The sequence below is a fragment of the Rathayibacter sp. VKM Ac-2879 genome (genome assembly GCF_015351245.1).
Taxonomy (GTDB): domain Bacteria; phylum Actinomycetota; class Actinomycetes; order Actinomycetales; family Microbacteriaceae; genus Rathayibacter.
Genome location: NZ_JADKSO010000002.1, coordinates 392,360 through 853,732, shown reverse-complemented (window position 1 = coordinate 853,732; position 461,373 = coordinate 392,360). Strand labels below are relative to the sequence as shown.

The window sequence follows — 461,373 nt, the reverse complement described above, 5'->3', positions numbered from 1 at the left end:
CTCGACCCGAGCGGCCTCTCGCGGCGAGCTCGCGCGCGCGGGTCCTCTCGAGCGTGCGCGGCCTGCACCGCTTCGCGCTCGAGGAGGGAGCCGTCGCGGAGGACGTCGCCCACGACGTGGTCCCGCCGAAGCTGCCGATGACGTTGCCGAAGGCGATCACCGTCGAGCAGATGGCGTCCCTCCTGGACGCGGCGCGGGGCGAGGAGCTCGCCGAGCTGCGCGACCGCGCGCTGCTCGAGCTGTTGTACGCCACCGGCGCCCGCATCTCGGAGGCGGTGGACCTGAACGTCGACGACGTGTTCGACGCGGAGGTGGTGCGGTTGACCGGCAAGGGGTCGAAGCAGCGCATGGTGCCGCTCGGTCGGTTCGCGCAGGAGGCCGTCTCGGACTACCTGGTGCGTGCGCGGCCGGAGCTGTCGCGGCGAGGGCGGGCGACTCCTGCTCTCTTCCTCGGCGTGCGCGGGAGCAGGCTCTCCCGGCAGAGCGCCTGGCTCGTGATCCGGGCGGTCGCCGAGAAAGCGGGCCTCGATCGGGAGATCTCGCCGCATACCTTCCGGCACTCCTTCGCCACCCACCTGCTCGCGGGCGGCGCGGACGTGCGGGTCGTGCAAGAGCTGCTGGGGCATGCCTCCGTCGCCACCACCCAGATCTACACGCTGGTCACCGCGGACACCCTGCGAGACGTCTACACCACCGCCCACCCGCGCGCACGACGCTGACGGCTCTCGTCCGGCGGGGCGCCACGACGGGGGAGGAGGGCGCCGGTACACTCGGTGCAGGCCGCGCGGGAGCGCACGCCGACAGGGAAGCGAGGGCGACGCAGGTGACACGCACGACGGACGACAAGGCCGAGCTCACCGGTCTCGAAGCCCCGACTCTCGGCCCGACAGGTCGCCCCCTGCGCGACTTCCCCCTCCCCGTCGAGCTCACCGGCCACGGGCCGGCGCGGATCATCTCGCTCTGCAACCAGAAGGGCGGCGTCGGCAAGACGACGACCACCATCAACCTCGGTGCGACGCTCGCCGAGTACGGTCGCCGCGTGCTGGCGATCGACTTCGACCCGCAGGGTGCCCTCTCGGCCGGCCTCGGCGTCGCCACCTACGATGCGGTCACGATCTACGACCTCCTGCTGGGGACCGTCACGGATCCGGCCGAGGCGATCCGCTCGACCAAGGTCCCCGGGCTCGACGTGATCCCGGCGAACATCGACCTGTCGGCGGCGGAGGTGCACCTCGTCAACGAGGTCGCGCGCGAGCAGATCCTCGCCCGCGTGCTGCGCAAGGTGAGCGCCGACTACGACGTGATCCTCATCGACTGCCAGCCGTCGCTCGGCCTGCTCACCGTCAACGCGCTCACCGCGAGCCACGGCGTCCTCATCCCCCTCGAGTGCGAGTTCTTCGCCCTGCGGGGAGTCGCGCTGCTCATCGAGACGATCGACAAGGTGCGCGACCGACTCAATCCCGTGATCGAGCTCGACGGGATCCTGCCGACGATGTACGACTCCCGCACCCTGCACTCGCGTGAGGTGCTCGACCGTGTGGTGGACGCCTTCGGCGACAGCGTGCTCGAGACGGTCATCGGACGCACGGTGAAGTTCCCGGACGCGAGCGTCTCGGGAGTCCCGATCACCCAGTTCGCGCCCGAGCACAACGCCGCGAAGGCGTACCGCAAGCTCGCCAGGGAGCTGATCTCGCGTGGCGCGGTCGCCTGAGGCCGTGCTCACCGCCGAGGCGCCGGCCCCGGGTTTCCGCGTCGCCCTCTCGAACTTCGAGGGCCCTTTCGACCTGCTGCTGAGCCTCATTGCGAAGCAGGAGGTGGACATCACCGAGATCGCGCTGAGCGCCGTGACCGACGAGTTCCTCTCGTACCTGCACGGGATAAACACGGCCGAGGGGCTCGATCGCGCATCGGAGTTCGTGGTCGTCGCGGCGACTCTCCTCGATCTGAAGATCGCGGGGTTGCTGCCCCAGGGTGAGCTCGTGGACGCCGAGGACGCCGCGCTGTTGGAGGCACGCGACCTGCTGTTCGCACGGCTGCTGCAGTACCGCGCGTTCAAGCAGGTGGCGGGCTGGTTCGGCGAGCGGATCGAGACCGAGACGGCGAGGCACGTCCGTCAGGTGCCGCTCGAAGAAGAATTCCGCGCGTCGACGCCGGAGCTGATCTGGACGATCTCGGCCGCCGACTTCGCCGCGCTGGCCACCGTGGCGCTCGCTCCGCGCGAACTGCCGACCGTGGGACTCGATCATCTGCACGCGCCGCTCGTCAGCATCCGCGAGCAGGCCTCTCTCATCGTGAGCATGCTGCGCTCGCGCGAGACGGCCACGTTCCGCGAGCTGATCGCGAATGTCGACGAGAGGGGTGTGATCGTGGCGCGTTTCGTCGCCGTGCTCGAGCTCTACCGTCACGGGGCGCTCTCGTTCGAGCAGCCGGAGCCGCTCGGAGAGCTGACCCTGCGCTGGGTCGCCGAGGGCTGGAGCGACGAGAGCCTCGCCTCCCTGGGAGTCGACTATGACTCCTGACGCCCCCGCTGACGCCCCCGTCGCGATCGAGATCGACCGCGCGATCGAGGCGATCCTCATGGTGGCCGACGAACCGCAATCGCTCGTCTCCCTCGCGACCGCGCTCTCGCAGCCGATCCCCGTGGTGCGCCAGGCGATCGAGCGGCTGGTCGCCGACTTCGACGGAGCCGACGGAGGCGTCCGTCGTGGCTTCGAGCTGCGCGAGGTCGGCGGCGGGTGGCGCGTCTACGTGCGTCACGAGTACGACGCGGTCGTGTCCGACTTCGTCCTCACCCAGAATCCGACGAAGCTCTCGCAGGCGGCGCTCGAGACCCTCGCGGTCATCGCTTACAAGCAGCCCGTCTCGCGCGGCCAGGTCGCGCAGATCCGCGCCGTCAACGTCGACTCCGTCGCGCGCACCCTCCTTGGCCGAGGCCTGATCGCGGAGGTCGGCCACGACCCCGAGACGGGCGCGGTCCTCTATGGCACGACGGAGCAACTGCTCGTGCATCTCGGCCTCACCTCGCTCGATGAGCTGCCGAAGATCTCCCCACTTTTGAGCGACGGACGGGACGGATTCGATGAGCGCGCCTGACAGCGGCCCCGAGGGCGAACGACTACAGAAGGTCCTCGCGGCCGCGGGGGTCGCCTCCCGCCGCGTGGTCGAGGAGATGATCGTCGCGCGGAGGATCCGAGTGAACGGCGAGGTCGCCGACGAGCTCGGGCGCCGTATCGACCCCGCGAAAGACCAGATCGAGGTCGACGGCGTCGCGGTGCAGCTCGACACCTCCCGCCGCTACGTGATGCTGAACAAGCCGGTGGGAGTGGTCAGCTCTCTCGCCGATGAGAACGGTCGCGCCGATCTCAGCACCTACACCCAGAACTTCGAGGAGCGGCTGTTCAACGTCGGCCGCCTCGACGCCGAGACCTCGGGACTCCTCGTGCTCACGAACGACGGTGAGCTCGCGCATGTCCTCGCGCATCCCTCGTTCGGCGTCACGAAGACCTACATCGCGAAGGTCCAGGGGCAGGTGCTCCCGCAGACGATCGCGCAGCTCACGGCGGGCATCGAGCTCGACGACGGGCCCGTCTCGGCCGACAAGGCGAGGCTGCTGGGCCGGCCGGAGGGGCGGGCGAACGCCTCCCTCGTCGAGATCACGCTGCACTCGGGGCGCAATCGCATCGTGCGGCGGATGCTCGCGGCCGTCGGGCACCCCGTGCTCGAGCTCGTGCGACGCCAATTCGGGCCGTTGCACCTGGGCACCCTGCGCGCAGGGGACCTGAGGGATCTCACGCGCGAGGAGCTCGGCGCGCTGCTGACCATCTCGCGACAGGGCGGCGAGGCGGTCGCCGCAGCGCCTCCCCTGCCGAGCAAGAAGGCCAGCGCGGGAGCGCGTCGGCCGAGGCCGAACCCGGGAGGCGGCGCGGGCTCCGCCACGCGAGCAAGCTCCGAGGGCCGCGACCACCGTGATCCCGCCCCCCGGCGATCGGGAGTCGACAAGCGGCGTCGCCCCGATCGCTAGGCTGTCCGGGTGAACGAACTGCTACGCCCTGCTTCGCCCGCGATGCGGACGACCGGCACGGTGCGGGTGGTCGGTTCGGGTCTGCTCGGCGCCTCCATCGGCCTCGGCCTCGCCTCGCGCGGAGTCGACGTCGTGCTCGACGACGCCTCGCCGGCCAGCCTCTCGCTCGCGATCGACTACGGTGCGGGCCGCGCCGCCTCCGCCGACGACCGGCCCGTGCTGATCGTGGTGTGCGTGCCCCCCGACGTCGTGTCGTCGGTGGTGGCGCGGGAGCTCGCCGAGTACCCGGCGGCGGTCGTCACCGATGTCGCGAGTGTCAAAATGCAGCCCCTCCGAGAGCTGCGCGGTCGGAGGATCGACCTCTCGCGCTACGTCGGCTCACACCCGATGGCCGGGCGGGAGCGTGGGGGAGCAGTCGCAGCGCGCGGCGACCTCTTCGTCGGGCGCCCCTGGGTGATCTGCCGCGACGGCGAGACCTCGCCCGAGGTCCTCGCGCGCGTCGAAGCCCTCGCGCTCGACCTCGGCGGAGCGATCGTCGAGATGGACCCCGAGGAGCATGATCTCTCGGTCGGACTCGTCTCGCACGTGCCGCAGGTGATCTCGTCGCTGCTCGGGCAGCGCCTGCTCGACGCGCCGGACGCGGCGTTGCGCCTCGCCGGGCAGGGAGTGCGAGACGTCTCCCGGCTCGCCTCGTCCGACTCCGAACTGTGGCTGCAGATCCTCTCGGCCAACCGCGAACACGTCGTCGCCGTCCTCGACGCCTTCCGCGACGACGTCGCCGCCGTCTCGGACGCGCTGCGGTCGCTCGATGCTCCCGGCTCCCGGCGCCTCCTCGCCGGGCACCTCGCGGCCGGAAACGCGGGAGTCGCGCGCCTGCCCGGCAAGCACGGTCAGGACCAGCGCTTCTCGACCCTGATCGTGCTCGTCGACGACTCCCCGGGCACGCTCGCGCGCCTCCTCGTCGAGATCGGTGAGGCCGGGGTCAACCTCGAGGACGTCCGCCTCGAGCACGCGGAGGGACGCCGTGTCGGCCTCGCCGAGATCTCGGTCGTGCCCGAAGCCGTTGTTCCCCTGACAGAAGAACTGACCGCACGCGGCTGGAGGATCGCCGGATGAGCACCGAGCAGAACAGGCAGGAGGGGGGCCTGAATCGGATGACCCCCGCTCGCCGCGCCCAACAGAGCATCCCCGAGGACGGCGGCACGGCTCCCGAGCGCGCCGCGAAGGTGGACGCCGAGCGAGAGGACTTCGGCGAGGTGCTCGTCGTCGCGATCGACGGCCCCGCCGGCAGCGGCAAGTCGAGCGTCTCGCGTGAGGCGGCCCGCCGACTCGACTTCGAGTTCCTCGACACGGGAGCCGCCTATCGCGCGCTCGCTTGGCACGGGCTCGACCGCGGCCTCGACTTCTCGGACGAGAACGCGATCGTCGACGCCCTCGACGGCTTCGACTACTCGATCGGAACCGACCCCGAGTCGTACTCGGTGTGGGTCGGCCCGACCGAGGTGACCACCGCGATCCGGGAGCCGCGCGTCACCGCCCAGGTGTCCGCGGTGGCGAAGGTGCCCGAGGTGCGACGGAAGGTGACGCTTCTGTTCCGCCGGATCATCGGCGCGACCCGGCGCGAAGGGATCATCGTCGAAGGGCGCGACATCACGACGGTCGTGGCGCCGTCGGCCCCCGTCCGCATCCTCCTCACGGCGAGCGAAGAGGCTAGGATGGCCAGGCGTTCGCGCGAGGTCAGCACGGAATCCGCCGAGGCGACGGGTCAGGCATTGCGGTCGAGGGATCGCGCCGACTCGCAGGTCGTCGACTTCATGAACGCCGCAGACGGAGTCACTCTTCTCGACTCCACTCATCTCGACTTCGAGCAGACCGTCGATGCGGTCGTCGCCGAGGTCCGAACTTCGAGAGCAAGGGCCGATCATGGCACAGGACACGCACGTCGGTGACGACGAGCTGAACTTCCCGGACGACGACCTCGTCGAGCGCCTCGGCGACCTCGACGAGCAGCTCGCCGCCTCCCGCGCCCAGGCGCTGCGCAGCGGGCTCGCCGACTACGAGCTCGATGACGAGGACCTCGGCCTCCTCGAGTTCGAGGGCGAGGACTCGGACGAGGTCCGCTATCTGCCGGCGCTGCCCGTCGTGGCGATCGTCGGCCGCCCTAACGTCGGCAAGTCGGCGCTCGTCAACCGCATCCTCGGCCGCCGTGAGGCCGTCGTCGAGGACACGCCCGGTGTCACGCGCGACCGCGTCTCCTACAAGGCCGAGTGGATCGACCGCCAGTTCACGATCGTCGACACGGGCGGCTGGGAGCCGGATGCCCGCGGGATCGACGCCTCCGTCGCCGCGCAGGCCGAGATCGCGATCGACCTGGCAGACGCCGTGATCTTCGTGGTCGACGCCAACGTCGGCGCGACCGCAACTGACGAGCACGTCGTGAGACTGCTTCGCAAGACCAAGAAGCCCGTGTTCCTCGCGGCCAACAAGGTCGACGACGCGCGGCAGGAGCCGAACGCCGCCTCCCTCTGGTCGCTCGGCCTGGGCGAGCCGCGCCCGGTCTCGGCCGTGCACGGTCGCGGAGTGGCCGACCTGCTCGACGCCGTGCTCGAGAAGCTGCCGCTCGAATCCGCCGTCGCCAAGCGTGAGATCGGCGGCCCGCGTCGCGTCGCGATCCTCGGCCGCCCCAACGTGGGCAAGTCGAGCCTGCTCAACAAGGCCGCGGGGGAGGAGCGGGTCGTCGTCAACGAACTCGCCGGCACCACGCGCGACCCGGTCGACGAGCAGGTCGAGATCGCAGGCAAGGTGTGGCGTTTCGTCGACACGGCCGGTATCCGCCGCCGCGTGCACCTGCAGCAGGGCGCCGACTTCTATGCGTCGCTGCGCACGACGACCGCGCTCGAGAAGGCCGAGGTCGCTGTCGTCGTCCTCGACGTGTCGCAGCCGATCTCGGAGCAGGACGTGCGCATCATCGACCTCGTGTTGGAGTCGGGCCGCGCACTCGTGCTCGCCTTCAACAAGTGGGACCTCCTCGACGACGAGCGCCGCCGCTACCTCGAGCGCGAGATCGAGACCGATCTCGCCCACGTCGCGTGGGCTCCCCGCGTCAACATCTCGGCACGCACCGGCCGCCACCTCGAGAAGCTCGTGCCCGCTCTCGAGCTCGCTCTGGAATCGTGGGACACGCGTATCCCGACCGGCAAGTTCAACGCGTTCCTCGCCGAGCTCACCGCCGCGCACCCGCATCCCCTGCGTGGAGGCAAGCAGCCGCGCGTGCTCTTCGGCACCCAGGCCTCGTCGCGGCCGCCGACCTTCGTGCTCTTCACGACCGGGTTCCTCGACCCGGGCTACCGTCGCTACATCGCGCGGCGTCTCCGCGAGATCTACGGCTTCCAGGGTTCGCCGGTAAACGTGAACATGCGCGTGCGCGAGAAGCGGGCGCGTTAGGAGTGCCCCTCGGGGTCACCTCTCGGTAGGCGCAAGGGTCGATCCGTCGCCGTCGGCCCGTCGCGCTCGGGCCGTTCGTGACGGGTCGATCGTTGCGCGCGTCAGGCGTCGGCCGCGAAGGGCCACCAGGCGGGGAGGAGGCGGCGGTACGCGGCGAGGTAGCTCTCGGGTGTGCGCGGCTCGGGGAGGCGCAGCCATGCCTCCATGAGCCCGGTCGAGCCCGCGGCGAGGAATGACGCCGTACCCGCGGCGAGGAACGACTCGGGGGCGTCGATCGCGGGAAGGTCGAGCGATGCGGTCGCGAGAGTGGCGATCACGGCCGCGCGGAAGTGTCCCGCCAGCATCGCGCGGAGCCCCGAGTCGCCTCCCGGTGCGTCGAAGGCGCGGAGGTAGAGCTCGCGGTGGCCGTCGAGGTGCTCGAGGATGCGGGCGGTGCCTCCGCGGATGGCCTCGGCGGTCTTGGCGTTGTTGCGCAGCACCTCGAGGTAGTCATCGCGGATGACGTCGAGTTCGGTGCGCAGCGCGGCGACCAGCAGCTCGGCGGCCGACGCCGCATGCGCGTAGAAAGTGGACCGATTGACGCCCGCCAGGCTTGTGATCTCGGAGACGGTGAGGGTCGAGACCTCGCGTGTAGTGGCGAGAGCGATGATGGCCCTGTGCAGCGCCTGCTGGGATCTCTTCTGCCGAGCGTCCACTCGTCGGGCCTCCGTTGTCGTGCGTCGCCCCCCGCCGGTCCGCTCGGGCCCGCCGCCTCGGAGATTGTACGGGCGTCGCCTGAGCCTCGTTTTCACTTCCGGACCCCGGATCGGCTAGGGTAGTCGAGTTGCCCGGGCCTCGGCCCGGACTGCCACGGGCTGTGGCGCAGCTTGGTAGCGCACTTGACTGGGGGTCAGGTGAGTTGAAGCGGCAACATGGCTCGAAAACTAAACAACGGGATGTGGCGCAGCTTGGTAGCGCACTTGACTGGGGGTCAAGGGGTCGCAGGTTCAAATCCTGTCATCCCGACAAAAAGCCCTGGTGAGAGGCAACTTTCACCAGGGCTTTGTCGTTTCTGGATGTGGTCACTGGCTGGTCCACTTGCTCGATCTGCTCGAGCCTTCTGCTGACGAAGTGGACCAATCTTTTCGAGCTCGTCGCCCGTGAGGTGCACCAATAGGTGCCCATGAGGTGGACCAGAATCCGGGCAGGCCGATGCTCCGGCCCCTTCTGGAAGGGTCGGAGCGGCTGTTCCGCGGTGGTCATAGGCGGGGTCCGTCGCGGCGGGCTGGGTCCCTTCTGGTGGGTGCTGCGGAGAGGAACTGGTTGGCCTGCCTGGCGGCTTCGGCGAGGTGCCGGTGGTCAGGGTGCAGGTAGCCCTTGGTGGTCTCGATCGACTGGTGCCCGAGGATCTCTTGGAGCACATGGAGGGCGATGCCGGCGTCTGCCATCCAGGTTGCTCCGGTGTGACGGAGCCCGTGACGGGTGAGGTTGTCGAAGCCGAGCTTTGCCACGAGGTCGTCCCAGTGGGTTGCATCGCGGACCGTCGCTGTAGTGAGGACGCCGCCGCGCGGCCCCCGCAGGAGCGGATCGTCAGGCTCATTCTCAGCGGTGAGACGTTCGAGAACGGGTGCGAGCGCGTCGAGCATCGGGACCGGGCGGTCTCGGCGACCCTTGGTCTGTTTGATGACGAGACCGCCTCTTCCGGGGTAGTGCTGGCGTCTGATCCAGACGATGTGGTTGCCCCAGTCCACGTCACCCGCCCGCAGTCCTGCGACTTCGGAGCCGCGGGCTGCCAGTAGGGCGGCCAACATGACGTGATCGGAGTAGGACTGGTGCACTTCCCCACATGCGGCCGCGAGCCTCTGCAACGTCGGGAGGTCAGGGAGCGCGTACTGGCGGAGCGCTCCGGTGGTCTGGGTGACGTGTTTGCCGAGGTTCCGGCGGGCGCGGTGCTTGGCCGGGTTGATCGAGATGATGTCGTCGCGGACGGCTTCGTCCAGGACCCGGACGAGTGGGGCGATGGAGTTCTTGATCGTCGAGGCGGAGTGCTCGGTCTCCCAAGCGTCGATGGTGCGGTCGATCATTCCGGCGGTAATCTTCGCGACCCGGATGTGCCCGAGTGCCGGCAGGACGCGAAGTCGGAGCCCGGTGTCGTACAGCTCGGCGGTTGAGGTGGGGTCGAGGCCGCGCTGCCACCTCTCGCCGATCGAGGCCGCGTAGTCGGCCAGCGTCACGGTGGTGTCGTTGCCGGTTTCGGTTGCCGCCCGCATTTGGTCGAAGAACTCCTCAACCTCCTCCGCAGTTCTTACATGGCTGACACGGCCGACTCGTTTATGAGTTGAGGGGTCGGTCCAGCGCACACGGGCCCGGTATCCGTCGACGCGGCGCTCGACGTCGGTGGTGAGTTTCACTCCAACCGGCGGCATACGGCGGTTGCGTGGATCAGCCATGAGGCTGCTCGTTCGCTTTGACCCATGCGCGCACCGATGACGGGTTGTAGCGGGAGATGCCGCCGATCTGGAGGAACGGTGGCCCAACTTTCTCCCTGCGCCAACGCGAGAGCGTGGCTTGGGAGACATTCAGGAACTCGGCGACGTCCCTGGCGCACCACAGCGTTTCGACGTTGCCGCTGCCGTCGTCAATCCTCGGTTGGATGTTCATCGTCGAGACTCGCGTAGAACTCATCCTCAGCCGCCTGCCGTCTGGCGACGTCGGCGGTCACGAACGCTTCGAAGTCTGCCGAGCGGTCTGTGAGCACGACATCATCGATCGCGGGTCCAGGTTCCTCACCAGGCCAGGTGGTCTGCCGAGTTGGGCGATCACGATCCAGGCGGGTCCCAGAAGCGGCAACCCAGTCGCGAAGCCGTTGCCGCGTGTCAGCAAAGTCGCGATGCCACCCGAGAGGTGCGGAGCCGTTCTGGTCGGGGTCGTAAGCGCAGAGCCAGTGCAGGTGCAGTGCAGATAGTTCCCACAGCAGTTCAGGGTGTCGGTACCAGAACGGTGGGATCACCGACGCTGGAAGGCCGTACGTGCGACGGAGCCAGTGCACCCAATGGTCGAGTTCGATCCATTCGGCGCCGGCTTCGTCGGCGGTGAGCAGGTTCCAGTTCACCGGATGGGGCGGCTCGGCGATCAGGCCGGTGTCTGCCAGCGGGTGCTCGTCGTAGTCGTCCTCATTGAGTTGGCGCGGCTCTGGTTCGTCGAGTTCTGGAGCCTCGTGGATGTCCTCCATGGCTGGGTTCCTCACAGCCCGATCGCGGGCGCGTTGTCCGGGGATGTTCGTCGCGTGTTTGCGTGTTCAGGTGCGGACCGGTCGACGGGCTCTCGGGTAGGAGCGACTTGTTCGACGGTGGTCGGGGCACGTCGTGTGCGGTCGACTTCGTAGGTGGTGCGGGCGAGGTCGTGACCGATCTTCTTGGCGACGAACTCTTCAACGTCGGTGCTCTGCCCGTCGCGCTCGCTCGTGTAGGGGTGGATGTAGCCCTCTGCGACGAAGCTGTCGCCCTTGGCGAATCGTTCATGGGCTCGCTCGGCGGTGGCGCGGAACGCGACGAGGTCGTGGAACGTCGGCTCCAGTCGGGTGAATGTCCCGTCGCCTTCCCGACGGAAGTGTTCCTGCCCGATCCGCGCGTAGAACCTCGCCTCACCTTTGGACGTGTAGTTGAGCTGCGGGTCGGACGCGATGAAACCGGAGATGGACTGCTGAGTGCGGATAGCCATCGGGCTCTCCTCCTGGCGTTCGTGGCGACCACCGGTGCGGGGTCGCTCGTATGAGGCAGGTGCACTGCAACGCCCACGGTCGCTCTCGTCAGGAGCCGGCTGGGCGTCGTAGCCGCGCCTCGATCCCTGCCCGCTCCTCCTTGAGCTGGGTGCTATCAGGGCGCGAGGTCCATGCCCGTAAGTCGGTGATGATTGGTGGTGCGGACCGGAGCAGGGTGACGCCGGTGCCGAACGGCATGGTGCGTATGCGGTCCGGCGGGAGGATCGGCACGCGGCGGATGGAGCGCTGGTTCGAGCGGCTGCCGTGGTCGCCGAGGGTCACGCTGTCGGTGTATTCGTCGCGTTCGCCGATGAGCGTGGAGAGGTCTTGGAGGTCACGGGAGTTGGAGGCGCCGCCAAGGATGATCTTCACGATGGACGCGTCCCAGATCGCACCGGCGGCGTTGTCCGACCACTTGTCCCGAGCCTGGGCCAGTGACTGAAGGACAGGCATAGTGGTGATGCCGGTGCCGCCGCCCTCCGCCATCAGTGTGGGCAGAGACGGTAACGGGGCGAGGTTGCCGATCTCATCGAGTGCGAGCAGCAGGGGCGGGTCGAGGCGCGCGCCGGGTGACCGCGCCGCGATGCGGCGAGCGGTCTCGATGAGGTCTTCAACGAGCGCTGCCACGAGTGCGGCGGATGCGCCGGCTCCGGCGCCGGTGGCGAGGAGGTAGAGGGTGCCGCGCTCTCCGATGAACGTCTCGGGGTCGAAGCCTTCGCCGGGCCCGGGTGAGACGGCGTCGAGGACGCGGGGGTCAGCGAGGGCACCGAGAGCGAGGGCGACGCCCTGCCAGATCGAATCGCGGGTCTTGGGGTCGGAGTCGATCATCGCCCCGAGCGAGTCCGCCCATCCAGTCGCCGCTTGAGCGCTGTTCGTGAGGATCGCGACGGCTTCGGCGGCAGCCGTGGTATCGAGGGTCCACCGAAACAGCTCTGATGGTGGCCGCAGGTCGAGGGCAGCGGCGTGGAGGAGCGCTTGGAGGGCGGTGCGGGTTTTGCCTTCCCAGAATCCGCCAGATTCGACGCCGCCGGACGAGAGTCCAGTGGCGGCGGCGAGGCCGGTGGCGCGGATCATCGCGGTCAGCGGGTCTTCGCAGCCACGGATAGGTGACCAACGCATGCCTGCCGGGATGCCTTCGGCGAGGTGCTGGGGGTCGAACACGGCCACCGGGCGTCCGTCACGTTGCCGCGCGCGGAGAGTGGCGGTGAGGTTGTCTGGGCGGGTACTGGTGGTCACGACAGCGCCGGGCGCATCGAGGATGGCGTTGATGACGATGTGGAGGCCTTTGCCGGAGCGGGGTGGTCCGATGAGCAGGATTGAGTCCTCGACGCTGGCCCAGACATCTCGCCCCTTGGAGCTGCCGATCCGGTAGCCCACATCAGCCGGGGCCGGTCTGTCGAGGGAGGGGCGGAGCGTAGATGCCCGGCGGAGAAGCGCCTTGCCTGAGGCGGTCTGGGTGACGTCGTGGGCGGTGGCGGTGCCGATCAGACGCCCCGGGTCGGCGCCGACCTTTCGGGCGTGCCGTCGAAACCGGACCCACACCCAGGTCCCTGCGGCGGCCAGGCTCGCGAACAGGGCCGCGGTGGTGCCCCAGTACACGATCGGGCTGAGGCCTTGGGCACCCAGCGCAGTGGCAGGGTCACCCGGGGTGGCGAGCACCGCCAATCCGGAGGCTGGCCCCGATGTGGGTTGTGGTGTGCCGGAGAGGAACGCGGCCACGCTTCCGGCGGCACGCAGAATGAGCGCGACGCCGAAGATTCCGACCAGTCCGATGAGTGCGGCGTTGGTCAGCTCGTCGCCGACCGAGCCACCCTGGCGTTGCTGGGGTGGGTTCATGGCAGGCGCCGAACGTGGACGGTGCCGGAGATTCGCCCGAGGAGCACGACCTCGCCGGTCCTGTCTCGTAGCAGGGAGAACAGGTGAGTCTTGTCGAGGAGGGTGCGGGCATGGCCGGCTCCGGTGGCATCGGTGTGGGAAACGATGACGGCGACGGCGATGTCCTCGCCCGGCACGAACCCGTCCGCTGTCACCTCGATCAGTTCGGGCGTTCGCGTCCTCGTGGCGTGCTTGCCTTCCTGTTTCCCCGGCTCGGCTGCTGCTGGGTCGGGCGTGATGCGCCGGCGGGCGCGGATGATGTCGGTGAACACGCTCCCGTCGGTCTCGCGGACTTCGATGCGTACTGCGGTCGCCCGGTCCTCGGTGATGGCATCGAGCAGTGCTCCGAACGCGCTCCGCGTCCACGCCTGCCCGTCGGTCGGTGGCGGGAATGCGGTTCCGTCGACAGCGACGTCTAGTTTGCCGTCGTCAGTGACGGTGACGACCGTGTGCGGAAGCACGACGGGGGTCTGCTCGGGTTCCTGCCAGGTCGAACGGCGGAGGGGCTTGCGGTGCATCACTTCACCCCTTGCATGAGCCTGGAGCTGGTGTCGAACAACTCCAGCTCGGCGGGATGCAGTTGGTGTTGGGTCACGAAGGCCCGGTCCTTGATCCGCCACAGTCCTTGCCCGACACCTAACGAGGGGAGAAGCTTCTGCTCGGTGCCAGTGAGTCCGAGAGCCTGTGCCGTGGGGCCGAGCTGGTCGGATTCCTGCCGGTAGACGATCCTGGTCTCGGCGTTGGCTAGCAGCGAGTTCGCCAAGGACCGCATCGCGGAGCCGGCATCGCCGACGTTGTCGAGGTCGCTCAGCTTGTGGAAGATCAGCATGTTCGCGATTCCGTAGTGCCGAGCCAGCCGCCAGTGCGCGTCCATCCTGCGCAACAGTGCCGGATGGGACATCAGCCGCCACGCCTCGTCGTAGATGACCCAGCGTTGCCCGCCGTTGGGGTCCAGCAAAGCGGATTCCATCCACGCCGAAGAGCACGTCATCAGTACGGAGATCAGGGTGCTGTTCTCGGTGACGCGTGACAGGTCCAGGCTGATCATCGGCAGGGACGGGTCGAACGTCACCGTGGACGGGCCATCGAACAAGCCGGCGAGGTCACCGGCGACCAGGCGGCGGAGGGCATGGCCGACGAGCCGTCCGTCATCCGCCAACCGATCGTCGGCATCGGCAGTAGGGCGGAGGACGCGGTCAACGACCATCGGCAGGATCGGCACGGTGTTCTCCTGCACCGTCTGCGTGAGTGCCAGATCGATCGCGGTGTGCTCCAACGGCGTCAACCCGCGAGCCAGGACCGTCTCAGCCAGTGACCCAATCAGGTCGCGGCGGCGGGACGCAACGGTGATCGCCCACTGCTCATTGGACAGACCGGAGGGGCGGTGGCCCTCGTCGAGCGGGTTCAGGCGGGTGTTGAGTCCGTGGCCCAGGACGATCGCCCGCCCACCGACGGCCTTCGCGACTGCGGTGTGCTCGCCCTTCGGATCGCCCGGAACGTACACGCGGCGGCCGAACGGAATGCTTCGCGTGTAGAGAGACTTCGCGAGGCTGGACTTGCCAGAGCCGACGATTCCCGCGAGCACCACGTTCGGTGCAGTGATGATACCTCGGGCGTAGAGCACCCAAGGGTCGTACACAAAGGACCCTCCCGAGTAGAGGTCTTGACCGACGAACACCCCGTCGGCGCCGAGCCCACCTTCCGCGACGAATGGATACGCCCCCGCCAACGTCGCGGAGGTGTCCTGATGCCGAGGCAGACGGAACCTACCGGGGGAGCGCAGCGCTGCCGGGCCGGGCTCACCCGCCGCAGGCAGGTAGGCGGTGGCTCGTCGTTCGGCGCGTTCGGCCTCCGCTTTCGTCTTCGCTTCGGCCTTCTCGGCGCGGCGCTGTTCAGCCTGGAGGTGGGCGGCGGCCTGCCGGCGCTGCTTACGGAGCCGGCGGCGCTCGGAGGCTGGCGCGACCAGCACGGAGGTGTGCAACTGCTCGCGATCATTCACAGCGACAGCCCCCGCCCCACAGAGGCGGTCCCGCCGGCAGGACCAGCGAACCAGTCCCTATCCGCCGCTGCCGACGTCCGCATCGCCTCGCGACCGGGCGCGGCACCCGATCCAGCCAGAGGCGGATCAAGCGGAACCGGGTGCGCGCGCAGCAGGCCGACGTGCCCCATCGCTCCGTTCGACGTGAGGATGTAGTCGCCATCGGCAACCACACGGTCCAGCGGCCCCGCCGGGGGCTCGTCGTAGACGTACCCGTTCTCCATCGCGGCTGAGGTGGTCTCGTCGCCGTAGTCGAATCTCTTCAAGTGTTCGATCGCCGCGACCGTGCCGTCCCGATCGATCAGGTCGAGCACCTCATCGGCGTCCTCGCCTTGGAGGAACACGACAGAGACCCACCGCCGCGCGGCGGGCTCGCTTAGCGGCGCTTGTCCGAGGGCAGGTTCGGGGCGCCAGGCGATCTTTCCCGAGTGACCGAACGCTACATCGAGCCGATCGTGCACCTGATCCAGCAGAGTGCCCGCCTGGTGCAGCTCATCCGCAGCGGTCAGGGCACTATCCGCTCCGACAGCGTGATTGCCGGAGTCGTCGTGGGCGCGTTCGCGGTGGGTCAGATGAGCGTCCGCGAGCTGATCGAGGACCTGTCGCAGCGACCGCACTCCGGAGATCACATCACCGAAAACGACGTACGTGTCGGCGGGGTTGTCGAAGGTCCGGCTGGCGTGGGCGAGGCCGCGCAGCGCTTCTGATGCATCGGCGGCATCGGCGAGTGGATCGTTGAATGTCGGCATTGCGAGTCTCCTTGGCACGTGGCGTGTCAAGCAGGTGCGCGGTGATGAGCCAAGGGTGTCCGTGGTCGGGCGTAGCGTGGCTACGAGTGGACGCAATGGAGCGAGGGGTAGTCAGATGAGCGCGAGTCAGTACCGGGGCCAGCTTGAACGGAAACGCAAGCAGCGGATCGAGGCTGAGAAGAAGGCCGGTGAGTATCGGACGAAGGAGTCCAAGAAACGTGCCGAGGCTGCCAAGGCCCGACAGGCCGCTTCGAAGACCAAGAGCGAGACGACTGCGAAGAGCAAGCTCCGCGAAGCTGATCGCAAGGACCAGGAAGCCGAGACAGCCGGCAAAGAAGCCAGCCGGTTGCAGTCGAAGGCTGCCGGGTACTCGAAAGAGGAGTCAGCATTGCTGACCAAGCTGACACGAGCCGAGCAGTCTGAGGCAGATGCCGCGGAGCGCAGCCGTAAACGCGAACAGCAGCAGGCGGACCGGCGGACTGCTGCTGATCGGGCATCACTAGAATCACGGATCAGTGGAACCGAATCATCCGTCGACCAGGTTCTCCGCCATCTTCCTACCCCCAAGCCGGAAAGACTTCGGGTCCTGATTCTCGGGGCATCTTCGGAAGGAGACCTCCGAGTGGGAAGGGAACAGAAGCGCATCCGGGCGGCCGTCGAATCCGCTTTGCATCGCGATCAGATCGAACTCGACGTCCGTCCGGCGGCGACCACCCATGACCTCCTCGACGGAATTACCAAGTTCCGCCCCCACGTCGTGCACTTCTCAGGCCATAGCAACGAGGACCTCATCGTGTTCGAGGATGAGCAGGACGCACCGCACACGGGCGTGATCGTCACGGCCCGCGCGTTTGCCAACGCCATCCGCGCCACGGATGATCCGCCGCTACTGGTGCTGTTGAACTCCTGCAAGTCCGCAGCCCAGATCGATGATCTGGTGGACCAGGTCGTGCCGTTCGCGATCGGCATGGCCGACAGCATCGACGATGCCGACGCGATCAACTACGCAGCCCAGTTCTACGCCGCTATTGCCAACGGGCAGTCGGTCAACTCCGCCCACCTGGCCGGACAGGTCCGTCTCGAACTCGACGGACTGGACAGTGCCGATCTGCCCACGCTGGCGTGGGCTCCCGATGTCGACCCGACAACAACCATCCTCGTCAGGCCCACCGACCCCGCCTAAATCTCAGACAGTCCGGCACAGAGGCAACGCGGCGGCCGTGAAGGCGGCCGCCTGCTGACCAACGAGGGGCCTGGTCTCGCAGGAGGCTTGGATCGCTGCCTGTTCAATAGCCGCTACCGCGGCTTCCAGCTCGTCGACGGTGGGGGCGGAGACGCTGATGAGACCGGTGTAGCGCAGTACTCCGTGGCCTGCGGTGAGGTCGGCTTCCTGCTGGAGAACGTCTTGGTATTCGGCAGTGAGGGCGGCGTCCTCGATCTGGCCAATCTTCGCCCTCTGAGCAGCGTCGCTGATGTGCTCGACCTTCTTCTTGCGGATGTCCCGGGCGGCTTGGTCCGAGCGCATCGGAGTGCAAATCAGCGAGAAGCTGCGTTGGATGCCGGTGGACAGCAGTACCGGCGACAGGAATCCGGGATAGACCATCGAGCGGGGCCACTCACTGATCCACAGTGTCGTGTGGTGGGCGGAGTCGGTGCGCAAGCGTGTCCAGGACTCGTTGACTGCGACGGGGCCGGCGGCGGCGAGGTTCTGTCCCAGCTCGCCGTGACGTTCGAGGGTGGCGGCGATCGCCGGGTCGTAGGCGCTGCGGAGGATGACGGCGATTTGTCCGGGGGTGAGCCATCTGGAGGGTGTGAGGTCGGCGGAGCGCAGAGCTGCAACGAGGGTGGACATCTCCTGGCGGAGTACGGCTGCGCCGCCGCGGATGCCGCCGCCGGCGGTCCTGATTTGCCGGGCGGCGGCTTTCATATCCAGCGAGAGAGACAGGGTGGTGGCGTGTCGTTCTCCGGCGGGCCCGGCGCGGTCAATGAGTTCGGCGTAGGTGGTCGCCGCCCAGGAGTCGTCGGAGATCCCGTGGGAGGCCCACCATTCGGCCAGCCCGGTGCCGGAGTCCGGCAGGGTGCGCTCCAACACTTGGAGAGTGGCGATCCGGCCGGATCGGCACACGGTGGCCAGCACGCGGCCCCAGGAGGTGACGCGACGCTCCTGCTCGCCCGGATCGAGGAGCACGAACGCGGGATGGCTGATCTCGCACACAACAGTAAGGGTCTGCTGGTGGGGGTCGTGGATCATCCCAGCGTTCGTGTCGGGGTCGGTGTATTCGCGGAGTCGCGCCGTGTCGCCGGGCAGCGCGAGGGTGCCGACGGGGCGTGGGGTGACGACCCGCCTGCGGTAGAGCAGTTGCCCGCCGGTGGAACGCCAGAGCCACCAGGACGCGATGGGTAGCCATTCGATAGCGGGGCGTCCGGCGATGGGTGTCCAGGTCAGGGCGGCGGCAATGACACAGACGGGCGCGGTGTAGGCGAGCAGGATGCCGCCGCCGGCGTATAGCGCGCCGACGATGCTCAGGATGCCGGTGGCCAAGGTGATGAGCTGGGCCAGAGACAGGCCCAGCAGCACTCCCCGGCGGGTGAGGCGGGAGAACTTCACTGGCACCAGTTCCGAAGACATGGCGCGCTCGTTCTTCGACGTCATGGTTCTCATTCCTTCTCGGTCGACTTCGGAGCCGGAGGTGGGGTCTGTCTCGGTGCGGACGGTGTCTTAGGCGCCGGGGTGGATGGCGGGGGTGTCTGTGACGGTGGGGGTGTGCTGCCGGCCTGGGAGGCCGAGTCAGCGGCGGTCTCGCCGTGCCCGCCGAGCGCGGCGCCGGCTTTGGGCCCAGCGGTAGCAGCATCTTTGGCAACCTTCGCTGCGATTACTGCCGCTGCGGCCGGGCCTGCTGCCGCAGCCCCTGCCCCTGCGGAGCTGCCGCCCGCGGCGGCGGCCTTCCCGCCTCCGGCTCCGGCTACGCCACCAGGGCCCTGGGGTGCCGTGTTCGTCGGCGGCGGCGGGGTCTTCCCGCTCCCACCGCCTCCGGAGTTGTTGCCGCCGTCGAGAACCTTCTTCGGCTCGCCGCCCTGCGGCTTCGATGGTGTGGGGATGGGCCGGTTGAGGGCGTTCTTCGCGTCCTGCTCGGACCCGATCGCGTGGTACATGTCGAAGCCCACAAAGGACAGGAACTTGTACGTCAGGTAGGGAGCGAACGCGGCCATCGCCATCAGCACGATCCCGGCGATCGGATCGGCGACGGAGGACAGATCCCCGTCGATCGGCGCGGAGACTTGGGTGATGGCGACGAGGAACATCACGACCAGGACGAGCTTGGAGACGATCAGGGCGATGACGAACATCGCCCACTTGCTGATCCACCCCTTGGTGGCGTCCCATGACGCACCGGAAAACGCCAGCGGCGCGAGAACGATCGCGACCAGCAGGAGGGCCTTCCGGACCAGCAAGCTCAACCACACGATGGCGGCGGCAGCGATAGCGAGGCCAGCGAGGAAGATCGTGATGATCGCCCCGACCCCGGGGGCGGCGATGTTGATCCCGACTAGTCCAGCAGCCAGCAGCGTGATCTTGTCGCCCATCGACTCGGTGGTCTCGCCGGCAGCTTGGACGATGCCGATGCACAGCTGATCGACGATCTCCAAGAGCAACGCGGTCAGGGTGATGACGACGAACGATCCGAGGACGGATTTTGCTAGGCCCAGAGCCGCCCGAGACAGGGCGGTCGGGTCACGGCGGATGAGGCCGGTGATCAGCTGGAGGCAGAAGAAGATCAGCATCACGAACACGGCGATGCCGAACAAGATGTTGTAGACCGCCACATACTCCGGCCGGGTTACATCGACCAGGGTGGTGGTGTCGAACACGGTCCAGACGGCCTCGAACAGCCAGCCCGCGGCCGCGCCCATCGCGGAGGCGAGCCAGTCGAATGGTGCCGCCACGAGGGACGCGGCGGCTTCGCCGGCTGTGTCGCAGACGGACGAGATGATGGGGACATCGCACACACCCACCGCAATCACTCCTCACACATCGGGGTCGAATTCGGTCGGGTGTGGGTCAGACCTGCTGGCCGACGTTCCAGAAGAAGTTGATCAGCGTCACCGACGCTCCGCAGATCACTGCCGCACCGCAGGAGACGAGGACGCCGACCTTTCCCCGTCCGGCGAGATGCGGGTTGGATGAGTTCGCGCCGAAGCCCCACACGATCGCCGAGATGATCAGCGCCAGGACGGACAGGATCAGTCCGACGGTCATCACGGCGCCGACGATGGTGCGGAGCTGTGCGATACCGGGCAGGCCGTCGCTGTTGGGGTCGATGTTGATGTCCATGGGCATGAGCACGGGCAGGGCCGTGATGAGATCGAACACGGTGGGCCTCCTGACGAACGTTCTCCGCCCGTAGGGCGGAGAACATGGATGGGTTCGTCGGGCAGGTGCGCACCCCCACCCGTGACGCCGCAAACACGACAGGTTCGCGACACGGGCGGCAGGGCGTCGTCAGAGCTGCTGACCGAGGGTGATGAGCCAGTTCATCCACGCGACCCCGCCCCCGGCCAGGACTGTGGTCCCGAGGGCGGTCCACGCGCCTATGCGTGCCTTGGTCGCGGCGGTGTGGTTGCCGTTGGCGGTAGCGATGGCCCAGATGATGGCGGAGACGATCAGCATCAACACGGCGGTGATGAGCACGAACGTCAGGAGCGCGCCGATTACTTCGCGCAGGTCACCGATGCCGCTCAGGCCCTCGAAGTCGGGGAACACGTCCATGGTCGTCAGCTTCCGGCCCGGACGGTGACGTGGAGGTGGTCGATGTGCCGGGTGGTGACATCGGTGCCGTGGGTGTAGTCACGCCATCCTTCGGCGTCTCGGGCCAGGGACCAGATCTTGTCCTGCCAGATCAGGTACTCGACGCCGAGGCTTTCGGCGTGCTCCTCCATCCAGTTGGTGACCTGCCATCCGGCCTCGAGCTGCGGGGGAGTGGGTGGGGTGCCGATGGCGTTTCCGAACGTGAGATCGCACGCCCGCCCCAGAGGGTGTTCGGAAACAGTGCCCGGACGTGGCGAGTAGCAGGACCACGAGGTCTCCGGGAACGCGGCGGTGGCCTGGGTGTGGAGGTTCAGGAGGCGGGCGGTGATTTGCCCGCCGCTGGTGGGGTCGTCGACCATGCGGTCTGGGTCGCCGTCGACCGGGCTCGGGCCGCCGCCGGGCGTTCCGGGGTCGGGGTCGCAGCCGGCGGGTGCGCCGGTGGCGGGCTCGGGCAGGTCGGCGGCGTTGTGGGCGTTGAGCCAGGCGGCCGGGTCGGTGTGCTGGCCGTTGGTGCCGCCGTTGCGGACCTCGAAGTGTAGGTGTGGGCCTGTCGAGTTGCCAGCGGAGCCAACGTCGCCGATGTGCTGTCCGGCGGTCACGGTGTCGCCGGCGGTGACGCGGATGCCGGTCTCCCACATGTGCGCATACGCCGTCGCGACGACTGCTCCGTCGATGTGGTGTTCGATGACGACGAGTCCGCCGTAGCCGCCGGAGAACGCGGCGACGGTCACGGTTCCGTCTGCCGTGGCGAGGATGGGGGTGCCGTCGGGGGCGGCGAAGTCAGCCCCGGTGTGGAACGAGTTCTCCCCGGTGATCGGGTGGACCCTGGGTCCGTAGTCCGAGGAGGGAACCCAGGTGCCCTCCGGCAGCGGGAACACCACCCGCGACGACTCCGCCGCGATCATCTCTATTGGCGTTACTGTGCCGCCAGTGGAAGGGCCCGCAGTGGTCGCGGTGGTGAGGGTGGTCAGGATGGTCTCGGCGACAGGCTCGTAGTTGCGGTACCGATCGGGGTAAGCAGATACCTCGACGGCCTGGGCGGCTTCGCCCTTGTCCATCGACTGCCAGCCGGGGATGTCCAGCAGCCCTCGGGGACTGGGGTAGTTCGGGCCGTCTGGTCCTCCGAAGAACGCCCGCGCCTGGTAGACGGGGTCCATGAGGTCGGCGACCGTGCCCCACCCGGACTGAGGTCGCATCTGAAACAGACCCAGCGAGTCGTGGTCGGAGCCGTTGCCGTCGTTGGGGTAGTTCCCGGACTCGGGGTAGGTGCCCGTGTTGGCGAGCATGCGCAGGGTGGGATTCAGTGAGCGCGGCCATCAGCGCGATCTGCAGCCCGTCGCGGGTAACCCCGTCGATGCGCGCGCCGGTCTCGATGATCGTCGCGGCGTGGGAGAGCTGGCGGTTGTTGAGAGTGAAGGTCTCACCGTTCGCGGTGGTCACGGTCAACGACTCGGGGACCTCGCCGATCGTGACGCCGTTCCCGGCGAGGGTGCAGGCGGCGGTGGAGGCAGGGTTCATCAGCACCCCGACCCCGACCAACGCGAACGACGGGCCGAGCAGAACCAGGGCGAGAGCGGCGATGGCGAGCTTCTTCACGACAGTGGCCTCCTGTTCTTATCGCAGGGGGTTATCGAGCTGGGATAGCCGCAGGAGATGGCAGGTGTCGTAGGTCGGGCCGCAGACGATGAACACCGTGAACGTCACCGGATGTTCGGAGGTGACCGGTTCGTTGTGCCAGAGGCCGGTGCGGTGGCGGGTGCCCTCGATTGTGTAGGCAGTTGTTCCCGCAGCGAGCTGTCCCGGATGTGCCTGTGCGACGGCGGTATCCCAGGCCTTGGGGACGAACTGGGTATCGATGGTGAGGTGCTGGGTCGTGGCGTACTGGCGCAGCTCGACCCATGCCTCCCGGGTGGGCAGGTAGGTGGCGATGTCGGAGGCAAGCCCGGCTTGCTCGGCGCCAGTGGGGTCGCCGACAGCAAGAAGAGCAGAGGTGTAGTCCAGGGGCATGATTCCGGACGCGGTGTCCCAGGCAAACAGAGCGGTCGCAACGATGCGGGCGAAGGTCTCCGGATCATCGGACGCGGCTACGACGGGCAGGCGCGGTGTCGCAGTCGGCGCCGAGACGGTAGGTGTCGTGGCGACTGGCCCAGGACCGGTCGCGCCGCTGTCGGTGCCGGCGGGTGTGGGTGGTCCGGTGATGAGGCCGAGGACGCCGACACCGGCCAGCACGAGAACCGCCGCGACTGCGGCGAGCACGGCGATCCACCGGCGACGGATACGGGGGTCAGTGAGGTCGGGTGTCTTCATGCCCCGTAGGTGCACTACCGGAACCCAGCGGCGCGGAGTAGTCAGAGGGCGCGCAGGTGACCGCGGACGGGCGCGAGGTCGCTGCCGGTCTGTCGGTCGTGGGCGGCACGCAGCTCGTCCGCGAACCGGCCAGTCCCGGCGACTGTGGTCAGGAAGGACTCGATCTGCTCGTCGCTGAGTTCGGCGGCGACTTGAGCGGCGTCGTAGTGAGTCCACCAGTCGACCAGTTCGCCCCAGGTGAGCACGAACGCCCGCACCGGATACTGCACCGGCTCGCCACCTCCATCGGAGGACGGGATCGGGCGGGGCGCGCGCTTCTTCGTCTTGCCGCTCTTGGCCCGGGCGAGCGCGTCGGAGGCGAGCTGGTGCAGGTCAGCCTCCCGCTGCCCTTGAACGGTGGTCGCGGTGGCGCGGACGGATTCGTAAATGGGATGCACCGGTGCGCCGGCATCGATGCGTGCCAACTCAGCGGTGACGTGTGCGCGGAGTTCGGTCGGTTGGGCGGGATCGGCGGCGATGTGCTCCAGGTAGCCGATCTTGTCGAGGGTCTTGTAGGAAGTCCCGCCCGGGATCATCGCCGCGGCCTGCTCGCGGGCTTTGCCGCGAGGTCCGGGTGACGGTGGTGGAAAATTTCCACCACCGTCAGCTCCCGGCTGGTGGTCACTGCTGAACATCGTTGCTGCTTGTCGCCGTTCGGCGTCTTCGGCCATCAGGGTTTTCAGTTCCCGGTAGAGGGCGGCGGCCTCGGTCTGCGTCAGTGGCTTGTGCAGTGCGTTGTCGTCCTGCTCGGCCAGGAGATGTCCGAGGCGGTCGGAGATCCCGGAGCGGACCCACACGTTGACTTTCTTCCACCCGAGACGTGTGATTGCCGCCAGTCGACGTGCACCGCACACCAGCACCCCGTCGGGGGTGATCGTGATGGGTTGCAGGAGCCCGTCGCGGTCAATAGACGCAGCGAGTTCATCGATGTCGCCCAGTTCGGTCCGGTGCCGGCGTCCGACCCGGATCGAGGCGACCGTTCGCTCCAGCTCGATGAATCCCGATGGCGCGCTCACCGCGACCCACCCCCGCCAGGTTCGCGAGGTGCGGCGAGAGAGACGGCGAGGACGAGGTCGTCATCACGCAGCAGCACCGCGATGGGCTCGCCGATCAGCAGCCGTAGCAGCACGCCCCGCCCGGCAGCGGTCGCGGCGTAGGCAGGGTGGGGATTGCCCAGTACCGCTTTCAATAGGGCAGTCCAAGAGGTGCGAGGGATGTCGAGCTGGGCGCGGGCGTGCTTGTCGCGTCGCAGCGCCTCGTAGGTGGCCTGGCGGGTGCCAGCCCTGGTCAGTGCTCCGCAGACGTGTTCGATCCCGGCTCGCGCGGTCGTCGGCGGCCAGTCCAGCAGGGTGAAGAACGCGATGGCATCCTCGACCGCCGCCGACGCCGAGGTGGACGCTCCCGCCGAGGGCTCGTCCTCATCTTGGCTCTTGCCGTCGACGGTTAGCGTTGGATCGGTGACGTGGAACGCGGGGTCGTAGTCGATCAGGGGATTGTCGCGGTCGCTGAACCGTTCCGGGTCATGGAACGCCGACACATGCGGGCGTCGTGCCTGATGCACCGAGCACAGCAAGCCTTGGGCACGTTCCTCGAAGATGCAGGTGATCCGTACCGCATGAGTGACCACCGCCCACGGATCGACCGCGGTCCGGGCGGCCCGGGTGCGCATCACATCGAACGCTGCGGACGCGGCCTCCCACCGGTCCAACCCGTGCTTGCGCGCCAAAGGCGCGTACTTCTCGGCCACGAACACCATCAGCTCCGCTGCCATCGGGTCGCGTTGCCATCGGCCCGGCCCTGAGTCGTGGAGCCGGCGCAGCAGGACCCGTAGGCCTTCGCTGGTTGTGAAGTCCTCGACGCTCTCGGTCGGGCGCTCGGTGGTCGTGTGCGTGTTCTCGGTCATGGTCAGGGCACCTCCTGACACACAGGTGCGCACGCGATCCCCAGCAGACGTCGTTGGCGACGTATCGATGCTGGGGGTACGCATCGTCAGCTCACCTCAGCCCGATCTCCGAGCGCGTCACCCACGACTGTGACCCACCCGAACGCCCGAAGTCCGACACCGGCGGTAAACGCCGTGCCCGCTCGGCCTCGACGGTTTGTGCGTCGCTGATCCGGCGTCTGCCCGCACGGGCGGTCTGAGCCGGGAGGTTGCGGGTGCGGCGGGCCAGCTCGACCTCGAAGTCGATACCCCGACCCGCCAACGCGGCACCGTGACGAGCCATCAAGTCGGTAGGTCGCACCCACTCCACACCCCGCACACGTCGGACGGACGTTCCTGTCGGCGACGTGTCGCTGCCCGGGCGGCTGATTCTTGCGGCCTGCACAGCCTCCGGGGTCTCTGTCCTGTCGGCACGCTCCGATGAGGCGGGGGCCGTATCCGGCTCGGGCGCGTGTTGATCGCGCTCGTGTGGCTGGGCGGAATGGCTGCTCATGAGTTCTCTGCCTCCTCGACGTCAGCATCTTCGGTGTCGTCGGGAAGGTGCGCGCTGGCGAACCACCGGCCCACGGTCGAGGGATGTACCTGGAGCTCGCGGGCAATCTTCTTGTTAGACCACCCCCGGCCATGGAGCTCCCGGGCATGGTCGCGCCGATCCGCGCCCGCAGCAGCAGCCGCGCGGAGCGGTGCTTCCTTGACCGCGGAGGGCCGTTTCAGGAGCGTGCTCCCAATGCGCGGCGGCGGTGCGACAAGGTTTCGTTGCGCGGTCGTGGTGCCTGAGACTTCCGGCGTCTCCTCAACGGGTGACGGCTCCCCAGCGGCGGGGAGGGGGCGGGTGAGGATGACGGTCAGATGGGTGATTGCCAGCAGCACAACCGGCGGGACTGCCGCCACACTCGCGGCCAGCACACCTGGGACATCGGCGTCGGCGGCGACGACGGCGTGGATCGCGTTCGCGGTCACAGACACGGTGGCCCCGCCGACTAGTAGAGCCCATGGGTACCAGGCTGACCGCTGTCCGGCCAGGGCGACGACGGCGACCGTAGCGACAACAATGATCCCGTCCACGATCAGCGGCCAAGCCCAAGCCTGTTCTTCGCCGATTCCGGACCGGGCGGCGAGATCCGCCAACGCCGTGAAGCTGAGCCAGAACGCCCCGGCGGCGATGAACACTGTCCCGGCCACAGCCGTCACTACTACCCAGCGCCGGCCCGCCTGCTTGTCGAGAACGGAGGTGGACATCACAGCCTCCGCATATTCGACGGACCCACAGCAGCAGGATCTCCGGCAAACCAGATGCCTGCCTCTGAAGGTGCCAAGGCTCCCACCGAGGCCGAGGCCGCGTCCCTGTCGGGATGAGCGGCACGGTAGGCAGAACGGATGGTCGCGATGATCTCCCGTTCACCCAAACCCGCATCCGAAGCAGCAGTGCCCAGTGCGTCGAGGGCACCGGAGGTTGGCAGGCCGTTCTCCGCGAGCCGGCACGCGGCCCAGAACAGGCTGCGGTTCCTCTCACCCTCCGCGCGTCCAGCGACCCACGCCGCCAACCGCGACACATCCGCACCTTGCCGTTGAGCTGTATTCATCGGCTCGCGAACTGTGGGACGCGGGTCGAGGAAATCCCGCAACCGATCCGAGTCGAGCACCGAGGACGTTCCTGCCTCGACCCGCCGCACTCGATAACCGACAACGTCTCCGGCGATGGACATCCGTGAGGGCGGGACGACAATGTATCCGCCGTCACCACGGAAGTCGATCCCCGCGCGCGCCGCCTGCCAGGACCGTTGCACCTGACCAGGCGTGGACTGGTAGTAGGCGTGCATTCCACCGGACGGCGTGGATACCAGGAGCTGCCACCCGTCCAGCAAACCCGCTCGATGGGCACGCGAGAAACCACGAAACCCATCGACAGGGCCATGGACATCGACATCCACTACGACCATTCCCGAGGGTGCGCCGGTCGGGACGCCGATGTTCGCCCCAGGAGACCGGCCCCACCATGCGGCGACTCGGTCGGCATCGGTAGTGGCGTCGTGGAAGCCGTGCTCGGTCAGCGGTCGCTTCCCGCCCGATATGCACGGGAACACCGGTACTCCCACGCGGGCCAGCTCTTCGGCGGCAGCAGGCAACGACTGCGCGCCGGATGCTCGCGTCAGCGCGCGGGCGAACACGTCTGGGAAGACCATCACAGGCCTCTCTCTCGCGCCGTTGCGGTCGCTACGGTCGTGACCCGCGCGCCAGCGTCATGTAGCAACGCTGCGCGTTCGGGCGCTGACCGTTCGCTACCGGACTGGGTTCGTTGCGGTGTCTCGCGGTCCAAGCCCGGCGGAGTGCCGTCCCCGATCTGGGTGGTATCGAGCTGGTTGAGGATTCCCATCGCGGTCTTGCGAACCCGCTCACCGGTGGTCTTGACGATCTCGACCGGCTCCTTGCCGTCGACCCTGGCCGCCCAGGTCGACACGTACGGAATCGTGTAACCAGAAGTGTCCATGCCGTGGGCGGCGCCGATCATCAGCGCGACCGACTCTGCCTCGACCTCCCCGATTCCACGATGCTGGCGAGCGTTCTCGGCATCAGGGCCGTGCATGAGCACATGACCGAGTTCGTGAGCGAGAGTCTTCACCTGCGCGGCCGGGTCCATGTCTTCCCGCACCGCCACCGTCTTCGCGGTGTAGTCCGTCAACCCGTTGGCACCGTGGATCATCCCCTCATGCGGGACCCGCAGCACCTCAAACCCGCGCTCCTCTACCAGGGCTGCCAGTCCGCGCCATAGACCGGCAGGTGCCTCGCCTTCCAGCAGGCGTGGTGAGGGCGGTTCCGGGATCGGGTCCCCAGCCGTCTGCGCGACATCCCACACGTAGGCAGGGCGGGCGGCGATCATCTTCGACCGCACGACCTCGCCCGGCCGGGGCTGCTCGCCCTTCCCAAGCCGACGCCATGAATCGGAGGCAGCGGGATTCGAAGAGGCGAAGCGTCCCGTTACCGGGGCGAAGATCATGTACCCCGGCTGGCCCTTCTCCACCTGACGGCCCAACCCCTGCCACTGCCGGTACCCCGCGACAAAGGACGGCATCGGGTCGGGCACGCGACCTGCCTCGTAGGCGGCCTCATGCTGCGCCCAGATTAGCAACGTGTTGGAAAACGATCGCGCCCGGAATCGTGCCGCGAACGCGAGCGCCCGAGCCCAGTCATCACCGGAGACGAGCTGTTCCACAGCGCCGGTCAGGCGCTCATGCAGCTCGTCGAGCTTTGCCTCCCGCGCCTCCTGGGATTGCTCCCGCGTTCTGGCCATGGCCTGGTCTCCTCCCGATACCCTGAGCACCGGGCCGATCGGGCTCGGTGACGATCAGGTACGCCGGGACCACCAGCAATGAGAGACGGACAGCGAAACAAGCGATGTGACCGTCGGGCGCGGCGGTGAACCCAACGAGTCTTATCTGGACTACCAGTCGAGCGGCTACCTCCGGGCGGAGGCGCGGGTGAGATGCGGATACTCGTACCTCACATGCGCAGATGTGTATCGCTGCTCACTCTCTGAATTTGTCCCGACTGAGCTGCCGGTATCGAACCGGTGTTACTCCGACGGCCTCCCGGAAGATTCGGGAGGCATGGCCTCGGCTTAGCCAGCCGACCTGGCGCATCGCGGCTTCGACAGGTACGTCGGTCTCCCGTAGCAGTCGCGCCAGGTTCTCGGCGCGCACTGTCGATAGGTAGGTCATTGGCGTCTTGCCGTAGGCATCCACGAAGACACGTCCGAGTTGCGACGGCGACAAGTGCACGGCAGATGCGAGATCTTGAAGAGTCCACCGCTCGTCGGGCCGGTCGCGAAGCAATTCCAGCGCCTGCCGAGCTTCAGCGCGCAACGGCGCGAACTGACGAAGCGACGGGGGACCGGGCCGGCGGGAGGTCTTCCGCTGGCTGGACGTGCGGCGCACCGAGGTGGATTTCACATACGGAATGGTCACGTCGAGCACCGCGAAAAGCAGGGCTTGCATCCGGAAGAACCGATCCGATGAGGCACCGCCGATGCTGAGCGCCACCAACTCGTCCAACCACGGCATGAGCATCCCTGCGCGGTTCTCGCCAAGGTGCAAAATCTGGGCGGGCTCGGAGTACAGCTCGTCAGTGAAATCCTGCGCGTCGAGCCGGTCCGCAAGCAGCGCGGCGTGTTGCCAGAACACTTGGTCGACGATGTAGTCGCGATCTAGGTACAGGGTGGTGACGGTGATCGACCCCTCAGGGTCGCTTCCGCACAGAGTATTTGCCGCGAGGGCCACGACATCGCCCACCTTGACTGGTTTCTCGCCGAATTCGCTGAACAGAATCGCGGAGCCATCGCGAACAAAGATCAACTTCACGCAGTCGTAGGCGATGGGGGCGATGGGGGCATGGATTGTTCGGCTTCGAGCCACTAACGGCTCGAAGCCGACCTCCCGAGTCGTTTCGTGAGACACCGATCGCTGTTCAGTGAGCGTCCAGGGCGTTCCGTACCTCGCTTTCTCGCATGCGCCCAGCCATCAGCGCGATGAGCGCCAGAACTGGTGGGATGACTCCTGCGATCACGAAGATCGTGGGGATGGGTACGAGGAGCGAAAGGGGACCGGCTATCGCGATCGAGACCGGCATGAACGCGATCGAGACGAAGAAGTCGAGGCTCGCGACCCGGCCGATCATGTCGAGCGGCACGAGTCGCTGAAGTAGCGTCCCCCAGACAACGACCCCGGCTCCCGTCGTTGCGCCGACAATGAACAGCGCTCCGAGCATCAGGATCAGGTTGTTGGCGACGCCGATAACCATGAGAGGAAGCGTGCCTCCGCCCCAGCAGACGATCATGAACGTGAGGTAGCGACGCGGGAGTTTCAGCGACGACACGACGAGCGAGCCGACCGCCCCGCCGATCCCGTATGCAGCGAGAAGGAATCCGAAAGTCGCTTCGGCGTCCTCGAATCGGTCGCGGGTAAGGAAGGGCAGGAGCACCTCGATCGGACCCTGGATGATGAGCGCGAGTGACGAACCGAAAATCAGTGTCCAGAGCAGCCAGCGCGTGCGCGACACGTAACTTACTCCCGCACGGAGGTCTCCCCAGATGCTCGCACGCTCCTCGGGCGATGTGCCGCGAAGTGGTTCGTCGCGGTGGCTGAGGAACAGAGTGATGACGAATGCAACCAAGTACGAGCCCGCGACGATTGCCGCCCCGATGGCCGGGAAGAAAAGACCGACGACGATTCCCCCGAGAGCGGGGCCGAGCCCTTGACCCATCGATGGGCGTAGTGCACCCTCGAGTCCATTCGCAGCAAGGAGTTGTTCTGCCGGAAGTACCTCTGGCAAGTACGCGCTGTACGCCGGGTAGAAAAACGCGCTTCCGGCGCCCATCGCGAACGAGGCGACGCCGACATGCCACAGCTCGATCGTTCCGGTGAGCGCTAGAACCGCCACCACACTCATGACAACGGCGGTGCACCCCTGAACGGTGATGATGATTCGGCGTTTGGAGAATCTATCTGCGACCACGCCGCCGAGAATCGAGAACGCGAACAGGCCGAGACTCATGCCTGTTGCGACCGCGGAGAGCGCAAGAGGACTGTCATCAAGCGCGAGCACTTGAAAGACCATGACGATCGTCCACATACCCGTTCCGAAAACCTCGATGCCCACCGCAGCGAACAGAAGTCGGTAGTCCCGAGTCGCCAGAGGCCGCAAGGCACGCATCCGGTCGAACTTCTTCTCGCTCATACGAGTGCCTCGCGATCGACCGATGCCGTCAGTTGAAGACTCGGCCAATCCTCCACGTCACGGAGAAGCTGCCGATCATGCGTCGAGAGAACAACGGCCGCCTGAGTTGCGCCGAGAGCCTCGGTGAGTTCATCAACGAGCGCAATGGAGAGGTGATTGGTGGGTTCATCCAGCAGCAACACGTGGGGACGTGTCGCGAGCACGAGGGCCAGATCAAGTCGGCGCTGTTGCCCCATCGACAGCTCTCCCACGCGCTTGCCCGCCTCACGCGGACGTAGGAGACCGAGTTGTGAGAGGCCGATGGCTTCCGAGGATTCCATGATGCCTTCGGTGATGAGTTCGCCGACGTGCGTGGCGTATAGCTCACTGACCCTCCGGTCCTCTGGCAGAGCGGTTTCCTGGCGGAGGTAGCCCAGCCGCGTTCCACGAGGACACCGGGCAGTTCCGGTGTCCGGACTCAGATCGCCAGCGGCGATACTGAGCAGCGTCGACTTGCCGACGCCGTTCGGTCCGGTCACCACGAGGCGGCCCCGGTGTGAGAGGGAAAACGAAACCGGCTCGGTCAGCCGCCCTGCGACACTGACGTTGTCAACATCAATGAGGACGGCCCCGGTCCTTGTCGGAAGGTCGGGGAACCGGAAGAGCTGCGGTGGTTCGGGGACTGTGATGGCGTGAGCTTCGAGGACTTCCTGGCGCCGGTGCACGTTCTGCACGAGCCCGCCGGCGCGGGTTGCGCGGCCGTGCTTATTTGTCCCTTTTTCCGGACGCCATCCAGACACGAGCCTGTTCTGTGCTGCGCTAAGGCTCTCCTGCAGGCGGGCATGCTCGGCTTGCTGGCGGTCGTAATCCTGCTCCCACCGGACGCGTTCGGCTTGGCGCCCCTCCCTGTATCCGGAGTAGCCGCTGCCGTAGATGCGCGGGCGATCATCCAGTGTCGGGTCAAGGTCGACAACGGTGTCCGCAACGTCGGACAGCAGGGCTCGATCGTGGCTGACAACGACCACACCGCCGCTGCGACTTCGGAGCTGCGCCGTCAAGAAGTCCAGTCCGCTGCGATCGATATGGTTGGTGGGCTCGTCGAGTAGGAGGAAGTCATGGTCCGCGCCCAAAAGGCAAGCCAAGCGGACCCGATACCTCTGCCCTACAGATAGGTCAGCGAGCAACCTAGTCTTGTCGGTCTCCGCATCGAGCGCTTCGAGCGCTATTTGTACGCGCCGCTCGGCATCCCATGCGTCGAGGGCCTCGGCGAGTTCTAACGAGGCGCCGTACTCCTCTGCGGCTCCATCTATTCCGTTGGCAAGTGCCCGAGCGGCTGCGTCGAATCTTGCCAACGCCGCGAGCGGTTCGGCGATTGAGTCCGCAACCGCCTGGCCAACGGTTCTATCGTCGGCAGCGGCCATCTCCTGTTCGGCGAGACCAAGAGTGCCAATGCGTTGCACAGTTCCGCTATCTGCCGGCAAGGTGCCGGCAAGGACGTGCAGGAGGGTGGACTTTCCGCGCCCGTTCTCTCCCACGATCGCGACTCGGGAGGATGGCGTGACGACGAGGTCGACGCATTTGAGCACAGACATCGTGCCCCTCATTACAGAGACGTCGGAGGCAGTGAGCTGCGCGCGATGGCGCGCCGGATGACGGTTGGTAGGGGTGAGCATTCGAATCCTTCGATACGACGCACCAGAAGCCGAGAGGCAAACGGGTACGCAAATGACGGCGACCCTGGGAAAGGGTCAGAACGAGCGGCCGCCGCGGGCTCGGAGTTACTCAACGAGCGCGGTGGGCCTACCCAGCCGTCACAGGAAGTACAAATGCATGTGTCCAATGTACAGCACAAGGCTGAACTCTCGCCAGGGCCGTTCCGCTGGTCCCGAAGCACCCGCGGTCTCGGGCAGCCGGTCTCGCTGCCCGAAGCGGCTCCGCGCCCAGAGCTGCCACGCCTCTTGCAGGTCGAGGAGCGGCATCTGTGCCGGAGAATGGGTACATGCCTGAATCTTGTGCTTTCTGCGGGTCGGTGGGGCCCCTGACCCGCGAGCACGTTTTCGGTCAGTGGGTGAGCAGGACAGGCTTGGATCTCGCTCCGATGCGTCATCACGCGGGCCCGTTGAATGCTCTGCCGCGCGACATGGGGGAGCAGCCCCCATTCCGGCAGACGGTGAAGAGCTTCTGCGGCTCGTGTAACAACGGGTGGATGAGCAACCTCGAAACGGTCGCGCAGCGAGTGCTGACTCCGTTGATCCTTGACGAGCCCGGAACGATCGCGCCGGAAGACCAAGCGGCGATCGCAACGTGGGTGCAAAAGACCGCGCTGACAGCGATGCTCCTCTCCAGCAAGGAGCAGCGGGAAAGAGGTTACGGTCTCGCCCCATCGGAGTACAGGGCGCTCTACGAGCGCCGCGAGCTGGTGCAACCGCTGGATTTCAGCCAGTTCTGGGTCGGCCGATTCGAGGGCGTCAAGGGATTCTCGGCTGTACGCGTCACGCCGCTGACAGTTCGCATCCCAGGCTTTCCCGAGCCGCCGCTGCCTCAGGGCTACGCGATGACGATCGTCCTTGGAGCGCTCCTCCTGCACGGCGTGCGGTTCACCACTCCAGGTCTTCAGGCGGACTCGAAGACGGAGCTGGGGATGCCATCGTTGTGGCCTTCGGATAGGTCGGTGATGTGGCCGGCGGGGCAGACGTGCACGGAGAAGTCTCTGCTTGCTCTCGCGGATGGGGGGACGTTGCGTGCAACGGGTGGGGAGGTGCGACTGCAACCCTGGTCTCACGCAGCTCACCTGCCGCAGAGCGCCTTCGAGAATGGTGCAGTCAAAGTTCCGGCGCTGTGCCGTAAGCACGACATCTACTACCCCGCGGCGCTTTTGCAAGAAGCGCAGCAGGGGCGGTTCTACGCATTCATGACTTCGTGCGAGTGCAGTGCCTATCTGATCCATACGGATTCTGACCGCATCCGCTTCCGAGCCGCGGGCGAACCGGAAGGCATCGCGGCCATGTACGCGGACATGGTTGGCGACGAGTTCCTCATCGAGGACCAGATCGGGGAGTTCGCCTGCAAGAGACTGCCCGCCTGACGCGACCGGCGGCGCCAAGCGCGGGCAGGTGCACCTGCTGCATGTGACGGTCTCGATGCGAGTGATGTCCGCAGGTGACGGCTACAAGTACCTCCTGCGTACGGTCGCCGCCGCAGACGGCGACAGGTCGTTCTCGACGCCCTTGACTCGCTACTACGCCGAGGCGGGAACCCCTCCAGGCCAATGGCTCGGGTCGGGCGTCGCGTCCCTCGGGAGCGGTCAGCTCGCGGTGGGTGATCGAGTGTCCGAGGCGCAGCTCCAGCTCCTCATGGGGATGGGCCGTGACCCGATCACCGGAGATCCCCTCGGGCTAGCGTTCCCGGCCTACAAATCCACCTCAGAGCGGATCGAGGCGCGGATCGCAGACCTCGCCCCAACGATGTCTCCCGGTGCAATGGGAGACGCGGTCGCGCAAATCCAGGCCGAGGAGACCGAGCGCGGGACGCGACGGGCGGTGGCCGGGTTCGACTTCACCTTCTCGATTCCGGAGTCTGCATCCGCGTTGTGGGCGGTCGCAGATGCAGGGACGCAAGCGTTGATAGGGGAGGCGCACCACACGGCAGTTGCGGAGGTAGTTGCATTCATGGAACGCGAGGTTGCAGCCACTCGCACCGGCGCGACCGCTGGCGACGGGGCCGTTGCGCAGGTCGATGTCACAGGCCTGGTCGCGACGGCCTTCGACCACTTCGACTCCCGTGCCGGTGATCCCCACCTGCACACCCATGTCGTCATCTCCAACAAGGTCCGAACCGCTCTCGACGGGAAATGGCGGAGCCTCGATGGACGGCCGATGCACGCCGCCGTCGTCGCGCTATCCGAATTGCACGAGGCCGTGTTCGCCGACCACATGACCCGCACCTTCGGCGTCGAGTGGGAAGCCCGTGACAGGGGTCGTGACCGCAATCCCGCATGGGCGATCAGCGGCGTGCCGGAAGAGTTGGTGGCCGAGTTCTCGACTCGCGCCCGGCACATCGATACCGAGACCGACCGCCTCATCGCCAACTACGTGAGCAAATACGGCAGGCGGCCAGCCCCGGCGACAACCCTGAAGCTGCGCGCCCAAGCAACCCTCTCCACACGGCCCGACAAGGAGGTCCGATCGCTGGCCGACCTCACTACCGAATGGCGATCGCGCGCCACCGACGTTCTCGGTCAGGACGCCACGACCTGGGCACGCAATGTCACGAACAACAACAGCCCACTCCTGCTGCGCGCCGACGACGTGCCGCTGGAGACCATCGATGAACTCGGCAACGCCGTGGTTGAGATTGTCGGCGAGAAGCGGTCGACCTGGCGGCGATGGAATCTGATGGCTGAGGCGTCGCGGCAGACCATGCATTGGCGCTTCGCGTCCATGCGGGATCGAGAGGCGATCGTCGGGATGATTGCTGACGCTGCCGAACAGGCGTCGCTGCGGCTGACCCCACCGGACCTTGCCACCAGCCCGGCCGCGTTTCGCCGCGTTGATGGAACCAGCGTGTTCCGGCCCAAGCACTCGACCGTGTTCTCTTCCGAGCTGTTGCTGGCCGCCGAAGACCGACTACTCGACCGCTCACGCGCGTTGACGGCACCCACAGTCTCAGTGGGCTCTGTCGAGAAGATCACCTCTCGCCCCGACCCCGAGGATCGGATGCTGAGTGAGGACCAGGCCGACGCGCTCATGAAGATTGCCGTCTCTGGCCGAATGCTCGACGTACTGGTCGGCCCCGCCGGCGCGGGCAAGACGACAGCCATGAACGCCCTGCGCCGCGCGTGGGAAGCCGAACACGGGACAGGGTCCGTGATCGGACTCGCGCCTTCCGCGGTGGCCGCGCAAGTGCTGGCAGACGATCTCGGCATCCAAACCGAGAACACGGCGAAATGGTGGCACAACCACCTCATACACGGAACCTCGTTCGACGCAGGTCAGCTCGTCATCATCGACGAGGCGTCACTGGCCGGCACCCTGTCCTTAGATCGGATCACACACCTGGCTGAACAGGCAGGAGCGAAGGTGTTGCTGGTCGGCGATTTCGCCCAGCTCCAGTCCGTAGACGCAGGGGGCGCGTTCAATCTCCTGGTAGCCGACCGGGACGACGCACCGGAGCTGGTTGACGTCCACCGCTTCACGAGCGCGTGGGAGAAGACAGCATCACTCGCATTACGGCACGGACGCACGGCAGCGATCGGCACCTACCTCGACCACGACCGCATCCGAGGCGGTGAGGCCGATCTGATGACCGATGCCGCCTACTCGGCATGGCGAGCTGACAAAGAGTCAGGACTTGCATCGGTGCTGGTCGCGGAGACCCGCGACCAGGCGACCGCGCTCAATACCCGCGCCCGCGCAGACCTCATTCTCGACGGCACCTTGACGCCAGGCCCAGAAGTCGAACTCGCTGACGGGACGATGGTCGGCGCGGGGGACACGATCATCACCCGCCGTAACGACCGCCGACTCCGCAACGGCAAGGACTGGGTCCGTAACGGCGACGCCTGGGCCATCAAGGACGTCCGCGACGACGGCTCGGTCACCCTCCGCCGGACTGGACGCCGCTTCGGCGGGGCGATCGTGCTCCCGGCTGCCTACGTGGCCGAGCACGTTGACCTCGGCTACGCAGTCACGGCCCATCGCGCACAGGGCATCACCACCGATACCGCGCACGTCCTGGTGGAGCCGACCACGACGAGGGAGAACTTCTACGTCTCGATGACCCGCGGCAAGCGTTCCAACCACGCCTATGTGGTCCTCGACCGAGCCGACGACGACCATGTCGCCCCGCACCCGGGCGACACCCCCGATGCCACAGCACGTTCCGTGCTTTACGGCGTCCTGCAACACGTCGGTGCCGAGCTGTCCGCGAACGAGACCATTACCAACGAACACGAACAATGGGGCTCGGTCGCCCAGCTCGCAGCGGAGTACGAGACCATCGCGGCGGCCGCCCAACGAGACCGCTGGGCCATTCTCATCCGCGACTGTGGTCTCACCAAAGATCAGGCAAGCGCTGCTGTCGACTCCGATGCGTTCGGGGCTCTGACTGCCGAGCTACGCCGGGCCGAGGCAAACCATCACGACCTCGACCGCTTGCTCCCGCGTCTCGTGGCCGCACGGGGCTTCGGTGACGCCGACGACATCGCCTCGGTCCTCCACCACCGGGTGGCGGGGGCAACCGCACGCCCGGCACGCTCCGGCCGCGTGCGCGAGGCGCTACGGCTGATCGCCGGTCTTGTCCCCGCTGCGAGCGGTCCCATGCCCGACGACATGCGCCAAGCACTCGACGAACGACGTGACCAGATCGAACAGCGAGCCGACGCCGTGCTCGACAGCGCCCTCAACAAAGGGGCCACGTGGACGAAAGCTCTCGGCTCACCACCTCGCCCGCAGGCGAAGCGACAGGCCTGGCGCAGACATGCTCGCACCGTGTCCGCCTACCGAGACCGATACGGCATCACCGACGACACTCCTCTCGGACCCACCCCGGTGGCGACCGCGCAAAAGATCGACGCCAGCCGCGCGAAGGCGGCGCTCGACAGGGCGCGTAGCCTCACCACCGACAAGGAAGAGGCACCGGGGCGGCCACTCGGACGAGAGCCGCTGGGGCGTTCGCTATGACCGCCGGCCCTTCCCGGTGCCGCCGTGAAGTCGTATCGTGGATGACGAGGCGGCCTTTTATTGGCGCTGTCGCTCGTCGCGACAGTATGACCTTCCCGGCAACGGGCGGTCCTTTCAGGTTCTTGTCGCCGAACTCTGGAGAGGACTGTCCATGTTCCGACTCATCTGGGCTCTCAGCGTCCGCACCCGGTACTTCCTGCGCCGCTACATGCCCACCAACATCCTGCTCGACGCGATCCGCACCCGGCGCGGCCTGCGATGGGGAGTCCCCGCGATGGTGCTGGCGATCCCGTATCTGTACGCCGCGAGCATCTGCGCACAGCTCGCTGAAGGTGGCGGTCCCGGGTGGCTGCACCTCTTCGTGATGCTGTTCATCTGGAACGCGCTGAAGTTAGCCTTCATCGGGCCCATCAGCCTCGCCCTGCTGATTGGTGTTCGCCTCAAGGAGGACTCACGCTCACATCGTGCCGTGGATGTCGGCGCGGCTCAGTAGCCTCATGACCGCCACCGGTAGGATTGGCGAAGGATGTCAGCACTCAACTGAGGGAGGCGAGAGATGGCGCGCGCCGACCTGCTTCTTGACCTCGTTGAGGCCGAGCGTCACGGGGACCGTGATCGGTTCCGCACCCTCGTAGAAGCGGTGATCGCCGAAGAGCGTGCCAACCAGCACCACCTCGTGGCGGATCGTCTCTCTGAACTGATTACCACGACCGGGCAAGGGCTTGTCCGCGATGATCGCGCCACCGCGATTCGAGACTTGGTTCACGAAGTCGTCCCCAGCCGTCGCCTCGATGACCTTGAACTCGCCCCCGTTCCACGGCGGGTCGTCACAGAACTGATTGAGGAGCAGAAGCGCGCTGAGCTGCTTCGCAGTTACGGGATCGAACCTCGCAACCGGCTCCTACTGTCCGGCCCCCCGGGCAACGGTAAGACCAGTGTCGCTGAGGCGATTGCTTCCGAACTGATGCTCCCCTTCTACGTGATTCGTTACGAAGGCGTCATGTCCAGCTTCCTCGGCGAGACAGCCGCCAGGCTCGACAACGCCTTCGAGTTCGCGCGCACGCGACGATGCGTATTGTTCTTCGACGAACTCGACACCATCGCGAAGGAGCGGTCAGATCAGCACGAGACGGGCGAGATCAAGCGCGTCGTGTCCACCCTGCTGCTCCAGATCGATCGGCTCCCTGCGCACGTACTCTTCGTCGGCGCGACCAACCACAGCGAACTACTCGACCGCGCCGCATGGAGGCGCTTCCAGATTCGGGCCGAACTGGAACCCCCGAGCCGCTCCGAAGCAACGCGGTTCCTCGAACGGCTCGCCGCACGGCTCGGCGGTGACCTCGGCTTCGCTCCACGCACATTGGCAGACAAACTCGCCGGCGCCAGCTACTCCGAACTGGAAGAGTTTGCTCTCGACGTGCGCCGCCGAGCGGTGCTGGAACTGCCGGACAGCAACCTACGGCGGATTGTGCAAGAACGTCTTGAGCACAGGCGCGGTCAGGCCACTGCGTGACCGCGGAGCGCCGACCGCTCCTGGCATTCGGTCCGCCAGTCGTCGCCGAACGGCCCACGCAGACTCCGCGAGACATGCCGCGCCTATCCAAACCCAGTGCGGGCAGGCAAGGAGAGCGGTTAGCGCCTCAATTCGGTGACCTGACCGCAGCGTTCGACGCCGAGCGGGTGCGTCTCTCCGCGGAAACCCCCGACGAAGTCGATCCGGCGCTGGTGGTTGTTTTCGACCTCGCAGGCAGCATCAAGGACTTCCGCAACGCGATCGACCAGATCGACGGCCTTGAGTTCCTGTCGGAGTTGTTGGGGGACCAATCCGATCCAGACGACGACTTCTACATGGCCGAACGGGAAGCTGGGCGCACGGACAAACCCATCGCGCACTCCCTCTACCTCGTGATGTCGAACGCCAAGGCGATCGAAGAACTCTTGAGATTGTTCACCCTGTGGCAAGAGGATCCATCGGCCTCATTCGCGCACGGCCTTGGCAAGTTCAAGTCGGCGTTCCAACAGTTGACCGCGATCCGACGATGGGGCCCAGAGGACCGCATCCGTGAGACAGGGCTACGCGAGCAGTGGCAGGAAACCCTCGACCTCGTCGGACAGTCCGTCAGCACGGTCACGGTCGAAATCGAACTCTGGTACCGACGCGACGCGGTGCAGCGCGTCAGCGCCCAGACTCACGTAGAACAAACCATCGCTGCCAGCGGCGGACGGGTCATCGACCAATCGCAGATCGGCGACATCGGCTATCACGCGGTGCTCGCGGAACTTCCTATCCAACAAGTTCATTCCGTACTCAACAATGGCGCGGCATCCATCCGACTGCTCACAACCGACGAGGTCATGTTCGTCAGCCCGTTTACGCCCATGAGTGTCGCGCCACCTACCCTCGAACCTGTCGCCGAAGTTCGACTCCCATCCGGGGACCGAGTGGATGGGCTGCCGCGCATCGCACTCCTTGACGGGCTTCCGTTTCCGAACCACGACGCCCTCGCAGGCAGGCTAGTGGTCGATGACCCTGACGGCCTTGCTGAGCGCTACCCGCTGTCATCACGCAACCACGGCACTGCGATGGCGTCACTCATCGTGCAAGGCGACCTCTCCATCGGCGGCGAACCTCTGGACCGCCCCTTGTACGTGCGACCCATCATGCGGCCCCACGAGTTTGCCGCAGGGTACGAGCAGATCCTCCCCAACAGACTCCTCACCGACCTCCTACACCAGGCCATCAAGCGCATTGTCGAGGGCGAAGGGGGAAGGGCAGCAGTCGCACCCAGCGTCCGAATCGTCAACCTCTCCATTGGCGCCCAAGCGAGAGCCCTCGTGAGGAGAATGAGCCCCATCGGACGTCTGCTCGACTGGCTCGCCCACTCCTACAACCTGCTTTTCATCGTCAGCGCAGGCAACCACAGCGACCCGATTATCATCCCCGCCGCGACCCTTACAGATTCCAACGCCGCACGATCAGCGGCAACTCGTTCCGTCTACGACGCCGCGCTCCTACGGGGCATCTTGCCCCCGGGCGACGCGCTCAACGCACTCACCATTGGCGCCACTCACGAAGATGGACTCGGAGACATAGACGTGCCCGACACCGTCTGGGACATCACCCACCCGGGTGCGCCCGCTCACTACGGTGCGACAGGTCCAGGTGTCGATCGATCCGTCAAGCCGGACCTCCACCACGCCGGCGGAAGAGCGCTCTACACCCGCCCGATCACGACGCCCGGTGACGAAACAGTCACCATCGAGCCGGCCCCTACAGCGATCGCGGGCCCCGGCCTCCAAGTAGCCGCTCCCGGACGAGCGGGCGCGACCAATAACACCGTGTTTACGGTCGGCACCAGCAACGCCACCGCATTGGTGACGCGCGAGGCGAGTCGCCTGTTCGACATCCTGGAAGCAGGCGCACCCGATGCCCAGGACGCAGCACTACCCGATCCGCAATACCACCCACTGCTCGTACGCGCCCTCCTTGCCCACGCAAGCAACTGGGGCGACTGGGAACCGAGACTCCGCCGCGAACTCGGACTCAGCAATCAGCAGGCCCGCCGGAGCCTGACAGCGCTTCTCGGATATGGGCGGCTCGACGCCAGCCGGCTCGGAACCGCCGCAACAAACAGAGCTGTACTCGTTGGCGGAGGACTGATCGCGCGGAACCAGCGCCACACGTACGACTTGCCACTGCCGCCGTCCCTTCGGGCGCGAGCCGAGTGGCACCGCTTCACGATCACCCTCGCATACATGGTTCCGACCGTGGGTCAGCTCACAAGGTATCGAGGTGCCAAGGTCTACTTCGCGACACCCGATACCAGCCTCGCCGGCGGAGACCGAACGGACGCTGAGCACAACGCGGTTAGGCGGGGGAGCCTTCAGCACGAGATCGTCCAAGGGACTCGAACGATGGTCTTCGGCGACGGCGACGCGTTCCCCATCCACGTCGAATGCATGGACGATGCCCAACGGCTCCGTGCGGGCAAGACCGTCCGCTACGCGCTCGTGGTCTCCGTTGAAACGGCCGAAGAAACGTCCACGACCATCCACGATGAGGTTCGCGCGCAGCTCCGACAGCAGGTTCGCGAGCGTGCCCGCGGGCGTGTGCAAAGTTGACCCGAAAGACGGACCACGATTCCGGCGGCAGGAGTGCAGTGTCAGCGTACGAAGAGTGGTACCAGCGGGTTCTTGCCAGCCACAGCGAATCCGCGGATCTTCGTGTCGCCTCACAGAGAGTGTTGTCCATCGCGGAGGAGATTGACGGCTCACCTCTCGTTGGCGACGAGAAGGCTGCGCTGAGATTCGTTTGCTCGTCACTCGTCATCAATGCGGGGGCAGACCTTGCCGATGTCGCGCTTCTCACCGAAGGCCAAGAGCTCGCGTCACGCGCGTGCAGCGACACTACTCCCGAGCAGCCGCTGCACTTTCAGTGCATGTACAACGTCGCTAACGCAATCGTCACAGCATGTGACCTCGGCTTGCCCACGCAGGCAACTTCCGAAGAACGAGCGAGCGACCTTGCGGAAAGTCGTCGCGCCAACCGAGTAGAGCTTCGCCGTGCGAGGCAAATGTTTCTCACCGTCGGATCTTCGCCGCGCGCAGATCCACACACGCGCTCGGCTGCATACTGCAACCTTGCGAACTGTCTCGACCACTCCGGGCGATGGGCTGAAGCCTACGACTTCTACCTACACGCGCTCGAAGCTGACCCATCGAACGGCAACGCCGCAGGAAACCTTGCCCAGCTCCTCATGAACAGAATCCAATCAGGAGTCGGACAGACCGGTCACATCGCAGCAGTCTTCGATAAGTACGTGAACATGGCCCAGTCCCTGCGCGACGGCACCATCAGCTTCGCCGGCGCGGACACGGCCAACCGATGGGACGGACTCGAGCCCACCGAAAGTCCAGGACACCTATCGCACGGCTTGGAAGGCGTCGAGGACGAGTACCTCAAATGGATCGCTGCGTACAGGCTCGCCCTGTCACCGGCCGTTGAAGGCCTCGGCACCGAAGACCGACACTGGGACAGCGCCTCGATTGAAGTCTTATATGGCGGTTCTCCAGAGGAAATGTCTCCGCCGATTCTCGCCGAGATGAATGTCTTGAAATCTGACTTCCTCGTCTCGCGCCAGTTGGCGTACGAGGGGTACGTACAAGTCGCCGAAGGCCCGGAGCAAAAGGATGACGATTCCGGGTACTACGTCGAGACACTCGACTATTCGCTCTACGGCCTTCAATATTCCAAACTCCTTCTCGCTCAACGATCCGCCCTCGACGTTCTGGATAAAACAGCCGTCGTCGCCAACGAGCACTTCTGTGTGGGAGACGAGGCTCGTCGAGTTTCCTTCCGGAAGTTCTGGGCAAGGAAGGACGGCACTGTGCGGCCCGGGCTCGTGAAGGCCCCGCAACACGCATTGCCCCCATACGCGCTTTCCGAACTTGCTTACGACATGGAAGACGCTGGCATGTATGCCCCCTCGCAGGCTCTTCGCAACGCCGGCACCCATCGAATCGTCCACGCGGCATTCCTGGAGCCGACGGGTGTGACCGTTGACGCCCGCAGCCGGGTTGATCTCTTCGAACTCGTTGACTCAACGATGCTCGCGCTCCAAGTAACTCGGTCCGCTTACCTCTACCTCATCGACCTCGTCGCGAGCTGGAACCACCCCGCCGATCATCCTGGTACGTACATGCCCTTCCCCTCCTTCGAGTACATGCAGTTCCCTGAAGACCCTGAACAAGATCCGCCGGCCGACATGCACGAATCCAGCGAACCAGCTGGAGCACAACCAGGCCCGGACACTGCCAGAGATGCAGGACCGGACTCGTAGGTGTACCCGACTCGACTGGCCAACACGCGGGGCACGCTAGGACAGGTCGCCCACATCGGTGGATAGCTCGGCACGCGGAATCGCTTCCAGCGCCACATTCGGATTACCCCGTGCCCCGGGTCAAGGCCATCCTGGCGCAGGACGATGTGCCTGCCCGAGCGGATGCCGACACGACGGTCGTGCGTCCGTGCCTCGCCGAGGCGACCGGACCGCGGCGCGATATCCCCAGCACTCGTCTATGCGTGCTTCCCCGTGCTGGGCCCGCCCCGTACCGCTGCGGTCGAGTCACGCGCATACGGCGGGGTCAGATCGTATCGGCTCGATGTGCGGAGCATCATGGGAATGTGAGTCCTCGCCACCACCTCGTTCCGCAGTTCTACCTGCGGAACTTCGCCGATAGCAACCAGCAACTGGCACTGGTCGATCGCGACCGACCAGACCGCGTCGTTCGAAGCGCTGTCCGAAAAGCCTGCGCCGAAGTCGGCTTCTACCGGATTGAGACCGAGGTCCTTGCTCGCGACGAAGATCGTGCCGGCCACGACCCAGAGTCGATCGAGCACCACCTGAGCCAGTTCGAACAGGCCGCGGCTCCCGCCGTGTACAAGCTGCTCCGTACAGGCTGGGCCGACTTCACCACGGAGGACTGGTACCACCTGATCAATCACATCGCTCTCCAGACCGTCCGCGGACATCGGTGGCGTGAGGACTTCAACGCGATGGCTACCCACCACATGCGGCTACAACTCGGAGAAACGGTCACCGACGACAGCGTCCGGACCTGGCTTCGCGCGAACGGTCGCCCCGCCTCCGCGGATGACGTGGGCATCGTCAGGGCTGAGATGCTCGGCCCGTCCGGACCCAAGTTGGTGGCACCAGATGCTGTGATGATCCAAGAGGGCATCAAGCTTGCTCTGGGTGAACTCGGAGAACGTCTGGCCCACCAGATGACTTGGTCACTGATCCTGAGCGACTCCGAGCCTGTCCTCACCTCAGACGAGCCAGTGTGCTGGTGGTCACCCGGTGATGCACCAGTTGGTTACGCGACAGCAAGCATCGTGTGGTTTCCTCTCAGCCCGAGAGTGATACTCCAGTTGCGTGACCGCGAGGTCGACCCTGACAAGCTTGGTCTTCCCTCGGTTGCCAGTGCTACTGGCCGCGACGAACTGATCCGCGTGGTGAATCGCCAGATCGCAGGCCAAGCACACCGATGGGTCATCCACCACCCCGACGACCGTCTACATGACGGCCTTCAGATGGCACCGCGCACGGCGTGGCGCGACCAACTCGTCAGCGTCACTGAAGACGGAGGTACAAGTCGTGAGCTTTGGGTCCACCGACGGCTGCCCGCCCAATAGATAAGACCTTCTCTAGGTGGGTCACTGATACGCCGCGATCGCCTCGATCATCTGCTGTCGTGTGCGATCTAGTCGCGCAGGCTCGGTTGGTGCGGCCGAGGAGATCGCACGCCACCGTTCTCTTGGCGCGTGTCGCCCGAGAGCGATGGAGAGGATGCGAGAGAGTGAGTGCGTGTCGGACGGACAGTAGGTGACCTGGTCACCGGTAGGGGGTTTTCACCAGGTGATGTCACCGAATCTCCTCGTGACTCTTTGTCACCACGGCAGAGGTTGGCGCTGCTGGTTCCGCACGGAGCACTGAGGTATGGCTAGGGCGAAGAGCGATTCCACTCGAAGCGGTTCCACTGGGACAGAACGAGTACGTGCGTCACGTGACGGTGACCGATTCCACTACACCTGGGCTGCAGTCCGCCTGCTAAAGCTTCTGAGCCCCGCGACCGATCTCCAGCAGGTATCAATCGAGGGACTCGGCTCCGCTCCTTCGGAAGCCGAGCCAGACGGTGCTGAGGTCATAGACCTTGTTGAGTTCTACGGACCTCCAGACGAAGACTTCACGTCCCTGGAAGTGCGTCAGTTCAAGCACTCGACCCTGCACCCAAACGAGAATGTCACCCTTGGCGAGGTTCGCAAGATCCTCAGCAAGTTTGCTCAGCTCGACGACACATTGCGAATGCAGTACCCGCAGGCCACGATTCGCTTCTCAATAGTCACGAACAAGCCGATTTCCTCTGACGCTGTCAATGCTGTGCGCGACTTGGCTAGTGGTCAGCCGACTGCCGTGGGGTCGTCAGCCGCGAAGCTGACGAATGCAGCGAATCTCAGCGCCGATGATGCGGCGTCTCTATGCTCACGGCTCGACCTCCGAGGCCGTGAGCCCGGGGTTACCGTTCTCCGACGCGGGCTTGACCGAGAAGTCGGCGGACTCACCGCTGACACCGACCTCCGCGTGTCCGCGTCTCTTGTTGACCTTGTCGCCTCAAGAGCGAGCACCGAGTCCAGTGGCCCAATCCGGAAGGCAGATGTTCTCACTGCTTTCGGTTGTCGGGAGGACGAGCTTGCCCCGGCGCCGTGCCAGCTTGAGACTGCACCGTTCTTTGTGCGAGACGCATATGTGGAACTCGCGGATCGGATTCTTGGATCTTCCGGTTCGATAGTCGTAACGGCCGAGGGCGGAGCCGGGAAGAGCACGTTCGCTCGGGCGCTACCGGACCTTTTACGAGGTCGAGCCGACGTCATCATCTACGATTGCTTCGGCAATGGGTCCTACCGCAGACCAGACCGTCCGCGGCATCGTCACCGCGACGGACTAGTTCAGCTTGCTACTGAAATCGCAGGAATAGGGCTTGGTCTCCCGATAGTTCACACCGGCAACCTCGCCCCCGAGGAGTACACCAAGGCTTTCGTTCGTCGCCTCGACGCTGCGAGCGAGATTCTCGTTCAGAGTGGAACTCGCCAGCTAGTGATAGTGGTGGACGCCGCCGATAACGCCGTGATGGCTGCGGAGGACAACGCGGAATCTAGAGCATTCGTGCGGGATGTGCTGAGGCTAGACGACGCTATTCCAACGAACGTTCACATCGTGTTGACTTGTCGACCAGAGCGTGCTCATCTTCTTGAAGCTCCTGCGGGTACGGTGACGTTCGAACTACCGGCCTTCGCACTAGAAGAGACGGCGAAGGTCGTTTCAACTTCACATCCATCGGCGACGACTCTGGACGTTGCAGAGATTCACGATCGAACCGCGGGTAATCCGCGAGTCGTGTCAACGGTGCTCTCTGAAACCAAAACGATTCAAGAGGCTCTCGGTCGACTCGCGGGGTTTACGGACAGCACTTCTCCGCTTGACGCTCTCATGCAAGAGCAAGTTACCAAGGCCTTCAACAACGCTGGTAGGTCGCGATCAGAACTCGAACGTGCTGCCCAGCTCCTCACGTTATTGCGTCCGAGTGTTCCGTTGGGCGTGCTTGCGGAACTTGCTGGTACGCAGGCTGCTAACGTCCGCAGTTTCATATCCGATCTAGGTCGAGGCTTGATCCTGAGCGGGCAAAGCGTCCAGTTTCTCGACGAACCGACGGAAACGTACTTCCGCACCCGGCACCGTGCCACACCTGAGGTCGCGGCCCAAGTCGCGTCTCAGCTGCGCACGCTGAGCGGCTCCTCTGCTTACGCCGCGTCTTCTCTGCCGGAGGTTCTCTGGAGCGCAAATCTCCACGACGAACTGCTCGCCCTCGTTGCCACGGACGATGCCCTGCCCTCAACGAGTGACGTCGAGCGTACCCGGGTCGAGCACTTACGCGTGGAGTTCGGTCTTCGTGCAGCTGTCCAGCTACGACGTCCGGATTCGATTGTGCAGTTGGCCATGCGCGCTGGAGCGGGTCGCGCAGGGAAGGGGCGGCAGTTCACGATCATTAGAGACAACCCTGACCTGGCGGGTTCGCGGATGGACGCCCGGGTGCTTGGTGAGCTGATCGCGTCGCGAGAGCTCCCACAAAGTTGGCCGGGCTCTACGCTCGGTGCCGAGGCGGCGATGCTTGCTCATTCCACCGGAGGTACGAGCACAGCCAGGAGCAGGTCTCGGCAAGCAGCTTCCGCCATCGCTGCCTGGGTACGCTCGCCGAGAGAGCGATACTCGCGCGACGAGAATGTCACCCCAGAACAAGTGGCACACATCGCACTTGCGATCCTTCGAACGGATGGACCTCCTGCGGCTGTCCGATACTTGTCGGGTTGGCGCCCAGCTCGATTTGTCCTCGAATCGAGCGCAGCGCTTACGCGGATGCTCATCTCATGTGCCCCAGAGGACGACGTTTCTGGCCTGATCGTGAGTTCCACCCATCCTGCGTTACTTCTTGGCGTCTTTGGCGAGATGCAGCGCGTTGGAATGACCGTAGATGCCAGTGTCGTTGGCGGCGCGTGGACGGCACTGGAACGATTCCGTGCTCGTCTCACTGCCGAGGAATACGATCACCGGAATGCGGAAGATACCGCGCTCCGGGGCGCTTCATGGCTTTGCGCACTTGCGGTGCGTCACTCGATTGCCGACGCAATAGTAGCCGCAGAACGACTTCGCGAATGCCTGCCGCCATCGCTACCTATTGGACTTGGCGACAGACACGGCTCAGGCCGATCGGGTCTTCTCCTAGCGGTCGCGTTGCGTGCCGAACTAATGGGTGAGGTACTCGATGTCGGGCACTACCGGCCCCTTCAAGTTCCAGCGAAGCGTGGAAAGTACGATCCCGCGAAGTCCAATGACGACGATCTCAATCGCTATCTGCGCCCCGCCATCAGCTGGCTCAGCTCTTGGGCAAAATACGCTCGCGGTGACCTCGATCCGCAAGCCGCGGCAGCAGTGATCGCGAGTTACCCCAAACGCCAGTCACAAGATGACATCTGGTCAATGGCGCTCCGAATCGCCCGGCAGATCTTGCCCTTGCTCGGCTCTTCCTTCGAGGAAAAAGAGGTGACAGTCGCTTGCATTCAAGCGATTCAGACGATCTCTGCCAATGCTCCGATTGCCGGGGCGCTCGACCTGATCTCAGGGCTGCGAGGCGACGCCCGTTTCGCGTCGGCGGTCCTCGAACTCTCCAACGCGGCACGGCATGCCCTGACGAGTGCCGCTGAAACGGCCGACAGCAAGGCCGAAACGCTAGTGCGCGTAGCTCGGGGAATGCACCGCTTTAGTGAGGCCGAAGCTGGAAGCTACTTCGACCACGCTGTGAAAGCTGCTAGCGGAGTGGGTGATGATGCGATTTATCGATGGGATGCAGTAGTTGCCCTCACGCGGGCAGCTGCTGGCATCGATCCCCTCGACGCATTCACCCTCGCTGAGCGCGTCGCTCGCCTCGGCGAGGCCGTGGAACCGATCGTGTATGACGGATTCAACCAACACCAGCTCGTCGCTGCACTCGCGCGGGTCTCGGGCACCAACGTTCTCCGAATTCTCGGGCAGTGGAGGGATCGCCGGTTCGGGGCGCTCGACTGGCAATTCAGGGGACTAGTTGACGGGGATGGTGCCCTGCTTGCGGGACGGCCAGATCTCAGAATAGTTTTGGCGCCCTTCTCGACCAACTTTGACCTGGACGCCGCGCTTCGTGAACTTGACGTATCCGGCTCCCTCAACGCAAAGGCCCTGTCTGCCGCAGATAATCTCGCAAACCGACTTGGACGCTCCCTCGATCCCGAGTTCAGGCAATCCCCACTCCCTGACCCCCTTCGTGCCAAGGACCCTGACGAGTTCAGGAGCACCACCTTGGATCTCACGCCAGACGAACAAACAGAACGATCCGCTCAGATAGACGAATGCAAAGCGCAGATCGCGGCACTTGACCTCACTCGGACAAGCGACGTGAACGCGGCGGTTCGACTTCAGCAAGAGGCTCGTACGTACAGTGACAGTCTCTTCATCGCAGAAACCTTTTCGCGTCCAGAGCTTCAGTGGGGCCCGATCCTGGACGCCGCATTGGATTCTGATGCCCTCAGCGACTACGAGCTAGCCAAGCTCTTGAACGCGGCCCTAGTGCGTCCTCGAACGGCTCAATCGTTCGTCGATTCGCTGAAGAATGCGGTCGGCACCTACGTTGATCGACACGGTGCCCGGTTGCTTCACCACAACTGGATGAGTTTTGACCTGCCTGCGGCGGCCGACCTCTTGGAGGTGCGCACGACCGATCTCCTCCAACGTGCCCTCGACCACCTGAATCTTGAGGAAGCGTTGACCGATGCCGACCATTGCTACATGCTCGCAGCTGGAGCTTCAGCAGTCCTCGACCCTTCCACAGCTGCGCGCGTGCTCGACGAAGCGCTCGCCGCCTTCGAGGAAGAACTCGGAATTAGTCCCAGGACAGCTTCCGGGCAGACGCCAGCAGACCCAATCGATACCGCAATAGCAAACTTCCTCTGGGCTGCACTTGGTGACCCGCGCGCAGCAGTTCGTTGGCAGGCTGCACACGCAGTGCGTACAGCCATCGAACTCGGCGTCAGCGACGTGATCATTGCGCTCGGCTCGGCAGTCACGCGGGGCGATGCAGCTGGGTACGCCGATGAACGATTCCTCTACTACCAGATGAGCGCAGCAGAGTGGTTCCTTGTCGCTGTCGAGCGAGTAGCACGCGACGACCCCTCTGCCGTCGACGCACTCATGTCCACAGTGATCGAACTAAGCGACCGCTATCCGGACCACGCCGCGATTCAACGGCACTGCTCATCAGTTGCGCTACTGACCGCTACATCAATTGGCCATTCTGTTGGGACCGACTGGAAGGCCAAGCTTGCAGAGCCGGTGACTCTCGAAAGCTGGCACCGCCCCACCCAGCCCGGTCCAATGATGAAGGGCGCACCACACGCTGAGCACCGATTCCATTCAGACTTCGACGAGTATGTCCTCGGAAAACTAACGAAGGCACTCGCCATCACACACCAAGAAGTGCTCGATGCGGCTAGCACGCTCATCCTCGACGAATGGGGATGGCGAGGCAAGGGCAAACGTTTAGAGGACCCGAGGCGGACCGCAGGTGTTTACGAGGACGGTGAAACCTACGGATACAAATGGGAGATTCCTAAAGCTGAGGATCTCGACTACTACCTGGAACGCCACGCGGCACTTACCACCGCCGGAAGACTCATGAGGACCGTTGCTCCGTACCGCGACCCCGATGCAGAACAGCCCGACGTCCTAGAATGGCTCGCCGACTTCGACGTCGCACGCCACGACGGGCGATGGATTACAGATCAGCGAAGCTCGATCCCTGGTTCATTGGCTACTGCCGGACCGCGAGGAAGTAGCCGGGTTCACGAATCCGAGTTTCTGACCGCCCTCAAACCTGCTGACGGATGGGTGACAGTCTGGCAATCGGCCACTGCCACTGAGTACGACCGATCCCTGAGCATCGACATCGCATCGGCTCTGGTCACTCCCGACGCCGCGGGCGCGCTTGTACGTGCGCTGCAAACTGCTGACGGTTACTGGAGCTTCCGAATCCCATCAGCTGACCTCGATGACGAAGACTTCCAGTTCTCCTCGCCTCCGTTCCAGCTTCAAGGTTGGGTGTCAACGCCGAATTCTGAAGGCGGCATCGACCGGCTGGACCCCCTCGCCACCGAACTCACGCCCGAGCTCCCACGCCCTTCCGAGGACACTGCGAAAATGCTCAGCATCACCTCCCGAGACGGCGGCCTCCGCTGGCAGAGCGAGGAGGCGGACGTCGTCTTGGCGTCTGAGACCTGGGCAGAGATTAGCGCCGGCCTTGAACCACACGGCCCATCAGGCCACCGGCTGCGGATCACGACCGAAGCGCTCGACCAGTTGCTGGGACGCCTCGATGCCGCGCTCATTGTGGAGGTACGCGTGAGGCGCGAAGATCGTAGCGCTCGCTATGCCGACGTCTCAGACAACGACAATGAAGGAGGTGACGCCGATCATGGCAACGACTTCCGAGTCTTCTCCTACCAGCCAGGAACAGGATGGAACGACTTCAACGGCTGTGTTGGAACTAGGTAGGCTGCTGGCGGCTGAGCTGGAACAGACCGACACTCTCGGACGCTGGATAGTTCACTATCTTGCGGAGCGCCTGACCAGCCTTGAACAGAAGGCTGGACCTGAGAGATCTACCGCCGAGGCTGAGGTTGCCGACCTCATCCTCCGACTCTGGTCGCTTCGCCGTCAGCTTCCCGGCAGTCGGTTACCCTTCGCTGAAGTGGACGAGGTGGAGGCGGCAATCGCGAGGCTGACACCCGGACGAAGACCGTGGGCATATTTCGGCGCATTCGCCGCTGATGCCGAGCCAAGCACAGAGGAGACCGAGACAAGCACCACTCTGAAAGCCGCACTGCTCATCGATCGACTCGCCGGCGATCTCGTCCATGGACTGATTGGCCGGGCGGCCGCACTTGCCGAGGAAGACGGCGCGGCTTGGACGAAGCAAGCGGAGAAGATCGGAGATGGGGCGCTGCGGACACTCCGTCGCATTCGCTTCGCCGACAACGGCAGCGAAGACGATGCCGAGAGTCCGGACTGGAACAGTGAGGTCACGAGGAGAGCAACAGCGCTGTTATCGGTGGTGTCGACCCTGGTCACCGCACTTGAAGCTGAGGGTTCGGAGCTTCCGGGTGAGAGCGGCGGCTGATCTTTCCTGCACCGGTAGTGCCAGCATCTGATGGATGCACACTGGAGGTCCGTTCTCGTCGACGAAGTGGACCAATCAAGTGACCAACAGCCTGCAAACCCTGCAATATGGGACGCGCGGAGCGCATCGCTGAAACAGGAATAGCCAGGTCAAGAAGGCTAAGAACCTGATCCTGGCACCTGGGGGTCAAGGGGTCGCAGGTTCAAATCCTGTCAGCCCGACAGAGAAATCTTGATGAGAAGCTATTTTCATCAGGGTTTTGTTGTTTCTGAGGGTCGATTTTTCTGGTCCCCTTCTGGTCCCCCTAGAACTCCGGACAGCATTGGGCTCTGGAGAACGAAACCCGCCGCGAAGCCCATCCTGTGGATAAGGGGACCAGAACCGCTCCAACCCGGATTGGCCGCACTGGATGTGTCGTCATCGGTGTCGTCAGTTGCGGGAAGGCGGAGTGCTCGGCGACGAAGTTCGCCCGGCCCGGCTATTGGCCGGTGAGGGAGTTGATGAGTAGGTGCGTGTTCGTGTCTCGCACGCCGGGGATGGCTCGGATGCGTTCGAGTGCGGAGTCGAACTCGGCCATGGTTGATGTGCGGAGCTGAACGACGAGGTCCCAACTGCCGAGTGTTGAGTGCAGATGCTCGACTTCGAGGAACCCGCGGATGGCCCGCACGACATCCTGGCCACGCGGGGGATCGCTTCGAACGAGCGTGATCGCGCGGATCACGTCTCTGTCGACCTCGTCGCTCAACCGGATCGTGAAGGCCTCGATCACACCCGACCGGGTGAGCCCGTCGATCCTTGCGGTCGCTGTCGACCGGTTAACCCCGAGCTCTCGGGCGAGGACCGCCACGGGGAGCCGGGACTGCCCCCGCAGGAGAGCGATCAAGCGTCGGTCAAGATCGTCGATCATACAAAGAGCTTAGATGACGGTCACAAATTGCTTGACCGGGCCGCACATTGTGGACACTGCGCCGATTGTGCCACCACATCGCTTGTTTCTAGCGTGGAAGGAACACCACGATCGGTGGTGAACGAACCCGAGGAACGTATGACCATCGCACTCAGCCATTTCGCCGCCCGCGCCGGTGACCACAACGATCGCGCTATGCAGGCCAGTCCGCTTCTCGCATCCGCACTCGCTGCACGTCTCGCCGTGCGGCCCACCGTCATCGGCGAGCCGCAGCCAGCCTCCCCATCGAGCTGGGATCGGGAACTCGCACTCGCGTTGCCTGCGCTCCGTCAAATGGCGGCACGCTACGACCAAGTTATGACCGACAAGCGCGTCCCGGTCACCGCTCTCAGTCGGTGTGCGGTGGCGCTGGCTACCCTGCCGATCGTGGCCAAGCACAGGCCCGATGCCGTCGTGCTCTGGTTCGATGCACACGCCGACCTCAACACACCCGAGAGCTCGTCTACCTGCTACCTCGGAGGGCTGGCGCTGTCCGGGCCGCTCGGGCTCTGGGAATCCGGGCTCGGCGCCGGACTCGCGGAGAGCAATGCGATTTTGGTGCGCCCGAGATATCGACCGGCCGGAGCAAGACCTCATCCACGAGGGTCGTGTCGGGCTCGTGCGTGTCGGGCAGAACATAGCCGATCTGCTCCGTAAAGAAGTCGCGGGCCGGCCCGTGTACGTCCACATCGACTGCGACGTTATCGAACCAGGAACAGTACCCACCGACTACATCGTGCCCGGTGGGATGACGCTCGCCCAGCTGGAAGACTGCGCCCGAGCTCTGACCGGCAGCGAACTCGTGGGCATTGAGGTGGGCGAGCTCGAAACTGCTGACGCAGGCTCACCAGACGCAGGCCACCCCGAACGCCTCATCGTGGATGCGCTCGAACCGCTCCTGCGACGCCTCGCACCCTGACCGCACAGAGACCAACAACCCCCAGCCGCCCACCGAAGTATGTCTCGCGTGTTAGCCGTGCAATCTCGCCGTGCATCGTTCGCGGGGCTTGGGTGGGTCACGGCACTTCAGGCCGATTCATACACCGATCGGATCGTCGAGCTCGGCGCCGTCCCCTCGACCGGAACGGTCGGGGATTCGTTTGATGACGGGATGGCCGAGGCCGTGAACAACCTCTACAAGACCGAGTTGATCTGCCAGCGCGGCCGCTGGCGGACCGTTGAGCAGGTCGAACTCGCGACGCTTGAATGGGTGTGGTGGTGGAACAACGAGCGCCTTCATGGCGATCTTGATATGCGCACCCCCGCCGAGGCCGAGACGGCGTACCACTGAAAGTCAGGCTGATTCAATCAGCGTCGGATACTCATCAAGTGTGATCCACAACCAGCCTCACGGCCCGCTCCTTGGCCCCCTCCGGAACTCTCTTCGACATGATCAACATCTTCCTTCCGAACTCGAAAGAAGACGGCATCAGACCGGAGAGGGTTCAATCTTCCCTTTCGCGCTGTCGAGGCACAGGGGCGGGTCTGTCGGTGACAACTTCGTAGACGAGGTCGGTGGTGATGGAGCCGATGCGAGCGAGGTCGGTGGTGACGCGTTCGAGGTCGGCCATGTCGGTGGCGAGGATCTCGAGGCTGTAGCAGGATTCGCCAGTGATGCGCAGCGCCCGAACGATCTGGGGTTGCCGGTGCAGCACCTCGGCGATCTTGTCGTAGAGGGCGCCGCGGACTTTCATTCGGACGACGGCGTGGAGGGTGTAGCCGAGGGCGGCGGGGAACACGTGGGTGGTGTGGCCGGTGATCACGCCGCGCACTTCGAGGGCGTTCAGACGTGCTCTGGTCGCGGAGGTGCCCAAATGGATGTCTTGTCCGAGTTCGGTGAGCGTCGCGCGCGCGTTCTGTTGCAGCGCCTGCACGAGGCGTTGGTCGAGCTCGTCGAGCGTGACGGGATCTGTTGGATTGGCCATTTATCGATTCTGCCGCAAATTCTGCGGTTGGACTTCTAGATCACCGCGTTTATGTCATTCCGCGTCAACATGTGCGGTACCTATCGTTGAGGGGAGACAGCCGCACCACGAGAGGAACCCCGACAGATGACGACAGCTACACCCTTCTTCTTCGTAGATGTGTTCGCGAGCGAACCGTTGACGGGAAATCCGCTCGCGCTGGTGCCCGATGCCGACGGGCTGTCGGAGGCGACGATGCGGGCGATCGCTCGGGAGTTCAATCAGTCCGAGACTACGTTCCTGGTGCGCCCGACCCTGCCGGGCGCGACGTGGCGGCTGCGGTCTTTCACCCCGATCGGGGTAGAGGTCCTCGGCGCGGGCCACAACGCGATGGGAGCCTGGATCTGGCTAGCCGACACCGGCCGTCTTCCCGCCGGGGAGGAGGAGTTCTCGCAACAGATTGGCGAGGAGGTTCTGCCTGTTCGGGTGAACCGGCTCGTGGGGGCGCGCAGTGTGGTGTCGATGGATCAGTCGGCGCCGGTCTTTGGAATCGGAGTGCGCGATGTGGTCGAACTCGCCGCCGCGCTCGGACTCGAGGGAGCCGACCTCGCTGAGGGTGGGGTTGCGCAGACCGTGTCGACGGGGGTCGGTCATCTGCTTGTGCCGTTGAGAGACCGAGCTGCCGTCGATCGGGCTGTTCCTGACGCGGCGCGGCTGGCCTCGGCGCTTCGGGAGGCGGGTGCGGAGGGCTGCTATGTGTACAGTTTGGACCCGGTTGCTCCGGAGGATGGTTCGGTGGCGTATGCGCGGTTCTTCAATCCCACGGTCGGTATTGCCGAGGACCCTGCAACGGGGACGGCGGCTGGTCCTCTGCTTGCCTCCCTTGTCGTAGCCGGCACGGTGGCGGATGGAGCCTCGGTGGTCGTGGAGCAGGGATTCTCGCTTGGTCGTCCCAGCAGGCTCAGAGTCGACGTGTTCGGTCAGCGGGTTCGGCTCAGCGGGTCCGGGCTCGTCGTCGCCGATGGCACGCTCCACCTGGAGGAGTGAGCATGGGTGAACTGAGTTGGCTTCGCCGCGCGATCGCATTGGCTGCTGAGGCGCGTGGGCAGGGCGACCCGCCATTCGGTTCGCTGCTTCTTGCGGCCGACGGGGTCGTGTTGGCGGAGGAGCGCAACACCACGGTGAGTGATCGTGATGTGACCGCGCATCCCGAGTTGAAGCTCGCCCGGTGGGCTGCTAGGGAACTCACCCCTGAGCGGGCTCGGGCGGCGACGATGTTCACGAGTTGTCAGCCGTGCCCGATGTGTGCGGGCGCGATCGCCCGTTCCGGGCTCGGTCGGGTCGTGTACGCCTTGGCGACCGAACAACTGCAGGAGCTCAAACCGTCGGACTCGATCGCTCCCGACTCCACGTTGATCGACTACGAGGGCCCCTTCCTGCTGGAGGAGGCCCGTCTCCCGGTCGATGGCTACTACAGCTGACGCGGAGCTTCAGTCCGCCGGTGCCCGTGCCGCGCGGCTCTGCACGCGGGTGGTGATCAGGGCGACGCCGAGCATCGCGCCTATCAGCTGTCAGAAGGGTGTCCTTCCGACAGTGGATGTCTATCCGGCGTTGCCGATGAGTGCGACCAGGATTGCGACGCCGAAGGCTCCGCCGAGTTGGTTGACGACGAAGAGGAATGGTGCTTCCCGGGGGGCGCTGGGCAGGATGCGACAGCGCAGATCGTCGAATCCGAAAGCCTGGGGGCGGCGTTCGGCACGACCGTCCCGTCAGGGTTCGGCAACGATTTCGCCGGCGTCATCGTAGAGAAGGACTCGGCAGTCACCCGCTGAAACGTGGGGGATCGGATTTTCGGAGGTGCCCGCGGAGCCGCAGTCGCAACCTCGATCGGCGAGGGGCTTTTTCCTCACGGGATTGGCGCTGATCGCACCGCATCTCCGACGATCGTGGGCGTCGACTGTGTTCCTGCTCGTCGGCGCACTCCATACCGCCGGGATCGTGCTCGTCGCGCTGGTCCCGGGTTCGGAGGCCAACGTCATCAGCGGGCTCGGAATCTGGCACGGTGTCGGCGCCGTCGCCGCGATTGCGTGCGGCAACATCGTGGCCATCGTCTCGGGCCGGGCGATGTCCGTATCTCCGCCTCTGCGCTGGACCGGGGTGATTCTCGGGTGCCTCGGCTTCGTCAGCTCGGCACTCCTCCTCGCGCACGTTCTGCTTCCCGACGGTGTCTGGCAGCGCGGCGCGGTGTACACGTTCGTGGTCTGGCAATTGATCGCCAGCGTGACGGCTGCGGTAGGGCCGGATCAGAAGCACCCCAGCGCGAGCGGCGCGGAACTGCCCGCCGGCCCCCTGAGATAATCGGCTCCTCGCCACCCCCTCGGCGCCACTCGCCGCTCCGGCTGATACGTGAAGGGAACCCGCATGATCGGGACGAGCCTCATCGACACCATCACCACCCCTGACGGGGCATTCATGATCCTGGAGAACGAGGACGGATCGGTCCTCTCCTCCGGGTGGACGGATTCCGTCGAGGCGGTGCTTGCGCGGCTTTCCTCACGGAACCGGCCCACTGCGCTACCTGGGCGATCCCAGAACAGAGACGCGGTCGACGCCTTCTACTCCGGTGACGTTCGAGCAATTGACTCTGTCTCCGTTCGCCAATTCGGAACGCCGCTCCAGACCGTCTCATGGACCGCGCTTCGGCGCATCGCCCCAGGCGCGCCCATCACCTACACGGAACTCGCGGCGCGCTCGGGCAACGCCCGCGCCGTGCGGGCCGCAGCCAGCGCGTGCGCACGAAACGCACCCGCCCTCTTCGTTCCGTGCCACCGCGTCATCACCACGACAGGCGGCCTCGCCGGATTCGCGTGGGGCATTCCCGTGAAACGCGCACTGCTCGCCCGCGAGGCGGCCGCCGTGCCCCACGAATGACGACAACGAGCCCCCCAGCCTGACTCGACAGGTGGGCTCGCACCCGGTGGAGGAGGCCCACACTCGTCCGACTCGCGGACCGACAACTTTCTGGCGCTGGCGCTCGTGAAGGTCCCACCAGGCGCGTGCCGTAATCAACGCTGCAGCCTCGCCAGGCCTTCGCCCGAGGCGCGGATCGAAGGCGTGGAACGACGACCGGCGCATCCCTCGCGGACTGCTGCTTGATATCTGCTTGCTAGCATTGTTTCATGCATGTGCTCGATGATCCGATCCGATCTGCCCTCGCCTCGAGGCATGCATTCATGGCCACGATCAGCGCAACGGCGGCTCGATATCCGACCGATGTCGCGCCGTTCGGAGCTATGCCGATGAACCCACAACCTGAGGATTGGGGCGCTCTCGCACGACTTACTCCCCGTGACGAACCCGTCGCCATGTTCGTGCCCTCCGATTTCGTCATCCCGTCCGGCTGGACGCTCCTCCGAAACATCGCCCTCTCGCAGCTGACCGACGACGAGGTCAACGTTTGTGAAGAACGCGGCACAGATATTGTCGAGCTGAACGCCAACGATGTGGAGGAGATGCTCGAACTCACCGCGCTCACCCAACCCGGACCTTTTTTGCCGCGCACCGTCCTTTTCGGCGGCTACGTCGGGATCCGTCACGGCCGCCAGCTCGTCGCAATGGCGGGGCGACGACTGAGCCTGCCGGGCTGGGTCGAGGTCAGCGCCGTGTGCACCCATCCTGATGCGCGCGCCCGCGGCTACGCGAAACGTCTTCTCCGTGAACTGGTGCGTGACATCCAAGCCGGAGGCGACCGCGCCTTCCTCCACGTGGCGCACGGTAACCCCGCTCAGCGCGTCTATGAAGCACTGGGATTCATGGTGCGCCGCGACGACCTGAAAGTAATCGAGGTGGCTCCCGCGCCGGACGCGCTCCACTGACGTCCCGTCCCCGCAGCGACCAGACGTCAACCGAGCCCTCGGCAGTCCGACACGGTGAGATCCACGAGAGGAAATGGCGTCAGGGCCGAATAATCCCGTCTCTTCACCGGCATATGGCCCGGGGGCGCTGACCGTGCGGTTGTAGACGCTCGCGAGAGTGCCGTCACTCTTCAAGAGTTCAACGGAGGCGGGGTAGCGTCGATCGCGGGCCGCCCGAGGGATGCCGAGCGAACGGCCCACGGATCGGCCGGGTGTTGAATAGCGGGGTGGATCCGACTATCGCGGTGCGACTGTTCGACTCCGACGGTGCTGTCGCGCTGACGGAGTTCCTGCATGGCGCGTATGCCGAACTCGGTGCGATGGGGCTGAACTACACCGCCGTCGACCAGGACGCGGAGACCACCCGGAAAAGGGCTCTCGGCGGCCAGAGCTGGATCGTGGAGCAGAAGGGGCAGAGAGTCGGAGCCCAGACGATCGGCGTCCGCAGACCGTGAGTGTCGAGACGAGATGCCTGCCGGTGCCGGGTGGTCGCGACGTGGACGTCACGGTGCGGATCTCGACCGAACTCGCACCTGCTGCTCCACCGGACTGGCTGCCACTCACCGACGACGACCGGACCCGGCTCACGGCCTTCCGGAACGAGGACGACGCGCGCCGGTTCGTCACCGCGCGCCTCCTCGTCGCCGATCAGATGAGGTCGATCGGTGTGCCGCTGTCCGAGGTGCGCCTCGTCCGCCGCCGTGACACGGCCGGCGAGTGGAAGCCCGTGCTGCGGTCGTCCGGATCGCGGAACCTCCCGTCCGTCTCGCTGTCGCACAGCCGCTCCTGGGTCGTCGCCGCGTTCGCACACGGCGCGCAGGTCGGCATCGATGTCGAAGCGCACGCTGCGTTCGACCCCCTCGACCGAGAGGTCCTCTCTCACGTCTTCACCCCGCGAGAGCTCCTCGGCGTGAGTACCCCGCGCGATGCCGCCGTCCTCTTCACCCGCAAGGAAGCCGTCCTCAAAGCACTCGGGTTCGGTTTCGCCATCGACCCGCTCACGCTGGAACTTGACGGCTGTCGAGTGCATCGCTTCGACTCGCCGGAGGCGCGACCGCTGAGCCTCTCTCCGCTCACCGTTCCCGGGGCCGCATCAGCCGCTCTCGCACTGTGCTGAGCACGCTGCGGGGGTCACCTCGGAACCTGCTGGCTGTCTTCGATCCACCGCGCAACCACAGGCCCGAACACCTCCCAGTTCGCGGCGCGACCGAGCCCCGCGTGGTCGAGATCGACCTGTTCCACTCGCAATGTGCCGGCGATGCGTGCTCGCCAGTCGGCGTCGCGGCGAGCGGCTGTATCGGAGTCGATCCCACGAGTCGCCGCGACCAGCAGCGCATCACCGGGAATCGAGCCCACAGACGGGGGTATCGACAGTCGCAGGTGTCGTTCGAAGGTGGAGGTCAGGCGCGCTCGAGTGGTGTCATCGAGGTCGGCGAGCACGGGGTCGGTCGCGAGAGAGGCCACGAACCCCGCGACCATCGCGTCGAGTGGTGCATCGACCTCGTCACTCGCCCCGTCCGCGTAGCTATCGAGGAGCACCACCGATGCGACGTCTTCTCCGAGCTGGGCAGCAATGGCGTGAGCGAGTTGCCCGCCGAACGACCAGCCGAGCAGGTGGTAGGGACCAGTAGGACGGATCGCTCGGATCCGTTCCACCTGGTCTGACACGAGGGACTCGACCGAATCTCGTTCCGGCCCGCCAGACAGGGCGGGATCCTGGAGCGCGTACACCGCGTAGCCCGGGTCGAGGTGGCGGCAGAGTCCGGCGTACGCCCACCCGAGCCCGCCCGCCGGCTGCAGACAGAACACGGCAGGACCGTCGCCTTCTCGCAGCTCCAGCACGGGAGCGAACATGCCCTCGCTGTGATCGCCAGCCGCCGCACGCGCCAGCCCCGCCACCGTCGGCGCGCCGTACAGGTCGCGAACGCTCAGATCCAGCCCCGATGACGACCGCAGCCGGGAGACGACGCGCACGGCAAGGAGGGAGTGTCCGCCGAGCAGGAAGAAATCCTCGTCGCGTCCGATCTCGCCCACTCCGAGAACGTCCGAGATCGCCTCCGCGATCAAGTACTCCACATCGCCGATCGGCTGCTGCTTCTCCGTCGCCTCGCGCTCGGGCGTGGGGAGCGCGCGCAGGTCGAGCTTGCCGTTCACCGTCAGCGGAAGCTCGTCGACGAGAGTGACGGAACGCGGAACAAGGTAGTCGGGGAGGGTCGAGCGAAGAGCGCCGAGGATCTCCGGCGCCGACACGGAACGGTTCGCCGGCTCCGCCACCACGTAGGCGGCTAGCTCGGTGCCTCGATCTCCGCGGACCGGCACGAGTGCCGATCGCCGTACTCCGTCGAGAGCAGTGATCGCAGAAGCGACTTCGGCAGGCTCCACACGGTGGCCTCGGATCTTGACCTGATCGTCGCCGCGCCCGAGGTAGCTGAGCAGACCATCGGCACCTACCACGACGATGTCGCCGGTACGGTACATCCGGCCGCCCGGTGCCCCGAATGGGTCGGCGATGAAACGCTCCGACGTCGCATCGCTTCGCCCCAAATAGCCTCGCGCGAGACCGACGCCGGAGAGATACAGCTCGCCGGCGACGCCCGCGCGGACTGGCTGCAGACTCCGGTCGAGCACATACGCCGCGGTGCCCGCAATGGGTCGTCCGACCGTCGACGTTGCGCGCTCGGCGACGTCGGCGCCGAGCGCGTTGATCGTGTACTCGGTCGGCCCATACAGGTTGTAGCCGCCGACTCCCGGCGCGTTCCGGAGCGCCGACCACAGGTCGTCGGGCACCGCTTCGCCCCCGAGCGAGACGAAGACCACACCCGTGCCGTCCGCGGTGGGGTCGACGCAGCGTTCTCGCGTGAGCAGCCCCTCCTCCACGAGGACCTGGCCGTAGCTGGGGGTCACGTCGAAGCCGTCGATGCGGTTCTCGTCGTAGTACTCGAGGAGCGCGCGGGGATCCCTTCGCATGTCGTCGTCGATGACATGGACGCTGTGCCCCTCGAGAAGCCACAGCAGCTGCTCCCAGGATGCGTCGAAGGCGAACGAGGTCGTATGCGCGATGGCGAGGCGGCGGCCGCCGGCGGCGGCAACGACGGGCGTGAAGATCTCGGCCCGATGATTGACGAACATGTTCGTCAGCCCGCGATAGGGGACGGCGACCCCCTTCGGCGTGCCGGTGGAACCCGAGGTGAAAATGACGTACGCGAGCGAGTCGAGGTGTCGCGCGGGCTCGACGAGCGGACGATCGACCACCGCGTCCGGGGCCAGGGTCCGGTAGGCCGTCGGGACCGCGCCAGCGAGGGACTGGTCGACGACGACCACGTGTGGCGATGCCTCCGCAAGGATCTCCGCGACCCGGATGCCGGGCACGGTCGGATCGATGGGCACGTAGGCGGCGTGCGCAGCGAACACGGCGAACAGCGCGACGATCATCCGTTCGTCACGCGGCAGATACAGCGCAACCCGTGATTCGGGCCCGATGCCGTCGGCCTGCAGGGCCGCCGCCAGGCTCGTCGAGCGACGCACGAGATCCTCGAAGCTCCAGCGGGTCGGACCCGCGACGACCGCGAGCCCGTGCGGGTCGAGACGAGCGCGCCGAACGAGGAGTTCCCACACGGTCGAGCCGAGCAGGCCCTCGTCCTCGGACAGGATGGCGGCCCCACGCAGGGGGCCGGAAGCGTCCTCGCCTCCCGCGCGGACATCCAGAGTGGCCATCGGGCCGACGTGGTCGGCGATCCTGTCGAGCGCCCGGCGGAACGCGGCGACGATCCGCTCGGCCGTCCGCCGCGCGACGTTTTCGTCAGCCCAGGCCCCCGGCCGGAACATGACGCGGATCTTCGCGCCGGCACGTCCGTCACCCGGGTTGACGACCACCGTCAACGGATAGTGGGTAGCGTCGCGGACGGTCTGCCCGCGCTGGCTCAGCCCACCGTCGCGGCCCAGCCGCTCGCCGGCGGGGGAGACCGGGATGTTCTGGAACACGAACAAGGTGTCGAACAGCTCGCGATGTCCCGACGTGGCGAGGATCTCCGAGAGGGGGACGTAGGGGTGGGCGAGCATGACCCGTCGGAACAGCGTCAGCTCGTCGAGGTGAGTCTGCACGTCCCCGCCCGGCCGGAACCGCACACGAACGGGCACGGTGTTGAAGAGCAGACCCAGGAGATCGTCGATTCCTGGGATCTCCGGCGGCCTGCCGGAGGTGACGGTGCCGAAGACGACATCGTCCGCTCCCGTCTCGTACCGCACAGCGAGCGCCCACGCGAGTTCGTAGACGGCACTCAACGGTGTCCGGGAGGCGACTCCCCGCCGCCTCAGCCGCTCCGTGAGGGCCGGCTCGAGGAGGATGGTGTGGTCGACGGAGCGTCGATCGTCGGGGCTGGTCCCCGTGCGTTCGGGCTCGGCGACGAGGGTCGGCCCCTCGATCCCCTCCAGCGCGCCGCCCCACGATGCACGTGCCGCCGCGAGGTCCTGACCTGCGAGCCACGAGGTGTATGCCGAATAGGGAGGGGCCTCGCTCTCGTCGACCGCTCCCGGGCGCGTGTACTCGTCCAGGATGCCGCGCAGCAGACGCCAGAGGGACCACCCGTCGAGCACCGAGTGCTCGACCGTGAGAACCCAGGTGTGCTGTCCGCCGTCGGAGCCGGTGAGGAGACCGAATCGGAGGAGCGGCCCGTCTCCGTCGAAGCCCCTCTGGCGTTGCTCTGAAATGAACGTCTCGGGATCGTCACCGCGGCGCACCTCCCACTCGATGTTCAGGGAGCGTGGGACGACGAGCACCGTGCGCTCGCCGACTCGACGGAAGTGCCCCGCCACGTGCGGATGGCGTTCGATCATCCGTGCCGCGGCAGCGCGAAGGGCTGCCACGTCGAGGGTTCCGGTCAGTTCCGTGATCGTCTGCGAGATGTACACGTCCGTGTCGCCGGACAGGTCGCGGTGGAACAGCAGTCCTTCTTGCAGCGCGGTCGCCGGGTACACGGCACGCAGCCGGCCGGCCGTCCGCTCGATCCGGCGAATCGCGGCGGCACCGATTCTCGCCGCATCGTCCGTCTGTGCGCGGGCGGGGCGGGTGATCGCGGTGATCGTGCTCGGCGGCCCGTCCGGGATCCGTTGCTGCGCTATCGAGTCGGCGACGGCCTGCGCGTCCGGGAGGCCCGACACGGTGATTTGCCAGCGATCTTCGACGATGCACGCGGTGACGGCGATGTGCCCCGGGCGGTGGGCGACGGGCCGGTCGGACATGTGGATGTCGACGAAGAGGTCCGGTTCGGCCACCTCGTCGAACACCCCGGGGGTATGTGTGCTGAGGGTCCCGGCAAGGAGGTAGTCGCGCGCGGCGAGGGCGTTCGGTTGGACGATCGTTCCGTCGTCGTGAACGAAGACAGGGAAGACGCGACGTCGGTGGCCGACGGCAGAGGCGTGAGCGACCTCGTCCCGGTCGGGCTCGCTGACCATCAGTCGTCTCGGCGCGTCGACGACATCGACCACTGCCGCCACCACCGCGCCGCGAAGCCACGTCACGGACGCAGGCGCCCCGCCCATGTCGGCGGAGGCGGTCGCATCAGACGTCGGGGTGGAGGCGCGGCCCGTCTCGACGAACGCGGTCGTCGTCTCCAGAACGTCGAGCCACGACTCGGCGGAGTCGATGATCTCCAGATCAGCGGCGCGGCGGAGGAGAGCCTCCGTGTAGTCGGCGGCGTCGCTCGTCCCGAGCGGAACGCCTTCGGACAGGGCGGCGAGCAGCGCGGGCCACGACTCGTCGTCGATCACGTCGGAGGCCGCCCTCAGCAGCACGTCTTCGCCCGAGATCGCGGCGATGACGGGCCGTCCTCTCGTGGTGTCCGGCAGCCGCATGCCGTCGGTCACGTCCGCCGCATCGAGGATCTCGCCGAGTTCCAGCGGCACATACCGATCATCGTCCCGGCGGGTACCGACGCTGTCGCTCGAGACGTACAGACTCACCAGCGCGGCGGCGAGGTGATGGCGGGGAAGGCTGACACGTCGAGAGCTGAACTCGTCGCTCCGCGGGGACAGGGCAGGCCGGCCTCCCGACGACCGGGTCAGGGCGAGTTCGTCGACGACGAGGGAGGGGTTTCCGGTCAGGGCCACCAGCGCGAGAACCACCGACTCGAGCAGCCCGGCGGCGGTCTCCGGGTCGAAGATCTCGGTGCGGTACAGCACGTCGAGCACGAGGCCTCGGTCGTCCTCTCCGATGGCGAAGGTGAGGTCGAACTTGGCGGTCGGCTCCGCGTCGTGGCGCAGCTCGGCCGTGACGTCACCGAGGTGGACGCGTCTCGTTCGACGGTCGACGTCGGCGATCATCACCTGGAAGAGCGGGTGCACACCGGGCTGTCGGGGAGGAGCGACCTCCGCGACCAGTTCATCGAACGGCACGGCGCGTCGCTCCCACGCGTCGAGCGCGCACGTCCTGACCCGTGAGATCACGTCGCCCACCGTCAGGGCACCGTTCAGTTCGGTGAAAGCGACGATGGTGTTCAGGAACAGGCCCACTCCCGCCTCCTCGTCACCGCGGAGGTCGGCCGCCATGCCGACCGGGACGCGGTCGCCTGCGCCGTGAGCGCGCAGAGCCAGGGCGACGGCGGCCTGCAGCAGCATGAGACGGGACGCTCCCAGGCGCCCGGACGTTTCTGCCACGGCGCGGGCCGTCCACTCGGGAAGACGCTGTTCTGCCACGGCGGCGTGCGAGCTCGGCGAAGCCTGACGTGGACGGTCCGTGGGGAGCGCCGTGACGGCCGGCAGCTCGGCGAACGCCTCCGCAAGGCGACCGGCCGGCTCGTGCGGCGGGTCGACGTCGCTCGCGGGGCGAGTCCAGGAGGGAGCGTCCCCGACGAGTCGACGCGAGTAGGCGTGCTCGAGGTCGTCGAGGACCGTGTGCACCGATCGTCCGTCGGCCGCGACGTGGTGGATCACGATGACGACGTGGCCGGAGTAGACGGCGGCGGCGGACGGCACGTCCCGCGTGGGATCGGGCGCGACCGGAAGCGTGCCGTCCCAGGCCTGCTCGGAGAGGTCGAGAACCGGCACGTCGGTGGCCTCTCGCACCTGCTCGGTCCAACCCTCGGCCGTCTGGGAAAACGCTGTCCGCAGGCTCACGTGATGCGTGGCGACATCTCGAAAGGCTGCCGTGAACACGTCCACGTCGAGGTGGCCTGCGACCAGCCTCAACACGACGGGCATCGCGTAGGTGTTCGGCGACTCCTCGAACTCGGCGAGGAAAAGCATGCGCTCGCGCGCTCCACGTGCGAGGACGGCGTCTCGATTGGCGCTCATGTCACTCTCCCTTTCTGAGGCGTGCTGCGTCGTGGATGTCCTCGATGAGGCGTTGCAGGCTTCGCTTCTCGTCGGCGAGCAATGCCATCCGATGGACTACGAGCCGCTGCCCGCTCGGTGACGTGTCGATGACGGCGAGTCGACCCGCGGCGACGTCGACGGTGTTCCCCGCAGGAAGCTCCTTCAACTGGAACGCCCGCCAGAGCCGAGCGCGACTGCGGTCGAGACGCACACGTAACTCGGGTCGGGCCGCGGCGACCGTCGAGAGCGCCCGCTGCGCTGACTCGGCGTCGGCGATGGCGAGAGGTGCGGAGACCGTCATCGCATCGATGTCGGTGCCGTCACGCTTGGCGGAGGCGATGGCTGCCGGTACTGGCACGGGCTCGGCGGTGGCGCTGGCGTCTGCTGCGGCAGGCTTCGAGGCGTGTGCTCGGAGCGGTGCGCAGCGAGCCGCCAACGCTTCCACGGTCCGCGCCTCGAAAAGATCGATGACCGAGATCGCGAGCCCCCTCCGGTGGGCCGCGGTGACCACGGCGATGGCCGAGATGCTGTCTCCGCCGAGAGCGAAAAAGTCGACATTCGCGGGAGCGGAGGCGGCACCGAGAGCGTCGGCGAACACCTCGCACAGAGCCGTCTCGGTCGGGCTCTCCGGAGCTCGTCCGCCGACGACCGTCGGACCCTGGTCGAGCATCGGGAGGCTCGCCCGGTCGAGCTTTCCGTGCGGAGTGACCGGCAGAGACGGGACGGCGGTCAGCCGGGCCGGCACGAGAGCCGACGGGACGACTCCGGCCGCGTGACTGCGCACCGCGTCAGACTCGGCCCGGCCCGTGTACACCGCCACCACGGTGCCGTCGACCACGAAGGCTGCGGCCGACTCGACTCCGGGTGCCGAGGTGAGCGCCGACTCGACCTCGCCGAGCTCGATCCGCTGGCCTCCGACCTTGACCTGGTTGTCACGACGTCCGAGGTACTCGATCGTCCCGTCCGGACGTTGTCTCGCGCGATCACCCGTGTCGTACATGCGCGCACCGACGACAAAGGGGTCTGCGACGAACCGCTCTGCCGTCAGCGCCGGGCGGTGAGAGTATCCACGCGCCAGCTGCACGCCGGAGAGATACAGGTCACCGGCCGCTCCGGGCACCACAGGGCGAAGTCGCCGGTTCAGGATCCGGCAGCTCACTCCGGGAAACGGCAGGCCGATGCCGATGGGCGTCGTGTCCGACACGTCGATCGCGGCAGTGACATCGACCGCCGCCTCCGTCGGGCCGTACAGGTTGTCCACGCGAACCTGGGGCAGCACGCGGGAGAACTGCCGCAGATGGTGAGCGGTGAGGGCTTCTCCGCTGCAGACCACCAGGCGCACACTGCGGGCGACCGCACGGGCGACCTCCGGCGCTCCGGACAGATAGTCCAGGAAAGAAGCCAGCACGGACGGTACGAAGTGCACAACCGTGGCTCGTGCGTCCACGATGGCCGCCGCCGTCGCAGATGGATCACGATGCGCATCCGGAGGCGCGATCGCCTGCCGAGCCCCGACGATGGCCGGCAGGAACAGCTCCCAGAGCGAGACGTCGAACGTGAACGGCGTCTTGTAGAGGATCACATCGTCTGCCGTGATCCCGTGTAGGTCGGGTGCTGCCAGAAGACGGTTCACGATGGCGCGATGACTGACGACCACGCCTTTCGGCCGTCCGGTAGAGCCCGAGGTGAACAGCACGTAGGCGGCATCGTCGGGGTGTGGCGACGTCGTTGGCGCAGTCGATGCCCGGGGGGCGTCCTCCAGCACGAGGTCGGCGCCCGAGTCGGTGACGACTGCCCCGCGCCGGGCGGCCGGCCACGCGGGGTCAATGGGCACGTAGGCCGCCCCCGCGAGCACGACCGCATGGACGAGATCGACCTGTCGGGCGCTGCGGGCAGCGCAGACGCCGACGACCGACCCCGGCCCGATTCCCTCGGCCGCCAATGCTCCCGCGATGCGGTGGGCCTCCTCCGAGGCGCCGGAGGCGACGAGATCGGTCAGCGTCCGCGAGTGTCCCGCCTCGATCTCGTCGGGGCCCTCGAGGAGGACGGCGGTAGCGGTGTCGACCTCATCCAGGGCGAGGTCGCTCAGCGTGTCGGGGGAGCACAGTGCTGCACACACGTGCCGGAGGAAACGGTCGGCTTCGTCGGCGTCGATGGCCTCGACCGCGTACTCGAGTTCCACGGTGACGTCGTCGCCGACTTCCGCGACGGTGACCGTCGCGTCGAACTTGGCGGTACCGGTCGTGATCGGGACTCGTGTTCCCACGTGCTCACCCAGCACGAGCCGGTCGAGGCGACGCGACTGGTGGACGACCATGAGGCGCGGGGCAGCGCGGTCGCGCAGCTCCGGCGCGGCCGACACGAGGTCCGCGATGTCCGCGCAGGCGTCGAGGGCCGACACGATCTGTCCACGAAGCTCGGAGTCTCGCCCGACAGCGAACAGCGTCGTCGTGACGTTGCATCCGACGACGCCATCGTCCGGGGTCGTACGCGCTACCGGTGCGGCGATCAGCATCGACGACGGCCCGCCGAGCCTTTCGACGGCGCTCGCCACGGCCCGCAATGCGAGCTCGAAGACGCTGGCGTCGGTGCGTCGATGACGGAGGGCGTCGACCGACGGTCCCGTCAGCGTCCGTGCTCGTGTCCGGCCGGCGCGGCCGAACCCCGCAGGGAGAGAGCGCCAACCGGGTATGTCGGCCGCGTCGGGCAACGGGCCCAGACGCGCCAAGGCGTCGGCCGCGCTCTCCCCGGACGGTGCGTGAAGGACGGCGGCGGTCTCCCCTCTCGGGGCGGCTCCGTCCTGGCGTGCGCGCACCGCTTCGGAGAGGGTGTGCAGCAGGACCGGCTCCGACGCCTCATCGGTCGCGCTGTGGTGTATCGCGAGGAGGAAGAGCCACCCGTCGGGCACTCGGGTCAGAGCGGCCCTGATCGGCGGAGTCGATGCGAGGTCGAAGGGTCGCCTCACGAACTCGTCGGGGTCCGTCGCGAGCTCGAGTCGGGGCGCCGACCGGGGATCGTCTGCCGCGAGGCGTTGCGCAGTCACGGCGCCCCCTTCGGGGAAGAGCAACGTCCGTAGCGCCGGATGCCGACGCGTTGTCGCCGCCAGGGCGGCCTGCAGCACGTCGCGATCAGGCTCGCGCTCGAACAGGAACGCCAGGGGCACGGTGTAGCTCGCCGCCGCGGTGGCAAGCTGTGACGACAGCCACATCCGCCGCTGACCTGGACTCGCCTGCATCGTGGCCGGCCCGTCCGAAGCGACGATCTCGACGGCGCTCGTCGAGTGTTCGGCGCGCGCGACGAACTCGGAGAGCCCCGCGAGCGTCGGATGCTCGAACACGGCGCGCGACGGCACTCTTCGGCCGAGCGCGCGGGACAGCCGGTGGGCCACCCTGACCGCGGCGAGCGAGTCACCGCCCCTGGCGAAGAAGCCGCTGGTCGGCCCGATCTCCGCGATGTCCACTCCCAGAACCTCCGCGAACGCGCCGGCGATCCGCTGCTCGACGGCGCTCAGTTCGTGCGTGCCGGGCGGAGTCCGCTTCGGCTCCGGCAGAGCGGTCCGGTCGACCTTCCCATTCGCCGTCGTCGGCAGTGTCGCGAGCGCCGTGATCCACGTGGGGACCATGTGTCGGGGGAGGTTCTCCGCGGCCTGGCGGAGGGCTGACGCCTCGACCTCCGAGGCGCTGGCTCCCGATGCGGGGACGACGTAGGCGTGGACGCACGCGGCGCGGACGATCGCGACGCACGCGCGCACTCCCGGTGCGGCAGCGATCGTCCGCTCGATCTCTTCGAGCTCGACTCGCATGCCGCCGATCTTGACCTGATGGTCGGCGCGACCCAGGAACTCCAGTTCGTCGCCGTTCCACCGAGCGCGGTCTCCTGTGCGGTAGAGACGTTCGGTGCTCGCCGGATCGTGGCGATCGTGGAAAGGGTTCGCAATGAAACGTGCCGCCGTGAGGGCCGGCGCATTCACGTATCCTCGTCCGAGCAAGTCTCCTGCGGCGTAGAGCTCGCCGCCCATCCCGGCCGGGACCGGCCGAAGGGCGCGGTCAAGCACATACAGCTGGCAGCCCGGGTTGGGGCGCCCGATCGATGTCGTGGAGCGAACTCCGTCTCGTCCGTAGACGATGTGGGAAACGCCGATCGTCGCCTCGGCGGGGCCGTAGCCGTGGTACATCGTCGCGGCCGGCAACTGCAACCGGAACCGATCGAACAGCTCGGGCGTCAGCAGCTCGCCCCCGCACCACACGTGTCGAAGTCCGCCCAACTGCGGTGCGTCGGTCTCGGCGTCCGTGTCGAGAAGGACGTCGAGCATCGACGCCACGAGGTAGGTGAACGTCACACCGTGCTCCGCTATGAGGTGCAGCAGCCGCTCGGGTTCGCGCTCCTCCCCGTCTCGGGCGACGACCACGGTGCCTCCGGCGCAGAGCGGAAGCAGAACCTCGTTGATCGAGATGTCGAACGACAGCGGCGCTTTGAACAGGCTGGCATCGTCGGCGCCGAAGCCGAGAACATCCTCGATCTGCCATCGCATGCGGCTCGCGATGGCGCTGTGACGGATCATCGCGCCCTTCGGAGCGCCGGTGGAACCCGATGTGAAGATCACATAGGCGAGCGACTCTGCGTCACGCGAGACGACGTCCGCGGGCGGATCGACCTCGTCGAGGTTCACGTGGTGGCTCGGCAACCCCGTCGAGCCTCCCGCCCCGGGCCCGACGAGAACCGCACGCGCTCCGGAGTCGGCGAGGACCGTGGAACGTCGCCTCTGCGGCCATGCCGGGTCCAGCGGTACGAAAGCGGCCCCCGCCATCAGAACTCCGAGGAGGGATGCGACCATCTCGGCGCTTCGATGCATGTCCACGGCGATCACGGATTCGGCGACTGCGCCGAACTCGTCACGCAGCCGACGAGCAATATGGGTCGCCGCCCCGAGGAGGTGCCGGTAGTCGACTGCGCGGTCGCCATCGATGACCGCGACCGACGCAGGAGCCTGGTCCGCTCGGGCGAAGACCATGTCCACGACGTCCCTGTCCGAGAGGCAGCGTCCCGTGTCGTTCTGCTCGGTCAGGAGAAGTCTGCGCTCGGCCGGGTGGACCAGGCGATGACCGTCCAGGACGCCCTCCGGCGCGCGCACCGCCGACGAGAGGAACGCCGAGAGAGCGGCCGCGTGCGAGGCGAGCTCGGTCCGGTCTGCCCGGCCCCGCACCACGATGCGCAGGCGGCCGAGACCGACCTCACCCTCGGCCACGAGCTCGAGGTCGGTGGAGGGTCCGACCCAGGCCGACCGGAGGACTCCGTCCGGTCGGTCCGGACCGAGCATCACGTTGATTCCCGGCGCCGTGAGAACCGACTCCCCGAACCTGGCGCGCAACGCGCGGACGGCGGCGTCGGGATCGGCGCTGTGACGGCGGAGGCCTGAACGCAGAGCATCGTCGAACGCGCGGAGATGTGTGTCGACGGTCGTCTCGTGGTCCACCGTGGTGACGAGGGGAAGGACAGCGGACCGCATCGTGATCGCGTGCCGCGGCCCGGCGCCCGCGACAGCGAGGCGTACCGCGTGGGGCCCTGGGCCACGCACGGTCATCGTGTACGCGCTGAGGAGTCCCGCGACGACCCGCCCGACGCTCAGACCGCACCGAGCGGCGAGTGCCGGGAAGGAGGCCACCATGTCGGGGTCGAGGTCGATCGAGACGCTCTCGATCACGCGCGTCGGGCGTTCGGCCAGCCCGTCGTCCACCGTGTCCAGAGCCGAGATCACGGAATCCCACGAGCCCGTGTCGATGCTCGACGGCGGCGCAGAGGGCAAATCGTCCGGGCTCTCCGCCGTGCCGTCGAGATCGGCGAGCACACGGCGCGTCAGCTCGTGAATCGACCGTCCGTCCACCAGCACGTGGTGGTACGCCTGCGCCCAGACGTAGCCGCCCGGTACCAGGAGGATCTCGTGGGAGTGAAGCGGCCCGCCCGTGCCGAGCGCGACACGTTCCCGCACGCGTGCGACTCGCTCGGCAACGGCGAGATCCGGGTCCTGCGCCGCGCGAAGGTCGATCGTCGCGGGTCTCGCGGGCGCCGCGCACGCTGCCCAGCGCGGCGCTTCCTCCTCGAGGAGGATCGTCTCGGACAGTCGCTGGTCCTTACGCAGCACGCGCTCGATGGCGTCGACGAGTCGAGCGAGATCGTGAACGTCGGCGAAGCGCGTGGTCCATCCGAGGTGGAAGTCGGAGGCGTTGTCCGGGTCGATCTCCGAGGCGACCCACACAGCGCGTTGCGCGGGGGTGAGGGTGGTGGCGAGTGGCACGGATCTACTCCTCCATGTCCGGGTGATGCGGACGTCGTCGGTTCGCGAGGGCGGTGGTCACGCGTTCGTCGCGAGCTCACGCTCGCGGGCTCGCAAGCCGGCGGAGATGGACCCGACGATCTCGTCGGCTCTCACCGCGATGTTCGACAGCAGTGACGACGTGAGGCCGTGAGTGTCTTCCGTGCCCCCCTGCAGGTACACGCCTCCGTTGGTCGGGCGCGTGGTGCGGAGCCGATAGTCCCTCGACACCCGGGGGATCCCTGCGAGCGAGCGTGCGGAGTACAGGTCGCCGAGGAGACCTTCGAGCGGCATCGAGGTGAAACCCGTCGCATAGACCACGGCGTCGACCGTGAGGTCCTCGGTCTCGCCGGTCAGGCCGTTCTCGATGAGGACGGACACGCCGTCGGCGGTCTCTTCTGCCGCGCGGATGCTGCTTGCGCCGTGCATGAAGAGACGGCGCGACTCTCCTACTCGCTCGGCGTACTCGATCGCGTAGAGATGCTCGATGAGCGGCAGGTCCACCGCGGAGTAGTTCGTGCCGCGGTGGTAGGACAGCAGGCGTTCCTTCATGTCTGCGCTCCCGCAGTAGTACGCGTCGACCGCCTCGGCGTCGAAGATGCGATTGGCGTACGGGCTGTCGTCTGCGGGGGAGTAGCCGTATTTGCCGAACACCGCGTGAACGTGAGCGTCGGCGTAGCGCTGATGAAGGTGGTGGACGACTTCCGCCGCACTCTGACCCGCCCCCACGACGATGAACGCCTTGTGGGTGGGCTCCGGTAGCTCGGCCAGATTGCGCAGGAGCGAGTGATTGTGGAACTGTCGGGCGCTCGCGCGGACTCCGTGGGGGAGCTTTGCCGAGAGTCCGCCGGCCAGGACGACGTTGCGCGCGCGCAGGCAGCCCGCCTCCGCACCCTCCAGCAGCACCTCGAAGTGATCGGCGTGGTCGACGATCTTCGTCGCGCGGGTGCCGTATCGGACGTCGGCATCGACACGTTCTGCGGCCCACTGCAGGTACTTGTGGAACTCGATCCGCGTCGGGAAGAAAGTCTGATGGTTGATGAAGTGATGGAGGCGCCCGTTGTCCTGCAGGAACTTCAGGAAGCTGTACTCGCTGGCTGCATTGCGCTGAGTCACGAGGTCTTTGAGGAACGAGATCTGCATCGTCGTCCCCGGAAGCAGCATGTCCGGGTGCCAGGCGAACTCCGGCTTCATCTCGACGAACGTCGAGGTGATCGGCGTCTTGCCCGAAACGGAGTTGTGCTCCTCCAGCGCTATCGACAACCCGAGGTTCGACGGACCGAACCCAATGCCGACGATGTCGACGGTCTCGTCCAGCGCCCTGCTCCTCGGGGGCACTCCGGTCGGAATCCGTTCATCAGCCATCTCTCGCTCCTCTTCGTCAGTACTGCGAGACCATCGTAGTCAGGCTACCCTTACTTTGGTTAGGCTTGCTTTACTTAGGATCCCCTGGGTAGGCTGCCGATGCTTGTGGCGGCCCGCCAGCAGGCGGGGCTGTCGATGTCGGAGAGTGGGGCGCGGATGCGTGTGGTGATGTTCGGATACCAGGCGTGGGGCCATCGGACCCTGAGCGCATTGCTGGATTCGGAGCACAGCGTGGCGGGCGTCGTGACCCACCCCGCGAGCGCGCACGCATACGAGAAGATCTGGGCGGATTCCGTCGAGGATCTGGCCCGCGCCAACGACATCCCCGTGCACATCGCGCGCCGTCCTGACGCAGCGCTCGTCGCGCAGCTCTCCGAGTGGGCTCCGGAGATCATCGTCGCCAACAACTGGCGTACCTGGTTGCCGCCAGAGGTGTTCGACCTCCCCCCTCACGGGACGCTCAACGTGCACGACTCGCTACTGCCCGAGTTCGCCGGGTTCTCGCCTGTTCCCTGGGCGCTGATCAGCGGTGCGTCGCAGGTCGGGCTCACCGCGCATCGGATGGACGGCGGGCTCGATACCGGCGATATCGCCGTGCAGCGAGCGGTGCCGATCGGACCGGGTTCGACGGGCACGGGGCTCGTGAACGCGACGATCGACCTCATCCCCGAGGTCGTGCTGGACGCGTTGGCGAGCATCGAGGCCGGCACGGTCGTGTGGCGGCCGCAGGACCTTGCCCGACGAACGTTCTTCCACAAGCGGACGGATGTCGACAGCCTCATCGATTGGTCCTGGCCCGCCGAGGACATCGACCGTCTCGTCCGAGCGATGTCAGACCCTTACCCGAGTGCCCATACCTACTACCGCGGGGTGCGTGTCGAGATCACGGCCGCACATGTTTCTTCGTACCGGTACGGAGGAACGCCGGGTCGCATCTTCATCAAGGAAGACGACGGCATGGCCATCGTGGCGGGAGGCGATGCCTACCGCGGCGGCCGGCGTGCTCTGGTCCTCGACCGGGTCCGCACGCCCGACGGCATCGAACAGCGAGCGGCCGACTACTTCGCGAGCGGTGGCGGATATCTGAGTAGAGAGCCGTGACCCCGTCCGCTGTTCGCTCCGGGAAGGACATCGTCAGGCGCACGATCAGTCGGCACCGGGCCGATGTCGTGCTCGGCACCGTTCTGATCTGTCTGTATCAGCTGGGGGAGACGTCGGTCGCCGTCGTCATCGGTTTCCTCATCGACCGAGGAATCGCTCCGGGTCACGTGTCGGGCATCATCGGCGCGGTCTTATCGCTGGCACTCGTCTTCGTCGTCATCACCGCGTCCTACCAGGCAGGCATGCGGAGGCTCAACAGTGCGCTACAGGATGAGGCCCACCGCCTGCGCATGGAGGTCTCCGAGAAGGCACTGTCGCCGCATGGAATGCGTACCGACCTCTCTCGCGGCGAACTGCTCACCGTGTCCAGCACCGACGCGGAACAGGCGGCATGGTTTCTCGACTTGTTCCCGAGGATGATCGCGGCGGGAGTGGCGATCATCGCCACCGCGACAGCGCTCGTCGTCGTCGACATCACTCTCGGCAGCGTCATCCTCGTGGCGACGCCCTTGTTCTTCGTCCTCGCGCGCCTGGCTGCCCCCCTCATCACCGCCCGCGCAGTGCGGCAGCAGTCACGTCTCGCCCAAGCGACGGCACTTGCCGGCGATCTGATCTCCGGTCTCCGCTCCATCAAAGGCATCGGAGCCGAAACCGCTGCGTTCGGGCGCTATCGTTCCGCCAGTCAGCTGGCGCTCTCGGCGGCCATGTCGACGAACACGTCGATGGCGGTCCAGCGAGGGGTGACCGTGACCATGAGCGGGTTGGCCGCCGCCGCGATCGCCTCGACGGCGGGGTGGTATGCGTTGACGGGCCGCATCACGACCGGCGAGCTCGTCACCGTCGTCGGACTTGCGCAGTTCATCATCGAACCGCTGACCACGCTGTCCGGATTGCCTGCGGCCGCCGCGAAGGCACGCGGGTCGGCGGAACGCGTGGCGGAGGTCCTCACCGCCGTGCCCCTGCTCCCGAGAGGGTCAGCGCCCGTCGAGGGTCGGCCGCGTCTTAGGCTCGGAGCCGTTCACCACGGCTCTCTCGCTGGGCTCGATTTCGAGGCGCGCCCGGCCGAGATCACGGCGGTGTTCGCGCACGACTCCGCCGACGGCGTTGCCTTGGCGGCGATCCTGAGCGGACGCACGGCTCCCGAGGCCTACCACGGGACCGTGGAGATCTGCGGTGTCGCCCCCCACGCGGCGGCCGTCGATGCCTTGCGCCGACACCACGTCGCGGAGCCGCATGACGCGGACCTCTTCAGCGGCAGCATCCGGAGCAACGTCACCGCCGACGCCGAGACCGTCGACGAGGTGCGCTTGAGCGAGGCCCTCCGCGCTTCCGCCGCCGATCAGGTCGTCGTTCTCTTCCCGGCGGGCCTCGACCATCGGCTGACGGACCGTGGGCGCAATCTTTCCGGCGGCCAACGTCAACGCCTGGCGGTCGCCCGAGCCCTGTACTCCGCTGCGCCCGTGCTCGTCTTGCATGAGCCTTCCACGGCCGTCGACTCCGTCACGGAGCAGCGGATCGCCGAGGGCATCCGCGGACTTCGAGCCGTCGATGACGCGGCTCCTCGGGTGACCGTGGTGATCACCGGGTCGCCGGCTCTGCTGGCGATGGCCGATCGAGTCGTCGTTCTCCGGAACGGTCGGGTCGCTGCGGCAGGCAGACACCGGGACCTCCTCGAGAAGGACCCCCAGTACGCCGCGGCGGTGAGGAGATGATCGGCTCCGTGCCCGACGCTCTTCCTGTCGCGAGCCACCACGACTCCCTCCGGTGGCTCGCGACGAGAATCACGAGACATCCCGTTCTGGTGGCGGCGGCGGTCGCCGCGGGATCTCTCGCCGCGGTCGCCGCTGTTCTCCCCGTCTATGCGATGGGGTGGCTCATCGATGCCGCGGTCGACGGGCGACCGGTCTCGAGCGTGGTTCCGCTCGTCGCACTCCTCGCGACCGCGGCCGTGGCCGCCGGATCCCTCACGGGCGTGAGTGCCTCCGTCATCGGCCGGCTCGGCGAGACCATCGTCGCGACGCTGCGCGAAAGTGCCCTGCGTCGCGTGCTCGACCTCCCCTTTCGGATCGTCGAGGACGCAGGCCGAGGCGACGTGCTCTCTCGCATCGGCGACGACATCACCCGGATCACCCGCGCGAGCGGAGAGGTGATCCCCGCCGTGCTGAACGCCAGTCTCTTGATCGGCGTCTCCCTCGTCTCCTTGTTCGGAGTCGACTACCGGTTGGGCCTGGCGGGTCTGCTGACTCTTCCGCTGTACGCGTGGGCCCTGCGGTGGTACCTGCCGCGCAGTGCCCCGTTGTACGCCGAGGAACGCGCCGCCGCTGGCGCGCGCACCGAAGCGCTTGCCTCCAGCCTCTATGGCGTAGAGACCGTGCACGCCTACCAGATGCAGTCGGCGAGGATCGAGGACATTCGCCAGGAATCGGAGCGTGTGAAAGCGCTCTCGATATCCGTGTTCCGGTTGCTGATGCGGTTCGTGGGCCGCGAGAACCTCGCCGAATTCTGCGGAATGGCCGTGCTCTTCGTGATCGGGTTTGCGCTGTACACGAACGATGCCGTGAGCATCGGCGCGGTCACGACGGCGGTCTTGGTGTTCCATCGCCTCTTCACTCCGCTCGGCACTGTTCTCTTCCTGTTCGACGAGCTGCAATCGGCAGGAGCATCGCTGAATAGATTGGTGGGAGTCGTGGGGATGCCGATAGCCGACCGTCCGCCACTCGCGTCGCCCTCTGACGGGAGCGTGACCGTCGACCGCGTGCGGTTCGCCTATCGGCCAGGCGAGGACGTGCTTCACGACGTCTCCTTCACGATTCCGTCGGGGACGAGACTGGCTCTGGTCGGCGCATCCGGTGCGGGGAAGACCACCGCCGCGCTCGTCGCCGCAGGCGCCATCGAACCGGACTCGGGCTGTGTCCGATGGGGCGGCGTCCGGCTCACGGACGTCGGAACCGACGCTCTGCGCTCGAAGATCGCCGTCATCAGCCAGGACGTGCACGTGGTGTCGGGGCCCCTCATCGACGACCTTCGTCTCGCCGACGCCGGCGCTAGCGACGACGCGGTCTGGAGCGCTCTCGCGACAGTCGACGCGGACGAGTGGGTGCGCGCCTTGCCTGCGGGACTGCACACCCGGGTCGGCGGGCACGATCATCGACTGACGACAGTGCAGCACCAGCAGATCGCGCTGGCCCGGCTGGTGCTCATGGACCCCGATGTGGCGATCCTTGACGAGGCGACGGCGGAGGCGGGCAGCTCCGGCGCCGCCGCCCTCGAACGGTCCGCGCTCGCGGCGACCAAGGGCCGGACGACGCTCATCGTCGCGCATCGACTGTCCCAAGCCGCGGCAGCCGACGCCGTTGCGGTCATGGCGTCGGGCCGGATCGTGGAGATCGGCACCCATGAGGAACTGATCGCCTCAGGGGGGATCTATGCACGCCAGTGGAACGCGTGGCGAGGAGGTGGAGGGCCGTCCGATGCCGCACAGGACGTCCCCCCTTGACGTCCGAACGCCACGACCCAGGGTGCTCGCCGAGAAGACCTGCCCTGACCGGCGGACGACCACATCGCCCCATGATCCCGAATTCACGAAACAGAGGTAGCAACGACATGAAGTCCGGAATGAAGACGAGCAAGCATTTTCTCACGGTGCTGTGTCTGGCGACGATTGCACTCGCGCAGACGGCGTGCTCCGCCGAGACCACGCCTGACGCCGCGAGCTCGTCCGCCAGCGGCGCGCCGTTCACCTACACGGATGCCCGCGGTGAGACCGTCGATCTCGACACGACACCGACGAAGATCGTCATGAGCGAACAGGCCGCCGCCGCGCTCATCCCCTACGGGATCCGTCCGGTCGGTGTCTGGGGATCGAGTGCGCCCGAGGCCAGTGGCGTCTTGGCCGGGCTCGATCTCACCGGAATCGAGACGCTCGGGGTCACCTACGGGGACGTCAACGTCGACAAGCTCGTCTCGCTCGAGCCCGAGCTCGTGATCACCGGGTGGTATGCGGGCGACTATCTCGGAGGGCTGGGCGCGACGGACGCGGAAGTGTCGACGCAGATCGCCGCCGTCGCGCCGATGATCACCGTTTCCGCGCAGAAGAGCGCATCGGCCTCGCTCGACGATTGGCGCGCCCTCGCGCAGAAGCTCGGCGCCGATGTCGATTCGGGCAGCATCGCTGACGAGAAGGCCGGCTACGACAAGGCCGTCGCCGCATTCCGGGAGGCGACGTCGAAGCGCCCCGGTGTCACCGCCTACGCCGTCGCGCCATCCACCCTCTTCTACGTGGCGATTCCCGGCGAGTTCGCCGAGCTCCTCGATTACGCCGACTGGGGCCTCGACGTTCGCAAGTCCTCCGTTGCGAAGGACGAGACATCAGGCTCGTTCAGCCCGGTGAGCTGGGAGAACGCCGGCGACTACCAGTCCGATCTGCTGCTCTACGACACTCGTGCATGGACGACGCCTCTGGCCCAGGTCGAGGCGGAGCACCCGACCGTCGGCACCCTGACGGCCGTCGCTGGAGGCCACGTCGCCGACTGGACGACGGACGCCACCTTCAATTACGCGAGCTACACCGGGCAGATCGAGCGCGTCACCGCCGCCCTCGACAAGCTGCCGGCGAACGGATGACGCCCATTCCGTCTCCCGGGCGACGTCGGGAACGGGGAACGCCATGAGCCTGGCCGGTCTGGGCTCGTCGGCGCCCCCTCGGCCAGCTCACGTTCCGGTGGAGCCGCGAAACGCTCAGCGTTTCGCGGCCTCCGCCATCGACGTGCTGCTCCCCGTCGCGCTCGCCGGGATGGTCGTGGTGCTGCTGCTCTCCCTGCCCGACGAGGGCGGGTTCTGGCGAACGGATCGGCTCGCCGTCGGCGCCGTCGGCGTGGTCCTGATCGCCGGGCTGATCCTCCTCAACGCGACGAGGCGGCGGCGCGGACAGAGCCTGGGGATGGCAGCGGCCGGGCTCCTCGAGGCGCCCGGATACGGGGTGCGCTCTGTCGCGGAGCTGCGGCGCGCGAAGGTCGATGTCGGAGCGCTCCTCACCCGTCCCCGCCACCCCTGGCGGACTGTCTCGGTCCTCGTGCTGATCGTCATCGGGCTCGGACTGATCGCGATCGCGGTGGGCGTCAGGAACGTGACGCTGTCGGAGGTGGTGCACGCGCTCGTCTCCCCCTCGCTCGCCACCTATAACGATCTGGTGATCCGGGAGCGCGTCCCTCGCGCTGTGATGGCCGTCATGGCGGGCCTGGCGCTCGGGACCGCGGGGGCGGTCATCCAGGGGCAGACTCGCAATCCGCTTGCCGACCCCGACCTGATGGGCATCACGCGCGGCGCGACGGTGGCGGCGGTCCTCGCGATCTCGCTGGGGCTGACGACACCGGCGGGATACACGGTGTTCGCGCTCGTGGGCGCCCTGCTCGTCACCGCGCTCGTGATCGTCCTGGCCGAGGTCGTCGGGCCGACCCTGATCGGACTGCCGCTGGTGGGGGCCGCGGTGTCGTCGGTGCTGGGCAGCGCCACAGCGATCGTTCTGCTCCTCGACCAGACGGTCCTGCAGTCGTTTCGCGCGTGGATGATCGGTGGGCTGTCGGACAGTCCCCTCGAGGCGAACGTGATCCCGCTCTCGGCCGTCGGGGTGGGGCTCGTCATGGCCGTGCTGGTCGCGCCCGCCCTGAACGCGCTGAGCCTCGGCAACGATGTCGCGACATCGCTGGGCAGTGACGTGCGGCGCGCGCGTGTCGGGGGGCTTCTCGCGGTCGGCATCCTCGTCGGCGGGGCGACGGCGATGTGCGGTCCGATCGCCTTCCTCGGGCTCATCGCGCCGCATACCGCGAGAGTCCTCGTCGGCTCCGACTACCGCGTTCTGCTTCCCGCTTCGGCGCTGATCGGCGCCGCCGCACTCTTGTGTGCCGATGTCGGAGGACGCCTCATCGCCCGCCCCGGTGAGATCCCGGCCGGTGTTGTCTTCCTCGTGATCGGAGCACCGCTGTTCATCGCGTTGGCTCGAGGGAAGTCGGCGAGGGCATGACTCCTGGAATGCTCCTTGTGCGTGCCGGCGGCTTCTCGCTGCGATGGCGGACACGACCGATGGTCGTCTTCGCCGCGCTGGTGGTCCTCGCGGTTGTCCTGTTCGGAGTGTCGATCAGCGTGGGGAGCACGTGGCTGTCTCCGATCAGGGTGGCGGAGGTCCTCGGCGGAGGAGGTGGCCAGGCCGTGCGCTATCAGGTGCTCGCCCTGAGGCTTCCACGCGCCGTCATCGGTGCGGGCGCCGGTGCGGCCCTAGCGATCTCGGGGGCACTGCTGCAGTCGGCCGTCCGTAACCCGCTGGCGAGCCCAGACATCCTCGGCATCACGAGCGGCGCGAGCGCCGGAGCCGCGAGCGTCTACATCCTCGGCTGGCGTGTTTTCGACGCGCCGTTGACGATCTCGTTGCCGCTGGCAGCGGTGCTCGGTGGATCGCTGGCGGCCGCCCTGGTGTTCGCGATCTCGCGCGGCTCCACCGGAGGGATCCGGCTGATTCTCGTCGGCATCGGAGTCAACGCCGCTCTCGTGGGCGTCCTCCAGGGACTCCTTGTTTTCGGCGGGACCTACGACGTCATGCAGGCGCAGGTGTGGCTGACGGGCGATCTGTCGTCTCACACGGACCGTCTTCTCCCGTTGCTCACGGCCCTCGTCCTCACGGCGCTCGCTGCAGCGGCAATGTCTCGTTCGGTGAGGGCCATGCAGCTCGGGGAGGAGGTGGCGCACGGCATCGGCGTTGCTGTCGATCGCACCTTCGTCGCACTGCTCGTCGTCTCGGTCGTCGCAGCATCGGTCGCCGTCAGTGCTGCGGGCCCCCTGGGCTTCGTCGCCCTCGCGTCGCCGCAGGTGGCGCGTCTCCTCACCCGCGAGACCGGCGCGCCTCTCGGCAGCTCGGCGGCGTGCGGCGCGGTTCTGGTGCTGGCTGCCGATCTGGCGGCGCGCACGCTGTTCTCGAGTGCCGTGTCTGTCGGGCTCCTCACCGCGATGGTGGGCGGACCGATGTTGATCGTTCTCATGCTGAGGCGAGTGAGGAGTCAGGTATGAAGGACTCGAAGGCACTGACGGTGGAGGCAGCAGGCCTTCGGGTCGGGTATGCCGGTCGTGAGGTCCTGAACGGGATCGACCTTGCGCTTCGTCCGGCCGCGGTCACGGCGATCGTCGGTCCCAACGGCAGCGGGAAGTCGACTCTGCTACGCACCCTGTCCCGCCTGCTGACCCCGACCGCGGGTGCTGTGAGCCTGGGGGGAAAGTCTCTCTCCGAGATGAGGATGCGCGAGCTGGCAACGAGGGTGTCTTTCCTGCCTCAATCGCCTACTGCGCCGGAGGGGATGACCGTCCGCGAACTCGTCTCTCGCGGTCGGCACCCGCATCAGTCCCTGTTTCGGCAGTGGAGCGCCGACGACGAGAGCACAGTGAACGCCGCTCTAGACCTGACGGGACTCGGCGACCTGGCCGACCGCGACGTCCAGACGCTCTCGGGCGGTCAACGACAGCGGGCGTGGATCGCGCTCAGCCTCGCGCAGGATACCGAGGTCCTGCTCCTGGATGAGCCCACGACCTATCTGGACATCGCTCATTCCGTCGAGGTCCTCGATCTCCTCGATCACCTCTGCGTCGACCTCGGTCGAACCATCGTGATGGTGATCCACGACCTCAACCTTGCCGCCCGCTACGCGGACGAACTCGTCGTCGTCCATGAGGGCACCATCGCGGCGCAAGGCCCGCCGGGCGACGTGATCACTGAACACCTGCTCAGGACTGTCTTCGGGCTGACTGCGCAGGTCATCCCCGATCCCGTCTCCGGATGCCCGCTCATCCTCCCCATCGGCCGGCGTCGGTCTTCGATGCCGGATCCCTCCCCTTTATCTCACCGAGGAGAAACAGATGTCCACTAATCCATTCGATGATGAGACCGGAAAGTTCTTCGTTCTGATGAATGCCGAAGAGCAGTATTCGCTCTGGCCGACTTTTGCGCCTGTCCCGGAGGGGTGGCACGAGGTCTACGGCGGCGAGGACGGCGATGATCGCGCCGCTTGCTTGGCGTTCGTCGAGGAGCACTGGACGGATCTGAGGCCCAAGAGCCTTCGCGAGGCGGCTCGGACGTCGATCAGGCCCTGATGTCGCGGCAGCGGCAGGCGGAACGATGCCGCGGTGCCCCCAAGAGAAGGCGAGGCCGCCCGAGGGGACGTGCTCCCATCCGTCTTCAGATCGGAGCATCGCCCCTCGGGCGGCACCCACCTCGACGGAGGACTACATTCCGTCGCTCAGCATCGCCTGCACGAGCTTGGTGTGGCGTTCGAAGTTGAGCTCGTTGTACTCGTTCGAGTAGTTCAGGCCGTAGGGCCACATGTGACGGCCGCCGCAGTTGATGACGGCGGTGGGGCCGTCCCAGGTGCGCAGCAGCGACAGGGCGGAGTTCCAGCCGTTGTTGGCGCAGTTCTGGTCGAACACGGCGGCCGTGCCGACGCCGACGGTGTGCGACATCTCGTGGAGCGCGACACCCTCCTGCATGAAGCCGCGGTTGGCGCCGAAGCGCATGTAGCCGGAGATCGTCGCGTCGGCGGTCTCCACCCAGGGCGCGTACGACACCGTGAGGTGGCGGTAGATGTTGTTGAGGCGGTTGTACCGGGCGACAGCGCGGTCCATCGCGTCAGTGATGCGCGCGTAGGCGTCCAGCTCGTCGGCCGACGGGTTCGCCGAGCGCTCGAGGGTATAGGTGATCTTCTCGATCGTCGGGTCGGACAAGCGCCAGCGCTGGATCTTCGAGCTGTCGCAGGTGTTCTGCTGCACGAAGCCGCCGTCGACCTGCGCGGAGTCCTTGTTCTCGAGGCAGAGGTTGCTGTAACGGTTGCGGATCTCGCTCTGGCCGCCACCTACATCGGTGATCTGCCACTGCTGGACGTCGCCGCCCCAGCAGGTCCACTGGCGCACCTCCGCGCCGGGGTTCGTCGCGAAGTTGTAGTCGTCGAGGCAGAGATTGCTGAGCGTGTTCTTGATCTCGGCGTAGCCGGTGCCCAGGTCACGGACCGACCAGCGCTGGTTGCTCGCTTCGGTGCAGCTCCACTGCCGCACCTCCGCGCCAGGCTGGGTGTTGAAGCCGTAATCGTCGAGACACATGCTGCTGTGCGCATTACGGATCTCCTGCGCGGTGCCGGTGCCGACCGGCGCTACTGGAGCGGCCTGCGCGGGTGCGCTCAGGCCGAGCACGGTGAAGCCGAGTATGGCCGCCGTCGCGAGGGTGCTGAGCGCCCTCTTCTTCGTTCTGGACATCGTTGTCCGGGACATCAATTCACCTTTCACTGGAAAAGAGGCACGGGGAAGTGCCTGGAAGGGGTAAGCAACGTTGCTTCGAACCGGTTCGATTGAGAGTAGGTCTCGGCGGCCCCATAGGACAAGCGGCAGGTGAAAGATTTAGCAGAAGCCGTCCAGCACTGACCGTGTTCGGGGCTGGCTTCCGGCGCAGACGGATCGCCGTGACGCCGCCGCAAGGCGCGCGAGCTGATCGCTCCAGCATGCTTGCGGTGTCCGCACACGATTTGCTGAGAACATGCCCGCCGCGCGCACGGCTGCTGCTCGCCCAGCATCGAGCCGCCCTGCAGGCGCGCCATAGCGGTCGGCCCTAGCGTCGCTCGACGTGACCGACTCCGCTCCCCTTCCGCGCTGGTGGCGCGAACCCTGGGGGGCGAGGATCGGGCTCGTCGCCATCCTCGTCGCCTTCGCTGTGCTCTCGGGCTGGAATCTCGCGAAGGGCGGCGATCCCGCGTTCTACGCCTCGGCGGCGCGTTCGATGTCCGAATCGTGGCGAGCGCTGGTGTTCGGCGCGTTCGATCCTTCAGCGACTGTGACACTCGACAAGCTGAGCGGGTTCGCGGTGCCCCAGGCGCTCAGCGTGCGCCTGTTCGGAATGTCGACCTCCTCGCTCGCCCTGCCGCAGCTGATCGAGGGAGTGGTCACCGTCGCCGCGTGCTCGGTGCTCGGGCTCCGCTGGGGCGGTCGGGGCGTCGGCCTGCTGGCGGCCGGCGCAGCGGCGAGCACGCCGATCTTCGTGTCGATGTTCGGGCACCCGATGGAGGACGGGCTGCTCACGATGTCCCTCGCCGTGGCGCTCGTGTGGTGGCAGCGGGCGCTCCTGTCCGCACGCTGGTGGCCCCTTCTGCTCGCGGGGCTGTTCATCGGGATCGGCTTCCAGGCGAAGATGATGCAGGCCTGGTTCGTGGTCCCGGCGCTCGTCGTCGGCACGCTCGTCGCGGTCGGGGGGCGGAGGCGCGCGCTGTCGTGGGCAGGCGGGCTCGTCGCGGTGGCGGTGGCGTGTTCGCTAGCGTGGATGGTCGCGATCCAAGCCGTTCCCGCCTCCGTCAGGCCTGCCATCGACGGCTCGACCGATGACAATGTGTTCGCGATGGTGTTCGGCTACAACGGAGCGGATCGCCTGATCGCGGGGGCGATACCGGGATCGGTGGTCGCATCGGTGCACGGAGCCGGGTCAGCGGGACTCTCGCCGGCGAAACTCCTCCTCGCGCAGTATGCGACGCAGGTGGGTTGGCTGTACCCGGCGGCCATCGCAGGGATCGTGCTGGGTGCACGACGGTGGTGGCCCCGTCGGCGATCGGCGGAGGGAAGGGTGTCGTTCGCGATGCTGCTCGCTCTGGTGGTCTGGCTGGGCTGCGCGGCGACGGTGCTCTCGCTGGCGAGCGTGCCGCACACGGCCTATGTGGCGGCGATCGGGGTGCAGCTCGCGCTTCTCGCGGCGTTCGGCTGGGCGGAGGCGGTGCGGCTGCTGGGATCGGCCAGGGTGTGGGCGCGTGCGGTGCTGCCGTTGGTGCTCGTCGTGCAGTCGGCGTGGAGTGCGCGCCTTGCGCAGGTCGGTCTGCTGCCGACAGTGCTGGCGGTACCGTCCGCGGTGCTCGTGGGGGTAGGGGTAGTGGCTTTGGTGGTCGTCGCCGTGCGAGGAAGGGGCGTGCGCGTTCGGGGTGCGGGTGTGGTGGCCGCGGTGGTGCTGCTCGTGGGCCCGGTGGCGTTCAGCGTGCAGGCGCTCGACTCGGCGCGCGACGGTTCGGGAGGCGACGCGCGGGTCGGTGCGTCGCCACTGCCGAGCGACGCGGTCGCATCCGCGACCTTCCCCGTCGGGCCGCCGGACGCGTGGGGTGGGCACGGCTCGTTGACCGCCGTGGAGACGCAGCTCGTCGCGGCGGCACGCGCGGCGGGCGGGGGAGCCGGCGGCGCACCGCTGTTCCTCACCGACTCCTGGGCGATCTCGGCGCCGATCATCTCGGAGACAGGGGCGAACGTGCTCACCGATGGCGGGTTCTCCGGGCAGGTGCAGGTCTTCGGCCGTGCGGAGATCGCCACGATGATCGCGTCGGCGCGGACGCGCCTCCTGGTCGTCGCGAGCACTGCGGGGCCGAACGACCCCGTGCGACGGGCGACCGGGGCGAGCGGCTGCAGGCAGCTGCAGTCGTGGTGGTCGAAGGGAGAGACGGGCGGGGAGGAGCACGACTCCGACGAGCGCGACGCCGCCGAGGCGGCGTTCACCCTGTGGCGCTGCGGTTGAGTGTCAGAGGGCGTGCCGCACCTCGTCGACCCTCCGCCTATCCTGGAGGGCGATGACCAGCTCCCGCGCCGAGGCCGCCTACCTGCGCTCGCTCGGCGCGTTCAGGACCCCGACCCTCGATCTGCTGCACGGGCGCCACGCGCCTTTCGTGGTCGCGACGCTCTCGCTCGTGTTCACGGTCGACCGGCAGACGGTGGCGGTGTCGGATGCGCACGCCGAGGTCGCCGAGATCCTCGAAGAGTTGCGCTCCGCCGGCTATGGCGAGGGAGAGCGGAGCCTGCCGCGCGGCGGCGCCCGCGAGATCTGCCGCTCCTGGGTACGCGTGGGCTGGCTGGTTCCCCAGATCGACGGCGACGCGGAGGTCTACCGACTGAGCGCGCACGCGGTGAGCGCCCTCGAGATCACCGGGCGCACGGGAGGCGGGCGCACGCGGGTGTCCAGCTCGCGGGTGCGCACTCTCCTCGATGCGGTGGGCCGCTTGGCGGCGGACGTCGAGACCGATCCTGCCGCGCGCCTCGCGCGTCTCGTGGAGGAGCGGGACCGGCTCGACGCCGAGATCGCCCGGCTCGGGGAGAGCGGCGAGCCCGAGCCGGTCGACGACGAGCAGCTGCTCGAGGAGGCGGAGAACGTCGTGCACTTGGCGCGTGAGCTGCCCGCCGACTTCGCCCGGGTGGCCGAGTCGATCAAGGCGATGCAGCGCGACGTGGTGGCCGAGCTGCGCCGCGACGTACGACCGACCGGGGAGGTGCTGCGCGAGTACCTCGAGCGGGGTCAGCACGTGATGCAGTCGACCAGCGAGGGACGCGCGTTCGCGGGCGCCCTGCGCCTCCTCGGCGACCCCGAGCGCATCGACACGCTCACCGAGCAGTTGCACGCGGTGCTCGTGCAGCCGTTCTCTCGCCTCATGGACGCGACGCAGCGGGCCGAGCTGAGCGCCATCGGGCGCCGAGTCGAGCTGGGGGTGCAGGAGGTGCTCACCGCCCAGCGGCGCGCCTCCCACGTGATCACCGGGCAGGTGCGCACGCATGACCCCGCCCGCGATCGACAGGTGGACGAGCTGTTGCGCGACGTGATGGCGGGACTGCAGGAGTGGACGGCCGGAGCGGAGGTCGACGCGCCGGTGGAGCCGCTGCGTCACCTCCCCGTCGCGGCGATCGGTGCCTTGCGGCGCACCCTCGGCGACGTCCGCCCGGCCAGCGCACCTGCCGCGCTGAACGTCGCGGACGACGATGCCGAGTTCGTCGACGAGGACAGTCGTGCCTGGGGCGGTCCGCGCTACGCGGAACTCGAGGCCTACGTGGCGGGGCTCGGCGACGAGTTCGACCTGGCGGACGCGTTCAGCGCGGCGCCGGAGGACACGCGGCGGCCGGTCGATCTGCTCGGCCTGCTCGAGATCGCGCACCGGGCCGAGCTCCACGAAGGCGAGGGCTACTCCGTGGTCCGTGCCCACCGACCCGACGGGACGACGCGACGCTTCGCGTTCGCCTCCGTCACCGCCCGATTCGCCGAGGAGGCACACGATGAGTGACGTGCGAGAGGACGAGCCGTTCATCGCCCCGGTGGCGATGGAGGAAGACCCGGACGATCTCTTCCCCGGCGACCGCGGGGTTCTCGACCTCGACGTCCGCCGCGTGCTGGTGCACGTGCTCCAGCGCCGTTTCCTCCTCGCCGAGCGCCATCGCGAGCACTGGGCAGTGCTACTCGACCACCGGCAGCTCATCGAGTCCCGGCTCAACGAGCTGTTCGTGCGCCTGATCGTCGACCACGATCGTGGCGTCGCCTACAAAGAGCAGGTGCGCTCCGACGAGCTCGACATGCCGGTACTGCTGCGCGACCTGCCGTACTCCCGGGCCGAGACGCTCGTGCTCGTCCACCTCCGCGCGGTGCACCAGCGCGAGTCGGCGGCAGGCGAGCCCTCGGCGCGGGTGGACGTCGAAGACGTCGAGCAGACCGTGTTGAGCTACTTCGCGGAGGCGGAGCGCGACACCGCGCGCAGGCAGAGGATGATCCGCAAGGCGCTCGAGCGGCTCGGGCGCGACGGCATCGTCGAGGAGGAGTCGACGGGACGCTACCGGATCAGCCCGCTCGTCGAGATCGTCCTGAGCGCCGAGAAGCTCCGGGAACTCCGTGACTGGCTGCGCTCGGGCGGCGAGGGGGAAGCAGGCGGACGAGAGCTCGCCGCCGAGGCGAGCGACTCTCTCTCCGAAGACCTCGCCGTGGAGGACACCGACCCCGCCGACCCCGACAGCCAGGAGCGCCCATGACGATGCTCGACACTCTCTTCGGGCTCATCCCCGCCGCCTCGCGCGGGCAGCAGTGGCTTGCCGAGGATCTGCAACTGGTCAACTGGGGCGGATACGACGGCGCCCACCGGGTGCGCTTCTCGCCCGGAGCGACGCTGCTCTGCGGAGGCTCGGGCTCGGGGAAGTCCACGCTGATGGACGCATACATCGCGCTGATGATGCCGCACACGACCCCCTTCAACGGCGCGTCGAACGGAGGAGTGACGGGCCGCCCACGGGGGGAGGACCAGCGCAACATCCTCTCGTACGCGCGCGGCAAGCTCGACGAGTCGCGTACGGATGAGGGCACGGCGATCCGGGTGCTGCGCGGCGACGGCACCGACACCTGGACCGCCGTGGCGATGACCTGGGTCGACCACGACGGCTCCCGCTTCTCGGCGGTGCGGGCCTGGTACGTCCCAGCCGGTGCCCGTGTGCTCGACGACACGGTGCGCGTGCGCGCGAGCGTCGAGGGATCGGTCGACCTCGGTGCCCTCGAGGCCGCGGCGGCGCTGCGCTTCTCCGACGCCTCGCTCCGGTCCGCTGGCCTCGATCCGCTGGCGACGGACCGCGAGTTCTCGGCGCGTCTGCACGCGGTGCTCGGCATCGGGGCGGCGGGAGCGGGCGCGAAGGCGATGAGCCTGCTGGCCCGCATCCAGGCAGGCCAGCAGATCACGACGGTCGATGACCTCTACAAGCGCTTGGTGTTGGAGGAGCCAGAGACTCTCGCCACCGCCGACGCCGTCGTCGCCCACTTCGACGAGCTCGAGAGCACCCGCACGCGCATGATGACCGCACGGCAGCAAGTGGCCGCGCTCGAGCCGCTGCGCGATCTGCGGGTGCGGCTGGCCGCCTCCGCCGAGCGCCTGCGGCTGATCGATGCCCTCGGCGACGTCGACGCCCCCTCCTCGCCCGCGGCGATCTGGCGGGCGGAGCAGCGGCTCGGGCTCTTGCGCGACGTGGAGGCGGAGCTGCGCGAGCGCTCGCGGGCGACCGACACGATCCTGCGCGAGCGACGGGCGCTCGCCGAGGCGGCCGAGGCTGAGCGCGACGCTCTGGTGGACGTGCTGCGCCTCTCGGGAGGCGAGCGGCTCGAGACGGCGCAGCGCGAACTCCGCGACGTCGAGCGGAGGCTCGCCACGGTGCGTCAGAACCGCGCCCGACTCGACGAGGACCTGCGTGCGCTCGGCCACGACGAGACCACCCGCACGGGCTTCGAGGCCGTGCTGGCGCGTGCCTCCGACGCCGGGGGAGCGAGCGACGCGAAGCGCGACGCCCGCGCCGCATGGTCGGATGCGGTCGCGGAACGGAAGGCGGCGGAGCACGATCTCGCCGAGCTGGAGGCCGAGTCGCGCCGCGCCTCCACGAGCGGCGGCAGTATCCCGCGTGGGCTGCACGAGGCGCGCGAACGGGCCGCCGAGGCCGCTGGCCTCGCCATCGAGGACGTACCGTTCGTCGGCGAGCTGGTCGACGTGCGCACCGAGTTCGAACCGTGGCGGGAGGCGTTCACCCTCGCCCTCGGCGGTTTCGCGACGACGCTGATGATCGATGTCTCCCATCTCGAACGCTTCCGGGACGCGATCGACGTGGTGCGGCTGCCGACGCGCCTCCGCTACGAGGGTGTGCACACGGGCCTCGAGCCGCGCGCGGGGCTCGACCCGCGCACACTGCCGGGCCGGCTCGACTATCGCGCCACACCCTTCACCGGCTGGCTGCAGGAGCGACTCGTCGACCGTTTCGGCTTCGTCTGCGTCGATCGTCCGGGCGAGCTCGGTCGACACCGCATCGCACTCACCCTCGCCGGGCAGCTCTCGCAGGGGCAGCGCGGCGCCCACGGCGGGCACGGCGCGGCCACCGTCCTGGGCTTCTCGAACGCGCGGAGGCTGCGCGATCTCGGCGAGCAGCTCGAGCGGGCCCGTGGCCGTCGTGAGGCGGCCATGAAGGCGGCGCACGACGCGGAGGCGGCGCTCGACGCGCTCGACGACCACCTCGTGCGACTCGGCCGGATCGTCGAGGTGAGCTGGGAGAGCGTCGACGTCGATGCCGTGCTCGCCGAGCGCGATCGCTGGCTCGCCGTCCAGGCCGAGGTGTCGGCCGCGAATCCCGAGGTCTCTCGTCTGCAGGGGCAGATCGCCGAGCTGCGCCTCCGCGCCGAGCGGTTGCGCGACGAGATCGCACGGACGGGAGTCGACCGAGAGCGAAGCGAGGAGCAGTGGGCAGCGATCGTCGACGACGTCGACGCGAGCCAGGAGACGCTCGACGCCGCAGAGCGGGCCGGACGGGAGCTCGCGGACGACCAGCGCGCCTTCCTCGACGCCCGTTTCGCGCTGACCGACGCCGCCTCCTCGGGGAGCGCCGCGGCTGTGCTCGTGCGCTTCGACGCGGCGCTCGCGACCGGCGCCCAGCGCCTGGCCGAGGAGCGTCGCACGGCCGCGGAGTCGCGCGAGGAGCAGCGCGAGAGCGTCGCCCGGATCATGACCGCGTTCCTCGACCGCTGGCCGAACCCGAATCTCCTGGTCGACCCCGATGCCTCCCTCGATGACTTCGAGCGCCTCCTCGAGGCGCTCGAGACGAGCGGTCTGCACCGGCTCGAGGCGGAGTGGCGCGACAGCCTGCTCACGCTCTCGGGCAACGACCTCACCAATCTGGACTCGACCCTGAGCCGCTCGCTCCGCGAGATCCGAGAGCGCATCGAACCGATCAACGTGATCATGCAGGATCTTCCGTTCTCGGACGACGCGCACCGGCTCCAGATCACGACGCGCGAGAACCAGTCGGAGGTGCGAAGGAGGTTCCGTCGCGAGCTCCGCGAGGTGCGGGCGCAGATCGAGGCGGCGTCGACCGAGGAGGAGCGCGAGCAGGTGTACCGCCGAATGGCGCGCTTGATCGGCCGGATGCGTCGCACGGCTCCCGACTTCGGCGACCTCGTGGATGTGCGCAACCACGTGCGGGTGAGCGCCGAGCGGGTCGACGCGGCCACTCGGCAGCACGTCGCCCTCTACGACCACATCGGCGAGAAGTCCGGCGGTGAGTCGCAGGAGCTGATCGCCTTCATCGTCGGCGCTGCGCTGCGCTACCAGCTCGGCGACGCCGGGGCCGACCGTCCGCGCTACGCCCCGGTCTTCATGGACGAAGCGCTGATCAAGGCCGACGCGCACTTCACCAAGCGCGCGATCGGCGCATGGCGAGGCCTCGGCTTCCAGCTGGTGATCGGCGCTCCGAACGACAAGTACAGCGCGATCGAGCCGCACGTCGAGGTCGAATACGACATCCTTAAAGACACCCGTGGCCGCTCGTGGGCGAGGCTCAAGGTGGGGCTGCCCGAGGAGGCGTGAGGGGCGGGTCGAGAGGCTCGACCCGCCCACCGCTTACTTCGCGATCTTCGCGTGGCTCCTCGAGTAGGCGAAGTAGATCGCGAAGCCGATCGCGAGCCAGACGAGGAAACGCAGCCAGGTCTCGATCGAGAGGTTGAGCATCAGGTAGGTGCAGATCACCGCGGAGAGCAGCGGCAGCCACGGGTTGAGCGGCACCCGGAAGCCACGCTTCAGGTCGGGGCGGGTGCGGCGCAGGACGATGACTCCGACGGAGACGAGCACGAACGCCGAGAGCGTGCCGATGTTCACCATCTCCTCGAGGACGCCGATGGGCGTGAGGCCCGCCAGCAGCGCGACGATGACCGTCACGACGAGGGAGGTGATCCACGGCGTGCGCAGGCGCGGGTGCACGGCGGCGAGACGCTGGGGGAGGAGGCCGTCGCGGGACATCGCGAAGATGATGCGTGTGGCTCCGATGAGCAGCGTCAGCACCACGGTGGTGAGACCGGCCACGGCTCCGGCCGAGATGACCGTCGCCATCCAGGTCTGCCCGTGGTAAGCGAAGGCGTTGGCCAGGGCGGCGGAGGGGTCGAGCTCGCTGTAGGGCACCATGCCGGTCACGACGAGGGCGACCGCGCAGTAGAGGATCGTGCAGATGACGAGCGAGGCGATGATGCCGATCGGCATGTCCCGCTGGGGCCGGCGCGTCTCCTCCGCGGTCGTCGCGACCACGTCGAAGCCGATATAGGCGAAGAAGACCAGCGAGGCGCCGGCGATGATCCCGCCGACTCCGAACGTCGCCGGCTCGATGCCCGACAAGAACTGCAAGAGCGGCTGCGTCAGGCCGGACGTCGACTCGGAGGGCACGGCAGGAGGCACGAACGGCGAGTAGTTGGCGGCGTTCACGAACTGGAGTCCGGCGATGATGACGAACAGGACGATGAACAGCTTGATCGCGACGAGCACGAGGTTGACGCGCAACGACTCCTTGATGCCGAACGTCATCAGGGCGCCGAGGACCAGGACCAGGAGGATCGCGGGCACGTCGACCGCTCCTCCGTACGAGAGCGCGGGAGGCAACACGATGCCAAGCTGCCCGAGGAACGACCCGAGGTAGGCGCTCCAGCCCTGAGCGACGACACTCGCGCCGAGGAAGAGCTCGAGGATGAGGTCCCAGCCGATGATCCAGGCGAAGAGCTCGCCGAGAGAGGCGTAGGAGAAGGTGTACGCCGAGCCCGAGACCGGCACCGTCGAGGCGAACTCGGCGTAGCACATCGCCGCGAGAGCGCAGGCGAAGGCGGCGATGACGAAGCTCAGGACGATCGCAGGACCCGCGATGTCGTGCGCGGCCCGACCGGTGAGGGTGAAGATGCCCGCGCCGATCACGACTCCGACACCGAAGACGGTGAGGTCGAGTGCGGTCAGCGACTTTTTCAGTCGGAACTCTGGGTCGTCGGTGTCGGCGATCGACTGCTCGACGGACTTGGTGCGGAGGATGCTCACGGTCGTTCCCTCTGTGTGCGGTGGCGGCGGCACAGTGCCTCCCCGGGAGGATAGCGGTGCGGCGGACCTGGCCGTGAAATCTGGAGCGGCGGTGGATTTCGCCGCCCGATCGTGTATGTCGCCTCGGAGAACGGGCGCTCGGGGCGCTGCTCGCTGCCGATACCAGCCGCGCGGTCCGTGTCGAAGACCCCTTGATGCAGCGCGTGTGCTTTCTCGAGACGCTCGGAGACGGAGGCTCGGCGCAGAGCTGCACACGTCCGCGGCTGCTCCTCCGAAAGCTTCTCACCAGGCCGGGGACTCGCCGTTCTCTCCACAGATTGACGGGCGAGGTCCCGGCCGGGTCGTCCCGTCGAGGACCGTGGTGGTCATGTCATCTTTCGAGCGAACCTCCTCTGTGCCCTCCGCCTCACCCCGCGAACCCGAGATCGTGCGCGCGAGCGAGCTGCACGACGTGCTCGCGGCCGTCCCTGCCCTCATCGGCTTGCGTCCCGTGGAGTCCCTCGTCGTGCTGCCCCTGCTGGGCTCGCGTGCCGTGGGCGGATTCCGCATCGCCCTGCCATCGCGCATGCGACGCGCCGAGGTCGAGGAGGTCGCTCGTAGGTGCGTTCGGGCGATGGAGAGGATGCCGCAGGCGACGGGCGTGCTTATCGCGGTCTACACCCGCCGCACGTATGCCGAGTGCCGCGGCATCCCGTTCATCGACCTCGGCCGTGCTGTCGTAAGCAGGCTCGAGCGCACGCGGCTCCGAATCGTCGCGGTGGCGTGCGTGGCCGGCGACGGGTGGGGGCGCTACACCGACCGATTCGATGCCCGCACGCCGAGGCCCCTTCTCGAGATCGAGGGCAGCGACGTCGGTCTCTTCGCGAGTGCCTCCGCGCCCGATCCCCTCGATGTGGAGACGCTCTCGGCTCTCCCCGAGGTGACTGCCGCAGACAGGGCCGTCGTCGAGGAGGTCCTCGGCCGCGACGTACCCCTCGTGCTCGACATCGTCGCGCTCGTCGAGAGGTGGCTCGCCACGCCGCCGACGCCGCAGAGGGAGGCGAGGGTGATTCAGATCTTGCAGTCGCCGGCCCTTCGCGATCAGACGACGCTGCAGATCGCGCTCGGAGCCGGCATGGCCGGTGAGGCCGCGGCTCGACGGCGTCAACTCGACGCGATCGGCGTCGTCACCGGCGAAAGCGTGTCGGAGGTGGCCGTGCGTGAGTTCGATGCGGGCGGCTTGAGCGCGCACGACGTGGCTGCCTCGTCGCTCCTCATGGGGAGGGGAACAGCGCCCGATCAGAAGCGCCTCGAGCTCGCTACCGCGGCCCTCGCGAGGCTCGCCGCGCTCGCTCCCGTCGAGAGTCGGGTGCCGGTGCTGACGGTGCTCGCCTGGTGCTGGTGGGCGCGAGGTGTAGCCTCCCTCGCTCACGCGCATCTCGATGAGGCGTTGCGCCTCGACCCCTCATACTCGATGGCGCAGCTCTACTCCTCCCTCTTCGTGGCGATCTCGGTGCCGGAGTGGGTGGTTGCCGGAGCTTCTCGCGCGCTGAGCGAAGCGGCAGCGCGGGTATGACTCGACCAGGCGCGCCGTCCCTCCTCGACGCCGGTGAGCTGTCGGCGGTCGCCGCGCTACTCCTTCGTCCGCCCGCCCCCGAGAGCGGCGGCGTAGGCCCGAACCGATCGTTGATACCGGGGGAGGGTCGGTGCCAGAGCCTCCAGTGCGACTCGAAGGGCCTCGTCCGCTCGCCCCGCGCTCTGCAGGGCGAGCGCGAGAAACACGGCGCGGGCGTCTCCGACGGCAGGGTGGGGCTCGGCCGCTTCCAACACGGCGACGGCCTCGTCGACGCGTCCGAGGTTCCGCAGCGTCGATGCGTACTGGATCGTCAGGCGCGCGCGACGCTCCTCGTCCAGGCCCGCGGCGAGCGCCCGCTCGTACTCGGCCGCGGCCTCCTCCTCGCGGCCCGCGCTGTCGAGGGCGCCGCCGAGCTCGAAAGAGGCCACTCCATCGGAGCCGGGGTACCGGGCGGCCAGCGCTCGCATGCGTTCCACGACGCCGTCAGGGTCGTCGCTCCGGTTGAGCCGGTCGACCGCGTTCTGCCAGGCCGCGCGCGCAGCGATGTCATGGGCGGTCGATCCGGCCGACGCGGACGGGCGGTCATCGGAGGAGGGAATCGAGGCGGTCATGCTCCCGACGCTATCGCGCGCACCGTCCAGCCGCAGGAGTCAGTCGTCCGTCGAGCTCGAGGGGTCCGGCGTGGTGAGAGACTCGCTCGACGGGCCCTCTGCTTCCGCGACTCCCGCGCGACGGCCCGCCTCGATGACGGCGGTGGAGGCGGCAGCACCGGCCGCGAGAGCGAACAGCGCCCACCCCGCTCCCCAGGTCCGCTTGCCCACCAAGGAGTCGAACGAGAGCGTTCCCGGGCCGTCCGCGACGACGGCGGCGGTCGCCGCGACGAGCAGGCCGTTGAACTCCCAGCCGCCGCCTGTGTTCCAGAGACCGTTGCCCCAGTGCACCTTCCGCACGGCGGTGACCATCGTCGCGATGAGGCCCGCCGCCGCGAGAGGCGTCGCTGCACCGAGCACCAGCGCCGCGCCGCCTGCGGTCTCCGTCACCGCAGCCGCGACGGCGTTGCGGCGCGGCGGATGCAGCTGAAGGCTCTTCATCATCTGCTCGGTGCCGTCCAGACCCGGGCCACCGAACGATCCCCGGAGCTTCTGCAGTCCGTGGCCGACGAAAAGCCCGCCGACGGCGAGGCGGAGAAGGAGCGAGCCGATCTTCATGATGACCTCCGGGAGGGTAGGAACGTGAACCGTGCGAGAGTCCCGCGTCGCACCGTGTCCGGTCAAGGGCAAGGAGGGGGTCTTGCGGATCGACCGCACCCCTGCTGGGAGTGTTCAGAGCAGCGTGTAGGCCATCGCGTCCATCATCCGGGTGCCATCGGTGCACACCTGGATCGAGGCAGGTGCGCGGACGGCTCCGTTGTCGGAGTCGAGGACCTCCGCGACCAGGAACGCCGAGGTGCCGACTGCGCAGCCGTAGGCGCCGGGCGAGTGCCAGAGCACCCGGATGTCGGCCTGAGCGCCAGGGACCACGTCGAGCAGGCCGTCCGGATTCGGCCCAGAGGTGCCCGCCACGGCGCTGATCCGGTTTCCGTCGGCGTCGGTGGCGTAGACACCCGGGATTCCTGCGAGAGTGCAGGCCGAGGAACTCGTGTTCGTCAGCACCAGATCGAACGCGCCGTTGCCCGCGCCCGAGGCGTCAGGGTCGGCGCGGTACTCCATCGACAGGTCGGAGCCGTCACAGCGCATCGTCGAGGGCGCGGGATCGGGAATCGGCGCCTCCGTAGCGGTCGGCTCGGGCGTCGCCGTGGGCGTCGGTGTCCGGGACGCGCTGGGCGCCGGCGTGGCGACGGGTGTCTGGGTAGCGGTCGGCGTCGGAAGAGACGTCTGTGACGACGCGACATCTGCGCGCCCCGCGCATCCGCTCACCAGCAGGAGGAGTGTCGCAGCCGCCACGGTCGTCGCGGCGACCCGTCCCGAAAAGCTCATCATGCGCGCAGTCTGCCACCGTTGGGCCTCCCCGTGCTCCGCCGTCAGAGGGAGCGCCCCCGAGAGGGCGCCGCTCGTCGCCGTTCCCCGTCTGCCTCAACACGACGCTCAGCCTCGGCCACCACTGCTCAGTGTCCACGGACGAAGCCGTGCACCAGCAGGGGCAGCCTGCGAGGTCGTCTCCCCAGGAACCACCACCGTGATCCCTGATCACCGTGACAGTCGCCGTTCGCCGCCGTGCACGGAATCGTGCTGCGGAGGTGCCGCGTGGCGGCCGCCGCCCGACGAGGGGCGCCACGGCAGGCGGCCGCTCGATCCGTTAGAGCCGGACGATCATCTTGCCGGTGTTGCCACCGCGCATCATCGAGAGGAAAGCGTCGACCGCGTGGTCGATGCCGTCCACGACCGTCTCGTCGTAGGCGATCGACCCTTCGGCGAACCAGCCGGCCATCAACCGGTTGAACTCGGCCGCGTGGTCCAGGTACCCCGAGAGAGTGAAGCCCTTGAGCGTCAGGCCTCGCGTGATGATGTTCGCCATGTTGTCCGGCCCGGGCACCTTCTCGGTGCTGTTGTAGCCGGCGATCGCACCGCAGAGGGCGGCCCGCCCACCCTCGCGGAAAGCGTCGAGTGCGGCCTCGAGGTGGTCGCCTCCGACGTTGTCGAAGTAGACGTCGATGCCGTCGGGGGCCGCCGTCGCCAGCTGCTCGCGCACGGGCGCGGAGTGGTAGTCGAACGCCGCGTCATACCCGTACTTGTCGGTGAGCAGCGCGACCTTCTCGGCGGAGCCCGCCGAGCCGATGACGCGGTCGGCTCCCAGGAGGCGGGCGATCTGACCCGCCGCCGAGCCCACGGCTCCCGCAGCGCCCGAGACGAAGACGGTGTCGCCCTTCTTCATGTCGGCGATCGCGGTGAGGCCCACGTAGGCGGTGAGGCCCGTCATGCCGAGGATCCCCAGGCGGAGCGAGAGCGGTGCGCCCGGAATCTCGGGGACGACGCGGAACTGGGAGGACTCGGCCTGGGCGATGTCGCGCCAGCCGAGCTGATGCAGCACTGCGCTGCCCACGGGGAACTCGGGGTCCTCCGAGACGGTCACCCGCCCGACGGCGCCTCCGGTCATCGTCTCGCCGAGCGCGAAGGGCGGGGTGTAGCTCTTGACGTCGTTCATGCGGCCGCGCATGTAGGGGTCGACCGAGAGGAACGCGTTCTCAACGCGGATCTCACCCGGGGCCGGAGCGCCGTACTCGACCGCCGCGGTGCGGAAGTCGTCGGCGACGGGCCACCCCACGGGGCGGCGGACGAGCTGGATCTGAGTGCTGGTGACGGAGGTCATGGAGCCTTTCACGAGATAAGAGGGAGGGTTCAGAGCGCGAGGCCGATGGCGAGGGCGATCACCGCGAGGAGACCAGGAGCCATCTGAGTGAGGGCCGCGCGGCGCTTAGTGGGGGCTGAGAGCATGAGGACCAGCGCCGCGGCGACCATCGAGCCCGCGCCCACGAAGACCAGTGCAGCGCCGACGGCGAGCGCGCCGGACGCGAAGGAGACGATTCCGACGATCGTGACGATCGCCAGGAAAAGGTTGTAGAACCCCTGATTGAATGCCATGTCCTTGGTGGCGGCGGCCTCGCCCGCCGTCGTGCCGAAGGTGGTGCGAGCTCGCGGGGTCGTCCAGAGCAGCGACTCCAGAACGAAGATGTAGACGTGCAGCGCAGCGGCCAGCGCCGCGAGCACCAGGGCGAGAACGATCACGAGGGGCCTCCAGTCTCATCGACACCATTGTGTATCGATTGGTCCACTATATACTGGATCGATCGTTCCACAACAGTGGCGACGAGGACGGAGGCGGCATGGGACGCACGCAGGGATTCGACACCGATCACGCGGTGCGCGCGGCACGCAGCGTGTTCTGGGAGCGCGGCTTCGAGGAGGCGTCGCTGCCTGAGCTCGAGTCGGCGACCGGCCTGCGGCGATCAAGCCTGTACCACGCCTTCGGCAGCAAACGCGGACTTTTCGACGCCGCGGTGCAGAGCTATCTCGACGAGGTCGTGCGTCCGCGACTCTCCTCTCTCCTCGCCCCAGGAGGCGTCGACAGCGACGCGCTCGAGGACTACTTCCTCGGTCTCAGGGTCGCTCTCGCCGACGCGCGCACCCTTTCCGCCCGGAGCGGGTGTCTCCTCCTCAACGCCGCCGGCGCCCCGATCGCCCGTGACGACGCGGTGCGCGAGGTGATCGCCGACTACCGGGCGGAGCTTCTCCGCGCGTTGCATGCGGGGGCGGTGGCGCGGTGGCCGGAGGCTCCGCGCTGGGCGGCCGCGCAGGCGGAGGTGCTCGTCTCGCTCCTGGTCGCGGCGCTCGTGCTCGCACGGATCGACCCCGTCTCATCGGTGGCGACGGTCGACGCGGCGCTCGCGATCGTTCGCGCCCCGGCGCCCTGACGACACGCCTCCGCGGCAGGAGCGCCCTGCGCGCCTCCGACGAGAGGATCGAGGGCGCGCGGGTCGCTTTTGCGGTGAGAGTCGCCGCGTCAGTCGGTACCCGCGTCGAAGGCTGCGCCCTCGGAGGCGAGATCCGTCGCGCGGCCGAGCGCGTCTGCCGCTGCCGAGCCGCTGCCCTCGGTGATCGCCTCCGCCTCGCCGATCTGGAGAGTGCCCACGAGTTCGGCGGTGGGGCCCCCGACCAGGCCGGCGGCCGCATACTGCTCGAGCCGCGACCGCGAGTCGGCGATGTCGAGGTTGCGCATGGTGAGCTGCCCGATGCGGTCTTCGGGGCCGAAGGCGGCGTCGCCGACACGCTCCATCGAGAGCTTGTCGGGGTGGTAGCTCAACGCGGGGCCGGCCGTGTCGAGGATCGTGTAGTCGTCGCCACGAAGCAGACGCAGAGTGACCTCGCCGGTGACGGCCGAGCCGACCCAGCGCTGGATCGACTCGCGCAGCATGAGCGACTGGGGATCGAGCCAGCGGCCCTCGTACATCAGTCGGCCTAGGCGGCGGCCCTCGGAGTGGTACTGCGCGACGGTGTCCTCGTTGTGGATCGCGTTGAGCAGGCGCTCGTAGGCGATGTGGAGTAGCGCCATACCGGGCGCCTCGTAGATGCCGCGGCTCTTCGCCTCGATGATGCGATTCTCGATCTGGTCGGACACGCCCAGGCCGTGACGGCCTCCGATGGCGTTGGCCTCGAGCACGAGCGCCACCGCGTCGGAGAACTCGACGCCGTTGAGCGCGACCGGGCGCCCCGCCTCGAAGCGCACCGTGACGACCTCGGAGGCGATCTCGACCTCGTCGCGCCACGACGCGACTCCCATGATCGGCTCGACCAGCTCGAGACCGCTCGAGAGCTCTTCGAGGCGCTTCGCCTCGTGGGTGGCGCCCCAGATGTTGGCGTCGGTGCTGTACGCCTTCTCGGTGGCGTCGCGGTAGGGGAACCCGCGCGCGACGAGCCACTCCGACATCTCGGTGCGGCCGCCGAGCTCGTTGACGAACTGCACGTCGAGCCACGGCTTGTAGATCCGTAGGCGAGGGTTGGCGAGCAGCCCGTAACGGTAGAACCGCTCGATGTCGTTGCCCTTGTAGGTGGAGCCGTCGCCCCAGATGTCGACTCCGTCTTCGCGCATCGCGCGCACGAGCAGCGTGCCGGTCACGGCGCGGCCCAGGGGAGTGGTGTTGAAGTAGGTCTTGCCGCCGGAGCGGATGTGGAAGGCGCCGCACTGCAGGGCGACGAGACCTTCCTCGACGAGCGCGCTCTTCGCATCGACGAGTCGCGAGATCTCGGCGCCGTACTGTGCGGCGCGCGACGGAACGCTCTCGATGTCGGGCTCGTCGTACTGGCCGATGTCGGCCGTGTAGGTGCACGGCACCGCGCCCTTCTCGCGCATCCAGGCGACGGCGACGGATGTGTCGAGTCCTCCCGAGAATGCGATTCCGACACGCTCGCCCACGGGCAGACTACTCAACACTTTCGACATGGCTCCGATTTTAGGAGGCTCGCGGGCGTGCCCAGTGACGCCTCCGGCCTTCGCGGCGCGATCGACCCCCGGTGCGGGCCTGTGGAGGGGGCCCGACGTGCGGTCAGTCGTCCGTTCTCAGACCGACCGCGGGCAGCAGGATCCCGTCGATGAGCGAGATGAGGTAGTCGCGGTCGACCGGCTTGCGCAGCAGCAGCACGCGGTAGGCGACCATCGAGGGCGTCAGGAGGGAGAGCGTCTCGATGTCGACGTCGGCGCGGATCTCGCCGCGGGCGATGGCGCGCCTCAAGAGGATCGCGTTCGCGCGAGCGCGGGGTTCGACGAGCATGCTGCGCACCGCGTCGGCGAGCTCGGGGGCCTGCGAGATCATTGCCACGACTCCCGACATGATCCGCAGTTTGCGTTCGGCGTCCTCGATGGCCGGTGCCTTGATGAGGGAGACCATATCGCCGCGCAGCGTGCCGGTGTCGGGCAGCTCCGCCTCGGTGAGCGCAGTGCCCTTGAGGCAGGCCAGCGCTTCGACGACCAGCTCGGCCTTCGAGTCCCATCGGCGGTAGACCGTGGCCTTGCCTGCCTTGGCCCGCGCAGCGACCATGTCGATGGTCATGCCCTCGTAGCCGGTCTCGGCGAGCACGTCGAGGGCGGCGACGAGGATCTCGCCGTCACGGTTCGGGTCGCGCCGTCTGCCGGGACGCACGGTGTCGCACGCGGCGGCGGTGGAGGGAGTGGGCGGCGTCATCGCTGCGTCTCCTGTCTGTGTGGGGGTCTCTGCCCGGCTCTCGACCTGGCCGCCGGGCGGTCCGGCGTGGCGTTCGTGGTGCGCCTTGTGAACTCCATGCTAATTGAAGAACTCTGCGGTTCCGAAACTGACGAGTCTCGTATATGGTCTCCCGCATGACACAGACTTCCTCGCAGCCGGTGAGCGCCGTCCCCGCCGCTCCGGCTCCCTCGAACCGCCGCTGGTGGACGCTCGTCGCCGTCGGCCTCGCCCAGCTCATGGTCGTGCTCGACTCCACCGTCGTGAACATCGCCCTCCCCGCCGCACAGGCCGACCTCGGCTTCTCCGACGGCGACCGCCAATGGGTGGTCACCGCCTACTCGCTCGCGTTCGGCAGCCTCCTGTTGCTCGGAGGACGCCTCTCGGACCTCATCGGCCGCAAGCGCACCTTCATCATCGGGCTGATCGGCTTCGCTATCGCCTCCGCGCTCGGAGGCGCGGCGCCGAACTTCGACCTCCTCATCGCGGCCCGTGCCCTCCAGGGCGTCTTCGGCGCGCTGCTCGCGCCGACGGCCCTCGCTGTGCTCACCACGACCTTCACCGTCCCGAAGGAGCGCGCCCGCGCGTTCGGCGTCTTCGGTGCGATCGCCGGCGCAGGCGGAGCGGTGGGCCTCCTCCTCGGTGGAGTGCTGACCGAGAGCTTCGACTGGCGCTGGAATCTCTACATCAACGTGATCATCGCCGTCGTCGCGGTGATCGGCGCGATCGTCTTCGTGCCTCCGATCACTCGCTCCGGCCCTCGGCCGAAGCTCGACGTGCCCGGCACGCTGCTGGTCTCGGCCGCTCTCTTCGGGCTCGTGTTCGGCTTCGCCAACGCCGAGGCCGACGGCTGGGATTCGCCCCTGACCTGGGTGCCCCTCGGCGCCGCCGTGATCCTCCTGGTCGGATTCGTGCAGCGCCAGCGCACCACCGAGCACCCCCTCCTTCCCTTGCAGATCGTGCTCGATCGCGATCGCGGCGCCGCCTACCTGTCGGTGCTCATCGCCGGCGCGGGCATGTTCGGGATCTTCCTGTTCGTCACCTACTACCTCCAGATCTCCCTCGGCTACACGCCGATCCGGACGGGCCTATCGTTCCTGCCGATGATCGGAATGCTGGTGCTCGCCGCGCAGCTCGGCACCAATTTCCTCCTCCCACGCTTCGGGCCGAAGATCATGGTGCCGACCGGCATGGCGCTCGGCGTGATCGGCATGCTGTTGCTCACTCGACTCGACCTCAGCAGCGGTTACGCGGCCGACGTGCTTCCCGCGCTGATGGTGATCGGTGCGGCGATGGGCACGATCATGCCGGGATCGATGCAGACGGCGACTCGCGGAGTCGACCCCCGTTTCGCCGGCGTCGCCTCGGCCACGGTCAACACCAGCCAGCAGGTCGGCGGTTCCCTCGGCACGGCCCTGCTCAACACCCTCGCGGCGACGGCGGTCACGGGGTATCTGGCGTCGCACGGGCCGGTGACCGCCGCTGTCGCGGCCGATGCCGCGGTACACAGCTACACGGTGGCCTACACCTGGGGCGCAGCTTTGTTCGCGGTCGGAGGCATCCTGGCAGTGTTCTTGTTCCGTCGCCGTGCGGACGCCGCGGCACTCGCCGTGCCCGCCTCGGCCGAGCCCGTGCTCGCGCACTGACCCCTGCTGGCCTTCCTCCGCACCCTCTGACGCGCCCCGTCCGCCCACGTTGTCGCACTCGCTCTCGAGTGCGACAACGTGGGCATTTTCACGGGCGCCCGCCGCGCGCGGACGCGACCGGTTCAGCCGAGGCGGGAGTGCTCGCCGAGGTGGTGCCAGGTGCGGTTGTGGTACACGAGCGGAGCCGTCGCCTCGGAGTCGTCGGGCACGTGGGCCTCGAGAGCGTGCACGGCGACGATCGTCGACGCACCCGCCTCCATGCGGTTGATCACCGTGCCGCGTATCCATGCCGGCGCTGCGGGGAAGTACGGCTCCCCGGACGGCAGCCGCGACCAGAGCGAGGTGTCGGCGAAGCGGTCGATGCCGCTCGTGGAGCCGAGTCGGGCGAGGTCGAGCTGCTCGGCGCCGAGAAGATGGACGACGAGCGTCTCGGAGGCCTGGATCGCCGGCGAGCTCGACGACGCCGACGACAGTGAGAACACGAACAGCGGAGGCTCGGCGCTCACCGAGAAGACCGACGTCGCCGTCAGCGCCACGGGACCGGTGCCCGGGTCGGCCGTGATGAGCGCGACGCCCGCAGCATGATTGCGGAACGCGAGCTTGAACTCCTCCCCGGACAGACCGGCGAAGGCGTGGTGGGCCGGCTCGGCGTCGGGGCTGGTGGCGAGGTTCTCACGGCTCATCGGAGACTCCTGATCGATCGAGGGTAGGGCGCGGGGGCGTGCCCGCTCGTCGCGCTACAGCACGGCCCTTCCAGACTGACTCACCGCTGGGCGAAGAGGCGCCCCATTGCGGAGTATGACACCGCAGCCTCCACGTGATCACGGCTCGCCCCACGGCGGTCCCGGCCCCCGCTGCGGGATCTGGGGGCACTCCTGCGCGGAGAACGGCGTCCACCACGGGAGTCGCTGCCAGGGCCGGGACGTCCCTGGCAGCCTCCACGGCCTCCACGCAAGCCGTCGCAGGACTCGCCCCCGCGGCGCACACTCGGACGCATGGCCCACCGTCGCCGCGCCTCCGCGGCCCACCCCGAGAGCAAGACGTGCGCGTCGTGCGGTCGCGAGATCCAGTGGCGCGCGAAGTGGGCGCGCGACTGGGACGAGGTCCGCTTCTGCTCCGATGCCTGTCGACGCCGCGGGGACGGCCCCGAGGAGGCTCGCCTCGAGGAGCAGATCCGCTCCCTCCTCCTCGCCCGTGCCGCCTCCTCGACAGCGTGCCCCTCCGAGGTCGCCCGCGCCGTCGGAGGCGACGACTGGCGTTCGCTGATGGAGCCCGTGCGCCGCGCCGCGCGGCGACTCGTCGACCGCGGCGAGATCGACATCGTGCAGGGTGGCCAGGTGGTCGACCCCTCGCGGGCCAAGGGGCCGATCAGGTTGCGCAGGCGCCCAGGTGGCCCCCTGTCGCCCGGCGGGACCGCGGGCTAGCCTCAGCAGATGCCCAGCAGTGACGCCGTCGTCCTCACCGTCCCCGGACCGCACGGCGATCGGGAGGTGCGGTTGTCGAGCCCGGGCCGGGTCCTGTTCCCCGAGCCGGGGATCACGAAGCTCGAGGTGGCCGAGTACCTGATCGCAGTGGCCGAGCCGTTCGTCTCGGCCAACGGCGACCGTCCGGTCTCGCTCCAGCGTTTCTCGTCCGGAATCGACGGCACGCAGTTCTTCTCGAAGAACCCGCCCCAGGGTGCCCCGGAGTACGTGCGCTCCGTTCCCGTGACCTACCCGAGCGGACGCGTGCATCCTCAGCTCGTGATCGACGAGCCCGCGGTCGCCGTCTGGGCTGTGCAGATGAACACCCTCGTGTTCCACCCGTGGGCGTCGCGTGCGGAGGCGCCGGACGTCCCCGACGAGCTCCGCATCGACCTCGACCCGCAGCCCGGGACCGATATCGGCGACGCGGTCCGTGCGGCTCACGAGCTGCGCGCCGTCCTCGGCGAGGCGGGTCTGGAGTCGTTCGTGAAGACGTCCGGCAACCGCGGCCTCCACGTGTTCGCGCCGATCGTGCCCGAGCACGAGTTCCTGGTCGTCCGGCATGCCGTGATCGCCGCGGCGCGCGAGCTGGAGCGGCGGATGCCCGAGCGGGTCACGACGGCGTGGTGGAAGGAGGAGCGCGGCTCCCGCATCTTCGTCGACTTCAACCAGGCGAACCGAGACCGCACGATGGCCGGCGCCTACAGTCCGCGTCCGCTGCCGCACGCTCCGGTGTCGACTCCGCTCGAGTGGGGGGAGCTCGACGGTGTCGATCCGCGCGACTTCACCCTCCGCACGGTGCCTGGGCGCCTCCGCGCGCAGGGAGACCCATGGGCGCGCATGCACGACGCACCGGGCGGGCTGAGCACGCTTCTCGACTGGTGGGAGCGCGACAGCGCCGCGGGTCTCGGCGAGCTGCCTTTCCCTCCCGATTTCCCCAAGATGCCCGGGGAGCCGCCCCGCGTGCAGCCGAGTCGGGCCAAGAAGCCCGCGGCGACACGTGACCCGCTTGCGTAAGCGGGGATTCGTTTTGCGCCACCGCATCAGGGACACTAGGCCCATGGACACCGGGGGAACGGACGATCAAGGGCATGCCCCTCGATGCACACACGCCCGGATCGCTCCCGACCGCCCAGGAGCCCGCTGATGCCGACCGCCTTCGTCACCCCGCCGCCGCGCACCGTGGAAGCCCCGGCCCCCACGATCGGCGAAAGCTGCTCGCTCGATCCCGACGAGCGCGTCCTCCAGCACCCCGGCGTCGCGTCGTTCGTGCCCGAGGCGACGCCTGCCTTCTCGCGCGAGCGCCGTCTCGCCGTCGCTGGGGAGGCTGAGCCGGCCGACCACGACGATGCGCCTCTTGAGCGCGCACCCCGCAACCGCCCGGCCGCCCACCGCGGCGGACAGGAGGCTCTCCCCGCCCTCGCGCCGAGCGAGCGCCCCACTCCCGCCCCAGTCCTCCTCCTTGCGCCCGCCCCGGCCGACGGAGAACGGTTGGGCGCTCCGGTCCCCGTGCCCGCCGCGCGACCCGTCGCCTCCTTCTTCGAGGAGCGCGCGCCCGAGCCTTCGCGCAACCGCCGGCGCACGCTCCTGATCGCGGGCGGCGTCGCTGCCGTCGTCCTGGTCGTCGCGGGCGCCCTCGTCGCGGCACCCCTGCTCTCGGGCTCCGGTTCTGCGCAGCCCGCGGCGCTCGACGGCCCGACCAGCGCCGCGGTCGCCTGGCTCCCGACCGCCGTCTCACCGCTCTCGGTGGTCGCCGCCCCCGACGAGCTCGTCGGAGCATTGACCGAGGCCGGCGTCCCCTCCGCCTCTCTCCTCTCCGAATCCACCCTCGACTCCGCCGCGCCCGACTCCGCCTGGCGCGCCGTCGACTTCGTCCTCTCGACTCCTGCCCTGCGGTCGGGGGCCACGGGCGAGACCGGCACGGCCCTCGCCCATTCCGCGACGGTCGCGAGCTTCGGTTCGGGGGATGCCGCGGTCGAGCTGCGCCGGGTCGTTGACAGAGGCTCGACGGGCGCGGACACCGCCGCTCTCGCCTCGGCGGGCACGGCACTCGCGGCGAATCCCGCGCTCACCACCACGCCTGCGGTGAAGGGCCTCTTGGAGTCGGGGCAGGTCGACGAGCGGATCCTCGCGCTCGTGAACCGCCAGCTCGCGACGACGCCCCTCTCTGTCGCCGACCTGCCGGCGGGCGAGAACGAGGACGCTTCCGTCCCGCGGCACCGACTCCTGCTCTCGGGCTTCGCCGGTGCCGCCCTGCCGGCCAGTGAGACCGAGACCGCCGGAGCGATGAGCTGGCTGAGGGGCCTGACCGGGCTCTCGGCTCCGGTCTCGATCGCCGAGACGCCTGCCGGACTGCTCGTGACCCTCCCGCTCGTCGGCGAGTCGGACTGACGCTCGGCGTGGCGCTTGCGCGTCTCGCCGTGTCGGAGTGATGCGTCGAATGGCATTCGCAGCCGGCTCCGCGTTTCGCGGCGTAGCCTCCCGCGCTATGAGCATGTCCTGGAAGCACTGGGCGCCCGCGCTCGTTGTCCCCGCGGTCGTCGTTGCCGCGGCCGTCGTACTGCCCGTCTCGGCGAATGCCGCAGGCGAACTCCCCGAGAAGTCTGCCTCCGAGCTGCTCGCCTTCGTCGCCCACAACGACGTCACCGCGTTCTCGGGAGAGATCGAGCAGAGCTCCGACCTCGGTCTCCCCGATCTCACGTCGCTCGGGGGCGGCGGAGGCGACTCCGCTTCGCTGACGGGCGCGCTCACCGAGCTTGCGACCGGATCGCACGAGGCACGCGTCTACGTCGACGAGGCGCAGGGGGCACGCCTCCAAGTACTCGACCGGCTCGCCGAGCGCGACATCGTCGCGACCCCCGCGGGCGGGGTATGGATGTACGACTCCTCCGCCAACGCGGCGACGCACGTCCTTCCGCACGAGGGCGCGGACCACGCCTCCTCCGCCGACGCGAGCCAGCTGCCCACTCCGTCGTCGGCTGCCGAGGCGCTGCTCTCCGCCATCGACCCCACCACGACGGTCACGGTCGGCTCCACCGCACGCGTGGCGGGCCGCGACGCCTACGAGCTCGTGCTCACTCCGCGCGATGCGGGCACCCTCGTCGGTTCGGTGAGTGTCGCGGTCGACGGGCAGACCGGCCTTCCGCTCGGAGTCTCCGTGACGGCGCGGGGAGCCACAGCACCCGCCTTCAGCGTCGCGTACTCGAGCATCGACTTCTCGGCTCCCGATGCCTCGCTCTTCGCGTTCACGCCTCCGGCGGGCGCCGACGTCACCGAGCAGGCCGCGCCCGAGCACGACACGAGCGGTGTGCCTGACTCCGCCGCCTCCGACTCCGCCGCGGCGAATCCCGCGACGGCTGGCCCCACCGTCACCGGCACCGGCTGGACGTCCGTGGTCGAGCTGCCCGCCGCCTCGGACGCCCTCGGATCGCTCGACGCGATCACGACGCCGACGAGCGGCGGCCGGGTCCTCTCCTCCGCCCTCGTCACCGTCCTGCTCACCGACGACGGACGTGTGTTCGCCGGTGCCGTCCCCGAGAGCACCCTGCTCGCGGTGGCGAGACAGCGGTGACCTCACCCGCCCTCGCGGTCGAGACCCACGGCCTCACCAAGCGTTTTGGGCGTCAGGAGGCGGTCTCGGGCCTCGACCTCGCCGTCCCGAGCGGTGCAGTGTTCGGCTTCCTCGGCCCCAACGGTTCGGGCAAGACGACGACGATCCGCATGCTCCTGGCGCTCGCGGCGCCCACGGAGGGATCGATCACCGTCCTGGGCTCGGCGATGCCGCGCGCGGCGGCCCAGGTGCTCCCGCGGGTCGGTGCGCTCGTCGAGGGCCCCGGCTTCTACCCGTTTCTCTCCGGGGCCGCCAACCTGCGACGTTTCGACGCAGCCGAGCCGGGCACCTCCTCGCGCACTCGAGATACCCGAGCGAAGGAGGCGCTCGCTCGCGTCGGGCTCTCGGCCGCGGCCCGCAAGAAGGTCGGCTCGTACTCGCTCGGCATGAAGCAAAGACTCGGAATCGCCGTGGCCCTCCTTTCGCCCCGCGACCTGATCGTGCTCGACGAGCCGACGAATGGACTCGACCCGCAAGGGACCCGCGAGGTCCGCGCCCTTGTCCGTGGCCTCAACGAGGACGGCACGACGGTCCTCGTCTCCAGTCATCTCCTCGCCGAGATCGAGCAGCTCTGCACGCACGCCGCGGTGATGCGGACGGGCCGTCTCGTCGCGCAGGGCGGCCTCGACGACCTCCGTGGCAGCGCGGCGTCGGTCGAGTTGCTGACGCCCGATCCGCAGCGCGCCTCGGAGGAGCTCGTCCGCCAGGGCCTCGATCCGCGGACGGAGCCCGCCGCGCATCCGACCGATCCGCCGCGTGTCGTCGCCGCGCTGCCGCCGAGCATCGCGCCGGAGTCGCTCGTCGCCTCCCTCGTCGCCGCCGATGTTCGCGTGCGCGGCTTCGCGGTGCGCCATCCCTCCCTCGAGGAACGCTTCGTCGAACTCACCGGGGAGGGCTTCGATGTCGAAGGCTGAGCCGCTCGCACGTCGCCGCTCCGGATATGGCGCGCTCCTCGTCTCGGAGCTCGCGCTGCTGTTCCGGCGGCGCCGGACAGGGGCGCTCCTGGCGGCTCTCGCAGCGATCCCGATCCTGCTGGCCATCGCGGTGCGCCTCTCGGACAGCAGAGGCGGCCCCTCCTTCGTCGGCGAGATCGCCGGCAACGGGCTCTTCACGGGGTTCGCAGCGATCACCGTCGCCGTGCCGCTCTTCCTCCCGCTCACCGTCGGCGTGGTCGCCGGCGATGCGATCGCGGGGGAGGCATCGCTCGGCACGCTCCGATACCTCTTGGTGACTCCGGTGGGGCGCGTACGACTGCTCGTCGTCAAGTTCGTGGCGGCCGTCGCCTTCTGCCTTGCGGCGGCGATGACCGTGATGGTCGTCGGCATCCTGATCGGGCTGGCGCTGTTCCCCGCGGGGCCGGTGACGCTGCTCTCGGGAAGCACGATCCCGCTCGGCGACGCGATCGGGCGGGCGCTGGTCATCGCCGTGTATGCAGCGCTGTCGCTCGTCGGACTGGCCGCGATCGGGCTGTTCATCTCGACGCTGACCGACGTCCCCGTCGGGGCGATGGCCGCGACCGTCGTGGTCTCGATCGCGTCCCAGATCGTCGGCTCGCTCTCGCAGCTCGACGTGCTCCACCCGTTCCTTTTCAGCGATCGCTGGTTCGACTTCGCAGACCTGCTGCGGGACCCGATCGCGTGGAACTCGCTGGGCGAGAACGCACTCCTGCAACTCGCCTATGTCGCCGTCTTCGGATCCTTCGCGATCGCTCGCTTCACCTCACGCGACATTTTGGCGTAGGGGCGCCGGCCAAGGACGACGCCCCTACTCGACGGACGGCCCGTGTCAGCTCTGCGGAGCGATCTCGAAGCTGACCGACCCCGAGTCGTCGACCTGGGCGTCGAGCACCTTGTCGCCCAACGCGACGGAGGCGGCGATGTCGAGGAACACGCGCGCGCCGTCCTGCTCGACGATGGCATCGGTCGTCTCGGGCGCCGCAGCGACGGCGACGGCGAAGTTGCGGGCGTCGAGATCGGTGCCGCTGATGCGCAGCCCGCCCTCGACAGGGGTCTCGGTCTGTCCGGTGATGGTCTTGACGACGGTGCTGGCCGTGTCGGTGAGGGTGAGCATCGGGTCGTTCCTTCCGTCCGTGGTCGATGAGGTGGCCACGATGCCGAGATCCGTCCCACGACTCAAGGGCCGGGTGCGGACGTGGAGGCGATGCACACCTGGGCGCCCGGCCCCGAGCCCCCTGCCACACTGGCGGGATGCACACCGCCGACTCCTGCCCGTGCGGAAGCCGCCGCCACTACGCCGACTGCTGCCGTCCCGCCCACCTCGGCGAGGAGCCCTCGCCCACCGCGGAGCGTCTGATGCGCAGCCGCTACAGCGCCAACGTGCTCGGGAGCGCCGCCTACCTGCTCGCAAGCTGGCACCCCTCGACCCGGCCTCCTCGCATCGACCTCGATGACGACGTGCGGTGGCGGCGCCTCCAGATCGTCGACACGGCCGCGGGAGGAGAGGGTGACGTCGAGGGGCTCGTCGAGTTCCGCGCGTCGTATCGTTCTGCTGCGGGCGCCGGCCTGGTGCATGAGCGCAGCCGCTTCCTCCGCGAGGGCGGGCGGTGGCTCTACGTCGACGGCGAGATCCTGTCCGGCGGCGACTGAGGCTCCCTCCGCGGCCCTGCGCTCGCCCGTCCTACGCTGGGGGTATGAAGGATTTCCGCCGGGCGGACGACGCCTCCCGCTATGAGCTGCACCTCGACGGATCGCTCGTCGGCGTGCTCGACTACCGCGAGAACGCGGGCAGCGTCTCGCTCGTGCGCTCGTTCACCAGTCCGCCGTTCCGGGGCCGGGGGCTTGCAGGCGAGCTGGTGGCGTGGGCGGTCGACGACATCGAGCGCTCCGGTCGGGGGAGCGTCGTGCCGATGTGCTGGTACGTCGGCCAGTGGTTCGACCAGCATCCCGAGAAGGCGCACCTGCTCGCTCGGGACTGAGCGACTCACATCTCCTGGACCGCGCGGTCCGACTCCTCCACGATCGCCCGCATCGCGGCTTCCGCCGCCGTGCCCTCGCCCGCCGCGATCGCCTCCGCCACCGCTCGATGCAGCTGCACCGCGGCCGAGTCGGCCTCGCGCGGCATCAGAGCGTGTCGAGTGCGGCCGGCGAGCACTTCGGCGACCAGATCGGCGAGCTGGGCGAGCATCCGGTTTCCCGAGGCGGCGAGGAGCTCGCGGTGGAAGGCGGTGTCGGCCGCGAGATACGCGGCCTGGTCGGCGGCGCGGGAGTGCGCGGAGAGCACCTCGATCGCGGCCCTCAGCGCCTCGCGCTGCTCACTGCTCGCGTGCGTCGCGGCGAGCCGGGCCGCGAGGGGCTCGACTCCCAACCGCAGCTCGCTCAGTTGGTGGAGCTGATGCAGTCGGTCCGGTCCGTCGAGGCTCCACGCGACCACGCGCGCGTCGAGAGCGTTCCAGAGCTCGGGAGGCTGCACCCGGGTGCCCGCGCGTCGTCGCGAGGTCACGAGCCCCAGCGTCTCGAGCACGCGCACGGCCTCGCGCAGCACCGAGCGCGAGACTCCGCGGCGTTCTGCCCGCTCGTCGGCGCTGAAGGTGGTGCCCGGTGCCAGCTCGCCGTGAACGATCTGCGTGCCCAACTCGTCGAGCACGCTGTGGTGGAGCGAGGGCGTCGGCGAGGTCATGCGCTCATTATCCCGAGACGAGGCGGGGACTGCGGGGGTCGCGTCCCGCCTCTCCATCGGACATACTCGAAGCGCTCGCAGATTATGTCGGACAATTCGGGCCGTCCGTCGGCCGCCGGAACGATCAAGGAAGCTCATGCCGCCGTCCCTCTTCGCCGCGCTCGTCGCGGCCGACGCCCCCACGCCCCTCGCACCCCAGGGACAGCTCATCACCGCCGCCCTCCTCGGCATCGCCGTGATCGTCGTGCTGATCACGTGGCTCAAGGTGCATCCCTTCGTTGCGCTCCTCCTCGGGGCCCTCATGACCGGGCTCGTCGCCGGAGCCGCGCCGGCCGACGCGGTCAGCAGCTTCGCCTCGGGCTTCGGCAGCACGATGGGCGGGGTCGGCATCCTCATCGGCCTCGGTGCCATGTACGGCACGCTGCTGGCCGACTCGGGAGGGGCGGACCGCATCGTGGACACGCTCGTCGCCCGCTCGAGCACGCGCGCGCTCCCCTGGATGATGGGCGTCGTCGGCGCGCTGATCGGCCTGCCGATGTTCTTCGAAGTCGGTCTCGTCCTGCTGATTCCCGTCGTGATCCTCGTGGCCCGCCGCAGCGGCCTCCCGCTGATGAAGGTCGCCCTCCCCACGCTGGCCGGCCTCTCCGCCATGCACGGGCTCGTCCCACCGCACCCCGGACCACTGGTCGCCATCGACGCGCTCGGCGCCAACCTCGGAGTCACCCTCGCCTTCGGCGTGCTCGTCGCGATCCCGACCGTGGTCGTCGCCGGTCCGCTCTTCGGGCGCCTTGCGGCACGCTGGGTCCCCGTCGACATCCCGCCTCTGTTCGGTGGAGGAGCCGCTGAACCGCGTGAGCACCGGCCCGGCTTCGCGGCGGCCGTGGCGAGCATCCTGCTGCCGGTGGCGCTGATGCTCGGCAAGGCCGTCGCCGATATCGTCGCTCCGGGATCGACGTCCGTGGGCAAGGGCCTCCTCGACTTTCTGGGGACGCCGACGGTCGCTCTGACCGTCGCCCTCCTGGCCGGATTCCTCCTCCTCGGTCGCGGCGGGCGGATGGGCCGCTCCGAACTCCAGGCCTCGCTGTCGAGCTCGCTCCCGCCGATCGCAGGCATCCTCCTGATCGTCGGCGCGGGAGGAGGTTTCAAGCAGGTCCTCGTCGACACGGGGATCGGCCAGGTGGTCGCCCAGCTCGCCGAGGGCAGCGGAGCGTCCGCCCTCCTGCTCGCCTGGCTCGTGGCCGTTGTGATCCGCATCGCGACGGGCTCGGCGACCGTGGCGACGGTCACGGCGGCGGGCATCCTCCAGCCGTTGACCGCGACGATGGACGGGCCGATGGTGGCGCTCATGGTGCTCGCGATCGGCGCAGGGTCGGTGTTCCTCTCGCACGTGAACGACGCCGGATTCTGGCTCGTCAAGGAGTACCTCGGGCTCAGCATCGGGCAGACGCTCACGACCTGGACCGTCATGGAATGCCTGGTCTCGGTGACCGGACTCGCCGGGGTCCTCATCATCTCTGCGTTCGTCGGAGGATTCTGATGCCCGGTACGCCGACCGCTGTCCACGCCGTGGTGGTCATGGGAGTCTCGGGGAGCGGCAAGTCGACCGTCGCCTCGCTGCTCGCCCAGCGCCTGGGGTGGGACTTCCTCGAGGGCGACGAACTGCATCCCGCCGCGAACGTCGACAGGATGCGGGCGGGGGTGCCGCTCACGGATGAGGACCGCGCGCCGTGGCTCGCTGCGATCGCGCGCGCGGTCGACGAGCGGATCGCGTCCGGAGAGCGCGTCGTGGTGACGTGCTCGGCGCTGCGCCGTCGCTACCGCGATGTCCTCCGACGCGACGACCTCGTGTTCGCCCACCTGGCGGGGTCGCGCGAGAAGATCGGCGGCCGCCTCGCCGCGCGCACCGACCACTTCATGCCGACGACCCTGCTTGCCTCGCAGTTCGACGCTCTCGAGCCGCTCGGCGCCGATGAGGCGCACCTGACGGTCGACGTGGGGCGCTCGCCCGAGGAGGAGGCCGCCGAGATCGTGCGCCGTCTCGGACTCGAGCCGGTCGCCCCCTAGCCGAGCAGCTCCTCGATGGGAGTCGCCGAGAGGCCGAACGCCGCCGCGACCGCCTCGTTCACGACGCTGCCGCCGTGAGTGCTGAGCCCTGTCGCGAGGGCGGTGTCGGCAGCGAGCGCGCCCCTCCAGCCGCGGTCCGCGATCGCGGCGGCATAGGGGAGGGTCGCGTTGGTCAGTGCGCGCGTCGAGGTCTCGGGCACTGCGCCGGGCATGTTGGCCACGCAGTAGTAGACGCTGTCGTGCACCGCGAACACCGGGTCGTCATGGGTGGTGGGCCGCGATCCTTCGAAGCAGCCGCCCTGGTCGATCGCGATGTCGACGAGCACCGAGCCGGCCTTCATCGAGGCCACCATCTCGTCGGTGACGAGCTTGGGCGCCTTCGCGCCGGGGATCAACACCGAGCCGATCACGAGATCGGCGTCGGCGAGCTGCGCCGCGATCTCGTAGGCCGACGAGGCCCGGGTCTGGACCGCGCCGGCGAAACGGTTCTCGAGCTCCCGGAGACGGGGGAGGGACAGGTCGACGATCGTCACATCCGCGCCCATCCCGAGAGCATTCGCGGCGGCGTGCTCGCCCGCGACGCCTCCGCCGATCACGAGCACCTTGGCCTTGGGAGTGCCCGGCACCCCGCCGAGCAACGTGCCCCGACCTCCGGTCGCACTCATCAGATGGTAGGAGCCGACCGTGATCGAGAGTCGTCCGGCGACCTCGCTCATCGGCGAGAGCAGGGGCAGCTGGCGGTTGGGCAGCTGCACGGTCTCGTAGGCGATTGCCGTGGTGCCCGCGGCGAGGAGCGCCTCGGTGCAGGGACGCGAGGCGGCGAGGTGGAGGTAGGTGAAGAGGGTCTGCTCGGAGCGCAGGAGCGGATACTCGGCCTCGATGGGCTCCTTGACTTTCAGAACGAGCTCGGCCTCCTCCCAGACCTCCTCCGCGTGGGCCGCGATGCGGGCGCCCGCTGCTTCGAAGTCGTCGTCCGAGAGGCGCGAGCCGATCCCGGCTCCCGACTGCACCAGCACCTCGTGTCCGCGCCGGACGAGCTCGTGCACGCCGGCCGGAGTGGCGGCCACTCGGTTCTCGTTGTTCTTGATCTCGGTGGGGATCCCGACGCGCATGAGGCTCCTTCGCTGCGGCCCGCGGGCGGGCGGTGGGCGCCGATCCTGCGTCGGCCTTGCCTTTATCGTGCAAAGATCATGTTTCACGCGGGTGACATTCCGCAGGATCGCCGGAAAACGGCATCGATTCCGCAGGACTCACGGTGCAGGAGAGGAGCTGTCGCATGAGGCCGAAGGATCTGCATGAGCTCGACGGCCTCGACCCGGTCGACCGCACCCTGGTGCGTCTGCTTCGAGCGGATGCGCGTACTCCCAACAGCCGGCTCGCCGAGCGTGCAGGCATCGCGCCGTCGACGTGCGTCTCGCGCGTGCGCTCCCTCGTCGACAGAGGGATCATCACCGGGTTCACCGTCGAGCTCGATCCGGCGGCGCTCGGTCTTACTCTGCAGGCCCTCATCAGCGTCAACATCCGCGTGGGGCAGCGACAGGCGATCTCGAGGTTCGCGGAGGAAGTCCGCGCGTTGCCCGAGGTCGTGCAGCTGTTCTTCCTCGGCGGATCCGAGGACTTCATCGTGCACGTCGCGGTGCGCGACTCGAACGACGTGCGCGACTTCGTGGTGTCGAATCTCTCCGCGCATCCGGCGGTCGCCTCCACGCGCACGAGCCTCGTCTTCGACCACCACCGCAAGGGTCCGGCGGTTCCCGACTAGCTCGGCGTCGTCGCTCGTCGGCTCAGTGCGCCCCCGGGTTCACATCGCCGCCGCCGCGCTGGGTGAGTCCCGGGATGCGTCGCGCGAGGCCGGGGATCGCCTCCTCGGAGATCGCGATCCGGGTGTCCCGCAGCCGCTGTCGGAGCAGGGCTTCGACGTCCTCCTCGGGTCGCAGCTCCGCGTCTGCGGCGACCTGCAGCAGCACGCCGCGCAGTTTCTCGTCGAGAGCCGCGTCATCGCTGCCGTGTTGGATCGGGTGGTCCTGGAATGCGTCGGTCATGCCTCCATGCTGACAGCACGGGTGCTCGCTCGAGAGTGCTTGCGTCCTGCCGCCGCTCGGGGCAGGGCGGGCCGACGTGTGAGCGGTGCAGGATGGAAGGCATGCCGTTCACTCGCGCCGAGCTCGCGTCGTTCCAGGGCCGTACGGTCGAGGACCTCCTCGGCGAGGAGGTGCGCCTGCTGTTCGTCGGCATCAACCCGGGCCTGTGGACGGCAGCCACCGGCGCCCACTTCGCGCATCCCGGCAACCGCTTCTACCCCGCGCTCGCCGCAGCCGGCATCCTCGAGCGTCCGCTGCGCGTGTCGGAGGGGATGAGCGAGGCCGACCGACGTGCCCTTCTGGACCGTGGGATCGGGATCACGAACCTCGCACAGCGGGCATCGGCCCGTGCAGACGAGCTGACCGCGGAGGAGCTGCGGGCCGGCGCGGAGCGACTCGTTCGCACGGTCGAGCGGGTGCGTCCCGCTGCTGTCGCCCTCGTCGGGATCACCGCGTACCGTGTGGCGTTCGGTCGCCGTCGGGCGACGCAGGGCCGGCAGGAGGAAGACATCGCCGGCGTCCCCCTCTGGGTGCTGCCGAACCCCAGCGGGCTCAATGCGCACGACACGATCGCCTCTCTCGGACGCGCCTACCGCGAACCCGCGATCGCGGCGGGCATCGTCGTGCCCGATCCGCGGAACGAGACCCAGGAATAGCCGACGACCCTCGGAGGTTGCAGAAGTCCATGAGTATGCATGAAATAATGTTCGGGGTCGACACGTTCGGCGACGTCACGGCCGACGCCGACGGGGCACGGCGCTCGCACGCTCAGGTGCTGCGCGACGTGGTCGAGGAAGGGGTCCTCGCGGACGCGGTCGGCATCGACTTCTTCGGCGTCGGCGAGCACCACCGTGCCGACTTCGCGGTCAGCGCGCCGGACGTCGTGCTCGCCGCGATCGCTGCTCGCACCGAGCGCATCCGGCTCGGCTCCGCAGTGACCGTGCTCTCCTCCGACGACCCGGTGCGCGTCTATCAGCGCTTCGCCACCCTCGACGGCATCTCGGGAGGACGCGCGGAAGTCATCCTCGGTCGCGGTTCCTTCACGGAGTCGTTCCCCCTCTTCGGCTACGACCTCTCGCAGTACGAGCTGCTGTTCGAGGAGAAGCTCGACCTCTTCCACGCGCTCGTCCAGGGAGGTCCCGTCACCTGGCAGGGCACCACTCGGCCGGCTCTGAACGAGCAGAGCGTCTACCCGACCATCGAGAACGGCCGCCTCCGCACCTGGATCGGCGTGGGAGGCAGTCCCGAGTCGGTCGTCCGCGCCGCGCGCTACGGCTTCCCGTTGGTCCTCGCGATCATCGGAGGCTCGCCCGCCCGGTTCCGCCCCTACGTCGACCTGTTCGGCCGGGCCCTCGATCAGCTCGAACAGCCCCACCTCCCCGTCGCCGTGCACTCGCCGGGTTTCATCGCCGAGACCGATGAGGAGGCGCGCGAGCTCTACTTCCCCCACCACCGCGCGATGATGGACGTCATCGGCCGCGAGCGCGGCTGGGCGCCCATGACCCGTGAGCATTTCGAGGCGGAGGCAGGCCCCGAGGGCGCGATCCACCTCGGCTCACCGGAGACGGTCGCCCGCAAGATCGCGAGCACCGTCTCCGCGCTCGGTATCGACCGCTTCGATCTCAAGTACAGCGCCGGGACGCTCCCGCACGACGCGATCATGCGCAACATCCAGCTGTACGGGACGCGCGTCATCCCCCGAGTGCGCGAGCTCCTCGCCCGGGGCTGACCCGCTCCCACCGGCCGCCGGGCGCTCTCACCGCGGGCGCTCGGCCCTCGCCGATACAGTGGAGGTCCTGCCTCTCGACGACTCCGGAAGCCCATGCCCGACAGCCACGCCGCCCGCACCCCCTACGAGGTGCTCGGCATCGCCGCCACAGCGTCCGACGAGGACCTGCGCCGTGCCTATCGCCGCCGCCTCCGCGAGACCCATCCCGACACGGGAGGCGACGCCGCCGCGTTCCACGCGGTGCAACTCGCGTGGGAGCGCATCGGCAGTGCCTCTGCCCGCGGTGACTACGACCGGGGTGCGCCGGCGCCGGGAGGCTCCTCGGGAGCTCCGTTCACGGGCTCGCCCCGACCGCACACGACATCGGCGGTGCGTGCCCGCTCATACGGGCATCCGGGAGGCGCGGCGCGCGAGTACTACCTTCGGCTTGTCCGCGAGTGGCTGGGCCGGGGAGTCGAGGTTGCCGATCCTTTCGACCCCGCCCTGGTCCGCTCCGCGCCGCGCGAGATCCGAGCCTGGCTCGCCAAGGCGCAGGCCGAGGAGGCGACGGCGGCGCTCGTCGGCTCGCTCGGCATCGCCTACACGATCTGGAACGACGTCGCCGTCGGCGACGGCGGGCTGAAGATCGACCACCTCGTGTTGGGCCCGGCCGGCCTTCTCGCGCTCACCTCTGCCGACTGGGGCGAGGAGGTCCGATTGCGCAAGGGCGAGCTCGAAGGCCCCGGCCTCGCCGAGGACGACAAGCCGCTGGCCTCGCTCACCCGTGCCGCGCGACGGCTCGGCCGCGAGCTGGGCGTCCGCTTCTCGGCGAGCGTCGTCGTCGTCCCGGACGATGCGCTCGAACGGCCCTTCGAGCAGGTGGAGCGCGGCCGGCATCAGGGCGCGGTCGTCGTGCGCCGCTCCCTCCTGCCACAGCTCCTGCGATCGGGAGCCGATCCTCGCGTCGGGGGCTACGGCGAGTCGTTCGAGGTGCGGACCCGCGTGCAGAACCGCGTCCGCTTCGTGTGAGGCGCGCATTACAGGTAAGCAACGTCCGTGGTACTTTCATGCCATGTCATCAACTACGGCAGATTTCCGAGCGCTCGTGCACTTCGAGACCGAGCTGTGGAACGAGGTCGAACGGCGGTTGCGCGTGGTCGACGGCGCGGTGTCCCTCGGTCGTCAGCGCATCCTCGAGCTGGCTACTGCCGATGGCTCGACGCGGGTACAGGACGTCGCGGACGAGCTGCTCATCACCGTGGGTGCGGCCAGTCGCCTGACCGACCGGCTCGAAGCCGACGGCCTCGTGGTCCGCGCTCCGCATCCGACGGATCGGCGCGGGTCGGCCATCGTGCCCACGGACAGCGGCCGGCAGGCTCTGGCGATCACGACGCCTGCGATCGATGCCGCGCTCGAGGGCATTCTCGGCGCCGACGGTGCCGCGGCCCTCGCCGCCATCGCCGCGCTCCTCCCGAACGCCGCCGCCTCCACGAGGGCGACGCGATGACGGCCACGATGCGCGCCGTCCTGCTCGAAGAGTTCGGCGGCCCAGAGGTCCTCCAGCTCCGCGAGGTCCCGATGCCCGCCGCCACGCCCGGGCAGGTGCTCGTCCGCGTCGAGGCGTTCGGCCTCAACCGCTCCGAGCTGCACTTCCGGCGCGGGGTGGGATCCTTCGGCTCCCTGCCGCGCATCCCGGGAATCGGGGCGACCGGCACCGTGGTCGACGCTCCCGGAGGCGAGTTCGAGTCGGGCCAGCAGGTCGCCGCCCTCATGGGCGGCATGGGCCGCACGATTGACGGCGGCTACGCCGAGTACACCCTCGTCCCCGCAACCAGTGTCATCCCCTTCACCAGCGGCCTCGAGTGGGCGACTCTCGGCGCGATCCCCGAGATGCTCCAGACCGCCCACGGCTCCCTCACGACCGGCATCGACGCCCTGCCGGGCGACACGATCCTCATCCGCGGCGGAACCTCCTCCGTGGGCCTGGCCCTCGCCGTCCTCGCGAAGCAGCGCGGCATGACCGTGTACGCGACCACCCGCTCCGCGGCGAAGACTGCCGCGCTCGAACGAGTCGGAGTGGACCGGGTGTTCCTCGACACCGGTGATATCGCGGACGCGGTGCGCGCCGCGTCGCCGGGCGGCGTCGACGGGGCCGTCGAGCTCGTCGGAACGAACACGCTACGCGACACCCTGCGCGCGACCCGCGTGCACGGCACCGTCTCCTTCACCGGGATGCTGTCGGACATCTGGACCGTCCCCGACTGGTACCCCATGGACTTCATCCCCAACGGCGTCCGCCTCACGGCCTACTCCGGCGACGCGAGCGACCTGCCCGCGCCTGTGCTTCAGGAGTTCATCGACGCGGTGCAGGCAGGCACGGCGACCGTGCCGATGGGCGGCACCTACGCCCTCGAGGACATCGCCGACGCGCACCGCGACATGGAGTCCGGCGCCGTCACTGGGAAGCTCGTCGTCATCACCCGCTGACCCGCACACCTGACCGGCCGCGGAGGCTTCGTCGCGACCTTCCTGGAGCGAACGAGCAGGAGCTTGCCGTTCGTCCCGACGCCGTCGTCGACGAGATGCACGTCGTAGTCGTCCTCGCGCCGCCCCGGTTCGACGAGCGCACCCCTCTGCGGGTGATCGTCGATGACGAGGATCCGCGCCATCAGACCGCGCCGGAGGTGCCGAGCAGCGATCCGATCAGGAACGTCACAGCGAGGGCCAGAGCACCGCCGACGACGATGCGGATCATCGGGCGAAGGACAGGGCTGCCGCCGATGCGAGCGCTGAGAAAGCCGGTCGCGGCAAGGGCGATCAGCACGACGGCGAAGGTCACGGGGACCCTCAGGTCCGCCGGTGGGAGCAGGATCGCCAGCAGGGGGAGCGCGGCCCCGAGGAAGAACGCCAGAGCTGAAGCACCGGCCGCCGTCAGCGGGCTGGCGACCGCTTCCTCGTTCAATCCCAGCTCCGCCTCGAGGTGCGCCGTCAGAGCATCGTTGTCGGTCAGCTCCCGGGCGACCTGCCGCGCCGTCTCCCGGCTCAGACCGCGCGCCTCATACAGTTGGGCGAGCTCCTCGAGTTCACCGGCAGGATCGTCCGCGAGCTCGGCGCGCTCCTTCGCGATCAGCGTTCGCTGGCTGTCGCTCTGGCTGCTTACCGACACGTACTCGCCCAGCGCCATCGAGATCGCTCCCCCTACGAGACCTGCGACACCCGCCGTGAGAATCGGAGCGGTCGCCGTCGTCGCGCCGGCGACGCCCACGACGAGAGCCGCGACCGAGACGATGCCGTCGTTCGCTCCGAGCACGCCCGCCCGCAACCAGTTCAACCGGCCCGAGATCGCGCCGTCGTGCGGCTCCGCTCGTGGGGAAGAAGGCGCAGACGCAGACACGGTTGACATGAGGGCCATGCAAGCACCGCCGTCTGGCGAGCGCTAGGCAGGAGAGGCTGCCCAACCCCGGGCTTCGTCGTGAACACGGCTGATCCTTCGCTGCGAACGCACCTGCCCGCCGCTCGGACGCCGTGAGCTCGGCTGCTCCGGGTGGCTGGGGCGCACCAGCCAGCCGGTCGTCCGCCCTCGCGGGAGCCTTCGCTGAAGGACGCGGCGTCGTTGGCGCTGGCAGAACACGTACTCTCGATCAGTGATCGCTCGTCAGTCTGGCTCTGGTTGTCCTCTCGTCGCCGTGCATGGGTTCGGCGTCGACCACCGCATCATGCTTCCTCTGGAGCAGATGACGGAGCACGCACCGTGGCGGCGCGTGTATCTGGATCTGCCCTGGGCGGAGGGGGTAGCTGGGCGGTCGACTGCGTCGAGCGCCCACGAGGTTGCGGTGGGCGTGCTCGCCGAGATCGACGAGCACCTGGGAGACGAACCCTTCGCGATCATCGGGAGCTCCTTCGGAGGCATGATCGCCCGGTACGTCGCCCACGAGCGCCGGGAACGGGTGCTGGGGCTCGCGACTCTCGCCAGTGTGGTGGAGCCGGTGCACGTGGATCGGGATCTTCCAGCCCGCACAATCGTCTCCAGCGAGGCGGGAGTTCTCGAACGAGCTGGCGACGCCCGAGCAGCGTTCGAGGAGGTCAGCGTCATCCAGGACGCCGCCGCGTTCGCCGCGTTCGAGCGATATGTGCTGCCCGGCATCCGAGGCGCTGACACGACGGTGATGGACCGCATCAGCGCTGACTACGCGCTCCCGGCCTTGCCGGAGCTCGAGCATCCTGAGGCCTTCACCGCACCGACGCTGCACGTGTTCGGACGACAGGACGATGTCGTGGGCTACGAGGACGGTTTGCGTCTTCGCGATCACTACCCGCGCGGGAGTTTTGTCGTGCTCGACGGCGCAGGCCACAACGTCCACCTCGAACAACCCGAGGTCACCGGTGCTGTGATCCGCGACTGGCTGAACCGCATCGGGTCACGGAGCTCTCGGTAGGCCAGCGGCTCAGATCTCCTCATTCCACCGGCCACGCGAGCGGGAGAAAGACGTCGATCGACATCGAGGTCGTGGCCGCGCGGATGTCTAGCCGTGCCTCCGTGCCGGGACAAGGGGCTATCCGCCGCGGGTCGTCGGCGCTCAGCATGAGGGCGTGCCTCCGGGCACGTCACGACGAGTGGAATGAGGACGGACGATGGTGCGATTCGGCTACACCCTGATGACCGAGCAGAGCGGACCCAAGCAGCTGGTGGGCTACGCGGTCGATGCCGAGAGGCTCGGCTTCGAGTTCGCCGTCTCGAGCGACCACTACTCCCCGTGGCTGACCGAGCAGGGGCACGCCTCCTATGCCTGGACCCTTCTGGGTGCCGTGGCACAGGCGACGTCGACCATCGACCTGATGACCTATGTCACCGCACCGACGATCCGCTACCATCCGGCCGTCGTCGCGCAGAAGGCGGCAACCCTCGCGATCCTCTCGGACGACCGCTTCACCCTCGGCCTGGGTTCGGGCGAGAACCTGAACGAGCACGTGGTCGGCGAGGGCTGGCCCTCGGTCGCCGTCCGCCAGGACATGCTCGAGGAGGCGGTGCACCTCATCCGCGAGCTCCACACGGGCGAGCTCGTGACCTGGGAGGGCGACTACTTCCGCGTCGACTCTGCCCGCATCTGGGACCTCCCCGAAAAGCCCGTGCAGATAGGCCTGGCCGTCTCGGGCGACAAGTCGATCCAGCGCTTCGCACCGCTGGGCGATCACCTGATCACCACGGAGCCTGACGCCGAGCTGATCTCGCAGTGGACCGCGGCTCGAGGGATCGACGCCGCCCCGTCCCGTTCGATCGGGCAGATTCCGATCTGCTGGGCGCCCGACAAGGAGCAGGCGGTGACCCTCGCCCACGAGCAGTTCCGCTGGTTCGCGGGAGGATGGTCGGTCAACGCGGATCTGCCGACTCCCGCCGGGTTCGCGGGTGCCAGCCAGTTCGTCCGGCCGGAGGACGTCGCCGAGCAGATCGCCTGCGGTCCCGACCTCGACGACCTCGCGCAGAGCGTCGTCCCCTACATCGAGGCCGGCTTCACCGACATCGCCCTCGTCCAGGTCGGCGACGAGCTCCAGCAGCGCTTCCTCGACGAGGCGGCGGAGGGGCTCCTCGAGCGCCTGCGCGCCCTCGCCCCCTGAGATCGTGATCCGGGAGGCGGTGAGTCAGAATCCGCGGAGGCGTTCGATCTCGCGGCGATCGCGCTTGGTCGGGCGCCCGGCGCCACGGTCGCGGACGATGACGGCGGGAGCCTCCTCGCGCGCGGGAGGCGGAGGGGTACGGTCCTCGACGCATTCGGCGGCGACCGGCGCGCCCACACGCTTCACGACGAGTCCGCGCACGACGAGCTCACGGTCGACGCCGGCGATCCGGGCACGCACCTCGTCGCCGACCCGCACGGTCTGCGCGGCCTTCGCGCGCTCGCCGTTCACCCGGACATGGCCGGCCCGCGCTGCGGCGGTCGCCGCCGACCGTGTCTTGTACACCCGCACGGCCCACAGCCACGCATCCACCCGCACGGAGCCGGTCACCGGAATCTGCATCCGTCCAGTGTACGAAGCGGCCCCGCCGCACCGACCATGCGGTCCGCTCGGACCGCCGACCCGGAGGCTCCCATGAACCGAGACGACGACATCACCGGGGGAGCCGCGCGCGGCGACTCCCTCCGCAACAACGACGACGAGGGGATGGTCGCCTCGAACGACTCCCTCGGCGCCGCAGGCACCCCCGCCGACGTGGGTATGAGCACCGTGAGCGGCGAGGGCACGGGCGTGGCGACGCGCGGCGCTCCTCCGCAGAGCGGGTCACCGTCGGAGCTGCGACCGACGGGCTTCGAGCACGGAGGCGTCGAGTTCGTCCTTCTGCCCTCGGGTCACGAGGAATGGCAGATCGAGCGTCCCGACGGTCGAGTCGTCGGTGTGCTCGCGGTCATCTCGCACGCGGGAGAGGAGTCAGAGGCGGTCTTCGTGTCCCGACGTGTCGGCTCGGAGGAGGCTCTCGCCGAGGGGACCGACTGGCGCGGCATCGTCTCGGCTGTCATCAACGACGAGGCGGCCGATCAGCGCGAGCCGGTGCAGCTGGATCCGACCGTTCAGCACGTGCGGGGCGGCCTGATCTCGCGCGGTCCGGCCGACGTCGACGGCCTCTCTTGAAGGCAGGCCCGCCCCGGACCAGCGCGCCGGGAGCGCCGCGTCGATCCGGGCGGACAGGTGTGGCATCGACGCGGCGGTCGACTCCGTCGACGGCGCGGACCGGTGCGGCGTCGCGTGCGCTCGAGACCAGCCACGCCGGTCGGCCGATCCTCGCCCTCCGCTCCGCGGGCCAGGATCGTCTTCACCATCGCTTCCGGCACGCGCGGATGCCGGGTGACGGCCGTGTCGACCGCCTCCCGCCAGGCAGAGCGGTCGGGCGAGGGCAGGTCTAGGAACCGCGCCGAGCGGTCGACGTGCGCGCGAGCGCCATCGTGAGGAGTGTTCCGAGGAGGGAGCCGAGTCCGTTCGAGCACAGATCGCGGACGTCGGCCACGCGGGTGGGCAGCCAGAGCAGCTGTGCCGTCTCGACTGCGGCCGACACTGCGAGCCCGATCAGCGCCGCCGTCGGCCGGTAGCGTCGGGGAAGTTGTGCCGCGACGAGCGCCCCGAGCGGCACGAACAGCAGCACGTTGGCGGTGAACTCGGCCACCTCGACATCGAACCATCCTGTGAGGGGCGTCGAGCCGAGGAAGGCGATGATGGCGAGGACGACGTCGTTGGGCTGACCGGCGGGGTATGGCGCGGGGAGCAGGGTTATCAGCGCGATCACCGCCAGCCAGGCGAGCGTCGCGAGGGGCAGTGCTCTCGAGCGCATCGTCCGATTCTGCCAGTCGCCCGCACGTCGGGTGCGCCATCGCCCATGTGGGAGGCTGGGGGTATGACCAGTGACAGCGGCGACGGCGCCGCCCTCCCGCGTCATCCCTACGACGCCGCGCTCGGCGATGGGTGGGTCGAGGTCGGTGGCGGCCGCCGGTTCTGGGGGCGTTTCGGTGCTGCCGGGCTGCTGCTGCGCGATCCTTCCGGCCGTGTGCTCCTTCAGCATCGCGTCGGCTGGAGCCACTTCGGCGACACCTGGGGGCTGCCGGGAGGCGCGCGCCATCCGGAGGAATCGGCGTTCGAGGCCGCGCTACGCGAGTCGGCCGAGGAGGCGGGAGTCCCGGCGGTGCTCGTCGTCCCGATCCTCTCGAGCGTCGTCGCGATCGGCCCCTGGAGCTACACCACGGTGCTCGCCCGATCGCGTGAGCACTTCGAGCCTCGCATCGGCGACGCCGAGAGTCGTGAGTTGCGCTGGGTCCGCCCGGAGGCGGTCGCCGAACTGCCCCTGCACCCCGGCTTCGCCGCCGCGTGGCCTGCGCTCCGGCTGGCCGACTCCGCCCTCCCCGTCCTTGTCGTCGACGCGGCGAACGTCGTCGGATCCCGCCCCGACGGCTGGTGGCGCGATCGCGCCGGGGCCGCTGAACGCCTCCTGCGGGCCGTCACTGCGCTCGCCCGGGCCGGTGTTGCAGGCCATGCCCTCGGCATCGACGCCGAGACGGTGTGGCCGAGCATCGTCGTCGTCCTCGAGGGTGCAGCACGGCCCGCGGCGGCCACGGCGGAACCCGACTCGAGGGTGCGGATCGAATCGGCCGAGGGCTCGGGGGACGACGCGATCCTGGCGCTCGTCTCCTCTCTCGACGGGCCGGCGACGGTGGCGACCGCCGACCGCGGGCTGATCGCTCGTGTCGAGGCGCTGGGCGCCTCCGTGCTCGGACCGATGGCGCTGCTGAGCCTGCTCGACGCGGCGGCCGACGGGGAATAGCGCCGATCGTGCAGGGGTTGGACTCGTCATGGCTACGACCACGATGACTCTCGACTCCCACGACCAGACCGTCTCGGACGGCATCGTCCTGATCGACTTCTGGGCCGCCTGGTGCGGCCCATGCCGTCAGTTCGCCCCGGTCTTCGAGGCCTCCAGCGAGAAGAACTCCGACATCACCTTCGCGAAGGTCGACACGGAGGATCAGCAGCAGCTGGCCGCGAGCTACGGCATCTCGTCCATCCCGACCCTCGTCGTCTACCGCGACGGCATCCCGCTGATGGCCCAGCCCGGCGCACTGCCCGCCCCCGCGCTCGACACTCTGATCGAGCAGGTCCGGGGCCTCGACATGGCCGAGGTGCGCCGCCAGTACGAGGAGGCGAAAGCCGCGCAGGAGGCGGATGCGGCTCCGCAGGCCTGATCCGCTCGACCGTGACAGAACCCCCGGCAGCCGCGAGGTCACCGGGGGTTCCGTCGTTCTCGGGCGGGGAGGACTAGCCCGTGTTCTGCAGACCCGCCGCGACACCGTTGACGGCGAGGAGAAGCAGCCGCTGGTTCTGCTCGGTCCCCGAGCCGCCGGGGTCGGTGCGCAGCGCGCGCAGGGCGCGCAACTGCAGCAGCGAGAGCGCGTTGACGTAGGGGGTGCGCAGGCGCACGGCCCGACCGAGCACGCGGTGGCCCGTGAGGAGGCTCTCCTCGCCCGTGATCGAGAGCACCCAGCGCCGCGTCAGCTCCATCTCGTCGAGCACGAGGCCCGCGAGGTCCTCGCGGGAGTCGAGCGCCAGGTACCGGCGGGCGATGCCCTCGTCGGTCTTCGCGAGCGACATCTCGACGTTGTCGATCATCGTCGTGAACAGCGGCCACGAGGCGTAAGCCGACCGCAGCAGCTCCAGGTCGCCGACGGCCTCCAGCGCGGTGCCGAGACCGAACCATCCCGTGAGGTTGACGCGGGCCTGCGTCCACGCGAAGACCCAGGGGATGGCGCGGAGATCCTCCAACGACTCGACCGAGAGGCCGCGCCGGGCCGGGCGCGAGCCGAGTGCGAGAAGACCCACCTCCTCTTGCGGGGTGACGCGGGCGAACCAGGGCGCGAAGCCGTCGGCCTTGACGAGCTCGAAGAAGCGGCGGCGCGACTCGCGGTCCATCGTTGCGGCGACCTCGGCGAACCGCTCGGCGGCTCCCGCGTTGCGCTCGCCGACCGCGGGAGAGGACGCGAGCAGCGTCGCCCCCGCCACTTGCTCGATGTGCCGGGTGGCGATGTCCGGGTTGCCGTAGCGGGCGAAGATGACCTCGCCCTGCTCGGTGAGCTTGAAGCGGCCGTCCACCGATCCCGGCGGCTGGGCGAGGACGGCGCGGTTCGCCGGTCCGCCGCCGCGGCCGAGGGCGCCGCCGCGTCCGTGGAAGAGGGTGAGGATGATGCCTTCCGCCTCCGCCCACGCCGCAATGCGTGCCTGCGCGTCGTAGAGCGCGAGCGTTGCCGAGACGGGTCCGACGTCCTTCGACGAGTCGGAGTAGCCGAGCATCACCTCGAGACGGTTGCCGGTCGCCTCCAGGCGGGCCTGCACCTGGGGGAGGCGGATCATCTCGGCGAGGATGTCGGTCGACGCGTCGAGGTCGGCGAAGGTCTCGAACAGCGGGATCGCATCGATGATCGGCGGCGCACCGTCGGTCGCCGCCTCGGCGAGCTCGAAGACGGTGCGCAGGTCGTCGGCCGACTGGGTGAACGAGACGATGTAGCGTCGCGCGGCGGCTGTGCCGAAGCGTTCCTGCACGGCCGCGATGGTCCGGAACACCGAGAGCACTTCGAGGCTGCGCTCGTCGAGCTCGCCTCCCGCCCTGATCGCCGCGATCGTCTCGCGGTGCACCTTCGAGTGCTGGCGCACCTCGATCTCGGCGAGATGGAAGCCGAAGGTCTCGAGCTGCCACACGAAGTCCTGCAGGTCGCCGTACGCGGCGCGGACGTCACCGGCCGCGACCAGCGACTCCTGGAGCGTGCGCAGCTCGCCCAGCAGCTCGCTCGCGGAGGAGTAGGCCAGGGCACCTCCCGACCGGGTCGCCGCGAGCCGGTCGGCCGCGAACAGGAGCACGCGGCGGTGCGCCTCATTGGGCGAGCGCTCGGCGATCTCGGCGGTCAGCTCGGGTGCGCGTTCGGTGCAGGCGGCCCAGAGCGCCTCGACGGCCGCGGACGGGGGAGTCGTCGCACCGTCGAGCGTCAGAGCGCGTCCGACGCGGCGGGCGACGCGCTCGAGCCCGATGAGCACGTGCTCGGAGGCGATCGCCACCGCCTCCAGCGTGGTCTCGGCGGTGACGAAGGGGTTGCCGTCGCGGTCGCCGCCGATCCAGGTGCCCAGGCGCACGAAGGCGGGGGCTCGTGGCGCCCGCGTGCCGGAGGCGTCGCCGAGGAGCGCGTCGTCGAGCCGGCGGTAGACCCGCGGCAGCACCGAGAACAGCGACTCGTCGAAGACGCTCATCGCGGTGCGCACCTCGTCGAGCGGGGTCGGCTTCGACTCGCGCAGCGGCGCCGTGCGCCACAGGGTGTCGACCTCGGCGAGCAGGCGGCGACGGATCTCGACGAGGACGACTCCTCCCATGCGCGGATCGTCGCGCTGCTCGAGGAGGTCGCTGATGCGTCGGATAGTGGAGGCCACCGCGCGGCGGCGGGCCTCGGTGGGGTGCGCCGTGAGCACGGGACGGAACTCGAGTCGCGAGAGACGCTCGAACGCCTCGTCCTCGCCCAGCTCCTCGGTGAGCCGGCGCATCGACGCGGTGATCGAGTCCTCCGGCGACTGCGCTCCCGCGTCGGCCTCGCGGCGGCGGAGGACACGCACGCGATGGAACTCTTCGGCCACGTTCACGAGGTGGAAGTAGCAGGTGAAGGCCCGTGCCACCTCCTCGGCGCGCTCGAGGGAGAGGGAGGCGACGAACTGCTCCGCCTCGGCCATCTCCTCCGAGCGACCGCTGTCGTAGGCGCTGATCGTCAGCGCGCGGAGGCGCTCGACGTCGTCGTAGAGCGACGGGTCTCCCGACTCGCGCAGCACTTGGCCGAGGAGCTCGCCCAGCAGGTGCACGTCGCCGCGGATGCGGTCATCGAGCACGAGGGCGGTCGTCCCGTCGGCGGAGCCGGTGGAGGCGGTGGTGGAGGCGGGTGCTGCGGTCGCGGCGGACGCGTCGGAGAACGGAGGCACGGGAGAGACCTTAGCGGCGGCGCGTCTCGTGCGGATGACGCGCACGTCACGATCGCGGCCACCGTGACGGGGCGGGTTCCCTCGATCGGGGCAAAGCACCTCGTCTCGAAGGCGGAGCTGGAATGATCGAGGGGTGACTTCGACCCCTCAGCCTCCCGCCCCCGCCGTCCAGTCCGAGCAAGCGGCCCCGCACGTGGTCGTCCTTTTCGGCGCCGTCGGCGACCTGGCCCGTCGCAAGCTCATTCCGGGGATGGCGCATCTCGCTCTTTCCTCGCTCGCTCCCGATCTGCAGATCGTGGGCACCTCGCTCGAGGAGCACGACGACGAGTCGTTCCGTGCCTTCGCCAAGCTCGCCTATGACGAGTTCGGCAGCCGTTCGCTCACGTCCGCGCAGTGGGACGAGTTCGCCTCGAAGCTGCGCTACGTCCCGCAGTCCGCCGGCCCGCGGGCGCTCGCGCGCGCCGTCACAGAGGCGGAGAAGGTGCTCGGACCGGACGTCAGCCGCCTGCACTACCTCAGCGTGCCGCCCAAGGCGGCGCTCTCGGTCGTGCGCATGCTCGCCGAGGCGGGGCTCGTCGAACGGTCGCGCATCATCATGGAGAAGCCCTTCGGCGTCGACCTCGAGAGCGCCGTGGTGCTCAACGCCGAGCTCCACGAGACCTTCAGCGAGGAGCAGATCTTCCGGATCGACCATTTCCTCGGCAAGGAGCCGGCGCAGAACATCCTCGCCTTCCGCTTCGCGAACGGCCTGTTCGAGCCGATCTGGAACCGCAATTTCATCGACCACGTCCAGATCGACATCCCCGAACGTCTCACGCTCGATCGTCGCGCCGAGTTCTACGAGTCGACCGGCGCCTACAAGGACATGGTCGTCACCCACCTCTTCCAGGTGCTCGCCTTCATGGCGATGGAGCCGCCCACGGCGCTCGAGCCGCAGGCCATCAGCGAGGAGAAGAACAAGGTCTTCCGCTCGATGCGTCCGCTCAACCCCGAGAACGTGGTGCGCGGCCAGTACATCGGCTATCGCGAGGAGCCGGGCGTCGCCGCCGACTCCGAGACAGACACCTTCGTCGCCCTCAAGTGCGAGATCGACAACTGGCGCTGGGCGGGAGTGCCGTTCTACCTCCGCACCGGCAAGCGCATGGCGGAGGGGCAGCGCATCATCTCGATCGCGTTCCGCGAGCCTCCGAAGAGCATGTTCCCGCAGGGCTCGGGAGTCGGCGCGCACGGCCCCGACCACCTCACCTTCGACCTTGCCGACGCCTCGAAGGTCTCGCTGTCGTTCTACGGCAAGCGCCCCGGACCGGGCATGCGTCTGGACAAGCTCAGCATGCAGTTCGCGCTGCAAGAGACCGATCGCGCGGGCGACGCCCTCGAGGCGTATGAGCGCCTCATCCTCGACGCCATGCGCGGCGACCACACCCTCTTCACCACGGCCGAGGGCATCGAGCGCCTCTGGGAGGTGTCCGCGCCGCTCCTGCAGGACCCGCCTCCCGTTCGCCTGTACGCGCCGGGCTCGTGGGGTCCCAACGCGATCCACCAGCTGATCGCGCCGCACGCGTGGCGCCTCCCGTTCGAGCGCGTCTGGCGCGACAAGCGCTGAGGCGACGATCGTGGTGCGGAGGCTGCGCGTGAAGCGCACGGGCGAGGACCGGATCTGGACGGTGCCGAACGTCCTGAGCATGGTGCGTCTGGCGCTCGTGCCGATGTTCCTCGTGCTCGTCGTGAGCGGCGAGGATGCCCTGGCACTGCTGACCCTGGTCGCCTCGAGCCTCACCGACTACCTCGACGGCTGGATCGCGCGCCGCTTCGACCAGATGACGCGCCTGGGCCGCCTCCTCGACCCGGCCGCCGATCGCCTGTACATCTTCGCCACGGTCCTCGGGCTCGCCTCCCGCGGTCTCGTCCCCTGGTGGCTGGTGGCCGTGCTGCTCGCGCGCGACCTCCTGCTGATCGTTCTCGCGGTGATCCTGGCCAACCACGGCTACGGCCCGCTTCCCGTCCACCACCTGGGAAAATTCGCGACGTTCTGCCTCTTCTACGCCCTCCCGCTCATCATGCTGGGCCAGGCCTTCCCCGATCTCGCGCCAGGCTCCCTCCCGCTCGCGTGGGCGTTCGCGCTGTGGGGGGCGTTCCTCTACTGGTGGGCGGGGATCGTCTATGCGATCCAAACCCGTCACCTCGTCCTGGGGGTTCGAGGAGGCGAACGGTCGTCCGGAGTGGGTCACGATTCGGATACGCTGGGCCGGTAGGAGGTACGTCTTGGCCGAGCCCGTCAGTGGAGCATCATCCACCCCGCAGAATCCCGTTCCCGCCGAGCCGTCGACGGAGACGACGCTGACGTTCACCGACGACATCGGTGCACAGCTTGCCGCCCTCGACAACCGAGCCTCCCGCGAAGAGGCGGAGGCCGTCGTTGCCCTGCCCTCGGGCTCGGCTCTCCTCGTGGTCCGACGCGGCCCCAATACCGGCGCCCGATTCCTCCTCGACAGCGACTCGACGACGGTGGGCCGCCACCCCGAGGCCGGCATCTTCCTCGACGACGTCACCGTCTCGCGTCGGCACGCCGAGTTCGTGCGTCGCGGGACCTCCTTCGAGGTGCACGACCTCGGCTCCCTCAACGGCACCTACTTCGACGGCGTGCGGATCGAGTCCGCGATCCTCACCGACGGCTCCGAGGTGCAGGTCGGCAAGTTTCGCCTCACCTTCTACGCGTCCCGCGCCGACCTCGTCGCCGCAGGCAACGCGTAGACCGTGGGCCGCTCCGCCGCCCGCGTCCTCCCGACGGGTTCCGCCGCCCTCCTGAGCATCGGCCAAGTGCTCGCGCGGCTGACGAACGAGTTCCCGGACGTCACCCCCTCCAAGCTGCGCTTCCTCGAAGAGCAGGGGCTCGTGTCGCCCGCACGGACCGAGTCGGGTTACCGCAAGTTCTCCGGCTCCGACGTCGAGCGGCTGCGGATGATCCTGGCGCTGCAGCGCGACCACTACCTCCCGCTCAAGGTCATCCGCAGCTACCTCGACGACGTCGACGCGGGTCGCGATCCGGCCCTTCCGGCGGGGGTCGGCGGCCCCTCCGCTTCCCTGCTCGCACCGGCCACGCGTCTCAGTCGTGACGGGCTCGCGAGGGAGGCGGGCGCGAGCCCCGCTCTCGTGCAGGAGGCGATCGCGGCCGGTCTCGTCCGCGGCGGCGAGACGTTCGGCGACGAGGCGGTCACCACGCTCAAGGCGCTCGTCGAGCTGGGTCGCTCGGGCATCGAGCCGAGGCACCTGCGTCCGCTCCGGGTGGCGGTCGAGCGCGAGATGGCGCTCATCGAGAGCGTCGTCGCCTCGAGCGCGCGTCGCGGCGGGGCCTCCGGATCCGCGGGCGCGGCCGAGAACGCGATCGGTCTCGCCGCCCAGCTCGGCACGATCCGCGGGGCGATGGTCCGCAGTGCCTTGACGCGGATCGGGCGCTCGTGAGCCACGGTGCGCGCTGCCTTCATGTCGCCGAGCGAGGCGACCGACGACACGCCGCGACCGAGGGGCGGATGTCGTTTACTCAGCCTGCCGCGGTCGGTACGGTAGGGAACGCGTTCGGAGCATCCGGCGTTCGGATCCGGAAGGCACAGGGATGAGAGAAGTCAGCCGCGACGTCAGCGGCCCGCGCGATCTCCTCCTCTTCACCGACGGCCTTCCCGAGCTCGACGCCGACGCGGGTTATCGTGGTGCCGTAGCCGCCCGCGCGGCGGGGATCACCTACCGTCAACTCGACTACTGGGCCCGCACCGCGCTCGTCGAGCCCACTGTCCGCGGAGCCGCCGGTTCGGGCACGCAGCGCCTGTACGGCTTCCGCGACATCCTGGTCCTCAAGCTCGTGAAGCGCCTCCTCGACACCGGCATCTCCCTCCAGCAGATCCGTACGGCCGTCGACCAGTTGCGCGAGTCAGGAGTCGACGACCTCGCTCAGACCACGCTCATGAGCGACGGTGCAAGCGTCTACCTGTGCACCTCGGACGACGAGGTCATCGATCTGCTGAGCCGCGGCCAGGGTGTGTTCGGCATCGCGGTGGGCAAGGTCCTCCGCGAGGTCGAGTCGAGCCTCGTCGACCTCGACCACCACTCCGTCGACCCGACGGACGAGCTGGCCCAGCGCCGCGCCTCCCGCCGCGTCGGCTGACGCGGGCGCACCGCCCGACGGCATGTGCCGTCGAGCACGCGCAGGGCCGACGCATCCGAGGACGTGCCGGCGCGCGTCGCCTCAGGTGGCTGCGGGGAGCTGCTCGCCGATGCGACCCGTACGGATGACCCGGTCGAGCAGCAGATCGAAGTTGTGCGCCATCTCTTGCGCGCTCTCGCCGGGCCACACATGCACCGGCTTCGCGGCGCCCTGCGCCTGCTGGAGGGAGGTACGCTCGGGCAGCTGCGGGCTGAGCACGAGCGGGCCGAACATGTCGCGCAGCTCCTTGATCCGGAACTGGTGCTCGAGCGACTGGACGCGCGCCCGGTTGACGATGATGCCGAGGGGCTGGAGGCGGGGGCTGAGCCCGCGACGGATCTCCTCGATCGCACGGAGCGCCCGATCGGCGGCGGCCACCGAGAACAGGCCGGGTTCGGTGACGACGGCTACGCGGTCGCTCGCCGCCCACGCCGTGCGGGTCAGGGCGTTCAGGGAGGGTGCGCAGTCGATGAGCACGAGGTCGTAGTCGGCCTCGACGCTCGCGAGCGCTTCCTCGAGCTTCCAGATGTCGCGGATGCTCGGGTGTGGGCCGTCGAAGTTGATCGCTGAGGGGCTCCCGATCAGCACGTCGATCGTGCCGTGGTGCTCTTTCGTCCATCCCGACGGCGCGATCGCGGAGCGCACGATCTTCTCTTTCGGGGAGGTCAGCACATCGGCGATGTTGAGATGCCCGGCGACGTTGATGTCCATGCCGGTCGATACATCGGATTGCGGATCGAGGTCGACGACCAGCGTTCGCAGGCCCTTCGAGAACGCCGCGGATGCAAGGCCGAGGGTCACCGTGGTCTTGCCGACGCCGCCCTTGAGGGAGCTCACGCTGAGTACATGCATGGCTGACTACTTTACGTTCCCCAAGGTGGCAGAACCTAACCGTTCCCTGCGTGCCGGCTCTCGGAGCCATTCCACGCGCCTCTGTTCGCCCCGAGACCTCTACCAGGCGCGGCGGAGGCTGCCCAGGCCACGGCACGCGACAGAGGCCCGCCGATACACTGACGTGAAGCGGAAGGAGGCTCGTTCGCATGGATGAGCGCAACGACGACCACCCCGACACGGGCCCCACGCCCCGGACCGCTCTCGACGCGGCCCGGGACTCCGCGCAGTACGCGCCGCGAGCGAGCGACACGGCACCGACCGTCCTCCCCGACGGCGTTCGCCTCGGTCAGGCCACAGGTCCCGTCCGACGCTCGAGCGCTCCTGCGCCCCTCGAGGACGAGGAGTCTGTCGACGTCGCGCGGCTGGGGCTTCCCGGACCTCGATCGAGCGTCTCCGTCGAGCCGGCGCCGGCCGAGGTTCCGGGCGCTGTCCGTCCCGTCTCCGCGGGCTCAGCGAGCCACGGCGAAGTCTCGGTCCTGCCGGACGACACGGGGGAGCGCCCGCGCGGACGGGGTGCCGCTCCGGTCCCCGAACACGCTGGCGGCGAAGCTCGCAACGGTGTGACGCGCCGAGCCCGCCTCCGGGCGGAGTCGGGCATCACGGACGGCTCGGCTCCCGAGTCGTCCTCGATGCTCACCCCCGACCGGTTGCTTGAGGTGAACCGCAAGACCCGCCCGGCGCCGACGGGCGGATGGAACCGCTTCCTCTACGGCCTCACCTTCCACACGGTCAACCTGGGAGACTCCGCCAAGGTCCGTGCGTGGAAGGAGATGGACGAGCGCATCGGACGGCAGTTCGAGGGCGGCACGCGCTTCGTCCCGGTGATGACGCGCAAGGGGGGCGTCGGCAAGACCACGGTCACGACCCTCCTCGGCATGGCGCTGGCAGACTCGCGGGAGGACCGCATCATCGCCGTCGATGCGAATCCCGACCGCGGCACTCTTGCGGAGCGGGTTCCCAAGCAGACGCGCGCGACGGTGCGAGATGTCGTGAACCGTGCAGCGGGTGTCACAGGCTTCACCGACTTCTCGACCATGGTGTCGCGCGACGACACCCGGCTCGATGTGCTCGCCTCCGACACCGACCCGCAGCTCTCGGAGGCGTTCGACGAGGACGACTACAACGTCGTCGCGGACCTCGTCGAACGCTTCTACTCGATCATGCTCACCGATTGCGGGACGGGCATCGTGCACTCCGTCATGCGAGCGACGCTGCAGCGCGCCGACACCGTCGTGATCGTGTCCGGCGGCAGCGTCGATGAGGCGCGCCTCGCCTCCGAGACCCTCACCTGGCTCGATGCGAACGGTTACGGCTCGCTCGTGCGCAACGCGGTAGTAGCCCTCAACACCGCCACGCAGGGGACGAGCCTGGTGAAGCTCGAGGAGATCGAGTCGCACTTCCGCTCACGGGTGCGCGAGATCGTCCGCATCCCGTACGACCCGGTGCTCGCGGCGGGTTCGGTCGTCACGTGGGAGCAGCTTCGACCCGGCACCAAGGAGGCGGCGAGGAGGCTCGCGGCGCTCGTCGTCGAGGGGATGCCGATCCGGCGTGCCTGACGAGGACGAGAGTCAGCGCGCTCTCGAGTTCGATCTGATCATCCTCGGCGCGGGCTCGGGCAACTCCCTCGTCGGGCCGGAGTTCGATGACGGACGGGTCGCGATCCTCGACGACGGAGAGTGGTTCGGCGGCACGTGCCTCAACGCGGGCTGCATCCCGACGAAGATGTTCGTGCATGTCGCCGACGTCGTGACCGCCGTCGACGACGGAGCGCGGATCGGCGTTCATGCCCGACTCGACAGGCCCGAGTGGGCGGAGGTGCGCGACCGCGTGTTCGGACGCACGGACGCGATCAGTCAGGGCGGCTTCGAGTACCGAGATCAGCGCTCACCCGGCGTGACGGTGCTGCGCGAGAGTTTCGGCTTCGAGTCCCTCGGCGACGGCACCCGGCCGCACGTGCTCGCGAGTGCGAGCGGAACCCGGATCAGCGCCCCCCGGGTCGTGGTCGCCACCGGATCCCGACCTCGACCGCTCCTCGCGGCGTACGATCCCGACCCGCGGATCCACGACTCCTCTTCGGTGATGCGACTCGACGAGCTCCCCGAGCGGATGGTCATCCTCGGCGGCGGTGCGGTCGCGGTCGAGTTCGCGCACGTGTTCTCGGCCTTCGGCGTGGCCGTGACCGTCGCTGTCCGCGGCGACCGTCTCCTCCGAGCGCTCGACGAGGGCATCGCGCGCCGGTTCACCGCTCTCGCGCGTGAGCGCTGGGAGCTGCGCACCGGAGTGTCGGTCGAGAGCATCGACTCGCGCGGCGAAGCGCTCCGGCTCGCCTTCGACGACGGCTCCACTCTCGAGACCGATCTCGTGCTCGTCGCCCTCGGACGACAGGCGAACAGCGACACCATCGCGGCCGCCTCCGTCGGGATCGACCTGCATCCCGACGGGCGTGTCGCCGTCGACTCCGAGCAGCGCGTCCTCTCCGGCGGGCACCCCGTCTCCGGCCTCTTCGCCCTCGGCGATGTGTCCTCCCCGTGGCAGCTCAAGCATGTCGCCAACCACGAGGCGCGCCTGGTCTCGCACAACCTCCGCCACCCAGGCGAGCTCCTCTCGAACACGCTCGGCCCTGTGCCGGGCGCGCTCTTCGCCCACCCGCAGATCGCCCACTTCGGCCTCACCGCAGCGGAGGCGCAGGCGGAGGGCCGGGAGATCGTCACGGTCACGCAGGAGTACGGCTCCACGGCTTTCGGCTGGGCGCTCGAGGACGACTCCGGCGTCTGCATCCTCGTCGTCGGCCTCGACGGAGCCCTCGTGGGCGCCCACATCATGGGTCCGCAAGCCAGTATCCTCATTCAGCCGCTCGTCCAGGCCGCCAGTGCCGGCATCGGCATCCACGGACTCGCCCGCAGCCAGTACTGGCCGCATCCGGCGGCAAGCGAAATCGTCGAGAACGCCCTCCTGAAAGCGGAGGAGGCCCTGAGGGAGCGCACTACATGACCGAACGCCAGATCCGCATCTTCGGGGACCCGGTGCTCACGACGCCATCCGTCTCGATCGGCGTGATCGACGACGCGATCCGTGCTCTCGTCGACGACCTCGTCGACACCGTCCGCCCTCCGGGGCGCGCGGGCGTCGCCGCCCCCCAGATCGGAGTGAATCTCCGGGGTTTCAGTTACAACATCGACGGGGTGGTCGGCTACATCCTCAACCCCGAGATCGTCGAGTTGAGCGGAGAGCCCCAGCCCGTCGACGAGGGCTGCCTGTCGGTCCCGAACCTCTGGTACCCCGCGATCCGCTCGCCCCACGCGACGGTGCGCGGCATCGACCTCGAGGGCAAGGAGCTGATCCTGGAGGGCGATGGTCTGATGGCCCAGGCCCTGCAGCACGAGTGCGACCACCTCGAGGGCCGCCTCTACCTCGACCGCCTGTCGAAAGACGACCGCCGCGCCGCTATGAAGGCCGTGCGCGAGGCGCCCTGGTTCTGAGCCGGTCTCGGAGGCGCTCCTGCCCGGCTCGGGGGAGGGTGGTGGCCAGCTCCGGAGGGGCGTTCAGCGTAGCGAGATGCCTTCGGTGGCGGGCGCGGCGGTGTAGACGGCGTCGATGGTGTCGGCGTAGTCGGCCAGGATCACGGTGCGTTTGATGCTCATCTTGGGCGTCAAGTGTCCGCTCGTCTCCGTGAACTCGGTGGGGAGGATGACGAACTTGCGGATCGACTCCGCTCGGGAGACGCGCTCGTTCGCGACGTCGACGGCGCGCTGGACCTCCGCGAGCACCGCCGGATTGACGGCCGCGTCCTCGAGCGACAGCGACGGGTCTTGGCCGTTGTTTCCCAGCCAGGTCGGCAGCATCTCCGAGTCGAGGGTGATGAGGGCGGCGATGAACGGGCGCTGATCGCCGACGACGACCACCTGTCCGACGAGAGGATTGGCGCGGATCGGATCCTCGAGCGCGGCCGGGGCGACGTTCTTGCCTCCCGCGGTGACGATGATCTCTTTCTTCCGGCCGGTGACGCGGAGGTAGCCCTCGTCGTCGAGCGTGCCGAGATCGCCGGTGCGGAACCACTCCCCGTCGAACGCCTCCGCGGTGGCCTGCTCGTTGTTCCAATATCCGCCGAACACGTCGATCCCACGCACCTGGATCTCGCCGTCCTCCACGATGCGCACGGAGACGCCCGGTAGCGCCGGACCCACTGTGCCGATCTTGAAGCGCTCAGTGCGGTTGACCGTCGCGGGTGCCGTGGTTTCGGTGAGCCCGTAGCCCTCGAGGATCGTGATGCCGAGGCTGTGGAAGAAGTGCCCGAGCCGATTGCCCAGCGGAGCCGATCCCGACACGGCGAAGCGGACGTTGCCTCCCATGGCGGTGCGCAGCTTCGAGTAGACGAGCCGGTCGAAGAGCAGGAACTGCAGCCGGAGCGCGAGCGGTACCGAACCCGCCTCGACGGCGATCGAGTGCGCGACGGCGACATCGGCCGCGCGACGGAAGATCCCTCCGCGGCCGCCGGCCTCGGCCTTTTGCTCGGCGGAGTTGTAGACCTTCTCGAACACACGCGGCACCGCGAGCAGGAAGGTGGGCTTGAACGAGCCGAGCGAGGGCAGCAGTTGCTTCGTATCCGCCTGGTGACCGACCTTCACCCCGCCGTGCACGCAGAGAATCGCGATGAAGCGGGCGAAGACGTGCGCGGTCGTGATGAACAGCAGCGTCGACGCGCCCGGCTGGTGGATGAGGTCCGAGAGCGCGACGGCGGAGTTGCGGCTGAGCTCGACGAAGTTGGAGTGCCTGATGATGCAGCCCTTGGGGCGGCCGGTCGAGCCGGAGGTGTAGATGATCGTCGCGATGTCGGTGCCGGTGGCGAGCGAGCGCCTCCGTTCGATCTCGTCGTCGGTCACGTCGACGCCGCGGGCGGCGAGCTTGTCGAGATCGCCGAGCCCGATCTGCCAGGCGGCGCGGACGTCAGGAAGGTCGGCGCGCACCTCGTCGAAGCGCGCGAAATGCTCCGGGGTCTCGACGATCACGATGTGCGCCCCGGAGTCGGCGAGGTTCCACTGCACCTGAGCGGGGGAGGAGGTCTCGTAGACGGGGACGAGCACGCCGCCGGCGAACCAGACCGCGAAGTCGACGAGGGTCCATTCGTAGCGGGTCGTGCAGATCAGACCGACCTTCTCGCCGGGCTCGAGGCCGGTCGCGACGAGGCCTTTGGCGAGCGCGACGACCTGGTCGAGGAACTCCCGGGCGGTCACATCGCGCCACCCGGCGCCGTCGGGTCGAGCGAACAGGGCCCGGTCCGGGGTCTCGCGCACGCGATCGAGCAAGAGCACCGTGGTGTTGGCCTGCGGATCGGCGGCCACGACCACCGGCGAATCGAACTGTTCCACGGCAACTCCTTCGGCACCTGAATGAACGTCGTCTCCACCCTACTCGCGCGGTGGCGGCCGTCGGCCCTAGTGCTGTGAATCTGCTCAGGAAAGAGGCGCGAGGAGGCATCGCACGCCGGAGCGATGCGCCGCGTCCGAGGGTGGTCCGGGCGTGCGGATCACTACACTCATGGTGGCCGTCGCTCACGGCGGCCCCCAGGCGCGCTCGCGCCGGTGGCGACAGGAAGGCGGGGCGCGTGCACGCGATCGGGATCGACATCGGCGGCACGAAGATCGCCGGCGCGCTGGTCGACGACTTCGGCGCCATCCTGCGCGAAAACCGTCAGCCCACTCCCGCGGGCCAGCCCGAGCTCATCGTCGACGTGGTCGTCGACATGGTCGAGCGCTTGCGCGAGGGCCGTCCGGTCGACGAGATCGGTGCCGTCGGAGTCGCGGCGGCCGGTTTCATCGACGCCTCCCAATCGGTCGTCTACTACGCGCCCAACATCAACTGGCGCAATGAGCCCTTCCGCGAAAAGCTCTCGGCGCGCATCGACCTGCCGATCATCGTCGAGAACGATGCGAACGCCGCGGGGTGGGCCGAGTTCCGATACGGCGCGGGGCGTCTGGTCAGCGACATGGTGATGCTCACGATCGGCACGGGAGTGGGGGGCGCGATCGTGATCAACGATCGCCTCCTGCGCGGCGGCTTCGGCGCTGCGGCCGAGATCGGACACCTGCGCGTCGTCCCCGGCGGATTGCCGTGCGGCTGCGGGGCGCGCGGCTGCATCGAGCAGTACGGCTCGGGGCGTGCCCTGCAGCGCTTCGCGGGCGAGCTCGCCGACGCCGGCGGGATCGGGCAGGGCATCGCCGACGCGCGCTCCCGCAACGGCGGTGAGCTGGACGGCCACGTCCTCTCGGAGCTCATCACCTCGGGCGACCTCGGCGCCCTGGCGGCGCTCCGTCAGCTCGGTCACTGGCTGGGCGAAGCCGCCGCGAGCCTGAGCGCCGTGCTCGACCCTCAGATGTTCGTGATCGGAGGCGGAGTCGCCCAGGCAGGCGACCTCCTCCTCGACCCGATCCGCCAGGCCTACCTCGACAACCTGCCGGCCCGCGGCTACCACCCCGAGCCGGAGTTCCGCATCGCCGAGCTCGTCAACGACGCCGGAGTCGTGGGAGCGGCCGACCTGGCCCGCTTCCACGCCGGGTCCCTCTGAGCCGCGTCACTACCGGCCGCGCCACCACCGATCGCCACGGGAGTCGTTCGATGTTCTACTGGTTTATGAAGCACATCGTCGCGGGACCGCTCCTGAAGACGGTCTTCCGCCCCTGGGTGATCGGGGCCGACCGCGTCCCCGCGAACGGCGGGGTCATCCTCGCGAGCAACCACCTCTCGTTCATCGATTCGGTGATCCTGCCGCTGGTGATCGAGCGCAACATGGTGTTCCTCGCGAAGAGCGACTACTTCACCGGCAAGGGGCTCAAAGGCTGGGCGACCAAGACCTTCTTCACCGCGACGGGCATGCTGCCGATCGATCGCTCGGGCGGGAAAGCCTCGGAGGCATCGCTCAACACGGGTCTTCGCGTCCTGGCCGGCGGCCACGCGCTCGGCATCTACCCGGAGGGCACTCGCAGCCCCGACGGTCGGATGTATCGCGGCCGCACCGGAGTCGCGCGCATGGTCCTCGAAGCCCGTGTTCCCGTGATCCCGGTCGCGATGATCGACACCGCCCGCGTCATGCCCATCGGGAGCCGTGTGCCCCGGCTGGGCCGGATCGGCATCGTCTTCGGCGAGCCGCTCGACTTCAGTCGCTTCGAGGGGATGGAGGGCGACCGCTTCATCCTCCGCTCGATCACCGACGAGATCATGTACGAGCTGCTCGCGCTCAGCGGGCAGGAATACCTCGACGTGTATGCGACGTCGGTCAAAGAGAAGCGCGCGGCGCTGCGCCGCTGAGTCCCGAGTCGCCCGGTCGACACGGGGGCCCGCTCGACGAGACGCTAGGCTCGTGCGCGGTGCCGTCCGTCCGGGCGGCCACCTCTGTGCGCCACCAGCGCCCGTCCGAACCAGGAAGAACCCGTGGTCATCGATCCGAACGAGCCGTACGTCCTCGCCGCCCCCTCCGTGGTCGCCGGCCTGGACTATTGGCGCGAGCTCGAGGTCAAGCAGCAGCCGCAGTGGCCCGATGCCGACGCCGTCGCGGCCGCCTCTGCCGAGGTGGCCGCGCTCCCGCCTCTCGTGTTCGCGGGCGAGGTCGACCAGCTGCGCGAGCGCCTGGGAGCGGCCGCGCGGGGCGAGGCGTTCCTTCTGCAAGGCGGCGATTGCGCCGAGACCTTCGCGGGGGCGACGGCCGATCAGATCCGCAATCGCGTCAAGACCGTGCTGCAGATGGCGGTCGTGCTCACCTACGGCGCGAGCATGCCGGTGATCAAGATGGGCCGCATGGCCGGCCAGTTCGCCAAGCCGCGCTCGAGTGACTTCGAGACGCGCGGCGACGTGACGCTGCCCGCCTACCGCGGCGACATCGTGAACGGCTACGAGTTCACTCCGGAGTCGCGTGCCGCCGACGCGCGTCGCATCGTGCAGGGCTACCACACGGCCGCCTCGACCCTGAACCTCATCCGCGCCTTCACGCAGGGCGGTTTCGCCGATCTGCGCCTCGTGCACTACTGGAACAAGGGCTTCACCGAGAATCCGCAGAATCAGCGGTACGAGCAGCTGGCCCGCGAGATCGATCGCGCGGTCAAGTTCATGATTGCGTGCGGCGCGGATTTCGAGGGCATGCGTCGGACCGAGTTCTACACCGGTCACGAGGGGCTGCTGATGGACTACGAGCGCCCGATGACCCGGATCGACTCGCGAACCGGAACGCCGTACAACACGTCGAGCCACTTCATCTGGATCGGCGAGCGTACGCGAGAGCTCGACGGGGCTCACGTCGACTTCCTGTCGCGCGTGCGGAACCCGATCGGCGTCAAGCTCGGGCCCACCACGACTCCCGAGACGATGCTCGAGCTGATCGACAAGCTCGATCCGGATCGCGAGCCCGGCCGTCTCACGTTCATCACCCGGATGGGGGCCGGCAAGATCCGTGACGCGCTGCCGCCCCTCCTGGAGGCCGTGAAGAACAGCGACGCCCTGCCGCTGTGGGTCACCGACCCGATGCACGGCAACGGGCTCACCACGCCGACCGGCTACAAGACTCGCCGGTTCGACGACGTGGTCGATGAGGTGAAGGGCTTCTTCGATGCGCACCGCGCAGCGGGCACGCACCCGGGCGGTATCCACGTCGAGCTCACCGGCGACGACGTCACCGAGTGCCTGGGAGGCTCGGAGCACATCGACGAGGCGACTCTCGCCACGCGATACGAGTCGGTCTGCGATCCGCGTCTCAACCACATGCAGTCGCTCGAGCTGGCGTTCCTGGTCGCGGAGGAGCTGCGCGGCGGCGCGGTCTGAGTAGGCCGCGACCCGGCGTCAGGTCGTGATCGTGATCGAGAGCTGGATCGTCGTTCCCCGCTGCACGGAGTCGCCCGCCTTGTTCGACTGATTGGTGACCTTGGTGATCGAGTCGGGGGCGGCGTCGATCAGGGGGCCGAGGGTCGTCAGGGAGTAGCTCGACGAGAGCCCGGCATCCTTGAGGGCGGCCTTGGCCTGATCTCGCGTCATGCCGACGACGTTGGGGACCTCGACGGGCTTCGGTCCCTTCGAGACGACGACGGAGATCGTGTCGCCGGTCGTCGCGGGTGCTTCGGGGTTCGCCTGGGTGAGAACGATCCCGGCCGCGACGGTGTCGCTCCAGTCCTCGCCGCTGCGGTCGAGCGCGAGCCCGGCCGCCTTCGCCTTGCTCGTCGCCTCGTCGACCGAGAGCCCCACGACGTTTGGGAGGGAGCCGAGGCTCACGGTGAGCGCGATCGTGCTGGTCTCGGACATCGTTCCGGGCAGGGCCGTGCCATCGGGGAGGGAAGCCGAGATGACGACTCCCGCGTCCACGTCCGAGTCGAAGACCTTGGTGACCTGGCCCACCGCGAATGAGCCGCTCGTGATGGCGTCCTGCGCCTTCTCGAGCGGGAGCCCGGCGAGCGAGGGCACGGGCAGTTGCCGGGGCCCGCTCGACACCGTGAGCGTCACGACGGAGCCCTTCTTCACGCTCTCGTCCGGCCCCGGCTGTGTGCTCATCACCGTTCCGGCGGGCGTCGTGAGGTCGGGGGTCGACTGCGGGTCGACGCCGAAGCCCTGAGCCTCGAGGGAGCTGACCGCGTCGTCTTGAGAGAGTCCTACGACGGAGGGGATCGATCGCATCGCGCCCGGCCCCTCGCCGAACCACCATGCCGCGCCTCCGCCGAGCAGAGCGAGCAGGAGGATCACCACGACGAGGAGGGCCCCGCGACGGCGACGCACACGCCGCTTGGCGGCTAGGCGCGCGACGGCATCGCCGTCCTCCGCCGCCTCGGCGAGGAGGCTCCCGCCCTCGGGAGTCTCGAGCACGCTCGTGTAGCCCGCGGTCGGCTCGTCGAAGATGGCGGTCGCGGGCTCGGAGCCGGGCAGCGGAGCGATGGCCTGCGTGTCACCGCGCCGATCGCCGGGCGTGATGCCCATGAGTCGCTCGGCCTCGAGCAGTTGCGCGAGCATGACGCCGGCATCGCGCGGACGCATGTCCGGGTCGCGCTCCGTCGCCCAGAGCACGAGCTCGTCGAGCGAGGTCGGCACCGAGGGGACGCTCGCGCTCGGGTAGGGCACGGAGTCGTTGGCGTGCTGGTAGGCGATCTGCATCGGCTGCTCGCCGGTGAAGGGCTGCTCCCCGGTGAGCATCTCGTAGATCATGATGCCGATCGCATAGATGTCGCTGCGCGTGTCGGCGGTGCCTCGGGTGACGAGCTCTGGAGAGAGGTAGGCGATCGTGCCGAGCAGCGCCTGACCGGAGGCGGTGTTCGCGGTTGCGGCGCGTGCGAGCCCGAAGTCGCCGATCTTGATCCGCCCGTCGTCGGCGAGGAGGACGTTCTCTGGTTTGAGGTCGCGGTGCAGGATCCCCGCACGATGAGCGGCGGCGAGACCCGAGAGCACCGAGTGCATGATGTCGACGACCTGCTGGGGAGTGAGGCGCCCGCGTTCCTTGAGCAGGTCGCGCAGGGTGATGCCCGGGAGGTACTCCATGACCAGGTAGGCCATCTCGGCGTCTTGGCCCTGGTCGAAGACGCTCACGACGTTGGGGTGGGCGAGGCGGGCGGCCGAGCGCGCCTCCTGGACGAAGCGGTTCTTGAAGGTCGCGTCGTCCGAGAGGTGCCCGTGCATCACCTTCATCGCGACGCGGCGCTCGAGGCGTTGGTCGTGGGCGAGGTAGACGGTGGCCATGCCTCCGCGCGCGATGCGCGAGCGCACCTCGTATCGACCGTCGACGAGACGGCCGAGAAGAGGGTCGAGCTGGCTGGTGGTCACGCGATGAGTCTAGGCAAGACCCTCTGTCGAACCGGTGAGCGACGCCCGGGCAGCGCGCGACCGGCGTGCTTGGTCGCCCCTCCGTACCGTGGCAGTCTTGACGGGTGACCGACTCGTCCGCCTCCCCGTCCTCCTCGACCGCTTCCGAACTCGAATGGCTGACCATCCCCGACCTCGTCGAGCTGACCGGGCTCGGCGTCGGTCGGGTGCGTCGCCTGCTCGAGGAGCACTACCTCGTCGGCACGCGCCGCAATGGCGTGCTGGTCGTGCCGTCGTTCTTCCTCCGCGACGGGGAGCCGATGAGCGAGATCCGCGGCACGGCGATCCTGCTCGCGGACTCCGGGTTCTCGGACGACGAGGCCGTCGACTGGCTCCTCACCGAGGAGCAGAGCCTGGGTACCAGCCCGATCCTGGCACTCCGCGCCGGCCGCAAGGCAGAGGTGCGGAGGGTCGCGCAGGCTCTGGCCTGAGCCCCTCCGGCTCGGCGCGTTCGTCTACGCGGAGCGGACGGTGACGAGCTCGGCGAGCTCGCGGAGCTCGGCGATGCCGTCGGCGCGCAGCGGAGCATCGGGCAGAACGGCGAGAGCTGCGTCGACCTCGCTGACGATCCGTTCCTCGAGACGGTCGAGCGCGCCGCTGCCGACCACGATCTCCTGGGCGCGCGCGATCCCCGCGGCATCGGCGTCGCCACGACCGACGACCGCGTCGAGTTCGGCCCGATCGCTCGCGGAGCAAGCGGCGCGCGCGAGGCCGAGCAGCACCGTGCGCTTGCCCTCGCGGAGGTCGTCGCCGGCGGGCTTTCCAGTGACCGCAGGGTCGCCGAACACGCCGAGGACGTCGTCGCGCAGCTGGAAGGCGACGCCCAGGGGGAGTCCGAAGCGCCGCAGCGCGTCGATCCGGGCGGTATCGCCTCCGCCGAGGGAGCCGCCGATGGCGAGCGGTGCCTCGATGCTGTACTTCGCGCTCTTGTAGACGACCACCCGCTCGGCTCGCTCGAGATGTTCGTGCTCGGGATGCTGCACCCACGCGCTCTCCTCGAGGATGTCGAGGTACTGGCCGAGCGTGACCTCGGTCCGCATGAGGTTGAACTCGGCGCGCGCGCGAGCGGCGGCGGAACGGTCGGTGAGGGTCCACTCGACCTCCGCGAAGATCTCGTCGGACCACACCAGCAGCAGATCGCCGAGGAGGATCGCGGAGGAACGTCCGAACTCGTCGCCCGATCCCACCCAGCCTCCCTCGTCGTGGAGGGAGGCGAAGCGACGGTGCGCGGCAGGGGCGCCGCGGCGAGTCTCTGAGTTGTCGATCACGTCGTCGTGCACGAGGGCTGCGGCGTGGAAGAGCTCGAGGCTCGCCCCGACCCCGGCGACCGGGTCGATCCCGCTCGGATCGGCATCGCTCGGCGTGCTCGCGACCGCGTTCCAGCCCGCCTCGCAGAAGCGCGCGCGGAAGCGCTTGCCCCCGCTGAGAAAGTCCCGCGAAAGGTCGCCGAGGGCGGAGACGTCCTCTCCGAGGGAGCGCAGAATTGGCGTGCGCCCGGCAAGGAAATCATCGATTCGGAGTTGGACGCGATCGACCAGACGAGTGCTGTGGTTCACCCGACCAGCCTATGCACCGGCAGCTTCTAGCGCCTGTGCCGGGCTCGGTCTACACTGAAGCGCCACCCGACCGGTCGCGCCACCAGTGCCGACACTATCGGCGCCGTCCCGGCAGGGGCCGACGTCGCACCCTGAAGGGGTCAAGATGCCGCTTTCGGAACACGAGCAACGGCTCCTCGACGAGATGGAGCGCAACCTCTATCAAAATGACGCGGACTTCGTGGCGGCGGTCGGCAAGGGGCGCGGCGGCACCAACTACCGGGCTCTCGTCCTCGGCATCCTCCTCGCCATCGTCGGCCTCGGGGTCCTCGTCGCGGGAGTCATCGTCCACGTCCCCCTCGTCGGTGTCGGCGGGTTCGCCGTGATGCTCGTGGGTGTCGTCGTGGCGCTGCGTCCCGGCGCGCAGGGAGCGGATGAGCCCCCCACGGCTCCCGGCGTCGCCTCCAAGCCCCGTTCGGCCGGTGCCCGCCAGGGCTCGCGGTTCATGGACCGCTTGAACGACCGGTGGGACAACCGCGGCGACGGCCGCAGCTAGCCTCCCCGCTCCTCACCACACCAGGGTCGATCCTCACGGATCGGCCCTTTTTTTGTGCCCCACGGCTCCCCTCGGCGCACTTTCCCTCCACTTCGCCCCACTGCTCTTCTTCCGTGCAATTCCGGGGATGACCTGGCCCTCTTCGGCGCGCCGCCCCTCGCGCCAGGGTTGTGAGTGGGGGGAAGTGGAGTAGTGTGGAGGACATACCAACCGTGGGCGGAAGAAGTGGGGGCAGTGCGTGTTCCTCGGCACCTATTCCCCCAAGCTCGACGAGAAAGGCCGCGTGATCCTCCCTGCCAAGTTCCGCGACGAGCTCTCCTCCGGCGTCGTCGTCACGCGCGGCCAGGAACGTTGCCTCTATGTGTTCAGCCAGGCCGAGTTCGAGGTGATGCACGAGAAGATCCGTCAGGCGCCGGTGACCAGCAAGCAGGCCCGCGACTTCCTCCGCGTGTTCCTCTCGGGAGCGAGCGCCGAGACTCCGGACAAGCAGAACCGGGTGACCCTTCCGGCGCCGCTACGCGCGTACGCCGGGCTTGACCGCGACCTCACCGTGATCGGGGCGGGCAATCGCGCCGAGATCTGGGCACAGGGCGCCTGGGAGGACTATCTGCAGGAGCAGGAGTCCGTGTTCTCCGACACCCAGGAGGAGGTGATCCCCGGGCTGTTCTAGCTCCTGTCGCGCGACTCCCAGCCACTCGGCGCCCGGACGCACCTTCCCCGGTGTCCGGACGTGAGGTGGATGGGGATCGGACGACAGGAACTCGGACGGCGGGACCGCCATGGCAGAGAACACCCCGAAGGACGGCGCACGGCCCACGGAGGAGCGGCATCTCCCCGTGTTGCTCGAGCGCTGCGTCGAGCTCCTCGCTCCGGCGCTCGAGCGCGAGGGCGCCGTCGTCGTCGACGCGACGCTCGGCATGGGCGGCCACTCGCTCGCATTGCTCGAGCGCTTCCCCGGTCTGCACCTGGTCGGTCTCGACCGCGACCCGGAGGCGCTCCAGCTGGCGGGGGAGCGGCTCGCGGCGCACGCGTCCCGGATCGACCTCGTGCATGCCGTCTACGACGAGCTGCCCGAGGTCCTCGACGAACTCAGCATCGGCCAGATCGACGGCGCGCTCTTCGACCTGGGGGTCTCCTCGCTGCAGCTCGACGAGACGGAGCGCGGCTTCTCCTACTCCAAGGACGCCCCGCTCGACATGCGAATGGACACGACGGCTCCGCTCACGGCGGCGAGCATCCTCGCCGACTACGACGAGGCCTCGCTCCGCCGGATCTTCCACGAGTACGGCGAAGAGCGGCTCGCCGCCCGCTACGCCAAGAAGATCGTCGAGGCGCGACGCGAGGCTCCGCTGGAACGCTCGGGCCGGCTGGTCGAGATCATCCAGGCCGCGACCCCGGTCGCGATCCAACGCAACGGACATCCGGCCAAGCGCGTCTTCCAGGCATTGCGCATCGAGGTCAATCAGGAGCTCTCGGTGCTCGAACGGGCGATCCCTGCGGCCCTCGGCCGCATGGCGGTCGGTGGCCGCATCGTCGTGGAGGCGTATCAGTCGCTCGAAGACCGCATCGTCAAACGCGCGCTCCACGCCGCGTCCTCCTCCACAGCCCCGGCCGGACTCCCGATGGAGCTGCCCGAGCACCGACCCGAGTTCCGGCTCGTGATCCGTGGCGCCGAACTCGCCTCGGACGACGAGAAGGCCAGCAATCCCCGAGCGACCCCCGTGCGTCTGCGCGCGGCCGAGAGGATCAGGAGCACCGCATGAGCGCCACCGCCGTCATCGACCCCGCCGTCATCGACACCGCCCGACGCGCGCGCCCCGAGGAGGCGACTCCGCGGCCGCATATCGCTGCGGTGCCGGCACCGCAGCGCACCTCGCGTCCCCAGCTGGTGCGCGGGATCGTCGCCGTGGCAGGACTGTTCGCGATCATCGTCGTGCAGCTCCTGGTGAGCGTCGGGCTCTCGCAGGGCGCCTACCAGATCTCGGACCTGCAGACCGAGCAGAAGACACTCCTCCGCAGCAACGCCGAGAAGCAAGACGCGGTCGACAGCCTCAGCTCGCCGCACAACCTGGCCACCGCGGCGCAGGGTCTCGGGATGGTGGCGAACACCGCGCCCGTCTACCTCCGTCTCTCCGACGGAGCGGTCCTGGGCGACCCTGGCGCCGCCTCCGGGAGCGAGGTCGCACCGGACGCGTCTACCCCGCTCGTCCCGAACGTGACCGGAGCGGCGGCTGCCGGCGGCTCGCAGGACGCGAGCGCGTCCTCCGCGGGTGACGCGTCCGCCGCCGTACCGTTGCAGGGCGAGCTGCCCGCTCCGATCACCCACTGACCCTCCTGGTCGGGCTCGCCCGACGACCATCCGGACACGACGAACGGCGGCCCGGCCGCCCGGAGCAAGAAGGACACCGCCGCCAGTGAGACAGCACCGCTCGAACAGGCGACGCACCGCCGTCACCTTCGTCATCATCCTCGCCGTCGTCGGTCTCTTCATCGGCAAGCTGGTCGACATCCAGGTCGTCCGGGCGAGCGAGCTGACCGCGGATGCGGCGCTCAACCAGTCGAGCAGCGTCACCACCGACGGTACGCGCGGACAGATCGTCGACCGCGCCGGCACGGTCCTCGCGGACACGACCACGCGCTACACCCTCACCACCTCGCCCAAGAACGTCGCCGAGTTCACCCGCGTACAAGCGGACGGGCAGAAGGTCGTGGTGAGCGTGCAGCAGGCCGCCTCCGAGATCGGCGCGATCACCGGCCAGAGCATCGACCAGATCACCTCAGCGGTCGCCGACGCCGTGGCGAAGGACCCGAAAGCGAACTACCTCGTCCTCGCCCACGGCCTCGACCTCGCCGCCTATCAGAAGCTCGTCGCCCTCGACATCCCGTGGGCGTACTTCGAGACCCAGCAGGGCCGCACCTACCCGAACGGCGCCGTCGCCGGCAACCTGATCGGCTACGTCGGGGCCGACGGCAACGCACAGGAGGGGATGGAGTACGCCGAGAACCGATGCCTCGCAGGAACCAACGGCTCCGAGAGCTACGAGCGGAGCGCCGACTACGTGCGGATCCCCGGGAGCACCGTCACCGAGACCCCCGCGGTCGACGGCGGCACCCTCCACCTGACCATCGACAGCGACCTGCAGTACTACGCCCAGCAGGTTCTCTCGAAGCGCGTGGCCGAGGTCGGCGGCAGCTACGGGATCGTCGTGGTCCAGGAAGTCAAGACCGGCAAGCTGCTCACGGTCGCCGAGACGCCCACCGTCGACCCGAACGACGTCGAGGCGAGCGCCTCCGCCGATCGGAGCTCGCGGGCGTTCCGCGCCCCCTTCGAGCCCGGCTCCACGTTCAAGGCGCTCACCGCCGCGATGCTGATCGACCAGGGCCAGGCCGGACCGACGACCCAAGTGGTCGTGCCCGACACCTTCGACAAGGATGGCGCCTCCTTCGCCGACGACTTCTCGCACACGCCCACGAACTACACCCTCACCGGCATCCTCAAGGACTCGAGCAACGTCGGCATCTCGATGCTCGGCTCGCGCCTGTCTCCCGAGACCCGTTACGACTACCTGCAGAAGTTCGGCATCGGCACGGCGACGACAACAGGCTTCCCCGGCGAAGACGGCGGGCAGCTCGCGAACGACAAAGACTGGGACAGCCAGACCAACTACACGACGATGTTCGGCCAGGGAGTCTCGACCACCGCGATCCAGGTCGCGAGCGCGTACCAGGCCCTCGGCAATGGCGGCCTGAGGCTTCCGGCGCAGCTCATGACCGGCTGCACCATGGCCGACGGCACCGTGGTCGACGTGCCCGACTCGACCGGCACGCAGGTCGTCTCGAGCTCGGCAGCGAAGCAGGTCGTCGACATGCTGCAGACCCACTACAACCAGGGCTGGCTCGCCCCGTACATCCACGTCGACGGGTACAACATCGCCACGAAGACGGGTACGGCGCAGCAGCCGGACGGCAAAGGCGGGTACTCGACGAGCTACACCGTCTCGCTCGCCGGACTCGCTCCGGCGGAGGACCCGCAGTACGTCGTGACGGTCACCATCGCCGATCCGGTTAAGATGAACACGTCCCAGGCGACGGCTCCGGTCTTCCAACAGGTCATGACGCAGGTGCTCAAGTCCAACCGGGTGGAGCCGTCGACGGTGCCTCCGGTGGAGTACCCCACCACGTGGTGACCCACCCCGAGACAGACCTCCGATACGCACCAGCACGAGAGAAAGAGCGGGCTTTGCACGACACTCGCCCGCCGTCCTCCCTTCGTCCCGAACATCCCGTCCCGAGGTCGCTCTCGCAGCTGATCGCCGAGTTCTCGTTCGGGCCTGTCCGCGGCGCTGAGGGCGTCGAAGTGAGCGGGGTCACGCTCGACTCGCACCAGGTCGAGGCGGGCGACCTCTACGTCGGCGTGGCGGGCCGGCGCGCGCACGGGGCGGCCTTCGCCGAGGCGGCGGGCGCCTCCGGAGCGGTCGCCGTGCTCACCGACCCCGCGGGCGCCGGACTCGCCGCAGCGAGTGGCCTGCCGGTGCTGGTGACCCCCGACCCCCGCGCCGCCCTGGGCGACGTGGCAGCGTGGATCCACCGGACTCGCGAGGACGTGCCGACGCTGTTCGGCGTCACTGGCACGAACGGGAAGACGAGTGTCGTCTACATCCTGGACGCCCTCCTCCGTCGTCTCGGCGTGGTCTCCGGGCTCAGCTCGACGGCCGAGCGTCGCATCGGCGACCTCGCCGTGGTCAGCTCGCTCACCACTCCCGAGGCCAGCGAGCTGCACGGTCTGCTGGCCCGCATGCGCGAGTCGGCGGTGCGTGCCGTCTCGATCGAAGTGTCGGCGCAGGCGCTGACGAGGCACCGCGTCGACGGGCTCGTGTTCGACGTCGTGGGGTTCACCAATCTCAGCCACGACCACCTCGACGACTACGCCGACATGGACGAGTACTTCGACGCGAAGGCGGAGCTGTTCGAACCCGAGCGCGCTCGGCGCGGAGTCGTCACCGTGGACAGCGTGTGGGGCCGCCGGCTCGCCGAGCGCAGCCGCCTCCCGATCGCGACGTTGGCGAGCTCGCCCATCGTCGGGGTCGCCCCCGAGACTCCCGCCGACTGGTCGATGACGGTCGTCGAGGCGACCGCCGACAGCACGACCTTCCGCCTCGACGGGCCCGAGAGCCGCTCGATCCATGTCACGGTCTCGCTCATCGGCTGGTATATGGCCGCCAACGCCGCGCTCGCGATCGTCATGCTGGTCGAGTCGGGATACGACCTCGACGCCATCGCGCACGCGCTCGAGGAGAGTCGACTCGACGTCTACATCCCGGGTCGCGCCGAACTCGTCTCGGGGGAGCGGGGGCCTCGCTTCTACGTCGACTACGGCCACACCCCCGACGCGTTCCAGAACGCGCTCGAGGCGCTGCGAGCCCTGACGCCCGGACGCCTCCTCATGGTGTTCGGCGCCGATGGCGACCGCGACCCGACGAAACGCGCCGACATGGGCGCCATAGCGGCCCGCCTCGCCGACGTCGTCGTCGTCACCGACTTTCACCCGCGTTGGGAGAACCCAGCCGGTATCCGTGCCGTCCTCGTCCAGGCCGCCACCGCCGCCGTTCCCGATCGGGAGATCCACGAGGTCCCCGACCCCCGAGCGGCCGTCCGCACCGCCATCGCGCTCGCGCGCGAGGGGGATTCGATCCTCTACGCCGGACCTGGCCACGAGGACTACCAGGAGATCGCAGGAGTGCACATGCCGTATTCGGCCAGAGACGACGTCCGGCAGGCCCTGCGCGAGGCAGGCTGGCTCTAGATGATCGCGCTCACCCTCACCGAGATCGCCGCCGCCGTCTCGGGCCGACTGCACCTCGCCGGATCGTCCGCGAACGCCTCGACGGTCATCGACGGTGTGACCGAGACCGACTCCCGCGAGATCGTGCCAGGAGGCGTCTTCGTCGCGAAGCGTGGCGAGCACACGGACGGCCACCTCTTCGCGCCGGCGGCCATCGAGCGGGGCGCTGCCCTGCTCATCGTCGAGCGGCCTCTCGACCTCGACGTGCCTCAGATCGTCGTCGACGACTCGGTGGAGGCGCTCGGAGCCCTCGCCACCGAGGTCGTCCGCCTCGCCCGCGAGCGCGGCCCGCTGCGCGTCGTCGGGATCACCGGCTCGAACGGCAAGACCACCACCAAGAACCTGCTTCGCACCGTGCTCGAGCGCGTCGGCGAGACCGTCGCCCCGCGCGGCTCCTTCAACAACGAGGTCGGCGCGCCGATCACGATGCTCCAGGTCGGCGAGACCACGCGGTTCCTCGTCGCCGAGATGGGAGCGAGCGCCGTCGGCGAGATCCGGCGCCTCGTGCGGATGGCGAAGCCCGACATCGGCGTCGTCCTTGCCGTCGGCCTCGCGCACGCGGGCGGTTTCGGCGGCATCGAGCGCACTCTCGAGGCGAAGACGGAGATGGTCGCCGACCTCACCGCCGACGACATCGCGATCCTCAACGTCGACGACGGTCGCGTCGCCTCCATGGCCGACAAGACGGCGGCCCGCGTCATCTGGTTCGGACGCGGCGACCGAGCCGACGTCCGCGCCGTCGACATCGACTCCTCCGCCGAGGGTACGCGTTTCGTCATCGAGGTACGGGAGGGAGAGGGCCGCGAGGCCGCTCGCGCGGAGCTCCTGCTTCGGGTGCTCGGCGAGCACCACGTGATGAATGCGCTCGCGGCGACGGCCTCCGCCCTCGCCCTCGGGGTGCGGCTGGACGAGATCATCGCCGCACTCTCGACCGTGACGCTCGCCGAACGCGGGCGCATGGAGGTGCTCGGCGGCCCCGAAGTGTCGGTCATCAACGACGCCTACAACGCGAGCCCGGACTCCACTGCGGCCGCACTCCGCACCCTCGCGCAGATCGCCCGGCCGGGCGGTCGCACGGTCGCCGTCCTCGGCGAGATGAGCGAGCTGGGGGAGTGGGCCGACGAGGAGCACGAGCGCGTGGGCCTGCTCGCGGTGCGGCTGAACATCGGCCAGATCGTCGTTGTCGGAGCGGGCGCACGGCGCATCCACGTCGCCGCCGAGCGCGAGGGGTCGTGGAGCGGCGAGTCCGTCTTCGCGGAGTCGGCGGACGACGCCTACGAGTTCCTCGAGGGCTATGTGCGCCCGGGCGACACGGTGCTCGTCAAGTCGTCGAACGCGGCAGGTCTGCGGTTCCTGGCCGAGCGGCTCGGGGAGCGTCACCGATGAGGGCGCTCCTGTTCGCCGGCGCGTTCTCGGGGGCCTTCACCCTCTTGATGACGCCCCTGTTCATCCGTCTCTTCCACCGCCTGCAGTGGGGCCAGTTCATCCGCGAGGACGGGCCGAAGTCGCACCACGTCAAGCACGGCACGGCGACGATGGGCGGCATCGTCATCATCCTCGGCAGCGTCGTGGGCTACTTCCTCGGGATGCTGTTCGGCAATCGCGCGATCGCGCCCTCGGCCCTGCTGGTGCTGTTCATGATGGTCGGGCTCGGTCTCGTCGGCTTCGTCGATGACTTCCTCAAGACGCGCAATCAGCGCAGCCTCGGGCTCGGCGGCTGGGCGAAGGTGGCCGGCCAGGTCATCGTCGCGGCGGCCTTCGCGGTGATCGCGATCATGGTGCGCGACTCCAACGGCCTCGCGCCCGCCTCGACGTCGATCTCCTTCATCCGCGACCTGCCGTTCGACTTCGCGACACTCGGCTGGATCGGCATCGGCCTCTTCGTGCTCTGGATCTGCATCATCGTCACGAGCACCTCCAACGGCGTCAACGTCGCCGACGGCCTCGATGGCCTCGCCACAGGCTCGTCGATCCTCGCGATCGGCTCCTATGTCATCATCGGTTTCTGGCAGTCGAGCCAGTGGTGCTTCGACCAGCACCTCAATCCCGAGGTCGTCGACAAGTGCTACCAGGTGAGCGATCCGTTCGATCTCGCGATCATCGCGGCCGCGGTCTCGGGCGCCCTGGTCGGATTCCTGTGGTGGAACACCTCGCCGGCGCAGATCTTCATGGGCGACACCGGCTCGCTCGGTCTCGGTGGAGCCCTTGCCGCGCTTGCCATCCTCACCCGCACCGAGCTGCTCGTCATCCTCATCGGCGGCCTGTTCGTGATAGTGACCGGCTCGGTCATCGTGCAGCGGATCTACTTCAAGCTCACGCGTGGCAAGCGCATCTTCCTCATGAGCCCGCTCCACCACCACTTCGAGCTCAAGGGTTGGGCCGAAATCACGGTCGTGGTCCGCTTCTGGATCATCGCCGGCATCTTCGTCGCGGCCGGCGTCGGGCTCTTCTACCTCGAATGGCTCTCCCTGGCATGATCGACCCCGCACCGCACGAGCCCGACGACGCAGCCCGCGACGCCTCCTCCGCTGACGCGGTGGCCGCTCGGCTCGACGGCCTGCGGAGCTGGCACGCCGACTGGCGTGGTCTCCGGGTCGCGGTGCTCGGCCTCGGGGTCACCGGCTTCTCGGTCGCCGACACTCTCACCGAGCTGGGGTCCGAGGTGCTCGTCCTCGCCGATCGCGCGGAGGCGGAGCGCGAGCGACTGCTCGAGGTCATCGGAGCGAGGCTTCATCGGGCGCGGAACCTCGATACGGTGCCGGAGGAGCTGGAGGAGTTCTCTCCCGAGCTGGTGATCGTCTCTCCCGGTTTCCGGCCGAGCCATCCGATCGTGCGGTGGGCCTCGGAGTCGGGCATCGCCCTCTGGGGCGACGTCGAGCTGGCGTGGCGTGTGCGCGACAAGGTCGTGCGCGCCGACGGCACTCCGGCGGACTGGGTGGCGGTGACGGGCACGAACGGCAAGACCACGACCGTGCGGCTCGCTGCGACGATGCTCGTGGCGGGAGGGCTGCGTGCGGCGCCGTGTGGCAACATCGGCGTCCCCGTCCTCGACGCGGTCCGCGATCCGCAGGGCTTCGACGTCCTCGTCGTGGAGCTCTCGAGCTATCAGCTGCACTACCTCGGCCCGATCGAGCCGATCGCGAGCGCGTGTCTCAACATCGCCGACGACCACCTGGACTGGCACGGTTCCTTCGCCGCCTACCGTGCCGCGAAGGCGAAGGTCTACGCGGGGACCCGGGTGGCCTGTGTCTACAACCGGTCCGACGCCGCCACCGAGCAGATGGTGGTCGACGCGGAGGTGGTCGAGGGAGCGAGGGCCATCGGCTTCGGCCTCGGGGTGCCCGGGCCGAGCGACTTCGGCATCGTCGACGGGATTCTCTGCGACCGCGCTTTCCTCGAGGACCGCCGCTCGAGCGCGCTCGAGATCGCCACCGTCGACGAACTCGCCGCACGCCGGCTCGCTGCGCCCCACATCGTGCAGAACGTGCTCGCCGCCGCCGCCCTCTCACGGGCCTGCGGGGTCGAGGTCGGCGCGATCCGTCGGGCGCTGGCCGGCTTCGAGCTCGACGACCACCGCATCCAGGTGGTCGCCGAGCGCTCCGGAGTGACCTGGGTCGACGACTCCAAGGCCACGAACCCGCACGCCGCGGACGCCTCGTTGCGCGCCTACCCCTCGGTCGTCTGGCTCGTGGGAGGGCTGCTGAAGGGAGTCGACGTCGACGCCCTCGTGGCGGGCCATGTCGCCCGCCTGCGGGCCGCCGTGGTCATCGGAGCCGACCGCTCGGCTCTGCTCGAGGCATTCCGACGACACGCGCCCGCGCTCCCCGTGAGCGAGGTGGTCCCGGATGACACTGGATCGGTGATGCAGTCGGCCGTCGAGGCCGCCGCGGTGCTCGCCCGTCCGGGCGACGTCGTCCTGCTCGCACCCGCCGCAGCCTCGATGGACCAGTTCCGCGACTATGCGGATCGGGGCCGTGCTTTCGCGGCCGCCGTGGCGACGTATCTGAGAGGAGGAGCCGATGACAGCTCCGACGACGAGCCGCCTCGGGGGTCGCTCTCGCACTGAGCCGCGCGAGAAGGACAAGGGCGGCGTACGCACCGCGCGGGTCGTGCTCACCCGAGTGTTCGCCTCCGAGTCGCCCAACTTCTATCTGCTGTTCGGCACCACTCTCTTCCTCGTGCTCTTCGGGCTGACGATGGTGCTCTCGTCCTCCTCGGTCACCTCGTACCTCTCGGACGCAGACTCGTTCGGCGGCTTCCTCCGGCAGGGCATCTTCGCCGTGCTCGGCGTCCCGCTGATGCTGATCGTGTCGCGCTTCCCGATCGCCTTCTGGAAGCGCATGGCAGGCCCGCTGCTGATCGCCGGTTGCCTCCTCCAGCTGCTGGTCTTCACCCCACTGGGGACCGAGATCGGCGGTAACCGCAACTGGCTCGATCTCGGCGGTCTCTCGCTGCAGCCGTCCGAGATCCTCAAGCTCGCTCTCGTCCTGTGGCTGGCGGTGACGCTCGAGCGTCGCCTCCGCCGCGTGCAGGATTGGCGCCACGCCCTCCTCCCGGTCGTCCCGGTGGGGGGCATCGCGCTGATCCTGGTGCTCGCCGGAGGCGACCTCGGCACCGTGATGATCATGGCCGGCATCTTCGTCGCCGCTCTCTTCTACGCGAACGTCCGCCTGCGGATCCTGATACCGCTCGTCCTGATCGGTGCCGTGGGCGCGGTGGCCTTCGCGATCACGAGCAGCAACCGGATGACGCGCATCCTCTCGTTCCTGGGCGACTGCTCCGGTACCGAGCAGTACGAGACGTCGTGCTGGCAGCCCCTGCATGGCACCTGGGCCATGGCATCGGGTGGCATCTTCGGAGTGGGCCTCGGCAACTCGAAGGCGAAGTGGTCGTGGCTCCCCGCGGCCGACAACGACTACATCTTCGCGATCATCGGCGAAGAGCTCGGTCTCATCGGCGCCATCCTCGTACTGGCCCTGTTCGTCGTCCTCGCCATTGCGTTCTTCCGCATCATCCATGCCTCTGCCGACTCGTTCGTGCGGATCAGTACGGGCGCGGTCATGGTCTGGTTGATCGGGCAGGCGTTCGTGAACATCGGCGTCGTGCTGGGGGTGCTCCCGGTCTTGGGCGTCCCCTTGCCCCTGATCTCGTCGGGAGGCACAGCTCTGCTCAGCTCGCTCGTCGCGATCGGCGTCGTGCTCTCTTTCGCTCGGACCCAGACGGCGCCGCTGCCCGGCACTCCCGCGGCTCGACGCGCCAGGAAGGCTGCGGCGGAGTGACCCGCTATCTGCTCGCCGGCGGAGGAACCGCCGGTCACGTGAATCCGCTGCTCGCGACGGCCGACGAGCTGCGCGCCCGCCGCCCCGACGACGAGGTGCTCGTGCTGGGCACCGCGGAGGGCCTGGAGGCGCGTCTCGTTCCCTTGCGCGGCTACGAGCTCTCCGTCATTCCGCGACTGCCCTTCCCGCGCAGGCCGAACGCTGCCGCGCTGCGGTTTCCTGCCGCTCTGCGCTCGAGCATCGACGGGATCGTGCGTACTCTGCGCGAGCGGCGGATCGATGCCGTCGTCGGATTCGGCGGCTATGCCGCTGCCCCGGCCTATCTGGCCGCGCGCCGGGTCGGCATCCCCTTCACCGTGCACGAGGCGAACGCCCGGCCCGGGCTCGCGAACCGTCTCGGCGCCCGGGCGACCCCGTTCGTCGGGGTCGCGTTCGAGGGCACTCCGCTCCCGCATGCGCGAGTGGTCGGCATGCCGCTGCGGCGCGAGATCGCGACTCTCGATCGAGCCACGACGCGTGACGAGGCGATGGCCGCCTTCGACCTCGATCCGGCTCGCCCGACGCTCCTCGTCACGGGCGGTTCCCTCGGCGCCCGACGGATCAACGCGACGGTGCACGCCAGCGCCGCGGCACTGGTGGGCACCGGCTTCCAGGTCCTCCACATCACGGGTGACCGGGCCGAGATCTCCGATCCCGGGATCCCGGGCTACCACCTCCTCGCGTACTGCGACCGGATGGACCTCGCCCTCTCGGCCGCCGATCTCGCCGTCTCTCGCGCGGGAGCGGCGACGGTGAGCGAGCTCAGCGCACTCGGCCTCCCCGCCGTCTACGTGCCCTACCCCGTCGGCAACGGCGAGCAGCGCTTCAACGCGCGCGGTGTCGTCGAGGCAGGAGGCGCTGTGCTCGTCGACGACGCGGCCTTCCTCCCCACCTGGGTCGAGAGCGGGCTGCTGCCGCTCCTCGGCGACTCCGCACGACGCGCCGAGATGGGCCGCCGCGCCTCGTCCGTCGGCGTCCGCGACGGCTCTGGTCGCCTCGCCGATCTCGTCGAGGAGAGCCTCGGAACGACACGCTGAACGCGGTCCGCGCGGCTCGGAGTCGGGCTCGGGACCACCGTCTACACTGATCCGGCGCACCGCGCGGCACCTCGCGCGCAGAGCCGAACACCCGAAAGCGAGAGCCCCGTGATCAAGCCAGACCTCGGCATCACCGTCCCCGACGACCTCGGCTCGGTCCACTTCATCGGGATCGGCGGCTCCGGGATGAGCGGCATCGCCCGCCTGTTTCACCACGCCGGACACCGGGTCACGGGCTCGGACGTCCGTGAGTCGCATCCGATCGAGCAGTTGCGCGAGCTCGGCATCCCGGTCGCCATCGGACACGATGCCGCCCATCTCGCCGATGCGGAGGCGGTGGTGGTGACCTCCGCCCTGTGGCCCGACAACCCGGAGTACCTCCTCGCCCAGGAGCGCGGCCTGCCGGTGCTGCACCGGTCTCAGGCGCTCGCGTGGCTCGTGCGCGGCAAGCGGCTCGTCGCCGTCGCGGGGGCGCACGGCAAGACGACCTCCACCGGCATGATCGTCACGGGCCTGCTCGGCGTCGGCGCCGATCCGAGCTTCGTCAATGGCGGAATCATCGAGAGCCTCGGAACCTCCTCGGCAGCGGGGTCGGGCGAGGTGTTCGTCGTCGAGGCGGACGAGTCCGATGGTAGCTTCCTCCTCTACGACACGTCGGTCGCCCTCATCACCAACGTCGACCCCGACCACCTCGACCACTACGGCTCGCTCGAGGCCTTCGAGGAGGCCTTCGTCACTTTCGCGTCGAACGCCCGCGAGCTCGTCGTGATCTCCTCCGACGACCCGGGTGCCCTGAGGGTCGCCGAGCGGGTAACGGGTCCGCGGGTCCTGACCTTCGGGGAGTCCGCGGACGCGGACGTCCGGGTCGTCGATCTTGAGCTCGTCGGGCCGGTCGGCTTCACGGTCGAGTACGAGGGTCGGAGGCACACGGGCCGCCTGCGCATCCCTGGGCGACACAATGCGATCAATGCCGCGGGGGCGTTCGCGGTGCTCGTCGGGCTCGGCGTCGATCCCGCCGCCGCCCTCGAGGCCGTCTCGGCGTTCGGAGGCACGGAGCGTCGCTTCGAGCTGCACGGCTCGGTTCGCGGAGTGAGCGTCTACGACGACTACGCCCACCATCCCACCGAGGTCGCCGCGGCGCTCTCTGCCGCGCGCACCGTCGTGGGCGAGGGCCGGATCATCGCCGTGCACCAGCCTCATCTCTACAGCCGCACCCGACTCTTCGCCCGCGAGTTCGCCGAGGCGCTCGAGCGCTACGCCGACGAGACGGTCGTGCTCGACGTGTACGGCGCTCGAGAAGACCCGGAGCCCGGCGTGACGGGAGCTCTGGTGAGCGAGAAGTTCGCGGACCCCTCGCACGTGACGTTCCTCGCCGACTGGCAGGAGGCGGCACACCGCACCGCGGAGATCGCGCGCGAGGGCGACTTCGTCATCACCCTGGGCTGTGGCGACGTCTACCGCATCATCCCGCAGCTCCTCGAGTCGCTCCGTGCGAGCGAGGTCGCCCCGGTCGGTCGATGACCCGGCTGGCGAGCACCGGGGGACAGGCGTGAAGCGGCCCGAGGTGGTCAAGCCCGCTCCGCGGAGGCGACCGGCGCCTCGCGCGACCCCGGCCGTGGAGGCGGAGGAGGGGATGACCGAACCGCTTGACCTCGATCACGCCGCGCTGTCCGCGAGCGAGCCTCCGTCGGGCGCATCGAGACCGTCTGCCGTCCCTCTCCGCGATCGGATCGAGGAGGCCGTGGCCTCCGTCCGCTTCTCGCTCGGCGAGCAGCGGCACATCGCCCGGGCCGCCCGGGAGCGTCGTCGTTTCGAGCGCGGGGAGGTGCGGCGGTTCACGAAGCGCTCGCGTCGCCGTCGCCTCGTCGCGTTGGCCGTCGCCGGCTCGCTCGTCGGCCTCGCGGTCGTGGTGGCCCTCGCCGCCTTCTCACCGCTGATGGCGGTGCGCACGATCGAGGTCTCGGGGACGGCACGGGTCGACGCCTCCGCCGTCGCCTCTGCCCTCGCCGATCAGGAGGGCGTGCCGCTCACCCTCGTCGACCGGGCGCAGATCGGGCGGGAGCTCGGTGCCTTCCCTCTGATCCAGAGCTACTCGGTGCAGACCCGTCCGCCGGGGACGCTCGTCGTCTCGATCATCGAACGCACGCCGATCGGGGTCGTCCCCGACGGTTCCCGCTTCGATCTGGTCGACGCGGCGGGAGTGGTCATCGAGACGGCAGACACGCCTCCGGCCGGCTATCCCCGCCTGTCGTCACCGAGCGACGGGGCCTCCGGCGTCGGCTTCCGTGCGACGGCGGCCGTGCTGCGCACGTTGCCCGCCGCGCTGCAGGGGCAGGTGACCGCGGCTTCGGCGACGACCGGCGACGACGTGACGTTCACGCTCGCCAACGGCGCGACGGTGGTGTGGGGCGGTGCGGGCGACTCAGCGCTCAAGGCGGTCGTGCTCGAGAAGCTGATGGCCGCGACCGATCCCTCGACGGTCGCCTCGTACGACGTGTCGTCGCCTCAGGCGGCTGTCGTCGCGCGACGAGGATGACCATGGGCGCAGATCCGTCGCGCTCTTCGACGAATGCGGGCGTGTCTGCTGGGAGCACGGCGCCGTACCGCCTACCGTCGGACCGAACCCCAAATGCATACTCAGCATAACTTTAAGCCTCAACTACAGGTTTAAGGTTCAGCCCGGAGGCCGAAGACGTGACTTCAAACCAGAACTACCTCGCCGTGATCAAGGTCGTCGGCATCGGCGGTGGCGGCGTCAACGCCGTCAACCGCATGATCGAGCTCGGCTTGCGCGGCGTCGAATTCATCGCGATCAACACGGACGCCCAGGCGCTCCTGCTCAGCGACGCCGATGTCAAGCTCGACGTCGGACGCGAGCTGACCCGCGGTCTCGGCGCCGGCGCCGACCCCGAGGTCGGCCGTCGCGCCGCCGAGGACCACGCCGAGGAGATCGAAGAGGTCCTCGCGGGGGCCGACATGGTCTTCGTGACCGCGGGCGAGGGCGGCGGCACCGGCACCGGAGGCGCGCCCGTGGTCGCGCGCATCGCCAAGTCGATCGGCGCGCTCACCATCGGCGTCGTGACGAAGCCCTTCGGGTTCGAGGGCCGTCGTCGTCAGACGCAGGCGGAGGCGGGTGTCGCCACTCTGAAGAACGAGGTCGACACGCTCATCGTCGTCCCGAACGACCGTTTGCTCGAGATCAGCGACCGTGGCATCTCGATGCTGGAGGCGTTCGCGACGGCCGACCAGGTCCTCCTCGCAGGCGTGCAGGGCATCACCGACCTCATCACGACCCCCGGCCTGATCAACCTGGACTTCGCCGACGTCAAGTCGGTCATGCAGGGTGCGGGTTCGGCGCTGATGGGCATCGGCTCGTCGCGCGGAGCCGACCGGGCGATCAAGGCGGCCGAGCTCGCGGTCGCGTCGCCACTGCTCGAGGCGAGCATCGACGGAGCCCACGGCGTGCTCCTGTCGATCCAGGGCGGGTCCAACCTCGGCATCTTCGAGATCAACGACGCGGCGCGCCTGGTGCAGGAGGCCGTGCACGCGGAGGCGAACATCATCTTCGGTGCCGTGATCGACGACACGCTCGGCGACGAGGTGAGGGTGACCGTCATCGCCGCCGGCTTCGACGGAGGTGAGCCGGGCGGAACGGCTCCCGCCGCCGTCGCGCAGCCGCGCACGCAGCAGAGCTCGCCCACGGAGGCCGAGTCGACCCCCGTCCCCGCCCCGGCTCCCTCCTCCGGATCGGTCTGGTCGGCCACACCCGTCGCGGCTCCTGCTCCGGTCGCCGACCCCTCGTTCGACGACGACGAGAGCGACCTCGACATCCCCGACTTCCTCAAGTAGTCGTGTCCGACCCCCGGCTGGCCGAGCGCTGGTCGTCGGTCTCCGAACGGGTCGCCGAGGCGGCCCGCTCGGCGGGCCGGGACCCAGCGTCACTGACGACGATCGTGGTGACGAAGTTCCACCCGGTGTCGCTCCTTCGCGAGCTGCTCGAACTGGGCATCGTCGACTTCGGTGAGAACCGGCACCAGGAGGCGCAGGAGAAGTCGGTCGATCTCGCCGGCACCCCCGCCCGCTGGCATTTCATCGGCCAGCTGCAGAGCAAGAAGGCGCGCCACGTGCGACGCTATGCGAGCTCTGTTCACTCCCTCGACCGATCGGCCCTCGTTCCCCTGCTCGACGGCGGTGAGAGCCCGCTCGACGTCTTCCTCCAGGTGAATCTGACCGACGATCCCGAGCGTGGGGGAGCAGCTCCGGCGGATGTCGAGGGGCTGGCCGAGGAGATCGTCGCCGCGCCAGGGCTCGTTCTGAGAGGCGTCATGGCGGTCGCTCCCCTGGGGGAGGATCCGCGTCCGTCGTTCGCGCGTCTCCGCTCGCTCTCGGAGCGTGTCGCCGCGATCGACTCCGCCGCCACGGCCATCTCGGCGGGCATGTCGCACGACTTCGCGGAGGCGATTGCAGAGGGTGCGACACACCTGCGAATCGGGTCGGCAATCACCGGCAATCGCCCCGCCCGCACGTAATCTCGTCGTGACCCACCTGTGGGAGCGACGACAACACGGAGGAAACAGATGGCCAACCCGCTGAAGAAGACGATGGTCTACCTCGGACTCGCCGACGAAGAGGTCGAGTACGAGCGTGCCGAGACCGTCGAGGCCGCTCCGGCCACGCATCGCTCCCCGGTCCAGCCCGTGCCCCCGGCCGAGCCGGCTCAGCAGCCGCGCGCGACCGTCACCCCGCTCCGCAAGTCCACCCCCCAGACCCCGAAGGCGACGGCACCCGCCGAGATGAACGAGATCCTCACCGTCCACCCGAAGCAGTACCGCGACGCTCAGGTCATCGCCGAGAACTTCCGCGACGGCATCCCCGTGATCATCAACCTCTCGCAGATGAGCGACGCCGACGCTCGGCGCCTCATCGACTTCGCGAGCGGTCTGTCGCAGGGGCTCTACGGCCGCATCGAGCGTGTGACGAGCAAGGTGTTCCTCCTCTCGCCGTCGCACATCACGGTGGCCGGCGATTCGGCCTCCGCCGAGAGCGACGCCGACGCGTCGTTCTTCGCGAAGTCCTGATCCCGGGAGCACTGCTCTCGGTGAACTCCGTCGTCTCGCTCCTCGGGAGCGTCCTCTACTTCGTTCTCCTCGTCTACTTCCTCGCGATGTGGGCGCGGTTCGTCCTCGATCTCGTGCGCGTCATCCGTCGCGACTGGCGGCCGCGCGGTGCGGGTCTCGTGGCTGCCGAGACCGTGTACACGGTCACCGATCCGCCGATCTCGTTCTTCCGTCGTGTCATCAAGCCCATCTCGATCGGCCCCATCGCCCTCGATCTGGGCTGGAGTCTCACGATGCTCTGCGTCATCGTCGGGATGTACGTCGCGACGTGGCTTCAGCGCGCCTGAGCCACGTCCCGCATCTCGGGGCCTGTATCGTTGGCGTGTCCCGACGTTCACCACGGTGCCGGCGCTGCGCCGTGCCCCTGAAGTTGCTAGCTTTAGTCGAACGTTCAATAAACGTGTACCTACTTGAAATCGAAGGTGGAAAGCCATGGCGCTCACTCCCGAAGATGTTGTCAACAAGCGGTTCCAGCCGACCAAGTTCCGGGAGGGCTACGACCAGGACGAGGTCGACGACTTCCTCGACGAGGTCGTCGTGGAGCTGCGTCGTCTGAACCAGGAGAACGAGGAGCTGCGCCAGCGCCTCTCCTCCGGTGACGAGCGCGTGCACGACGCCCCGGCGCCGGCAGCCGTCGTCGACGAGGCCCCGGAGCCCGAGCCGACTCCCGAGCCCGAGCCCACCCCGGCTCCCGCGTCGGTCGCCTCGCAGTCGGCCCCCGCCGACGAAGCCGAGAGCTCGAGCGGACTCCTCCAGCTCGCCCGCCGTCTCCACGAGGAGCACGTCCGCGAGGGCGCAGAGAAGCGCGACGCGCTCGTTGCCGAGGGTCGCGCCACCGCCGCCCGCCTCGTCGCCGAGGCCGAGGCCAAGCAGCGCCAGCAGATCGCCAAGCTCGAAGAGGAGCGCGCTGCCGTGGAGCACCGCATCGACGAGCTCCGCACCTTCGAGCGCGAGTACCGCCAGAAGCTCAAGAGCTACATCGAGGGTCAGCTCCGCGACCTCGACACCCAGCCGGTGTCGGCCGAGGCGTCCTCGTTCCCCGGCTTTGGGGCATAGCTCCGCCGCAGCGAACGTCAGGCCGAGGGTGCTGGTCACCCTCGGCCTCGTTGCGCTCGCGGTCTTCGCGATCGATCAGACCGCGAAGTTCCTGGTCTCGACCACGCTGACGATCGGCGAGGACGTCCACGTTCTCGGCGACGTGCTGATCCTCCACTACGTGAAGAACCCCGGCGCGGCGTTCTCCCTCGCGAGCGGATCGACGTGGATCTTCTCGATCATCGCGGCCTGCGTGGTCGTGGCCGTCGTGTGGTTCGCTCGACGCATCCGATCGATGGCGTGGGGTGTCTTCTTCGGCCTCCTGCTCGGGGGGACGCTCGGCAACCTGTTCGACCGTCTGTTCCGCGAACCGTCCTTCGGGCTGGGCCACGTGGTCGACTTCATCTTCACGCCGTGGCTTCTTCCGGCGATCTACAACGTCGCCGACATCTCGATCTGCACGGCCATGGGGCTCTTCGTGATCCTCAGCCTGCGGGGCATCGGCCTCGACGGCTCGCGGGCCGCGCGCGGCTCGAAGGCGGTGGATCCGGAGGGCGGGGACGACTCGGAGCCCCGCGGCATCGATCCGGAGGCGGCGCCCCCCGCGACCGAGCCAGGCGACAGCGGTCGCCGGCTCGGACCCTGATGGTCCAGTCCCGTTCCCTCCCCGTCCCCGACGGTCTCGATGGTCTGCGCGCCGACGCGGCCGTCGCGAAGCTCCTCGGCTTCTCGCGCAGCTTCGCCGCCGAGGTCGCGGAGGCGGGAGGCGTCAGCGCCGACGGCCGTGTCCTCGACAAGAGCGACCGTGTGCACGCCGGCGCCTGGCTGAGCGTCGAGTGGAGCCCTCGGGAGGAGCCGCGGATCGTGCCGATCCTGGTGCCCGAGCTCGGCATCGTGCACGACGACGACGACATCGTGGTGATCGACAAGCCGGTCGGGGTCGCTGCGCATCCCGCCGTGGGGTGGGAGGGGCCGACCGTGCTCGGAGCCCTCGCTGCGGCGGGCTTCACGATCTCCACCTCGGGTGCTGCGGAGCGCGCCGGCATCGTGCACCGCCTCGACGCGGGCACGAGCGGACTGATGGTCGTCGCGAAGTCCGAGCGCGCCTACACACACCTCAAGCGCGCGTTCCACGACCGCACGGTCGAGAAGGTGTACCACGCGGTGGTCCAGGGACATCCCGACCCGCTCGCAGGAACGATCGACGCGCCGCTCGGCCGGCACCCCTCCTCCGACTGGAAGTTCGCGGTGCGTGCCGACGGCAAGCCCTCGGTGACGCACTACGAGACGATCGAAGCGTTCCCGTTCGCCTCCCTCCTCGAGATCCATCTCGAGACCGGGCGCACCCACCAGATCCGCGTCCACATGGCGGCTCAGCGTCATCCCTGCGTCGGCGATGCGATGTACGGGGCCGACCCGACGCTCTCGACGCGCCTCGGCCTGACCCGTCAATGGCTCGACGCCGTGCGCCTCGGGTTCACGCATCCCGGAACAGGGGAGTGGGTGCAGTTCGAGGCGTCGTATCCCGACGATCTGGCGCACGCGCTCGAGGTGCTGCGCGGCGAGTGAACCGGCGGCAGATCCCGCCCACTCGGCCCCGCCCCTCCCCGCGCGGCTAGACTTTCTGCCGCCGAGGTCCCGACCTCTCGAGAGGTCCCCGGCACCCCAGCCCGCAGTCCGCCGGAGGCGCACCCTTGCCGAGTAACGATTCCTTCGTCCACCTGCACGTGCACAGCGAGTACTCGATGCTCGACGGCGCGGCGCGGGTCAAGCCGCTCATCGACGCGGCGGTCGAGGAGGGCATGCCCGCGATCGCGGTGACCGACCACGGCAACGTGTTCGGCGCCTTCGACTTCTGGCGCACGGCGACGGCCGCCGGCATCAAGCCGATCATCGGCACGGAGGCGTACCTCACGCCGGGGACCCACCGTTCGGACAAGACCCGCATCCGCTGGGGTGACGGCGGGGGAGACGATGTGTCGGGCTCGGGCGCCTACACCCACATGACCCTCCTGAGCTCGACGACCACGGGCATGCACAACCTGTTCCGTCTGTCGTCGAAGGCCTCGATCGAGGGCTACTACTTCAAGCCGCGGATGGATCGCGAGATCCTCTCGCAGTACTCCGAGGGCCTCATCGGCACGACCGGCTGTCCGAGCGGAGAGGTGCAGACCCGTCTGCGTCTCGGGCAGTATGCGGAGGCGCGCCAGGCGGCCGCCGACTACCGTGACATCTTCGGCAAGGAGAACTTCTTCGCCGAGATCATGGACCACGGCCTCGACATCGAGCGGCGTGTCATCGGCGACGTGATCCGCCTCGCGAAAGACCTGGGCCTCCCGCTCGTCGCGACGAACGACCTGCACTACACGCACGCGCACGACGCGACCTCGCACGCGGCTTTGCTCTGCGTACAGTCGGGCACCACGCTCGACGACCCCAAGCGTTTCAAGTTCGATGCCGACGAGTTCTACCTCAAGTCGCCGCGCGAGATGCGGCAGGTGTTCCGCGACCACCCGGAGGCGTGCGACAACACGCTCCTCATCGCCGAGCGCTGTGACGTGCAGTTCGATACTTCCGCGAACTACATGCCGCGCTTCCCCGTGCCCGAGGGCGAGACGGAGGACACCTGGTTCACGCGAGAGGTCGAGGCGGGTCTGCGCGAGCGCTACCCCGGAGGCATCGGCCAGGAGGTCCGCGAGCGGGCGGACTACGAGATGGACGTCATCCGCCAGATGGGCTTCTCCGGCTACTTCCTCGTGGTCGCCGACTTCATCAACTGGTCCAAGCGCAACGGGATCCGCGTCGGCCCCGGCCGCGGCTCGGGCGCCGGCTCGATGGCCGCCTACGCGATGCGGATCACCGACCTCGACCCGCTGCACCACGGCCTGATCTTCGAGCGCTTCCTCAACCCCGACCGCGTCTCGATGCCCGACTTCGACGTCGACTTCGACGACCGTCGCCGCGGCGAGGTCATCCGCTACGTGACCGAGAAGTACGGCGACGAGCGCGTCGCACAGATCGTGACCTACGGGACGATCAAGGCGAAGCAGGCGCTCAAGGACGCCTCCCGCGTGCTCGGCTTCCCGTTCGGGATGGGCGAAAAGCTCACGAAGGCGATGCCGCCCGCGATCATGGGCAAGGACATTCCTCTCAGCGGGATCAACGATCCCGAGCACGCCCGCTACAAGGAGGCGGTGGACGTCCGGACCGTCATCGCCGAGGACCCGCAGGCGAAGCTCGTCTTCGACACGGCGCTCGGCCTCGAGAACCTCAAGCGCCAGTGGGGCGTGCACGCTGCCGGCGTCATCATGTCGAGCGATCCGCTGATCGACATCATCCCGATCATGAAGCGGGAGCAGGACGGCCAGATCGTCACGCAGTTCGACTACCCCGCGTGCGAATCGCTCGGCCTGATCAAGATGGACTTCCTGGGGCTGCGCAACCTCACGATCATCGACGATGCGCTCGACAACATCCGGGCGAACAGGCAGCAGGACCTCGTGCTCGAGGACCTCTCTCTCGATGACCAAGGCGCCTATGATCTGCTCGCCCGCGGCGACACGCTCGGCGTGTTCCAGCTCGACGGCGGACCGATGCGCGGGCTCTTGCGCCTGATGAAGCCCGACAACTTCGAGGACATCTCGGCCGTCCTCGCGCTGTACCGACCGGGCCCGATGGGTGCCGACTCCCACACGAACTACGCCCTGCGCAAGAACGGCGTGCAGAAGATCACGCCGATCCATCCTGAGCTCGAAGAGCCGCTCGCCGAGGTCCTCGGCGGCACGTACGGCCTGATCGTGTACCAGGAGCAGGTCATGTCGATCGCGCAGAAGCTCGCGGGCTTCACGCTCGCGCAAGCCGACCTGCTGCGGCGCGCGATGGGCAAGAAGAAGAAGTCCGAGCTCGACAAGCAGTTCGAGGGCTTCTCGGGCGGAATGATCGCCAACGGCTACTCGATGGAGGCGGTCAAGACCCTCTGGGACATCCTCCTGCCCTTCTCGGACTACGCCTTCAACAAGGCGCACTCGGCGGCCTACGGCGTGGTGTCGTACTGGACGGCGTACCTCAAGGCGCACTACCCCGCGGAGTACATGGCCGCGCTGCTTACGAGCGTCGGCGACTCCAAGGACAAGATGGCCGCCTACCTCAACGAGTGCCGTCGGATGGGCATCAAGGTGCTGCCGCCCGACGTCAACGAGTCGATCGGCTTCTTCGCCGCCGTCGGCACCGACATCCGCTTCGGCCTCGGTGCCGTGCGCAACGTCGGGATGAACGTGGTCGACGGCATCCGCGCGGCGCGCGAGGAGAAGGGGCGCTTCGAATCGTTCCACGACTTCCTCCGCAAGGTCCCGCTGCAGGTGGCCAACAAGCGCACCATCGAGTCGCTGATCAAAGCCGGCGCCTTCGACTCCCTCGGATCAACCCGCCGTGCTCTCGTCGAAGTGCACGAGGACGCTGTCGAGGCGGCCGTGGGCGAGAAGCGCAACGAGGCCAACGGCCAGGTCGGCTTCGACTTCGACAGCCTGTGGGACGAGCCGCAAGCGGCGACCCAGGTGCCGGAGAGACCGGAGTGGGCCAAACGCGACAAACTCGCCTTCGAGCGCGACATGCTCGGCCTCTACGTCTCCGATCACCCGCTCGCCGGGCTCGAAACGGAGCTGGCCAAGCACTACAGCACGACGATCGCCGACCTCCTGATCTCCGAGACCGTCGCCGACGGCGAGACCGTCGTCGTCGCCGGACTCGTTACCAGCGTGCAGCACCGCATGGCGAAGACCTCGGGCAACCAGTACGGCATGATCCAGGTCGAGGACTTCGGCGGCGAGATCACCTGCATGTTCATGGGCAAGGCGTACCAGGAGTTCGCCCCCGCCCTCACCAACGACTCCATCGTCGTGGTCCGCGGCCGAGTGAGCATGCGTGATGACGGAATGAACCTGCACGCGTTCAGCCTGTTCGCCCCCGAGCTCAACCAGGACGGCGACTCCGGCCCGCTCACCGTCTCGATGCCGGAATCGCGCGCCACCACCGACACGGTCTCGCAACTGAGCGACGTGCTCATCCGCCACTCCGGGCAGACGGAGGTGCGGCTCAAGCTCATCAAGGGCGAGACGGCGCGCATCTTCGAAGTGCCTTTCGCGGTCCGCATCACCCCCGACCTGTTCGGAGAGCTGAAGAGCCTGCTGGGTCCTCACTGCCTGTACTAGGCTCCGAGCCGGCCTCTGCCGGGGTCGGGGCGGTGAGAGACGCCGGTAGACTGAGAAGGCCATGATCCAGACTCTCGACCTCCGCGGCCGTCGTCCCTCCGCCGTCGAGCTGCTCGCGCTCGTGCCGCGCAATCCCGGCACGTCGGCCGACGTCGGGCCGGTCGTCGCCCGGCTCATCGCCGATGTCAGAGAGCGGGGCGCCGAGGCGCTGCTCGAACAGGCCGAACGCCTCGACGGTGTACGGCCGCCGCACCTCCGCGTTCCCGCCGAGCAGATCGCCCAGGCCGTCGAGCAGCTCGACCCGAGCATCCGCCGGGCGCTCGACGAGGCGATCGGGCGTGTGCGCCGGGCGAGCGCGGCGCAGGTGCCGCCTCCGCAGACCACCCGCCTCGACGACGGGGCCACCGTCACCCAGCGCTGGCAACCCGTCACCCGCGCCGGCCTCTACGTGCCCGGCGGCAAGGCCGTCTACCCCTCGAGCGTGATCATGAACGCCGTGCCCGCGCAGGTCGCGGGAGTCACCTCCATCGCGATCGTCTCGCCGCCGCAGAGGGCGTTCGGCGGCTCCGTGCACCCGACGATCCTCGCCGCGGCGGGCCTGCTCGCCGTCGACGAGGTGTATGCGATCGGAGGCGCTGGCGCCATCGCCGCGCTCGCCTACGGAGTCGACTCGATCGGCCTCGATCCCGTCAGTCTCGTGACCGGACCCGGCAATGTCTGGGTGACCACGGCCAAGAGGCAGGTCCTGGGTCAGGTCGGGATCGACTCCGAGGCGGGCCCGACCGAGATCCTCGTGATCGCCGACGAGTCCGCCGACCCGCGCCTCGTCGCCGCGGACCTCGTGAGCCAGGCCGAGCACGACGAGGCCGCCTCCGCCGTGCTCGTCACCGACAGCGCCGACCTCGCGGCCGCCGTCGGCCGCGAGGTCGACCGGCAGGCCGCCTCCACCCACCACGCCGCGCGCGTGGCCGTCGCGCTCGATGGCCCGCAATCGGCGCTCGTGATCGTCGACGACCTCGAGACCGCGTGCGCGTTCAGCGACGTGTACGGCCCCGAGCACCTCGAGCTGCACACCGTCGATCCGGAGGCGACCGCGGCTCGGATCCACAATGCGGGCGCCATCTTCCTCGGCCCCACCTCGCCGGTGAGCCTCGGCGACTACGTGGCGGGCTCGAACCACGTGCTGCCCACGCTCGGACAGGCCCGGTTCTCCTCCGGCCTCGGCGCGTACACCTTCCTCCGCCCCCAGCAACTGGTCGCGTACGACCGGGCCGCCCTCGAGCGCGTGGCACCGCACATCCGCGCGCTCAGCGACGCCGAGGCGCTGCCCGCTCACGGCGACGCCGTGGACGCCCGCTTCGTCTGACCTCGAGAGGCCCCGATGTTCTGCCCCTTCTGCCGGCACCCCGACTCCCGCGTGATCGACTCGCGCACCAGCGACGACGGTCTCTCGATCCGCCGCCGCAGGCAGTGCCCCTCGTGCGGGCGCCGGTTCTCGACCACGGAGACCGCGAGCCTCGTCGTCATCAAGCGCAGCGGTGTCGTCGAGCCCTTCAGCAGAGAGAAGATCGTCAGCGGCGTGCGCAAGGCTTGCCAGGGCCGACCCGTCACCGACTCCGACCTCGCCGTCCTCGCGCAGCGCGTCGAGGAGAGCATCCGTGCGACGGGAGCCTCGCAGATCGACGCCAACGACATCGGCCTCGCGATCCTCCCGCCCCTGCGGGAGCTCGACGAAGTCGCGTACCTGCGCTTTGCAAGCGTCTACCAGGCGTTCGATTCGCTCGACGACTTCGAATCGGCGATCGCCCTTCTGCGTGCCGAACCGGCAGCCGCGCCGCATGGCGCCGACGAGATCTGAGGCCTGCGTGTACCCACTGCTCTTCCGCACCGTCCTCCGCCGCATCGACCCCGAGCGGGCCCACCACCTGGCCTTCCCGCTCATCCGGGCGTTCGGAGCGGTCGCGCCGTTTGCCCGCCGCATCACCATGCCTCGCGTCGATCTCTCGGTCGAGACGCTCGGCCTGCGCTTCGAGACTCCGTTCGGCGTCGCCGCAGGGTTCGACAAGGACGCGACGGCGGTGCTCGGCCTCGGCGCCCTGGGCTTCGGCCACGTCGAGGTCGGCACCCTGACGGCGCGTCCCCAGCCGGGCAACGAGCGGCCGAGACTGTTCCGTCTGGTTCCCGACCGGGCCGTCATCAACCGCATGGGCTTCAACAATCGCGGCGCCGAAGCGGCGGCCGCTCGCCTCGCCCGGCTCCGAAGCGCCCGCGGACGTCCCGTGATCGGAGTGAACATCGGCAAGAGCCGAGTTGTCGCCGTCGACGATGCGGCGGAGGACTACCTCGTCAGCACTCGCCTGCTTGCGCCGCTCGCCGACTACCTCGTGGTCAACGTGAGCTCGCCCAATACTCCCGGCCTGCGTGGCCTGCAAGAGATCGACCGGCTTGAGCCGCTACTCGTCGCCGTGAAGCAGGCGGCAGAGGCGACTCCGTTGCTCGTGAAGATCGCGCCCGACCTCTCGGACGACGACGTGGGCCGGGTGGCGCAGCTCGCCGTGCGACTCGGGCTCGACGGCATCATCGCCACCAACACGACCCTGTCGCGCGAGGGGCTGCGGACCGAGCGGGCTGTCGTCGAGGCGGCAGGAGCGGGCGGCCTCTCCGGCGCACCCCTTGCCGAGCGTGCGCTCGCGGTCCTGCGCCTCATCCGTGCCGTCGTGCCCGCGGGCTTCTGCGTGATCTCGGTCGGGGGAGTGGACACGGCCCGGGACGTGCAGGAGCGCCTGGATGCCGGGGCCACTCTCGTCCAGGGGTACACGGCCTTCATCTACCGCGGTCCGCTCTGGGCGCGCGCGATCAACCGAGGCCTGCGCGCGAGACGGTAACACGTCTGCCGCCGTCCGAACGGCGACGGTCCGGTCGATCAGGCGGGGAACGCGCCGCGCTTCACCTGCGGCTTCGGGAGGCGCATCACGCGCAGCTGCAGGGCCCGCATCGCCGCGTACCACGGGATGCCCTTCTCGACGTGCTCAGCGCCGAAGCGCTCGGCGAGCTTGCGGCGCATACGGCGGCCGAGCAGGATGCAGTCGATCACGGCGATGAGGAAGAACGCCCACAGGACGATGAGCGTGACGTACTGCAGCTCGGGCTGAGGGAAGAAGCTCAGCAGCAGCACCACGACCATCACCGGGATGAGGAACTCGCCGAGGCTGAAGCGTGCATCGACCCAGTCGCGCACGAACCTGCGCTGAGGGCCCTTGTCGCGCAAGGGCAGGTAGCGCTGATCGCCGGCGGCCAGTCCGATACGGGCCTGCTCGCGCGCCGTGGCCGCCTTCTCCCTCGCATCGCGAGCCGCCTGCTTGCGGTCGCTGACCACGAGGGGGCGCTTGCGGGCCAGCTCCTGCTCGCGCCGGGTCGGCGTCGGACGTCCCTTGCCGGACGCGGCGGGGCCGGCGTCGTCGGGGGTGTCTGTTGCGGTCGGGTGCTTGGCCACGGGGAACGTCCTTGGAATCGGGGGTCTCTTAAGATTACCTCCATGGCTCACGACGCTCCGACTCCGCCGTCCTCCCTCTCCTCCGCCGAGCAGGCCGTCCTCGCCGCGGTCCGCGACGACCTCCCGCGCTCGCTGGCGGAGCTCGGTCGTCTCGTGCGTATCCCGTCGGTCTCGTGGGACGGCTTCGATGCGACGCGCGTCGCCGCCAGCGCGGATGCGATCGCGACGCTCGCTCGCGAGACGGGCGCCTTCGAGGAGGTGTCGATCCTCGCCTCGACGATCGGCGACTCCGATGTCCTCGGTCAGCCGGCAGTGCTCGCGACGCGCGCGGCTCGCAACGGCGCGCCCACGGTCCTTCTCTATGCGCACCACGACGTCCAGCCTCAGGGCGTGGAGTCAGCCTGGGAGACGCCTCCGTTCGAGCCCACCGTGCGCGGAGACCGCCTCTACGGGCGCGGCGCGGCCGACGACAAGGCCGGAGTCGTCTCTCACCTCACGGCCGTCCGCGCGCTACGCGAGGTGGCCGGCGACGAGCACGACCTCGGCCTCGTCCTCTTCATCGAGGGAGAGGAGGAGTTCGGCTCGCGCTCCTTCCCCACCTTCCTCCGCGAGCATCACGACGCTCTGCGGGCTGACGTGATCGTCGTCGCCGACAGCGACAACTGGGACATCGACACCCCCGCCCTCACGGTCGGCCTGCGTGGCAACGTCACCTTCACGCTCACCGTCCGCACGCTCGAGCACGCCTCGCACTCGGGGATGCTCGGCGGTGCGGTGCCCGACGCGATGCTCGCCGCGGTGCGCCTCCTCTCGACTCTCTGGCGGGAGGACGGCTCGGTCGCCGTCGAAGGCCTGACGGAGCACGACGGAGCCGTGCCCGAGACCAGCGAGGAGCAGCTGCGACGAGACTCCGGTCTGCTCGACGGTGTCTCGCCGATCGGCACCGGTCCGATCCTGTCGCGCACCTGGTCGAAGCCGGCCATCACCCTCACGGGTATCGATGCGCCGAGCGTCGTGGACGCCTCGAACACGCTCATCCCGTCGGTGCGAGTGAAGATCAGCGCCCGCATCGCTCCTGGGCAGGAGGCGGGCGTCGCCTTCGAGGCGCTCCAGAGCCACCTGCACCGGTACGCCCCCTTCGGAGCCCACCTCGAGATCACCGACGTCAGCGCCGGCGAGCCGTTCCTCGTGGACGCCTCCGGGTGGGCCGTCGAGCTCGTGAAGGGCGCGATGGCCGACGCGTGGGGCCGCGAGCCGCTCGAGACGAGCGTGGGCGGCAGCATCCCGTTCATCGCCGATCTCGTCCGCGAGTTCCCGTCCGCGCAGATCCTGGTGACGGGAGTCGAGGACCCGGATTCGCGAGCCCACAGTCCGAACGAGTCGCTGCATCTCGGCGTGTTCCGCCGCGCCGCCCAGACCGAGGCCCTGTTCCTCCTCCGCGCGGCCGGGCACCGAGAGTGAGGCGGATCCGGAATACCCCGGCAGCCGCCCCCGTTGCAGCCGTAGAATCTCAGGGCACACCGTCCGATTCCGCCCGTTCCCCCGAGGAGTGACATGTCCGACACGACACTGACCGCCGACCAGACGACTGTGGCGCACGGCGTCTCGATGACTCCGACGGCCGCGGCCAAGGTAAAGAGTCTCCTCGAGCAGGAGGGTCGCGACGACCTGCGCCTGCGCGTCGCCGTCCAGCCCGGCGGCTGCTCGGGACTCATCTACCAGCTCTACTTCGACGAGCGCACTCTCGAGGGAGATGCGGCTGTCGAGTTCGACGGAGTCGGCCTCGTCGTCGACAAGATGAGCGTGCCCTACCTCGACGGCGCGTCCATCGACTTCGAGGACACCATCCAGAAGCAGGGCTTCACCATCGACAACCCCAACGCGGGCGGCAGTTGCGCCTGCGGCGACAGTTTCCACTGATATCGGTTCGGCGCCCGGCGGCGAGGTCTTCTCGTCGCCGCGACACGCCGCTCCACGAGCGTTCTCGACGGCGCCCGACATCCCGCTTCGGCGGGGGTCGGGCGCCGTTCTTCGTCGTGACCACCTCGAGGTCGGGCGGTCACCGGCGGGCGCGGGTGCACGGGGCGCCCGGAGGGGAAGGGTAGGCTAGAGCCGGTCTAATACAGTTTCGTGTGAACTGGTCCCCAGTCTTCCGAAAGGTCACCGGTGCGCTTCAATCGCCGAATCCGCAGATGGGTCGCTGTGCCCGTCGCAGGAGCCCTCGCCCTCGTCCTCGCGGGCTGCACCCAGGAGCAGCTCCAGGGCTGGCTCCCCACCGAGCCGGGGACGACGAACCATGTCGACCGCGTCATCGGACTGTGGGTCACCTCCTGGATCGTCCTGCTCGCGGTGGGCGTCATCACCTGGGGTCTCACGATCTGGGCCGTCGTCGTCTACCGACGTCGCAAGGGTCAGACGGGCCTTCCCGTCCAGCTGCGCTACAACATGCCGATCGAGATCTTCTACACGATCGTCCCGCTGATCCTCGTGATCGGATTCTTCGCCTTCACCGCGCGCGATCAGGCCGCTATCGAGCAGCCCTACGCCAATCCGGACGAGACCATCCAGGTGTACGGCAAGCAGTGGGCGTGGGACTTCAACTACGTCGACGAGAACGTCTACTCGGCCGGCATCCAGGGCCAGTACGAGCAGGGCAAGGACGCCAACGGCGCCCTCGTCGAGTCTCAGGTCCCCACCCTCTACCTGCCGGTCGGCAAGAAGATCACGATCCAGCTCGATTCTCGCGACGTGATCCACTCCTTCTGGGTCATCGACTTCCTTTACAAGAAGGACATGATCCCCGGCAAGACGAACTACATGTACGTCACGCCCCTCAAGGAGGGGACCTACTCCGGCAAGTGCGCCGAGCTCTGCGGCGAGTACCACTCCGCGATGCTCTTCAACGTCAAGGTCGTCTCGCAGTCCGAGTACGACGACTACATCCAGTCCCTGCGCGACGCCGGCCAGACCGGCCAGCTCGGCGCCGAGTTCGACCGCAACCAGAACCTGCCCGGCACCGGCGCGCCGGCCCGCAGCGAGAACCAGGAGTAAGGGAGCATGAGCACCGCTACGGCACCCGCACCGACGCGAGCGTTCGGTGGGACCCCACCGGTCCAGCGCAAGGCGAACGTCCTCGTCCGCTGGATGACGTCGACCGACCACAAGGTCATCGGGTACATGTATCTGATCACCTCGTTCCTCTACTTCTGCATCGCCGGGGTGATGGCCCTCGTCATCCGCGCACAGCTCTTCGAGCCCGGCCTCGCCGTCGTCGAGACTCGCGAGCAGTACAACCAGCTCTTCACGATGCACGGCACGATCATGCTGCTGATGTTCGCGACGCCGCTGTTCGCCGGTTTCGCCAACGTGCTCATGCCGCTGCAGATCGGAGCCCCCGACGTCGCCTTCCCGCGACTGAACGCCTTCGCCTACTGGCTGTACAGCTTCGGCTCGCTCATCGCGGTCGCCGGCTTCGTCACGCCTCAGGGCGCGGCCTCGTTCGGATGGTTCGCCTACGCGCCGCTGTCGAGCACGACGTTCTCGCCGGGCTTGGGAGGCAACCTCTGGGTGTTCGGCCTCGCGCTCTCGGGCTTCGGGACCATCCTCGGCGCGGTGAACTTCATCACGACGATCATCACCATGCGGGCACCGGGCATGACGATGTTCCGTATGCCGATCTTCACGTGGAACATTCTCGTGACGTCGATCCTCGTGCTCCTCGCGTTCCCCGTCCTCGCGGCGGCGATGTTCGCCCTGGGAGCCGACAGAGTGTTCGACGCCCACGTCTACGACGCGGCGAACGGTGGCGTGCTGCTCTGGCAGCACCTGTTCTGGTTCTTCGGGCACCCCGAGGTGTACATCATCGCGCTGCCGTTCTTCGGCATCGTGTCCGAGGTGTTCCCGGTGTTCAGCCGCAAGCCGATCTTCGGCTACAAGACCCTCATCTACGCGACGATCTCGATCGCAGCGCTTTCCGTCACGGTGTGGGCGCACCACATGTACGTCACGGGCTCGGTGCTGCTGCCGTTCTTCTCTCTGATGACGATGCTCATCGCGGTCCCCACCGGTGTGAAGATCTTCAACTGGATCGGAACGATGTGGCGCGGCTCGGTGACGTTCGAGACCCCGATGATCTGGGCGATCGGCTTCCTCATCACCTTCACCTTCGGTGGTCTCACCGGCGTCATCCTTGCGTCCCCGCCGCTCGACTTCCACGTGTCCGACACCTACTTCGTCGTGGCTCACTTCCATTACGTCGTCTTCGGCACCGTCGTCTTCGCGATGTTCTCGGGCTTCTACTTCTGGTGGCCCAAGTGGACCGGCAAGATGCTCAACGAGACCCTCGGAAAGTGGCACTTCTGGCTGCTCTTCATCGGTTTCCACACGACGTTCCTCATCCAGCACTGGCTCGGAGTCGTGGGTATGCCCCGCCGCTACGCGAGCTACCTCCCGGGCGACGGCTTCACCTGGATGAACCAGCTTTCGACGATCGGCGCGATGATCCTCGCGGTCTCGCTCATCCCGTTCTTCCTCAACGTGTACATCACGGCCCGCAAGGCGCCGCGCGTCACGGTGAACGATCCGTGGGGCTTCTCCCGCTCGCTGGAATGGGCGACGTCCTGCCCTCCTCCCCGCCACAACTTCACGTCCATCCCGCGCATCCGTAGCGAGGCTCCGGCCTTCGACCTCAACCACCCCGAGGCCGGCATCCCCGTCGGCATCGGCCCGGCGAAGGATGCTCCGGACGCCCCCACGTACGACAAGTCCGAAGGCACGGTGAAGTAGGGCCATGCGCGCCAACGTCAATCTGTTCTGGCTCCTCGCTGCGTTCTTCCTCGTCGCCGACGGCACCTACGTCGTCTGGTCGCTCATCGACACCGGCCGGGTGGAGTGGGTCGGCGCCGTGGCGATCTTCCTCTCCTCGGTGCTCGGCGCGTTCATCGCGTTCTACGTGGGACGCGTGCACAAGGCGCAGGGCGCTGAGCTCCCCGAGGATCGCCTCGACGCCGATATCGACGACGGAGACCCCGAGCTGGGCTTCTTCAGCCCGTGGAGCTGGTGGCCGCTGATCCTCGGCGGCTCCGCGGCCCTCGCATTCCTGGGCCTCGCGGTCGGCTTCTGGATCACCTACATCGCCGTCGGCATCTTCCTCGTCGCGATCGCCGGCTGGGTGTACGAGTACTATCGCGGGTATTTCGCCCGCTGAGGCGTCGCCTCCGGCTCAGGACCGGGTGTGCGGGGTTCGTTCCCCGCACACCCGGTTCTTCTGCTTTGCCGCCCCGAAGTGAACGGCTTCGTTCGGGCCAGGGGCTCGGCCCGGGACGCGACATCGCCTGCGGTCAGCGAGTCGCGGAGGTGGCGAAAGAACTCGGAGTGGTTCCCATCACCTGCCGGAAGTGTCGGGTGAAGTGTGCCTGATCGTAGAAGCCGGCGGCGATCGCCACGGCTGCCGGTCGGGAGCCGCTCAGCAGGAGCCGTCGTGCGAGGTCGACGCGCCGGCTGGTGAGATAGCGGTGGGGCGGCAGACCGTAGGTCGAGGAGAACGACCGCGAGAGGTGCCCAGGATGTGCCCCGAGGAGCCGCGCCGCCTCGGCGAGCGTGACTCCCCGGACGATTTCGCTCTCGATCAGGTCGCGCAGACGACTCGCGAGGACTGCGCTGCCCGCGGGCGGGGCGGCGGTCTTCGATCCGGCGATGATGCTTTCGGCCAGGGTGAGCAGCGCGGTCTCGGCGGCGAGCTCCTCACCGGCCGTGGCCAGGGCCCGGTGTGCGCGCCGGGTCGCGGTGAGCAGATCGGAGCGGCCTGGCCGGTCGACGAGGGAGCCAGCGAGATCTTCGGGCGCCCACGTCGCGTCGAGGTAGGCGACCCGCTTCTGGAACCCGTCGCTTCCGGGCGCAGCGCGGCCGTCATGGGCGACGCCGGGCGGCAGCAGCGTCGCCGTCGAGGAGTCGGCGATCCGCTCTCTGCCTCCGAGGTCGTAGACGACCGCACCGACGTCGACGAGCATGAGGGCCCAGTCGGCATGCGCGTGAGCCGGGTAGGCATGATCGGTCATCCGGGCGTGGAGGACCTCACGCACCCCCGGTACCGAGGGGTGCCACGCGCGGAGGGAGGTCGCGTCCGTCATGCGAGGAACGTACAAGACATCAGTGTCATCGTCACGCGATCATCAGGTCATGACCGATGAACCCGTCCGATTCCCGACCCGTGTAGCTCTCGTCCTGCGCGACGATCTCGAGCCGTGGCAGGTGGCCAATGTCGCCGCGTTCCTTGCGAGCGGCGTGGCCGCCGACCCCCGCCTTGCCGGCGCCCCGTACGTCGACGCGGACGGTACGGTGTACCGGCCGCTGCTCGGACAGCCCATCATGGTCCTCGAAGGCGACCGAGAGGACTTGCGAGGTGTCCGATCCCGGGCCGTCGCTCGGGAACTCGACATCGCCGTCTTCGATGCGGGGATGTTCGCCACCGGGCACGACGCGGCGAACCGCGAGATTGTGGCGGCAGCGGCGGGTGACGACCTCGACCTCGTCGGCGTGGCCGTTCACGGCGCCAAGAACCAGGTGGACCGGGTCCTCAAAGGGGTGCGCCGTCACCGATGAGACCTGGCTGGCGTTCTTCTGCGCGCCTTTGAGTGCGGGCGGCATCGGCGAGAGTGGCGAGGTGACCGAGGCACGACTCCGGAGGGACGGACACATGCCGAAGGGCCCGGACGACAAGTCGCGTCCGGGCCCTTCGAAGGGAGGAGTCAGTGCTCGCTGTGCGAGCTCTCGAGCTCCTTCTGTGTGACGGGGGTGATGCGGTCCTCGAAGAACCAGCGCGAGAGGCCGGCACGGACGCGCTGCGGGGCGGTGATCCGACCGCGCGAATCCGGGCGGATCATCAGCGGCTCGTACTCGTCCTGGCTGACCAGCTTCCAGCGCTCGTACTCGTCAAGCTGCTGGTGCACCTCGATGAACTCGCCGCCGGGGAGGCGGACGATGCGTCCGGACTCGAAACCGTGAAGGGCGATCTCCCGGTCCTTCTTCTGCAGCGCGAGACAAATGCGCTTGGTGATGAAGTAGGCGATGAACGGACCGACGATGACCACGAACTGCAGGGCGTGGATGACGCCCTCCATCGTGAGGTGGAAGTGGGTCGCGATGATGTCCGACGATGCCGCCGCCCACAGACCCGCGTAGAAGGTGACTCCCGCCGCACCGATGGAGGTCCGGGTTGCCGCGTTCCGCGGGCGGTCGAGCAGGTGGTGCTCCCGCTTGTCGCCCGTGATCCACGCCTCGAGGAACGGGTAGAGGAGGACCACGGCGATGAACAATCCGAGGCCGACGAGCGGGATCAGGATGTTGAAGGACAGAGTCCCGACACCGGGGATGGCCCACTCGAGTCCCGGCGGGATCAGGCGTAGCGCACCATCGGCGAAGCCGATGTACCAGTCGGGCTGCGTACCCGCCGAGACGGGGGAAGGGTCGTACGGGCCGTAGTTCCAGATCGGGTTGATCGTGAAGAGCGAGGCGATGAGGACCACGACGCCGAAGACGATGAAGAAGAATCCGCCGGCCTTGGCCGCGTAGACGGGGAGCACGGGGTAACCGACCACGTTCTGCTCGGTCTTGCCTGCTCCCGGGAACTGTGTGTGCTTGTGCACGACCACGAACACGAGGTGGAGCGCGATGAACGCGAGCACCAGTGCAGGCAGGAGCAGGATGTGCAGGGTGTAGAGGCGTCCGACTATGTCGGTGCCCGGGAACTCTCCGCCGAAGACGAGGAACGAGATCCACGTGCCCACCAGGGGGATGCCCTTGACCATTCCGTCGATGATCCGCAGACCGTTTCCGGAAAGGAGATCGTCGGGGAGGGAGTAGCCCGTGAATCCCTCGGCCATCGCGAGGATGAAGAGCACGAAGCCAATGACCCAGTTGAGCTCGCGCGGCTTGCGGAAGGCTCCGGTGAAGAAGATGCGGAGCATGTGGAGGCCGATGGACGCCACGAACAGCAGGGCCGCCCAGTGGTGGATCTGGCGCATCAGCAGACCGCCGCGGATGTCGAACGAGATGTCGAGCGCGGAGTTCATCGCCGCCGACATCTCGATGCCCTTGAGTGGCAGGTAGTTGCCCTCGTAGTGCGTCTCGACCATCGAGGCCTGGAAGAAGAAGGTCAGGAAGGTGCCCGACAGGAGGATGATGACGAAACTGTAAAGAGCAACCTCGCCGAGCAGGAACGACCAGTGATCGGGGAAGATCTTACGACCGAACTCCTTGACGACCGCCGAGATGCTCGTGCGCTCATCGATGTAGTTCGAAGCCGCCCCGACGAAGCCCTTCTGGATCTTTCCGGTGCCCAGGATGACCCCGTCATCCGATTCAGCGGCGGACGAGGAGGGATGGGAGGGTGTGGTGGTGGACATGTCTCATCGCTCCCAGAAGGACGGCCCGACGGGCTCCGTGAAGTCGCTGCGGGCGACCAGGTAGCCATCGGCGTCGACGGTGATGGGGAGCTGCGGAAGCGGACGCTTCGCCGGGCCGAAGATGACGGCGGCCTCGCGCGTGATGTCGAACTGCGACTGGTGGCACGGGCACAGCAGGTGGTGGGTCTGCTGCTCGTACAGTGCCACGGGGCAGCCGACGTGCGTGCAGATCTTGGAGTAGGCGACGATTCCGTCGTAGTTCCAGGTCTCGCGACCCTCACTGACGATGAGGTCTTCCGGCTTCAGACGCATGAGGAGGACGGCCGCCTTGGCCTTCTCCTCGAGCATGCCCTCCGCCTCGAGCAGTCCCTCCGGGATCACGTGGAAGGCCGACCCGAGAGTGACGTCTGACGCCAGGATCGGCGCGCCGGAGGGGTCGAGCGTGAGCCGGGTGCCCTCCTTCCACAGGGTCGTCTTGAGGAGCGCGACCGGGTTCTCGTCCTGCGGCCCGAGACCGCGGAACAGGATGACCGCGGGGAGCGGGAACACCACGAGGGAGGCGATCAGGCTGTTCCTGACGAGCGAGCGACGGCCGAAGCCGGACTCCTTGTCGGCCTGGTCGAAGATCTCGATCGCACGGGCGCGGGTGGGCTCTGCGCTACGGACGGGGTGGCGGATGTCGATGCCCTCGTGATCAGACATCAGCTGCTTGCCCCAGTGCACCGCCGCGATGCCGAGAGCGAGGAGCGCGAGCGACATGCCGAGTCCGATGAACAGCGTGTTCATGCGAACGGAGGAGATGTCGTCGGTGATGGGGAACGCCATGTAGGCGGCCACGGCGAAGATCGAGCCCGCGAAGGAGAGGTAGAAGAGCGTGTACACCGTGCGCTCGGCACGCTTCTCGACCTTGGGGTCGAGGTCGGTCATCCGGGGGCGGTGCGGCGGGAGGCCCGGGTCTTGGACGCGGTCCCGCGTCACGACCGCGGTGCCGGCCGAAGCCGTCCCGTGCCCGGTGGCCGACGAGGTGGCGAGGTCGCTGCCACCCTCATCGTGCTCTGCCATGGTTCTCCTTTTCACGCCGTGCGGGCGCCGTTCGGTGCCGAAGGGAAGTCGCGCCGATCAGGGCGCTGAGGAAGTCAGTTGGATCGCGCGGTGATCCACACCGTCAGGGCGACGATCGCGCCGAGCCCGAAGATCCAGAGGAAGAGGCCCTCCGCGACCGGTCCGAGAGAACCGAGCGCGAATCCGCCGGGAGACGGGTTGGCATCGATGTACTTGAGGTACGAGATGATGTCGCGCTTGTCCTCAGGGGAGATGTTGAGGTCGTTGAAGACCGGCATGTTCTGCGGTCCGGTGACCATCGCCTCGTAGATGTGCGCGGGGGTGACGCCACCCAGAGGGGGAGCGAACTTGCCCTCGGTGAGCGCGCCGCCGGCGCCTGCGACGTTGTGGCACATCGCGCAGTTGATGCGGAAGAGCTCCGCGCCCTTCGCGGTGTCGCCCTGTCCGTCGAGGACCTGGCCCTCGGGGATCGCCGGGCCGGGGGCCAGAGAGGCGACGTAGGCCGCGAGCGCCGCGATCTGGTCGTCGGTGAACTGGACCGGCTTCTCGAGAGCCTGAGGGCCCTGCATCTGCATCGGCATGCGGCCTGTGCCGACCTGGAAGTCGACGGAGGCCGCTCCGACGCCGACCAGCGACGGCGCGCTGCCGGTGCCGGTGGCCGAGAGCCCGTGGCAGGTGGCGCAGTTCGCCGCGAAGAGCTTGGAGCCCTCCTCGATGGTCTGCTGGCTCGTCGCCGAGGTCTCGGCGGAGGCAGAGGTGGCGACTCCGACGGCCGCGTAGGCGCCGCCGGTGAGGCCCAGGCCGATCGCGATCAGGGCCAGCGTGGCGAGGGGGTGACGACGACCCTTCTTGACACGGCTCTTCGACTTCGGGGAGGCCATCGAGGCAACCTTCCTGCGGGGTTCGGGGGACTGGCGATTCATCGGTGCGCGCGTCACTTCAGGAAGTAGATGACGAAGAACAGGCCGACCCAGACCACATCGACGAAGTGCCAGTAGTAGGACACGACGATCGCGCTGGTCGCCTCTTTGTGGCCGAAGTTCTTGACGGCGAAGCCACGGCCGATGACGAGGAGGAAGGCGATGAGGCCGCCGGTCACGTGCAGAGCGTGGAAGCCGGTCGTGAGGTAGAAGGCCGAGCCGTAGGCGTTGCTCGAGAGGCTCACGCCCTCGGAGACGAGGGTCGCGTACTCGAAGACCTGGCCCGACACGAAGATCGCGCCCAGGGCGTAGGTGAGGAAGAACCACTCGACCATGCCCCACTTCATGGGGCTGAGGCCCGTGGCACGCGGCTGAAGGCGCTCGGCGGCGAACACCCCGAACTGGCACGTGAACGACGACGCGACCAGGATCACCGTGTTCACGCTCGCGTAGGGCACGTTGAGGATGCTGGTCTCGGCCGACCACAGCTCCGGAGAGGTGCTGCGAAGGGTGAAGTAGATCGCGAACAGGCCGGCGAAGAACATGACCTCGCTGCCCAGCCAGACGATCGTTCCGACCGCGACCGGGTTGGGTCGGTTCACTACGGGCGCGCTGGCCGTGGGGGAGAGAGAAGTGCTCGTCACACAGACCATTATGGCCGATGCCCGGAGGGCGACTCGCACTTCCCGCGCGGCGATCCTCGTCACATAATCTGAGAGCCATGTCGGAAACCCTGTCCTGGCCGTCCCTTCTCAGCACTCTCTTGGAGTCCTCCGATCTCAGCGTCTTCCAGGCGACCTGGGCGATGGAGCAGGTGATGCGCGGGGAGGCGACTCCCGCGCAGCTCGCGGGAATGCTGATCGCGCTCCGCGCCAAGGGCGAGACGGTCGACGAGATCGTGGGGTTCCGCGACGCGATCCTCGAGCATGCGCTGCCCTTGGACGTGGATCCGATGGCCCTGGACATCGTGGGGACCGGCGGGGATCGCTTCGGGACGGTGAACATCTCGTCGACGGCGGCGATCATCGCCGCCGCGGCCGGGACCCCCGTCATCAAGCACGGCAACAAGGCGGCGTCCTCGTCGTCCGGCTCCTCGGACGTGCTCGCGGCCCTGGGCGTGGATCTCAGCATCTCGCCCGAGAGGGTGGCGGAGGTGTTCCGCTCCACCGGCATCGGCTTCGTCTTCGCTGCGATGTTCCATCCCGGTTTCCGGCACGCGGGAGCCGTCCGGAGCGAGCTGGGTGTCCCGACGGTGTTCAACTTCCTCGGCCCGCTCTGCAACCCGGCGCGGCCGGAGGCGTCGGCCGTCGGCGTCGCGCACCTCGACCGCGTCCCGCTCTTCGTGGGCGTGTTCCAGACCCGCGGGGCGACCGCCCTCGTCTTCCGCGGCGACGATGGGCTCGACGAGCTCACCACGACGGGGCACAGCCACATCTGGGAGGTGTCCCGCGGGTCCGTCGTCGAGCACGACCTCGATCCGCGCGACCTGGGCCTGCGACGGGCGAGTATCGACGATCTTCTCGGTCGCGACGCGAACTACAACGCGGGCGTCGTCCGCGCGGTGCTCGCGGGCGAGGAGGGCGCCGTGCGCGACATCGTGCTCCTCAATGCGGCGGCTGGGCTCATCGCCTACGACCTCGCTCGTGACCCCGACCTCATCCGTACGGCGATCCTCGACCGGTTCCGCGACGCACTCGATCGCGCGGCCGCGGCCGTCGACTCCGGTGCCGCGACGGCCAAACTCTCGGCGTGGGCGGAGGCGACGCGACATCGTGCCTGAGGCCCTGCCTCGCCCGCCGATGTAAGGCGTAACGTGGCATCGCTGTCCGCAACGGTGCGGACGGCGATCCACTTCGGGACCCGAACATCCGGGCCGGATCCGCCGAGGGCCTGTCGGCCCCGGCCCGGCAGGCGAGGGGCACCCGCGCAGTGGTCCGACCCGGAGGAGACCTCGATGAAGAAGCTCATCAACGACCCGAAGAACGTCGTCGCGGAGTCGGTGGCCGGGTTCGGCCTCGCGCACGCCGATCTGGTCCGAGTCGAGAAGGATCCGTTGTTCGTGGTGCGCGCGGGCGTTCCGCGCGCCGGCAAGGTCGGCATCGTCAGCGGCGGAGGCAGCGGGCACGAGCCCCTGCACGCCGGTTTCGTGGGCTTCGGGATGCTCGACGCGGCCGTACCCGGCCCCGTGTTCACTTCGCCGACTCCCGATCCGATCGTCGCCGCCACGCAGGCCGTGCACGCCGGCGCCGGTGTGCTGCACCTCGTGAAGAACTACACGGGAGACGTCCTCAACTTCGAGACGGCCGCCGAGCTCGCGGCCGCCGAGGGCATCGAGGTGCGGTCCGTGGTGATCGACGACGACGTGGCCGTCAAGGACTCCCTGTACACGGCCGGTCGTCGAGGTGTCGCGGGCACGGTGCTCGTCGAGAAGATCGCGGGCGCTGCCGCCGAGCGCGGCGACTCCCTCGACGAGGTGGCGGCCGTCGCCTCGATCGTCAACGGCCAGGTGCGCTCGATGGGGGTCGCCCTCACCCCGTGCATCGTCCCGCACGCGGGCGAGCCGAGCTTCGAGCTGGGCGAGGACGAGATCGAGATCGGGATCGGGATCCACGGCGAGCCCGGACGCGAGAAGATCCCTCTCGAGCCGGCCGACCGGATCGTGGACCGCATCCTCGCGCCGATTCTCGAGGACCTGCCGTTCGCCTCCGGAGACCGGGTGCTGCTCTTCATAAACGGTATGGGTGGCACTCCGCAGATCGAGCTCTACATCGCCTATCGCCGCGCCGCGGAAGCCTTGGCAGAGAAGGGCATCACGGTCACGCGCAGTCTGGTCGGCAACTACACGACCTCGCTCGAGATGCAGGGCTTCTCGCTTTCTGTGCTCAGGCTCGACGATGCGCTCACCGAGCTCTGGGACGCGCCGGTGCAGACGGCCGCGCTGAGGTGGGGACGCTGATCGCCTCGGACGGCGACAGGACGACGCAGACCACGGTGGCGCGAGCGGCCGGACAGGAGAGGACGATCATGCAGGACGCACGGGAGCAGACGCTCGACGGCGAATGGGCGGCCGCGTGGATCCGCGCGGCTGCCGCGGCCTTCTCCGAGCACCGGGTCGAGCTCATCACTCTCGACCGGGCGATCGGAGACGGCGACCACGGCGAGAACATGGACCGGGGGTTCCAGGCGGTCCTCGCCACGCTCGACGGGGCACCGGCGGGCGCCCCGTCCGACGTTCTGAAGATGGTCGCGACGACCCTCATCTCGACGGTCGGCGGAGCCTCCGGGCCGCTGTTCGGCACCGCCTTCCTCAGGGCGTCGGCGGCGATCGCGGGCAGGGAGTCGCTCGCGAGCGAGGACGTGGTGGCGCTCCTGACGGCCGCTCGCGACGGCATCGTCCTGAGAGGAAAGGCCGAGGTCGGCGACAAGACCATGGTCGACGCGTGGAGCCCCGCGGTCGAGGCCGCTGCCTCCGCCGCCGAGCGCGGAGCGTCGCCGCGCGAGGTCCTCGAGGCTGCGGCCGAGGCGGCCCAGTCTGGAGCGGCGTCGACGGATCCCCTCGTCGCTCGGAAAGGACGGGCCAGCTACCTCGGGGAACGGGCGATCGGACACCGCGATCCCGGGAGCGTCTCGACCGTGTTGATGCTCCGCGCGGCGACCGAGGCGGGCGCGTGAGCGTCGGGCTCGTCTTCGTCTCGCACAGCGCGCGGCTCGCGGAGGGACTCGTCGAACTGGCCGAACAGATGGCCGCCTCGGTCACTCTGGTGGCGGCGGGAGGAACGGACGACGGGGGGATCGGCACGAGCTTCGACCGCATCAGCGCGGCGTTGGCGGAGGCCGACTCGGGCGAGGGCGTCGTCGTCCTCTGCGATCTCGGCTCCGCGATCATGACAGCCGAGACGGCGATCGAGTTCCTCGAGGAGGCGGCGCGCGAGCGCGTGCGCCTCGTCGACGCCCCCCTCGTCGAGGGCGCGGTCGCCGCGGCGGTGACGGCCGGGACGGGAGCGGGGCTCGACGAGGTGGTGTCCGCTGCCGAATCGGCGCGCGGCGCCTCCGCAAAGGCCCAGGACGTGTCGGCGCCCGTCCGCGGACCGGCCGTTCGGCGCACGGCGACCCTCGTGAATCCGAACGGGCTGCATGCCCGGCCTGCGGCCGACTTCGTCACTCTCGCGACGACCTTCGACGCACGGATCGATGCGAATGGCAAGGACGCGACCAGTCTCCTCGGAGTGATGTCCCTGGGGCTGGATCGCGGTGATGACGTCGTCCTGTCGGCGACGGGCCCGCAGGCCGAGGAGGCGGTCGAGCGCCTCGCCAAGCTGGTCGAGTCGGGGTTCGGCGAGGTCTAGAGCGGCGCACCCGTCCCAGGTGCCGCCTCCTACGCTGGGGTGCATGCTGCTGCGCGGAAACCGACCCCCGATCGTTCTGCTCCGCCGCTTCTTCGTGGTTCCCCGGGTCGTGCGCCGCGCCGATGCCCGGGTGGCGCGGAGGCTGAACGCGCGACACCCCTCCACGCTCGTCGACGGCGCGCTCGTCTCGCTGTCGCGGGCCGCCGACCACGGTGTGCTCTGGATGGGGCTCGGTGTCCTGCTGGTCCTCGCGGGGCGTCCGCGGGAGGCGGTGCGGGGCACGGCGTCCCTCGCCATCGCCAGCGCGGCGGCGAACCTCGTGGGGAAGCAGCTGTTCGGAGGAGTTCGTCCGCTCGTCGTCGACGTGCCCATCGGTCGCCGTCTCGCCCACCTCCCCACCTCGCCCTCCTTCCCCTCCGGTCACGCGGCGAGCGCCGCCGCCTTCGCGACCGGAGTGGCACTCGAGTCGCCTCGCGCCGGCGCAGCCCTCGCGCCTCTTGCCGCCGCGGTCGCCTTCTCGCGGCTGCACACGGGCGTGCACTGGCTCTCGGACGTCGTCGGTGGCGCCGCGCTCGGAGCGGCTGTCGCCGTGGTCGGGCGGGTCGCGCTGCCGGCGCATCCCCGGCGCATCCCCGTCTCCGAGCGAGCTGCTCTACCGCCTGTGGATCGCCGTCCGCTCGGCGACGGCTCGGAGCTGCTCGTCGTGCTCAATCCCCACGCGGGGCGTGACTCGCACCGGCCCGACCCGGAGCCGCTCCTGCGCGCCCGGTATCCCCGGGCGCACGTTCACCGCCTCGCCGAAGGGGAGGAGCTGGCCGAGGTCGTCCGCTCGCGCTCCAGCACGTCGACGGTGCTGGGCGTCTACGGCGGCGACGGCACCGTGGCGGTCGGCGCGGCGCTCGCACGCGCGGAGGGGATGACCCTTCTCGTTCTGCCGGGAGGAACGATGAACCACTTCGCCAAGGCGCTCGGGCTGCTCACCGTCGAGGACGCACTCCACGCAGCGTCGGTCGGCGAGCGTCGGGATGTGGACGTCGCCGAGGTCGTCACGGTGGGAGGCGAGCCGATCACCGTGCTCAACACGGTGTCGATCGGTGTGTACCCCGAGTTCGTCGCGGCGCGCGAGAAGCGCGAGAAACGGATCGGCAAGCCGTTGGCGGCGGTGATCGCCGCCCTGACGGTCGTGCGTCGGACCGACCCGTTCGAGCTGCGCCGCGAGGGACGGACCGATCGTGTCTGGTCGTACTTCGTGGGGGTGAACCGCGGTCACCCTGAGACCGCGACTCCGCTCGCGCGCCGTCGCCTCGACGACGGACGCCTCGACGTGCGGATCCTGCACTCCGGCAGGACACCGCGCACTCGCGGGGCGTTCGCGCTCGTCCTCGGCCGCACCGCGACTCCGCTCCTTCGTCGCGTGCCAGGGTGGCGGACACCTGTCGTCGAGGCGTTCTCGACCCCCGAGATGACGGTGGGCACGCGCCGCGCCCGCGGAGCGGATCCCGAATGGGCGCACGACGGCGAGACCGAACGGTTCGACCCGGACGCGCGCGAGGGGAACGGTGGATTCGACGAGGCCACGGTGCGGATCGTGCCGCGAGGCCTGCGCGTCTACGCCTCGGCGGACTGACGACGTGCCTCCCCTAGGTGTGCTGACCGGACACGTTAGTTAGAAAGGGGACCGGTCAGCCAGATCAGGAGCGTTGCAGTCGGGCTCGGTGGCGCCTAACGGCATCCCTGCTGCCGCACCGAGGTGAGCAGTACCGCTGGGTGCCATTGCGGGACACGTCTACGACGACGTTCGTGCACGGCTCCGCGGCGCAACGCCCGAGGCGCGACATGCCTCGAGTGGTCAAGTGAAGAGCGGTGCCGACCATGAAGACAGCTCGCAGGACGCGCTGAAGGTCGTTATCGACGTCGCGGTAGTGCAGGTGCCAACCCTCGCCGTTGTGGTCGGTCAAGCGCGGGTAGGCCGAAGCGCTGGCCATGTGCTCGTTAAGAATGGCCGCCCGATCCTCCGGCGTCGCAGCGTCGACGACTGTCAACCAGCCGTCCAGCACCACACGGCAGCGGGTGTAATCGTCCGGCCGTTCAGGGAAGGGCATCGTCATGCCAAATTCTCGAGTTCGTTCGATGACCCGTGTCCGGTCGCCGGGCCAGTCGTTCGCGAGTGACTGTGCGAGGAGGACCGCGTACTCCCCGTAAGGGTTGAGATGCATAAAGGTATTACATCATGGTGGGAGCGTGCCTCCTACCTCCTTGATTCCACCCATCTCGGCGATGGCAGCCGTCGCCATGATTCTCACCGCCTTGACGATGGTTCTCACCCCGGGTCCGAACATGATCTACCTCGCGTCACGCAGTATTAGTCAAGGTCGCCGTGCCGGCCTGGTCTCCTTGGCGGGGACGGGTTTGGGATTCGTTGTGTACATGCTGATGGCCAACCTCGGCCTGGCTGTTGTATTCGTGGCCGTTCCGTGGCTGTTTATTGGGCTCAAGACTGCAGGCGTCGCCTACCTTGCCTATTTGGCCTGGCAAGCGCTGCGTCCCGACGGGCGAGGTGTCTTCGAGATCCGTGACCTGCCCCGTGATAGCACCAGTCGTCTCTTCCGGATGGGGCTGGTCACCAACCTGCTCAACCCAAAAGTCGCGATCATGTACCTGACCGTCATCCCGCACTTCATCGATCCTCAGCGCGGTCACCCCATCGTGCAGGGCGTCACGCTCGGACTGCTTCAGATCGTCGTCAGCCTTACCGTGAATGCGCTCATCGTGGTCGCTGCGGGGTCTCTCGCCAGCTTCCTCGCCCCTCGCCCCCAATGGGCGATCTGGCAGCGGCGCACCACGGGAGTTTTACTCGGCATCGTCGCGCTCCTCCTTGCCCTTGAAGTGCCAGACCGCGCGCACATCTGACACCCGTTGCCGTTCCCGAGAACTGAAGAAATAGAGCCCCTGTGTCCCACTCCGACGCCGCACTCACCCCGCACCGCCGACTAAAAGTCGCCCGACTCGTCGTTGACGAGACCTGGCCGATCAGCGAGGTCGCCGCCCGCTTCCAGGTCTCTTGGCCCACGGTCAAATGTTGGGCCGGCCGCTACCGGAATAGCGAGTCGATGCAGGACCGCTCCTCGCGACCTCACCGCTCACCGAACAAAACCGATGCGAAGACCACATGGCGTTGCATCACTCTGCGCCTCCGATTGCGCGAGGGTCCGTGCAGCTCGCCTACCGACTGGGCATCGCGCCGTCGACAGCTCATCGCATCCTCACCACCGTCCACCTGAACCGCCTGTCGCACGTCGACCGACCACAGGGCGAGAGGAACCGCGCGGCAACACCGGACAAGCCTCGTAACAAATACAGCAGCCCACTCATGGGCAAGGCCCACGTTCATACGGTGATCGACGACCACTCACGCGTCGCCTACGCCGAGATACACGACAACGAGACCGGCGTCACCGCCGTCCTCGTCAGAGCTGTCGAGTGGTTCAACCAGCGCGGCGTCACCGTCGAGCGTGTCCTCTCCGACAACGGCACATCTTTGGCGAGACACCTGCGCGGAGCTCAGCATCACACACAAGCGCACCCGCCCCTACCGACCTCAGACCGACGGCAAGATCGAACGGTTTCACCGCACCCTGGGGGACGGCTGGGCATACCCCCGTTGCTACACCTCCGAGGCTCAGTGCCGCGGAGAACGGGGCGAGTGACTGCATTACTACAACCACCACCGCCCGCATTCAGCTTGCGGAAACCGGCCGCCTTTCTCGCGATTGATCAACGTCCCCGGTCAGTACACCTAGGAGGCGAGCAGCGCGGCCAAGGCGTCGAGCGCGGGGACCTGCCCGGCGACCAGCAGCTCGCGTGCCTCCTCGAGGGGAATCCAGCTGGCCGTCTCGATCTCGGAGTAGGAATGCATGACGCCTGAACCGCGAGGCCATTCGAGCTCGAAAGCATTGCTCGAGACAAATCGCGTCTGATCGTCGCCGGGGCCCGCGAACACGGTCACGATCTTGCGCGAGTTCTGCCGGAACGCGCCGAGCGGGGTGTAGTCGACGTCGGGAGCCGGAACGCCGATCTCCTCCTCGAACTCCCGCCTCGCGGCGTCGAACGGTGTCTCCTCCGGCCCGTACATGCCTTTCGGGATCGACCACGCGCGCGGACGCCGAGTCCACAGCGGACCACCCATCCGCCCGAGGAACACATGGAGCCGCCCGTCGACCTCCCGGTGCAACAGGATTCCCGCGCTCGTCACCGCCATAGTGTCGTCACCGTGCTCGTCTCCGTCATGGGGTCATCCTGCCGCCCGCGAGCTGGGCGTGCGCGTGGAAGGATCGACGCGAACCGCCCGCGACCGCATGGAGTGACCCATGAACCTCACCGAGATCCTCCGGTCGCTGGCTGATGTCGTCGGCGACGCTCTGCTGGTCGAGGGCGACGAGTTCGAGGCCGTGCACACCGACAAGTCGGGGTGGAGGAGCGAGGGGCGGGCGCTCGCGCTCGTGCGCGCGCGGTCGATCGACGACGTGCGAGCGACGCTGACGTTCGCCTCCGCGCACCGCCTTCCCGTCGTCCCCCGCGGTGCCGGCACTGGGCTCGCCGCAGGAGGCGTCGCCACGGCGGGAGCCATCGTGCTCTCGACTGCCGCGATGGACCGCATCCTCGAGATCTCACTCGAGGACGAGCTCGCCGTGGTCGAGCCCGGAGTGATCAACCAAGCGCTCTCGGATGCGGTCGCGCCGCACGGGCTGGTGTTCTCGCCCGACCCGGCGAGCAAGGCCATCTCGAGCATCGGCGGCAACATCGCCACCAACGCGGGCGGCCTGCTCTGCGCGAAGTACGGGGTCACGCGGGAGGCGGTGCTCGGTCTCGCCGTGGTCCTCGCCGACGGTCGTCTGGTGCGCACCGGCCGGCGTAGCGTCAAGGGGGTCACCGGCTACGACCTGACCGCTCTGCTCACCGGGTCGGAGGGGACGCTCGGCGTCATCGTCGAGGCGACGCTGCGCTTGCGTCCCCTTCCCACGGGACCGGCGGTGACGGTGGGGGCGTACTTTCCCAGCGTGGTCGCCGCAGCGGCCGCCGCCTCCGCGATCACCTCGGCGCGCCTCCGACCGGCCGCGATGGAGCTGATGGACGAGGCGGCGCTCGCCGCGGTCTCGCGTTTCACCGGCGCCGACGTCGACAGGGGCGCCGCCTTTCTGCTCGTGCAGACCGATGGTGGCGGAGCGGCCGAGGAGGCCCGCCGCATCCTCGAGATCGTCATCGCCTCCGGAGGCGACGCGGAGGCGACCGAGGATCGGGAGGCGGGCGAGGCGCTACTCGCGGTTCGCCGCGCCTTCCACCCCGCTCTCGAGGCTGAGGGGCAGGTCCTGATCGAGGACGTGTGCGTGCCCCGCTCGGCGCTTCCCGCGATGTTCGCCGCGATCCGGGGCATCGAGGAGCGGACCGGCCTGCGCATCCCGACGGTCGCGCACGCGGGCGACGGCAACCTGCACCCCAACTTCGTGCTGCCGCCCGGCTCGGAAGGAGTGCCCACGGTCGTCTGGGAGGCGGCGGACGAGCTGTTCCGCACCGCCCTCGCCCTCGGTGGCACGCTCACGGGGGAGCACGGAGTGGGCCTTCTCAAGCAGCGTTGGCTCGCCGAGGAGCTCGGCGAGGATTCGCTCGCCTTGCAGCGCGGGATCAAGGCGGTCTTCGATCCGCTCGGGATTCTGAATCCGGGCAAGGTGTTCTGAGACGCGGCCCCGCCGGCCACGTGGGGCAGGCGTTCCTCCGACCGGCTGAGGCCGCGAGGTGCCGCACCTCTCGGGTACTGGCATGTCTCGGGTACTGGTGGGCGATACCGGACTCGAACCGATGACCTCTTCCGTGTGAAGGAAGCGCGCTACCAACTGCGCCAATCGCCCGGGCTGATGCTCCAGGGGGGACGTTCGGGACGACCCGAGAGACGATCGTAGCGGATGCTCGGGGTGCGCACCGACCATTCGTGCGCGCCACGCCCGGGTGAACGGCAGGGGAGGAGTCTGCGCCGCGCGGAAGGGCGGGGGACGAGCGTTCGGTGACGACATCCGCCTCCGCTCGATTTGGAATCTCGTACGGCCGTCGGATACAGTCTTCTAGGTCGAGCCGGGGAGCGAAAGCGCCGAGGCGAGACAGCAAGACCAGCACGACCTACATGCGGATGTGGCGCAGCGGTAGCGCATCACCTTGCCAAGGTGAGGGTCGCGAGTTCGAATCTCGTCATCCGCTCGAACGCCGGTTCTCGGACCGTCGTCATCGGGACGTATCCTCGGATACCTCCCACCTGGTCGGCCTTCGGGCCGCCGACACCGAATCCCGTACACGGTGGATTGGCCGAGAGGCGAGGCAGCGGCCTGCAAAGCCGTATACACGGGTTCGAATCCCGTATCCACCTCGATCGTTCACCGAACGAGGCGCTCCTTTACGGAGCAGCGGGCGATTGGCGCAGCGGTAGCGCGCTTCCCTGACACGGAAGAGGTCACTGGTTCGATCCCAGTATCGCCCACCATGAAGACCCCCGGCTCCAACCGGGGGTCTTTCTCGTAGGGCCAGTCTTTCTCGTAGGCCCAGGGGACCCCAGCCGCGCACTGGCCGGCGTTATCCTCACAAGGTGACCGCGCCGATCCTCCTCGACACGAGCACCACCCTGCGTCTCCTCACTCGCGAGGACGGCCCCGCGCTCGCCTCCGCCTACCGACGCAACCGCGGCCACCTCGCGCCGTGGGAACCGCTGCGCTCGACCCGCTTCTTCGAGGCGGACGGGCAGTCGGAGGCGGTCGCCGACATGCTCGCCGAGTGGCGCTCCGGAGTCCACCTGCCGCTCGTTCTCGAGAGCGAGGGAGCGATCGTCGGGAGAATCACCCTCGGCAACATCGTGCGCGGCGTCTTCGACAGCGCCGACCTGGGGTACTGGCTCGACAGTCGGCTGCAAGGCAGGGGACTGATGACACGAGCCGTCCACGAGACGCTCCGGCTCGCTCGCGACGAGGTGCGCCTGCACCGAGTGCAGGCGGGCACGCTCCTGCACAACGTCGGCTCGCAGACGGTGCTCGTCCGCAACGGCTTCGAGCGAATCGGCGTCGCCCGCCGCTACCTGCGGATCGCGGGTGAGTGGCAGGATCACGTGCTCTTCCAGGTGCTCCTCGAGGGCGGGCCGCTCCAGCCGCCTCCCGCCCCGCTCGTCTAGGGTGAGCGACGCCGGCGTTCTCCCGGCTCACCGACCGGGAGGGACGCCCATGACGACGCGCAGGATCGGCGGACGAGAATTCGACTTCGAGCGACAGGTCGCCGTGATGGCGGTCGTGAATCGCACGCCCGACTCCTTCTACGACAAGGGATCGACCTTCGCGCTCGAGCGGGCGATCGAGGCCGCCGTGCGCGCGGCCGAGCAGGGCGCCGACTGGGTCGACATCGGAGGCGTGCCGTTCGGACGCGGGCCGGCGGTATCGGTGCAGGAGGAACTCGACCGGGTGGTCCCGGTCGTCGCGGGCATCGCTGCCAGGAGCGACGTCTCAGTCTCGGTCGACACGACCCGCGCCGAGGTGGCGCGTTCGAGCATCGCCGAGGGCGCCTCCGTCGTCAACGACACCAGCGGACTGCACGACCCGCGCATGCTCGAGGTGGTGGCCGCCTCCGACGCGCAGCTCGTGATCACGCACAGCCTGGGGGAGCCGCGCAGCGAGCCCGAGAGGCCCGAATACGACGACGTCGTCGCGGCAGTGATCGCCCACCTCAGCGAGCGTGTCGGTCGTGCGCTGGCCGCGGGGGTCCCGGCGGAGCGCATCATCGTGGACCCCGGGCACGACCTCAACAAGAACACTCTGCACACTCTCGAGCTGACGCGGAGGCTCGGGGAGGTCGTCGCCCTCGGCTACCCGGTGCTCGCGGCCGTGTCGAACAAGGACTTCATCGGCGAGACGCTCGATCGCCCCCAGGGGCAGAGGCTGGAGGGATCGCTCGCCGCGGCGGTCATCTGCATCCTCAACGGGGCCAGGATCGTGCGGATGCACGACGTGCGACAGGCCGTCGACGCCGTCCGGCTCACGGAGGCGGTGCTCGGCTGGCGGGCCCCCGCCTACCTCCGCCACAACGTGGAGCCGCACGAGTGAACGTCCCGATCGATCTCCTGCGCCCCCGGGACGAGCCGGACATCGACGACGACGCACTCCTGGCGCTCTACTCCGACGGGCTGGGCGAGCGCTGGCTCCGCGTGAACTTCGTCTCGAGTGTGGACGGAGCCATCGTCCGTGACGGAGTGTCGGGGTCGCTCGGCGGTCCTGCCGACCTGCGGGTCTTCGAGCTCCTGCGTCGCCTGTGCGACGTGGTGCTCGTCGCGGCGGGCACGATCCGGGCGGAGGGCTACGGTCCGATGGTGCTGGGGGAGGAGGCGAGCGAGGCGCGGGTGGCCGCGGGCCTCGCTCCGCACCCTGTCTTGGCGGTCGTGTCGAACTCGCTCGACCTCGATCCGCGGGCTGAGCTGTTCACTCGGGCGCCGGTGCGACCGATCGTCGTCACGACGGCGACGTCTCCGGAGCGTCGCCGTGCCGAGCTGGCCACGGTCGCCGATGTCCTCCTCTGCGGCGAGGAGGCCCTCGACGTCCCTCTGCTCCTGGACCGTCTTGCGGAGCGGGGCCTCGCTCGGGTGCACTGCGAGGGAGGGCCGGGACTCGTCGGAGCGCTGCTGGCCGCCGACGCGGTCGACGAGCTGTGCCTGACGGTCAGCCCGTCCCTCGAGGCCGGGACGTCGGGGCGGCTCGCCCGCAGCGACTCCCCGCACACTCGCGACGTGCGCCTCGCACACGTGCTCGCCGCCGAGGACACGCTGCTGCTGCGCTACGTCCGGAGTCGGTGAGCGCTAGGTGTATGAGGCCAGGACGTTGTCGACAGAGGCGGGCGCTGCCGTCGCGGGTGGTTGCCCCTCGTGCGCGCCAGGGGGCGGTGGTAGTCGTCGTGCAGGTCCAGAGCAGGAGACGGTCGGCGCGTTCTCGCTCCGAACTTCCGGTAACGGTTGACCCACTTGGGCGCGGTCGCGCGGGAGATACCCCTCTCGGCGGCGACATGAGCGATCGGACGTGTGCGACACCGCTCGATCAGCCGGCGACGACCTTCGAGCGTCAACGGAGCGTTGGCGTGCGGTGGCCTTCGCGAGATGGCCTGTGCACGATCACGGTACTCATGCTCTGTCACTGGCAACGTACTCCTCGATCACGACACCCGACGTGAAGGAGCGGGTTTCGGTCAGAGCGAACGCGGACGGCTCGTAGGGGGCACCGCCGAACAGGGAGATGCCAGAGCCGAAGACGACGGGATTGCGTTTGATGACGAGGCGATCGATCTCGGGCAGAAGCGTGCCTGCAAGCTCGCCACCGCCGCAGAGCCAGACGTCCAGGCCGTCTTCTCGCTTCAGGTTGCGGACCGTGGCGCGCGGATCGTCAGTGAGGATGATCGCCGGGTCGACGTCGCGTGGCTGGCGGCTCGCGACGATCTGACGCAGGTGAGGGTAGGGGCTGGTGATGCCGATATCGAGTGCGGGTGTGAGTGTCTTCCACCCCATGATCACCGTGTCGAATCGTGTTCTTGGCGGTTCGGTGCCCAGCGCTGCATGTGCATGCGCTGGTAGCGCATCTGCATACTCGCCGAACACCACCGACGCATGATCGCCTTCGGCCAGGAACGCATCGAACCTGCCCGTCGGGTCGGCGATATAACCGTCGATGCTGACGGCGACGTAATAGATGAGTTCTCGCATGATGTCTCCAATCACGACATTTGTCGTAGTTAAACTACAACAGCAGTCGTGGTTTGGCTAGCATGGGCGACATGGCCCGCAACGACGAACGACGCTCCGCTCTCGCCGACGCCGGGATCCGCGTGCTCGCTCGGGAAGGAGCCCGCGGGCTCACCCACCGAGCTGTCGATGCCGCAGCCGGCACGCCACGGGGTACCGCGTCGAATTACTTCCCGACCCGCGACGATCTGATCTCCGCACTCGTTGACCGCATTGGAGAGCGACTCGCACCCGATCCCGAGATCGGTCCTTCCCGTGGCGCTCGGTCTGCCGACCGGGCTCTCTTTGCCGACTACCTGCGAGACGTCGTGCGACGACTCAGCGCTGACCCGCATGTGTCGCTTGCCCTCTTCGAGCTGCGGCTAGAGGCTGCTCGACGCCCCGCAATTGCCGCGACGCTCGGAACGTGGCGACAGCGAGCATTTCAGGAGGATGTCGCCTTCAACGACGCTTCTGGCCTGCCCGGAGGACGAACCGAGATCGCCCTGTTCCACTACGCCATCGACGGATTGATGCTCGACCACCTCACGGCGCCACTCGACACGGGATTGTCTGTCGACGCCGCCGTTAACGAACTCGTCGACCGCATACTTCAGTAATCCTGCCCTCTGCCCCTCGAGTGCGCGCGTCAGCACCCTCCTGCCCTGCAACAGCTAGGGCTTTCTGCGGTCGTTGTCCTCGCGTTTGGCCTCGGTCGCCGCTCGCGCTGCGACGACGGGAAACGCCCCCGTGAAGCCCTCGCGAGCGGCGGCGATCTCGAGGATCCGCGGACGGGCGATGCGCCAGCCGATCACGAGGGCGGGAACCCCGATCACGGCGACGATGCCGACCGTCCAGGTACCGGTGGGGAAGTCGACCGCGATCAGGACGACGACGATCACGAGGAACGCGAGCGTGAGCCACGAGGTGACGGGCGCGCCGGGCATCCGGAACGAGGGACGCTGCAGTCGGCCTTGCGACGCCCAGCGCTGCAGCTGCATCTGGCAGAGCACGATCATGCCCCAGCCGGTGACGATGCCCAGGGCGGAGACGTTGAGGACGATCTCGAACGCCTGCGCGGGCACGAAGAGGTTGAGCACGATGCCGACGAGAGTGATGCTCGCCGTGAGCAGGATGCCTCCGAACGGCACACCCTGCGCGTTCATTTTGCCCGTGAAGCGGGGAGCGGAGCCGTTGAGCGCCATGGAGCGGAGGATCCGGCCCGTCGAGTAGAGGCCGGCGTTGATGCTCGAGAGCGCCGCGGTCAGCACGACGAAGTTCATGATCGAGCCGGCGATCTCGCCGGACGAGCCGTCGCCGAGGGCCGAGAAGAAGGTGACGAAGGGGCTCTCGGCCTTCGAGTACGCCGTGTAGGGCAGCACGAGCGCCAGCAGCAGCACCGAGCCGACGTAGAACACGGCGATCCGGAGGATCACCGAGTTGATCGCGCGCGGGATCACCGTGGCTGGCTCGGCCGTCTCACCCGCCGCGGTTCCGACCAGCTCGACACCGGAGTAGGCGAAGACCACACCCTGCACGACCAGCACGCTCGCGATGAGCCCGCCGGGGAACAGGCCGCCGTTGTCGTTCCACAGGCTGATGCCCGGGTCGACCGCGACTCCACCCGAGTGCAGCGGCCAGCCGGCGGCCAGGACGACGATGCCGATCACGAGGAACACGACAAGGGCGGTGACCTTGATGAGCGCGAACCAGAACTCGAGCTCGCCGAACACCTTCACCGAGACGAGGTTGAGCGAGAGGACGACCACGAGCGCGATCAGGGCGAGGAGCCATTGCGGCACGGCCGAGAAGAGGGACCAGTACCTCACGTACAGGGCGACGGCGGTGACATCGGCGATCGAGGTCATCGCCCAGTTCAGGAAGTACATCCAGCCGGCCACGAAGGCCGCCTTCTCGCCGAGGAACTCGCGGGCGTAGGAGATGAAGGAGCCGGAGCTCGGCCTGTGCAGCACGAGCTCGCCGAGAGCGCGAAGGATCAGGTAGGCGAAGACTCCGCAGACCGCGTACACGATGATCAGCGAGGGACCCGCCGAGGCCAACCGCCCGCCCGCGCCCAAGAACAGTCCGGTGCCGATGGCGCCTCCGATGGCGATCATCTGGAGCTGCCGGGGTTTCAGGCCCTTGTGGTAGCCCTCCTGCTCGTTCGAGTAGTCCGGCTGGACCGGCGTGGTCTGTCCGGTCGGACCGGTCTCGTCGGCGTGGCTCCGGGTCACGGTGGACTCCTCCTCGCGGGGCGAAGCCGTGGCGGGCGCGACGGCATGCCCGCCAGCGTAAGGGTGGCTCGTCGCGAAGACGCGGCCGTGTCGCACGACAGATGACGTGAGTCTTCTCAGGGAGGCCCCCGCCGGGCGCCTGGTCCGGCTCCGTGAGTGCATCCGACCTGGCGCGACAGTCCTCCCTCGACGGAGTGCGCATCCCTCCGCTCGAGCCTGTGCCAGTCGCCGAGTACGGAGTCGAGCGGGACGACGAGCGCGCGGCGTGTGACCTCGTGCTGCGGGACGCCGAGAGCTGACTCAGGCCTTCGCGGCGTCGTGGTCGGCCTTCGCCGCCTCGGCGTCGCCACGGTTCTCGCTCGCGAGGCGCAACCAGCGCCCGTCGCGCACATCCTTGGCGCGAGCCGCCGCCTTCTTGTCGCTGGCGGCCGTGTCGCGCGGCGGCAGCTGGATCGTCTCCTCCGCCTCGATGCCCGCTTGCAGCTCCCTGCCGCGTTCGAGCTCGGCGTCGAACTCGGCACCGAAGAGCAAGGCGATGTTGGTGATCCAGATCCAGAGGAGGAACACGATCACCGCGCCGAGCGAGCCGTAGGTCGTGTTGTAGTTCGAGAAGTTGGCCACGTAGAAGCCGAAGCCGGTCGAGGCCAGCAGCCAGATCACGAGGGCGAGCACCGATCCCATGCTGATCCAGCGGAACTTCGGCTGGCGGATGTTCGGCGCCCAGTAGTAGAGGATCGCGACGACGAGCACCGCTATCACGACGAGAACGGGCCACTTGGCGATGTTCCAGGCCGTCACCGCGGCCGGACCCAGCCCGACCACATCGCCGACCGCCCCCGCCACCGGGCCGCTGAGCACCAGGATCAGGGCAGCAACGACGACGAGGACGACGGTGACCACGGTGACGCCGAGCATCGTCGGACGCAGCTTCCAGAACGGGCGGCCCTCGTCGATCTGGTAGATGCGATTCATCGCGCGCCCGAAAGCACCCACATAGCCGGAGGCGGACCAGATCGCGCCGACGACTCCGGTGACGAAGGCGATCCCCGCGGCCGAGGAGTCGGTCAGCGCCTGGATCGGGTCGCGCAGCAGCTCGACGACCTGCGAGGAGGCGAGAGTGCCGACCAGATCCAGCACGAGATCGGTGGTCGCCTGCGCCTGCCCGAACAGGCCGAGCACCGAGACGATCGCGAGCAGGGCAGGGAAGAGGGCGAGCACCGCGTAATAGGTAAGGGCCGCGGCGAGGTCGGTGCACTGATCCGCACCGAACTCGCGACCGGTCTTCTTGAGGACGTAGATCCACGAGCGCTTCGTGATGTCGCCGATGTCGTCAGGTTTGCGGGCGTCGTTCGGCTCGGGCGCGGTCTTCTCTCGGGTCGTGCTCTTCTCGGCCATGCGCTCACGCTACGGGGCACGTCGAGGGGAATGAGCCCCTTGACGCCGCCCCCGGTCGTGCGACGGTCGGCTCAGCGCGCCTCCGCCTCCACGGGGCGCCGCCTCTGGCGGATCGCGGCGAGGGCGCCGAAGAAGAGGAAGGAGCACGTGGCCCCGAGGACGACGGCGAGCGGAGCATCCCAGCCTCCGCTCGTGTCGTGCGCGAATCCGACCACCGTGGGCGCCGTGGCAGCGACCGCGTAGCCGATGCCCTGCACCGTGGCCGAGAGTCGGGACGCGTGTGCGTCCGAGCGCGAGAGCCGCACGACGAGCACGAAAACGGTCGTGAATCCGCCGCCCTGCGCAATGCCTCCCAGCGTGCACCACAGCGCCCAGAGCTGCGGAGCCAGAAGCAGGCCCGCGGGGACGCAGCACCAGAGCACGCCCACCACGAGGATGCTCCCGAGCGGACCGACACGGCGGACGAGGAGGGGAACGCCGAGCGCGCCGGCCACAGCGGCGAGCTGGAAGACGGAGGAGCTTGCTCCCGCGGCCTCCACCGAGAAGCCGTTGCGGTCGACCAGCAGCGAGGGCAGCCACGCCGTGACGCCGTAGTAGGAGAAGGCCTGGCTCGAGAAGCACACCGCCAGGGCGAGCACCGTGGCGCTGCGCCAGATCCGAGGAGCGGGGGCGGAGGAGGCGCTCTCGTTCCGCGGAGCGCGCGCGGCGGGACGCAGCGCCCGCGCCGGCCCGACAGCGAGGAGCCACCCCAGAAGGGCGAGTGCTGTGAGCACCGACCAGGCCGCGAGCGCCGCCCGCCACCCGAGGGCCAGCGCGAGAGGAGCTGTTCCGAGGGAGGTGATCGTCGAGCCGATGTTGAGCGCCGCCGTGTAGACGCCCGTCGTGAGGTCGACCCGCTCGGGTCGCACGTCGCGCCGGATGACGACGGGCAGGACCACGTTGCCGACCGTGATGCCGACACCGATGACGACGGTGCCGGCGATCACCGCCACGAGGTCTCCGGAGGAACGGAGGACGGTGCCGAACGCGACCCCCAGGACCGTCGCGCTCACCGCGGCGTCCGGGCCCGCCCGGCGGATCACCAGGAGGGCGAGCGGTGTCGCGAGCGCGAAGCACAGCACGGGGATGCTCGTCAGAATGCCGGCCTGGCCTGAGGAGAGCGCGAGGTCGGCGCGCACCGAGTCGATCACCGGCGCGAGCGCCACGATCGGTCCGCGGAGGATCAGCGCGACGAGCGCGACGGCGACGACGAACAGCCACGGGGCGCGTCGGCGCGCGGTCGGAGACGCCGGGGAACTGCGCGGCACCGGGTTCAGCCGGAGAGCCCGGAAAGCCCGGCGAGGATGCTGATGATCCCGGTGACGGCGCCTACGATGCCCGTCACGAGTCCTCCGATCGCCAGGCCGCCGCCGCCTCCGAGCTGCGCGGCGCTACGGCGCCCTCGCACTCCGAATGCGATCGCGAGGATCGACGGCACGAGGATCGGGTTGAACAGCAGGCTCACGAGTCCCAACACGAGACTCGCGATCGCGAGCGGATTGCGGGACGCGGCCGACGAAGGCGCCGAGGGATAGGCGTAGAGCTCGGCAGCGTCGCTCGGCGCGGACTGTGGCGTGCCGTAGGCGGGGACCGTCGCGGGTCGTGAGCGATCCGTCCACGCCGTGCCGTCCCAGTAGCGTTCCGTACCGTCGTGCCCCCTACCGCCGAGCGTCTCCACGGCGCCTGGGTCGGGGTACCAGCCGGGGGCGGGCGTGGCGGCGGAGTCGTCGGGCATGCGCCGAGTCTAAATGCCGCCTCTCGGACGGCCGATGCGGGCGCCTCGTCGGAGAGGCACAATGGACGGATCGGATGCGACGCGGGGGGCAACGCCGATCCACAGTCCCCTCCCTTGCATCGCGCCGCGACCGCGGTGAGACGAGAGGACGCCCATGAACTGGAGCATCGACGAGGTGCCCTGGACGGATGCCGAGGCCGAGCGTCTGCGAGCAGCGCAACGCCGCGAGCTCGACGCGCGGTACGGGAGCGACGACCACGAGCCGGGCGTGCCCCCGAGCGCCTTCGACGTGCCCGTCTTCGTCGTCGCACGGGACGAGACGGGGACCGCCGTCGCCTGCGGTGGACTGAGGCCGCTCGAGCCGCAAGTGCTCGGCGCGGGCGCGATCGAGATCAAGCGGATGTTCGTCGATCCGACCGCACGGGGATCGGGCGTCGCCACAGCGGTGCTCCGCGCGCTCGAGGAACGCGCCCGCGGCCTCGGCGCCTCCCGGCTCGTGCTCGAGACCGGAACGGCCCAACCCGACGCCGTTCGCTTCTACTCGCGTGAGGGCTACACGGAGATCCCCCTCTTCGGCGCCTACGTCGGCGGCGAGCTCTCGATCTGTTTCGCCCGCGACCTCTAGAGCCGGAAACGTTTTTCGACGGGAGCCGCCCAGCGGACCCGGGATCGGCGGGTGACCATGGACCGCGACAGCTCCCCCCTCTCGATACCCGATGCGCTCGCCCTCGTCGCGGTGCTGGCGTCCCTTCAGGGCGCCCTCGTCGCGGACGCGCTCCCGCGAGAGCTCGAGCGGATCCTCCGGCATCACCTCGAGCGCAGCGGCCTCCTCCTCGCCGGCTCGGGGCCTCCTGAGACGGCGGCAGCCCTCGGCGCGCTCTCGACCCGAGTCCTCGAGGCGATTGCTGCCGGCGACGATCATCGGCCGCCCCTGCTCGGGTGACCGTCGGCGCGCCGCTACAGTCGAGTGGTCAACCGAGCATAGAGGAGTGTCCGCGCGTGTCGAACGAACCGTCGCATCCCGTCGAGACCGAGTTCCCGTCGGTGGTGACCGAGGCCGGAACAGGATTCACGCACTTCAGCGACCGTGCCGTCGTTGCGATCCGCGTCAACGGCGAGCTCAAGGACCTCGCGGCCGACGTCGTTCCGGGTGACCGCATCGAGCCGGTACTGATCTCCTCGCCCGACGGTCTCGCCATCCTTCGTCACTCTGCTGCGCACGTGCTCGCGCAGGCCGTGCAGCAGATCAACCCCGCGGCCAGGCTGGGTATCGGCCCGCCCGTCACCGACGGCTTCTACTACGACTTCGGCGTCGAGGAGCCGTTCACCCCCGAGTCGCTGAAGGCGCTCGAGAAGGCGATGGACCGCATCGTCCGCCAGGGTCAGCGTTTCGTCCGCCGCGTCGTCACCGAGGACGAGGCTCGCGCCGAGCTCGCCTCCGAGCCGTTCAAGCTCGAGCTCATCGGGCTCAAGGGCGGTGGCGCCAACGAGGAGAGCGTCGAGGTCGGCGGAGCCGAGCTCACGATCTACGACAACGTCGACCCGCGTTCGGGCGAGACCGTGTGGAAAGACCTCTGCCGCGGGCCGCACCTCCCGAACACCCGCATGATCGGCAACGGCTACGCCCTCACCCGCATCGCCGCGGCCTACTGGCGCGGTTCCGAGAAGAACCCCCAGCTGCAGCGTGTCTACGGCACGGCGTGGCCGACCAAGGACGAGCTGCGCGCGCACCAGGCACGGCTCGAGGAGGCGGCCCGCCGTGACCACCGCAAGCTCGGTCACGAGCTCGACCTGTTCTCGTTCCCCGACGAGATCGGCTCGGGGTTGGCGGTGTTCCACCCCAAGGGCGGCATCATCCGCTACGAGATCGAGCAGTACATGCGCGAGCAGCTGCTCGCCCACGACTACGAGCTCGTCTACACCCCGCACATCACCAAGGGCGACCTCTTCACGACGAGCGGACACCTCCAGTGGTATTCCGAGGGGATGTTCCCCCCGATGCACCTCGACGAGCTGCGGGACGAGGACGGGAACGTCACCCGCCAGGGCCAGGACTACTACCTCAAGCCCATGAACTGCCCGTTCCACAACCTGATCTTCCGCTCGCGCGGACGCAGCTATCGCGAGCTGCCCCTCCGGCTGGCCGAATTCGGCACGGTCTACCGCTATGAGAAGAGCGGCACCCTGCAGGGACTCACGCGCGTGCGCGGGCTCACGCAAGATGACGCGCACATCTACGTCACGCAGGAGGATGTGGCCGCCGAGCTGACCCGCAACCTCGAGTTCGTGCTGCAGGTGCTCCGCGACTACGGGCTCCACGATTTCTACCTCGAGCTGTCCACCAACGAGGAGGGCAACCCCAAGTTCGTCGGTGCGCCCGAGCAATGGGAGGAGGCGATCGAGTCGCTGCGCTCGGTCGCCGTCGCCTCCGGGCTCGAGCTGGTCCCCGACCCGGGAGGAGCCGCGTTCTACGGTCCGAAGATCTCGGTGCAGGCGCGCGACGCCATCGGCCGGACCTGGCAGATGTCCACGATCCAGCTCGACTTCAACCAGCCCGAGCGTTTCGAGCTCGAGTACACGGCGTCGGACGGCTCGAAGAAGCGGCCGGTGATGATCCACCGCGCGCTCTTCGGTTCGATCGAGCGCTTCTTCGCGATCCTCACCGAGCACTATGCGGGCGCGTTCCCCGTCTGGCTTTCGCCCGTGCAGGTCGTGGGCATCCCGATCGCCGACGAGTACCTGCCCTTCCTGGAGGAGGTCGTCGGCGAGCTCAAGCGCTCCGGCGTCCGCGCCGAGATCGACTCCTCCAGCGATCGGATGCAGAAGAAGATCCGCAACGCGACCCTGCAGAAGGTGCCCTTCCAGATCATCGTCGGCGAGAAGGACCGCGACGCGGGCGCCGTCAGCTTCCGCTTCCGCGATGGCACGCAGGAGAACGGGATCCCCGTCGCCGACGCGGTCGCGCGTGTCCGCGAGGCGATCGCCACGAAGGCGCAGGTCTGAGCGTGGAGGAGGTCCTCCCCGAGGACGGCTCGCACCTCGCCGGAGTGCCGGACGAGTTCCAGCGCCTGTGGACGCCGCACCGGATGGTCTACATCCAGAAAGGGCAGCCGGGCGAGCACGACTGTCCCTTCTGCGTCGCGCCCACCCTCAGCGATGAGGAGGCGCTCATCGTCGCCCGGGGCGAGCACGCCTACGTGCTCCTCAATCTCTTCCCGTACAACTCGGGGCACCTCCTCGTCTGCCCGTATCGGCACATCCCGCTCTACGACGAGGCCACCGCCGAAGAAGTGGCCGAGATCGGAGCGCTCACCCAGACGGCCATGCGCGTGGTCCGCTCCGTGTCGAACAATGACGGCTTCAATCTCGGGATGAACCAAGGGGCGGTCGCGGGAGCCGGCATCGCCGCGCACCTGCACCAGCATGTGGTGCCGCGCTGGGCGACCGACGCCAACTTCTTCCCGATCATCGCCCGCACCAAGGCGCTGCCTCAGCTGCTCGGCGACGTCCGCGAGAGCATCGCCTCCGCCTGGCCGACCGAGTAGCGCCCCCGCCATCTCGTAGACTTGACGGCGCCGACGGCGGGAGACGCCGCGCGCAGACGTCGGCGTGAGACGCCGCACAGAACAGGACTCGCGAACATGACCGACACCACCACCTCGTCCTCGTCCGCCTCGGAGCAGTTCGGCTCGAGCCGCGTCAAGCGCGGTCTCGCCGAGATGCTCAAGGGCGGCGTCATCATGGACGTCGTCAACGCCGAGCAGGCCCGCATCGCGGAGGACGCAGGCGCCGTCGCCGTCATGGCGCTCGAGCGCGTGCCCGCCGACATCCGCTCGCAGGGCGGCGTCGCGCGGATGAGCGACCCCGATCTCATCGACGGCATCGTCTCGGCCGTCTCGATCCCCGTCATGGCGAAGGCGCGCATCGGCCACTTCGTCGAGGCGCAGATCCTCGAACAGCTCGGCGTCGACTACATCGACGAGTCCGAGGTGCTCTCACCCGCCGACTACGTGAACCACATCGACAAGTGGAAGTTCACCGTCCCCTTCGTCTGCGGGGCGACCAATCTCGGTGAGGCACTGCGTCGCATCACCGAGGGCGCCGCGATGATCCGCTCGAAGGGCGAGGCAGGCACCGGCGACGTCTCGGAGGCGACCAAGCACATCCGCACCATCTCGGCCGAGGTCAACCGTCTCAAGGCGATGACGAAGGACGAGCTCTACGTCGCCGCCAAGGAGCTCCAGGCCCCGTACGACCTGGTCGCGGAGATCGCCCAGACCGGAAAGCTGCCCGTCGTCCTCTTCACCGCGGGCGGAGTCGCGACTCCGGCCGACGCGGCCCTGATGATGCAGCTCGGCGCCGACGGTGTGTTCGTCGGCTCGGGAGTCTTCAAGTCGGGCGACCCCGCCAAGCGTGCGGCGGCGATCGTCAAGGCGACCACCTTCTACGACGACGCCAAGGTCATCGCGGAGGCGTCGCGCGGTCTGGGCGAGGCGATGGTCGGCATCAACGTGGCCGACGTGCCCGCGCCCCACCGCCTCTCCGAGCGTGGCTGGTAGCACCGCGCCCCTCGCGGGGGAGGGCGAGACTCGGGAGTCTCTCGAAGGACTCCGGGTCGGCGTCCTCGCGCTCCAGGGCGACTTCCGCGAGCACGCCCACGTGCTGCGCGAGCTCGGAGCCGAGGTCATCCTCGTCCGGCGGCCGGAGGAGCTCGCCTCCGTCGCGGGTCTCGTGATCCCCGGCGGGGAGTCGACGGTGATGGACAAGCTTTCACGACTGTTCGGCCTCGCGGAGCCGATCGTCTCGGCCATCCGGGCGGGCCTGCCCGTCTACGGCACCTGCGCGGGGCTCATCATGCTCGCCGATCGGGTGCTCGACCGCATCGACGGGCAGCGCAGCTTCGGCGGAATCGACGTGGCGGTGCGCCGCAACGCGTTCGGCAACCAGCTCGACTCCTTCGAGACCGAGCTGGAGGTGCCGGCGATCGGAGATCCTCCGATGCACGCCGTCTTCATCCGGGCCCCCGTCGTCGAGGAGGTGGGGGAGCGGGCGACCGCGCTCGCGACCGTGGCCGACGGCCGCGTCGTCGCGGTCGAACAGGGCAACCTCCTGGGCACGGCGTTCCATCCGGAGATCACGGGCGACTACCGCTTCCACGAGCTGTTCCTGCGGAAGGTCGCGGCGGTCCGCTTCGGCGTCTGACGTTCGACCCGTATTTGGGTGGACGATGTCGGAGGTGCCCGGCAGAGTGGGAGCATGCCCGAACTCCCGGAGGTCCAGGCGCTGGCGCTCGACCTGGGCGCGCGCCTGGCCGGTCGCGTCCTCGAGCGCCTCGACATCGTCGCGATCTCGGCGCTCAAGACAGTGGCGATCCCCCCGTCCGCGCTCGCCGGCGAGATCGTGCACGGGGTGAGTCGCCATGGCAAGTTCCTCGACTTCGCGATCGGCGACGCGCACGTGCTGCTGCATCTCGCGCGCGCCGGGTGGGTGCGCTGGCGGCCAGAGCGCCCCGCAGCTCCTGTCAGGCCCGGTCGCGGTCCGCTCGCCGCGCGCCTCACCCTCGACGACGGCTCCGGTTTCGACGTCACCGAGGCGGGCACCAAGAAGAGTCTCGCGCTCTCGATCGTCGCCGACCCGGCGGAGGTGCCCGGCGTCGCACGCCTCGGCCCCGATCCCCTCGACCCCGCCTTCACGAAGGAGGTCTTCGGCGCGATCCTCGCCTCGGCGGGCAGGGCACAGCTGAAGGGGGTGCTGCGGGACCAGTCGCGCATCGCGGGCATCGGCAACGCCTACTCCGACGAGATCTTGCACGTCGCCCGGATGTCCCCGTTCAGGCCGGCGTCGATCCCTCCCGACGAGCTCGATCGGCTCTACGCCGCCTTGCGCTCCACGCTCGAGGAGGCGCTCGCCCGCGCCGAAGGGCTGCACGCGGCAGACCTCAAGCGCGAGAAGAAGCTCGGTATGCGGGTACACGGTCGCACCGGCGAGCCGTGCCCGATCTGCGGAGACACGGTCCGACAGGTCACCTTCGCCGACTCCAGCCTCCAGTACTGCCCGAGCTGTCAGACGGGCGGCAGACCTCTCGCCGACCGCGTACTGTCGCGTCTGCTGAAGTAGGGCCGGGCTGGGTCGGGCGCGGCTCGATTACACTGGCCTAGCTATCAGCGGCACCTGCGGGAGTCGCACGAAACGAACTTTCCGAGGGAGCACCGTGTCCGGGCATTCCAAGTGGGCCACGACCAAGCACCAGAAGGCGATCAAAGACTCGCGTCGCGCGAAGTCGTTCGCCAAGCTGATCAAGAACATCGAGGTGGCGGCCAAGATCGGCGGAGCCGATCTCTCCGGCAACCCGACGCTCGTGGACGCCGTGCAGAAGGCCAAGAAGACCTCGGTCCCCAACGACAACATCGATCGTGCGATCAAGCGCGGCGCGGGCCTCACGGGCGAGGTCATCGACTACACGACGATCATGTATGAGGCGTACGGCCCGAACGGCATCGCCCTGCTCGTCGAGTGCCTCACAGACAACAAGAACCGTGCCGCCGCCGATGTCCGCACCGCGATGACGCGCAACGGCGGCACCATGGCCGACCCGGGCAGCGTCGCCTACAACTTCGCCCGCAAGGGAGTCATCAGCGTCCCGCACGGCGCGGACGTGACGGAGGACGACGTCCTCGGTGCCGTACTCGACTTCGGCGTGGACGACGTGATCGATCACGGCGAGAGCTTCGAGGTCCGTACCGAGCCGAGCGAGCTCGTCCCTGCCCGGTCGGCGCTGCAGGAGGCGGGCATCGACTATGACTCGGCCGACGTCGAGTTCGTCGCCTCGCTCCAGGTCGAGGCCGATGCCGAGACGGCGCGCAAGGTATTCCGCCTGATAGACGCGCTCGAGGACTCGGACGACGTGCAGAACGTGTACACCAACCTCGACATCACGCCCGAGGTCCGCGCCGAGCTCGAGGACGAGGAGTGACCGGGTGAGCCCGGACGGCTCCCCGGGAGCGCGCTGATGCGCGTCCTCGGGATCGACCCCGGGCTCACCCGCTGCGGAGTCGGCATCATCGACGTCGCTCGCGACCGCCGCGCCACTCTGGTGCACGTGAGCGTGCTCCGGACACCGGCAGACGACTCGCTAGAACGTCGCCTCCTCGCCCTCGGCGACGGGATCGAGGCGCTGCTCGACGAACACCGTCCCGACGCCGTCGCGATCGAGCGAGTGTTCGCCCAGAGCAACGTGCGCACCGTGATGGGCATCGCCCAGATCAGCGGAGTGGCGCTCGTCGCAGCCGCTCGTCGCTCGCTCCCCGTCGGCATGCACACTCCGAGCGAGGTGAAGGCCGCAGTCACCGGCTATGGCGCGGCCGACAAGCGCCAGGTGACCGCGATGATCCAGCGTGTGCTGCGCCTCGACACGCCGCCGACTCCCGCCGACGCGGCCGACGCCCTCGCCCTTGCGGTGTGCCACGCGTGGCGTGCTCCTCTCGCGACCGCGCCCGATCCCTCGGGCGGGGAGACGGCGGCGCAACGCGCGTGGCGCGCCGCGGAGGCCTCCACTCGAACGCCTGTTCGAGCATCTAGACTGACGCGGTGATCTCCTCTCTCCGCGGCACCCTCCTCTCCGCCCGCGGGAGTCTCGCCGTGCTCGACGTCCACGGCGTCGGCTACGCCGTCAACGTGACTCCGCAGCACGCGCTCGAGATGCGTGTGGGCGACGAGACCACGGTGAGCACAGTGCTCGTCGTCCGCGAGGACTCGCTCACCCTCTACGGCTTCCCCGACGTGGAGCAGCTCGAGATCTTCGAGCTCCTCATCGACGTCACGGGCGTCGGCCCGAAGTCGGCGCTCGGCGTGCTCGGCGCGGTCGAGCCCGATCGGATCGCCCAGGCGGTCGCGGACGAGGACGACGCCGTGTTCCGCAAGGTGAGCGGTATCGGGCCGAAGACCGCGAAGCTCATCGTCCTGTCGCTCGCGGGCAAGCTCGCCGTGCGGCCGCGCGCCGCTCGCGGCTCCGGTCCTGCGGCCAGCGCCGCGCAGAGCGTGCTCTCGGCGCTCGTCGGCCTCGGCTGGCCTGAGCGCACGGCCGCCGACGTCGTCGATGACATCCTGCTCGATGCGCAGGCCTCGGACGCCGCGAACGTGCAGGCGCTGCTCCGCCTCGCCCTCGCGCGCCTCGGTCCGGCGGCGCGCTCGTGAACGGCGACGAACTGCTCGGACCGGAGGTCGCCTCCGAGGCCGAGATCGCCTTCGAGGGGGCGCTGCGCCCCCGGAGCCTCAGCGAGTTCGTCGGCCAGCGGAAAGTGCGTGGTCAGCTCGAGCTGCTGCTCAAGGCTGCCGCGATGCAAGGCCGCACGCCCGATCACATCCTGCTCGCCGGCCCACCAGGGCTCGGCAAGACCACCCTCGCCATGATCGTCGCCGAAGAGAGCTCCTCGCCGCTGCGGCTGTCGAGCGGCCCAGCGATCCAGCATGCCGGCGATCTCGCGGCCGTCCTGTCCTCCCTCCTGCCGGGCGAGATCCTGTTCATCGACGAGATCCATCGCATGGCGCGCTCGGCCGAAGAGATGCTCTATTTGGCGATGGAAGACTTCCGGATCGACATCATGGTCGGCAAGGGCGCGGGAGCGACCTCGGTGCCACTCGATCTCGCCCCGTTCACGCTCGTCGGCGCGACGACGCGCTCTGGCCTGCTCCCGAACCCTCTGCGGGACCGCTTCGGCTTCACCGCCCACCTCGAGTTCTATGCCGAGGACGAGCTGCGGCAGGTCCTTGCTCGCGCGGCGCGCCTGCTCGAGCTCGACATCGACGCGGAGGCCGTGGCCGAGATCGCCGGACGCTGTCGTGGCACCCCGCGCATCGCCAACCGTCTCCTCCGCCGCGTGCGCGACTTCGCGCTCGTGCACGGCGGGCGCGCCGACGTCACCGCGGTGCGAGCGGCATTGGAGCTCTACGACGTCGATGCCCTCGGCCTCGACCGGCTCGACCGTGCCGTCATGGAGATCGTGCTGACCCGTTTCGACGGCGGACCGGTGGGCCTCAACACCCTCGCCGTCTCGGTGGGGGAGGAGGCCGAGACGGTCGAAGCGGTCGTCGAGCCGTTCCTCGTGCGCATCGGCCTGCTCACTCGCACACCGCGCGGCCGTGTCGCGACGTCCGCCGCTTACCGGCACTTCGGTCTCGACCCGCAGGGAAGCGGAGCGTCTCAGCAGTCGTTGTTCGGGGATGACCTATAATCTTCAAGGCCCGACGGGCCGCTCGATCCGCTCACGACCGGCGCTGACGCCGCGCGGGGGATCGCCAACCCACTTCGGAAGGCTCACCCATGGATCCGACGATCATCCTGCTCGTCCTGCTGCTCGCCGTGATGATCATCTTCATGTTCCGCAACAACAAGAAGCGTCAGCGTGACGCGGAGAACATGAAGAACAACCTCGTCCCCGGCGTCGAGCTCATGACGGGTTCCGGCCTGTTCGGCACCGTCGTCTCGATCGATGAGGACGCGAACAAGATCATCATCGAGACCACGCCCGGCACGCTCCTGACGATCCACCGTCAGGCGATCGGGCGCCTCATCGACCCGAGCGAGAACGCTGTCGTCGTCGTCGCCGACGAACCGGACGAGCAGGTCGTCTCGAGCGACGCGCCGGAGTTCGGCGAACGCGACGCGGCACACCGCGACCCGCTGGTCGACCCCGCGGAGCGCGATCGGCGCCCCGACGCGCAGTAGTCTCTGGGGCGGGCAGAGCGCAGGAGCGCTCGCCCGCCCTTCTCCCTGTTCGGGCATCCCCGGACCGATCACCGTCGACCGAAGAGAAAGCTGAGCCCTGGGTGGCCGCATCAACCCCCGTCCGGAAGGCCCGGCGTTCACTGAGCTGGCTCGGTGTCCTGATCCTCGCCCTCATCGGACTCAACGCCGCCGCTGTGATCTGGGGCGGCGGGTCCTGGACCCCGAAGCTCGCCCTCGACCTCGAGGGCGGCACGCAGATCGTGCTCCAGCCCCAGCTCGACGACGGTGAGACCGTATCGTCCGAGCAGCTGACCCAGGCCGTCTCGATCATCCGCCAGCGGATCGACGCCTCGGGAGTCTCCGAGGCCGAGATCACGACGCAAGGCTCCAGCAACATCGTCGTCTCCATCCCCGGAACCCCGGACGACGAGACTCTGCAGCGCATCGAGGCGTCCGCGAAGCTCGACTTCCGCCCCGTCCTCGTCGCGAGCCAGGCGACGAACAGTGCCGTCGGAGGCGACGCGACCTCGTCCCCGTCCCCGACGCCGCTGGATCCCTCGCTCTCGACCGTGCCGACCTCCTCGCCGACCAACGCGAGCGACCTCGCCTACGTGACCCCGGCGCTCGAGGCCCAGTACAGCTCCTTCGACTGTGCCTACCTCAACAGCCAAGACCCCAACCTCGCCCCGGCCGACCAGCCGCTCATCACGTGCGACACCTCGGGCACGGCGAAGTACATCCTCGGCCCCGTCGAGATCACCGGCGAGGACATCTCCGACGCCTCCAACGGCCTGATGACGACCTCCTCGGGAGCCAGCACCGGCACCTGGGCGGTCAACCTCTCGTTCGACGCGCAGGGCACCAAGGCTTTCGGCGACGTGACCTCGCGGCTGGTCGCCCTCAAGGGCTCGCAGAACCAGTTCGCGATCGTGCTCGACGGCCGAGTCATCTCGGCTCCCTCGACCAACGCCGCGATCACCGACGGCAACGCCCAGATCTCGGGCTCCTTCACCCAGGAGTCATCCAAGACCCTCGCCGATCAGCTCAAGTACGGCGCGCTCCCGATCGGCTTCCAGGTACAGAGTTCCGACAGCATCTCGGCGACGCTGGGATCGGCCCAGCTCGCGAGCGGCCTGCTCGCGGGGCTCATCGGTCTGATCCTCGTCATCGTCTACTCCATCGTGCAGTACCGCGTGCTCGGCTCGATCACCATCGCCTCGCTCGTCGTCGCGGCCGTCGTCACCTACCTGGTGATCACCCTGCTGTCCTGGCGGGAGGGTCTGCGGCTCTCGCTCGCCGGAGTCGCGGGATTGATCGTGTCGATCGGCATCACGGCAGACTCCTTCATCGTCTACTTCGAGCGCATCCGCGACGAACTGCGTGACGGACGCGGCCTGGAGTCGGCGGTCGAGTCGGGCTGGCGACGCGCGTTGCGCACGATCTTCGCCTCTGACATGGTGAACCTGCTCGCCGCCGTGGTCCTGTTCTGGCTCGCCGTGGGTAGCGTGCGCGGCTTCGCGCTGACGCTGGGGATCACGACGATCATCGACCTCATCGTCGTCTCGCTCTTCACCCACCCCATGCTGCAGCTTCTCGCGACGAGACCCTTCTTCGCCGACGGACACCGTGCCTCCGGTCTCGACCCGCGAGCACTCGGTGCCGTCTACCGCGGGCGAGCGGCGTTCCGCCCGCAGGACCAGGTGATCGCCGGCAAGCGCACGGCGGCGGCCCGCGAGGCGGCCCGGCGCCAGACCATCGCCGAGCGCAAGGCCGCCGAGGCGGCCGGCACGCGAGACTCCACTGATTCGAACGGGAAGGACGCGTGATGGCCAGCTTCTCGCAGTTCGGAAACGACCTCTACACCGGTGCGCGCTCGATCGACTTCGTCGGTCGCCGACGTACCTGGTATCTGATCTCGCTTGTGCTGATCCTCATCACGGTGCTCGGCACGGTGGCGAGGGGCGGGTTCAACTTCAGTATCGAGTTCACGGGCGGATCGGAGTTCACGGTCTCGACTCCGTCGAGCCTCGATCAGGGCACCGCGACCGATGCGGTGACGAGTGTCGATCCCGCGACCGTGCCGCGGGTGTCCGTCGTCGGCGACGACTCGATCCGTGTGCAGACGGGGCAGCTCTCGACCGATCAGACGGCCGCGATCCGCAACTCGCTTGCGACGGCGTATGGGGTCGACTCCGACAAGGTCACGTCCTCGTTCATCGGCGCGGCGTGGGGGAGTGACGTCACGCAGCAGGCCATTCGCGGTCTCGTGATCTTCGTGGTGCTCGCGGCACTGGCGATGTGGGCGTACTTCCGCACGTGGAAGATGTCGCTCGCCGCCATCGTCGCGCTGCTGCACGACCTCGTGATCGTGGCGGGCGTCTATGGCATCACGGGCACGGAGGTGTCGCCCGCGGCGGTCATCGGCCTGCTCACGATTCTCGGCTACTCGCTCTACGACACGGTCGTGGTCTTCGACAAGATCCGTGAGAACACGGCGGAGGCGATGGGCAGCACCACCCGCACCTTCGCCCAGACCGTGAACCTGGCCGAGAACCAGACGCTCGTGCGCTCGATCAACACCTCGGTGGTGGCCGCGTTGCCAGTGGCGGCGATCCTCGTGATCGGTGCCTTCGTGCTCGGGGCCGGAACGCTCCGCGACATCTCGCTCGCCCTGCTCATCGGCATCATCGTGGGCACCTACTCGACGATCTTCGTCGCGGCGCCCCTGTACGCCCAGCTGCGAAGCCGCGAGAGCGAGATCGCCAAGCGCGACAAGCGGGTCGAGTCGGCGCGGGCGCGGGCCATGACCCCCGCGGCGGCGGGCTCTTCGGAGGCGTCGTGACCGAGGTCACGCAGGTCCCGGCCGCGGAGGCCATCGGTCTCGTCGAGCGCGACGAGGTCTGGCTGCTCGACGTGCGTGAGCCGCACGAGTGGGCCCTCGGCCACGCGCCGGAGGCTCACCACCTCCCGATGGGGCAGCTCGGTGCTCGGCTCGACGAGCTGCCGGCCGATGCGTCGATCCTGGTGGTCTGCCACCTCGGCATGCGCTCCGAACGGGTGGCGCAGGCGCTCGAGGCGGCAGGCTTCGAGAGCGCAAGCGTCACCGGCGGCATGAGCGCGTGGGTCGCGGCTGGCGGGTCGGCCATCGATGACGCCGGGCGACCGGGCCGCATCGACTGACGCCGCGCGTCCGCCTCCGGCGGAACGGTCATCGGGGGCTCCCGCACGCGCGATAATGGGGCGATGGAGATGCCCGCGTGACGGAAACGACGACGTCCTCGACCGCCGCCCTGCGCAGGCTGGTCCCTCGGATCTTCTCGCGAGCGCAGCCCTCCGGAGCGGTCGACACTCTCGTGCGCACCGTGCGCATGCATCACCCCAAGAGCGATATCGCGCTCATCGAGCGGGCGTACTCCGTCGCGGAGCGCGCTCACGCCGGTCAGAAGCGCCGCAGCGGCGAGCCGTACATCACGCACCCGCTGGCCGTCGCGCAGATCCTCGCCGATCTGGGGATCGGCTCGAAGACCATCGCCGCCGCCCTCCTCCACGACACCGTGGAGGACACCGACTACCAGCTCGACGAGCTGCGGGCCGACTTCGGCGACGAGGTCGCCATGCTCGTCGACGGCGTGACCAAGCTCGACAAGGTCAAGTACGGCGACAGCGCGCAGGCCGAGACCGTCCGCAAGATGATCGTCGCGATGTCGAAGGACATCCGCGTCCTCATCATCAAGCTCGCCGACCGGCTTCACAACGCTCGCACCTGGGGATTCGTGCCCGCAGAGTCCGCCTCGAGGAAGGCCACCGAGACCCTCGAGATCTACGCGCCCCTGGCGCATCGTCTGGGCATCCAGGCGATCAAGTGGGAGCTTGAGGACCTCTCGTTCGCGGTGCTCTATCCGAAGATCTACAACGAGATCGAGAGCCTGGTGAAGCGGCGCACCCCGCAGCGCGAGGAGTTCGTCCAGAACGTCATCGACCTCATCAGCGAGGATCTGCGCGTCGGTAGGATCCGGGGCCGCGTCGTCGGCCGGCCCAAGCAGTACTACTCGATCTACCAGAAGATGGTCGTCCGCGGTCGCGAGTTCGACGAGATCTACGACCTGGTGGGTATCCGCGTACTCGTCAACTCCGTGCGCGACTGTTACGCCGTCCTCGGCTCGATCCACGCGCGCTGGACGCCGATGCCCGGCCGCTTCAAGGACTACATCGCGACTCCGAAGTTCAACCTCTACCAGTCGCTGCACACGACCGTCGTCGGCCCGAAGGGTCGCGCGGTCGAGATCCAGATCCGCACCAACGAGATGCATCAGCACGCCGAGTTCGGCATCGCGGCGCACTGGAAGTACAAGGAGCAGATGGCCACCGGAAAGGTGCCCTCCTCCGGTTCCCACGACACCGATCTCGCCTGGCTCGCCCACCTCTCGGACTGGCAGTCCGAGACGACGGACCCGAACGAATTCCTCGACTCCCTCCGCTTCGAGATCGGCGCCAAGGAGGTCTACGTCTTCACGCCCAAGGGCCGTGTGATCGGTTTGCCGACGGGAGCGACACCGGTCGACTTCGCCTACGCCGTGCACACCGAGGTCGGCCACCGGACGATGGGCGCGAAGGTCAACGGGCGCCTCGTTCCGCTCGAGTCGACGCTCACGACCGGCGACGTCGTCGAGGTCTTCACCTCGAAGAACCCGGACTCTGGCCCGAGCCAGGACTGGCTCAACTTCGTGCAGAGCCCCCGCGCGCGCAACAAGATCCGTCAGTGGTTCACGAAGGAGCGGCGCGACGAGGCGATCGAGCAGGGCAAAGACTCGATCGCGCGAGCGATGCGCAAGCAGAACTTGCCGCTGCAGAAGCTCATGAGCCAGGACACCTTCACCGAGGTGGCGAGCCAGCTGCGGTACAACGACGTCGAGGCACTCTACGCCGCGGTCGGCGAGGGGCACGTCTCGACGCAGTCGGTGCTCGAGAAGGTCGTCTCCTCCATCCAGGGCGATCCTGAGTCGGACGAGAACGAGGTCACCCTCCCGCGGGCACCGCGCCTCCGCAGCCGCAGCAGCGAGTCCGGCGTCCTCGTGAAGGGCGCTCCCGACATCCTGGTGAAGCTCGCCAAGTGCTGCACTCCGGTGCCGGGTGACCAGATCGTCGGGTTCGTCACCCGCGGTGCCGGCGTCTCGGTGCATCAGGCGAGCTGCCACAACGTGCAGGATCTGCTCAAGGAACCCGAGCGGATCGTCGACGTCGAGTGGGCGCCCTCGTCGAAGAGCATCTTCCTGGTGCAGATCCAGGTCGAGGCCCTCGACCGCTCGGGTCTGCTGAGCGACGTCACGCGTGTCCTCTCGGAGCATCACGTGAACATTCTCTCGGCGACGGTCTCGACCTCGAGCGACCGCCTGGCGATCAGTCGCTTCGTCTTCGAGATGGGCGACACCACCCACCTCGACCGCGTGCTCAACGCGGTGCGGAGGATTGACGCCGTCTACGACGTCTACCGGGTCAGCGCGGGCTGAGGCGGTCGGCGGAGCCAGGGCCGCACGGAGGCGTTGCTCGGCTTGACGGCGGCCGGCGATCGGCGTGCCCGTGGCGAGGTGGGTGAGCGCCTGCTCGAGGCCGACCCCGGTCGCCTCGGCCGTGGCGCGGAGATGACGGGCATCGTCCGCGGTGCGTGCCAAGTCGATCAGGGTGCGCACGGGCGACGTGACCAGTGCGCCCCCAAGCGACACCACATCGCCCTCACCGAGCTGCACCTCGTGCAGGCGCAACCGCCCGCGGAGGGGCGGGAGCAGCCGGGGCCGCCGGCCGAGCGAGGCACTGTGCACGGCGGGCGGAACGGCAAGAGCCCCGTGCACCCAGGCCGCGGTGAGCCGATCGGCGACGGTGCCGGGCGGCAGGAGTGCGCGCAACGAGGAGAGGCGCTCGGCCGGCCCGAGCGGCAGATCGATGACGAGGAAGCCCTCGTCGAGAGCGATCAGCTCGCCGTCGAGACGAGCGGCGCAGAGCTCAGCCAGGGGGAAGTCACCGGGAACGAGAACGGAGGGGAGTCGCGTCATGCGGCCATCGTGGCCGACGCGATTCCCCTCCGGGGCGTGCTCAGTGGATCTGTGGACAGTGGGCCCCTGGGGAGGGGGCTCGCTCAGCCGAGCGCGTCGAGCCAGACCTTGCGCGCGTCGAGCGCCTCCTGGGCCTGCGCGATGGCCGCTGCATCTCCGCGGGCAGTCGCCTCATCGAGCTCGTCCTGCAGCTTCTGGATCGCGGCGGTGAGCTGCGACGCCAGGCCCTCTGAGCGTGCCTTGCGCTCGGGGTTGCTGCGGTTCCAGTGCTCCTCATCGAGCTTGCGTACGTGCGCCTCGACCTTGCGGAGGCGGTCCTCGACGGTGCGCACCTGCTCGCGCGGGACGCGACCGATCGCATCCCAGCGCTCCTGGATCGAGAGGAGCACGCGCTTGGCCTTCTCGCGGTCCGTCTCCTCGAGCAGCGGCTCCGCCTCCTCCAGGAGGGCGAGCTTTGTGTCGAGGTTCTCGGTGTACTCGACGCTCTCCTGCGCCACGATCTCGGCCTTGGCGCCGTAGATCGCGTCTCCCGCCGCCTTGAACCTCGCCCACAGAGCGTCGTCGAACCTCTTGCCCGCGCGTCCTGCGACCCGCCAGCGATCGAGCAGCGCCCGGTAGTCGGGGATCGCGTCGGCACCCTTGGCCACGAGAGCCTCCGCCTGGTCGATCAGCGACTGCTTGGCCTGCTTGGCCTCGCGGTGCGCCGAGTCGAGATCGGCGAAGAACGCCTTGCGGTTCTGCTCGATGGTCGTCCGAGCGCTGCGGAAGCGGCGCCAGAGCTCATTGGCCTCGTTCTTGGGCAGGCGCGGACCCTGCTGCTGATGGTTCTGCCAGCGCGCGAAGAGCTCGTCGATTGCCGCGCTCGCCTGCTTCCACTGCGTCTTGGCGGGGTCGACGGAGGCGAGCGCCTCGGCCTCGGCCACGATCGCCTCGCGGTAGGCGAGCGCCTCGGCCAGGGCGGCCTTGCTCTCGGCGGCCTGCTGCTCGGTCAGATCCTCGACCGAGCCGCCCAGTGCGCTGATGCGCGACTGAAGTGCCTCCAGATCGCCGACCGCGTGGGCCTCGGCGATCGAGGCCGAAAGCGAGTGGACGGCGCGTGCGACGTCGCCCGCTGGCGCGCCGCGCTGGGCGCGCTGCTCGAGCAGTGAGACCTGCCCGGCGAGCTCGGTGTACTTGCGCTCGTAATAGGCGAGCGCCTCTTCGGGAGTCGCATCGGGGTACTGGCCGACCTCGCGCTCCCCGTCGCCGACGCGAACGTAGACCGTCCCGTCGTCGCCGACCCGTCCCCACGGCTGCTGGTCACTCATCGCTCGGAGCCTCACCTTGCTGTTCGATGTCGTGCTATTCGGTGCCGGGCGGTCCTCGTCCGGCCCCGATCATTCGGTGCCCGCTGTTCCGTCGGCCGGTTCGGCGCGACGGCGGGAGCCGAAGACCGCGCTCGGCCGCGAACGGGCAGTGACGATCAGCCTATTGCACTCCCCGCCCGGGCGGTTCGTGCCGGCCGAGCGGCGGCTCGGGTGCGACGGCTCCGCGGGGTCGCTCGGCTGTCTCCCGTCACGACCCCGACAGCGCGGCCGTGACGGGCGATCGTCACTGCAGCGTGAAGGACGAGATCTTCACGGGCTCGGCGGGCGCGCCGTCTCCTGAACCGTCGGCCGTGCCCTTCGAGACGACATCGCTGATCAGCGAGTCGAGGCCCGAGGTGACCTGACCGACGACGGTGTAGCCGCCGGCGGCATCGGCGGGGAGCGTCGTGTCTTGGTAGACGATGAAGAACTGGCTGCCCTGGCTGTAGCCGTTGCCCGACTGCCGTGCCATTGCGATGGTCCCCGCGGGGTAGACGCCGTCGGCCGGCGCGTTCTCGACGGGACCGTAGCTGTAGCCGGGGCCGCCGGTGCCGTCGCCGTTGGGGTCGCCGCACTGGAGCACGTAGAGACCCTGGGTCGTGAGGCGGTGGCACGCGAGGCCGTCGTAGAAGCCGGCCTTCGCGAGCGAGAGGACGACAGAGGTGGCCTGCGGGGCTGCCGCGCCGTCGAGCGTGACGCCGAGCGCGTCGCTTCCGACAGTCAGAGTGCCCGTCCAGTCGCGGCCCTCCGCGGTGTCGCTCGAGGGGACGTCGCCCGTGTTGGCGCCGGTCGCGGCGGGCGTGGGCGAGGCGGTGTCGCTCGCGGTGGGTGCCGCCTCCGGAGTGCCCGGCCCGCCCGAGAAGTAGAAGAGCTGGGCGAGGACGGCCAGAGTGATGACGACCACTCCGACGACGACCGCGATCACGTTGTCGCGGACGCGGCGCCTCACCTGCGAGCGGTGCAGACTCTGGCGGGCCTGGTAGGCACGGAGGCGGGTGCGCGCCTCGCGATCATTCGACTTGCCCTGGGCCACGTGTTCCTCCGCCGTCTCGCCTCGCGCCATGGCGCGTCGGCCCGCGGTCGCAGGCCGCGTGAAGCCTACGAGACTCGCTCCTGGCGGAACAAACGCCGCTCCGCAGCCGCAGCCTCCTGGAGTGTCGGACCCCGTCGTTACGCTGGTCGCATGACCATGCAGCAGGCCGGGCTCCGCTCGGGGGCGACGCCTCTCGCCGTCCGGATGCGCCCGCGCGGCCTCGAGGAGGTCGCGGGGCAGCGACACCTGCTCACCCCCGGTTCGCCGCTCGTGGCCCTCGCGGCCGACACGACGGGCGAGCGCGGAGCGGTCTCGGTGATCCTCTGGGGGCCGCCCGGCACGGGGAAGACGACGCTCGCCCAGGCGGTCGCCCATTCGAGCGGGCGGCGCTTCGTCGAGCTCTCGGCCGTGACGGCGGGCGTCAAAGACGTCCGTCAGGTGATGGAGGAGGCGCTGTCGACGCGCGACCTCTACGGCACCTCCACGGTGCTGTTCCTCGACGAGATCCATCGTTTCACGAAGGCGCAGCAAGATGCGCTGCTGCCCGGAGTCGAGAACGGCTGGGTCATCCTCATCGCGGCGACGACCGAGAACCCGTCCTTCTCGGTCATCGCGCCGCTGCTCTCGCGCTCCCTCCTCCTGACGCTCGAGCCGCTCGGCGACGAGGATCTCGGGATGCTCGTCGATCGCGCGCTGCATGACGAGCGGGGCCTGCGCGACTCCGTCGTGCTCGACGCGGAGGCGCGGGCGAGCATCGTGCGGCTCGCGTCCGGCGATGCTCGCCGAGCACTCACCGCGCTCGAGGCCGCGGCGACGTCGGCGAGGTCGGAGGCGCGTGAGGCCGACCGGGTCGCGCGTGCCTCCGCCGACGCGGGCACCGGCGAGGAGGCCGACGAGGAGCAGGAGTCCGCCGAGCCCGGGCTTCCCGTGGTCACCGTCGAGGTCGTCGCGCGCGCCGTGGACCGCGCGCTCCTGCGCTACGACCGCAACGGCGACGAGCACTACGACGTCATCAGCGCGTTCATCAAGTCAATCCGCGGTTCGGACGTCGACGCGGCGCTGCACTACCTCGCGCGCATGATCGAGGCGGGCGAGGATCCGCGCTTCATCGCCCGCCGCATCATCGTCTCGGCGTCGGAGGACATCGGTATGGCCGACCCGCAGGCGCTCGTCGTCGCCATCGCCGCCGCTGATGCGGTCCAGCTCATCGGGATGCCGGAGGGGCGCATCCCCCTGGCGCAAGCGGTCGTGCACCTCGCCACCGCGCCCAAGTCCAACGCCTCCTACGCGGCGATCGATGCGGCGATCGCCGACGTGCGCGCGGGAAAGGCGGGCCGCGTGCCCGCGCACCTGCGCGACGCGCACTACCCGGGGGCCAAGCGCCTGGGGCATGGCAAGGGCTACCGCTACCCGCACGACGCCGAGCTCGGAGTGCTCGAGCAGCAATACTTGCCCGACTCGCTGCGCGATGCGCGCTACTACTCGCCGACCGAGCACGGAAACGAGCGCGACGTCTCGGCGCGGCTCGCGAAGCTGCTCCGGATCGTCCGCGGATCGCGAGGATGACGGTGGGCCCGTGGCCTGATAGTCTTACGAGGTTGCCCACCGCTCTGTAGCCGAGTGACGCAGCGCATCCCTCTGAATCGCGCAGTTCGCCACTGCGGTCACCCTTCCCTCGCACCCGCGAGCGGACACGACCGCGGCGCCCGCCCTCCTCCCGGAGTGGCGGACGAGAGCTGCGACCGAACCTCTCAGACCTTGGAAGGACCACAGTGTCGACCACGTCCCGTACCCGTTCGAAGACGCGCCTCTCGCGCGCCCTCGGCATTCCCCTGACCCCGAAGGCCGCGCGCTACCTCGAGAAGCGCCCCTACGCCCCCGGCGAGCACGGCCGCTCGAAGCGCAAGGCCGACTCCGACTACGCGGTCCGCCTGCGTGAGAAGCAGCGTCTGCGTGCCCAGTACGGCATCCGCGAGAAGCAGCTGCGCATCGCCTTCCAGGAGGCGCGCCGCACCCAGGGCCTGACCGGTGAGAACCTGGTCGAGCTCCTCGAGATGCGCCTCGACGCGCTCGTCCTGCGCTCGGGCTTCGCCCGCACCACCGCGCAGGCGCGCCAGTTCGTCACGCACCGCCACATCATGGTCGACGGCAAGACGGTCGACCGCCCCTCGTTCCGCGTCAAGCCCGGTCAGGTCATCCACGTGAAGACCCGCTCCGAGGGCACCGAGCCCTTCCAGGTCGCGGCCGCCGGTGGACACGTCGACGTGCTCCCCAAGACCCCGGGCTACCTCGAGGTCGAGATCGACAAGCTCCAGGCGACGCTCGTGCGTCGCCCGAAGCGTGCAGAGGTCCCCGTGACCTGCGAAGTCCAGCTCGTCGTCGAGTACTACGCGGCTCGCTGATCCATTTCTGACGCGGTCACGACCGCTCAGCACAGAAGGCCCCGGCACTGCGCCGGGGCCTTCTGTGCATCCTGGGCACTGCCGGACGTCACCCTCACGGCTCCTCGCCGCGGGCAAGCGATCCGATGCATCGGGAGTGTCCCCCCGAGTCGTTCTCGGACTCTCCTGCCGTCTCGCCGACCATCGTCGTCAGCGCCATCGCGACGGGTGCCATCGCGGCGTGGACCATCGACGCCGGCCGCGGAGAGGGGAGGGATCATGTCGATCGCGCGAGCATCCGGCCTCACGGCCTTCCTCATCGGCGCCGTTCTCAGCGTCATGACTCTCGTGATCGGGCAGCCCGCTTTCTCCGGTGTGTTCGCCGTCATCGCACGCCTCGCCTCGATGGCGGTCGTCGGGCCGAAGCGGACGCCGTCACGCACGAAGCAGACCGCAGGCACGGACGGGGTCTGGACCTAAAATGTCGGCCCGGCCCGTCGCTTGCCCGCCTCGCAGCCTCCGCTCCTCGTCCTCACGACGCCCGCCGCCGCGTCGCTAGGCTGGAGTGCCGCACCGGGCGGCGTCGAACGGAGGTCACCGTGACCGGTGGAGACATCGCAGGGCTCATCGCCGCGGGGGTGTTCGCGATCCTGGTCGCGATCGCCGCGATCCCGCTCTGGAAGCTCGGACGCGTCTTCGACAGCACAAGCGCCGCGATCAAGCAGGCCAGCGACGGCCTGACCCCGATCCTCGACGAGTCGGCGTCGACCCTCCGCGAGGCGAACCAGCAGCTCGCCCGGGTCGACACGATCACGAAGGACGTCGCCGAGGTCACCGGCAACGTCAATGCGCTCGTCGCACTCACCGCGGCGACGGTGGGCGGCCCCCTCATCAAGCTCGCAGGCTTCACCGCGGGCGTGCGCGCCGTGCTCGTCGCCGGCCGCGCGAACGGCAGCGGCGGGCGCGCAACGCGCCCCTCCACTCGGACCCGCAGGCGCTCCTCGAAGTAGCGGCGGCATCGCGCCCTACAATCGAGAGGGCCGTCGCGCCCCTCGCACCGCGTGGAAGGAACCCTCCGTGAAGAACCTCGCCCTCATCGTCGTCGGGATCGGTCTCGGTTTCGCCCTCGCCCATCAGGTGTCGCGCACCCCGGCCGGAGCGCGCTTCTTCGAGGACATCAACCGCACGGCCCGGGAGCTCGGCGACGCCGTCTCCGAGGGGTACCACCAGCGCGAGGCTGAGCTGAAGGCCGCCATCGGCGAGGGCTGACGCCCCGCCGCCCGACATCCGCGTCGTCACCGACCGAACACGTAACGGAACCCATGCAGACCGCCGACATCCGCACCCGCTGGCTCGACTTCTTCGGAAGCCGCGGCCATACCGTGGTGCCCTCCGCCTCCCTCGTGAGCGAGGACCCGAGCCTTCTCTTCACCGTCGCCGGCATGGTGCCCTTCGTGCCCTACCTCACCGGAGTCGTCCCCGCGCCGTATCCGCGCGCCACGAGCGTGCAGAAGTGCATCCGCACGAACGACATCGAAGAGGTCGGCAAGACCCCCCGCCACGGCACGTTCTTCCAGATGAACGGCAACTTCTCGTTCGGCGACTACTTCAAGGAGGGAGCGATCGGCTACGCGTGGGAGCTCCTCACGGGCGCCGAGCGCGACGGCGGCCTGGGCTTCGACGAGAAGGACCTCTGGGTCACCGTCTACAAGGACGACGACGAGGCGATCGCACTCTGGAAGAAGATCGCCGGCCTGCCCGACCATCGCATCCAGCGCCTCGACAAGGACACCAACTACTGGTCGACGGGCCAGCCCGGGCCTGCCGGCCCCTGCTCCGAGATCTTCTTCGACCGCGGCCCCGCCTACGGCATCGACGGCGGCCCGGCCACGGACGATGATCGCTACGTCGAGATCTGGAACCTCGTCTTCATGCAGTACCTCCGCGGCGAGGGCACGAGCAAGGTCGACTTCGACATCCTCGGCGAGCTGCCGCGCAAGAACATCGACACCGGCATGGGGCTCGAGCGCGTCGCATTCCTCAAGCAGGGCGTCGAGAACATGTACGAGATCGATCAGGTGCGTCCGGTCCTCGACCGGGCGGCGGAGCTCTCGGGTCGCCGCTACGGCGCCGTGCACGAGGACGACGTGCGGATGCGCGTCATCGCCGACCACGTGCGCTCCTCTCTCATGCTGCTGTCGGACGGCGTCACTCCGTCGAACGAGGGTCGGGGCTACATCCTGCGCCGCCTCATGCGCCGCACGGTGCGCGCGATGCGCCTGCTCGGGGTGGATGCCGCGACGTTCCCCGAGCTGTTCACGGCCTCCCGCGACGCCATGTCGGCTGCCTACCCCGAGGTGGCGGTCGAGTTCGATCGGCTCTCGACGAGCGCCTACGGCGAAGAGGAGGCGTTCCTGCGCACTCTCGCCGCCGGCACCGAGATTCTCGACCTCGCGGTGCACAAGACGCAGAGGGCGGGGGTGGACACCCTCCCGGGAGACACCGCGTTCCTCCTGCACGACACCTTCGGCTTCCCGATCGACCTCACCCTCGAGATCGCCGAGGAGTCGGGGCTCGCCGTCGACCGCAGCGCATTCGACTCCCTGATGTCCGCGCAGCGCTCGCGGGCGAAGGCCGACGCGAAGTCCAAGAAGTCGGCGCTGGCCGACCTCTCGGTGTACGCCGACTTCCGTGCGCGCGGCGAGACCCTCTTCACCGGCTACGACGTGCTCGATACCGAGTCGCGCATCGTGGGCCTCATCGTGGGCGGCCACTCCGTGACGAAGGCGGTCGCCGGCGACATCGCCGAGGTGATCCTCGAGGCCACATCGCTCTACGCCGAATCGGGCGGCCAGGAGGCGGACGCCGGTCGCATCACCGGCTCCGGCTTCGACCTCGAGGTCCTCGACGTGCAGAAGCCCGTCAAGGGGCTCGTCAGCCACACGGTGCAGGTCGCCAGCGGTGAGGTGGGAGTCGGAGACGCCGCCACCTCGGTCGTCGATCGCGACTGGCGCCGCGGAGCCCGTCAGGCTCACTCGGGCACGCACCTCATCCATGCGGCGCTCCGCCAAGTGCTCGGCCCGCAGGCCCACCAGTCGGGCTCGTACAACAAGGCCGGCTATCTCCGGCTCGACTTCTCGTGGAATCAGGCCCTCTCGCCTGAGACCCGCAGCGAGATCGAGGACATCGCGAATACCGCGATCCGTGACAACCTCGAGGTCGTCACGCGCGAGCTCCCGCTCGACGAGGCGAAGGCTCTCGGCGCGATGGCGCTCTTCGGCGAGAAGTACGGCGAAGTCGTGCGCGTCGTCGACATCGGCGGCCCGTGGTCGCGCGAGCTGTGCGCCGGGACGCACGTCGACCGCTCCTCCGAGGTCGGGCTCATCAGCCTGGTCAGCGAGTCGTCCGTCGGTTCGACGAACCGCCGTGTGGAGTCGCTCGTGGGTCGGGAGGCGTTCCAGGACCTCGCGGCCGAGCGTGCCCTGGTCAGCACGATCTCCTCGTCGCTGAAGACCCCGCGCGAGCAGCTCCCGGAGCGCATCGCCGAGCTTGTCGCGAACCTGAAGGCGGCCGAAAAGAAGCTCGCCGCCTTCGAGGCGCGCGCGCTGGCCGATCGTGTCCCCGCGATCGCGGCACAGCGTCGGACGATCGGCGGCGTCACCGTCGTCGCCGAGAACGTCGGCACCGTGAGCTCCACCGACGAACTCCGCTCGCTGGTGACCTCGGTGCGCGAGCGCCTCGGCAACGAGGCGGCCGTCGTCGCGCTCGCGGCCGACGTCTCGGGCAAGCCCGCGGTGATCGTGGCCACGAACCAGGCCGCGCGCGATCAGGGGCGCAAGGCCGGCGCGCTGGCCAAGCGCGCCGCGGGCGTGCTCGGCGGCGGCGGAGGCGGCAAGGACGACCTCGCCCAGGGCGGCGGCTCGGATGTGTCGGCCATCGCTGCGGCGCTCGAGGCGGTCGCACAGGAAGCGGCCAGCTGAATGCAGCGGTTCGGCGTGCGCCTCGGCGTCGATGTGGGGAGGACCCGCATCGGGGTCGCCCGCTGCGACGCCGACGGGCTGCTCGCCGTCCCGATCGAGACCGTCGCCCGGGCAGAAGACTCAGCGGGTTCCTCCGACATCGCCAGGATCGCGGCCCTAGCGGCCGAGTACGATGCCCAGGCGATCATCGTGGGACTCCCGCTGTCGCTGTCGGGCGCCGAGACGGCCTCGACAGAGGACGCTCGGGAGTTCGCCGGACGACTGGCCGCCGCGGTGCCCGCCGCTCCGGTCCGGCTCGTCGACGAGAGACTCTCGACGGTGACCGCCCAGAGCGCGCTGCATCGCTCCGGACGCACCACTCGCGGCTCTCGCGCCGTGATCGACCAGGTCGCCGCCGTGGTGATCCTGCAGCACGCCATCGATTCCGAGCGTTCGAGCGGCACCCCGGCCGGCGTGCCGCTCGAACCGAACGAAGGACTCCTCCGTGACCGACGTCCCCCCGAGCCGCCGCGCCGCCCGCGCCGCCGAGTCCGAGCGGTCGACGCCGCAGAGCCCCGAGGCGAGCACCGCCTCGACTGAGCCCGGATCGACCACTCCGCACGAGTCCGATCCGTTCGGCCAGCTCTTCTCCGGGCCGGACGTCCCCGAGGCCCGTGAGCGCGGCGAAGCCCTCGCGGCGGCGCGTGCTGAGGCGGAATCCGCCTCGCGTGGCCGCCGAGGCTCCCGAGGCGCGACAAGGCGCCGCAGTCGCCGCGGGCTGATCGGCGGCCTCCTCGCGCTGGGAGTCTTCCTCGCTCTCGTGACCCTCGCCGTGGCGATCTTCTTGGATCCCGTCCGCGCGCTCTTCGCGGAGCCCGAGGCCACCGACTACACCGGGACCGGCACCTCTGACGTCGTCTTCACGATCCACGAGGGCGACGCCGGGAGCGACATCGCGAAGAACCTCGTCACGGACGGCGTCATCAAGTCGTACGACCCGTTCTACGCCCTGCTGGTCGCTCAGAGCCCCGAGCCCGTCTTCCAGCCGGGGGCCTACTCGCTCAAGGCCGAGATGAGCTCGAAGGCCGCCCTCTCGGCGCTCCTGAACCCGACCACCCGGCTTGCCAACACCTTCGTGATCCCCGAGGGGACGGCTCTCAAGGACGCCCTGCCCCTCATCGCCGACGGCAGCGGAGTGGCGCTCTCCGATCTCGAAGCGGCGGCGGCCGACTACGGCTCCTTCGGCTTGCCCGCGGAGGCGACGAGCCTCGAGGGCTTCCTGTTCCCGGCCACTTATGACATCAATGACGGGACGTCGGCGCACGACATCCTCCAGACCCTCGTGACCCGCACCTACCAGTCGCTCGACACAGCCGGGGTGCCCGTCGAGAACCGCTATCGGACGATCGTGTTCGCCTCGCTCGTCCAGCGGGAGGCTCGCGTGGCCGAGGACTTCCCGAAGGTCGCGCGGGTGTTCCAGAACCGTCTCGACCAGGGCATGCGACTGCAGTCGGACGCGACCGTCGCCTACGGCACGGGGGCGACCGATCGCGTGACGACGACCGACGCCGAGCGGGACGACGCGAGCAATCCCTACAACACCTATCAGCACGACGGCCTCCCACCCGGTCCCATCTCGAACCCCGGGGACGTCGCGATCGACGCGGTGTTGCATCCGGCGGACGGCACGTGGCTGTACTTCGTGACGGTGAACCTCGAGACCGGCGAGACGGTCTACTCGACCACCGACGCCGAGCACAACGCCGCGGTCGCCCAGTGGCAGGCGTGGATGCGGGACCACCCGGAGTACCAGTGACGTCGGGCAGCCGTCGCCTCGCGGTCCTCGGCTCGCCGATCGCGCACTCGAAGTCGCCCGCCCTGCACGCGGCCGCCTATCGGGTGCTCGGTCTCGACTGGAGCTACACCGCGGTCGAGACGACGAAGGCGACGCTCGCCGCCGTCATCGCCGACCCGAGCGCGCGGTGGCACGGTCTCTCGCTGACCATGCCGCTCAAGCACGCGGTGCGGCCCCTGCTCGATGAGGAGGACGTCATCGCGCGCGCGACCGGCGCGGTGAACACGCTCCTGATCGACCGCGACGGAGGAGACCTGCGGCTGCGCGGCTTCAACACCGATGTGGCCGGCATCGTGAGAGCGCTGTCGGAGGCGGGCATCGCCTCGGTCGAGCGGGTCGAGATACTGGGAGGGGGAGCGACCGCCGCCTCCGCCGTCGCGGCGGCCGCCCAGCTGGGAGCCGCGCAGGTCTCGGCCGTGGTCCGCAGCCCCGAGCGTGCGGCGCCGCTCGCCTCGGTCGCGGCGGCCCTCGGCGTCGCGCTCGAGGTGCGTCCCTTCGCCCGCTGGGGCGAGCTGCCGCTCGCGCCCCTCGTGATCTCGACCCTCCCCGGGGGATCGGCGGCGACGCTCGCGGTGCCACCCCAGGTGGCCTCCTCTTCGACGCTCTTCGACGTCGCGTACGCGCCGTGGCCGAGCAGTCTCGCTCTGCGCTGGTCGGCTGTCGGCTCGCCCGTGGTCTCGGGCTTCGGGATGCTGCTGCACCAGGCGCTGGTGCAGGTGCGTGTGTTCGTCGGTGGCGACCCGACCGTGCCGCTGCCGTCCGAGGACGAGGTGCTCGCCGCGATGCGCGCGATCGTCCCTCCGGCCGACGCGGTCTGAGAGCCCGCCCGGAGCGTCCGTCAGAATCCGTGTGCCAGAATCGTGGGATGCTCCGTTGGCTCACGGCCGGGGAATCCCACGGTCCCGAACTCGTCGCCGTCCTCGAAGGACTTCCGGCGGGCGTCACCGTCTCCCTCGACGACGTCCGCACCGACCTGGCTCGGCGCAAGCTCGGCTACGGTCGCGGTGCCCGGATGAACTTCGAGCAGGACGAGCTCACCATCTCGTCCGGAATCCGCCACGGCGCCACGATGGGGAGCCCCATCGCGCTGCGCATCGGCAACACGGAGTGGCCGCGCTGGGTCGACGTGATGTCGGCCGAGCCCCGCGACCCTGAGAGGCTGCCCAAGGGACGCGGTGCCGCTCTCACCCGTCCGCGCCCGGGACACGCCGACCTGGTCGGCATGCAGAAGTACGGATTCGCAGAGTCGCGCAATGTGCTCGAGCGCGCCTCTGCTCGCGAGACGGCGGCCCGCGTCGCGCTCGGGGCGCTCGCCCGCCGCTTCCTCGCCGAGCTGGGTATCACTCTCGTCAGCCACACTCTCGCCATCGGACCGGTCCGCGTCCCCGAGGGCGCCCCTCTGCCGCTCCCGGGCGACGTCGACTCGCTCGATGCCGACCCGCTGCGCTGCCACGACGCCGTGACGAGCGCCCTCATGGTCGCCGAGGTGGATCGCGCCCACGAGGACGGCGACACCCTCGGCGGCGTCGTCGAGGTCCTGGCCTACGGCCTCCCGCCCGGGCTCGGCTCCTACGTGCACTGGGACCGCCGTCTCGACGCGCAGCTCGCCGCCGCGCTGATGGGCATCCAGGCGATCAAGGGCGTGGAGGTCGGCGACGGGTTCCTGACCACCACGCGACGCGGCTCCGAGGCGCACGACGAGCTGTTCCAGGGCGCGGGAGGCATCGCCCGCTCGAGCGATCGCGCCGGCGGCACCGAGGGCGGAATGAGCACCGGCACGGTCCTGCGGGTGCGGGCGGGAATGAAGCCCATCGCCACCGTCCCGCACGCCCTGCGCACCGTCGACGTGGCCACGGGCGAGGCTGCCGGCGCGCATCACCAGCGCTCCGACGTCTGCGCCGTGCCTGCCTCGGGAGTGGTCGCGGAGGCGATGGTCGCCCTCGTCCTCGCGAACGCCGTGCTCGAGAAGTTCGGCGGCGACAGCGTGAACGAGACGCGGCGCAACCTCCAGGGCTATCTCGCCGCGATCCCCGACGAGCTGCGCACGGTCGCCGAGAGCGACCCGGCGCTCGGACTCGCGTGATGCCGCGCCCGGCGGTGCTGCGCTGATGGCCGGTCACGATACCGACGCGACCCGCCCACGAGTCGTCTTCATCGGACCGATGGGCTCCGGCAAGACGACGATCGGCAAGCGGGTCGCGAAGGCTCTCGCGGGAGGGTTCGCCGACTCCGACGTCGAGTTCGTGCGACAGCATGGCCCGATCGCGCTCTACTTCCAGGTTCACGGCGAGGCCGCGTTCCGCCGCGAGGAGCGCCGCGTGGTCGAGCGCCTCCTCCGCCGCGACATCGTGCTGAGCCTGGGCGGGGGAGCGGTGCTCGACGAGCGCACCCGCGCCGAACTCGCCTCCGCGCCGGTCGTGCTGCTCACGACCACCGCCGAGGCCGTCGCCGGGCGACTCGGCGGAGGCGCGCGCCCGCTCGTGACGGGCGGGGTGTCGGACTGGGTGCGGATCCTCGAGGAGCGGCGCCCCGTGTACGAGGCCCTGGCCGACACCGTCGTCGACACCTCCCGGCGCCCGATCACCCTTATCGCGTCCGAGATCGCCGAGTGGGTGCGCGCCCGCGAGGCCGGCGCTCCTCGACCCCCTGCACCATCACACCCGGCGGCCGCCTCCGGCCGCCCGAGCGGAAGACAGTCATGAACGACGGCACCACCGCCCTCACCGTCAGCGGAGAGAACGGCTATGACATCCACGTCGGCCGTGGCCTCCTCGACGGGCTCGCCGACGCGATCGGGCCGCGCGCGGCCAAGGTGCTGATCGTGCACCCGCCGACTCTGGCGGTGCTCGCGGCACAGATCCGCGAGAGCCTCCTCGAGCGCTACGAGGTGCTGCTCGCCGAGGTGCCCGACGCGGAGGCGGCGAAGCGCGTCGAGGTCGCAGCCTTCTGCTGGCAGGTCATGGGGCAGAGCGACTTCACCCGCACGGATGTGGTCGTGGGCTTTGGAGGCGGTGCGATCACCGACCTCGCCGGCTTCGTCGCGGCGACCTGGCTCCGCGGAGTCGACCTCGTGCAGGTGCCGACGACCGTGCTCGGGATGGTGGACGCGGCCGTGGGCGGCAAGACCGGCATCAACACCGCCGAGGGCAAGAACCTCGTCGGGGCCTTCCACGCGCCGCGCGCGGTCGTGGCTGACCTCGACGTGCTCACGAGCCTCCCGCGTAACGAGATCCTCGCCGGCTTCGGCGAGATCGTGAAGTACGGCTTCATCGCCGAGCCCGAGATTCTCGACATCATCGAGTCCGACGTCGACCTCGCGACCGACCCCACCTCGCAGGAGTTCCGCCGACTGGTCGAGCTCTCGATCGGGATCAAGGCGCGCGTCGTGGGCGAGGACTTCACCGAGCAGGGCGTCCGCGAGATCCTGAACTACGGCCATACCCTCGGTCACGCGATCGAGCATGCCGAGCGCTACCAGTGGCGGCACGGCGCGGCGATCTCGGTCGGCATGGTCTTCGCCGCGGAGCTCTCGCGGCTCACCGGCTCGCTGAGCGACGCCGCCGTCGATCGCCATCGCAGCGTGCTCGAGTCGCTCACGCTGCCGACGAGCTACCCGCTCGGCCGCTGGGAGACGCTGCTGGCCGCGATGCAGCGCGACAAGAAGTCCCGCGCGGGCATCCTCCGTTTCGTGGTGCTCGACGACATCGCGCGTCCGAGCATCCTGCAGGGGCCGGAGACGTCGCTGCTGTTCGCGGCGTACCAGGAGATCGGGGCGTAGCGAGCGCCGGCAGGCCGCCCTCGGCCCCATCGAGCTCTTCGACTACACTCGATGGGTCAGCCGTACCGGCCGATATCGCCGCGCCCGCGTACCGGGCTCGCCGGCGCAGACTTCCACCGAAACGGATCCCCCTTCGCATGGCCTCTACCACCGACATCAAGAACGGCACCGTCCTCAACATCGACGGTCAGCTCTGGAACGTCATCGACTTCCAGCACGTGAAGCCGGGCAAGGGCGGCGCCTTCGTCCGTACCAAGATGAAGAACGTGCTCACCGGCAAGGTCGTCGACAAGACCTTCAACGCGGGCGCCAAGATCGACACGGCCAACGTCGACCGCCGCGACTTCCAGTACCTCTACCGCGACGGCGCGGACTTCGTCTTCATGGACACCGCCGACTACGACCAGATCACCGTCTCCGAGGCCGTGGTCGGCGACGCCGCCCACTTCATGCTCGAGAACCAGAACGTCACCCTCGCGCTGCACGACGGCGACCCGCTCTACATCGACCTGCCCGCCTCCGTGGTGCTCGAGATCACCTACACCGAGCCGGGCCTCCAGGGCGACCGCTCGACCGGAGGCACCAAGCCCGCGACCGTCGAGACCGGCTATCAGATCCAGGTCCCGCTGTTCCTCGAGCAGGGCACCAAGGTCAAGGTCGATACCCGCACGGGCGACTACCTCGGCCGCGTCAGCTGAGCCGGGCCACCGGTGAGCGCTCGGACGAAGGCGCGCAAGCGCGCCCTCGACATCCTGTACAACGCCGACGTGCGGCAGATCCCGATCGCGCAATCGCTGCGCGCCGAGGCAGAGCGCGCCGCCCACGAACCCGCCCGTGAAGCCTCGTGGCTGTATGCCCGCGAGATCGTGGACGGCGTGATCGACCACTCGGAAGAGATCGACGCCCTCATCGCGCGACTCGCGAAGGGGTGGACCCTTGCGCGCATGCCGCTCGTCGACCGCGCGATCCTCCGGATCGGCGTGTGGGAGATCCTGCACAACGACGGCGTGCCCGACGGCGTCGCCATCGCGGAGGCCGTGGAGGCCGCCACCGTGCTCTCGACCGACGACTCGGCGGGCTTCATCAACGGTCTGCTCGCCTCGGTCGTGGAGTCGCGCGCGACCGCCTGAGCGCGAGGGTCCTCGTCCGCCTCCCTCTGCTGTGTGGGCATCGGCGGGCGGCTCTATACTCGACGAGGCTTTTCCTTTAACAGCCGTCCTGTGAGGCGGGGAAGGAGGTCGGTGTGACGGCACGAATCGTGCTCAACGGCGCTGACATCACGCGTGCGCTCACGCGCATCGCTCACGAGATCCTCGAGTCGAACCGCGGTCCTGCGTCGCTGGTCATCCTCGGGATTCCCACTCGAGGTGTCGTGCTCGCACGACGCCTCGCCGCGACCATCGCGCGGATCGAGCCCGACGCCTCCCCGGTCTTCGCCGGCGCGCTCGACGTGACGATGTACCGCGACGACCTGTCACGGCACCCGGTGCGCACCCCCGCGCGCACCGAGGTCCCGGCGAGCATCGACGGTCGGACCGTCGTCCTCGTCGACGACGTCCTGTTCTCGGGCCGCACCATCCGTGCAGCGCTCGATGCGCTGAGCGACATCGGCCGCCCTCGCGCCGTGAGGCTGGCCGCCCTGGTCGACCGCGGCCACCGCGAGCTGCCGATCCGGGCCGACTTCGTGGGAAAGAACCTCCCCAGCAGCCTGAGCGAGCGGATCAACGTGCGCCTGGTCGAGACCGACGGCGAGGACCTCGTCGCGATCGAGTCGAGCGAGGAGCGCCCGAGCGGGGACCGGTCGAGCGACGGAGGAACCCGATGAAGCACCTTCTCTCGACACGCGACCTCGACCGCGCGAGCGCCATCGCCCTCCTCGACGTCGCCGAGGACATGGCCGACGTGCAGAACCGAGAGGTCAAGAAACTCCCGACGCTGCGCGGGAAGACCGTGGTCAACCTCTTCTTCGAGGACTCCACCCGCACCCGCATCTCCTTCGAGGCCGCCGCCAAGCGCCTCTCGGCCGACGTCATCAACTTCAGCGCCAAGGGATCGAGCGTCTCGAAGGGCGAGAGCCTCAAGGACACCGCCCAGACCCTCGCGGCGATGGGAGCGGACGGGGTCGTCATCCGCCACAGCGCCTCCGGCGCCCCCGCCGTGCTGGCCGCGAGCGGCTGGATCGACGCCTCGATCCTCAACGCGGGCGACGGCACCCACGAGCACCCGACGCAGGCGCTTCTCGACGCCTTCACGATCCGCCGGCGGCTGCACGGCCCGAGCGCCTCTCGCGGGAAGAGCCTGGACGGCGTGGCCGTCACGATCGTCGGCGACATCCTGCACTCGAGGGTCGCCCGCTCGAACGTCTGGCTGCTGACCGTGCTCGGCGCCGAGGTGACGCTGGTGGCGCCTCCGACGCTCGTGCCGGTCGACACCGTCGAGTGGCCGGCGTCGATCCGCTTCGACCTCGACGAGGCGATCGATGCCGGCCTGCCCGACGTCGTGATGCTGCTGCGCATCCAGCTCGAGCGGATGTCGAGCGGCTTCTTCCCCAACGGGCGCGAGTACGCGCGGATCTGGGGGCTCGACGACGAACGGCTCGGCAGGCTCGGCCCCGATACCATCGTCATGCACCCCGGACCCATGAACAGAGGCGTCGAGATCTCCTCGGCGGCCGCCGACTCGAGCCGTTCCACGGTGCTCGAACAGGTCACCAACGGAGTGTCGGTCCGGATGGCCGCCCTCTACCTGCTGCTGTCCGGCGAACGAGAGGTCTACTGATGAGCGAGCGGATCCTGATCTCGGGAGCCACGCTGGCCGACGACTCCACGGCCGACGTCTTGATCGACGGCGGCGTGATCGTCGAGATCGGCACCGACGTCGACTCGAGTGGTGCGCGCGTGATCGATGCCGACGGCCTGCTCGCCCTCCCGGGCCTGGTCGACCTGCATACGCACCTGCGCGAACCGGGCTTCGAGCAGAGCGAGACGGTGCTCACCGGATCGCGCGCCGCCGCGGCGGGAGGCTTCACGGCCGTGTTCGCGATGGCCAACACCTCGCCTGTGCAAGACACCGCTGGGGTCGTCGAGCAGGTGCAAAGCCTGGGCGAGGACGCGGGCTACGCCACGGTCCGCCCGATCGGCGCGGTCACCGTGGGTCTCGCAGGGGAGTCGCTCGCCGAGCTCGGCGCGATGGCCCGCAGCCGCGCGGCGGTCCGCGTCTTCTCGGACGACGGCACGTGCGTGTCGGACGCCCTGCTGATGCGCCGCGCCCTCGAGTACGTCAAGGCCTTCGACGGAGTCGTCGCGCAGCACGCCCAGGAGCCACGGTTGACTGTCGGCGCGCAGATGAACGAAGGGGCGGTCTCGAGCGCCCTCGGGCTCCAGGGCTGGCCCGCCGTGGCCGAGGAGGCGATCATCGCCCGCGACGTGCTCCTCGCCGAGCACGTCGGGTCGCGCCTCCACGTCTGCCACGTGTCGACGGCCGGCTCCGTCGACGTCATCCGTTGGGCGAAGGCGCGCGGGATCGACGTCACGGCCGAGGTCACTCCGCACCACCTCCTCCTCGACGAGCAGCTGATCCGCGGCGACGACGAGCACGCCGGCTACGACGCCCGCTTCAAGGTCAACCCGCCGCTGCGTCGCGACGAGGACGTGCTCGCCCTGCGCGAGGCCCTCGCCGACGGCACGATCGACATCGTGGCGACCGACCACGCGCCGCACCCGGTCGAGGCGAAGGACTGCGAGTGGGACGCGGCCGCCTTCGGGATGGTCGGCCTCGAGAGCGCGCTGAGCGTCGTCCACGCGGCCGTCGTCGAGGAGGGCCGGCTCGGCTGGGGCGACGTCGCCCGCGTGCTCTCCTCCGCCCCGGCACGGATCGGCCGGCTCGACGGCTACGCGCGGGGGCTCGTGGTCGGCGCGCCCGCCAACGTGGTGCTCTACGATCCGGAGACGCGTCGTCGCTTCTCGACCGGTGAGCTGCGTGGCAAGAGCGTCAACTCGCCCTTCCTCGGTCGCGAGCTGCCCGGCCGCGTCGTCGCGACGCTGCACCGTGGCTACCCGACCGTCCTCGACGGCGAGCTCGTCGATCCCGCCACCGTCGCGGCTGCCGCGCGGAGCGCTCGTGGATAGGGCCGCGATCACCGTCGTCATCGCCGCGGTCGTCGCCCTCGTTTTCGTGGGCATGTTGCTCTCGTGGCGCGCCCGGCGCCGCCGCTCCGCCGAGCTGGTGCCGGAGGCGGTTCCCGTCGCCTCGCTCGGCGCCGAACTCGAGGCCTTCGAGCTTCCGTACGTGGCGACCACGCGCTTCGAGCAGCCGCTCGAACGGGTCGTGCTGCCGGGACTCGGCTTCCGCGGGCGCGCGACCCTCCGACTGCACGAGCGCGGCGTCGTCCTCTCGCCCGTTGGCGAGCGCGAGACCCTCATCCCCGCCGAACTCCTGCGCGGCGCGGGCCAGGGTAGCTACGTCATCGACCGCGTCGTCGAGGAGGGCGGACTGCTGGTGATCTCCTGGTCTCCGCGCGGGACCGAGACCGTCGACAGCTATCTCCGCGTCGCCGAGCCGAGCCTCCGCGAGCATCTGGTCGCCGAGCTGCGCCGCCTCGTCGGCCTCCATTCCTCCTCCCGCCCCGGAGCCGCCGACGGCGGCCCCGACACGATCCAGAAGGGCCTCTAGTCCGTGCCAACGACACGCCTCAGCACCGAACCCACCGCCGTCCTCGTCCTCGAGGACGGGCGACGATTCTCGGGTCAGGCCTACGGCGCCCGAGGCCGCACCCTCGGTGAGATCGTCTTCTCGACCGGCATGACCGGCTACCAGGAGACGCTGACCGACCCCAGCTACGCCGGTCAGATCGTGGTGCAGACCGCACCGCACATTGGCAACACCGGAATGAACGACGAGGACAAGGAGTCGCGGCGGATCTGGGTTGCCGGATACGTCGTGCGGGACCCCTCCCGCGTGGTCTCGAACTTCCGCGCCGAGCGCTCGCTCGACGACGAGCTCGAGACCGACGGCATCGTCGGCATCTCGGGAGTCGACACGCGGGCCATCACGCGCCACATCCGCTCGGCCGGCTCGATGCGCGCCGGCGTCTTCTCGGGAGCCGAGCTCGCGCTGCCCGCGGAGGAGCAGCTCGCGCTCGTCCTCGGCGGCGCGCAGATGCAGGGCCTCAACCTCTCCTCCGCGGTCTCGACCGTCGAGCAGTACACGGTGCCCGCTCGCAGCGAGCGGGTCGGCTCCGTCGCGGTCATCGACCTGGGCGTGAAGACCTCGACCGTCAACTACCTCGCCGAGCGCGGCTTCGACGTGCATGTGCTGCCCGAGTCGGTGACCGCCGAGCAGGTGCTCGACCTCGCCCCCTCCGCCCTGTTCTTCTCGAACGGCCCAGGAGACCCTGAGGCGTCGGACCGCCACGTGGACCTTCTGCGCACGACCCTGCGCGCCGATCTGCCGTTCTTCGGCATCTGCTTCGGCAATCAGCTGCTCGGTCGGGCGCTCGGCTTCGGCACCTACAAGCTGCCGTTCGGACACCGAGGGATCAACCAGCCGGTGCTCGACAAGCTGACCGGCAAGGTCGAGATCACGGCGCAGAACCACGGCTTCGCGGTCGACGCCCCGATCGACGGAGAGCTCGACTCGCCCGAGGGCTTCGGTCGCGTCGAGGTCAGCCACTACTCCCTCAACGACTCGGTCGTCGAGGGTCTGCGCTGCCTCGACATCCCCGCCTTCTCGGTGCAGTACCACCCGGAGGCGGCGGCCGGCCCGCACGACTCGAACCACCTCTTCGACCGCTTCCGGGCGATGGTCCTGGAGCGCGAGCCCGCCGCGACGAACGCCCCCTCCACCCGCACCAGCACGACCTCGACCAGCACGACCGGAGAGCAGAACTAATGCCGCGCAGGGAAGACATCAACAGCGTCCTGGTCATCGGCTCGGGGCCTATCGTCATCGGGCAGGCCGTCGAGTTCGACTACTCGGGCACGCAGGCCTGTCGCGTGCTGCGCGCCGAGGGGGTGCGCGTGATCCTCGTCAACTCCAACCCAGCGACGATCATGACCGATCCCGACTTCGCCGACGCCACCTACGTCGAGCCGATCACGCCGAAGGCGATCGAGGCGATCATCGCCAAGGAGAGGCCGGACGCGATCCTGCCGACCCTGGGCGGCCAGACCGCGCTCAACGCGGCGATCCAGCTGCACGAGCTCGGGATCCTCGAGAAGTACGACGTCGAGCTGATCGGCGCGAGCTTCGAGGCGATCAACCGCGGTGAGGACCGACAGATCTTCAAGCAGCTCGTGCTCGACGCGGGTGCCGACGTGGCGAGGTCGCACATCGCGCACACCGTCGAGGAGGCGGTGGAGTTCGCCGAGGACCTCGGCTACCCGCTCGTGATCCGCCCCTCCTTCACGATGGGCGGCCTCGGTTCCGGCTTCGCGTACACCCGTGAGGAGCTCGTGCGCATGGTCGGCGACGGTCTGCACCAGAGCCCCACCACCGAGGTGCTCCTCGAGGAGTCGATCCTCGGCTGGAAGGAGTATGAGCTCGAGCTGATGCGCGACACGGCCGACAACACGGTCGTCGTGTGCTCGATCGAGAACGTCGACCCGGTCGGTGTGCACACGGGTGACTCCATCACCGTCGCCCCCGCGCTGACCCTCACCGATCGCGAGTACCAGAAGCTGCGCGACATCGGCATCCGGATCATCCGCGACGTCGGCGTCGACACGGGCGGCTGCAACATCCAGTTCGCGATTGACCCCGCCGACGGCCGGATCATCGTGATCGAGATGAACCCGCGCGTCTCCCGCTCCTCCGCCCTGGCCTCGAAGGCGACCGGATTCCCGATCGCCAAGATCGCCGCGAAGCTCGCGATCGGCTATCGCCTCGACGAGATCCCCAACGACATCACCAAGGTGACCCCGGCGAGCTTCGAGCCGACGCTCGACTACATCGTGGTCAAGGTGCCTCGCTTCGCGTTCGAGAAGTTCCCGGCCGCCGACAAGACGCTCACGACCACCATGAAGTCGGTCGGGGAGGCGATGGCGATCGGCCGCAATTACGCCCAGGCTCTGCAGAAGGCTCTCCGCTCGCTCGAGAAGCGCGGCTCCTCGTTCCACTGGGGCGCCCAGGAGCGCTCGGTCGACGAGCTGCTCGAGATCGCGAAGACCCCCACCGACGGCCGTATCGTCACCGTGCAGCAGGCGTTGCGACTCGGTGCGAGCATCGAGCAGGCTTTCGAGGCGACCAAGATCGACCCGTGGTTCCTCGACCAGATCGTGCTGATCAACGAGATCGCCGAGCTGGTGCGCGAGCACGACGGTCTCGATGCGGGTGTGCTGCGCCTGGCCAAGGACCACGGCTTCTCGGACGCACAGATCGCTGAGCTGCGCGGCCTCGGCGAGGCGGAGGTGCGCGGCATCCGCCACGGGCTCGACGTGCGCCCGGTGTACAAGACGGTCGACACCTGCGCCGGGGAGTTCCCGGCGCTCACCCCCTACCACTACTCGTCCTACGACGAGGAGACGGAGGTCGTCGCCGCCGATCGTCGCAAGGTCGTCATCCTGGGCTCCGGTCCGAACCGCATCGGACAGGGCGTCGAGTTCGACTACTCGTGCGTCCACGCCTCCTTCGCGCTCTCGGCCGCGGGTTTCGAGACGATCATGATCAACTGCAACCCCGAGACGGTCTCGACCGACTACGACACCTCCGACCGCCTGTACTTCGAGCCGTTGACGCTCGAGGACGTGCTCGAAGTCATCCACGCGGAGTCGCAGTCCGGCGAGCTCGTCGGCGTCGTCGTGCAGCTGGGCGGCCAGACCGCTCTCGGCCTCGCAGCCGGTCTCGAGGCGGCGGGTGTGCCGATCCTCGGCACGACCCCCGCCAACATCGATCTGGCGGAGGAGCGCGGCGCCTTCTCGCGGATCCTCGACGAGGCGGGACTCGTCGCCCCCCGCAACGGCACCGCGATCGACCTCGACGGAGCCCGCGAGGTGGCCACGGAGATCGGCTATCCGGTGCTCGTGCGCCCCTCGTTCGTGCTCGGTGGGCGCGGGATGGAGATCGTCTATGGCACGCCTCAGCTGGAGGACTACTTCGATCGGATGGCGGAGGAAGGCATCATCGACGCCACCCACCCGCTCCTGGTCGACCGCTTCCTCGACGACGCGATCGAGATCGACGTCGACGCGCTCTACGACGGCGAGCAGCTCTACATCGGCGGAGTGATGGAGCACATCGAGGAGGCGGGGATCCACTCGGGCGACTCGGCCTGCACGCTTCCGCCCGTGACCCTGGGCCGCCAGCAGATCGACCGCGTGCGCGAGGCCACTCTCGCCATCGCCCAGGGCGTCGGCGTGCGAGGCCTGCTCAACGTGCAGTTCGCGATCGGCCAGGGCGTGCTCTACGTGCTGGAGGCGAACCCGCGCGCCTCGCGGACCGTCCCGTTCGTCTCGAAGGCGCTCGGCATCCCGCTCGCGAAGGCTGCCTCGCGGCTGATGGTCGGCGAGACCATCGCCGCGCTCAAGGCCGAGGGCCTGCTGCCCGAGCGCGACGGCTCCGACGTGCCGATGGACTCGCCGATCGCGGTGAAGGAGGCGGTGCTGCCGTTCAAGCGCTTCCGCACGAAGGACGGCCAGATCGTCGACTCGCTCCTCGGCCCTGAGATGCGCTCGACGGGCGAGGTCATGGGCATCGACCGGGACTTCCCCCGCGCCTTCGCGAAGAGCCAGGACGCGGCCTACGGCGGCATGCCCTCCAGCGGCACCGTGTTCATCTCGGTAGCCGATCGTGACAAGCGTGCGATCGTACTGCCGGCCCTGCGCCTGCGCCAGCTCGGCTTCGAGATCCTCGCCACGGAGGGTACCGCCGAGGTGCTCAACCGCAACGGCATCCAGGCGCGCATCGTGCGCAAATACAGCGAGACCGCGGTCGGCGACTCGCCGTCGATCGTCGAGCTGGTCAGTCGCGACGAGGTCGACGTGGTCATCAACACGCCCAGCGGAGGCGCCAGCCGCGCCGACGGGTACGAGATCCGCGCCGCCGCGGTCGCCGCCGACAAGCCGCTGTTCACCACGATCGCCCAGCTCGCGGCTGCCGTCGCCTCACTCGACGCGGCCAACGAGCCGTTCGAGGTGACCAGCCTGCAGGACTACGCCCTGCGCCGCGCGGAGCGCACGGCGTGAGCGCGGTCGGCACCGCCGCCTCCTTCGGCTCGCGCCTGGAGGCGGCGTTCGCCGCGCACGGACAGCTCTGCGTGGGGATCGACCCGCACGCGTTCCTCCTCGATCAGTGGGGGCTCGCCGACGACGCCGACGGGCTCGAGTCGTTCGGTCGTCGTGTCGTGGAGGCCTCGGCCGGCCGAGTGGGGATCGTGAAGCCTCAGGTCGCGTTCTTCGAGCGGCACGGCTCGGCGGGCTACGTCGCCCTGGAGCGGGTCCTCGCCGACGCGCGCGCGGCGGGCCTCCTCGTGATCGCCGACGTCAAGCGCGGCGACATCGGCACCAGCGTGACCGCCTACGCGGAGGCCTGGCTGCGACCGGGCTCGCCGCTTGAGGCCGACGCGATGACCGCCGCCGCGTATCAGGGCGTGGGCTCGCTCGAGGGCATGCTCACGCTCGCCGAGGAGGCGGACAAGGGCGTGTTCGTGCTCGCCGCGACCTCCAATCGGGAGGCGCGCCCGGTGCAGCGCGCGATCGTGCACGACGGGCCGCGAGCTTCCGCGACCGTGGCGAGCGCCGTCGTGGCCGACGTGGCATCCTGGAACTCCGACCGCGCGCGGTCGCCGATCGGCTCGATCGGCGTCGTGCTCGGAGCCACCGTCGCCCTCGGCGACTTCGGCATCGACACCTCGGCGCCCCCGCGCCCCGCGCTCCCGGTCCTGGCGCCCGGCTTCGGCCATCAGGGCGCCGCGGTCGCCGACGCACCACGGCTGTTCGGTGCGCTGGCCGCCTCGACCATCGTGAGCGAATCGCGCAGTGTCCTCGGTGCCGGCCCCTCCGGGATCGCCGCCGAGATCGTCCGCCGTGCCACCGACATCCAGGAGACCCTTGTCCGCTGAATCCGTCAGCCCCGACCTCGGATCCGCCACGCCGGAGCCGGCGCTCCGTCGCGCCTCCCCGCCCGACGTCGACCGTCGTGCCGCGTCCGAGGCCGCGATCGCCGCGCGTCGCGCGCGTGCCGAGGTGAAGAAGGCCGTCGCCTCCGGCCGGCGGCCGGGCACGGCGGTGCTCGCGGCCGCGCAAGCCGAGCCGCTCGGAGTGGAGGGGCGCATGCGGGTCAGCGAGCTGCTGCGCTCCGTGCCCGCGCTCGGCGTCGTCAAGACCCCGCGCGTCATGGACCAGTTGCAGATCGCCGCCTCGAAGCGGCTCGGCGGACTGGGACGTCGCCAGGTCGAGGGCCTGCACGGGTTCCTCGAGGAGCGGGAGTCGCGCCGGCGCGGGTCGGCGCGCAACCGCCTCCTGGTGCTGGCCGGTCCCACCGCCGTCGGCAAGGGGACCGTCTCGAGCTACATCCGCGAGAACTACCCCGAGGTCCTGCTCTCGGTGTCGGCGACCACCCGCGACCCCCGTCCGGGCGAGGTCGACGGAGTGAGCTACTACTTCGTGGACGACGCCGAGTTCGACCGGATGGTCGAGGCGGGGGAGTTCCTCGAGTACGCGGTCGTGCACAACGCCCACCGCTACGGCACGCCGCGCCGACCGATCGAGGCGGCGCTGGCCGAGGGCCGGCAGGTGATGCTCGAGATCGACATCCAGGGCGCGCGTCAGGTGCGCGAGCGAATGCCGGACGCCCGGCTGGTCTTCCTCCTCCCGCCCAGCTGGGACGAGTTGGTGCGGCGCCTGGTCGGCCGGGGCACCGAGAGCCCCGAGGAGCAGGAGCGCCGGCTCGCGACGGCGAAGGTCGAGTTGGCCGCGCAGGACGAGTTCGATTTCGCGGTCGTGAACAGTACCGTGCCCGAAGCGGCCCGCGAGGTCGTAGAATTGATGTCGCCTCGTGCCGACGGCGCGCCCGCTGACCCGGGTCGCTGAGCCCGAGCCACCGACCACCTCCGGGCCGACGCCCCGGCCATCGCAGGGCACCCGCTCTCGATGCTCGCTCGTCGTGCCGCTCCGGAGCCGCAGATCGGCGCCACCGCGCCCCGCAAGGAGACCCTCATGGCCAACAACCTCGGCATCATCGACCCGCCCATCGACGAACTGCTCTCGAAGGTCGACTCGAAGTACGCGCTCGTGATCTTCGCCTCCAAGCGTGCGCGCCAGATCAACGACTACTACGCCGACCTGCACGAGGGCAGCCTCTTCGACAACGTCGGCCCGTTGGTCGACTCGACCATCGACGACAAGCCCCTCTCGGTCGCTCTCCACGAGATCAACGAGGACAAGCTCGTCGCCCAGCCGCTCGCCGAGTAGTCCCGCCCGGGTGGGCGTCTTGCGCACGGCCGCGGGCCTGAACATCGTCGTCGGCGTCACCGGTGGCATCGCCGCATACAAGGCGGTCGGAGTCGTGCGCGCGCTCGTGCTCGCCGGGCACGACGTCCACGTGGTCGCGACGGAGGCGGCGTTGCGCTTCGTCGGCACGCCGACCCTCGAGGCCATCTCGCGCAACCCCGTGCACACCGAGCTCTATGAGGGCGTCGCGCAGGTGCGTCATGTCGCGATCGGCCAGGCGGCCGACCTCATCGTGATCGCGCCGGCGACGGCGCACACCCTCGCCAAGCTCGCGGCCGGACTCGCCGACGACCTGCTCGGCAACACCGTGCTCGCGAGCACCGCACCCCTCGTGGTCGCGCCCGCCATGCACACCGAGATGTGGGCGAACGCGGCGACCGTCGCGAACGTGGCGACCCTCCGCTCACGGGGAGTGCACATCGTGGGCCCGGGCGTCGGCCGTCTCACCGGCACCGACTCGGGCCCCGGCCGCATGGAGGAGCCCGACACCATCGTCGCCGAGGCCCTCGCCGTGCACGCCAGAGCGTCCGGCGCGCGACGCGACCTGGAGGGCCGACGCGTGCTCGTCACGGCGGGCGGCACCCGCGAGCCGCTCGACCCGGTGCGCTTCGTCGGCAACCGCTCCAGCGGCCGCCAGGGAGTGGCGCTCGCGCTGGCCGCGGCAGCTCGCGGGGCGCAAGTGACCCTCCTCGCCGCGAACCTCGACATCGACCCCCCGAGCGGAGTCGAGGTCGTGTCCGTCGGCACCGCGCTCGAGCTGCGGGAGGCTGTCCTCTCCGCGGCTCCCGAAGCCGACATCGTGATCATGGCCGCCGCGGTCGCCGACTATCGCCCGGCCGAGGTCTCCGCCGCGAAGATCAAGAAGGAGCAGCAGGGCGACCGGCTGGCCCTCGAGCTGATCAAGAACCCGGACATCCTGGCCGAGGTCTCGGCCGCCAAGCGCGAGGAGCAGACCGTCGTCGGCTTCGCCGCCGAGACGGAGCCCGATCGCGAGGCGATGCTCGCGCTCGGCCGCGCCAAGATCGCCCGCAAGGGGTGCGATCTGATCGTCCTCAACAGGGTCGGCTGGTCGGAGGGCTTCCAGAGCGACAGCAACGCCGTCATGGTCCTCGATCGGGCCGGCGATATAGTGGGCGAGGCTTCCGGCACCAAGGCGACGGTCGCCGATCGCGTCCTCGACGCGATCGTGCGCTAGCCGCCCTCGAGCCCCCGCGGGGGCGCGCCGAGCGCTCGCCGGCCCGCCGCCGACCGCCCACCGACTCCGGTACGAACGACCCGGCTGCACCTCCCCGGGATGAGAAGAGACGCCTCCATGACTTCCGGTTCCCTCCGCCTGTTCACCTCCGAGTCCGTCACCGAGGGGCATCCCGACAAGATCTGCGACCAGATCTCCGACCGCATCCTCGACGCCCTGCTCGCCGAGGATCCGCGCAGCCGTGTCGCGGTCGAGACGCTCGTGACCACGGGGCTCGTGCACGTGGCGGGCGAGGTCTCGACCACCGGCTACGTCGAGATCCCCGCGATCGTGCGCGACACGATCGTCAAGATCGGCTACGACTCCTCGGCGAAGGGCTTCGACGGGCGCTCGTGCGGCGTCTCGGTCTCGATCGGGCAGCAGTCGCCCGAGATCGCGGCCGGGGTCGACACGGCGCTCGAGGTGCGCAGCAACGAGGTCGGCGACGACTTCGACCGCCAGGGCGCGGGCGACCAGGGCCTGATGTTCGGCTTCGCGACCGACGAGACCCCCGAGTACATGCCGCTGCCGAGCTGGCTCTCGCACCGCCTCGCCGAGCGCCTCGCCGCCGTGCGCAAGTCGGGCGAGCTCGACTACCTGCGCCCCGACGGCAAGACCCAGGTGACCGTCGGCTACGACGGCACCACTCCCGCGACGATCGACACCGTCGTGCTCTCGACGCAGCACGCCGAGCACGTGAGCACCGCGACCCTCCAGGCCGACATCGAGGCGCACGTCATCCGACCCGTGCTCGAGACGGTCCAGCTCGACGCGTCCCGCGTGCGGCTGCTGATCAACCCCACCGGTCGCTTCGAGATCGGCGGCCCTCAGGGCGACGCCGGCCTCACCGGGCGCAAGATCATCGTCGACACCTACGGCGGCGCCGCACGGCACGGCGGTGGCGCCTTCTCGGGCAAGGACCCGTCGAAGGTCGACCGCTCGGCGGCCTACGCGATGCGCTGGGTCGCGAAGAACGCGGTCGCCGCGGGCCTCGCCTCCAGGATGGAGGTGCAGGTCGCCTATGCGATCGGCAAGGCGGCCCCGGTCGGTCTCTACGTCGAGACCTTCGGCACCGGCACGGTGTCGGACGAGACGATCATCGAGGCGATCCGCTCGGTCTTCGATCTGCGTCCCGCGGCGATCATCCACGCCCTCGATCTCCTGCGCCCCATCTATGCGCAGACCTCCGTCTACGGTCACTTCGGTCGCGAGCTCCCCGACTTCACCTGGGAACGCCTCGACCGCGTCGACGAGCTGCGTTCCGCCGCGGGCCTGTCGTAGCGGGCTCCACGGAGGTGGCCGTGGCGGCAGGCGGAGGCGTCGCGCGTGTGCTCCTGGACTCGCCCCTCCCGCAGCTGGACCGGCTGCTCGACTATGCGGTACCGGAGGCGCTGCGCGAGCAGGTGCGGCCGGGCGTTCGCGTGCGCGTGCCGCTGCGCACCGGCGGACGGATCGCGGACGCCTTCGTGGTCGAGACGGGAGAGGGCTCCGAGCACGTCGGTCCGTTGAGCGAGCTCGAGGAGCTGGTGTCTCCGCTCGTGGTGCTGACGCCCGAGGTGTGGGCGTTGGCGCGCCGCGTCGCCGATCGGGCGGCCGGGGGTGCGAGCGATGTGCTGCGCCTGGCTGTGCCGCGTCGGCACGTGCGGGTCGAGAAGGCGCGGCTCGCGGCCGGGCCGGCTCCGGAAGCCGCACCCGTGGCGTCCGGAGGCGTCGTGGGATACGGGTCCGAGGCGTTCGCGACCCTCCTCGACGGGGAGCGCCTGGCGGTCGGGGCCGTGCCCGCTCCGGTGCAGCTCGCCTCCGGAGCCTGGGTCGGGGGCTGGGCGCTCACTCTCGCGGAACTCGCGCGCGACACGCTGGCCGCGAGACGCGACGCGATCCTCGCGGTTCCCGACTACCGCGATCAGGAGCAGCTCGAACTCGCCCTGGCCGAGCTGGTCCCCGCCGAGTCCGTGGTCCGGCTCGACGCGCGCCAGAAGGGAGCTGACCGCTACGCCTCCTTCGTACGCTGCCTCGACCCCGGCCCGCGCGTCGTCGTCGGCAACCGTTCTGTGCTCTACGCGCCCTCCTCCGCACTCGGGCTGATCGCGCTCTGGGACGATGGCGACCCGCTCTTCGCGGAACCGCTCGCCCCCTACGCGCATGCGCGCGATGTCGCGCTCGTCCGCCAGGAGCAGAGCGGCGCGGGCCTCGTGCTGCTCGGCAACACGCGTACCGTCGAGGTCGAGCGGCTCGTCGAGCTGGGCTTCCTCACCGAGGTCGAGCCGCGGCCGGCCCGCCGCCCCCACGTGGTGCCGACGGCCCAGCAGTGGGCGGCCGACGACCATGACGCAGGCGCGCGCATCCCGTCCTCGGCATGGCGGGAGGCGCGCACCGGCCTCAACTCGGGCCCCGTGCTCGTGCAGGTGGCCCGACCCGGCTACGCGCCGGTCGTCGCCTGCGCGCGCTGCCGCACGGTCGCGCGCTGCAATCGCTGCCAGGGACCGCTGGCCGTGCATGCGGCCGGCGCCCGCCCGAGCTGCGGCTGGTGCGGGCTGATCGCGGCGGAGTGGACCTGCTCGGTGTGCGAGGCCACGAGCCTCCGCCTGGTCACGCTCGGCGCGGGGCGCACAGCGGAGGAGCTGGGCCGCGCGTTCCCCGGTGCGAAGGTGATCGTCGCCGACGGTCAACGGCCGGTCGTGACGCTGCCCGCCGAGCCCGCGCTCGTGGTGGCGACGCGCGGAGCCGAGCCGCGAGCCGACGGCGGCTACCACGCCGTGCTGCTCCTCGACGGCGAGCGGATGTTGGCGCGCGAGAGCCTCCGCGTCGCCGATGACGCCCTGCGCGCCTGGTCGAACGCCGCGGCCCTCGCCCGGCCGGGCGCCCCGGTGCTGCTCGTCGGCGTCGGAGGCCGGCTCGCGACGGCGCTGGCGACCTGGCGTCAGGCCGAGTACGTGCGGGCCGAGCTGATCGAGCGACGCTCGCTGCGCTTTCCCCCCGCCGTGCGCCTGGCCACGGTGAGCGGCGACGCCCACGCGGTCGAGGAGGCTCTCCAGGCCCTCGACGAGGCCGATCGTCAGGACATGCTCGGCCCCGTCGGCCTCGAGGACGGCTCCGTCCGTGCGATCGTGCGCTTCGACTACGCTCGCGGAGCAGAGGTGGCCGCTCGCCTCCGGTCCGCCGTGATCCGCAACGCCACGAGGCGCCGTCGCCCGCCGACCGCTCCCGGCCGTTTCCGGCCGGCCCCGAAGCTCCGGGTCCGCCTCGACGACCCCGACATCCTCTGACTCCCCTGGAGATCCCCGTGCGCCTCGTCTTCGCCGGCACGCCCGCCGCCGCCGTCCCGACCCTCCTCGCCCTCGTCGCTTCCGCGCACGAGGTGGTCGCGGTCGTCACCCGCCCGGACGCTCCCGTTGGCCGCAAGCGCGTGCTGACGCCCTCGCCCGTGGCGGTGGCCGCCGAACGGTCGGGCCTCCCGGTGATCCGTGCCCACCGCCTCGACGAGGAGGTGACGGAGCGGATCGCCGCCCTCGCGCCGGATCTCGGCGTGATCGTCGCGTACGGCGGGCTCGTGCGGGCCCGGCTGCTCGCCGTGCCTCGCCTGGGCTGGATCAACCTGCACTTCTCGCTCCTCCCGCGCTGGCGGGGTGCGGCGCCGGTGCAGCGCGCAGTCATGGCGGGGGAGTCTCGCGTCGGCGCGAGCGTGTTCCAGCTCGTCTCCGAGCTCGACGCGGGCGACGTCTACGCCGAGCTCGAGCAGGAGGTGGGCGAGCGTGCTGCGGGAGAGCTGCTCGAGCTTCTCGCCGAGAGCGGTGCAGGACTGACCCTCGACGTCATCGACGCCCTCGCCGACGGGAGGGCCGTCGCAACTCCGCAGACGGGGGAGGTCACCCTCGCGCCCAAGCTCGACGCGTCCGACGGGCAGATCGACTGGAGCCTCCCGAGCGCCCGCGTACTCGCCCTCGTACGCGGGGTCACCCCGGAGCCGGGCGCGTCGAGCGCGGTGGGGGAGTCGCGACTCAAGGTGCTCGCGATGCGTCCTGCCCCGGTGGGGGGCGACCCTCTCGCTCCCGGAGAGGTGCGGCTCGACTCCGGGCGCGCGGTGGTGGGCACGGCAGACGGCGCGCTCGAGCTGGTGACCGTGCAGCCGGCGGGCAAGAGCGCGATGCCGGGAGCCGCGTGGGCGCGGGGCCTCCGCGAGACGACGGTCCTCGCGTGAGCGCCCGACGCGTGGCCGCTCCCGCACGGCGGGTCGCGTACGACGTGCTGCTCGCCGTGAGCGGCTCCGACGCCTACGCCAATCTCGTGCTGCCCGCTCGGATTCGCGCTGCCGGCCTGTCCCCCGCCGACGCAGGACTGGCGACGGAGCTCTGCTACGGGACTCTGCGGATGTCGGGCTACTACGACCGCGTGATCGCGCTCGCGGCCGGACGCGCCGCCTCCGCCATCGACCCGCCGGTGCTCGACGCGGTACGGCTCGGGGTGCACCAGCTGCTCGCGACCCGCGTCGCCGCGCACGCCGCGGTCAACGAGAGTGTCGCCCTCGTCGCGGCCGGGTCCTCGCGTGGCGCCGTGTCGTTCGCGAACGCGGTGCTGCGGACGGTCTCGCGATCGAGCGCCGACGAATGGCGCGAGCGGGTGTCTGAGGCGGCCCTCTCGGGAGACGACCGGATCGCTGCGCTGAGCTCGCATCCCGTGTGGATCGTGCGGGCGCTACGACGCGCCCTCGCGGCGGAGGGCGCGGCCGACGAGCTCGACGCGGTGCTCGCCTCCGACAACGCCTCTCCTCGGGTGAACCTCGTCGCCCTGCCCGGGCTCGCCGCGAGAGACGAGATCGCCGATGCCGAGGCCGATCGTTTCTCGCCGTTCGGGATGGTCAGCACGGGAGGCGACCCGGAGTCGTTCCCGGCCGTGCACGAGGGCCGGGTCCGCGTCCAGGACGAGGGTTCGCAGCTCGCCGCGCTCGCGCTCTCGCGCGCGCGGCCGGTGCGGGCGGGCGAGCGCTGGCTCGACCTCTGCGCGGGGCCGGGCGGCAAGGCGGCCCTGCTCGCCGCGGAGGCGAGCATCGGCGGGGCGACGCTCCTCGCCAACGAGGTGGTCCCGGCCCGCGCGGGCCTCGTGCGGCAGGCCTTGGCCGCCGTCGATCCCTCCGTGGAGGTGCGCACGGGCGACGGACGTACGCTCGGGGACGAGCGGCCGGGAGCGTTCGACCGCATCCTGCTCGACGCACCGTGCACGGGGCTCGGCGCGCTGCGGCGCCGTCCGGAGGCCCGCTGGCGCAAGTCGGCCGCGGATGTCGAGCCGCTGGCCGCCCTGCAGGGCGAGCTGCTCGACTCCGCGGTGCGGGCGCTGGCCCCGGGCGGGGTGCTGGCGTACGTCACTTGCTCGCCGCACCTCGGTGAGACGCGGCGCGTGCTGGCGCTCGCGCAGGAGCGGCATGCGCTCGAGCTGCTCGACACCCCGGCGGTCTTGCGCGGGCTGACCGCCTCCCCTCTGCCCCTGCCGGAGGGCGCCCGCCATGTGCAGCTCTGGCCCCACCGCCACGGCACCGACGCGATGTTCCTCCAACTCCTGCGTCTGCGCCCCTGACACCCGCCCCTCTGCCCTCCGCGAGATGCCACTTATGAGCCTCCCCGTCGGCGTGTCGCGCTCATAAGTGGCATCTCGCGGAGGGCGGGGGGAGGGGAGGGGCGTCCGCCTAGGGTGGAGGCATGCCTGCACGGATCAACCCCAGCATCCTGTCCGCCGACTTCGTCAACTTCGAGGCCGAGCTGCGGCGCATCTCCGGGGCCGATCTCGTGCACGTCGACGTGATGGACAACCACTTCGTGCCCAACCTGACCTTCGGGCTCACGATGGTGCAGCGCCTCCAGGAGGTGTCGCCGCGCCCCCTCGACGTGCACCTCATGATCGAGGACCCCGACCGGTGGGCCCCCGGCTACGCCGAGACCGGCGCTTACTCGGTCACCTTCCACGCCGAGGCCGCGCGCGACGCGGTCGGCCTGGCCCGCCGCCTCCGCCAGATTGGCGCCCGCGCCGGGATCGCCCTCAAGCCCGGGACGATGGTGGACGAGTATCTCGAGCTGCTGCCCGAGTTCGACCAGGTGCTCGTCATGACGGTCGAGCCGGGGTTCGGCGGTCAAGCCTTCATGGAGGAGACGATGCCCAAGCTGCGCACGCTCCGCCACGTCGTCGACCGCACCGGTCTGGACGTGTGGCTCCAGGTCGACGGAGGCATCGCCCCTGGCACCATCGAGATCGCGGCGGAGGCGGGGGCCGACACCTTCGTGGCCGGCTCGGCGGTCTTCGGCGCCGACGACCCTGAGGCGGCGATCGCGGCCTTGCGTGAGTCGGCGTCCGCGCACCTCCACCGGCACGGAGCGCCGTGACGGGTGATCAGGAGGCCGGCGGGGCACGCATCGGTGCGGCCACAACGGGCGCCGCGTATAGACTTCCCCGGTGAAAACATTCGACGACCTCTTCGCTGAGCTGGGCGAGAAGGCCGCCGCTCGCCCCGAGGGATCGGGCACGGTCCGCGAGCTCGACGCCGGCGTGCACGCCATCGGCAAGAAGATCGTCGAGGAGGCCGCCGAGGTGTGGATGGCCGCCGAGTACGAGGGCGACGAGCGCACCGCCGAGGAGATCTCGCAGCTGCTCTACCACCTCCAGGTGCTCATGCTGGCGAAAGGCCTCACGACGACCGACGTCTACCGACATCTGTGAGCCCTGCCCCGCTCGCCGGGGTGCGCCGCCGATCCGCGCCGTCGCGCCCGCACGCTCCGCGAGGAGCCCTGCCGCCCAGAGACCAGTCGACGAGTCCTGAAGGACGTTCCACCGTGACCACCACCCCCGCCTCCGCTCTCCTGCGCGTGGCCGTGCCCAACAAGGGCTCCCTCTCCGAGACCGCCGGACAGATGCTCGCGGAGGCGGGCTACGCCGGCCGCCGCGACCCCAAAGAGCTGCACGTCGTCGACGAGCGCAACGGCGTCGAGTTCTTCTACCTCCGTCCGCGAGACATCGCGACGTACGTCGGCTCCGGAGCTCTCGACGTCGGAGTCACCGGCCGCGATCTGCTCATCGACTCGGGGTCGGAGGCGCGCGAGATCGCGAGCCTCGGCTTCGCGAACTCCACGTTCCGCTTCGCCGGGCCGGCCGGCCGTTACGACACGCTCGCGCAGATCGACGGCCTCCGCGTGGCGACCAGCTACCCCGGGCTCGTCGGCCGCTTCCTCCGCGAGCACGGCGTCGAGGTCACGCTGATCCGCCTGGACGGCGCGGTCGAGTCCGCGATCCAGCTCGGGGTCGCCGACGTGATCGCCGACGTCGTGGAGACGGGTACCACGTTGCGCAAGGCCGGTCTGGAGATCTTCGGCCCGGTCATCCTCGATTCCACGGCGGTGCTCGTCTCCGCCGCGGGCGAGCCGGAGGGTATCCCGGTGCTGTTGCGCCGCCTCCAGGGCGTGCTCGTGGCGCGCCAGTACGTGCTGCTCGACTACGACTGCCCTGCGGCCCTGCTCGAGGACGCCACAGCGATCGCGCCGGGCTTCGAGTCGCCGACCGTGTCGCCGCTGCACGATCCCGAGTGGATCGCCGTGCGGGTCATGGTGCCGCGTACGGACATGAACCAGGTGATGGACCGCCTGTACGACCTCGGTGCCCGCGCGATCCTCGTGACCTCGATCCACGCCGCGCGCCTTTAAGGAGGAGCGATGAGTCTCGCCGTCCGCGTCATCCCCTGCCTCGACGTCGCCGCCGGTCGCGTCGTCAAGGGCGTCAAGTTCCAGAACCTGCGCGACGCGGGCGATCCGGTGGAGCTCGCTCGCCTCTACTTCGAGCAGGGCGCCGACGAGCTCACCTTCCTCGACGTCACTGCCACCGTCGACGACCGCTCGACCACCTACGAGGTGGTGCGAGCGACGGCCGAGCAGGTCTTCATCCCCCTCACGGTCGGCGGAGGCGTGCGCACCGCCGACGACGTCTCGCGCCTTCTCGCGCACGGCGCCGACAAGGTCGGGGTCAACTCCGCCGCTCTCGCGCGCCCGGAGCTCCTCGGTGAGATCGCCGACCGGTTCGGCGCGCAGGTGCTGGTGCTCTCCCTCGACGTGAAGCGGAGCGCTGCGGCCGCGTCGGGCTTCGTCGTCACGACCCACGGCGGTCGCCGTGAGACGACTCTCGATGCCCTCGCCTGGGCGAGCGAGGCCGTGGACCGGGGCGCGGGCGAGCTTCTCGTCAACTCCATCGACGCCGACGGGACCAAGCAGGGCTTCGACCTCGAGTTGATCGCCGCGATGCGCGAGCGCAGCAGCGTGCCCGTGATCGCGTCGGGGGGCGCGGGGGCCGTCGAGCACTTCGCCCCGGCGATCGAGGCGGGCGCCGACGCGGTGCTCGCCGCCTCCGTCTTCCACAACCGTGAGCTGACCGTCGGCGACGTCAAGCGAGCGCTCGACGACGCCGGGATCGAGGTCCGCCGATGACTCCCGCCGATCTCGACGCCGTTCTCGGCCGTGCGGCGTTCGACGCCGCAGGCCTCCTCCCCGCGATCATCCAGCAGCACGACACCCGCGAGGTGCTGATGATGGGCTGGATGGACCGCGAGGCGTTGCGCCGCACCCTCAGCGAGGGCAGGGTCACCTTCTGGTCGCGCTCCCGGCAGGAGTACTGGCGCAAGGGCGACACGTCGGGCCACGCCCAGTACGTGCGCGGAGCGGCACTCGACTGCGACGCCGACACGCTGCTCGTGCAGGTGGAGCAGATCGGGGCCGCCTGCCACACGGGCGAGCATGCCTGCTTCGACGTCGATCCGCTCGAGCCGTTCACCGGCCTCGACTCGGGGGAGTGAGCATGAGCGGCCGTCGGCTGAAGTCCTCCGCGATCCTCGGGATCGTGCTGCTCGCCGCGCTCGAGCTGACGGCGTCGACCCAGCCCTGGTTCACGCTCACCCTCGCCGCGAGCGGGGGAGACGTCGGCCAGCGGATCGACGTCGCGGGCACGGTCGCCTCGCCCGCCCTCTCGGCCCTCGCGCTGGCCGGTCTTGCCCTCGCGGCGGCACTCGCGATCGCGGGACCTGCGTTCCGTGTCGTGCTCGGCGTGCTTCAGTTCGTCCTCGGAGGCTCTGTGGTGCTCGCCGCCGTGACCGCGTGGGCCGATCCGGTCCGCGCCGGTGCCTCGCTCGTGACGGGGGCGACCGCGATCGCCGGCGAGCAGTCGGTCGCCGCGCTCGTCGCGTCCTCTTCTGACACGGCGTGGCCGCTCGTCGCCCTCGCGTGCGGCGTGTTGACCGCGGCTCTCGGCGTCGTGGTCGTCGTGACCGTGCGACGGTGGCCGGGTGCGGCGAAGAAGCGCGCCTCCCGTTTCGAGCCGGCCGGCGACGGCCACGGCACGTCGAGCGTCGAGACCGAGGATGGCGCGATCGACCCGGTCGTGTCGTGGGACGAGCTCTCGCGCGGCGACGACCCCACCTCCGCGCGCTGAGCAGCAGGCCGCGTCAGCGGCAGGGTCGGAGGGGAGCCTCGCGCTAGACTGCTGTGGCCCCGATGCACCCCCAGGAGGAGAACCATGAGCACCGAGCACGACGACGACAACCACGGCCACTCGCCCGCAGCGTGGACGGCCGTCGTCATCATGCTCGTCGGCTTCACGATCGGCACGGTCGCCTTCTGGTTCGACCTCCCGCTCGTCGTCTGGCTCTCGGCCGCGCTCGTCGTGGTGGGCCTGCTCGTGGGCATGGGGATGGCGAGGGCGGGCTATGGCGTCAACGGCGCCAAGGCCAACTCGAAGGCGCGCGCGTAGAGTGCTCGCCGATCTGATCGCCGGTGCTCTCGCCGATGCGGCCCGGCGCCGCGAGAGCGCCCCGCTGTCCGAGGTCGAGCGCCGTGCGCTCGCCCAGTCGCCCGCCCTCGACGCCCTCGTGGCGCTGGCTCCCGCCGAGCGGGTCCGACTCATCGCCGAAGTCAAGCGCGCGAGCCCGTCGCGCGGTGCGCTCGCCGACATCCCCGATCCTGCCGAGCTGGCGGGACTCTACGAGCTCGGGGGAGCGAGCGCGATCAGCGTCCTCACCGAGGAGCGCCGGTTCAAGGGGTCGCTGGCCGATCTCGAGGCCGTCCGCGCCCGAGTGGGCATCCCCGTGCTCCGCAAAGACTTCATCGCCGAGCCCTACCAGGTGTTCGAGGCGCGTGCCGCGGGGGCCGACCTCGTCCTCCTCATCGTCGCGGGGCTCGAGCAGCCGCTCCTCGCCGAGCTGCACGCGCTCGTGCTCGAGCTGGGCATGACCCCGCTCGTCGAGACCCACTCATCCGACGAGCTCGAGCGCGCCGCCGACCTCGGCGCGCGTCTCATCGGCGTCAACGCCCGCAACCTGTCGACCTTCGAGCTCGACCGCGACCTCTTCGGGCGCCTCTCCGAGCGCTTCCCCGCCGGCGCGGTGAAGGTGGCCGAGTCGGCCGTCCTCTCCGCCGACGACGTCGCGCACTACCGACGCTCCGGCGCCGACGTCGTCCTGGTCGGCGAGGCCCTCGTCACCGGCGGCGACCCTGTTTCCACCATCGCCAGCTTCCTGGCGCACTGATCACTGTTGGGCGGTACGGCCATGGCACTCCGGGATGAACTCGGGCCCTACTTCGGCGAGTTCGGCGGGCGCTACGTCCCCGAATCGCTCGTGGAGGCGCTCGACGAGCTGAGCGCGGAGTACGAGCGCACGAAGGTCGACCCGGCGTTCCAGGCCGAGCTCGCCGAGCTGCACCGCAGCTACACGGGCCGGCCCTCGATCCTCACGGAGGTGCCGCGCTTCGCCGAGCACGCAGGCGGCGCACGCATCATCCTCAAGCGCGAGGACCTCAACCACACCGGCTCGCACAAGATCAACAACGTGCTCGGGCAGGCGTTGCTCACCAAGCGCATCGGCAAGACCCGTGTCATCGCCGAGACGGGGGCGGGCCAGCACGGTGTCGCGACCGCGACCGCCGCGGCTCTCTTCGGCCTCGACTGCGTCGTCTACATGGGCGAGGTCGACACCGAGCGCCAGGCGCTCAACGTCGCCCGGATGCGTCTGCTCGGCGCCGAGGTCGTGTCTGTCACGACCGGCTCGCGCACCCTCAAAGACGCGATCAACGACGCCATGCGCGACTGGGTGACCAACGTCGACACCACCAACTACATCTTCGGCACCGTCGCCGGCCCGCACCCGTTCCCGGCACTCGTGCGCGACTTCCAGAAGATCATCGGCGAGGAGGCGCGCGAGCAGGTCCTCGCGCTCACCGGCGCGCTGCCCACGGCGGTCACGGCGTGTGTCGGCGGCGGGTCGAACGCGATGGGCATCTTCCATGCCTTCCTCGACGACGCCGAGGTCCGTCTCGTCGGCTTCGAGGCGGGCGGCGACGGGATCGAGACCCCGCGGCACGCGGCGACCATCAGCAAGGGCCGTCCGGGCGTCCTGCACGGCGCGCGCAGCTATCTCCTCCAGGACGATGACGGCCAGACCATCGAGTCACACTCGATCTCCGCCGGCCTCGACTACCCCGGAGTAGGCCCCGAGCATGCGTGGCTCGCGAGCATCGGTCGCGCCGACTATCGCGCGGTCACCGACTCCGCCGCGATGAGCGCGCTCCAGCTGCTCAGCCGCACGGAGGGCATCATCCCCGCCATCGAGTCGGCCCACGCGCTGGCCGGCACGCTCGAGCTCGGGCGTGAGCTCGGTCCGGAGGCGACCATCCTCGTGAACCTCTCGGGTCGCGGCGACAAAGACATGACGACGGCCGCGCGCTACTTCGGCCTGATCGACCAGGGCGCGGTGCAGTCGTGAGCGGTCGCGGGCCGAGCGTCACCGAGACCATCCGCCACCGCACTCAGGAGGCGGCGGGTGCACTCATCGGCTACCTTCCCGTCGGCTTCCCCGATCTGCCGACGAGCATCGACGCCGCGGTCGCGCTGGCCGAGAACGGCGTCGACGTGATCGAGCTGGGCCTGCCGTACTCCGATCCCGTGATGGACGGCGCAGTCATCCAGGAGGCGACCCAGGCCGCACTCGCGGGCGGCTTCCGACTGCGCCACGGCTTCGAGGCGGTGCGCGAGATCCGCGCGCGGATCGACGTGCCCGTCCTCGTGATGACCTACTACAACCCCGTGCTGCAGTACGGGGTCGAGCGCTTCGCGACCGATCTCGCCGAGGCGGGCGGCTCGGGCCTGATCACGCCCGACCTCATCCCCGACGAGGGCGCCGAGTGGCTCTCCGTCTCGGAACGCCTCGGGCTCGACCGGGTGTTCCTCGCCGCGCCGTCCTCGACCGACGAGCGCCTCCGGCAGGCCGTCGACTCGAGCAGGGGCTTCGTCTACGCGGTGTCCACCATGGGAATCACGGGCGCCCGGACCGACGTCGACTCCGCCGCCCGGACCCTCGTCGAGCGCCTGCGCGCAGTGGGCTGCGACAGCGCCTGCGTGGGCCTGGGCATCTCGACGGGCGAGCAGGTCGCCGAGGTTCTCGCGTACGCCGACGGCGCGATCGTCGGCTCCGCGCTCGTGCGTGCGCTCGCCTCCGGAGGCGTCGACGCCGTCGCGAGCGCGGCGCGCGGCCTCGCCGAGGGCACGCGCTCCGAGCGCTGACGGCCGCCCACTACAATCGGGATGCCCACCGGGGCGCGGGACGACCGCGCCCGGGGGATCCCCTCCTTCGAAAGGTCGAGTACCGGTGTCCGTACCGCTGAGCATCCCGAGCCCCCCCGAAGCGTGGAGTCAGTACGACCTCACGATCGGCAACTGGACTCTCGCGATCCACACCTACGCGATCTGCATCCTCGTCGGGATCATCGTCGCCACGTTCCTGACCAACGCACGCCTCCAGCGGCGCGGTGCGGAGCCGTGGGTCGTCCTCGACATCATCATCTGGGCGGTCCCGCTCGGGATCATCGGCGCCCGCGCCTACCACGTGCTCTCCCACCCCGACGACTACTTCTTCGCCGGCGCCGACCCGTGGGAGGTCGTGCGCATCTGGAACGGCGGCAACGCGATCTTCGGCGGTCTGATCGGAGGCGCGATCGGCGCCTGGATCGGCTGCCGGATGACCGGCGTGCGCTTCTGGACCTTCGCCGATGCCCTCGCGCCGGGCATGCTCGCGGCGCAGGCTCTCGGCCGCATCGGCAACTGGTTCAACCACGAGCTCTTCGGCCTGCCCACCACGCTGCCGTGGGGCCTCGAGATCGAGCCGACGAACCCGGCGTTCCCGGTAGGCCTGCCCGCCGGCACGCTGTTCCACCCCACCTTCCTCTACGAGATCCTCTGGAACGTCGTCGGGATCGCGGTCATCCTGCTGCTCGAGCGTCGCCTGAAGCTGCAGTGGGGCACCGTCTTCGCCGCCTACCTCATCTGGTACGGCGTCGGCCGCACCTGGTTCGAGTCGATCCGCATCGACCCGAGCGAGTATTTCTGGGGCATCCGCACCAACGTCTGGGCCGCGCTGCTGGCGATCGTCGTCGGTCTCGTCCTCGTCGCGATCCAGCGACGCGAGCACACCGGAGCCGAGCCTTCGGCGTACCGGCCCGGTCGCGAGTGGACGCCCGCCCCGGCTGCGGTAGAATTCGAGGACGTCGAGTCCGACTCCGACGACTCCACCACCCCTTCTTCCGGCATCGACGCCGAGAAGTCGACCCTCTCGCGCAGCTGAACGGGGCCGCGGAATCCTCCGCGACCCTCCGACCGCTGCCCGATACCCGCACGACCGCCGTCCACGGCGCAGCCACGAGCGCTGCCGGGGCTCGCGAGCGTTCGGGCACGCCGACGGCGCGTGACGCTCAGCACTCCAGGGCCCTCCCGATCGGGGGCCGCCTCTCTCCACCACCGCGGGCCAGCGCCGTCCCGATCCGCCAGTACCCCCGTGAGGACGGTTCCCATGGCATCCGCCCAGCCCTCGCCCCGCGTCCCCGTCGTGCCGTTCCTCGGCACGCCGTCGGCCCAGGGGATGTACGACCCGGCAGCAGAGAAGGACGCGTGCGGCCTCGCCATGGTCGCGACCATGCGCGGCACCGCCGGCCACGACATCATCGATGCCGCCCTGAACGCCCTCCGCAACCTCGAGCACCGCGGCGCGGTCGGCTCCGACGCGGGCACGGGAGACGGCGCGGGCATCATCACGCAGATCCCGGACGAGTTCCTCCGCGCCGTGGCCCCGTTCGAGCTGCCCGTCGTCGGGCAGTACGCGGTCGGCAACGCCTTCCTCCCCGTCGACCTCTTCGAGCGCGAGCGCGTCAAGTCGACGATCGCCGAGATCGCGCGGGAGGAGAGCCTCGCGGTGCTCGGATGGCGCGCGATCCTCGTGCAGCCGGACGAGATCGGCTCTCTCGCTCGCGCGGCGATGCCCGCGATCGAGCAGCTGTTCGTCGCGAGCGAGCTGACCGACGAGAGCGGCGTGCCGCTCGCCTCCGTGCGCCTGGACCGACTGACCTTCCGCCTCCGCAAGCGCGTCGAACGCGAGCTCGAGGTCTACTTCATGTCGCTCTCGAGCCGCACGCTCGTCTATAAGGGCATGGTCACGACCCTCCAGCTCGAGCCGTTCTATCCCGACCTCTCGGACGAGCGCTTCACGTCGAAGCTCGCCCTCGTGCACTCGCGGTACTCGACGAACACCTTCCCGTCGTGGCCGCTCGCGCAGCCGTTCCGGATGATCGCGCACAACGGCGAGATCAACACCGTGCAGGGCAACCGCAACTGGATGCGCGCCCGTCAGTCGCAGCTCAAGAGCCGCGAGCTGGGCGACCTCGCGCCGCTCTTCCCGATCGTCTCGCCCGGGCGCAGCGACTCCGCCTCGTTCGACGAGACGGTCGAGCTGCTCACGCTCGCCGGCCGTTCCCTCCCGCACGCCGTGATGATGATGGTGCCGGAGGCGTGGGAGAACCAGACCGCGACCGACCCGAAGCGTCGCGCGTTCTACGAGTACCACTCGATGCTCATGGAGCCGTGGGACGGCCCCGCCGCGATCGTCTTCACCGACGGCGAGCTCGTGGGCGCGACCCTCGACCGCAACGGTCTGCGTCCGGGACGCTACGTCGTCACCGACGACGGGCTGGTCGTTCTGGCGAGCGAGATCGGCGTGCTCGACATCGACCCCGCGAAGGTGGTCCGCAAGGGGCGCCTCCAGCCCGGCCGCATGTTCCTCGTCGACACGGAGCAGGGTCGCATCGTCGAGGACGAGGAGATCAAGGCGCAGCTTGCCGACTCCGGTCCGTTCTCGGAGTGGCTCGAGAAGGGTCGCATCAACCTCAAGGACCTGCCCGAGCGCGAGCACATCGTGCACACGCCCGCGTCGGTCAACCGCCGCCAGCGCACTTTCGGCTACACCGAGGAGGAGGTCCGCCTCCTGCTGCTGCCCATGGCGAAGGCCGGCGCGGAGCCGCTCGGGGCGATGGGCTCGGACACCCCGGTCGCGGTCCTCTCGAAGCGTCCCCGCCTCCTGTTCGACTACTTCACGCAGGCGTTCGCGCAGGTGACCAACCCGCCGCTCGACTCCATCCGCGAAGAGGTCGTCACGTCGCTGCGGCTCGGGCTCGGACCCGAGCGCAACCTCCTGAGCTCGGGCGCCGAGCACGCACGCCAGGTGGTCCTCGACTTCCCGGTGATCGACAACGACGAGCTGGCCAAGATCCAGCACATCGCCCCGAGACCGCTCAGCCACATCACGACGACGATCCGCGGCCTCTACCGCGTCGACGCCGGCCCTCGCGCCATGCAGGACCGCATCGACGAGATGTGTGCCGAAGCCGATGAGGCGATCGCGGCGGGAGCGCAGTTCCTCGTGCTCTCGGACCGGGACTCCACCAAGGACCTCGCCCCGATCCCGTCGCTGCTCATGCTCGCCGCGGTGCATCACCACCTCATCCGCACCGAGAACCGGATGCGGGTGGGGCTCGTCGTGGAGGCGGGAGACGTCCGCGAGGTCCACCACGTCGCCACGCTCATCGGCTACGGCGCGTCGGCGGTCAACCCGTACCTCGCGATGGAGACCTGCGAACAGCTGGTGCGCAGCGGCATGATCTCGGACCTCTCGCCGGAGAAGGCCGTCAAGAACGTGATCAAGGCCCTCGGCAAGGGCGTGCTCAAGATCATGTCCAAGATGGGCATCTCGACCGTGTCGAGCTACGCCGGCGCGCAGACCTTCGAGGCCGTCGGCCTCAGCCAGAAGTTCGTCGACCAGTACTTCACCGGTACCGTCTCGAAGCTCGGCGGCATCGGGATCGACGTCGTCGCCGAGGAGAACGCCGCGCGCCACCGCGCCGCATACCCGGAGGACGGCGCGGTCATCGCTCACGAGCGTCTCGCGGTCGGAGGCGAATACCAGTGGCGCCGCGACGGCGCGCCGCACCTGTTCAACCCCGACACGGTGTTCCGTCTGCAGCACTCCACGCGCAACCGCCGCTTCGACATCTTCCGCGAGTACACGAAGATGGTCGACGACCAGTCGAGCGCGCTGATGACCCTCCGCGGCATGTTCGCTCTCGACACGGCGGGCCGCACCCCGGTCCCGATCGACGAGGTCGAGCCGGTGGAGGCGATCGTCAAGCGCTTCTCGACCGGCGCGATGAGCTACGGCTCGATCTCGCCCGAGGCGCACGAGACCCTCGCGATCGCCATGAACCGTCTGGGGGCGAAGTCGAACACCGGAGAGGGCGGCGAGGACACGGAGCGACTGCTCGACCCCGAGCGGCGTTCGGCGATCAAGCAGGTCGCCTCGGGTCGTTTCGGCGTCACGAGCATGTACCTCACGCACGCCGACGACATCCAGATCAAGCTCGCCCAGGGTGCCAAGCCCGGCGAAGGCGGTCAGCTTCCTCCGACGAAGGTGTACCCGTGGATCGCGCGCACCCGCCACGCGACCGCCGGCGTAGGGCTCATCTCTCCGCCTCCGCACCACGACATCTACTCGATCGAAGACCTCAAGCAGCTCATCTTCGATCTCAAGCGCGCCAACCCGTCGGCCCGCATCCACGCGAAACTGGTCAGCCAGTCCGGCATCGGTGCGGTCGCCGCGGGCACGGCGAAGGCCCTCGCCGATGTCATCCTGGTCTCGGGACACGACGGAGGCACGGGCGCGAGCCCCGTCAACTCGCTCAAGCACGCGGGGACTCCGTGGGAGCTCGGCCTGGCCGAGACCCAGCAGACGCTCATGCTCAACGGCATGCGCGACCGTGTGGTGGTCCAGGTCGATGGTCAGATGAAGACCGGTCGCGATGTCGTGATCGGCGCGCTGCTGGGAGCCGAGGAGTTCGGCTTCGCCACGGCTCCGCTCATCGTCGAGGGCTGCATCATGATGCGTGTCTGTCACCTCGACACGTGCCCCGTGGGCGTCGCGACGCAGAACCCGGAGCTGCGCAAGCGCTTCACCGGCAAGCCGGAGTTCGTCGTCACCTTCTTCGAGTTCATCGCGCAGGAGGTGCGCGAGTACCTCGCCCAGCTCGGCTACCGGAGCATCGACGAGATCGTCGGACACCGCGAGCTGCTCGACGTCGACCCGGCGATCGAGCACTGGAAGGCGAGCGGGCTCGACCTGACGCCGATCCTGGTCGGCCCGGTGTTCACGGCGGAGGAGCCGCGTCGGCACGGCCGCGCGCAGCAGCACGAGCTCGAGCACCACTTCGACAACGAGCTCATCCGCCTCGCGGCGAACGTGCTCGACCACCGCGGCACCGTCACGATCGAGCGCGAGATCAAGAACACCGAGCGCGCCGTCGGCACGATGCTCGGTCACGAGGTGACCGTGCGTTTCGGCGAGAACGGGCTCGCGGCTGACTCCATCGTCGTCGTCCTGCGCGGCTCCGCCGGGCAGTCGCTCGGTGCGTTCCTCCCCGCGGGCATCACCCTCCGACTCGAGGGCGACTCGAACGACTACGTGGGTAAGGGCCTCTCGGGCGGTCAGATCGTGGTGCGGCCCGACCGCCGCAGCACCTTCGACGCCTCCGCCAACGTGATCGCGGGCAACGTCATCGGCTATGGGGCAACCCAGGGCACGATGTTCATCCGCGGCATGGTCGGCGAGCGCTTCCTCGTCCGCAACTCCGGGGCGACCGCGGTCGTCGAAGGCGTGGGCGACCACGCGCTCGAGTACATGACCGGTGGTCTCGCGGTCATCCTCGGCGAGACGGGGCGCAACCTCGGTGCGGGCATGTCCGGCGGGACGGCGTACATCCACGGCCTCCGTCGCGAGCTCGTGAACCGTGACGCGCTCGCCTCCGGGGAGCTCACCCTCTCGGAGCTCGGCAGCGCGGACGTGGAGATCCTGCGCGACCTGCTCGAGCGCCACGTCGCCGAGACCGAGTCGACCCTGGCCCAGGGGATGCTCGACGATTTCGACGGAACCGTCTCGCGTTTCGTCAAGGTACTGCCCCGCGACTTCGCTGCGGTGCTCGCGACGCGTGCATCCGCCGTAGACGAGGGGCTCGATCCCGATGGCGACGTCGTCTGGGGACGGATTCTGGAGGTGACCGGTGGCTGATCCCAAGGGATTCCTGAAGGTGCAGGACCGGGAGCTGCCGAAGCGGCGACCCGTCTCGGTGCGTCTGATGGACTGGAAAGAGGTGTACGAGCAGGGCGACTCCGCCGCGCTGCACCGCCAGGCCGGACGCTGCATGGACTGCGGCATCCCGTTCTGCCACAAGGGCTGTCCGCTCGGGAACCTGATCCCCGAGTGGAACGATCTGATGTGGCGCGGGGAGGGCCGCCAGGCCATCGAGCGTCTGCACGCGACGAACAACTTCCCGGAGTTCACGGGTCGCCTGTGCCCGGCGCCGTGCGAGTCGTCGTGCGTCCTGGGCATCAACCAGCCCGCCGTGACGATCAAGCAGATCGAGGTCTCGATCATCGATCAGGCGTTCGGCAACGACTGGGTGCAGCCCCACCCGCCGGAGCGCCTGACGGGCAAGACGGTCGCCGTCGTCGGCTCCGGGCCCGCCGGGCTCGCTGCGGCGCAGCAGCTCACGCGTGCCGGTCACACCGTCGCGGTCTACGAGCGCGACGACCGCATCGGCGGCCTCCTGCGCTACGGCATCCCGGACTTCAAGATGGAGAAGAAGCACCTCGAGCTGCGTCTGAACCAGATGAAGGCCGAGGGCACACGGTTCCGCGCCGGAGTCGACATCGGCACCGACATCACCTGGGACGATCTGCGCGCGCGCTACGACGCGGTCGTGGTCGCGACGGGCGCCCTGGTGCCGCGCGACCTGCCGATCCCGGGGCGCGACCTCTCAGGCGTGCACTTCGCGATGGAGTACCTCGTGCAGTCGAACCGCGCCCTCGCGGGCGACCGCGTCTTCGAGCAGATCACGGCAGAGGGCAAGCACGTCGTGGTCCTCGGCGGAGGCGACACCGGCGCGGACTGCATCGGCACCGCTCACCGGCAGAAGGCCGCGTCGGTCACCAACCTCGCGATCGGCCAGCAGCCTCCCACGCAGCGCCCCGAGAGCCAGCCGTGGCCGATGGACCCGACGGTGTTCGAGGTCTCCAGCGCCCACGAGGAGGGTGGGGAGCGCGTCTTCCTCGCGTCGACCGTCGAGTTCCTCGCGAACGACGGGGGCGAGGTCCGGGCCGTGCGCGTCGCCGAGACCGAGTACCTCGACGGGCGCCGCGTCCCCAAGGCCGGCACCGAGCGCGAGATCCCGGCCGACCTGGTCCTCCTCGCCCTCGGCTTCACCGGCCCCGAGTCCGACCACCTGGGCGGCCAGCTCGAGGTCCCCTTCACCGAGCGCGGCAACGTGCGACGCGGTGACCACTTCGAGACCAGCGTCCCCGGCGTGTTCGTGGCAGGCGATGCCGGTCGCGGCCAGTCGCTGATCGTCTGGGCCATCGCGGAGGGCCGCTCGGTCGCCGCGGAGGTCGACCGCTACCTCGAGGGCACGACCCAGCTTCCCTCGCCGGTGGGCCCGAACGACCGGGGCTTCACTCTCTAGTCGGACGGACGCGATAGTCTCGCCCCGCCAGCACACAGCTCACCCTCCCCGCTAACGACGCGCCTCCGGGCGCAGAACAACGGAGCACCCCCTCAATGAGACGAGCGAAAATCGTCGCCACCCTCGGCCCGGCAACGTCGTCGTACGAGACCATTCGTGCGATCATCGACGCCGGCGTAGACGTGGCTCGCATGAACCTCAGTCATGGCAGCTACGACGTCCACGAGGACGTCTACCGCACCGTGCGCAAGGCGGCGGACGACGCCGGCCGCGCCGTCGCGATCCTGGTCGACCTCCAGGGTCCCAAGATCCGCCTCGGCAAGTTCGAGGGCGGCCCCTACGCCCTCGCCGAGGGCGACGTCTTCACCATCACCACCGACGAGGTCCTCGGGACGAAGGAGCTCTCGGGCACCACGTTCAAGGGCCTCCCCGCGGACGTCAATCCGGGCGACATGCTCCTCATCGACGACGGCAAGGTGGCCGTGCGTGTCACGGCCGTCGACGGCCCGCGTGTGGTCACCGAGTGTGTCGTCCCCGGCAACATCTCGAACAACAAGGGCATCAACCTGCCCGGCGTCGCCGTGAACGTCCCTGCGCTGTCGCAGAAGGACGAGGACGACCTCCGCTGGGCGATCCGCCTCGGCGCCGACATCATCGCCCTCTCCTTCGTGCGCAACGCCAGCGACATCACCCGCGTGCACGAGATCATGGCGGAGGAGGGGCGCAAGGCCCCGGTCATCGCCAAGATCGAGAAGCCGCAGGCCGTCGACAACCTGCAAGAGATCATCGACGTCTTCGACGGCATCATGGTCGCCCGCGGTGACCTGGGCGTCGAATTGCCCCTCGAGGCCGTGCCGATCGTGCAGAAGCACGCCGTCGAGCTTGCCCGCCGCTGGGCGAAGCCGGTCATCGTCGCGACGCAGATGCTCGAGTCGATGATCGAGAGCCCGCGCCCGACCCGCGCTGAGGCCTCCGACGTCGCGAACGCGATCCTCGACGGAGCCGACGCGGTCATGCTCTCGGGCGAGACGAGCGTCGGCGCGTGGCCCGTCGTGACGGTGCAGACCATGGCGCGTATCGTCGAGTCGACCGAGGAGCACGGCCTGGAGCGCATCCCTCCGCTGGGTTCGAAGCCCCGCACGCAGGGCGGCTCGGTCACCCTCGCAGCCGCCGAGGTGGCGGAGTTCGTCGAGGCGAAGTTCCTCTGCGTGTTCACGGAGTCGGGCGACTCCGTGCGCCGCATGACCCGTCTGCGTCACGGCATCCCCATCATCGGCTTCACCCCTGAGCCGGCTGTCCGTCGCCGCATGGCGCTGAACTGGGGCGTCCAGTCCTTCGTCACCCCGCGGGTCAACCACACCGACGCGATGTTCGCGCAGGTCGACGAGGTGCTGATCAAGGAGGGTCTGGCCCAGCCGGGCGAGACCGTCGTCGTCGTCTCCGGGTCGCCTCCCGGACGCGCCGGCACCACGAACGACATGCGGGTGCACGTCGTTGGCTCGTCCAGCTCGGTCGAGCCGGTCGAGAACTGGGACCACTGAGTCCAGCGCTCGTCCGGAGGGCCCCGTCGCGAGAGCGGCGGGGCCCTCCGTCGTCCGTGCCTCTCGGGGGAGAGGGGCAGCGCGTCAGAGGGTGGGCGCGCAGGCCGATAGCGTGGGCGCATGCGACTCGGCGTGCTCGACATCGGCTCCAACACGGTCCACCTGCTCCTCGTCGACGCACACCCCGGCGCCCGACCGGTGCCGTACCGCTCTCACAAACGCTCCCTCGCGCTCGTTGCCTACCTCGACTCCGCGGGCGACATCACCGAGGAGGGGCAGCGCGAGCTGATCTCGTTCGTGACGGAGGCGGCCGCGGTCGCGCGTGAGCACCGCGCCGAGGACCTGCTCGCCTTCGCCACCTCCGCGATCCGCGAGGCGGGCAACGGCGCGGCGGTGCTCGAGCGCGTGCGGAACGAGACGGGTGTGCACCTGCAGGAGCTCGGCGGCGAGTCGGAGGCGTCGGCGACGTTCCTCGCCGTGCGTCGCTGGTTCGGCTGGGGGGCGGGCTCGATCCTCGACCTCGATATCGGCGGCGGCTCCTTCGAGCTCTCGATGGGCATCGACGAGGTGCCAGAGCTCGCCGTCTCGGTTCCGCTGGGTGCAGGCCGGGTGACACGCGACCTGCTGGTCGGCGACCCCGCCTCCGCCACGAGTGTCAAGGCCGCGCGCCGGCACATCCGCGAGCAGCTCGCCGAGCCGGTCCGCGCGTTCCTCGCCCTCGGCCGCCCCGACCTGGTCGCGGGCACCTCGAAGACCTTCCGCTCGCTCGCGCGCATCGCGGGTGCTGCTCCGAGCGCGGCGGGACCGCTCGCCCGGCGTGAGCTTCGCCTGGTCGACCTGCGTCTGTGGTCCTCGCGCCTGGCGGCGATCAGCGCCGCGGACCGCTCGGCCCTCCCGGGAGTCTCCGCCTTGCGTGCCCCGCAGCTGCTTGCGGGCGCCCTGGTGGCCGAGGCGGCGATGGACGCCCTGGGCGTCGAGACCCTCGTGATCTGCCCGTGGGCGACGCGCGAGGGCCTCATCATCCGGCGCTTCGAGCTGCTCGACGCGCAGATCCAGCGCGAGGAGCGTCAGATCAGCGCGATGCTGTAGAACAGCGCCCGCTGCTCGCCGGGCTCGAGGACGAGCTGCCGCGGCTTGTCGACGATGTCGCCGTCCCAGCCCTCGGGAGTGGGCACGCTCCGCCACGGCTCGAGGCACACGAAGGGCGCACCGATCGGCTTCCACACGCCGACGACGTCGAAGTCGCCCGTGTCGACCGAGATCGAGCGCGCTCCGTCCGCCTCCAGGGTCAGCGTGCGCCGACGGGGCTCGTCGAAGACCATCACGCCGTCCTCGAAGAGGGCGTCGTCCACAGCGAGCACGCCCGCGGCGAGGGGTGCCGGGTGGCGCTCGGCGAGCAGGAGGTTCTCGGGAGCGCGGCGGAACCCCTCCGGCTCTGCCTGGGCGAAGCGGATGCGATGTTCGCTGGAGGCGCCGGGCAGCGGCAGGGCGAACGCCGGGTGGTTGCCCACCGAGACGCCGAGCGGCGTCTGGCCGCGGTTCTCCACGGTCTGGGTGATACGGAGGGTCGCGTCGGTGACGGCGTAGGCGATGAGCAGGGTCCAGTCGAAGGGGAACACCTCTCGTGAGCGCGCATCGCTGCGGAGGCGGAACACGGCTTCGTCGCCCGAGACCCCCGCGATCTCGAACTCGCGGTCTCGGGCGAAGCCGTGCTGGCCCATCCGGTAGTCCACGCCCTCGTGGTGCAGGGTGTCGCCCGGGAGGCGCCCGATGATCGGGAAGAGCACGGGAGCGTGCCTGCGCCATTCCGGGCCGGCCTGCCAGAGGTATTCGCGACCTTCGGCGTCGCGGAGCGAGGTCAGCTCGGCGCCCGCGGTGGTCAGCGCCACGCGGAGTCGCTCGCTGCCGAGAGTGAGGACGGTCGGGGCCGGGGAGTCGCTCGGGGTCATGCTCCGATTGTGCCCGCAGCGCCGCGTCTCATCGAGCGCCGTCGGTGCGTGTCGGAGGTGCGTGGCAGCATGGGGCGATGCCTCCCGACTCCCCGTCTCCCGCGTGGCGTACGCGCGTGGGAGAGCTGAGCGCGGGCGTCGTCGACGAGAGTCCCGTCGGCGCCCTGACGCCGATCGGCCTGCTGTTCGAGCTGCGGAGGCTCGTGCGGCGGGCAGACGATCCGTGGCGCGCTCCCGCGAGCGAGCGCGTGACCGCCGCGAGCTACGACCCGGGCCGGCGCGACGAGTACCGGCTCGCGACCCGGCCGGTGGTCCCTGGCCGAGGTGGCGCGTGGAGCCGCTCGACGCTCACCTGGAAGTCTCTGAACTTCCAGACCCATCGACTCTCGCTCGACCCGGCACACCAGCGCTGGTTCGCCGAGTTCGCCGCCCTGCACCAGGCCACCAGGACGGTCCACCTGGGTCAGGATCCCGAGTGGATCCACCTCGACGACTACGAGAGCCCTCTCGTGTGGCGCCTCCTCGATCAGGCGGCCGAGCTGGGTGTGCCGCTGCTCGCGGCCGACAAGGGGAGCATCCTCGTAGGAGGCGCGGCCGAGCTCGCGCTGCTCGCGAGCGGGGGAGGAGGTTCGGGCCTCACGCTGCGCCCCTCGCTGCGGCTCGACGGAGACGAGGTCCCGATCGAGTCTGCCCGCCCGGTGGCGCGCCACGGCGTCTACGTCATCGATGGCTCCTCCTTCCGCCTCGCCGCCGCGCGCCGAGCCTTCGACGACGAAGAGATGCTCCTGCTGCGTCACCCCGACGCGACTGCGATCCCCGAGGAGGACCTCGACGAGTTCGTGCTCGAGCATCTTCCGCCGCTGCGCGGGCGGGTCGCGGTCCGCTCCGAGACGGCGGCCCTCGAGCTCGGCGAGCCCGAGCCGCCCCGGCTGGTGTGCACGGTGTCGTTCGAGCCGCGCGCCGTGGTGCGCGTCGGCTGGCACTGGAGGCGCACTCCCGACCGAGCGAGCGAGCTCGACGGGGCGGGCGACTCGTCCGCCGAGGCCGCCCTCCTCCAACGTGCCAGCTCGGTGCTCGAGGCGCAGGGCGCGAGTGTCCGACCCGAGCCCGGCGGCTCGACCGTGTTGCGCGGCGCCGAGGCGGCGGTATTCGTCGTCGAGCAGCTGCCGCTCCTCGAGGGCGTCGGCGGGGTACGGGTCGAGCGAGAGGGTGTCGCGCCCGACTACCGGCTCCTCACCGGTGCTCTCTCGCTGACGGTCACGGTGGTCGACACCGAGAGCCCGGACTGGTTCGACCTCGGCGTCGTGGTGACGATCGGGGACAGGACCGTGCCGTTCCTCCCGCTCTTTCGCGCGCTCGCGACGGGCGCCTCCCGCATCCGCCTCGTCGACCACTCCTACCTCTCGCTCGCTCACCCGGGCCTCGACCGCCTTCGCGAGCTGCTCGACCGCGCCGACGACCTCGACGAGTGGGAGACGGGACCGAGGCTCGGTCGCCATCAGACGGCACTCTGGGAGGAGCTCGAGGAGGTGGCCGACGAGAGCGTCGCCTCCGACTCCTGGCGCGAGGTGCTCGCTTCGGCCCTCGCCGCGGGAGCACCCAGCGAGGTCGCGCCCCCCGAGGGGCTCTCGGCCGAGCTGCGCCCCTATCAGCGAGAGGGCTACAGCTGGCTCGTGCACCGGAGGCGGAACGGCCTCGGCGGGATCCTCGCCGACGACATGGGGCTGGGCAAGACCCTGCAGACCCTCGCGATGATCGTCGAGGCGGTCGAGGAGGCGCGCCGCGCCGGGGTGGACCGCCCGCCGTTCCTCGTCGTGGCCCCCACCTCCGTCGTGCCCGGCTGGCGGAGCGAGGCCGAGCGCTTCGCTCCAGGGCTCCGCGTGGCCATCGTCGCTGGCTCGCGGGAGGTCGCGACGGTGAGCGCGGACGTCGACGTGGTGCTCACGAGCTATGCGGTGCTGCGACGGGCGGGCGAGCAGTGGGCGGCCCGGGAATGGTCGGCGCTGATCCTCGACGAAGCCCAGTTCGTCAAGAACCCGAGCTCGCAGACCCATCGCGCCGCCCGGTCCGTCGGCGCTCCGCTGACGCTCGCGCTGACCGGCACACCGCTCGAGAACTCCCTGGACGAGCTGTGGGCGATCCTCGCGCTCGTCGCTCCGGGCCTCCTGCCGCCGCTACGGCGGTTCCGTGAGGAGTACACCCGTCCGATCCAGCACGCCGAGGCACCGATCGGCGTGGCGTCGCCCGACTTCTCGGGCGGCTCGACGCTCAGCCACGCCGAGGGCGCGCGACGCAGGCTCGAGCGGTTGCGTCGGCGCATCCGGCCCTTCCTGCTGCGGCGCACGAAGGAGGCCGTCGCTCCTGAGCTCCCCGAGAAGCAGGAGCAGACTCTCGAGGTGGTGCTCGCTCCGAGTCATCGGGTCCTCTACGACGGGTTCCTCCAGCGCGAGCGTCGCAAGCTGCTCGGTCTCGTCGAAGACCTCGACCGGCAGCGCTTCACCGTGTTCCGCTCGCTCACCCTGCTGCGCTTGCTGGCGCTCGACGCCTCGCTGGTGGATCCCGCCTACCGGCACGTCCCCTCCGCCAAACTCGATGCTCTCGTCGAGCACCTCGACGACGTGCTCGCAGAGGGGCGTCGGGCGCTGGTGTTCAGCACCTTCACCTCCTACCTGGAACGCGCCGGCGAGCGGCTGCGCCGACGCGGCGTCCCTTTCGTGCAGCTCGACGGCTCCACCCGCGATCGTGCGGGCGTGATCGAGGCGTTCCGCTCTGGTAGCGCGCCGGTGTTCCTGGTCAGCCTCAAGGCGGGAGGCACCGGGCTCACGCTGACCGAGGCCGACCACGTCTTCATCCTCGACCCCTGGTGGAACCCTGCCGCCGAAGCTCAAGCGGTCGATCGCGCCCACCGCATCGGGCAGGAGCGCCGCGTCAACGTCTACAGACTCGTCGCCCGCGACACGATCGAGGAGAAGATCGTGCGACTGCAGGAGCGCAAGGCTCGGTTGAGCGCGGCGACCCTCGACGAGGGCGAGCTCTTCGCTGCGGCGCTCACGGCGGAGGACATCCGCGAGCTGCTCGAGCCGTAACCGCCTTCTCACGAGTGGTCGACGTCCTCGACCAGCGCGACGGGCGCGGGCGGTGCACCCGCCGGGAGCGTGCGTCGGGTCGCCCGCGCGCGGCAACTCCAGCGGCGTTCTCGAACACCTGTCCGAAAAGTGATACAGTAGGGTCGATGACTTCCGCTCGCCTCGCCTCCACGCACGCGGCGGAGTCGCCCACGGCGCCCGGCTCGGGCGATCCTCGTGCGAGGCGCACCCGTCGTCGCGTGTTCGACGCGGTCGAACGCCTCGTCATGCAGAGCGACGGCGAACGCGCCGAGGGCATCGCCGTGAGCGACATCGTGCGCGAGGCCGGCATCAGTCGCAGCTCGTTCTACGCCCACTTCGACGACGCGGCCGCGGTCGCCTCCGCGCTGTTGCGCGAAGACCTCGTGCTCGCCGACGTCGCCGAGCCCCACGCCACCGACCAGACCGGGGTGCTCGCCCTGCGCCGCGGCTACTCCCGCCTCGTCGAACGCCTCGTCGACCGGCACGCGTTCCACGCACGACTGCGCGCCCGGGCCTCGGCCAGGGTCGCCTCCGACGACGCCGTCCTCGCGACGGCCCTTGCACTGCATCGAGAGGTGCTCGCCCGAGTCGAGGTCCCCTCGGCGGTCGACTCCGAGCTCGCCGCGACGTTCGCGGCCGGAGGCGTCCTCGCCGTCGTCGGTGCCTGGCTCGCCGGCTCGCTCGACGGCACCGACGAGGAGCTCGTCGAGCACCTCCTCGCTCTCCTGCCCTCGTGGCTCGCCGAGGCGCCGCTGGCCACCCCTACTTCTTCAGTCCCACCACGCCCCACGACGAAAGGCACGACATGATGACATTCGAGGTCGGCGAGACCCTGGTCTACCCGCACCACGGAGCGGTGACGATCACCGGGCTCGAGAAGCGCTCGGTCAAGGGCGTCGAGAAGACGTTCATGACGATGAACGTGCACACCAGCGAACTCACGATCACCCTCCCTGTCGAGAACGCCGAGCTCGTCGGCGTGCGCGAGATCATCGATGACGCTGGCGTCCAGGCGGTCTACGACGTGCTGCGCAGCGACGTCGCCGAGGAGGCCAGCAACTGGTCGCGTCGCTTCAAGGCCAACCAGGAGAAGATGGCCAGCGGCAGCGTCTACCGCGTCAGTGAGGTCGTCCGCGACCTGTGGCGTCGCGAGCAGGCCGGCGGAGTCTCGGCCGGAGAGAAGCGCATGCTGCTGAAAGCCCGCCAGATCCTCGTCTCCGAGCTCTCCCTCGCGCTCAAGGCCACCGACGAGGAGGCCTCGGCGAAGCTCGACGAGGTGCTCGTCTCCGCTCTGTAGCGGCCTCCGCGCGCTCAGCCGCGCACCCGGAGCGGGAGGCCGAGCCGTCAGGCCGACCTCCCGCTCTCGCGTCGCGGCGGCTTACTCGTGTCGTACCGCGGCGGCCACCCTCGCGGCCACCTCCTCCTGGGCTCCGGTACCGTCCACGCGCGCGAGAAGGCCGCGCTCGTCATAGCGACTGTGGAGCGGGGCTGTCTCCCGGTGGTACACCTCGATGCGAGTGCGCACGACCTCCGGGTCGTCGTCGGCGCGCCCCTCTGCGCTCGAGCGGCCACGGAGCCGGTCGAGCACGACCTCGGTGTCGGCCTCGAGCAGGACGACGCGGGAGAGCTCCGCGCCCCGTGCCGCGAGCATCCGGTCGAGCTCGTCGACCTGGGCGCTGGTGCGCGGGTAGCCGTCGAGGATGAATCCCGCGCTGACATCGGGCTCGTCGAGCCGCTCGGCGACGAGAGCATTGGTCATCTCGTCCGGCACGTACTCGCCCGCCTCGATGAGCGAGCGCAGCCGCCTCCCGAGCTCGGTGCCGTCGGCGACGTGCGCCCGGAACAGCTCGCCGGTCGAGATCGTCGGGACGCCCAGCTCCGCGGCCAGCAGGGCCGCCTGAGTGCCTTTGCCCACGCCCGGCGGGCCCATCATGATGACGCGCATCGCTCGTCCTCCTCGGTGTCCTCGGCTCCACAGAGCCGCCAGGCGATCGTAACCGGGCACCTCGCCCCGGGCCTCCGCGTCGACGCTGCCCCGCGTCTACGCTGGTGGAGTCGATTCCGAGGAGGGCCATGTCGCCGTCGCCCGAGGCCTCACGCGCCGCAGCCGAGCTGGCGCGGCTGTGCGCCGAGACCGCGGCCGAGCTTGAGCGTCGCGGGGCCGCCGATCAGGCCCTCGCCGAGCTCCGCTCGCCGCGTCCGATCCTCGGCATCCGCCGCAAGCCCGTGATGGTGCCTCGTACCCGCGCATGGCGCCTCGGAGTCGTGCTGCTCGGGCACGACGGTGAGCTGTTCGCGACGGGCTCGGTCACGCGAGCCGTCGCTCCGCTGCACGCCAACAACCAGTCGGAGTCGCAAGAGGAGCGCCGCGAGATCCGTCGCGCCGCCTTCGACGGCCCCTTCGCCGAGGGCGAGATCGTCAACTATGGGTGGCGACGCCTCGCGACCGACGCCGCCGGGCTCGAGGCGGGGCCGGAGCCGCTTTCCCTCCGCGGCGCGGCGGCGATGGTGCGATGGGCGCCGGGTCTCGGCGAGCAAGGCCTCATGCCCCTCCGCCGCTACCTGGCCGAGCGTCTCGAGCTGCTCGACGTCGACTGACGGATGCTCCCGAGGATCCCCGCCGGATCAGTGCGGCGTGGGACTCGCTCACGCCTCCTCGGCCACCGGGTGGAACCACGGCGGGTAGACGGCGACCCGAGGCGAGGCGTCGACGCCCTCGAAGAGCGCCTTGACCCGCTTGCGCGCCGCGACCGAGGCGACTCCCACGGTCGCGATTCCCTCGAGCGGGAACCTCTCGGGGACCAGGGCCTCGGCGCCGCGCAGCGCCGGCTCGTCGACCAGGAGGCGTGCGACGGTGCGCACGAGGGCGTCGCCCTCGGTGAAGCGGGTGAGAACGTGCGAGGCGTCGCCGTCGCTGAGCACCGGCGCGGACGCGAGCGATCCGACGAGTATGACGAACTGGGAGGCGGTGGTCTTGTGCGCGCTGGGCGACCAGTGCGGGGCGACCCGCTCCCCGCGCAGGTCGGCCCACAGGCCGGCGTCGGGAGAGAGGAAGAACGGCACGAAGCCGGCCACGCTCATGCCGTCGCGCACCTGCACGGCGCGACGGTGCTCGCGCGTTGTCTCGGCGCTGACGTCGACCGCCGGACGCTCGGTGAGCTGCTGGTCGGCGAGCAGGGCCCCGGAGGCGACGATCGCCTCGAGGTTGTCGAGGTGCGTCACGTGGTAGATGCGCTGGGCGGCGATGTCGACCTGGGGCAGCGGCTTCTCGCGAGCGGTGCCGCGCGCGGCAGCGCGGGCCGTGGCGGCGCGCGAGGTGCCGGGCACGCGGGCGGGGGTGCGCGTAGTGCGGCCTGCAGGCTCGGGGAGCTTGGCGGGGGAGCAGACGTCGCAGAGGGCGATGTCGAGTCCGTGGATGCATTCGGTGGGCACGCGGGGTTCCTTCTGCGTCCGGGCTCGGGGTTCCGGCGCACAGTCGACGTTACGCGACCGCGGTGCTCCCGTGCCGCCCGGGCGATGGTCGAACGGTTCACGTACCTCGACCGGGGGGTTCTTTTCCGGGCTCGCACGTAGAGTGGCGAGGATGAAGCGCGTCGAGCCCCTCGAGGGCCAGGAATCCGTCTGGGACTACCCGCGACCGCCCCGGGTCGAGTCCACCGCCGAGCACGTCGTCGTGCGCCTGGGCGGGACGGTCGTCGCCGATACCCGGGACGCCCTGCGCGTCCTCGAGACGAGCCACCCTCCCGTCTACTACCTGCCCCGGTCGGCGTTCGCGCCGGGAGCCCTCATGCCGGCGCCCGGGAGCAGCGTGTGCGAATTCAAAGGTCGGGCCTCGTACCTGAGCGTCCGCGGTGGCGATCGGATCGCCGAGGCGGCGGGGTGGAGCTATCCGGAGCCGATGCCCGGCTTCGAGGCGCTCCGCGACACGATCGCGCTCTACCCCGGGCGGGTGGACTCGTGCACGGTCGACGGCGAGCTCGTGCAGCCGCAGCCGGGCGACTTCTACGGAGGGTGGATCACATCGCGCGTGGTGGGTCCGTTCAAGGGGTCGCCGGACACCCGGTTCTGGTGACGTCGGCCTAAGATGTTCAGCGCCGACGGGTCAGGAGCGCATCGACGGCGGCGGCGGCGAGCGCCGAGAGCGAGCCGGCACCCAGCCAGGCACCGACGGCGGCGGCGTCGAGCGTGGTCCCCGGCCCAGCCGGTGCGGTGAGGTAGCCGAGAGCGGTGACGCCTCCGACCAGCCCCACCGCGGTGAGCAGCACCTGCCGCGCGACGGCCGTGACGAGCCGGCGGGTGCGGCGGTCGGTCGTCACGCGGATGGTGACGGTGAGTTCGCCGTTCTCGAGGGCCGCGCCGATGCGTTCGATCCGGCGCGGGAGTCGGCGCAGCCCGGGCACCAGGCCGAGCGCCTCGCTCGTCAGCGTCTCCCGCAGCGCGCCAGGACGTACCTGGTCGCGGATCTGCTCGCTCGCGAGGGCCCGCGCCTCCTCGAGCAGGTCGAACCGCGGCACCGTCGAGCGCAGGGTGCCCTCGAGGATCCCGAAGCCACGACCCGCGGCGACGACCTCGGCGGGCACCGTGAGGCCGTAGGCGGCGACAACCGCGACCAGCTTGTCGACCGTCGCGACGTCGACCGTGGCTCCCGGACCGAGCTCGAGGGTGAGGAACGCGCTCAGCTCGCGTCGGAAGGCCTGCTCGTCGGCGCCGTCGCGGAGCCGTGCGAGGCCGAGCAGGGCGTCGGTGAAGGCACGGTTGTCGGACTGCAGGTAGGCGATCAGCAGCTCCTGCACGCGCTCGCGCAGTTCGCGGTCGAGACGGCCGACCGAGCCGAAGTCGACCAGCGCCGGGCGCCCGTCCGGCAGGAGAAGGATGTTGCCGGGATGCAGGTCGGAGTGGTAGACGCCGTCGACCACGATCTGCCGCACGAAGGCGCGCAGCACCGTCCGCAGGGCCGGCTCGATCGCCTCGGGAGCCCTCTCGCCTTCGGCGTTGACCGCGGTGAGCGTCTCGCCGTCGAGGAACTCCATCACCAGCACGCGGTGGTCCGAGAGCGGCTCGACCAGCTCGGGGAGCACCAGCTCGTGGGCGTCCGGGGAGCGGGCGTGCACCGCCCGCAACGCCAGGAGATTCCGCGCCTCGAGGCGGAAGTCGACCTGGCGGACGAGGTCCGTGCCGTACTGCTGGGCGATCGCCAGCATCCCGAGCGCTCGCGCCCGGGCGGAGGAGCGCTCGATCAACCGCACGACGCGCACAGCGACGTCGACATCTCGGCGCACCTCCGGCACGATGCCCGGCCGTAACACCTTGACGGCGACCTCGCGTCCGTCGAGGAGGCGGGCGCGATGCACCTGACCGATCGAGGCGGCCGCGAGCGGCTGCTCGTCGAAGGAGGCGAAGACCCCCGCGAGGGGGCCGGCGAACGCGCTCTCGAGCTCGACGCGGACCGCCTCCCAGGGCGCCGGCTCGACGTCGCGCTGGAGCTTCGAGAGGGCGAGCACCCACTCCTCTGGCAGAAGGTCGGTCCGCGTCGAGAGCAGCTGGCCGAGCTTCACGAAGGCGCCACCCGCCTCTTCGAGCGCCTGGCGAAGCCCCTCGGCCTGCACATGCCGCAGCGCCGACCGGGCGGGGTCGGTGCCGAAGTCGAGATCCTTCCACGGGAGGAGTCCGTGGCGACGCGCGAGACGCAGCAGCTGGGCGAAGCGTCGCGCACGCCCCACCGTGGGCCGTTCGGGCGCCCGGCCACGCTCCGTCGCGAGTCCGAGGGCCGGGGGAGTGATCCCGCGTACGCGTGCCATGAGTCCGCCTCCCGGCGCCGACGGCACCGCGCACAGCCTTGCGGAGCGCGGTGGGACGCCGCTGGGAGCGTCACGTCCCGTCATCCGCGCTGCCCCGAAGGCGATCGCATGGAAGCCTGGTCGGCATCGCCGCTCGGCGAGAGAAGGAGACGCAGCCATGACCCACGACACGCGCATCGAAAGCGGCTGGGGCTTCGCGACGCGGCAGCTGCACGCCGCAGCCGGCGAGGACGCACTGCACGCGCGGCGCACACCGATCTACCTCACTGCGGGGTTCTCGTTCGACTCGTTCGACGAGGCACGCGACCGGTTCGCCGGCCCGGACGGCTACACCTACACCCGTGTCGCCAACCCCACCACCGACGCCGTCGAGCGCCGTCTCGCCGCCCTCGAGGGCGGGGCGGAGGCGCTCGTGGTCGGGAGCGGGCAGGCCGCCGTGTCGGTCGCTCTGCTGGCGCTCGCCGGGGCGGGCGATCACCTCGTGGCCGCGGCGAGCCTCTACGAGGGCACCCGGAACCTCCTGCTCGAGAACCTCGCCCGCCTGGGCATCACGACGACCTTCGTCGAGGACGCGGGCGATCCCGCAGCATGGTCGGCCGCGATCACCTCTCGCACGCGGGCCGTGCTCGTCGAGCCCATCCCGAACCCGCGCAACGATCTCGTCGACCTCCGCCTGGTCGCCTCCGTCGCACACGGAGCCGGAGTGCCCCTCGTCGTCGACAACACCTTCGCGACGCCCTACCTGCTGCGCCCGATCGAGTACGGAGCCGACGTGGTCGTGCACTCGGCGAGCAAGTTCCTCGCCGGTCACGGCGCCGTGATCGCCGGAGTGGTCGTCGACGCCGGCCGCTTCGACTGGCGCGCGCACGCGGAGGCGTTCCCCCATCTGGCCGCGAGCGCCGCCTCCCCGAAGCGCGCGCTGATCGCCTACGCGCGCGACGTGATCGCTGGTCGAATGGGACCGACGGTGTCACCGCTGACCTCGTTCCTGCTCGAGCAGGGGCTCGAGACCCTCTCGCTGCGGGTCGCCCACCAGTCGCGGAGCGCCCTGCACGTCGCGCGCTGGCTCGAACGGCGCCCCGAGGTCGAGAGCGTCGACTACAGCGGCCTTTCCTCGAGTCCCTCGCACGCCCTGGCGCGCTGCTACCTGCCGCTCGGGCAGGGCTCGGTGTTCTCGTTCACGCTGCGCGGTGGGGAGGAGGCGGCACGCCGGTTCTCGGACGCCCTCGCCGTGTTCACGCGGATGACCCACCTGGGCGATGTGCGCTCGCTCGCGCTGCACCCAGCGAGCACCACCCACACCGGTCGAACTCCCGAGCAGCTCGCCGCGGCGGGAATCGGGCCGGGACTGGTGCGCCTGTCGATCGGCCTCGAGGATGTCGAGGACCTGGTCGACGACCTCGCGCGAGGTCTCGCCGCGGCCGAGGCGACACGCCCTCTGGCGGTCGCGTCGTGAGCGCGCCGCAGCACTTCGCCTGGTTCCTCTCCCGCGGCTTCGGGCCGCAGGCGTGGGGGCAGCCGAACTGGGAGTGGGACCGCCCGTGGACGACCGCGGAGCTCTACCGCCAGAGCGCCCGCGAGCTGGAACAGGCCGGGTTCGACCTCGTCATCGTCGAGGACGCCCTCTCGCTCGGCACCCCGAGCACCCTCGACCTGCGCGTGCGCGCAGCCTACGGCGGCCCCAAGCACGACCCGCTGGTGCTCGCGCCATGGCTGTTCGAGGCCACCCGCCACCTCGGGGTCGCCCCGACCGTCAACCCGATGGCGTTCAGCCCCTATCAGGCGGCCCGGCAGTTCGCCACGTTGCAGCACCTGAGCGAGGGGAGGCTCGGACTCAACGTCGTCACCGACGTGGGCAGCAGCCGCCACTTCGGGCTCGAGCCGCTGCCGCATGACGCGGCATACGACCGCGCGCACGAGTGGCTCGACTCCCTCCGTGAGCTGTGGCACAGCTGGGACGACGGCGCCCTCGTGCACGACGAGGCGAGCGGTCGCTTCGCGGACGGCGCCCGACTTCGACCGGTGCACCACCGTGGCACCCACTACTCCTTCGACGGGCCGCTCAACGCCCTGCCCTTCGCGCCGGGAGACGGCGAGCCGGTGATCGTCTCGCCCGGAGGCTCGCCCCGCGGCATCGACTTCGCCGGCGCGCAGTCCTCGGTCCAGTTGGCCCTCGCCTCCCTCGACACCTCGACCGTGCGCGCCTATCGGGAGCGGGCGCGCGCCGCGGCGGCGGCACACGGTCGGAATCCCGACGACCTGACGGTCCTGTTCGTCGTCAAGCCGATCGTGGTCGCGAGCCGCGAGGAGGCGGAGCGGCTCGTCGCCGCCTCCGCGCACCCCGACGACGAGGCCCTGCTCGCGATCGCTGCGGCGCAGTCGAGCGATCTCGAGACGGATCTCACCGCGCTCGACCTCGACCGGCCGGTCGATCCCGCCGTGTTCGGCGAGCACGTCTCGCGGGGCAGCATCGCCGGCCTCTACGGCGGGGCGGAGGCGGACGCGCCACTACGCGAACTGCTCACCGCCAAGGCGCGGCTCGGCCTGATCGCCGACCGCCGCGGAGTCGTCGGCACCGCGGACGAGGTCGCCGACTTCATCCAGGAGCTCGGCGACGACGCCGACAACGACGGCATCGCGTTCTCGGGCGACTTCCACCCGGTCACGCTGCACAGGATGCTGGACGAGCTCGTGCCGATCCTCCGCCGCCGGGGCATCCTCCGCCGCGGGTATCCGGGCGGCGGCCTGCGGGGGAACCTCACCGAGTTCTGACCCGTCAGGGCGCCTCGCGCCGGACGGCTCCGGCCGCCTCGGTCCCCTCGGCCTCCAGCGACCAGTCGGGCCGGTGGAAGGTCTCCGGCGTGACGCGGAACCGTGTCTCCTCCACCGCGGTACCGTCGTCGCCGACGGTGCGCCGCGTGCCGTTCGGCTGGTAGCCGAGAGCGGATGCAGTTCGAGGCGCGGGGTGCGCAGGACCAGCGAGAAGAGGGTCCAGACGGTCGAGGGATCGCTCGTCCGACGACGCTCGCGACGAGCCTCGTGGGAGCTGTGCCGGTGGCGGGACTCGAACCCGCACGCCCTCTCGGACAGAGCATTTTGAGTGCCCCGCGTCTGCCATTCCGCCACACCGGCGCACAACAAGCCCATTGAGAATACCGTAGGCTCGTCGGCGTGACAGACCAGGAACCCACGTCGACCGCACCCCGTCGGGTCGTCGTCGCCGAAGACGAATCGCTCATCCGCCTCGACATCGTCGAGATCCTTCGCGACAACGGCTTCGAGGTCGTCGGCGAGGCAGGAGACGGCGAGACGGCCGTGGCTCTCGCCACGGAGCTCCGTCCCGACCTCGTCATCATGGATGTCAAGATGCCTCAGCTCGACGGTATCTCTGCGGCCGAGCGCCTCTCGAAGGCGCACATCGCGCCGGTGGTCCTGCTCACCGCGTTCAGCCAGAAGGAGCTCGTCGAGCGCGCGAGCGAGGCCGGTGCTCTCGCCTACGTCGTCAAGCCGTTCACTCCCAACGACCTCCTGCCTGCGATCGAGATCGCCCTCTCGCGGTACGCCCAGATCCTCACCCTCGAGGCCGAGGTCGCCGACATGGTCGAGCGCTTCGAGACCCGCAAGCTCGTCGACCGTGCCAAGGGCCTCCTCAACGAGAAGATGGGCCTCACCGAGCCCGAGGCTTTCCGTTGGATCCAGAAGGCGTCGATGGACCGTCGCCTCACCATGCACGACGTCGCCCAGGCGATCATCGAGCAGCTGAGCCCCAAGAAGGCGTAGGCCCCCCGGTCTGACAGGCTCACGGCCAGAGGCGGGTGCGCTCCCAGGAGGAGGCGCCCGCCTCCGTCGTTCCCGCGCGGTACTCGAGTCGCACGTGGTCCTGCTCGGGCGCGGTCGAACCCTGCCAGAACTCGATTCGCTCGGGCAGGACGCGGTAGACAGCCCAGTCGCGGTCGAGCGTCGCGGGGGAGCAGCCCACCGCCACGCTCGTCTGGAGTGTCACCAGGCCGAACTCCTGCGCGCTGCGCAGAGGCTCGCTCTGCCGGCCGACGAGGAGCGCCGTGCGCGCCGCCTCCGACCGGCGCCGGAAGTCCTCGGCCGACTCGCTGGAGGAGGCGCGCTCGACGCGTCCTTCGACGCGCACCTGGCGGCCCTGCGCCGGCCAGAAGAACACGAGAGCGGCGTGCGGATTCTCGGCGATCGCCCGGCCTTTGGGACTGGAAGCGTGGGTCGAGAAGGCCCAGCCACGCTCGTCGACCTCGCGGAGCACCAGCACCCGCGCCGAGACGGCGCCCCCGGAGTCGGCTGTCGCGAGGGTCGCACCGTGGGGGAGGAGCTGGCCGGCCGCCGCTGCCTCCTCGAGCCACCGAGCGAACAGCTCGACAGGGTCGGCGGAAGCCGCCTCGGTGTCGAAGGCCGGAAGCTCGGGCGGCATCGGCGGGAGGCTCCTGAGGAGGTGGCGCAGGCTCATCCTCCCGAGCGTACGGGTCGGCAAGGCGCGGGTCCGGGGCTTGCGCGCTCCCCGTGAGGCGGGCAGCGCGACCGTCAGCGAGCGTCGCGGAGGATGTTCGTGATGCGCACCGTGGAGAGGCGGTTGCCCTCTTCGTCGCGGACCACGATCTCGTGGGTCGCCAGCGTCGAGCCGAGGTGGATCGCATCGCAGCTCGCGATCACGAAGCCGGAGCGGACCGAGCGACTGTGGCTCGCGTTCAGCTCGATCCCCATCGCCAGTCGCCCCGCGCCGGCGTGGACGTTCGCGGCGATCGACCCCATCGACTCTGCGAGCACGACGTGGGCGCCTCCGTGCAGGATTCCGACGGGCTGGCGGTTGCCCTCGACGGGCATCGACGCGACGGAGTGCCGGGGCGTGAGCTCGTGCCAGACGATGCCCATCCGCTCGGCCAACTCGCCCATCCCGCGGCCGATGGCCGCGACGAGATCGAGGGCGGGCGGCCGGATCCAGGGGGTCTCGGGGGGCATCGGCTCGGTCACGGTACTCCTCGTCGTGGAGCTTCCGAGGGGCGTCTCCGGCGGGCTCGGCAGCGCCGGATCGGGTGTCGGAGGCCCTTGCTAGTCTGGCCCTGTGTCAGATCCGGAACAGCCTACCCTCCTGCTCGTCGACGGCCATTCCCTGGCGTTCCGGGCGTTCTACGCGCTCCCGGTCGATAGTTTCCAGACTCGCGACGGCCAGCACACGAACGCCATTCACGGCTTCCTGTCGATGCTCATCCTGCTGCTCAAGAACGAGAAGCCGACGCATCTCGGCGTCGCCTTCGACATCTCGCGCTTCTCGTTCCGCACTCGCGAGTACCCGGAGTACAAGGGCACCCGCGGAGAGACCCCGCCCGAGTTCAAGGGGCAGGTCCCCCTCCTCGAGGAGGCGCTGCACGCGATGAACATCCGCACCGTCTCCAAAGAGGACTTCGAGGCCGACGACATCCTCGCGACGCTCGCGCGCCAGGGAGCCGAGGCCGGATTCCGTGTGCTCGTGGTCTCGGGGGACCGCGACACGATCCAGCTGGTGACCCCCGACGTCACCCTGCTCTACCCCTCCACCCAGGGCGTCTCGCAGCTCACCCGCTACGACCGCGACAAGGTCGTCGAGAAGTACGGGGTCGAGCCGCACCAATACCCCGAGATCGCGGCGCTCGTCGGCGAGACGAGCGACAACCTGCCCGGAGTCGACAAGGTCGGTCCCAAGACGGCCGCCAAGTGGGTCAACCAGTACGGCACGGTCGCCGAGATCATCGCTCACGCCGACGAGATCACGGGCGTCGTCGGCGAGAAGTTGCGCGAGCAAAAAGAGAACGCGCTGCGCAATCGTCGGCTCAATCGGCTCATCACCGACGTCGAGCTGCCGCTCGGCCCCCGCGATCTTGCCCGGCGGCCGATCGATCCCGACGCGGTGCGCGAGATCTTCAGCCGTCTCGAGTTCAAGACCCTCCAGGAGCGCGTCCTCACCATCGCCGCCGACGAGGGCGTCGAGGGGGCGGCTGCGGCCCTCGCCGGCGATGTCGTCACGACGGCGGCGCCCGCGGTCCGCACCCTGGTCGACGAGGAGCTCGCGCACTGGCTCGACCGCGTCTCGGCGCGGGGGACGAGCCCCGTCGCCGTGCAGGTGCAGCTGGGCGACGAAGGCCTCGAGGGCCTCGGCCTCTCGGTCGAGAAGGAGTCGGCGTTCGTCCCGTGGGCCGCCGAGCGCCCCGACTACACGGCGCTCGAACGGTGGCTTGCGAGTGAGGCGCCCAAGTACTTCGCCGACGCCAAACCGCAGATCAAGGCTCTTCGTCGCGCCGGCCTCCCCGTCGCGGGTCTCGCGTTCGACTCCCGCGTCGCCTCCTGGCTGCTGCAGCCCACCGGCCATCCCGCGACGCTGGCAGCACAGGTCGCCCAGCACCTCGACGAGACGATGGCGCAGGGCGATCCGAACCAGCTCGTCCCCGCCACCGAGCCCGTGAGTCCCGCCGCCGAGGCCTGGTATGCGTTCCGTCTCGTCGGCACGCTCACGGAACGGCTCGGCGAGGGCATGCTGTCGGTGCTCGTCGACATCGAGCTGCCGATCGTGCAGGTGCTCGCGACGATGGAGATGAGCGGTGTCGCGATCGACGCCGAGGTGCTCGCACGCCTCCGCGTCGAGCTGACGGCCACGGCCGACGAGCTCGCCGCCCGTGCCTTCGCCGAGATCGGCCACGAGATGAACCTCGGTTCGCCCAAGCAACTCCAGCAGGTGCTCTTCGGAGAACTCGAGATGCCGCGCACCCGCGCGACCAAGACGGGCTACACGACAGACGCCTCCGCCCTGGCCGACCTCCAGGAGTCGCACCCGCACCCCTTCCTCGGTCTCCTGCTCGAGCATCGCGACGCGACGAAGCTCCGCCAGATCATCGAGACGCTCGAGAAGTCGGTCACCGACGACGGGCGGATCCACACGAGCTACGACCAGACGGGAACCGCCACGGGCCGCATCTCCTCGAACGACCCCAACCTGCAGAACATCCCGGTCCGCAGCGAGGTCGGCCGCCGCATCCGCACGGCCTTCGTGCACGGCGAGGCCGCGAGCACCCTGCTCACGGCCGACTACTCCCAGATCGAGATGCGGATCATGGCGCACCTCTCCGGCGACGCCGGACTGATCGAGGCGTTCCACAGCGGCGAGGATCTGCACCGCTTCGTCGGCTCGCGCATCTTCGGAGTCGCGCCCGCCGACGTGTCCTCCGCGATGCGCAACAAGGTCAAGGCCATGTCCTACGGCCTGGCGTACGGCCTGAGCGCCTTCGGCCTCTCTAAGCAGCTGCGCATTTCGAGCGCCGAGGCGAAGCAGCTCATGACCGACTACTTCGTCCGATTCGGTGCGGTGCGCGACTACCTCCGCAGCGTCGTCGAGCAGGCGCGCGAGACCGGATACACCGAGACGATCTTCGGGCGCCGTCGGCCCTTCCCCGAGCTGCAGAGCGCCAACCGTGTCCTCCGCGACAACGCCGAGCGCGCCGCCCTCAACTCCCCGATCCAGGGCTCGGCGGCCGACATCATGAAGCGCGCGATGATCGGGGTCCAGTCCGACCTCGACGAGCGAGCACTCGCCTCGCGCATGCTGTTGCAGGTGCACGACGAGCTGATCTTCGATGTCGCGCCAGGCGAGGAGGAGGTGCTCGAATCGATCGTGCGCGGGCGGATGGCGGGCGCCGCCGATCTGAGCGTCCCGCTCGAGGTCCAGCTCGGCCACGGCGCGAACTGGGACGCGGCCGCGCACTGATGCCGGTCGCCTCCCGAGGTGTCGGAGGCGCTGGCTAGGCTCGATCGCATGAGTACCGAGAGCCACCGCGAACCCACCGCCGTCGACCGGATAGCCGAGCGCTGGGTCGACACCCTCGTCGACCTCGATCCCACCCTCGGCACCTCGATCGGACGCACCGAGAGCGACGGCCGCTTCGGCGACTTCTCGCCCGCCGGGCTCGAGCGCGCCCGCGAGGCGACGGCGCAGACGCTGGCCGAGCTCGATCGGGCCGAGCCTGCCGATGAGGTCGACCGAGTGACGATGGCCGACCTCGGCGCCGAGCTGCGGTTGAGCCTCGAAAGCCACGAGGCGGGCCTTCCTCTGCGTGACCTCAACGTCATCGCCTCGCCCGCACAAGAGCTGCGCGACGTGTTCGATCTGATGCCCACCGCCTCGGTCGACGACTGGCAGCGTGTCGCCGAGCGCTTCGACGCCCTGCCCGAGGCCCTCGAGGGCTATGCCCAGACCCTCCGCGAGGGTGTCCGCACGGGAGTCGTCCCGGCTCGGCGGCAGGTGCTTCTCGTCGCCGAGCAGGCCGAGAAGATCGCAGGCCGGCGCGGGTTCTTCGCGGCGTTCGCCGCCGAGGCCGCTCCCGCCTCCGGCTCGCTGCCCGCCTCGCTCGCGGGCCGTCTCGAAGAGGGCGCACGACGCGCGAGCGCCGCCTACGGAGGGCTCTCGCGGTTCCTCCGCGAAGAGCTGGCGCCGGCGGCGGGCGAGCAGGACGCGGTCGGCCGCGAGCTCTATGCCCTGCACTCCCGCCGGTTCCTCGGAGCCGTCATCGACCTCGACGAGAGCTATGAGTGGGGCATCGACGAGCTCGCCCGGATGACGGCCGAACAGGAGGCGATCGCCCGCGAGATCCTGCCCGGCGCCTCCGTCGCCGAGGCCATCGCGCATCTCGACGCCGATCCGGCTCGCACCCTCGAGGGCGTCGACGCCCTCCAGCGCTGGATGCAGGAGACGAGCGACCGGTCGGTCAGAGAGCTCGCAGGCTCGGCGTTCGACATCCCCGAGGAGGTGCGCCGACTCGAGTGCCGCATCGCGCCGACCCAGGAGGGCGGCATCTACTACACGGGCCCGAGTGACGACTTCTCGCGTCCCGGCCGCATGTGGTGGTCGGTGCCCGCCGGTGTGACGCGTTTCGCGACGTGGCGGGAGCTCACCACGGTGTACCACGAGGGAGTCCCGGGGCATCACCTGCAGATCGGCCAGGCGGTGTACAACCGCTCTCGCCTCAATACCTGGCGTCGTCAACTGGCGGGCACCTCCGGCCACGCCGAGGGGTGGGCGCTCTACGCGGAGCGCCTGATGGAGGGCCTGGGCTACCTCGACGACCCCGCCGACCGTCTCGGGATGCTCGACGGGCAGAGGATGCGCGCCGCCCGGGTCGTGCTCGACATCGGTGTCCACCTGCAGAAGAGGATGCCCGGCTCGAACGAGCTCTGGACCGCCGACTCCGCGCTGGAGTTCCTGCGCGCCAATGTGGCGATGGACGACGCCTTCGTGCGCTTCGAGGTGAACCGGTACCTCGGCTGGCCGGGTCAGGCGCCGTCGTACAAGGTCGGGCAGAGGATCTGGGAGCAGCTGCGCGACGATGCGCAGGCGCGCGAGGGCGCCGCGTTCTCGCTCGCCGCCTTCCACCGACGCGCTCTCGACCTCGGCGGCGTGGGGCTCGACACGCTGCGAGCGAGCCTCGCCGGCTGACGCCTTCGGGCACGGTCGGCGCGGATTGCCACGCGCCTTGCGGAATGGCTAAGCTGGAGTGTCACATCTGTGGCGCCGCTGTGCCCGCGGCGCGCGAGGAGGCCCGGTCGCACCGAGCCGGCCGAGCGTCGCTCCCGAGCCGGAGGCAGATCCCTCACCATCGCGGTGGTCACCGCACAGGCGAGCCGTCAGGCCCGCCGGTCGCCATCGCCCGAGACCCATCCATCCTGGAGCATCCCTTAATGACAACCGCAACGACCGACAAGGCAACCAAGCAGGTCGCGATCAACGACATCGGGTCTGCTGAAGACTTTCTTGCCGCGGTCGAAAAGACTCTGAAGTTCTTCAACGACGGAGACCTCATCGAAGGCACCGTCGTGAAGATCGACCGCGACGAGGTCCTCCTCGACGTCGGCTACAAGACCGAGGGCGTCATCCCCTCGCGCGAGCTCTCCATCAAGCACGATGTCGACCCCTCCGAGGTCGTCAACGTGGGCGACAGCGTCGAAGCCCTCGTCCTCCAGAAGGAGGACAAGGAGGGTCGCCTGATCCTCTCCAAGAAGCGCGCGCAGTACGAGCGTGCGTGGGGCGACGTCGAGAAGATCAAGGAGTCCGACGGCGTCGTCACCGGCTCGGTCATCGAGGTCGTCAAGGGTGGCCTCATCGTCGACATCGGCCTCCGCGGCTTCCTCCCGGCCTCGCTCATCGAGCTGCGCCGTGTCCGCGACCTCACTCCGTACCTCGGCCAGGAGATCGAGGCCAAGATCCTCGAGCTCGACAAGAACCGCAACAACGTGGTCCTGTCGCGTCGTGCGCTGCTCGAGCAGACCCAGTCCGAGAGCCGCACCACATTCCTGAACAACCTGCACAAGGGTCAGGTCCGCAAGGGCGTTGTGTCGTCGATCGTCAACTTCGGCGCGTTCGTCGACCTCGGCGGCGTCGATGGTCTCGTCCACGTCTCCGAGCTCTCCTGGAAGCACATCGAGCACGCCTCCGAGGTCGTCGAGGTGGGCCAGGAGGTCACCGTCGAGATCCTCGAGGTCGACCTCGACCGCGAGCGCGTGTCGCTCTCGCTCAAGGCGACCCAGGAGGACCCGTGGCAGGTCTTCGCCCGCACCCACGCGATCGGACAGGTCGCGCCGGGCAAGGTCACGAAGCTGGTCCCCTTCGGCGCGTTCGTGCGTGTCGCGGACGGCATCGAGGGCCTCGTGCACATCTCCGAGCTGTCGGGCAAGCACGTCGAGCTCGCCGAGCAGGTCGTGTCGGTCGGCGAAGAGGTCTTCGTCAAGGTCATCGACATCGATCTCGACCGTCGTCGCATCTCGCTCTCGCTGAAGCAGGCGAACGAGAACGTCGACCCCGAGGGCACCGAGTTCGACCCGGCGCTCTACGGCATGGCGACCGAGTACGACGACCAGGGGAACTACAAGTACCCCGAGGGCTTCGACCCCGAGACCAACGAGTGGCGCGAGGGCTTCGAGTCGCAGCGTGAGGCCTGGGAGCAGGAGTACGCCGCTGCTCAGGCCCGCTGGGAGGCTCACAAGGCGCAGGTCGCCAAGTCGCAGGAGGAGGCGGCCACCGTCTCCGAGGGCGTCTCGGTCGGCAGCGGCTTCACCAGCGAGTCGACCACCGGCGGCACCCTTGCCGACGACGAGTCGCTCGCCGCGCTCCGCGAGAAGCTGTCCTCGAACAACTGATCGCACGCACGTCGCGTCGAACGGCCGGTCCCCTCGGGGGCCGGCCGTTCCGCGTTCCCCGCCCTGCCGGGCGCGGTGGCGCTGGCTAGGCTGGTCGGGTGCATCTCGTCGCCCTCACCGGAGGCATCGCCTCCGGCAAGTCCACTGTCGCCCGCCGTCTGGCCGAGCACGGAGCGGTCGTCGTCGACGCCGACCGGATCGCGCGAGAGATGGTCGAGCCGGGGTCGCCCGCGCTGGCCGCGATCGCCGAGCGCTTCGGCCAGGGCGTGCTCCGCCCCGACGGCGCGCTCGACCGGGCGGCACTCGGAGCGGTCGTCTTCGCGGACGCCACCGCTCGGGAGGACCTGAACTCGATCACCCACCCGGCGGTCGCCGTCCGCTCGCAGCAGCTCTTCGCGGCCGCGGCCGCGGCCGATCCCCGGGCCGTCGTGGTCTACGACGTGCCCTTGCTCGTCGAGGGCCGAGGAGCGGGCGAGTTCGACGAGGTCGTCGTCGTGCACGCGCCCCAGGAGACGCGTGTGCAGCGTCTCGTCTCGCTCCGCGGGATGACCGAGACGGAGGCGCGCGCGCGTGTCGGCGCGCAGGCGAGTGACGAGGAGCGACTCGCCCTCGCGGACGTCGTGGTCGACTCCTCGGCGTCGCTCGAGGAGACCCTCTCCCGCGCGGATGAGGTATGGGAGCACCTCGCCGCACGTCGCTGACGCTCCGGACCAGCTCGCGGGCGATCGGTGCAGCCGTCGGCGAGCGTGAGGGCCGGCGGACTTCGTTCGCCGCGAGCGCACGTCCGTTCCCGTGTCGGTGGTCGCGGCTACGCTTCGAACCATGGAGCCCACCCGTGCCGTGCATCCCTTTGAGGTCGTCAGCGACTATCAGCCCAGCGGCGATCAGCCCTCGGCCATCGCCGACCTGAGCGCCCGGATCAACGCAGGCGAGACCGATGTCGTTCTCCTCGGCGCCACAGGAACCGGCAAGTCGGCCACGACGGCCTGGCTCGTCGAGGCCGTTCAGCGGCCGACTCTTGTGCTGGCCCACAACAAGACCCTCGCGGCACAGCTCGCCAACGAGTTCCGGGAGCTGTTCCCGAACAACGCGGTCGAGTACTTCGTCTCCTATTACGACTACTACCAGCCCGAGGCCTACGTCCCGCAGACGGACACCTTCATCGAGAAGGACAGCTCGGTCAACGCGGAGGTCGAGCGGCTGCGTCACTCGACGACCAACTCGCTGCTGAGCCGTCGCGACGTGATCGTGGTCTCGACCGTCTCGTGCATCTACGGACTCGGGCAGCCCGAGCAGTACCTCGAGGCGATGGTGGCCCTTCAGGTGGGACAGCGGGTCGACCGGGATCGCCTCATCCGCAAGTTCGTGTCGATGCAGTACGCGCGCAACGACGTCGACTTCGCACGGGGCACCTTCCGCGTGCGCGGCGACACCATCGAGATCATCCCGATGTACGAGGAACTCGCGATCCGTATCGAGATGTTCGGCGACGAGATCGAGGCGCTCTACACCCTGCATCCGCTCACCGGTGACATCGTGCGCAAGCTCGAATCGGTGTCGGTGTTCCCCGGCTCGCACTATGTCGCGAGCCAAGACGTCATGCACCGCGCCATCGACACGATCCAGGAGGAGCTCGGGCTGCGCCTGGCCGACCTCGAGAAGCAGGGCAAGCTGCTCGAGGCGCAGCGCCTTCGGATGCGCACGACCTTCGACCTCGAGATGATGCAGCAGATCGGCTTCTGCTCGGGCATCGAGAACTACTCCCGTCACATCGACGGCCGCGAGCCGGGCGAGGCTCCGCACTGCCTGCTCGACTACTTCCCCGACGACTTCCTCGTCGTGATCGACGAGTCGCACGTCACGGTGCCGCAGATCGGCGCGATGTACGAGGGAGACGCCTCCCGCAAGCGCACGCTGGTGGAGCACGGCTTCCGCTTGCCCTCGGCGATGGACAACCGCCCGTTGAAGTGGGAGGAGTTCACGTCGCGTGTGGGGCAAACCGTCTACCTCTCGGCGACGCCGGGACGGTACGAGATGGGGATCGCCGACGGCATCGTCGAGCAGATCATCCGCCCGACGGGCCTCATCGACCCCGAGATCGTGGTCAAGCCCACCAAGGGCCAGATCGACGACCTACTCGAGGAGATCACGCGCCGCACCGAGCGCGACGAGCGCGTCCTCGTGACGACGCTGACCAAGCGGATGGCCGAAGAGCTGACCGACTTCCTCACGGAGGCGGGCGTCCGGGTCCGCTACCTCCACTCCGACGTCGACACGCTGCGGAGGGTCGAGCTGCTCTCGGAGCTGCGGGCCGGCGTCTACGACGTCCTCGTCGGCATCAACCTCCTCCGTGAGGGCCTCGACCTGCCCGAGGTCTCGCTCGTCGCGATCCTCGACGCCGACAAAGAGGGGTTCCTCCGCTCATCGACCTCGCTCATCCAGACGATCGGACGCGCGGCGCGCAACGTCTCGGGCGAGGTGCACATGTACGCCGACAAGATCACCGACTCGATGCGGCTCGCGATCGACGAGACCGACCGCCGGCGAGAGAAGCAAGTGGCCTATAACCTCGAGCACGGCATCGACCCGACTCCGCTGCGCAAGCGGATCGCCGACATCACCGATGCGCTCGCGCGGGAGGGGGCCGACACCGCCAAGCTCCTCGCGGGTCGCGACTCCAAGAAGAGGAGCCCCACCCCCCGCCTGCGTCGCGAGGGCCTCGCGGCCAACGGCGGCAACGATCTCGAGGCGATCATCGCCGACCTCAACGGGCAGATGCTGCAGGCCGCGGGCGAGCTCAAGTTCGAGCTCGCGGCGCGCTTGCGCGACGAGGTCCAGGAGCTCAAGCGTGAGCTCCGTCAGATGGAGAAGGCCGGCCACCTCTCGTGATCGAAGCATCGGTCGTCGCCCCGATCAGCGACGAGCGAACGCCCCGGGCGATGTCGGTGGCTCCGCATACACTTTCGGGGTGTCGATCCTGAACGCCGTTACGGACCCATCCTCCGCCCCTTCCCCCTCCTTTCACCGCTTCGTCTCCTCGCTCGACGAGTCGGTCTCGAAGCTCGTGGTGAGCGGTGCGCGGGTGCACAACCTGCGCAACGTCGACCTCGAGATCCCGCGCGATTCGATGGTCGTCTTCACGGGGCTGTCGGGTTCGGGCAAGTCGTCGCTGGCCTTCGACACGATCTTCGCCGAGGGCCAGCGCCGCTACGTGGAGTCGCTCTCCGCCTACGCGCGCCAGTTCCTCGGCCAGGTCGACCGCCCCGACGTCGACTTCATCGAGGGCCTCAGCCCCGCGGTCTCGATCGACCAAAAGTCGACCAACCGCAACCCCCGCTCGACCGTCGGCACGATCACCGAGATCTTCGACTACATGCGCCTGCTCTGGGCACGCATCGGAGTGCCGCACTGCCCGAGCTGCGGCGAACGGATCGCGGCGCAGACCGTGCAACAGATCGCGGACCAGCTGATGGAGCTCGAGAGCGGCACCCGCTATCAGATCCTCAGTCCCGTGGTCTCGCAAAAGAAAGGCGAGTTCGTCGACCTCTTCAAGGAGCTCACGGCGGCCGGGTATTCTCGCGCCCTGGTCGATGGCACGCTCGTCCAGCTGACCGACCCGCCGAAGCTCAAGAAGCAGTACAAGCACGACATCTCCGTCGTGGTCGACCGTCTCGTCGCCGGTCCCGACATCCTCGGTCGACTCACCGACTCCCTCGAGACCGCGCTCCGTCTCACCGACGGCATCGTGCAGATCAACTTCGTCGACGGCGAGGGCGACGGCGCTTGGACGACGTTCTCCGAGAAGCTCTCCTGCCCCAACAACCACCCGATCTCGCTCACCGAGATCGAGCCGCGCACCTTCTCGTTCAACGCCCCCTTCGGCGCCTGCCCCGAGTGCTCGGGCCTCGGCACGCGCATGTCGGTCGACGACGAGCTGCTCCTCGGCGATCCCGACCTCAGCATCGCTGAGGGCGTCATCATCCCCTGGACCACTCAGGGCAAGGGGCTCTTCCAGTACTACGAGAAGCTGCTCGACGGCCTCTCGCGAGACCTCGGCTTCTCGCTCTCGACGCCGTGGAAGCGCTTGAGCTCCGAGGTGCAGCAGGCCGTCCTGCACGGCGACAACTTCGAGGTCAAGGTCAAGTGGAAGAACCGCTACGGCCGCGAGATGAGCTATACCTCGGGCTTCGAGGGTGTCGTGCCCTACATCGAGCGCCAGTACGTGCAGGCCGACACCGACGTCCAGCGCACTCGTTGGGCCGAGTTCCTGCGCGAGGTGCCGTGCCCCGTCTGCAACGGCTCGCGCCTCAAGCCCGAGGTCCTCGCGGTGCTCGTGCACGGCGCCAGCATCGCCGACGTGGCCGACCTCAGCCTCGCTGATGCCCACGAGTTCATGGCCCGGCTCGAGCTCACCGACCGCGAGGCGCACATCGCCGCTCAGGTGCTCCGCGAGATCCGGGCGCGCCTCGACTTCCTCATCGAGGTCGGGCTCAACTACCTCAATCTCTCGAGGGCCGCGGCATCGCTCTCGGGAGGCGAAGCGCAGCGCATCCGTCTCGCCACGCAGATCGGCTCCGGCCTCACCGGCGTCCTCTACGTGCTCGACGAGCCGAGCATCGGCCTGCATCAGCGCGACAACCGACGCCTCATCGACACGCTCATCAAGCTCCGCGACCTCGGTAACACGCTCATCGTCGTCGAGCACGACGAGGACACGATCCGCACGGCGGACTGGATCGTCGACATCGGCCCCGGCGCGGGAGTCAACGGCGGCGCGGTCGTGCACTCCGGCTCCTACGAGTCGCTGCTCGAGAACACCCACTCGCTCACCGGCGACTACGTCTCCGGGCGCCGCGCGATCGAGGTCCCGAAGAAGCGCCGCAAGATCGACCGCAAGCGGATGATCAAGGTGGTCGGCGCCAACGCCAACAACCTTCGCAAGGTCGACGCCGAGTTCCCGCTCGGCACCTTCGTAGCCGTCACGGGCGTCTCGGGCTCGGGCAAGAGCACGCTCGTGAACGACATCCTCTACCGCGTGCTCGCCAACCAGCTCAACGGGGCGCGGAAGGTTCCGGGCAAGCACACGCGTGTCACCGGCCTCGAGAACCTCGACAAGGTCGTCCACGTCGACCAGAACCCGATCGGGCGCACGCCGCGCTCCAACCCCGCCACGTACACGGGCGTCTTCGACCGCATCCGCAACCTCTTCGCCGAGACCACCGAGGCGAAGGCTCGCGGCTATCTCCCCGGCCGGTTCAGCTTCAACGTCAAGGGCGGCCGTTGCGAGGCGTGCTCGGGCGACGGAACCATCAAGATCGAGATGAACTTCTTGCCCGACGTCTACGTCGCGTGCGAGGTGTGTGGGGGAGCGCGCTACAATCGCGACACCCTCACCGTGCACTACAAGGGCAAGAACATCGCCGAGGTCCTCGACATGCCGATCGCCGAGGCGGCCGAGTTCTTCGAGCCGATCACCGCGATCCACCGCTTCCTCAAGACCCTCGTCGAGGTCGGCCTCGGCTACGTGCGGCTCGGGCAGAGCGCGACCACGCTCTCGGGCGGCGAGGCGCAGCGCGTCAAGCTCGCCACCGAGCTCCAGCGGCGCTCCAACGGGCGCAGTGTGTACGTGCTCGACGAGCCGACCACCGGTCTGCACTTCGAAGACGTCCGCAAACTCCTCCTGGTGTTGAACGGGCTGGTCGACAAGGGCAACACCGTCATCACCATCGAGCACAACCTCGACGTGATCAAGTCGGCCGACTGGCTGATCGACATGGGTCCCGAGGGAGGCGCGGGCGGCGGCCAGATCGTCGCTGTCGGCACACCCGAGCATGTGGCGAAGGTCGAGGCCAGCCACACGGGCACCTTCCTCGCCGAAATCCTCGGATGAGTGCGGGCGAGCGAGAGGAATGACGCAGACAGTCGACTACCGGCCCAAGCCAGGCGAGATCCCGACCCTGCCGGGCGTTTACCGGTTTCTGAGCCCCCACGGCCGAGTGCTCTACGTCGGCAAGGCGAAGAACCTCCGCGCGAGGTTGAGCAACTACTTCGCGCCCCTCGCGAGCCTGCACGAGCGCACCCGGCGGATGGTCACCTCCGCCTCCGGGGTCGAATGGACCGTGGTCGGCACCGACGTCGAGGCCCTTCAGCTCGAGTTCACGTGGATCAATGAGTTCGACCCGCCGTTCAACGTCAAGTTCCGCGACGACAAGTCGTACCCCTACATGGCGGTGACCCTCGGCGACGAGGCGCCGAGGGTGCTCGTCACCCGCAACGCGAAGATCAGGAAGGCCCGCTACTTCGGGCCGTATCCGAAGATCTGGGCGATCCACGAGACGATCGACCTGATGATCAAGGCGTTCCCGATCCGGACGTGCAACGACTCCACCTACAAGCGGGCGATGCAGAGCGGGAAGCCCTGCTTCGCCTCCCAGATCGGCCGTTGCGGCGGCCCCTGCTCGCAGCGCGTCACCTTCGCGGAGCATCGCGAGATGGTCGACCGCTTCGTCGCTTTCATGGGCAGCCACGACCGGCGGATGATCGGCGAGCTCGAGAAGGAGATGCGCGAGGCAGCGGCCGCGATGGAGTACGAGCGGGCAGGCAAGTTGCGCGACCAGGCCGCGGCGCTCGACGCGGTGCTCGCCAAGAGCGCCGTGGTGCTCAAAGACAACGTCGATGTCGACCTCTATGCGATCGTCCACGACGAGCTCGCGGCGTCGGTGCAGCAGTTCCGCGTCCGCGGCGGCCGCATCCGCGGCGAGCGGGGCTGGGTCGTCGACAAGGAGCTCGACATGAGCACCGCCGAGATCGTCGACACGGCGCTCCAGGCGGCATACGAGAGCGGCGACGTCCCCCCGCGCGAGGTCGTCGTGCCCGAGTTGCCCGAGGATGCCGAGGCTCTCGAGGAGTGGCTGAGCGGGCTGCGCGGCACGAGCGTGCGGCTCCGGGCGGCGCAGCGGGGCGACAAGGCAGCCCTGCTCGAGACGGCGACGCGGAACGCCGAGCACTCGCTCCTGCTCTACAAGACGCGCCGATCCGCCGACTTCACGGCGCGTACGCAGGCGCTCGAGGACATCCGTGACGCCCTCGGCATGAGCGAGGCGCCGCTGAGGATGGAGTGCTACGACGTGTCGCACCTCAGCGGCACCAACATCGTCGCGTCGATGGTCGTCTTCGAGGACGGCCTTCCCCGCAAGGACCAGTACCGCCGCTTCTCGATCGCCGAGTCCACCGACGACACGGAGTCGCTGCACCAGGTGCTGACGCGGCGGCTCGCCTACCTGCGAGAACCTGTCGAGCCCGCGGTGGTCGATCCCGAGACGGGGGAGGCGAAGCGTCGGAAATTCGCGTACCCGCCCCAGCTGCTCATCGTCGATGGCGGCCAACCCCAGGTGGCAGCGGCGCAGCGCGCGCTCGAGGAGGCGGGCGTCACGGGCATCACGCTGTGCGGAATCGCCAAGCGTCTCGAGGAGATCTGGCTGCCCGACTCCGATTTCCCGGTCATCCTCCCGCGCAACAGCGATGCGCTGTTTCTGTTCCAGCGGATCCGCGACGAGGCCCACCGTTTCGCCATCACGCACCAGAGGCAGCGGCGCAAGCGCGACATCTCGTCGCAGCTCGCCGAGGTCCCGGGCCTTGGCGAGACCCGCGTGCGGGACCTGCTCAAGCACTTCGGCTCAGTCACCCGCCTCCGCGAGGCCACCGAGAGCGAGATCGCCGAGGTCAAGGGCATCGGACCGACGCTCGCCGGAGCGATCCACGCCCATCTGCATCCGTGACCACCGCACGCCCTAGGCTGGAGACTCGCGTTCCCCGAACGAGGGTCTTCCCGTCTGGCCGAGCGCAGCCTCCCGCCCCGCCGCCACCACGAGACACGAGCACGGAGAAGCCATGAGCACGGAGAGCGAGCAGCAGGACGTGCTGATCGTGACGGGGATGTCCGGCGCAGGCCGGTCGACGGCCGCGAACGCCCTGGAGGACCTCGGCTGGTACGTGGTCGACAACCTGCCGCCGCAGATGCTGCGGCCGCTCGTCGATCTCGCGCAGCGCGCGGGAGACACGCTGCCCAAGATCGCGGCGGTGGTCGACGTCCGCGGGCGCGACTTCTTCGCCGACCTCGGCGAAATCGTGCGTGAGCTCCGCGCTGGCGTCGACCTGCGGGTCGTGTTCCTCGAGGCGACCGACGCGGCCCTCGTGCGCCGCTTCGAGCAGGTGCGTCGGCCGCACCCGCTGCAGGGGCGTGGGACGCTCCTGGACGGCATCTCGGCGGAGCGGGCGCGACTGGCGCAGCTGCGGGAGTCGGCCGATATCGTCATCGACACGTCCGACCTCAACATCCACCAGCTTGCGACGAGTATCACGGAGCGCTTCGCCGAAGCGGGCCGCGCCGGGCTCCAGGTGACGGTGATGAGCTTCGGCTTCAAGTACGGGCTGCCGACCGACGCCGACATGGTGGCCGACGCGCGCTTCCTCCCCAACCCCTACTGGATCCCCGAGCTGCGTCCGCACACAGGGCTCGACGAAGAGGTGAGAGACTACGTGCTGGCCCAACAGGGTGCCGAGGAGTTCATCGACTCCTACTCACAGGCCCTGCGCCCCGTGCTCGACGGCTATCAGCGTGAGAACAAGCGCCACGCCACCATTGCCATCGGCTGCACGGGAGGCAAGCACCGCTCCGTGGCCATGGCCGGCCGCATCGCCGCTCGGCTGGCCGAGCTTCCCGGAGTCGCCGTCAACGTGGCGCACCGCGACCTCGGCCGAGAATGATCCCCGCGCGCTCCGCCGCGCACCCGACGTAAGGAAGACTCCGTGGCCCTCACCGCAGACGTCAAGGGCGAACTGGTCGCGATCGTCTCGCGCAAGAACACCGTCCGCGCCGCCGAACTGGCGACCATCCTCCGCTTCTCCGGAGGCCTGCACATCATCTCGAACCGTCTCGCGGTCGAGGTCGAGCTGGACTCCGCGCCGCTCGCCACCCGTGTGCGCCGCGACCTCGCCGAGCTCTACGGCGTCCGCAGCGAGGGCAGTATCGTGTCGGCGGGCGGCGCCCGCCGGTCACCGAGCTGGCTCGTGCGCGTCGTCGAGGGAGGCGACACCCTGGCCCGCCAGACGGGCCTCGTCGACCAGCGTGGCCGCCCCGTCCGCGGGCTGCCGAACCGGCTGACGACCGGTTCCCGCGAAGAGCTGGCCGCCCTGTGGCGCGGAGCCTTCCTCGCCCAGGGCTCCCTGACCGATCCCGGACGCTCGGCCGCCCTCGAGATCGTCTGCCCGGGCAACGAGGCCGCGATGGCGGTCGTGGGGGCCGCGGGCCGACTCGGTGTGCAGGCGAAGTCGCGGGAGGTGCGCGGCGTGCACCGCGTCGTCGTGCGCGATGGGGAGAGCATCAGCGCGATGCTCTCTCTGATGGGCGCCACCGCGACCGTCGCGAGCTGGGAGGAGTTGCGTCAGCGCCGCGAGGTGCGCGCGACCGCGAACCGTCTCGTCAACTTCGACGACGCGAACCTCCGCCGTTCGGCGCAGGCTGCTGTCGCCGCGTGCGCCCGCGTCGGGCGTGCGATGGAGATCCTCGGAGACGACATCCCCGAGCACCTCCGCTACGCGGGGAGGCTGCGGCTCGCCCATCGCGACGCGAGCCTCGACGAGCTCGGTCACCACGCCGACCCGCCGATGACGAAGGACGCGGTCGCGGGGCGCATTCGCCGCCTCCTGGCGATGGCCGACAAGCGGGCTGCCGACCTCGGCATTCCCGGCACCGACGCGAATCTGCCGGCCGAGCTGCGCGACCTGTAGCGCTCGGGGCCGTCGGACGAACACTGAGCGTCTCCTGGTCGAACGGCGCAAGCCCTCCGAACGCGTGGGGGCCCCCTCGCTAGACTGGAGGGGTCGCTCAGGAGACTCCCGGCCCTCCTCCTCCGCCTTGCGAAGGGGTGCCGAGAGGCCGGCGGGTCGCAGGGGAGCGACGACCACGAACAGGAGATCGCACATGGCTGACTACACGCTCGCCGAACTGCCCTACGACTACTCGGCCCTCGAGCCGAACATCAGTGGGCGGATCATGGAGCTCCACCACGACAAGCACCACGCGACGTATGTGACCGGGGCGAACACCGCTCTCGCGGCGCTGCAGGAGGCTCGCGACAGCGAGAACCTCGCGAACGTCAACAAGCTCCAGAAGGACCTGGCCTTCAATCTCGCCGGTCACGTGAACCACACGGTGTTCTGGAACAACCTTTCGCCCGACGGAGGCGACAAGCCCGTCGGTGAGCTCGCCGCGGCCATCGACGACAACTTCGGCTCGTTCGACAAGTTCCGTGCCCACTTCACCGCGTCGGCCCTCGGCATCCAGGGTTCCGGATGGTCGATCCTCGCCTGGGACTCGCTCGGCGAGAAGCTCATCATCGAGCAGCTGTACGACCACCAGGGCAACCTGGCCGCGGCGACCGTGCCGCTTCTCCTGCTCGACATGTGGGAGCACGCCTTCTACCTCGACTACGTCAACGTGAAGGCCGACTACGTCAAGGCGTTCTGGAACATCGCGAACTGGGCAGATGTCTCCGCCCGCTTCGAGAAGGCCCGCGAGAAGACTTCGGGCCTGCTGCTACTGTCGTAGCGATCTCGGCGTCCCGGGTTCATACCCGGGACGCCACGCTCGATCAGATCCACACCCTCCATTGCACCGTCGAGGTGCCTTTCCTCACCAGGAGATATCTGTGTCCGTCAAGATCGGCATCAACGGCTTCGGCCGTATCGGCCGTAACTTCTTCCGCGCGGCCCTCGCCAAGGGCAGCGACCTCGAGATCGTCGCGGTCAACGACCTCACCGACAACAAGGCCCTCGCGCACCTCCTGAAGTACGACTCCATCACGGGGCGCCTCGACGCGACGGTCGAGCTCGACGGCGACCGCATCGTCGTCAACGGCAAGCCGATCATCGTCCTGGCGGAGCGCGATCCCGCGAACCTCCCCTGGGGCGAGCTGGGTGTCGACATCGTCATCGAGTCGACCGGGCGTTTCACGAAGTCGGAGGATGCGCACAAGCACATCGCCGCCGGTGCCAAGAAGGTCATCGTCTCGGCTCCCGCCACGGGCAGCGACGTCGCGACCCTCGTCCTCGGCGTCAACGAGAACACCTACGACCCGGCAACGCACGACATCATCTCGAACGCGTCGTGCACCACGAACTGCCTCGCGCCGCTCGCCAAGGTGCTGCTCGACAACTTCGGAATCGAGCGTGGCCTGATGACGACGGTGCACGCGTACACCGCGGACCAGAACCTCCAGGACGGCCCGCACAGCGACCTCCGCCGTGCCCGCGCCGCGGCCGTCAACATCATCCCGACCTCGACCGGCGCCGCCAAGGCTCTCGGCCTCGTCATTCCGGAGCTCGTCGGCAAGCTCGACGGCTACGCCCTCCGCGTCCCGGTCCCGACCGGCTCGATCACCGACCTCACCGTCGAGCTGACCACGCCCGCGACCGTCGAGGAGATCAACGCCGCGTACAAGGCTGCCGCCGAGGGAGGCCTCAAGGGCATCCTCAAGTACACCGAGGACCCGATCGTCTCGAGCGACATCGTCACCGACCCGCACTCGTCGATCTTCGACGCGGGTCTCACCAAGGTCATCGGCAGCCAGGTCAAGGTCGCGTCCTGGTACGACAACGAGTGGGGCTACTCCAACCGCCTCGTCGACGTCACCGAGTTCGTCGCCGGAAAGCTCTAAGGGCTCGCCACAGTGACGTTCCGCACCCTGGACTCACTGGGTTCCCTGGCGGGCAAGCGTGTCGTCGTCCGCTGCGATCTGAATGTCCCCTTGAAGGACGGAACGATCACGGACGACGGCCGCGTGCGCGCGTCGGTGCCCACACTCCAGCGTCTGGTCTCCGAGGGCGCCCGAGTCGTGGTCGTGAGCCACCTCGGGCGCCCCGACGGGAAGCCGGAGGCGAAGTACAGCCTCGCTCCCGTCGCGGCCCGCCTCGGCGAGCTGCTGGACGCTCCGGTCTCGTTCGCCGCGGACACGGTCGGCGACTCCGCCACGTCCGCCGTCGAGGCGCTCGAGGACGGCCAGGTCGTCGTGCTCGAGAACCTCCGCTTCAACCCGGGAGAGACGAGCAAAGACCAGGCCGAGCGCCACGCCTTCGCCGAGAAGCTGGCCGCCTTCGGCGACGCCTTCGTCTCGGACGGCTTCGGCGTCGTGCACCGCAAGCAGGCGAGCGTCTACGAGCTCGCGCAGTTGCTCCCGAGCGCTGCCGGCACACTCATCGCGGCCGAGCTCGAGGTCCTCGACCGGCTGACCGAGAAGCCCGAGCGCCCCTACACGGTGGTTCTCGGCGGCTCGAAGGTGTCCGACAAGCTCGGGGTCATCGAGCATCTGCTGCCGCGGGTCGATTCGATCCTCATCGGCGGAGGGATGCTCTTCACGTTCCTCAAGGCGCAGGGCCACGAGGTGGGCGCGAGCCTCCTCGAAGCCGACCAGGTCGGCACCGTCCTCGGCTACCTCGCGAAGGCGAAGGAGCTCGGCGTCGAGATCGTCCTCCCGACGGATGTCGTCGTGGCGTCGAGGTTCGGCGCCGATGCGGAGTACGAGACCGCGGCGGCCGATGCGATCGAGGGCACCCCCTTCGGCGCACGGGGCCTCGGCCTCGACATCGGGCCGGAGACCGCGAAGCGCTTCGCCGAGATCGTCGCCGCGTCGAAGACCGTGTTCTGGAACGGACCGATGGGCGTCTTCGAGCTCGAGCCGTTCGCGGCCGGCACGAAGGCCGTCGCGCAGGCGCTGACCGAGGTCGATGGCCTCAGTGTCGTCGGTGGGGGCGACTCCGCCGCGGCCGTGCGCGCCCTCGGCTTCGAGGACGCCCAGTTCGGCCACATCTCGACGGGAGGCGGCGCGAGCCTCGAGTTCCTCGAGGGCAAGCGACTGCCCGGACTGGAGGTCCTCGGATGGTAGACAGCACCGCACGAGTCCCGCTCATCGCGGGCAACTGGAAGATGAACCTGGACCACCTCCAGGCCATCGCCTTCGTGCAGAAGCTTGCGTGGAGCCTGAAGGACGCCGGCCACGACTTCGACGCGGTCGAGGTGGCGGTGTTCCCGCCCTTCACCGATCTGCGCCCGGTGCAGATCCTCGTCGACTCGGACAAACTGCCGCTCCGATACGGTGCGCAGGACGTCTCGACGTTCGACAGCGGTGCCTACACCGGCGAGATCTCGGCTCAGTTCCTCAAGCAGCTCGACTGCGATTACGTGATCGTCGGCCACTCGGAGCGTCGCACGCTTCACGGCGAGACGGACGCGGACATCCGGGCGAAGTCGGCGGCGGCGCTCACTCACGGCGTCGCTCCGATCATCTGTGTCGGAGAGACCGCTGATGACCTCGAGAAGCACGGCCCGTCGGCCGTGCCGGTCGCTCAGCTCACGGAGGCTCTCGCTGGCCTTCCGAGCGACGCCGAGCTGGTCGTCGCCTACGAGCCGGTCTGGGCGATCGGCTCCGGCCAGGCGGCGACGCCCGAGCAGGCGCAGCAGGTCTGCAAGGCCCTGCGCGGAGTCGTCGCCGAGGTCCTCGGTGCCGAGGCCGCCGCGAAGACCCGCATCCTCTACGGGGGCTCGGTGAAGTCGGGCAACATCGCCGGCTTCATGCGCGAACCCGACGTCGACGGCGCCCTCGTCGGAGGCGCGAGCCTCCAGGTCGACGAGTTCGCGGCGATCGCGCGCTTCCGCAACCACGTCGGGGTCTGACCCCACTGCGAAGAAGGGGCGGCCCCGCAGGGACCGCCCCTTCTTCGTTGCCACCGCTCCTCAAGGGTGCGGTCCGGGTGTGACACGGCCATCCGACGTATACCGCCCCCGAGAACACGCGAGACGCATTCCTCGGGGATTCGCAGGCGCCGTTATACTCGACGGGGCGCGCAACGCGCCGGACTTTCGAAAGGTACCGAGTGGACATCCTCCAGGTCGTGCTCCAGGTGATCCTGGGCATCACGAGCCTCCTGCTCACCATGCTGATCCTGCTCCACAAGGGGCGCGGCGGCGGTCTGTCCGACATGTTCGGCGGTGGAGTGACGTCGAACCTCGGTGCATCCGGCGTTGCGGAGCGCAACCTCAACCGCATCACGGTGATCCTCGGTCTCGTGTGGCTCGCCTGCATCGTGGTGCTGGGTCTCATCACCAAGTTCACCACCGGAGCATAGGGGTCTCGCACATGGCATCAGGCGGCAGTGCAATCCGCGGCTCGCGCGTCGGCGCGGGACCGATGGGCGAGCAAGACCGAGGCTTCCACGCAGAGCGCGTCGCGGTCTCCTACTGGGACGCGCTCGGCAACGAGACGGTGCGCCATTTCTCGGCGGCGCTCCCCGAGGACGAGATCCCCGAGGTCATCGACTCGCCTCAATCCGGGCTCCCGGCCGGCCGCGATCGGGCCAACCCGCCCCAGGTCGCGAAGGCCGAGCCCTACAAGACGCATCTCGCCTACGTGAAGGAGCGTCGCACCGAGGCCGAGGCGGCCCAGCTCCTCGAGGAGGCGCTCCAGCAGCTCCGCGCGCGCCGAGGCACCGCGACTCCCTCCTGATCCCTTCGCTCGCGGCAACACGCCGCGAGCAGGCACAGATGTCGGAAGGCCCGCCCCCTCGGGGACGGGCCTTCCGACATCTGTGGCGACGCGTCAGTAGCTCGGGGCGATGAGCGCCTCGGGAACCTCCGCGGCCGCCTCCTGATCGACGAAGAACACCGTGCGCTTGCGCCCGGCGGCACCCGCCGCGGGCACCTCGTTGGTGTTCGCGCCAGCCAGGGCCAGCCCGAGGGCCGAGGCCTTATCGGCGCCGGCGAGCACCAACCAGACCCGGTCCGACTGGTTGATCAGCGGCAGGGTGAGCGTGAGTCGCTCGGGCGGCGGCTTGGGGGAGTTGCGCACCGGCAGGACCCCGGGCACGGTGGAGCGGATGGCCGAGCGCTCGGGGAACAGCGAGGCGATGTGCCCGTCGGGGCCGACTCCGAGGAACGTGATGTCGAACCGCGGATAGTCGCGCCCCTCGCTCGCGTGCGCGCGGAGCTCGGCGTCGTAGGCCACGGCGGCCGCGTCGAGGTCGAGGCCCTCATCCGACGCCGGGTACCGGTGGACGTTCTCGCTCGGAACCCCGAGCACGGTGAAGATGTCTCCCGCCTGCACGTCGTTGCGGTCGTCGTGGCCGCGCGGCACCCAGCGCTCGTCACCCCACCAGAAGTGCACGCGCGACCAGTCCACGTTCCCTGCGGCTGAGGACGCGGCGATCTCCGCGAGGGTCGCCGCCCCCATCGTGCCGCCCGTCAGCACCACGTTCGCGGAGCCGAGGTCATCGAGGATGTCGATCGTCTTGGTCAGAAACCGGGCGGCGACCGAGCCGGCCAGCGTCTGCTTGTCGCGGTGGACCAGAACACGGCGTTCGGTGCTCATCTGGTGTCTCCTTCGGGTTCGAGTGCTGGTCGGCGGATCGGCACCGTGTCGGGAAGCGCGGACGGGCGAGGAGGATCAGGCTGCGCTATCGGCGTCGGCCTTCTCGGACAGCATGTCCACACCCCGCGAGATCACTTCACCGTACAGGTCGTCCGGGTCGAGCCGGCGCAGCTCCTCCGCGAGGCAGTCCCGGAGGCTGCGGCGCGGCAGGGAGATGTCGTGGACCGGCTGGTCGGGCTGGGTGAGGGTCGCGACGTTGGGCACGGAGCGCTCGAGCTCGATCACGCCGGAGTCACGGATCAGGCGGACGCCGTGGATTCCGCTGGAACCGGTCGCGCTGATGGTCAGCTCGTGGTCGACGGGGATGTCGAGCTCGAGCTGCAGCCATGCCGCGAGCAGGATGGTCGAGGGGGAGTCGGGGGCACCCGACACCTCGACGGCGGTGATGGCCTCGTACGGCGGCTGGTCGAGCACCGCGGCGAGCTGCGCACGCCAGAGCGTGAGACGCGTCCAGGCGAAGTCGGTGTCGCCGGGGGTGTAGGTGGACGCGAGGTGGTGCAGCGCCTCCGCGGGATTGGCCTGCGCGCTCGCGTCAGTGATGCGACGTTGGGCGATGCGCCCGATCGGCGACGCCGAGGCGTTCTCGGGGGCGCTGGTGGGCCACCAGGCCACGACGGGTGCGTCGGGGAGAAGCAGGCCGGTAACCAGGCTCTCCTCGTCGTTGGCCGCGTCCCCGTAGGGGCGGAGCACGACGACCTCGCTCGCGCCGGCGTCGCCTCCCACCCGGATCTGCGCATCGACGCGGGGGGTGGCGTCGACGGGCACCGTGGTCAGGCCGTCGTCCTTCGAGACGACGATCACGCGCATGGGGTGCTCGCGGGAGGCGTCGTTCGCCGCGTCGATCGCCTCCTCCTCGTGGCCGCGGGAGGTGGCGATGATGAGCGTGAGCACGCGCCCGAGAGCGACGGCTCCGCCCTCCTCGCGGATCTTGACGAGGGTCTTCGAGACCTCACTGGTCGTGGTGTCGGGCAGATCGACGATCATGGACGCCTCCAGGTGCGGCCGTCGCGGGCGAGGAGCTCGTCGGCGGAATCGGGGCCCCAGGTTCCGGGGCGGTACTGCTCGGGCTGGCCCTGAGTGGCCCAGAACTCCTCGATCGGGTCGAGGATCTTCCAGGACAGCTCGACCTCCTCGTGCCGCGGGAACAGCGGCGGCTCGCCCAAAAGGACGTCGAGGATGAGGCGCTCGTAGGCCTCGGGGCTCGCTTCGGTGAAGGCGTGACCGTAGCCGAAGTCCATGGTCACGTCGCGCACCTGCATGCCGGCGCCCGGCACCTTGGAGCCGAAGCGCATGGTCACGCCCTCGTCGGGCTGCACGCGGATCACGAGCGCGTTCTGGCCGAGCGAGGTCGTCTGGCTCTCGGCGAAGAGCTGCTGAGGAGCCCTCTTGAACACGACGGCGATCTCGGTGACGCGACGGCCGAGGCGCTTGCCGGCACGGAGGTAGAAGGGCACGCCCGCCCATCGGCGCGTGCCGATGTCGAGGCGCATCGCCGCGTAGGTCTCGGTGGTCGAGGTGGGGCTCATGCCGTCCTCCTCGAGGAAGCCGAGGACCTTCTCGCCGCCCTGCCATCCTCCGGCGTACTGACCTCTGGCGGTCGCCGTCGAGAGATCGGCGGGGAGGCGGACCGCGGCGAGGACCTTCTCTTTCTCTGCACGGAGGTCCGCCGCGTCGAACGAGATCGGCTCCTCCATCGCGGTGAGGGCGAGCAGCTGGAGGAGGTGGTTCTGGATGACGTCGCGCGCCGCTCCGATGCCGTCGTAGTAGCCCGCCCGCCCGCCGACGCCGATGTCCTCCGCCATGGTGATCTGCACATGGTCGACATAGTTCGAGTTCCAGAGCGGCTCATACATCATGTTCGCGAAACGCAACGCCAGGATGTTCTGGACCGTCTCTTTGCCGAGGTAGTGGTCAATGCGGAACACCGAGTCGGGCGGGAAGACCGACTCCACGACGTCATTGAGCTCGCGGGCCGTGCGGAGGTCGCTGCCGAAGGGCTTCTCGATGACGACGCGTCGCCACTGACCCTCCCGCTGCTCGGCGAGGCCGGAGTTGCGCAGCTGCTCCGTCACCTGCGGGAAGGACTTCGGTGGGATCGAGAGGTAGAACGCGAAGTTGCCGTTCGTGCCGCGTTCGCGGTCGAGCTCGTCGACCGTGGTCTTCAGGCGAGTGAACGCCTCGGGGTCGTCGAACTCGCCCTGGACGAAGCGGATGCCCTGCGCGAGCTGTGCCCACACCTCCTCGTGGAACTCGGTGCGGGCGTGCTTCTTGACGGAGTCGTGGACGACCTGCTCGAAGTCCTGGTCGTCCCAGTCGCGGCGGGCGAAGCCGACGAGGGCGAAGCCGGGAGGCAGGAGGCCTCGGTTCGCGAGGTCGTAGACGGCTGGCATGAGCTTCTTGCGGGAGAGGTCGCCGGTCACGCCGAAGATGACGAGCCCACTGGGCCCGGCGATCCGGTTCAACCGACGGTCGAAGCTCAACCGCAGCGGATTGAACTCGGGAGTGATGTCCACAGGCATGTGCAGTGTCCTTTTGTGTGCCGGGCTGGCTCTACGTGCCGGGCGAGTTCTGTGCGTGGGGCGAGCTGGCGCGCTGCTCTCGGCGAGGGAGGGGCGGGACGCCGTCCGACGGATCTCGCGCGGCTCGCTCGGCGAGGCGGGTGACCGAGGGCATGCCGCCTCCCCTGCAGAGGGGGAGGCGGCATGCCGCGCGATCAGGAGTTGAGCGCCTCGAAGAGCGCTTCGAGGTCGGCCTCGGGATCGGTCAGCGTCAGCGTCAAGACGGGTCGCCCGTGCTCCGCGAGAACGCTCGCGTCTCCCGCGGCCTGCGCGAGGATCAGCTGTCCGAAGGTGAACGGGCTGTCCGGGATCTCGAGATCGACGGTCGCGCGCTCGGTGATCTGCAAGAACACGCCCGTCGGCGCCCCACCCTTGTGGTACTGACCGGTCGAGTGGAGGAAGCGCGGACCCCAGCCGAAGGTGACGGGACGCTGCGCCTGAGCGGCGAGGAGGTCGCGCACTCCTTCGAGCTGCGGGAGAGCGAGACGGTCGACGTAGGCCTGGATCGACACGTAACCGCCTTCGCCCAGCTGGGCGAGGAGGCGGTCGACGGCCTCGGCGACGGTCGTCGCGCCCTCGGTGAGGCCGCGGTCCCCGGTCACCTCGATGCCGGAGTCGGTGAACGCCGGCGCCTCGGGCTCGGGACGCTTCTCGAGCAGGGCCCGGGTCGCGATCTTCGCCGACTCGACATCGGGCTGATCGAAGGGGTTGATCCCCAGCAGTCGACCGGCGACGGCGACGGCGTACTCCCAGGTGAGCATCTGCGCGCCCAGCGACCCCGAGAGGAGGATCTCGCCCTCGTGGCGGTCGCGGGGGAACAGGTGCAGCGCGGTCGCGTCCTCGACGAGGCGCACGACCTGCACGTCGGGCAGGTCCTCGGAGAGCTCGGGGGCGAGCGTCCCGAGGACGACGGGCAGGATGCCCGTTCCCTCCTTGCCGGTCGACTCGGCGATCAGCTGCTCGGCCCAGTCGGCGAAGCCGACAATGTCGGTGCCATCGGACACGATCGCGAGCTTGTCGCGTCGCGGGCTGGTGGCCGCGATGGCCGCGCCAAGGATGAGGCCGGGATTTTCGGGGGTGTCGACGGCGAGGCCGAGCGATGCCTCCGCCGCCTCGTCGAGGAGGGCCTCGATGTCGGCGCCGGCGAGGCCGGACGGCACCAGGCCGAACGCTGAGAGCGCCGAGAAGCGGCCTCCGATGTTCGGGTCGGCGTTGAACACGCGGTAGCCGGCCGCACGGGAGGAGACGTCCAGCGGAGAGCCCGGATCGGTCACGATCACGAGGCGATCGAGCGGGTCGATGCCCGCCTCGGCGAACGCCTTCTCGTAGGCCTTCTTCTGGCTCGCGGTCTCGACGGTCGAGCCCGACTTCGACGAGATGACGACCGCGGTCGACACGAGCCTGTCCTGGAGGGCCGCGAGCACCTGTCCCGGCGCGGTCGAGTCGAGCACGGTGAGCTCGACTCCGGCCGTGCGGGTGATGACCTCGGGCGCGAGCGAGGATCCGCCCATGCCTCCGAGCACGATGTGGTCGATGCCCTTGGCCAGGAACTCCTCGCGGAGCGCGAGGATCTCGGGCACCAGCGGGCGCGAGACGGTCGTCGACTCGGTCCAGCCGAGGCGCTTGGCGGCCTCCTCCTCCGCTGCGGCGCCCCACAGCGTGGGGACCTGGGCGGTGATGCCCGAGGCGACCTCGTCGGCGACGAGCTCGGGGACGACGCGATCGACGGCCTTCTCGGCGTCCCCGCTGACGTGGATCTGGATGGCCATGCTCAGGCCTGTGCCTTCGCGCCCTCGAGGGCGGCCGTGACGGTGTCGAGCAGCTCGTTCCAAGAGACGATGAACTTCTCGACGCCCTCCTTCTCGAGGAGCTCGGTGACGTCGGCGTAGGAGATGCCCTGCGCCGCGATCGCATCGAGGACGGCATTCGCGTCGGCGTAGGAGCCGGTGACGGTGTCGCCGGTGATCACGCCGTGGTCGAAGGTCGCCTCGAGGGTCTTCTCGGGCATGGTGTTGACGACGCCCGCCGCGACGAGCTCGGTGACGTAGAGGGTGTCGGGCAGCTCGGTCGACTTGACGCCGGTCGAGGCCCAGAGCGGACGCTGACGGTTGGCGCCCGCCTCCTGGAGCAGGAGAGCGCGCTCGCTCGCGAACGCCTCGACGAAGACCTCGTAGGCGAGCTGGGCGTTGGCGACGCCGGCCTTGCTCTTCAGCGCACGGGCCTCGTCGGTTCCGACGGCCTCGAGGCGCTTGTCGATCTCGGTGTCGACGCGCGACACGAAGAAGGAGGCGACGGAGTGGATGGTCGACAGGTCGATGCCCGCCTCCTTGGCCTTCTCGAGGCCGGCGAGGTACGCGTTGATGACCGCACGGTAGCGGGCAAGCGAGAAGATCAGGGTGACGTTCACCGAGATGCCCGAGCCGATGACCTCGGTGATCGCCTCGAGGCCCTCGACGGTTGCGGGGATCTTGATCATCGCGTTGGGACGGTCGACCTTGGCCCAGAGGGCCCGGGCCTGCTCGATGGTTCCCTGCGCGTCGTGCGCGAGGCCCGGCTCGACCTCGATCGAGACGCGACCGTCGTAGCCGTTGGTCGCGTCGTAGATCGGGCGGAAGACGTCGGAGGCGGCGGCGACGTCGTCAGTCGTGATCTCGAAGACGGAGTCGGTGACGGTGGTGCCGGCCGCGGCGAGCACGCGCACCTGCTCGTCGTAGGACTCGCCCTTGGCCAGGGCCGCGGCGAAGATCGTGGGGTTGGTGGTGACTCCGACGACGTTCTTCTCGTCGATGAGCTTCTGCAGCCCGCCGGAGGAGATGCGCGAGCGAGAGAGGTCGTCGAGCCAGATGCTGACGCCGGCGGCGGAGAGGTCTGCGGTGGGGGTGTTCTGAGTCATGTCTCTTCTTCTTCTGCGTAGGTCGTGCGTGGCGTGGGGGGAGCCGAGGCTCCGACGGCGAAGGCCGCGTCCTGGCGGACGCGGCCTTCGGGTCAGGAGGCTGCGAGCGACTCCTTGGCAGCGGCGAGCGCTGCCTCGGTGGTGATCCCGAACTCGCGGAACAGGGTCTTGTAGTCGGCGGAGGCCCCGAAGTGCTCGATCGAGACCGAGCGGCCGGCGTCGCCGACGTACTTCTGCCAGCCGAGGCTGAGGCCGGCCTCGATCGAGACGCGTGCCTTCACCGAGGAGGGGAGGACCTTCTCGCGGTAGTCGGCGTCCTGCTCCTCGAACCATTCGAGCGACGGAGCCGAGACGACGCGGGCGTTGATGCCTTCGGCCTTGAGGGCCTCGCGCGCCTCGACGGCGATCTGAAGCTCGGAGCCGGTCGCGATGAAGATGACGTCCGGGGTACCGTTCGGCGCCTCGGCCAGAACGTACGCGCCGAGGGCGACGTGGGAGGCGGAGGCGAAGGTCTCGCCCTCGGCCTCGCCGTCGCCGCGCTCGAACACGGGGATGTTCTGACGGGTGAGCGCCAGGCCGGCGGGGCCTTCGCGGCGCTCGAGGATGGTCTTCCAGGCGTAGGCGACCTCGTTGGCGTCGCCGGGGCGGACGATGTCCAGGCCCGGGATCGCGCGAAGGGTGGCGAGCTGCTCGACGGGCTGATGCGTCGGGCCGTCCTCGCCGAGGGCCACGGAGTCGTGGGTCCAGACGTAGATGGCCGGAGCCTTCATGAGCGCGGCGAGACGGACCGCCGGGCGCATGTAGTCCGAGAAGATCAGGAAGGTGCCACCGAACGGCCGGGTGTTGCCGTGCAGGACGATGCCGTTGAGGATCGAGCCCATCGCGTGCTCGCGGATGCCGAAGTGCAGCACGCGGCCGCCCTTCTTGCCGGTCCACTCGTGCGTCGAGAACTCGCTCGGAACGAACGAGCCTGCTCCCTCGATCGTCGTGTTGTTCGACTCGGCGAGGTCGGCGGAGCCGCCCCACAGCTCGGGGATGACGCCGGCGAGGGCGTTGATGACCTTGCCGGAGGCGGCGCGGGTCGACACCTCCTTGCCGGGCTCGAAGACGGGGAGTGCCTCCTCGACGCCCTCGGGGAGCTCGCCCGAGAGGACGCGATCGAGGAGGACCTTCTTCTCGGGGTTGGCCGAGGCCCACGCGTCGAACTGCTCGTTCCACTCCGCGTGCTGGGCCTGGCCGCGCTCGACGGCCTTGCGGGTGTGCTCGATGACCTCGTCGGCGACGTCGAAGGTCTTCTCGGGGTCGAAGCCGAGCACCTCCTTGAGGCCGCGGAGTTCGTCGGCGCCCAGCGCGGAGCCGTGGATCTTGCCGGTGTTCTGCTTCTTCGGCGAGGGCCAGCCGATGATCGTGCGCAGGATGATGAGCGACGGCTTGTCGGTCTCGCCCTTCGCGGCCTCGATCGCGGCGTGCAGCTCGGCGACGTCCTCGTGGTACTCGCCGGTCTTCTTCCAGTCGACGACCTGGACCTGCCAGTCGTAGGCCTCGTAGCGCGCCTTGACGTCCTCGGTGAAGGCGATGTTCGTGTCGTCTTCGATCGAGATCTGGTTGGAGTCGTAGATGACGACCAGGTTGCCGAGCTTCTGGTGGCCCGCGAGCGAGGAGGCCTCGCTCGTCACGCCCTCCTGCAGGTCGCCGTCGCCGGCGATCACGTAGACGAAGTGGTCGAACGGCGAGGTGCCGGCGGCCGCCTCCGGGTCGAACAGGTCGCGCTCGAAGCGCGAGGCGTAGGCGAAGCCCACGGCGGAGGCGAGGCCCTGGCCCAGCGGGCCGGTCGTGATCTCGACGCCGTCGGTGTGGCCGTACTCGGGGTGGCCGGGGGTCTTCGAGCCCCACGTGCGCAGAGCCTTGAGGTCGTCGAGCTCGAGGCCGTACCCGCCCAGGTAGAACTGGACGTACTGCGTCAGCGAGGAGTGGCCGACCGAGAGGATGAAGCGGTCGCGTCCGATCCAGGTGGAGTCGGAGGGGTCGCGGCGCATCACCTTCTGGAAGAGGAGGTACGCGGCGGGCGCGAGGCTCATCGCGGTTCCGGGATGGCCGTTGCCGACCTTCTCGACCGCGTCCGCGGCGAGAACCCTCGCCGTGTCGACTGCCTTCTCGTCAATGGATTCCCATTGCAGTTCTGACACTTGGTACTGACCCTTCTCGAGACGTGGGGGAGACGGGGACCGTCCGCCCTCTCGCGTGGTGGAGCACGCCGGACGACGATGTCGGCACGATGCTCCGGCGGCGACCCTCTCGACCGCGTGCCGAGGATCTCGGCCGGGCTCGGGTGCATGCCGGGTGCTCTGGCGAGCAGTCCCGAGTATACGGAGGGGGCGCGCCGCCCACCGGGGGTTGCGCGGTCGCATATGTCGGGGTCCCGATGGGCAAGCGTGCAGTGCTCGGCGCAGGCCGGGCCGCCCAGCGGGTGGAGGTCCGGCGAGCCCGGGGGCCGGGCGCGCGCATTACACTCGTTCGGGATCGACGAACGTTAGAGGAGCAATGGACGTAGCCGTAGAGACCGCCGCCATCGAACGAGGCGGAGCGTCCCGGGCGACCCTCGCGAGCACCGTCAAGGCCTTCATCGCCCTGACGAAGCCGCGTGTCATCGAACTCCTCCTCGTCGTGACGGTCCCGACGATGATCCTCGCCCAGCGGGGGATCCCGGACCTCCTGCTCGTGTTCAACGTCCTGGTCGGCGGAGCGCTGAGCGCCGGCTCGGCGGGCGCCTTCAACTGCTACTTCGACCGCGACATCGACCGCCTGATGAACCGGACCAAGAATCGTCCCCTCGTCACGGGCGAGATCTCGGACCGCGCCGCGCTGATCTTCGCGACGACGATCGGCGTCCTGTCGATCCTCTGGCTCGGCGTGACGGCGAACTGGCTCGCGGCGAGCCTCTCGCTCGCGGCGATCCTCATCTACGTCGTGTTCTACACGCTCTTCCTCAAGCGCCGCACGCCGCAGAACATCGTGTGGGGCGGCATCGCCGGCTGCATGCCGGTCCTCATCGGCTGGTCGGCGGTGACGGGATCGCTCGACTGGGCGCCCGTGATCCTCTTCTCCGTGATCTTCCTGTGGACGCCTCCGCACTACTGGCCGCTGTCGATGAAGTACCGCGACGACTACCAGGCGGCGGGAGTGCCGATGCTCGCGGTCGTGCGCGGCCGGAGCGTGGTGGGCCTGCAGGTCATCCTCTACGCGTGGGCGACGGTCGCCTGCTCCCTCCTGCTCGTGCCGGTCGCCGGGATGGGAGTCGTCTACACGGTGGTCGCCCTGGCGAGCGGACTCTGGTTCATCGCCGAGACGCACCGCCTCTACAGCCTCGCCATCCGTCACGAGCGTGTCTCGCCGATGCGCGTGTTCCACGGGTCGATCGGGTACCTCACGCTGCTGTTCCTCGCCGTGGGCATCGACCCGCTCCTGCCGTTCTGATGCGCACTCCGTTCTCGTACCTCGCCGAACGGGTGACGCTCGGCCCCCGCGCCCTGCGCTGGGGCACCACGGCCGCGCTCCTCGCGAGCATCCTGATCATCTTCTTCGGGGGAGTCGTGCGCTTGACGGGTTCGGGGCTCGGCTGTCCGACCTGGCCGGCCTGCGACGCCGGCTCGCTGACGTCGACGCCCGAGCTGGGGATCCACGGGCTCATCGAGTTCACGAACCGGGCGTTCACGGGCGTTCTCGTCGTGGCCGTCGGGTGGGCGATCACCGCTGCGCGTCTCCAGGAGCCGCGAGACCGGACGATGACGCGCCTGGCGTGGTCGCAGTTCTGGCTCGTCGTCGCGAATGCCCTCGCCGGAGGTGCGACCGTCCACTCGGGCCTCAATCCCTACATCGTCGCGGGCCACTTCGTCCTCGCGATCGCCCTGCTGACGACGACGGCTCTCACCTGGCACCGGGCACACCGCTCGCAGTCGGTCGCCGTCGAGCCCGATCGGGCGGCGCGCGCGATGAGCGTCGTCCTGGTGGGAGTCACGCTCGCCGTGATCCTCGTCGGCACGCTCGTCACGGGCACGGGTCCGCATGCGGGTGACTCGGCGGAGGTGCCGCGGATGCAGTTCCACTGGGATAGCGTGACGATCGTCCACGCCGTCCTGGGTACCGCGTCGTTCGTCCTGGGTCTCGTGCTGCTGGCGATGCTCTCGCGAAATCCGGGGTCGGAGCTCGCCCGGCGACGTGTGGTGACCTTCCTTGTCGTCGTGGTCCTCCAGGCCCTCGTCGGCGTCGCGCAGTCGCTTACGGCTCTTCCGGAGGCGCTCGTCGCGATGCACCTGCTCGGCTCGGCGCTCGTGTGGGTCGGCGCGGTCCGTGTCCTCCTCGACGTCAATCCGCGTCTCTTCACCGTCCGTGCCCAGCGTCGGACGGCCGCGGAGGAGCTGCAGCCCACTCGCTGAGCCGGCCGCCTCGCGACGTCGAGCGCAGGTGTCGACGGAGGCGTAGCAGCGCACCGGGAGCGGTCCGGAGCCCGAGCTCGCCGACCAGGGGCGGAGCGAGTCTCGCGAAGGCGGCGCGGGCACGCGGGTCGCGGCGGGGGAGGAGCGCGCCGATCAGCAGGCGGGGCAGGAGCGGGGTCGTGTCATCGTTCGGCATGGCGGAAGACCATCACGGACCACCGACACCCGTATGGCCATCCTGATCTGGTGGCGCGGAACGGGTCTCTGGGCGACACCCAGCTGAGGAGGTTCCCCTCACAGCCTGGGCTCCCTAGAATGAAGAGTTGGTTCAGCTACGGCTTGTCCGCCCGCCCGCGTGCGCAGGTCTCCCCAGCTGGCCGAAGGCCCGACGCAGTGCCGCAGAACACCTCAGGACATCCAGGGAATCGCAGCACCCGCTCCGCGCATCAGATCGATGCCGTGACCGGCCGGAACGCACCCACGGGTCGACCCCGGGGGAATGACTCCGGGACCCGACCGGTTAGCAGTGGGTAGGAAACGAGGTACACATGTCAGACATCCTGATCGACCGCCCCGAGCTCGAGAGCCTCGGCGTCTACGAGTTCGGCTGGTCCGACTCCGACTCTGCCGGGTCCTCCGCTCGCCGCGGCATCTCGACGGAGGTCGTCTCCGACATCTCCGCGCTCAAGAACGAGCCCACGTGGATGCGCGATCGTCGCATGAAGGCGCTCGCTCTCTTCGAGCGCAAGCCGATGCCGACGTGGGGAGCCGATCTGTCGGCGATCGACTTCGACAACATCAAATACTTCGTCCGCTCCACCGAGAAGCAGGCGCAGACCTGGGACGACCTCCCGGACGACATCAAGAACACCTACGAGAAGCTCGGGATCCCCGAGGCGGAGCGTCAGCGTCTCGTCGGCGGCGTGGCCGCGCAGTACGAGTCGGAGGTCGTGTACCACCAGATCCGCGAGGACCTGGAGCAGCAGGGCGTCATCTTCATGGACACCGACACGGCCCTGCGCGAGCACCCCGAGATCTTCGAGGAGTATTTCGGCACGGTCATCCCGGCGGGCGACAACAAGTTCGCGGCGCTCAACACCGCGGTCTGGTCGGGTGGCTCGTTCGTCTACGTTCCCAAGGGCGTGCACGTCGACATCCCGCTGCAGGCCTACTTCCGCATCAACACCGAGAACATGGGTCAGTTCGAGCGGACGCTGATCATCGCGGACGAGGACAGCTACGTCCATTACATCGAGGGCTGCACGGCCCCGATCTACAAGTCCGACTCCTTGCACTCGGCGGTCGTCGAGATCATCGTCAAGAAGAACGCCCGAGTGCGGTACACGACGATCCAGAACTGGTCCAACAACGTGTACAACCTCGTCACCAAGCGCGCGATCGCGCACGAGGGCGCGACCATGGAGTGGATCGACGGCAACATCGGCTCCAAGGTCACGATGAAGTACCCGTCGATCTTCCTCGTCGGCGAGCACGCCAAGGGCGAGACCCTCTCGGTCGCCTTCGCGGGCCCGGGCCAGCACCAGGACGCCGGCGCCAAGATGATCCACATGGCGCCGTACACGCACTCGTCGATCGTCTCGAAGTCGATCGCCCGTGGAGGCGGCCGCGCCGGCTACCGGGGCGAGGTGCGCGTCGATGCGAACGCCCACCACTCCGCCAACACCGTCCGCTGCGACGCACTCCTGGTCGACACCATCTCGCGCTCCGACACCTACCCGGCGATCGACATCCGCGTCGACGACGTGCAGCTCGGCCACGAGGCCACGGTCTCCAAGGTCAGCGAGGAGCAGCTCTTCTACCTGATGTCCCGCGGTCTCCCCGAGGACGAGGCGATGGCGATGATCGTGCGCGGCTTCATCGAGCCGATCGCGCGCGAACTGCCGATGGAGTACGCCCTCGAGCTCAACAAGCTCATCGAGATGGGGATGGAGGGCAGCGTCGGTTGACGTCCGCCTCCCCCCTCGAAGGGGCGTACGAACGGTGCGCCCCGTCCACATCGAAAGGAACCACCGCCTGATGACGGTCCCCACGAGCGCCGCGACCCCTCCGATCGACGGCGCGGTCGCCGCCGCGCGCCTGGGCATCAGCGCCCACTCCGACGGTGCGTTCACGCCCGTGCAGACGCGCTCGGAACGCTTCACCTCGACCGACGTGACCGCATTCGAGGCAGTGACGGGGCGAGAGATCGCCTGGAAGTTGACCCCCGTCGCTCGACTCCGCGACCTCATCGACGGCGAGCTCGACGGCAGCCCCACGCCGATCGACTATTCCGCCGTCGAGGGCGTGCAGCTCTCGTGGGTCGGTCGCGATGACGAACGGATCGGCACAGCGGGCCTCCCGGAGGATCGTGCGGCCGCGAACGCCTGGTCGCGGTTCGAGCAGGCCCTTTCGGTGCGCATCACGGGCGAGGAGGAGAAGGTGGCGACGCTCGTCCGTACCGGTCTCGGCTCCGCGCCGCGCGCCGCGCACACGATCATCGAGGCCGCGCCCTACGCGCGCGGGGTCGTGGTCTTGCAGAACGACGGCGAGGCGACGCTCGCCGAGAACGTCGAGATCCTCGTCGGCGAGGGCGCCCAGCTCACCGTCGTCACTGTCCAGGAGTGGGCGGACGGCGCGCGTCACCTGGCCAATCATTTCCTTCGCGTCGGCCGCGACGCGAAGGTCAAACATGTCGTCGTCACCCTCGGTGGCGAGATCGTGCGAGTGAACCCCTCGGCCCACCTCGTGGAGCGCGGGGCCGACGCCGAGCTCTTCGGCCTCTACTTCGCCGATGGTGGACAGCACCTCGAGCAGCAGGTGTACGTGGACCACGATGCCCCCGACACTCGGAGCCGCGTCACCTACAAGGGTGCACTGCAGGGCGAGGGCGCCCGCACGGTCTGGATCGGCGACGTCCTGATCCGCAACACCGCCACCGGCACCGACAGCTACGAGCAGAACCGCAACCTGGTCCTGTCGGACGGCACGCGCGCCGACTCCATCCCGAACCTCGAGATCGAGACGGGCGACATCGCCGGCGCAGGCCACGCCTCCGCGACCGGTCGCTTCGACGACGAGCAGTTGTTCTATCTGCAGTCGCGCGGCATTCGCGAGGACGAGGCCCGTCGTCTCGTCGTCCGTGGCTTCCTCAGCGAGATCGTGCAGCAGATCCGAGTCGCCGAGCTCGAGGACCGCCTCCAGCTCGCGATCGAGGCCGAGCTCGCCGGCAGCGCCGGCCAGACCGGGGCGGGGATCGTCGCATGAGCAACGCCGCGCTGATCTGCTCGGTGTCCGAGCTCGTCCCCAACCAGGCCATCCGCGTCGAAGTCGATGGAGTCGCGATCGCCATCGTCCAGGATGCGGCCGGCGACATCCATGCCATCGGCGACACCTGCACTCACGGCGAGATCTCGCTCGCCGAGGGCTTCGTCGAGGGTGACACCCTCGAGTGCTGGGCGCACGGCTCCCAGTTCTCCCTCCGCACCGGGCAGCCCCTCAACCTGCCGGCCTACGAGCCGGTGCCCGTCTTCGCCGTCGAGATCATCGACGGCGACGTCTACATCGACCCGACCGTCACGAAGGAAGTCTGAATGTCCGTTCTCCAGATCAGCGATCTCCACGTGAGCGTCGAGACCGAGCAGGGGACCAAGCAGATCCTCCGCGGTGTCGACCTCACCATCAACCAGGGTGAGATCCACGCGATCATGGGCCCCAACGGGTCCGGCAAGTCCACCCTCGCGTACACGATCGCGGGGCACCCGAAGTACCACGTGGACGGCGGCTCGATCACGCTCGACGGCGTCGAGGTGCTCGACATGTCGGTCGACGAGCGTGCACGCGCGGGCCTCTTCCTCGCGATGCAGTATCCCGTCGAGATCCCGGGGGTGACGAACACCAACTTCCTCCGCACCGCCAAGACGGCGATCGCGGGCGAGGCCCCCGCGATTCGCACCTGGACCAAGGATGTCAAGGCGGCGATGGCGAACCTGCGGATGGACTCCTCCTTCGCCGCCCGCAACGTCAACGAGGGCTTCTCGGGAGGCGAGAAGAAGCGCAACGAGATCCTGCAGCTCGAGCTGCTCGCTCCCCAGTTCGCCGTGCTCGACGAGACCGACTCCGGCCTCGACGTCGACGCGCTCAAGATCGTCTCGGAGGGCGTCAACCGTGCTCACGCGGCGACCGGCCTCGGCGTCCTCCTCATCACGCACTACACGCGGATCCTCCGCTACATCGAGCCTGACTTCGTGCACGTCTTCGTGGCCGGCCGCGTGGCCGAGCAGGGTGGCAAGGAACTCGCTGATCGTCTCGAGGACGAGGGCTACGACCGCTTCCTCACCTCGGCTACGGTCTGATCATGGCCGTGACCACGCTCGAGCCCACGCTCTACGACCGGGTCGAGGAGGCGCTCAAGGACGTCATGGACCCCGAGCTCGGGGTCAACGTGGTCGACCTGGGCCTCATCTACGATCTGGGCTGGGACGACGAGAACGACGCCCTCGTGATCCACATGACCCTCACGTCCGCGGGCTGCCCGCTGACCGACGTGCTGGAGGAGCAGACCGCCGAGTCCCTCGATGGCATCGTCGAGGCGTTCCGGATCAACTGGGTCTGGATGCCCCCGTGGGGACCGGAGCGGATCACGGAGGACGGTCGCGACATGATGCGCGCGCTCGGCTTCTCGATCTGAGGCGTCTCGATCTGATCAGTACGGCGAAGGGCCGGGAGGAACATCCTCCCGGCCCTTCGCCGTACTGTCGCGCGTCGTGTCAGCGGCGACGTTCCGCGATCGCGTCGGCGCCGCGCCACGCGAGCGGGAGGATAGCCGCGGCGATGACGGCCTTCACGATGCCTCCGACGACGAAGGGCCAGAAGCCGGCGGCGAGGGTGGCATCGATGTCGCTCGGGTAGCCGAAGGAGTGCAGCGACGCCGACAGCCAGGGCAGGCCGACCGCGAACACGACCAGTGAGCCGCCGACGAAGGTGGCGAGGGCCTTGAAGAAGCGGCGCTCCCACGATCGCTCGGACAGCCAGCCGACGACTCCGGCTGCCAGGACGAAGCCGATGATGTAGCCGAAGCTGGGCGTCGCCACCGCGGTGAGGCCGGACAGGTGGCTGCCGTCGCTCTGCGGCGCGTAGACCGGCAGTCCGACCAGGCCGAGCACGAGGTAGAGCGCGAGCGAGGAGGCGCCACGGACGGCACCGAGGGCCGAGCCGACCAGGAGGACCGCGAGGGTCTGCCCCGTGATCGGAACCGGCCACATCGGGATCGAGATCTGCGCCATGCCCGCGGTCAGGGCGGCGCCTCCGATCACGAGGGCGACGTCGGTCGCGACGGAGCGGCTGAGGATCCGGTCGGCGAGGACGGGGTGCGACGGAACGAGTGCAGAACTGGACATGTTTTCTCCCAAGACTGGGCTGCCCGGAGGCGAGCGAGGAGCGAGCGCGTCCGCGGAGAGCGGACGTGGATCCGCCCGGCGGCTCAGGAAATATACTAGGGGGCTGCCGCGTCGCGGCCTCTTGCCCCAGACCTCCCGAACCGAACGCCATTTCTTGGCGGGAACGGACAGCACTGTGCTCAGCGTGCACGACCTCGAACTCCGAGTCGGCGCCCGACTTCTGATGGAGAACGTCTCCTTCCGAGTGGGCGACGGCGACAAGGTCGGCCTCGTCGGCCGCAACGGGGCGGGCAAGACGACTCTGACGAAGGTCCTCGCCGGCGACCTCATCGCGGCGAAGGGCACGGTCGAGCGGGGAGGCGAGATCGGCTACCTCCCGCAGGACCCGCGCTCGGGCGACCCCGAGGAGCTCGCGCGGACGCGCATCCTCGATGCCCGCGGACTCGGCCAGCTCGTGCTCGGCATGCAGGAGGCGACCATCGCGATGTCGAGCGGCGACACGGCCCTCAGCGAGGCCGGGATGAAGAAATACGGCACCCTGACCGACCGCTTCCTCGCGCTCGGCGGCTATGCGGCAGAGGCCGAGGCGGCCTCGATTGCCAGCAACCTGAACCTCCCTGACCGCATCCTCGACCAGCCGTTGAAGACCCTTTCCGGTGGGCAGCGTCGCCGCATCGAGCTCGCGCGCATCCTGTTCTCGGATGCGAGCACGCTCATCCTCGATGAGCCGACCAACCACCTCGACGCCGATTCGGTTGTGTGGCTGCGCGAGTTCCTGAAGGGCTATCGCGGGGGATTCATCGTCATCAGCCACGACATCGAGCTCGTGGGCGAGACGGTGAATCGCGTCTTCTATCTCGATGCCAATCGTCAGGCGATCGACGTCTACAACATGAACTGGAAGAACTACCAGCGTCAGCGCGCCGCCGACGAGGAGCGCCGCAAGAAGGAGCGTGCGAACGTCGAGAAGAAGGCCGGCGCGCTCCAGCTGCAGGCCGCCCGCTTCGGCGCGAAGGCGTCGAAGGCGGCGGCCGCCCACCAGATGGTGGCCCGTGCCGAGAAGATGCTCAGCGGCCTCGAGGAGGTGCGCGCGGTCGACCGCGTCGCGAAGCTGCGGTTCCCGACTCCGATGCCCTGCGGGCGGACGCCGCTGCAGGCCGAGAACCTCTCGAAGAGCTACGGCTCGCTCGAGATCTTCACCGCGGTCGACCTCGCGATCGACCGCGGCTCGAAGGTGGTCATCCTGGGCCTCAACGGCGCGGGTAAGACGACGCTTCTGCGCATCCTCGGCGGGGTGGACGCTCCCGACACCGGCGTGATCGAGGCTGGCCACGGCCTCCGCATCGGCTACTACGCGCAGGAGCACGAGACCATCGACGTCAAGCGCTCGGTGCTCGAGAACATGGTGTCGGCGAGCCCGAACCTGACCGAGACCGAGGCGCGCCGCGTCCTCGGCTCCTTCCTCTTCACCGGCGACGACTCGCACAAGCCAGCCGGGGTGCTCTCGGGAGGCGAGAAGACGCGTCTCGCGCTCGCGATGATCGTGGTCTCGGGCGCGAACGTCCTCCTGCTCGACGAGCCGACCAACAACCTCGACCCGGCGAGCCGCGACGAGATCCTCGACGCCCTGGCGCACTACGAGGGCGCGGTCGTGCTCGTCAGCCACGACGAGGGGGCCGTCGAGGCGTTGAACCCCGAACGTGTGCTCATCATGCCCGAGGGCACCGAGGACCACTGGACCGCCGACTACCTCGACCTGATCACCCTCGCCTGAGGCGGGTCGAGCGGTCGGAGTCGCGCGGGCTCAGCGGGCGTCGAGCAGTTCGTCCTCGACCTCGGCGTCGCTGCGCCCCCGTCGTCGGCGTCTCTCCTCGCGCCGCTCCTGCGCCGCGATGACCTCAGGGTCGTCGGCGTTCCGGAGGCGATACTCGTGCCGGATCGCCCAGCCCAGTCCTCCGAAGCCCATGATCGCGAACAGCACCCACTGGATGGCGTAGCTGATGTGCAGCCCCTCGTCGGCGACCGGTTTGATCGCCCCGAGCGGTGCAGCCACGGAGGGTGCCGGCGCCTCGGCGACGAGAAGTCCGTAGGCGGCCGTGCGCAGCGGCTCGCCGATCTCGTTCGCCAGGTCGTCGAGCTGGATCGTCGAGATCTGACCCGCCGGGGCGGTACGACCATCGATGCGCCCCTCTCCCGGCTTGAGACGAGCGACGACGGTGACCTCCCCCGAGGGAGGCGCGGGCACGGAGTCGGGGGAGTCCTGGGTCGAGCCGACGGGCACCCAGCCCCGGTCGACGACGAACCATGTCCCATCGTCGAGGCGCAGGGGGGTCAGCACGTCGAAACCGGGGTTGCCGTTGTAGGGGCGGTTGCGCACGAGCGTCTGCGCGGAGACGTCGTAGACGCCGTCCAGCTCGACGGGACGGTACTCGAGCGAATCGTCCCAGGCACTGGACGGTGCGAGGAGGCTGTCGAGGGCCACGGGCTCGGCGTTCCAATTGGAGGTGACCAGCCGATTGGTCGACGCCGCCTCATCGAGGCGCGCGACCTGCCAGCGTGAGAGCAGGACGCAGGCGACGGCGAAGACGATCGCGAGGGCGAGGTAGCCGAACCAGCGCCGTGAGACGACGAAGCGCCAGGAGGGGCGGGTCGCGGCGCTCACGTGGAGGCTCCGCGGTCCGTCGTGTAGAGCGGCTCCACCGACAGGGGGAACTCCCGCGCGGCGAGGAACTCGCGGAGGAACCCGAGATGCTCCTCGCACGCGAGCCAGGTCTTGCGTCGCTCCTCCGTGTGGATCGCGGGGTTCCGCCACCGGATCGCCCATGTCGCGGTCGTGTGGCATCCCGCTCGCGAGCAGGAATGCGCGTCCGGCACCCCGCCGAGCGGGATCACTGCGGTGCCCCGTTCGGCCCGCTGCCCTCCGAGCCGTCGGCTCGGGGCGCCTCACTCGGGGCGGCGTGGTCGGCGGCGGGCGGCGTGGTCGGGCGAGCGAGCACGACCGCTCCCGGTCGCTCGACCGTCCCGCTCTCGCCCGCGCTGCCGACGTTGGCGAGCACGACCGCGAAATAGGGCAGCACGATCGCGCCGATGGCGAATGCCAGCTGCCACCAGCCGTGCACGAAGATCAGCGCGATCACGCAGATCATCCGGATGCCCATCGCGATCGAGTACTTGATCACGCGAGAGCGCCGCGCGGCAGAGGGCGACGGGGGGAGCGTGGTGAGCGATTCGCGGGATTTCACAGCCCTGCAAGCCTACGTCGTGGCGGAGGCGCGCAGGCTCCCCGCCGCCCCTCGAGGAATCTGTTGCGGAGGCCGCCTCTAAGCTGTACGGGTCGTCCGGCGCTGCTCGCGCGTCGGCAGGAGGGACACCATGACCACGCCGCGCACCGTCCTCGTCACGGGAGGCAACCGAGGGATCGGTTTCGCGATCGCCGAGCAGTTCGTCGCGGCGGGCCACCGCGTCGCCGTCACCGCCCGGTCGGGCGCAGGCCCGGAGGGATCCTTCACGGTCCAGGCGGACGTCACCGACTCCGCGTCCGTCGATGCCGCGTTCTCCCAGATCGAAGCCGAGCTGGGCCCGGTGGAGGTGCTCGTCGCGAACGCGGGGATCACCCGCGACACGCTCCTGCTGCGGATGTCGGAGGAGGACTTCACCTCGGTCGTCGACACGAACCTCACCGGGGCTTTCCGCGTCGTCAAGCGCGCCTCGAAGGGCATGCTCAAGCAGAAGTTCGGGCGCGTCATCCTGATCTCGAGCGTCGTCGGCCTCTATGGCTCGCCCGGGCAGATCAACTACTCCTCGTCGAAGGCGGCCCTCGTCGGATTCGCCCGTTCGCTGACGCGCGAGCTGGGCGCCCGCAACATCACGGCCAATGTCGTCGCCCCCGGCTTCATCGAGACGGACATGACCGCCGAGCTGTCGGCCGAGCAGCAGGCCGACTACCGCAAGAGCATCCCTCTCGGCCGCTACGGCACTGCGGAGGAGGTCGCGAAGGTCACCCGCTGGCTCGCGAGCGACGAGGCCGCGTACATCTCCGGCGCCGTGATCCCTGTCGACGGCGGCCTGGGGATGGGGCACTGACCCCACGGCTCGGGGTGTCTTTCGGCCAGGTTCGCGTCGTCGGATCGGGCATCGAGGACAGCGCGGTGCCGACCGCGGGCCGCTGAGCGTCAGCCGCGAAGGCCCAGCACCGGCAGGAGCTGCGAGAGGTCGATGTCCGCAACGACGAGGTCGGCGCGCTGGCGTACGAGAGGCTTCGCGTTGAACGCCACCGCGAGGGCCGCGACGGCCATCATCTCGAGGTCGTTGGCGCCGTCGCCGACGGCGATCGTGCGGCCGAGGGGCACCCCTGACTCCTGCGCCCACTCGCGAAGGGCCGCCGCCTTGGCGCCAGCGTCGATGAGAGGGCCGTCCACGTCTCCGTTCAGGGCGCCTTCGCTGCAGCCGAGGCGGTTGGCTCGCACGAAGTCGAGGCCCAATGTCCCGGCGACCGGATCGAGGACCTCGTGGAAGCCTCCCGAGACGACGCCGATGCGGCCGCCGGCCGCATGGACGCCGGCGACCAGCTCCTCTGCGCCGGGGGTCACCCGTACTCCGGCGCTCACGCGGGAGAAGACCGATTCCTGCACTCCCTCGAGGGTCGCGACCCGCTCGCGCAGGCTCTCGCCGAAGTCGAGCTCGCCACGCATCGCGCGCTCGGTGACCTCGGCCACCTGCTCCGCGGAACCTGCGTGGGCGGCGAGCAGCTCGATCACCTCGTCTCGCAGGAGGGTCGAGTCGGCGTCGAGGACGACGAGGAAACGGGCAGGCGTCAGGGGACGCTCACTCATGGGCCGGGCCAATCGGTCGGGGGATGCGCACGCGCAGAGCTCGGCCCGCGGGGGTGCTACGGGCGGACGACGACGCCCTTGCCGACGACGGTGATCCCCGACTCGGTGACGGTGAACCCGCGCTCGCGATCGTGGTCGTGGTTCACGCCGATCTGAGCACCGGACTCGACGACGACATCCTTGTCGAGGATAGCGCGCACGACCACGGCGTCCGGGCCGATGCGCACCTTGTCGAAGACGACGGAGTCGCTCACTCGGGCGTTCGACTCGATAACGGTCCACGGTCCCACGACACTGCGTTCGATGTGCGCTCCCGAGATCACTGTCCCGAGCGAGACGACCGAGTCGATGGTCGAGCCCATGTTGCCTTTGCCGTCGCGCACGATCTTCGCCGGGGGCGAGTTGAGCTGTGAGGAGAAGATCGGCCACTGCTGGTTGTAGAGGTTGAACACCGGCAGCGCCGAGATGAGGTCCTGGTGGGCCTCGAAGAAGGAGTCGATCGTCCCCACGTCGCGCCAGTAGTAGCGGTCGCGGTCGGTCGAGCCCGGCACCTCGTTGAGCTTGAGGTCGTAGACCCCCGCCTCCCCCCGTGCGACGAAGTCGGGGATGATGTCGCCGCCCATGTCGTGGTCGGAGCTGGAGAGCTCGCCGTCGCGGATGACCGCGTCGATGAGGGCGTCGGCGTCGAAGACGTAGTTGCCCATCGAGGCGAGGACCTCGTGCGGGGAGTCGGCGAGACCGACCGCGTCCTTGGGCTTCTCGAGGAACTGCGCGATCTTCGTCGGCACGATGCCATCGCCCGCCTCGTCACCCTCGAGCTGGATGACGCCGAACTGGTCCGCGAGTTCGATGGGCTGGCGGATCGCGGCCACGGTCGCCTTCGCGCCGGACGCGATGTGGGCGTCGATCATCTGCGAGAAGTCCATGCGGTAGACGTGGTCGGCGCCGACCACGACGACGATGTCCGGCTTCTCGTCGCGGATGAGGTTGAGGCTCTGCAGGATCGCGTCGGCCGAGCCGCTGAACCAGCGCTTGCCGAGCCGCTGCTGGGCGGGAACCGAGGCGACATAAGAGTTGAGCAGTCCCGACAGGCGCCACGTCTGCGAGACGTGACGGTCGAGGGAGTGCGACTTGTACTGGGTCAGCACCACGATCTGGGTGAGGCCCGAGTTGATGAGGTTCGAGAGGGCGAAGTCGATCAGCCGGTACTGCCCGCCGAATGGGACGGCGGGCTTGGCGCGGTCGGCCGTCAGGGGCATGAGCCGCTTGCCCTCGCCGCCGGCGAGCACGATGCCGAAGATCTTCTTTGACTGCATGCCTCCACAGTAGGGGTTGGGGCCCTCCCGCGAACCCCCGGCTGTCGCGCAGGGATCGGCCTGTACTACGGTTCGGGGGTGCGAGTCGATCTGCTGACCAAGGAATACCCGCCCGAGGTGTACGGGGGAGCCGGCGTACACGTCGCAGAGCTCACCGCAGCACTGCGCAACCACATCGAGGTCGTGGTGCGCTGCTTCGGGGCGCCGCGCGAGGAGGCGGGGACGTTCGCCTACCCCGTGCCCTCCGAGCTCGCCCAGGCGAACGGCGCGCTGCAGACCCTCGGAGTCGACCTCCAGATCGCGCAGGATGCCTCCGGCGCCGACCTCGTGCACTCGCACACCTGGTACGCGAACGCCGCCGGTCGGCTCGCGCAACTGCTCCACGGCATCCCGCACGTCGTCTCGGCGCATAGCCTCGAGCCGCTGCGGCCGTGGAAGGCGGAGCAGCTCGGCGGAGGCTATCGCGTCTCGAGCTGGATCGAGCGCGAGGCTTACGAGAACGCCGACGCCGTGATCGCCGTGTCGGGCGGGATGCGTGAGGACATCCTCCGCTCCTACCCGGCGCTGGACGCGGCCAAGGTGCACGTCGTCTACAACGGCATCGACCTCGACGCGTGGCACCCTGTCGAGGACGACGCGGTCCTGGCCGAGCTGGGGATCGACCCGAGCCGCCCCTCCGTGGTCTTCGTCGGCCGCATCACCCGCCAGAAGGGTCTGCCCTATCTCCTGCGCGCGGCGGCGACCCTGCCGCCCGAGGTCCAGCTCGTCCTCTGCGCGGGCGCGCCAGACACCCCCGAGATCATGGCCGAGGTCACGGGGCTCGTGCGCACCCTCCAGGAGGAGCGCACCGGCGTCGTCTGGATCGACCGGCACCTCCCGCGTCACCAGCTCTCGGCCGTGCTCACCGCGGCGACCACCTTCGTCTGCCCGTCGATCTACGAGCCGCTCGGCATCGTCAACCTCGAGGCGATGGCCTGCGGCGCGGCGGTGGTCGGCACGGCGACCGGAGGCATCCCCGAGGTCGTCGTCGACGGCGTGACCGGACGCCTGGTCCCCCTCGAGCAGGCAACCGACGGCACGGGCACGCCCGTGGATCCCGAGCGCTACGTCGCCGATCTGGCGGCGGCCCTCGCCGAGGTCGTCGCGGATCCCGAGGCGGCCAAGCGGATGGGCGCTGCAGGACGCGAGCGCGCGCAGAGCCACTTCAGCTGGACCCAGATCGCGCGGGACACTCGGGCGATCTACGACTCGCTCGTCTGAGTCGCTCGACCGCTCCCTTTAGAATGGCTGCCATGCCCAGCGTTGTCTCGTTCGTCGATGTGTCCTTCGTCCGGAACGGCAAGCGGATCCTCGACCACGTGTCGTGGGACGTGGCCGAGGACGAGCGCTGGGTGGTCCTCGGGCCCAACGGCGCGGGCAAGACGTCGATCCTGCAGATCGCCGCGGCGCAGAACTACCCGTCGACCGGTGCGGCCCACCTCCTCGACGAGACGCTCGGGCGCGTCGACGTCTTCGAGCTGCGCCCTCGCATCGGATACGCCTCCACCGCAATGGCTCGACGTCTGCCCGCCGGCGAGACCGTGCTCGACGTCGTCATGACCGCCGCCTACGCCGTCACCGGCCGGTGGAAGGAGGGCTACGACTCCGTCGACGAGCGCCGGGCCCGCCGCGTGCTCGCCGAGTGGAAGCTCGACCACCTCGCCGACCGCACCTTCGGCACCCTCTCGGACGGCGAGCAGAAGCGCGTGCAGATCGCGCGCGCGATCATGACCGACCCCGAGCTGCTCCTGCTCGACGAGCCGGCGGCCAGCCTCGACCTCGGCGCACGCGAAGAGCTCGTGCAGTTGCTCGGAGGCTTCGCGAAGGACGCCGCATCGCCCGCGATCATCATGGTCACCCATCACGTCGAGGAGATCCCCGAGGGCTTCACGCACGCGCTCCTCCTGCGTGATGGCGCCGTCGTGGCGGCCGGTCCGCTCGACGAGGCGCTCACGGAGGCGACCCTCGCCGAGACCTTCGGGCTCGACATCGCGCTCACTCGCGAGCACGGTCGCTTCTCGGCCCGCGCCCGCGGCTGACACGCCCGCGTCGCACCTCCCCGTCCGCGCCTCGGTCTGCTACCTTAGGTAGCTGGTTCGGGCCCGTTCGCGGTGTGCCCGCCCCTCTTCCACCCGTTCCCGTCGACGACAGGTGCGGTTCAGGACCCTCAAGCGACAGGAATCGACCATGAAGACCGACATCCACCCCGAGTACAAGGCGATCGTGTTCCGCGACCTCGCCTCCGGTGAGACCTTCCTCACGCGCTCGACGGCGACCAGCAGCAAGACGATCGAGCTCGACGGCGTCACGTACCCCGTCATCGACGTCGAGATCTCGTCTGCCTCGCACCCCTTCTACACGGGCAAGCAGCGCATCATGGACTCGGCCGGTCGCGTCGAGAAGTTCAACAGCCGCTACAAGAACTTCGGCAAGTAAGACCTCTCGAAGGGCCCTCGACCTCACGGTCGGGGGCCCTTCGTCGTCGCTCGGAAGGTTCGACGAGAGATCGCTTCGCGGGTCTGCTCCCGCATTCGCGCACGATCCGAAGCGATCTCGCTCCCGTCGCGCCGCGGCAGCTTTCTTCGGCGCGGCCGAGGCGATAGCGTCCGCACATGGTGTCCTTCGCCGACAAGCCGATCATGCCGTTCGTCGCTCCGGAGGAGTGGGACGCGTACCTCCGCGGCGACCCCGACCCGGGAGGCGTGCGCCTCAAGCTACGGAAGAAGGGGGCTGTCGATCCCGGGTTGACCCGCCAGGAGGCGCTCGACGTCGCGCTCTGCCACGGCTGGATCGACGGACAGGGCGGCGCGTTCGACGAGCAGTTCAGCCTCCAGGCGTACACCCCGCGCCGCCGCGCGAGCCCCTGGTCGCAGATCAACCGCGAGCACGTGGCGCGCCTCCTCGACGAGGGGCGGATGCTGCCCGCCGGACTCGCGGAGGTCGAGCGCGCGAAGGCCGACGGTCGGTGGGAGGCCGCGTACCGGCAGAAGGGCGCAGAGGTTCCGGCCGACTTCCAGGCCGCGCTCGACGCCGATCCGGGAGCGAGGACGTTCTTCGCGACGGTCGGCGGTCAGAAGCGGTTCGCGTTCCTCTTCCGGCTCTCGCAGCTCAAGCGCCCCGAGACGCGCTCGCGGCGGATCGAGGAGTACATCGAGCTTCTGCGCGAGGGACGCACCCTCACCTAGCCCTCGTCTGTCGGCGCCCCGGCTCCGTGGCGCACGGGCCAGGCGCCGTCGGCCACGAACGACTCGTCGCGCACGCGCCGCATGTAGTCCTGGAACGACTCGGCCTGACTGCGGCACCACTCGACCTGAAGCGCGTGCAAAGCCTCTGCGCCCACTCCGAGCTCATCGGCGAAGGCGCCGCCGAGCGCCTGCGCGATCCGCCCCGCGGCGAGGGCGTCGGCGGCCGCGTCATGCGCCTCGGTCAGGGCGACTCCGTAGTGCTGCGCGGTGACCGTCAGGGTGCGCTTGCCCTTGCGGTAGCGGTCGACGGCCTTGTCGATGACGAGCGGATCGACGATCGGACTCGGATCGAGCAGCACCGGTACGCCCCAGCGGCGCGACTCGTGCGCCAGAAGGGAGAGGTCATAGGGCGCGTTGTAGACGACCACCGGGATGCCGCGCTCGAGAAGCGAGCGCAGCGCCTCCGACACCTCGGCGACGACCTCGCCCGCGGGGCGACCGTGCTCGCGCGCGTACTCGGTCGTGATGCCGTGAACGGCGCTGGCCCCCGCAGGGATCTCGATACCGGGGTCGGCGAGCCACGACGTGCCCTCGAGGGCCTCGCCCGCCGCGTCGATGACTCCCACGTGCGCCGCGACGATGCGGCTCGAGCGGACGTCGATGCCTGTGGTCTCGAGGTCGAAGACGGCGAGGAGGTCGAACCAGCGCGCGCGCTCGGCGTCGGCGCTCTCGAAGGCGAACGCGTCGTCGAACAGGGTCGGCTCGGTCTGTGCGGTGCTGCTCACTCGGACAGCCTAAACGGGGCCTCCGACATCGCTCGGAGGCCCCGCGGCGTGCGTGTCAGCGAGCGGCGCTCGCCTTGGCGACGCGCAGCCAGAAGAAGCCCTGGGTGCCGAGTGTCATCGTCAACGTCCCCTCGTCGGTGAAGCCGGGGAACCGCCCGCCGCCGAAGAGATCGGTGAGCGTGGAGCCACCGTTCTCGGGGTCGGTGACGGTCACCGAGACGGGATTGTGGTTGAAGCTGAAGACGCAGAGCACCTCCTCCGGCTGGTCGCCTAGGGCACTGCCCGAGCCGGCGTAGTCGCGCACGAAGGCGAGCACGGACTCGTGGTCGGTCTCGAGCACGCGCATCGAGCCCAGCCCGAAGGCGGGGTGGCCGCGACGCACGTGCAGCACGTTGCGCATCCAGTGCAGGAGCGAGCGCGACTGGGCGAGCTGCGCCTCCACATTGACCTGGTTGTAGTGATAGACGAGGGACTGTACGACGGGCAACGCGAGCTTGCCCGGGTCGGCCGCCGAGAAGCCCGCATTGCGGTCGGGGGTCCACTGCATGGGCGTCCGGGAGGCGTCGCGGTCGTTGAGCCAGATGTTGTCGCCCATCCCGATCTCGTCGCCGTAGTAGAGGAACGGGCTCCCGGCGAGCGAGAACAGCAGGGCGTTGATCAACTCGAGCTCGGCCCGCGCGTTGTCGAGCAGCGGCGCCAAGCGCCGCCGGATGCCGATGTTCGAGCGCATTCGCGGGTCGTAGGCGTACCACCCGTACATGGCCTGGCGATACTCCTCCGACACCATCTCGAGCGTGAGCTCGTCGTGATTGCGCAGGAACACTCCCCAAGCGGCTCCGCTGGGGATGTCGAAGGTCTCGGAGAGGACCTTCTTGAGCTCGGTCGCGGTCTGCGCCCGCAGGGAATAGAAGATGCGCGGCATCACCGGGAAGTCGAACGCCATGTGGCACTCCGGCTCCTCCTCCGTGCCGAAGAAGGCGGCGACCTCGCGGGGCCACTGGTTCGCCTCCGCGATGAGGATGCGCCCCGGGTAGTCGCGATCGACCATCGCGCGTAGCTTCTTGATGAACTCGTGGGTCGGCGGCTCGCCCTCGCCGTTGCCCTCGTCGGACTCGTAGAGGTACGGGATGGCGTCGAGGCGGATGCCGTCGACGCCGAGGTCGAGCCAGAAGCGGACGATGTCGTGGATCGCCTCGTGGACCGCAGGATTCTCGAAGTTGAGGTCCGGCTGGTGCGAGAAGAAGCGATGGAAGTAGAACTGGCGGCGCTCAGAGTCGAACGCCCAGTTCGAGTCCTCGGTGTCGACGAAGATGATCCGGATGTCGGGCCACTTCTCGTCGGTGTCGTTCCAGACGTAGAAGTCGCCGTAGGGACCGTCCGGGTCGGAACGCGACTGCTGGAACCACTCGTGCTGATCGCTCGTGTGATTGAGCGGGAAGTCCATGACGATGCGCATATTGCGCTCGTGCGCCTTGCGGACGAGCTCACGGAAGTCGTCCATCGTGCCGAACTCGGGCAGGATCGCGGTGAAGTCCGAGACGTCGTACCCGCCGTCGCGAAGAGGCGACATGTAGAACGGTGGGAGCCAGAGGGCGTCGATGCCCAGCCACTGCAGGTAGTCGAGCTTCGAGGCGAGTCCGTTGATGTCGCCCGCGCCGTCGCCGTTCGAGTCGACGTAGGAGCGGACCATCACCTCGTAGAACACCGCTCGGCGGTACCACTGCGGGTCGAGGGCGAGTCCGGGGAGTTGGATCGGCGACGTGAAGCTCACGGTGCTCCTTCTGCTGCGGCCTGAGCGGAGATCCGCCCCGGGAGAGGCGGTGGGCGGTGCGTTCCGAAGCGAACGCGTCCTCATGCTTGCCGTTCGGATCGCACGCCCGCAAGGCGTTGCGGCGAGAACTTCGAGGGGCGTTGCCTACGATGGACACTGCGATGACCTCACCCTCCCCCTACGCCGCGGACCTCGATCGCCTCCTGATACGGGAGGACTCGGTGGACGTCGCCGGAGCCTCCACCTCGTACTGGAGCTACGGCCCCCCAGACGCATCGACGGTCGTCGTCGTCGTGCACGGCTTCCGGGGCGAGCACCACGGACTCGAGCCGGTGATCGCGAGACTGCTGGCCGGCGGCGCCGACGCGCGGATCGTCGCGCCCGACCTGCCGGGATTCGGCGTCTCTCCCGCGATGACGGCGCATCGGCACGATGTCGAGGGGTACGCGGCATGGCTGGGGGAGTTCCTCGACGTGCTCGGACTGCGGGGGACCGCGGTCGTCCTCGGGCACTCCTTCGGCTCGATCGTGGCGTCGGCCGCGGTCGCCGACGGCCTGCCGACGCCCCTCCTGGTGCTCGTGAATCCCATCGGAGCACCGGCCCTCGCCGGGCCCCGCGGAGTGCTCACCCGCCTCGCGGTCCTGTACTACCGTCTCGCGGCCCTGCTGCCGGCGCCCCTCGGCTACCGTCTCCTGCGCGACCCGCTGATCGTGCGCGCCATGAGCCTCGCGATGGTGAAGACGAAGGAGCCGGCGTTGCGCCGCTTCGTGCACGATCAACACGACCGCTACTTCAGCGCCTTCGCGTCGCGCGACACGGTTCTGGAGGCGTTCCGCGCCTCCGTCTCGCACGACGTCGGCGAGTACGCCGCGCGCGTGGACGTGCCGGTGCAGCTGATCGCCGCCGCGCAGGACGACATCACGCCGCTGGCGGCCCAGTACCGCCTCCTCGAGGCGTTGCCACACGGGCGGCTGCACGTCATCGACGGAGTCGGCCACCTGATCCACTACGAGACGCCCGACGAGGCGGCCGCCGTGCTGCGCGCGGCCCTGGAGGAGGGGATCGACCGATGAGGATCGTCGTCGACTGCCGTTACACCCGCCTCGAGCGCCACGACGGCATCAGCCGCTACACAGCCGAGCTCGTGCGAGAGCTCGCACTGCTCCACGACGTGACGATGCTGATCAGCGATCGCCGCCAGCTCGCGATGCTGCCCGCGCTGCCATGGGAGCGGGTGACCGGCCCGGCGAACGCCTTCGAGCCGTTCGTCGCGCTCCTGGTGAACCGCCTCCGCCCCGATGTCGTCTTCTCGCCGATGCAGACGATGGGGTCGCTCGGACGCCGCTACCGCCTCGTGCTCACGGTGCACGACCTGATCTACTACCGTCACCGCACCCCTCCTCGCGACCTTCCGCTGCCGATCCGCGCGCTCTGGAGGCTCTACCACCTCGCCTGGTGGCCGCAGCGGAGGCTCCTCCAGCGGGCGGACGCGATCGTGACGGTCTCGGAGACCACGCGGGCGCTCCTGCGGGAGCACCGGCTGACCACGCGGCCGGTCGTCGTGGTGCCCAACGCGGCGAGCGAGCCCGACGAGATCAGCGCGGCGCTCGCGGAGGCGATGCCCGAGCGCTCCGATGCCCGATCGCTCGTCTACATGGGCTCGTACATGCCCTACAAGAACGTCGAGTCCCTGGCGCGGGCGATGCGCCTCCTGCCCGACTACGAGCTGCATCTGATGAGCCGGGCGAGCGACGAGACGGTCGAGACTCTCCGTGCGCTCGCGCCGACGGCGAAGCTGGTGTTCCACCAGGGAGCATCGGACGCCGAGTATCGCGCGGTGCTCGCGCGATCGACGGCGCTGGTGAGTGCAAGCCGCGACGAGGGCTTCGGAATCCCCCTCGTCGAGGCGATGGCCCTCGGCACGCCGGTCGTGGTCAGCGACATCCCCATCTTCCGAGAGATCGGCGGGGACGCGGCGGTGTACGTCGATCCGTCGAGTGCCAAGGCGATCGCCGAGGGCGTCCGCTCGCTGGAGGACGCTCGCCGGTGGAGCGAGCTCTCCGCGCGCGGGCGCGAGCGGGCGGCCGCATTCTCGTGGCGTGCCTCCGCCCGCGTGCTGTTCGAGCTGCTGAGCGAGCTCGGGAGGCGGTGAGCTCGGCGCGGGCGTCGCGGTCTTGCGTCGCTCGGAGCGATCAGGCGCGGAGCGCCTCCGCGAGATCGACCTCGTCCACGGCCACATCGCCGGAGCCATCGAAGGCGACGATGCGCAGCGCGCCGTCGACCACCGTGAAGTCGTGCCGCGACCCGTTGCCGACGGAGACTCCCTGCGGGGGAAGCGACTCGTCGCTGAGCGCGCGGAGGAGGCTGCCGATCACGCCTCCGTGCGTCGCCACCACGACATCGGAGTCGGGGAAGCGCTCGGCGATCTCGAGCAGGGCCGTGCTGGACCTCGCGAACACCTCCGGCCGTGTCTCCGCGCCGGGAATCGCGCCGCTCTCGACACCACCCGGAAAGAGCTCGCGCAGCTCGACACCGGTCATGCCCTCGGCGTCGCCGTAGGAGCGCTCGGCGAGAGCGGGCACGACGAGTGGGGCGGCCACGCCCAACGCCTCCGCGATGATCGCCCCCGTGTCGAAGGCGCGCCGCAGCGGGCTCGCGACGACCGCGTCCCAGCGGCGTTCGCTGAGCAGACGGCCCGCGGCGCGGGCCTGCGCGCGCCCCGTCGCGTTGAGCGGCACATCGCTGCGGCCCTGGAGGCGTCGCGCGGCGTTCCACTCGGTCTGGCCGTGGCGGACGAGGGTGAGGCGGGTCACGGGTGGCTTCCTGGTCGGGGAACGAGGTCTCGAACGGGGCGGTTCTCGGTCACAGTGGGGGGAGGCGCTCGGCGAGGTCGCGGAGGACCTCGCTCGTGCCGCCGTCGATCTTAAGATTCGCGCGCGAGTCTCCCTTGGTCGTCCCCCGATTGACGATCACGATCGGCATCTTGGCGCGGCGGGCGATCTCGAGGAAGCGGATGCCGGAGTTGACGACGAGGGAGGAGCCGGCCACGAGCAGCGCGTCGGCGCCCGCGACGATGGCGCGCGCCTCCTGGAACCGCTCGGTGGGAATGAACTCGCCGAAGAAGACGATGTCGGGCTTCAAGATGCCGCCGCAGACCGTGCACTCCGGCACGGTCATCGCCGAGACGTCGTGCACCTCCGCGTCGCCGTCGGGGTTGAGGGAGGAGACGTCAGGGTCGTCGAGCCAGGGGTTCAGCTCCTCGATCCTCTCTGCCACGGCGTCACGGGCGAAGTACTGGCCGCAGGTCATGCAGCGCACCCGGTCGGCCGAGCCGTGGAGGTCGACCACCCGGCGCGATCCCGCGCGCACGTGCAGTCCGTCGACGTTCTGCGTGACGACGCCGGTGAGGACGCCGCGCTCCTCGAGCCGGGCGAGCGCACGATGCCCGTCATTGGGGACGGTGCTGGTGAAGCGGCGCCAGCCCAGCTGACTGCCGGCCCAATAGCGACGGCGGTAATCGGGGTCGGCGACGAACTGCGAGTAGGTCATGGGGCTGCGAACGGGAGCCCCGGCGCCGCGATAGTCGGGGATGCCGGAGTCGGTACTCATACCCGCACCGGTCACGGCGGCGATGCGGCGCCCGCTGAGGAGTTCGACGGCCTGTTCGATCTCGTGGGCTGGGGGCCCCTGAACGACCGGTGTCGGACTCGACTCCATCCGCGCCTCCTTCGAGGACCGTTCGGGCGGCCTCTCGGACGAGTTTAGTGCGCCCCGTGCCCTAGATTGCCGGGATGCCGATCGTGCCCGTCGAGGACCTCGACCACCCCCTCCTCGCCGACTACCACCGCCTCACCGACGTCGCGTTGCGCCGCGTGCTCGAGCCTGAGGGAGGCCTGTACATCGCGGAGTCCTCGAAGGTGATCGGGCGCGCCCTCGCGGCCGGCCATCGGCCGCGGTCGGTCCTCGTGCAGCAGAAGCGCCTTGCCGACGCGGCGGAGGTGCTCGAGCGGTTCCCTGAGGTGCCGGTGTTCGTCGGGCCCGACGCGCTGCTGGAGGAGCTGACCGGGTTCCATCTGCACCGCGGTGCGCTCGCCTCGATGCACCGGCCGGCCCTGCCGTCGATGGCCGAGCTGCTCGACGGCGCGCGTCTCGTCGTCATCCTCGAGGACCTCGTCGACCACACCAACGTCGGTGCCGTCTTCCGCGCCGCAGCGGGGATGGGTGCCGATGCGGTGCTCGTGACTCCGCGGTGCGCCGACCCGCTCTATCGGCGTAGCGTGCGGGTGAGCATGGGCACGGTGTTGCAGGTGCCCTGGACGCGGACGCCCGCGTGGGGGCCGGCTCGGGAGGCGCTGCTCACGGCGGGGTTCTCGGTCGCGGCGCTCGCCCTGGCTCCCGACGCCGTGCCGCTGGACGCGTACGCGGCGGCGCGACCCGAGCGTGTCGCGATCGTGCTTGGCGCAGAAGGGGACGGACTGAGTCGCGCGGCGCTCGACGCCTCCGACACCGTCGTGACGATCCCGATGCTGCACGGGGTGGACTCGCTGAATGTCGCGTCGGCTGGAGCGGTCGCGCTCTGGGCGCTCACGCGCTCGGGGTGACTCGCGCGGGTCGGGGAGACGACGACCGGCCCCCGCCCTCCAGCTCGGCGCGGATCGACGACCCTACGATGGGCCGGTGACCTCTCCGACCCGCCCCGACGACTCCGCGCTCGACCTTTTCGGGTCCTTGCCGGAGCCGGCCCGGAGGCCAGAGCCCCGCCGTCGACGACGCGGCTGGATCGTCGGAACGGTGCTCGCCGCCCTCCTGCTGAGCGCGAGCGCAGCGTACGCAGGCACCGCGGCGACCGCCTCCCTGCCGTCGGCGAGCGCCGTCACGATGCCTCCGGCACCGACGAGCATCGCTGCACCTGCGCTGGCATGGCCCGCATATGGCGCAGGCGCGGTCGGTGCGGTCGGTGTCGTAGGCGCCGAAGAGGAGGGGCTGCTCGCCCGCTACGGCTCCGACGATCCTGTGCCGACCGGCAGCATCGCGAAGGTGGCCACTGCCCTCGTCGTCCTCGCCGCCAAGCCGATCGCGGCGGGCACTGACGGAGACACGATCACGTTCACGGCCGCCGATGTCGGGTACTACGACGAGACCATCGCGGAGGACGGCTCGAACGCGCCGGTGACCGCGGGCCTTCAGCTGACCGAGAGGCAAGCGCTGACCGCGATGATGCTCCCTTCGGCCAACAACTATGCGAAGTCCCTCGCAGTCTGGTCGTACGGCTCCGAGGAGGCCTTCCTCGCTGCCTCCCGCACCTGGCTCGACAGCAAGGGGCTCACACGCACGGTCCTCGCCGACACCAGCGGACTCTCGCCCGCCACGGTCAGCACCACTGCCGAGATGGTGAAGCTCGGTGAACTACTGCTGGCCGACCCCGTCCTCGCGCCGATCGTCGCCCTGCCGTCCGCGGACATCCCGGGAGTGGGCGTGTTGCAGAACACCAACACCCTGCTCGGGCGCTCGGGCGTCGACGGGATCAAGACCGGCACGACGGACGAGGCAGGGGCGTGCCTTCTGTTCTCGCTCGACACGATGGTCGAGGGGCAACCGACGACGCTCGTGGGAGTCGTCACGGGCGCGCCGAGCCACCCGCAGCTCGCGACCGACGTCCAGGCCCTGATCCCGACGGTCGAGGCAGGCTTCCACAGCGTCGAGCTGGCCACAGCCGGTCAGGACCTCGGCGTGTACACGAGCGCGTGGGGCGAGAAGGCGATCGCCGAGACGAGCGAGGCCAGGTCGGTGCTGGTGTGGGGTGCGGTCTCGGCCTCGACGACCGTCGCGCTGAATCCGGCCACCACCCTGAGCGACGGCCAGAGCGTCGGCTCGGCGACGGTCGAGATCAACGGGACGGCGTACCAGCTGCCTCTCGTCGCCGAGGGCGGGATCGACGATCCGGGGTTCGGCTGGCGGGTGAGCCACCCGGCCGATCTCTTCCGTTAGGCGGTCTCGGAGGCGTCGTCGCCGTCGACCACGATGCGCACGCCCGCGGTCGCGATGTCGGCGGCGACCTCCTCGGGAGAGGCGTTGCCCGGCACGGGCGTGCCCGGAATGCTGGCGTCTGCTCCTGCTGCGGCCGCTTCTGCCGTGCGCCACGGCTGGGCGGACGGGCGCTTCGCCGTGATGAAGTCGCCCGAGGACTGGTGCCGCACGCGGCGGAGCACCCACGGCACGAGGTACTCGCGAGCCCACTGCAGATCCTCCGTGCGGGCCGCGCGCCACGTGCGCGCCGGCACGGGCTCCGGGGCGAGGGGGCGCAGGCCGTTCTCGACGTTGAGAGCCTCCAGCACCATCCGCGCCACCTCGTGGTGGCCGTGCGGATTGAGGTGCAGCCGGTCGGGCGCCCACATCCGGACGTCCTGGATCTCTTGGAGCGACCACTGATCGGCCACGATGCAGTCGTAGCGCTTCGCGAGAGCACGGAGGTTCTCGTTGTAGATCGCGACCTTGCCCCGGATGCGGTTGAAGACGGGGGAGAAGCCCACGTCGACGCCCGTGAAGAGCACGACGGTGGCTCCGTCGGAGCGCAGCCTCGCCAGGCCCGACTCGAAGCGTGCCGCGATGTCGTCAGGATCGGTGCCGGGTCGGATCACGTCGTTGCCTCCCGCCGAGATGGTGATGAGGTCGGGCCGGAGCTCGAGCGCCGGCCCGACCTGCTCGTCGACGATCTGCTGGAGGAGACGTCCCCGCACGGCGAGGTTCGCGTAGGCGAAGTCGTCGTTCTGCGACCCGAGAACCTCCGCGACCCGGTCCGCCCAGCCGCGGTGGCCACCGGGGCTCGAGGGCTCGGGATCCCCGATCCCCTCGGTGAACGAGTCGCCCAGGGCGACGTAGCGGGACCACGGATGACGCTGTTCGACCATTGCTCCATTGTGCTCCCGCGATCCTGTGCTCCCGCGATGCGAGCGCAGCGGAGGGGGACGCGGGGAAGACCGGACGCCCTCCGACACGCCGGGGCAGTCCGCGTGGGCCCGCGGAGCCCCGCCGCGTGTCGGGGGCCTCGGCTAGATTCGATCCACGTGAACAGTCCCTCGAGCTTCGGTCATCAGGTCGGCATCTCCGCTGCCGAGCACCTGTCTCCGTCGTTCCCGGGGCGGGCTCCGTGGGGCACCGCCGACAAGCTGCGGGCATGGCAGGCCGAGGCGCTTGAGGCCTACTTCCAGCACGAGCCGCGTGACTTCCTCGCCGCCGCGACACCGGGCGCCGGAAAGACGACGTTCGCGCTCCGCCTCGCCGCCGAGCTCCTGCACAACCGCACCGTCGACCGCCTCACGGTCGTCGCGCCCACCGAGCACCTCAAGCGACAGTGGGCCGAGGCCGCGCACCGGGTCGGGATCCGGCTCGACCCCACCTTCACGAACCGGATGGGTCGCCACGCTCGGCACTACCACGGCGTCGCGGTGACCTACGCGCAGGTCGCGGTGCGCGCCGAGCTGCACCGCGAGATGACGCTCTCGGGGCGCACGCTCGTGATCCTCGACGAGGTGCACCATGCGGGCGATGCGCTCAGCTGGGGCGACGCCGTGCGCGAGGCCTTCGAGCCCGCCACTCGGAGGCTCTCGCTCACCGGGACGCCGTTCCGCTCTGACACGTCGCCCATCCCCTTCGTCAGCTACGTGCCCGACGACGAGGGCATCCGCACCTCGCTCACCGACTACGCGTACGGCTACGGGCGGGCCCTCGCCGACGGTGTCGTTCGTCCCGTGCTCTTCATGGTCTACGCCGGTCAGATGCGGTGGAAGTCGAAGGCTGGCGACGAGATGGAGGCGCGTCTCGGTGAAGGAAACACGAAGGACATCACCGCCCAGGCGTGGCGGACCGCCCTCGATCCCCAGGGCGAGTGGATCCCCTCCGTGCTGCGGGCGGCCAACACGCGCTTGTCGGAGGTGCGGCGCGCAATCCCCGATGCAGGCGGCCTGGTCATCGCGACCGACCACTACAGCGCACGCGCCTACGCGTCGATGCTCCGCGAGATCAGCGGCGAGCCGGTGACGGTCGTCCTCTCGGATGAGAAGGAGGCGAGCGACCGCATCGAACAGTTCGCCCGGGACACCTCGCGCTGGATGGTCGCCGTCCGCATGGTGTCGGAAGGAGTCGACGTGCCGCGGCTCGCGGTGGGCGTGTACGCGACCTCGGCGTCCACTCCGCTGTTCTTCGCGCAGGCGATCGGCCGATTCGTGCGTGCCCGGAGGCGCGGCGAGACGGCCTCGGTGTTCCTCCCGAATGTGCCCGGCCTGCTCGCGCTGGCGAGCTCGATGGAGCTGCAGCGCGACCACGCCCTCGATCGCACGACCTCGGACGACGACGAGTACCCCGAGGCCGACCTGATGGCCGACGCCGAGCGCAGCGAGAAGGCCTCGTCGGAGCTGCTCGAGGACGGGCGTTTCGAGTCGCTCGGCTCCGCCGCGACCTTCGATCGGGTGCTGTACGAGGGCGCCGAGTTCGGTATGGAGGTGGAGGTCGAGAGCGAGGAGGAGCTCGACTTCATCGGCCTGCCGGGGCTGCTCGAACCGGATCAGGTGCGCGAGCTGCTGCAGCATCGTCAGCAGCGCCAGGCTAAGCGCGCCGGCGCGCGGGCCGGCGCGCCGGCGGCAGCGAAGAGCGAGATACCCGCTCCGCTGTATCGCACGCTCAAAGAGCAGCGCAGCCTCCTCAATTCGCTCGTCGGACTCTGGGCGCGCAACACCGGCGAGACCCACGGCCAGGTGCACACCGAGCTTCGACGGCTTTGCGGAGGCCCTGCCGTCGCCCAGGCGAGCGTCACCCAGCTGCAGGCGCGCATCGATCTGTTGCGGCGGCGGCTCGGCTCGCACTGACACGTGCTCTACCCGATGGACACGGCATGGCGCCAGCCCTGACGCCCCCCGCCGCCTCGACCGTACTGTTCGAGGGTGCCCCACTGGAACGTCCTGACCGCTGACGCGGTGTCGGGGCCGTCCGGACGGCGGCTCCGACCGCCGGTGGAGGTCGCCGGAGGAGGGAAGCGCGATGAGCGCTGACCGGTCGGGAACGCACGAGAGACGCTCGCTAAAATGGGCAGCCGGTCCGGCACGGAAGTGACGGACCATCACCCCCGACGTCGGGCATCCGCAGACCGCACGCCGGTCGGCCCAGGATCGCCCGCGACCGATCCCCTGAGGAGTCTCGTGGAGACCTGGCCCGGAACCGCCTACCCGTTGGGCGCGACCTTCGACGGAAGCGGCACCAACTTCGCCTTGTTCAGCGAGGTCGCCGAGCGCGTCGAGCTCTGCCTCTTCGATGAGCACGGCGCCGAGACACGCATCGAGATCCTGGAGTCCGACGCGTACGTGTGGCACTGCTATCTGCCGCAGGTGCAGCCGGGCCAGCGCTACGGATTCCGGATCCACGGACCCTACGATCCGGCTGCAGGGCATCGCTGCAACCCGAACAAGCTGCTCCTCGACCCCTACGCGAAGGCCGTCGCCGGCGAGATCGACTGGGATCAGTCGCTCTTCTCGTACACGTTCGGCGACCCGGACTCGACGAACGACGAGGACTCCGCTCCCCACATGATGATGGGCGTCGTCATCAACCCGTTCTTCGACTGGGCGGGTGACCGTCGCCCGCGCACGTCTTACGACAGCACGGTGATCTACGAGGCCCACGTGAAAGGTCTCACCAAGAGCCATCCCGACGTCCCGGAGGAGCTGCGAGGCACTTACGCAGGAGTCGCGCACCCCTCGGTCATCGCGCACCTCAAGCACCTGGGAATCACGGCCATCGAGCTCATGCCGGTGCACCAGTTCGTCAACGACTCGACCCTGATCGAGAAGGGCCTCTCGAACTACTGGGGCTACAACACGATCGGCTTCTTCGCTCCGCAGAACACCTACTCCTCGACGGGCGACCAGGGCCAGCAGGTCCAGGAGTTCAAGAGCATGGTCAAGGCGCTGCACGCCGCCGGCATCGAGGTCATCCTCGACGTCGTGTACAACCACACCGCGGAGGGCAACCACCTCGGACCCTCGCTGTCGTTCCGGGGCATCGACAACGAGGCCTACTACCGTCTCGTCGACGACGACAAGCGCTACTACATGGACTACACGGGGACGGGGAACACCCTCAACGTGCGTCACCCGCACGCGCTGCAGCTCATCATGGATTCGCTGCGCTATTGGGTGACCGAGATGCGTGTCGACGGATTCCGCTTCGACCTCGCCTCCGCGCTCGCCCGGGAGTTCTACGACGTCGACCGGCTCTCGACGTTCTTCGAGCTCGTGCAGCAGGACCCGGTGGTGTCCCAGGTCAAGCTCATCGCCGAGCCGTGGGACGTGGGCCCGGGCGGCTATCAGGTCGGCAACTTCCCGCCCCAGTGGACCGAGTGGAACGGCAAGTACCGCGACACGGTGCGCGACTTCTGGCGGGGCGAGCCGTCGACGCTGGGGGAGTTCGCCTCTCGACTCACCGGCTCGGCCGACCTCTACGCGCGCTCGGGGCGGCGACCCGTCGCCTCCATCAACTTCGTGACGGCGCACGACGGCTTCACGCTGCGCGACCTCGTGTCGTACAACGAGAAGCACAACGAGGCCAACGGTGAGGACGGCAAGGACGGCGAGTCGCACAACCGCTCGTGGAACCACGGTGTGGAGGGGCCGACGGACGATCCGAGGGTGCTCGGGCTCCGTGCGCGTCAACAGCGCAACTTCCTCGCGACGATGCTGATCTCGCAGGGCGTGCCCATGATCCTGCACGGGGACGAGCTCGGCCGCACCCAGAACGGCAACAACAACACGTATGCGCAGGACAGCGAGCTGACCTGGATCGACTGGGTCCACGCCGACCGGCCGCTGCTCGAGTTCACGGCCGCGCTGATCCGTCTGCGCGCCGAGCACCCGACCTTCCGCCGCATGCGCTTCTTCGACGGCCGTCCGGTGTTGCGCGGCACCGGTGAACCGCTGCCCGACATCGTCTGGTTCAAGGCCGACGGGACCGAGATGACCCCGTCGGACTGGGACTCTGGTCTTGGCCGATCGGTTGGCATCTACCTCAACGGCAACGGGATCCGTGAGCGCGATGCGCGCGGCCGACCGGTCGTCGACGATAGCTTTCTGCTGTATTTCAACGCCGACGACGTGGACGTGGAGTTCTCGATCCCGAGTGACGAGTACGCGATCCAGTGGAGCGTCCTCGTCGACACGGCCGGGGCAGAGGCGGATTCGATCCCCCGCCCGGCGGGTGCGATGCTCACCGTCCAGGCGAAGTCGCTGGTCATCCTGCAGGAGCACAGCGCCCCCGAACCCGAGGTCGACCACTCGGTCGCCGCCTCCCTCGCCTCGCTCGCCGCGACGTCGGCGATCCCGATCGTGACCTCGACCGGCCTGACCAGCCCTCATGCGGAGTCGACCGACTCCGCCACTTCGACAGGAGCCTGACGTGCGTCTGCCCGCTTCCACCTACCGACTCCAGATCCGATCCGGATTCGACCTCGATGAGGCGGCGCAGATCGCCGATTACGTGCGCGTGCTGGGCGCCGACTGGCTTTATCTCTCCCCCCTGTTGCGGGCCGAGCCCGGTTCTGACCACGGTTACGACGTCGTCGACCACTCGGAGATCGACCCGGAGCGCGGGGGAGCGTCCGGCCTCGCGAACGCCTCGCGTGCCGCACGTGCGCAGGGGCTCGGCGTCTTGATCGACATCGTCCCCAATCACATGGGCGTGGCGACCCCGCGCGAGAACTCCTGGTGGTGGGATCTCTTGAAGCACGGGCGCTCCTCGCGCTACGCCACGGCCTTCGACGTCGACTGGGCGGCGGGCGCCGGCAAGGTGCGCGTTCCTCTTCTCGGCGACGGTGCGAGCGAGGGAGACAGCGAGAGCGAGCTCGATGCGCTCGAGGTCGTCGGCGACGAGTTGCACTACTACGAGAATCGGCTGCCGATCGCGCCGGGCACGGTCGAGCCCGGCGACTCCGGGCGTGCGGTACACGCGCGCCAGAGCTACGAGCTGGTCAACTGGCGGCGGGCTGACGCTGAGCTCAACTACCGCCGGTTTTTCGCGGTGAACACTCTCGCGGCCATCGCCGTCGAGCGTCCGGAGGTGTTCGAGGCCTCGCATCGCGAGATCATCCGCTGGTTCACCGAGGGACTTGCGGACGGCCTTCGGGTCGACCACCCCGATGGGCTCGCCGATCCGGGTGGATACCTCGACGATCTGGCCCGCGCGATCGGGGGAGCCCCGGTCTGGGTCGAGAAGATCCTCGAGGGCGAGGAGACTCTTCCGCCGCATTGGGCGACCGTGGGCACCACGGGCTATGACGCCCTCGCCGACATCGACCGGATCCTCGTCGACCCGGATGCCCGCCCGGTGCTCGAGGGTTTGGACGCCGAGCTCGGTGGTGACGGGTCCCCGGTCGTGTGGGCCGACCTCATCCACGACACCAAGCGAGGGATCGCCGACGGCATCCTCCGCTCGGAGGTGCTGCGCCTGGCACGGCTGTTGCCGGAGATCGACGGTGCCGACGACGCCCTTGCCGAGCTGCTTGCGACGTTCCCCGTGTATCGCAGCTACCTCCCGTATGGCGCCGAGCACCTCGATCACGCGCGGGTCGACGCCGCGCGCCGACGCCCCGACATCGCCGCGACCATCGAGAAGGTGGCGGCGGCACTCGGGAAGACGGGGGCACCCGTGTCGGTCCGCTTCCAGCAGACCTCCGGCATGGTCATGGCGAAGGGCGTCGAAGATACCGCTTTTTACCGCTTTAGCCGTCTGACCTCGCTCAACGAGGTGGGTGCAGACCCGGACGAGTTCGCGATCGACCTGGCCGAGTTCCACCGGCGCCAGGCCGTGCGTCAGGCGTCGTTCCCCGCCTCTTTGACGACGCTGTCGACGCACGACACCAAGCGCGGCGAGGACACCCGCGCCCGTATCACCGCGCTGGCGGAGGAGCCGGAGGCGTGGGCTCGCACGCTGCGCGAGTTGCACGCGCTCGTCGGATTCGGCGACGGCCCGGTCGAGCACCTCCTCTGGGAGGCGATCGTCGGGACCTGGCCTGCGTCGCGCGAGCGGCTCCACGCGTACGCCGAGAAGGCCTCCCGCGAGGCCGGCAGCTCCACCCGCTGGACGGCTCCCGATGAGGCGTTCGAGGCTCGGATGCATGCCGCGGTCGACGCGGCCTTCGACCATCCGGAGGTGCGCCGCCTTGTGGAGGAGACGGTGGAGCGCGTGGCGGTCGCCGGTTGGTCGAACGGCCTCTCGGCGAAGATCGTGCAGCTCACGGCGCCGGGGATCCCCGACGTCTATCAGGGCAGTGAGCTGTGGGAGACCTCGCTCGTGGACCCCGACAACAGGCGTGAGGTCGACTTCGCCGAGCGCCGAGCGCTGCTGGAACGGATCGACGGAGGCTGGAGACCCGCCGTCGATGCGGAGGGGGCGGCGAAGCTGCTCGTGACCTCGCGGGCGCTTCGGCTGCGCCGCGACCGGCCGGAGCTGTTCACGCGCTACGCCGCGGTGTCCGCCCTCGGCGGGGCGGCCCGGCATGCCCTCGCGTTCGATCGCGGCGGTGCCCTGACGATCGCCACCCGACTGCCCGCTCGACTCGCCGAGGCGGGAGGCTGGGGCGACACCGCCGTCCTGCTGCCGGGACATCCGGTCGAGGACCTGCTCACAGGACAGGTCTTCGAGGGTGGAATGACTTCTCTCGCCGAGATCCTCGCCGACTACCCCGTGGCTCTGCTCGCCCCGGTCTCCTGACCGGACGACGCGCCGCTCCACCGACCCTTCCACCCCTCGCAGGAGACCGCCGTGACCCGTACGACTCCCTACCGCTATGCCCTTCCCGTCACCGGAGTCGAGCGCTTCGACGTCTGGGCGCCCGAGGCCGATGCCGTCGAGCTCGTCTGGGGGGGAGGCGCCTCCCTCGCGATGGGCCGTGCCGACGAGGACGGCTGGTGGCGGGCCCCGGAGGAGGCTCCGGTCGCGCCCGATGTCGACTACGGGTATCGGATCGATGGCAGGGGCCCGTTCCCCGATCCTCGTTCGCGTCGCCAGCCCGACGGTGTGCACGAGCTGTCGCGCACCTTCGACCCCTCGGAGCACGAGTGGGCGGATCGATCGTGGACGGGCCGTGAGCTCGCGGGTGCCGTGATCTACGAGCTGCACCTGGGCACCTTCACGCCCGAAGGGACACTCGACGCGGCCGCGGGGAAGCTGGAGCACCTGCGCTCGATCGGTGTCGACTTCGTCGAGCTGCTGCCGGTGAACGCGGTCAACGGCACGCACAACTGGGGGTATGACGGGGTGCTCTGGTATGCGGTCCACGAGCCGTACGGCGGGCCGGCGGCCTACCAGCGTTTCGTCGATGCCGCCCACCGGGCAGGTATCGGGGTCGTGCAGGACGTGGTGTACAACCACCTCGGGCCGAGCGGCAACTACTTGCCGGAGTACGGCCCGTACCTCACGAGCGAGAAGGCGAACACCTGGGGTAGCTCTCTCAACCTGGACGGGGCGGGCTCGGATGTCGTGCGGGGGTACATCATCGACAACGCGCTGATGTGGCTGCGCGACTACCACGTCGACGCTTTGCGGCTCGACGCCGTCCATGCGCTCTCGGACGTGCGTGCGGTACACGTGCTCGAGGAGATGGCGGCCGAGGTGGCTGTTCTCTCGGCGCATGTCGGCCGGCCGCTCACGCTGATCGCAGAGTCTGATCTGAACGATCCGCGCCTGATCACGCCGAGGGAGGCGGGCGGCTACGGTCTCGACGCGCAATGGAGCGACGACTTCCACCATGCGGTGCACGTCGCGTTGACCGGTGAGACCACGGGCTACTACGAGGATTTCGCCTCGCTCGGCGCTCTCGCGAAGGTGCTGACGCGGGGCTTCTTCCACGACGGCACGCTGTCGACCTTCCGCGGGCGTCACCACGGGCGTCCCGTCGATACCGAGCGGATGCCCACGTGGCGTCTGGTCGTGTGCAGCCAGAACCACGACCAGATCGGCAATCGCGCGATCGGCGACCGGCTCACGGCCACCCTCGACGAGGGGCGCCTCGCAATCGCTGCGACGCTGACCCTTCTGGGACCGTTCACCCCGATGCTGTTCATGGGAGAGGAATGGGCCGCGTCGACTCCGTGGCAGTTCTTCACCTCGCACCCTGAGAAGGATCTCGGGGAGGCGACGGCCAAGGGCCGCATCGAAGAGTTCGCGCGGATGGGGTGGGACCCGGACGTCGTGCCCGACCCGCAGGACCCAGAGACATTCCTCCGTTCACGTCTGGATTGGGCGGAGGCCCTGCAGGGGCGCCACGCCCGAATCCTGAGCCTGTACCGGGAGCTCGCTGCTGTGCGCCGGCGCTTCCCGGAGCTGACGGATCCGCGGTTCGGCTCGGTACGGGTCGAGTTCGACGAGGAGGGACGCTGGCTCACGCTCGGCCGGGGTCGCGTCACGATCGCGGTCAATGTGGGTTCCTCCTCTGTCCGGGTGCCGATTCCCCCGGTGACGGAGTCGCTGTTGGGAGCGGGCGAGTTCGCCGCGTGGCCCGGCGACACCGAGGCGGAGCTCGGCGGGTCGTCGCTGGTGATCACGCTCTCCACCTCCGTCTGATCGGTCGGGTCGCCCTCAGGCCGTGGTCTTGGCGTATTCCGTCGTGGCCACGATCCTGACTCCCTCGTCGTGCACGAGCAGCAGGGCGCGGAGCGGGATGGCCCGGCGGTGGCAGGCGGCCGCGAGGTGGCGGGAGAAGACCCGGTCCGTCTCTCCGAGGAAGGCGCGCCCTGGTCTCTCGAGGACGAAGGCGAGCGAGCCCACGTCACGGTGGGCGACTGCCTTCGCGAGTGTTGCGACGATGCGTTCGGTCTTCTCGGCGTCGGGATGCACCGGCAGCCCGTCTACCGGGTAGAGGATCGGGAGCTGATAGCCCTCTCGGTCGAGGAAGATCGGCCAGAGCGATCGTCGGTAGGCCGGCCCGATGAGGGAGGCGACCCGTTCGCGCAACTCGGCGTCGTCGAGGAGGGGGGTGTCGGTCAGTGCGGCGGGAGCCGTGGCGTCGAGGGGGATCATGGTCTCGCTCTCTGATGGTGCGGGAGGTCGGCGGTTGCCGGTCAGCGGAAGTTACGGGAGGTGGTGCGTGCGCCGATGGCGAGGGTTTCGAACCTGTCGGCGAGGAGATTGGTCACCCCCTCCTCCGATCGCTCGAGTACCCCCCTGATGAGGAGAGCGGGCGCCTCTCGGGCGATGCGGCGGTACCGGTTCCATACTCCGACAGAGCAGATGACGTTGAGGATGCCGTGCTCGTCTTCGAGGTTGAGAAAGGTCACTCCGCCGGCTGTGGAGGGACGTTGGCGGTGGATCACCACCCCTCCGACCTCGACCCGGGTTCCTGGAGGAACGATCGCGAGCTCTGCAGTCGAACACGTGCCTCGGTCGTGAAGCCGCTCGCGGAGGTGGCGGAGAGGATGGTCGTCGGGGGAGATCCCCGTGGCCCAGAAGTCGAAGATGACCCGCTCCTGGGGCGACAGGATCGGGAGCAGCGGAGGCTGCACCGCGACGGTCGAGCCGGCGAGGAACTCCTCGCGGTCGGCGGACGCGCTGCCCGCCTCCCAGAGGGCTTGGCGGCGGTCGAGGCCGAGGGAGTCGAATGCCCCTGCCGCGCCGAGCGCTTCGAGCTGAGTCGTGTTCGTCCCGGCCCGTCGTGAGAGATCGGCCATGCTCGCATAGGGACCTCCCCGCTCGCGCTCGGCGACGATGTGCTCGGCGAGCGCCGCGCCGATGCCCTTCACTCCGGCCAGACCGAGTCGGATCACGAAGCCGCTGTCTCGGCGGTGGTCGTCGGTGCTGAAGGGTTCGGAGCGGTCGAAGTCCCCGGTAGGGGCTTGGTCGGCGTGAAGGCACTCGTCATGTCCGTAGGGCGCCCCACCGGGACGTGGGGTGGGGTCCGTCTCGCGCCCCTCGAGGCAGGGGTGGGGGAGGGAGCGATTGACGTCCGGCGACTCGACCCGTACCCCGTGCCGTCGGGCATCGGCGACCAGGGTGTGCGGCGCGTAGAAGCCCATTGGTTGTGCACGCAGCAGCGCCGCGGTGAACGCGGCGGGATAGTGCAGCCGCAGCCAGGCGCTGGCATAGACGAGCATGGCGAAGCTGATGGCGTGGCTCTCGGTGAAGCCGAAGTTGGCGAAGGCCTGGATCCGCAGGTAGATGTCGTCCGCGACTTCTCCGGTGATGCCATTGCGCGCCATGCCCTCGTAGAGGCCTTCCCGCAACGTCTCGATCTTTTCGGTACCGCGCTTGGAGCCCATGGCGCGTCGCAAGAGATCGGCGTCCTCCGCGGTGCAGTCGCCGACGGCCGCCGCCACCTGCATGAGCTGCTCCTGGAAGAGCGGCACGCCGAGGGTGCGTTTGAGCGGAGTCACCAGCAGCGGATGCTGGTACGTGATCGGCTCTTGACCGAGCTTGCGGCGGATGTAGGGATGTACGGCACCGCCCTGAATCGGGCCGGGACGGATGAGGGCGACCTCGATCACCAGATCGTAGAGACGTCGAGGTTGCAAGCGCGGAAGGGTGCCCATCTGAGCTCGGCTCTCGACCTGGAACACCCCGATGGAGTCAGCACGGCACAGTTGGTCGTACACGCCTTTCTCCTCGCGCGGGATCGTCGAGAGGTCCCACTTCTCGCCGACGTGCTCGGCGACCAGGTCGAATGTGTACTGGAGTGCGGCGAGAATCCCGAGCCCGAGCAGATCGAACTTGACCAGGCCCATCCATGCGCAGTCGTCCTTGTCCCACTGCAGCACGGTCCGCCCTTCTTTTCGTGCGGGCTCGATAGGGCAGACCTCGCCCACGGGTCGGTCGGTGAGGACCATCCCTCCGGAGTGGATGCCGAGATGGCGAGGGGCGCCGAGCACACGCGTGGTCAGGGTGACGACGTCCTCGGGAATGTCGTGATCGGTGCTCTCCGTGATCGAGCCCCAGCGTTCGACCTGCTTCGACCAGCCGTCCTGCTGTCCCGGGCTGTATCCGAGTGCTTTGGCCATGTCGCGGACGGCGAACTTGGGCCGGTATGTGATCACGTTGGCGACCTGTGCCGCGTTCAGGCGGCCGTACTTGGCGTAGACGTACTGGATCACTTCTTCTCGTCGTTCGGAGTCGAAGTCGACGTCGATGTCCGGCTCTTCATCGCGAATGCTCGAGAGGAACCGTTCGAAGGGCAGCTCGTAGAAGATCGAGTCGACGGCGGTGATCCCCAGCACGTAGCAGACGGCCGAGTTCGCCGCCGAGCCCCGCCCCTGGCACAGGATCCCGTTGCGTTTGGCGAAGTGGACGATGTCGTGCACGATCAGGAAGTACCCGGGGAAGTCCTTCTCCTCGATCACCGCGAGCTCTTTGTCGAGGCGAGCGAGCACCTCGTCGTCGGCAAGAGGATATTTGGAGGGGACCGCTGCGCGGACGAGTTCGCGCAGCCAGCTCATCGAGGTGTGACCCGGAGGTACTTCCTGCTGGGGGAGACCGGGACGCACGCGGCCGAGTTCGAATGCGATCTCGTCAGCCACCCGGACGGTGTTCTCGACCGAGCCCGGATAGCGGACGAAGCGCTTTGCCATTTCGGCACCGGAGCGGAGGTGAGCGCCTGCGGAGGCGGGCAGCCAGCCGTCCATGTCGTCGAGACTGCGTCGCGCGCGAACCGCGGCGAGTGCGGTCTGCAGCGGGCGTTCCTCAGGTCGCGCGTAGTGGACGTTGCCGGTGGCGACCAGAGGGAGGCGGAGACGTCTGGCGATCCCCGCGAGCAAGTCGTTGTGCAGGGAGGCGAGCGGATCTCCGTGGTCGTAGAGCTCCACGAGGACGTTCTCTGCGCCGAACAGGCGCACGAGCTCGCGCACCTCGGCTTCGGCGGCGGACTCGCCCACCGTCGCGAGGGCTCGGCGTACGGCGCCTTTACGGCAGCCCGTCAGCACGATCCAGTGGCCGCCGGCGGTTCGAGCGAGCTCGTCGAGGTCGTAGCTCGGCTTGCCCTTCTCGGCGCCCGCGAGCTGTGCAGCGGTGATCGCCCTCGCAAGGCGGTGGTATCCCTCTTCGCGGCGGGCCAAGACCAGCAGGTGTGAGCCTTCGGGATCGGCGACGCCGTTCTGCGGTGCGCTCAGGCCCAGGGAGAGCTCTGCTCCGAAAGCGGTACGCACTCCCTGGTTGTGCGCGGCTTCCGCCATTCTGACGATTCCGTACAGACCGTCGTGGTCGGTGAGCGCGAGGGTGTCGATGCCGAGGCGTACCGCCTCCTCGACCAGTTGCTCGGGGCGACTTGCACCGTCGAGGAAGCTGAAGTGGGAGTGGGCATGGAGCTCTGCGTAGGGCACCGCTTGGTCGGGTGGTCGGACGTCTCCGTCCGGGATGTACGCCGGCCGCTTGTGCGACCATGCTGGGCTGTCGCCACCGTCGCCGCGGATGATCGAGCCGTCGGCCCGTCTGCCGCTGGAGAGGCGGCGCTCGAACTCCGACCAGGGAATCGGAGGGTTGTTCCAGCCCATGCGGGTCTCTTTCTCTCGTCGTGCGGTCGGTGTCTCGTGCAGTCCGGGGGCGAAGCCGTCCTTGAGAGGGCGCCGGTGGTCGTCAGTCGTAGCGCGCCTCGGCCGCCCACTCTCCGTCGAGGCAGAGCAGCAGCCAGCCGACTCCCGTGGAGTCGACCACCTGGAAACGGTCGTAGCGTGTCGCGGTGTGGGGATCCCACCACCGTTCGTCGATGGGCCACGGCCCGGCCCAGGCTGCTATGGGCTCGAGCCGGGACGAGGAGCCCTCTGACGTGAAAAAGGAGGGGATCGAGCTCAGAGAGCCCCGTTCGTCGACTGCGACGCGTTCTCCGTCCGGTCCTCGGACCAGGACAGAGGGGGGCTCGGCGAAGACGGTCGGCGGCAACGGAGGAGGCAGCGACCCCGGCCAGGGACGCGCACGAGGGCGGGAGTCGCCCGGTTCGCGGTCGCCCCACGGGATCAGCTGCTGGCGTTCCCGTAGCGCTCGGCCTCCGGCGATCGCTACCGTCACGACGCTCTCGTGACCGAGCATGCTCTGCACACGACTCACTCCATGATGGACGCGCTCTTCGGGTGCCGTGCCCCAAAGCCCCTCCTCGTGATGGCCGATCGCGTCCACCGTTTCGGGGATGACGGCGATCCGAGCGATCGGCGAGCGGAGGCCGGCGTCGATCGCCCCGCTGCCCTGGAGCTGCCAGCGCACACGGTCGAGGACGTCACCCGCCGTGAACCAGCGAGGGTGCAGCCAGCTCCGCGACGAGATATCTCCGCGGTCGCTCGCGACCTCGATACGAAGTGCTGTCACCACCAGCTGTGCGCGGGTGAGCCGGGCGACGAACTCCTCCGCGGAAACGCGGAAGGCGAAGGTCACCTGATCGATCCTGTCCAGGGGAGGCTCGAACTCGAGCGAACGGTCGAGTCGTTCCGGAGGCAGGCGGGGGATGACCGTCTCTGTCTCTCGCCCCGCCGCGAGGAGATGTGCCCGGGCTCCGTCGGGCCCGAATCGGGCGGCGACGTCTTCGCGGGGGAGCGCGGCGAGGGCGCCGAGGGTGCGCACGCCCAAGCGTCGGAGCAGGAACACGAGATCCTCTCCGCGGCCGGGAGGGCCGGAATGGGGGCCGACCGTCTCGGTCTCGAGAGTGTCGAGGGGGAGCGGTGCGAGGAAGCGGGCCGCCTCGCCAGAGGGGACCACCGAGAGGGGCGCTCCGGAGTGCTTGGCGGCGAGTTCGGAGGCGAACAGGCCGTCGGCGATCCCGATGCGCGCGTCTGCGACCCCTAGCTCGGCGAGGCGGCTCAGGATCGCTTCCGCGGCCGACTCCTCGCTGCCGTAATAGCGACGAGGCCCCCGCGCGCGAATCGCGCAAAGGCCTGGCCGGACCAGCTGGACGCCCGGTGTGATCTCTTCGAGTGTCTGGACGAAGGGCTCGAACGCCCGATGGTCGAGCACCGGGTCGTAGGGGAGGACCGTGAGACCGGTGCAGCGGGAGTGGGCTTCGCGGATCCGCATCCCCCGCCGCACACCCTCGGATCGAGCCGTGGGTGAGCAGGCGAACACCCTGCTCTTTTCGGTGAGGGCCAGCGGTGCTTGATCGTCGAGTCCTAGCTCGGTGGCGGCGGCGAGGACAGGCCAGTCGGGGCACCACACGAGAATGGTCCGGCGTAGTTCGGACGTGCTCGTCATCTCAGACCGCCCGCTCATGCAGAGGGGTGCGCTGGTCGAAGGCGTCGAAGGCCCCGTCGCCGCTCGGCAGGGTGATGCGGGCGGTTCGGGCCCGGGTGCCGGAGCGGCCGACGACGTCGATGAGAGCCTCCCTGGTGCGCAGGTAGCCGTGGCCGGCCCCGAGCCCCTCCCAGCGACTGCTGCGGATGCTGAGCCTGGCCTCGGCCTGTGGCCAGTCGCCCAAGACGATCAGAGCAGCCCCGCGCTGACGCAGCCGCGCACCCAGTCGCGAGACGTCGGCCGGTGAGACCGAGGAGGGAGGACGGGTGAGCACGACTGTCAGCACATCGACCAGTGCGGCGGTGACGGTGAGCCAGTGCTCGGCGGGTGCCGGCACGAGGACGAGGCGTCCGAGATCGATCCCCCACTCTGCTGCGGCCTCGGCTCCGAAATCGGGCACCCCCACCACGGCGCACCATGACCCCTGGGAGGAGGGGCCGGCGAGCAGACCCATCGCGAGGCTCATCGACCCCGTGACCGCATAGGCTGCGCCCTGCTTGAGGGTTCCGCCCGGGAGAACTGAGGCAAGAGCAGGCAGTGTGGCGAGGCTTCTGGTCTCGAGGGTGCTCGCCTGCATGCCACGGATGCGCGATTGCAGCTCCTTCACCGCCGAGAGCTGCCGTAGCAGGGGCTCTGTGGCCGCGATCGTCTCGGCCGAGACTGAGGGGGAGGAGGGGCTCATCTGCCCATATTCGAACATGTGTTCGAGTATGTCAATCACCGCCGACAGTGCCGAGGGCGCCGGCCAGGAAGGCGCCACATCGTGCCTCGACGGCCCCTGTGGAGGAGCTTCCAGCCCTTCGTCAAACCGTGTCACCGCTGTCGTCGGCACCCTCGCACGTCGCTCCGACATCCCCGTCGTCGCGGCGGACGACCTCGGTCCCGGCTCTACCATGGGAGCCATGCCCGACGCTCTGCCCCACGCCGCCTCGTCCCCTCTCGACGCGGTCGAGTCATCGAGGAGGCGGACCCTCGTGGTCAAGATGGGCTCGAGCTCGGTCACCAAGCAGTCCGGCCCGGACCCCGTGCTGCTCGCGAATGCCCTCGAAAGCGCCTTCGCCGCACGCGGCCTCGGCTGGGACGTGGTCCTGGTCTCCTCCGGAGCCGTCTCCTCCGGACGCGCCCTCTTCGCGCGCTCGCAGGAGGCACCGATCAGTCCTCGCCTGGCCGCAGCCGTCGGACAGACCGTTCTGATGGGCTTCTACCGATCGGTTGCCGAGCTCTCGGGTGCGCTCGTCGCGCAGATCCTGATCGGCGAATCCGATCTTGCCTCGCCCCGCCAGATGTCGCACGTCGCCGAGGCGATGCGTCACGCCCTCGACGCCTGCGTCGTGCCGATCGTCAACGGCAACGACACCATCGACTCCGCAGGCTCTGACAACGACGGAGTCGCCGGCGCTCTCGCGATGCTTCTCGGGGCCGACCTGCTCCTCCTGCTCACCGACGTTCCCGGCGTGTTCGCCGGCAGCATCGCCGAGGGCGTCCATGTGGAGGAGTTGAGCATCGCCGAGCTGCGCGGCATCGGAGTGCAGAAGGGAGGGACCGGGCGAGGAGGTATCCGCTCCAAGTTGCGCGCTGCGGAGCTCGCGGCGCACAACGGAGTCTCGACCAGGATCGCGGGCGCACGTACCCCCGATGTGATCCTGGGCGCGATCGACGGTCCCGGACCGGGCACTCTCATCCCCGCGGTGCATGCCCATCCCGCGGTCGAGCAGCGCTGGATCTCGGGGGTCGCGACCGCTCGTGGTCGTGTCGAGATCAATCTCGAGGCCGAGCGGAGCATCATGGCCGGCTCGAGCCTGTTCGCCTCGGGAATCAAGCGCGTCTCGGGGGACTTCGTCGGCGGCGACGTCATCGAGGTGCGCGCGCTGAGTGGTGAGCTCTTGGCGCGTGGCGTCTCTCGCGTCTCGTCGCGTCTGCTGACTTTGGTCAGGGCTCTGCGCGTCGACGAGATCGCGCGGGTGTTCGTCGCCGTTCTGGCGCACGCGGCGACCCCTGCCTCCGCGTCCTCACCTGATCCGGGCGAGCGCCCTCAGCTCACGCGGGCGCTCGACTCCGCGCGCAGTCTGTCGGTCGAGCACTCTCGTGCCGTCGCCATGGAGATCGTCGGGCTCTTTCCCGGCGAGAGCATCTCTGCCCTCCTCGGTCAGGGTGCGGAGGCGGAGGGGCTCGTCGCGCGATACACCCGCCTCGTGCGCACCCTGGCGATTATCGAGAACGAGCAGCTCGCCGTCTTTCTCGCCTGACGATCGAGCGCGCCAATTGCTGGCGCATATCGCGCCACCGCGTCATCGATCCGAGGGGCGACTGTCTCCTGTGTGATGGCGCCGATCCCGGGCGCCCCGATGGAACGGATCATCATGAGCATCTCCGCCTTCACGGCAGACGACCAGTTCGACAACCGCAGGTCGGTCGAGAGTTTTGAATGCGAGCGGCTCGCTCGTCGGCTCGCTCTTCTCGAGGAGTCGATCGCAGAAGGAGAGCGAGCCCTCCACGGCCGCATCGACGCCCAGACCGGGGAGCTGCTTCCCGGTGCGTGCGGCGGCCACCGTGAGCAACTGCTGAGCAATCTCGCGACCGAGCGCGCTCTCGCGGAGCAGATCAGGCGCTGTATCGCAGAGCGCTGATCGGGCCGGCGCGGCACGATGGAGAGATCATCGCCATCACCGTCGCCGGTTCGGCTCAGCACTTCCACCCCGCGGAGCGGGGCATGGTCTCGCGTCGAGATCCGTCGCGAGTCGCCTTCGCGTGTGCAGGCACTCGCGGAGGTGACGTCGTTGCACGCGTGGGCGCGCGATCAGGCGCATGCCGAGCAAGCGTCCGGAGCGGCGACCTGGTGGTCTGCCGACCAGGGTTCGGTCTCGACTGTCCGCCGTACCGAAGGATTCCGACGTCACGCAGGTCTTCCACGTTCCCGAGGTGTCGAGCTTCGGGGCCGAACGTGTCCACTGGCACTGTTGCGGCAGCGATTACTCGTTCTTCGAAGCGGAGCGGCCGATGAAGTGTACGGCGCGGATCTCGTCGGCTTTCTCGCGCGCTTCGAAGTGGCGGACGACGAAGGCACTCGCGATGAAGGCGTAGCCAACACCGGACGCGATCGACGCGATGATGGGCAGCACGAAGAGTAGGTTCGCGATGGTTGGAGACCCGCTGCTCTGGTATGGACCAATGAAGAACGGCAGCACATCGATGAATACGATGCGGACGACGACGGCGCCCACTCCGATCCAGAACATGGCGGTTGAAGACAGCTTCGGAATCACATTTCCCCCGTTCGTCTCAACCATCTTCACGCATCGAGCTCACGGCCTCGGTATCCGCCGACTTCGAGGCGCTCTGACGCGGCAGGCGTCTCCGCGATCGAGACCCGCTCATCGGCGCGAGTGGCCACTCGACGGCTCTCGACGACCCTGCCGTGAATGACGCATGGCTCGGTGGGAGCGCAGATCGTGGACCCCGGGAAGCAGCGGTTCAGGCCCTCCACTCGAAGGGATCGCCCGGCTTTGCGGTGAGCCAGCGGTGGCGAGACGGGTCTTCCGCCGACGTTGACCGCCGCTTCCGTCAGCGCTCGTTAACGAGAGATTCCCCGCCTCTCCCAGAGGAGAGACGGGGGAACCGTCGGTGTCCGAGGGGGGACTTGAACCCCCACGCCCTATACGGGCACTAGCACCTCAAGCTAGCGCGTCTGCCATTTCCGCCACCCGGACGAGTGTTTTTGCGGCCGACGTTTCCGTGGCCGAAGAAGACATTAGCACGGTTCGGGAGGCCCCCGCGCCACCGTGCAACGGTGCCGCCCGAGCACAACGTCAGCCAGGTCGCTTCCTCGCGCACGATCGTCGATGACGACGCGTCTTAGCTGACGTTGTGCGGTGCTCCGGCCGGCACACGTCTCCCCGGTAGCGTTGCTGGCATGTCCGACAGCATCGAGAACCTCGACGAGACCGCGCTGATCGCTCGCGATCTCATCCGCTTCGACACGAGCAATTACGGCGACGGGCGGGCCGAGCCCGAGCGAGAGGCCGCCGAGTACGTCGCCGCCAAGCTGCGCGATCTGGGCCTCGAGCCCGAGCTGATCGACTCCGACCCCGGACGCACGAGTGTCGTGGCGCGGGTAGCGGGGGAGGATCGCGACCGTGGCGCCCTGGTCGTACACGGCCACCTCGACGTGGTGCCCGCCATTGCCGACAACTGGAGCGTCGATCCGTTCGGCGGGGTGATCAAGGACGGCATGCTCTGGGGCCGCGGCGCCGTTGACATGAAGAACATGGACGCGATGATTCTCGCGTCGCTCGGCGACATCCTCCGGGAGGGCCGGCGTCCGTCCCGAGACTTGGTCGTCGCCTTCTTCGCCGACGAGGAAGCAGGGGGAGTGCGCGGCTCCGCGCATCTGGTCTCGACACGGCCCGAACTCTTCGCCGGCGCCACCGAGGCGATCAGCGAGGTCGGCGGCTACTCCATCGACCTGGGCGGAAAGCGCGCCTACCTCGTGCAGACGGGCGAGAAGGCGCTGATGTGGCTGACGCTGCGCGCCCACGGCACCGCCGGGCACGGTTCCCAGATCAACAGCGAGAACGCCGTGACCCGGCTTGCGGAGGCCATCGCGCGCATCGGCAGCGAGGAGTGGCCCACGCGTCTCACCGACACCACGCGCGAGCTGCTCGGCGAGGTCGCCCGCATCCTCGGCCACGACCCCCAGCGCAGTACCCCGGAGGAGCTCGCGCTCGCCACCGGTACCGCCTCGCGCTTCATCGCGGCCACGCTGCGCACGACCGCCAACCCCTCGATGCTCTCCGCCGGTTACAAGGCCAACGTCATCCCCGACACGGCCGAGGCCACGATCGATGTCCGGGTGCTTCCGGGGGAGGAGGACGCGGTGCTCGCCCGACTGCGCGTGCTCGCGGGCGAGAACGTCGAGATCCTCGTGCAGCATCGCGACATCGGTCTCGAAGTGCCCTTCGCCGGTCCTCTGGTCGAGAGCATGGCCGCCTCCCTGCGCCGCTTCGATCCGGACGCAGAGGTGCTTCCGTACCTTCTCTCCGGTGGCACCGACAACAAGGCACTCTCGACGCTCGGGATCACGGGATACGGCTTCGCGCCCCTCCAGTTGCCGGGCTCGCTCGACTTCCCGGCGCTGTTCCACGGGGTCGACGAGCGGGTTCCCCTGGACGCACTAGTGTTTGGCAGGAAGGTCCTGACCGATCTGCTTCTGCGATCGTAGGTCCTGCTCTCACCCCGACCGTTCTGCTGGCCGACGACGCCCCAGCCCTCCTCGAAAGTGACGCATGGGCCTGCTCGACGCGTTGATCCTGGGATTAGTCCAGGGTCTGACCGAATTCCTCCCCGTCTCCTCCAGCGCCCATCTGCGGATCGTCAGCGAACTCCTCCCCGGGCTCGATGGCCGCGACACGGGAGCCGCGTTCACCGCTATCACGCAACTGGGCACCGAGACCGCGGTCATCATTTATTTTTGGCGCGACATCGTGAAGATCGTCTCCCACTGGGCGCGTTCGCTCGTGGGCCGCGTCCCCCGCACGGACGCCAACGCGCGGATGGGCTGGCTGATCATCATCGGCAGCCTTCCGATCATCGTGCTCGGCCTGCTCTTCCAGGACGCGATCGAGACGACGCTGCGCTCGCTGTGGGTGGTCGCGACGACTTTGATCGTGTTCGGCATCCTGCTCGGTGTGGCAGATGCGATCGGCGCCAAGAAGCGCCGTCTGCGCGACCTGAACGTGCGTGACGGCCTGATCTTCGGAGGCGCGCAGGCGCTCGCGCTCGTCCCCGGCGTCTCGCGTTCGGGTGGCACCATCACTGCGGGCCTGCTGATGGGATACGAGCGCAAGGCTGCGGCGCGGTACTCGTTCCTCCTCGCGATCCCTGCGGTCTTCGGCAGCGGTCTCTACCAGCTGTACAAGAGCCTCGCCGATCCGGAGGTCCTGCCCAACCAGATCCAGGTCGGCGGCCTCGAGACGCTGGTCGCCACGGTCGTCGCCTTCGTCGTCGGCTTCGTGGTCATCGCGTTCTTCATGGGATACATTTCGCGCCGCAGCTTCCTGCCGTTCGTGATCTACCGGATCGTCCTCGGCGTCGCCCTCATGATCGCGCTGTCCCTCGGCATCATCGCCGCCTAGATGCGGGCCTGGAACTCTCCCGACGTCCCGCGGCTGCCGGGACGCGGAGCCGTGCCGTGCGTCCATGACACCGCCTCCGCGGGTCGCGTCGAGCTCTCGGCCGATGACGGTGTCGCCCGTCTCTACGTCTGCGGCATCACTCCCTACGACGCGACCCACCTCGGCCATGCCTCGACCTATCTTGCGTTCGACACCGTGCAGCGGCTCTGGCTCGATGCCGGCTACTCGGTCGACTATGCGCAGAATGTCACCGACGTCGACGATCCGCTGCTCGAGCGCGCCACGGCGACGGGAGTCGACTGGCGCGTCCTCGCGGAGGAACAGGTCGAGCTCTTCCGCGGCGACATGACCGCGTTGCGGATTCTGCCTCCCCGGCATTACGTCGCCGTCTCAGAGGCTATCGCTCCGATCGCGGACGCGGTCGCCCGGCTCGAGCGCGAGGGTGTCGCCTATCGCGTGCCCGCTCCCGAGGCCCTCGGGGAGGCACCCGCCGACCTCTACTACGACATCGCGGCGGGCGAGAACGAGAGCTGGCACCTCGGCAGCGAGAGCGGTCTCGACGCGGCGTCGATGGCCGAGCTCTTCGCCCAGCGCGGCGGCGATCCTGAGCGACCCGGCAAACGCGATCCGCTCGATCCGCTCCTCTGGCGTGCCGAACGCCGCGGTGAGCCAGCCTGGGAGTCCCCGGTCGGGCGCGGTCGTCCCGGTTGGCACATCGAGTGCTCGGTGATCGCGCTCAAGCGCTTGGGTGGCCTGTTCACTCTCCAGGGCGGAGGCAGCGATCTGGTCTTCCCGCACCACGAGTTCAGCGCGGCGCACGCGTCCTCTCTCTCGGGGCGCCCGCTGGCCCGCGCCTACGCGCACGCGGGCATGGTCGCCTACGAGGGCGAGAAGATGAGCAAATCACTCGGCAACCTGGTGCTCGTCTCGCGCCTGCGCGAAGGGGGCGTCGATCCACGCGCGATCCGTCTCGCGCTCCTCGCCCACCACTACCGCTCTGACTGGGAGTGGCTGCCGGCCGACTTGCCCACCGCCCAGGCTCGGCTTGCGGCGTGGGAGGCGTCTGTGCACACCCGCGGGTCCCGGTCCGCTGTCGACGTGTTGGCGGGGGTGCGCTCGGTCCTCGCCGACGACCTCGACACGCCCGCTGCGCTCGTCGAGCTCGATCGCGCTGCCGAAGAGGGGGTGGACGATCCTGCCCTGTTCTCCGACCTCGTCGACGCGCTCCTGGGGATCCGTCTCCGCCTGGCATGATCCGGCCGGGTGAGCCCGGTCCGCTGCCGCGTGGCAGGCGGTCGGAGGGCTCGCTCGCCGGCGCAGAGGCTCTCGCGGATCAGCTCCGCCAGGGCTCCTCGCCCGAGCGTCCGTCCCCGCGACGGCGGAGATAGCGCTCGAATTCCTGGGCGATCGCCTCGCCGCTCGCCTCGGGCGAGTCGACCGTGTCGCGCGCCTGCTCGAGCTGGGCGATGTACGCCGCCATCTCGTCGTCGTCGGCGGCGAGCGCATCGATGCCGCGCTCCCACTCTTCGGCCTCCTCGACGAGATCACCGCGGGGGATGGCCAGACCGACGATCTCCTCGAGCTTCTCGAGCAACGCCAGCATCGCTTTGGGCGAGGGTGCGTTGTGCACGTAGTGCGGCACGGAGGCCCAGATCGACACCGCCGGGATCCCGACTTTCGCCGCGGCTTCGCCGATCACACTGAGGATGCCGACCGGCCCTTCGTAGCTGGATCGCTCGAGCTCGAACTGGCTGCGCAGCTCCGCGTTCTCGCTCGAGGCGAAGATCGAGATCGGTCGGGTGTGCGGCACGTCGGCGAGCATCGCCCCGAGGAAGACGACCGCGGAGATGTCTATCGCGAGCATGGCATCGACGACCTCGGCCGCGAAGCTCTTCCAGCTGCGCGAGGGCTCGGTGCCGATCATCACATAGAGGGCGCTCTCGGCGTCCACGGAGGTGTCGGCGGGGCCGAACATCTGGGTGCCGGGCCAGGAGAGGCTCCGGCGCCCGTCCTCTCCGATCGAGAGCATCGGCCGGGTGTACTGGAAGTCGTAGTACTGCTCGGCGTCGACTGCGAAGAGAGGCATGAAGTCGCCGTCGTCCTTGACCAGCCGGACGGCTCCGCTCGCCGCGTCACCGGCGTCGTTCCAGCCCTCGAAGGCCACGAGCAGGACGTTCCCCTTGATCACGTTCATAGACAGGGTCTCCGCGTTCGGTTCGATGGCCCGGGCGCGCAGCTGCGCCTACCCGTCGTTCCAGGATAGGACCCGCCTCCGGCACGCCCACGCCCGGCGACCTCTTCGGCCGGGGCGAACCGCGCCCCCTCCTCACCGCCGCGCCCGCTCGCGGCCCTGCCGGTACCATGGTCGCTCGTGACTTCTCCGACTCCCTCCCGGCCGGTGCCGACGATCCAGGATGCAGGCCTCCCCGACGCCGTGCTCTGGGACATGGACGGCACGCTGGTCGACACGGAGCCGTACTGGATGGCGTCCGAGCATGCGCTCGTCTCCTCGTACGGCGGAGTGTGGACGCACGAGGATGCGATGAGCCTGGTCGGCTCGGCCCTCCCCGCCGCGGCGAGGATCCTGCAGAGGAAGGGCGTCGACCTCCCTGTCGAAGCGATCATCGACCGGATGTCCGACGAGGTCGTCGCTCAGCTCAAGGTCAGCATTCCCTGGCGACCCGGCGCACTCGAGCTGCTCTCCTCGGTGCGCGACGCGGGCGTCCCTCAGGCCCTCGTCACGATGTCGATCGGCCGGATGGCCTCCGCCGTGGTCTCGCTCCTCCCGTTCCCCGCCTTCAGCGCGATCGTCAGCGGAGACCAGGTCGAGAAGGGCAAGCCGGACCCGGAGGCGTACCTCTTCGCCGCGCGCGCTCTCGGCGTCGACATCGCGGCGTGCGTCGCCATCGAGGACTCGCACACGGGGCTCGCCTCGGCCCTCGCCTCCGGCGCCGCCGTGATCGGGGTGCCGCACCAGCTCGCCCTCGAGGAGGACGCTCCCTATTCCCTGTGGCCCACCCTCGCGGGTCGCACCGTCGCGGACCTCGCGGCGGTCTCCTCCCACCACCGCGGCTCCGGCCCGGCCCCGACCGAGACGGAGGCCCGCCGATGACCGGTGAGGCACTGCAGCATTCCGGACCCTTCCGCGCGGGCGACCGCGTCCAGCTGACGGGACCTAAGGGGCGGATGAACACCGTCACGCTCGTTCCCGGCGCGGTGTTCCACACCCATCGCGGCGGCATCGAGCACGACGCCGTGATCGGCCTCCCCGACGGCTCGGTCGTCAGCAACACGGTCGGAGTCGAGCACCTCGCGCTCCGGCCGCTGCTCGCCGACTTCGTGATGTCGATGCCGAGGGGTGCCGCGATTGTGTACCCGAAGGACGCGGCGCAGATCCTCGCTCAAGCCGACGTGTTCCCTGGCGCTCGCGTGGTCGAGGCCGGCGTGGGCTCCGGTGCCCTCTCGTTGTGGCTCCTGCGAGCGATCGGCCCGGGCGGGCGCCTCTCGTCGTTCGAGCGTCGGGAGGAGTTCGCCGACGTCGCTCGCGCCAATATCGAGACCTTCCTCGGCTACACCCCCGACAACTGGAGCGTCACGGTCGGCGACCTGGTGGAGGCCCTGCCCGAAACGGTGCCGCCAGGAGAGGCCGACCGCGTCGTTCTCGACATGCTCGCTCCGTGGGAGTGCCTCGATGTCGCCGCCGAGGCGCTGACTCCCGGCGGCGTGCTGCTTTGCTACGTCGCGACCGTCACCCAGCTGTCGCGCGTGGCCGAGGCGATTCGCGCCTCCGGTCTCTTCACCAACCCCGCCTCGAACGAGACGATGGTGCGCGGCTGGCACGTCGAGGGCCTTGCCGTGCGACCCGATCACAGAATGATCGGGCACACCGGGTTTCTCATCACGGCGCGTCGCCTCGCTCCGGGGGCGGTGCTCCCGGAGCTCAAGCGCCGACCGTCCAAGAGTGACTTCAGTGATGAGGACGTCGAGGCGTGGACGCCCGGTGCACTGGGGGAGCGCGCCGTCAGCCCCAAGAGCCTCCGCAAGCGAGTCCGGGAGTCGGCCACGAGCGCGGAGCTCTCGCGGGCTCGAGGTTTCGGGGAGGCCGACGCTGACCCGAGCGGTGGCGGGCAGCCCGACGGCCGCGCCGACGGCATCCTCTAAGCTGTTCCCGGCCTGCGAGACGACGCATTCGCCTCGCAGTCAGCCCTCCTTCCCACCACGTCGAAACGAGTCCTCGTGCGCAAGACCGCCGCGCTCATCGCCAGCATCGGCATCCTCGCCGCTCTCACCGGATGCTCCGCCTCTCCCTCGGCCGCGGGGTGCGATGCACCGTACGGCTCGGGCGACTCGTCGGCGGCGGTCGCCGCGACCGGCGACTTCGGCGCCACACCGGACGTGACCGTGCCGAGCCCGCTTCACGCCGATGTGACGCAGGTCAGCACGCTGATCGAGGGCTCGGGCGATCCGATCGTCAAGGGCCAGCTCGTCACCATCGACTACACGCTCGTGAACGGCGCGGACGGCAGCGTGCTCGAGACCTCGAAGTACGACGGCGCGAGCACCGCCCGTTTCGGCGCCGGCGGCACCGGACTCGTCGGTCTCAACCAGGGCCTGCTCTGTTCGAAGGTCGGCTCGCGGGTCGCCATCGCGATCGCGCCCGCAGACGGATTCGGTCAGGCCTCCGCCCAGCTGGGAATCTCGGCCGACGACACGCTCGTGCTCGTGGCCGACATCGAGAAGGCGTCGCTCGCGCGGGCGAACGGAGCCGACCAGCCCGTCCCGAACGGTTTCCCCACGGTCACGCTCGACGCCGATGGACGTCCCGGCCTCGCGAAGCCCTCAGGCGACGCACCGACGGACCTTCAGATCGCTCAGCTCAAGAAGGGCGAGGGCGACGTCGTCGCCGAGGGCGACCAGGTCGTCGTGGCCTACACCGGCTGGCTCTGGAAGGACGGCACGGTGTTCGACTCCAGCTGGGACAAGGGTGCTCCTGCCGTCTTCGTCGCCGCCGACGGCTCGGCGACCCAGGGCGGAGTGATCCCCGGCTTCGCGAAGGCCCTCATCGGCCAGCCGGTCGGCTCGCAGGTCATCGCGATCATCCCGCCCGGCCAGGGATACGGCGACACCGCGCAGGCCAAGATCCCCGCCGGCTCGACGCTGGTGTTCGTCGCCGACGTCCTCGGGAAGGCCTGATCCCCGGCCCTAGACTGAAGGTCGTGCCTGCCGACGCCCCGTCCTCAAGCCGTGTTCCGGCCGAGGAGCGTCTGTTCAGCCTGGTGCTCGCGCTCGTCGCGGCCGAGAGCGGCCTCACGAAGTCCGAGGTGCTCTCGACCGTGCAGGGCTACCGCCAGCGCGTGGACCGTGGAGATCGGGTCGCGCTGGAGCGTCAGTTCGAGCGCGACAAAGACGATCTGCGCGAGCTCGGAATCCCCATCGAGACGGTCGACGCTCCCGGGGATCCGGGCAACACCCAGACGACGCGTTACCGGATCGCCAAGCGGAGCTACGACCTCCCGGCCGACATCGTGTTCGATCAGGACGAGCTGGCGCTGCTCCGTCTTGCCGGCGCGGTGTGGCGTGAGGGCACGCTCTCTGCGGAGTCGCGGCGCGCGCTCATCAAGCTGCGCTCGATCGGGGTCGACTCGGTCGATCCCGTCATCGGCATCAGCCCGTCCCTGCGGGTGCGGGAGGCGTCCTTCGAGCCGTTGAGTTCCGCTCTCGACCGCGCTCAGGTCGTGCGCTTCCCGTATCTCAAGCCGGGAGGCGAGCAGCCCCGGGTGCGGACCGTGCAGCCACGCGCGCTGGTGAATCATCAGGGTCGCTGGCATCTGCACGGCTGGGACGAGGGCGCGGAGGCGACCCGCACCTTCCTCCTCTCGCGGATCGTGGGACCCGTCACCACCCTCGGCCGCGTCGTGACCCCGCCGGAGGGCGATCACGCCGCGATCGCGCTGGCTCAGCTCGACGAGATCCTCCGCCGCAGCTCGGCTCTCGTGCGGGTCGCTCCGGATTCCGATGCCGCCCTCCGTCTCGGCGGTCGGGCTGAGGCCGCGGGCGAGGGAGCAGGGATCCTGCGACTGCACTTCACCGACGCGGACATCCTCGCCGATGAGCTCGCCGGGTATGGCCCCGAGGTCCGCGTCGTCGAGCCCGAGGCTCTCCGGGAGCGCGTGCTCGAGCGCCTGCGACGCACGCTCCTCGATCACGCAGGCGCCCGTGGCTAGGCCGCGTTCGCTCCAGGCGCGCGATCGCCTCGCCGTCCTCCTTTCCCTCGTGCCGTACCTTCTCGACCGAGGGCGTGTCAGCGTGCGCGAGGTCGCCGAGCACTTCGAGATCGCCGAAGAGGAGGTGCGCCGCGCTGTGCGCCTCATCGCCGTCTCGGGAATCCCCGGGGAGACCGCGCAGTACCAGGCGAACGACCTGTTCGACATCGGCTGGGACGACTTCGAGGAGAACGATCACATCGTCTTGACCCAGCAGGTCGCCATCGACGATTCGCCGCGCTTCTCGGCGCGGGAGGCGGCGGCGCTGATCGCCGGGATGCAGTACCTCGCCGCCCTCCCCGAGAATCAGGGCAACGACCGTATCGCCTCGCTGATGGGCAAGCTCTCGCGGGGAGCCTCCTCCGCGCCGAGCGCGATGGCCGTCGCGCGTGGAGTTGGCAACGACGCCACTCTGGCGCTCCTGCGCGCCGCGATGACCGCCGGCACACAGCTCACGTTCGACTATCGCAATGCCCGCGGGGAGACGGAGGCACGGCTCGTCGATCCCTTCCTTCTCGAGTCCGTCGACCGCGACTGGTACCTCCGCGGCTGGGACCACCTCCGTGAGGGAGTGCGCACGTTCAGGGTCGACCGCATGCGCTCGGTCGTCGACACGGGTACGCCGATTGTCCGCCGGCGCAACGAGGTCACCCTCTCCGACCGCCTCTTCGAGGCGTCCGAGTCCGATCTCGTCGTCGATCTCCTGGTTGCGGCGAGCGCCGTGGTGCTGCTGGGCGATTACGCGGCGGATGCCGAGTACCCGCCTGTTCCCGCCTCCGAGCGACATCGGGGCGTTCTGGTCCGTGTGCGCGTGGCCCACCTCGAGGGATTGACGCGTCTCGTCGCGTCGCTCTCGGGCCTCGTGACAGTGGTCTCCCCGGAGGAGGCGCGCGCGGCGGTCGCGCACTGGGCCGCGGATGCTCTGGGCGCGAACGAGCAGGAGGCATCGTGACCTGGTGGTCCTGGATCCTGATCTGGCTGGTGCTAGCACTGTGTGCGCTCGCCGTGCTGGTGCTGTTTGTGCTGTCCTACTGGCGCAAGGCGCGCGCGCTCCTCAGGCAGCTCGATGAGCTTGCCTCCCGGCTCGAGGGCGTCGCCCCGGAGGCGTCGCCGCCGGTCGAGTCCCGTCCGGCGTCGTCGCTGTTCGCCGACCGCGACGGGGTGCGACGCGCTCGGGAGGACCGACGCGACGCCCGGCGCGACAAGATCGAGCTTCGACGGTCCGCTCGGATCGAACGGGGTAAGCTCCTCGTACACCGCAACCGACAAGTGAAGTGAGTCTGCAATGTTCGCTGGCCTCCAGGGGTGGCACCTCCTCATCATCCTCGCCGTGATCCTCCTTCTCTTCGGTGCGCCCAAGCTCCCGCAGCTGGCCCGCAGTGTCGGGCAGTCGATGCGCATCTTCAAGAGCGAGGTCAAGACCATGAAAGACGAGGACGGTACGGAGCGCCGCGACGTCAGTGACGTCTCTGGCCCGAGTTCGGCCACGGGGACGACCTCCGGCACGGGCTCGACGACCGGCACGACCACGCCGCCCGAGTCTCCGATCAAGTAATGACCTCCGTGGCAGCGAAGAAGCCACGGACGAGGCGGTCGAAGAAGAACCCCGAGGGGCGTATGTCGCTCGGCGCTCACCTCGTCGAGCTTCGCAATAGGCTCTTCATCTCGGCCATCGCCATCGCGGTCGCGTGCGTCGCCGGATGGTTCCTCTCGGACTGGGTGTTCGAGGCGCTCAAGGCGCCGATCCAGGTCGTGGCGACGACCCAGAACAAAGAGGCCATCCTCAACTTCGACACGATCACGGGAGCCTTCGACCTCAAGTTGCAGATCGCCATGACGATCGGCGTGGTGATCGCCAGCCCGGTGTGGCTCTATCAGATCTGGGCCTTCCTCGTCCCCGGGCTCACCGGCAAAGAGATCCGGTACGGCCTGGGCTTCATCCTCACGGCGATCCCGCTGTTCTTCGCAGGGTGCGCATCGGGGTGGTTCATCTTTCCCCATATCGTCGAGCTGTTGACCAGCTTCACGGGTGAGCAGGCGGCGAGCTTCCTCAACGCCAAGATGTACTACGACTTCGTGCTCAAGCTGGTGCTGGTCGTGGGCGTCGCGTTCGTGCTGCCGGTGTTCCTCGTGCTGCTCAACTTCGTGGGCATGCTGCCCGGCATGCTGATCCTCAAGTCGTGGCGCGTGGCGATCATGGTCATCGTCCTGTTCACGGCCATCGCGACTCCGGCCGCCGACCCGATCTCGATGTTCCTTCTCGCGATCCCGATCACAGCCCTCTACTTCGCGGCCTGCGGGATCGCCATCCTGCACGATCGGCGTGTCGCCAAGCGCCAGGTCGTGTTCGACGGCGGCCCCTCCGATCTGCCCGCGTGACCGATCCGACGCCTGCCGAGCGCTTCGCCGCGTTCCGGACTCGGCAGGGCCATGCGAGGGTCGAGTCGTTCCGCTCGACTCTCGCCTTCGACCTCGATCCCTTCCAGTACGAGGCCTGCACGGCGCTTGACTCGGGCCGTAGCGTCCTCGTGGCGGCACCCACCGGTGCGGGCAAGACTGCCGTCGCGGAGTTCGCGATCCATCTCGCCATGCAGGATCCGACAGCGAAGGTCTTTTACACGACGCCGATGAAGGCTCTGAGCAATCAGAAGTTCCAGGAGTTCGTCGACGACTACGGGGCGTCCGAGGTCGGGCTGCTCACCGGAGACTCCAACGTCAATGCGCGCGCCCGGATCGTCGTCATGACGACCGAGGTCCTGCGCAACATGCTCTACGCCGACTCCGATCTCCTCCGCGATCTCGCCTACGTCGTCATGGACGAGGTGCACTACCTCGCCGATCGCTTCCGCGGAGCCGTGTGGGAGGAGGTCATCATCCATCTCCCTCAGCGGGTGCGGCTCGTCTCGCTCAGCGCGACGGTGTCGAACGCCGAGGAGTTCGGCGACTGGCTGCAGACCGTCCGCGGCGAGACCGACGTGATCGTCTCGGAGGAGCGGCCGGTGCCACTCGATCAGCACGTGCTGGTCGGGGGCAAGCTCATCGACCTCTTCGACTCTTCGGGCCGGGCCGCGACGAACCGGGTGAACCCCGAGCTGGCGCGCCTGGCACAGGGGGGCTCCCGAGTCGAGCGCGGCGGACGAGGAGGCCGTGGCGGCCGTGCGGGTCGCAGCAGGTTCCCGGAGGCGCGTGGCGACGAGCTCGTCCTGCGGTCCGAGGTCGTCGACATCCTCCGGGGCAAGAACCTGCTCCCCGCGATCTTCTTCGTCTTCAGCCGCGCGGGCTGCGATCAGGCCGTTCGGCAGGTGCTGCGCTCGGGCGTCCGGCTGACGGAGCGGCACGAACGCGACGAGATCCGTGCGATCGTCGAAGAGCGGTGCCGCACGATTCGCGACGAGGACCTTGCCGTCCTCGGCTACTGGGAATGGCTCGACGGCCTCCAGCGCGGAGTCGCGGCGCACCACGCCGGAATGCTCCCGGCGTTCAAGGAGGTCGTCGAGGAGCTCTTCCTGCGTCGCCTCGTCCGTGTCGTCTTCGCGACCGAGACGCTCGCGCTCGGCATCAACATGCCCGCCCGCACGGTGGTGCTCGAGAAGCTCGAGAAGTTCAACGGCGAGGCTCGAGTGCCGATCACGCCGGGGGAGTACACGCAGCTGACCGGGCGCGCCGGTCGTCGCGGGATCGACGTCGAGGGTCATGCCGTGATCCAGTGGCGCGGAGGCATGGACCCGCAGGCGGTCGCCTCCCTCGCCTCCCGTCGCACCTATCCCCTCAACTCGAGCTTCCGCCCGAGCTATAACATGTCGGCGAACCTCATCGAACAGTTCGGCCGGAGCCGCACGCGCGAGATCCTGGAGTCCTCGTTCGCACAGTTCCAGGCCGACCGCTCCGTCGTCGACCTCGCGCGGAGGGTTCGTCAGCAGGAGGAGTCGCTCGAGGGCTACGTCGCGGCGATGCAGTGCCACCTCGGCGACTTCGAGCAGTACGCAGCCATCCGCCGCGAGATCGGCGAGCTCGAACGCCGCGGTGCGGTGCGAGGGGACTCGGCCTCCCACGCCGAGCGTGAGAAGCGCCAGGCTCAGCTCACGCACCTCCGACGTCGGATGAAGGCGCATCCCTGTCATGCCTGTTCCGATCGCGAGCAGCACGCCCGCTGGGCCGAGCGCTGGTGGAAGCTCCGCCGCGAGACCGACGAGATCGAACGGCAGATCCGCTCCCGCACCGGAGCCGTCGCGCGGGTCTTCGATCGGATCACGGAGGTACTGCTCGAGCTGGGCTACTTCCGCCGCGACGACACCGGCGAGCTCTCCCTCACCCCGAATGGACGCACCCTGCGTCGTATCTACGGAGAGCGCGACCTGCTCGTCGCCGAGTGCCTCCGCAAGCAGGCCTGGACCGAGCTCGACCCCGCCGGGCTCGCGGCGATGGCATGCTGCCTCGTCTTCGAACCGCGGCGAGAGGAGGGGACCCTCGGCGAGAAGTTCCTGCCGCGTGGGCACTTCCCCGAGGCCCTCGAGAAGACCCAGCTGCTCTGGGCTCGGCTCGACGATGTCGAACGCGGTCACCGCCTCCCGGGCAGCAGTCCGATTTCGACGAGCCTCGCCCTCTCGATGAACATGTGGGCAAAGGGCATGCCGCTCGATGCCGTGCTGCGAGAGTCCGACATGGCGGCCGGCGACTTCGTCCGCTGGGCGAAGCAGACCATCGACCTCCTCGACCAGCTGTCGGTCGTCGCCGACGGCAAGGTCGGCAGATCCGCCCGGACGGCCCTCGACCTCGTCCGTCGCGGCATCGTCGCCTACTCGACCGTCGCATGAGGCCGCTGCTCGCCCCGCCCCCTAGGCGGATCCTCCCGCTGTGGGTCGCGCTCCCGCTCGCCGCGGCGGGCGGCGCCGCCCTCGACCACGGATTTCCTGCCCTCGACGTCTGGCCGTTCGCGATCGTCGGGGTCGCCGCGATCCTCCTCGCCCTCGCGGGCAGGGGGTATTGGAGCGGGGTGCTCGTCGGGCTCGTCGGTGGCGGCGTCTTCTGGGGGCTGCACATCTCGTGGCTGACGCTCTATCTGGGTCCCGTCCCGTGGGCGGCCCTCGCCGGTCTGCAGGCGATCTTCTTCGCCCTGTCGGCCGGGCTCATGGCGGTGATCTCGACGCGGGGTTACCGCGTGTGGCTCGGCCCCCTCGGACGGATCGTCGGGATTCCCGCCCTGCTCGCGGCCCTGTGGATCGGGCGCGAGACGATCACGAACGTGTGGCCGTACGGCGGCTTCGCGTGGGGGAGGCTCGCGCTCTCGCAGTCCACTGGCCCGCTTGCGGGGCTCGCGGCCTGGATAGGCTTCGCTGGGCTCGGCTTCGTCGTCGCCTTTCTGGGGGCGGTACTCGCCCAGGCCGTGCGGGAGGTCTCGGTCCCCGTGACCGCCCGCGTCACAGCGGTGGCGGGCTTCGCGATCGTCGCCTTGGTCTTCCCCGCCTGGCCTGCCCCGACCGAGGGCACGACCCGCATAGCGGCGGTACAGGGCGACTCCGACGCGGGGCTCTTCTCACGCAGCTACAAGGGGCAGATTCTCGAGGACCACACCTCGGCGACCCTTCCGATCCTCGACCAGCGCGTGGACATGGTCGTCTGGCCCGAGAACGGCGTCGACATCGATCCCACGCGCAATGCGCAGTCGGCGGCGGTGCTCGACTACCTCAGCCGGACGATGGACGCGCCGTTCATCGTCGGCACGATCACGAATCCCTCTCAGGACGTCTTCTACAACAGCTCTCTGCTCTGGAAGGCGGGGGAGGGGGCGACGCAGATCTACGACAAGGTGCACCCGGTACCGTTCGCGGAGTACATGCCCGATCGCGCGTTCTGGCGAGCGCTCGCGCCCGACCTCGTCGATCTCGTGAGCCGGGACTACTCGATCGGCACCCGCCCGAACGTCTTCGACGTCGACGGCGTCCTGGCCGGGATCGCAATCTGTTTCGACATCTCCGATGACGCGCTGACGAACCGGATGATCGACGGGGGCGCGCAGGTCATCCTGGGGCAGACGAACAACGCCGACTTCGGTCGCACCGACGAGAGCGTGCAGCAGCTCGCCATCGCGCGCCTCCGTGCCATCGAGACGGGTCGCAGTGTGGTCAACATCTCGACGGTGGGGACGAGCGCGATCATCGGCCCTAATGGGTCGACGATCGACTCCCTGACATGGTTTGAGCCGGGTGCCATGGTGGACGAGGTTCCCCTCTCTTCCACCACGACCCCGGCTCTGGTGTGGGCTCGAGACCTCGGCTGGTACTTCCTCGCCGTCGGCCTCATCGGCGCGGTCTCGTTCGTCCTGAGGACGCGTGAGCACCGACGCCGTTCCCGCTGAGCGGCGTCAAGCGCCGATCTTGTGCTCGCCGCGGCGAGCCCGCAGATAGGCGAGCCGCTCCTCGAGCAGCTCCTCCAGCTCTGCGCGCGTCCGGCGCTCGAGCAGCATGTCCCAGTGTGTGCGGGGTGCTTTCTGCTCGCCCTTGTCCACGACGACCGGCTTCGAGTCCACCATCAACGTGGCCTCGTGGCCGCACGAGCGGCACTCCCAGGTCTCCGGCGCCTCCGCCTCGGCCGAGAACACCATGTCGGTGTCATGGCCGCAGTTGGAGCAGTGGTACTCGTAGGTTGATCGCGGGGAGAAGATGACGCCTTCTTCGCTCTGCAGGCTCTGGGATCCGAGCCGCATTCCTCGCAAGCTTCGATCTGCCATTGTGTGGTCTCCTCTCGCTGTGCTTCCCCAGTGTCAACGTCGTAGCTGGGGGTGGTCTTCCTGTCTCCGCGTTTGCCAGAGAATCCTCAGGTCGGAGGCGTATTCGGTCTTGCCCGACTGTGCTCGTTCCGGAAGGCATCGATCTCCGTTCGCGCGAGATCGCTGCGGTCGGTCACAATCCCGTCGACGCCGCGTCGGAGCAGGAGAGCCATCCTCTCCGGCTCGTTCACGGTCCAGATGTGGACCTCGCGACCGCCGGCGCGCAATAGCAAGAGCGGGCGTGGTTCGGTGGTCGAGAGCCCGAGGGCTCGCTCCGGGACCTGCAGTGCGTCGATTCCTCGGAGGGCGGCGCGGACGATCAGAGGCAGCCCAGCGTGGGCGGCGAGGAGAGCGACCACGAAGCGAGCGGCTGACGCGGACGTCGCCGCGCCGGGCACCCGCCTGAGCGTCGCGGTACGGCGCCTCTCGGAGAAGGATGTGAGCAGCACCCGGTCCTGGGCGCCGGCATCGTTCACGGCCGCGGCGACGGGGAGGATCGCGGCGTTCGCCTTCACGTCGATAGTGATGAGCGCGTCGGGCAAGAGACGCAGGGCGTCGGCGAGTGCGAGGAGCGACTCGCCGCCGGGCAGCTCGAGGGAAGCGAGCTCCTCCCATCGCTCGTCCGCGACGACGTGGCGCCGTCCAGCTGAGTCGATCACTTCGGCGTCATGCACAAGCACCGCCACTCCGTCGAGGGAGGCGCGGGCGTCGGTCTCGAGGATGTCGGCGCCGGCGGCCAAAGCGCGACGGAACGCTCCCAGGGTGTTGCCGGGCCCAGCCGGATCGAGCCCGCGATGGGCGATCACGCGGGGAGTCGCTCCCCGGAGGAAGGGGACTCGCTCGGTGGGCGTCATCGCGGGCTCGGAGCAGAGAGAGGGGCGCGACTCAGGCGGGCGGGGGAGTGGGTGTGCTCTGAGGCGGCGCGGCCGGGCGACCGAAGGCGTTGCCGACTCCCTTGAGCGCCTCGGTGAGCTCGGTCGGCACCAGCCAGACCTTGTTGGCGCTGCCCTCGGCGATCTTGGGCAGGGTCTGCAGGTACTGGTACGCGAGGAGCCCGCTGTCGGGACGTCCTTCGTGGATGGCGTGGAAGACGGTCGTGATGGCCTTCGCCTCACCCTCGGCCCGGAGGACCGCGGCCTTGGCTTGACCCTCCGCGGCGAGAATGGCGGCCTGACGTTGCCCCTCGGCGTTGAGGATCTGCGACTGCTTGGTGCCCTCGGCGGTCAGGATCACCGCGCGGCGGTCGCGCTCGGCGCGCATCTGCTTCTCCATCGAATCTTGGATCGAGAGCGGCGGGTCGATTGCCTTGAGCTCGACACGACCGACACGGATGCCCCACTTGCCCGTCGCCTCGTCGAGGACGATGCGCAGCTGACCGTTGATGTTGTCGCGGGAGGTGAGCGCCTCTTCGAGGTTGAGGCCTCCGACGACGTTACGGAGCGTCGTGGTGGTCAGCTGCTCGACCGCACCCAGGTAGTTGGCGATCTCGTAGGTCGCGGCTCGCGCATCCGTCACCTGGAAGTAGACGACCGTGTCGATCGAGACGACGAGGTTGTCCTCGGTGATGACGGGTTGCGGGGGAAAGGATACGACCTGTTCGCGAAGGTCGATCAGGGGGCGGACCCGATCGACGAACGGCACCACCAGGTTGAGGCCGGGGAGGAGGGTCTTGTGGTATTTGCCGAGGCGTTCGACGACTCCCGCGGTCGCCTGCGGGATGATGCGGATCGCTCGAAAGAGCACGACCAGCACGAAGAGGACGATGACGGCGACGACGACGAGCGTCACGAAGGTGGAGGCGGTCACGGAGTGCTCCTTTCGGCGGGGACGACGACCGCGGTCGCGCCCTCGATGGCGGTGACGACGACACGCTCGCCGACTCCGAGTGTGCGGCTCTCGACGAGAGGGGACAGGCGGGCGGTCCACGTCTCTCCGTTGGCGAGCTTGACCTGACTTGCGCCGCTGCCGCCTAGTACCACGCTGCCGCTCAGACCGAGGAGCGCCTCGGCGCCCGTCGGCGTGGGATCGCCTCCGCGTTTGAGCAGCCGCAGCAGGGGAGGGCGCACGGCGAAGAGGAGCAGGGCTGAGAGGACCGCAGCCACGATCACCTGGACGCCGAACGGAGTTCCGAACAGCCCTGCGGCCAGCCCGCCGACACTGCCGACCGCGAGCATGAGGAAGGTGAAGTCGAGGGTGAGCATCTCGACGACGACGAAGACGAGGATGAGCGCAATCCAGAGGATCCACGCGTAGTCAAGGACAGTGTCCATGTCGATGCTCCTTCCCTGCGGCGAGCATCACAACTTTATCAAGGCCCGCCGCGAGCGCGCTGGGAGACGGTCTTGTAGGCTCGGCAGTCGGGCTGTGGCCCTGTTCTCGTGCCCGATCCGGCCTGAGCCGGTCTCCTGGAGGATCTCCTCGTGTCCAACCCCCTCGCACCCGGCTCGCTCGACGGCAAGCGGATCCTCGTCACCGGTTCCTCTCGCGGCATCGGCGCCGACACCGTCCGCTACTTCGCAGAGGCGGGCGCACGCGTCGTCGTGAACTACCGCTCGAAGGCGCCCCGAGCCGACAAGCTCGTCGCGCAGATCATCGAGGCGGGAGGCGCGGCGATCGCCGTCGGCGCCGATCTGAGCGATCCGGGGTCGCGCGCGGCACTCTTCTCGCGCATCGAGAATGAGTACGGGGGGCTCGACGTCCTCGTGCTGAACGCCTCCGGCGGCATGGAGAGCAACAGGGGGGAGGACTACGCGATGGTGCTGAACCGCGACTCCCAGGTGGCCACGCTGGAGGCGGCGCTTCCGCTTCTCGGCGAAGGGTCGCGGGTGGTCTTCGTCACGAGCCACCAGGCGCATTTCATCCGCACCACCCCGACTATGCCCGAGTACGAGCCGGTGGCCCTCTCGAAGCGCGCGGGCGAGGACGCATTGCGGGCGCGGATCGGCGAGCTTGCCGAGCGCGGTGTCGAGTTCGTGGTGGTCTCGGGAGACATGATCGAGGGCACCATCACCGCGACCCTCCTCGAGCGCTCGAACCCCGGAGCGATCAGCTCGCGCCGCGAGTCGGCCGGTCGGCTCTACAACGTGGGCGAGTTCGCCGCCGAGGTTGCGCTGGCTGCTGTCGATCCGATCCCGGACGACAACACGAGACTCGTGGGAGACGTCTCCGACTTCGGCTGAAGGCTGCGCGACGGACAGGCCGCGCGCGCCCCATCAGGAATAACCGATAATGCACATTATGTCAGTTCGTGTGAGTGTTGTCGCGACAGCTGCACCATGCTCGCCACCGGACCTCGCCCACAGCACGGCGACGTGATCGGCGCTGACCCCGCGTGTGGGAGGCAAGCGGACGGATTGTTCTGGTCGGCTCCAGCGCCGCGGGACTGGAGGACGACATCGCAACGATCACCGATCGGTATCGCGTCCACGTCCTGCCCGAAGGAGGCAGCACATCATGACCCCGGACATCATTGTCGTGAACGGCGGGTCAAGCTCCGGCAAGACTTCGATTGCCAAGAGCCTGCAGGAGATGTTGCCCGAACCGTACCTGAGCATCTCCATCGACGCCCTGGTGGATGCTTTACCGCCTCACCTCGACGGGGCCGATGACGGCGTCTCGTACGGCGATGACGGCGCCGTAGAACTCGGCGGCGGGTTCCGCCGGCTCGAAGCGGCGTGGATGGCAGGCGTCGTCGCGATGGCTCGTACCGGGGCGCGGATCATTCTGGACGACGTGTTCCTGGACGGGTCGGAGTCGCAGGAGCGATTGCGCGATCATCTCGATGGACTCGACATCGTCTGGGTCGGCGTCCGGTGTGCTCCGGACATCGCAACGGAGAGGGAGCGGGCGCGCGGAGATCGGTTGCTCGGAATGGCTGCGCACCAGGCCGAGTCCGTCCACCGGCGAGTCGTGTACGACATCGAGGTCGACTCCGGCCGGGACTCGGCGGCGATCTGCGCCGGTCGGATCGCCGAATGGGTCGACGCGGTGCCTCTGCGTCCCGGAGCGGAGTCATGAGCGCCCAGGAACTGACAAAGTCGTCGTGAACGCGCGGGGACACCGCTCGATCTGGTTCGCGGACCGTCCGAGTCCTCCGGGACGGTTCGACGAGGGAACTTTCGGTCGCGAAGATGAGTGCGCCGCGCGCGGGGCGGATCGGCCTGCGGGTGACCTTCGGCATCCGGCGAGGGTGTCGACGTCACACCCGGACACTGAACCGCTCACGCCGCCAGCGTCGAACGAATTCGCGCCATCGCGTCATCGCTGTCGCGGTGAGCGGTCTCTCCCCCATGCCCGTATTGTTCTGCGTCTCCCGAACGCGCGATCCCCTAGCCACCGTGCACATCACGGACGCCCCGTCTGTTGCGGCCGGTTCCCCCGTCTCCACTCCCCCTCCCTTCCCGACCTCTGTCGAAACTCCTCCCGCCGTCGAGCGCCGTCCCCCTCGGCCGCGCGCCGCGCGCCTCCGCCTTCCCCGGTTCGTTCCGATGACACGCGGTCGACGCGGCGGCCTGCGCCTCGACGTTCTCGCGGTCGCCGTCGCGGCGCTCGTCAACGAGCGCTACCTCGATCCGCGCTTCACCCTCGGCGAGCTCTCGAAGGAGCTGCGGGTCGCCCTGTTCGTGCTCCGGCGTCGGTTCACGCGCTTCTATGGGCTCACGCTCGACGAACACCTCGCGCTGCGCCGCATCGAGCTCGCGACGCTGCTCATGGAGTCGTCTCCGTACCGGCTGGGCGGCCTCGAGCTCGTGGCTCGCCGCTCCGGCTATCCCGGCGTCGGTGCCCTCGATCGCGACTTCCTCCGCTACCGCCGTGTTCCCGTGCTCGCGGCGTGGCTCCGGATGGCGTCGAGTCGATCCGCCTCCCCCGGCGAGTCCCAAGGCGATGCCCTCCTCCTCGCCGGTCGCGGCACCTGACTCCTGCCGAACGTCGCGGGCATGGAGCCGCGATACAGTGCCGAGATGCGCTGCGTCGAATCCTGCCCCCGATGACCGTCATCCGCTTCGTCGCCATCGGAGACTCCTTCACGGAAGGCGTCGGCGACGAGTGGCCCGATGGCTCGCCCCGGGGTTGGGCCGACCGCACCGCCCAGGGATGGGCCGATGCGCTCGGAGGGCCGGTCGAGTACGCGAACCTCGCGATCCGCGGACGCCTGATCGCTCCGATCGTGGACGAGCAGCTCGAGGCCGCCCTCGCGCTACGCCCGACCCATCTGTCGTTCAACGGAGGCGGCAACGACATGCTCCGCCCACGCGCGGACATCGCGCGGATCGCCGACGTGTACGCGGACGTCCTCGGCCGCTGCGACGCCGAGGGCGTGACGCTCATCGCGCTCGCGGGCGCCGATCCGTCGCCGCGCCTACCGCTCGGCGGGATGATCCGCGGCCGAGGCGATGCCCTGACCGACGCCGTTCTCCGACGGCTCGCGGGACGCGACGACGTGGTGGTGGCCGACAACTGGAACGACCCCGGCTTCGCCGATCCGTCCCTCTGGTCGGAGGATCGCCTGCACCTCGGCCCGCGCGGCCATCGACGGGTCACCGAGCGTGTCCTGACCTCCCTCGGCCTGACTCCCCCGCCGGACGACGAGCCGGCCGCCGAGCCCGTCGCGCCCGGGGGCTCCGCCGCGTACTACCGGCGGCACGTCGCACCGTGGGTACGGCGGAGGCTCACGGGAACCTCCTCGGGAGACGGTCGGCTCGCCAAGCATCCGACCTTCATCACCGTCGGGCCGCGCAGCTGACGGGATCGATCAGCGCCAGCCGTAGCGTGCGGCGACCGTCCGGGCCACGATCTCGAACCGCGACCGCTCGAGCGCCGATCCCTCGCGTCGCATCCCGGCCGGATGCACGCGGAACACCCGCTCCGGGTCGATGAAGCTCGCGCGACCCTCGGGGTCCCACGCACCGGTTCCGACGGCCAGGTAGCCGTCGTGCTCCTTCGAGCTGAGCCGTACCGCGAGCACGGTCCCCGCCTTCTCGACCGCGAGAACCAGGACGGGGCGGTCCTTGCCGCGGCCGTCGTCCTCTTCGTACGGGACCCAGGTCCAGACGATCTCGCCGGGATCGGGGTCGCCGTCGGGAGTAGGCGCGTAGCCGACCTGCACGCCGCGCAGCCGCGTCGGATCGACCTCGACGGTCCGCCCGACTCCGCTCGCCCCGGGAGTCGGAGCCGTCGTCGTCAGGTAGGGACGCCGGGCGTGCGGCGCGGCATCGGCGCGCGGTGCACTCGCGCGGCCCAGCAGCCGGAGGAACAGGGAGAGGACCGAGCGCGAGGAGGGCACCCCGGAACCCTAGCTCGGATGCTCGCTGTCGCGCGTCCGACGACGCGAACGACGACGGGGTGCCTGCTCCGAAGAGCAGACACCCCGTCGAGCGGGTAGCGCTAGCGCTCAGTCCGCCAGGACGTAGCCCGACTCGCCGTGGATCGCGGTGTCGATTCCCGCGATCTCGTCTTCGTTCTTGACGCGGAATCCCATCGTCTTCTGGATGACCCAGCCGATGAGGAGCGTCATGAGGAAGGAGTAGATCAGCACGGCGAAGGCCGCAACGGCCTGCTTTCCGAGCTGGTCGAAGCCGAAGCCGAAGAGCAGTCCGACGTTGTTCCCGAAGAAGCCGATGTAGAGCGTTCCGATCAGACCACCGACGAGGTGCACGCCCACGACGTCGAGCGAGTCGTCGAAGCCGAGCTTGTACTTCAGGTCGATCGCCAGAGCGCAGATGGCGCCGGTGACGATACCGAGCACGATCGCCCAGAAGGGGGTGAGGATGTTACAGGCGGGGGTGATAGCGACCAGGCCGGCCACGGCTCCGGAGGCGGCACCGACCGAGGTGGGCTTGCCGTCCTTGATCTTCTCGACCAGGAGCCAGCCGAGCACACCGGCCGCGGGGGCGGCGATGGTGTTGAGGAAGGCGACGGCCGCGATCCCGTCGGCGGCGAGCTCGGAGCCGGCGTTGAACCCGAACCAGCCGAACCACAGGAGGCCCGCACCGAGGAGGACGAACGGCGGGTTGTGCGGCTGGTGGGCGCCCTTGGTGAAGTTGACGCGCTTGCCGAGGACCAGAGCCAGGGCGAGGGCCGCGGCTCCAGCGTTGATGTGGACCGCCGTTCCGCCGGCGAAGTCGTTGGCGCCGATGTTGTAGGCGATCCAGCCGCCGTCGCTGACCTTGCCGTCTGTGACGGTGAAGTTGAACACCCACGAGGCGACCGGGAAGTAGACCAGGGTGGCCCAGACGCCGGCGAAGACCATCCAGGCGCCGAACTTGGCGCGGTCGGCGATCGCTCCCGAGATCAGCGCGACCGTGATGATCGCGAACGTGGCCTGGAAGCTCGCGAAGGCGAGGGTCGGGTAGGCGGCGGTGATGTCGCCTCCCGTGGCCTCGTCGAACGCGGCCTGGAGCCCGAGCTGGCTGAGGTCGATCCCGAGGAACCCGTCGATGCCGACGAAGTCGCCGACTCCCGCGTTGGAGAACGTGATCGCGTAGCCGTAGAGCACCCACAGCACGCCGATGAGCCCCATCGCGCCGAAGCTGAGCATCATCATGCTGATGACACTCTTGGCACGGACCAGTCCGCCATAGAAGAAGGCGAGCCCGGGGGTCATGAGCAGAACCAGCGCTGCCGCCAGGAGCAGGAACGCGGTATTGCCTTGATCCATCTGTTGAACCTCTCGTGATTGAGCAGAGAAAAGCCCGATGCGGGAGCACGCAGGAGCGCATCCCAGACACGAAGGTGTCGGGTCACCTCGGGTAGGGCACAGTCTCTCGGTAGGACGTTTCGGTCCGAGCGGCGCGAGGTTTCGAGCATGTTACGGGTGGGGCCGCCAGGTAAACAGCGCGTTACGACCGGCTGGCGAACCGCACCGCGCGACCTCTGGGGTCGCCGGGAAACCCGACGGACTCGCCGCCGCGCGACGAACCCGCGCCGGAAAGAGGGGCCTCAGGCGAACGGCGTCATCGAGGTCAGCGCGATCAGGCGCGACATCGACCGGAGGTACTTCTTCCGGTAGCCGCCATCGAGCATGCCGCCGCCGAACACCTCGTCGAGCGGGGTGCCGGAAGAGAGCACCGGGATCTGCGCGTCGTACACGCGGTCGATGAAGGCCACGAGCCGCAGCGCATCGGTCTGGTCGGTGAGCGCCGACACGTCGCGGAGGACGATGGCGTCGAGTCCGTCGATCACCTTGATGTACCGGGACGGATGCACCGTGCCGAGGTGGTGGACCGCGTCGAGGAACGTGTCATCGGTGACGGTGGCTCCGGCCGGGGCATGCTGGAGTGTTTCGTCGATCACGCCGTCGGTCCGCACGACGGCGTGGCCCTCGATGTCGCGCCGGCGGTAGTCGGTGCCGTCGATGCGCATGGTGCGGAAGTGCTCGGACATCGACTGGATCTCGCGGAGGAAGTCGGCTGCAGCGAAGCGCCCCTCCCCCAGCGCGTTGGGCGGGGTATTCGACGTCGCGGCGATGCGGGTGCCGGAGGCGACCAGCTCGCCGAGCAGGCGGGTCATCAGCATCGTGTCGCCCGGGTCGTCGAGCTCGAACTCGTCGATGCACAGCAGCGCGGAGCCCTTGAGCAGCGAGACCGTCGCGGCGTAGCCGAGCGCTCCGACCAGGGCCGTGTACTCGATGAACGTCCCGAAGTAGGTGCGGCCCGGGACGGCGTGCCAGATCGCGGCGAGCAGATGGGTCTTGCCGACCCCGAAGCCGCCGTCGAGGTAGACACCGGGCTTCGCCTCCGGTGCCTTCTTGCGGCCGAAGCCGAAGAAGCCGCCACCGCCGCGGGAGGCGCCTCCCGCCGCGAACTCGCGCAGTGCCTCCACGGCGTCGGCCTGCGAGGGGTACGCGGGGTCGGGGCGGTAGCTCTCGAACGTGGCTCCCTCGAACTGGCGAGGCGGGACGAGGGTCGACGCGATCTCGTGCCCGCTGATCTGCGGAGAGCGGGTGGTCAGACTCGTCGTCGAGCGGACGTCCTCGGTGGCCACGCGTCTTCCTCTCTCGGGGTGCGACGTCGTCCTCCGGTGTACGGGCGTGGACAGTGCCGGGCGTCTGAACGGCGGAGTGCAGAGTGTCGAACTCTTACGCCGCTCCCATGCGGCCGCATCCGAGGACGCGTACTGTCGCTGACGTGCGGGCTCCAGCGTAGCCCGCCGTGGAATCACGCTCGCGCCCCGCGCACCATCCTGGAGGTTCTCCTTGTCCGTCGAAATCGATCCGTCGCCGAAGTTCGCCTCCTACGCCCACCCCGAACGATTGGTCAGCGCGGACTGGCTGCAGGAGCGACTCGGCGCTCCCGGGCTGGTCGTCGTGGAGTCGGACGAGGACGTCCTCCTCTACGAGGTCGGCCACATCCCGGGTGCCGTGAAGATCGACTGGCACACCGACCTCAACGACCCGGTGCAGCGTGACTACATCGAGGGCGCCGCGTTCGCCGAGCTGGTCGGCGGCAAGGGGATCTCGCGCGACACGACGGTCGTCATCTACGGCGACAAGAACAACTGGTGGGCTGCCTACGCTCTGTGGGTCTTCTCGCTCTTCGGCCACGAGGACGTCCGTCTCCTCGACGGAGGTCGCGACAAGTGGATCGCCGAGGGCCGCCCGGTCACGACGGAGACGTCGACCCCCGCGCGGGTCGACTACCCCATTGTCGAGCGGGACGACACCGCGATCCGTGCCTATAAGGACGACGTGCTCGCGCACCTGGGCAACCCCCTGATCGACGTACGCTCCCCCGAGGAGTACTCGGGCGAGCGCACGACCGCTCCGGCCTACCCGGAGGAGGGTTCGCTGCGCGCCGGACACATTCCCAGCGCGCAGAACGTGCCGTGGGCGAAGGCGGCGGCCGAGGACGGCACCTTCCGACCGCTCGACGAGCTGAACGACGTCTACCGCGAGGGCGCGGGACTGCGAGAGGGCGACTCGGTGATCGCCTATTGCCGCATCGGCGAGCGCTCGGCGCACACCTGGTTCGTGCTCACCCACCTGCTCGGCTTCGAGGGCGTGCGCAACTACGACGGATCGTGGACCGAGTGGGGCAGCGCCGTGCGCGTGCCGATCGTCCGCGGCAGCGCGCCCGGCGAGGCTCCCGCTTCCCGCTGATCCGAGTATTCGGGAGTGCCGCTCCTGTCGGCACGAGGACTCGCCCGGCGAGTCCTCGTGCCGACAGGAGCGGCACTCCCGGCGATGAGAGAATGGGGAACCATGTCCTCCGTCCCGCCGCTTCCGTCCGCACTTCAGGAGATCCGCGAGGAGTTCCTGGCGCTCGAGAAGCCCGAGCGTTTGCAGCTCCTGCTGGAGTTCTCCCAGGAGCTCCCCGAGCTCCCTGAGCGGTTCCGCGACCACCCCGATCTTTTCGAGCGCGTCGAGGAGTGTCAGGCTCCGGTCTTCATCGTCGTCGAGATCGACGGCGAGATCGTGCACCTGCACGCCACCGCTCCGCGCGAGGCGCCGACCACCCGCGGCTTCGCCTCGATCCTCGCCCAAGGTCTCGCGGGGCTCACCGCCGAGGAGGTCCTCGCCGTTCCCGACGACTTCCCGCAGACGATCGGTCTCGCGGAGGCGGTGTCGCCGCTGCGTCTGCGCGGCATGACCGCGCTCCTCGGCCGAGCGAAGCGGCAGATCCGCGAGCACCTGGCCGCGTGATCCTGCGACCCCTCCTCCCTCCCGCGCCGGCGATCGTCCTCGGCGAGGAGGGGGCGCGGGAGGCGATCGCGAACGCCTGGCTCGCCCCCTCCGCGGTCCGCGTACGGGTCAACATGATCGCGAGCCTCAACGGCTCGAGCATCGGCGCGGACGGTACGAGCGAGACTCTGACCAACCGGGTCGACCGCACGATCCTGGGCGTCCTCCGCGAACAGGCCGATGTCGTCGTGGTCGGTGCCGCCAGTGTCCGCGCCGAGGGGTATCGGGTTCCGCGACGCGTCCCGCTCGCGATCGTGTCCTCCTCGGGGGATCTCTCGGGACATCGACTGGAAATGCGCGATGGTGCCCGGGTGCTGGTGCTCGTGCCGGAGTCGGCCGACGTCCCCGTCGTGCCGCCCGGAATCGAGGTCGTCCGCGTGGCGGCCGGGGGGTCGAGGCTGTCGGTGGAGGCAGTGCTGGCGAGCCTCCGCTCGCTGGGGTTTGACCGGGTCGTCTGCGAGGGAGGCGCTTCGCTCACCGGCCAGTTCCTCGCGTCCTCGCTCGTCGACGAGATCTGCCTCACCACGGCGCCGCGCGTCGTCCTGCCCGGTCTCGCGGTCGCGACGGGCGCGACGAGGATCGACGACGCCTTCTCGCTGACCCTCCTTGCCGCCGACGACTCCGGCGCCACCTATGCGCGCTGGACCCGCATCCGCTGAGCGTCGCCGCCCCCGTCGTTCGCGGCGTGCCTTCCGCTCAGCGAGTCCTGAGGACCCTAGTCTGCGGACGTGCCCGAATTCCCAGCGTCGTCCCAGCTCCCCGAGGAGTTCCGGATCGCCACGGAGTCGATCCGCCTGGCCGCGACGCGCGCCGAGCTGATCGTCTCTGAAATCGTCTCGCCGACGGGGCTCGCGCCGTGGTCGCTCGCGCTCTCCGGAGACGTCTCTCCTCGTACGCACGGACGCGACTCCGAGCTGGGTACGGGGCGGTTCATCCTGCTGCACGACCCCGATGAGCCCGAGCAGTGGGGGGGCCCGTTCAGGATCGTCTGCTTCGCCCAGGCGCCGCTCGAGGTCGAGATCGGCACCGACCCGTTCCTCGCCGAAGTCGCCTGGTCGTGGCTGGTCGATGCGCTCGCCGCGAGAGACGCCTCCTACACCGCCGCGTCCGGGACCGCGACCACTGTGCTCTCGACCGGCTTCGGCGAACTCGCCGCGCAGGGAGATGGCGCGCAGATCGAGATCCGCGCATCCTGGACCCCCCGCGACGCAGAGCTCGCCGCCCACGTCGAAGGGTGGGGTGAGCTGTTGTGCATGCTCGCGGGCCTTCCGCCTGTCGCCGGAGACGGCGTGACCTCACTCGCCCACCGACGGAACTACCGTGACTGATTACCGCGTCCTCTCCACCCCCGACGAGCTCCTTGCCGCCGTCGATGCCCTGTCGGCAGGCGTCGGCCCCGTCGCCGTCGACGCCGAGCGCGCCTCGGGCTTCACCTACTCGCAGCGCGCCTACCTCATTCAGATGTACCGACGTGGGGCTGGCGTGTTCCTCTTCGACCCGCCCGCTCTTGGGAGGATGGACGCGCTGCAGGAGGCGATCGGCGACGAGGAGTGGGTCTTGCACGCCGCGAGCCAGGATCTCGCCTGCCTGCGCGAGGTCGGGCTCGACCCCTCCCGCATCTTCGACACCGAGCTCGCCGCACGGCTGCTCGGCCTGCCCAAGGTCGGCCTCGGCGCTGTCGTAGAGGACCTGCTGGGCATCCACCTCGCGAAGGAGCACTCCGCCGCCGACTGGTCGACGCGGCCACTCCCCCAGAGCTGGCTCGTCTATGCGGCGAAGGACGTCGAGCTGCTCGTCGACCTGCGCGATCGCATGGAGGAGATGCTCATCGAGGCCCGCAAAACGCGCATCGCGCGGGAAGAGTTCGCCGCGACCCTCGCCCGCCTCCCGAAGCTCGCGCCCACAGACCCCTGGCGGAAGCTCTCGGGCATCCACTCTCTGCGCGGACCCCGGCCGCTCGCTGTGGCCCGCGAGCTCTGGCTCGCACGTGACGCTTTCGCGCGCGAGCGCGACATCGCTCCCGGCCGCTTGATCCCTGACTCCTCGATCCTCGCGGTCGCCCGCAACGTCCCGACGAGCGTCGGGCAACTCTCGGGGCGTCGTGACTTCACAGGTCGCGCGAGCCGCGGCGAGGTCGAGCGCTGGTGGGAGGCGATCGAACGAGGGCGGACGACCGACGACCTGCCGACTCCGACCCGGCCCGCCGTCGAGACGTTGCCCCCGCCCCGCGCATGGGGCGACCGCAATCCCCCGGCCGACGCCCGGTTGAAAGCGGGGCGCGCCGTCGTCACCGAGATCGCGGAGCTCCTCTCCCTTCCCGTCGAGAATCTGCTGACGCCCGAGATTCTCCGGCGTCTCGCGTGGAGCCCGCCGGAGCCCGTCGACACGGACACCGTCGCCGCCGAGCTCCTGCGCGCCGGCGCGCGTCCGTGGCAGATCGAGGCCACCGCCGGGTCCATCGCGACCGCGTTTGTCGAAGCAGCCCAAGCGCCGAGCGACGGCGCCGAAACCGCTTCGTAGGAAGCGGCAAAGGATTCGGGTTCGCGTGGTCGCCTTCCTACGATCGACGGCGACCGTGAGTTCCTGGGAGGCATTGTGGCCGAGAGATCCGAGATCGTGTTCGTCGATGGAGTCCGTACTCCGTTCGGGCGAGCCGGTGAAAAGGGTATGTACTGGCAGACCCGAGCCGATGACCTCATCGTCAAGGCGATGATCGCGCTCCTCGAGCGCAACAGCTCACTGCCGAAGGAGCGGGTCGACGAGGTGGCCATCGCCGCCACGACGCAGCAGGGCGACCAGGGGCTCACCCTCGGACGCACGGCGGCCCTGCTCGCGGGCCTGCCCCGGTCGGTGCCTGGCTTCGCGATCGACCGCATGTGCGCCGGCGCGATGACGTCGGTGACCACGACCGCGGGCGGCATCGCGTTCGGCGCCTACGACGTGGTCATCGCTGGCGGCGTGGAGCACATGGGCCGCCACCCCATGGGCTTTGGAGCCGACCCGAACCCGCGTTTCCTCTCCGAGCGTCTCGTGGGCGAGGATGCGCTCAACATGGGCAAGACGGCGGAGAAGATCCACGACCGCTTCCCGCATCTCACCAAGGCGCGCGCCGACCACTACGCCCTGCGGAGCCAGCAGAAGCTCGCCGCCGCCTACGCGGCCGGCAAGATCCAGCCCGACCTCGTGCCCGTGGCGACGCGCAGCGCGTCTGGATGGGGGCTGGCGACCGCCGACGAGGCGCCGCGCCCTGACACGACCCTCGAGGGCCTCGCGACGCTGCGCACGCCGTTCCGTCCGCACGGGCGAGTGACGGCCGGCAACTCCTCTGGTCTCAACGATGGCGCGACCGTGTCTCTGCTCGCGAGCGCCGAGGCGGCAGCCGAGCTCGGTCTGAGCACGAAGATGCGGATGGTCGCCTTCGCCTACGCGGGCGTCGAGCCCGAGATCATGGGACTGGGCCCGGTCCCCTCCACCGAGAAGGCCCTCGCGAAGGCGGGCCTGCGTATCGAGGACATCGGTCTCTTCGAGCTCAACGAGGCGTTCGCGGTGCAGGTCCTCTCCTTCCTCGACCACTTCGGCCTCGACGACGATGACCCTCGAGTGAATGAGTACGGCGGGGCGATCGCGATCGGGCACCCGCTCGCGTCCTCCGGGGTCCGCCTGATGATTCAGCTCGCTCGCCAGTTCGAGGAGCACCCGGAGGTCCGCTACGGCCTCACGGCGCTGTGCGTCGGCCTCGGGCAGGGCGGCACGGTCATCTGGGAGAACCCGCACTTCGACGGCAAGAGCGCACGACGGAAGGGACGCTGACCCATGCTCGACGGATTCGAGAACCTGGTCGACCTCGCCGAGGGCGAGGTCGTCACTCACTCCTACGTTCGAGACGTGCCGCTGCCCAGTGGCCGCACGCTCGCGCTCATCACGCTCGACAACGACCGCGACCACACGCGGCCGAACACCTTCGGACCGGCCTCCCTGTTCGAGCTGGCCGACGTGCTCGTCGCCCAGAAGGAGCGCGCGTCCCGCGGCGAGATCCAGGCTGTCGGCGTCACCGGCAAGCCGTTCATCCTCGCTGCGGGAGCCGACCTCAGCAAGGTGGGGCAGATCCCGAGCCGCGAGCTCGGCCGGCAACTTGCGCGGCTGGGACATCGGACGCTGGGGATGCTGAGCGAGCTCGGCGTCCCGTCCTTCGCGTTCATCAACGGCTTGGCCCTGGGCGGTGGCACCGAGATCGGCCTCAACGCCGACTATCGCACTGTCGACGCGTCGATCCCGGCGCTCGGGCTCCCCGAGGTCTTCCTCGGCATCATCCCCGGCTGGGGAGGCGCCTGGCTCCTCCCCAACCTCATCGGCATCGAGAACGCGCTCAAGGTCGTCGTCGAGAACCCGCTCAAGAACAACCGCACCCTCAAGGGCCAGGAGGTGTTCGACCTGGGCATCGCTGACGCGATCTTCTCCTCGGCGAGCTTCCTCGAAGACTCCCTGCGCTGGGCAGACGGCGTTCTGGGCGGCACGGTCAGGGTCGAGCGCCCGCACGCGCCGGGCAAGCTCGAGCGCCTCGTCAAATGGGACGTGGCGATCTCGATCGCGCGCAAGCAGCTGGAAGAGCGGATCGGCACCGTCGCCTCCTCCCCGTACCGAGCCCTCGAGCTCCTGAAGGCCGCGAAGAACACCACGCGCGCCGAGGGGTTCGCCGCCGAGGACGAGGCTCTGGCCGACCTGATCTCCGGCGACCAGTTCCGCGCGAGCATCTATGCCTTCGACCTCGTGCAGAAGCGTGCGAAGCGGCCAGCCGGGGCTCCGGACAAGGGTCTCGCCAAGCCGGTGACCAAGGTAGGCGTGATCGGGGCCGGCCTCATGGCGACGCAGTTCGCCCTCCTCTTCGTCCGTCGCCTCCAGGTGCCCGTCGTGATCACCGACCTCGACCAGTCGCGCGTCGACAAGGGTGTCGCGACGATCGTCGGCGAGATCGACGCTCTCCTGGCCAAGGGGCGCATCTCGCCCGACGAGTCCAACCGCCTCCGCAGCCTCGTCACCGGCACAACCAACCGGGCCGATTTCGCCGATGCGGACTGGGTGATCGAGGCCGTGTTCGAGGAGCTCTCGGTCAAGCAGGAGGTCTTCGCGGACATCGAACGGCACGTCTCGCCCACGGCAGTCCTGGCCACCAACACCTCCTCCCTCTCGGTCGAACGGATCGGCGAGAGGCTCGACCACCCCGAGCGCCTGGTCGGCTTCCACTTCTTCAACCCGGTCGCGGTGATGCCTCTCATCGAGGTCGTGCGCACCCCGAACACCGACGACGAGACCCTCTCGACCGCGATGGTGACTGCGGCGAAGCTCAAGAAGAACGCGGTCATCACTCGCGACACTCCGGGCTTCGTCGTCAACCGCGTGCTGGCGAAGGTGCTCGGGGAGGCGATGCACGCCGTCGACACCGGCACGCCTTTCGAGGTGGTCGAGCGCTCGCTCGCCCCCTTCGGTCTGCCGATGACGCCCTTCGAGCTGCTCGAGCTGGTGGGCCTCAAGGTCGGCGCGCACGTGCTCGACACGCACCATGCGGCGTTCCCCGACCGCTTCTACGACAGCGCCAACCTGCACCGGCTGGCCGAGCTCGGCCACGTGTTCGAACGCGACTCCAAGGGCCGGGTGAAGGGCATCGACAAGCGTGCCGTGGCGATCGTCGCCGGCGGCACGGAGCCGATGACGGCGGACGAGCTGCGGCTGCGCGTCGAGACCGGTCTGGCCGACGAGGTCAAGCGGATGCTCGACGACGATGTCGTGCATGCGGCCGAGGACATCGATCTGTGCCTCATTCTCGGAGCGGGCTACCCGTTCCAGATGGGCGGTCTGACCCCCTACCTCGATCGTGTCGGCGCGAGCGAACGGGCGTTCGGCGACACGTTCCATCACCCCGTCATCCGCGGCGTGGCCTGAGGGCGAGGGGTGTCTGCGGTACGCCGCAGGCGCCCCGTACGGCGCTGCCGGGCTACTCGGCGCTACGGGCCTCGTCGTGGGCGGCCACCTCGTCGGGCAGCGGACGGGCGACGGGGATCTTGCTGCCGAGAACCTGCGCGACGACGTCGCGGGCGATGTGCTGCGGAGTGAGCCCCACATCCTCGAGGATCTCTTCGCGCTTGGCGTGGTCGAGGAACTGGTCGGGCAGCCCTAGCTCGGTGACCGCTGTGTCGACGCCCGCCTCGCGGAGGTCCTGGCGAATACGGGTGCCGATGCCGCCGACGCGCACGCCGTCCTCGATCGACACGACGATGCGGTGGTCGCGAGCGAGCTCGATGATGCTGGAGGGCACGGGCACGACCCACCGCGGATCGACGACGGTGGCTCCGATCCCCTGCGCGGCCAGACGGCGAGCCACATCGAGCCCCATTGCCGCCATCGGGCCGACGGTCACGAGCAGCACATCCTGTCGCTCGGCGCGGCTGAGCACGTCGACGCCGTCGTGGAGTCGCTCCACCGCGTCGATCTCGTCGCCGACGTTTCCCTTCGAGAAGCGCACGACGGTCGGCGCGTCGTCGACGCGCACCGCCTCCCTGAGCTCTTCGCGCAGACGCACGGAGTCTCGCGGAGCCGCCAGGCGGATGTTCGGGACGACCTGCAGGATCGCGAGATCCCACATGCCGTGGTGGCTCGGTCCGTCGGGACCTGTCACTCCCGCACGGTCGAGCACGAAGGTGACGCCGGCGCGATGCAGCGCGACGTCCATGAGCACCTGATCGAAGGCGCGGTTCACGAACGTGGCATAGAGGGCGACGACGGGATGCAGTCCGCCGAAAGCGAGCCCCGCGGCCGAGGTCACGGCGTGCTGCTCGGCGATACCGACGTCGAACACCCGCTCGGGGTACTTCTCGGCAAGACGGTCGAGCCCCACAGGTCGGAGCATCGCGGCGGTGATCCCCACGATGGCGGGGTTGTCGTCGGCGAGGGTCACGATCTCCTCCGCGAAGACCGAGGTCCAGGAGCGAGTGCCGCTCGCGCTCAGCGGCTCGCCCGTCTCGGGGTCGATCTGCCCGACGGCGTGGAACTGGTCGGCGAGGTCCTGGACGGCAGGCTCGAAACCTTTGCCCTTCTGCGTGATGGCGTGCACGATGACGGGCTGACCGTAGTCCTTGGCCTGCTGGAGCGCCTCCTCCATCGCGGTGAGATCGTGCCCGTCGATGGGGCCGAGGTATTTGATGTCGAGGTTGGAGTAGAGCGCCTCGTTGTTGATGAAGCGACTGAGGAACCCATGGAGACCGCCACGCACCCCTCGATAGACGGCTGCCGCGGGGCCGCCGAGCCGCTCCGAGACGGCGCGCGAGCCTCGGTGCAGCGTGCGATAGCTCCGACGCGTGCGCACACCGTTGAGGAAGCGGGCCATGCCGCCGATCGTCGGCGCGTAGGAGCGGCCGTTGTCGTTGACGACGATGACGAGCCCGCGGGCATTGTCATCGCTGATGTTGTTCAGCGCCTCCCAGGTCATGCCGCCCGTGAGCGCGCCATCGCCCACCACCGCGACCACGTGGCGGTCCTTCTGTCCCGTCATGGCGAAGGCACGAGAGATGCCGTCCGCCCACGAGAGGGAGCTTGAGGCGTGGGAGCTCTCGACGATGTCGTGGGGCGACTCCGAGCGCTGCGGATAGCCGGCGAGCCCGCCGCGCTGACGCAGCCCCGAGAAGTCCTGGCGACCTGTCAGCAGCTTGTGCACATACGACTGGTGTCCGGTGTCGAAGATGATCGCGTCCCGCGGGGAGTCGAACACGCGGTGGATCGCGATGGTCGTCTCGACGACCCCGAGGTTCGGGCCGAGATGGCCGCCGGTCTTCGAGACCTCGCGGACGAGGAAGTCGCGGATCTCTTGGGCCAGGGTCTCGAGCTCACTCCGGGTCAGGCGATCGAGGTCGCGAGGGCCGCCGATGGTCTCGAGAACAGCCATTCGCGCCGCCTTCCGGGTCGAGTCGAGGGGTGAGGACGTCTCCCGAGTCTACGCGCGGGGGTGCCGGGAACAGGGATGCGCCTCCCCCATCAGGGGAGGCGCATCCCTGTCGGACGGATCAGACCAGCGAACGCAGCACGTACTGCAGGATGCCGCCGTTGCGGTAGTAATCGGCCTCACCGGGGGTGTCGATGCGGACGACCGCATCGAACTCGATCGGCTGCTTGCCCGCAGGCGAGTGCTCGGTCGGCTCGGCGACGACGTGCACCGTCTTGGGCGTGACTCCCTCGTTCAGCTTCTCGATGCCCGAGATGCTGATCGACTCCGTTCCGTCAAGTCCGAGCGAGGCCCAGCTCTCGCCAGCCGGGAACTGCAGCGGGACGACTCCCATGCCGATCAGGTTCGAGCGGTGGATGCGCTCGAAGCTCTCGACGATGACCGCCTTGACACCCAGGAGGCTGGTCCCCTTCGCCGCCCAGTCGCGCGAGGACCCAGAGCCGTACTCCTTGCCGCCCAGGATGACGAGCGGGGTGCCCTGGGCCTGGTAGTTCTCGGAGGCGTCGTAGATGAACGACTGCGGCGCATCGGGCTTCGTGAAGTCGCGGGTGTACCCGCCCTCTACGCCGTCGAGCAGCTGGTTGCGCAGACGGATGTTCGCGAACGTGCCGCGGATCATCACCTCGTGGTTGCCACGGCGCGAGCCGTAGGAGTTGTAGTCCTTGCGGTCGACTCCGTGCGCGGCGAGGTACTGTCCCGCCGGGCTGTCAGCCTTGATCGAACCGGCGGGGCTGATGTGGTCGGTGGTGACGGAGTCGCCGAGCTTGGCGAGCACGCGGGCTCCGGCGATGTCGGTGACGGGAGTCGTCTCCATCGTCATGCCATCGAAGTACGGGGGCTTGCGGACGTAGGTCGAGGTCTCGTCCCACTCGAAGATCGAGCCCTCTGGGGTCTGCAGCGACCGCCAGCGCTCGTCGCCGTCGAACACTCCGCTGTACTGCGTCTCGAACATCGACTTGTCGATCGAGGAGTCGATCGTCGCCTGCACCTCGGCGGCGTCCGGCCAGATGTCCTTGAGGAACACCTCGTTGCCCTCGGAGTCGGTGCCGAGCGCATCGACCTCGAAGTCGAAGTTCATCGAGCCGGCCAGCGCGTACGCGATCACGAGCGGCGGGCTCGCAAGGTAGTTCATCTTGACGTCGGGGTTGATGCGGCCCTCGAAGTTGCGGTTTCCCGAGAGCACAGCGGTCACGGCAAGGTCGTTGTCCTGCACGGCCGTCGAGATCTCATCGAGCAGCGGACCGGAGTTGCCGATACAGGTCGTGCAGCCGTAGCCGACGGTGTAGAAGCCGAGCGCCTCGAGCGACTCGGTCAGGCCAGCCTTCTCGTAGTAGTCGGTGACGACCTTGGAGCCGGGCGCCAGCGTGGTCTTGACCCACGGCTTCGCCGTGAGGCCCTTCTGTGCTGCATTGCGAGCGAGCAGGCCCGCGGCGAGCATCACGGAGGGGTTGGAAGTGTTCGTGCAGGAGGTGATCGCGGCGATGGCGACCGCTCCGTGGTCGATCGTGAAGCTCTCCCCCTCGCCGAGCTCGACGGTGGTCGGCTTGGAGGCGGTGGCCGGCGCGTGCGAACGGTGCACGTGGGAGTGCGTGCTGTGCTCGTCCTGCGGCTGGAGCTCGCCGGGGTCGGAGGCAGGGAACGATTCGGCGATCGTCAGGTCGACGAGATCGTGGGAGACGTCGGCGTAGTTGGTGAGGTCGGACTCGAACTGGGCCTTCGCGGCCGACAACTCGATACGGTCCTGCGGACGCTTGGGTCCGGCGATCGACGGCACGACCGTGCTGAGGTCCAGCTCGAGGTACTCGCTGAACACGGGCTCTACGGCCGGGTCGTGCCAGAGCTTCTGCAGCTTGGAGTACTGCTCGACCAGCTCGATCTGCTCCGCGCTGCGTCCGGTGAGACGCAGGTAGTCGAGGGTCACGTCGTCGATGGGGAACATCGCTGCGGTGGAGCCGAACTCGGGGCTCATGTTTCCGATGGTGGCCCGGTTGGCGAGCGGGACCTCGGCGACGCCGGCTCCGTAGAACTCGACGAACTTGCCGACCACGCCGTGCTTGCGGAGCATCTCGGTGATGGTGAGAACGACGTCGGTTGCCGTGACACCGGTGGGGATCGCCCCCGAGAGCTTGAAGCCGACCACCTTGGGGATGAGCATCGACACCGGCTGGCCGAGCATCGCCGCCTCGGCCTCGATGCCGCCCACGCCCCAGCCGAGCACGCCGAGGCCGTTCACCATGGTGGTGTGCGAGTCGGTGCCTACACAGGTGTCCGGATAGGCGCGCAACGCACCGTCGACCTCGCGGGTCATCGTGACCCGGGCGAGGTATTCGATGTTGACCTGGTGGACGATGCCGGTCCCCGGCGGGACCACCTTGAAGTCATCGAAAGCCGTCTGTCCCCAGCGGAGGAACTGGTAGCGCTCGCCGTTGCGCTCGTACTCGAGTTCGACGTTGCGCTCGAGGGCGTCTGCGGTGCCGAAGAGGTCGGCGATGACGGAGTGGTCGATGACCATCTCGGCCGGTGCGAGCGGGTTGATCTTCTTGGCGTCGCCGCCGAGGGCCGCGACGGCCTCGCGCATGGTCGCGAGGTCGACGATGCAGGGCACGCCGGTGAAGTCCTGCATGACCACACGTGCCGGGGTGAACTGGATCTCGGTGTCGGGCTCCGCCTCCGGCACCCACTCGCCGAGCGCGCGGATATGCTCCGCGGTGATGTTCGCGCCGTCCTCCGTGCGGAGGAGGTTCTCGAGCAGCACTTTGAGGCTGAACGGGAGCTTCTCGTGACCGGGGACCCGGTCGATACGGAACACCTCGTAGTCGGTCGAGCCGACCTTCAGGGTGTCTTTCGATCCAAAGCTGTCTACCGCGGACACGTCGCCCTCTCCTTCGCTGACTGTGACTCGCGCCGACGGGCCGAGCCACCTCTCCGAACCCATCTTGACGACCACCCACGGCGGGCTGCCACCAAGGAGGGCCTAACACCACGACGTCGCCGCTCCCACCCGCCGCGCTCGAGATGAGGCGAGGAGGCGGGGAGCATGTATCTCGACGTCGAGACAATTCTATGCGTCGTGGGCGTGTTCGGCTGTCGCTCCCCGACTAGGACGCGTTGCCGCGTTCGGAGGCGCCGCGGTACTCCGCCCGGACGGCGAGCACCGTCAGCACCAGCAGCGGCGCATAGAGCGGGAGCCCCAAGACGAGCTTCCAGGTGCCGAGCGCGGTCGTGTCCTCAGCGAGAAACAGGGGGTACTGCACGGCGAGTCGGAGGAGGAAGAGCCCGGCCCACGCGAGCGACAGGGCCGAGAAGAGACGGCGCTTGCGTCTGTCCTGCCTCCACGCCGTCCCGTCGCCCATGAGGTAGCCGGCGCCGACGCCGATGAGGGGCCAGCGCACGAGCACCGACACGAGGAACACCAGCCCGTAGGCGAGGTTCGTGATGAGCCCGGGCACGAAGTTGTCGACGGCGCGCCCCGTCATCAGAGCGAGAACCGCCGAGACGACCACGCCCAGGAGCCCGCCGAGCGCCTGGACGACCGGGGTGCGGCCGAGCACGCGCGCGACGGTGAAGACCACTGCGAGCCCGACGGAGGCGAGCAACGACAGGACGAGCTCGCTCGTCACCGTGTAGAAGAGGACGAATGCCACACCCGGGACGACGGCTTCGAGGATCCCCCGCACTCCGCCCATGCTGCGCAGCAGCGCCTGCCCGTCGAACGATTCGCCGTCGGCGACCGCTCCGAGCCCCGAGCGACGCGCGGCCTGCGTGATCGCATCGGCCACCTCCGGGCGCGCCTGCGGCGGCTCGCCCGACGGGGCGCCGGGCTCGGACCGACCGGGTTCCATTGCGATCAGCTCGCGCTCTGCTGGGTCTGGCTGCCGGTGGGGACTTTGAGGGGAATGAGGTCACGGGGCGGCATCGGACCGTTGCCACGCACCACCACGATGCTGCGGAACAAGTCTTCGATGGCGGCGGCCGCCTCTGGTTCGACCGCCCCCGCTCCTGCGATCACGCCACGGAGGAACCAGCGCGGGCCGTCGACTCCGACGAAGCGCGCCACCCGGGCCTCGCCCCCCGCGACCGGAAGCTCGGCCACGAGCTCAGGCCCGAAGACACCCTCCTGCTCCGAGGTCGTTCCGCCCTGGCGACCGATCTGCTCCGCGATCTGACTCCGGATCTCGTGCCACAGACCGGAGGACCGGGGCGCCGAGAACGGCTGCACCTGAAGAGTCGAGTTCGCATAGTCGAGGCCCACCGCGATGACGCGCTTCGTCCCCTCCTCGACCTCGAGGCGGATGTGCATGCCCTCTCGCGGGAGCACCTTCACCCCGCCGAGGTCGATGTACGGGCGGACCGGGTTCGCCTCGCGCTCGTCGAGTGGACCGGCCTCGGCGCGGTCCTCGGGCGCGGACTTCTCGAAGTCCGGCTCGAGGGTCTCGTCGGACGAAGCCGCGGGCTGGATGTCGCTCATGAGCTCTCCTCGGGGATGCTGGATGACTGGGGGACGACGGGCGCGGCCGCGTAGCCGGTCGATCCGAAGCCGCCCGTGCCCCGGGCCGACTCGGGGAGCTCGGCGACGGCGGTGAAGCTCGCGCGCACCACGGGGACGATCACGAGCTGCGCGATCCGGTCGCCCGCCGTGACGCGATAGCTCTCGTCACGGTCGGTATTCAGAAGCGCCACCCGGATCTCGCCGCGGTAGCCCGCGTCGATCGTGCCCGGCGCATTGACGACGCTGATGCCGTGCCGGAAGGCGAGGCCGCTGCGCGGGACGACGAAGCCGACATGCCCCTCGGGGAGGGCGATCGCGACTCCGGTTCCGACGCTCGCGCGCTCACCCGGGGCGAGCACGACGTCCTCAGTGGAGCGCAGATCCGCTCCGGCGTCCCCCGGATGAGCGTAGGACGGAGGTGCGTCCGCGAGGGTGGGGACGTCGACGGATTCGGGCACGTGTCGAGGGTAGACCAGTTGTCTGATGCAATAGGGCCATGCCGTCCTACCGAGAGAGGCTATGGCCTGCGCCGTGGCTCTTCATCGCCACCGCCCTCGTCATCCCCGCCAGCGTCCTGGTCTTCGCTCCGATCAACCTCGCCGTGGGCGTGATCGTCGCGGCAGCGCTCTACACGGGCTGCGTGCTCTCGCTCCTCGCCCTGTCTCCGACGATCGAGATCGGCGAGGGCGAGCTACGTGCGGGCCCAGCGCACATCCCCCTGGAGCTGGTCGGCGAGCCTTCGAGCCACACCGGTGCCCAGGCCTTCGCCGAGCGCGGCCCCCGCCTCGACGCCCGTGCCTACCTCGTCATCCGCGGCTGGGTGAAGGATGTGGTGCGCGTCCCGATCGAGGACCCGCAGGATCCGACTCCGTACTGGCTGCTCTCGACCCGCCGCCCCAACGACATCGTCGCCGCGATCCAAGGATCACGGCGACGGAGCGGTCGTTCGTCGGAGCGAGGAGACGCCTAGGCGGCGCACTCCAGGCAGATCGGTCCGAGCTTCTCCTCGTGGTCGATCTGCGAGCGGTGCTTCACGAGGAAGCAGCTCACGCACGTGAACTCGTCCGCCTGGGGCGGGAGAACCACGACGTCCAGATCGAGGTCGGACAGATCGGCACCGGGCAGTTCGAATCCGCCCGGGTTGTCGGCGTCATCGACGTCGACGACTCCGGACATCTTGTCGGGGACTCGCTCCTTCAGGGCCTCGATCGACTCGGAGTCGTCATCGGTCTTGCGGGGGGCGTCGTAGTCCGTAGCCATTCCCATCCACTTCTTATTCAGCTGTTCAACACATCGGCGGGGTCAGTGTGCATCAAGACGTATCGATACGCAAACCACCTGGGGCCGCGGTTGACACGGCCGGCCACGCCTCCGCCCGCATCAACTTTCGACCCGCCCGGGGTATTCCCGGGCAACGGGTCGAACGCGTGACATCCTTGCCCCGTCCGCGTCCAGAAGAGAGGTCCCGCACGATGATGGAACTGAAGGTGATCGGCGTCGAGAGCGGATCGCTCGTCCTCGTCTCCGACGGGGGCGAACGGTTCTCGGTGCGGATCGACGAGACGCTGCAGAGCCAGCTCCGCCCGCGCGTGCACTCGCTCCCGCCTCGCGAGAAGCGCGTGTCCCCGCGCGAGATCCAGGCGCACATCCGCTCCGGCCTCTCGGCCGACGAGGTCGCCGAGCTGACCGGTGCCGAGCTCGACTACGTCCGGCGCTTCGAAGGCCCCGTGACCGCTGAACGCGAGCACATCGTCGCCTCCGCCCTCGCCGTCCGCGTCTACACGAGCGCCGACCCGGATCCGCTCGAGGAGGGCACGCCCTTCGGCGACGTCATCCGCGAGCGCCTCACCTCCCTCGGCGCGGAGGGCGAGTCGTGGTCGAGCTGGAAGGAGGTCGAGGGCTGGGTCGTCAAGCTCCTCTTCCGCTCGGACGAGATCGATCACGACGCCCGCTGGCGCTTCGATCCGAAGAAAGCCCTGCTGTCTCCGCTCACGCCGGAGGCGACGACGCTGTCACAGCAGGGCGAGATCCGGCCGACACTGATCCCGCGACTGCGAGCCGTCATCCCCGCCGCCGTCGACGAACTCGCGACGCGTTTCGATCCGGAGGCCTTCGCGCCGTCCGACGCCTCGCGCGCCGAGCACCCGACCTCGGTGCGCCCCGCCGCCGCCCCGCACGCCCGCCCTGCGGCGGTGCGCCCGTCCGACACGGAGCCGCAACCCGCCCTCGCGGAGTCACCGCGGCCCATGTCGACCCTCCCCCGCCCCGTGACGACCACCACGGAGCAGCGCGAACGCAACCTCAACGACACCGCCGACCTGCTCGACGCGCTACGGCGCCGGCGGGGCGAGCGCGACCACGCCTCCCTTCGGGGTCGCGACCAGCAGGTGCCCGAGACCCCGGCCGCGGCGTCCGAGCCGGAGCCGCGCCCCACGCCTCCCGCCGCAGAGCACCCCTCTACGGGGTCGCGCACGTCGCTGCGACGAGGGCGGACATCGATGCCCAGCTGGGACGAGATCGTCTTCGGAGCCCGTAGCGACGACTGAGCGCGGCTGATCGGGCTCTGGCGAGATCGGAGGGCTCAGCGCGGTGCGAGGGCACCGAAGCCGAGCAGCGGTACCTGCGTCTCCTCCGGCGTGAGGGACCCGTGCTGTCCGATCATCGCCCGGCCCGCGGGGTCGTCTGCGGCGTAGTACGCGATCGCCTTCCGCGCGGCGACGAACACGTCGCCCATCCGGTCGGCCGCGGCGGGCCCGACTTCGCCGAACCACCCACTCGCCACGACATCGGCGCGAGTGCCGATCCACGAGCGGCCACCCTCGGCGTCCACCCACCGACGTGCGACCTCGTCGGCGTCGACTCCCGGCTCCAGATGCAGCTGGAGGCAACGTGGCTCGCCACCGAGGTGACGGACGCCGTCGAGTAACGGGCCGCGCTCCACCAGAACGTGCGAGAACGCCGGCACGTCGACGATGCCGTGGTCGGCCGTCACCAGCAGTCCCTCGCTCGGGCGGAGGCGCCGGACGAACGCACCGACCTCCCCGTCGAGCTGCTCGAGGGCCGCGGTCCATTCCGGAGACTCCCAACCGCGGGCGTGTGCGGCCATGTCGAGCTCAGGCACGTAGAGGTACACCAGCTGCCGTCCGCCCTCGTCGAGGAGGGCGCGGGCGGTGGCGAAGCGCTCCGAGACAGACCCGGCGGGGTGGTAGTCGGCTCCGCGGAGGATCGCCCGCGTGAGTCCCGAGCGGGCGTACCGCGACGGCCCGACGACGCCTGCGCGAACCCCCTCCGCCGTCGCGCGCTCGAACACGGTCTGGCGAGGCTGCCACTGTTCGGGCACCATCCGCTCGTCCCACCCCGACAGCTGATTCACTAGACGGTCGGAGACGCGGTCGAGGACGCGATAGCCGACCATCCCGTGCGCCCCGGGGAGCACGCCCGTCGTGAGGCTCGCGAGGGCGGTCGCGGTCGTCGTCGGGAAGCCAGAGACCAGGGTCGACGCGCGGGTCAGGGCCGGTGCCAGCGTGCGCGCGTGACCGGCACGCTGCCGCAGGTTCATCGAGCCCAGGCCGTCGACGAGCACCACGACGATGCGCTCGACACGGGTGGGAGCGAAAATCCCCGGCCGGCCGAGGAGCGCGTCCAGAGCCCCCGGCAGGACATCGGCGAGGCTCCGCCGCCCGGAGGGGGCGACCGGTAGCATGTGGGTCATCGCGCCCCAGTGTCGCACAGCGCCCTTGCGCTCCGAGCGCGGCCCCGCTCGGCGTGGCGGCTCGTCGGCGAGTGCCGTCCGTCCGTGCCTCGGAGTCCGCTCCCTGTGAGCGGGAGGCGGCGCCCCGACCGCTCAGCCCTGTCCGCCACCGAAGTGAGTCATGAACGCAGCAGCCTCGTCCTCCGGGTCCTCCGAGACGCCCCGATCCTCCCTGGTCGAGCGGATCGAGGACGTCGATGTCTCGACCGAGATGGAGGGCTCGTTCCTCGAGTACGCGTACTCGGTGATCTACTCACGGGCTCTGCCCGACGCGCGAGACGGACTGAAGCCCGTGCAGCGCCGAATCCTCTACATGATGAGCGAGATGGGGCTGCGGCCCGACCGCGGACACGTCAAGTCGGCGCGCGTGACCGGCGAAGTCATGGGCAAGCTCCACCCCCACGGAGACGCCTCCATCTACGACTCTCTCGTGAGGCTCGCCCAGCCGTTCACGATGCGGGTACCGCTCGTCGACGGCCACGGCAACTTCGGCTCGCTCGACGACGGCCCGGCCGCGGCCCGGTACACGGAGGCGCGACTCGCCCCCGCCTCCATGGCGATGACCGAGCACCTCGGCGAGGACGTCGTCGAGTTCATCCCCAACTACGACAACTCACACGACCAGCCGGAGGTGCTCCCCTCGGCGTTCCCGAACCTGCTCGTGAACGGAGCGAGCGGAATCGCCGTCGGCATGGCCACGAACATGGCCCCGCACAACCTGGTCGAGGTGGTCGGAGCCGCGCGTCACCTCATCGCCCATCCCGACGCCTCCCTCGACGAGCTGATGTCGTTCGTGCCGGGCCCCGACTTCCCCAGTGGCGGCACGATCGTCGGCCTGGCCGGCGTGCGCGACGCCTATGCCTCGGGGCGCGGAAGCTTCAAGACACGGGCCAGGGTCTCGATCGAGAGCATCACCGCCCGGAAGTCGGGCCTCGTGGTCACCGAGCTCCCCTATCTGGTCGGCGCCGAGAAGGTCATCGACAAGATCAAGGACGGTGTGCAGAACAAGAAGCTCAGCGGCATCGCCGACGTGACCGACCTGACCGACCGCGACAACGGCCTCCGCCTCGTGATCGGCATCAAGACAGGTTTCAGTCCCGAGGCGGTGCTCGAGCAGCTCTATCGCTTCACCCCGCTCGAGGACACCTTTGCGATCAACAACGTCGCCCTCGTCGACGGTGGCCCCCGGACCCTCGGGCTCAAGGAGCTCCTGCAGGTCTATGTCGGCCACCGCGTGCAGGTCGTCACGCGACGCTCGCGCTATCGCTTGCGTAAGCGGCAGGAGCGACTGCACCTCGTCGAGGGTCTCCTCGTCGCGATCCTCGACATCGACGAGGTCATCCAGCTCATCCGCGGGAGCGACGACACCGCAGCCGCTCGGGCGCGCCTCATCGACGTGTTCGACCTGAGCACGCTCCAGGCGGACTACATCCTCGAACTGCAGCTGCGTCGCTTGACCAAGTTCTCGCGCATCGAGCTCGAGACGGAGCGCGACACCCTTCTCGCCGAGATCGACGAGCTGGAGGCGCTGCTCGCCAGTCGCGACCGCCTCGACGCCCTCGTCTCCGACGAGCTCGACGACGTGGCGCAGCGCCTCGGCACTCCGCGGCGCACCCTTCTCACCGAGGCACGGCCGTCAGTCGCTACGACCGGGCGCCGCGCCGCCCCGGCCGTCCTCGAGATCGCGGATGTGCCGTGTCGGGTGCTGCTCAGCACGACGGGTCGACTCGTTCGGGTCGACCGCGATCCTGAGGCAGCGCCGCATCCTGAGCGCGCCACGCGCCGCAGCAAGCACGACGCCGTCCTCAGCGTCCTCGACACGACCACGCGAACCGAGATCGGAGCGGTCACGACGGCAGGACGTCTCCTGCGCTTCTCGGCGATCGACGTGCCCTCGGTCCCCTCCTCCTCCGTGCAACTCGGCGCCGGGGTGCGCATGGCCGACTACCTTCCCCAGCTCGGTGCGCAGGAGCGTGTCCTGGCGGTCGTGGCGCTCGACGATCCGCGGCCCCTCGCGCTCGGGACAGTGCAGGGAATTGTCAAGCGCGTCGCCCCAGGGGATCTCCCCCAGCGGCCCGACATCGATCTCCTCGCCCTCAAGCCCAAGGACTCCGTGATCGGAGCCGCCCCCTCGTCGGAGGACGACGAGCTGGTGTTCGTGACCGGCGAGGCGCAGCTGCTGCGCTTCGCGGCCTCCGCGGTCCGTCCGCAGGGTCGCACTGCGGCGGGGATGGCGGGCATCAAGCTCGGCGAGACCGACGAGGTCGTCCACTTTGCCGTCGTGACGCCGGCGGAGCGTGAGGAGACCGTCGTGGCGACTGTCGCGGTGGACAGCTGGGCGCTGTCGGGTACCGACACCGGAAGCGCGAAGGTATCGGACTTCTCGGAGTTCCCGGCCAAGGGCCGAGCGACCGGAGGCGTCCGCGCCCAGCGGTTCCTGAAGGGCGAGACGGCGCTCCGGGTCGCCTGGGTGGGCCCGGGCCCCGCGCACGCGCTCGAAGCCGACGGGTCCGTCGCGGCTCTGCCCGACTCCGGGATGAAGCGCGACGGGTCGGGAGTCGCCCTCGAGGCGATGATCGCGACGATCGGCGCCGCACCCGAGCTGTTCTGACTCCGTGCGGCGGAGCGTCGTCGGAGCCGGGCCTCAGACGTCGATGCGGTCGCGCGAGAGCGTCTCGGAGCCGCGCACGATGAACTCCTTGCGCGGGGCGACGTCGTTGCCCATCAACAGCTCGAAGACCCGTCCCGCGTTCTCGGCGTCCGATACCCGCACCCGCCGCAGGGTCCGTCGGGAGCGGTCCATCGTGGTCGTCGCGAGCTGGTCGGCGTCCATCTCGCCGAGGCCCTTATAACGCTGGATCGGGTCCTGGTACGAGCGGTTGGCCTTCCCGAGCGCCGAGAGCACGCCCTGCAGCTCCTTCTCGGAGTAGGTGTAGATCGTCTCGTTCGGCTTCTTGCCCGGGTTCATGACGACGACTCGGTGCAGCGGGGGGACTGCCGCGAAGACACGACCCGCCTCGACGAGCGGACGCATGTAGCGGAAGAACAGCGTCAGCAGCAGCGTCCGAATGTGCGCGCCGTCGACGTCGGCGTCGCTCATCAGGATGATCTTGCCGTAGCGGGCCGCCGCGAGATCGAAGGAGCGGCCGGAGCCGGCCCCGATCACCTGGATCATCGACGCGCACTCCGCGTTCGAGAGCATGTCGGCGATGCTGGCCTTCTGGACGTTGAGGATCTTGCCGCGAATGGGCAGCAGGGCCTGGTACTCGCTATGACGCGCGAGCTTGGCCGTGCCGAGCGCCGAGTCACCCTCGACGATGAACAGCTCGCTGTTCTCGACATCGTTGCTGCGGCAGTCGACGAGCTTGGCAGGAAGCGAGGAGGACTCCAGCGCGTTCTTGCGGCGCTGCGTCTCTTTGTGCGCACGCGCCGAGATGCGCGACTTCATCTCGGCGACGACCTTCTCGAGCAGCTGCGACGTCTGCGTCTTGTCTTCACGCTTGGTCGAGGCGAAGACCGCGCCGAGCGTCGACGCGAGGGTGGAGGCGACGATCGCGCGCACGGCGGGCGTCCCCAGGACCTCCTTGGTCTGGCCCTCGAACTGCGGCTCCGGGAGGCGGACGGTGAGCACCGCGGTCAGTCCCGCGAGCACGTCGTCCTTCTCGAGCTTGTCCGACCCCACCTTCAGCCGCCGCGCGTTGGCCTCGACCTGAGAGCGGAGCAGCTTCAGCAGACCCTGCTCGAAGCCGGTCTGATGCGTGCCGCCCTTGGGCGTGGAGATGATGTTGACGAAGCTGCGAAGCACCGTGTCGTAGCCCGTGCCCCACCGGAGCGCGATATCGACCTCGCAGGTGCGCTCCACCTCCGTCGGCACCATCGCCCCGCCGGGCGTCAGCACGGGGACCGTCTCGGTGAAGGTGCCCCAACCGGTCAACCGCAGCACGTCCGTGACGGCGGAGTCGGGGGCGAGGAACTCGACGAACTCCGAGATGCCCCCGTCGTAGCGGAACATCTCGGCGCGGCGCTCCTCGCCACGGTCATCGACGATGTCGATCGTGAGCCCCGGCACGAGGAAAGCGGTCTGGCGCGCTCGCGTCACCAGGTCGTCGGTCTGGAACGCGGCGCCCTTGGTGAAGATCTGCCGGTCGGCCCAGTACCGCACGCGCGTGCCGGTGACGTTCTTGCGGACCTTGCCGACCACGTCGAGTTCCGAGCCGTTCTCGAACGGCGTGAACGGTGCATCCGGAGTCGGTTCGCCCGCGTCCGCGAAGCGTCCCGGCTCGCCCCGGTGGAACGACATGCGGTACGTGCGTCCATCGCGGTCGACCTCGACGTCGAGCCGTTCAGACAGGGCATTGACCACCGACGCGCCGACGCCGTGCAATCCTCCGGAGGCGGCGTAGGAGCCCGAGCCGAACTTGCCTCCCGCGTGCAGCTTGGTGAAGACGACCTCGACGCCGCTCAACCCGGTCTTGGGTTCGATGTCGACCGGGATGCCGCGGGCCCGATCACGGACCTCGACGCTGCCGTCGGCGTGCAGCACGACGCTGATCTCGGTTCCGTGTCCCGCGAGGGCCTCGTCGACGGAGTTGTCGATGATCTCCCACAGGCAGTGCATGAGACCGCGGGAGTCGGTCGACCCGATGTACATGCCCGGGCGCTTCCTGACCGCCTCGAGGCCCTCGAGGACGGAGAGATGCCGAGCGCTGTAGTCGGAGGAAGCCATCCCCTCAGTTTACTTTCGCGCGACCTTCGACCCTCGCGCGACGCGGCGGCCCGCACGACACTCGACGCCACCTCGTGGGGAACCTACGCGCAGAGCGAAATGCTGTTCGAAGGACTCTGCTCGGAAACAATCGCATGCTTGGATGGGTTCCACTAAGCAGAGATCGAAGACCGAGTGCAGGAGGCCCAAGTCATGTCGACCACAGCAACCCAGAACGGCGTGGACGAACTCGCGACCGCCCAGCAGCTCTCGGCCGCGGACCGCTGCGACAGTTGCGGCGCGCAGGCGTACATCCGCGTCGTCGTGAACAGCGGAGAACTGCTGTTCTGCGCCCACCACGGCAAGAAGTACCAGGAGAAGCTCTCGAGCATCGCCCAGAGCTGGCACGACGAGTCGGCGCGCCTCTTCGAAGAGCAGCGCCCCTGACCCTCAGTACGCCCTACAGACCGACACCGAGCCGCTTCGCGATCACTTCGCGGGCGGCTCGTGCCGTATCGTCCGCGAGGAGCAGGCGCGCATCGTTCGCCTCATAGGCGTCGCCGAGCGCTCGCCTCAGGATCCCGTCGGCCAGAACGGGGTTCTTCGCGAGTACCGGCCCGTGCAGATGAGTACCGAGCAGGCCGCCGACGCGGTACCCCTCGTGCCCCGTTCCGTCGCCGGTACCGTGCAGGACCCGGCCGAGAGACTGCTCCGCGGTAATCCCCTCCATGCGCCGGTCGTGGTTCTCGAACCCCACGAGCACGCCCTCCGGAGTCTGGACGAGCAGGTCGTCCGTCGCGCGTTCCCCCGCGACCGAGCGTCCGGGGAAGAGGCCGATCCCCTCGATCACGCCGGCCCGCGTGGCGATCGTCCCGGCCAAGAGCTCCCAGCCGGCACCGATCGCGAGGACCTGGGTTCCCTGCTCGACCCAGGAGTGGAGGGTGGAGCGCACCGAGCGGAGGAGCTCCAGCGCCGCGGGCAGATCGTCGTCGGCGCCGGTGCCGGCGACCAGCACGTCCGGTCGGACCCGAGTGTCCTGCACGTTCTCCAGCGCCACGACCTCGGCCTCGAGGCCCGCCCACCGGGCGCGCGCCGCCAGCACGCGAGCATTGGCCGCGTCTCCGTTGCTGTCGAGGAGGTCGGGGGCGAGCACAGCGATGCGCAGCGCGGTCACGATGACTCCTCACGGTTCGTGGCGAGCTGGAGGTGCGCGCGGGTACGGCGCATCGCATCGGCCGAGAAGACGATGGTTTTGCGTCCCGCCGTCGGCGTGGGCAGAGCGAGGAATCCGTCGAGTGCTCGCGCGAGGTCGTCGTCGACCGCGTCCACCGTGACGCCGTCGTAGCGCAGGTGGAGAGCCGCCTCGTGGGCCTTGGACCCGGACACCACGCGAACGCGGCCGAGCCCCGAGGTGTCGACCGGCCAGAAGTAGGAGGGGTCGCGGACATCGGACCCGATGGCCACCATGATCTGCTCCGTGCCCGCCGGGATCTCGGCGATGTTGAGGCGGTAGCTCGCGGGGTTCTGCACGAGCACGAACTCGACGTCCTGTCCGCGCACGGTGACGACCTCGCCCCGCCCGAAGACGGGTTCGATCGAGGAGAGCGCGGACGCGGCGATGGCGGGGTCGAATCGCCCCTCGAGCAGCGCGCGCGCGGCCGATATCGCTGCGGCCGCGTCCACGGCATAGTGCACGCCACGAGCGGGAAGGCGGACGTCGAGCGACTCGCCGTCGCTGCGGAGAAGGGCGGCGGCGCCTCGCGTGCTCTCGACGACCGTCGTCGCGCGCTCGGCGCCGCCATCGGCGTCTGCCGCGTAGCCGAGGCCCCCGGGCGCGCCGGAGCGCACCTCCTCCGAGACGCCGTACCAGCGGACGAGATCGCTCGGTAGCGTGGTCGCGATCTCGGCGATGTGCCGGTCGTCGGCGTTGAGGACGACCCGACCGGTGGCACGCAACGCGATCGTGGCGAGCATCCGCGCCACCATCGCCGGATCGAAGAAGCGGTCGATCTGGTCGACGACGACGTTCGTCAGCAGCACGACTCGCGGAGCCATGCGAGGGGCGAGGTGGGCGCCGTGGCCCTCGTCCATCTCGAGCACCGCGATATCGGCGTCGATTCGACCGCGGAGGTCTGCCCGTTCGAGGAGGGCCGAGGTGAGGCCTTGCGCGATGTTCGCGGTGGAGGGATTCGTGAACACTCGGAGGCCGTGCGCTCGCAGCACGGCGACGAGCATCTTGGTGGTCGTCGACTTGCCGGCCGATCCGCTCACGACGACGAGTCCGTCGGCGAATCCGCCGAGGACGGCAGGAAGGAAACCGGGCGCGAGGCGGTTCACCACGAGCCCGGGCACGGCAGAGCCTCCGCCGGGCTTGCGGACGCGCGCTGCGAACCGAGCGGCCCTCCCGAGGAGGACCGCCGGCGCGTAGCGGATCATCGGCCTACTCGAGGTAGTCGCGGAGCGACTGCGATCGCGACGGATGGCGGAGCTTCGCCATCGTCTTCGACTCGATCTGACGAATCCGCTCGCGGGTCACTCCGAACGTGTCGCCGATCTGGTCGAGCGTCTTGGGCATGCCGTCACCGAGACCGAAGCGCATGCGGATCACGCCCGCCTCGCGCTCGGAGAGAGAGTCGAGCAGCGACTCCAGCTGCTTCTGCAGCATCGTGAAGCCCACGGCGTCGGCCGGCACGACCGCCTCGGTGTCCTCGATGAGGTCGCCGAACTCGCTGTCGCCGTCCTCACCGAGGGGAGTGTGCAGCGAGATCGGCTCGCGGCCGTACTTCTGCACCTCGATGACCTTCTCGGGAGTCATGTCGAGCTCGCGCGAAAGCTCCTCGGGCGTCGGCTCGCGGCCGAGATCCTGGAGCATTTGCCGTTGCACGCGGGCGAGCTTGTTGATGACCTCGACCATGTGCACCGGGATGCGGATGGTGCGTGCCTGGTCGGCCATCGCGCGCGTGATCGCCTGACGGATCCACCAGGTCGCGTAGGTCGAGAACTTGAAGCCCTTGGTGTAGTCGAACTTCTCGACCGCACGGATGAGGCCGAGATTGCCCTCCTGGATGAGGTCGAGGAACTGCATCCCTCGGCCCGTGTAGCGCTTGGCAAGGCTCACCACGAGCCGGAGGTTCGCTCCGAGCAGGTGGCTCTTGGCCCGCTGTCCGTCCTTCGCGACCCACCGCAGCTCGCGCACGAGCTCCGGGCTCAAGTCGGAGGAGCTGGCGAGCTTGTCCTCGGCGAACAGGCCGGCCTCGATGCGCATCGCGAGCTCGACCTCCTCGGCGGCGTTGAGCAGCGCGACCTTGCCGATCTGCTTGAGGTAGTCCTTGACCGGGTCGGCGGTCGCACCGGTGATCGCGGTCGAGTAGACGGGGACCTCGTCGTCCTCGCCGCCGAACGAGAGCACGAGTGCTCCGCTGGGGAGGGGCTCAGCAGGGGCCGTGGCCGAGGTCGGGGCGTCGGCGGCCTCGGAGTCGTCCTTCGTGTCGGACTCCGTGTCCTCGACGACGACCGCCTCGGTCTCCTCCTCGTCGACGACATCGGCCTCGTCGGGCTCGACGACGTCGCTCGGTTCCTCAGCGGCTCCCTCGGCCGGAGCCGCGGCCTTGGTGGTCGCGCGCGACCGGGCCGGCTTCGTTGCCGGCGCCTTCGCGGAGGTGGTCTTCGCCGCGGGCTTGCGCGCTGCGGGCTTCTTGGCGGTCGTCGTCACGTCGTCCTCGACGGCGTCGAGCGTTGCGGTCTTGGTAGCTCTGGTGGCCATAGCGGCACCTCTCCATCCGTTGCGTCCCGGGGGCGGACCTCGCCGCAGGGGCGATGTCCGTCGGTGGGCATTACGAGGACCCATGTCAAGTCGAGAAGCTCACACGCCCGATCCTGGGGAGGGTGCTCCGCGACCCGAACGGGCCCTATTGACAATTATTGCACGTCTGAGTAGTGCGGCCACGCCGTGCAGTGACGTCGATACGGCGGCGATGCGGATCGGGACAGTATGTCCGTCCCTCTGCCCGTCCTTTTCGGAACCGCGAGTACCGAATCGGTGCCGAAAGGGTCAGCGCCTCGCGCGCCTCCGCCGTAGACCGTCTGCTACTGCAACCCAGAGGGGGGCCACGGTTATTCCCTCCTCCTCGGCCAGTCGGCGACGCGTGCGCCGGCGCGCGACGATCAGTCCGACGACTCCTCCACCGACCACGACGTACTGCACGCACCACGCGAGCCGAAAGTGATCCATCGAATAGAGCTCCGCCGAGTCCGCGTGGGGGCCGGCCAGCGCATCGAGGATCACCCCCATGACGAACATCATCGTGAAGCTCGCGAGGAACCCGCCGACGTTGACGACGCCGTTGGCCGCTCCGAGACTCCGAGAAGGATTGAAGGTGCGCGCGAAGTCGAAGCCGATCATCGAGCCGGGGCCGCCCGCGCCGACGACGATCAGCAGCAGCACGACAAGCCAATAGGGCGGAGTGCCCGGCCAGAGCAGGACGAGTGTCCAGGCGAGCGCCATCGCCGAGACGATCCCGAGGACGAGGTTGCTCCGACGCGTCGGATGGCGCGCCGTGAGGATTCCGAGCACGGGGCCGACGACGATGCCGGCGATCACGAGGATCGTCAGAGTGCCGGCCGCCAACGTGGGCGCCAGCCCGATCCCGAAGACAAGGAACGGGTAGCCCCACAGCAGGGTGAAGACCGTGCCGGAGGACTGGGTCACGAAGTGCGACCAGAAGCCGAGCTGTGTGCCCGGCCGGCGCAGGCTCACCCCGAGCTGCGCGATCGTCGCCCGCAAAGTCGGTGGCACGAGGACGATCGGTTCGGTGCGCGGCGGGAGATCGCTGATGAAGAGCAGTACGCCGAGGAAAGCGACCGCACCCAGACCGGCCGCCGACAGGAACGCCGGGGTCCAGCCGAAGACGTGCAGCAGCGCCGCGAAAGGCAGCGCCGAGAGGATCTGGCCGATCTGCCCGATGTTGCCGATCCACTGGGACAGCTGGGGAACGATCGGCCCCCTGAACCACGTCACCGTCAGTCGGATGACGGAGGTGAAGATCGCCGCATCGCCCGCGCCGAGGAGGATGCGCCCGAGGATCGCGATGCCGATGTCGGGGGCCATAGCCAGGATCACCTGGCCGATCGCCATCAGCGCCGTCCCCGACAGGATCAGGGCTTTCGGTCCGAACCGGTCGATCAGGATTCCGACGGGGATCTGCATCCCTGCGTAGACGATGAGCTGAACCACGGCGAGCGTCGAGAGGACGGCGGCCGCCACCTCGAACCGCTCGGCGGCATCCACCCCGGCGACCCCGAGGCTCGCGCGGTCGAGCACCGCGACCAGGTAGGCGAAAGCGCCGGCACCGAACACGAACCAGGCTCTACGAGATCCCACTCGCACGATCCTAGCGATGGCCCGCGTACGGGGGTGGAGCCCGACTTAGGAGGCGGACGGCTCCTCGCCCGGGCGACGGATCGCCAGGAACTTCTCGAGCTCGGCCGCGATCGCGTCCGCACTCGGCACGAAGCCGTCCTCGTCCGTGAGGGGCGAGCGGAGGCTCGTGCCTTCCATATACGTGTCGTGGCGGGCCTCGAGGGCGGCGACGAGCTTCTGCAGCTCCTCGTTCCCGCTCACCTGCTCGTCTACCTTGCCGAGGAACTCCCGCCCGCTCTCGCGCAATCGGTCGGTGGGGAAGATCAGCCCCGTCGCCGCAGAGATGCTCTCGAGCGCGGTGACGGCCGCCTGCGGGTACTCGGTGTCCGAGAGGTAGTGCGGGATCAGCAGCGCGAAGCCGACCGTGCTGAGCCCCCGCTCGAAGAGGCGGTACTCGAGCAGGTGGAGCACGTTCGCGGGAACCTGGGTGTGCGGCTTCCACACCGACATCGCGTCGATGAGGTCCTCCCGGTTGCCGCTGACCGTCACTCCGACCGGACGCGTGTGCGGGACCGGCATCGGTATCGCGTGCACCCAGGTGGTCGCTGTGACCTCGAGTCGCTCGATGAGCCCGAGCATCGCTTGCGCGAAGCGCTCCCACTGGAAGTCCGGCTCGAAGCCCGTGAGCAGAAGGAAGGGCTGGTGCAGCTCGTCGCGCGCGAGCGAGAGACGGAGCATCGCCGGGTGGTAGTCGGTCAGATGATCCTGGTCGAAGGTGATGATCGGCCGGCGAGCACGGTAGTCGAGCAATTGGTCTTGGTCGAAGACGACGATCGGCCGGTGCTCGAGGGTGTCGAGGAGGTACTCCCCCAGCTGCGCGACAGCGCCGCCGGCATCCGCGAATCCCGTGAGCCCCGCCACGAGGTGCAGGCCGCGCGGAACCTCCGACAGGTCGCCCTCGACGTCGAACAGCTCTTCCGGATCCAGCATGCGATCCACTGTAGACGGCGGCCCTGGGCTCCTTCGGAGGCAGCGCTGAGCCCTCAGCGAACAGCGCCTAGCATTGCGCCCATGCCCCTTTCCTCTCTCGAGTACTCGTCCGTTCCCGCCTCCGACATCGACACCGACGCCCTCGTCCTCGGCATCGCGCCCGGGCCGGACGGTCCTCGTCTCGTGGGGGCTGAGGGCCTGGGGAAGCTGGCCACCTCGCTCTCGAAGTCGCTGTCCGCCCTCGGCGTGACGGGCGCAAGCGAGAGCGTGGTGCGGGTGCCCTCGTCGGTGCGCGCCGGCGTCGTGACGCTCGTCGGCCTCGGATCGAGCGAGCCCGACGATGCTGCACTGCGTGCGGCCGCGGGAGCCGCGGTGCGCTCGCTCGCGGGTGCCGCCTCCGTCGCTCTGGCCCTGCCCGCCGGCACGGACGGCAGCTACGCAGCAGTGGCCGAAGGAGCCGCGCTGGGCGCCTATGCGTTCACCTCGTTCCGCGGCTCGAGCGCCTCCTCGGTCAAGGCGCCGGTCGAACACGTCGTCGTGCTCGGCGAGGGCGAGCAGGACGTCCTCGATCGTGCGCTCGTCGTCGCGCGGGCGGTGTCGGCGGTGAAGGACCTCGTCAATACGCCGCCGTCGCACCTGTACCCGCAAACCCTGGCCGACGCGGTCGAGGAGGGAGTCGCGGGCCTCCCGCTCGAGCTCACCGTGTGGGACGAGAAGGCACTCGAGGCGGAGGGCTTCGGCGGCATCCTCGGCGTCGGCAGCGGATCCTCCCGCCCGCCGCGTCTCGTGAAGCTCGCTTACGCACCTGACGGCGCCTCCACGCATCTCGCGCTCGTCGGCAAGGGCATCACTTTCGACAGCGGGGGGCTCTCGCTCAAGCCCCCGGCGTCGATGATCGGGATGAAGTACGACATGACCGGCGCCGCGACCGTCTACGCCGTGGTGCGAGCGGTCGCCGAACTCCGGCTTCCCGTGCGGGTGACTGCCTGGCTGTGCTTGGCCGAGAACCTCCCGTCCGGGACGGCCATCCGGCCGAACGACGTCCTCACCATCCGGGGCGGCACGACCGTGGAGGTGCTCAACACCGACGCGGAGGGCCGGCTCGTCCTGGCCGACGGCCTGGTCGCGGCGAGTGAGGAACAGCCCGACGCCCTCGTCGATGTCGCGACCCTCACCGGGGCGGCGACCGTCGCCCTCGGCACCCGGACGGTCGGAGCGATGGGCGACGACGCGCTGATCGCGTCCGTGCTCGACGCCGCGACCGCGGCGGGCGAATCGTTCTGGCACATGCCCTTGCCCGCGGAGCTGCGCCCGCTGCTCAACTCGGACATCGCCGACATCGCGAATGTGAAGCCCGGCAACACCGCTGGGGGCATGCTCATCGCCGGGCATTTCCTCCGCGAGTTCGTCGGAACCCGCGGCGAGGGCGAGGGTGCGACGAGCATCCCCTGGGTGCACCTCGACATCGCCGGCGCGGCGAACAACGCGGGAGCGGCTCACGGCTTCACGGGCTCCGGCCCCACGGGTGTCTCGGTGCGTGCCCTGATCGCGCTGGCGGAGGGTCTGGCGAGCGCGTAGTAGGGTCGATGGGGCGGGATCTCCCGCCTCGTCCCCCCTCCGCTCAGCCCTTGCGTCCCGCGCTCGCGGCGACCGAGAGGCGAGGGGAACCGCACGCAGCGAGGGAGTGACCGGGTGTCCGAAGAGCGCTACGACCTGGTCGTGCTCGGGGGTGGCAGCGGCGGGTACGCGGCCGCTCTGCGCGCGACCCAACTCGGGATGAGCGTCGCCATCGTCGAACGGGACAAGCTCGGCGGCACGTGCTTGCATCGCGGCTGCATTCCGACGAAGGCCCTCCTGCACGCGGCGGAACTCGCCGACGGTGCGCGGGACGCCGAGAGGTACGGCGTCTTGGCGAGCTTCTCCGGCATCGACGTCGCCGGTGTCACCCGATATCGCGAGCAGGTCGTGGCCGGCAAGTACAAGGGTCTTCAAAGCCTCATCTCGTCGCGCGGGATCACCGTCGTGTCGGGTGACGGCCGTCTGACCGGACCGCGGACCGTCACAGTCGGCGAGCACGTCTTGCATGGAGCCTCCATCGTGCTCGCGACCGGTTCGTCTTCGCGGACGCTCCCGGGCATCGAGATCGGCGGGCGCATCCTCACGAGCGAGCAGGCCATCGAGCTCGATCATGTGCCCTCGCACGTCGTGGTTCTCGGAGGCGGTGTCATCGGCGTGGAGTTCGCGAGCGTCTGGCGTTCTTTCGGCGCGGAGGTCACGATCGTGGAAGCCCTTCCGCATCTCGTTCCCCACGAGGACGAGAGCGTCAGCAAGCAGCTGGAGAGAGCGTTCCGCCGGCGCGGGATCTCGTTCACGCTGGGTTCTCGTGTCTCCGCTGTCTCGCAGAACGAGACGGGGGTCACGGTCTCGCTCGAGAGCGGAGCCGTCGTCGAAGGCGATCTGCTGCTGGTGGCGGTCGGGCGCGGCCCGGTCACGGCGGGCCTCGACCTCGAGGAGAACGGGGTCCGCCTCGACCGCGGCTGGGTCGTCACAGACGAACGCCTGCAGACCTCGGTGCCGGGCGTCTACGCGGTCGGAGACATCGTGCCCGGCCTCCAACTCGCGCACCGGAGCTTCCAGCAGGGCGTTTTCGTGGCCGAGGAGATCGCAGGGCTCGCCCCGCAGGTCGTCTCGGACGTGAACATCCCGAAGGTCACCTACAGCGACCCCGAAGTCGCGTCGATCGGGCTCAGCGAGGCGCGTGCCGTCGCCGAGTACGGTGCCGACCGGGTCGCGAGCTACGACTACGGGCTGGGAGGCAACGCGCGCAGCACGATCATCGGCACGACGGGCTCGGTCAAGGTCGTCCGGGTCGTCGACGGTCCGGTGGTCGGCATCCACATGGTGGGCGCTCGGGTGGGAGAGCTCATCGGGGAGGCGCAGCTCATCGTCAACTGGGAAGCGCATCCCGAGGACGTCGCGCCGCTCGTGCACGCGCACCCCACCCAGAACGAGGCCCTCGGGGAGGCGCACCTCGCGCTCGCCGGGAAGCCGCTGCACGCCCTGTAGAACCATCGCGAGGCGGCGACTCGCCGCTCCCGCTTCAGTAAGCTGAACATCGATACATCCACGTCTTAAGGAGACAGGCTCATGAGCGAATCCGTCAGCCTCCCGGCACTCGGAGAGAGTGTCACGGAAGGAACGGTCACCCGCTGGCTGAAGAACGTCGGTGACCGGGTCGAGGTCGACGAGCCCCTGCTCGAGGTCTCGACCGACAAGGTGGACACCGAGATCCCCTCGCCGGTGGCGGGAGTCATCGAGGAGATCCTCGTCCAGGAGGACGAGACCGTCGAGGTCGGTGCCGAGCTCGTCCGCATCGGGGACGGCTCGGGAGCGCCCGCCGCCGCACCGGAGTCTCCTGCCGAGGAGGTCGCAGCCGCCGAGAACGAGCCCACCGAGGAGGCCACTCCGTCGGTCGACGCCGAGAGCGAGGCAGAGGCGCCCGCTCCCGCCGAGCCCGAGCCTGCTCCCGCCGTCGAGAAGCCTGCCGCCCCGGAAGCCGCGGCTCCCGCGCCCTCCACCCCGGCTCCCGCTGCCGCTGCCCCCACCCCGGAGCCCACCGACTCGAATCCCGGCTACGTCACGCCACTCGTACGCAAGCTCGCGAGCGAGCACGGTATCGACCTCGCCACGCTCACGGGCACCGGCGTCGGCGGCCGGATCCGCAAGCAGGACGTCCTCGACGCCGCCGAGGCCGCGAAGTCGGCTCCGGTCCCCGTCTCGGCTCCTGCCGCCGCTGCGGCGAAGGTCGCGCGGACGCCGCTCGAGACCTCCGCCCTGCGCGGGACCACGCAGCCGATGTCGCGTCTGCGCAAGGTGCTCGCCCAGCGCGCGGTGGAGTCGATGCAGACGAGCGCCCAGCTCACCTCGGTCATCGAGGTCGACGTCACGGCCGTCGCCCGTTTCCGCGACGCGGTCAAGAAGAGCTTCCAGGAGAAGACCGGCGCCAAGCTGTCCTTCCTCCCGTTCTTCGCCCTCGCGGCGGCTGAGGCGCTCAAGGCCTACCCCGTGATCAACTCGACCCTCGACGGGGACTCGATCGTCTACCCCGACCACGAGAACATCAGCATCGCCGTCGACACCGAGCGCGGCCTGCTGACCCCGGTCCTGAAGAACGCCTCCGAGCTCACCCTCGCCCAGATCGCCTCGACCATCGGCGACCTCGCAGAGCGCACGCGCAACAACAAGCTCAAGCCCGACGAGCTTGCCGGCGGCACCTTCACGCTCACCAACACGGGCTCGCGCGGCGCGCTCTTCGACACCCCCGTCGTGTTCCTTCCGCAGACGGCGATCCTCGGCACCGGCATCGTCACCAAGAAGCCGGCCGTCGTGCAGGTCGACGGCGCCGACGCGATCGCGATCCGCTCGACGGTCTTCCTCGCCCTCTCGTACGATCACCGCACGGTCGACGGGGCAGATGCGGCGCGCTTCCTGGTCGCGATCAAGGAGCGTCTCGAGGAGGGTGCCTTCGAGAACGACCTCGGTCTCTGAGACGCGCCTCGCACGGGAAGGCCTCATGAGGCCGCTCCGGCGTAGACGTCCCGGATAAGCCAGCCGGCCTCCGTCCTGACGATCAGGACGGAGGCCACTGTCGTTCCCCCGGACGCGCGCAGCGAGACCAGTGCCGAGCCTCCCTCCGCTTCGGTGACGACCGAGGCCACGGACGCCGCGTCGGGAAGGATCTCGCGCGCCGATGCCTGAGAACGTAGCGGCGAGTCTGCCGTCGTGAGGGCACGGAGGCACTCCCCCGTCTCGCAGGCGCCCGCCGCCGCCACCAGAGCGCGCGCAGCCTCGTCGGCCGGCCCGCCCGCCGTGGGAGGCGGGGATGCCGGAGCCGTCCCCGAACTGCTTGCGGGCGATGTAGTGGGCGCTGCCGTCGAGGCCTCGGCCGCGCGTTCGTCCGCCGTTCCGCCCAGGAGGCTGGCCGTCGCGGCTCCGAGGAGGATCACGGTGGCGGCGAGCAATGGACCGCGATGGCGTCGTGCGAGGGAGGCGACGCGCCCGCGCCATCCGTCGATCGGGTGTCGACGCCGGTGACGCGCCGGTGTCGCGGCGACTGACTCCTCAGTGGGGGACTTCGGCAGCGTTCCGAGAGGCATCGGTGGCGCCACGCGGTAGAGCGTCGCCTCGAGACCGACGAGGTCCGCCGCCTCCTCGATGTCCGGGCAACTCGGACACCGTGACCGGGAGCGGTCCAGGAGCCTGCGGAACGCGGCGAGCGAGGCACTCGCGGAGTCTTCGACCGGCGTGGTGAGCAGCAACACCGGACGCCCGTCCGAGGTGAGCCCGATATCGGTGGCAGCGGGAGCGGGATGAACCCCGGCCGCCGCGGCGTCGCGCGCTGCGGAGACCATCGGCGCGAGCAGGGTGACGAACATCCCCGCTTCGAGCGGACGGACGGAGGAGAGCACCTCCTCGAGGGTGCACGCGATGACCGGCGACGTCACAACGATGCGCTGTCGTCCCGAGCGCGTGACCTCGACGAGTCGCTCGCGATGGAGATGTGGGGCGAGGCGGGCAAGCGGACTCCCGGCGATCGCCGCCGCCTCGTCCCGCGGAAGACGTCGGACGTCGTCGCTCGGCGAGTCGGAGGAGGCCCCACGGCGATCGGGGCGGGAGGGCCTGGCAGGCGTGGGAGTCGTCATGCCCCGAGGATGCCCGCCGTGCCCCTCCGTCCGCGGCATGCTGCTGGATCCGGTGGAGAGTTCGCCCTCAACTCGTCTGTGGAGGGAGATCGAGGGAGACCGGGTCGGTGATGCCCGGATCGGCTCGGTATCCTTGACTCCATGGCACGCAGCACCGAACCGTCGACGAAGGCGGTTAAGGAACCCGGTCGTCTCAAGCAGATGTGGCAGGTGTTCCAGATGACCCGCCGCTACGACAGCAGCGCGGTGTGGATCATCCTGCTCTCGCTCGTCGTCCCGATCCTCCTCGGCGTCCTCCTGGGCGTCCTGTTGGGCAACGGCAACGGTTTCGTCATCGCGCTGTGGATCGTGGTCGGCGTGATGGCCGGCCTCGTCATCGGGCTCGCCGTCCTGTCTCGCCGCGCCGAGCGCGCCGCCTACGGGCAGATCGCGGGGCAGCCGGGCGCCGTGGGTGCGGTGCTCCGCAGCGGCCTGCGCGGCACCTGGACGGGTGGCGAGATGCCGGTCGCCGTCAACGGGAAGACCCAGGATGCCGTCTACCGTGCCGTCGGCCGAGGCGGAGTCGTCCTCATCGCCGAAGGACCGGCGACTCGCACCAAGCGCATGCTCGAGGATGAGCGGCGCAAGGTGACTCGTGTCCTTCCCAACGTCCCGGTTATCTTCGTGAACGTCGGTCCCGACGCCGACTCCGTGCCCCTGCACCGCGTTCCCCGAACGCTGGCGAAGACCAAGAACGTGCTCACCAAGGCGGAGGTGCTCGCGGTCAAGAACCGCCTCGCCTCGCTCCACGCCTCGCTGCCGATCCCCAAGGGAGTCGACCCCTTCAAGGTGCGTCCGCAGCGCTCACGCTGACCGGAGAAGGGCCGGTGGGAGGGATTCCGTCGGCCCTTCGTCGTCGCCGCGTCTCCGTCATCGGACGCGATCAGAAGCGGACGAGCACCGTCCCCGCGACCTTGTCATGGAATCCGCGCTGGTCCGAATCCCAGACCAGGGCAGGCACGACAACCGACAGCAGGACCGTGCGAACGAGCGGTCGCCACACCCCGACCCAGCCCCCGCCGAGGCGGATCACGCGCATTCCCAGCAGTCTGTGGCCGATGCTCCCGCCGATCGTCGGGATGAACACCGCCTGCAACGCCACGAAGAGGACGAGGCTCGCCCAGCGGTCATAGCCGAAGAAGGCCAAAGAGAGCAGCGCGGGCACGGCGAGATCGACGGCAAGGGCGGCGGAGCGTCGCCCCACGCGCCCGACCGACATCCGGCCCTGCTCTGGCAGGCCGAGTCGCTCCCCCGGGTACCGGCTGGGGGCGACATCGGCGAAGGTCTTGCGCTCTGGCATCCCCCGATCCTATCCGCGAGCCCTCCCCGGCCCGACCGGCAGAGCCCCCCCGCCGCACGTAACACGCCCGAAACAATAGGGACACGGAGGGGAAACCCCCTGCCACTACCCTGAGACAGCTGCGCCCTGCAGCCACCCGTTGTTATGCCATTGGAGACCTTTGCATGTTTAAAGATTCTTCCGAGGTGCTCACGTTCATCAAGGACACGGACGTCAAGTTCCTCGACATCCGGTTCACCGATCTCCCCGGTGTCCAGCAGCACTTCAACATCCCCGCCTCGACTGTCGACGAGGAGTTCTTCTCCATTGGACAGCTCTTCGACGGGTCGTCGATCCGTGGATTCGCGAACATCCACGAGTCGGACATGCAGCTGATCCCTGACGTGACGACCGCGTACGTCGACCCGTTCCGGGTTGAGCGCACGCTCATCCTCGTCTTCGACATCTACAACCCGCGCAACGGCGAGATCTACTCGAAGGACCCGCGCCAGGTCGCCAAGAAGGCCGAGAAGTACCTCGCCTCGACCGGCATCGCCGACACCGCGTTCTTCGCCCCCGAGGCCGAGTTCTACATCTTCGACGACGTACGCTACGAGGTCACCCAGAACTCGGCCTTCCACTCCGTCGACTCCGTCGAAGGTGCCTGGAACTCGGGCCGGGTCGAAGAGGGCGGCAACCTCGGCAACAAGACTCCCTACAAGGGCGGCTACTTCCCCGTCAGCCCGGTCGACAAGCAGGCCGACCTGCGCGACGACATCTGCCTCAAGCTGATCGACGCCGGCCTCATCCTCGAGCGCTCCCACCACGAGGTGGGCACCGGTGGCCAGGCCGAGATCAACTACCGCTTCGACACCATGGTGCACGCGGCGGACGACATCCTGAAGTTCAAGTACATCGTCAAGAACACGGCCGAGCAGTGGGGCAAGACCGCCACCTTCATGCCGAAGCCGCTCTTCGGCGACAACGGCTCGGGCATGCACACCCACCAGTCGCTGTGGAACGACGGCACGCCGCTCTTCTACGACGAGAACGGCTACGGCGGCCTGTCGGACATCGCGCGTTGGTACATCGGCGGCCTGCTCAAGCACGCACCCGCTGTCCTCGCGTTCACGAACCCGACGGTCAACTCCTACCACCGCCTGATCCCGGGCTTCGAGGCGCCGGTCAACCTGGTCTACTCGGCCGGCAACCGCTCGGCGTCGATCCGCATCCCGATCACGGGCACCAACCCGAAGGCGAAGCGCATCGAGTTCCGCGCCCCCGACGCCTCCGGCAACCCCTACCTCGCGTTCGCGGCGCAGCTCATGGCGGGCCTCGATGGCATCAAGAACCGTATCGAGCCGCACGAGCCGGTCGACAAGGACCTCTACGAGCTGCCCCCCGAGGAGGCGAAGCTCATCCCGCAGGTCCCCGCGACCCTCAGCGATGCGCTCGACGCTCTCGAAGCCGACCACGACTTCCTCCTCCAGGGCGGCGTGTTCACCCAGGAGCTCATCGACACCTGGATCGAGTACAAGCGCGAGAAGGAGATCAAGCCGCTCGCGCAGCGCCCGCACCCCTTCGAGTTCGAGCTCTACTACGGCGTCTGATCGCTGAACGACACGACGGGCCGTCCCTCTTCGGAGGGGCGGCCCGTCGCCGTCGCACGGCCGCTCTCCGGGCGGGCGGCGCGGCGCGGCGCGATCAGCGCCGCGTGTGCTGGTCGGCGTCTGCAGGCCCGTAAAAGAGCCGCTCGAAGACGGCGCGCGCGCGGCGAGTCACCCCGAGGTAGTCGTCCTCGAGAGCGGTCGCCGAGCCGGCAGGATACTCCAGCAAGCGAGCCACCCCTTCCAGCTGGCGTCGGTCGGTCGGCAACACATCGCTCGTGCGGTTCGTCCACAGCGTCATGGCCGAACGGACGCGAGAGGCGAGGAGCCAGGCCGCGCGCAGGCGTTCGGCATCGAGGGGCGAGACGAGCGACGCCTCCTCGGCCACCCGCAATGCCGTGAGCGTCGATGTCGTGCGCAGCGCGGGAAGCGAGCGCGCATGCTGCAACTGCAGCAACTGCACGAGCCACTCCACGTCACTGAGCGAGCCTCGCCCGAGCTTGAGATGCCTCCGCGGGTCGGCGCCCTGCGGCAGACGCTCGTTCTCGACGCGGGCCTTGATCCGCTTCACCTCGCGGATGTCCCGATCGGAGATCGCCGAGGGGTAGCGGACACTGTCGGCGAGGCGCTCGAAGTCGGCGATCAGTGCCGCGTCTCCGGCGACTCCACGGGCGCGGAGGAGCGCCTGCGCCTCCCAGGTCAAGGACCAGCGGGCGTAATACGCGCGATAGGACTCGAGCGAGCGCACCAGAGGACCATTCTTGCCCTCGGGGCGCAGCTCGGCGTCGAGATCGAGCGGGAGGCGTGAGTCCTCGGTGAGCCGGACGAGCTCGCCGACGAGGAACTGCGCGTACTGCTGCGCCTGCTGCGGCTCGGCGGAGCCCGGGCGCTGCACGTACATCACGTCGGCGTCCGAGCCGAAGCCCAGCTCCGAGCCGCCGTAGCGACCCATGCCGATCACGGCGAACTCGAGCTCGACGCCAGGCCGATCGGAACTGGAGCGGCGCACGGCATCGAGCACTCCGTTCACCAGCGCGGTAATGATGTCGGTGAGGCTGCACGCGATCTCCTCGATCGTGCTCAGGCCCAGCACGCCGCCCATCGCCGTACGCAGGACCTCGCGCCTCCGCATCGCGCGCAACACCGCGGCCACCGCCTCCGGAGACTCGTGCCGGGCGAGGACGGCCCGGACCTCCTCTGCGAGCGCCTCCGCGTCACGGGGACGGAGGGCGTCGTCGTCCTCGAGCCACGCGGCCGACTCCGGGATGCGGTCGAGCAGCTCGCCCACGAAACGTGAGCCCGCGAGCACCGTCGTCAGGCGCTTGGCAGCGCCGGAGGAGTCGCGCAGCATCCGCAGGAACCACGGGGTACCCCCGAGCGCGTCGCTCAGTCGCCGGAACGCGAGCAGGCCGTAGTCGGGGTCGGCGCCGTCGGCGAACCACTGGAGCATGACGGGCACGAGGTGGCGCTGGATGCTCGCCCGCCGAGAGACTCCCGAGGTCATCGCCGCGATGTGGCCGAGTGCCCCGCGCGCGTCGGCGAACCCGATCGCCGCGAGCCGCGCCTCCGCCTGACCCGCCGAGAGCTCGGCGCCGCCCTCGGGAAGCGCAGCCACCGCCGAGAGCAGCGGACGGTAGAACAGGCGCTCGTGCAGACCGCGCACGCGATGCTTGATCTCGTTCCAGACGACCAGGAGCTCGTCGGCGGTACGGGCGAGCGTGCTCGACCGGGCGAGGGTGCGCAGCTCGTGCTCGTCCCGGGGCATCAGATGGGTGCGCCGCAGCCGTCGCAGCTGGAGGCGGTGCTCGAGCAGGCGCAAGGCACGGTAATCCTGGGCGAACTGCTCCGCCTCGGCCCGGCCGATGTACCCCCGTTCGGCGAGGGCGCCGAGCGCGAGCAGGGTGCCCGGCATGTGGATCTCGTCGTCGTTCTGCCCGTGTACGAGCTGGAGAAGCTGCACCGTGAACTCGATGTCCCGCAGTCCGCCCGGCCCGAGCTTGAGCTGATAGTGCACGTCGTGGGGCGGGATGTTCTCGGTCACCCTCTCGCGCATGCGCTGCACGGACTCGACGAAGTTCTCGCGCGACGCACTCGACCACACCTTGGGAGCGACGGCGTCGACGTAGGCGCGCCCGAGGTCAGGGTCGCCCGCGAGCGGCCTCGCCTTCAGCAGCGCCTGGAACTCCCAGCTCTTCGCCCAGCGGTCGTAGTAGGTCACGTGGGATTCGAGGGTGCGCACGAGTGCGCCCTGCTTGCCCTCTGGCCGCAGGTTGGGGTCGACCTCCCACAGCTCGGGCTCGAGGGCGAGGGCGGAGGTCCCGCGCATCACGAGCACGGCGAGCCGTGTCCCGATGTCGACGGCGCGGGCGTTGCTGAGTCCACGCTCCGGATCGCCCTCGGCGACGAAGATCACGTCGACGTCGCTGACGTAGTTCAGCTCGGAGGCGCCCGCCTTGCCCATGCCGATGATGGCGAACCGAGTCGCCTCCACCTCGTCTCGTCCGAAACGGCCAGGGCCGACTCCCCCGATGAGGTCGGCTCGCGCGACCGCGAGGGAGGCTTCGAGCGTCGCGCCGGCGAGGTCGGCGAGAGCACGGGTGACCCGATCGATCGCGGACACCGGGTCGGCCTGGCTCAGGTCGTGCACGACGATCCGGGTGAGGAGGCGGCGGTACCGCACGCGAAGGGCCGTCCAGCCGGCCTCCTCCCGCACCGAGGCGACGCCGTCAACGGCGCCGACGGAGTCGAGCAGCTCGGTCCGCGCCTCCGCACGCCCGGGCAGGGTGAGCAGGGGGTCGCGGAAGATCTCGAGCTCATCGGGACGCCTCTGCAGGAAATCGGCCAGTCCCGAGGAGGCGCCCAGGACGAGCAAGAGGCGCGTCAGCGCCGGGTCGTCGACGAGGACGACGTCCATCCGGTCACGATGCCGGCGCAAGAGATCAATCAGCGCGCCGAGCGCCGCATCCGGGTCGGCGACGCGGGCGAAGGCCGGCACGACGGAGTCGAGCGAGCGCCCGGCGAGCGCCTCGGCCTCGGCCAGGCGCGCCCCGGCGTCGCCGAGGGCGACGAATCCGAGGCGCGCGACATCGCTCAGGCTGCGTTCGCGGGGCATGGTCGAGCGGTCAGAGCATCTCGAGGTTGCTGCGCAGCTCGTACGGAGTGACCTGGGCGCGGTACTCGGCCCAGTCCTTCCTCTTGTTGAGCAGCACGAAGTTGAACACCTGCTCGCCGAGCGTCTCGGCGACGAGCTCGGAATCCTCCATCAAGGAGATGGCGCGATCCAGGCTCGCCGGCAACGGGCTGTACCCGAGGGCGCGGCGTTCCGCATCCGAGAGGGTCAGCACGTTGTCCTCCGCCTCGGCGGGCAGCTCGTAGCCCTCCTCGATGCCCTTCAACCCGGCCGCGAGCAGCAGGGAGTAGGCGAGGTACGGGTTGGCGGCCGCGTCCAGGGCGCGGTATTCGATGCGCGAGGACTGCCCCTTGTTGGGCTTGTAGAGCGGAACGCGCACGAGTGCCGAGCGGTTGTTGTGGCCCCACGACACATAGCTCGGCGCCTCGTCGCCGCCCCAGAGCCTCTTGTAGGAGTTGACGAACTGGTTCGTCACCGCGGTGATCTCCGGCGCATGCCTGAGCAGGCCGGCGATGAACTGGCGGCCCAGCTTCGACAGCTGATACTCCGCGCCCTGTTCGTAGAAGGCGTTGACGTCGCCCTCGAAGAGGGAGAGATGCGTGTGCATCCCCGAGCCCGGGTGGCCCGAGAGCGGCTTGGGCATGAAGGTGGCGTAGACGCCCTGCTCGATCGCCACCTCCTTGATCACCGTGCGGAACGTCATGATGTTGTCCGCGGTGGTCAGCGCGTCGGCGTAGCGAAGGTCGATCTCGTTTTGACCGGGACCTGCCTCGTGATGGCTGAACTCGACCGAGATGCCGAGGTCTTCGAGCATCCGCACCGAGCGGCGGCGGAAGTCGTGCGCTGTGCCTCCGGGGACGTTGTCGAAGTAGCCGGCCGAGTCGACGGGCTCGGGGCCTTCGGCACCGAAGGTCGACGACTTGAGCAAGTAGAACTCGATCTCGGGATGCGTGTAGAACGTGAAGCCCCGCTCGGCCGCCTTCGCGAGCGTGCGCTTGAGCACGTTGCGAGGGTCGGCGACCGCGGGCTGCCCGTCGGGAGTCGTGATGTCGCAGAACATGCGCGCCGTCGGGTCGATCTCTCCGCGCCACGGCAGGATCTGGAACGTCGAGGGATCCGGGTGCGCGAGGACATCCGCCTCGAAGGATCGGGTGAGGCCCTCGATCGCCGAGCCGTCGAAACCCAGCCCCTCGGCGAATGCGCCCTCGACCTCCGCCGGCGCGATCGCGACCGACTTGAGCGTGCCCACGACGTCGGTGAACCAGAGACGAACGAATTTGATCCCTCGCTCTTCAATGGTGCGAAGAACGAAGTCCCGTTGCTTGTCCATCCAGACCCCTCCTGTTTCGCCCCTAAGGCTAGTGGCTCAGCTCCCGCGTCGCTCGGCGCCCCGGGTGGTGGTGTGCCGCGTCGGTAGAGTGGGGACATGTCAGCGCAGCCGGTCAAACGGGTTCGGACCCGCCACTTCCAGAACGCGAAGGACACGGGGGTCCGCATCACCGGTCTGACGAGCTATGACCAGCTCAGCGCGCGCATCTTCGACGAGGCCGGGATCGACTTCCTCCTCGTCGGCGACTCCGCCGGCAATACCGTGCTGGGCTACGACACGACCCTGCCCGTCACCGTCGACGAGCTGATCCCGCTGGCACGTGCCGTGGCGGGAGCGGTGCAGCGGGCGTTCGTCGTCGCCGACATGCCCTTCGGCTCCTACGAGTCCGGCCCGGACGACGCGTTGCACACCGCCTTCCGCTTCATGAAGGAGACGCACGCCCACGCCGTCAAGCTCGAGGGAGGCGTCCGCTCGGCCGAGCAGATCCGTCGGATCGTCGAGGCGGGCATCCCTGTCATGGCCCACATCGGATTCACGCCGCAGAGCGAGCACGGCTTCGGGGGCCACCTCGTGCAGGGCCGCGGTGAGGGACTGCAGCAGTTGCTCGCCGACGCGCGGGCCGTCCAAGAGGCCGGTGCATTCGCCGTCGTGCTCGAGATGGTGCCGACCGAAGCCGCTCGCCAGGTCACGCAGGAGCTGCGCATCCCGACCATCGGAGTCGGCGCCGGCCCGCACGTGGATGGCCAACTCTTGGTCTGGACGGACTTCGCCGGGTTCACGACCGGACGCATTCCGCGGTTCGTGAAGCAGTACGCCGATCTGCGCGGGGTGCTCTCCGGCGCCGTTGCCGCGTACCGCGAGGACGTCGAGTCCGGTGCTTATCCCGCGGCCGAGCACAGCTTCGAGTAGAGGCGGGATCCGCTGCTAGCTGTCCTCCTCCGCGTCCTCCTCGGCCCACCTGCGGCTGTTCTCGTGCAGCCTCTCCAGGGCGTGCGACGCCTCCTCGCGGGACGAGAACGGCCCGACCCTGTCGACGGAGGGGGAGACGAAGCCCTGCTCCACCGCTCCGCTCGCGACGTTGTACCACCAGGAGGTCTCGACGTTGTCAGCCATGGCGCGATCCTACGCCGCGTCCTCACCGATCCCCCGACCCTCCGCTTCGCTAGCATGACGGGTATGACTGCTGCGGCTACGGCCATCGGAATCGACATCGGAGGAACGGGCATCAAGGGGGCGTCCGTCGATCTCGACGGGGGCACTCTGCTGAGCGAGCGGATGAAGTTCGCGACGCCCGACGGCGGCACGCCCAAGGACATCGTCGCCACGGTGCAGCAGATCCTCGACAAGATCCCTGACACCCCCGCGGACACTCCGGTGGGGATCTGCTTCCCCGCCGTCGTCGTGCACGGCCGCACGATGTCGGCCGCGAACGTGTCGGAGGAGTGGATCGGCCTCGAAGCCGAGAAGCTCTTCGAGGATGCACTCGGACGCGACATCTTCTTCGTGAACGACGCCGATGCCGCAGGCTTCGCCGAGTCGCGCTTCGGCGCCGCGAAGGACAAGAAGGGCCTCGTGCTGATGACCACCCTCGGGACCGGCATCGGCACCGCCCAGATCTACGATGGCGTCCTCATCCCGAACGCCGAGCTGGGACATCTCGAGATCCACGGCGGCGACTACGAGAAGAAGGCGTCGTTTGCCGCGAAGGAGCGCGACGAGCTCGATTACAAGCACTGGGCGAAGCGCCTCCAGCGCTACTACTCCCACCTCGAGGCCCTGCTCTGGCCCGACCTCTTCATCGTCGGGGGAGGCATCTCGAAGCACTACGAGGAGTTCCTTCCCCTGCTCGATCTGCGTACGCCGATCGTCCCGGCGGTGCTGCGCAACAACGCAGGCATCCTCGGTGCCGCCGCTCTCGCGGGCAACTCGACGCACTCCCGAGCCTGAAGCGGTCGGGCCCCCACTGCGCGATGCGCGGCGGAGGCCCGACGGCGAAGGGGTCGACTGATACGCCGGGTTCTGTTCACGCCGCGCCTCTCGGCGGGCGCTGGACGGCCATCTCTCTCGGAGTCGCGTCGCCACGACCCTCCAGCGGTCTACCCGAGGACCCGACGAGCAGCCGCATCGTCCTCTGTCTGACCTTGCTCCGGGCGAGGTTTACCGAGCGGACTGGATCACTCCGGCCCCTGGTGGTCTCTTACACCACCGTTTCACCCTTACCGCGGGCCGTGGCCCGTGGCGGTCTGTTTTCTGTGGCACTGTCTCGCGGGTCACCCCGGGTGGGTGTTACCCACCGCCCTGCTCTGCGGAGCCCGGACGTTCCTCGGCACCAGGGCTCTCGCCCCGGCGACGCGACCGTCTTGTCGGCCCGTTCGCCCGTCCAGTCTACGACTCAGGCGAGCGTCGACTCGTCGCCGCGCACGAGGATGCAGCCGCTGTCGGGGCACAGGACGACCTCGTCGGGCGCCGAGGCGCGGATCCACGAGAGATCTGACTCCGTGAGCGCCACGCCACTGCCCTCGGATACCTTCCCGCGCAGGAGCGCGGCGCCGGCCCCGTAACGCGCGCGCTGCTTCTCGTAGAGCTCGACGAGGTCCTCTGGGAGGCTCGCGACGAGCGAGGCGCGATCGCGGGCCAACGCCTCCTGCTTGCCGGCGAGCTTCTCGGCCTGGGCGTCGCGCTCCTCGGCGAGAGCGAGGAGCGAGGCCATCACCTCGTCACGATCGGCCTGCGCGGCGGCGACCTCGGCCTCGATGCCCTCTATGCGCTCCATCAGCGTGAGCTCGATGTCCTCGAGATCACCGCGACGCTTCACGAGCGAGGTGATCTCGCCCTCGAGCGCAGCGATGTCCTTGGTCGAGGAGGCGATCTGGAGTCGGTCGCGGTCGCGCGCGAGACGGTTCTCGACGACCGTGACGTCCGACTCGATGCGTCCGAGCTCCGTGCGAACGTCCTCCAGGCGTCCGGTGCGCTCGGCGAGCGTGCGACGCGTCTCGTTGTCGCGAGTCTGCAGCGCCTGGATCTTCGCGATCTGCGGGAGGGTCGCGATGGCGTGACGCAGCTGGGCTCCCCTCGTGTCCAGGCTTGCCAGAGTCAGGAGTTCGCGCTGGTCTGCGGGGCTGGCTTTCACGTCGCGGTCCTCGTTCCCGGCACGGAGGGGAGGCGTGCCGCGTCCATTCTCCCGTGTCGGCGAAGGCCAGTGCACGATCGCGAAATCCCACGGGTCCGTCCGGGCTTCACTCACCTCCACCGTGACCGTCGGCAGCGCCTCGCGCAGTGCCGCCGCGGCAACATCGAGCCACAACCACTCGCTCGCCCAGTGCGAGACGTCGATGAGCGCGGGGCCGGTCCCGTGCAGCGCCTTCTCGCGCGCCTCCGAGGCGGGATGATGCCGAAGATCGGCGGTGATGTAGACGTCGCTCGTGCGCACAGCAGGCGCGTCGAGGAGCGAATCACCGGCGCCTCCGCAGAGCGCGACGCGGCGCACTGGCGTCTCGTAGCCCCCCGCCACGCGCACTCCCCCTGCCGTCGCAGGCAGCAGATCGGCGACGGCCGCGGCGAGGCGCCCGAGGGAGACCTCCTCGGCCAGGTCGCCGACGCGGCCCAGTCCGACCGAGGGGTCCTGGCCGGGGACGAGAGGCGTGGCGCCGGTGAGGCCGAGCCGAGTGGCGATGACGTCCGAGACCCCGTCGGCGACGATGTCGGCGTTGGTGTGGGCCGAGACGAGCGCGCAACCTCCGCGGACGAGCTCGGCGAGCAGCCGGCCTTTATAGCCGTCCTCGGCGATCGACGTGACACCGCGCAGGAGAAGCGGATGGTGTGCCACGAGCAGGTGGAAGCCGCCGGCGATCGCCTCCCCCACCGTCTCTGCCACGACGTCGACCGTGAGCAGGATGCGCTCCACGGAGGCGTCGGGATCGCCCGTCACGAGGCCCGGGGCATCCCAGTCCTCGGCCGCCGACTCGGGCCAGAGACGATCGATGACGGCATGGACGTCGCGGAGAGTGGGCATGCGACCAGGGTACGGCTGACGGCGGGTGCGATCTTTTGGAGCGACGGCGCTCAACGACGCGGCGAGGCCTCCTTCTGGTCCGTGTGCGACGTCTCGCTCTCCACCGCGCGGATCGCGGCATCGGCGGTGGAGGGGTCATCGAGATCGGCACCGAGGTAGTCGGGCGACTCGGGGAGGCGGACGGTGATGCCCCCGTACTGCTCGAGGGCGAGTTCTCCGCTCACCCCGGTCGCGGCGAGGACATGCCCGCCGACACCTCCGGCGCTGTCGACGAAATGCAGATGCAGGCCGGCCACGCTGATGCCCTGGAAGGGCTGCGGGCCGAGGAAGCCGACGAGCGTCCCCTCTGCGGCGTGGAGGCGGACCTCATGCTGGTCGCGCATCGCGTCGGTGAGCCGCTGGTAGGGCTTCACCTGCGCGAGCGGCTGACGCAGCGTCAGCTGGTCGATCCGGCCGCGGAGGCGGATCCCGACGAAGACGTTGCGGCTGGGGATGCGGAGGTGGACCGCGCCGAGCAGAGCGTCGAGGGAGGCAACGTCGGCGACGGCGTCGACATGGTCGGGAGCGAAGCGCGCGACCTCAGCGAAGGCGATCACCTCCTCCGGGCCGAGGACCCCGACGGAGCCGTCACCGCGGAACAGCCGGTGGACGCCGTCGAGGATGACGAGCTCGCCGTCCATGTGGTCGCCGCAGCCGAGACCGAAGTCGCCGTGGGCGTCGACCTCTCCGCGGGTAACGACCCCGTCGAACAGGCCTGCGAGGAGCGCGTCGACGATCGAGAACTGGGTGATGAGGGCGCGCGGCACTGACGGAGTCGGCATGGCCACAGTCTGCCGGGTCCGGCGCGAATGAGGACGAGAGTCCCGGAGGGGTAGGTCCTCGCGGAACGACGAAGGTCCGCGCCGCCGGAAGAGTGCGGGCCTTCTGCCGTGCTGAATCGCATCCAAAATTCTGAGAGCCAGGTGCATGGAAGTAGCCGTCACTTGTCACCGTGAACTGAACCGAGGTCTTCGTCGTCTCGACGGACACATCGGCACTTCCTTGGTACGGGAAGACTCCGAGCGCGTTGACTAGTCGGCAAGAACCACCTGATTCAAAGGAATCACAACCGCCAACTTTGAAGGGGAAAGTTGCCGACGGTCTGCAATCTTCTAGGCCTCAGGGGACGGTTCCCTGGCTTGTCATCTAAGTCACGACCACATTCAACTGGCTCGGCGCGAGAGGGTTCGACCGCACCTCAGGCTCGCTCGTCATGTACTTTTTTAGATCCGTCTGCAGCTCGAGGGCGTTTGTTATCGAAGGCACAGCGGCTGCGATTGGGGCAGAAAATCTCGTTAAAGGTTTGAGAATGTCGGCTCGCCTTGACCGAAAAGGTCGAGAAAGACGTCTGAAATTTCTTCGGGATGAGCGCCGGTTGTATACCGCAATTCAGGCCACCCGTGATAAATTACTGTCGCATACAGCAGGGCATAGCTCTTTTGAGCGAGGGTTATGGGAATCTCGATTTCGATCGCATCATTCTCCGCCTCACTAATGGCCGGCGTGGGCGGTATCCGCGCCTCCTCGACAAATTGTACCAGAACTCTATTTATACCACTTCTGTGGTTGACATATTGTCTGACCGATCTATTCAGGCCATAGAGGAAGCGAACTTCGTCTTCTTGGATGCCGATTTTCTCCAAGGTTTCGTCTGGAAGTTGCCTCGAATCTCCAAATAGCCCCATAGCCAATTCGAATGACCTATATTCGATCCTCCTGGAGCCACCAACTTGCCCGTTATGACAACGTGTTTCGGAAATACGACTCTCCATCCCTCGGTTTGAACACCGTTCCGCCATCTCCCTCTTCAATCACTACCACACTTCGGTCGGGATCCCAATACCCGACTCGTGCGCCTTGGAGGTACCGGGTCTCAGTGGGAAGGTTCCCATTGAGTACGTCGTCCACATACCCGACCAGCTCATCGTAACCAAAGTCGTCAATTTGCTGGTTGGATTTCCCGTTGATTAATTCGTTTCGGGAATGGTCCACGATATTCCAGGCTCGCTCGGAGGAGTCTTCGCTTTCTCGGTGGTCTTTTTCACTACATTTCTGCAGCGCCAGGTGCGGCTGACACCCCAGGGCCCCGTCAAAGTCGTTTTAGCTGGTGAGGAGTAGGTTTACCCGTATGGTGTGGCCTCGGGCGTGATGTCGAGGCCGGCGGCGATGTTGGTGTGACCATCACGCCAGCGAGGGGAAACCCGCATACGCAGCGACATGCGATTCATGTCGCACTCATATCGCAGAATCAGACCCGGACATACGCACTCACACTCCCCTCACCGCACTCAGACGCCCGATGAAAGATCGAGGTCAGTGCGCTTAATATGCTCCGACTTGACCAAAATCGTGCTGAATAGAAACGGCTTGACGGGAGAATTTTCCCAAGCTTGTCCAATTCTACTAGAAATACGCTTGAATGTCTCTGATTCACCAGGATCATCCGCTAATAGCTCTTCGGATTCGGATATTACAACCAAGAAGGAAAACGCTTGATACCAGGAGAGATCTCTCATCTGCTCAGAAAAGGACGGCCAGTTCTCGACTTGCCACGGAAAGGCAAAAGCCTCTCCGTAAGAAGTCCAAAGCTGTTCGACGGTACGCATCCTATGGCTGGAAATCTCTACCAGACCGCCATCCATTTCAGCTTCTTCCTTGCGCATCTCTAGCTTGGAGTCGCCAGCTGCGACCTCAAAAATCCACGGCCTTCCGGTATAGGGGTGCAACTTTCCTACTCCCATCGAATAAAGCTTTTGTAATGGTCAGCAGTATAGTAGTATGAACCATCCCAACGTCGCGATGCGACGGACTCCCCCGTCCGACGCCACGATTGCCGAGATGGTCCGACTCTACGAGTCAGCGCTGTCACTGCAACGCGTCGGTGAACGGGTCAACGCCAATGCTGCGACGGTGCGCAAGTACATCGGGGGCAACGCCCTGCGCGGCGATGCGAATCAGGGTCGGGCGTCGCTCAGCTTGCCCGCGGCGCACCCAGGAGTCGAACTGCGTCGGCCCGTAAACGAAGGCTTCGACAATCCAGCCCTCGAACTCAACGGTCTGCACCGCTTCGTTGGCTTCGTTGGTGATGACGAGGGGTCGAGATCTGACGTCGAAGTGCGGGCAGAGGTGACCGCACTTCCGCCCAGAATCGCCAGCTTGGCTGCGGGATGATGCTTCGCCACGAAGGAACTAGCGGCGGTAATGGCTTCCACAGAATGAGTGTGTCCCATCGCCGGTCCTCTCTGCGGCGTCGTTCCGATAGGGGATCCTCTAACGGGACGCGGCGGCGGAGCGCGGTCGGCTGAACGGCGGCACCTCTCGATCGGCAGAATGTGCTGGTGTCCTCCACGAATAAGATCTGAGCACTGCTGACAACCGCCCAGCGCGAACAGACGCACATCACGCTCCGCTACGCGTTCGGAAACCGCGGGACGGTCGACGGGTTCGTCATCGGTGTGGGTCGGAAGTGGGCGCTCCTCGCGGCGACGATGACCGGCGGCTTCTTCGACGGGGACGTCGCGATCCGTCTCACGGAGATCGCGCGAGCGTGGCCGAACCGGTGGTGGGAAGGGCGCTTCTCGCGGACCCGGCCGGAGTGGCTGCCTCGCCCGCCCGCCGATTGTCCCGCGATTGATCTGGACACCACCTCGGGGATGCTTGCCACCCTTCTCGACCCGGACACCCTGGTCGGGATCGAACGACGCAAGAAGTACAGCGCGATGTGGGTCGGCGTCCCGTTCGCGCTCACTCGCAACTGGCTTTCACCCTGGGAAGTGAACTCGAAAGCGGTCTGGCACGAACCGCCGCTCGGCTACCGACCCCGAACCATCGCCCTCGTCCTTGTCGGCAACCACTACCTCAGAGGGCTCGCAGCCGTCGTCGGCGATCGGCCTCCCCAGGACCTGCCGTACGACTGGGCCGCACGCACGACGACAGTCGTAGCGACAGGCAACTGACGACCGGTCAACCATGGTTCATCGGTCGCTCTGGAGCTAGTTCAGCTCGGAGGAGATTGTCCGGCCTCAGCTGTCGTCAGATCGGGCCCGAACACGAAGCCAGAACGCCGCTTCCCACTCGGCAGGGTCGCGCTCGTACTGCTCCGCCTCGGTGACGTACTTGTCGTGTGCGCTCTGCGCTGACTCGTGATTCCACTCCCTGATTGCGACGTCGTTGAGGAGCTGCCCACCGAAGTGCACGAGCTCGTCTCGGTAGTTACCCATCGCTTCATCCATCCACTCTTCGTGGTCGACGGCCGGCGTGTGCGTGTCGAGGTACGCGTTCCACCTTGCGTCCAGCTGATCCCGAAACGGATCTGGGTCGCGGTCGCGGGATGAAGACTGCTCCATGACCGGAACTCTACGACCGCTCCTCCGCTGTTCCGCAAGGGGATCGCGCTGCGGACGCTGTCGCCGTGCTCACGTGCCGGACGGAGTGACGGTCACGCGTCGAGGGTGAGTTCGAACGGCTCTGCTCGCCAGCCGCAGCCTGGCCCGTTTGGTTCATCGATGAGCACCCAGTCGATCCGGTACTCCTGCTGACGTATCTGTCCGCCGGACGAGTCGATGAGGGTCAGTTGCACGGTGTCGGGGTGGTGGTCACCAAAGTCGTAGACCCACAAGCCCGGGGTTGCGTGGGTGACCCAGTAGGAGCGTCCCGTAACGGGAGCGGCGTCCTGTGAGGGGTATGCGCAGATGTCACCCGCACACAGGAGAATGTCGGTGATGGCCTCTGCCCCGGCGCCGACCGCGGTGATGCGCAATTCGTTCCGGTAGCCGATCTCAGTGCAGCTGAAGCCACAGGACGACAGTGCCAACGACGCGCTGACGCCCAGCGCGATCGTTCCTACCCAAGCGAAAGCGCGCAGTTGATGACGTGAGCTCGAGGTCATGCCGGTGACGCTACCCGCACAGGGCGTCCCGCAAGGGGCCTTCGCCACGCATCGCCGCATCGACTACGACGTCCTCGACGTGACCCCGCAGACCTGACGGCAACGGGAACGTGACGAGGGTCGCCATCGCGACGATCCGCCCGCCCGCACGGACGACGAGCAGCTCGGTTGCATCATGCGCGAGGATCGCAGCTACGCGACTCGCGTCGAAGGTGGCGGTACTCGAGAGCTGCCCGAGCAGACGCTCGAGGTCGCGACCGTCCTGCGTCGTGACCGTGGCGAGGATCTCGACCGTGTGCTGCACCTGATCCGTCCGCTCATCCAATCAGTCGCGAAAGCGGACGCAGACTTTCCGTACTCGCATCGGATCAATGAATACCGGGTGGGGATACTCAAACGGGACAGCCTGCGCTTCTTTCTTGCTATGCACGACGGGGTTCCATCGTCTCGATCGACGTCGAACGCTCACCCGCGACGTCTACCCGGACAGGAACAGCGCCGTCGAGCCCCTCTGGTGGGTCCAGTACGTAGGTCCAGAGAACAGCGTCGTCCTGACACAACCCTGAATTGTCGGCCCAGCGCTGTGTCGTGATGCGCAGGTGATCGGAGGCGACCACCTCCAGCGCAGCAGGCACCAGAGGACAGTTGCCGCTTCCGACGATGGTCACCTCTAGACCGCCGCCGTCATCCAGCCATCGCACAGGGGTAACCGCGAATCCTTCGACACCACCGCGGTAGAACGAGCGGTAAGCAGCACCCTCTGGGGCGGGCACAGAGGAGTTCTCGACCAGCGGCAGCTCTGTTCCAGAGAGAGCGCAGCCGACCATCATCAGGCCGAGCAAGCAGGCCCCCGGGGGGATTAGACGACGACCCCTCATGCGCGTCAGCCTATGCTCCGACCCATCAGGATCGTTACGTCCGCTGGAGCGGAGCACCTCCGCCGCATGCATGCCAGTCGATCGGTGAGAATGTCTGACGAGCCGCCCGGTCAGCGATCCCCTACCGGGGTGGCCCGCTGAGCGATACCCAGACAGGACGGTGCGGGTCTGTCGTTAGGCTGCCCAGGATGAAGGCTGAACGGCTGCGGCTTGCGGGGATCCTCGCGGTCGTGCTGCTCGCGCCCGTGGCGCTGGCTACGACAGCGGTGGGCTGGGCTCCCGGTAGCCCGCGCGACCAGCCGTGGGAGCACTGCGTCCACTTCGGCTACCCCACGGGGCTCGCTCCTCACGTCGAGGCGATCAACGTCACCGGCGATCGCACACTGTTCCCGCTCGGAATCACCTGCACCTATCTGCAACTAATCAAAAAAGATGGGAGCGCGCGCTGGTGGCTGCCAGGACCGGGATCAACAGGGGTGACGAGCCGGAACCAGCCGCTCCCCCTGTTGGCGTGCAGGCCATCCGCCAGCGCCAGGTACGGCTATCCGACAAGCAGAAGACCAAGCTGGCGGCTGAGTACGCGGCCGGCGGGAACATCCGGCAACTCGCCACGTCGTGGGGCGTGAGCCGCGAAGCCGTTCGGTCGGCGCTCAAGCAGCAGCACGTTCCGGTGCGTCAGGTGACGCTGACCCCTCGGCAGCTGGCGGATGCTGCGGAGCTGAAGTCGCAGGGCTGGTCGTTGAACCAGCTTGGTGCGCTCTACGCTGTCGACCCGAAGACAATAAAGGCGAGGCTCCGGGCTCGGGCGCGGGAATCGGAGTAAACCGAACCGCCGCCTGCCTGTCGTCGGGCACGCAGTTCGGGTTCATCATCTGCCAGCGCAACGAGTGCGGGGGCTGCAGGGACGAGCACAGCCAGCTGACCTAGCGCGGCGTCAGAACGCCTGTTTGTCGAGCCCCTGAGGCCTTGTGTTCAGCGATTCTGCCCACTCGAGTCCCGCGGCGACTGCGCGGGCTAAGCTCTCGAGTCCCATTCCAAAGTAGCAGTAGCCGTGAGTCGTCTCGACCTGCTGCCGCGGAGGCATCACGACGAGGCGCCAACTGTGGAGCATCTTCCAGACCTCGACCGTGAACGCCTCCGTATTCTGAAGTCGGAAGCCGTCCTCCGTCCGCACGGTCCGCTCCCCCGCGAGTTCGGCGTCCGGGCGCACCCGCCGCTCGAGGCCATCGAGCAACTCGGCACGGGTGCGCATCGTCACCTTCTGATTCACGGTTCTACTGTCCGGATAGTCGCCCCGTCACCGGGTATTTCAGGGGGCGGGTCACACGGGACACCGGCATCCAAGCCTCCTCGCTGCACTGCCCACACGTCGACTTGTAGCGGTTGGCGACCGGCATACGGACTAGTCCAGTCCTCGTAGATGCTTCTGGATCGCCAGGTAGTCGTCGTCTGTCATCGCCTCGATCTTCTGTCGCTCGGCGGCCAGGTCGCTCAATGTTTCGTTCGCTGCGCTGAGTCGACCTGCCACACTGCGCGTTGGTCCGATGCGCGACCTCTAGTTCCCGCATGTCGCCCCATTGCGGGTCAATTGCCGGCGAAGGGCCGCGCGAGCTGTGAGAGGACGATCAAAAGCAGCGGGACGGCGGAGAGCCCAAAGCCCCAGTTAGCCATGACTCGGCCGTGACCGCCGATCACCTTCGAGCGCCGGCCGCCGACAATGGCGCAGATGACGCCGGGGATAGCGGGCAGCCAGGCGACGACGATGCCGATGATCGTCAGCGTGGGAAGGATGGCGCACAGGCCGAGGATGAGCGAGGCGACGGCGGCGCCGTTCCCAGGTGGGCGCTGCATCTGCACGACGGTGGGTGCGAGGGGCGCGCGCTGCTCGGGCCAGGCTTGGCCGTCCCAATAGCGCTGGGTCGCGGTCTGTGTCGGGTCCGGGTACCAGCCGGGCGCGGCGTTACTCATGGTCCGGAGTCTGGCAGGTGAACGTACGACCCACCACCGCCGACTCGTCGTCGCACGTCCTGCTCTCGACAGCGACGCACAGCGCAGTCGAGCAGCACCCGCATGATCAGCGGCTCGATGAACGATCCCCATACAGGACAGGGATCATCGCACCGCTATGGTGGGCGGCGCCCGGGGCGAGCGAGGGCGTCACGACGGCGGCGAACCGGGTGGGATGATCGGCCCATGGCGCCGATTTTGAGGGAAGTGCATCTCTGGCCGAACACGGGCCACCCGGACGTCCGATGGTCGCCCCCGCGCCCCCCGGACGAACCGGACTGGCCCCTGCTCGAAATGGACGCCATTCTTCGCGGGTCGAGGAAGATCTCCGAACCGCTCGGAGAACGCCTGGCGGAGCAGCGAATAGAGATGCCGCGCGCGAGCATCCGACTCTTCCCGAGAGGAGCATCCTCCAGTACCGATCTCGAGGTCCAGATCTCTCGCATCGTGATCGACGGTGAGAACTCGATCCACTTCGCAGTACCGACGGGATTCCACAACCTCGATGTGCGGGCGCGCGACGAACTGGTGCTGACGATGTGGACGGAGACGCTGCGAAGGCTGGTGAGCAACCAGGGCGGCGATCCGGCCGCGGTGAGTCGAGCGGCTGACGCGCTGAGAGGAGCCGACTACGAGGAACTGCGTCGCGGGCCCTGGAAGCAGAACCCGGCTCGATCGCATCGCATGCGGCTGATCGGCGTACTCAAGGACGACGGCTACTTCCGTCTGCGTGTCGAGGTCGAGCACCTGGGGGGAGAGCTGCCGTCGGTCCTGTCCGAGACGATAGTCGGCGACTCCACCTTCTGGTCGTTCGATCGCGCTGCACGAGACCTGCAGTGGACGTCGAGCGCCTCCGTCGAAGGCGTATCGATTCCCGCCATCCTGCTGGGTGACCGCGGACGCTTCACACTCGACGTCGCCACCGGTGCGGTCCACCTGAGCGGAGGGTTCACGACGCCGCTGCCGATCGAGCCAACCGGCCCCGCCGTCAGGGCGGGCTTCCGTTTCATCGAGCAGCCCGCTGACGACGTCTACGTCGGGTGGGGAGGAGGAGGCCCAGTCAATGATGTTCCCGCGGCGTATCTCGCCGAGATCGACCGGCTGGCTGACCGACTCGGCTCACCCGAATGGAAACAGTGGTGGCGCCTCGTCGGTGTGGACAACGTGAGTGGGTACGTCAACTACGAGCCACCGCGCGATACGCCGATCGTCCGACTCGTGAACACGACACTGACAATGATCGTCAGGCGTTCTGCCACAACGATCCCCACCGGACCGGAAGCAGAACATCTAGCTCGGCAAGACATAAAAGCCGCCCTCACCCGTCTGGCCGCACGCCGGAAAATCGGGCTTCCTCCGCTCTGAACTAGCAGCGAGAGGCGCGCACAGATCTCCCACCTCAGCCGCCGGGTACAGCTGGGCGCTGCAACCCCCTGACCTGTCGCGGGTTTTCCGGGCGGTTCTGTTGTGGTGGTCGTGCTGCGGTCGGGGTGGCCGTGTCGCGGTTTTCGTAGTCGATGGGGCTGGGGTAGTTCAGGGTGGAGTGGCGGGGGGTGGGGTTGTAGAACGCTTTGATCCACTCGAACATCGCGGTCGGCGGGGGCGCCTTCGTCGGTCAGGATTGGCTGTCGAGGGGTTCGATCTGTATCGAGTCGAAGAACGGTTCCATCAGCGTGTTGTCGTAGGCGGACGCTACTTTTCCCATCGATCCGAGCAGGCCTGCTTGGTGTAGCCGCGAGCCGAACAGCCAGGACGTATACTGCGCGCCGCGGTCGGAGTATTAGCGGGAAGTCGAGCTGACTGCAAGATAATATCTGATGCAGTATCGAACGACTTGAACGAGAAGCGAACTTCATGTCCAGCTCTACAACCAATTGAGAAAATTGAAGGCATCATGACCATCCTCCGGCGTGAACATTGTGCCCTTATCGGACTCTCGAATAACAACGGCACTTCGATTCGGGTCCCATTATGCGACCCGATCGCCTTGCAGGAAACGCGTCTCTGAGGGAATTCTACCTTCGATGACGTCGTCTACATACCTTGCAAGATCCTTGAACTTCACCCCGCGCACGTAATGGCCAGAGGCGCCCTCTATCGCTCACTGTTGCGAATGGTCTGCAACCTTCTGGTCCTCAGAGGACGGTTCCCCTGACTCGTCATCGAAGTCACGACCACAGTCAGCCGGCTCGTCATGAAAGGACTCGGCCGCACCTCGTGCCCACTCGTAGTGTGCTCTTTCAGCTCCGTCTGCAGCTTGAGGGCGTCTACTACCGAATGTACAGCGGCTGCGATTGGGGCGGCAAATTCCGCTAAAGGCTCGAGAATGTCGGCTCGCCCTTACCGAAGAGGTCTAGAAAGACGTTTGAAATTTCTTCGGGATTGGCGCCAATCGTATACCTCAATTCGGGCCAACGTTGATAAATCACAGTCGAATACAGCAAGGCATAGATTTTTTGAGCGAGGGTGATGGGAATCTCGATTTCTATCGCATCATTCACCGCCTCACTAATTACTGGGCCGGGCGGCATCCGTGCCTCTTCGACAAATTGCACCAAAATTCCATTTATGCCAGTTTTGTGGGTGACGTATTGTCTGACCGATCTATTCAGGCCATAGAGGAAGCGAACTTCGTCTTCTTGGATTCCGATTTTCTCCAGGGTTTCATCTGGAAGTTGAGTCGAATCTCCAAATAGCCGCATCGCCAAGTCGAATGACTTATATTCGATCCTCCTGGAACCACCAACTTGCCCGTTAGAACAACACGTCTCGGAAATACGACTCTCCATTCTTCGGTTTGAACACCGTTCCGCCATCTCCCTCTTCAATCACTACCACACTTCGGTCGGGATCCCAATATCCGACTCGTCCGCCTTCGAGGTACCGGGTCTCAGTGGGAAGGTTCCCATTGAGTACGTCGTCAACATACCCGACCAGCTCATCGTAGTCAAAGTCGTCGATTTGATGGTTGGATTTCCCGTTGAGTAATTCGTTTCGGGAGTGGTCTACGATGTTCCGGGCCTGCTCGGAGGCGTCTTCGCTTTCTCCGTGGTCTTTTTCACTACATTCCGGCATGACCAGAGGGCACTCGGATGAGGACTGGGGCGAGTCGTCAGCGGTCGCGTGGCCCGCCCCCGTAGAGTCGCCGGACATCGACAAGACAAGTCCGAGCGAGCCGAAGACACTGACAGCGCCGAAAAGTCGTCCAGCAGCGGCCGCCCACGGGAGCGCCACCGGCTTGACGTCCCACCTGGCGGTTGCGAATTCCGGAAAACCGATGGTGGGCGTGAAGACGGTTGCGTTTGAAGGAGCGGATCGACGCGCGAGGGATTCATCGCGACGTTCGTCGACACTTTTCTGTCCGGCTGGAGCTGGAGGACTGCTCGGAGGAGACTTCGCCCCGGAAGTCGGCTGATTCGATGTTCCGTGGCAGTTGTCGAAGGTTCCGACTGGACAGAGACCTGAAGGGTCCGAAAGTGAAATCGGGCTATTGGAAGCGTACGAATAGCCGTTGTTCTGCTGAGGAACGAAGGGGGATAGGACCGAGTCTATGCTTACAAACTTGCCGAGAGCCGCGTCGTATTCGCGAGCACCCAGGTGCGTCAGCCCACTGGTAGACGACTTCGGCGAGTCGAGGTATGCGTTGCTGGATGTCCATACCGATCCAGATCCTCGAGGGTTGCCGTAAGGGTCCATAAACCTGCGTCGCACGGCCCCTGTGGCCTGATCGACGGAGACGGTAGCTGTTCCGACTGTGTCGGTGGCGAGCCAGACGACGGTGTTCGTTGTGGGCGCAGTTGCAGTGGTCGACCTCTCGGCTACCGCAGCACCGTTGAAGCTGTACGTGCGTGTCCCGAACGTGGTCGACGACCCCGTGTTGCGGCGCAGCTCCGTGCCTCTGAGGAGGAGCCGTGCGCCTTCCGCGGAGTCGACGCGGAGCAGCAGGTCGCCGTCCGCGTCGTAGATGTTGGACTGCGTGGCGGATCCGGCGACGATCGTGCTGACCTTGCCCCGCGCGTCCCAGGTCAATGTCTGCCCGGGGCGGGTCAGGGTGTTGCCCGCTGCGTCATAGCTGTAGCTGCTGGTCGTCGGCGAAGCGGTGCCAACGGTCTTCGAGGTCGCGCTGACGGCGTGCGCGTGTCCAGCTGCGCCGTAGGTGTAGGTCGTGGTGGAGGCGACACCACCACCCGCCGCGGCTGCCGTTGACTGTGCCGTCCGGTTGCCGGTGATCGCGTCGACGGTGTAGGTCGTCCGATACGCGGCCGAGCCGCCGAGGGTCGCTCCTGCTCCGCTCGACCCGCACGACCAGGTTCCCGAGGAGGAGGCCGGGGTCCAGGCGTCCTTGAGGTTCTGCAACGCGTCATAGGCGAAACACTGCATCTCCTGCGCTGCGGTGTCCGCGGAGGATGGCGCGACGTTGTCGATGCTGGGATCGCCGATCTTGGTGAGGATCGAGGTGACGCCGCCGGCGAGGTTGCGTCCGATGGTCCGGTCGGCGACCGTGAATACGCCGTTTGTGCCGATGGTCAGGTTGCGGATCGCGGTGATCTGCCCTGTTGCATCGTCGTGGTCGGTGGTCGTGTACATGGTCGTGCGACCGGCGGCGTTCGGGTCCGGGTTGCTCTGGAACTGCGCGACTTCGCCGACGTTGGTCAGGACGACGCTTCCGACGTAGTCGCGGAGGCCGGTCGATCCGGCGACGGCGCCGAGGGAGTCGTAGGTGGTCTGCACGGTCTCCGCGGGGAGACCGGGCTGTCCTGTGGCGCCCGCCACGGCTGGAAGGATCGTCTTCTTCAGGGCTCCGTCCGCGTAGTACTCGGCGCCCTCGGTGTAGGTGAAGCCGGCGAACGCTGCCGCTCCGGTCGGGATGGCGGTGGTGATGCTGGTGGGTCGGTAGCCGGCGTCGATCGCGTCGATGGTCTTCGTGTAGGTCTTGCCGGCGACCGTGCTCGAGGAGGCATTCAGCTGCCCCTTGGCGAGCGCGTCGTAGGTCCAGTCGGCGAGCTCCACGTCGGAGCCGTCGAGCTGCGCGGTCTTCCTGTTGAGATCGTCGTAGGTGTACTTGAGGGTGACGCCGCGTCCGTCGACCGAGGTGAGCATGTTGCTCGAGTCGTCGTAGGTGAAGGTCGAGGATCCGGTGTCGGGGTCGGTGGAGGCGGTCTTGCGGCCGCGGACGTCGTAGCTCCAGGACCAGGTGTTGGTGTTCTGGTCCTTCATGGTCGCCATCTGGCCTTGAGCGTTGTAGCTGTAGGTGGTGGTGATGGGTGAGGCGGACCCGACGGCGCCTTGCCATTGGACGAGCTTGCCGGTGAGGCCCTGCGCGTTGGTGTAGGTGGTCTGCGCGGTGGCACCGGCAGGCGGGGTGACGTCGACCCGGTCGACTCCGGAGTAGGCGGTCGTCGTCGTGGAGCGCAGGTGGTTGCCGACCTCGTACAGGGCGGCCGCGGTGATGCGCCCGGCGGAGTCGTAGGTGTTGACCGTCCGGGTGGGGATGTTGTTCGAGGAATACGCCTGGAGCACGACGGCGTTGGTGGAGTACGCGGTGTTCGCTCCGTAGGGACCGTTGGTGGCGATCACCTGTCCGAGGGAGTCGTACTGGGTGTCGGCGACGATCGTGCTGTTCTCCGGCCCCGGAGTGCGCGACTGCACGATCTTCCCAAGCCCGTCGTACACGTCGAGCTTCTTCAGGATCCGGCCGGCCTTGATCGTCTGCGTCTCGACGGTGGAGATGCCGGTAGAGTTGACCGCGTAGGTGAAGCTGACGCTCGGGTAGTCGGGATTGTCGGCCTTCAGCCATCCCGGCTTCCAGACCGCTTTCAGTCGTCCGAGGGCGTCGTAGTCGGTCGAGGTGACGCGGCCGTTCGGGTCGGTGCTGGTGATCACCTGGCCGCGTGCCGGGTCGAGGGCGTTCGTGGTCTGCCACCCCTTGGGGTTGGTGACGACGATCTGCGTCGGTGCGCCGGATCCTGCGGCGGCGTTCGCGGCGGGGGTGTAGGCCGTGGTGGTGGTGTGCTGGGCGACGTCGGTGACGGAGGTCACTCGTCCGAGGCTGTCGTAGCTGGTGGCGCTGGTCTTGAGCCAAGTGGCCGTGGATCCGGAGTAGGACTTCGCGACCCAGTTCGCCGTGGCGTCGCCGAGCGTCGCCGCCGCTCCGACCGTGGCACCGTCATAGGCGGCCCGGGTCGCGACGATGACGTCGCCGGGGTAGCTCGGAGTCGTCCCGCAGGCCTTCCCGACCTTGAGGACCTCGCTGGAGAGCCCGACGATCCACGCCGTGGTGTTCGGAGTCGCGTAGCTGGTCGTCGTGCAGGTGGAGAGCTCACCGGTAGGCGCGGCCACGCTGACCGTGGTCGGGTAGCCGTAGCTCGCGTCGAACGTCGTGGTGGTGGTCGTCACCCGGTTGGAGCCGCTCGCGAGGGCCTCCGTGACCTGGACTGTGCCGTCGCCGAGCTTGCGCGACTGTCGGACCCCGTCATCAGCGCCGACACCGGACGCCCATGGCGTTGTCACGGTGTCGTTGAGGACGGTTGTGTCGACGTAGGACTTCGTCTCGCGGACGCGCCCGGCGAACCATCGGTCGTCGGTGATGCTCGTGCCGGGGACGGTCTGGGTGCCGGACTTGTCCTTGTCTCCGTTCAGGCCGCGGTAGAAGACGTAGTCCGTTCTGATCCGCTTGTCGGAGGTGTTCGGGTCGCCGACTCGGATGGTGAGCTGTGCGTAGCCGGCGTAGTCCGACCAGGTGCGCTTGGCTTCGGGCATCAGCGGGTTCTTGTCGTAGCGCCAGGCGACTCCCCCGCTGTACTCGTAGGTCGAGACCTTCGTCGCATCGATCGCTCCGTTGGTCTGGGGGCTTTCGAGCATGGTGCTGACGACGTACTTGTTGAACAGGTCCAGTCGCGGCACGGCGCCGGTGACCTTCGGTGTCCACCACTGCGGGAAGCAGCGCTTCGTGTTCCCGGTCAGGTTGCCGAGCACCGCAGACTGCACCGTCGCGTCATCGCATTCCGGCGCGAGGTAAGTGACGCTGATGCCGCCTCCGGTGGGCAGTTTCACCGCGTTCAGGCGCATCTTGTTCAGCAGCGCATAGCCGATCGCTGCTCGCGCCCGGTTCTGGAACTGTGCACCGGCGAAGGTCGTGGTGCCCTCCTGCAGGGTGCTGGCGCCGCTGCCGCCGGCGTGGGCGACGGAGTCGAGCCACAGAGCGGGGTCGGTGCCGTCGCCCGTGGCGGGGAAGGAGTGACCGAGGGTCCACGTGTCGACCGTCGTGTAGGCGGAGGCGGTGCGGACCTGAGTGGTGACGGTGTCAAGGCGCGCGGTCGACCAGAAGCTGGGTGAGCGCTGGCTGTCGCAGGTTCCGGTCTTGCAGTTGAGATCGAAGGGGACGTCCGGGTAGACGCTCGCGCTTCCTGCCGTGCCGTTCACGCCCGGGGTCTCGACGTCGCCGCCGAGCGCGAGGGGGGCGCACTGGCTGGTGTCGGAGGCGTTACAACGGCCCTTGGCGTTGTAGCCGAAGCTGACCTTCCCGGTCGCGGCATTCGCGGTGTAGACGTTGCTGGCCTTCAGACCGTACTCGATGCTCGTCAGGACGCCGCCGCGGACGTAGCCGGTCGAGCCGGTGCCGGCCGTCGACTTGAAGTGGTTGGTCTCCTGCGCGTAGTAGAACGCCTCCGCATTGCCGTGCGCGTCGACGACGTAGTCGAGGTTCCACCGCCACGCCTGCGTGCACGACGAGGCCGCGAACGTCGACGCGTGGCAGGGCTCCCCCGTGTCGTTGCCGAAGACGGGAGCGGTGAACACCGACTTCGTCTCGGCCTTCCCCGACGCCCAGCCGGGGAGACGGTTCCGGCCGAAGAAGTACTGGGTGCCGTCGGTGGTCGTCATCCGCCAGCACTCGGCGTCCTTGGCGCCGTTGTTCGCGCACTCGCTCGAGCCGGTGAGCTTCTCGATCCGGGAACCATCGTCCTGCTGGAGCTTCCAGACGTTCGTGGTCCCGACCCGCAAGAGCGGGCCCGAGTGGCCACCGAACGACATCGTCGCGTTATCTGTCTTCCAGCAGTCATCTCCGGACGCCTTAGCGTCGCTACTCGCGTTGTCATCGAGTGCGCAGGGAATGTAACTGCGCTCGATGAAGCCGCTACCGGCCAGATCCCAACCCTCGCCGACCACGGACGTCTGGTTGTTCGTCGAGGACGTGCGGCCATCAACGCTCTGCGAGTTGTAGGCGAACGCGAGATCTGGCTGCGGGCCGGCCGCGGCCGGGGGCACGGCGAGGGGATAGCTCCACACGAAAGCGCCCGTCTGCGCGCTGACATCCCACGTGCTCGACGAGGCCAGCGACGTCGCACTATAGTCCCCACTGCCCTGCGTCGAGCTCGTCGCTGCAGTGGCCGTCACCAGAGTCGGCGTCGAGCTCGTCTGGACGCTCATCACGCTCGCGCCGTCCGTGCTCTGCGTCTCGAGAGGCGTCGCCGCCGCGGTCCTTCGCGAGGACGTAGCTGGGATCTGCACCCACGACACGCGGGAGGCGTAGTTGCCGCCGTAGAGGGCGGACGTGAGCGCGTTCGGAACGGAGAGCTCAATCGTCCCCGGCGTCGTATCGCCGTCCGTTCGGGTCACCTCGAGGGTAAGCCCGGTGGCGCCCTTCGCCGCTGCGTCTTCGGCGCTGAGAATCGCGACGGACACTGAGTCCACTGTGGCGGCGCCACTTGAAGGCACCGCCTCGACAGTAATTCCGGTGTCTCCCAACTCCTCCGGAACGGCCGCCCCCTCGGCAGTCTGGCCCGATGTCGTCCGGAAGGCTTCGAGGTGCATCGTCGGCGTCGATGGATCAGCGGGAGGGGACGAGGGGGACGGCGACGGCTCCTCTGAGGGCAAGTCAGCGGTCGGCTCCGGTTGCGCCGCGGTAGCCGACGGTGATGGTGCCTCGCCGCCCACCCCAGAATCGGTCGGCGCCGGCTCGCCTGTCGACAGATCGACGTCGAACGATTCCGGGTCGGGCAGCGTCGCCTCCTCGGACAGCGGTGCAGGAACCGCTTCGACATTCGGCGTGCCGCCGACGATCGAGTCGACGTCGACGAGCACGCCCCGATCGACCGGCGGCACGCCATTGGCTGCGAACGCCGGGGTCGCGGTGAGGACCGTTGCAACCAGTACAGCGCTGACCGTCAGTGCGATGCGGCGCCGGATGTGAGCGCGGCGAAGGAGAGAGTGCGTGGCTGCCACGGAAGTGCCCATTTCTCGAGTACGTGCCGTCGGAGACGGGCTAGTGGACGACGTTGTAGAAGGAAGAGATCTGAGTGGGCGTCTGCACGCCCGGGAAGATGGCAGGATTCGCGATCTGCCCCTTCCACGACGCCAGATAAGTACCGGCAGAGAATCCCGTACCGATCACCAGAGGGCCCGCTGCGGACACCTCCCCTGTTGGAACCGAGTGCAGCACCGTCGAAGCGAGCGTCGTACCCATGTAGAGAAGGACCCGATGGTTCACCGCATCCCACACGCCCGTGATCATGGTCCAGTCGGTGCCGTTGGTATTGGCCGTCGTCGCGCAGTCGCTCCGACTACCGGATGTCTGGTTCCGAACGCAAAATCGCCAAGTGCCACTTCCATTGTTCGCCCCGTTATTGAGCAGCTGCACATAGAAACCAGCGTTCGTCGCGCCCGTCTGCGACATCGCGTTCATGTCCTCGCCCGGCACGAAGGTGTCGGGGTTGAGCCAGACGCTGACGGTGAAGCTCTTTGTGGTGTTCACCGCCGGCCCGGTCGTGCCAGTGATCGGCGAGTGATCCAGCGAGGCTCCCGGCTTGGACCAGACGAAGCCAAGCGATTTCACCTTCGTGAAACCCTCGCAATCTGCCGCAGTGGACTGCAGGTAGTCAGCCGTGGCCGCGTCGGCGCCGTTCTGACACAGGAACAGCTCTTTCCCGGACGCCGTATCGCCGGTCGCGTTTGCGCTCGGCCAGGAGTACCCGAGGAGCTTCGACGTCGAGGTCACACCTCGGCAGGAGGAGTCGGTCCAGACGAAAGCGGAGTTGGTTCCTGCACACCGGTAGAGGGCCATTGTTCCGCTGATAGTTGACCCGGGAGGCGCCAGCCAGCCGGTCGTGCTCTGGAACGCGAGGCTCCCCAGCGTTCCACTACCGTCGCCGATCTCGGCTCGGTGATAGGAGCCGGACAGCCAACGCGTCAGCGGCTGGGCGCCAGAGATCTGGATGACGCTCGCCGGTGACGGCCCCGACCCCGTCATTTGGTTCGCCGCAAGATCCGCCTTCTTCGTCAGGTCCGTTCCCACACCGAACGAGAGCGGAAGCGGCCCCGTCGCTCCCGTGCCGGTACTCGTATTGGCGTCCGCCATCGGTGACGTCAACGAGGTGAACTTCTGCGTGAGCCATCCGTGTCCGGCGGTATAACTCGCCGCCGCCATGTCAGATGACGCCCCAATCTTCAGCTGAGCCACCGTCGAACGTGTGCCGTCGGCATTACCGACATTTGCCCAACTGCCCACCTTGTCGACGCTTGTCACGATGAGCGTCGAGACTTCCGAGGTCGGTGCGACCGTAATCGTCCCCGATCGTCCAGACGAATCAGGACATACCACGGTGATCAGACCCGTTGTCGCCCCACAGGTGGGAAGCGCTCCGGCCTCAGTCTGGAGACTGTAGTTGCTTGCGACGCCGTTGGTGGAAACCCAGCGGTAGAGGAACTTGTCTACTCCGTCACTGGCCTGAGATTCAAAGTGAATATTGAACGGCTCACCCACGGTATAGTTCGTTAAACTGGAATCGTTCTTGATGACGGGAAGGTTCGACGGCCCCTTGTTGCGGACGTTGAAGTAGCACCACGGTGAGTCGTCGGACTGAAGGCGCCCGTCGTCCGCTCTCGCCGACCATGCGTATCGGCCGTCAGCCAGCGTTCCCGCGTTGATGGTCTTGTATCGGTCCCAGTCATTCGGTTCCGTCGAAGTCGTGACGTACACGACCCGGGACGAACTCGGCGGAGCATCATGCCCGCTTCCGCCGTTGTTCGCGGTCACGATCTGGAAACGCCCGTACATCTGGTCGCCGTCAGGGTCATGCATCTTCGCCCGGAGCACAAGGCTTGAGTTATTCGTCACCCACGACGGCGAGTCTGCCGCGCCGCAGCCACGGTCCGGAGTCGACATCGCAACGTTGCTCGGAACGTCCGGTCGACGGTCATACCCCACGGTCATCGATACCGACGGATCAAACCGTTTCCACTGCCCAAAGTTGCCCTCGTCCGGGGCCTTGAGCCCCAGCGTGAGCGAGTCCGCCCCCGCCGCCGCCGCTGCCCTCGCGCCATCAACCGCATTGAAGCCGATGTTCTTCTCCGGGCAGTCCGAAGCGCCGCGACGACCTGACGCGTTGACCGTGTCGAGTCGCTGGATCCAGTTGCCACCGCCTGATTCGTTCCAGGTGGCACCTTCGCGCATGCTGCCGGTCCACCACAGTTCCACAGGTGTCGCGGTGCAGTTCCACGACCAGATCTCGTGAGCGCTGAAGCTCGCGTTGATGATGTCGGCGCCCTTGATTCCTTCGGTGTGCATCAAGAAGAACGATCGGGCGTTGCGGATGTTGCCGGCCGGGTCGTCGACCGAGCCAACCGATTGCCCTCGCCCGTCGTTGCCCTGACCATCGAGGAAGGAAGAACTTGCGAGATTCGACGCCATCCACCACGAATGGATGCTCGTGCCATTGAAGTCAGGGTCGATGTAGACGGGGTACTCGAGGTCCGGAGTCGAGAGAACCGAGTCGACGTCGAGCGCGACCTCATCTCCTGTCGCCTCGGTAGGTACCGAGTTGGAGACGGGCACGTTGGTTGTGGGATGAGCATCCTCGTTGACGGACGAGGAATCCCACCAGGTCGGCTCGCTCGAGACCAGCGCTGAATCAACGCCATCGACATCCGCAGAGAGACTGCCGTCCTCGGACTGCGACACATCGCCGCCGTTGAACTCGAACCGCACAGTGTCCAGCTCCGGGTTGCTCGCCGCCTCGGGAGTCTTCACGATCAAGACCTGAGACATTCCGATGTTGGTCGACGCCACCTCGAGGTCGACGTCCGGGAACACGTCCTTGTAGAGCGCGGTGGATCCATCGACGACCGGCATAGGCAGATCGCCGTGGTCCCAAGTCATCGTCAGCCACGCGCCAGTCGCGGTTCGGATCTGGGCGAGCTGGTCATCGCCGCCATCCGAGAAACGAACGGGTACCGTCGCCACAGCAGGTTCGATGAACCCGGCGTCAGTACGCGCCATCGTCGTATCGACGTCGATCCACGCCCCGTCCTGCTCGACCCGCTGCGGTTCAGTGCTCGTGACGTACTGCATCGTGCCGTCCGCCAACGCGGTCGTGATCTCCGTCGCAGTAGTCATGCTGCTGACCACCACATCATGATCAAACTTCGCAGCAATTACTGACGCATCCGCCTCAGTCGGGGCATCAGCAGAATCAGAGACAGCCGACGACGAAGTCGGCTCGGCCCCGGGCGCCGGCAATGCGTATGCACCAGGCGCTAGAAAACCCCCCGCCAAACCGACAAGAGCGAGAATCGTGCCACTGCGAAGAAGAGAACGATTGTCGCCGCCAGCACGACGAATCAAAACCTTGAACAAACCGCGAACCCCCTGTTGCTGTGTGGATACTCAGGAGGCTGAACACTGCCTCACACGAGCCCCCAAGCCAGAGCATATGGATTTGAGGGCTGGAACGGTGCTGAGAGTTCTCGAAGCCTCGAGCGTCTTGCCCGGCATTCCACCGAGCAGTCGAGATTGACGCAACCGCACGTACCCGGAAAAACAGGGAATCGGCGCATGCCCTTCCCCTACCAGCGCCATACAGAGCGCCCCCGCACTGGGGCCGGCGCGACGCGCCATTGAGACGCGCCCAACGGCGCATAGAGCGCTGGGCGCGATTGGCCACACGATCGCCCTCGACACTTCGGACTCGGCGTGCCGTCGGGGAGGACCCCGACGCCAGCGTCTAACAAAGTCATCGCCACCCTCAGAGCGTGCCCACGTCAGGCCACTGTCCACCATGCCGGCCAGGTCTATGTCTTCCACAAAGGAGAAACGATGCCATGCGAGCAAGGGGACTGCTGAGGGTTCGGTTGTCTCCTGACGTGTGGTGGCCGTTGGTCGCTGCTGGAAGGATGGCAGTCGTGCCAAAGCCGTATCCGGAGGAGTTCCGCCGGGATGTCGTGGCCGTCGCGTGGAAGGGTGAGATGCCTCTGGCGCGGATCGCGAAGGACTTCGGAATCTTGGAGAACTCGATCACGAACTGGATGAAACGAGCCGATATCGAGGACGGCGTCAAGCCTGGCGTCACGTCGGCCGAGTCGACCGAGATGCGCGATCTCAAGCGCCGCAATCGCCTCCTGGAGCAGGAGGCGGAGGTGATGCGGCGGGCGCTGGCGTACTTCGCTTCGCGCGAGGTCCACCCAAAATGATGTTCCCGCTGGTCCTTGACCTTGCCGCTGACGGGATCGCCGTCGCGGTGGCCTGCCGGGTTCTGGGCTTCACGAAACAGGCGTTCTCTGCCTGGAAGAAGCGACCCTTCTCCGACCGTGACTGGGACGACGCGCACCTGACCAACGCCGCGTTCGATGCGCACCGCGAGGACCCGACGTTCGGGTATCGCCTCCTCGCCGACGAGCTCGAACAGGCCGGGCATGTCGTGTCCGAGCGGCGGGTGTGACGGATCTGCTCACAGCAACGGATCTGGTCCGCGTTCGCGAAGAAACGCGGCCTGACCAGGAAGGCCGGCCCGCCCGTGCACGACGACCTCGTGAAGCGGGCGTTCACCGCCAAGCGACTCGATCAGCTCTGGCTGACCGACATCACCGAGCATCCCACCGGCGAGGGGAAGCTGCGATCAAGGACGTGCACTCGAACCGGATCGCGGGCTACTCCATCGACTCGAGGATGAAGGCGCCGCTGGCCGTCACAGCGTTGAACAATGCGATGCTGCGCCGCGGCGCGGTCGGCACGATCGTGCACTCCGATCGCGGGTCTCAGTTCCGCTCGAACAAGTTCGTGAAAGCACTGCGCCGACACACACTGACGGGGTCGATGGGCAGGGTCGGCGCGTGCGCCGACAACGCCGCGATGGAGTCTTTCTTCGCGCTGCTGCAGAAGAACGTCCTCGACCGGCAACGATGGGCCACGAGGCAGGAACTACGCCTGGCGATCATCACCTGGATCGAGGGCGTCTACCACCGAAGACGCCGCCAACGAAGCCTGGGACGCCTCACCCCGATCGAGTTTGAGACAATGAAAACCGCCCCACTCGCAGCATAGAGAACAAGTCAACAAAACCCTCAGCAGTCCCGTCCGTCCTCGAACTCCACCGCCAAGGCGAGCGGACTCGGCAGCACCCGCACTACTTCAAGTCGAGCCTCTACTGCGGTGGCTGCGGCAGCCGAATGCTCGTCCAGGTCTCCACGGCACGTAACGGCGAGAAGTACGAGTACTTCATGTGCGGAGGCCGCCACACCAAGGCCACCGCCTGCACCCGGAAGGTCGTGCTGATCTACGAAGTCGAGGACAAGATCGCCGAGTACTACCGCACCATCGCCCTCGACCACGATCTCCGCGAAGGACTCGAAAGCCTCCTCCGTGAAGAACTCAGCAGCCGCTTCGAGAACGCAGGCACCGAACGACGCGAACTCAAGACCGAACACGACCGCCTCAACCGCCAGCGCAGCAAACTCCTCGAAGCCCACTACGACGGCGCCATCCCCCTCGACCTGCTCAAAAGCGAACAAGCACGTCTGACAGACCAGATGACCCAGATCCTCCGCCGCCTGGAACGAGCCGAGCAGAACTACGACCAGGTCGAGGCGATCCTCCACGACGCCCTCGACATCGTCGAACACTGCGGCACCGCCTACGCGACCGCTCCCGAACACATCCGACGACTCTTCAACCAAGTCCTCTTCGAGCGCATCCTCATCAACCCCGACGAGACGATCACCGCCGAGAACGTAGCCCTCTTCGCGGCGCTACTCGGCTCGAAAGCCCGCGTCGCCGCTCGCGCGTACAACCTGCAAGCAACTGCCCCGAAACGCAAAAGACCCGCTCCGAAGAGCGGGTCTCACGCCGAAGATCCTTCGGCGTTTACTTGTGCGAATGTTGTGAATAAGAACACTCTGGTGGATCCGAGGGGATTCGAACCCCTGACCCCCTGCATGCCATGCAGGTGCGCTACCAGCTGCGCCACGGACCCAAGCCCTGCTGTCGTCGCCCCGACCGGCGGAAGCAACTCGAACAAACTACAACACGATCGGCGCGATACGAAATCGACGGCGGCCGTCGGGCGTGTTCGTCAGCTCGGCGCGGCGGCCGAGTCGACGGGGACCGGACGATCGAGGGTGAACGGCACGACCGGGCAGTCCTTCCACAGGCGCTCGAGCGAGTAGTACATGCGGTCCTCTTCGTGGAAGACGTGCACCACGAGGTCGCCGAAGTCGAGGAGGATCCAGCGTCCCTCCGCGCGCCCTTCACGCCGCAGCAGCCTGGCCCCGGACTGGTTCAGCCTGTCCTCGACCTCGTTGGCGATCGCGACGACGTTGCGCTCGGAGCGCCCGGTGACGAGGAAGAAGATGTCGACCAGCGGCAGCGGACCCGAGACGTCGAGGGCGACGAGATCCTCCCCGCCCTTGGAGTCGGCGGCATCCGCCGCGAGGTCGAGCAGGGCGCGGGCTGAGTCGGTCGCAGTCATGAAGCCTTCAGTGTCGGTGGTGGATCAGAAGATGTTGAGGACGAGGCCGCTGACGAACAGCGCGATGGAGGCGACCAGCAGCACGGCCGCCGTGATCGCGAGGACCACGGGCAGGCTCACCGCCTTGCGCTTCTGCGGGGCGATCATCGCCGTGCCCGCGGCGTGCGTCGAGACGGCGCTCGAGGCGCGGACGGGCACGGACTCGGACGCGGGCTGTTCGCGATCGATGCGGTCGACGTAGCGGTCGACGTCGGGCGAGTCGTAGAGGTTGGGGTGCTGGCCGGTGGAGCCGAGGCTGCGGGGAAGGTCGAAGGAGCCCGTGACGAGCGCCTCGCCGTTGTCGGCTCCGACCACCGGGGACGCACCGGTCGTCGGGAGGATCAGCGCGTTCGTCGTCGTGACGGCACCGGTCGCTGCGACGCCGCTCGCGATGAGGGAGTCGAAGGAGGCGTCGACCTCCTCCTTCGCCTTGCTGTCGAGCTCGTCGGTGATCGCGAGGTGCTCGATCGGCGGATGGAAGCTGCCCGTGATCTCGGTCGCCTTCTCGTCGCCCAGATCGAGCGATCCGCCGACCGCTGCGAAGAGCGCCGTGTTGAGCTTGGGCTCCTCCGGCGCCCGGACGACGGGCTCGGAGGGATCGGTCGCTGGCAGCGCTGCGGCCCGCTCGAGCGCGGAATCGACGCCGCTCGCCTCGCGAGGCCGCTCGGCGGCAGGGGCTTCGAGGTCGGGGGTCGGGGCCGCCTCGGCGGGAGGCGCGCTCTCGGGGTTCTCGGCGAGCTGCTCCGCTTGCTGCCGCGCGAGACGGGCGCGGAGCTCGCGGCGAGTGAGCGGGCGACCTGTCGCCTCGTCGGTGCCGACGATGTCGACGGAGGACGTCCGCAGGTCTGGCTCGATCGCGGGAGTCGGCTCGACGGCCTCGATGCGGATCGCCTGGGTCGCGGTCAGGACCGGCATCTCGCCGGCGGTGGTCGTGGACGAGGTGGCCGCGCGACGGGACGTCGTCGGCGCGGAGGCCGCGGGGGCGGCGCCGGCCGCTTGTCGCTCGCGCTCGCGGATCTCGCGCCGGGTGAGCGGTCTCTCCTCAGGCTGAACTGTCATGACGTGCTCCGATACAGGTGGTGCTTCGAGATGTACTGAACGACACCGTCGGGAACCAGATACCAGACCGGATGACCCCGGTTCACGCGGCTCCGACAATCCGTCGAGGAAATCGCTAGCGCCGGAATTTCCAACAAGGATACGTCTTGGGCCGGCAATCCCGAAACGCTGAGGACATGCCCGGGCCGGCTGACGGCGACGAAGTGGGCCAGCTCCCAGAGCTCGTCGTAGTCCTTCCAGCTCAGGATCTGGGCGACCGCGTCGGCTCCCGTGATGAAGAAGAGCTCGGCCTCGGGGTGCGTGGCGTGGATGTCACGCAGGGTGTCGATCGTGTAGGTCGTGCCGACACGGTCGACATCGACACGGCTGACGGTGAAACGGGGGTTCGAGGCGGTGGCGATGACCGTCATCAGGTAGCGGTGCTCGGCCGAGGTGACCGTCTTCTTGTGCCACGGCTGACCCGTGGGCACGAAGACCACCTCGTCGAGGTCGAACGACTGCGCCACCTCGGAGGCGGCGACGAGGTGCCCGTGATGGATCGGGTCGAAGGTGCCTCCCATGACACCGATGCGGGGACGCCGGGGGTCTCCGCCAGCGGCGGACGTCACGGTCGCGACTCCCGCCGCCTAGTGACCGTGACCGTGCTGATCGTGCGAGCCAGCGGCGGTCTTGTGGGAGTGACGGTTCGCGACATCGCGGTAGCTCCACGTGACGAGGCCCAGGGCCGTGAACGCGCCCGCCGCGATGAGCCCGAAGACGATCGTGGGAAACGGCAGCTCGACGTGCGTCGCTGCTTCGGCGAGAAGGGTCGTCGCGAGGGACATGCGGTGCTCCTTGGGGATCGGGGGCGCGCCCGTAAGGGCTTCGTCGAGTCTAGCCGGAGACGGTCGGCGACCCGTCGCCGCAGCGCGTCAGGCGCGGACCTGCCCCGCGCCGCGCAGGACCCACTTCGTGCTCGTCAGCTCGGGCAAGCCCATCGGCCCACGCGCGTGGAGCTTCTGCGTCGAGATGCCGACCTCGGCGCCGAAGCCGAATTCGCCTCCGTCGGTGAAACGGGTGGAGGCGTTCACCATCACGACCGCCGAGTCGACCTCGGCGAGGAAGCGCTCGGCGTTGCGGAGGTCGTTGGTGACGATCGACTCGGTGTGATGCGTGGAGTAGCGGTCGATGTGCGCCATCGCCGCGTCGAGGTCGTCGACCACGGCGACCGCGATGTCGAGCGAGTAGTACTCCGCCGACCAGTCCTCCTCCGTCGCCGGGACTGCCGCCGGGTGGAGCGCACGGACACGCTCGTCGCCGTGCACGGTCACCCCCGACGCCGCCAGACGCCCCAGGACGCTGGGGAGGAGGCGCTCGGCCGCGTCACGGTGCACCAAGAGCGTCTCGAGCGCGTTGCACGTGCTCGGGCGCTGGACCTTCGCGTTGTGGACGATGTCGATGGCCCACTGCTCGTCGGCGCTTGCATCGAGGAACACGTGCACGACTCCGGCGCCGGTCTCGATGACGGGCACGGTCGACTCCGTCACGACCGACTCGATGAGGCCGGCGCTCCCCCGCGGGACAAGCACGTCCACGTAGCCGCGAGCCTGCATGAGTGCCTTTGCGCCGGCGCGGCCGTGGTCGTCGACGGTCTGCACGAGCTCGCGCGGCAGGCCCACGGAGGCGATCGCCTCTTGGAGCAGCTCGACCAGCACGCGGTTGGTGTTCTCGGCTGCCGTGCCTCCGCGGAGGATCACCGCGTTGCCGCTCTTGAGCGCGAGCGCTGCGATGTCGATGGTGACGTTGGGGCGTGCCTCGTAGATGGCCCCGACGACGCCGAACGGCACCCGGACCTGCGTCAGCGAGGCTCCGTTCGGGAGGTTCGAACCGCGCACGGTCTGGCCCACGGGGTCGACGAGACCCGCGACCGCGACAACGGCGTCCGCGAGCGCTCCCAGCCGGGCGGCGTCGAGGCGCAGACGGTCTTGGAGGCCCTCGCTCATCCCGGCGCTCCGGCCACGCTCGACGTCGAGGAGATTAGCCGGCACGATGCGGTCGGCGCCCGTGCGGACCGCGTCCGCGATGGCGAGGAGCGCGCGGTCCTTGAGGTCGGTGGTGGCGCTGCGGAGGGAGCGGGACGCGGCACGCGAGGCGGCGAAGCGCCCGGTCAGCTCGATCGTGGCGGAGGTCGTCTGCGGCATCAGGTCAGTGTATTCCGCGGACGGACCGCCTGCCGGCCACGGGGCGGCCTCCGCTGAGCGAGCCTCGCGAGGAAGGCCACTCGTCCCCCGCGACTCCGAGTCAGCCCTCGTCGACAGGCGCGTCGTCGCCCTCGTCGGCGACTCGCCACACGCCGCCGAGCCTCTCGCGCTCGAGTTCGGCGCGCGCCTGGGCCTTCGCATCCATCCGCTCGAAGTAGTCCTCGCGGCGCTCGTTGCGGGTCTTGCGACGGTTCTCGTCGAGACGCACGTCGGTGCCGCGAGGTGCAGTCATGAGCTCGGCCGTCGAGGTCAGCGTCGGCTCCCAGTCGAAGACCACGCCGTCGCCCGGGCCGATGACGACCGTCGAGCCCGCGACCGCTCCCGCCGAGAACAGCCCGTTCTCGACACCGAGCTTGGCGAGGCGGTCGGCGAGGAAGCCCACGGCCTCGTCATTGGTGAAGTCGGTCTGGGCGACCCAGCGCTCGGGCTTGGTGCCGAGGACGCGGTAGAGGTTGCCGTACGAGCCGCCCTCGACCTTGATCTCGAAGTCCTTCTCGTCGACGGCACGCGGGCGGATGGTGATGCGCTCGACCCGCGGCACGGCCGCGAGCGCGACACGGTGCTGCTCCACGATCTCGGCCAGAGCGAAGGTGAGCTGGCGAAGGCCCGCATGGCTGACCGTCGAGATCTCGAACACCCTGTAGCCGCGGCCCTCGAGATCGGCGCGGACGAACCCGGCGAGCTCCTGGGCCTCCGGCACGTCGACCTTGTTGAGAGCCACGAGCTGCGGGCGCTCGAGGAGCGGGATCTGCCCCTCCCCGACGGGATACGCGGCGAGCTCGCCGAGGATGACGTCGAGGTCGGTGAGCGGGTCGCGTCCAGGCTCGAGGGTGGCGCAGTCGAGCACGTGGACGAGCGCCGTGCAGCGCTCCACGTGGCGGAGGAACTCGAGGCCGAGGCCCTTGCCCTCGCTCGCTCCCTCGATGAGTCCGGGGACGTCGGCGACGGTGAAGCGCGACTCCCCCGCCTGGACGACGCCGAGGTTGGGGGCGAGTGTCGTGAAGGGGTAGTCGGCGATCTTCGGCTTGGCCGCCGAGATCGCCGCGACGAGGCTCGACTTGCCCGCGGAGGGGAATCCGACGAGCGCGACGTCGGCGACCGTCTTCAGCTCGAGGACGACATCGCCCTCCCATCCGGGCGTGCCGAGCAGCGCGAAGCCGGGCGCCTTGCGCTTGGTCGTCGCGAGTGACGCGTTGCCGAGGCCGCCTTGGCCGCCGGGCGCGATCACGAAGCGCAGACCGGGCTCGTCCATGTCGATCAGCTCGTCGCCGTCGGGAGACTTGACGACGGTGCCGACCGGAACGGGCAGCTCGAGGAGCTCGCCGTTGCCGCCCGCCCGATGGTCTCCCATGCCGGGCCCGCCGTTCTCGGAGCTGCGATGCGGGTGACGGTGATAAGCGAGGAGAGTCGTCGTCTGCGGGTCGGCGACGAGCACGATGTCTCCACCGTGCCCGCCGTTGCCGCCGTCGGGGCCCGCGAGGGGCTTGAACTTCTCTCGGCGGACGGAGACGCAGCCGTGCCCGCCGTGGCCCGCACGCAAGTGGAGCGTGACGTTGTCGACGAAGGTGACCATGGGTGTGTATCCGTCCGATGAAGTGTCTGGGACGCCGGGATGCCGACGCCGGAGGCTCGCGCCCCGGGAATGCGCAAGGGGCGAGCCGAAGCCCGCCCCTTGCGTCCTATGCCTGTCCGGCCGAGGAGGTCGACCCTACTGGGCGGCCGCCACGATGTTGACGACCTTGCGGCCGCCCTTGCTGCCGAACTCGACCGCACCGGCCGAGAGGGCGAACAGGGTGTCGTCTCCCCCGCGGCCGACATTCGCGCCGGGGTGGAAGTGGGTGCCGCGCTGACGGACCAGGATCTCGCCCGCGTTGACGAGCTGTCCGCCGAAGCGCTTCACGCCGAGACGCTGCGCGTTCGAGTCGCGACCGTTGCGAGTGGAGCTCGCGCCCTTCTTGTGTGCCATTTCTCATCTCCTCGAGACCGTGGAGCCGAAGCCCCGTGCTGATGTCCCGCGAGCGATGGCACGCCGCGCAGGTCAGCTCAAAACTGAAGTGGGATTACTTGATGCCGGTGACCTTGACGCGCGTGAGGTCCTGACGGTGCCCCTGGCGCTTCTTGTAACCGGTCTTGTTCTTGAACTTCTGGATGATGATCTTGGGACCGCGGAGATCCTCGAGCACCTCGGCCGTGACGGTGACGCCCGCGAGGGTCGCCGCATCGGAGGTGATCGACTCACCGTCGACGAGCAGCACGGCAGGAAGCTGCACGGTGCCGTTCTCGTCGGCCTTGACGCGGTCCATCGTCACGATGGTGCCGACCTCGACCTTCTCCTGCCGACCGCCGGCGCGCACAACTGCGTAAACCACTTCTCGTACCTGTTTCTCGTCTGGATGGAACGGGATGGCCATCCGGGGCTTGTATGGACGGGGTGGAACCCCGGTCTTGTCTGTCGTTCCCGTCTCCTGCTCAGACACGAGGGAACCGGCACGGCGGCCCGCACCCGAAGGGAGCGGAGCGACAGCGGAAATCTGCGTGAGCACATGGATCGCGCCACACCAACGGTCAAGAGTACGGGATACGGCGCCGCCGGTCAAACGCTGCCGGCAGTCGAGCACGACAGCCGGGCACACGCACCAACGGGGAGGCACGTGCGACGCCGATCGACGACCCGGCAACGATAGTCGAGGCGGGAGCGGGCACGGCGGCGGCGCGCCGCCTACGATCGACGGATGGTGATCCTCCTCGACGCGGCGCGCTGGCCCGCCCACGAGACACTGTGGGCGCACCTCATCAGCGACACCTCCCTCGAGGAGCTGCACGCCTTCGCGCGGCAGGCCGGTCTGCCCGAGCGCAGCTTCGACCTCGATCACTACGACGTGCCGGAGTCACGCCGCGAGGCCCTGATCATGGCCGGAGCGACTCCGGTGAGCGCGCGCGAACTCGTGGAGCGCCTCCGAAACAGCGGTCTGCGAGTGAAGGGCCGCGACCGCGAGACGGAACGGGCCCTGCGCCGGCTCTCGCCAGGCGCTCGGACCCGCTGACGCGGCGCCCCCTCGGTCTCCGATCGGGTCGGTCGCCTACTGCTGCTCGGCGCGGCGGGGGGTCTGCTCGGGGATGACCGCGACTCCGGTAAGCGCTGCCGTCGTCACGCGTCGACTCTTCGCACGGCCCTGTCCCGGCTGCTTGGGCGCCGGGAGCGCGTCGAGCACGGAGTCGAGCAGATGCTCGGCGACGTCGCTGCGCACACGACGCGGGGCGACGGGCGGAGCGGGCGGGATGGGGATGTCGAGGATCGGCATCGCGGGCTCCTCGCCCGTCGGCGCATGATTCGTCTGCTCGGGCGACTCGGTGGCCTCGCTACGTACCTCGCGGTCGCGACCGCGACGACGGCGCTCCCCTCGCGCGGGGCGCTCCGGTCGGCGACTCGACGCCTGCGCCGCGTCGTCGGAGGCGTCGCTCGCCGCCTCCTGCTCGGGCATGTCGACGACCGCGGCGTCCTCGATCACTGCCGCCGCCTCCTCTGCGGCCTGACGGACGGCCGGCGGATGGATGGTGCTCGCCGCGATCTGCGCGAGGGCGTTCTTGGCGTCGTCGGTGATGGCGTGCGCGCTCACCTGCTTGGCCGAGCCGTTCGGCGTCCCCTGGGGGCCTGCGCCGTTCTGACCACCCTGGGTGCCGTTCGAGCGGCCGGAGCCGACAGGCTGCTCGCCGCCTCGGCCGCGGCGACGCTGCTCCTGCTGCGGGGCGGCGTTCGAGCGGTGCTTGAGCACGGGGTCGTGGTGCACGATCACTCCACGGCCCGCGCAGACCTCGCAGTTCTCGCTGAACGTCTCGAGCAGGCCGAGGCCGAGCTTCTTGCGGGTCATCTGCACGAGCCCGAGCGAGGTGACCTCGGCCACCTGATGCTTCGTGCGGTCGCGGCTCAGGCACTCGACGAGTCGGCGCAGAACCAGATCGCGGTTGGACTCGAGCACCATGTCGATGAAGTCGACGACGATGATGCCGCCGATGTCGCGCAGGCGCAGCTGACGGACGATCTCCTCCGCCGCCTCGAGGTTGTTCTTGGTGACCGTCTCCTCGAGGTTGCCGCCGGAGCCGACGAACTTGCCGGTGTTGACGTCGACCACCGTCATCGCCTCGGTGCGATCGATGACCAGGGAACCGCCGCTGGGCAGCCACACCTTGCGCTCCAGGGCCTTCTCGATCTGCTCCGTGATGCGGAACTCATCGAAGGCATCCTGCTCGCCGGTGTAGACCTCGACGCGCTCGAGCAGATCGGGGGCGACCTGGCTGAGGTAGAGCTCGATCGTCTCGCGGGCGTCATCGCCGGCGATGACCATCTTCTCGAAGTCCTCGTTGAACACGTCGCGGACGATCTTGATCAGCAGGTCCGGCTCGCTGTGCAGGAGGGCAGGGGCCTGGCCGGTCGCCGCCTTCTCGCTCAACGCGGTCCACTGCGCAGTGAGGCGCTCGACATCGACGGTGAGCTGCTCCTCGGTCGCGCCCTCGGCAGCGGTACGGACGATGACGCCGACGTTCTCGGGCAGCACCTCCTTGAGGATCTTCTTGAGACGCGCGCGCTCGGTGTCGGGAAGCTTGCGGGAGATGCCGTTCATCGAGCCGTTGGGCACGTACACGAGGTAGCGGCCCGGGAGGGAGACCTGGCTGGTGAGTCGGGCGCCCTTGTGACCGATCGGGTCCTTCGTGACCTGCACGAGGACGCGGTCGCCCGGCTTGAGGGCGAGCTCGATGCGGCGGGGGCCGCCGGCATTGTTCGCGGCCTCCCAGTCGACCTCGCCGGAGTAGAGCACCGCGTTGCGGCCTCGTCCGATGTCGACGAACGCCGCCTCCATGCTGGGGAGGACGTTCTGCACGCGGCCGAGGTAGACGTTGCCGATGAGCGACGCCTCCTGCGAGCGAGCGACGTAGTGCTCGGCGAGGACGCCGTCCTCGAGCACGCCGATGCGGATGCTGTCCTCGCGTGAGCGCACGACCATCACGCGGTCGACGGCCTCGCGGCGGGCCAGGAACTCGGACTCCGTGACGACGGTGCGTCGACGCCCGGCATCGCGACCGTCGCGACGGCGCTGCTTCTTCGCCTCGAGGCGCGTGGATCCCTTGATGCGCTGCGGCTCGGTGATGAGCTCGGGCTCGCGGGGCTCGCGGACCTCTCGCGGCTGACGGACGCGGACGACGGTGTCCTCGGGGTCGTCGGTGCCGCTGCGATCGGTCTCGCCACTGCGGCGACGCGAGCGACGACGGACGGAGCCCTGCTCCTGGGTCGGCGCCTCGCGCTCGTCACGCAGGTTCAGCGGCGCTCCGCGCGGGGGCAAGGGCGCCAGCTCGACATAGTCGGGCAGCACCGGGGCCTGGAACAGCAGGGAGGTGTTCGGCAAGGCCGGGCGCTGCGGCTGCGCGAAGGCGGGCGGCACGGTGAAGGCGACGCCCGTCGCGGCGGAGTCGGGCGCGGAGGCTCCTGCCTCGGGAGCACCGGGAGTCGCGTCCTCGACGGGAGACAGCCCCGCCTCGGTGCCGCCCTGCTCCGCGAGATCCTGCTCGGCGCCGTTCGCGTCGGTGCCGCTCTGTTCGGTGTCGTCGGTGTCGATGATCGTCTCCCCTGTCGCTGGCGCGCTCGAATCGGAGCGTCGGGTCGACCGACGTCCTCCGAAGAGGCGGCTGATCTTCCTGGCCCCGGTGCGGGGCTCGTCGCGGTCCGGATCGGATCCGCTCGTGCTGTTGTCTTCCACCATTCCTGGTGCACTCCTCGGCCGGGTCGTTCGCCGCGCCTACTACCCGGATGCTTCTCTCGTGCGTCGGGCCTCGGCCCGCCGCGAATCCTTTCGCTCGCCCGGTCCCGTCGCTCACGTGGCGCGGGACGCCGGTTGCAGCGTCTGTCTCGGAACTGACTATCCGACACGTGCTCCGCTCGGTGCGACCGAGGTCGTCTCGAAGCGGTGCGGGGACCTGTCGCGTCCATTCGCGGAACGCCGT

Annotated in this window: 401 protein-coding genes, 8 tRNA genes, 1 other RNA gene and 8 pseudogenes (1 of these 418 running past the window's edge); 271 read left to right on the top strand and 147 right to left on the bottom strand. The window is 68.9% G+C overall.

Going from position 1 to position 461,373, the window contains the following annotated elements:
• The 8 genes and pseudogenes from xerD to der all read left to right on the top strand — a co-directional run.
• Positions 1 to 719 carry the 3' portion of a site-specific tyrosine recombinase XerD gene (xerD, locus tag ITJ45_RS08945; RefSeq protein WP_194607765.1) on the top strand. 190 nt of this gene lie to the left of the window's left edge, so only the last 719 of its 909 coding nucleotides appear in the window; its start codon lies off the left edge, out of view; its stop codon occupies positions 717 to 719.
• 104 nt (positions 720 to 823) lie between these two features.
• Complete coding sequence (locus ITJ45_RS08940; protein ID WP_194607766.1) at positions 824 to 1,711, top strand: ParA family protein; 888 nt, start codon at positions 824 to 826, stop codon at positions 1,709 to 1,711.
• Positions 1,695 to 2,519: a segregation and condensation protein A gene (locus ITJ45_RS08935; protein WP_194607767.1), complete on the top strand. Its 825-nt coding sequence runs from the start codon at positions 1,695 to 1,697 to the stop codon at positions 2,517 to 2,519. The genes ITJ45_RS08940 and ITJ45_RS08935 overlap by 17 nt, the downstream gene beginning before the upstream one ends.
• Complete coding sequence (gene scpB / locus ITJ45_RS08930) at positions 2,509 to 3,093, top strand: SMC-Scp complex subunit ScpB (RefSeq protein ID WP_194607768.1); 585 nt, start codon at positions 2,509 to 2,511, stop codon at positions 3,091 to 3,093. Before ITJ45_RS08935 ends, scpB begins: the two co-directional genes overlap by 11 nt.
• Positions 3,080 to 3,859, top strand: a pseudogene (locus ITJ45_RS08925) (pseudouridine synthase); the annotation flags it as partial. The gene scpB and the pseudogene ITJ45_RS08925, both read left to right, overlap by 14 nt.
• Before the next feature lie 204 nt (positions 3,860 to 4,063).
• Complete coding sequence (locus ITJ45_RS08920) at positions 4,064 to 5,137, top strand: prephenate dehydrogenase (protein WP_194608997.1); 1,074 nt, start codon at positions 4,064 to 4,066, stop codon at positions 5,135 to 5,137.
• Positions 5,134 to 5,970: a (d)CMP kinase gene (gene cmk, locus ITJ45_RS08915; protein ID WP_228493595.1), complete on the top strand. Its 837-nt coding sequence runs from the start codon at positions 5,134 to 5,136 to the stop codon at positions 5,968 to 5,970. The genes ITJ45_RS08920 and cmk overlap by 4 nt, the downstream gene beginning before the upstream one ends.
• Positions 5,945 to 7,465, top strand: a complete 1,521-nt coding sequence (gene der, locus ITJ45_RS08910; RefSeq protein WP_194607770.1) for a ribosome biogenesis GTPase Der — start codon at positions 5,945 to 5,947, stop codon at positions 7,463 to 7,465. The genes cmk and der overlap by 26 nt, the downstream gene beginning before the upstream one ends.
• Before the next feature lie 101 nt (positions 7,466 to 7,566).
• Here the strand turns inward: der and ITJ45_RS08905 are convergent, their stop codons facing one another.
• Positions 7,567 to 8,160, bottom strand: a complete 594-nt coding sequence (locus tag ITJ45_RS08905) for a TetR/AcrR family transcriptional regulator (protein ID WP_194607771.1) — start codon at positions 8,158 to 8,160, stop codon at positions 7,567 to 7,569.
• 236 nt (positions 8,161 to 8,396) lie between these two features.
• On the opposite strand from ITJ45_RS08905, the gene ITJ45_RS08900 reads away from it, so the two are divergent.
• Positions 8,397 to 8,470, top strand: a tRNA-Pro gene (locus tag ITJ45_RS08900).
• Between the two features lie 233 nt (positions 8,471 to 8,703).
• Here ITJ45_RS08900 and ITJ45_RS08895 read toward each other — a convergent pair.
• The 8 genes from ITJ45_RS08895 to ITJ45_RS08860 form a co-directional block, all read right to left on the bottom strand.
• Complete coding sequence (locus ITJ45_RS08895) at positions 8,704 to 9,894, bottom strand: tyrosine-type recombinase/integrase (protein WP_194607772.1); 1,191 nt, start codon at positions 9,892 to 9,894, stop codon at positions 8,704 to 8,706.
• A complete protein-coding gene (locus ITJ45_RS08890) occupies positions 9,887 to 10,105 on the bottom strand; it encodes a helix-turn-helix domain-containing protein (protein ID WP_194607773.1) in 219 nt (72 codons plus the stop codon). Before ITJ45_RS08890 ends, ITJ45_RS08895 begins: the two co-directional genes overlap by 8 nt.
• Complete coding sequence (locus tag ITJ45_RS08885; protein ID WP_194607774.1) at positions 10,083 to 10,676, bottom strand: hypothetical protein; 594 nt, start codon at positions 10,674 to 10,676, stop codon at positions 10,083 to 10,085. Before ITJ45_RS08885 ends, ITJ45_RS08890 begins: the two co-directional genes overlap by 23 nt.
• Before the next feature lie 11 nt (positions 10,677 to 10,687).
• On the bottom strand, positions 10,688 to 11,164 hold the full coding sequence (locus tag ITJ45_RS08880; RefSeq protein WP_194607775.1) for a single-stranded DNA-binding protein: 477 nt from the start codon (positions 11,162 to 11,164) through the stop codon (positions 10,688 to 10,690).
• A gap of 88 nt (positions 11,165 to 11,252) precedes the next feature.
• Positions 11,253 to 13,040 carry a type IV secretory system conjugative DNA transfer family protein gene (locus ITJ45_RS08875; protein WP_194607776.1) on the bottom strand — a complete coding sequence of 596 codons (1,788 nt, stop codon included), beginning with the start codon at positions 13,038 to 13,040 and terminating at the stop codon, positions 11,253 to 11,255.
• Positions 13,037 to 13,597, bottom strand: coding sequence for a hypothetical protein (locus tag ITJ45_RS08870; protein ID WP_194607777.1), 561 nt, complete (start codon positions 13,595 to 13,597; stop codon positions 13,037 to 13,039). Before ITJ45_RS08870 ends, ITJ45_RS08875 begins: the two co-directional genes overlap by 4 nt.
• Positions 13,597 to 15,048, bottom strand: a complete 1,452-nt coding sequence (locus tag ITJ45_RS08865; protein ID WP_416365285.1) for an ATP-binding protein — start codon at positions 15,046 to 15,048, stop codon at positions 13,597 to 13,599. Before ITJ45_RS08865 ends, ITJ45_RS08870 begins: the two co-directional genes overlap by 1 nt.
• A 26-nt stretch (positions 15,049 to 15,074) precedes the next feature.
• Complete coding sequence (locus tag ITJ45_RS08860) at positions 15,075 to 15,866, bottom strand: hypothetical protein (RefSeq protein ID WP_194609001.1); 792 nt, start codon at positions 15,864 to 15,866, stop codon at positions 15,075 to 15,077.
• A 115-nt stretch (positions 15,867 to 15,981) separates the two neighbouring features.
• Here ITJ45_RS08860 and ITJ45_RS08855 point away from each other — a divergent pair, with 115 nt between their 5' ends.
• Positions 15,982 to 17,049, top strand: coding sequence for a hypothetical protein (locus ITJ45_RS08855; protein ID WP_194607779.1), 1,068 nt, complete (start codon positions 15,982 to 15,984; stop codon positions 17,047 to 17,049).
• Between the two features lie 3 nt (positions 17,050 to 17,052).
• Here ITJ45_RS08855 and ITJ45_RS08850 read toward each other — a convergent pair whose 3' ends face one another.
• From ITJ45_RS08850 to ITJ45_RS08785, 14 genes and pseudogenes are all read right to left on the bottom strand, one after another.
• Positions 17,053 to 18,519: a PrgI family protein gene (locus ITJ45_RS08850; protein WP_194607780.1), complete on the bottom strand. Its 1,467-nt coding sequence runs from the start codon at positions 18,517 to 18,519 to the stop codon at positions 17,053 to 17,055.
• Between the two features lie 5 nt (positions 18,520 to 18,524).
• Positions 18,525 to 19,880 (bottom strand): conjugal transfer protein TrbL, encoded by a 1,356-nt coding sequence (locus tag ITJ45_RS08845; protein WP_194607781.1) that lies wholly within the window; start codon positions 19,878 to 19,880, stop codon positions 18,525 to 18,527.
• Positions 19,881 to 19,926: 46 nt separating this feature from the next.
• Entirely contained in the window at positions 19,927 to 20,238 is a 312-nt protein-coding gene (locus ITJ45_RS08840) for a DUF6112 family protein (protein ID WP_077685426.1), read from the bottom strand.
• Positions 20,239 to 20,367: 129 nt separating this feature from the next.
• Positions 20,368 to 20,634, bottom strand: coding sequence for a DUF6112 family protein (locus ITJ45_RS08835; RefSeq protein WP_194607782.1), 267 nt, complete (start codon positions 20,632 to 20,634; stop codon positions 20,368 to 20,370).
• Between the two features lie 5 nt (positions 20,635 to 20,639).
• Positions 20,640 to 22,269 (bottom strand): annotated as a pseudogene (locus tag ITJ45_RS08830) (M23 family metallopeptidase).
• Between the two features lie 18 nt (positions 22,270 to 22,287).
• A complete protein-coding gene (locus ITJ45_RS08825) occupies positions 22,288 to 22,980 on the bottom strand; it encodes a hypothetical protein (protein WP_194607783.1) in 693 nt (230 codons plus the stop codon).
• Positions 22,981 to 23,021: 41 nt separating this feature from the next.
• Positions 23,022 to 24,035: a ParB N-terminal domain-containing protein gene (locus ITJ45_RS08820; protein WP_194607784.1), complete on the bottom strand. Its 1,014-nt coding sequence runs from the start codon at positions 24,033 to 24,035 to the stop codon at positions 23,022 to 23,024.
• The gene (locus tag ITJ45_RS08815; RefSeq protein WP_194607785.1) at positions 24,032 to 24,922 is read right to left on the bottom strand and encodes a hypothetical protein; all 891 of its coding nucleotides are present in this window, start codon (positions 24,920 to 24,922) and stop codon (positions 24,032 to 24,034) included. The genes ITJ45_RS08820 and ITJ45_RS08815 overlap by 4 nt, the downstream gene beginning before the upstream one ends.
• Positions 24,923 to 25,450: 528 nt before the next feature.
• Positions 25,451 to 26,200 carry a DUF2637 domain-containing protein gene (locus ITJ45_RS08810; protein WP_194607786.1) on the bottom strand — a complete coding sequence of 250 codons (750 nt, stop codon included), beginning with the start codon at positions 26,198 to 26,200 and terminating at the stop codon, positions 25,451 to 25,453.
• Positions 26,200 to 27,144, bottom strand: a complete 945-nt coding sequence (locus tag ITJ45_RS08805; protein WP_194607787.1) for a bifunctional DNA primase/polymerase — start codon at positions 27,142 to 27,144, stop codon at positions 26,200 to 26,202. The genes ITJ45_RS08810 and ITJ45_RS08805 overlap by 1 nt, the downstream gene beginning before the upstream one ends.
• Entirely contained in the window at positions 27,144 to 28,250 is a 1,107-nt protein-coding gene (locus tag ITJ45_RS08800; RefSeq protein WP_194607788.1) for an ArdC-like ssDNA-binding domain-containing protein, read from the bottom strand. Before ITJ45_RS08800 ends, ITJ45_RS08805 begins: the two co-directional genes overlap by 1 nt.
• Positions 28,251 to 28,485: 235 nt before the next feature.
• Complete coding sequence (locus tag ITJ45_RS08795) at positions 28,486 to 29,352, bottom strand: helix-turn-helix domain-containing protein (protein ID WP_416365289.1); 867 nt, start codon at positions 29,350 to 29,352, stop codon at positions 28,486 to 28,488.
• Positions 29,353 to 29,422: 70 nt separating this feature from the next.
• Positions 29,423 to 30,691, bottom strand: a complete 1,269-nt coding sequence (locus tag ITJ45_RS08790; RefSeq protein WP_194607790.1) for an MFS transporter — start codon at positions 30,689 to 30,691, stop codon at positions 29,423 to 29,425.
• A complete protein-coding gene (locus ITJ45_RS08785; protein ID WP_194607791.1) occupies positions 30,688 to 32,343 on the bottom strand; it encodes an ABC-F family ATP-binding cassette domain-containing protein in 1,656 nt (551 codons plus the stop codon). The genes ITJ45_RS08790 and ITJ45_RS08785 overlap by 4 nt, the downstream gene beginning before the upstream one ends.
• A gap of 533 nt (positions 32,344 to 32,876) precedes the next feature.
• Between ITJ45_RS08785 and ITJ45_RS08780 the strand changes: the two genes are divergently transcribed.
• The 9 genes from ITJ45_RS08780 (at position 32,877) to ITJ45_RS08740 (ending at position 51,666) form a co-directional block, all read left to right on the top strand.
• Positions 32,877 to 33,755 (top strand): hypothetical protein, encoded by an 879-nt coding sequence (locus tag ITJ45_RS08780; protein WP_194607792.1) that lies wholly within the window; start codon positions 32,877 to 32,879, stop codon positions 33,753 to 33,755.
• Positions 33,756 to 33,810: 55 nt separating this feature from the next.
• Complete coding sequence (mobF, locus tag ITJ45_RS08775) at positions 33,811 to 37,350, top strand: MobF family relaxase (protein WP_194609003.1); 3,540 nt, start codon at positions 33,811 to 33,813, stop codon at positions 37,348 to 37,350.
• 151 nt (positions 37,351 to 37,501) lie between these two features.
• Positions 37,502 to 37,843 (top strand): sulfate permease, encoded by a 342-nt coding sequence (locus ITJ45_RS08770; RefSeq protein ID WP_194607793.1) that lies wholly within the window; start codon positions 37,502 to 37,504, stop codon positions 37,841 to 37,843.
• A 63-nt stretch (positions 37,844 to 37,906) separates the two neighbouring features.
• Entirely contained in the window at positions 37,907 to 38,863 is a 957-nt protein-coding gene (locus ITJ45_RS08765) for an AAA family ATPase (protein WP_019310997.1), read from the top strand.
• 74 nt (positions 38,864 to 38,937) lie between these two features.
• Positions 38,938 to 41,472: a S8 family peptidase gene (locus ITJ45_RS08760; RefSeq protein ID WP_228493597.1), complete on the top strand. Its 2,535-nt coding sequence runs from the start codon at positions 38,938 to 38,940 to the stop codon at positions 41,470 to 41,472.
• Positions 41,473 to 41,510: 38 nt separating this feature from the next.
• Complete coding sequence (locus tag ITJ45_RS14320) at positions 41,511 to 43,190, top strand: LA2681 family HEPN domain-containing protein (protein ID WP_194607795.1); 1,680 nt, start codon at positions 41,511 to 41,513, stop codon at positions 43,188 to 43,190.
• Positions 43,191 to 43,534: 344 nt separating this feature from the next.
• A complete protein-coding gene (locus ITJ45_RS08750) occupies positions 43,535 to 44,545 on the top strand; it encodes a DUF4238 domain-containing protein (protein ID WP_194607796.1) in 1,011 nt (336 codons plus the stop codon).
• Between the two features lie 1,468 nt (positions 44,546 to 46,013).
• The gene (locus ITJ45_RS08745) at positions 46,014 to 51,041 is read left to right on the top strand and encodes an ATP-binding protein (protein WP_194607797.1); all 5,028 of its coding nucleotides are present in this window, start codon (positions 46,014 to 46,016) and stop codon (positions 51,039 to 51,041) included.
• Positions 50,962 to 51,666: a hypothetical protein gene (locus ITJ45_RS08740; protein WP_228493598.1), complete on the top strand. Its 705-nt coding sequence runs from the start codon at positions 50,962 to 50,964 to the stop codon at positions 51,664 to 51,666. Before ITJ45_RS08745 ends, ITJ45_RS08740 begins: the two co-directional genes overlap by 80 nt.
• Before the next feature lie 478 nt (positions 51,667 to 52,144).
• Here the strand turns inward: ITJ45_RS08740 and ITJ45_RS08735 are convergent, their stop codons facing one another.
• The gene (locus ITJ45_RS08735; protein ID WP_416365284.1) at positions 52,145 to 52,513 is read right to left on the bottom strand and encodes an Lrp/AsnC family transcriptional regulator; all 369 of its coding nucleotides are present in this window, start codon (positions 52,511 to 52,513) and stop codon (positions 52,145 to 52,147) included.
• A 198-nt stretch (positions 52,514 to 52,711) separates the two neighbouring features.
• On the opposite strand from ITJ45_RS08735, the gene ITJ45_RS14460 reads away from it, so the two are divergent.
• The 3 genes from ITJ45_RS14460 to ITJ45_RS08725 are packed head-to-tail and all read left to right on the top strand — an operon-like array spanning position 52,712 to position 53,903.
• Positions 52,712 to 53,269: an arginase family protein gene (locus ITJ45_RS14460; protein WP_416365283.1), complete on the top strand. Its 558-nt coding sequence runs from the start codon at positions 52,712 to 52,714 to the stop codon at positions 53,267 to 53,269.
• Positions 53,160 to 53,531: an arginase family protein gene (locus ITJ45_RS14035; protein ID WP_228493599.1), complete on the top strand. Its 372-nt coding sequence runs from the start codon at positions 53,160 to 53,162 to the stop codon at positions 53,529 to 53,531. The genes ITJ45_RS14460 and ITJ45_RS14035 overlap by 110 nt, the downstream gene beginning before the upstream one ends.
• 48 nt (positions 53,532 to 53,579) lie before the next feature.
• Positions 53,580 to 53,903 (top strand): integrase core domain-containing protein, encoded by a 324-nt coding sequence (locus ITJ45_RS08725; RefSeq protein WP_194630432.1) that lies wholly within the window; start codon positions 53,580 to 53,582, stop codon positions 53,901 to 53,903.
• A 154-nt stretch (positions 53,904 to 54,057) separates the two neighbouring features.
• Here the strand turns inward: ITJ45_RS08725 and ITJ45_RS08720 are convergent, their stop codons facing one another.
• Positions 54,058 to 54,537, bottom strand: coding sequence for an Lrp/AsnC family transcriptional regulator (locus ITJ45_RS08720; protein ID WP_194607800.1), 480 nt, complete (start codon positions 54,535 to 54,537; stop codon positions 54,058 to 54,060).
• A 201-nt stretch (positions 54,538 to 54,738) separates the two neighbouring features.
• Between ITJ45_RS08720 and ITJ45_RS08715 the strand changes: the two genes are divergently transcribed.
• The 8 genes from ITJ45_RS08715 to ITJ45_RS08680 all read left to right on the top strand — a co-directional run bounded on the left by ITJ45_RS08715 (position 54,739) and on the right by ITJ45_RS08680 (position 59,547).
• Positions 54,739 to 55,563: a PhzF family phenazine biosynthesis protein gene (locus ITJ45_RS08715; protein ID WP_416365282.1), complete on the top strand. Its 825-nt coding sequence runs from the start codon at positions 54,739 to 54,741 to the stop codon at positions 55,561 to 55,563.
• Between the two features lie 2 nt (positions 55,564 to 55,565).
• On the top strand, positions 55,566 to 55,997 hold the full coding sequence (locus ITJ45_RS08710) for a nucleoside deaminase (RefSeq protein WP_194607802.1): 432 nt from the start codon (positions 55,566 to 55,568) through the stop codon (positions 55,995 to 55,997).
• 177 nt (positions 55,998 to 56,174) lie between these two features.
• Positions 56,175 to 56,348 carry a hypothetical protein gene (locus tag ITJ45_RS08705; RefSeq protein ID WP_194607803.1) on the top strand — a complete coding sequence of 58 codons (174 nt, stop codon included), beginning with the start codon at positions 56,175 to 56,177 and terminating at the stop codon, positions 56,346 to 56,348.
• Positions 56,349 to 56,475: 127 nt separating this feature from the next.
• Positions 56,476 to 56,874 carry a hypothetical protein gene (locus tag ITJ45_RS08700; protein WP_194607804.1) on the top strand — a complete coding sequence of 133 codons (399 nt, stop codon included), beginning with the start codon at positions 56,476 to 56,478 and terminating at the stop codon, positions 56,872 to 56,874.
• A gap of 63 nt (positions 56,875 to 56,937) precedes the next feature.
• Positions 56,938 to 57,447 (top strand): methylated-DNA--[protein]-cysteine S-methyltransferase, encoded by a 510-nt coding sequence (locus ITJ45_RS08695; protein WP_194607805.1) that lies wholly within the window; start codon positions 56,938 to 56,940, stop codon positions 57,445 to 57,447.
• A gap of 248 nt (positions 57,448 to 57,695) precedes the next feature.
• Positions 57,696 to 58,391, top strand: coding sequence for a GNAT family N-acetyltransferase (locus ITJ45_RS08690; protein WP_194607806.1), 696 nt, complete (start codon positions 57,696 to 57,698; stop codon positions 58,389 to 58,391).
• Between the two features lie 266 nt (positions 58,392 to 58,657).
• On the top strand, positions 58,658 to 58,885 hold the full coding sequence (locus ITJ45_RS08685) for a hypothetical protein (RefSeq protein ID WP_194607807.1): 228 nt from the start codon (positions 58,658 to 58,660) through the stop codon (positions 58,883 to 58,885).
• A gap of 41 nt (positions 58,886 to 58,926) precedes the next feature.
• A complete protein-coding gene (locus tag ITJ45_RS08680) occupies positions 58,927 to 59,547 on the top strand; it encodes a 4'-phosphopantetheinyl transferase family protein (RefSeq protein ID WP_194607808.1) in 621 nt (206 codons plus the stop codon).
• Positions 59,548 to 59,561: 14 nt separating this feature from the next.
• On the opposite strand, the gene ITJ45_RS08675 is transcribed toward ITJ45_RS08680, so the two are convergent.
• From ITJ45_RS08675 to ITJ45_RS08665, 3 genes are read right to left on the bottom strand one after another with little or no spacing between them, the layout of a single operon-like run.
• Entirely contained in the window at positions 59,562 to 65,717 is a 6,156-nt protein-coding gene (locus ITJ45_RS08675) for a non-ribosomal peptide synthetase (RefSeq protein WP_194607809.1), read from the bottom strand.
• Position 65,718: 1 nt separating this feature from the next.
• Positions 65,719 to 72,030: a non-ribosomal peptide synthetase gene (locus tag ITJ45_RS08670; protein ID WP_194607810.1), complete on the bottom strand. Its 6,312-nt coding sequence runs from the start codon at positions 72,028 to 72,030 to the stop codon at positions 65,719 to 65,721.
• Between the two features lie 57 nt (positions 72,031 to 72,087).
• The gene (locus ITJ45_RS08665) at positions 72,088 to 73,413 is read right to left on the bottom strand and encodes a lysine N(6)-hydroxylase/L-ornithine N(5)-oxygenase family protein (RefSeq protein WP_194607811.1); all 1,326 of its coding nucleotides are present in this window, start codon (positions 73,411 to 73,413) and stop codon (positions 72,088 to 72,090) included.
• Between the two features lie 99 nt (positions 73,414 to 73,512).
• On the opposite strand from ITJ45_RS08665, the gene ITJ45_RS08660 reads away from it, so the two are divergent.
• From ITJ45_RS08660 to ITJ45_RS08625, 8 genes are all read left to right on the top strand, one after another.
• Positions 73,513 to 74,514, top strand: a complete 1,002-nt coding sequence (locus ITJ45_RS08660) for a methionyl-tRNA formyltransferase (RefSeq protein ID WP_228493600.1) — start codon at positions 73,513 to 73,515, stop codon at positions 74,512 to 74,514.
• On the top strand, positions 74,511 to 76,226 hold the full coding sequence (locus ITJ45_RS08655) for an ABC transporter ATP-binding protein (protein ID WP_323742872.1): 1,716 nt from the start codon (positions 74,511 to 74,513) through the stop codon (positions 76,224 to 76,226). Before ITJ45_RS08660 ends, ITJ45_RS08655 begins: the two co-directional genes overlap by 4 nt.
• On the top strand, positions 76,223 to 78,010 hold the full coding sequence (locus ITJ45_RS08650; protein WP_194607812.1) for an ABC transporter ATP-binding protein: 1,788 nt from the start codon (positions 76,223 to 76,225) through the stop codon (positions 78,008 to 78,010). Before ITJ45_RS08655 ends, ITJ45_RS08650 begins: the two co-directional genes overlap by 4 nt.
• A 107-nt stretch (positions 78,011 to 78,117) precedes the next feature.
• A complete protein-coding gene (locus ITJ45_RS08645; RefSeq protein ID WP_194607813.1) occupies positions 78,118 to 79,137 on the top strand; it encodes an ABC transporter substrate-binding protein in 1,020 nt (339 codons plus the stop codon).
• A 97-nt stretch (positions 79,138 to 79,234) separates the two neighbouring features.
• Positions 79,235 to 80,533: a FecCD family ABC transporter permease gene (locus ITJ45_RS08640; protein ID WP_194607814.1), complete on the top strand. Its 1,299-nt coding sequence runs from the start codon at positions 79,235 to 79,237 to the stop codon at positions 80,531 to 80,533.
• Between the two features lie 8 nt (positions 80,534 to 80,541).
• A complete protein-coding gene (locus ITJ45_RS08635) occupies positions 80,542 to 81,570 on the top strand; it encodes a FecCD family ABC transporter permease (RefSeq protein ID WP_194607815.1) in 1,029 nt (342 codons plus the stop codon).
• Complete coding sequence (locus ITJ45_RS08630) at positions 81,567 to 82,421, top strand: ABC transporter ATP-binding protein (RefSeq protein ID WP_194607816.1); 855 nt, start codon at positions 81,567 to 81,569, stop codon at positions 82,419 to 82,421. The genes ITJ45_RS08635 and ITJ45_RS08630 overlap by 4 nt, the downstream gene beginning before the upstream one ends.
• Positions 82,411 to 82,644, top strand: a complete 234-nt coding sequence (locus ITJ45_RS08625) for an MbtH family protein (protein WP_194607817.1) — start codon at positions 82,411 to 82,413, stop codon at positions 82,642 to 82,644. Before ITJ45_RS08630 ends, ITJ45_RS08625 begins: the two co-directional genes overlap by 11 nt.
• Before the next feature lie 132 nt (positions 82,645 to 82,776).
• On the opposite strand, the gene ITJ45_RS08620 is transcribed toward ITJ45_RS08625, so the two are convergent.
• Entirely contained in the window at positions 82,777 to 83,796 is a 1,020-nt protein-coding gene (locus ITJ45_RS08620) for an RICIN domain-containing protein (RefSeq protein WP_194607818.1), read from the bottom strand.
• Positions 83,797 to 84,160: 364 nt separating this feature from the next.
• Between ITJ45_RS08620 and ITJ45_RS08615 the strand changes: the two genes are divergently transcribed.
• Genes ITJ45_RS08615 through ITJ45_RS08600 form a run of 4 tightly spaced genes read left to right on the top strand, consistent with a single transcriptional unit; the run spans position 84,161 to position 91,694 of the window.
• On the top strand, positions 84,161 to 86,077 hold the full coding sequence (locus ITJ45_RS08615; protein WP_194607819.1) for an ArnT family glycosyltransferase: 1,917 nt from the start codon (positions 84,161 to 84,163) through the stop codon (positions 86,075 to 86,077).
• Between the two features lie 52 nt (positions 86,078 to 86,129).
• Positions 86,130 to 87,605: a DUF3375 domain-containing protein gene (locus ITJ45_RS08610; protein ID WP_194607820.1), complete on the top strand. Its 1,476-nt coding sequence runs from the start codon at positions 86,130 to 86,132 to the stop codon at positions 87,603 to 87,605.
• Entirely contained in the window at positions 87,598 to 88,341 is a 744-nt protein-coding gene (locus ITJ45_RS08605; RefSeq protein ID WP_194607821.1) for a DUF4194 domain-containing protein, read from the top strand. The genes ITJ45_RS08610 and ITJ45_RS08605 overlap by 8 nt, the downstream gene beginning before the upstream one ends.
• Entirely contained in the window at positions 88,338 to 91,694 is a 3,357-nt protein-coding gene (locus ITJ45_RS08600; RefSeq protein WP_194607822.1) for an ATP-binding protein, read from the top strand. Before ITJ45_RS08605 ends, ITJ45_RS08600 begins: the two co-directional genes overlap by 4 nt.
• 33 nt (positions 91,695 to 91,727) lie before the next feature.
• On the opposite strand, the gene ITJ45_RS08595 is transcribed toward ITJ45_RS08600, so the two are convergent.
• Positions 91,728 to 93,176 carry an amino acid permease gene (locus ITJ45_RS08595; RefSeq protein ID WP_194607823.1) on the bottom strand — a complete coding sequence of 483 codons (1,449 nt, stop codon included), beginning with the start codon at positions 93,174 to 93,176 and terminating at the stop codon, positions 91,728 to 91,730.
• A 367-nt stretch (positions 93,177 to 93,543) separates the two neighbouring features.
• Between ITJ45_RS08595 and ITJ45_RS08590 the strand changes: the two genes are divergently transcribed.
• Positions 93,544 to 94,731, top strand: a complete 1,188-nt coding sequence (locus tag ITJ45_RS08590) for a DUF4192 family protein (RefSeq protein WP_228493646.1) — start codon at positions 93,544 to 93,546, stop codon at positions 94,729 to 94,731.
• A 56-nt stretch (positions 94,732 to 94,787) separates the two neighbouring features.
• On the opposite strand, the gene ITJ45_RS08585 is transcribed toward ITJ45_RS08590, so the two are convergent.
• The 5 genes from ITJ45_RS08585 to ITJ45_RS08565 form a co-directional block, all read right to left on the bottom strand.
• A complete protein-coding gene (locus ITJ45_RS08585; RefSeq protein ID WP_228493601.1) occupies positions 94,788 to 95,342 on the bottom strand; it encodes a tetratricopeptide repeat protein in 555 nt (184 codons plus the stop codon).
• A gap of 39 nt (positions 95,343 to 95,381) precedes the next feature.
• Positions 95,382 to 95,939: a DoxX family protein gene (locus ITJ45_RS08580; RefSeq protein WP_194607825.1), complete on the bottom strand. Its 558-nt coding sequence runs from the start codon at positions 95,937 to 95,939 to the stop codon at positions 95,382 to 95,384.
• 114 nt (positions 95,940 to 96,053) lie between these two features.
• On the bottom strand, positions 96,054 to 96,710 hold the full coding sequence (locus tag ITJ45_RS08575) for a DUF4232 domain-containing protein (protein WP_194607826.1): 657 nt from the start codon (positions 96,708 to 96,710) through the stop codon (positions 96,054 to 96,056).
• A gap of 316 nt (positions 96,711 to 97,026) precedes the next feature.
• Positions 97,027 to 98,037 carry an NADP-dependent oxidoreductase gene (locus ITJ45_RS08570; RefSeq protein ID WP_194607827.1) on the bottom strand — a complete coding sequence of 337 codons (1,011 nt, stop codon included), beginning with the start codon at positions 98,035 to 98,037 and terminating at the stop codon, positions 97,027 to 97,029.
• A gap of 29 nt (positions 98,038 to 98,066) precedes the next feature.
• Complete coding sequence (locus ITJ45_RS08565; protein ID WP_194607828.1) at positions 98,067 to 98,453, bottom strand: DUF1304 domain-containing protein; 387 nt, start codon at positions 98,451 to 98,453, stop codon at positions 98,067 to 98,069.
• A 98-nt stretch (positions 98,454 to 98,551) separates the two neighbouring features.
• On the opposite strand from ITJ45_RS08565, the gene ITJ45_RS08560 reads away from it, so the two are divergent.
• A complete protein-coding gene (locus ITJ45_RS08560; protein WP_194607829.1) occupies positions 98,552 to 99,139 on the top strand; it encodes a TetR/AcrR family transcriptional regulator in 588 nt (195 codons plus the stop codon).
• 89 nt (positions 99,140 to 99,228) lie between these two features.
• Here ITJ45_RS08560 and argG read toward each other — a convergent pair whose 3' ends face one another.
• Positions 99,229 to 100,665 (bottom strand): argininosuccinate synthase, encoded by a 1,437-nt coding sequence (argG, locus tag ITJ45_RS08555; RefSeq protein WP_194607830.1) that lies wholly within the window; start codon positions 100,663 to 100,665, stop codon positions 99,229 to 99,231.
• Positions 100,666 to 100,768: 103 nt separating this feature from the next.
• Positions 100,769 to 101,404 (bottom strand): TetR/AcrR family transcriptional regulator, encoded by a 636-nt coding sequence (locus tag ITJ45_RS08550; RefSeq protein ID WP_194607831.1) that lies wholly within the window; start codon positions 101,402 to 101,404, stop codon positions 100,769 to 100,771.
• A 155-nt stretch (positions 101,405 to 101,559) separates the two neighbouring features.
• Between ITJ45_RS08550 and ITJ45_RS08545 the strand changes: the two genes are divergently transcribed.
• Entirely contained in the window at positions 101,560 to 103,068 is a 1,509-nt protein-coding gene (locus tag ITJ45_RS08545) for an MFS transporter (protein WP_194607832.1), read from the top strand.
• 122 nt (positions 103,069 to 103,190) lie between these two features.
• On the opposite strand, the gene ITJ45_RS08540 is transcribed toward ITJ45_RS08545, so the two are convergent.
• Positions 103,191 to 103,751 (bottom strand): flavin reductase family protein, encoded by a 561-nt coding sequence (locus ITJ45_RS08540; protein ID WP_194607833.1) that lies wholly within the window; start codon positions 103,749 to 103,751, stop codon positions 103,191 to 103,193.
• A 312-nt stretch (positions 103,752 to 104,063) separates the two neighbouring features.
• On the opposite strand from ITJ45_RS08540, the gene ITJ45_RS08535 reads away from it, so the two are divergent.
• From ITJ45_RS08535 to ITJ45_RS08510, 6 genes are all read left to right on the top strand, one after another.
• Positions 104,064 to 104,492, top strand: coding sequence for a DUF2256 and DUF3253 domain-containing protein (locus ITJ45_RS08535; RefSeq protein ID WP_194607834.1), 429 nt, complete (start codon positions 104,064 to 104,066; stop codon positions 104,490 to 104,492).
• A gap of 9 nt (positions 104,493 to 104,501) precedes the next feature.
• The gene (ligD, locus tag ITJ45_RS08530) at positions 104,502 to 105,548 is read left to right on the top strand and encodes a non-homologous end-joining DNA ligase (RefSeq protein WP_194607835.1); all 1,047 of its coding nucleotides are present in this window, start codon (positions 104,502 to 104,504) and stop codon (positions 105,546 to 105,548) included.
• Positions 105,549 to 105,677: 129 nt separating this feature from the next.
• Complete coding sequence (locus ITJ45_RS08525; RefSeq protein ID WP_194607836.1) at positions 105,678 to 106,922, top strand: hypothetical protein; 1,245 nt, start codon at positions 105,678 to 105,680, stop codon at positions 106,920 to 106,922.
• Between the two features lie 97 nt (positions 106,923 to 107,019).
• Positions 107,020 to 108,102, top strand: coding sequence for a LolA family protein (locus tag ITJ45_RS08520; protein ID WP_194607837.1), 1,083 nt, complete (start codon positions 107,020 to 107,022; stop codon positions 108,100 to 108,102).
• Positions 108,099 to 109,055: an ABC transporter ATP-binding protein gene (locus ITJ45_RS08515; RefSeq protein ID WP_194607838.1), complete on the top strand. Its 957-nt coding sequence runs from the start codon at positions 108,099 to 108,101 to the stop codon at positions 109,053 to 109,055. Before ITJ45_RS08520 ends, ITJ45_RS08515 begins: the two co-directional genes overlap by 4 nt.
• Positions 109,042 to 109,881: an ABC transporter permease gene (locus tag ITJ45_RS08510; protein ID WP_194607839.1), complete on the top strand. Its 840-nt coding sequence runs from the start codon at positions 109,042 to 109,044 to the stop codon at positions 109,879 to 109,881. Before ITJ45_RS08515 ends, ITJ45_RS08510 begins: the two co-directional genes overlap by 14 nt.
• A gap of 45 nt (positions 109,882 to 109,926) precedes the next feature.
• Here the strand turns inward: ITJ45_RS08510 and ITJ45_RS08505 are convergent, their stop codons facing one another.
• Positions 109,927 to 110,211, bottom strand: coding sequence for a hypothetical protein (locus ITJ45_RS08505; protein WP_194607840.1), 285 nt, complete (start codon positions 110,209 to 110,211; stop codon positions 109,927 to 109,929).
• A gap of 137 nt (positions 110,212 to 110,348) precedes the next feature.
• Here ITJ45_RS08505 and ITJ45_RS08500 point away from each other — a divergent pair, with 137 nt between their 5' ends.
• Together ITJ45_RS08500 and ITJ45_RS08495 are read left to right on the top strand one after the other, a co-directional pair.
• Complete coding sequence (locus tag ITJ45_RS08500) at positions 110,349 to 110,747, top strand: YchJ family protein (protein WP_194607841.1); 399 nt, start codon at positions 110,349 to 110,351, stop codon at positions 110,745 to 110,747.
• A 44-nt stretch (positions 110,748 to 110,791) separates the two neighbouring features.
• Positions 110,792 to 111,076 carry a GNAT family N-acetyltransferase gene (locus tag ITJ45_RS08495; RefSeq protein ID WP_194607842.1) on the top strand — a complete coding sequence of 95 codons (285 nt, stop codon included), beginning with the start codon at positions 110,792 to 110,794 and terminating at the stop codon, positions 111,074 to 111,076.
• Positions 111,077 to 111,081: 5 nt separating this feature from the next.
• Here the strand turns inward: ITJ45_RS08495 and ITJ45_RS08490 are convergent, their stop codons facing one another.
• Positions 111,082 to 111,777, bottom strand: coding sequence for a FadR/GntR family transcriptional regulator (locus tag ITJ45_RS08490; protein WP_194607843.1), 696 nt, complete (start codon positions 111,775 to 111,777; stop codon positions 111,082 to 111,084).
• A gap of 136 nt (positions 111,778 to 111,913) precedes the next feature.
• On the opposite strand from ITJ45_RS08490, the gene ITJ45_RS08485 reads away from it, so the two are divergent.
• Positions 111,914 to 113,314 (top strand): GntP family permease, encoded by a 1,401-nt coding sequence (locus ITJ45_RS08485; RefSeq protein WP_194607844.1) that lies wholly within the window; start codon positions 111,914 to 111,916, stop codon positions 113,312 to 113,314.
• A complete protein-coding gene (locus ITJ45_RS08480) occupies positions 113,314 to 113,841 on the top strand; it encodes a gluconokinase (RefSeq protein ID WP_194607845.1) in 528 nt (175 codons plus the stop codon). Before ITJ45_RS08485 ends, ITJ45_RS08480 begins: the two co-directional genes overlap by 1 nt.
• Here the strand turns inward: ITJ45_RS08480 and ald are convergent.
• The gene (ald, locus tag ITJ45_RS08475; protein ID WP_194607846.1) at positions 113,838 to 114,953 is read right to left on the bottom strand and encodes an alanine dehydrogenase; all 1,116 of its coding nucleotides are present in this window, start codon (positions 114,951 to 114,953) and stop codon (positions 113,838 to 113,840) included. The genes ITJ45_RS08480 and ald overlap by 4 nt on opposite strands.
• A 164-nt stretch (positions 114,954 to 115,117) precedes the next feature.
• Here ald and ITJ45_RS08470 point away from each other — a divergent pair, with 164 nt between their 5' ends.
• Entirely contained in the window at positions 115,118 to 115,603 is a 486-nt protein-coding gene (locus tag ITJ45_RS08470) for an Lrp/AsnC family transcriptional regulator (protein WP_194607847.1), read from the top strand.
• A gap of 22 nt (positions 115,604 to 115,625) precedes the next feature.
• Here the strand turns inward: ITJ45_RS08470 and ITJ45_RS08465 are convergent, their stop codons facing one another.
• Positions 115,626 to 115,883 (bottom strand): hypothetical protein, encoded by a 258-nt coding sequence (locus ITJ45_RS08465; protein ID WP_194607848.1) that lies wholly within the window; start codon positions 115,881 to 115,883, stop codon positions 115,626 to 115,628.
• Positions 115,884 to 115,984: 101 nt separating this feature from the next.
• On the opposite strand from ITJ45_RS08465, the gene ITJ45_RS08460 reads away from it, so the two are divergent.
• The 5 genes from ITJ45_RS08460 (at position 115,985) to ITJ45_RS08440 (ending at position 120,117) form a co-directional block, all read left to right on the top strand.
• Positions 115,985 to 116,578, top strand: coding sequence for a mismatch-specific DNA-glycosylase (locus tag ITJ45_RS08460; protein WP_194607849.1), 594 nt, complete (start codon positions 115,985 to 115,987; stop codon positions 116,576 to 116,578).
• Between the two features lie 35 nt (positions 116,579 to 116,613).
• On the top strand, positions 116,614 to 117,651 hold the full coding sequence (locus tag ITJ45_RS08455; protein ID WP_194609013.1) for an LLM class flavin-dependent oxidoreductase: 1,038 nt from the start codon (positions 116,614 to 116,616) through the stop codon (positions 117,649 to 117,651).
• A gap of 93 nt (positions 117,652 to 117,744) precedes the next feature.
• Positions 117,745 to 118,659 (top strand): DnaJ domain-containing protein, encoded by a 915-nt coding sequence (locus ITJ45_RS08450; protein ID WP_194607850.1) that lies wholly within the window; start codon positions 117,745 to 117,747, stop codon positions 118,657 to 118,659.
• A 43-nt stretch (positions 118,660 to 118,702) separates the two neighbouring features.
• Entirely contained in the window at positions 118,703 to 119,137 is a 435-nt protein-coding gene (locus ITJ45_RS08445) for a MarR family winged helix-turn-helix transcriptional regulator (protein ID WP_194607851.1), read from the top strand.
• Positions 119,134 to 120,117: a zinc-binding dehydrogenase gene (locus ITJ45_RS08440; RefSeq protein WP_194607852.1), complete on the top strand. Its 984-nt coding sequence runs from the start codon at positions 119,134 to 119,136 to the stop codon at positions 120,115 to 120,117. The genes ITJ45_RS08445 and ITJ45_RS08440 overlap by 4 nt, the downstream gene beginning before the upstream one ends.
• Positions 120,118 to 120,298: 181 nt before the next feature.
• Here the strand turns inward: ITJ45_RS08440 and ITJ45_RS08435 are convergent, their stop codons facing one another.
• The gene (locus tag ITJ45_RS08435) at positions 120,299 to 121,033 is read right to left on the bottom strand and encodes a VIT1/CCC1 transporter family protein (protein ID WP_228493603.1); all 735 of its coding nucleotides are present in this window, start codon (positions 121,031 to 121,033) and stop codon (positions 120,299 to 120,301) included.
• Between the two features lie 241 nt (positions 121,034 to 121,274).
• Between ITJ45_RS08435 and ITJ45_RS08430 the strand changes: the two genes are divergently transcribed.
• Both ITJ45_RS08430 and ITJ45_RS08425 read left to right on the top strand, forming a co-directional pair.
• Positions 121,275 to 122,066, top strand: coding sequence for an alpha/beta fold hydrolase (locus ITJ45_RS08430; protein WP_194607854.1), 792 nt, complete (start codon positions 121,275 to 121,277; stop codon positions 122,064 to 122,066).
• Between the two features lie 196 nt (positions 122,067 to 122,262).
• Positions 122,263 to 123,243, top strand: a complete 981-nt coding sequence (locus tag ITJ45_RS08425) for a TIGR03557 family F420-dependent LLM class oxidoreductase (RefSeq protein ID WP_194607855.1) — start codon at positions 122,263 to 122,265, stop codon at positions 123,241 to 123,243.
• Between the two features lie 24 nt (positions 123,244 to 123,267).
• On the opposite strand, the gene ITJ45_RS08420 is transcribed toward ITJ45_RS08425, so the two are convergent.
• The gene (locus tag ITJ45_RS08420) at positions 123,268 to 123,645 is read right to left on the bottom strand and encodes an RNA-binding S4 domain-containing protein (protein WP_194607856.1); all 378 of its coding nucleotides are present in this window, start codon (positions 123,643 to 123,645) and stop codon (positions 123,268 to 123,270) included.
• A gap of 72 nt (positions 123,646 to 123,717) precedes the next feature.
• On the opposite strand from ITJ45_RS08420, the gene ITJ45_RS08415 reads away from it, so the two are divergent.
• On the top strand, positions 123,718 to 124,254 hold the full coding sequence (locus tag ITJ45_RS08415; protein ID WP_194607857.1) for a hypothetical protein: 537 nt from the start codon (positions 123,718 to 123,720) through the stop codon (positions 124,252 to 124,254).
• A gap of 268 nt (positions 124,255 to 124,522) precedes the next feature.
• On the opposite strand, the gene ITJ45_RS08410 is transcribed toward ITJ45_RS08415, so the two are convergent.
• On the bottom strand, positions 124,523 to 124,948 hold the full coding sequence (locus ITJ45_RS08410; RefSeq protein ID WP_194607858.1) for a VanZ family protein: 426 nt from the start codon (positions 124,946 to 124,948) through the stop codon (positions 124,523 to 124,525).
• A gap of 63 nt (positions 124,949 to 125,011) precedes the next feature.
• Here ITJ45_RS08410 and ITJ45_RS08405 point away from each other — a divergent pair, with 63 nt between their 5' ends.
• Positions 125,012 to 125,932 carry an NUDIX hydrolase gene (locus tag ITJ45_RS08405; protein ID WP_194607859.1) on the top strand — a complete coding sequence of 307 codons (921 nt, stop codon included), beginning with the start codon at positions 125,012 to 125,014 and terminating at the stop codon, positions 125,930 to 125,932.
• Positions 125,933 to 125,960: 28 nt separating this feature from the next.
• Positions 125,961 to 126,350, top strand: a complete 390-nt coding sequence (gene trxA / locus ITJ45_RS08400; RefSeq protein ID WP_194607860.1) for a thioredoxin — start codon at positions 125,961 to 125,963, stop codon at positions 126,348 to 126,350.
• A 73-nt stretch (positions 126,351 to 126,423) separates the two neighbouring features.
• Here the strand turns inward: trxA and ITJ45_RS08395 are convergent, their stop codons facing one another.
• On the bottom strand, positions 126,424 to 129,024 hold the full coding sequence (locus ITJ45_RS08395) for a phosphoenolpyruvate carboxylase (protein WP_194609015.1): 2,601 nt from the start codon (positions 129,022 to 129,024) through the stop codon (positions 126,424 to 126,426).
• 223 nt (positions 129,025 to 129,247) lie between these two features.
• Between ITJ45_RS08395 and zwf (ITJ45_RS08390) the strand changes: the two genes are divergently transcribed.
• The 5 genes from zwf (ITJ45_RS08390) (at position 129,248) to ITJ45_RS08370 (ending at position 133,270) form a co-directional block, all read left to right on the top strand.
• Complete coding sequence (zwf, locus tag ITJ45_RS08390) at positions 129,248 to 130,717, top strand: glucose-6-phosphate dehydrogenase (RefSeq protein ID WP_194607861.1); 1,470 nt, start codon at positions 129,248 to 129,250, stop codon at positions 130,715 to 130,717.
• A gap of 79 nt (positions 130,718 to 130,796) precedes the next feature.
• Positions 130,797 to 131,366: a CDP-alcohol phosphatidyltransferase family protein gene (locus tag ITJ45_RS08385; RefSeq protein WP_194609019.1), complete on the top strand. Its 570-nt coding sequence runs from the start codon at positions 130,797 to 130,799 to the stop codon at positions 131,364 to 131,366.
• A gap of 10 nt (positions 131,367 to 131,376) precedes the next feature.
• Positions 131,377 to 131,865, top strand: a complete 489-nt coding sequence (locus tag ITJ45_RS08380; RefSeq protein WP_416365281.1) for an FHA domain-containing protein — start codon at positions 131,377 to 131,379, stop codon at positions 131,863 to 131,865.
• Between the two features lie 3 nt (positions 131,866 to 131,868).
• Complete coding sequence (locus tag ITJ45_RS08375) at positions 131,869 to 132,573, top strand: MerR family transcriptional regulator (protein ID WP_194607862.1); 705 nt, start codon at positions 131,869 to 131,871, stop codon at positions 132,571 to 132,573.
• A 151-nt stretch (positions 132,574 to 132,724) separates the two neighbouring features.
• Positions 132,725 to 133,270 (top strand): MerR family transcriptional regulator, encoded by a 546-nt coding sequence (locus ITJ45_RS08370; RefSeq protein ID WP_194607863.1) that lies wholly within the window; start codon positions 132,725 to 132,727, stop codon positions 133,268 to 133,270.
• 81 nt (positions 133,271 to 133,351) lie between these two features.
• Here the strand turns inward: ITJ45_RS08370 and ITJ45_RS08365 are convergent, their stop codons facing one another.
• On the bottom strand, positions 133,352 to 134,161 hold the full coding sequence (locus ITJ45_RS08365; RefSeq protein ID WP_194607864.1) for a ParA family protein: 810 nt from the start codon (positions 134,159 to 134,161) through the stop codon (positions 133,352 to 133,354).
• Between the two features lie 188 nt (positions 134,162 to 134,349).
• On the opposite strand from ITJ45_RS08365, the gene ITJ45_RS08360 reads away from it, so the two are divergent.
• From ITJ45_RS08360 to def, 3 genes are read left to right on the top strand one after another with little or no spacing between them, the layout of a single operon-like run.
• Positions 134,350 to 135,759, top strand: a complete 1,410-nt coding sequence (locus tag ITJ45_RS08360; protein ID WP_194607865.1) for a MinD/ParA family ATP-binding protein — start codon at positions 134,350 to 134,352, stop codon at positions 135,757 to 135,759.
• A complete protein-coding gene (locus tag ITJ45_RS08355) occupies positions 135,752 to 137,194 on the top strand; it encodes a mycothione reductase (protein ID WP_194607866.1) in 1,443 nt (480 codons plus the stop codon). The genes ITJ45_RS08360 and ITJ45_RS08355 overlap by 8 nt, the downstream gene beginning before the upstream one ends.
• Positions 137,191 to 137,682 (top strand): peptide deformylase, encoded by a 492-nt coding sequence (def, locus tag ITJ45_RS08350; protein ID WP_194607867.1) that lies wholly within the window; start codon positions 137,191 to 137,193, stop codon positions 137,680 to 137,682. Before ITJ45_RS08355 ends, def begins: the two co-directional genes overlap by 4 nt.
• Before the next feature lie 63 nt (positions 137,683 to 137,745).
• Here the strand turns inward: def and ITJ45_RS08345 are convergent, their stop codons facing one another.
• Positions 137,746 to 139,569, bottom strand: coding sequence for an AMP-dependent synthetase/ligase (locus ITJ45_RS08345; RefSeq protein WP_194607868.1), 1,824 nt, complete (start codon positions 139,567 to 139,569; stop codon positions 137,746 to 137,748).
• A gap of 236 nt (positions 139,570 to 139,805) precedes the next feature.
• On the opposite strand from ITJ45_RS08345, the gene ITJ45_RS08340 reads away from it, so the two are divergent.
• The 3 genes from ITJ45_RS08340 (at position 139,806) to ITJ45_RS08330 (ending at position 143,008) form a co-directional block, all read left to right on the top strand.
• Complete coding sequence (locus ITJ45_RS08340) at positions 139,806 to 140,765, top strand: ROK family glucokinase (protein ID WP_194607869.1); 960 nt, start codon at positions 139,806 to 139,808, stop codon at positions 140,763 to 140,765.
• 50 nt (positions 140,766 to 140,815) lie between these two features.
• A complete protein-coding gene (locus tag ITJ45_RS08335; protein WP_194607870.1) occupies positions 140,816 to 141,505 on the top strand; it encodes a lysophospholipid acyltransferase family protein in 690 nt (229 codons plus the stop codon).
• Between the two features lie 168 nt (positions 141,506 to 141,673).
• Positions 141,674 to 143,008 carry a class II 3-deoxy-7-phosphoheptulonate synthase gene (locus ITJ45_RS08330; RefSeq protein WP_194609021.1) on the top strand — a complete coding sequence of 445 codons (1,335 nt, stop codon included), beginning with the start codon at positions 141,674 to 141,676 and terminating at the stop codon, positions 143,006 to 143,008.
• A gap of 18 nt (positions 143,009 to 143,026) precedes the next feature.
• Here the strand turns inward: ITJ45_RS08330 and pknB are convergent, their stop codons facing one another.
• Positions 143,027 to 144,985: a Stk1 family PASTA domain-containing Ser/Thr kinase gene (gene pknB / locus ITJ45_RS08325; RefSeq protein ID WP_194607871.1), complete on the bottom strand. Its 1,959-nt coding sequence runs from the start codon at positions 144,983 to 144,985 to the stop codon at positions 143,027 to 143,029.
• A gap of 104 nt (positions 144,986 to 145,089) precedes the next feature.
• Between pknB and ITJ45_RS08320 the strand changes: the two genes are divergently transcribed.
• Positions 145,090 to 145,455 (top strand): Rv2175c family DNA-binding protein, encoded by a 366-nt coding sequence (locus tag ITJ45_RS08320; RefSeq protein ID WP_323742879.1) that lies wholly within the window; start codon positions 145,090 to 145,092, stop codon positions 145,453 to 145,455.
• 24 nt (positions 145,456 to 145,479) lie between these two features.
• On the opposite strand, the gene ITJ45_RS08315 is transcribed toward ITJ45_RS08320, so the two are convergent.
• Positions 145,480 to 146,580, bottom strand: a complete 1,101-nt coding sequence (locus tag ITJ45_RS08315; protein ID WP_194607872.1) for a polyprenyl synthetase family protein — start codon at positions 146,578 to 146,580, stop codon at positions 145,480 to 145,482.
• Between the two features lie 145 nt (positions 146,581 to 146,725).
• Between ITJ45_RS08315 and ITJ45_RS08310 the strand changes: the two genes are divergently transcribed.
• The 24 genes from ITJ45_RS08310 (at position 146,726) to ITJ45_RS08195 (ending at position 173,556) form a co-directional block, all read left to right on the top strand.
• A complete protein-coding gene (locus tag ITJ45_RS08310; RefSeq protein ID WP_194607873.1) occupies positions 146,726 to 147,115 on the top strand; it encodes a DUF3040 domain-containing protein in 390 nt (129 codons plus the stop codon).
• Positions 147,116 to 147,353: 238 nt separating this feature from the next.
• Positions 147,354 to 147,785: a division/cell wall cluster transcriptional repressor MraZ gene (mraZ, locus tag ITJ45_RS08305; protein ID WP_194607874.1), complete on the top strand. Its 432-nt coding sequence runs from the start codon at positions 147,354 to 147,356 to the stop codon at positions 147,783 to 147,785.
• Positions 147,786 to 147,894: 109 nt separating this feature from the next.
• Positions 147,895 to 148,878, top strand: a complete 984-nt coding sequence (gene rsmH, locus ITJ45_RS08300; RefSeq protein ID WP_194607875.1) for a 16S rRNA (cytosine(1402)-N(4))-methyltransferase RsmH — start codon at positions 147,895 to 147,897, stop codon at positions 148,876 to 148,878.
• On the top strand, positions 148,875 to 149,444 hold the full coding sequence (locus tag ITJ45_RS08295; RefSeq protein WP_194607876.1) for a hypothetical protein: 570 nt from the start codon (positions 148,875 to 148,877) through the stop codon (positions 149,442 to 149,444). Before rsmH ends, ITJ45_RS08295 begins: the two co-directional genes overlap by 4 nt.
• Before the next feature lie 85 nt (positions 149,445 to 149,529).
• Positions 149,530 to 151,302, top strand: coding sequence for a penicillin-binding protein 2 (locus ITJ45_RS08290; RefSeq protein WP_323742880.1), 1,773 nt, complete (start codon positions 149,530 to 149,532; stop codon positions 151,300 to 151,302).
• A gap of 53 nt (positions 151,303 to 151,355) precedes the next feature.
• Positions 151,356 to 152,918 carry a Mur ligase family protein gene (locus ITJ45_RS08285; protein WP_194607877.1) on the top strand — a complete coding sequence of 521 codons (1,563 nt, stop codon included), beginning with the start codon at positions 151,356 to 151,358 and terminating at the stop codon, positions 152,916 to 152,918.
• A complete protein-coding gene (locus tag ITJ45_RS08280) occupies positions 152,919 to 154,343 on the top strand; it encodes a UDP-N-acetylmuramoyl-tripeptide--D-alanyl-D-alanine ligase (RefSeq protein ID WP_194607878.1) in 1,425 nt (474 codons plus the stop codon).
• Positions 154,340 to 155,434 carry a phospho-N-acetylmuramoyl-pentapeptide-transferase gene (gene mraY / locus ITJ45_RS08275; protein WP_194607879.1) on the top strand — a complete coding sequence of 365 codons (1,095 nt, stop codon included), beginning with the start codon at positions 154,340 to 154,342 and terminating at the stop codon, positions 155,432 to 155,434. Before ITJ45_RS08280 ends, mraY begins: the two co-directional genes overlap by 4 nt.
• On the top strand, positions 155,431 to 157,023 hold the full coding sequence (gene murD / locus ITJ45_RS08270; protein WP_194607880.1) for a UDP-N-acetylmuramoyl-L-alanine--D-glutamate ligase: 1,593 nt from the start codon (positions 155,431 to 155,433) through the stop codon (positions 157,021 to 157,023). Before mraY ends, murD begins: the two co-directional genes overlap by 4 nt.
• Positions 156,977 to 158,236 (top strand): putative lipid II flippase FtsW, encoded by a 1,260-nt coding sequence (gene ftsW / locus ITJ45_RS08265; RefSeq protein ID WP_194607881.1) that lies wholly within the window; start codon positions 156,977 to 156,979, stop codon positions 158,234 to 158,236. The genes murD and ftsW overlap by 47 nt, the downstream gene beginning before the upstream one ends.
• A complete protein-coding gene (locus tag ITJ45_RS08260; RefSeq protein WP_194607882.1) occupies positions 158,233 to 159,312 on the top strand; it encodes a UDP-N-acetylglucosamine--N-acetylmuramyl-(pentapeptide) pyrophosphoryl-undecaprenol N-acetylglucosamine transferase in 1,080 nt (359 codons plus the stop codon). Before ftsW ends, ITJ45_RS08260 begins: the two co-directional genes overlap by 4 nt.
• A gap of 108 nt (positions 159,313 to 159,420) precedes the next feature.
• On the top strand, positions 159,421 to 160,833 hold the full coding sequence (gene murC, locus ITJ45_RS08255; RefSeq protein WP_194607883.1) for a UDP-N-acetylmuramate--L-alanine ligase: 1,413 nt from the start codon (positions 159,421 to 159,423) through the stop codon (positions 160,831 to 160,833).
• A gap of 112 nt (positions 160,834 to 160,945) precedes the next feature.
• Positions 160,946 to 161,848 (top strand): FtsQ-type POTRA domain-containing protein, encoded by a 903-nt coding sequence (locus tag ITJ45_RS08250; protein ID WP_194607884.1) that lies wholly within the window; start codon positions 160,946 to 160,948, stop codon positions 161,846 to 161,848.
• Between the two features lie 158 nt (positions 161,849 to 162,006).
• Entirely contained in the window at positions 162,007 to 163,161 is a 1,155-nt protein-coding gene (gene ftsZ, locus ITJ45_RS08245; RefSeq protein ID WP_194607885.1) for a cell division protein FtsZ, read from the top strand.
• 2 nt (positions 163,162 to 163,163) lie between these two features.
• Positions 163,164 to 163,841, top strand: a complete 678-nt coding sequence (locus tag ITJ45_RS08240; protein ID WP_194607886.1) for a YggS family pyridoxal phosphate-dependent enzyme — start codon at positions 163,164 to 163,166, stop codon at positions 163,839 to 163,841.
• A gap of 48 nt (positions 163,842 to 163,889) precedes the next feature.
• Positions 163,890 to 164,390: a cell division protein SepF gene (locus ITJ45_RS08235; RefSeq protein WP_194607887.1), complete on the top strand. Its 501-nt coding sequence runs from the start codon at positions 163,890 to 163,892 to the stop codon at positions 164,388 to 164,390.
• A gap of 20 nt (positions 164,391 to 164,410) precedes the next feature.
• Positions 164,411 to 164,716: a YggT family protein gene (locus ITJ45_RS08230; RefSeq protein WP_323742881.1), complete on the top strand. Its 306-nt coding sequence runs from the start codon at positions 164,411 to 164,413 to the stop codon at positions 164,714 to 164,716.
• 145 nt (positions 164,717 to 164,861) lie between these two features.
• The gene (locus ITJ45_RS08225) at positions 164,862 to 165,485 is read left to right on the top strand and encodes a DivIVA domain-containing protein (RefSeq protein ID WP_194607888.1); all 624 of its coding nucleotides are present in this window, start codon (positions 164,862 to 164,864) and stop codon (positions 165,483 to 165,485) included.
• A gap of 28 nt (positions 165,486 to 165,513) precedes the next feature.
• Entirely contained in the window at positions 165,514 to 166,110 is a 597-nt protein-coding gene (lspA, locus tag ITJ45_RS08220; RefSeq protein WP_323742882.1) for a signal peptidase II, read from the top strand.
• Positions 166,110 to 167,033: an RluA family pseudouridine synthase gene (locus ITJ45_RS08215; RefSeq protein ID WP_194607889.1), complete on the top strand. Its 924-nt coding sequence runs from the start codon at positions 166,110 to 166,112 to the stop codon at positions 167,031 to 167,033. The genes lspA and ITJ45_RS08215 overlap by 1 nt, the downstream gene beginning before the upstream one ends.
• Positions 167,034 to 167,209: 176 nt before the next feature.
• Positions 167,210 to 170,671: a DNA polymerase III subunit alpha gene (dnaE, locus tag ITJ45_RS08210; protein WP_416365288.1), complete on the top strand. Its 3,462-nt coding sequence runs from the start codon at positions 167,210 to 167,212 to the stop codon at positions 170,669 to 170,671.
• A 61-nt stretch (positions 170,672 to 170,732) separates the two neighbouring features.
• Positions 170,733 to 172,037, top strand: coding sequence for a histidinol dehydrogenase (gene hisD / locus ITJ45_RS08205; protein ID WP_194607891.1), 1,305 nt, complete (start codon positions 170,733 to 170,735; stop codon positions 172,035 to 172,037).
• Between the two features lie 15 nt (positions 172,038 to 172,052).
• Positions 172,053 to 172,529, top strand: a complete 477-nt coding sequence (nrdR, locus tag ITJ45_RS08200; RefSeq protein WP_194607892.1) for a transcriptional regulator NrdR — start codon at positions 172,053 to 172,055, stop codon at positions 172,527 to 172,529.
• 7 nt (positions 172,530 to 172,536) lie between these two features.
• A complete protein-coding gene (locus ITJ45_RS08195; protein ID WP_194607893.1) occupies positions 172,537 to 173,556 on the top strand; it encodes a quinone-dependent dihydroorotate dehydrogenase in 1,020 nt (339 codons plus the stop codon).
• A gap of 38 nt (positions 173,557 to 173,594) precedes the next feature.
• Here the strand turns inward: ITJ45_RS08195 and ITJ45_RS08190 are convergent, their stop codons facing one another.
• On the bottom strand, positions 173,595 to 174,164 hold the full coding sequence (locus ITJ45_RS08190) for a DUF3043 domain-containing protein (protein ID WP_194607894.1): 570 nt from the start codon (positions 174,162 to 174,164) through the stop codon (positions 173,595 to 173,597).
• 42 nt (positions 174,165 to 174,206) lie between these two features.
• On the opposite strand from ITJ45_RS08190, the gene ITJ45_RS08185 reads away from it, so the two are divergent.
• The 5 genes from ITJ45_RS08185 (at position 174,207) to ITJ45_RS08165 (ending at position 179,370) form a co-directional block, all read left to right on the top strand.
• A complete protein-coding gene (locus ITJ45_RS08185) occupies positions 174,207 to 175,625 on the top strand; it encodes a dipeptidase (protein ID WP_194607895.1) in 1,419 nt (472 codons plus the stop codon).
• Positions 175,626 to 175,718: 93 nt separating this feature from the next.
• Complete coding sequence (gene erpA / locus ITJ45_RS08180) at positions 175,719 to 176,084, top strand: iron-sulfur cluster insertion protein ErpA (RefSeq protein ID WP_194607896.1); 366 nt, start codon at positions 175,719 to 175,721, stop codon at positions 176,082 to 176,084.
• A gap of 246 nt (positions 176,085 to 176,330) precedes the next feature.
• A complete protein-coding gene (coxB, locus tag ITJ45_RS08175; RefSeq protein WP_194607897.1) occupies positions 176,331 to 177,215 on the top strand; it encodes a cytochrome c oxidase subunit II in 885 nt (294 codons plus the stop codon).
• 6 nt (positions 177,216 to 177,221) lie between these two features.
• Complete coding sequence (gene ctaD / locus ITJ45_RS08170) at positions 177,222 to 178,949, top strand: cytochrome c oxidase subunit I (protein ID WP_194607898.1); 1,728 nt, start codon at positions 177,222 to 177,224, stop codon at positions 178,947 to 178,949.
• Positions 178,950 to 178,953: 4 nt separating this feature from the next.
• Entirely contained in the window at positions 178,954 to 179,370 is a 417-nt protein-coding gene (locus ITJ45_RS08165; RefSeq protein WP_194607899.1) for a cytochrome c oxidase subunit 4, read from the top strand.
• Between the two features lie 133 nt (positions 179,371 to 179,503).
• Here ITJ45_RS08165 and ITJ45_RS08160 read toward each other — a convergent pair whose 3' ends face one another.
• Positions 179,504 to 180,292, bottom strand: a complete 789-nt coding sequence (locus ITJ45_RS08160) for a helix-turn-helix domain-containing protein (RefSeq protein ID WP_194607900.1) — start codon at positions 180,290 to 180,292, stop codon at positions 179,504 to 179,506.
• Between ITJ45_RS08160 and ITJ45_RS08155 the strand changes: the two genes are divergently transcribed.
• Complete coding sequence (locus ITJ45_RS08155) at positions 180,291 to 180,764, top strand: DUF2000 domain-containing protein (protein WP_323744229.1); 474 nt, start codon at positions 180,291 to 180,293, stop codon at positions 180,762 to 180,764. The two genes, ITJ45_RS08160 and ITJ45_RS08155, sit on opposite strands and share 2 nt — an antisense overlap.
• 146 nt (positions 180,765 to 180,910) lie before the next feature.
• Here ITJ45_RS08155 and ITJ45_RS08150 read toward each other — a convergent pair whose 3' ends face one another.
• From ITJ45_RS08150 to ITJ45_RS08135, 4 genes are all read right to left on the bottom strand, one after another.
• A complete protein-coding gene (locus ITJ45_RS08150; RefSeq protein ID WP_194607902.1) occupies positions 180,911 to 182,566 on the bottom strand; it encodes a cytochrome b in 1,656 nt (551 codons plus the stop codon).
• A gap of 3 nt (positions 182,567 to 182,569) precedes the next feature.
• Positions 182,570 to 183,628 (bottom strand): ubiquinol-cytochrome c reductase iron-sulfur subunit, encoded by a 1,059-nt coding sequence (locus ITJ45_RS08145; protein ID WP_194607903.1) that lies wholly within the window; start codon positions 183,626 to 183,628, stop codon positions 182,570 to 182,572.
• A gap of 74 nt (positions 183,629 to 183,702) precedes the next feature.
• The gene (locus tag ITJ45_RS08140; RefSeq protein WP_194607904.1) at positions 183,703 to 184,509 is read right to left on the bottom strand and encodes a c-type cytochrome; all 807 of its coding nucleotides are present in this window, start codon (positions 184,507 to 184,509) and stop codon (positions 183,703 to 183,705) included.
• Positions 184,510 to 184,562: 53 nt separating this feature from the next.
• On the bottom strand, positions 184,563 to 185,201 hold the full coding sequence (locus tag ITJ45_RS08135; protein ID WP_194607905.1) for a cytochrome c oxidase subunit 3: 639 nt from the start codon (positions 185,199 to 185,201) through the stop codon (positions 184,563 to 184,565).
• A 68-nt stretch (positions 185,202 to 185,269) separates the two neighbouring features.
• Between ITJ45_RS08135 and trpD the strand changes: the two genes are divergently transcribed.
• The 5 genes from trpD (at position 185,270) to ITJ45_RS08110 (ending at position 190,521) form a co-directional block, all read left to right on the top strand.
• Positions 185,270 to 186,328, top strand: coding sequence for an anthranilate phosphoribosyltransferase (gene trpD, locus ITJ45_RS08130; protein ID WP_194607906.1), 1,059 nt, complete (start codon positions 185,270 to 185,272; stop codon positions 186,326 to 186,328).
• A 174-nt stretch (positions 186,329 to 186,502) separates the two neighbouring features.
• Entirely contained in the window at positions 186,503 to 187,504 is a 1,002-nt protein-coding gene (gene dhaK / locus ITJ45_RS08125) for a dihydroxyacetone kinase subunit DhaK (protein WP_194607907.1), read from the top strand.
• A 68-nt stretch (positions 187,505 to 187,572) separates the two neighbouring features.
• Positions 187,573 to 188,220: a dihydroxyacetone kinase subunit DhaL gene (dhaL, locus tag ITJ45_RS08120; protein ID WP_194607908.1), complete on the top strand. Its 648-nt coding sequence runs from the start codon at positions 187,573 to 187,575 to the stop codon at positions 188,218 to 188,220.
• A complete protein-coding gene (dhaM, locus tag ITJ45_RS08115; protein ID WP_194607909.1) occupies positions 188,217 to 188,894 on the top strand; it encodes a dihydroxyacetone kinase phosphoryl donor subunit DhaM in 678 nt (225 codons plus the stop codon). Before dhaL ends, dhaM begins: the two co-directional genes overlap by 4 nt.
• 43 nt (positions 188,895 to 188,937) lie before the next feature.
• Positions 188,938 to 190,521 carry a bifunctional phosphatase PAP2/diacylglycerol kinase family protein gene (locus ITJ45_RS08110; protein WP_194607910.1) on the top strand — a complete coding sequence of 528 codons (1,584 nt, stop codon included), beginning with the start codon at positions 188,938 to 188,940 and terminating at the stop codon, positions 190,519 to 190,521.
• Between the two features lie 64 nt (positions 190,522 to 190,585).
• Here ITJ45_RS08110 and ITJ45_RS08105 read toward each other — a convergent pair whose 3' ends face one another.
• A complete protein-coding gene (locus ITJ45_RS08105; protein ID WP_323742884.1) occupies positions 190,586 to 191,002 on the bottom strand; it encodes a CGNR zinc finger domain-containing protein in 417 nt (138 codons plus the stop codon).
• A gap of 169 nt (positions 191,003 to 191,171) precedes the next feature.
• On the opposite strand from ITJ45_RS08105, the gene ITJ45_RS08100 reads away from it, so the two are divergent.
• Both ITJ45_RS08100 and ITJ45_RS08095 read left to right on the top strand, forming a co-directional pair.
• The gene (locus ITJ45_RS08100) at positions 191,172 to 191,804 is read left to right on the top strand and encodes a LysE family translocator (RefSeq protein WP_228493605.1); all 633 of its coding nucleotides are present in this window, start codon (positions 191,172 to 191,174) and stop codon (positions 191,802 to 191,804) included.
• 41 nt (positions 191,805 to 191,845) lie between these two features.
• Positions 191,846 to 192,694 (top strand): annotated as a pseudogene (locus tag ITJ45_RS08095) (IS481 family transposase).
• Here ITJ45_RS08095 and ITJ45_RS08090 read toward each other — a convergent pair.
• Positions 192,691 to 193,152 (bottom strand): NUDIX domain-containing protein, encoded by a 462-nt coding sequence (locus ITJ45_RS08090; protein WP_194607912.1) that lies wholly within the window; start codon positions 193,150 to 193,152, stop codon positions 192,691 to 192,693. The pseudogene ITJ45_RS08095 and the gene ITJ45_RS08090 sit on opposite strands and share 4 nt — an antisense overlap.
• A gap of 109 nt (positions 193,153 to 193,261) precedes the next feature.
• Between ITJ45_RS08090 and ITJ45_RS08085 the strand changes: the two genes are divergently transcribed.
• Positions 193,262 to 194,626 (top strand): FAD-binding oxidoreductase, encoded by a 1,365-nt coding sequence (locus ITJ45_RS08085; protein WP_194607913.1) that lies wholly within the window; start codon positions 193,262 to 193,264, stop codon positions 194,624 to 194,626.
• Between the two features lie 95 nt (positions 194,627 to 194,721).
• On the opposite strand, the gene ITJ45_RS08080 is transcribed toward ITJ45_RS08085, so the two are convergent.
• Positions 194,722 to 194,797, bottom strand: a tRNA-Val gene (locus ITJ45_RS08080).
• Positions 194,798 to 195,068: 271 nt separating this feature from the next.
• Between ITJ45_RS08080 and ITJ45_RS08075 the strand changes: the two genes are divergently transcribed.
• The 6 genes from ITJ45_RS08075 (at position 195,069) to ITJ45_RS08050 (ending at position 197,763) form a co-directional block, all read left to right on the top strand.
• Positions 195,069 to 195,140 (top strand) — tRNA-Gly (locus tag ITJ45_RS08075).
• Between the two features lie 95 nt (positions 195,141 to 195,235).
• Positions 195,236 to 195,306: transfer RNA gene (locus ITJ45_RS08070), tRNA-Cys, on the top strand.
• 39 nt (positions 195,307 to 195,345) lie between these two features.
• Positions 195,346 to 195,420 (top strand) — tRNA-Val (locus tag ITJ45_RS08065).
• 102 nt (positions 195,421 to 195,522) lie between these two features.
• The gene (locus ITJ45_RS08060; RefSeq protein WP_194607914.1) at positions 195,523 to 196,098 is read left to right on the top strand and encodes a GNAT family N-acetyltransferase; all 576 of its coding nucleotides are present in this window, start codon (positions 195,523 to 195,525) and stop codon (positions 196,096 to 196,098) included.
• A gap of 49 nt (positions 196,099 to 196,147) precedes the next feature.
• Positions 196,148 to 197,020, top strand: coding sequence for a dihydropteroate synthase (gene folP / locus ITJ45_RS08055; RefSeq protein ID WP_194607915.1), 873 nt, complete (start codon positions 196,148 to 196,150; stop codon positions 197,018 to 197,020).
• The gene (locus ITJ45_RS08050) at positions 197,017 to 197,763 is read left to right on the top strand and encodes a pyrimidine reductase family protein (protein WP_194607916.1); all 747 of its coding nucleotides are present in this window, start codon (positions 197,017 to 197,019) and stop codon (positions 197,761 to 197,763) included. Before folP ends, ITJ45_RS08050 begins: the two co-directional genes overlap by 4 nt.
• A 137-nt stretch (positions 197,764 to 197,900) precedes the next feature.
• On the opposite strand, the pseudogene ITJ45_RS08045 reads toward ITJ45_RS08050, so the two are convergent.
• A pseudogene (locus ITJ45_RS08045) lies at positions 197,901 to 198,062 on the bottom strand (IS481 family transposase); the annotation flags it as partial.
• A gap of 22 nt (positions 198,063 to 198,084) precedes the next feature.
• Positions 198,085 to 198,660 carry a dihydrofolate reductase family protein gene (locus ITJ45_RS08040; protein WP_194607917.1) on the bottom strand — a complete coding sequence of 192 codons (576 nt, stop codon included), beginning with the start codon at positions 198,658 to 198,660 and terminating at the stop codon, positions 198,085 to 198,087.
• Between the two features lie 71 nt (positions 198,661 to 198,731).
• Between ITJ45_RS08040 and ITJ45_RS08035 the strand changes: the two genes are divergently transcribed.
• Entirely contained in the window at positions 198,732 to 199,298 is a 567-nt protein-coding gene (locus tag ITJ45_RS08035) for a TetR/AcrR family transcriptional regulator (protein WP_194607918.1), read from the top strand.
• A 54-nt stretch (positions 199,299 to 199,352) separates the two neighbouring features.
• On the opposite strand, the gene ITJ45_RS08030 is transcribed toward ITJ45_RS08035, so the two are convergent.
• Positions 199,353 to 200,912, bottom strand: a complete 1,560-nt coding sequence (locus tag ITJ45_RS08030) for an amino acid permease (RefSeq protein ID WP_323742885.1) — start codon at positions 200,910 to 200,912, stop codon at positions 199,353 to 199,355.
• Between the two features lie 152 nt (positions 200,913 to 201,064).
• Between ITJ45_RS08030 and ITJ45_RS08025 the strand changes: the two genes are divergently transcribed.
• Positions 201,065 to 201,211 carry a hypothetical protein gene (locus ITJ45_RS08025; protein ID WP_194607919.1) on the top strand — a complete coding sequence of 49 codons (147 nt, stop codon included), beginning with the start codon at positions 201,065 to 201,067 and terminating at the stop codon, positions 201,209 to 201,211.
• Position 201,212: 1 nt separating this feature from the next.
• On the opposite strand, the gene ITJ45_RS08020 is transcribed toward ITJ45_RS08025, so the two are convergent.
• The 3 genes from ITJ45_RS08020 to ITJ45_RS08010 form a co-directional block, all read right to left on the bottom strand.
• The gene (locus ITJ45_RS08020; protein ID WP_194607920.1) at positions 201,213 to 202,307 is read right to left on the bottom strand and encodes a YihY/virulence factor BrkB family protein; all 1,095 of its coding nucleotides are present in this window, start codon (positions 202,305 to 202,307) and stop codon (positions 201,213 to 201,215) included.
• Positions 202,308 to 202,378: 71 nt separating this feature from the next.
• Positions 202,379 to 203,614 (bottom strand): CynX/NimT family MFS transporter, encoded by a 1,236-nt coding sequence (locus tag ITJ45_RS08015; RefSeq protein WP_194607921.1) that lies wholly within the window; start codon positions 203,612 to 203,614, stop codon positions 202,379 to 202,381.
• A 5-nt stretch (positions 203,615 to 203,619) separates the two neighbouring features.
• Positions 203,620 to 204,081 (bottom strand): DUF2510 domain-containing protein, encoded by a 462-nt coding sequence (locus tag ITJ45_RS08010; RefSeq protein WP_194607922.1) that lies wholly within the window; start codon positions 204,079 to 204,081, stop codon positions 203,620 to 203,622.
• A 154-nt stretch (positions 204,082 to 204,235) separates the two neighbouring features.
• On the opposite strand from ITJ45_RS08010, the gene ITJ45_RS08005 reads away from it, so the two are divergent.
• The 16 genes from ITJ45_RS08005 to ITJ45_RS07930 all read left to right on the top strand — a co-directional run bounded on the left by ITJ45_RS08005 (position 204,236) and on the right by ITJ45_RS07930 (position 219,312).
• On the top strand, positions 204,236 to 204,706 hold the full coding sequence (locus ITJ45_RS08005; RefSeq protein WP_194607923.1) for a GNAT family N-acetyltransferase: 471 nt from the start codon (positions 204,236 to 204,238) through the stop codon (positions 204,704 to 204,706).
• Between the two features lie 57 nt (positions 204,707 to 204,763).
• The gene (locus ITJ45_RS08000; protein WP_194607924.1) at positions 204,764 to 205,024 is read left to right on the top strand and encodes a hypothetical protein; all 261 of its coding nucleotides are present in this window, start codon (positions 204,764 to 204,766) and stop codon (positions 205,022 to 205,024) included.
• Positions 205,025 to 205,125: 101 nt separating this feature from the next.
• Entirely contained in the window at positions 205,126 to 207,084 is a 1,959-nt protein-coding gene (gene thrS, locus ITJ45_RS07995; RefSeq protein ID WP_194609035.1) for a threonine--tRNA ligase, read from the top strand.
• Between the two features lie 2 nt (positions 207,085 to 207,086).
• Positions 207,087 to 207,626 carry an HIT domain-containing protein gene (locus ITJ45_RS07990; protein WP_323742886.1) on the top strand — a complete coding sequence of 180 codons (540 nt, stop codon included), beginning with the start codon at positions 207,087 to 207,089 and terminating at the stop codon, positions 207,624 to 207,626.
• 96 nt (positions 207,627 to 207,722) lie between these two features.
• Positions 207,723 to 208,640, top strand: coding sequence for a pyridoxal 5'-phosphate synthase lyase subunit PdxS (pdxS, locus tag ITJ45_RS07985; protein ID WP_194607925.1), 918 nt, complete (start codon positions 207,723 to 207,725; stop codon positions 208,638 to 208,640).
• On the top strand, positions 208,630 to 209,283 hold the full coding sequence (pdxT, locus tag ITJ45_RS07980; protein WP_194607926.1) for a pyridoxal 5'-phosphate synthase glutaminase subunit PdxT: 654 nt from the start codon (positions 208,630 to 208,632) through the stop codon (positions 209,281 to 209,283). The genes pdxS and pdxT overlap by 11 nt, the downstream gene beginning before the upstream one ends.
• A 54-nt stretch (positions 209,284 to 209,337) precedes the next feature.
• Positions 209,338 to 210,198: an Fpg/Nei family DNA glycosylase gene (locus ITJ45_RS07975; RefSeq protein ID WP_194607927.1), complete on the top strand. Its 861-nt coding sequence runs from the start codon at positions 209,338 to 209,340 to the stop codon at positions 210,196 to 210,198.
• A 94-nt stretch (positions 210,199 to 210,292) separates the two neighbouring features.
• A complete protein-coding gene (locus ITJ45_RS07970) occupies positions 210,293 to 211,054 on the top strand; it encodes a YebC/PmpR family DNA-binding transcriptional regulator (protein WP_194607928.1) in 762 nt (253 codons plus the stop codon).
• 36 nt (positions 211,055 to 211,090) lie between these two features.
• Positions 211,091 to 211,672: a crossover junction endodeoxyribonuclease RuvC gene (ruvC, locus tag ITJ45_RS07965; protein WP_194607929.1), complete on the top strand. Its 582-nt coding sequence runs from the start codon at positions 211,091 to 211,093 to the stop codon at positions 211,670 to 211,672.
• Complete coding sequence (ruvA, locus tag ITJ45_RS07960) at positions 211,669 to 212,274, top strand: Holliday junction branch migration protein RuvA (RefSeq protein ID WP_194607930.1); 606 nt, start codon at positions 211,669 to 211,671, stop codon at positions 212,272 to 212,274. The genes ruvC and ruvA overlap by 4 nt, the downstream gene beginning before the upstream one ends.
• The gene (gene ruvB / locus ITJ45_RS07955) at positions 212,271 to 213,311 is read left to right on the top strand and encodes a Holliday junction branch migration DNA helicase RuvB (RefSeq protein ID WP_194607931.1); all 1,041 of its coding nucleotides are present in this window, start codon (positions 212,271 to 212,273) and stop codon (positions 213,309 to 213,311) included. The genes ruvA and ruvB overlap by 4 nt, the downstream gene beginning before the upstream one ends.
• A gap of 89 nt (positions 213,312 to 213,400) precedes the next feature.
• Positions 213,401 to 213,805, top strand: a complete 405-nt coding sequence (yajC, locus tag ITJ45_RS07950; RefSeq protein ID WP_194607932.1) for a preprotein translocase subunit YajC — start codon at positions 213,401 to 213,403, stop codon at positions 213,803 to 213,805.
• A gap of 101 nt (positions 213,806 to 213,906) precedes the next feature.
• Positions 213,907 to 215,631, top strand: coding sequence for a protein translocase subunit SecD (secD, locus tag ITJ45_RS07945; RefSeq protein ID WP_194607933.1), 1,725 nt, complete (start codon positions 213,907 to 213,909; stop codon positions 215,629 to 215,631).
• A complete protein-coding gene (gene secF, locus ITJ45_RS07940) occupies positions 215,631 to 216,647 on the top strand; it encodes a protein translocase subunit SecF (protein ID WP_194607934.1) in 1,017 nt (338 codons plus the stop codon). The genes secD and secF overlap by 1 nt, the downstream gene beginning before the upstream one ends.
• Complete coding sequence (locus tag ITJ45_RS07935) at positions 216,644 to 216,985, top strand: rhodanese-like domain-containing protein (RefSeq protein WP_194607935.1); 342 nt, start codon at positions 216,644 to 216,646, stop codon at positions 216,983 to 216,985. Before secF ends, ITJ45_RS07935 begins: the two co-directional genes overlap by 4 nt.
• A 77-nt stretch (positions 216,986 to 217,062) precedes the next feature.
• Entirely contained in the window at positions 217,063 to 219,312 is a 2,250-nt protein-coding gene (locus tag ITJ45_RS07930) for a RelA/SpoT family protein (RefSeq protein ID WP_194607936.1), read from the top strand.
• Between the two features lie 623 nt (positions 219,313 to 219,935).
• On the opposite strand, the gene ITJ45_RS07925 is transcribed toward ITJ45_RS07930, so the two are convergent.
• Positions 219,936 to 221,159 (bottom strand): DUF349 domain-containing protein, encoded by a 1,224-nt coding sequence (locus tag ITJ45_RS07925; RefSeq protein ID WP_194607937.1) that lies wholly within the window; start codon positions 221,157 to 221,159, stop codon positions 219,936 to 219,938.
• Between the two features lie 283 nt (positions 221,160 to 221,442).
• Positions 221,443 to 222,231 (bottom strand): peptidylprolyl isomerase, encoded by a 789-nt coding sequence (locus ITJ45_RS07920; RefSeq protein WP_323742887.1) that lies wholly within the window; start codon positions 222,229 to 222,231, stop codon positions 221,443 to 221,445.
• 150 nt (positions 222,232 to 222,381) lie between these two features.
• On the opposite strand from ITJ45_RS07920, the gene ITJ45_RS07915 reads away from it, so the two are divergent.
• From ITJ45_RS07915 to ITJ45_RS07710, 43 genes are all read left to right on the top strand, one after another.
• On the top strand, positions 222,382 to 223,797 hold the full coding sequence (locus ITJ45_RS07915) for a replication-associated recombination protein A (RefSeq protein ID WP_194607939.1): 1,416 nt from the start codon (positions 222,382 to 222,384) through the stop codon (positions 223,795 to 223,797).
• Between the two features lie 206 nt (positions 223,798 to 224,003).
• Positions 224,004 to 224,633: a 30S ribosomal protein S4 gene (gene rpsD, locus ITJ45_RS07910; RefSeq protein ID WP_194607940.1), complete on the top strand. Its 630-nt coding sequence runs from the start codon at positions 224,004 to 224,006 to the stop codon at positions 224,631 to 224,633.
• 258 nt (positions 224,634 to 224,891) lie between these two features.
• Positions 224,892 to 225,092 (top strand): hypothetical protein, encoded by a 201-nt coding sequence (locus tag ITJ45_RS07905; protein WP_194607941.1) that lies wholly within the window; start codon positions 224,892 to 224,894, stop codon positions 225,090 to 225,092.
• Between the two features lie 119 nt (positions 225,093 to 225,211).
• Positions 225,212 to 225,622, top strand: coding sequence for a DUF948 domain-containing protein (locus tag ITJ45_RS07900; RefSeq protein ID WP_194607942.1), 411 nt, complete (start codon positions 225,212 to 225,214; stop codon positions 225,620 to 225,622).
• Positions 225,623 to 225,689: 67 nt separating this feature from the next.
• A complete protein-coding gene (locus tag ITJ45_RS07895; protein WP_194607943.1) occupies positions 225,690 to 225,881 on the top strand; it encodes a Na+ dependent nucleoside transporter N-terminal domain-containing protein in 192 nt (63 codons plus the stop codon).
• A 53-nt stretch (positions 225,882 to 225,934) separates the two neighbouring features.
• Positions 225,935 to 228,592, top strand: a complete 2,658-nt coding sequence (gene alaS / locus ITJ45_RS07890) for an alanine--tRNA ligase (protein WP_194607944.1) — start codon at positions 225,935 to 225,937, stop codon at positions 228,590 to 228,592.
• Complete coding sequence (ruvX, locus tag ITJ45_RS07885) at positions 228,593 to 229,171, top strand: Holliday junction resolvase RuvX (protein ID WP_194607945.1); 579 nt, start codon at positions 228,593 to 228,595, stop codon at positions 229,169 to 229,171.
• Positions 229,077 to 230,387, top strand: a complete 1,311-nt coding sequence (gene mltG, locus ITJ45_RS07880) for an endolytic transglycosylase MltG (RefSeq protein ID WP_194607946.1) — start codon at positions 229,077 to 229,079, stop codon at positions 230,385 to 230,387. Before ruvX ends, mltG begins: the two co-directional genes overlap by 95 nt.
• Entirely contained in the window at positions 230,384 to 231,244 is an 861-nt protein-coding gene (locus tag ITJ45_RS07875) for a shikimate dehydrogenase (protein WP_323742888.1), read from the top strand. Before mltG ends, ITJ45_RS07875 begins: the two co-directional genes overlap by 4 nt.
• Before the next feature lie 47 nt (positions 231,245 to 231,291).
• Positions 231,292 to 232,509 carry a chorismate synthase gene (aroC, locus tag ITJ45_RS07870; protein ID WP_194607948.1) on the top strand — a complete coding sequence of 406 codons (1,218 nt, stop codon included), beginning with the start codon at positions 231,292 to 231,294 and terminating at the stop codon, positions 232,507 to 232,509.
• 25 nt (positions 232,510 to 232,534) lie between these two features.
• Entirely contained in the window at positions 232,535 to 233,128 is a 594-nt protein-coding gene (locus ITJ45_RS07865) for a shikimate kinase (protein ID WP_194607949.1), read from the top strand.
• A complete protein-coding gene (aroB, locus tag ITJ45_RS07860) occupies positions 233,125 to 234,204 on the top strand; it encodes a 3-dehydroquinate synthase (protein ID WP_194607950.1) in 1,080 nt (359 codons plus the stop codon). The genes ITJ45_RS07865 and aroB overlap by 4 nt, the downstream gene beginning before the upstream one ends.
• 137 nt (positions 234,205 to 234,341) lie before the next feature.
• On the top strand, positions 234,342 to 234,902 hold the full coding sequence (efp, locus tag ITJ45_RS07855) for an elongation factor P (RefSeq protein ID WP_194607951.1): 561 nt from the start codon (positions 234,342 to 234,344) through the stop codon (positions 234,900 to 234,902).
• A gap of 12 nt (positions 234,903 to 234,914) precedes the next feature.
• Positions 234,915 to 235,334, top strand: coding sequence for a transcription antitermination factor NusB (gene nusB, locus ITJ45_RS07850; RefSeq protein WP_194607952.1), 420 nt, complete (start codon positions 234,915 to 234,917; stop codon positions 235,332 to 235,334).
• 113 nt (positions 235,335 to 235,447) lie between these two features.
• Complete coding sequence (pyrR, locus tag ITJ45_RS07845) at positions 235,448 to 236,029, top strand: bifunctional pyr operon transcriptional regulator/uracil phosphoribosyltransferase PyrR (protein WP_194607953.1); 582 nt, start codon at positions 235,448 to 235,450, stop codon at positions 236,027 to 236,029.
• On the top strand, positions 236,026 to 236,982 hold the full coding sequence (locus ITJ45_RS07840) for an aspartate carbamoyltransferase catalytic subunit (protein WP_194607954.1): 957 nt from the start codon (positions 236,026 to 236,028) through the stop codon (positions 236,980 to 236,982). Before pyrR ends, ITJ45_RS07840 begins: the two co-directional genes overlap by 4 nt.
• Positions 236,982 to 238,331, top strand: coding sequence for a dihydroorotase (locus tag ITJ45_RS07835; RefSeq protein WP_194607955.1), 1,350 nt, complete (start codon positions 236,982 to 236,984; stop codon positions 238,329 to 238,331). The genes ITJ45_RS07840 and ITJ45_RS07835 overlap by 1 nt, the downstream gene beginning before the upstream one ends.
• Positions 238,324 to 238,875, top strand: coding sequence for a hypothetical protein (locus ITJ45_RS07830; RefSeq protein WP_194607956.1), 552 nt, complete (start codon positions 238,324 to 238,326; stop codon positions 238,873 to 238,875). Before ITJ45_RS07835 ends, ITJ45_RS07830 begins: the two co-directional genes overlap by 8 nt.
• A gap of 3 nt (positions 238,876 to 238,878) precedes the next feature.
• Positions 238,879 to 240,093 carry a glutamine-hydrolyzing carbamoyl-phosphate synthase small subunit gene (carA, locus tag ITJ45_RS07825; RefSeq protein ID WP_194607957.1) on the top strand — a complete coding sequence of 405 codons (1,215 nt, stop codon included), beginning with the start codon at positions 238,879 to 238,881 and terminating at the stop codon, positions 240,091 to 240,093.
• Positions 240,093 to 243,383, top strand: a complete 3,291-nt coding sequence (gene carB / locus ITJ45_RS07820) for a carbamoyl-phosphate synthase large subunit (RefSeq protein WP_194607958.1) — start codon at positions 240,093 to 240,095, stop codon at positions 243,381 to 243,383. Before carA ends, carB begins: the two co-directional genes overlap by 1 nt.
• Entirely contained in the window at positions 243,380 to 244,258 is an 879-nt protein-coding gene (gene pyrF / locus ITJ45_RS07815; RefSeq protein ID WP_194607959.1) for an orotidine-5'-phosphate decarboxylase, read from the top strand. The genes carB and pyrF overlap by 4 nt, the downstream gene beginning before the upstream one ends.
• Positions 244,248 to 245,228: a guanylate kinase gene (gene gmk, locus ITJ45_RS07810; RefSeq protein ID WP_194607960.1), complete on the top strand. Its 981-nt coding sequence runs from the start codon at positions 244,248 to 244,250 to the stop codon at positions 245,226 to 245,228. The genes pyrF and gmk overlap by 11 nt, the downstream gene beginning before the upstream one ends.
• A gap of 126 nt (positions 245,229 to 245,354) precedes the next feature.
• Positions 245,355 to 245,609, top strand: a complete 255-nt coding sequence (gene rpoZ / locus ITJ45_RS07805; protein ID WP_055791825.1) for a DNA-directed RNA polymerase subunit omega — start codon at positions 245,355 to 245,357, stop codon at positions 245,607 to 245,609.
• 37 nt (positions 245,610 to 245,646) lie between these two features.
• Positions 245,647 to 246,843 carry a bifunctional phosphopantothenoylcysteine decarboxylase/phosphopantothenate--cysteine ligase CoaBC gene (coaBC, locus tag ITJ45_RS07800; RefSeq protein WP_194609039.1) on the top strand — a complete coding sequence of 399 codons (1,197 nt, stop codon included), beginning with the start codon at positions 245,647 to 245,649 and terminating at the stop codon, positions 246,841 to 246,843.
• A 117-nt stretch (positions 246,844 to 246,960) separates the two neighbouring features.
• Complete coding sequence (gene metK, locus ITJ45_RS07795) at positions 246,961 to 248,163, top strand: methionine adenosyltransferase (protein ID WP_194607962.1); 1,203 nt, start codon at positions 246,961 to 246,963, stop codon at positions 248,161 to 248,163.
• Positions 248,164 to 248,183: 20 nt separating this feature from the next.
• Positions 248,184 to 250,148: a primosomal protein N' gene (locus ITJ45_RS07790; RefSeq protein ID WP_194607963.1), complete on the top strand. Its 1,965-nt coding sequence runs from the start codon at positions 248,184 to 248,186 to the stop codon at positions 250,146 to 250,148.
• 17 nt (positions 250,149 to 250,165) lie between these two features.
• Positions 250,166 to 251,080: a methionyl-tRNA formyltransferase gene (locus ITJ45_RS14030; RefSeq protein ID WP_323742889.1), complete on the top strand. Its 915-nt coding sequence runs from the start codon at positions 250,166 to 250,168 to the stop codon at positions 251,078 to 251,080.
• Positions 251,077 to 252,450 (top strand): RsmB/NOP family class I SAM-dependent RNA methyltransferase, encoded by a 1,374-nt coding sequence (locus ITJ45_RS07785; protein WP_323742890.1) that lies wholly within the window; start codon positions 251,077 to 251,079, stop codon positions 252,448 to 252,450. The genes ITJ45_RS14030 and ITJ45_RS07785 overlap by 4 nt, the downstream gene beginning before the upstream one ends.
• A gap of 122 nt (positions 252,451 to 252,572) precedes the next feature.
• Positions 252,573 to 253,250: a ribulose-phosphate 3-epimerase gene (gene rpe, locus ITJ45_RS07780; protein WP_194607965.1), complete on the top strand. Its 678-nt coding sequence runs from the start codon at positions 252,573 to 252,575 to the stop codon at positions 253,248 to 253,250.
• Between the two features lie 70 nt (positions 253,251 to 253,320).
• Positions 253,321 to 253,584 (top strand): phosphoribosyl-ATP diphosphatase, encoded by a 264-nt coding sequence (locus ITJ45_RS07775; RefSeq protein ID WP_194607967.1) that lies wholly within the window; start codon positions 253,321 to 253,323, stop codon positions 253,582 to 253,584.
• 113 nt (positions 253,585 to 253,697) lie between these two features.
• The gene (gene hisG, locus ITJ45_RS07770) at positions 253,698 to 254,561 is read left to right on the top strand and encodes an ATP phosphoribosyltransferase (RefSeq protein WP_323742891.1); all 864 of its coding nucleotides are present in this window, start codon (positions 253,698 to 253,700) and stop codon (positions 254,559 to 254,561) included.
• A 9-nt stretch (positions 254,562 to 254,570) separates the two neighbouring features.
• Positions 254,571 to 255,335, top strand: coding sequence for an imidazole glycerol phosphate synthase subunit HisF (gene hisF, locus ITJ45_RS07765; protein WP_194607969.1), 765 nt, complete (start codon positions 254,571 to 254,573; stop codon positions 255,333 to 255,335).
• Complete coding sequence (hisI, locus tag ITJ45_RS07760; RefSeq protein WP_194607971.1) at positions 255,332 to 255,700, top strand: phosphoribosyl-AMP cyclohydrolase; 369 nt, start codon at positions 255,332 to 255,334, stop codon at positions 255,698 to 255,700. The genes hisF and hisI overlap by 4 nt, the downstream gene beginning before the upstream one ends.
• 2 nt (positions 255,701 to 255,702) lie before the next feature.
• Positions 255,703 to 256,332 carry a Trp biosynthesis-associated membrane protein gene (locus ITJ45_RS07755; RefSeq protein ID WP_228493683.1) on the top strand — a complete coding sequence of 210 codons (630 nt, stop codon included), beginning with the start codon at positions 255,703 to 255,705 and terminating at the stop codon, positions 256,330 to 256,332.
• A gap of 84 nt (positions 256,333 to 256,416) precedes the next feature.
• Positions 256,417 to 256,650: a DUF6704 family protein gene (locus ITJ45_RS07750; protein WP_194607975.1), complete on the top strand. Its 234-nt coding sequence runs from the start codon at positions 256,417 to 256,419 to the stop codon at positions 256,648 to 256,650.
• A 1-nt stretch (position 256,651) separates the two neighbouring features.
• The gene (gene trpC / locus ITJ45_RS07745; protein ID WP_194607977.1) at positions 256,652 to 257,425 is read left to right on the top strand and encodes an indole-3-glycerol phosphate synthase TrpC; all 774 of its coding nucleotides are present in this window, start codon (positions 256,652 to 256,654) and stop codon (positions 257,423 to 257,425) included.
• Positions 257,426 to 257,446: 21 nt separating this feature from the next.
• Positions 257,447 to 258,658, top strand: coding sequence for a tryptophan synthase subunit beta (trpB, locus tag ITJ45_RS07740; RefSeq protein WP_194607979.1), 1,212 nt, complete (start codon positions 257,447 to 257,449; stop codon positions 258,656 to 258,658).
• The gene (gene trpA / locus ITJ45_RS07735) at positions 258,655 to 259,455 is read left to right on the top strand and encodes a tryptophan synthase subunit alpha (RefSeq protein ID WP_194607981.1); all 801 of its coding nucleotides are present in this window, start codon (positions 258,655 to 258,657) and stop codon (positions 259,453 to 259,455) included. Before trpB ends, trpA begins: the two co-directional genes overlap by 4 nt.
• Positions 259,456 to 259,540: 85 nt before the next feature.
• On the top strand, positions 259,541 to 260,512 hold the full coding sequence (gene lgt / locus ITJ45_RS07730; protein ID WP_323742892.1) for a prolipoprotein diacylglyceryl transferase: 972 nt from the start codon (positions 259,541 to 259,543) through the stop codon (positions 260,510 to 260,512).
• Positions 260,513 to 260,737: 225 nt separating this feature from the next.
• Positions 260,738 to 265,330 carry a glutamate synthase large subunit gene (gltB, locus tag ITJ45_RS07725; RefSeq protein ID WP_194607983.1) on the top strand — a complete coding sequence of 1,531 codons (4,593 nt, stop codon included), beginning with the start codon at positions 260,738 to 260,740 and terminating at the stop codon, positions 265,328 to 265,330.
• A complete protein-coding gene (locus ITJ45_RS07720) occupies positions 265,323 to 266,780 on the top strand; it encodes a glutamate synthase subunit beta (protein WP_194607985.1) in 1,458 nt (485 codons plus the stop codon). The genes gltB and ITJ45_RS07720 overlap by 8 nt, the downstream gene beginning before the upstream one ends.
• Positions 266,781 to 266,875: 95 nt before the next feature.
• On the top strand, positions 266,876 to 268,321 hold the full coding sequence (gene pyk, locus ITJ45_RS07715) for a pyruvate kinase (RefSeq protein ID WP_194607987.1): 1,446 nt from the start codon (positions 266,876 to 266,878) through the stop codon (positions 268,319 to 268,321).
• 120 nt (positions 268,322 to 268,441) lie between these two features.
• Positions 268,442 to 269,410, top strand: coding sequence for a Ppx/GppA phosphatase family protein (locus ITJ45_RS07710; protein ID WP_194607989.1), 969 nt, complete (start codon positions 268,442 to 268,444; stop codon positions 269,408 to 269,410).
• Here ITJ45_RS07710 and ITJ45_RS07705 read toward each other — a convergent pair.
• Complete coding sequence (locus tag ITJ45_RS07705; RefSeq protein WP_194607991.1) at positions 269,389 to 270,270, bottom strand: aldose 1-epimerase family protein; 882 nt, start codon at positions 270,268 to 270,270, stop codon at positions 269,389 to 269,391. The two genes, ITJ45_RS07710 and ITJ45_RS07705, sit on opposite strands and share 22 nt — an antisense overlap.
• 77 nt (positions 270,271 to 270,347) lie before the next feature.
• Here ITJ45_RS07705 and ITJ45_RS07700 point away from each other — a divergent pair, with 77 nt between their 5' ends.
• The 3 genes from ITJ45_RS07700 (at position 270,348) to ITJ45_RS07690 (ending at position 274,674) form a co-directional block, all read left to right on the top strand.
• Complete coding sequence (locus ITJ45_RS07700) at positions 270,348 to 273,356, top strand: DEAD/DEAH box helicase (RefSeq protein WP_194607993.1); 3,009 nt, start codon at positions 270,348 to 270,350, stop codon at positions 273,354 to 273,356.
• 146 nt (positions 273,357 to 273,502) lie between these two features.
• A complete protein-coding gene (locus ITJ45_RS07695; protein WP_194607995.1) occupies positions 273,503 to 274,186 on the top strand; it encodes a TetR/AcrR family transcriptional regulator in 684 nt (227 codons plus the stop codon).
• Positions 274,186 to 274,674 carry a CarD family transcriptional regulator gene (locus tag ITJ45_RS07690; RefSeq protein ID WP_194609046.1) on the top strand — a complete coding sequence of 163 codons (489 nt, stop codon included), beginning with the start codon at positions 274,186 to 274,188 and terminating at the stop codon, positions 274,672 to 274,674. The genes ITJ45_RS07695 and ITJ45_RS07690 overlap by 1 nt, the downstream gene beginning before the upstream one ends.
• Positions 274,675 to 274,755: 81 nt before the next feature.
• Here ITJ45_RS07690 and ITJ45_RS07685 read toward each other — a convergent pair whose 3' ends face one another.
• Complete coding sequence (locus tag ITJ45_RS07685; protein WP_194607997.1) at positions 274,756 to 275,322, bottom strand: adenylate kinase; 567 nt, start codon at positions 275,320 to 275,322, stop codon at positions 274,756 to 274,758.
• Positions 275,323 to 275,450: 128 nt separating this feature from the next.
• On the opposite strand from ITJ45_RS07685, the gene ITJ45_RS07680 reads away from it, so the two are divergent.
• Complete coding sequence (locus tag ITJ45_RS07680) at positions 275,451 to 275,975, top strand: hypothetical protein (protein ID WP_194607999.1); 525 nt, start codon at positions 275,451 to 275,453, stop codon at positions 275,973 to 275,975.
• A 48-nt stretch (positions 275,976 to 276,023) separates the two neighbouring features.
• On the opposite strand, the gene ITJ45_RS07675 is transcribed toward ITJ45_RS07680, so the two are convergent.
• Positions 276,024 to 276,809, bottom strand: coding sequence for a DarT ssDNA thymidine ADP-ribosyltransferase family protein (locus ITJ45_RS07675; protein ID WP_194608001.1), 786 nt, complete (start codon positions 276,807 to 276,809; stop codon positions 276,024 to 276,026).
• 151 nt (positions 276,810 to 276,960) lie between these two features.
• Here ITJ45_RS07675 and ITJ45_RS07670 point away from each other — a divergent pair, with 151 nt between their 5' ends.
• Positions 276,961 to 277,449 carry a DUF427 domain-containing protein gene (locus ITJ45_RS07670; RefSeq protein WP_194608003.1) on the top strand — a complete coding sequence of 163 codons (489 nt, stop codon included), beginning with the start codon at positions 276,961 to 276,963 and terminating at the stop codon, positions 277,447 to 277,449.
• Positions 277,450 to 277,465: 16 nt separating this feature from the next.
• On the opposite strand, the gene ITJ45_RS07665 is transcribed toward ITJ45_RS07670, so the two are convergent.
• Entirely contained in the window at positions 277,466 to 279,175 is a 1,710-nt protein-coding gene (locus ITJ45_RS07665; RefSeq protein WP_194608006.1) for an ABC1 kinase family protein, read from the bottom strand.
• Positions 279,176 to 279,332: 157 nt separating this feature from the next.
• On the opposite strand from ITJ45_RS07665, the gene ITJ45_RS07660 reads away from it, so the two are divergent.
• Both ITJ45_RS07660 and ITJ45_RS07655 read left to right on the top strand, forming a co-directional pair.
• Positions 279,333 to 280,631 carry an O-acetylhomoserine aminocarboxypropyltransferase/cysteine synthase family protein gene (locus ITJ45_RS07660; RefSeq protein WP_194608008.1) on the top strand — a complete coding sequence of 433 codons (1,299 nt, stop codon included), beginning with the start codon at positions 279,333 to 279,335 and terminating at the stop codon, positions 280,629 to 280,631.
• Complete coding sequence (locus ITJ45_RS07655; RefSeq protein WP_194608010.1) at positions 280,628 to 281,947, top strand: NtaA/DmoA family FMN-dependent monooxygenase; 1,320 nt, start codon at positions 280,628 to 280,630, stop codon at positions 281,945 to 281,947. Before ITJ45_RS07660 ends, ITJ45_RS07655 begins: the two co-directional genes overlap by 4 nt.
• A 277-nt stretch (positions 281,948 to 282,224) precedes the next feature.
• On the opposite strand, the gene ITJ45_RS07650 is transcribed toward ITJ45_RS07655, so the two are convergent.
• Positions 282,225 to 282,307, bottom strand: a tRNA-Leu gene (locus ITJ45_RS07650).
• A 39-nt stretch (positions 282,308 to 282,346) separates the two neighbouring features.
• On the opposite strand from ITJ45_RS07650, the gene ITJ45_RS07645 reads away from it, so the two are divergent.
• Positions 282,347 to 282,955 carry an ANTAR domain-containing response regulator gene (locus ITJ45_RS07645; protein WP_194608012.1) on the top strand — a complete coding sequence of 203 codons (609 nt, stop codon included), beginning with the start codon at positions 282,347 to 282,349 and terminating at the stop codon, positions 282,953 to 282,955.
• Between the two features lie 19 nt (positions 282,956 to 282,974).
• On the opposite strand, the gene ITJ45_RS07640 is transcribed toward ITJ45_RS07645, so the two are convergent.
• Together ITJ45_RS07640 and ITJ45_RS07635 are read right to left on the bottom strand one after the other, a co-directional pair.
• A complete protein-coding gene (locus tag ITJ45_RS07640) occupies positions 282,975 to 283,646 on the bottom strand; it encodes a pyridoxine/pyridoxamine 5'-phosphate oxidase (RefSeq protein ID WP_194608014.1) in 672 nt (223 codons plus the stop codon).
• A 74-nt stretch (positions 283,647 to 283,720) separates the two neighbouring features.
• Positions 283,721 to 284,167 (bottom strand): PaaI family thioesterase, encoded by a 447-nt coding sequence (locus ITJ45_RS07635; protein ID WP_416365280.1) that lies wholly within the window; start codon positions 284,165 to 284,167, stop codon positions 283,721 to 283,723.
• 91 nt (positions 284,168 to 284,258) lie between these two features.
• Here ITJ45_RS07635 and polA point away from each other — a divergent pair, with 91 nt between their 5' ends.
• From polA to ITJ45_RS07560, 15 genes are all read left to right on the top strand, one after another.
• Positions 284,259 to 286,928, top strand: a complete 2,670-nt coding sequence (gene polA / locus ITJ45_RS07630) for a DNA polymerase I (RefSeq protein ID WP_194608018.1) — start codon at positions 284,259 to 284,261, stop codon at positions 286,926 to 286,928.
• A 48-nt stretch (positions 286,929 to 286,976) separates the two neighbouring features.
• Positions 286,977 to 288,653, top strand: coding sequence for a DUF885 domain-containing protein (locus tag ITJ45_RS07625; RefSeq protein WP_194608020.1), 1,677 nt, complete (start codon positions 286,977 to 286,979; stop codon positions 288,651 to 288,653).
• 242 nt (positions 288,654 to 288,895) lie between these two features.
• Positions 288,896 to 290,350 carry a 30S ribosomal protein S1 gene (gene rpsA, locus ITJ45_RS07620; RefSeq protein ID WP_194608022.1) on the top strand — a complete coding sequence of 485 codons (1,455 nt, stop codon included), beginning with the start codon at positions 288,896 to 288,898 and terminating at the stop codon, positions 290,348 to 290,350.
• Between the two features lie 98 nt (positions 290,351 to 290,448).
• A complete protein-coding gene (coaE, locus tag ITJ45_RS07615) occupies positions 290,449 to 291,051 on the top strand; it encodes a dephospho-CoA kinase (protein ID WP_194608024.1) in 603 nt (200 codons plus the stop codon).
• Positions 291,052 to 291,172: 121 nt separating this feature from the next.
• Positions 291,173 to 293,239, top strand: coding sequence for an excinuclease ABC subunit UvrB (gene uvrB, locus ITJ45_RS07610; protein WP_194608026.1), 2,067 nt, complete (start codon positions 291,173 to 291,175; stop codon positions 293,237 to 293,239).
• A gap of 175 nt (positions 293,240 to 293,414) precedes the next feature.
• Positions 293,415 to 296,240: an excinuclease ABC subunit UvrA gene (gene uvrA / locus ITJ45_RS07605; RefSeq protein WP_323742949.1), complete on the top strand. Its 2,826-nt coding sequence runs from the start codon at positions 293,415 to 293,417 to the stop codon at positions 296,238 to 296,240.
• A gap of 19 nt (positions 296,241 to 296,259) precedes the next feature.
• Positions 296,260 to 298,128, top strand: coding sequence for an excinuclease ABC subunit UvrC (gene uvrC / locus ITJ45_RS07600; protein WP_194608028.1), 1,869 nt, complete (start codon positions 296,260 to 296,262; stop codon positions 298,126 to 298,128).
• A 112-nt stretch (positions 298,129 to 298,240) separates the two neighbouring features.
• Positions 298,241 to 299,116: an RNase adapter RapZ gene (gene rapZ / locus ITJ45_RS07595; protein WP_194608030.1), complete on the top strand. Its 876-nt coding sequence runs from the start codon at positions 298,241 to 298,243 to the stop codon at positions 299,114 to 299,116.
• 42 nt (positions 299,117 to 299,158) lie between these two features.
• A complete protein-coding gene (whiA, locus tag ITJ45_RS07590) occupies positions 299,159 to 300,139 on the top strand; it encodes a DNA-binding protein WhiA (protein WP_194608032.1) in 981 nt (326 codons plus the stop codon).
• 193 nt (positions 300,140 to 300,332) lie between these two features.
• On the top strand, positions 300,333 to 300,959 hold the full coding sequence (locus ITJ45_RS07585; RefSeq protein ID WP_194608034.1) for a superoxide dismutase: 627 nt from the start codon (positions 300,333 to 300,335) through the stop codon (positions 300,957 to 300,959).
• 100 nt (positions 300,960 to 301,059) lie between these two features.
• Positions 301,060 to 302,067 carry a type I glyceraldehyde-3-phosphate dehydrogenase gene (gene gap / locus ITJ45_RS07580; protein ID WP_194608036.1) on the top strand — a complete coding sequence of 336 codons (1,008 nt, stop codon included), beginning with the start codon at positions 301,060 to 301,062 and terminating at the stop codon, positions 302,065 to 302,067.
• Positions 302,068 to 302,079: 12 nt separating this feature from the next.
• Entirely contained in the window at positions 302,080 to 303,291 is a 1,212-nt protein-coding gene (locus ITJ45_RS07575) for a phosphoglycerate kinase (protein WP_194608038.1), read from the top strand.
• Complete coding sequence (gene tpiA, locus ITJ45_RS07570) at positions 303,285 to 304,079, top strand: triose-phosphate isomerase (protein ID WP_194608040.1); 795 nt, start codon at positions 303,285 to 303,287, stop codon at positions 304,077 to 304,079. Before ITJ45_RS07575 ends, tpiA begins: the two co-directional genes overlap by 7 nt.
• A gap of 200 nt (positions 304,080 to 304,279) precedes the next feature.
• On the top strand, positions 304,280 to 304,531 hold the full coding sequence (secG, locus tag ITJ45_RS07565; protein ID WP_068207965.1) for a preprotein translocase subunit SecG: 252 nt from the start codon (positions 304,280 to 304,282) through the stop codon (positions 304,529 to 304,531).
• A gap of 11 nt (positions 304,532 to 304,542) precedes the next feature.
• Complete coding sequence (locus tag ITJ45_RS07560) at positions 304,543 to 304,908, top strand: RNA polymerase-binding protein RbpA (protein ID WP_173243473.1); 366 nt, start codon at positions 304,543 to 304,545, stop codon at positions 304,906 to 304,908.
• Between the two features lie 93 nt (positions 304,909 to 305,001).
• Here the strand turns inward: ITJ45_RS07560 and pgl are convergent, their stop codons facing one another.
• From pgl to tkt, 6 genes are all read right to left on the bottom strand, one after another.
• Positions 305,002 to 305,769, bottom strand: a complete 768-nt coding sequence (gene pgl, locus ITJ45_RS07555) for a 6-phosphogluconolactonase (protein WP_194608042.1) — start codon at positions 305,767 to 305,769, stop codon at positions 305,002 to 305,004.
• A gap of 75 nt (positions 305,770 to 305,844) precedes the next feature.
• Positions 305,845 to 306,813: a glucose-6-phosphate dehydrogenase assembly protein OpcA gene (locus ITJ45_RS07550; protein ID WP_194608044.1), complete on the bottom strand. Its 969-nt coding sequence runs from the start codon at positions 306,811 to 306,813 to the stop codon at positions 305,845 to 305,847.
• The gene (zwf, locus tag ITJ45_RS07545; protein WP_194608046.1) at positions 306,810 to 308,348 is read right to left on the bottom strand and encodes a glucose-6-phosphate dehydrogenase; all 1,539 of its coding nucleotides are present in this window, start codon (positions 308,346 to 308,348) and stop codon (positions 306,810 to 306,812) included. Before zwf (ITJ45_RS07545) ends, ITJ45_RS07550 begins: the two co-directional genes overlap by 4 nt.
• Before the next feature lie 194 nt (positions 308,349 to 308,542).
• Positions 308,543 to 310,156, bottom strand: a complete 1,614-nt coding sequence (locus tag ITJ45_RS07540) for a glucose-6-phosphate isomerase (RefSeq protein ID WP_194608048.1) — start codon at positions 310,154 to 310,156, stop codon at positions 308,543 to 308,545.
• A gap of 2 nt (positions 310,157 to 310,158) precedes the next feature.
• Positions 310,159 to 311,280, bottom strand: a complete 1,122-nt coding sequence (tal, locus tag ITJ45_RS07535) for a transaldolase (protein ID WP_194608050.1) — start codon at positions 311,278 to 311,280, stop codon at positions 310,159 to 310,161.
• A 92-nt stretch (positions 311,281 to 311,372) separates the two neighbouring features.
• Entirely contained in the window at positions 311,373 to 313,466 is a 2,094-nt protein-coding gene (gene tkt / locus ITJ45_RS07530) for a transketolase (RefSeq protein ID WP_194608053.1), read from the bottom strand.
• A 355-nt stretch (positions 313,467 to 313,821) separates the two neighbouring features.
• On the opposite strand from tkt, the gene ITJ45_RS07525 reads away from it, so the two are divergent.
• The 7 genes from ITJ45_RS07525 to ITJ45_RS07495 all read left to right on the top strand — a co-directional run bounded on the left by ITJ45_RS07525 (position 313,822) and on the right by ITJ45_RS07495 (position 320,400).
• Positions 313,822 to 314,754, top strand: coding sequence for a heme o synthase (locus ITJ45_RS07525; protein ID WP_194608055.1), 933 nt, complete (start codon positions 313,822 to 313,824; stop codon positions 314,752 to 314,754).
• Positions 314,754 to 315,713, top strand: a complete 960-nt coding sequence (locus tag ITJ45_RS07520; RefSeq protein WP_194608057.1) for a COX15/CtaA family protein — start codon at positions 314,754 to 314,756, stop codon at positions 315,711 to 315,713. The genes ITJ45_RS07525 and ITJ45_RS07520 overlap by 1 nt, the downstream gene beginning before the upstream one ends.
• 548 nt (positions 315,714 to 316,261) lie before the next feature.
• Entirely contained in the window at positions 316,262 to 317,680 is a 1,419-nt protein-coding gene (gene sufB, locus ITJ45_RS07515) for a Fe-S cluster assembly protein SufB (protein ID WP_194608059.1), read from the top strand.
• A gap of 70 nt (positions 317,681 to 317,750) precedes the next feature.
• Positions 317,751 to 318,977, top strand: coding sequence for a Fe-S cluster assembly protein SufD (sufD, locus tag ITJ45_RS07510; protein WP_194608061.1), 1,227 nt, complete (start codon positions 317,751 to 317,753; stop codon positions 318,975 to 318,977).
• Positions 318,974 to 319,303 carry a non-heme iron oxygenase ferredoxin subunit gene (locus ITJ45_RS07505; RefSeq protein WP_194608063.1) on the top strand — a complete coding sequence of 110 codons (330 nt, stop codon included), beginning with the start codon at positions 318,974 to 318,976 and terminating at the stop codon, positions 319,301 to 319,303. Before sufD ends, ITJ45_RS07505 begins: the two co-directional genes overlap by 4 nt.
• Entirely contained in the window at positions 319,304 to 320,065 is a 762-nt protein-coding gene (gene sufC, locus ITJ45_RS07500; protein WP_194608065.1) for a Fe-S cluster assembly ATPase SufC, read from the top strand.
• Positions 320,066 to 320,067: 2 nt separating this feature from the next.
• Positions 320,068 to 320,400, top strand: a complete 333-nt coding sequence (locus ITJ45_RS07495; RefSeq protein WP_194608068.1) for a metal-sulfur cluster assembly factor — start codon at positions 320,068 to 320,070, stop codon at positions 320,398 to 320,400.
• Positions 320,401 to 320,479: 79 nt separating this feature from the next.
• Here ITJ45_RS07495 and ITJ45_RS07490 read toward each other — a convergent pair whose 3' ends face one another.
• Entirely contained in the window at positions 320,480 to 321,109 is a 630-nt protein-coding gene (locus ITJ45_RS07490; protein ID WP_194608070.1) for a biotin transporter BioY, read from the bottom strand.
• A 175-nt stretch (positions 321,110 to 321,284) separates the two neighbouring features.
• On the opposite strand from ITJ45_RS07490, the gene ITJ45_RS07485 reads away from it, so the two are divergent.
• Positions 321,285 to 322,883: an ABC-F family ATP-binding cassette domain-containing protein gene (locus tag ITJ45_RS07485; protein WP_194608072.1), complete on the top strand. Its 1,599-nt coding sequence runs from the start codon at positions 321,285 to 321,287 to the stop codon at positions 322,881 to 322,883.
• A gap of 30 nt (positions 322,884 to 322,913) precedes the next feature.
• Here ITJ45_RS07485 and ITJ45_RS07480 read toward each other — a convergent pair whose 3' ends face one another.
• From ITJ45_RS07480 to ITJ45_RS07470, 3 genes are read right to left on the bottom strand one after another with little or no spacing between them, the layout of a single operon-like run.
• Positions 322,914 to 323,771 carry an SURF1 family protein gene (locus ITJ45_RS07480; protein WP_194608074.1) on the bottom strand — a complete coding sequence of 286 codons (858 nt, stop codon included), beginning with the start codon at positions 323,769 to 323,771 and terminating at the stop codon, positions 322,914 to 322,916.
• Positions 323,768 to 324,001 carry a hypothetical protein gene (locus tag ITJ45_RS07475; RefSeq protein ID WP_416365279.1) on the bottom strand — a complete coding sequence of 78 codons (234 nt, stop codon included), beginning with the start codon at positions 323,999 to 324,001 and terminating at the stop codon, positions 323,768 to 323,770. Before ITJ45_RS07475 ends, ITJ45_RS07480 begins: the two co-directional genes overlap by 4 nt.
• Positions 323,998 to 324,351, bottom strand: coding sequence for a DUF3099 domain-containing protein (locus ITJ45_RS07470; protein ID WP_194608076.1), 354 nt, complete (start codon positions 324,349 to 324,351; stop codon positions 323,998 to 324,000). Before ITJ45_RS07470 ends, ITJ45_RS07475 begins: the two co-directional genes overlap by 4 nt.
• 130 nt (positions 324,352 to 324,481) lie before the next feature.
• Between ITJ45_RS07470 and ITJ45_RS07465 the strand changes: the two genes are divergently transcribed.
• Entirely contained in the window at positions 324,482 to 325,192 is a 711-nt protein-coding gene (locus ITJ45_RS07465) for a beta-ketoacyl-ACP reductase (RefSeq protein WP_194608078.1), read from the top strand.
• 89 nt (positions 325,193 to 325,281) lie between these two features.
• Here ITJ45_RS07465 and serB read toward each other — a convergent pair whose 3' ends face one another.
• Together serB and ITJ45_RS07455 are read right to left on the bottom strand one after the other, a co-directional pair.
• Positions 325,282 to 325,941 (bottom strand): phosphoserine phosphatase SerB, encoded by a 660-nt coding sequence (serB, locus tag ITJ45_RS07460; RefSeq protein WP_194608080.1) that lies wholly within the window; start codon positions 325,939 to 325,941, stop codon positions 325,282 to 325,284.
• Positions 325,942 to 325,997: 56 nt separating this feature from the next.
• Positions 325,998 to 327,257 (bottom strand): glucose-1-phosphate adenylyltransferase, encoded by a 1,260-nt coding sequence (locus ITJ45_RS07455; protein WP_194608082.1) that lies wholly within the window; start codon positions 327,255 to 327,257, stop codon positions 325,998 to 326,000.
• A gap of 78 nt (positions 327,258 to 327,335) precedes the next feature.
• On the opposite strand from ITJ45_RS07455, the gene glgA reads away from it, so the two are divergent.
• The 4 genes from glgA (at position 327,336) to ITJ45_RS07435 (ending at position 330,481) form a co-directional block, all read left to right on the top strand.
• Positions 327,336 to 328,517 carry a glycogen synthase gene (gene glgA, locus ITJ45_RS07450; protein WP_194608085.1) on the top strand — a complete coding sequence of 394 codons (1,182 nt, stop codon included), beginning with the start codon at positions 327,336 to 327,338 and terminating at the stop codon, positions 328,515 to 328,517.
• A 32-nt stretch (positions 328,518 to 328,549) separates the two neighbouring features.
• On the top strand, positions 328,550 to 329,335 hold the full coding sequence (locus tag ITJ45_RS07445) for an ABC transporter ATP-binding protein (protein ID WP_194608087.1): 786 nt from the start codon (positions 328,550 to 328,552) through the stop codon (positions 329,333 to 329,335).
• 148 nt (positions 329,336 to 329,483) lie between these two features.
• Complete coding sequence (locus ITJ45_RS07440; RefSeq protein WP_194608089.1) at positions 329,484 to 329,732, top strand: type B 50S ribosomal protein L31; 249 nt, start codon at positions 329,484 to 329,486, stop codon at positions 329,730 to 329,732.
• A 176-nt stretch (positions 329,733 to 329,908) separates the two neighbouring features.
• On the top strand, positions 329,909 to 330,481 hold the full coding sequence (locus ITJ45_RS07435; protein WP_194608091.1) for a YdeI/OmpD-associated family protein: 573 nt from the start codon (positions 329,909 to 329,911) through the stop codon (positions 330,479 to 330,481).
• Here ITJ45_RS07435 and ITJ45_RS07430 read toward each other — a convergent pair.
• A complete protein-coding gene (locus ITJ45_RS07430; protein ID WP_194609052.1) occupies positions 330,478 to 331,236 on the bottom strand; it encodes a 3'-5' exonuclease in 759 nt (252 codons plus the stop codon). The genes ITJ45_RS07435 and ITJ45_RS07430 overlap by 4 nt on opposite strands.
• Positions 331,237 to 331,321: 85 nt before the next feature.
• Positions 331,322 to 333,037, bottom strand: a complete 1,716-nt coding sequence (treS, locus tag ITJ45_RS07425) for a maltose alpha-D-glucosyltransferase (RefSeq protein WP_194608093.1) — start codon at positions 333,035 to 333,037, stop codon at positions 331,322 to 331,324.
• Between the two features lie 161 nt (positions 333,038 to 333,198).
• On the opposite strand from treS, the gene ITJ45_RS07420 reads away from it, so the two are divergent.
• A complete protein-coding gene (locus tag ITJ45_RS07420; protein ID WP_194608096.1) occupies positions 333,199 to 334,110 on the top strand; it encodes an alpha/beta fold hydrolase in 912 nt (303 codons plus the stop codon).
• Positions 334,107 to 335,189 carry a glycosyltransferase family 4 protein gene (locus tag ITJ45_RS07415; RefSeq protein ID WP_194608098.1) on the top strand — a complete coding sequence of 361 codons (1,083 nt, stop codon included), beginning with the start codon at positions 334,107 to 334,109 and terminating at the stop codon, positions 335,187 to 335,189. The genes ITJ45_RS07420 and ITJ45_RS07415 overlap by 4 nt, the downstream gene beginning before the upstream one ends.
• Before the next feature lie 40 nt (positions 335,190 to 335,229).
• On the opposite strand, the gene ITJ45_RS07410 is transcribed toward ITJ45_RS07415, so the two are convergent.
• Together ITJ45_RS07410 and ITJ45_RS07405 are read right to left on the bottom strand one after the other, a co-directional pair.
• Positions 335,230 to 335,850, bottom strand: a complete 621-nt coding sequence (locus ITJ45_RS07410) for a histidine phosphatase family protein (protein WP_194608100.1) — start codon at positions 335,848 to 335,850, stop codon at positions 335,230 to 335,232.
• 49 nt (positions 335,851 to 335,899) lie between these two features.
• Positions 335,900 to 336,754: a Sir2 family NAD-dependent protein deacetylase gene (locus tag ITJ45_RS07405; protein WP_194608102.1), complete on the bottom strand. Its 855-nt coding sequence runs from the start codon at positions 336,752 to 336,754 to the stop codon at positions 335,900 to 335,902.
• A 74-nt stretch (positions 336,755 to 336,828) separates the two neighbouring features.
• Between ITJ45_RS07405 and ITJ45_RS07400 the strand changes: the two genes are divergently transcribed.
• Positions 336,829 to 337,638 (top strand): TrmH family RNA methyltransferase, encoded by an 810-nt coding sequence (locus tag ITJ45_RS07400; RefSeq protein ID WP_194608104.1) that lies wholly within the window; start codon positions 336,829 to 336,831, stop codon positions 337,636 to 337,638.
• Positions 337,639 to 337,714: 76 nt separating this feature from the next.
• On the top strand, positions 337,715 to 339,025 hold the full coding sequence (locus ITJ45_RS07395; RefSeq protein WP_194608106.1) for a D-alanyl-D-alanine carboxypeptidase family protein: 1,311 nt from the start codon (positions 337,715 to 337,717) through the stop codon (positions 339,023 to 339,025).
• Between the two features lie 149 nt (positions 339,026 to 339,174).
• Here the strand turns inward: ITJ45_RS07395 and ITJ45_RS07390 are convergent.
• Positions 339,175 to 339,945: pseudogene (locus tag ITJ45_RS07390) on the bottom strand (SGNH/GDSL hydrolase family protein); the annotation flags it as partial.
• A 156-nt stretch (positions 339,946 to 340,101) separates the two neighbouring features.
• On the opposite strand from ITJ45_RS07390, the gene ITJ45_RS07385 reads away from it, so the two are divergent.
• The 4 genes from ITJ45_RS07385 (at position 340,102) to treZ (ending at position 348,640) form a co-directional block, all read left to right on the top strand.
• The gene (locus tag ITJ45_RS07385) at positions 340,102 to 341,898 is read left to right on the top strand and encodes a DEAD/DEAH box helicase (protein ID WP_323742894.1); all 1,797 of its coding nucleotides are present in this window, start codon (positions 340,102 to 340,104) and stop codon (positions 341,896 to 341,898) included.
• A gap of 330 nt (positions 341,899 to 342,228) precedes the next feature.
• The gene (gene glgX, locus ITJ45_RS07380; RefSeq protein WP_194608112.1) at positions 342,229 to 344,475 is read left to right on the top strand and encodes a glycogen debranching protein GlgX; all 2,247 of its coding nucleotides are present in this window, start codon (positions 342,229 to 342,231) and stop codon (positions 344,473 to 344,475) included.
• Between the two features lies 1 nt (position 344,476).
• Positions 344,477 to 346,789, top strand: coding sequence for a malto-oligosyltrehalose synthase (treY, locus tag ITJ45_RS07375; protein WP_194608114.1), 2,313 nt, complete (start codon positions 344,477 to 344,479; stop codon positions 346,787 to 346,789).
• 51 nt (positions 346,790 to 346,840) lie between these two features.
• On the top strand, positions 346,841 to 348,640 hold the full coding sequence (gene treZ / locus ITJ45_RS07370; RefSeq protein WP_194608116.1) for a malto-oligosyltrehalose trehalohydrolase: 1,800 nt from the start codon (positions 346,841 to 346,843) through the stop codon (positions 348,638 to 348,640).
• 15 nt (positions 348,641 to 348,655) lie between these two features.
• Here the strand turns inward: treZ and ITJ45_RS07365 are convergent, their stop codons facing one another.
• From ITJ45_RS07365 to ITJ45_RS07350, 4 genes are all read right to left on the bottom strand, one after another.
• Entirely contained in the window at positions 348,656 to 349,096 is a 441-nt protein-coding gene (locus ITJ45_RS07365; RefSeq protein ID WP_194608118.1) for a hypothetical protein, read from the bottom strand.
• 41 nt (positions 349,097 to 349,137) lie between these two features.
• Positions 349,138 to 352,551, bottom strand: coding sequence for an error-prone DNA polymerase (locus ITJ45_RS07360; RefSeq protein ID WP_194608120.1), 3,414 nt, complete (start codon positions 352,549 to 352,551; stop codon positions 349,138 to 349,140).
• 82 nt (positions 352,552 to 352,633) lie between these two features.
• Positions 352,634 to 354,232, bottom strand: a complete 1,599-nt coding sequence (locus ITJ45_RS07355) for a DNA polymerase Y family protein (protein WP_194608122.1) — start codon at positions 354,230 to 354,232, stop codon at positions 352,634 to 352,636.
• Position 354,233: 1 nt separating this feature from the next.
• Entirely contained in the window at positions 354,234 to 354,971 is a 738-nt protein-coding gene (locus ITJ45_RS07350) for a hypothetical protein (RefSeq protein ID WP_228493609.1), read from the bottom strand.
• Positions 354,972 to 355,173: 202 nt separating this feature from the next.
• Between ITJ45_RS07350 and proB the strand changes: the two genes are divergently transcribed.
• Both proB and ITJ45_RS07340 read left to right on the top strand, forming a co-directional pair.
• Complete coding sequence (proB, locus tag ITJ45_RS07345; RefSeq protein WP_194608123.1) at positions 355,174 to 356,517, top strand: glutamate 5-kinase; 1,344 nt, start codon at positions 355,174 to 355,176, stop codon at positions 356,515 to 356,517.
• A gap of 114 nt (positions 356,518 to 356,631) precedes the next feature.
• The gene (locus tag ITJ45_RS07340; RefSeq protein WP_194608125.1) at positions 356,632 to 356,898 is read left to right on the top strand and encodes a hypothetical protein; all 267 of its coding nucleotides are present in this window, start codon (positions 356,632 to 356,634) and stop codon (positions 356,896 to 356,898) included.
• Positions 356,899 to 357,240: 342 nt separating this feature from the next.
• On the opposite strand, the gene ITJ45_RS07335 is transcribed toward ITJ45_RS07340, so the two are convergent.
• On the bottom strand, positions 357,241 to 357,558 hold the full coding sequence (locus ITJ45_RS07335) for a hypothetical protein (RefSeq protein WP_194608127.1): 318 nt from the start codon (positions 357,556 to 357,558) through the stop codon (positions 357,241 to 357,243).
• A gap of 335 nt (positions 357,559 to 357,893) precedes the next feature.
• Positions 357,894 to 357,978, bottom strand: a tRNA-Leu gene (locus ITJ45_RS07330).
• Positions 357,979 to 358,181: 203 nt separating this feature from the next.
• Between ITJ45_RS07330 and ITJ45_RS07325 the strand changes: the two genes are divergently transcribed.
• The 3 genes from ITJ45_RS07325 to mshC all read left to right on the top strand — a co-directional run bounded on the left by ITJ45_RS07325 (position 358,182) and on the right by mshC (position 361,656).
• Positions 358,182 to 359,489 carry a M20/M25/M40 family metallo-hydrolase gene (locus ITJ45_RS07325; RefSeq protein WP_194608129.1) on the top strand — a complete coding sequence of 436 codons (1,308 nt, stop codon included), beginning with the start codon at positions 358,182 to 358,184 and terminating at the stop codon, positions 359,487 to 359,489.
• Positions 359,490 to 359,553: 64 nt separating this feature from the next.
• Entirely contained in the window at positions 359,554 to 360,402 is an 849-nt protein-coding gene (locus ITJ45_RS07320) for an undecaprenyl-diphosphate phosphatase (protein ID WP_194608130.1), read from the top strand.
• Positions 360,403 to 361,656: a cysteine--1-D-myo-inosityl 2-amino-2-deoxy-alpha-D-glucopyranoside ligase gene (gene mshC, locus ITJ45_RS07315; RefSeq protein ID WP_194608132.1), complete on the top strand. Its 1,254-nt coding sequence runs from the start codon at positions 360,403 to 360,405 to the stop codon at positions 361,654 to 361,656.
• 79 nt (positions 361,657 to 361,735) lie between these two features.
• On the opposite strand, the gene ITJ45_RS07310 is transcribed toward mshC, so the two are convergent.
• A complete protein-coding gene (locus ITJ45_RS07310) occupies positions 361,736 to 362,596 on the bottom strand; it encodes a proteasome assembly chaperone family protein (protein ID WP_194608134.1) in 861 nt (286 codons plus the stop codon).
• A gap of 177 nt (positions 362,597 to 362,773) precedes the next feature.
• Here ITJ45_RS07310 and ITJ45_RS07305 point away from each other — a divergent pair, with 177 nt between their 5' ends.
• From ITJ45_RS07305 to lnt, 10 genes are all read left to right on the top strand, one after another.
• On the top strand, positions 362,774 to 363,514 hold the full coding sequence (locus ITJ45_RS07305; RefSeq protein ID WP_323742895.1) for an HAD family phosphatase: 741 nt from the start codon (positions 362,774 to 362,776) through the stop codon (positions 363,512 to 363,514).
• Entirely contained in the window at positions 363,511 to 364,563 is a 1,053-nt protein-coding gene (locus tag ITJ45_RS07300; RefSeq protein WP_194608136.1) for a tRNA (adenine-N1)-methyltransferase, read from the top strand. Before ITJ45_RS07305 ends, ITJ45_RS07300 begins: the two co-directional genes overlap by 4 nt.
• Before the next feature lie 75 nt (positions 364,564 to 364,638).
• Entirely contained in the window at positions 364,639 to 365,595 is a 957-nt protein-coding gene (locus ITJ45_RS07295) for an FKBP-type peptidyl-prolyl cis-trans isomerase (protein ID WP_194608138.1), read from the top strand.
• Between the two features lie 23 nt (positions 365,596 to 365,618).
• The gene (locus ITJ45_RS07290; protein ID WP_194608140.1) at positions 365,619 to 366,626 is read left to right on the top strand and encodes a helix-turn-helix transcriptional regulator; all 1,008 of its coding nucleotides are present in this window, start codon (positions 365,619 to 365,621) and stop codon (positions 366,624 to 366,626) included.
• On the top strand, positions 366,619 to 367,617 hold the full coding sequence (locus ITJ45_RS07285) for a WYL domain-containing protein (protein WP_323742896.1): 999 nt from the start codon (positions 366,619 to 366,621) through the stop codon (positions 367,615 to 367,617). The genes ITJ45_RS07290 and ITJ45_RS07285 overlap by 8 nt, the downstream gene beginning before the upstream one ends.
• Positions 367,614 to 367,943 carry a hypothetical protein gene (locus tag ITJ45_RS07280; protein ID WP_194608144.1) on the top strand — a complete coding sequence of 110 codons (330 nt, stop codon included), beginning with the start codon at positions 367,614 to 367,616 and terminating at the stop codon, positions 367,941 to 367,943. The genes ITJ45_RS07285 and ITJ45_RS07280 overlap by 4 nt, the downstream gene beginning before the upstream one ends.
• A 7-nt stretch (positions 367,944 to 367,950) precedes the next feature.
• Positions 367,951 to 368,220, top strand: coding sequence for a Sec-independent protein translocase subunit TatA (gene tatA / locus ITJ45_RS07275; RefSeq protein ID WP_194608146.1), 270 nt, complete (start codon positions 367,951 to 367,953; stop codon positions 368,218 to 368,220).
• Positions 368,221 to 368,282: 62 nt separating this feature from the next.
• On the top strand, positions 368,283 to 369,044 hold the full coding sequence (gene tatC / locus ITJ45_RS07270) for a twin-arginine translocase subunit TatC (RefSeq protein WP_194609058.1): 762 nt from the start codon (positions 368,283 to 368,285) through the stop codon (positions 369,042 to 369,044).
• On the top strand, positions 369,041 to 371,479 hold the full coding sequence (locus ITJ45_RS07265) for a DEAD/DEAH box helicase (protein ID WP_194608148.1): 2,439 nt from the start codon (positions 369,041 to 369,043) through the stop codon (positions 371,477 to 371,479). Before tatC ends, ITJ45_RS07265 begins: the two co-directional genes overlap by 4 nt.
• The gene (lnt, locus tag ITJ45_RS07260) at positions 371,476 to 373,020 is read left to right on the top strand and encodes an apolipoprotein N-acyltransferase (protein WP_194608150.1); all 1,545 of its coding nucleotides are present in this window, start codon (positions 371,476 to 371,478) and stop codon (positions 373,018 to 373,020) included. Before ITJ45_RS07265 ends, lnt begins: the two co-directional genes overlap by 4 nt.
• A gap of 6 nt (positions 373,021 to 373,026) precedes the next feature.
• Here the strand turns inward: lnt and ITJ45_RS07255 are convergent, their stop codons facing one another.
• The 4 genes from ITJ45_RS07255 to ITJ45_RS07240 all read right to left on the bottom strand — a co-directional run bounded on the left by ITJ45_RS07255 (position 373,027) and on the right by ITJ45_RS07240 (position 375,701).
• Positions 373,027 to 373,392, bottom strand: a complete 366-nt coding sequence (locus tag ITJ45_RS07255; RefSeq protein WP_194608152.1) for an RNA polymerase-binding protein RbpA — start codon at positions 373,390 to 373,392, stop codon at positions 373,027 to 373,029.
• An 86-nt stretch (positions 373,393 to 373,478) separates the two neighbouring features.
• The gene (locus ITJ45_RS07250; RefSeq protein ID WP_194608154.1) at positions 373,479 to 374,285 is read right to left on the bottom strand and encodes a glycerophosphodiester phosphodiesterase family protein; all 807 of its coding nucleotides are present in this window, start codon (positions 374,283 to 374,285) and stop codon (positions 373,479 to 373,481) included.
• 31 nt (positions 374,286 to 374,316) lie between these two features.
• Positions 374,317 to 375,237, bottom strand: coding sequence for an SPFH domain-containing protein (locus ITJ45_RS07245; RefSeq protein WP_194608156.1), 921 nt, complete (start codon positions 375,235 to 375,237; stop codon positions 374,317 to 374,319).
• A complete protein-coding gene (locus ITJ45_RS07240) occupies positions 375,234 to 375,701 on the bottom strand; it encodes an NfeD family protein (protein ID WP_194608158.1) in 468 nt (155 codons plus the stop codon). The genes ITJ45_RS07245 and ITJ45_RS07240 overlap by 4 nt, the downstream gene beginning before the upstream one ends.
• A gap of 150 nt (positions 375,702 to 375,851) precedes the next feature.
• Here ITJ45_RS07240 and ITJ45_RS07235 point away from each other — a divergent pair, with 150 nt between their 5' ends.
• The 4 genes from ITJ45_RS07235 to ITJ45_RS07220 all read left to right on the top strand — a co-directional run bounded on the left by ITJ45_RS07235 (position 375,852) and on the right by ITJ45_RS07220 (position 379,174).
• Positions 375,852 to 376,610 carry an SDR family oxidoreductase gene (locus ITJ45_RS07235; protein WP_194608160.1) on the top strand — a complete coding sequence of 253 codons (759 nt, stop codon included), beginning with the start codon at positions 375,852 to 375,854 and terminating at the stop codon, positions 376,608 to 376,610.
• Positions 376,611 to 376,884: 274 nt separating this feature from the next.
• A complete protein-coding gene (locus ITJ45_RS07230; RefSeq protein WP_194608162.1) occupies positions 376,885 to 377,448 on the top strand; it encodes a chloramphenicol phosphotransferase CPT family protein in 564 nt (187 codons plus the stop codon).
• 470 nt (positions 377,449 to 377,918) lie between these two features.
• Entirely contained in the window at positions 377,919 to 378,347 is a 429-nt protein-coding gene (locus tag ITJ45_RS07225) for a hypothetical protein (RefSeq protein WP_194608164.1), read from the top strand.
• Positions 378,348 to 378,418: 71 nt separating this feature from the next.
• Positions 378,419 to 379,174 carry an SGNH/GDSL hydrolase family protein gene (locus ITJ45_RS07220; protein WP_194608166.1) on the top strand — a complete coding sequence of 252 codons (756 nt, stop codon included), beginning with the start codon at positions 378,419 to 378,421 and terminating at the stop codon, positions 379,172 to 379,174.
• A 9-nt stretch (positions 379,175 to 379,183) separates the two neighbouring features.
• Here the strand turns inward: ITJ45_RS07220 and ITJ45_RS07215 are convergent, their stop codons facing one another.
• The 3 genes from ITJ45_RS07215 to zapE all read right to left on the bottom strand — a co-directional run bounded on the left by ITJ45_RS07215 (position 379,184) and on the right by zapE (position 382,413).
• Complete coding sequence (locus ITJ45_RS07215; RefSeq protein ID WP_323742897.1) at positions 379,184 to 379,714, bottom strand: type II toxin-antitoxin system PemK/MazF family toxin; 531 nt, start codon at positions 379,712 to 379,714, stop codon at positions 379,184 to 379,186.
• A gap of 108 nt (positions 379,715 to 379,822) precedes the next feature.
• A complete protein-coding gene (locus ITJ45_RS07210) occupies positions 379,823 to 381,088 on the bottom strand; it encodes an ammonium transporter (RefSeq protein ID WP_194608168.1) in 1,266 nt (421 codons plus the stop codon).
• Positions 381,089 to 381,369: 281 nt separating this feature from the next.
• Positions 381,370 to 382,413, bottom strand: a complete 1,044-nt coding sequence (zapE, locus tag ITJ45_RS07205; RefSeq protein ID WP_194608170.1) for a cell division protein ZapE — start codon at positions 382,411 to 382,413, stop codon at positions 381,370 to 381,372.
• A gap of 211 nt (positions 382,414 to 382,624) precedes the next feature.
• On the opposite strand from zapE, the gene ITJ45_RS07200 reads away from it, so the two are divergent.
• The 7 genes from ITJ45_RS07200 (at position 382,625) to ITJ45_RS07170 (ending at position 390,046) form a co-directional block, all read left to right on the top strand.
• Entirely contained in the window at positions 382,625 to 383,527 is a 903-nt protein-coding gene (locus tag ITJ45_RS07200) for a sulfurtransferase (RefSeq protein ID WP_194608172.1), read from the top strand.
• 102 nt (positions 383,528 to 383,629) lie between these two features.
• Entirely contained in the window at positions 383,630 to 384,070 is a 441-nt protein-coding gene (locus ITJ45_RS07195) for a SufE family protein (protein ID WP_194608174.1), read from the top strand.
• The gene (locus ITJ45_RS07190) at positions 384,067 to 384,768 is read left to right on the top strand and encodes a dihydrofolate reductase family protein (protein ID WP_194608176.1); all 702 of its coding nucleotides are present in this window, start codon (positions 384,067 to 384,069) and stop codon (positions 384,766 to 384,768) included. The genes ITJ45_RS07195 and ITJ45_RS07190 overlap by 4 nt, the downstream gene beginning before the upstream one ends.
• 69 nt (positions 384,769 to 384,837) lie before the next feature.
• Positions 384,838 to 385,437, top strand: a complete 600-nt coding sequence (locus tag ITJ45_RS07185) for a DUF3000 domain-containing protein (protein WP_194608178.1) — start codon at positions 384,838 to 384,840, stop codon at positions 385,435 to 385,437.
• The gene (locus ITJ45_RS07180; RefSeq protein ID WP_194608180.1) at positions 385,430 to 386,629 is read left to right on the top strand and encodes a ribonuclease D; all 1,200 of its coding nucleotides are present in this window, start codon (positions 385,430 to 385,432) and stop codon (positions 386,627 to 386,629) included. Before ITJ45_RS07185 ends, ITJ45_RS07180 begins: the two co-directional genes overlap by 8 nt.
• Before the next feature lie 75 nt (positions 386,630 to 386,704).
• Positions 386,705 to 387,919: a thiolase family protein gene (locus ITJ45_RS07175; protein ID WP_194608182.1), complete on the top strand. Its 1,215-nt coding sequence runs from the start codon at positions 386,705 to 386,707 to the stop codon at positions 387,917 to 387,919.
• Between the two features lie 3 nt (positions 387,920 to 387,922).
• On the top strand, positions 387,923 to 390,046 hold the full coding sequence (locus tag ITJ45_RS07170; protein WP_194608184.1) for a 3-hydroxyacyl-CoA dehydrogenase NAD-binding domain-containing protein: 2,124 nt from the start codon (positions 387,923 to 387,925) through the stop codon (positions 390,044 to 390,046).
• A 52-nt stretch (positions 390,047 to 390,098) separates the two neighbouring features.
• Here ITJ45_RS07170 and dxs read toward each other — a convergent pair whose 3' ends face one another.
• The 5 genes from dxs to dut form a co-directional block, all read right to left on the bottom strand.
• Positions 390,099 to 392,042 (bottom strand): 1-deoxy-D-xylulose-5-phosphate synthase, encoded by a 1,944-nt coding sequence (dxs, locus tag ITJ45_RS07165; RefSeq protein WP_194608186.1) that lies wholly within the window; start codon positions 392,040 to 392,042, stop codon positions 390,099 to 390,101.
• A gap of 118 nt (positions 392,043 to 392,160) precedes the next feature.
• Complete coding sequence (acnA, locus tag ITJ45_RS07160; RefSeq protein ID WP_323742899.1) at positions 392,161 to 394,971, bottom strand: aconitate hydratase AcnA; 2,811 nt, start codon at positions 394,969 to 394,971, stop codon at positions 392,161 to 392,163.
• 226 nt (positions 394,972 to 395,197) lie between these two features.
• Positions 395,198 to 395,941, bottom strand: coding sequence for a DUF3159 domain-containing protein (locus ITJ45_RS07155; protein ID WP_194608190.1), 744 nt, complete (start codon positions 395,939 to 395,941; stop codon positions 395,198 to 395,200).
• 5 nt (positions 395,942 to 395,946) lie between these two features.
• A complete protein-coding gene (locus ITJ45_RS07150) occupies positions 395,947 to 396,567 on the bottom strand; it encodes a DUF3710 domain-containing protein (protein WP_194608192.1) in 621 nt (206 codons plus the stop codon).
• Positions 396,564 to 397,046, bottom strand: coding sequence for a dUTP diphosphatase (gene dut / locus ITJ45_RS07145; protein ID WP_194608194.1), 483 nt, complete (start codon positions 397,044 to 397,046; stop codon positions 396,564 to 396,566). Before dut ends, ITJ45_RS07150 begins: the two co-directional genes overlap by 4 nt.
• A gap of 38 nt (positions 397,047 to 397,084) precedes the next feature.
• On the opposite strand from dut, the gene ITJ45_RS07140 reads away from it, so the two are divergent.
• The gene (locus ITJ45_RS07140) at positions 397,085 to 397,558 is read left to right on the top strand and encodes a DUF3093 domain-containing protein (RefSeq protein ID WP_194608196.1); all 474 of its coding nucleotides are present in this window, start codon (positions 397,085 to 397,087) and stop codon (positions 397,556 to 397,558) included.
• On the opposite strand, the gene ITJ45_RS07135 is transcribed toward ITJ45_RS07140, so the two are convergent.
• Complete coding sequence (locus tag ITJ45_RS07135; protein WP_055792269.1) at positions 397,555 to 397,848, bottom strand: DUF4193 domain-containing protein; 294 nt, start codon at positions 397,846 to 397,848, stop codon at positions 397,555 to 397,557. The two genes, ITJ45_RS07140 and ITJ45_RS07135, sit on opposite strands and share 4 nt — an antisense overlap.
• A 212-nt stretch (positions 397,849 to 398,060) precedes the next feature.
• On the opposite strand from ITJ45_RS07135, the gene sepH reads away from it, so the two are divergent.
• Entirely contained in the window at positions 398,061 to 399,134 is a 1,074-nt protein-coding gene (gene sepH, locus ITJ45_RS07130; RefSeq protein WP_194608198.1) for a septation protein SepH, read from the top strand.
• 35 nt (positions 399,135 to 399,169) lie between these two features.
• Here the strand turns inward: sepH and ITJ45_RS07125 are convergent, their stop codons facing one another.
• Positions 399,170 to 400,300 (bottom strand): alkaline phosphatase family protein, encoded by a 1,131-nt coding sequence (locus tag ITJ45_RS07125; protein ID WP_194608200.1) that lies wholly within the window; start codon positions 400,298 to 400,300, stop codon positions 399,170 to 399,172.
• A 160-nt stretch (positions 400,301 to 400,460) separates the two neighbouring features.
• Here ITJ45_RS07125 and ITJ45_RS07120 point away from each other — a divergent pair, with 160 nt between their 5' ends.
• Entirely contained in the window at positions 400,461 to 402,950 is a 2,490-nt protein-coding gene (locus tag ITJ45_RS07120; RefSeq protein ID WP_194608202.1) for a DNA gyrase/topoisomerase IV subunit A, read from the top strand.
• Between the two features lie 33 nt (positions 402,951 to 402,983).
• On the opposite strand, the gene ITJ45_RS07115 is transcribed toward ITJ45_RS07120, so the two are convergent.
• Positions 402,984 to 405,065 carry a DNA gyrase/topoisomerase IV subunit B gene (locus tag ITJ45_RS07115; RefSeq protein WP_194608204.1) on the bottom strand — a complete coding sequence of 694 codons (2,082 nt, stop codon included), beginning with the start codon at positions 405,063 to 405,065 and terminating at the stop codon, positions 402,984 to 402,986.
• Positions 405,066 to 405,257: 192 nt separating this feature from the next.
• Here ITJ45_RS07115 and ITJ45_RS07110 point away from each other — a divergent pair, with 192 nt between their 5' ends.
• Positions 405,258 to 405,491 (top strand): hypothetical protein, encoded by a 234-nt coding sequence (locus ITJ45_RS07110; RefSeq protein WP_194608206.1) that lies wholly within the window; start codon positions 405,258 to 405,260, stop codon positions 405,489 to 405,491.
• A 13-nt stretch (positions 405,492 to 405,504) separates the two neighbouring features.
• Here ITJ45_RS07110 and ITJ45_RS07105 read toward each other — a convergent pair whose 3' ends face one another.
• From ITJ45_RS07105 to ITJ45_RS07085, 5 genes are all read right to left on the bottom strand, one after another.
• On the bottom strand, positions 405,505 to 406,218 hold the full coding sequence (locus tag ITJ45_RS07105) for a type 1 glutamine amidotransferase (protein ID WP_194608208.1): 714 nt from the start codon (positions 406,216 to 406,218) through the stop codon (positions 405,505 to 405,507).
• Positions 406,215 to 407,480 carry a Mur ligase family protein gene (locus ITJ45_RS07100; protein WP_194608209.1) on the bottom strand — a complete coding sequence of 422 codons (1,266 nt, stop codon included), beginning with the start codon at positions 407,478 to 407,480 and terminating at the stop codon, positions 406,215 to 406,217. Before ITJ45_RS07100 ends, ITJ45_RS07105 begins: the two co-directional genes overlap by 4 nt.
• Positions 407,481 to 407,484: 4 nt before the next feature.
• Entirely contained in the window at positions 407,485 to 408,807 is a 1,323-nt protein-coding gene (locus ITJ45_RS07095; protein WP_194608211.1) for an RNA polymerase sigma factor, read from the bottom strand.
• Positions 408,808 to 409,095: 288 nt separating this feature from the next.
• Positions 409,096 to 410,424, bottom strand: coding sequence for an MFS transporter (locus ITJ45_RS07090; RefSeq protein ID WP_194608213.1), 1,329 nt, complete (start codon positions 410,422 to 410,424; stop codon positions 409,096 to 409,098).
• A gap of 45 nt (positions 410,425 to 410,469) precedes the next feature.
• Entirely contained in the window at positions 410,470 to 411,393 is a 924-nt protein-coding gene (locus ITJ45_RS07085; protein WP_194608215.1) for a proteasome assembly chaperone family protein, read from the bottom strand.
• 81 nt (positions 411,394 to 411,474) lie between these two features.
• Between ITJ45_RS07085 and ITJ45_RS07080 the strand changes: the two genes are divergently transcribed.
• The 3 genes from ITJ45_RS07080 (at position 411,475) to sucB (ending at position 415,941) form a co-directional block, all read left to right on the top strand.
• Positions 411,475 to 412,971, top strand: a complete 1,497-nt coding sequence (locus ITJ45_RS07080) for a leucyl aminopeptidase (RefSeq protein WP_194608217.1) — start codon at positions 411,475 to 411,477, stop codon at positions 412,969 to 412,971.
• A gap of 114 nt (positions 412,972 to 413,085) precedes the next feature.
• Positions 413,086 to 414,459 carry a dihydrolipoyl dehydrogenase gene (gene lpdA / locus ITJ45_RS07075; RefSeq protein WP_194608219.1) on the top strand — a complete coding sequence of 458 codons (1,374 nt, stop codon included), beginning with the start codon at positions 413,086 to 413,088 and terminating at the stop codon, positions 414,457 to 414,459.
• Between the two features lie 81 nt (positions 414,460 to 414,540).
• The gene (gene sucB, locus ITJ45_RS07070) at positions 414,541 to 415,941 is read left to right on the top strand and encodes a 2-oxoglutarate dehydrogenase, E2 component, dihydrolipoamide succinyltransferase (RefSeq protein ID WP_194608221.1); all 1,401 of its coding nucleotides are present in this window, start codon (positions 414,541 to 414,543) and stop codon (positions 415,939 to 415,941) included.
• A gap of 23 nt (positions 415,942 to 415,964) precedes the next feature.
• Here sucB and ITJ45_RS07065 read toward each other — a convergent pair whose 3' ends face one another.
• The gene (locus tag ITJ45_RS07065) at positions 415,965 to 417,095 is read right to left on the bottom strand and encodes a hypothetical protein (protein ID WP_194608222.1); all 1,131 of its coding nucleotides are present in this window, start codon (positions 417,093 to 417,095) and stop codon (positions 415,965 to 415,967) included.
• Between the two features lie 141 nt (positions 417,096 to 417,236).
• On the opposite strand from ITJ45_RS07065, the gene ITJ45_RS07060 reads away from it, so the two are divergent.
• The gene (locus tag ITJ45_RS07060) at positions 417,237 to 417,947 is read left to right on the top strand and encodes a DUF4191 domain-containing protein (protein ID WP_194608224.1); all 711 of its coding nucleotides are present in this window, start codon (positions 417,237 to 417,239) and stop codon (positions 417,945 to 417,947) included.
• Between the two features lie 70 nt (positions 417,948 to 418,017).
• On the opposite strand, the gene ITJ45_RS07055 is transcribed toward ITJ45_RS07060, so the two are convergent.
• Complete coding sequence (locus tag ITJ45_RS07055; RefSeq protein WP_194608227.1) at positions 418,018 to 418,434, bottom strand: RDD family protein; 417 nt, start codon at positions 418,432 to 418,434, stop codon at positions 418,018 to 418,020.
• Positions 418,435 to 418,598: 164 nt separating this feature from the next.
• On the opposite strand from ITJ45_RS07055, the gene glnA reads away from it, so the two are divergent.
• Entirely contained in the window at positions 418,599 to 420,023 is a 1,425-nt protein-coding gene (gene glnA / locus ITJ45_RS07050; protein WP_194608229.1) for a type I glutamate--ammonia ligase, read from the top strand.
• A gap of 94 nt (positions 420,024 to 420,117) precedes the next feature.
• On the opposite strand, the gene ITJ45_RS07045 is transcribed toward glnA, so the two are convergent.
• Together ITJ45_RS07045 and ITJ45_RS07040 are read right to left on the bottom strand one after the other, a co-directional pair.
• Positions 420,118 to 423,132, bottom strand: a complete 3,015-nt coding sequence (locus ITJ45_RS07045) for a bifunctional [glutamine synthetase] adenylyltransferase/[glutamine synthetase]-adenylyl-L-tyrosine phosphorylase (protein ID WP_194608231.1) — start codon at positions 423,130 to 423,132, stop codon at positions 420,118 to 420,120.
• A 10-nt stretch (positions 423,133 to 423,142) separates the two neighbouring features.
• The gene (locus tag ITJ45_RS07040; RefSeq protein WP_194608233.1) at positions 423,143 to 424,480 is read right to left on the bottom strand and encodes a glutamine synthetase family protein; all 1,338 of its coding nucleotides are present in this window, start codon (positions 424,478 to 424,480) and stop codon (positions 423,143 to 423,145) included.
• Between the two features lie 96 nt (positions 424,481 to 424,576).
• On the opposite strand from ITJ45_RS07040, the gene panB reads away from it, so the two are divergent.
• Positions 424,577 to 425,389 carry a 3-methyl-2-oxobutanoate hydroxymethyltransferase gene (panB, locus tag ITJ45_RS07035; RefSeq protein WP_194608235.1) on the top strand — a complete coding sequence of 271 codons (813 nt, stop codon included), beginning with the start codon at positions 424,577 to 424,579 and terminating at the stop codon, positions 425,387 to 425,389.
• 15 nt (positions 425,390 to 425,404) lie between these two features.
• On the opposite strand, the gene ITJ45_RS07030 is transcribed toward panB, so the two are convergent.
• Positions 425,405 to 425,593, bottom strand: a complete 189-nt coding sequence (locus ITJ45_RS07030; protein ID WP_194608238.1) for an SPOR domain-containing protein — start codon at positions 425,591 to 425,593, stop codon at positions 425,405 to 425,407.
• 63 nt (positions 425,594 to 425,656) lie between these two features.
• On the opposite strand from ITJ45_RS07030, the gene ppgK reads away from it, so the two are divergent.
• Positions 425,657 to 426,427: a polyphosphate--glucose phosphotransferase gene (gene ppgK / locus ITJ45_RS07025; protein WP_194608239.1), complete on the top strand. Its 771-nt coding sequence runs from the start codon at positions 425,657 to 425,659 to the stop codon at positions 426,425 to 426,427.
• Positions 426,428 to 426,472: 45 nt separating this feature from the next.
• On the opposite strand, the gene rnpB is transcribed toward ppgK, so the two are convergent.
• The 5 genes and pseudogenes from rnpB to ITJ45_RS06995 form a co-directional block, all read right to left on the bottom strand.
• An RNA gene (rnpB, locus tag ITJ45_RS07020) (RNase P RNA component class A) lies at positions 426,473 to 426,851 on the bottom strand.
• Positions 426,852 to 427,682: 831 nt separating this feature from the next.
• Positions 427,683 to 428,492, bottom strand: a pseudogene (locus ITJ45_RS07010) (Nif3-like dinuclear metal center hexameric protein); the annotation flags it as partial.
• Positions 428,493 to 428,542: 50 nt separating this feature from the next.
• Positions 428,543 to 429,313 carry an acetolactate decarboxylase gene (locus ITJ45_RS07005; protein WP_194608241.1) on the bottom strand — a complete coding sequence of 257 codons (771 nt, stop codon included), beginning with the start codon at positions 429,311 to 429,313 and terminating at the stop codon, positions 428,543 to 428,545.
• A gap of 513 nt (positions 429,314 to 429,826) precedes the next feature.
• Positions 429,827 to 430,303 carry a hypothetical protein gene (locus tag ITJ45_RS07000; protein WP_194608242.1) on the bottom strand — a complete coding sequence of 159 codons (477 nt, stop codon included), beginning with the start codon at positions 430,301 to 430,303 and terminating at the stop codon, positions 429,827 to 429,829.
• 516 nt (positions 430,304 to 430,819) lie between these two features.
• A complete protein-coding gene (locus ITJ45_RS06995; RefSeq protein ID WP_194608244.1) occupies positions 430,820 to 431,272 on the bottom strand; it encodes a barstar family protein in 453 nt (150 codons plus the stop codon).
• A gap of 37 nt (positions 431,273 to 431,309) precedes the next feature.
• Here ITJ45_RS06995 and ITJ45_RS06990 point away from each other — a divergent pair, with 37 nt between their 5' ends.
• Positions 431,310 to 431,702 (top strand): hypothetical protein, encoded by a 393-nt coding sequence (locus ITJ45_RS06990; RefSeq protein WP_194608246.1) that lies wholly within the window; start codon positions 431,310 to 431,312, stop codon positions 431,700 to 431,702.
• A gap of 482 nt (positions 431,703 to 432,184) precedes the next feature.
• The gene (locus ITJ45_RS06985) at positions 432,185 to 432,487 is read left to right on the top strand and encodes a hypothetical protein (RefSeq protein WP_194608248.1); all 303 of its coding nucleotides are present in this window, start codon (positions 432,185 to 432,187) and stop codon (positions 432,485 to 432,487) included.
• 66 nt (positions 432,488 to 432,553) lie between these two features.
• Here ITJ45_RS06985 and ITJ45_RS06980 read toward each other — a convergent pair whose 3' ends face one another.
• From ITJ45_RS06980 to ITJ45_RS06965, 4 genes are all read right to left on the bottom strand, one after another.
• Positions 432,554 to 432,877 (bottom strand): hypothetical protein, encoded by a 324-nt coding sequence (locus ITJ45_RS06980; protein WP_194608250.1) that lies wholly within the window; start codon positions 432,875 to 432,877, stop codon positions 432,554 to 432,556.
• Between the two features lie 92 nt (positions 432,878 to 432,969).
• Positions 432,970 to 433,419, bottom strand: a complete 450-nt coding sequence (locus ITJ45_RS06975; protein ID WP_194608252.1) for a hypothetical protein — start codon at positions 433,417 to 433,419, stop codon at positions 432,970 to 432,972.
• 10 nt (positions 433,420 to 433,429) lie between these two features.
• Positions 433,430 to 433,723: a GNAT family N-acetyltransferase gene (locus ITJ45_RS06970; RefSeq protein WP_194608254.1), complete on the bottom strand. Its 294-nt coding sequence runs from the start codon at positions 433,721 to 433,723 to the stop codon at positions 433,430 to 433,432.
• Positions 433,724 to 433,841: 118 nt separating this feature from the next.
• Entirely contained in the window at positions 433,842 to 434,249 is a 408-nt protein-coding gene (locus tag ITJ45_RS06965; protein ID WP_194608255.1) for a hypothetical protein, read from the bottom strand.
• A 559-nt stretch (positions 434,250 to 434,808) separates the two neighbouring features.
• Here ITJ45_RS06965 and ITJ45_RS06960 point away from each other — a divergent pair.
• Positions 434,809 to 435,120, top strand: a complete 312-nt coding sequence (locus ITJ45_RS06960) for a hypothetical protein (protein ID WP_194608257.1) — start codon at positions 434,809 to 434,811, stop codon at positions 435,118 to 435,120.
• Positions 435,121 to 435,231: 111 nt separating this feature from the next.
• Here the strand turns inward: ITJ45_RS06960 and ITJ45_RS06955 are convergent, their stop codons facing one another.
• Positions 435,232 to 435,567, bottom strand: a complete 336-nt coding sequence (locus ITJ45_RS06955; protein ID WP_194608259.1) for a hypothetical protein — start codon at positions 435,565 to 435,567, stop codon at positions 435,232 to 435,234.
• 314 nt (positions 435,568 to 435,881) lie between these two features.
• The gene (locus ITJ45_RS06950; RefSeq protein WP_194608261.1) at positions 435,882 to 436,265 is read right to left on the bottom strand and encodes a DUF2510 domain-containing protein; all 384 of its coding nucleotides are present in this window, start codon (positions 436,263 to 436,265) and stop codon (positions 435,882 to 435,884) included.
• A 225-nt stretch (positions 436,266 to 436,490) separates the two neighbouring features.
• Here ITJ45_RS06950 and ITJ45_RS06945 point away from each other — a divergent pair, with 225 nt between their 5' ends.
• Positions 436,491 to 437,669, top strand: coding sequence for a hypothetical protein (locus tag ITJ45_RS06945; protein WP_194608263.1), 1,179 nt, complete (start codon positions 436,491 to 436,493; stop codon positions 437,667 to 437,669).
• 947 nt (positions 437,670 to 438,616) lie between these two features.
• Here ITJ45_RS06945 and ITJ45_RS06940 read toward each other — a convergent pair.
• The 3 genes from ITJ45_RS06940 to ITJ45_RS06930 form a co-directional block, all read right to left on the bottom strand.
• Positions 438,617 to 439,093, bottom strand: a complete 477-nt coding sequence (locus ITJ45_RS06940) for a hypothetical protein (RefSeq protein ID WP_228500708.1) — start codon at positions 439,091 to 439,093, stop codon at positions 438,617 to 438,619.
• On the bottom strand, positions 439,059 to 444,986 hold the full coding sequence (locus ITJ45_RS14025) for an RHS repeat-associated core domain-containing protein (RefSeq protein ID WP_194608266.1): 5,928 nt from the start codon (positions 444,984 to 444,986) through the stop codon (positions 439,059 to 439,061). Before ITJ45_RS14025 ends, ITJ45_RS06940 begins: the two co-directional genes overlap by 35 nt.
• Positions 444,987 to 445,566: 580 nt before the next feature.
• Positions 445,567 to 448,695 (bottom strand): LamG domain-containing protein, encoded by a 3,129-nt coding sequence (locus ITJ45_RS06930; protein ID WP_194608268.1) that lies wholly within the window; start codon positions 448,693 to 448,695, stop codon positions 445,567 to 445,569.
• A 785-nt stretch (positions 448,696 to 449,480) separates the two neighbouring features.
• Here ITJ45_RS06930 and ITJ45_RS06925 point away from each other — a divergent pair.
• A pseudogene (locus ITJ45_RS06925) lies at positions 449,481 to 450,618 on the top strand (IS3 family transposase).
• 125 nt (positions 450,619 to 450,743) lie between these two features.
• Positions 450,744 to 450,824, top strand: a pseudogene (locus ITJ45_RS14455) (hypothetical protein); the annotation flags it as partial.
• 646 nt (positions 450,825 to 451,470) lie between these two features.
• On the opposite strand, the gene ITJ45_RS06915 reads toward ITJ45_RS14455, so the two are convergent.
• From ITJ45_RS06915 to rplU, 9 genes are all read right to left on the bottom strand, one after another.
• Positions 451,471 to 451,546 (bottom strand) — tRNA-Ala (locus ITJ45_RS06915).
• A 99-nt stretch (positions 451,547 to 451,645) separates the two neighbouring features.
• Positions 451,646 to 452,041, bottom strand: a complete 396-nt coding sequence (rsfS, locus tag ITJ45_RS06910; protein ID WP_194608279.1) for a ribosome silencing factor — start codon at positions 452,039 to 452,041, stop codon at positions 451,646 to 451,648.
• Between the two features lie 24 nt (positions 452,042 to 452,065).
• Positions 452,066 to 453,139, bottom strand: coding sequence for a hypothetical protein (locus tag ITJ45_RS06905; protein WP_194608282.1), 1,074 nt, complete (start codon positions 453,137 to 453,139; stop codon positions 452,066 to 452,068).
• Entirely contained in the window at positions 453,136 to 453,747 is a 612-nt protein-coding gene (gene nadD, locus ITJ45_RS06900; protein WP_194608284.1) for a nicotinate-nucleotide adenylyltransferase, read from the bottom strand. The genes ITJ45_RS06905 and nadD overlap by 4 nt, the downstream gene beginning before the upstream one ends.
• 18 nt (positions 453,748 to 453,765) lie before the next feature.
• Entirely contained in the window at positions 453,766 to 453,963 is a 198-nt protein-coding gene (locus tag ITJ45_RS06895) for a hypothetical protein (protein ID WP_194608286.1), read from the bottom strand.
• Positions 453,964 to 454,050: 87 nt separating this feature from the next.
• On the bottom strand, positions 454,051 to 455,319 hold the full coding sequence (locus ITJ45_RS06890) for a glutamate-5-semialdehyde dehydrogenase (RefSeq protein WP_194608288.1): 1,269 nt from the start codon (positions 455,317 to 455,319) through the stop codon (positions 454,051 to 454,053).
• Positions 455,320 to 455,419: 100 nt separating this feature from the next.
• A complete protein-coding gene (gene obgE, locus ITJ45_RS06885; RefSeq protein ID WP_194608290.1) occupies positions 455,420 to 456,952 on the bottom strand; it encodes a GTPase ObgE in 1,533 nt (510 codons plus the stop codon).
• A gap of 135 nt (positions 456,953 to 457,087) precedes the next feature.
• Positions 457,088 to 457,345 carry a 50S ribosomal protein L27 gene (gene rpmA, locus ITJ45_RS06880; protein ID WP_194608292.1) on the bottom strand — a complete coding sequence of 86 codons (258 nt, stop codon included), beginning with the start codon at positions 457,343 to 457,345 and terminating at the stop codon, positions 457,088 to 457,090.
• Between the two features lie 94 nt (positions 457,346 to 457,439).
• Positions 457,440 to 457,748 carry a 50S ribosomal protein L21 gene (rplU, locus tag ITJ45_RS06875; RefSeq protein WP_104223682.1) on the bottom strand — a complete coding sequence of 103 codons (309 nt, stop codon included), beginning with the start codon at positions 457,746 to 457,748 and terminating at the stop codon, positions 457,440 to 457,442.
• A gap of 363 nt (positions 457,749 to 458,111) precedes the next feature.
• Here rplU and ITJ45_RS06870 point away from each other — a divergent pair, with 363 nt between their 5' ends.
• The gene (locus tag ITJ45_RS06870; RefSeq protein WP_194608294.1) at positions 458,112 to 458,423 is read left to right on the top strand and encodes a DUF4031 domain-containing protein; all 312 of its coding nucleotides are present in this window, start codon (positions 458,112 to 458,114) and stop codon (positions 458,421 to 458,423) included.
• Between the two features lie 36 nt (positions 458,424 to 458,459).
• On the opposite strand, the gene ITJ45_RS06865 is transcribed toward ITJ45_RS06870, so the two are convergent.
• Positions 458,460 to 461,132 (bottom strand): Rne/Rng family ribonuclease, encoded by a 2,673-nt coding sequence (locus ITJ45_RS06865; RefSeq protein ID WP_194608296.1) that lies wholly within the window; start codon positions 461,130 to 461,132, stop codon positions 458,460 to 458,462.
• Between the last annotated feature and the right edge of the window lie 241 nt (positions 461,133 to 461,373).

Excerpts from the sequence above, each read along its gene's own strand:
- ITJ45_RS07455 (WP_194608082.1), bottom strand. The coding sequence starts at position 327,257 with ATGCAGTCAAAGAAGATCTTCGGCATCGTGCTCGCCGGCGGCGAGGGC.
- tatA (WP_194608146.1), top strand. The coding sequence starts at position 367,951 with ATGTTCGCTGGCCTCCAGGGGTGGCACCTCCTCATCATCCTCGCCGTG.
- uvrB (WP_194608026.1), top strand. The coding sequence starts at position 291,173 with ATGGAGCCCACCCGTGCCGTGCATCCCTTTGAGGTCGTCAGCGACTAT.
- ITJ45_RS14460 (WP_416365283.1), top strand. The coding sequence starts at position 52,712 with ATGACCATCGCACTCAGCCATTTCGCCGCCCGCGCCGGTGACCACAAC.
- folP (WP_194607915.1), top strand. The coding sequence starts at position 196,148 with ATGACGACGCGCAGGATCGGCGGACGAGAATTCGACTTCGAGCGACAG.
- ITJ45_RS08645 (WP_194607813.1), top strand. The coding sequence starts at position 78,118 with ATGAAGTCCGGAATGAAGACGAGCAAGCATTTTCTCACGGTGCTGTGT.
- ITJ45_RS08370 (WP_194607863.1), top strand. The coding sequence starts at position 132,725 with ATGAGAGAAGTCAGCCGCGACGTCAGCGGCCCGCGCGATCTCCTCCTC.
- ITJ45_RS06995 (WP_194608244.1), bottom strand. The coding sequence starts at position 431,272 with ATGGGAGTAGGAAAGTTGCACCCCTATACCGGAAGGCCGTGGATTTTT.
- ITJ45_RS07525 (WP_194608055.1), top strand. The coding sequence starts at position 313,822 with ATGGACGTAGCCGTAGAGACCGCCGCCATCGAACGAGGCGGAGCGTCC.
- ITJ45_RS07585 (WP_194608034.1), top strand. The coding sequence starts at position 300,333 with ATGGCTGACTACACGCTCGCCGAACTGCCCTACGACTACTCGGCCCTC.
- ITJ45_RS08035 (WP_194607918.1), top strand. The coding sequence starts at position 198,732 with ATGGCCCGCAACGACGAACGACGCTCCGCTCTCGCCGACGCCGGGATC.
- ITJ45_RS07055 (WP_194608227.1), bottom strand. The coding sequence starts at position 418,434 with ATGCCAGAGCGCAAGACCTTCGCCGATGTCGCCCCCAGCCGGTACCCG.
- ITJ45_RS07340 (WP_194608125.1), top strand. The coding sequence starts at position 356,632 with ATGAGCATCTCCGCCTTCACGGCAGACGACCAGTTCGACAACCGCAGG.
- ITJ45_RS06905 (WP_194608282.1), bottom strand. The coding sequence starts at position 453,139 with ATGACAGTTCAGCCTGAGGAGAGACCGCTCACCCGGCGCGAGATCCGC.
- ITJ45_RS08415 (WP_194607857.1), top strand. The coding sequence starts at position 123,718 with ATGAACCGAGACGACGACATCACCGGGGGAGCCGCGCGCGGCGACTCC.
- ITJ45_RS07915 (WP_194607939.1), top strand. The coding sequence starts at position 222,382 with ATGACCATGCAGCAGGCCGGGCTCCGCTCGGGGGCGACGCCTCTCGCC.
- mobF (WP_194609003.1), top strand. The coding sequence starts at position 33,811 with ATGCGAGTGATGTCCGCAGGTGACGGCTACAAGTACCTCCTGCGTACG.
- ITJ45_RS08505 (WP_194607840.1), bottom strand. The coding sequence starts at position 110,211 with ATGCTCACCCTCACCGACACGGCCAGCACCGTCGTCAAGACCATCACC.
- ITJ45_RS08675 (WP_194607809.1), bottom strand. The coding sequence starts at position 65,717 with ATGAGCGCCAATCGAGACGCCGTCCTCGCACGTGGAGCGCGCGAGCGC.
- ITJ45_RS08145 (WP_194607903.1), bottom strand. The coding sequence starts at position 183,628 with ATGGCAGAGCACGATGAGGGTGGCAGCGACCTCGCCACCTCGTCGGCC.
- ITJ45_RS08360 (WP_194607865.1), top strand. The coding sequence starts at position 134,350 with ATGGATGAGCGCAACGACGACCACCCCGACACGGGCCCCACGCCCCGG.
- ITJ45_RS08225 (WP_194607888.1), top strand. The coding sequence starts at position 164,862 with ATGGCGCTCACTCCCGAAGATGTTGTCAACAAGCGGTTCCAGCCGACC.
- sepH (WP_194608198.1), top strand. The coding sequence starts at position 398,061 with ATGATGGAACTGAAGGTGATCGGCGTCGAGAGCGGATCGCTCGTCCTC.
- ITJ45_RS08875 (WP_194607776.1), bottom strand. The coding sequence starts at position 13,040 with ATGAACCCACCCCAGCAACGCCAGGGTGGCTCGGTCGGCGACGAGCTG.
- ITJ45_RS08780 (WP_194607792.1), top strand. The coding sequence starts at position 32,877 with ATGAGCAACCTCGAAACGGTCGCGCAGCGAGTGCTGACTCCGTTGATC.
- ITJ45_RS07415 (WP_194608098.1), top strand. The coding sequence starts at position 334,107 with ATGAGGATCGTCGTCGACTGCCGTTACACCCGCCTCGAGCGCCACGAC.
- ligD (WP_194607835.1), top strand. The coding sequence starts at position 104,502 with ATGCCCAGCAGTGACGCCGTCGTCCTCACCGTCCCCGGACCGCACGGC.
- ITJ45_RS06930 (WP_194608268.1), bottom strand. The coding sequence starts at position 448,695 with ATGACTACTGCGACGGAGATCACGACCGCGTTGGCGGACGGCACGATG.
- ITJ45_RS08000 (WP_194607924.1), top strand. The coding sequence starts at position 204,764 with ATGGACCGCGACAGCTCCCCCCTCTCGATACCCGATGCGCTCGCCCTC.
- lnt (WP_194608150.1), top strand. The coding sequence starts at position 371,476 with ATGAGGCCGCTGCTCGCCCCGCCCCCTAGGCGGATCCTCCCGCTGTGG.
- ITJ45_RS08495 (WP_194607842.1), top strand. The coding sequence starts at position 110,792 with ATGAAGGATTTCCGCCGGGCGGACGACGCCTCCCGCTATGAGCTGCAC.
- ITJ45_RS08460 (WP_194607849.1), top strand. The coding sequence starts at position 115,985 with ATGCCGTTCACTCGCGCCGAGCTCGCGTCGTTCCAGGGCCGTACGGTC.
- pgl (WP_194608042.1), bottom strand. The coding sequence starts at position 305,769 with ATGAGCACCGAACGCCGTGTTCTGGTCCACCGCGACAAGCAGACGCTG.
- tal (WP_194608050.1), bottom strand. The coding sequence starts at position 311,280 with ATGACTCAGAACACCCCCACCGCAGACCTCTCCGCCGCCGGCGTCAGC.
- ITJ45_RS07490 (WP_194608070.1), bottom strand. The coding sequence starts at position 321,109 with ATGTCCAGTTCTGCACTCGTTCCGTCGCACCCCGTCCTCGCCGACCGG.
- sufD (WP_194608061.1), top strand. The coding sequence starts at position 317,751 with ATGACGGTCCCCACGAGCGCCGCGACCCCTCCGATCGACGGCGCGGTC.
- ITJ45_RS06990 (WP_194608246.1), top strand. The coding sequence starts at position 431,310 with ATGAACCATCCCAACGTCGCGATGCGACGGACTCCCCCGTCCGACGCC.
- mshC (WP_194608132.1), top strand. The coding sequence starts at position 360,403 with ATGCGGGCCTGGAACTCTCCCGACGTCCCGCGGCTGCCGGGACGCGGA.
- ITJ45_RS06975 (WP_194608252.1), bottom strand. The coding sequence starts at position 433,419 with ATGACCTCGAGCTCACGTCATCAACTGCGCGCTTTCGCTTGGGTAGGA.
- ITJ45_RS08610 (WP_194607820.1), top strand. The coding sequence starts at position 86,130 with ATGACCAGCTCCCGCGCCGAGGCCGCCTACCTGCGCTCGCTCGGCGCG.
- ITJ45_RS06985 (WP_194608248.1), top strand. The coding sequence starts at position 432,185 with ATGCTTGCCACCCTTCTCGACCCGGACACCCTGGTCGGGATCGAACGA.
- pyk (WP_194607987.1), top strand. The coding sequence starts at position 266,876 with ATGAGACGAGCGAAAATCGTCGCCACCCTCGGCCCGGCAACGTCGTCG.
- ITJ45_RS08560 (WP_194607829.1), top strand. The coding sequence starts at position 98,552 with ATGGGACGCACGCAGGGATTCGACACCGATCACGCGGTGCGCGCGGCA.
- ITJ45_RS07670 (WP_194608003.1), top strand. The coding sequence starts at position 276,961 with ATGAAGCGCGTCGAGCCCCTCGAGGGCCAGGAATCCGTCTGGGACTAC.
- ITJ45_RS07120 (WP_194608202.1), top strand. The coding sequence starts at position 400,461 with ATGAACGCAGCAGCCTCGTCCTCCGGGTCCTCCGAGACGCCCCGATCC.
- ITJ45_RS07135 (WP_055792269.1), bottom strand. The coding sequence starts at position 397,848 with ATGGCTACGGACTACGACGCCCCCCGCAAGACCGATGACGACTCCGAG.
- ITJ45_RS07155 (WP_194608190.1), bottom strand. The coding sequence starts at position 395,941 with ATGGAACCCGGTCGGTCCGAGCCCGGCGCCCCGTCGGGCGAGCCGCCG.
- ITJ45_RS08650 (WP_194607812.1), top strand. The coding sequence starts at position 76,223 with ATGATCGGCTCCGTGCCCGACGCTCTTCCTGTCGCGAGCCACCACGAC.
- ITJ45_RS08470 (WP_194607847.1), top strand. The coding sequence starts at position 115,118 with ATGAGGCCGAAGGATCTGCATGAGCTCGACGGCCTCGACCCGGTCGAC.
- ITJ45_RS07420 (WP_194608096.1), top strand. The coding sequence starts at position 333,199 with ATGACCTCACCCTCCCCCTACGCCGCGGACCTCGATCGCCTCCTGATA.
- ITJ45_RS08135 (WP_194607905.1), bottom strand. The coding sequence starts at position 185,201 with ATGGTCTGTGTGACGAGCACTTCTCTCTCCCCCACGGCCAGCGCGCCC.
- ITJ45_RS08450 (WP_194607850.1), top strand. The coding sequence starts at position 117,745 with ATGCCCGACAGCCACGCCGCCCGCACCCCCTACGAGGTGCTCGGCATC.
- ITJ45_RS08580 (WP_194607825.1), bottom strand. The coding sequence starts at position 95,939 with ATGAAGATCGGCTCGCTCCTTCTCCGCCTCGCCGTCGGCGGGCTTTTC.
- efp (WP_194607951.1), top strand. The coding sequence starts at position 234,342 with ATGGCCTCTACCACCGACATCAAGAACGGCACCGTCCTCAACATCGAC.
- ITJ45_RS08005 (WP_194607923.1), top strand. The coding sequence starts at position 204,236 with ATGAACTGGAGCATCGACGAGGTGCCCTGGACGGATGCCGAGGCCGAG.
- ITJ45_RS08550 (WP_194607831.1), bottom strand. The coding sequence starts at position 101,404 with ATGACGCCGCCCACTCCCTCCACCGCCGCCGCGTGCGACACCGTGCGT.
- ITJ45_RS08485 (WP_194607844.1), top strand. The coding sequence starts at position 111,914 with ATGCCGCCGTCCCTCTTCGCCGCGCTCGTCGCGGCCGACGCCCCCACG.
- ITJ45_RS07140 (WP_194608196.1), top strand. The coding sequence starts at position 397,085 with ATGCCGTCCTACCGAGAGAGGCTATGGCCTGCGCCGTGGCTCTTCATC.
- tatC (WP_194609058.1), top strand. The coding sequence starts at position 368,283 with ATGTCGCTCGGCGCTCACCTCGTCGAGCTTCGCAATAGGCTCTTCATC.
- ITJ45_RS07300 (WP_194608136.1), top strand. The coding sequence starts at position 363,511 with ATGACCGGTGAGGCACTGCAGCATTCCGGACCCTTCCGCGCGGGCGAC.
- ITJ45_RS07125 (WP_194608200.1), bottom strand. The coding sequence starts at position 400,300 with ATGACCCACATGCTACCGGTCGCCCCCTCCGGGCGGCGGAGCCTCGCC.
- ITJ45_RS08165 (WP_194607899.1), top strand. The coding sequence starts at position 178,954 with ATGCGCGCCAACGTCAATCTGTTCTGGCTCCTCGCTGCGTTCTTCCTC.
- gltB (WP_194607983.1), top strand. The coding sequence starts at position 260,738 with ATGGCATCCGCCCAGCCCTCGCCCCGCGTCCCCGTCGTGCCGTTCCTC.
- ITJ45_RS08440 (WP_194607852.1), top strand. The coding sequence starts at position 119,134 with ATGACGGCCACGATGCGCGCCGTCCTGCTCGAAGAGTTCGGCGGCCCA.
- ITJ45_RS07925 (WP_194607937.1), bottom strand. The coding sequence starts at position 221,159 with ATGAGTGACCAGCAGCCGTGGGGACGGGTCGGCGACGACGGGACGGTC.
- ITJ45_RS07710 (WP_194607989.1), top strand. The coding sequence starts at position 268,442 with ATGCGACTCGGCGTGCTCGACATCGGCTCCAACACGGTCCACCTGCTC.
- ITJ45_RS08425 (WP_194607855.1), top strand. The coding sequence starts at position 122,263 with ATGGTGCGATTCGGCTACACCCTGATGACCGAGCAGAGCGGACCCAAG.
- ITJ45_RS08585 (WP_228493601.1), bottom strand. The coding sequence starts at position 95,342 with ATGACCGCCTCGATTCCCTCCTCCGATGACCGCCCGTCCGCGTCGGCC.
- ITJ45_RS07640 (WP_194608014.1), bottom strand. The coding sequence starts at position 283,646 with ATGAGCCTGCGCCACCTCCTCAGGAGCCTCCCGCCGATGCCGCCCGAG.
- rsfS (WP_194608279.1), bottom strand. The coding sequence starts at position 452,041 with ATGACTGCGACCGACTCAGCCCGCGCCCTGCTCGACCTCGCGGCGGAT.
- ITJ45_RS07495 (WP_194608068.1), top strand. The coding sequence starts at position 320,068 with ATGGCCGTGACCACGCTCGAGCCCACGCTCTACGACCGGGTCGAGGAG.
- ITJ45_RS06965 (WP_194608255.1), bottom strand. The coding sequence starts at position 434,249 with ATGATGGTCGGCTGCGCTCTCTCTGGAACAGAGCTGCCGCTGGTCGAG.
- ITJ45_RS08630 (WP_194607816.1), top strand. The coding sequence starts at position 81,567 with ATGAAGGACTCGAAGGCACTGACGGTGGAGGCAGCAGGCCTTCGGGTC.
- ITJ45_RS07255 (WP_194608152.1), bottom strand. The coding sequence starts at position 373,392 with ATGGCAGATCGAAGCTTGCGAGGAATGCGGCTCGGATCCCAGAGCCTG.
- ruvC (WP_194607929.1), top strand. The coding sequence starts at position 211,091 with ATGCGCGTCCTCGGGATCGACCCCGGGCTCACCCGCTGCGGAGTCGGC.
- ITJ45_RS08720 (WP_194607800.1), bottom strand. The coding sequence starts at position 54,537 with ATGGCCAATCCAACAGATCCCGTCACGCTCGACGAGCTCGACCAACGC.
- nrdR (WP_194607892.1), top strand. The coding sequence starts at position 172,053 with ATGTTCTGCCCCTTCTGCCGGCACCCCGACTCCCGCGTGATCGACTCG.
- ITJ45_RS07680 (WP_194607999.1), top strand. The coding sequence starts at position 275,451 with ATGTCGCCGTCGCCCGAGGCCTCACGCGCCGCAGCCGAGCTGGCGCGG.
- ITJ45_RS07100 (WP_194608209.1), bottom strand. The coding sequence starts at position 407,480 with ATGATCCGCTACGCGCCGGCGGTCCTCCTCGGGAGGGCCGCTCGGTTC.
- ITJ45_RS07440 (WP_194608089.1), top strand. The coding sequence starts at position 329,484 with ATGAAGACCGACATCCACCCCGAGTACAAGGCGATCGTGTTCCGCGAC.
- ITJ45_RS08280 (WP_194607878.1), top strand. The coding sequence starts at position 152,919 with ATGATCGCGCTCACCCTCACCGAGATCGCCGCCGCCGTCTCGGGCCGA.
- ITJ45_RS08155 (WP_323744229.1), top strand. The coding sequence starts at position 180,291 with ATGCGAGGAACGTACAAGACATCAGTGTCATCGTCACGCGATCATCAG.
- ITJ45_RS08575 (WP_194607826.1), bottom strand. The coding sequence starts at position 96,710 with ATGATGAGCTTTTCGGGACGGGTCGCCGCGACGACCGTGGCGGCTGCG.
- uvrC (WP_194608028.1), top strand. The coding sequence starts at position 296,260 with ATGACGCAGACAGTCGACTACCGGCCCAAGCCAGGCGAGATCCCGACC.
- ITJ45_RS07665 (WP_194608006.1), bottom strand. The coding sequence starts at position 279,175 with ATGGCACGCGTACGCGGGATCACTCCCCCGGCCCTCGGACTCGCGACG.
- ITJ45_RS08540 (WP_194607833.1), bottom strand. The coding sequence starts at position 103,751 with ATGAGCCGTGAGAACCTCGCCACCAGCCCCGACGCCGAGCCGGCCCAC.
- mraY (WP_194607879.1), top strand. The coding sequence starts at position 154,340 with ATGAGGGCGCTCCTGTTCGCCGGCGCGTTCTCGGGGGCCTTCACCCTC.
- hisD (WP_194607891.1), top strand. The coding sequence starts at position 170,733 with ATGATCCAGACTCTCGACCTCCGCGGCCGTCGTCCCTCCGCCGTCGAG.
- ITJ45_RS08835 (WP_194607782.1), bottom strand. The coding sequence starts at position 20,634 with ATGGACGTGTTCCCCGACTTCGAGGGCCTGAGCGGCATCGGTGACCTG.
- ITJ45_RS07755 (WP_228493683.1), top strand. The coding sequence starts at position 255,703 with ATGAGCGGCCGTCGGCTGAAGTCCTCCGCGATCCTCGGGATCGTGCTG.
- rpsA (WP_194608022.1), top strand. The coding sequence starts at position 288,896 with ATGACAACCGCAACGACCGACAAGGCAACCAAGCAGGTCGCGATCAAC.
- tpiA (WP_194608040.1), top strand. The coding sequence starts at position 303,285 with ATGGTAGACAGCACCGCACGAGTCCCGCTCATCGCGGGCAACTGGAAG.
- ITJ45_RS08870 (WP_194607777.1), bottom strand. The coding sequence starts at position 13,597 with ATGCACCGCAAGCCCCTCCGCCGTTCGACCTGGCAGGAACCCGAGCAG.
- ITJ45_RS06945 (WP_194608263.1), top strand. The coding sequence starts at position 436,491 with ATGGCGCCGATTTTGAGGGAAGTGCATCTCTGGCCGAACACGGGCCAC.
- ITJ45_RS08215 (WP_194607889.1), top strand. The coding sequence starts at position 166,110 with ATGGTCCAGTCCCGTTCCCTCCCCGTCCCCGACGGTCTCGATGGTCTG.
- ITJ45_RS07325 (WP_194608129.1), top strand. The coding sequence starts at position 358,182 with ATGTCCGACAGCATCGAGAACCTCGACGAGACCGCGCTGATCGCTCGC.
- ITJ45_RS06980 (WP_194608250.1), bottom strand. The coding sequence starts at position 432,877 with ATGGAGCAGTCTTCATCCCGCGACCGCGACCCAGATCCGTTTCGGGAT.
- rpe (WP_194607965.1), top strand. The coding sequence starts at position 252,573 with ATGCCTGCACGGATCAACCCCAGCATCCTGTCCGCCGACTTCGTCAAC.
- ITJ45_RS07435 (WP_194608091.1), top strand. The coding sequence starts at position 329,909 with ATGGTGTCCTTCGCCGACAAGCCGATCATGCCGTTCGTCGCTCCGGAG.
- ITJ45_RS07660 (WP_194608008.1), top strand. The coding sequence starts at position 279,333 with ATGACCCACGACACGCGCATCGAAAGCGGCTGGGGCTTCGCGACGCGG.
- ITJ45_RS07405 (WP_194608102.1), bottom strand. The coding sequence starts at position 336,754 with ATGGAGTCGAGTCCGACACCGGTCGTTCAGGGGCCCCCAGCCCACGAG.
- ITJ45_RS07975 (WP_194607927.1), top strand. The coding sequence starts at position 209,338 with ATGCCCGAACTCCCGGAGGTCCAGGCGCTGGCGCTCGACCTGGGCGCG.
- ITJ45_RS08740 (WP_228493598.1), top strand. The coding sequence starts at position 50,962 with ATGGCAACGACTTCCGAGTCTTCTCCTACCAGCCAGGAACAGGATGGA.
- ITJ45_RS07045 (WP_194608231.1), bottom strand. The coding sequence starts at position 423,132 with ATGCCCCGCGAACGCAGCCTGAGCGATGTCGCGCGCCTCGGATTCGTC.
- ITJ45_RS07625 (WP_194608020.1), top strand. The coding sequence starts at position 286,977 with ATGAGTACCGAGAGCCACCGCGAACCCACCGCCGTCGACCGGATAGCC.
- ITJ45_RS07835 (WP_194607955.1), top strand. The coding sequence starts at position 236,982 with ATGAGCGAGCGGATCCTGATCTCGGGAGCCACGCTGGCCGACGACTCC.
- ITJ45_RS08040 (WP_194607917.1), bottom strand. The coding sequence starts at position 198,660 with ATGCGAGAACTCATCTATTACGTCGCCGTCAGCATCGACGGTTATATC.
- ITJ45_RS07400 (WP_194608104.1), top strand. The coding sequence starts at position 336,829 with ATGCCGATCGTGCCCGTCGAGGACCTCGACCACCCCCTCCTCGCCGAC.
- ITJ45_RS08895 (WP_194607772.1), bottom strand. The coding sequence starts at position 9,894 with ATGGCTGATCCACGCAACCGCCGTATGCCGCCGGTTGGAGTGAAACTC.
- ruvX (WP_194607945.1), top strand. The coding sequence starts at position 228,593 with ATGCAGCGGTTCGGCGTGCGCCTCGGCGTCGATGTGGGGAGGACCCGC.
- ITJ45_RS08760 (WP_228493597.1), top strand. The coding sequence starts at position 38,938 with ATGCCGCGCCTATCCAAACCCAGTGCGGGCAGGCAAGGAGAGCGGTTA.
- ITJ45_RS07095 (WP_194608211.1), bottom strand. The coding sequence starts at position 408,807 with ATGGCCACCAGAGCTACCAAGACCGCAACGCTCGACGCCGTCGAGGAC.
- ITJ45_RS07355 (WP_194608122.1), bottom strand. The coding sequence starts at position 354,232 with ATGACGAGCACGTCCGAACTACGCCGGACCATTCTCGTGTGGTGCCCC.
- ITJ45_RS08850 (WP_194607780.1), bottom strand. The coding sequence starts at position 18,519 with ATGACGTCGAAGAACGAGCGCGCCATGTCTTCGGAACTGGTGCCAGTG.
- ITJ45_RS08110 (WP_194607910.1), top strand. The coding sequence starts at position 188,938 with ATGCTGCTGCGCGGAAACCGACCCCCGATCGTTCTGCTCCGCCGCTTC.
- ITJ45_RS07695 (WP_194607995.1), top strand. The coding sequence starts at position 273,503 with ATGACTTCCGCTCGCCTCGCCTCCACGCACGCGGCGGAGTCGCCCACG.
- der (WP_194607770.1), top strand. The coding sequence starts at position 5,945 with ATGGCACAGGACACGCACGTCGGTGACGACGAGCTGAACTTCCCGGAC.
- ITJ45_RS08455 (WP_194609013.1), top strand. The coding sequence starts at position 116,614 with ATGCATGAAATAATGTTCGGGGTCGACACGTTCGGCGACGTCACGGCC.
- ITJ45_RS08250 (WP_194607884.1), top strand. The coding sequence starts at position 160,946 with ATGACCGAACCGCTTGACCTCGATCACGCCGCGCTGTCCGCGAGCGAG.
- ITJ45_RS07335 (WP_194608127.1), bottom strand. The coding sequence starts at position 357,558 with ATGGTTGAGACGAACGGGGGAAATGTGATTCCGAAGCTGTCTTCAACC.
- ITJ45_RS08625 (WP_194607817.1), top strand. The coding sequence starts at position 82,411 with ATGTCCACTAATCCATTCGATGATGAGACCGGAAAGTTCTTCGTTCTG.
- ITJ45_RS07560 (WP_173243473.1), top strand. The coding sequence starts at position 304,543 with ATGGCATCAGGCGGCAGTGCAATCCGCGGCTCGCGCGTCGGCGCGGGA.
- dnaE (WP_416365288.1), top strand. The coding sequence starts at position 167,210 with ATGCTCGACGGCGCGGCGCGGGTCAAGCCGCTCATCGACGCGGCGGTC.
- ITJ45_RS07030 (WP_194608238.1), bottom strand. The coding sequence starts at position 425,593 with ATGGCTGACAACGTCGAGACCTCCTGGTGGTACAACGTCGCGAGCGGA.
- aroB (WP_194607950.1), top strand. The coding sequence starts at position 233,125 with ATGAACGACGGCACCACCGCCCTCACCGTCAGCGGAGAGAACGGCTAT.
- serB (WP_194608080.1), bottom strand. The coding sequence starts at position 325,941 with ATGAGTGAGCGTCCCCTGACGCCTGCCCGTTTCCTCGTCGTCCTCGAC.
- ITJ45_RS08605 (WP_194607821.1), top strand. The coding sequence starts at position 87,598 with ATGAGTGACGTGCGAGAGGACGAGCCGTTCATCGCCCCGGTGGCGATG.
- dxs (WP_194608186.1), bottom strand. The coding sequence starts at position 392,042 with ATGGCTGTTCTCGAGACCATCGGCGGCCCTCGCGACCTCGATCGCCTG.
- ITJ45_RS08365 (WP_194607864.1), bottom strand. The coding sequence starts at position 134,161 with ATGCATGTACTCAGCGTGAGCTCCCTCAAGGGCGGCGTCGGCAAGACC.
- ald (WP_194607846.1), bottom strand. The coding sequence starts at position 114,953 with ATGCGCGTCGGGATCCCCACCGAGATCAAGAACAACGAGAACCGAGTG.
- sucB (WP_194608221.1), top strand. The coding sequence starts at position 414,541 with ATGAGCGAATCCGTCAGCCTCCCGGCACTCGGAGAGAGTGTCACGGAA.
- ITJ45_RS07005 (WP_194608241.1), bottom strand. The coding sequence starts at position 429,313 with ATGCCGACTCCGTCAGTGCCGCGCGCCCTCATCACCCAGTTCTCGATC.
- ITJ45_RS08785 (WP_194607791.1), bottom strand. The coding sequence starts at position 32,343 with ATGCTCACCCCTACCAACCGTCATCCGGCGCGCCATCGCGCGCAGCTC.
- ITJ45_RS06950 (WP_194608261.1), bottom strand. The coding sequence starts at position 436,265 with ATGAGTAACGCCGCGCCCGGCTGGTACCCGGACCCGACACAGACCGCG.
- ITJ45_RS08435 (WP_228493603.1), bottom strand. The coding sequence starts at position 121,033 with ATGTCAACCGTGTCTGCGTCTGCGCCTTCTTCCCCACGAGCGGAGCCG.
- ITJ45_RS08765 (WP_019310997.1), top strand. The coding sequence starts at position 37,907 with ATGGCGCGCGCCGACCTGCTTCTTGACCTCGTTGAGGCCGAGCGTCAC.
- cmk (WP_228493595.1), top strand. The coding sequence starts at position 5,134 with ATGAGCACCGAGCAGAACAGGCAGGAGGGGGGCCTGAATCGGATGACC.
- ITJ45_RS07115 (WP_194608204.1), bottom strand. The coding sequence starts at position 405,065 with ATGGCTTCCTCCGACTACAGCGCTCGGCATCTCTCCGTCCTCGAGGGC.
- ITJ45_RS08635 (WP_194607815.1), top strand. The coding sequence starts at position 80,542 with ATGCTCCTTGTGCGTGCCGGCGGCTTCTCGCTGCGATGGCGGACACGA.
- ITJ45_RS08520 (WP_194607837.1), top strand. The coding sequence starts at position 107,020 with ATGAGCATGTCCTGGAAGCACTGGGCGCCCGCGCTCGTTGTCCCCGCG.
- ITJ45_RS08590 (WP_228493646.1), top strand. The coding sequence starts at position 93,544 with ATGTCATCTTTCGAGCGAACCTCCTCTGTGCCCTCCGCCTCACCCCGC.
- hisF (WP_194607969.1), top strand. The coding sequence starts at position 254,571 with ATGAGTCTCGCCGTCCGCGTCATCCCCTGCCTCGACGTCGCCGCCGGT.
- ITJ45_RS08805 (WP_194607787.1), bottom strand. The coding sequence starts at position 27,144 with ATGGTCTTCCCAGACGTGTTCGCCCGCGCGCTGACGCGAGCATCCGGC.
- ITJ45_RS08420 (WP_194607856.1), bottom strand. The coding sequence starts at position 123,645 with ATGCAGATTCCGGTGACCGGCTCCGTGCGGGTGGATGCGTGGCTGTGG.
- aroC (WP_194607948.1), top strand. The coding sequence starts at position 231,292 with ATGCTCCGTTGGCTCACGGCCGGGGAATCCCACGGTCCCGAACTCGTC.
- yajC (WP_194607932.1), top strand. The coding sequence starts at position 213,401 with ATGGATCCGACGATCATCCTGCTCGTCCTGCTGCTCGCCGTGATGATC.
- proB (WP_194608123.1), top strand. The coding sequence starts at position 355,174 with ATGCCCGACGCTCTGCCCCACGCCGCCTCGTCCCCTCTCGACGCGGTC.
- sufB (WP_194608059.1), top strand. The coding sequence starts at position 316,262 with ATGTCAGACATCCTGATCGACCGCCCCGAGCTCGAGAGCCTCGGCGTC.
- ITJ45_RS07550 (WP_194608044.1), bottom strand. The coding sequence starts at position 306,813 with ATGATCGTCGATCTGCCCGACACCACGACCAGTGAGGTCTCGAAGACC.
- ITJ45_RS08465 (WP_194607848.1), bottom strand. The coding sequence starts at position 115,883 with ATGACCGACGCATTCCAGGACCACCCGATCCAACACGGCAGCGATGAC.
- ITJ45_RS08385 (WP_194609019.1), top strand. The coding sequence starts at position 130,797 with ATGGTGCGTCTGGCGCTCGTGCCGATGTTCCTCGTGCTCGTCGTGAGC.
- ITJ45_RS08105 (WP_323742884.1), bottom strand. The coding sequence starts at position 191,002 with ATGACGATGCCCTTCCCTGAACGGCCGGACGATTACACCCGCTGCCGT.
- ITJ45_RS08410 (WP_194607858.1), bottom strand. The coding sequence starts at position 124,948 with ATGCGCTCGAGAGCACTGCCCCTCGCGACGCTCGCCTGGCTGGCGGTG.
- ITJ45_RS08150 (WP_194607902.1), bottom strand. The coding sequence starts at position 182,566 with ATGTCCACCACCACACCCTCCCATCCCTCCTCGTCCGCCGCTGAATCG.
- ITJ45_RS08085 (WP_194607913.1), top strand. The coding sequence starts at position 193,262 with ATGAACCTCACCGAGATCCTCCGGTCGCTGGCTGATGTCGTCGGCGAC.
- ITJ45_RS07220 (WP_194608166.1), top strand. The coding sequence starts at position 378,419 with ATGACCGTCATCCGCTTCGTCGCCATCGGAGACTCCTTCACGGAAGGC.
- ITJ45_RS08570 (WP_194607827.1), bottom strand. The coding sequence starts at position 98,037 with ATGACCTCCGTCACCAGCACTCAGATCCAGCTCGTCCGCCGCCCCGTG.
- ITJ45_RS07085 (WP_194608215.1), bottom strand. The coding sequence starts at position 411,393 with ATGCTGGATCCGGAAGAGCTGTTCGACGTCGAGGGCGACCTGTCGGAG.
- ITJ45_RS07210 (WP_194608168.1), bottom strand. The coding sequence starts at position 381,088 with ATGGATCAAGGCAATACCGCGTTCCTGCTCCTGGCGGCAGCGCTGGTT.
- ITJ45_RS07365 (WP_194608118.1), bottom strand. The coding sequence starts at position 349,096 with ATGATCCCCCTCGACGCCACGGCTCCCGCCGCACTGACCGACACCCCC.
- ITJ45_RS07065 (WP_194608222.1), bottom strand. The coding sequence starts at position 417,095 with ATGACGACTCCCACGCCTGCCAGGCCCTCCCGCCCCGATCGCCGTGGG.
- dhaK (WP_194607907.1), top strand. The coding sequence starts at position 186,503 with ATGAAGAAGCTCATCAACGACCCGAAGAACGTCGTCGCGGAGTCGGTG.
- ITJ45_RS07505 (WP_194608063.1), top strand. The coding sequence starts at position 318,974 with ATGAGCAACGCCGCGCTGATCTGCTCGGTGTCCGAGCTCGTCCCCAAC.
- ITJ45_RS06940 (WP_228500708.1), bottom strand. The coding sequence starts at position 439,093 with ATGGAGAGTCGTATTTCCGAGACGTGTTGTTCTAACGGGCAAGTTGGT.
- ITJ45_RS08810 (WP_194607786.1), bottom strand. The coding sequence starts at position 26,200 with ATGTCCACCTCCGTTCTCGACAAGCAGGCGGGCCGGCGCTGGGTAGTA.
- secF (WP_194607934.1), top strand. The coding sequence starts at position 215,631 with ATGGCCAGCTTCTCGCAGTTCGGAAACGACCTCTACACCGGTGCGCGC.
- ITJ45_RS08090 (WP_194607912.1), bottom strand. The coding sequence starts at position 193,152 with ATGGCGGTGACGAGCGCGGGAATCCTGTTGCACCGGGAGGTCGACGGG.
- ITJ45_RS08800 (WP_194607788.1), bottom strand. The coding sequence starts at position 28,250 with ATGGCCAGAACGCGGGAGCAATCCCAGGAGGCGCGGGAGGCAAAGCTC.
- ITJ45_RS06890 (WP_194608288.1), bottom strand. The coding sequence starts at position 455,319 with ATGCCGCAGACGACCTCCGCCACGATCGAGCTGACCGGGCGCTTCGCC.
- ftsW (WP_194607881.1), top strand. The coding sequence starts at position 156,977 with ATGACAGCTCCGACGACGAGCCGCCTCGGGGGTCGCTCTCGCACTGAG.
- ITJ45_RS06865 (WP_194608296.1), bottom strand. The coding sequence starts at position 461,132 with ATGGTGGAAGACAACAGCACGAGCGGATCCGATCCGGACCGCGACGAG.
- ITJ45_RS07195 (WP_194608174.1), top strand. The coding sequence starts at position 383,630 with ATGTCCTCCGTCCCGCCGCTTCCGTCCGCACTTCAGGAGATCCGCGAG.
- ITJ45_RS07465 (WP_194608078.1), top strand. The coding sequence starts at position 324,482 with ATGACCACGCCGCGCACCGTCCTCGTCACGGGAGGCAACCGAGGGATC.
- ITJ45_RS14035 (WP_228493599.1), top strand. The coding sequence starts at position 53,160 with ATGCGATTTTGGTGCGCCCGAGATATCGACCGGCCGGAGCAAGACCTC.
- ITJ45_RS07000 (WP_194608242.1), bottom strand. The coding sequence starts at position 430,303 with ATGGAGAGTCGTATTTCCGAAACACGTTGTCATAACGGGCAAGTTGGT.
- pdxS (WP_194607925.1), top strand. The coding sequence starts at position 207,723 with ATGACCGACACCACCACCTCGTCCTCGTCCGCCTCGGAGCAGTTCGGC.
- ITJ45_RS08880 (WP_194607775.1), bottom strand. The coding sequence starts at position 11,164 with ATGGCTATCCGCACTCAGCAGTCCATCTCCGGTTTCATCGCGTCCGAC.
- ITJ45_RS07150 (WP_194608192.1), bottom strand. The coding sequence starts at position 396,567 with ATGAGCGACATCCAGCCCGCGGCTTCGTCCGACGAGACCCTCGAGCCG.
- ITJ45_RS08790 (WP_194607790.1), bottom strand. The coding sequence starts at position 30,691 with ATGAGCGAGAAGAAGTTCGACCGGATGCGTGCCTTGCGGCCTCTGGCG.
- ITJ45_RS08020 (WP_194607920.1), bottom strand. The coding sequence starts at position 202,307 with ATGGCCGAGAAGAGCACGACCCGAGAGAAGACCGCGCCCGAGCCGAAC.
- ITJ45_RS08235 (WP_194607887.1), top strand. The coding sequence starts at position 163,890 with ATGGCCAACCCGCTGAAGAAGACGATGGTCTACCTCGGACTCGCCGAC.
- ITJ45_RS08860 (WP_194609001.1), bottom strand. The coding sequence starts at position 15,866 with ATGCCGACATTCAACGATCCACTCGCCGATGCCGCCGATGCATCAGAA.
- ITJ45_RS08920 (WP_194608997.1), top strand. The coding sequence starts at position 4,064 with ATGCGGACGACCGGCACGGTGCGGGTGGTCGGTTCGGGTCTGCTCGGC.
- zwf (WP_194608046.1), bottom strand. The coding sequence starts at position 308,348 with ATGCCTGTGGACATCACTCCCGAGTTCAATCCGCTGCGGTTGAGCTTC.
- ITJ45_RS07250 (WP_194608154.1), bottom strand. The coding sequence starts at position 374,285 with ATGACGCCCACCGAGCGAGTCCCCTTCCTCCGGGGAGCGACTCCCCGC.
- ITJ45_RS07750 (WP_194607975.1), top strand. The coding sequence starts at position 256,417 with ATGAGCACCGAGCACGACGACGACAACCACGGCCACTCGCCCGCAGCG.
- hisI (WP_194607971.1), top strand. The coding sequence starts at position 255,332 with ATGACTCCCGCCGATCTCGACGCCGTTCTCGGCCGTGCGGCGTTCGAC.
- ITJ45_RS07685 (WP_194607997.1), bottom strand. The coding sequence starts at position 275,322 with ATGCGCGTCATCATGATGGGCCCGCCGGGCGTGGGCAAAGGCACTCAG.
- ITJ45_RS07705 (WP_194607991.1), bottom strand. The coding sequence starts at position 270,270 with ATGACCCCGAGCGACTCCCCGGCCCCGACCGTCCTCACTCTCGGCAGC.
- ITJ45_RS08510 (WP_194607839.1), top strand. The coding sequence starts at position 109,042 with ATGTCGAAGGCTGAGCCGCTCGCACGTCGCCGCTCCGGATATGGCGCG.
- ITJ45_RS08525 (WP_194607836.1), top strand. The coding sequence starts at position 105,678 with ATGCCGACCGCCTTCGTCACCCCGCCGCCGCGCACCGTGGAAGCCCCG.
- ctaD (WP_194607898.1), top strand. The coding sequence starts at position 177,222 with ATGAGCACCGCTACGGCACCCGCACCGACGCGAGCGTTCGGTGGGACC.
- ITJ45_RS07865 (WP_194607949.1), top strand. The coding sequence starts at position 232,535 with ATGGCCGGTCACGATACCGACGCGACCCGCCCACGAGTCGTCTTCATC.
- ITJ45_RS08405 (WP_194607859.1), top strand. The coding sequence starts at position 125,012 with ATGACCAGTGACAGCGGCGACGGCGCCGCCCTCCCGCGTCATCCCTAC.
- ITJ45_RS07700 (WP_194607993.1), top strand. The coding sequence starts at position 270,348 with ATGCCTCCCGACTCCCCGTCTCCCGCGTGGCGTACGCGCGTGGGAGAG.
- scpB (WP_194607768.1), top strand. The coding sequence starts at position 2,509 with ATGACTCCTGACGCCCCCGCTGACGCCCCCGTCGCGATCGAGATCGAC.
- sufC (WP_194608065.1), top strand. The coding sequence starts at position 319,304 with ATGTCCGTTCTCCAGATCAGCGATCTCCACGTGAGCGTCGAGACCGAG.
- ITJ45_RS08310 (WP_194607873.1), top strand. The coding sequence starts at position 146,726 with ATGCCGCTTTCGGAACACGAGCAACGGCTCCTCGACGAGATGGAGCGC.
- ITJ45_RS08335 (WP_194607870.1), top strand. The coding sequence starts at position 140,816 with ATGTTCTACTGGTTTATGAAGCACATCGTCGCGGGACCGCTCCTGAAG.
- glnA (WP_194608229.1), top strand. The coding sequence starts at position 418,599 with ATGTTTAAAGATTCTTCCGAGGTGCTCACGTTCATCAAGGACACGGAC.
- ITJ45_RS08160 (WP_194607900.1), bottom strand. The coding sequence starts at position 180,292 with ATGACGGACGCGACCTCCCTCCGCGCGTGGCACCCCTCGGTACCGGGG.
- ITJ45_RS07110 (WP_194608206.1), top strand. The coding sequence starts at position 405,258 with ATGTCGACCACAGCAACCCAGAACGGCGTGGACGAACTCGCGACCGCC.
- ITJ45_RS08545 (WP_194607832.1), top strand. The coding sequence starts at position 101,560 with ATGACACAGACTTCCTCGCAGCCGGTGAGCGCCGTCCCCGCCGCTCCG.
- ITJ45_RS08445 (WP_194607851.1), top strand. The coding sequence starts at position 118,703 with ATGTCATCAACTACGGCAGATTTCCGAGCGCTCGTGCACTTCGAGACC.
- carB (WP_194607958.1), top strand. The coding sequence starts at position 240,093 with ATGCCGCGCAGGGAAGACATCAACAGCGTCCTGGTCATCGGCTCGGGG.
- ITJ45_RS07230 (WP_194608162.1), top strand. The coding sequence starts at position 376,885 with ATGACCCCGGACATCATTGTCGTGAACGGCGGGTCAAGCTCCGGCAAG.
- erpA (WP_194607896.1), top strand. The coding sequence starts at position 175,719 with ATGTCCGACACGACACTGACCGCCGACCAGACGACTGTGGCGCACGGC.
- ITJ45_RS07040 (WP_194608233.1), bottom strand. The coding sequence starts at position 424,480 with ATGGACAAGCAACGGGACTTCGTTCTTCGCACCATTGAAGAGCGAGGG.
- ITJ45_RS08185 (WP_194607895.1), top strand. The coding sequence starts at position 174,207 with ATGGCTCACGACGCTCCGACTCCGCCGTCCTCCCTCTCCTCCGCCGAG.
- ITJ45_RS08885 (WP_194607774.1), bottom strand. The coding sequence starts at position 10,676 with ATGGAGGACATCCACGAGGCTCCAGAACTCGACGAACCAGAGCCGCGC.
- ITJ45_RS08825 (WP_194607783.1), bottom strand. The coding sequence starts at position 22,980 with ATGAAGACACCCGACCTCACTGACCCCCGTATCCGTCGCCGGTGGATC.
- ITJ45_RS06895 (WP_194608286.1), bottom strand. The coding sequence starts at position 453,963 with ATGTCCCTCGCGACGACCCTTCTCGCCGAAGCAGCGACGCACGTCGAG.
- ITJ45_RS07520 (WP_194608057.1), top strand. The coding sequence starts at position 314,754 with ATGCGCACTCCGTTCTCGTACCTCGCCGAACGGGTGACGCTCGGCCCC.
- ITJ45_RS07170 (WP_194608184.1), top strand. The coding sequence starts at position 387,923 with ATGCTCGACGGATTCGAGAACCTGGTCGACCTCGCCGAGGGCGAGGTC.
- ITJ45_RS07690 (WP_194609046.1), top strand. The coding sequence starts at position 274,186 with ATGACATTCGAGGTCGGCGAGACCCTGGTCTACCCGCACCACGGAGCG.
- dhaL (WP_194607908.1), top strand. The coding sequence starts at position 187,573 with ATGCAGGACGCACGGGAGCAGACGCTCGACGGCGAATGGGCGGCCGCG.
- ITJ45_RS08890 (WP_194607773.1), bottom strand. The coding sequence starts at position 10,105 with ATGAACATCCAACCGAGGATTGACGACGGCAGCGGCAACGTCGAAACG.
- ITJ45_RS07360 (WP_194608120.1), bottom strand. The coding sequence starts at position 352,551 with ATGGGCTGGAACAACCCTCCGATTCCCTGGTCGGAGTTCGAGCGCCGC.
- def (WP_194607867.1), top strand. The coding sequence starts at position 137,191 with ATGACCGAACGCCAGATCCGCATCTTCGGGGACCCGGTGCTCACGACG.
- rpoZ (WP_055791825.1), top strand. The coding sequence starts at position 245,355 with ATGGCCAACAACCTCGGCATCATCGACCCGCCCATCGACGAACTGCTC.
- ITJ45_RS08295 (WP_194607876.1), top strand. The coding sequence starts at position 148,875 with ATGAGCGCCACCGCCGTCATCGACCCCGCCGTCATCGACACCGCCCGA.
- rapZ (WP_194608030.1), top strand. The coding sequence starts at position 298,241 with ATGAGCACGGAGAGCGAGCAGCAGGACGTGCTGATCGTGACGGGGATG.
- ITJ45_RS08690 (WP_194607806.1), top strand. The coding sequence starts at position 57,696 with ATGCATGTGCTCGATGATCCGATCCGATCTGCCCTCGCCTCGAGGCAT.
- ITJ45_RS08770 (WP_194607793.1), top strand. The coding sequence starts at position 37,502 with ATGTTCCGACTCATCTGGGCTCTCAGCGTCCGCACCCGGTACTTCCTG.
- ITJ45_RS07350 (WP_228493609.1), bottom strand. The coding sequence starts at position 354,971 with ATGTTCGAATATGGGCAGATGAGCCCCTCCTCCCCCTCAGTCTCGGCC.
- ITJ45_RS08480 (WP_194607845.1), top strand. The coding sequence starts at position 113,314 with ATGCCCGGTACGCCGACCGCTGTCCACGCCGTGGTGGTCATGGGAGTC.
- trxA (WP_194607860.1), top strand. The coding sequence starts at position 125,961 with ATGGCTACGACCACGATGACTCTCGACTCCCACGACCAGACCGTCTCG.
- ITJ45_RS08665 (WP_194607811.1), bottom strand. The coding sequence starts at position 73,413 with ATGGCTGATGAACGGATTCCGACCGGAGTGCCCCCGAGGAGCAGGGCG.
- ITJ45_RS07320 (WP_194608130.1), top strand. The coding sequence starts at position 359,554 with ATGGGCCTGCTCGACGCGTTGATCCTGGGATTAGTCCAGGGTCTGACC.
- ITJ45_RS07840 (WP_194607954.1), top strand. The coding sequence starts at position 236,026 with ATGAAGCACCTTCTCTCGACACGCGACCTCGACCGCGCGAGCGCCATC.
- ITJ45_RS08660 (WP_228493600.1), top strand. The coding sequence starts at position 73,513 with ATGCTTGTGGCGGCCCGCCAGCAGGCGGGGCTGTCGATGTCGGAGAGT.
- ITJ45_RS07060 (WP_194608224.1), top strand. The coding sequence starts at position 417,237 with ATGGCACGCAGCACCGAACCGTCGACGAAGGCGGTTAAGGAACCCGGT.
- murD (WP_194607880.1), top strand. The coding sequence starts at position 155,431 with ATGATCGACCCCGCACCGCACGAGCCCGACGACGCAGCCCGCGACGCC.
- ITJ45_RS06870 (WP_194608294.1), top strand. The coding sequence starts at position 458,112 with ATGGTGATCCTCCTCGACGCGGCGCGCTGGCCCGCCCACGAGACACTG.
- ITJ45_RS08600 (WP_194607822.1), top strand. The coding sequence starts at position 88,338 with ATGACGATGCTCGACACTCTCTTCGGGCTCATCCCCGCCGCCTCGCGC.
- ITJ45_RS08815 (WP_194607785.1), bottom strand. The coding sequence starts at position 24,922 with ATGACCGAGAACACGCACACGACCACCGAGCGCCCGACCGAGAGCGTC.
- trpD (WP_194607906.1), top strand. The coding sequence starts at position 185,270 with ATGTCGGAAACCCTGTCCTGGCCGTCCCTTCTCAGCACTCTCTTGGAG.
- ITJ45_RS07080 (WP_194608217.1), top strand. The coding sequence starts at position 411,475 with ATGCCCCTTTCCTCTCTCGAGTACTCGTCCGTTCCCGCCTCCGACATC.
- metK (WP_194607962.1), top strand. The coding sequence starts at position 246,961 with ATGACTTCCGGTTCCCTCCGCCTGTTCACCTCCGAGTCCGTCACCGAG.
- ITJ45_RS08620 (WP_194607818.1), bottom strand. The coding sequence starts at position 83,796 with ATGTCCAGAACGAAGAAGAGGGCGCTCAGCACCCTCGCGACGGCGGCC.
- obgE (WP_194608290.1), bottom strand. The coding sequence starts at position 456,952 with ATGGTCACCTTCGTCGACAACGTCACGCTCCACTTGCGTGCGGGCCAC.
- rsmH (WP_194607875.1), top strand. The coding sequence starts at position 147,895 with ATGGCAGAGAACACCCCGAAGGACGGCGCACGGCCCACGGAGGAGCGG.
- ITJ45_RS08140 (WP_194607904.1), bottom strand. The coding sequence starts at position 184,509 with ATGGCCTCCCCGAAGTCGAAGAGCCGTGTCAAGAAGGGTCGTCGTCAC.
- trpB (WP_194607979.1), top strand. The coding sequence starts at position 257,447 with ATGGCACTCCGGGATGAACTCGGGCCCTACTTCGGCGAGTTCGGCGGG.
- ITJ45_RS08500 (WP_194607841.1), top strand. The coding sequence starts at position 110,349 with ATGCACACCGCCGACTCCTGCCCGTGCGGAAGCCGCCGCCACTACGCC.
- ITJ45_RS08695 (WP_194607805.1), top strand. The coding sequence starts at position 56,938 with ATGATCGGGACGAGCCTCATCGACACCATCACCACCCCTGACGGGGCA.
- panB (WP_194608235.1), top strand. The coding sequence starts at position 424,577 with ATGTCAGCGCAGCCGGTCAAACGGGTTCGGACCCGCCACTTCCAGAAC.
- ITJ45_RS08010 (WP_194607922.1), bottom strand. The coding sequence starts at position 204,081 with ATGCCCGACGACTCCGCCGCCACGCCCGCCCCCGGCTGGTACCCCGAC.
- alaS (WP_194607944.1), top strand. The coding sequence starts at position 225,935 with ATGCAGACCGCCGACATCCGCACCCGCTGGCTCGACTTCTTCGGAAGC.
- ITJ45_RS08710 (WP_194607802.1), top strand. The coding sequence starts at position 55,566 with ATGGGTGAACTGAGTTGGCTTCGCCGCGCGATCGCATTGGCTGCTGAG.
- ITJ45_RS07540 (WP_194608048.1), bottom strand. The coding sequence starts at position 310,156 with ATGGCCATCCAGATCCACGTCAGCGGGGACGCCGAGAAGGCCGTCGAT.
- ppgK (WP_194608239.1), top strand. The coding sequence starts at position 425,657 with ATGACTGCTGCGGCTACGGCCATCGGAATCGACATCGGAGGAACGGGC.
- ITJ45_RS08490 (WP_194607843.1), bottom strand. The coding sequence starts at position 111,777 with ATGACCTCGCCGACGCCCTCGCTCCACCACAGCGTGCTCGACGAGTTG.
- ITJ45_RS07445 (WP_194608087.1), top strand. The coding sequence starts at position 328,550 with ATGCCCAGCGTTGTCTCGTTCGTCGATGTGTCCTTCGTCCGGAACGGC.
- ITJ45_RS08100 (WP_228493605.1), top strand. The coding sequence starts at position 191,172 with ATGGCAGCCGTCGCCATGATTCTCACCGCCTTGACGATGGTTCTCACC.
- ITJ45_RS07240 (WP_194608158.1), bottom strand. The coding sequence starts at position 375,701 with ATGGACACTGTCCTTGACTACGCGTGGATCCTCTGGATTGCGCTCATC.
- ITJ45_RS07905 (WP_194607941.1), top strand. The coding sequence starts at position 224,892 with ATGTCGATCGCGCGAGCATCCGGCCTCACGGCCTTCCTCATCGGCGCC.
- ITJ45_RS08535 (WP_194607834.1), top strand. The coding sequence starts at position 104,064 with ATGGCCCACCGTCGCCGCGCCTCCGCGGCCCACCCCGAGAGCAAGACG.
- ITJ45_RS07225 (WP_194608164.1), top strand. The coding sequence starts at position 377,919 with ATGACACGCGGTCGACGCGGCGGCCTGCGCCTCGACGTTCTCGCGGTC.
- rpmA (WP_194608292.1), bottom strand. The coding sequence starts at position 457,345 with ATGGCACACAAGAAGGGCGCGAGCTCCACTCGCAACGGTCGCGACTCG.
- ITJ45_RS07310 (WP_194608134.1), bottom strand. The coding sequence starts at position 362,596 with ATGAACGTGATCAAGGGGAACGTCCTGCTCGTGGCCTTCGAGGGCTGG.
- argG (WP_194607830.1), bottom strand. The coding sequence starts at position 100,665 with ATGTCGAAAGTGTTGAGTAGTCTGCCCGTGGGCGAGCGTGTCGGAATC.
- ITJ45_RS08855 (WP_194607779.1), top strand. The coding sequence starts at position 15,982 with ATGAGCGCGAGTCAGTACCGGGGCCAGCTTGAACGGAAACGCAAGCAG.